The organism is Mycobacterium novum (genome assembly GCF_010726505.1).
Classification (GTDB): domain Bacteria; phylum Actinomycetota; class Actinomycetes; order Mycobacteriales; family Mycobacteriaceae; genus Mycobacterium; species Mycobacterium algericum.
On the sequence record NZ_AP022562.1, the window covers coordinates 805,392 to 1,266,764 of the forward strand.

The window sequence follows — 461,373 nt, forward strand, 5'->3', positions numbered from 1 at the left end:
CTGGTCGGCAGGGTCATGGACGTCGCGTGGAATTACGAAACGAGCCAGCTGCAGGCCAAAGCGGTCATCTCGTTGAACCCGACGCGGACCTATGTGCGATCGGACTGCCCGCGCTACGGCGACATGCTCGGGCCCAGCTGCTTCACCGCCCCCGAGGTCCCGACGGCACCGGCATTGACGCCGTCGCTGGAGTCCCGCGGTTTTCCACTGCCGCCGGGCATCACCGAGAACCGCCCCAACTACGCGCCGCCCCGATTCTCCGTACCGCCACCGGCGGCCGATCCCGAAGCCGAACCACCCCAGCCACCGCCACCTGATCCCGCACCGCCTGCCCAGCCCCCGGCCGCGGTCATCGGCGGCAATGTCGGCCCGGTCGGCAGCCGCAACGAGAAGCAACAGCTGGAGGTCATCCTGGGCGATCAGGCCAACAGTGCCAGCGAGATCCTGCTCGCGCCGGTGCTGCGCGGCACCACGGTGCGATTCACCGCCGGGCCGGGCGGTGGCAGGTGAGATACCGCAAGGCGTTGGTCGGGCTGAGCCTGTTCCTGGTGGTCGCCACCACCGCGACGTGGTTGGTCTTCGTCACCCTCCGGCGCGAAGTCAGCGGTCCGACAACCTCCTACACCGCCATGTTCACCGACGTGTCCGGCCTGCACAGCGGCGACGACGTACGCACCGCCGGTGTTCGGGTGGGACGCGTCGACGCCGTCGAACTGGACGGGACCCTGGCGCGCGTCACGTTCCGCGTGCCCAAGACCTACGCTCTCTACGACGACACCACCGCATCGGTCACCTACCAGAACATCATCGGCCAGCGCTACCTGGGGCTGTCCCCCGGAACCGCCCAATCTCACAACCGGTTACCGGACCACGGCAACATCCCGGTGGAGCGCACCACCCCATCGTTCGACATCTCTCAGCTACTCAATGGATTCGAGCCGCTGTTCACCCTGCTCAGCCCACGGCAGGTGGACAACCTCACCGCCGGAATCATCGCCGCATTGCAGGGCGACTCCGCGTCCGTGGTGACCCTGGTCAGCCAGACCTCGGCGCTCGCCGAATCCCTGGCGGGCCCCGATCAGGTCCTCGGTGACGTCATCGCCAACCTCGACGAGGTGACCGCCGTCTTGGCACGACAGGACCGCGACCTGCAATCGGTGATCGAGCACTCCCGCACCGCATTGTCGATCCTGGCCGGCCGGCGTGACGAGTTGGTGGCATCAGCTGGTTCGATCACCCAGGCGACAGATCGACTATCGGTCCTGCTGGATGCTGTCTATCCCCAGCTTGACGAATTCCTGCGGCGCGAACCAGGATTCGTCGGCCACCTCACCGGAGAGGGGCGGCAACGATTCGCCCACTACGGCGGGAACCTCGTGCTGGTGCTCAAAGGTCTCGCCCGAGCAACCCAGAGTGGCAGCTACATCGACGGCTACATCTGCGACATCAACGTCACGGTGTTCGCGTTCTTGGGTCGGGTGATCCCTGGCACCGTCAAACTCGCATCACCGGGCAATGTCGTCGAGCACTCACCGATCTGCAGGTAGGGACACGATGTCACACAGACCCAGGCGCGCGATCGAGGAATACAACACGATCTTGGTGGGGACCGTGACGGTAGCGGTGCTCGCGCTCGTCATCACCGCACTCGTGGGTGTCGGCAAGTTGTCGCTGGGGCATCGCGGCTACTCCGCCGAATTCGCCCAAGCCGCCCAGATCAGTCCCGGGGATCAGGTCACCGTGGCCGGAATCGAAGTCGGCACGGTAGCCGATGTCGCGCTCACCGGAGACCACGTGACAGTGAAGTTCACCGTCCGCAAGGGGGTGCGTGTAGGCGATGCGTCACGCGCGGCCATCAAGCTGACCACCCTGCTGGGCCGCCGCTACCTCGAGTTGACTCCCGCCGGCGAGGGTGAACTCCCCTCCCGCACCATCACATTGGCCAACACCGCGGTCCCCTACAATCTCCAGGCCACCCTGGCCGACGCGACCACCACCTTCGAACAGGTGGACGCCGACCGCATCGCCGCATCGATGGCCGAACTGGGCAACGGGCTCTCCGGTATGCCCGAGGCGCTGCCGGAGGCGTTGGCGAATGTCAAAACCCTGGCAGCCGTGGTTGCCTCGCGACGAGACCAGCTCGGGTCACTGCTGAAGAACGTCGACACCGTCACCGGGGTGATCCGCGACCAGCAGGCCGACCTCGGTGCGCTGGTCATACAGGGCCGCGATCTACTGCAGACGGTCAATGCCCGACAGGCCGCGGTACACCGGTTGCTCACCGGCACCGCGGCGCTGGTCGACACCTTGAAGATGCTGTTCAACGACGAGCCTGCGATCAACGAACTGCTGGCCAACATGCAGCAATTCGCGCAGATGGCCGCCACGCACGACGCACTGATCCGCAACACGCTACAGGTGATGCCGGTGGCCTTCCGTAATCTCGCCAATGCCAGCGGCAGCGGTACCGCCCTCGACATCAACCTGCCGGCCGGGGTACTGATCGATTCTTGGATGTGTGCGCTCAGTGAACGCGGGAAGCAATTCGGTCTGGCGCAATACTTCACCGACTGTCAACCGTCGGGGGATCCGTTCCCGGGTTGGCCACCGCCCGACCCGGCGAGGCAGCCCAGATGAGCCGTCAGATGATTCACAACAAGTCGATCGCGATCGGGATGGCCGTTGCCGCGTTCGCCGGAATCCTGTTCTGGTACGTCATATCCGGCGAGCGGCACCGCGCGCTGACCGTTACGGCCCAGTTCGAGGAAGCTGTCGGGCTCTACGAGGGCAATGCGGTGTCGGTACTGGGCATGCCGATCGGCAAGGTCACCGAGATCATTCCCCGGGACAGCCACGTCGAAGTGAAGCTTGTCATCGACAAGCCCGTCGACATCCCCGCCGACGTTCAGGCCGTCACCATCGCCACGTCCATCCTGACCGATCGGCACGTCGAACTGACTCCGCCGTACACCGGCGGCCCCAAGCTGCGCGACGGCGACATCGTGAGTCTGCCCCGCACCAGAACCCCGGTGGAGTTCGACCGCACACTGGCCATGGCCGACAAGCTGTCTCGCGCGCTGGAAGGCGACGGCCAGGGCCACGGTGCGCTCGCCAACCTGATCGGGATCGGAGCCAAGATCTCCGCCGGCAGCGGACCCGACATCAAGGCTGCTCTCGATCAACTCTCCCAGGCACTACGCCTGGGCGCCGACAACGGCGCCGCAACCGGAAGGACCGTTGCGTCGATCTCCACCAGCCTCGCCGACCTGACCCAAGCGGCCGCCGACAATGACACCGCGATCAGGGAATTCGGGTCCAACGTCCGTGCGCTCAGCGACCTTGTCGCCGCCGAGAACCTCGGCGCGGGCACCACCGGCGCGAAGGCCAACCAGATCCTCGACCAGGCGGCGGCGCTGCTGGAGCGCAACCGCGACACACTCAAAGGCACCGTCGGTGACTTCGGCAACCTCACCGGTGTCCTCGTCGACAACCGACGCCAGCTCGAGGAGATCCTCGACGTGTTACCACTGGTGGGCACCAACATCTACAACGCGGTTGATCCCAGCGGCCGTACGCTGCGGATCCACCCCACGCTCGACAAGCTCATGCTCAACGGCCAGATGGCCAAGGAGGTCTGCAATCTCGCGGGCATCAAGGATCTGGGCTGTGCCACCGGGACCGTCGCCGACAATGCGCCCGAGTTCGGCACCACCTTCTTCGTGGACGGAATGACAGGACTACTCGAACGCATGGCGGGAGCCGCGAAATGATGAGGACCCTGATCGCGGCCACAACGGCGGTGACGCTCTCCGGTTGTGCGGGTGGACTGGCGAGCATTCCACTGCCGGCACCGGGTCGCGTCGACGGGGACATCACCCTCACAGCGGTGTTCGCCAACGCGCTGAACCTGCCCCTGAAGGCGAAGGTCAAGCTCAACGGAGCCGATATCGGCGAAGTCGCAGCCATTCGTGCTGAGGAGTTCTCCGCCCACGTGACGATGAAGATCAGTGCCGGTGCACCGCTGTATGCCGACACCGTCGCCGAGCTGCGCTCGGCGACCCCACTCGGCGACATCTTCGTCGCGGTGCACCACGGGCCGGATGCGGCTGCCGACGCCACGCGGCTGCGTGACGGCGATACCATCGCCCTGGATCACACGACTTCGGCCGCGACCATCGAAGACGTACTGGGCTCGGCAGCACTTCTGGTCAACGGTGGCGCGATCCGCCGTCTGGTCTCGACGGTCAACGGAGCGGGCGACGCGGTCGGTGGGCGCGGGACGAAAGTCGCCGCGCTGCTGCACAACTCCAACACGCTGCTGTCGCGGCTGAACGACCGCTCCACGCAGCTCGACACCGCACTGCGTAACACCTCCGACCTGGCTGCCACGCTGTCAGCTCGCCGCAACACCCTCAATACGGTGCTGGCAGCCGCCACGCCGGCGACCGGGGCACTCGCCGACAGCGCCACGAATCTCGCCGACATGGCTGCTGCCGGCGGCCGGATCACTCGACAGCTCAACCGCTTTCCATCCATGCAGGGCACTGATACGCGCAGTACCATCAGCGATCTGAACCGGCTGTCGGACGTGTTCAATCAGATCTCAATGGACCCCGAGCTCAATCTGAACATCTGGAATCGAATGATCACCGGCATTACCCACATCACCAGCGGCCCCGACATTCACGCCGTCGGGACCGTCACGCAGCTGGCGATCGGCGCCCTCCCCGACAAGAACTATCCCGGCGATCCCGGAACACACGGTCCCGACGGCACCGACTGGCATGCCATGATCGGCAGCCTTCGCTACGAGTGGAACCTGTTGTTGGGCCGGATATACGGCCCCGAGCATCGGCCCCGATGATGAACAGCGCCCTGCAACTGCTGGAGACGGTGACCCGACTGCTGGTCGACGCGGTCAGAGCGCTCAATCGCCACCGTGTCGCGACGTCGGTGACGGGCATCGTCGTGACGCTGATCGCCGTACTGGTCTACATCGTCGGTGGGACGCTGGGCATCAGCCCGTTCCGGTCCACCATCTCCGTGCAGGTGCGCCTGCACGAATCCGGGGGCCTACTGCCCGGTCAGGACGTCACGCTGCGCGGCGTGCGGATCGGCAAAGTCAGCGCGGTGGAACTCGGCGACACCGGGGTGATCGCCACCGCCGAGATCGACAACCGCAACCGGGTGCCGCGAAGCAGTCTGGTGCGGGTTTCGGCGCTGTCGGCGGCCGGCGAACAGTACCTGGACTTCCGGCCGGAGCATCCCGGCGGACCAGGTCTGACTGACGGCGCCGTGATCGACGAGGACCGCACCGCCATTCCGGTATCGCTGGCGCAGCTGCTTGCCGATGCCAACGGGCTGCTGGCCCAAGTGGATCCTCAGAAGCTGGCCGCCATCACGACCGAACTTCGAGTATCCGACCAGGGGCCGGCCAAACTCGCGGCGCTGCTCGACGGTGGGGCCTTCCTCATCTCGACGCTGGACTCCGTACTGCCCCAAACGGTGAGCGTGCTGCGAACCAGTCGCACCGTCCTGACCACCCTGGCCGACAGCAGTTCGGGGCTGGCGCAATCCTCGCAGAACCTGAGCGGCATCATGGCCGGAGCCCGGTCCATGGACGGCGGATTCCGCACCCTGGTCGACAATGGCAGCCGGCCATTCACCATGCTGGACAAGATCATCGAAGACAACTCCGACACCATGGTCGGCCTGCTGGGCAACCTGGTCTCGACCGCACAGCTGTCGAACGCGCGGCTGCCCGCTCTCAACGAGATCGTCAACTCCTCTCGCGGCGGCTCGGCGGTCGAGGCGCTGAGCAGCGTGGTGCGCGACAACGCGGTCTGGGTGCTCGCAGATCTGTGGCCCCGCTACAGCTGCGACTACGGGCTGCCGGCACTGCCACCGGCCATCCCGAACTATCCCGAGCCCTACCTCTACACCTATTGCCACAACCCCGACCCTTCGGTGCTGGTCCGTGGCGCCCGTAACGCACCGCGCCCGCCCGGCGACGACACCGCGGGCCCGCCGCCGGGCTATGACCCGGTAGCTCAGACCGATCCGGTTCCGCCGGATCCACACACCCTGCTCATGCCATTCGGCGGGGTCCCGATGAATACCCCACTCCCGCCGGACCCACCGAGCTGACGAAAGAGGCCCATCATGGCGACCCGACTGCTGGACGACCCCGCCGAAGCCGACGTGGCCGGCACTGCCTGCGAAAAGGCCGCGCTGTCCTGCGAACCCGAGCGCCAGCCGCGCCGCGTCATGCTTGTCGCTGCCACCGGCATCTCCGTGACAGCATTGGCGGCATTGGCATTTCTGGGCTGGCAATACCAGCAACACCGGGTTGTCGCCGATGCGAGCAGGGCGGCACTGGCGTCAGCTCGCGACTATGCCACGACCCTGACGAGTATCGATGCCGGTCGTGTCGACGACAACTTCGCAAAAGTTGTCGACGGCGCCACCGGCGCCTTCAAGGACATGTACAGCCAGTCCGCGAGCCAGCTGCGCCAGCTGCTCATCGACAACAAGGCGATGAGCAAGGGTGTCGTGGTGGACGCGGCAGTCAAGTCGGCGGCGAAGAACACCGTCGAAGTCCTGCTGTTCGTCGACCAGTCGATCAGTAACGTCGCCAATCCGGCCGGCCGGCTCGATCGCAGCCGGGTCGCCATGACCATGGAACGGATCGACGGGCGATGGCTGGCCAGTCGTGTCGAGCTGAAATAGTGGCCGCCGCAGGCAGAAGTCTGGCGATTCTGGTGCTGCTCGCACTGAGCGGCACCGTGCTGGCCGGTGTCACGCGAGCGGAGCCCATCGGAGCAGTGATCTCGGGATCGAGTCCGGACGGACTGGGAACGTGGTCGGTACACTATCAGCGCCTCAGCACCGACGATGCGACGGCGGGGATCATCAACGATCACATCGATGCCGAAGCGAACCGCGAAGTCACCCAAGCGGTGTGGGACGGTTCGACGAGACGGCCCTGGACATTCGACGCGACCGGGACCATGACCATCCGCGCTACGACGGTGTCCGAGGTATTCGTCGGCTCGTACAACACCGCCGAACCGCACATGCCGATGCACACTGTGGGCAGTGTGGTCTGCGATGCCGGCAACGGCGATATCCTCACGTGGGACAACCTGTTTCGCGACAAGACCGCCGGGCTCATCCGCCTCGGCGAGCAGGTGGAAGCGCAGGTGTCCACGGTGGCTTCGCCGACACAACTTCGCGACTGGCGTCGCGCCGGCCAGTTCGCCCCCGTCGATGTCAACTTCAAGCACTGGACCCCTACCGATCAGGGCATCGAGTTTCACTTCCCGCCGCCCCAATTCGGCCCCGGCGTCAAGATCGTGACCGTCCCGTGGTCAGCGATCGACGATCAGATCGTGCCCCAGTATCTTTCGATCACCGGAGGTTGACCAAATATCTGTTCCGCCCGTACAGTCGGAGGCGCTACGCCGAATGCGCTCAAGCACAAGGAGCCTGCAATGAATATGGCCGACTTCGTGCTCGTCTCCGTCGACGATCACCTCGTCGAACCGCCCGACATGTTCGACAGCCACATCCCCGCCAAGTACAAAGACGATGTGCCCAAGTTGATCCAGCGATCCGACGGCACCGACGCCTGGGTCTTCGAGGGACAAGAAGCCACCAACGTCGGCCTCAATGCGGTCGCCGGCCGCCCACCGGATGAGTACGGAGCCGAACCCACCAAATTGAGCGAGATCCGCGAGGGCTGCTACAACATCCACGAGCGGATCCGGGATATGAACGCCAACGGTGTTGCCGCCGCGATGAACTTCCCGTCCTATCCGCAGTTCTGCGGCCAGTACTTCGCGCGTGCCACCGACAAGGACCTGGGTCTTGCGGTGCTGCGGGCCTACAACGACTGGCACATCGACGAGTGGTGCGGCGCCTATCCGGGCCGGATGATCCCGCTGGCGCTGCCGCCGATCTGGGATCCGGATCTGATGGCCGACGAGGTACGGCGGGTCGCGAAGAAGGGCTGCCACGCGGTCACCTTCTCCGAGAACCCCACCAAGCTCGACTACCCGTCACTGCACGACCCGCATTGGGATCCGTTCTGGCAGGCCTGCAGTGACGAGAACACCGTCGTCTGCCTGCATATCGGGTCATCGTCGTCGGTGGTGATCACGTCCATCGACGCACCCGTCGACACGATGATCACCCTGCAGCCGATGAGCATCGTCAACGCGGCGGCGGACCTGGTCTGGTCGCCGACACTGCGCAAGTTCCCGGATCTGAGGTTCGCGCTCTCCGAGGGCGGCATCGGCTGGATCCCCTACTTCCTCGAGCGGGTCGATCGCGTCTACAAGATGCACCGGGCCTGGACCCACCAGAACTTCGGCGACCGGTTACCCAGCGAGGTGTTCCTGGAGCGGGTCGTGACGTGCTTCATCGACGACGGCTTCGGCATCGAGAACCGGCACAAGCTCAACCTCGACATGATCACCTGGGAGTGCGACTACCCGCACTCGGACTCGACGTGGCCGCTGGCGCCCGAGTCGCTCGCCGGCTATCTGGACGGGGTACCCGACGACGAGGTCGACAAGATCACCCATGAGAACGCACTGCGGCTCTTCTCCTTTGACATGTTCGCCAAACTGCCCCGGGAGCAGCTGACGGTCGGTGCACTACGGGTGCAGTCCGCTGACGTGGACCTGGGCCACCGCTCCTCGGAGCGGTTGAAGAAGACCGGCACCGACACCGTGACCGTCCTCGACCTGGCCGCCAAACTGCCGACCGGAACCTGACCGGCGACCGGCCCTGACTGTCCGGGACGACAGCTACCGTCTGGTAGCGTTCAACCAAATGTTCGGTCTTTAGGTGCTCGGGTGAGGCCCGGCTGATCACGGGAGCAGTGGAGGTGCGGTGGGGCGCCAGAAGCCAGCCGGAACGGCAACTTCCGCCAACCTCACCGATTCCTACGAGGACGGGACACGGCGCACCGAGATCCTCCAGACCGCCGCCGACTTGATCGCCTCCTCGGGGTTGCGGACCTCGCTGCAGGAGATCGCCGACGCCGCCGGCATCCTGCCGGGCAGCCTCTACCACCACTTCGACTCCAAGGAAGCCATCCTGGTCGAGTTGGTGCGCCGCTACCATGCCGACCTGGAGCGCATCGGCCAGACCGCCAGCGAGAGGTTGGACGCGCCCGGGCACCAGCCGGCCGCGGAGGTGATCGTCGAGCTGGGTTCGGAGATTGCCCGGTGTGCGGTAGCGCACCGGGCCGCCCTGCAGATGTCGTTCTACGAGGCGCCGAGCGCGAATCCGGAGCTGGTTCAACTGCTTCGAGAACCGCCGACCAGCGTTCAGCGGGCCATGCTGCAAGCCTTGCGGGCCGGCCGGTGGAGCGGCTACATCCGGGGAGATCTCGACCTGGCGACGCTGGCCGACCGGATGTGCCAGTCGATGATGCACGTGGGGCTCGACGTCATCCGCAACAAGGCCGCCGCCGACCGAACGGCTTCAGTGCTCTGCCGAATCATGCTGCAGGGCCTGGCTAGTCGGCCGCCCTCCGAGAAGCAGTTGGACCGCTCCCCCGCATTCGCGGCGGCGCAAGCGGCGATCGGGACCTGGGCCGAGGAGGATGCCCACGACGACAAGGCTGCGCATATCCGCGCGGTGGCCCGAACCGAGTTCGGGCGTAAGGGCTATGAGGTCACCACCGTCCGGGATATCGCATCCGCGGCGGGGATGGGCACCGGAACCGTCTACCGGCTGATCGGCTCAAAGGACGAACTCCTGGCCTCGATCATGGCGTCATTCGGCGCCAAGGCCGGTGGCGGATTCGCCGCCGTGTTGCGGGCCGAGGCGACACCCACCGAGAAGCTCGATGCCCTGAGCTGGATCAACATCAACGCGCTGGAGCAGTTTCCGGACGAGTGGAAGATCCAGCTGGCCTGGATGCGGCACTCCCCGCCCGATACCCCCAATCCGGGTCTGGCATTCACCATGCGGATGCGTCAGCTCAAATCGCTGCTGTCCGAGGGGACTCGGTCCGGCGATGTGCACATCGAAGCCCCCTCCATGGAGATGCTGTCGCGATGTGTCATGGATCTGCTGTGGATGCCGGAGAACATCGTGCGATCCCAGGGCACGCGTGCCGCATTGACCCTGGCCCGCGACACCCTGATCCGCGGGGCGGCCGAACGCGGATCTGGCTGACGGCGACGACGCGTCGCTACCAAAATTTTGTTCCGAAACCTATTGATTAAGCCGGATCGGTCACATAGGTTCGGTCCATGTCCGGAAAGCTCAGCGGCAAGGTCGCATTCATCACCGGCGCGGCGCGCGGCCAGGGTCGAGCCCACGCGCTGGCGATGGCCAGGGAAGGCGCCGACATCGTCGCCATCGACATCTGTCGCCAGATCGAGTCGAACCCCTACCCGCTGGCGACCCCCGACGACCTCGCCGAGACCGAACGAGCGGTCAAGGAACTGGGCCGCCGCGTCGTCGCGCGGATCGCCGATGTTCGCGAGCGCCACGAGTTGCGTGACGCGCTCGATGCCGGCCTGGCGGATCTGGGCAGGATAGACATCGTCGTCGCCAACGCCGGCATCCTGCCGATGGCGATGGGCAAGCCGGACCCGATGCAGTTCGTCGACGCCTCCGATGTCGATCTGGTCGGTGTGATGAACACGGTCGCGGTCGCCATTCCGCACCTGCCCGACGGCGCATCGATCATCGTCACCGGCTCGACCGCCGGGATGATCCGGGGCACCACCGACAACCCGAACATGGGTCCCGGCGGCGCCGGATACGGGTGGAGCAAGCGCATCGTCATGGAGTACGTCGACGAGATGTCGTTGCACCTGGCGCCCAGGATGATCCGGGTCAACGCCATCCACCCGACCAACTGCAACACCCACCTGCTGCAGAACGACGGGATGTATTCGATGTTCCGCCCGGATCTGACCTCTCAGGGTAAGAAGGCCACCCGCGAGGACGCCGAACCACTGTTCACCCTCTTCCAGGCGATGCCGATCCCCTACGTGGAGCCCGAGGACATGGCCAACCTCGGGGTCTTCCTGGCCAGCGACGACGCCCGCTACATCACCGGCCAACACATCCGCGTCGACGCCGGCTCGCTGCTCAAGTGGCCCAACGGGCCGGGCGGCTGACCTCAGATCGCGTGGCGCGGCAACGTGATCGGTAGATCCAGCGAGCTCAGCAGTCCCGGCGCGGCGTCGACCACATAGGGTGCCGCGTTGACGACGCGCATCGCGGTCGCGGCCATCGCACCGCGACCTGCGCCGTGACCTTCCGCATCGCCCAGCGTCATCGCGCAGTGGATGTCGGGCTCGCCGGCGATGTCCACCCGGTAGGTCGCGTCGCAGTCCGACGTCGTCCAGTCCGGCGCCACGTCACGGGCCATCCGGATGACGTGCTCGACCACGATGGCTTCCCGGCCGTCGATGACCCCGGCGGCGCGGGTGCACACCGCACCGCACGTGCCGGCCGCGATGGTTCCGAACGCAACCTCGATGTCGCGGTGGGTGACTCGCCGATCCAGCGAGCCGCGAATCTCCTGCACACTGGCTCCCAGGCCCTGCGCCATCAGCTGAATCGGTGCGCCCCAGGCCATCTCGATGAAGCCCGGGGTGCTCAGCATCGGCTCGAAGTCCAGCGGCCGGCCGAACCCCATCCCGTCCATCATCACCTCGGCCACCGGGTAGTGGTCGTTGAGCGCGATCTCGGTCACCGTCACCGACCGGATCGTCTTGGACTGGGTGGCCAGCAGCAGCGCCAGCTGATCGGAGCCGAACCCGGGAAACACGCCGGAGACATAGAACGACGCGCCACCGGCCTCGGCTGCCGCCCGGAGCTGGTCGCGCCACTGCGGGTGGAAGTAGCTCGGCGGGTAGACCAGGCTCGTCGAGGACGTCGAGACGACGTTGATGCCTGCGGCCAGCAGCCGCAGATAGTCGGGGACCGCACCGGCGTCGCGTTCCGGCCCGCTCGCCGCGTACACGACGCAGTCCGGCCGCAGCCCGATCAGCGCGTCGGCGTCGTCGGTCGCGGTGATCCCGAGCGGGGTCCCGCCGGCGAGCTCACCGGCATCACGCCCCACCTTGTCCGGCGAATGCACCCAGACCCCCACCAGTTCCATGTCCGGCCGGGACCGGATCGCCTCGATCGCGATGGAGCCGACGCCACCGGTCGACCAGACCGCCATGCGGGTTGTGGGACTCATGGCTTCCTTAAGTTCGTAGTTGCAGTTACTTCGTGTTGTTACGTTGTGCTGTGACCCGGGTGGGTCGGGTGAGGCTGCATGGCGCTAGCCGGCCTTGGTGGTGCGGCTTGAAGGGACTGGCCGCCCGACCTGCTTGGACTTCTCTGGCCGCTGATTGAGATCTGCGATGTGATCGCTTGTTTAAGGAAATGCTGGCGGGGTTGTCCGTGGGGATCGTGTTGGCAGACAAGCGAAAAGAGGTGCGATGGCAGCGAGCCAGGTGTGGGCTGGAGTGGATGTCGGTAAGGAACATCACTGGGTGTGCGTGGTCGATGACAACGGCGCGGTGATGCTCTCGCGCCGACTGGTCAACGATGAGCAACCGATCCGTGAACTCGTAGCCGAGATTGAGCAACTGGCTGACGAGGTGTCGTGGACGGTCGACTTGACCACCGTGTATGCCGCTCTGTTGTTGACGGTGCTGGCCGACGCCGGTAAACCGGTCCGGTATCTGGCCGGCCGTGCGGTATGGCAGGCCTCGGCGGTGTACCGCGGTGGCGAGGGCAAAACCGACGCCAAAGATGCCCGGGTGATCGCCGACCAGTCGCGCATGCGGGGTACCGATCTGCCTGTGCTGCATCCCGATGATGTCTTGATCACCGAGCTGCAGATGCTGACCGCCCATCGCGCGGACCTGGTCGCTGACCGTACCCGCACGATCAACCGGCTGCGCCAACAACTCATCGCGGTCTGCCCAGCGTTGGAACGGGCCGCGCAGCTGACCCAGGACCGCGGCTGGGTGGTACTGCTGACGCGGTATCAGCGACCGAAAGCCATTCGCCAAAGTGGTGTTTCGCGTCTGACGAAGATGCTCGGCGATGCCGGTGTGCGCAACGCGGCCACGATCGCCGCCGCGGCGGTGGCGGCCGCCAAATCCCAGACGGTGCGCCTGCCCGGCGAAGATGTCGCTGCCGGACTCGTTGCCGAGTTGGCCGGGGAGGTGGTTGCCCTCGATGACCGCATCAAATCCACCGATGCCGACATCGAGGACCGATTTCGCCGCCATCCCGCCGCCGCAGTGATCACCAGCATGCCCGGCATGGGTTTCCGTCTCGGTGCGGAACTCCTCGCCGCCGTCGGCGATCCCGCCCTGATCGGCTCTGCCGACCAACTCGCCGCTTGGGCCGGGCTGGCGCCGGTATCCAAAGATTCCGGAAAGCGCACCGGACGACTGCACACCCCCAAGCGCTACAGCCGACGACTGCGCCGCGTCATGTACATGTCCGCACTCACCGCCATCCGCTGCGACCCCGGTTCCAAGGCCTACTACCAGCGCAAACGAGACGAAGGAAAACGGCCGATCCCCGCCACCATCTGCCTGGCGCGGCGCCGCACCAACGTCCTCTACGCACTCATCCGTGACAACCGCACCTGGCAACCCGATTCACCCCCGATCACCAAATCGGCGGCTTGACTTCTTCATTGAGAGTCCCTTCGTTTCCTCGCGCCACCGCCGCGGCGGCGTGTTCCAGATACGGCCAGGCGAGCGCGGGGGGCAGCCCGCCGCACAACGGCAACAGCGGCAGGCTGCGACCGGCCCGCAGCTGCGCGACTGCGTCATCCGCGGTGACGATGCGGTAGGGGCCCGATGTCTCCCGCAGTTCCGCCACGCTGGTGGCCCGCGAGATGCTGGCGATCGTCGCATCGCCGTGCCGGTAGGCGGCAGCGGTCATGGCATCGTGCAGCAGGTACGGACCCAGCTCATCCCAGGCCCGGTCCACGTCGTCGGTGACGAACACTGTCGTCGGCGCGTCCGCGTCGGGGAACTGGCACGCCCCGGGTTCGCGCCCGTGGGCGCGGCACTGTTCCTCGTAAAAATCTTTCAGGCCAGGAGGATTCGCCTGGGCGAGGAGTCCCAGCCCGTGACGGGCGGCTCGCCGCGCCGCTGCCCGGCTGGCGCCGGCGACCATGATGTGCGGTGCGCGGAGGCACGCCGGTGTCACGTGGATACGGCGGCCCTGGTGCTGCACCGGCTCGCCACGCAACAGCTGTAGCAGTAATGCCAGCTTCTCGTCGGCGACCCGGCCGCGCGCACGGCTGTCGATGCCGAAGTGCTGATATTCCTCGGCGCGGTGACCGATCCCGAACGCGTAGGCGACGCGGCCGTTGCTGATGATGTCGAGCACGCTGATGTCCTCGGCCAGCCGGACCGGATCCCAGAACGGGAGGATCACCGCCGCGAGCATGATCGTCAACGTCTCGGTCCGGGCGGCGATCGCCGCGGCCAGCAGCGGCGGCGACGGCAGGTGGCCATCCTCGGTGCCATGGTGCTCGGACAGCACCGCGGCGATCGCACCGCGGGTCTCGGCCCAGGCACACATCTCGACGGCCGCGGCGTAGAGCTCGTTGCGCGGCGCGCCGGATGCGGGTGCCCGCATGTCGAAGCGAAGGGTGAACATCTCGCAGCAGCACTCCTTCGGGATCCGCCCGACTATAACCTAATATTTGTTCCTCGGCGGTGTGGTGGTCGCATCCCACACACCCATGACGGCCAACAGGTACGGTCGGAGGCATGGCACGCGTCGTGATCTTCGGCGGCCACGGCAAGGTCGCCCTGCTGCTCAGCCCGATCCTGTCCGAACGCGGCGATCAGGTGACATCGGTGTTCCGCAACCCCGACCACAGCGAGGAAGTGGCAGTGACCGGCGCGGTTCCCGTGGTCGCAGACATCGAACAACTCGACACCGACGCCCTGGCGAAACTGGTGACGGGCCACGACGCGGTGGTGTTCTCCGCCGGCGCCGGCGGCGGCAACCCCGCCCGGACCTACGCGGTGGACCGCGACGGCGCGATCCGGGTGATCGACGCCGCCGGGCAGGCCGGGGTGCGCCGATTCGTGATGGTGTCCTATTTCGGCGCCGGCCCCGGGCACGGCGTGGCCGAGGACGATGGGTTCTTCCCGTACGCGCAAGCCAAGGCCGCCGCCGATGCTCACCTGCGAGCAAGCGACCTGGACTGGACGGTGCTCGGCCCGAGTCGGCTCACCCTCGAACCGGCCACCGGTCGCATCCAGACAGCCGCGGCAGCCGACAACGCAGCCAAGGGAACGGTGTCGCGAGCCAACGTCGCACAGGTGATCGCGGCCTGCCTGATCGAGCCGTCGACGAGACGCCGCACCATCGAGTTCAACGATGGCGAGACCCCCATCCTGGAGGCCCTGCAAGCCGGTTGACCAGGTAGTCTTGGCCACGCAACTGGTTTGCCGGTACCGCCGCAAGGTGGTGTCGACATCGAGCACAACGTGGGTTTTCCGCGGTGTGCGAGAGGGAACCCGGTGAGAATCCGGGACTGTCCCGCAGCGGTATGCAGGAACGACCGCCGTCAACAGCACTGGTCACAGCACGCGACTGGGAAGCGACGGCCACTAGGAGCACCGTCGGTGCGCGCCTGCGAGTCCGAAGACCTGCCTGTTGTGCCGGGTGCGCCGCGCCCGGCGGATCACCGCCTCGCGGAATGGGCGTCTGGTTTTTGAGGGTTATAGTGCATTAAATGTGCACGGGACCGGATTGGCTGGACGACCGCCGGCGGTGACCCACCCTCCGATTGAAGGATCAGATCGTGACCGCTCAACCTTTTACCTCCACCATTCTCGGCTCACCGCGGATCGGTCCGCGCCGCGAGCTCAAGCGCGCCACCGAGAGCTACTGGGCCGGCCGGATCGGACAGGATGAACTGCGGAACGTCGCAGCCGGCCTGCGCCGTGACGGCTGGGCGCAGCTGGCCGAAGCCGGCCTGGACTCGATACCGGTGAATACCTTCTCCTACTACGACCAGATGCTCGACACCGCGGTGCTGCTCGGCGCGCTGCCGGCTCGGGTCGCCGGGGTGGCCGACGAGCTGGACCGCTACTTCGCCGCGGCCCGGGGCAATGCCGAGATCGCCCCGCTGGAGATGACGAAGTGGTTCGACACCAACTATCACTACATCGTCCCGGAGATCGGCCCGGACACCACGTTCGCACTCAACCCGACCAAGGTGCTCGCCGAGCTGGCCGAGGCCAAGGAGCAGGGCTTCGGCGGCAACGTGGCCCGGCCGGTGATCATCGGACCCGTCACGTTCCTGCTGCTGAGCAAGGCCGTCGACGGAGCACCGGCGCCGATCTTCCGCCTCGACGAGCTGACCGACGTCTACGCCGAACTGTTGGGCAAGCTGGCCGACGCCGGGGCCGAGTGGGTGCAGATCGACGAACCGGTGCTGGTGACCGACGTCGCCGCCGACGCCCCCGCCCTGGCCGAGCAGGTCTACGCCCGGCTGGGTGGCCTGGGTAAGCGGCCGGCGATCTTCGTCGCGACCTACTTCGGTGACCCGGGCGCGGCCCTGTCGGCGCTCGCGCGCACCCCCGTCGAGGCGATCGGTGTCGATCTGGTCTACGGCCCGAACACCAAAATCGCGTCGGTGCCGGAGTTGGCCTCCAAGGCGCTGGTCGCCGGTGTGGTCGACGGCCGCAACATCTGGCGCACCGACCTGCAGGCCGCGCTGGCCAAGCTGGCGTCGCTGCTGGGTAGTGCCGGGGCGGTCGCTGTGTCAACATCCTGTTCGACGCTGCACGTGCCCTACACGCTCGACGGTGAGACCGGGCTCGACGATGCGCTGCGCAGCTGGCTGGCGTTCGGCGCGGAGAAGGTGGGCGAGGTGGCCACCCTGGCGCGCGCGCTGCGTGAGGGCCGCGACGCCATTGACGACGAGATCGCCGCGTCCAACGCCGCCGTCGCCTCCCGCAAGTCCGATCCGCGGCTGAACAACGCCGACGTCCGCGGCCGGATCGCGACGGTCGCCGGCGCGCACCGCGGCAGCGCCGAGGCGCGCCGCGCCGCGCAGGCCGAACGGCTGCACCTGCCGCCGCTGCCCACCACCACCATCGGGTCGTTCCCGCAGACCGTCGACATCCGCAAGGCCCGGGCCGCGCTGGCCGCCGGCGAGATCGACCAAGCGGAGTACACCCGCCGGATGAAGGCCGAGATCGCCGCCGTGATCAAGCTGCAGGAGGACCTCGGCTTGGACGTGCTGGTGCACGGTGAGCCGGAGCGCAATGACATGGTGCAGTACTTCGCCGAACAGTTGGAGGGGTTCTTCGCCACCGCCAACGGCTGGGTGCAGTCCTACGGCAGCCGGTGCGTGCGTCCGCCCGTGCTGTTCGGTGACGTCTCCCGGCCGCACCCGATGACCACTGAGTGGGCCACCTATGCCCAGTCGCTGACCGACAAGCCGGTCAAGGGCATGCTCACCGGTCCGGTGACCATCCTGGCGTGGTCGTTCGTCCGCGACGACCAGCCGCTGGCCGACACCGCCAACCAGGTGGCGCTGGCGATTCGCGACGAGACGGTGGACCTGGAGTCCGCCGGCATCGCGGTGATCCAGGTCGACGAGCCGGCGCTGCGGGAGCTGCTGCCGCTGCGCAAGGCCGACCAGGAGGCCTACCTGACGTGGGCGGTCGGCGCGTTCCGGCTGTCGACGTCGGGGGTGTCGGATGCGACCCAGATCCACACCCACCTGTGCTACTCGGAGTTCGGCGAGGTGATCGGGGCCATCGCCGACCTGGATGCCGACGTCACCTCGATCGAGGCGGCCCGCTCGCACATGGAGGTGCTCGACGACCTCAATGCGATCGGGTTCTCCAACGGGGTGGGGCCGGGCGTCTACGACATCCACTCCCCGCGGGTGCCGTCCAGCGATGAGATGGCCACCTCATTGCGGGAAGCGCTTGACGCCGTTCCGGCGCAGCGCCTGTGGGTGAACCCGGACTGCGGCCTCAAGACCCGCAAGACCGACGAGGTGACCGCCTCGCTGGCCAACATGGTCAAGGCGGCCGAGACGGCCCGAGCGGCCGGCGCCGGCGTCTAGCCGCGCGAGCAGTCGCGAACGCCCCCATTTTGGCGTCGAAATGGGGGCTTTCGCGTCTGCTGGGCGGGGGGAACTAGCCTCAGGGCATGGACTTCACCACGATCCGCCACGAGGTCACCGACGGCATCCTCACCGTCTACCTGGACCGCCCGGACCACCTCAACGCGTTCACCGTCGAGATGGCCGACGAGCTGGAGCGCACCTTCGTCGAAGTCAACGACGACGACGCGGTCCGCGCGGTGATCGTCACCGGGTCGGGACGCGCGTTCTGCGCGGGGATGGACCTGTCGGGTTCCGGCAACGTGTTCGGCCTCGACGAGACCAAGTCCCCGACGCTGGCCGACATGGCCGACCTCAACGACCCGGAGCTGGCCCGGGTACGCGACACCGGCGGGCAGGTCACGCTGGCGATCTATAACTGCCGCAAGCCGGTGATCGCCGCGGTCAACGGGCCCGCGGTCGGGATCGGCGCCACCATGATGCTGGCGATGGACGCGCGACTGTTCTCCACCAAAGCGCGGTTCGGTCTGGTGTTCGGCAAGCTGGGCATCACCCCGGAGGCATGTTCGACGTGGTTCCTGCCCCGGATCGTCGGGATGCCAACGGCATTGGATCTGCTGTATCGGGCCGACATCCTCGATGCCGACGCGGCACGGGCATGCGGGATCGCCCGCTCGCTGCACGAACCGGACGCATTGCTCAGCGACGCCCGCGCGTTGGCCGACTCGTGGACCAGGGGCCGCTCCCCGGTGTCGTTCGCGTTGATACGGCAGATGCTCTACCGCAACTCCGCGCAGCCGGACCCGTATGCGGCCCACCGGGTGGACTCGCTGGCGATGTTCTACACCAGCATCGGCGACGGCGCCGACGGAGTGCGCGCCTTCCTGGAGAAGCGCGACCCGCAGTTCACCTCTCGGGCCTCGGCGATGCCGCAGTTCTACGATGAGTGGGTGCGCGAGCGGTAACCGGTGCCGCCGGCCGGCTGAAATCGACTGAGTTCACCCATATTTCAAGTGGGGTCTCGACTGCGTTCAGCCGCAGGCCGCTAAGCGTGGCTAGCTTCGGTGGCGAAGGGGAGTAGTTCCTAACCGCCGCCAGGCGGATGTGAATGGTCGTCAGTACGGCGGGCCACCCCGCCCGGTCATTCAGCGGGCCTATCACTTTCCGTGAGCGAGACCTTCGGACGATGAACCGTGTCGACCGAGAGTTTCGCCGGGTTCCATGGGCACCTTCGGTCGCCGAACGAAGGAGACCGATGCCCCCCTCGATAGCCGCTCTCATCGATGACACCGAACCGGAACTGGATTCGTTGTACGACGCGCTTGCCGCGGTCGAGAGCCATCCGCCCGACGACGAGCACGACGCGGTAGCCGAGGGTGACCGACCTCGCTCCGCGCCCGCTCCCGGCGACGGCTTGTTGGCCGTCAGCACCGCCGCGATGGCCGGTGTCGCCGCCGTCGGCCTGGGCATCTCGCTGGCCGGCCGCGTGCTGCGGTTCCCCCGGCTGCCGGCCAGTGTCCAAGGCGCCGTGGTCGCCCTGGACCATCAGCCGCGGCTGCGCCGACTGCTCGAGGAACGAATCGGCAAGCGTGCGACCGACACTGCGTTGGGGTTGGCATCCACCACCGCCAATGCGCTCGCCCTGGCACCGTCGATGCTGGCAGTGGACCTGGCGATCAACACTCTCAAAGCCGCCGAAACCCGCGCCGTGGCACGGGCGTGGTCGCGACGCGAACCGGCGTTGGCCGACATGGCCGCGCAGCCGGCCGTCGCGCCGCAGGCGCGCACGGTACCGCCGCCGGCCGGGCCCGTCGAACGACACCTGGAGCGCGGCACCTGGATTCAGGCGTTCGGTGCCGCGGTGGTCGGCGCCGTCAGCCGCGATCCGAACCTGGCCGGCACCGCAGCGTTGGTGGCCGTGCCGAAGGCCGCCCGCGCCACCCTGGAATCGTTCGCGGCGACGTTGGGCCGGGGCCTGGCCGACAAGAACGAGGCGCTGCAGCTGCGCCCGGACGGCTTGCGCCGACTGGACCGGGTCGATGTGGTGATCCTCGACCCGCGGGTGCTGCGCAGCGACGAACTGCGCCTGGTACGGCTTCGCGGGGCCGGCGAGAAGGATCTGGCCGCCTGGGAGCGCGCCCAGGCGATGTTGACAAACGACGCCCTGCGGGCCGGATGGCACGCGGTGCCCGACGGGCGCCGCCGCAATGGGCGGCCCCGCACCGAAGCTTTTTTCGCGCTGGCGCATCATCCACTGGCAGCCGCGACGCTCGCGGAGACCCAGCGGGCCGAGGTGCAGGTCGTGTCCATCGATGACCCCGACGGTTTGGGCGAACTGCGGCCGGCGTTCGACGAAATCGCTCCGCTGACCGGAAGTTCGATCGACGACGCACTGCTCGACACACTGGTCCGCTACCAGGAGGACGGCCACACCGTCGCGGTGATCTCCTCGACTGCCACCCAGGCGCTTTCGTCCGCCGATCTCGGGGTGGCCATCGTGGCCGAGGGTGACGGCCGGCCGCAGCCACTGGTCGCGGACCTGATCGTCGACGATCTGGCCGGCGTGTGGCGGGTACTGCATGCGCTGCCCGCGGCCAAGGCGGCCAGCCGCCGGGGTGTCCAGCTGTCCATCGGCGCTTCGGCGATGGGCGCGCTGCTGCTGATACCGACTGTTCGGGGCCGAGGCCCCGGACCGGTCGTCTTGGGCGCGGCGTCGGGGGTGTTCTCCGGTTACCGGATGGCGCGCCAGGTGGTCAATACACCCGTGCCACGACCGGTCCCCGTCGATGACTTCCACGCCATGTCAGTCGAACAGGTTCGGGCCGTGTTGGCCTTATCGACGGAAACGTCGGCCGCACCGCACGCTGCGGACAGCACGCAGCGCCACATGGTTTGGCAGTTCATCGACGCGGTGCGTGACGAGTTGTCCGACCCGCTGACCCCGGTACTGGGGTTGGGCGCCACGGCCACCGCGATACTGGGCTCGCCGCTGGATGCCCTGCTGGTCGGCTCGGTGCTGGCCAGCAACGCCGTGCTGGCCGCCGGACAGCGGCTCAGTGCCGAACTGCGGCTGAATCGGCTGCTCGCCGACCAGATCCCGCCCGCGTGGAAGGTCACGATCCGGCCCGACGGCAGCCGCGAGCGGATTCAGGTGCTCCCCGATCAGTTGCAGCGTGGTGACCTGATCGAGGTGGGGGCCGACGACGTGGTGCCCGCCGATGCCCGCGTGGTCGAGCACGAGAAGCTGGAAGTCGACGAAGCGTCGCTGACCGGTGAGTCGCTGCCGGTGACCAAGCAGACCGACGCCACCCCCGGCGCGGAGTTGGCCGAACGGCGCTGCATGCTCTTCGCCGGCACCACCGTCGCGGCCGGGCGGGGCCTCGCGCTGGTGACCGCCGTGGGTCCTGACACCGAGGTGCGCCGGGCAGCCGACATGGTCGCCAGTCGCCATGGCGAGATCGGGCTGGGCCATCAGCTCGGCCAGATCACCGACCGGATATGGCCGCTGAGCTTGATGACCGGCGGCTTGGTCAGCCTGCTCGGGGTGCTGCGCGCCACCAGGCTGCAAGAGGCGGTGGCCCAGGGTGTCTCGGTCGCCGTCGCAGCCGTCCCCGAAGGCATGCCGGTGGTGGCGACGCTGGCCCAGCATGCCTCGGCGCAACGGCTGACCAAATCCGGTGTGCTGGTGCGCGTGCCGCGTTCCGTGGAGGCACTCGGCCGGGTCGACGTGATCTGTTTCGACAAGACCGGCACGCTCAGCGAGAACCGGTTGCAGGTCACCGAGGTGCGCGCCGCCGCCGGTCATGCCCCCGACGAGGTGCTGCGCTGCGCGATTCAAGCGACACCGGCGGCGCGGGAAGGCCATGTCGACGCCACCGACGCCGCGATCATTGCAGCGGCCGAGCCGGCAATCGCCGACTGCCCGCCGGCTGCCGCCGATGTGCACCTACCGTTCCGTTCCGGACGCCCCTTCGCGGCGTCGGTGACCGGGACCCAACTGAGCATCAAGGGTGCCCCCGAGGTGGTGCTCGCCGCCTGTGGCGACGTTGCGGCAGAGGTCTACGACCTGGTGGAGCAGCTCGCGCACGACGGCCTGCGGGTGCTCGCCGTGGCCCGGCGCGAGCTCAGCGCCGAGCAGGCGCAGTCACTTTCTGACTCCGCCGACCCCGAGGATCAACTGGCCGCCATGGCCCGGCAGTGCGCCCACGGGCTGAGGCTGGTCGGATTCGTCGGTATCGCCGATACCCCGCGCGCCGGGTCGGCCGGCCTGCTGGCCGAGCTGCACCGCCGGGAGGTGCCGGTTCGGATGATCACCGGCGATCACCCGACCACCGGCCGCGCGATCGCCCGCAAGATGGGTCTGCCGGTGACCGAGGAGCAGGTCATCACCGGCACCGAATGGGAGAGCCTGTCGGGCAAGGAGCAGGAGCGCGCCGTCGCCGAGCGGGTGGTGTTCGCCCGGATGTCACCGGCGAACAAGGTGCAGGTGGTGCAGGCACTGGAACGCAGCGGCAAGGTGTCGGCGATGGTCGGCGACGGCGCCAACGACGCCGCCGCCATCCGCGCGGCCACCGTCGGCATCGGGATCGTCGCCCAGGGCAGCGACGCCGCCCACACCGCCGCGGACGTGGTGCTGCTCGACGGGCGGATCGAGACCCTGTTGGACGCCCTCAACGAGGGCAGCCAGCTGTGGCAGCGGGTGCAGGCCGCGGTGGCGGTGCTGCTGGGCGGCAACGCCAGCGGAGCGGTGTTCGCCATCATCGGCAGCGCACTGACCGGTCAGGCGCCGCTGAACACCCGGCAGCTGCTGCTGGTGAACATCGTGACCGACGCGTTCCCCGCGACCGCGCTGGCGATGAGCCAACCCCGGCGGCCGATGCCCTTCAGCGGGCGCGGGCCCGACGAGAAGGCGCTGCTGCGCGCGGTGGCACTGCGGGGTACCACCACCGCCGGCGCCACACTCGCGGCGTGGTTCATGGCGCGATCCACCGGCTTTCCGCGGCGCGCCGCCACGGTGGCCCTGGTCGCGCTGGTGACCACCCAGTTGAGCCAGACCCTGCTGGAGTCACGCTCCCCGCTGGTGGCGGTCACCGCGGCCGGCTCGTTCGCGGCGATGGCGCTGCTGATCAGCACCCCGGGTGTCAGCCAGTTCATGGGTTGCACGCCGCTCGGCCCGATCGGCTGGGCGCAGGCACTGGGTTCGACTGCCGTCGCCACGACCGCGGCGGCCATCGCGCCACGCTTCCTGCCGCGTACCCCGGAGGCGGCCTGAGTCGGTCAGTGAGATCGGTTCTCGTCGACATATACCGGCAGATCGTCGTCCCAGGGCTGGCGAGCCACCATGTCGGCCACCTTGACATGGCCGCGCTCGAACACCCCGGTGGCGGCATCCACCAACCGATAGGCCTGGGTCTGCCGGTGGATCGGCTGGGCGTCGAGGATCACCACCCGCACCTCCCCCGGTTCGAAGCCGCAGCGCTGCTGCAGCGCCTCGATCAGCTGCTCGTTGGTCATGTGGCCGTCGCCGAAGTTCCAGCCGACCGCCGTCGAGCAGATCCGCTCCCCGTCGGTGAGGGTGTAGTCGCTCTCGTCCTGGCCGGCCATCGCCCGGTGCGCCAGGGTGAACAACGCCCGGCCGTGGGTGTTGAAGCCGCGGAACGCATATCCCATATAGATGGGGATCTGCGCGGCCTCGGCACTGCCGTAGAAGCGCTCCAGCTGGGCGGCGGGCATGCTGGCGATAGCCACGATCCCGCGGGCGATCTTCTCCTCGGCCGACGGCTTCAAACACCACAGCGTGGTGTCCCAGTTGCCGGCGTAGTACCGCATTCCGGGCAGGAATGACACCTTGCGCGGGAACAGGTTTCCCAGTACCACGGTGCCCGCGCTGATCGCGAACAGCAGCGCCACCGCCCAGGCGTTGTTGACATCGCGCAACCCGAGATCGGCGTGCGCGACGAACAGCGACAGCACGCCGAAGATCATGAACACGTTCCACTCCAGCGGCACGCCCATCGGGATCGCCGCCAGAATGCCCAGGTGAAAGCAGACCATGACGAAGGCCGCGACCGCGGTCGGCCAGCCGCCGTGGGAGAAGAACAGCACCAGCGGAACGAGCATCTCGATCGCCGTGCTCAGGTGCGCCAGCGCCTTCGACGGACCGCCGGGACGCAGGTCCTCGGGGAAGTCCTTGAAGAAGGCGCGCTTGAGCGCCTTCGGCCGGATCAGCGGGTTGTTGCTCATCATCGTGGAGATCACGAACGGGAAATGCCGGTTGAGTTTCGACGTCGCCGCGCCCAGCCAGATCACCATGAAGATCGCCTTGGCCGCGATGATCATGTCGACCCCGGTGAACAGGAACGCCGCCGCCAGCGGCGCATAGACCTCACCGCGGGCGGCCAAAAAAATCACCTTGTCCCGCAGGCCGGCCAGCGCCAGGATCCCCAGGACCGTCAGGATCTGCCAGTGCGGCAATACCCCGACTTCGGTGTGCAGCGCGGCGATGGGACCCGTCCCGTCGGACAGCAGCGCGACCAGCAGCATCACCAGCAATGCCGCGTACAAAGCGGCGTCCAGCGGGGTGCGGCCGGTTCCGGTGGTCAGCGGAATGCGCCGCGGCCAGGGCGGCAGCCGGATGGTGCCCGGCCGCAACCAATACAGGATCGATCCCATCGGCGGGAAGAAGCGGTTGTTGAGCGGGCCGAAGCCGCAGCCCAGGCCGATCACCTCGAACAACAACGTGTAGAGCACGACCTTCTCGAAGACGATCGGTTCGCTCCACCATTGCCGCACCTCGGTGAAGCCATCGATACCGGCGGTGCTCAACGCGAACAGCCAAGCACCCAGGATGTAGAGACCGATCTTGAGCACGTAGAACAGGTGCAGCACCACCGGCGTACCGAAACCCACCTCGGCCCAGTGCCGGGCCATCGGCCGGATCTTCTCGCTGCGCGTGCCCTTGCTCCATTCGGCGAAGTCGACAACGGGCAGTTCAGGTTTGAGAAATCCCATGACCGTCAGACTAGAACGTGTTCTACTCCTTGTGCGCCAGAAGACGCGAAGGCCCCCAAAAATCGCCGGGCGTAGACGAGTTCTTCCTGGACCACCGCGTGCATGGCGTAGTCACCGGCCTTGTTCCAGAAGTCGCGGTCCACACCGTGTTGGGCGACCCAGCGCTCCTGATGCGGGGTGGCCTCCTTGCGCAGGAACTCCGCGGCGTGCTTGCGCAGTTCGCGATGCTGGTCGGTCTCCCAGAGCGGGCGGTAATCGGGGAACAGTTGCGACATCCCCGGATGGTAGCGCCCGGGCGAACCTCAGACCGCGCCGACGACGCGCTGCGGACTTCCCGAGTAGGCGCTCAGCGGGCGGATCAGCGCGTTGGACGCGGTCTGCTCGATGATGTGCGCGGTCCACCCGGTGATGCGGCTCATCACGAACAGCGGGGTGAACATCGGGATGTCGAAGCCCATCAGGTAGTAGGCCGGCCCGGTCGGGAAGTCCAGGTTGGGCTTGAGCCCGGTGGCGGCGAACATCTCGGTCTCCAGCACCTGGTAGATATCCAACCAGCGCCGGCCGCCGCGGACCGCCGCGACACGTTCCAACGCGGCCTTCATGGTCGGCACCCGGGAGTCACCGTGCTTGTAGACGCGGTGACCGAAGCCCATCACCTTGTCCTTGCGGGACAGCTTGCCGTGCAGCCATTCTGCGGCCTTCGCAGGCTCGCCGATCTCGATCATGTCGTGCATGACCGCCTCGTTGGCGCCGCCGTGCAGCGAACCCTTGAGCGCGCCGATGGCCGCGGTCACGGCGCTGTAGATGTCGGACTGGGTGGAGGTGACCACCCGCGCGGCGAAGGTGGACGCGTTGAAGCTGTGCTCGGCGTACAAGGTCATGGACTGCTCGAATGCTGACACGATCACCGGCTCGGGCACCTCACCGAAGCACATCCGCAGGAAATTCTCGGCGTAGCCGAGGTGGCTGTGCGGCGCGATCGGCGCCAGACCGCGCCGGCGGCGCAGATCCGCGGCGACGATCGTCGGCAGCACCGCGAACATCCGCAGCGCCTTGGCGAAGTTCGCCGACTCGCTAGCGTCGTCCTCTTCGGCGTCCTCGGCACCCAGGTAGCTGATCGCGGTGCGCACCACATCCATCGGGTGGCAGTTATCGGGGAGCTTCTCCACCAGCGACAGCAGCGACCGGTCCGCCCGCCGGGCTGCCCGCTCCCGCTGGCAGAACAACGCCAGCTCGGCGTCGGTCGGCAGCTCACCGTGCCACAACAGATAGGCGACCTGCTCAAAGCTCACCCGCGCAGCCAGGTCCTGCACCGGGTAGCCCCGGTAGGTCAGCGAGTTGGTTTCCGGCACCACCTTGGAGATGGCGGTGGTGTCGACGACCACCCCGGCGAGTCCTTTGTGAATCTCGGCAGTGGTCACCGGGGGCCTCCCTCTAACGTGAAGTTGAAGATGTCGTCATCGAACCGGTTGTACTCGGCGTAGCGCAGCAGCTCATAGAGCCGACTGCGGTGCTGCATCGCCTCCAGTAGCCCGGATTGCGTACCGGCCGTGTCGATCTCCCGCAGGCCCACTTCGACGGCGAACATCGCCAGCCGCAGCGTGGTCACCGGGTAGATGACGGCGTTGTAGCCGAGGTCGGACAGTTGGGCAGCGGTCAGCAGCTCCGATTTGCCGAACTCGGTCATGTTGGCCAGCAGCGGGACATCGACTGCGGCGCGGAACCGTTCGAAATCGGCCTGCCCGCGTAGCGCTTCGGTGAAGATCAGATCCGCCCCGGCGTCGGCGTAGGCCTTCGCCCGATCGATCGCGGACGAAAGCCCTTCGATGCCGGCGGCATCGGTGCGGGCGCAGATGACGAAGTCCGGATCCCGGCGTGCGGCGACCGCGGCCCGCAGTCGCTTGACCATCTCGCTTGCCGGCACCACGGCTTTGCCATCGAGGTGCCCGCACCGCTTGGGGTTGACCTGGTCCTCGAGGTGACACCCGGCCAATCCGGAGTCTTCGAGCACCATGATGGTGCGCGCGGCGTTCATCGGCTCGCCGAACCCGGTGTCGGCATCGATCAGCGTGGGCAGGTCGGTGGCCGACGCGATCTGCGCGCCACGGCCGGCCACCTCGGTCAGCGTGGTCAGCCCGATGTCCGGCAGTCCCAGGTCGGCGGAGAGTGCCGCGCCCGAAACGTATACGCCCTCGAACCCGATCTCGGCGATCAGTTTGGCGACCAGCGGCGAAAACGCGCCTGGAAACCGCTGCAGCCGACCCGAAGTCAGACCGGCCCGAAACGCCGCCCGTTTGTCGGCGGGGGCGGTCGCGGAGCCCAGTAACCCACTCATCGGAAGATCCCGTCGGGGGTCGCCGGTGCCTGGTCTAACAGCGCCGGCTCGACCACGATGTTCAGCGCATGCAGCTCAGCACCGGACAGACCCGCAAGGCCTTCTGCGGCGGCGAGGAACCGCTCCTGTTCGCCGGCGGTCACCACGCCCTCGGCGAGCTCGGTGAACTTGCCGATGTACTGCTTACGCTCGAACGGCCGGGCACCTAGCGGGTGCGCGTCGGCGATCGCGAGCTCGTCGGCGATGACTTCGCCGCTGCGCAGCGTGACCTCGGCGCGCGCCCCGAAGGCCTTCTCACTCGGGTCGGTCGAGTGGTAGCGCCGGGTCCACTCCGGATCCTCGACGGTGGAGATCTTGCGCCACAACGCAACCGTGTCGGGCCGGTGGGCGCGTTCCGGTGCATAGGAACGTTCGTGGTGCCAGCTGCCATCCTCCAGCGCGACGGCGAAGATGTACATCACCGAGTGGTCCAGGGTCTCCCGCGAGGCGTCCGGGTCGAACTTCTGCGGGTCACCCGAGCCGGTGCCGATCACGTAGTGGGTGTGGTGGCTGGTGTGCAACTTGATGGTGGCTACCTGGCTCAGGTCGCCGATCCGCTCCCGCAGCCGCTTGGCCAGGTCGATCAGCGCCTGGCTCTGGTACTCGGCGGAGTACTCCTTGGTGTAGGTGTCCAGGATGGCGCGCTTGGCCTCGCCGGGGCCGGGCAGCGGAACCTGATAGGTGTGATCAGGTCCGGACAGCAGCCAGGCGATCACGCCGTCCTCGCCCTCCCAGATCGGGGCCGGTGCGCCTTCACCGCGCATCGCCCGGTCGACGGCCTCGATGCCGACCTTGCCGGCCCAGGCAGGCGCGTAGGCCTTCCAGCTGGAGATCAGCCCCTTGCGGGACTGGCGGGTGGCCGTGGTCAGGTGCAGCGCCTGACCGATCGCCTGGTAGATCACCTCGGGGTCCAGCTTCAGCATGGTGCCGATTCCGGCGGCCACCGAGGGGCCCAGGTGGGCGACGTGGTCGATTTTGTGCTCGTGCAGACAGATTCCCTTGACCAGATCGACCTGGATCTCATAGGCGGTGGCCAGGCCGCGGATCAGGTCGGCGCCACAGACCCCGAGTTGTTGGGCGACCGCCACCAGCGGCGGGATGTTGTCGCCGGGGTGCGAGTAGTCGGCCGCCAGGAACGTGTCGTGGAAGTCCAGTTCCCGCACGGCGGTGCCGTTGGCCCAGGCGGCCCATTCGGCCGAGTAGCTGCCTTCGACGCCAAACACTGCAGCGCCGGGCGCCGACGGGTGCGCCTGCGCTTGGCGGCGGGCGACGGTCACCGGCCGGCGCAGCACCGAGGCCGCACTGACGGCGGCGTTGTCGATGATCCGGTTGATGACCATCGCCGCGGTGTCGTCGGGGACGGCCACCGGGTCCGCGGCCACCTGCGCGATCTTGGCGGCGAGGTGCTCGGAGCGGGGAAAGTCTTCGGCACTGCGGCGGGATTTGACGTCGTGTAGCTGCATAATCCACACCCTACGCACGCTTTCTATCTGCCGAAACATACCGTGAATGTGTATTAATGCATCCTTGGCCCACCCTTTTTGCAAACCTTGCGAATACCCGACGGGCTAAGCTGCGGCACATGGCACCCTCGACCACCCGGACGTTCGCCGGGGCTCGGCTGCGACGCCTGCGCGAGGAACGCGGCCTGACCCAGGTTGCGCTGGCGCGTGCGCTGAACCTGTCGACCAGCTACGTCAACCAGCTGGAGAACGACCAGCGGCCGATCACCGTTCCGGTGCTGCTGGCGCTCACCGACCGGTTCAGCCTGCCCGCCCAGTATTTCTCCGGGGACTCCGATGCCCGGCTGGTCGCCGATCTGCGTGACATGTTCACCGCGGCCGCCGGCGAACACGCCGCCAGCGACAGCCAGATCGAGGAACTGGTCGCGCGCATGCCGGATATCGGCAACAGCCTGCTGACCATGCACCGCCAACTACGCGGCGCCACCGAGGAATTGGAATCTTACCGGTTACGAATGTCGGGCGACGCGGCCCAGCCCGTGGCCCACCCCATGCCGTTCGAGGAGGTTCGGGACTTCTTCTACGATCGCAGCAACTACATCGCCGAACTCGACAACACCGCCGAGAAGCTGTTCATCGATACCGGAATGCGCTTCGGCGGCTTGGATATTCAGCTGTCGGCGCTGCTGGCCGAACACTTCGGCATCACGGTCGCCATCGTCGACGACCTCCCCGCGGGGACCAAACGCCTCTTCGACCCGGCCACCCGGGTGCTGCGCATCGCGCACTGGCTGCTGGCGGGCCAGCGCGCTTTCCAGATCGCCACCCAACTGGCGTTGCTGACGCAGGCAGATCTGCTGTCCGACATCGTGGCGCAAGACGAGTCGTTGAGCCCGGAGTCTCGCGGGGTGGCCCGGATCGGGCTGGCCAACTACTTCGCCGGCGCTTTTCTACTGCCGTATCGGCAGTTTCACCGGTCGGCGACCGAGTTGCGCTATGACATCGACCTGCTGGGACGCCGCTTCGAGGTCGGCTTCGAGACGGTGTGTCACCGACTCTCGACGCTGCAGCGTCCCGGCCGACGCGGGGTGCCGTTCATCTTCGTCCGGACCGACAAAGCCGGCAACATCTCGAAACGACAGTCGGCCACCGCCTTTCACTTCAGCCGGGTAGGCGGCAGCTGTCCACTGTGGGTGGTGCACGACGCGTTCAGCCAGCCGGGCCGGATCATCACCCAGGTCGCGCAGATGCCCGATGGGCGCAAGTACTTCTGGATCGCGACCACTACGCCGCCCGAGGGACGCGGCTACCTGGGGCAGCACAAGACCTTCGCGGTCGGGTTGGGCTGCGATCTGGCGCACGCCGACAAACTGGTTTATTCCACCGGTGTCGCCCTGGATGATCAGGCCACGGTGGTGCCGATCGGCGCGGGATGCAAGATCTGCGACCGCGAGGCTTGCCCGCAGCGTGCGTTCCCGTTCCTCGGCCGGCGGGTGGTGGTCGATGAGAACGCCGGCAGCGGACTGCCTTACTCGCCGGTGACCGCCGGCGGCCGGTAGAAGAGCAGCAGCTGACCGATCGCGCCGGCCAGCCCCAGCCCGACCGAGATCAGCAGGCCCGTCCAGCCGTTGAGCCAACAGCGGCAGAAGATCTGGTGATCCAGGCTGAGCCGGCCGGGTCCGAGCATCGCCACCACGACGGCGCCGGTGGCCAGCACCAGGTTGTACTCCCAGCCCTCGTTGAGCACGAAGAACCCGTTGGCGCGGTGCACAGTCCATACCGCGACCGACATCAGCGCCACGAATCCGGCGGCGGCGATCGGGGTGAGCAGACCGGCGGCCAATCCCAGCCCGGCCGCGATCTCGGCGGTGGCGGCGGTCACCGCCTGGAACTTGCCGAACTTCATCCCGATGCTCTCGAACCATCCCGCGGTGCCCGGGATACGTCCGCCGCCGAAGAACTTGTTGAAACCGTGCGCCGCCAGCGTCACGCCCAGCACCAGGCGCAGGATCAGCAACGCGACATCAGCAGCAGTGACCATGTGGCCCAACCTACAACGATGCATCCAGTAATCGTAGGTATACGTCGATTTCACTGATTGCCGACTCGGCGGCGTGCACGCTGATCACCACGGTGTCGCCAATGCCGTGAACGCCGTGGGTGAGGCCCATCGCCGGCGACAGCGCCGGAAACCCCGCGGTCAGCAACACCGGCGCCTCGCCGAAGCGCAGGTCGGCCGCTCCCCGGTACACACTGGACACCACGGTGTTGCCGGCCACCCGCACCGGCCGGGTCTGCGGGTCGAACTTCTCGACGCCCCAGCGCAACAGCGCCGCCGGTGTCGCCGCGAACGCCCGGTCGGCGGCGACCGACGCGGGATGGCCGCTGCGAAGCCGTCCGTTGGCGACGTCGTTGGCGATGGCGGCCATGCGGGCGGCCCGGTCGTAGCCCGGATACAGCCCGACCCGAATGTTGCGGAAATGGTTGTTCGCCAAGCGAACACCGGACTTGGCCATCGGAACTTCGGCGCCCAGCGAGTCGCACGGCTCGTCGAGATACTGCGACAGCGCCGCCGACACCGCCGACAGCACGGCCACGGTGACCGTGTTCCCGTTCAGTTCGGTTCGCCGTCGCACCAGCGTGCGCACCGCGCGGCGGCCGGCCGGCGGGTTGTTGGTGGCCAGCGGCGGCCGGTCGCCGACCGGGGGCGGCAGCAGCCCGGCGCGGGTGTCGAGGACCAGGCGGCGGTGGGAGCGGGCCGCGACGGCAGCGCGCCAGGGCAGCAACGCCGGCTGCAGTCGGGAGCCCGGTGTGTCTATGGCCGCGACCGGCGCGGCACGGCCGAACAGCCACGCGGCCAGCGCTGAGGCCCGCGCGCCGTCGGCGAGCGCGTGCGCCACCTGCAGCACCGCGACCGTGCCAGCGCCGTGGTGGCCCGGGATACCGTGCACCGGCGCGAACACGTGCAGCCGCCAGGGCGCCGCCCGGGCGTCGAGCTGGTCGCCGGTGAGGCGCACCACCGCGTCCAGGCAGCCGGCCCAGCTGTCATCGGGGGCGCGGTGACGAAGCGCGCCGACGTGGTCGAACGTCGGCACCCACCGCGGGTAGCCCAGCGCACCGGCGTCCTCGACCCGCTGGGCCAGTTCCGGGCTCTCCCGGGCGCGGGCGGCCAGCTGCGCGACGGCTCCGTCGAGGTCGGCCGGTACTCCGGCGAAGGCGTACAGCAGAAACTGGTCACTGGGGATCGCCGCCGACATCCAGTAGAACTGGGCGTCGACCGCGGCCATCCGGTTCCCCCGCGGGCCCCCGCCCATCAGGTGAGGAAGTGCAGCACCCGGTCGGCGACCTCGTCGGGCTGCTCGAGTTGCAGGAAGTGCCCGGCGCGTTCGACCACGGCCACCGCGCTGCCGGCCGGCAGCGCCGGGTCCACCCACCGCGTGAAGGCCGGTGTCATGCAGCCGTCGGTGCGCCCGTGCAGATACAGGCTGGGCAGCCGCGGCAGCTCCAGCCAGTGCCGGTGCAGCTCGGCGTAGCGATCGGGCACCCGGACGCTGCGCAGCGCCCGGTACGGTCCCAGCGCCGCCCGCCAGCCTTCGGGTGTTCCGATGGCCGCATCGACGTGGCGCAGGTCCTCCTCGGCGGCATAGCCCGGCGACCATCGCCGCCACAGCCGCGGCAGTATCCAGGAGGAGGATCGCTCCGGCAGCCACGGCAGTTGGAAGTAGGCGATGTACCAGCTGCGCAACAGCTGCGCCGGCAGTTGACCGGCCATGACGATCCCGTCCGCCGCCCCGACCGAGCGAAGCGCGGCCGGCGGGGGCACCGACATGATCACCGCCTTGGCGAACGGGCTGTCCGGCAACGCCGCCAGTCCGGTGGCCGCCATCGCGCCCCAGTCGTGACCGATCACCACATCGCGACCCGTCGCGCCGATGGCGTCATACACCTGCAGCGCGTCGTGCATCAGCGCGCCGATGTGATAGCTGCCGTCGGTCGGAATAGACGTCGGGGCGTACCCCCGCATGAACGGTGCCACCACATGCCAACCGGCCGCGACCAGCCGTGGCGCCACCTTGCGCCAGCCGTAGGCGGTGTCGGGAAAACCATGCAGACACAACGCCACCGGGTTACCGGGCTCTCCCCAACTCAGTGCCCTGATCGCCACCTCGGGCGCCGTCACGTCCAACCACCGTGGTCCACTCATGCGCCTACCTCTTTAGACCGGCTCGAAATCTGCGACCAGCCAGCGGCCGCCGACCTTCTCCAATGCCACCCGGTAGCTCGACTCGACCTCGGCGGGCTCGTCCGAGCCGACGGTGATGGTGCGGTCGGCGAACACCAGCACCGCGGCGCGTCGCGGTGTGGCGAACACCGACGCCGCTGCGGGAACCTCGGCTACCGCGACGACCTTGCGCGCCTTGGCATCGGGGATGATCAGGTCGCGCGCCCGCGCCACAAAGCTCTCCCGAAAGCCGTCGGTCATCAACGGCTCGGCAGCGGACAGGTCCCGCTCCACGGTGTCCGGCTGAAACGACAGCACTGCGGCCGTGAATTCACTTGCTTCCCTGATGGTTTCGTCACGAATCAGCTCGTCGAGCCGGAGCGAGCCGTCGTACCACTTCACCCACCCGGCCGCGATCGCCGCGACCAGGATCAGCCCCGGCAGCACGCCATAGACCAGCCGCCTCATGTGACGTACTCGATGTCGGAAACCTTGGCCTGCTTGCCCACCCGTTGCACCGTCAGCCGCATCCGCAGCTCATGCGGCCGCTCGCGCAGCCCACCCAGGTGGGTGGACGCGACGCTGACGACCACCAGCACCTGCGCCTCGTCGTCCGACTGCCATTCCAGGCCGGCCTCACTCACCGCGCTGACGGCCAGTGATCGCTCCCGCGTGACGGTCTCGATCAACAACGGCGCCCGTCCGGCGAACCGTTCGTAGAACTCACCGGTCGCCGAATCGAGTACGCGTCGCACATCGCCTTCGGCGTCTTGGTAGTCGACCGAGGTCAGGTTGATCGCCGTCCGGCGGGCCGCCTGCATGAACATCTCCCGCTGCGCGACGGCGCTGTGGGCCGCGTCGGCGCGGAAACCGAGCCAGCCGAGCACGCCCGCCGTCATCAGCACCCCGATCAGCCCCGCGATCAGTGCGCGACGCTGACCGACGTCCGCGTTGTCATCACCCACCATTACCCAAACTGTCTACCATCTCCTGATGAGCACAGCCCAGACCGTCGAGTTCGACGGCGTCAACGGAGTCACGCTGGTCGCCGATGAGTGGAACCGGGATCCCGCCGCCGCGACCCCGACGATCGTGATGCTGCACGGGGGCGGCCAGAATCGGCACTCCTGGCACAAGACCGGCCAGATCCTGGCCGACCGCGGCTATCACGTCGTCGCACTCGACACCCGCGGCCACGGCGACAGCGACCGCGCACCCGATGCCGACTACGCCATCGAGACGCTGACCGCCGACGCGCTGGCGGTGATCGACGCGATCGGCCGGCCGGTGGTGCTGATCGGGGCGAGCATGGGCGGCCTGACCGGGATACTGGTCGCCGAGCAGGCCGGACCGCAGCGGGTGGTCAAGCTGGTGCTGGTCGATGTGGTGCCGCGCTACGAGAAGGACGGCAGCGCCCGGATCCGTGACTTCATGCTCAGCCACGTCGACGGCTTCGACTCGCTCGAGCAGGCCGCCGACGCGGTGGCCGAATACCTGCCGCACCGGACCAAGCCCCGCAGTCCCGAGGGCCTGAAGAAGAATCTGCGGTTCCGCGACGGGCGCTGGTACTGGCATTGGGATCCGGCGATGATGACCAAGCCCGGCGACGACCCGGCGCTGCGCACCGCGAAGATGGAGTCGGCCGCCATCGCGCTGCGGATCCCGATCCTGCTCATCCGCGGCAAGCTGTCCGACGTGGTCAGCGCCGAGGGCGTGGCGGACTTCCTGGCCAAGGTTCCCGGTGCGCGCTTCGTCGAATTGTCCGGGGCCGGGCACACCGCGGCCGGTGACGACAACGATGCGTTCAGCGCGGCCGTCGTCGAATTCGTGTCCGGCTGAATGTTCGGGATCGACTGGCTGACGCCGACGCTGCTGGCGGCCGGTGTGCTGGCCGCGGTGGCGGTCGCTGAAGCCTTCGCCTTGGTGGTGCTGACCGCACAGTTGCGGGCAACCCGGGCCGAGGCCGAGGCACTGCGCCAACGGGTCGACACCCGAAACCTGCTGTTGTCGGGCGGACGCGAGGCCGTCAAAACCGTGTGGCAGACCGCGAATCTGGTGCGTAAGCAGGGGTTCGGCGCCGCGGTCCGCAGTTCGATCGAAGAACTCGCCGATTGGGCGGAGGTGGAACGCCCCGATCTGGCCCGTCTCACGCCGGACGGGCATGTGGTGATCCTGTTCACCGACATCGAGGAGTCCACTGCCCTCAACGAGCGGATCGGTGACCGAGCGTGGGTGAAGCTGATCGCCCGGCACGACGAGATGGTGCAGCGCACGGTGCGTGAGCACCGCGGGCACGTCGTCAAAAGCCAGGGCGACGGGTACATGATCGCGTTCGCGCAACCCGAGCAGGCGGTGCGCTGCGCCATCGACATCCAGCGCGAGTTGCAACAGCGTCGCGGCCGCAAACCGCAGCACCCGATCCGGGTCCGGATCGGCGTCCACATGGGCCGTTCGGTGCGCCGCGGCGACGACCTGTTCGGGCGCAACGTCGCGATGGCCGCCCGGGTGGCCGCCGCCGCCGACGGTGCCCAGATCCTGATCAGCGGGCCGGTGCGCGAGGCCGTCAAGGACTGCGACGACATCACCGTCGGGGCCGGCCGCGACGCCGAGTTGAAGGGCTTCGCCGGCACCCACCGGCTCTACGCGGTCAACGTCGACTAATTCTCGCCGGCGGCTTCGGCAAGCCGCTCATGCAGCCGGGCGCGCACCTCGTCGGGCGTGTAGGCCCGTCGCCGTCGCTGGTCTCGCGCCACCAGCACTCCCCCGGCGGCGACGCCGACCACACCCGCCAGGCCGATCCATTTCCAGATGCTGCGCACCAACACACTTTATGGTGCTGAGCGTGGACGAACACGCCGTGACGTTGGAACGCGCGCTGACCGAGACCCGTACCGGCGACATCTGGCTGTTCCGCGGGCGCTCCGGCCCGGACCGCGCCATCCAGACGCTGTCCAACGCCCCGGTGAACCACGTCGGGATGACGGTGGCCCTCGAGGACCTGCCGCCGCTGATCTGGCACGCCGAACTGGGCGACAAGCTGCTGGACTACTGGACCGGCACCAACCATCGCGGTGTGCAACTCAACGACGCGCGTGCCTCCGTGGAACAGTGGACGGGCCGCTATCAGCAGCGCTGCTGGCTGCGTCAGCTCAACGGCACCATCACCCGCAAACAGGAGGACCGGCTGCTACAGGTGATCGCCCGGATGGACGGCACCGCGTTTCCGACCACGGCGCGGCTCACCGGCCGGTGGCTGCGCGGCCGGCTGCCGACCGCCGGCGACTGGACCCGCGGAATCCCGGTGCTGGACCGCAAGGTTCGCGAAGTCAGCCAGCGCCGCCGGGCCCGCAAGTCACGAGTCGCGCTGCAAACCGCCTACTGCGCCGAGACGGTGGCCATCACCTACGAGGAGATGGGCCTGCTCTCGACCGACAAGGACACCAACTGGTTCGACCCCGGCAAGTTCTGGAGCGGCGACATCCTGCCGCTGACACCCGGATACCAGCTGGGCCGGGAAATCGCCGTCATGCCCTAATCGACGGTCAGCTCCCCCATCAACGACCAATCCGTCGCATCGAGCTGCTGACTGATGATCTTCGGTGTCGACACCAGTGCCTGCGGCATCTCGGCCATGGCCTTCTTGAAGTGTTCGCTGTTGACGTGCGCGCTGCCGGCGTCGCCGTCGCGGAACGCCTCGACCAGCACGTATTCATTGGGGTTGTCCAGGCTGCGTGACCACTCGAACCACAGATTGCCTGCTTCGGCTCGCGTGGCTTCGGTGAACTGCGCGACCAATTGCGGCCAGCGCTGCGCCCACTCCGGTTTGGTCTGGAATTTGACCACGATGAAAATCACGACTGCTCCCTGCCGACCGGCGCCAATTCAACGGCGAGCGTAACAACGCTGCGTCCAGATCTCGCCGATCCAGACCAGTGTGCCGATGACCGGGAAGACGGCGCCGAGCACGCAGACCGCCCCCCAGCCCCACGCCCCGTAGACGACGGCCGACGCCACGCTGCCCAGCGATCCGGCGGCGAAGTAGCCGGTCATGTAGGCGGTGTTGAGCCGGCTGCGGGCCGTGGGCCGCAGCGGATAGAACACGCTCTGGTTGCTGATGTGCGTGCCCTGGATGCCCAGGTCCAAAAGCGCCACCCCGACGGCGAGCAGCGCGACGTGACTCTGGCCGAGCCACAGCAGCACGAAACTCAACGCGGTCACGGCGACGAAAACCCCGGTCTGTCGACGGGCATAGCCCCGGTCGGCCAACGTGCCGGCGAATTTCGCGGCCAGCGCCCCGGCCACGCCGAACAGGGTGAACAGCCCGATCTGCCCGTCGGACCAGTGGTAGATCCCGCCGGCGAGCATGAACCCGACGCTGGTCCAGAACACCCCGAAGGACGCGTAGGTTGCCATCCCGTAGACCATCCGCAGCCGCAGCACCGGCTCCTCGCGGATGAGCTCGACGACCGAACCGAGCAACCGGCCGTAGGCCATCTGCACGGCTGGCGGGTGCACCGGCAGCGTACGCACCAGCACGCAGGCGACCAGCATCAACACGGCCGCGACGACGAACACCGCCCGCCATCCGGCCACCGCGGCGATCAAACCCGCCGCCACCCGGGACAGCAGGATGCCCAGCAGCAGTCCGGTCATGACGCTGCCGATGACCTGGCCGCGTTCGTCGTCGCGGGCCAGCGTGGCGGCGAACGGCACCAGCACCTGGCCCACCACCGAGCCCAGACCGACCAGGACCGCGGCGACGGCCAGCACCGGCCAGCTGGGCGCAAACGCCATTCCGAGCAGACAGACGCAGGTGCCGACCAGCATCCAAGTGAGCAACCGGCGGCGCTCCAACAAGTCGCCGAGCGGCACCAGCAGCGCCAGGCCGATCGCATACCCGACCTGACTGGCGGTGACGATCAGCCCGACGCTGGTGGTCGAGGCGTGGAAGTGGCCGGCGATCGTGTCGACCAGCGGTTGCGCGTAATAGCTGTTGGCCACCACCAGCCCGGAGGTCAGCGCCATGACGAGCACCAGGCGGCGGTCCAGCCGCGGCGGCGCAGAATCGCTTGTCAGGGTCATCTGGGTCATCTGGTCATGGTGTCCCCGCACCACTCTGATGTAAAACAAGTCAATCGAATCGCATTCATGCCTAGTATCGATATATGGAGGTCAGGCAGCTGCAGCATTTCGTGGCGGTCGCCGAATCCGGCCACTTCACCCACGCCGCCGAGGCACTGAACATCTCCCAGTCGGGCCTGAGCGCATCCATCCAGGCTCTGGAAAAGAGCCTGTCCACGCCCGTGTTCGAGCGCACCACCCGGTCCGTGGTGCTCACCGCGGCCGGGCGCGCGTTGCTGGGACCCGCCAGGCGCATCCTGGCCGAGGTGACCGCCGCCGAGATCGCCCTCGCCGCGATCCGCGATGCCGAAACCGGCCGGCTGGCGCTGGGCGTGGTGCAGACGTTCACCGCCGTCGATCTGCCGGCCACCATCGCGCGGCTGCACGCCGGGCACCCGGGCATTCAGGTGCTGCTGCGGGAGGCGCCCACCTCGGATCTGCTTGGCGCGGTCGACAACGGCGATCTGGACCTGGCGTTCGTGGCGCTGGATGCCACGCCGCTGCCCACCGGGCTGGCCGGCCTGCGCGACTATCCGGAAACGCTGGTGCTGGTCGTCGGCGCCGGGCATGTGCTTTCCGGGCGCACCACGGTGCGGATCACAGACCTGGCCGAGGAGTCCTTCGTGGAGTTCGCGGCCGGGCTCGGTTTGCAGACGGTGGTCGCCGCGTTGTTCCGCGACGCCGGTGTGCGGCGGCGGATCGCGTTTCGCACCAGCCAGATGGACCAGGCGCTGAGCCTGGTCGAGCACGGACTCGGGGTAGCGGTGGTGCCCGCGCCGGTCGCCCGCCGCAGCGGGCTGCACAGCGTGGGGCTACGCCCGATCAGCGGCGCCGCCCCACCCACCCGCCGACTGGCGCTGGTCGGTCGCACCGCGGTGCCGACCAATCCAGCCGCTCGGGCGTTCCTGAACCTGCTGCCCGCTGCTTAACCGACCTCGAGGCTGCTGCGCACCGGAGTCGGATTGACAGTGAGATCCAGTACCGGGCAATGGGATTCGACGATCCGATGTAGTTCGGCGTAGCGCTCCTCGGTTTCCGGGCCGGTCACCGTGATGACCACCCGCACCTCGCTGAAGCCCGGCCGGACCGAATCGTTCAGGCCGAAGAACCCGCGCACATCCAGATCCCCTTCGGCGCGCCCGGTGATCTCCTCGACCGTGATGCCCAGCTTCTCGGCCCAGTACCGCCAGGTGACGATCTGGCAGGACAGCAGCGAGCCCAGGTAGTACTCGACCGGATTGGGGGCGGTGTCCTCACCGCCGAGCGTCGGCGGTTCGTCGACTTCAACGCTGTAACGGCCCATGGTGATCGTGCTGGCGACCGCGTCATGGGCGACCGCGGAAGCGCGGAACACCACCTGGGAGGCGGCCGGATCGGCGGCGGCCGGGTCGCTGGTAGCGGCAACGACGTCAGCGAGACGAGTGGTCGATGAGGTCATGCCGGTCAAGGGTAGCGGCGGGCGGGCACGGCCAGGCGCCCGGATCGAATACCTCTTGCGCACGCCACGGGGCTAACCTGAGCCGCGCGGATGTACTACGGCACGAAATAGTTCTGCTGCACATCATCGGGTTCGCGGTGATTTTCGGGGCCCTGGCCGCCCAGGCCGCCGAGCGGAGGCCCGCCGGCATCCGCACCGCGTTCCCGGCATCGCTTGGTCAGCCCTAGCCGTCGAGCTGACGCCGGGATTCGGCCATCGCCCGCCTGATCTCGGCGTTCTGCCGGTCGGCAGCGGCCTGCGAACGTTCGTCGCGTTCCTCGACCCGTTGCAGTCGCTCGCGTTCGCGCTGCGCAGTCGCGCCCTCGCGTTCGTCGGCACGCGCCTCGCGGTCGTCCGCGGCTTGTTCGCGGCTGTCGGCGATCTGCTCCCGCTCGTCGGCGATGCGGTCACGTTCGTCGGCGACTCGCTCACGTCTCGAGAGCTCGTCCTCGCGGCGCGCGACAGCCACCTCGCGGTTGTCCGACGCAGCCGGCCGACCGCCGTTGTCGCCGTCGGCGTCGGCATCTTGGTGACCGGCCATGACTCGACCTTAGTCCTGCGCGCGGGCCGGTAACCTGACGCGATGGGTGCGACGCTCGACGAAGGCCCGTTCTTTCACGGCACCAAGGCCGAACTGCGGGCCGGAGACCTGCTCACCGCGGGCCGCCGCTCCAACTACCGGCCGGAAATCATCATGAACCACATCTACTTCACCGCGGTGCGCGACGGTGCCGGACTGGCGGCCGAGCTCGCGGCCGGCGACGGCACGCCGCGGGTGTATCAGGTCGAACCGACCGGTGAGTTCGAGAACGACCCGAACGTCACCGACAAGAAATTCCCCGGCAATCCGACCCGCTCCTACCGCAGCAGCGAGCCGCTGCGGGTCATCGCAGAAGTCGACGACTGGACGCGGCTGTCTCCCAACGCACTGCAGGAATGGCACGACCGGCTGGCCGCACTGCGCGCGGACGGACTCGACGAGATCATCAATTAGTCCGGCCCCGCTCGTCGGCACCAAGTCCGCCGACCAGCTTCTGGAGAAGGGCTGCGCTCCCGGCGGCCAGCGCCAGGTACGGGCCGACGGCGCGCTCGACCGATAGCCACACACCGCCGATCAGCCCGGTCATGCGCCGCTGCCTGGCACGGAGCTTGAGCAGGTAGTGACCGCCGATGCACAGCGCTGCCACCACCACGAAAATCCACAGCAGCGCCGCCACCAGGTAGACCAACTCAACCACCGTCATGACGACGAGCCTCCCCTGCCCCCGTCGCGGTCAGGTCACCGGCAAGACACACGTCGGAGACTTCTGCTCCCGATAGCGCGGCCCGCCGGTATGTCAGACGTTGAACCGGAACTCGACCACGTCCCCGTCGGCCATCACGTAGTCCTTGCCCTCCATGCGCACCTTGCCGGCGGCCTTGGCCGCAGCCATCGACCCAGCCGCCACCAGGTCGCCGAACGACACCACCTCGGCCTTGATGAAGCCTTTCTCGAAGTCGGTGTGGATCACCCCGGCCGCCTTCGGCGCGGTGTCGCCCTGATGGATGGTCCAGGCCCGGGCCTCCTTCGGGCCGGCGGTCAGGTAAGTCTGCAACTTCAGGGTGTGAAAACCCGCCCGCGCCAGCGCATCCAGGCCGCGTTCGGTCTGCCCGATCGATTCCAGCAGCTCCATTGCCGACTCGTCGTCCAGCTCGGCCAGCTCGGCTTCGATCTTGGCGTCGAGGAACACCGCGTCGGCCGGCGCCACCAGCTCGCGCAACGCGGCCACCCGCGCGGAGTCGGTGAGCACCGACTCGTCGGCGTTGAACACATACAGGAACGGCTTGGTGGTCAGCAGGTTCAGCTCACGCAGCGGCGCAGGGTCCACTCCGGCCGAGAACAGCGTCTTGCCGCTGTCGAGGATCTGCTGCGCGGCCACCGCCGCCTCCAGCATCGGCTTGCGGTCCTTGTTGTTGCGTGCCTCCTTCTCCAGGCGCGGCACCGCCTTCTCCAGGGTCTGCATGTCGGCCAGCATCAGCTCGGTGGCGATCACCTCGATGTCGGCCTCCGGATCGACCTTGCCGTCGACGTGCACCACGTCGTCGTCGGAGAACACCCGCACCACCTGGCAGATCGCGTCACACTCGCGGATGTTGGCCAAAAACTTGTTGCCCAGTCCGGCCCCTTCCGAGGCGCCCTTGACGATGCCGGCGATGTCGACGAACGTCACCGGCGCCGGCAGGATCCGCTCGGAGCCGAAGATCTCCGCCAGCTTGGCCAGCCGCGGGTCCGGCAGCGGCACCACGCCCTCGTTCGGTTCGATCGTGGCGAACGGGTAGTTGGCGGCCAGCACGTCATTGCGGGTCAACGCATTGAACAGGGTCGACTTCCCGACGTTGGGCAACCCCACGATTCCCAGGCTCAAGCTCACAGGGAGCCAAGTGTAGAGCGTGCCACGATGCACGGCCGCTGACGCCAGCCGGTACCGTCAGTGTGTGGCAGCGCAGCGGCAGACGTCGGCAGTAGCGGCCGACCACCGTTCGATCCTGCCCAATGCCGCCGGTTTTCCGTGGTGGGGCGCGGTGGCGGTAGCGGTGGTCGCGACCGCGGTCGGGGTGGCGTTCGACGCCGGCTCCGGCGACAAGGAACTGAGCATCGTCTTCTCCGCACTGTATGCCATGGGCTGTATCGCCGCGGTGCTCACCGTGCGGCAATCGGCGGTGTTCACGGCCGTCGTCCAGCCTCCGTTGATCCTGTTCTGCACCGTGCCGGCCGCGTACTGGCTGTTCCGCGGCGGCGGATTCCCGGGCGTGAAGGCCATCCTCATCAACTGCGGATACCCGCTGATCGAGCGATTCCCGTTGATGCTGTTCACCGCCGCTGTCGTGCTGTTGCTCGGAATGGTCCGCTGGTATCTGGGCATGCTGAGCGGCGCGACGACACCCGCATCCGACGATGGCGCCCCACCCCGACGACCCCCGCTCGTCGAGAAGCTGAGCGCCTTGCTCAACGCGGCTCTCAGCCGCGATCCCGCCCACGCCATCGAGCCGTCGGCGGCCCGCAGCCCCCGCGAGCGGCGCCCGGGCGACCGTCCGCGGCGGGCCACCCCGGAAGCTCGGCGCGCCGCTCGAAAGACCGCAGCGGGCCGTCCGGCCGCCCGCTCCGGCGAGCGTCGTCGTGGGGCGAACGGTGCTGTCCCGTCGCGCTCCCGCCACGTGCGGCCACCGATGGACGACGTGCCCGCGACCGAACGCCCGCGCCGGCGGCGACCGGCACCTGATGAGTCGCTGCCGCGGCGGCGGCCGGCCCCTGACTGGCAGGACGCGCCGCTGCGGCGACGCCCTGAGCCGCGATCGAGGGCCGACCGGGATCCCCGGGCGCGCGGCTATCGACCCACCGAGGCACCCGAGTCGCTACCCCGTCGGCGCCAGCCACCGCCGACCGGTCGCGACAACGGCGCCGACAGCACCCACCACCCGGTCTCCCGCGTGCGCTACCGCACCGGCGGCGACGACGACAGTGGCAGGGAGCCCCGCACCCGATCCCGTCAGCCGCGCACCGGAGAATTCGACTCCTGGGAGTACGACATCTGAGCGGCTCCCGACTGACGGCGCGCTAGCGACGGTCGGGCCGGATCTCCCGGGGCAGCGCGAACACCAGTGTCTCGTTGGCGGTCGTCACCGGATACACGGTCTCGTAGCCGTACCCGGCCAACCGCTCCAGTACGCCGCGGACCAGAATCTCGGGCACCGAAGCCCCGGAGGTGACCCCGACGCTCTCCACCCCGTCCAGCCACGACGGGTCGATGTCGTCGGCGTAGTCGACCAGATGGGCGGCGTCGGCGCCGGCGCCCAACGCCACCTCGACCAGCCGGTTGGAGTTCGACGAGTTGCGCGATCCGACGACGATCACCAGCTCGCATTCCGGGGCCATCGCCTTGACCGCGGTCTGCCGGTTCTGGGTGGCATAACAGATGTCGTCGCTGGGCGGGTCCTGCAGCTTCGGGAACCGCTCGCGCAGCTTGACCACGGTCTGCATCGTCTCGTCGACGCTCAACGTGGTCTGTGACAGCCACACCACCTTGTTCTCGTCGCGCACCTGCACCGAGGCCACCGCGTCCTGACCGTCGACCAGCTGGACATCGTCGGGGGCCTCACCGATGATCCCGACGACCTCTTCATGGCCGGCGTGGCCGATCAGCAGGATGTCGTAGCCGTCCCGGGCGAACCGTTTGGCCTCGTTGTGCACCTTGTTCACCAGCGGGCAGGTCGCGTCGATGACGCGCAGGCCGCGGTCGGCCGCCAAGTCGTGCACGCTGGGCGCGACACCGTGCGCGGAGAAAACCACCATCGCGCCTTCGGGCACCTCGTCGGCCTCGTGGACGAAGACCACACCCTTGTTGGTCAGCGTGTCCACCACGTGCTTGTTGTGCACGATCTCGTGGCGGACATACACCGGTGCACCGTGCTTCTCCAGCGCCCGCTCCACCGTCTCGACGGCCCGGTCGACGCCCGCGCAGTAGCCGCGGGGCTCGGCCAGCAGCACCCGCTTACCGGCCGGGGCGGCGCCCAGCGACGCGGCGGAACTGCCTGGACTGTTAGCGGTCTCCAAATCGAGGGTGGGGGACATGGCACCCAGGGTACGGTCTGGCGTCGCACGACCGCCAGCTCACGCACGCCCCCTCGGTACTTGGCGATGAACGGCAGGTAAGGCAGGCTGGTGGCCATGGCTACTGCACCCTTTGGCGTCCGGCTTCTGGTCGGCGCGGCAACCGTCGCCGTCGAGGAGACGATGAAGCTGCCGCAAACCATCCTGACCTACCCGATGACACTGGCCAGCCAGGCCGCGCACGCCGTGATGCGCTGGCAGCAGAACATCGCTGAGCTGGTCAACAAGGGCGACTCCACCCTCGAGTCATTGTTCCCGCCCAAGGACGAGCAGCCGGAGTGGGCCACCTTCGACGAAGACACCGACGACGGCGTCAACGGCGCAGAATTCGGCGACACGGCGGTTTTCGATGGTTTCGATGACGCCGATTCCGGCCCGCGTACCGAGGGGCGGTTCGCGTTGTACTCGTTCAGCGAGGGCGGCGATGACCGGCCCGCATCTCGTGGCGAGACGGACGTCACACCGGCCGGGAGCAAGGCGGACGCGGCCGTGCCCACACCCGACCTGGTCGACGAGCTCGACTACGGCAACCTGACCCTGGCCCAGCTGCGGGCCCGGCTGGCCTCGCTCAGCGTCGACGAGCTGGAGACCCTGCTCGGCTACGAGGAGGCCACCAAGGCGCGTGCACCGTTCCAGACGCTGCTGGCCAACAGGATCACCCGCACCACCACGAAGTGAGTGCCCCCGCGCCGGGCAACTCCGCCGAGAACCCGTTTCCGGTCCGCGCGGTCGCGATCCGGGTCAAAGGCTGGATCGACCGGCTCGGCTCGGTGTGGGTGGAAGGCCAGCTGACCCAGATAAACCTGCGCCCCGGGGTCCGCACGGTCTTCATGGTGTTGCGCGATCCTGCCGCCGACATGTCACTGACGGTGACGTGCACCCCCGAGCTGGTGGCCGGCGCCCCGGTCAAACTCACCGAGGGCACCCAGGTGGTGGTCTGCGGGAAACCCAACTTCTACACCGCGCGGGGCACTTTCAGCTTGCGGCTCAGCGAGATTCGCGCTGTCGGGATCGGCGAGCTGCTGGCCCGCATCGAACGGCTGCGTCGACTGCTCGACGCCGAGGGGTTGTTCGACCCGCGGCTCAAGCGGCCCCTGCCGTTCCTGCCGGCCACGATCGGCCTGATCACCGGCCGGGCCAGTGCCGCCGAACGGGACGTGATGACGGTCGCCGGCACACGGTGGCCGGCGGTGCGTTTCGCGGTGCGCAACACCGCCGTGCAGGGGCCCAATGCGGTGACTCAGATCGTCGAAGCGCTGCGCGAATTGGACGCCGATCCGGAGGTGGACGTGATCGTGCTGGCCCGCGGCGGCGGCAGCGTGGAGGATCTGCTGCCGTTCTCCGACGAGACGCTGTGCCGGGCGATCTCGGCCTGTCGCACCCCGGTGGTGAGCGCGGTCGGCCACGAGCCCGACAACCCGCTGTGTGACCTGGTCGCCGACCTGCGAGCAGCCACCCCCACCGACGCGGCGAAGATGATCGTCCCGGACGCGTCCGCCGAGCAGGCACTCGTCGATGACCTGTGCCGGCGCAGCGCACAGGCCGTGCGCAACTGGGTGGTGCGCGAGGAGCGCGTGCTGGCCCAGTTGCGCAGTCGCCCGGTGCTGGCCGATCCGCTGCGGGCGCTGATCGAGCGCGCCGAGGAGGTGGGGCGCGCCCTGGCCGCGGTGCGCCGCGATATCACCCGATTGATCGCCGTACAGACCGAGCGGGTCGGGCACCTGTCGGCGCGGCTGGCTACCCTGGGCCCGGCCGCCACCCTGGCCCGCGGCTATGCGGTCGTCCAGACCGTCAGCGGCACCGACGGGCCGCCGCAGGTGTTGCGGTCGGTGCGAAGCGCTCCGGCCGGCACCCGGCTGCGGATCCGGGTCGCCGATGGAGCGATCGCCGCTACCAGTGAAGGGCACCACGATGACAACTGAGGAACCCGCCGCCACGAGGCCCGTTAGTGACCTCGGCTACGAGCATTGCCGCGACGAGCTGATCGAGGTGGTGCAACGGCTGGAGCAGGGCGGATTGGATCTCGATGCCTCCCTGAGCCTTTGGGAACGGGGCGAACAGCTGGCTAAGCGGTGTGAAGAGCACCTGGCCGGGGCCCGCCGCCGGGTGCAGGATGCCCTGGCCGCCGAGAACGGCGAGGACGAGGGGACATGACCTGCGCGCGGGAAGCCCACAAGAACTGAAACACGTTCAGTTATGCTCGCCCGATGGGTGATCCATCGCTGACGACCGAGCTCGGCCGGGTCCTGGTCACCGGGGGCTCCGGTTTCGTCGGGACCAATTTCGTCAAGACGCTGCTTGACCAGGGCTACCAGGTGCGGTCCTTCGACCGGGCGCCGTCGCCGCTGCCCGACCACCCCGGCCTGCAGAAGCTCGAAGGCGACATCTGCGACCCGCAGACCGTCGCCCAGGCGGTCACCGACATCGACACCGTCTTCCACACCGCCGCGATCATCGATCTGCAGGGCGGCGCCAAAGTCACCGACGAGATCCGGCGCCGCAGCTTCGCGGTCAACGTCGACGGCACCAGGAATCTGGTTCAGGCCGGACAACGGGCCGGGGTGAAGCGCTTCGTCTACACCGCGTCCAACAGTGTCGTGATGGGCGGTAAAGCCATCTCCGGTGGCGACGAGAACATGGCCTACACCACCAAGTTCAACGACCTCTACACCGAGACCAAGGTCGTCGCCGAGAAGTTCGTGCTGGGCGAGAACGGTGGCCCGGACGGCCAGGGCATGCTGACGTGTTCGATCCGCCCGTCGGGCATCTGGGGCAACGGCGATCAGACCATGTTCCGCAAGTTGTTCGAAAGCGTCGTGGCCGGTCACGTCAAAGTGCTCATCGGCAGCAAGAACGCCAAACTCGACAACTCCTACGTGCACAACCTGATTCACGGTTTCATTCTGGCCGCACAACATCTTGTTCCGGGTGGAACGGCGCCCGGCCAGGCTTACTTCGTCAACGACGGTGAACCGATCAACATGTTCGAGTTCGCCCGCCCGGTCATGGAGGCGTGCGGCGAGCGCTGGCCGCGGTTGCGGGTTTCCGGGCGGATGGTGCGCGATGTGATGGTGGCGTGGCAGTGGCTGCACTTCCGGTTCGGGTTTCCGCAACCGCTGCTGGAACCCGGTGCGGTGGAACGGCTTTACCTCAACAACTACTTCTCGATCGACAAGGCCCGCCGCGATCTGGGCTATCAGCCGCTGTTCACCACCGAGCAGGCGATGACCGACTGCCTACCCTACTACAAAGAACTCTTCGAGCGGGTCAAGGCCGAAGCGCATCCGCACCTGGCGACCGTGGTGGCCGAGCCGCATCCGGAGTAACCATCGGCTCACCGGCCAGTTTCTCCCAACAGGTACCGCCGACCGCACTTTCACGGAAAGATCGCGTGGGTTGAGGAGGTGCCCGTGAATACGGTGCTGGTGACCGGCGCATTCGGCCTGGTCGGTTCGGCGGTGGTACGACGGCTGGCTGCCGACGGCCGCGGCGTGGTGGCGACCGATCTCGATATCGCGGCCAACCGCGAAGCAGCGGCCAAGCTGCCGAAGTCGGTAGAAGTGCGCTACGCCGACCTCACCGACCCGGCAGCGGTCGACGACCTGGTCAGCGCCGTCCAGCCCGCCGCGATCATCCACTTGGCCGCGGTGATCCCGCCGCTGATCTATCTGCGCCGCGAGCTGGCCCGCAAAGTAAATGTCGAGGCCACCGGTCATCTGCTGGCCGCGGCAGCCGGTCAGCCGCAGCCGCCCCGCTTCGTGCAGGCCTCCAGCATCGCGGTGTACGGCTCGCGCAACCCGCACACGGTCTCCGGGGTGCTGACCGCCGACACCCCTACCAACCCCGCCGACAGCTACGGCGACCACAAGGTGCAGGCCGAGCGGCTGGTCCGCGACTCGCAGCTGGACTGGGTGATCCTGCGGCTCGGCGGAGTGCTCACCGCCGACCCCGGGCCCTACGCCAAGCTCGACAACCTCTACTTCGAGCAGTTGCTGCCGGCCGACGGCAGACTGCAAACCGTCGACGTCCGTGACGTCGCCGCGGCATTCGTGGCAGCCACCACCGCACCGGTCATCGGCGAGACCCTGCTGATCGGCGGTGACGACACCCACCGCCGGCTCCAGCGCGACGTGGCACCGGCGATGGCCGCCGCGATGGGCTTGGTCAACGGGCTGCCCGCGGGGCTGCCCGGCGACCCCGACAGCGACGACGACTGGTTCAGCACCGACTGGATGGATTCCAGTCGCGCCCAGGACGTTCTCGGCTTCCAACACCACTCGTGGCCACAGATGTTGGCGGAGACGGCGGCGCAGGCCGGCCCGGCGCGCTACCTGCTGCGGGTGGTCGCCCCACTGGCCCGGCTGGTACTGGGGTGGCGGGCCCCCTACTACCGCTCCGGCAAGAAGTTCGCCGACCCGTGGGGAGCCATCACCGCCAAGTGGGGTGACCCGCGCCCGTGAACTCCGACTTCAGCCCCACCCAGCGACGTGCGCTGGCGGTCTTCACCGTCATCGCGCTGGCGTTCGGCGCGTATTTCCTGCGCACGTTTTTCGTGCTGATCGTGGTGGCCGCGGTGGGCGCCTACCTGTTCACTCCGCTGTTCCGTGCGCTGTGCCGGCGACTGCCGGTCGGGCTGGCGGCCACCGGCACGCTGCTGGCGGCGTTGATCGCCGTGATCGTGCCGGTCGGACTGACGATTTTTTTGGCCGTCATCCAGATCACCCGCACGGCCAACGACGTCGCCGAATGGGTGCAGGCCACCGACCCCAACGCGCTCGGCGACAAGGTGCTGAAGTTCGTCAACGGCCTGCTGGAACGGATTCCGTTCGTGCACGTCCAGCTGACGATGGACACGTTGCGTGAGGCGATGGTGAACGTGGCGCAGCGCGGCGGGGAGCTGCTGCTGCAGGTTCTGCAGGGCGCCGTCGGGGGCGTCGTCGGGGCGATCACCGCGGCGATCATCTTCTTGTACGTCTTCCTGGCGTTGCTGACCCACCGGGAGGAACTGCAGACCCTGATCCGCCAACTCAACCCGCTCGGCGCCGAGGTCACCGATCTGTACCTGGCCAAGATGGGGTCGATGGTGCGGGGCACCGTCGGCGGGCAGTTCGTGATCGCGTTCTGCCAGGGGGTGGCCGGGGCGGCCTCGATCTATGTCGGCGGATTCCATCAGGCGTTCTTCATCTTCGCGATCCTGCTGACCGCGTTGTCGGTCATCCCGCTCGGCGGGGGCATCGTGACCATGCCCTTCGGTATCGGCATGGCGCTGTTCGGCAACGTCGTCGGCGGGGTGTTCGTGGTGGCGTTCCACCTGATCGTGGTGACCAACATCGACAATGTGTTGCGCCCGATCCTGGTGCCGCGCGATGCCCGACTCAATTCGGCGCTGATGCTGCTGGCCGTCTTCGCCGGGATCGGCATGTTCGGCTTCTGGGGCATCGTGATCGGTCCGGTGGTGATGATCATCATCGTCACCACCATCGACGTCTATCTGGCCGTGTATCACGGCGTGGAGTTACAGACCGGCGACGCGGAGCCGAAGGGCCGCCGACGCCGGCGGCTGCGACGCAAGGCGGTTACGGAGCCAGCCGCTCGGTGAGGAACTCCACGACCCGCTTGCGGGCCGCATAGGTCGGATGCCCCTCGACCTCACGGACCTGATCGGTGAGCACGGAGTGCGCCAACCGGGAGATACCGTGCGGGTTGCCGGGCGACGAATCGATCTCGATGACTTCGAATGCCTCCCCGAGGCGGGCCTTGAGCGTGCCGAAGCGTTCTCGCGGCGCCATCCAGTCCTCGCTGAACCGCAGTCCGATCGCACACAGCCCCTCATTGGCGGCGCGGTCGGCGACCACGCCGAGTTCGACCTCGGACAGTCCGGCGTCACGGCGCTGCTTGGGCGTCAGCGACAACGGCACCGATGGTTGGCTGAGCACCGGCGCCAACACGGCGTCGTCAACGGCGGCGGCCAACGCGAAGCCACCGGTGAAGCACTGCCCGATCACCCCGACACCCTTGCCGGGGGTCTGCTCGTTGAGGTCGCGGGCCAGCGCCCGCAGGAACGCGGTCACCGGGCGTTGCGCGTTGGTCGCAAACGCGGTGAACTCCCGGGTCACGCAGACCCGCGCCAGCGTGGACGCCGCATAGCCGGGGGTGATCGCTTTGCCCGGCGTGCCGAACAGCGAGGGAATCGCCACGGTGAACCCGTTGTCCACCAGGTGGTTGCCCAACCCGAGCACCGCCGGGTGGATGCCGGGGATCTCGGGAATCAGCACCACGCCCGGCCCCTGCCCCTTGCGGTACACGTCGTGGGTGAATCCGCCGCCGGTGAACGGGGTCGGGGTCCAGCCGGTCAGGTCGGCTTCGGGTGCGGTCACGGACGATCCTTTCGGCGGTCGGGCAGCGGCGGCTGCGACTGGGTGGCGGCCGCCAGGGCGCGGAACTGCTCGACGCCCCCCGCGCCGGTGATGGCGAGCTGGGCGGCACCGGTCTTCCCGGTCAGCCGGGTGGTCCACACCGGGTCGCTGTCGCCCTGATACACCACCCAGCGGGTGCCGTCGACGTCCTCGGTGCCGGTGGGGTGCAGGCCGGGATGGATCGATTCGACCAACGCGGCCTCGTCGGCGTTGCTCTGGGTCAGGCTGATGTACATCCCGGTCGGGCCGACGTAACCGACCCTGGAGGTGACCGCCCGCAGCCGCTGACCGGCAGGATCGGTGCGCCCGTCGGTGATGCTGCCGCGGCTGCCGGAGTTGGGTTGCCAGTCTTCCGGCAGCGCCGGCAGCCGGACCGGGAACCCGAGCGTCTGAGCGTCGGCGTTCAGCGCGGCTACGGCGTCGTAGGACGGCACCGGCCCGGCCGACATGCCACCGGGGCGAAACGAGCAGGTCCCGGCCAGACCGGCCAGCACTATGCAGGCCAGGACCAGCGGGGCGATCGACCAGAACATGTCGCGGCCGTCCTGCAGCAGACGGGGCTTGGCGGGCCTTGGGCCAAGGCGGGGTGCCGGAACGGTCGGCTGCGGGGGCTCAGAGGTCACGTTGCCAGTATCCCAGCTCAGTGGTGTTGATCCGGCTCTGGGAGAATCAACAGCCGTGACTGGCATGACGGGACCATCTCGACGAGAAGCTCCGGACCGCAACCTGGCCTTGGAGCTGGTGCGGGTGACCGAGGCCGGCGCCATGGCCGCCGGCCGGTGGGTGGGCCGCGGCGACAAGGAGGGCGGCGACGGCGCGGCCGTCGACGCGATGCGCGAACTGGTGAACTCGGTGTCGATGCGCGGAGTCGTGGTCATCGGTGAGGGCGAGAAGGACCACGCGCCGATGCTCTACAACGGCGAAGAGGTCGGCAACGGCGACGGACCCGACTGCGACTTCGCTGTCGACCCGATCGACGGCACGACCTTGATGAGCAAGGGCATGCCCAACGCCATCTCGGTGCTGGCGGTCGCCGAGCGCGGCGCGATGTTCGACCCGTCGGCGGTGTTCTACATGAACAAGATCGCTGTGGGCCCCGAAGCCGCCGACGTCTTGGACATCACCAAACCGATCGCCGACAACATCAAGGCCGTCGCCAAGGTCAAGGGCCTGTCCCCGCGCGATATGACGGTGTGCATCCTGGACCGGCCTCGACACGCGCAGCTCATCCACGATGTGCGGGCCGCCGGGGCGCGGATCCGGCTGATCACCGACGGCGACGTGGCCGGGGCGATCGCGGCGTGCCGGCCCGAGTCGGGCACCGACATGCTGGCCGGGATCGGCGGCACCCCGGAGGGCATCATCGCCGCAGCGGCGATCCGCTGCATGGGCGGGGAGATCCAGGCCCAGCTGGCGCCCACCGACGACGCCGAACGCCAGAAGGCCCTCGACGCGGGCTATGACCTCGACGAGGTGCTGACCACCGAACACCTGGTCTCCGGCGAGAACGTGTTCTTCTGCGCCACCGGCGTGACCGAAGGCGACCTGCTCAAGGGAGTGCGCTACTACCCCGGCGGCTGCACCACCCAGTCGATCGTGATGCGCTCGAAGTCCGGCACCGTCCGGATGATCGAGGCCTACCACCGGCTGTCGAAGCTCAATGAGTATTCGGCGGTCGACTTCACCGGCGACGCCCACGCCGCCTACCCCCTGCCCTGACCGCCGACCGAGGACTGAAGAACCTATGAGCAACACCGAGTACCGCATCGAACACGACACCATGGGCGAGGTCCGGGTGCCGGTGAACGCGTTGTGGCGCGCGCAGACCCAGCGCGCGGTGGAGAACTTCCCGATCTCCGGTCGCGGCCTGGAGCGCACCCAGATCCGGGCGCTTGGCCTGCTGAAGGGCGCGTGCGCGCAGGTGAATGCCGACCTGGGCCTGCTGGCCCGGGAGAAGGCCGACGCGATCAAGGCCGCCGCCGCCGAGATCGCCGACGGCAAACACGACGACCAGTTCCCCATCGACGTGTTCCAGACGGGTTCGGGCACCAGCTCCAACATGAACACCAACGAGGTGATCGCGTCGATCGCGGCCGCCAACGGGGTGACGGTGCACCCCAACGACGACGTGAACATGTCGCAGTCGTCCAATGACACCTTCCCGACCGCCACCCACATCGCGGCCACCGAGGCCGCGGTGCGTCACCTGATCCCGGCACTGCAGGAGCTGCACGACGCGCTGGCCACCAAGGCCACGCAGTGGCGCACCGTGGTCAAGTCGGGGCGCACCCACCTGATGGACGCCGTCCCGGTGACGCTGGGTCAGGAGTTCTCCGGCTACGCCCGGCAGATCGAGGCGGGCATGGAAAGAGTGCGCGGGTGCCTTCCGAGGCTGGGTGAGCTGGCGATCGGCGGCACCGCCGTGGGCACCGGCCTCAACGCCCCGGAGGGCTTCGGCGCCAAGGTCGTCGAGGTGCTGGTCGCCGAGACCGGGATTTCCGAGCTGCGCACCGCGGCGAACTCGTTCGAGGCCCAGGCGGCGCGCGATGGCCTGGTCGAGGCGTCCGGGGCGCTGCGCACCATCGCGGTGTCGCTGACCAAGATCGCCAACGACATCCGCTGGATGGGCTCGGGCCCGCTGACCGGCCTGGCCGAGATCCAGCTTCCCGACCTGCAGCCGGGTAGCTCGATCATGCCGGGCAAGGTGAATCCGGTGCTGCCCGAAGCGGTCACCCAGGTGGCGGCCCAGGTGATCGGCAACGACGCGGCGATCGCCTGGGGCGGCGGCAACGGCGCCTTCGAGCTCAACGTCTACATCCCGATGATGGCCCGCAACATGCTGGAGTCCTTCAAACTGCTGACCAATGTCTCGCGGTTGTTCGCCGAGCGCTGCATCGTCGGGCTAATCGCCAATGAGGAGCACCTGCGCGAGCTGGCCGAGTCGAGCCCGTCGATCGTGACGCCGCTGAACTCCGCGATCGGCTACGAGGAGGCCGCCGCGGTGGCCAAGCAGGCCCTCAAGGAGCGCAAGACGATTCGGCAGACCGTGATCGACCGCGGGCTGATCGGCGACAACCTCTCGGAGGCCGAGCTCGACAAGCGTCTCGATGTGCTGGCGATGGCCAAGGTGAAGGACACCTAAGCAACCCCATGGTCGTCGAACCCGCCGGGTCCGCTGGGCCCGTGGTGGGGCGAGCGGCGTTGGCGAAGGTGACTCGTCGCCTCATCCCTTTTTTGGCGCTGCTCTACTTCATCAATTACCTCGACCGCGTCAATATCGGCTTCGCCGGCCCCAACGGCATGAACGACGAGCTCGGCATGACCGCGACGATGTTCGGGTTCGCGTCGGGGATCTTCTTCCTCGGCTACCTACTGCTGGAGGTACCCAGCAACATCGCGCTGCACCGGTTCGGCGGCCGCCGCTGGCTGGCCCGCATCATGCTGACGTGGGGAATCGTGAGCACCGCAATCGCTTTCGTTCCCAACACGACAACGCTGGTGGTGCTGCGGTTCCTGCTGGGGGTGGCCGAGGCGGGGTTTTTCCCGGGCATCATCCTCTACCTCACGTTCTGGTTCCCGGCGAAGCAGCGGTCGCGGGCGATCTCGCTTTTCATGGTGGCGGTGCCGGTCTCGACGGCGATCGGATCGACGTTGTCCTCACTCGTCATCGACTGGGGACAAGGGGTTTTCGGTCTCACCGGGTGGCGCTTCATGTTCCTCGTCGAGGGGTTGCCCGCGATCGTGATCGCGTTCGCGTGCTGGTTCTATCTGACCGACCGCCCGGCGGACGCACACTGGCTCTCCAACGACGAGAAGCAATGGCTGGAAACGACATTGGCGAATGAGCGCGCGGCCGCCGAAGCCGGTGAGCACTGGGGGCTCAAGAAGGCACTCAGTCATCCCCGGATGCTGGCGCTGGCGTTCGTCTACTTCGGGATCGTCTACGGGTTGTACGCCGTCGGGTTCTTTCTGCCCAGCATTGTGGCGGGGTTCGAGCAGCAGTACGGCAGCCAACTGAGTCTGATCGGGCGCGGTATCGTGACCGCGATCCCCTGGACTGTGGCCGCCGTCGTGATGGTGCCGTGGGCACGCCATGCCGACCGGACCGGCGAACGCATCTGGCATGTGGCGATCCCGGCGATCGTCGGCGGCGTGAGCATCCCGGCGGCACTGTACCTGGCCAACCCGTATCTGGCGATGCTCACGATCACGGTGTCGACGTGCTCGATCATGTGCGCGATGCCGGCCTTCTGGGCGTTGCCGTCGACGTTTCTGACCGGGACCGCGGCGGCCGGGGGCATCGCCTTGATCAATTCGCTGGGCAATCTGAGCGGCTTCGGCGGCCCGTATGTCACCGGCTGGCTGACAGATCTGACCGGCGACCCCAAGGTGGCACTGTGGGTGATCGGCGCAATGTCCCTCGCGGCGGCCGCAATGGTGGTTGCTCTCGGCTGCGCCCCTACCAGACCAGCGGCGCCAGAAACTTCTTCGCGTAAGCGCTGACCGCCTTGCCGTCCCGCGGATCGAGCACCGATGTCGGCACCTGGGCGATCGAAGCAGCCAGCCGCACATGCAATTCGGCGGCAGCCACCAGATCGGCGTCGGGCATGGTGGCGCCGGCAGCGCGCAACGCCTTGGCCATCGCGTTCGACGCGCCCGACAGGAACGTCTCCGCCTCCCGGTACATCCCGGTGATCATCGGTACGCCGCCGTCGAGCCGGAGCAGCTTTCGCACCACCGGATCTGTGGTGAGCAGTCGCAACCCGGCGCAGAACGCCGCTACGGCGGCGTCGCGCGGCCCGGAATCCACCGCGACCGTGCGCAGCTGAGTCATCGCATTGTCGAAAGCCCGGCGGCCCAGCTCGGTGATCAGCGCGTCCCGGGTCGGGAAACGCCGGTACAAGGTGCTGCGGCTGACCCCGGCCTGACGGGCGATGACATCGAGGCTGGCCCGCCCCACCCCGACCAGGCCCACCTCCTCGGCGGCCGCCTTGAGAATGGCGGCCTCCTGCTCAGCCGGGCTCGCGGTACTTCGTCGCGATGACATCGCTACCAGTGTGTCATCCCATCGGGCAGCCGGAGGGCGCGAAAGAGTCCAGCGCGACCGACCGGTGCAGCTTCACCAGCTTCTCGTACTGCAAACGGTTGTAGGCCAGCGGTACCAGCACGAGTCGATCGGGCAGGACCCGCCAGGCCAGCTGCGCCAAGTGCGTGTAGAGGGCGAACTCCGCATCGTGGCGTGGCTGCCACCCGAAGCCGGTCAACTCGCGGACGCCGGGGTGCATGATGCCGAACGAACAGATCTTCACCACGCGGCCGGCTCCGGCGCTGAGTACCGACCACAGCGGACCGGCGGCGGCCCGAACCGGAGCCGGCAGCGCCGAGGGCAGCGGTAACCGGCCCAGACCGGCGGTGACCCGATCCAAAAACGGGTTGGCCTGCAGGTCGGTTCGCACCATCTCGTCGTAGTAGGCGGCGGCCTCGGCGTAGCTCGCCGGGAACTTGGCGGCCTTGCCGGGCAGCTCTATCGCCCGGAACGCCTCCAGCAGTTGCAGGTAGGCCGCCTCCCGCTCGGCGTCGTTCCACTCGATCCCGGTGACGGGGGTGAACGAATTGAGGGTCACGAACATGCCGCTGACGGCGATCCAGTTCCACAGCCGCGGGCTCAGCGCGCTGTAACGGACACCGGCGAAGTCCCCCTTGCCGTGGCCATGAACGTCGCGATGCATCCGCTTGAGGCGTTCGCCCTCGGCGGCGCGATCCTCGGCGTCGCCCCAGATGGCAAGCAGCGCAGAGAATCCGCTGCGGATGGCGCGATCGGTGAAGTTGCGCTCGAAGCGCCCCGTCTTGTCCACCGCGGCGGCCACCGGAACCAGCGCCACCTCGTCGAAAGCCGCGGCGCCGAACAGCCCGGTGAGCACGCTGCCGGAATGCCTGCGGAACTCGGCCATCACGTTGGGGCGAACGCGGGTGGCGCGGTCGATGCTGGCGACTTTGCCGGCCACTGCCGTCATCTGAGGCCTCCTCGACTCCGACTCCGACACCGATGACACAAAGACTATATTTTTGCGTCAAAGTGTCAATAGTCAGCGCCGCTAGAAGGGCGGTGGGTCGTCGGGGTCGATGGCGGGGGCTACTTGGGGGAACCAGTCGGCGTAGCGGTCGGCGCGGCGGGCTTGGCGGGCGTTGCGGTTCTGATTGCGTTCGGTGTTGATGCGTGCTGCCCGGTTCTGGGCGCGGGTGCGCCGGCGTCGGGGCATCATCACGCTGCGCTGCCCGCACCGGTCATCGGGCTGCCGTTGGGTTGGCTGGAGTTGCGCGGTCGGTGCGCACAGGCGGGGGAACAGCAGGGCACTGCCCGGGGTGGTGACGTAGGTCTGCCCTGAGGGTGCGGACAGGATCAGCGTTCCGTCCGGCAGCTGCCTATCTCGCCAGCCCCAAAAGGTTTTCACCAAATGATGTGTGCGGCAATAACATTTGAGGTTCGACGCGTGAGTCGGGCCGCCATCGGCGTAGGGAATCGTGTGGTCGATGTCGCAATCGAGTGCGTTGCGATCACACCCCGGCCAGCGACACGTCAGATCCCGACAGCGCACAAACGCCGCCAATGCCGCCGAGGGCACATAGCCCGCCTCCGGTGGGGCATCACCGGGATGGACCAGCGGTACCAATCGCGCCGATTTGGCGAGCTCTTCGACCATCTCCGGTGGCACCAGCCCATCGGCTTCGACCAGCCAGCCCGGCTCGACCCCGGTGCCGTCGATGGTGGCCTGCCCGGCGATGACATGAATGACCGCCGGCGAGGCGCCTGGGCGTCTGCCTGCGGCACAGTCAGGGCGCCCGCAACGACAGCTCAGCCGATCCGCCCGCGCCGCCAAGGCGCCCATCGCATCCGAGCGGCGCTCATCACGACTACGCGGATCGTGCTCGCACACCGTGGCCGCCAACCCATCCAAGGCCTTGCCCAGAGCACGGGCATCGGTGGTGAACAGGCTGCCGTAGATCTCCGAGATCCCGCCCTCCTGGTCGCTGAAGGCGATCTCGCGGTGGGCGGCCCGTTCTTTGCGCCGGCGCACCGCATCGGCGTCGGCTTTGGCCACGATCTTATCGATCTTGCCGGCCAGCCGGCCTGCGGTCAGCGAGGGCCAGCGCGTCACCTTGAGCGCCAACTCGGCATCGACGGCCGCCAGCACCTCACGATCGGTGATCAACTCGGTGCGGTAGACGATGGTCTGGAATAACCGAAGATCGATATCGCCGGCTTTGAACACCTCGGCGACTTTGGGCAGCTGCTCGCGCATGGCCCGGGCATACCGCAACCGGCTGCCGGCCAGCGCTTGGCTGATCCGCAGCGCCGCGGCGACCTCGGCGGTGACCGCTGCGGTGGTGTCGATCGCCCAGTCCTCGGTCTCGCTGCAGCTGCTCAACCGCAGCGCGAACAACTCCCCGATCGCCACCAGATGTGCCGCCGCCGCTCGATTCTCCGCCCGCGCGGAAGCGCAGATCTGATCCACCAATGCCGTCGACTCCGGCGTCGTACGCGGATAACGCTGCACAAACCACGCACTGAACTCCGCCACCGACCCCGGCGTAGGCGGTCGCGACCTCGACGGTTCGAACATACTTTCGATTGTACCTGAGCCCCACGACCGCTGCCGCGGGATCACGGCGTGACGATGTTGAACCAGAACGGGAACGTATCCAGCAGCCCCATGAACTCGTCGAAGGCGCCGCGGTTGCCGTCGATGGTGATCCGGTTCGTCGCGATGGCCTCGTCCAGGGTGAGGTTCTTGAGCTCGATGTCATCGAGCGTCGTTTTGGTCAGGGTCAAGTTGGCGTCGGCGCCGGGTACCGGCTCGGCCGCGTAGTTGAGCACCGCGTTCTCCACCGTGAGGCCGTACTCGGACTTCAGATCGGTGAACTTCATGTTGAGGATGATCTTCTTTCCGGCGGCCTTGGGCCCGTTGAGACGCACCGCCAGGTAGTCGAACAGTTTCTCCGGGGGCATCGCCCGGATGGTGTCCGGGCTGGCGGTGTCGGTGGCGGCGATGTCCGGTACACCGTTGCGCAGTTCGGCCGCCCCCTGCAGATACTCAGAACGCCACGGCCCGGACTCGGCCTGGTAACCGAGTTGCTCGTAGCAGTCCGCCAGCAGGTTCTTGCCATCGACGCTGTCGGGGTTGGCGAACACGACGTGCTTGAGCACCATTGCCGCCCAGCGGTAGTTCCCGGCGTCGAAGTCGCCCTTGGCCTTCCGGAGCACGGCGTCCTCGCCGCCCATGTACTCGAGATACTTGGCGGCGGCGTCGGCCGGCGGGAGGTCGTTCAGGTCGGACGGATTGCTGTCATACCAGCCCATGTAGCGCTGGTACACGGCCCGGGAATTGTGGCGCAGGGTGCCGTAATAGCCACGGTTCGGCCAGAACTCGTTCAGTTCGGGAGGCAGCGCGATCTCTTCGGCGATCTCCGAGCCGATGTATCCGTGGTTCATCAGCCTTACCGACTGGTCGTGGGTGTACTTGTAGAGGTCACGCTGGCGTTTGAAGTAGTCGATGATCTTGGCGTTGCCCCACATCGGCCAGTGGTGGCTCTGAAACTTGACCTCGGTCTGCGGCCCGTACAGCCGGATGGTCTCGTCGATGAACGCCGCCCAGATCAGCGGGTTGCGCACCTGCGCGCCCCTTAACGTGAGCAGGTTGTGCATGGTGTTGGTGGTGTTCTCCGCCATCCACATCGCCTTGAACTGTGGGAAGAAGGTGTTCATCTCGGTGGGCGCCTCGGTGCCGGGCGTCATCTGAAACACCATCTCGACGCCGTCGACGGTCAGCTTCGTCCCGGTCGTGCTGATGATGTCGGTCGGGATCACCAAGGTGGGTTTGCCGGTTGAAATGGTCTGCCCCAGGCCTGCATTGACCCCGCCCTGAGCGTCGCGCGGCAGCAACGCGCCATACATGTAGACCGCGCGGCGGGACATGGCGTTGCCGGCGATCACGTTCTCGTCGACGACGTCTTCGACGAAGTTCGCCGGCGCGATCACCTTGACCTTGCCGGCGTCGACGTCACCCTGGCTGATGATGCCGCGCACCCCTCCGTAGTGATCGGTGTGCGAGTGGCTGTGCACGACGGCGACGATCGGCCGCTCCCCCAGGTGCTGGTTCGCCAGATCCAGTGCGGCACGCGCGGTCTCCGGGGAGATCAACGTGTCGAACACGATCCAGCCGGTGTCGCCTTGGATGAAGGTGATGTTCGACAGGTCGTAGCCGCGCACCTGATAGACGCGGTCGACGACCTTGAACAGGCCGTAGTTCATGCACAGCTGCGCATTGCGCCACAAGCTGGGGTTGACGGTGTCCGGCGCCGGCTTGTCGTCACCGATGAATTTCTGGTAGCTCTCCAGCTCCCAGACGACCTTGCCGTCGGCATCTTTGATGGTCAGGGTTTCGGGGCGCGCGATGAGATTGCGCTGGGCGTCCTCGAAGTCGCCGCGGTCGTTGAACGGCAGCGCGTTGCTGACCCCGGCGTTGGCGGCCTTGGTCGCCGCCGTGGCCGGCTTGACCTTGTTGTCGGTCGTCACGGCCCCGCCGACAGATAATTTGTCCTGGCATGCAGCGGCTAGCGCGGACGCTGCCGCAGCGGTGGCGCCGACGGCAGCGAAACGACCGAGAATCGCACGTCTGGTGAAGTCAGTCATGCGTGCCGATTCTGTCACGCTCCGTTGTTCGGGCCCCCCGAATTCGCCCCGGCAATATCGGTGATCGGGAAGTTCGGCATCGGCGGCGGCGACGGCGTCGCCGGCAGTGACGGGATGTCGGCGGCCGGGATGTCGTGTAGGTCATTGACCGGCGGCCCGTTCTCCCGGCCGCCGTACACGCTGCCGGGTGCGCGCGGGCCGAGCAGCTCGCCGACGGTAACCATGTGGTAGCCATTGGCTTTGAGCACCGGCAGGAACTGATACACCAGATCGACCGTGGACGAATAGGTGTCGTGAAACAGCACCACCGCGCCGGGCTTGATCTGGGTCATGAGCATGTAGCGGGTGGCGGCGGTGTCGGCGTCGTTGATCCAGTCGAATGGGATGACGTCCCAGAGGATGCCGGCGAGCCCGAAGCTGGCGGCCTGCTGATTCACCGCATCGTCGGTCAGCCCGCCCGGTGGGCGCCACAGCGTCGGCGTGACCCCGGTGGCCGAGCGGATGGCGTCGTTGGCCTTCGCGAACTGCGCGGGCACGTCGGCGGCCGGGATCTCGGTCATGTTCGGGTGTTCCCAGGTGTGGCTGCCGATCTCCATCCCGGCCTCGGCGATCCGCTTGGCGCCCGCGGGGTCGGCCGCGACCTTGTTGCCGATCAAGAAGAAGGTAGCGTGCGCGTCGGCGTCGCCGAGGACCCGCAACAGCCGGTCGGTGTAAGGCGAGGGCCCGTCGTCGAAGGTCAGTGCCACACACTTGACGACGGCGCAGTCGACCGGGTTCGCCGCAGCCTGGTGCGCGTGACTGGTGCAGGCGCCGAGCAGCGCGACCACCATCGCAACGAGACCGGCACGCACACGTTTTGCCATTGGTAGTCAGGGGTGCGGCGTCTGCCGAGCAGACCCGGTTCCCCATCCCCTTTCAATCCATGCGTGCGGCTTTCCCGCACACGGTTCCCGATGATCTTCGTGCATGGTCACGCTGCCTTCGGGTAACGGATGGTGCCGCGAACCCGGTACAGGCCGCCCCGGTTGAACCCCTCTCCTCGGTCCGCGGGTCGGCTTGGTCAGCACGCAGATTACGGACCCGCTTCTCAACCATCAAGCGAAACAGCCCCTTGGTGTATCAGTCGACCTGGTGGAACTCATCGACCGCGGTCGCGGCGGTGAGGCGGTCAACGGGGAACGAGGCAACCGTGAGGCCGCCGCACTCACGGGAATTTCCGATAATTTCCTCAGCTTTCCCTTGCGCCGGGATCCCCAGTGTGGTTACAGTCACATGACGTTACAAGCTGTAATGACAATACGGTAGCTCTTTTGCACAGGAGGTCGCGACCATGGCAGTCCAACGAGCGACAGAGACGAGAACTCGCGGCGGCAGTCGCAGCCATGGCACCCTGATCGCCGTAGTGGTCGGTTCTCTCGCGCTCGTGAGCCCGTCACCGGCACTCGCCGGCCAGACCACCAGTCCGCCGGTCATGTTGACATCAGCGGGATCGACGTCCGCGATCGACGTGAGCAATGTGATCGCCGAGATTCAGAATCAACTCATCGGCGTTAATGGTGCGCTACCGTTCATGACGCCCGAACGCATCGCCGAACTCCCCAGTTACATCCGGGACATATCGTATTTTCAACTTCTGGGCACTCTCGCCCAAATGAATCCGACCGACCCCACGGTGCGGTTCCCCTACATCACCACCGAAGTCGGCGGAAACCCGATTCAGATTGAAGGCCAGGCCAACCCGGACAACATATTCAATTTCGTCTTCACCCAGCCTGACGGGACCTATGTCATTCACTTCGCCCCGGGGTCCGGTACCGTCGACTTCAATATCACTTCGCAGTACGATTTCTCGCCCAGCAATGTGAACTCACCGCCCGGCGATGGGCTTCAGCTTGCCGATCTGACGCCGAATGCTGACGGAAGTTATACGATAACCGTCAGCCCCACACCGCATGAGGGCAACTGGATCGACTCTGACGGCGCGACCGGGATCTGGATTCGCGATACCGTCCACGACTGGACTACCAGTCCTGGCGTTGTAACCATCGACCGCACTGACGTTGCCGCAACCGATCCCGTCTACACCCCGCTGTCTGACAGCGACGTCGCAGCCCTGCTCGGCCGGATCGCCGACGAACTGCCCGAACACAACCTCAATTCGCAGGTCTTCTACACCCCTCCTCCCAACCTGCCCACCCCCGACAACGGAGTTATTCCGTTTATACCGACGAACATCAATGGTGGTCTGCCGGGCCAATTCATGTCATTCGGAAATTTCAATCTGGAACCGGGGCAGGCTCTGATCCTCAGGGCCCCCGAGATTGATGCCACGTACTACAACATCCAGCTCTCTGACCCCGTGGGTCGTTTGTTGCCATTCCAATACGCGCAGACCAGTCTCAACGATATCCAATCGTTCCAAGCATCAGATGGAAACACGTACTACGTAATCAGCGCCACTAATCCGGGTGTCCCGAACTGGCTGGACACAGGAGGCCTCAGCAGTGGCGGGATATTCCTCCGCATACAAGGACCGGAAGGCCCGATACCGACCGGCCCACTGCAAGCCGAACTGGTACCGGTGGCCGACATCCGGGACTACTTGCCGGCCGACACTCCAGTCGTCACACCGGAACAGTTCGCTGCACAACTCGAGTTGCGCGCCTTCTCCCTGGAAAACCTGCTGTCCTTGAGCAAAGACTCCAGCTGGATCACCACCACTCTCCAGATCGACGACATCAAGGCTGCAATAGGGTCGGGAACCTTCGATCAGCTGTTCGGGACACAAGATTCCTACGTCTCGCTGGCCGATCGATTCACCGATGTCTTCGATCCCTCGACTGCCGTGCAGAACATCATCAACAACCCGCTGGGCAGTATGAGCGCGGTCGTGCAATCCCTACCGCAGGCTTTCAAGGAGCTGGAGTACCCGCTGATTTTGGCCATGGCGCGTGGCGCGAGAGCACTGGCCGACACCTTGCAGTCGATGGACGGCGGTATGTCTTCCGGCAACGGCTTCGATCTGTTCTCCGCGTTGACTCAATCCTTCACGGACCCGAACGGCTTGGCGTCGGTGTTTGCGCAGACCCTCTTCGATCCCGGCACCAGCATCACGGCGGGTCTTCTCAACGCGCGCGACGCCATTCAGTTCGCCTTGGTGACCGGCGTGCACGACACTCCCGGCCTTTGGCAGCTGGCGACGGAAGCGCAGGAGTCGCTGGCCCAGATCACCGCGATGTTCAGCCATGACTTTGCGATGGGGATGGACCTGGTGGATCAGTTACTCGGCTTCTAGCGCAGTCGGCGGCTCGGAGTTGATGTGCCGCATAAGCGAATCAGCGTTTCAGGATGCCGTACAAAAGAAGGTCGGTCAGCGAATCGATGTAGGCGTCCAGATCGGACACGTCTCGAATACACATCGCGTGGATCGCCGCACCCGAAACGACGTCGAGCAACGTGCCTGCGTCAACCTGGCGTAACGTTTCGGCGTTGCGCTCCACGAGCGATTTGAATGCCGCGCTGACGCCGACCGAATGTCGCTCACCGAGTTTGGACTTCAGCTCCGGGTCGGAGCGCATATCGGCCAAGAGGCCCGGAAACGCCTCCCTGGCCTCCGGTTGCGACATGAACGCGAGGATGCCGGCGATCGCGCCGGTGATCTCCGGGAACGGCTCCGCTGAGGGCTCTACGTGCGGAGCGCTGGCGGGGTACACAGCGTCATAGACAACGTGGGCCTTTGACGGCCACCGTCGGTAGATCGTCGGTCGGCTGACCCCGGCCGCATCGGCGATCGCATCGATTGAGGTTCCGCGGTAACCGCGTTCGATGAGCAGTCGACGCGTTGCCGCAAACACTGCCGGGTCGATCTCGGGGTCACGGTAAGGGCCCAGTCGATGCTTGATGTCAGACCGGGCCATGCAGCCTCCGTTAATCACTGGTCCGGCAGTGAGCGGTCGGTATCAGTTGCGCCCCTGCCCGGTACGGAAATGGATCTTCGCCCCTATGATCGCATTTCAACTGGGTGACCGCCCAACATGTGGATCTATACCCGGGCCCATTCAGCGGCTGCCGCTGCGCTTTCCTGCTGCGAGGACTGCGTAACAACTGTCCTGGCCCCGCCGAGACGCGAAGTCAACGCAGCTCGGGGCCGCTGATCTCCTCGAGCATCTCGGTGACCAGTGCGGCGATCGGCGAACGCTCACTGCGCAGCAACGTGATGTGCGCGAACAGTGGGTGACCCTTCAGCTTCTCGATCACCGCCGCGATGCCGTCGTGGCGCCCGACCCGAAGGTTGTCGCGCTGGGCGACGTCGTGGGTGAGCACCACCCGCGACCCGGTTCCCAGCCGCGACAACACCGTCAGCAGCACGTTGCGTTCCAGCGACTGTGCCTCGTCGACGATCACGAACGAGTCGTGCAGTGAGCGGCCCCGGATGTGGGTAAGCGGCAGCACCTCGAGCATGCCGCGCGACAGCACCTCCTCGAGCACCGCCGGGCTGGCCAGGCCCTCCAGGGTGTCGAACACCGCCTGGGCCCACGGCCCCATCTTCTCGTTCTCGCTGCCGGGCAGGTAGCCCAGCTCCTGGCCGCCGACGGCGTAGAGCGGACGGAACACCACGACCTTGCGCTGGGTCCGCCGCTCCAGGACGGCCTCCAGGCCGGCGCACAGCGCCAGCGCGGATTTGCCGGTGCCCGCCTTGCCGCCGAGCGAGACGATGCCGACCGATTCGTCGAGCAGCAGATCCAGCGCGACGCGCTGCTCGGCGGAGCGCCCGCGCAGGCCGAAGGCCTCCCGGTCGCCCCGGACCAACTGCACCCGCTTGGCGGCATTGACCCGGCCCAAGGCGTGCGAGCTGCCACCGAGCAGCCGTACCCCGGTATGGCACGGCAGGTCTCGCGCCGCGGCCAGGTCGATCTCGCCCTCGTCGAACAGCGCGTCGATGTCGTCGACGGATGCCTCGACCTCGTCCATCCCGGTCCAGCCGGAGACGATGACGTCCTGGGCGTGGTATTCGTCAGCGGCCAGACCCACCGCAGCGGCCTTGACCCGCAACGGAATGTCCTTGCTCACCAACGTAACTCGCCGTCCCTCGGCGGCGAGGTTGGCGGCGCAGGTCAGGATCCGCGAGTCGTTGTCCTCGGTGCGAAACCCTGAGGGCAACACCGCAGGATCGCTGTGGTTGAGTTCGACGTGCAACGTACCGCCCTGTGTCCCAACGGGGATGGGCTGATCAAGACGACCGTGCTCCAATCGCATGTCGTCGAACAGGCGCAGCGCCTGGCGAGCGAACCAGCCGAGCTCATGGTGGTGGCGTTTGGCCTCCAGCTCGCTGATCACCACCAGCGGGACGACGACTTCGTGTTCGGCGAACCGGGTGCAGGCCCACGGGTCCGACAGCAGCACAGAGGTGTCGAGCACGTACGTCCGGATATCAGGCACTGAGCGCTCCAGCGGTGAGGGCGCGCGCGACCCCGCGCGAGCAGATCGACGGGGAACGCAGCACCAGAACCGGGGCCGGTCCTGTCGCAGTCACGACCGGTGGTGCCGCCTAGACGGCAGAGCGTGTGGCTAGCCATCGCTTGCGACGGTACCCGCGTCGGGCCGTGCGCGCCGCGCAGGCGCGCCGGAGCCCGTCAGCTGATGGCGAACGCCTTCAAATCGGAGTGCGCGGCCAGGCCCCAGGCGCTGATCCGGTCCGAGATCACCCGGCGCAGTTGGTCGGGCCCGAAGATCCCGGCTTCGGCGATTCCGGCCTGCCGGTCGGCGTAGGCGTCGATATCGGCGCCGATGACCTTCAACTCGCCGGCCCGGGCGGCGATGGCGGCCACGGTCTCGTCGTGCACGTAGTCCAGGCAGTGCGCGACCAGGTTGGCGAAAAACTCCTCGTGGCGCTCCTCGTCACCGGCGATCCGGTTGATCAGGCCCTTGAGTACCGGTTCCTCGATCTGTTCGGCCAGGTTGCGGCAGAACTCGGCGCAGGAGCGCTCGTAGAAGGCCATGAACACCAGCGTCTCGACCTGGCTGTACCGGTCGGCGCGGTAGCCCTTCTGCACATGCTCCATGCGGACGCGCTCGTTGGCGTCCGGGTCGATCTCCCGGGTGACCATCAGGTATTCGCGAAGTGCGATGGCGTGCAGGTGCTCTTCGGCGGTCCACCGGCCGATCCAGCGCCCCCACTTGTCCTCGAGGATGAAGTGCTCGACGAATTCGCGGTGGTAGCCGGCCAGGCTGTCCTTCTCGATGAGCAGGATCTCGCAGGCGTCGGTGATCACCGTGGGCAGGCTCACCTGCGACGGGTCCCAGTCCTTGCCGCCGAGGAAGGCGAAGTTCTCGCCCTGCTCGAACGGCACGAAGTCGTGCGCGTACCAGGGGTCCACGGTGTCGATGTGGCGGACCATGTTCGCGGCGACAACCGGCTCCAGCTCGCGAATCAGCGCGTTAGCAACGGGACGTTCAGCCATAAAAGTAACTGTAACCCGAATTCACACTATCTTGTCAACTCGGGTGCGGCGTGTCCGGAACCGCGCGCACCCGCTCAGGCGAGCTTCCAGTCCTCCAGGCCGTCATAGAGCGGGAAGTCCTGCGCCAGCTTGGTGACCCGGGACCGCAGCGCCGAGATGTCGGCACCCGATCCAGCCGCCAGTGCGGTGGCGATGATATCGGCGACCTCGGTGAATTCGGTGTCGCCGAAACCGCGGGCCGCCAGCGCCGGGGTGCCGACCCGCAGCCCGGAGGTGACCATCGGCGGGCGCGGGTCGTTGGGGACGGCGTTGCGGTTGACGGTGATGCCGACCTCGTGCAGCAGATCCTCGGCCATCTGGCCGTCCAGCGGCGAGTCCCGCAGGTCGACGAGCACCAGGTGCACGTCGGTGCCGCCGCTGACCACCGACACCCCGGCCTTGGCCACGTCGGCGGCCAGCAGCCGCTCGGCGATGATCCTGGCGCCGGAGAGCACCCGCTGCTGGCGCTCGGCGAACTCGGGGGTGCCGGCGATCTTCAGCGCGACGGCCTTGGCGGCGATCACGTGCATCAGCGGACCGCCTTGCTGACCGGGGAAGACCGCCGAGTTGATCTGCTTGGCGAACTCCTTCTTGCCGACGATCAGCCCGGAGCGCGGCCCGCCGAGGGTCTTGTGCACGGTGGTCGAGACCACCTGGGCGTGCGGCACCGGCGATGGGTGCAGCCCGGCGGCGACCAACCCGGCGAAGTGCGCCATGTCCACCCACAGTGTGGCGTCCACCTCGGCCGCGATCGCAGCGAAGGCTTCGAAGTCGAGGATGCGCGGGTAGGCCGACCAGCCGGCGATGATCACCTTCGGTTTGAACTCCAGCGCCTGCGCGCGGACCACATCCATGTCGACGCGGTGGGTCACCGGGTCCACGCCGTAGAAGGCGTTCTCGTAGAGCTTGCCGGAGAAGTTCAGCCGCATCCCGTGGGTCAGGTGTCCGCCGTTGGCCAGGTCCAGGCCGAGCAGTCGCTCCCCCGGTTCCATCAGCGCCTGCAGCACCGCGGCGTTGGCCTGGGCGCCCGAGTGCGGCTGGACGTTGGCGAACTCCGCGTCGAACAGTTCCTTGGCGCGGTCGCGGGCGATGTTCTCCACCACGTCGACGTGCTCGCAGCCGCCGTAGTAACGCCGGCCCGGCAGACCCTCGGCGTATTTGTTGGTCAGCACGCTGCCGTGTGCCTGCAGTACCGCGCGCGGCACGAAGTTCTCCGACGCGATCATCTCCAGGGTGTCGCGCTGGCGCCCCAGTTCCTTGCCGAGCAGCTCGGCGATGTCCGGGTCGAGCTCGGCCAGCGGCGTAGACATCGTGGAGGCAGGGCGAGAATCCGGTGTGGCAGTCACGGGGGCAAGTCTATCGAGCGGGTCGCCCCCCGCCGGACGCGCTATCCGTTCAGTTCCGCACGCAGGCTCGACGGGATCAGCGGCTCGTCGAGCAGCCGCCCGAACCGCCCGGTGAGGCTCGCCGCGGCCGGCCGGCAGTCCAGCCAGGCGCGCAGTAGCCGATAGCCCTCCACGTAGGTCGAGGTGTAGGCCCGCCACAGCGGTGACGACAAGAATCGCATGCTCTGGCGGGCCCGATCGTCGGTGACCAGCAGCCAGCGACGCAGATAGTCGACCACCTCGTCGACGTCGCGACGCTCGTCGTGCAGCATCAGCGCCGCATCCTGGCGCACCTCGGCGAGCGCCGCGGCTGCCTCCGACACCGCCTCGGCCCGTTCGCCGTCGAACCGCAGCCCCAGGTCGGCGTAGATCTCTTCGGCCCAACCGCCCCAACCGGGCCCGACCGCGGCGTACAGCGCCAGGTCGGCCAGTCCCTCGGCCATCAGACACTGCGGGGTGTTGACCAGAAAAATCGTCTGCTCGGCCTGGCCCAGCTGCGAGACCAGCCCGGCCTCTTTGCGGCAATGCTCGGTGTGGTGGCCTGGGTAGGACTCATGGGCGACCAGTCGGGGCAGATTCGACATGAGCTGTTTGAGGTCGGCGTTGACGGCCACCGTGGAGCGGTAGTCGCCGCGGTAGTAGTTGAAACCCGACCACGGCTTGTCGGTGACGACCTCGTAGCTGATGACCTCGGTCTCCGGCAGCGGGAACTGTGTGCGTACCCGGTCACGCAGCGCCGACGAGAAGGCGTGGATAGCCGCTTCGAGCCGCTCGGGCGGAATCTCCTCGGCGCGGCGGTGTGCGGCCATTCGCTCGGCCAGCGGCCCGGTTCCGCCCAGCGCTTCGTCCAGCCGGGCGTGGGCTTGGCGGTAGCGGTCGGTGTCTCCCTTGCCGATGCCGGTGAGGTCGAAGTACTCGCGCACCTCGTCGATGAAACCGACCTGCGCCCCGGCGAACTTGCGGCCCGCACACGCCAGCGCCCGCAGATGCACCCGCAGGTAGTCCGCGCGCGCCGCCTCAAGACCACCCGGCAGTTCGGCGAGCAGCTTCTCGGCCTGCTGGGACAGCACCGCCGGGTCGGGCATCGGCTCGTTCGCGACAAGCCGCTGCAGCTCGGGATCGCCGGTGAAGGCGTCGACGTAACCCTGCTCGATGCGGTCAAAGCGCAGACCGAGCAACAGGTATTCACGGATCAATTCGGCGGGCTCCATACCCGATCAGGCTAACCGTCGCGGCTACTGCAAGACTGTATGGTCATGCGGCGGCTTAGCGAGCCGAGTCCCTACGTGGAGTTCGACCGACGTCAATGGCGGACGCTGCGTATGTCGACGCCGATGCCGCTCACCGAAGAAGAGGTCGTGGCGCTGCGCGGTCTCGGTGAGCAGGTCGACCTGCTCGAGGTCGAAGAGGTCTATCTGCCACTGGCCCGGCTGCTGCACCTGCAAGTCGCCGCCCGCCAGCAACTGTTCGCCGCCACCGCGGAGTTCCTCGGCGAGAACGACCAGAGCCCGGACCGCCCGGTGCCGTTCATCATCGGGGTGGCCGGCAGCGTGGCCGTCGGCAAGTCGACGACGGCCCGCGTGCTGCAGGCCTTGTTGGCCCGCTGGGACCGCCACCCGCGGGTGGACCTGGTCACCACCGACGGGTTCCTCTACCCCAACCAGGAGCTGGAACGCCGGAACCTGATGCACCGCAAAGGGTTTCCGGAAAGCTATAACCGGCGCGCGCTGATGCGCTTCGTCACCTCGGTGAAGTCCGGCGCCGACTACGCGTGCGCGCCGGTGTATTCACACCTGAGCTATGACATCGTCGCGGGCGCCAAACAAGTGGTCCGTCACCCCGACATCTTGATCCTCGAGGGTCTCAATGTGTTGCAGACCGGGCCCACGCTGATGGTCTCGGACCTGTTCGACTTCTCGTTGTACGTCGATGCCCGGGTCGAAGACATCGAGCACTGGTACGTCTCCCGGTTCCTGGCGATGCGTTCCACCTCCTTCGCAGATCCCGAATCGCATTTCCACCACTACGCGGGCCTCAACGACGCGCAGGCGGTGGCCGCCGCCCGCGACATCTGGCGCTCCATCAACCGTCCCAACCTGGTCGAGAACATCCTGCCGACCCGGCCCCGGGCGACCCTGGTGCTGCGCAAAGACGCCGATCACTCCATCAACCGGCTGCGGCTGCGCAAGCTTTAGCGGCGATCGCAAGCGCGGCGGAGCCAGGCGACGCGGGTCGCCGCCATTGGCTGGGTCGTTAGGGCGGCGTTGCGGTGCCCGGCTGCGGCTGCGGCGGAGGCGGCGGTTCCGGTGCCGGCGGGGGCGGCGGCAACTCCGCAGGCGGCGGGAAGCCAGGCGGGGGGAACTCCGGGGGCGGCGGCGGTGGCGGGAAGCCAGGCGGCGGCGGGAACTCCGGGGGCGGCGGCGGTGGCGGGAAGCCGGGCGGCGGCGGGAAGCCCGGGGGCGGCGGGGGCTCGGGGGCGCCCGGCGGCGGGGGCTCGGGGGCGCCCGGCGGCGGGGGTTCGGGAGCACCCGGCGGCGGCGCCGGCGTCGGCTTCGGGGTGGCGGTGGCCAACGTCTCGGGGCACATCTCGTTCTGTGCCGCGTCGATCACAACCTTGGGGATCCCGTCGGCGATCGACTTGCCGAACCGGTCCTTGGCGGGGCGGCCCCGTCGCAGGTTCTGGCAGATGATCTCACCGAATTTCACCGCGCCGGAGGAAGAGTTCAGCCCGGGGGTGTTCTGGTACTTGAAGCCATGCGACTCGAGGTAGGCGAGGTAGCTCTTCTCGTCGGCCTGGGCCGGCGCGGCGGCGAATATCAGGGTTACGGGGATCAGCGTCATCGCCGCCAGCCGCCACATCATGGGACAGAACTGTAGACGGTGGCGGCCGGGGCGACACGCGCAAGTGGCGACGAGTCAACGCAGCCGGCGCAGTCCACGGTACTGCGCGAGGGCGAACGATGCGGTGTAGACAGCACTGGCGAGCAGCGCCGCGACGCCGAACCCGGTCAACGGCAGCACACCGGTCTCGAGGACCGCGATGGCCGCGACGGTGCACACCACGTTGGCCGCCAGCACGCCGATTCCCGCCCGGCGCAGATCCGGCAGCGCAGACAGGAAGTACACGGCCACACCGTAGAGCAGGCAGAAGGCGGCAACCGCGTATTCCTGGACCGCGGTGAGGCCGGTCAGGGCCGCCATCGGGCGGGCGGTGAACACACCGGCCAGGCCGATGACCCCGGTGGTGACGGCGTCGGCACGCAGCGCGAAGCGCAGCAGTGAGTCGGTCGAGTCGGACAGGACCGGGGTGGTGACGGCGGTCATGGTGAACTCCTTAAGTTCGTAGTTGCAGTTACTTCGTGTTGTTACGTTGTGCTGTGACCCGGGTGGGTCGGGTGAGGCTGCATGGCGCTAGCCGGCCTTGGTGGTGCGGCTTGAAGGGACTGGCCGCCCGACCTGCTTGGACTTCTCTGGCCGCTGATTGAGATCTGCGATGTGATCGCTTGTTTAAGGAAATGCTGGCGGGGTTGTCCGTGGGGATCGTGTTGGCAGACAAGCGAAAAGAGGTGCGATGGCAGCGAGCCAGGTGTGGGCTGGAGTGGATGTCGGTAAGGAACATCACTGGGTGTGCGTGGTCGATGACAACGGCGCGGTGATGCTCTCGCCGACTGGTCAACGATGAGCAACCGATCCGTGAACTCGTAGCCGAGATTGAGCAACTGGCTGACGAGGTGTCGTGGACGGTCGACTTGACCACCGTGTATGCCGCTCTGTTGTTGACGGTGCTGGCCGACGCCGGTAAACCGGTCCGGTATCTGGCGGCCGTGCGGTATGGCAGGCCTCGGCGGTGTACCGCGGTGGCGAGGGCAAAACCGACGCCAAAGATGCCCGGGTGATCGCCGACCAGTCGCGCATGCGGGGTACCGATCTGCCTGTGCTGCATCCCGATGATGTCTTGATCACCGAGCTGCAGATGCTGACCGCCCATCGCGCGGACCTGGTCGCTGACCGTACCCGCACGATCAACCGGCTGCGCCAACAACTCATCGCGGTCTGCCCAGCGTTGGAACGGGCCGCGCAGCTGACCCAGGACCGCGGCTGGGTGGTACTGCTGACGCGGTATCAGCGACCGAAAGCCATTCGCCAAAGTGGTGTTTCGCGTCTGACGAAGATGCTCGGCGATGCCGGTGTGCGCAACGCGGCCACGATCGCCGCCGCGGCGGTGGCGGCCGCCAAATCCCAGACGGTGCGCCTGCCCGGCGAAGATGTCGCTGCCGGACTCGTTGCCGAGTTGGCCGGGGAGGTGGTTGCCCTCGATGACCGCATCAAATCCACCGATGCCGACATCGAGGACCGATTTCGCCGCCATCCCGCCGCCGCAGTGATCACCAGCATGCCCGGCATGGGTTTCCGTCTCGGTGCGGAACTCCTCGCCGCCGTCGGCGATCCCGCCCTGATCGGCTCTGCCGACCAACTCGCCGCTTGGGCCGGGCTGGCGCCGGTATCCAAAGATTCCGGAAAGCGCACCGGACGACTGCACACCCCCAAGCGCTACAGCCGACGACTGCGCCGCGTCATGTACATGTCCGCACTCACCGCCATCCGCTGCGACCCCGGTTCCAAGGCCTACTACCAGCGCAAACGAGACGAAGGAAAACGGCCGATCCCCGCCACCATCTGCCTGGCGCGGCGCCGCACCAACGTCCTCTACGCACTCATCCGTGACAACCGCACCTGGCAACCCGATTCACCCCCGATCACCAAATCGGCGGCTTGACTTCTTCATTGAGAGTCCCTTCGTGGGCAGGCCGGGACGTCCGGGAGACGTCTGAGAACACCCCCGACATTGCTCGCCGGCCACTGCCACTTCGACCCGGGAGACTGCCAAGCACTGCCACCCGCAGGTCAGCGCCCTGACGACACCGCCATGCGGCCGCGCAGGTCGGCGGCGATCACCCGGGCGCCGGCGTTCTGCCAGTTGTGCAGCGATCGCTGCGGCACTTCGGTGACCAACCACTGCCAGGCCTGCCGGGCGGTCGGATCCAGCCCGGCCGCGGTAGCGTTCTGCGCGTAGGCGCGCACGCCGACCACGTACGGGAAGTACAGGGCGTTGTAGTAGCGCCACTCCTCGGTGGTGCCGAACTCGCCGCCGTCGCGCGGCTTGAGCGCGGCGATACGGTCGGCCAGCAGTGCCTTGAGTTCATTGGCTCGTTCCAGCGGCGCGTCCGGCGCACCGCGGGCCGCCAATCGTTCGTCGATGGTCGGCAGCGCCGTCAGCGGGCTGGCGACGAGTTTCGACAGGTCGCCGTAGTGGGCCAACGCCCGTCGGGTCAGCCGGACGAACGTCTCCTCGTCGACGTCGTCGAGCGGGCCGGTGGAACGCAGCGCCAGCGCCGCCTCGGTGTCGCGTAGGGCCGCGCGGTCGGCGCGCAGGGTCGGAGACCGCCAGAACGCCAGCCGGTCCCAGAGCCGGGCGAGCCGGTCGACGAACACCTGAACTTCGATCGCGATCGCGATGGTGGTGAACAGCAGCACCGTCAGCGTGGTCTGGGCGGTGGGCTCGTCGCGCGTCAGCACCAGCCCGATCAGCAGCTGGCCGCCCAGCAACCCGGCCATCGCGGTGGCGGCCAGAAATGAGCGCAGCATATCCAGCCGCAGCGCCTGGCCCTCGTCGAAGGCGTCCCACAGCGCCACCGCCAGACCGAGCAGCAGGACGTCGATGCCGGTGCTGGCCAGCGCGATCCCGCTGGGGATCACCCCCAGCGGGATGATCAGAATCGCGTTGGCGAGCGCGAAGAACAGCGTCGCCACGATCACCACGCCGAGCACCGAGCCGGGTTGCGAGGGTCGGGTCACCGCCTTGATCATCGCCCCCAGCGTCGACAGCGAGATCACCGCGAACAGCAGCCAGTGCCCGGCGCGCAGCGGGCCGTCGACGCTGCCGGCCCACGCCGCCCCGACCAGTGCGGCGGCGGCGACCAGGCCGATGAGCGCCATGTCGCGGCCGCGGCCCGACCAGCGGTCGCAGGGGCGGGCCAGTTCCAGCAGCACCGCGAACCACGCCACCCCGGGCAGCACGGCCAGGTAGATCTCCAGCTTGCCCAGCAGCACCGGCTGCCACACCGCGCGCACGGCGTCAGCGGCGACCACGGCTGCGAAACCGCACAACCCGATGGCGGCATGCACCAGCACCGGCTTGCGCGGGTCGCGTGCCAGCAGGTACATCCCGAGCCACCAGCTCAAGGTGAACACCAACGCCGACAGCACAATCACCCCGATTACCGCCCGAACCGCCGGTGCCGCACGCTGTAGTCGCGCAATGCGCGCAGGAAATCGACCCGGCGGAACGCCGGCCAGTGCGCCTCGGTGAACCACATCTCCGAGTAGGCGCTCTGCCACAGCAGGAAGCCGGACAGCCGCTGCTCCCCGGAGGTGCGGATCACCAGATCCGGGTCCGGCTGACCGGAGGTGTACAGATTCTCCGAGATGCCCTCGACGGTCACGGCGTCGACGAGCTCCTCGGCGGTGGCTCCGTTGGCCAGTTCCTTGCCGAGCAGGCCCCGTACGGCGTCGACGATCTCCTGGCGGCCGCCGTAGCCGACGGCGACGTTGACGTGAAAACCACCGTTCTTCTCGCGGGTGGAGTCCACGGCCTCCCGCAATCGGCGGGCGGGCTCTTCGCCCAGCAGCTCCAGGTCGCCCACAGTTCGAACGCTCCAGCGGTTGGCGGGTGCGCAGATCTCCTCCACCACGTCGGTGATGATCTCGATGAGCGCGGCGAGCTCGGCGGGGTCGCGTTGCAGGTTCTCGGTGGACAGCAGGTAGACGGTGGCCATCTCGATGCCGGCGTCGGCGCACCAACGCAGCATCTCGGCGATCTTGGCCGCGCCCATCCGGTAGCCGTAGCTGACGTCCTCGTAGCCGGCATCGCGCGCCCACCGCCGGTTGCCGTCGCAGAGCACGGCGATGTGGCGCGGCAGCGCCGACCGGGAGGCCGCGAGCCCCTGCCGGAGGCGCAGCTCGTAGATCCGGTACAGCGGTTCTTTCAGGCGCGCGGGGATGATCGCCACAAAAACCCAGACTACTGTGATCGGCAGTACTTGCCGCGAATCGCATCCGGGAATCCGCTGGAGGAAAGGTTCATGAGCACACACACCGAGACCATCGCCGAGCCGAATCCCGGCGATCTCCCCGCGGAAGTCCTGGTGGCGCACACCAGGCCGCGGGCGCGCGGATGGATTCACCTGGTGTCGGCGATCGTGGCGGTCATCGCCGGGGCAGCGCTGATCGGGGTGACCTGGCCGCTGGCCGGCCTCGAAGCGGGGCTGGCGACGCTGGCCTACACCATCTCGGTGGTGGGCATGTTCGCCGTCAGCGCCACCTATCACCGGGTGACCTGGAAATCGGTGTCTGCCCGGATCAGGATGAAGCGGCTCGACCACGCGATGATCTTCATCTTCATCGCCGGCACCTACACCCCGTTCGCGCTGCTGGCGATGGACCACGGCGCCCAGGAACGGCTGGTGATGACCATCGTGTGGGGCGGCGCACTGGCCGGCGTGGTGCTCAAGCTGTGCTGGCCGACCGCCCCGAAGTGGGTGGGGGTACCGCTTTATCTGCTGTTGGGTTGGGTGTCAGCGTTTTTCATCGCGACGATCATGCACAACGCCGGGGTGGCCGCCATGGTGCTGTTGACGGTCGGCGGCATGCTCTACAGCATCGGCGCGATCATGTACGCCCTGAAGTGGCCGGACCCGTGGCCGCAGACGTTCGGCTACCACGAGTTCTTCCACGCCTGCACCGCGGTGGCCGCCGCGTGCCAGTACGTCGCGATCTGGTTCGCCGCACTGTCGTGAGCGCCGGTTCTACAGCTGGGTGATGTTCTCCGCCGACCAGTAGGCCTTCATCCCGGCGATCTTGCCGTCGCCGTCGAACACCATCACGTCGATCGGCTCGATGCGCATCCGGTGGTCACCGTTGGTGATGGTCAGCGCGAAGTGGAATGCCGCCTCGTTGCCGGCCACCCGCAGCGTCACCAGTTCGCTCTCGCGCTGCAGGCCGGTGATAGCCGAGTAGAAGTTGCGGATCGCCTGGTGCCCGATGTGCACCTCGCCGCCGACCGGGTCCTCGAGGGTGGCATCGGAGGCGTACAGCGCGACCAGATCATCCGCGGTTCCGCCGCCGACCAGCTCGATGTAGCGGTGGACGGTCTCGGTGATGGCCTGTGCCCGCTCGGGTGCGCTCGTCATGTGCCGCAGGTTACACCGGAAGCCGGAGCCGCGGGCACCTCGAGTGCGGCGGCCAGCTCCGCCGCGCCGGTCACCGGCCGGTCGCACACCGGCCCCCGGCAGACGTAGGCGGCGTCGGCGCCGTCGATACGGTCCCGCCCCTCCAACAGCTCCGACGAGCCGGGCGCACCGCCGACGACGATCGCCCCGCCGGGTGCCAGCCGGCGCGCGTCGGCCAGCAATGGCGAGTCCGCGGGATCGCAGGCCACCGCGACCTGCAACGGGCCCCGGATGAAAGCCTCGGCCACCGCCAGCCAGTGGCCCACCGAGCGCGGCGCGCGGGCCAGCAGCACGCTGTGCGCGGCCAAGGCGTCGGATGCGGCCCGCCGGTAGGTCTCGCTGCGGTCGGCGCCGGTGAGGTGCGCCGCGGTCAGTAGCGCCTCGGTGATCAGCGCCGCACCCGACGGCGTGGCCCCGTCCAGCGGATCGCCCGGACGCAGCACCAGTGCCTCGGCGTCGTCGGCGCTGTCGAACCAGCGTCCGGGCTGCGCCGGAGCGGCGAAGTGGGCCAGTGCGGTGTCCAGCAGGCCGGCGGCGGTGTGCAGCCACCGCTGGTCGCCGTCGAGTTGGTACACGCTGAGCAGCCCGGTGGCCAGCGCGCCGTAGTCCTCCAGTATCGCGGCGCTGTCGCCCGCCAGGCCGCCCAGGCTGGCCCGGCGCAGCCGCCCGTCCACCAGGTGCAGGCCGATCAGTGCTGCGGCGCAGTCCTGAGCCGCGCTGATCAGACTCGGGTCCCCCAGCGCTACACCGGCTTCGGCCAGGGCGGTGATCGCCAAGCCGTTCCAGGCGGTGACCACCTTGTCGTCACGGTCCGGCTGGGCGCGGGAGCGCCGAGCGGCCAACAGCGCGGTTCGCACCCGGTCGAGCCGCCCCGTGTCGTCGGGATCCACCGGTAGTTGCAGCACCGAACTCCCGGCTTCAAAGGTGCCACTCGACGTCACCCCGAAAACCTCTACCGCCCAACGCCCGTCGTCGTCGCCGAGCACGTCGGCCAGCTGCTCGGCGGTCCACACATACGTCGAGCCCTCCCGGCCGTCGGCGTCGGCGTCCAGCGATGACACGAACATGCCGCCGCACGCGAGCTCCTCGAGCAGGAACCGGGCGGTCTGTGACGTAACCCGGAGGGCCAGCGGGTCGCCGGTGCGCCGGGCCCAGTGCGCATAGGCCCGCAGCAGCAGCGCGTTGTCGTATAGCATCTTCTCGAAATGCGGTACCACCCAGGCATTGTCGACGCTGTAGCGGGCAAAGCCGCCAGCGAGCTGATCGTAGATTCCGCCGCGGGCCATCGCCGCACCGACGCGGGCAACCGCGTCCAGCGCCGGGCGGTCTGCGGTCCGTTCGTAGTGGCGCAGCAGGGTTTCCATCAACGCCGACGGCGGGAACTTGGGTGCGCCGCCGAATCCCCCGCGTTCGATGTCCTCATCACGCAGCACCGCCGCCACGGCACCGTCACAGAGCATCGCGTCGACGGGCGGGCCGTTGCCGGGCAGGCCGGCGGCCATTTCCCGCAGTTCGGCGGTGATGCGCCCCGAAGCGTCCTCGACCTCGCCGCGGCGCTCGCGCCAGGTGGTGCTGATTGCCGAAAGCAGGTTCAGGAACGTCTCTTTGGGGTAGTACGTGCCGCAGTAGAACGGCCGGCCGTCCGGAGTCAGAAAACACGTCATGGGCCAGCCTCCGCGGCCGGTGAGCGCCATGGTGGCGTTCATGTAGACGGCGTCGATGTCCGGGCGCTCCTCCCGGTCGACCTTGATGCAGACGAAGCCATCGTTCATAACCTCTGCGACGTGGGCGTCTTCAAACGAGCCGTGCGCCATCACGTGACACCAGTGACATGCCGCATAGCCGACCGACAGCAGGATCGGCACGTCACGCTCGACGGCCTCGGCCAGCGCCTCGGGTGTCCACTCCTGCCAGTGCACCGGATTGTCGGCGTGCTGGCGCAGATACGGGCTGGTGGATTCGCCGAGACGATTGACCATGGCTAACCTGCGGCCTAGCCCGCCGAGTCCGGTCCCGGGTCCAGCGTGCCCTCGTCGGCGGCCTGGTCGGCGGCCGGGTCCTCCCGGTCGAAGGATTCCGGCACCCTCTTGAGGTGCCGGTTCATCGACCACACCAGCCCGAAAGTGCCGAGCAGCAGTAGCACGACCACCAGCAGGCCGAATGGGCTGGCCTTGCCGAAGTCCGGCCCGGTTTCCCGGGGCACATCATCGGCCAAGAGCCAAAGTGTGGTCAGCAGAGCATGATTCATCAGTCGTCCTCGATCCCGGCGAACAGGTCGGTCTCCGGCAGGATGATAGGCACCCTGGACCGGGCCAGCTCGAACTCCTCGGTGGGCCACAGTCGTTGCTGCCACTCGATCGGAGCGGCGAAGAAATCACCGTTCGGGTCAATCTGGGTGGCGTGCGCGCGCAGCGCGTCGTCGCGTTGACTGAAATACTCCGCGCAGTGGATCCGGCTGGTCACCCGGGCGGCGAAGCTGTCGTGGTCGGGTTTCCAGTGCTCCAGCCACTTGGCGAACGGGCCGATCTGCCCGTTCCGGGCGAACTCGTCCTGCAGCAACTGCATCCGCTGCCGCAGGAACCCGTGGTTGTAGTACAGCTTCGAAACGTTCCAGACGTCGCCGGCCTGCGGGTAGCGGCGGTAGTCGCCGGCGGCCTCGAAGGCGGCCACCGAGACCTGGTGGCAGCGGATGTGGTCGGGGTGCGGATAGCCGCCGTTCTCGTCGTAGGTCGTCATCACGTGCGGCCGGAAATCGCGAACCACCCGCACCAGGGCTTCGACGGACACCTCCAGCGGCACCAGCGCGAAGCAGTCCTCCGGCAGCGGGGGCAGCGGGTCGCCCTTGGGCAGACCGGAGTCGACGAAACCCAGCCAGTGATGTTCGACGCCGAGGATCTCGGCGGCCTTGGCCATCTCGTCGCGGCGGATCTCGGCGATGTGACCGTGGACGTCGGGCAGGTCCATGGCCGGGTTGAGGATGTCGCCGCGCTCGCCGCCGGTCAGCGTCACCACCATCACCCGGTGACCGGCGGCGGCGTAACGGGCCAGCGTCGCCGCACCCTTGCTGGACTCGTCGTCGGGGTGCGCATGCACCGCCATCAACCGCAGTCCGCTCATGTGCACGTTCCCCTTTTAGCCCCTATAGTTCCCGTTGGTTTCGGCCTCCATCGTTCCACCATGGGCGGCGGGCGCGTTAACCGATCCCGATTCACGACCATGGGGCATACCGCACGATGACCGACTCGAAGCCGGCCCGCTACGGGGACACCCGCGGCCGCGCCCTGCCACGGCGCCTGCTGGCCATCATGCTGGGCGCGCTGGCCGTCGCGACCGCGGCCGCCGTCGCCGTGCTGGGCTTTCAACGGCTGACCACCGCCGACGTCAAAGGCGAGCTGTACGGCTACGAGGTGGTCGATGACCAGACGGTGACGGTGAAAATCAGCGTGACGCGATCCGATCCGTCCCGCCCGGCGGTCTGCATCGTGCGGGTCCGGGCCGGTGACGGCAGTGAGACCGGCCGGCGTGAAGTGCTGATTCCACCGTCGGAGTCGTCGACCGTCCAGGTGACGACGATCGTCAAATCCTCCCAGCCGCCGCTCATGGGCGATATCTACGGCTGCGGCCCCGACGTGCCCGATTACCTGCGGTCGCCCTGATTTTCCGGTGGTACCCTGTATTGATACACGGTTCCGGCTGGGACCGTGTATTGCTGCATTAGAACGACTGCATTACTAAAGACGTCGACCCCGCTGGCTGCTATCGCCGGGTCCGACGACATGAGGAGCACAGTGAGATGACGGACACCCAGGTGACCTGGTTGACGCAGGAGTCGCACGACCGGCTCAAGGCCGAGCTCGACCAGCTGATCGCGAACCGTCCGGTGATCGCCGCGGAGATCAATGACCGCCGCGAGGAGGGTGATCTGCGCGAGAACGGCGGTTACCACGCTGCCCGCGAGGAGCAGGGGCAGCAAGAAGCCCGCATCCGCCAGCTGCAGGAGTTGCTCAACAACGCCAAGGTCGGCGAGGCTCCCACCCAGTCCGGGGTGGCGCTGCCCGGTTCGGTGGTCAAGGTGTTCTACGACGGCGACAAGAGCGACACCGAAACCTTCCTGATCGCCACCCGCCAAGAGGGCATCAGCGAGGAGAACCTCGAGGTGTATTCGCCGAACTCACCGCTGGGTCACGCCCTGCTCGGCGCCAAGGAAGGCGAGGAGCGCAGCTACACGGTGCCCAGCGGCAACACCGTCAAGGTGACCCTGGTCAGTGCGGAGCCCTATCGCCCCTGAGGCCTACCGCGGCTCAGCGCAGCGCTTGCTTCAGGTCCTCAAGCAGGTCGTCGATGTCCTCGATGCCGACCGAGAGCCGCACCAGGTCGTCGGGAACCTCCAGTTGCGAACCGGCCGTCGACGCATGGGTCATCGCGCCCGGGTGTTCGATCAGCGACTCCACCCCGCCCAGTGACTCGGCCAGGATGAAGATCTCGGTTGCGGCGCACAGCTTCTCCGCAGCTCCCCGACCGCCGTGCAGCCGCACCGACACCATGCCACCGAACCCGCGCATCTGGCGCGCGGCAATGTCGTGCCCCGGGTGGCCGGGCAGGCCCGGATACAGCACGGTGTCGACGGCGGCGTGTCCGGCAAGGAACTCCGCCACCGCGGCCGCGTTCTCGCTGTGCCGCTGCATCCGCAGCACCAGCGTCTTGAGGCCCCGCAGCGTGAGGTAGGCGTCGAACGGACCGGGGACCGCCCCGGCGCCGTTCTGCAGGAACGCGAAGGCGGCGTCGAGCTCCTCGTCGTCGGTGACCAGCGCGCCACCGACCACATCGGAGTGGCCGCCGATGTACTTCGTGGTGGAGTGCAGCACCACGTCAGCGCCCAGCGTCAGCGGCTGCTGCAGCGCCGGCGAGGCGAACGTATTGTCCACCAACACCTTTGCGCCCGACTCCCGGCCGATTGCGGCAATGCTTTCGATGTCGCTGATCGACAGCAACGGGTTGGTGGGCGTCTCCACCAAGATCAGTCGGGTCTTGTCGGTGAGTGCGGCACGCACTGCATCCAGGTCGGACAGCGCGACCGGCGTGTAGGCCAAACCCCAACCGGTGAACACCTTGTCGATCAGCCGGAAGGTGCCGCCGTAGGCGTCGTCGGGGATGATCAGATGATCACCGGGACGCAGCATCGCCCGCAGCGCGCAGTCCGTGGCGGCCATCCCGGAGGAGAACGCCCGGCCGTATCGGCCCTGCTCGACGGCGGCCAGTGCGGTCTCCAGCGCGGTCCGGGTCGGGTTGCCGGTGCGGGCGTACTCGTAACCGCCCCGCAGCCCACCGACGCCGTCCTGGGCGAACGTACTGCTCGCGTAGATCGGCGGATTGACCGCCCCGGTGGCCGGATCGGGCCGGAAACCGGCATGGATCGCCGTCGTGGAGGGGCCGATCGGGCCGTGCAGGCGGCTCACCGGATCGGCAGGCAGACGGTGGTCATGATCTTGTCGGCCAGCGTCTGCCGTTTGGCGTCCCACAACGGGAACAGGTAGCCGATGAACAAGATGATGCCGTCGATGAGGTGGGCCAGTTGTCGCACGATCGACATCCCGAATCCGATCGGCTGACCGGTGGCTTCGGAAACCACTTTGAACTTCATCACCGATTTGCCGATGCTCGAACCGGTGGTGCCCTGCCGGTAGCCGTAGTTCCAGATTCCGAAGCCGAACGCGCCCAGCCAGCCGAGGAACATCAGCAGGGCACCGGCGGTCGACGGCGTGACGGTGCAGGCGAACCCGGCCGATGTGGTGACGCACTCCCGTTGCGCCGTGGACCCGGCGACCATCGCGGGGATGCCGTAGATCAGCAGGATCGGAATGGAGTCGATGAAGTAGGCGCCCACCCGGGTGAGCCACGGCGTGTAGGACTCCTGCGGAAGATCGCCGACCGGGCTTCCGGCCGAGGCGTACCCGGGCGCGGGCGGCGGATAGTTGCCCGGCGGCGGGGGTGGGTAGTTGCCCGGCGGGGGCGGCGGATAGTTCCCCGGCGGGGGGTAGCCGCCGGGCGGCGGGGGCGGGTAATTGCCGGGCGCCGGACGATCGCCCGGCCGCGGCGGCGGGTAATTGCCCGGGGGCGGGTAATCACCCGGCGGAGGAGGGTAGTTGCCCGGCGGCGGCGGGAAGTCGGTCATGAGCACCCTTCTCCGAGTAATTCGATGCGGATTTTCACGCTACCGCAATGCGCCCGCGGGATCGCTACCTGCGGCGCGGCCCGTCGGAGAGGAATCCCAACAGATCGTGGCGGGTAATGACGCCGACCGGCTTGCCGTCTTCGACCACCATCACCGCGTCGACGTCGGCCAGGGTGGTGGCGGCGACGCCGACCACCTCGCCGGAGCCGATCAGCGGCAACGGCGGCCCCATGTGCTGCGACACCGCGTCCGCGAGCTTGGCCCGGCCCTCGAACACCGCGGAGAGCAGGTCGCGTTCGGACACACTGCCGGCGACCTCACCGGCCATCACCGGTGGCTCGGCGCCGACGACGGGCATCTGGGATACGCCGTACTCCCGCAGGATCCCGATGGCGTCGCGCAGTGTCTCCGCCGGGTGGGTGTGCACCAGGTCGGGCAAAACCCCGGACTTGGCCCGCAGTACGTCGGCCACGGTCGGCTCCACCGTGGAGCCGTCGAGACGCGAACGCAGGAATCCGTAGGACGACATCCAGGCGTCGTTGAAGATCTTCGACATGTAGCCGCGGCCGCCGTCGGGCAGCAGGACGACGACGAGCGCGTCGGGTCCGGCTTTGACGGCCGCCTCCACCGCGGCCACCACGGCCATGCCGCAGGATCCACCGACCAGCAGCGCTTCCTCACGGGCCAGCCGGCGGGTCATGTCGAAGGAGTCCGCGTCGGAGACCGCGATGATCTCGTCGGGAACCTTCGGGTCGTAGGCGGCCGGCCAGAAGTCCTCCCCGACTCCTTCCACCAGGTACGGCCGGCCGGTGCCGCCGGAGTACACCGAGCCCTCGGGGTCGGCGCCGATGACCCGCACCCGGCCCCCCGACACCTCCTTGAGGTAGCGGCCGGTGCCGGTGATGGTGCCGCCGGTGCCGATCCCCGCGACGAAGTGGGTGACCTGACCGTCGGTGTCGTTCCAGATCTCCGGACCGGTGGTCTCGTAGTGGCTCTCCGGGCCGGCCTGGTTGGAGTACTGGTCGGGTTTCCAGGCGCCGTCGATCTCCTCGACCAGCCGGTTGGACACGCTGTAGTAGCTGGCCGGGTCGTCGGGCGGTACCGCCGTCGGGCAGACCACCACCTCGGCGCCGTAGGCGCGCATCACGTTCTGCTTGTCCTCGCTGACCTTGTCCGGGCAGACGAACACGCACTTGTAACCGCGGCGCTGGGCGACCAGCGCCAGCCCGACACCGGTATTGCCGGAGGTGGGCTCGACGATGGTGCCGCCGGGCCGCAGTGCGCCGCTGGCCTCGGCGGCGTCGATCATCTTCACCGCGATGCGATCCTTGGAGCTCGCACCCGGGTTGAGGTACTCGATCTTGGCCACCACCCGGCCCGCCCCGTCGGGAACGATCGAATTCAGCTCGACCAGTGGGGTGTTGCCGATGAGGTCACTGATGTGGCGCGCTATCCGCATACCTGCCATCGTCTCAGGCGGTGCCAACCACCGGGGCACGGCCTGGCTAACCGGTGGCCTCCCGGATGTATTCGCCGATCTGGCGCAGCGAGCGGGTGGCCTCCGGTACGAACGGCGCGGCGATCTGGAAGACGTGGATCTGGCCCGGCCACACCCGTAGCTCCACCGGGACGCCCGCCGCGGCCAGCACCTTGGCGCCCAGCCGTGCGTCGTGCAGCAGCACCTCGGAACCGGAGACGTGGATCAGGGTGCGCGGCAGGCCCGGTTTCACGTGGCGCAGCGGTTCGAGGACTTCGCCGCCGTGAACGCGGTCTTTGTGGGCGGCCGCTTCGACCAGTTCGACGAACGCATCGAACGCCTTGGGCGGGAACATCGCCCCGGTGTGGATGTTCGGGTGCGCCTTCTTGGCTTCCTTGGCGATCTCCAGCAGCGGCGACATCGCAACGATCGCCGCGGGGTCCTCGCCCTCCTCCAGCAGACGTTGGGCCAACGCCAGCGACAGGTAGCCGCCGGCGGAGTCGCCGGCGAGCACGATCTGCTCCGGTTGGTAGCCCTGGCGGCGCAGCCACCGGTAACCGTCGTAACAGTCGTCGATGGCGTCGCCGATGGAGTGCTTCGGGACCATCCGGTACTCCACCACCAGGATCGGACTGTCGGCGTACTTGGACAGCTTGGTGACGAGCCGGCCGTGGGTGTTGGCCCCGCACGTCACAAAGGCACCGCCGTGCATGTATAGCACCACCCGGCGGGTGCCGTCGGCGGGCAGGACACCGGCGGCCCGCACCAGTTGAGCTTTGCACCGCGGCAACCGGATGGTGGCGCGGATGGTGCCCGGCGGCGGCAGCATCGCCTTGGCGGCGAAGTCGACCAAGCCGAACGGCCACGGCATCCGCGGGAAGTAGCTGCCGACCGACAGGACCGGTCTGATGGTGGCCCTGGCGGCGAGCCACGCCAGCCTGCCTTCGACGCTGGGTGAGTCCTCGACGACCTCGACGGGCAGCCCGTCGTGGCGGCCGTGTCGGCGGGGCCGCGAAACGGGATATAGCCGGGCGGCAGCCTGCGACGAGCTGGGAATTCTGCTGGGTGCGGTCATGGCGGACACTCCCTCCAGCCGGCCCCGGCCGGCACAGCCAACGCGGTTCCACGTATCGTCACACGAAGAAGTATGTGAAGAAATCTTAGGGTTCGTTCCGATACGGCATCGGGTCCGCATCGTGATCTATTTTGTTTGCTGCGCGGGGGCGCCGCGCGGTTTCGCTCCTTAGACTTGCTCCCATGGGGATCCGGGTGGCACGGCGGTCGGCGGTCACGCTGGCCACCGCCGGCGCGCTCGCCTCCAGCGGCACCCTCTACCTGGGGCTGCGCAATCTGTTGGCCGGCCAGGCCGACGTCGCGCGCCAGACCATTCCGAGAGCCTGCGACGTTCCGCCGCGCGCCGACGGCATCTACGTTGCCGGCGAGCTTCCCGGCGACGTCGCCGTGCAGCGCTTTCAGCGCGGCATGAGCGTCGATCTGCACCTGATGATCTTCGGCGACTCGACCGGGACCGGCTACGGTTGCTGCTCACCCGAGGAGGTCCCCGGCGCGCTGATCGCCCGGGCACTGGCCGAGCAGACCGGCAAACGGGTTCGGTTGAGCACCAAGGCGCTTGTGGGCGCCACCTCCAAGGGGCTCGCCGGCCAGGTCGACGCGATGTTCGTCGCCGGGCCGCCGCCCGACGCGGCGGTGATCATGATCGGGGCGAACGACGTCACCGCGCTCAACGGCATCGCCGGCTCCGCGCAGCGACTGCACGCGGCGGTGAAGCGACTGCACCGCAGCGGCGCGGTGGTGGTCGTCGGTACCTGCCCGGATTTCGGGGCGGTCAGTGCGATCCCCCAGCCGCTGCGGTTGGTCGCACAGGTCCGCGCCCGGCAACTGGCGCGGGCCCAGACCCGGGCGGTCAAGGCCGCCGGTGGTATTCCCGTGCCGTTCGCCGACTTCAGCGCGCCGGCGTTCCGCGACACTCCGGGGCTGCTGTTCGCCCAGGACCAGTACCACCCCTCAGCCGCAGGTTATGCGCTGGCGGCGAGCCAGTTGATCCCGCCGCTGTGCGCCGCGATGGCCCAGGCCGATTTACGTGCGACGGTGCCGTCGGACTAGATTCGGCTGGAATACCCGATCGCAAGGAGTCATCGTGCCCGAAGCCGTCATCGTCTCAACTGCTCGCTCACCGATCGGCCGGGCCGGTAAGGGTTCGCTGGTCACCATGCGGCCCGACGACCTGGCCGCGCAGATGGTGCGCGCCGCCCTGGACAAGGTGCCCGAGCTCAACCCGCACCAGATCGACGACCTGATGATGGGCTGCGGCCAGCCCGGCGGCGCCGCCGGCTACAACATCGCCCGCGTGGTGTCGGTGCTGCTCGGCTACGACTTCCTGCCGGGCACCACGGTCAACCGCTACTGCTCGTCGTCACTGCAGACCACCCGGATGGCGTTCCACGCGATCAAGGCCGGCGAGGGCGACGCGTTCATCTCCGCCGGGGTGGAGACCGTCTCGCAGTTCGGCATCGGTGCCGCTGACGGCGCCCCGGACAGCAAGAACCCGCTGTTCAACGACGCCATGGCCCGAACCGAGGCGGCTGCTGCCGGTGCCGAGGAGTGGCATGACCCGCGCGCCGACGGCAACCTGCCCGACATCTACATCGCGATGGGCCAGACCGCCGAGAACGTGGTGCTGCACACCGGGATCAGCCGCGAGGACCAGGACCACTGGGGGGTGCGCAGCCAGAACCGCGCCGAGGAAGCCATCAAGAGCGGCTTCTTCGCCCGGGAGATCTCCCCGGTGACGCTGCCGGACGGAAGCACCGTCAGTGTCGATGATGGCCCGCGCGCCGGCACCACCTACGAGAAGATCAGCCAGCTCAAGCCGGTGTTCCGTCCCAACGGCACGGTGACCGCCGGTAACGCCTGCCCACTCAACGACGGCGCGGCCGCCGTGGTCATCACCAGCGACACCAAGGCCAAGCAGCTCGGCCTCAAGCCGTTGGCCCGGATCGTGGCCACCGGTGTGTCGGGCCTGTCGCCGGAGATCATGGGCCTGGGCCCGATCGAGGCGGTCAAGAAGGCGCTGACGAACGCGAAGATGTCGGTCTCGGACATCGACCTGTTCGAGATCAACGAGGCCTTCGCGGTGCAGGTGCTCGGCTCGGCGAGGGAGCTGGGTATCGACGAGGACAAGCTCAACGTGTCCGGTGGGGCGATCGCCCTGGGCCACCCGTTCGGCATGACCGGCGCCCGCATCACCGCCACCCTGCTGAACAACCTGGCCACCCACGACAAGACCTTCGGCGTGGAGACGATGTGTGTCGGCGGCGGCCAGGGTATGGCGATGGTCGTGGAGCGGCTGAGCTGAGCCCCGTTGACTCTGCGCTGAGGGCGGCAAAGTGCGGGTAGCGCCCGCCCTCAGCGCAGAATCAACGCGTCCCAGGCGCGCTGGACGCGGCGAATCACGTTGTGGTCCCGATGTTCGGCGAGCACCTTGACGTGCGTCCATCCGACCTGCTGGATGTACTCGATACGCTCGGCGTCCTTCACGAACTGGGGCCAGCTGGTGCGATGCTGGTCGCCGTCGTACTCGACCGTGAGCATGATGTCTTCCCAACTTGGGGTAGCCGTCCGGCCCGAGAACCGGCATCTGCCGCAGTAGACGTTCGGCATGATCGCGGTGTCATCCACAGCAGAAATGACTCTGCGCTGAGGGCGGGTGCTTCTCGCACTTTTGCGACCTCAGCGCAGAGTCAACGGGAAAAGCTGAAGGTTATTCGCTCTGGAAGTAGCTGAGCAGACGGAGGATCTCCAGGTACAGCCAGACCAGCGTCACCGTCAGACCGAGAGCGATACCCCAGGCGGCCTTCTCCGGCGCCCCGGCCCGGATCAGCTGGTCCGCCGCGTCGAAGTCGATCAGGAAGCTGAACGCGGCGATCCCGATGCAGACCAGCGAGAAGATGATCGACAGCGTTCCGCCGCTGCGCAGACCCAGTCCGTCACCGCCGCCGACACCGAACAGCGACAGCACCAGGTTGCCGATCATCAGAGCCAGCACACCGAACAGGGCGCCGACGATCATCCGGGTGAACTTCGGGGTGACGCGGATGGCGCCGGTCTTGTAGACCACGAGCATGCCGCCGAACACCCCGAAGGTGCCCATCACCGCCTGGCCGATCATCGAACCGGCGTTACTGGTTCCGACCGTGACCGCGGTCAGCACGAACGAGATGGCGCCGAGGAACAGCCCCTCCAGCACCGCGTAGCTGAGCACCAGCGCCTTGCTGTCCTGCCGGCGGGTGAACATGGCCACCATGACCAGCGCCAGGCCACCGAACGCGCCGATGAAGGTCAGCGGGGCCGCCAGCGCCTGATTGGCCGAGACCAGGAAGAACGACGCGATGGCGGCGATGCTGAGCACCCCCAGCGTCATGCCGGTCTTGGTGACGACGTCGTCGATGGTGAGCGGGCGGCTGACCTCCCGCTGGTAGTCGGTCTGTGGGCTCTGCAGACCGGGGTAACCCTGGCTCATCTGCTGGGTTGCGCCGGCGGTGGCTTGCCCTACACCGGTGCCGAACTGCGCGTAGCCGCCCTGTTTGGGCAACGAACGAAATACCGGGTTGCTGGTCTCCCGCACCTTCCCGATCCTCTCCTAATGCTGTCTTGTGCTCCGACACGAAATGTGTGAACAACTTGATCAACGATCCACGACCCGCCGGGGTTCCCAACAGACTGCGGGCCGTTCCTCCGCCAAACCTTACCCGCGGACCGCCGAGCGCGGGAAGGGATCTACATTGCGAAGGCGTGACGAGTGAATCTGACGAGGTACTGGCCCGCGTCGAGAACGGGATCGGTCTGCTGACGCTGAACCGCCCGCAGGCGATCAACTCCCTCAACCTGCCGATGGTGACCGCGATGACCGCGGCGCTTTCTACCTGGGCCGACGACCCGGCGGTGGCCGCGGTGGTGCTGTCCGGTGCCGGCGAGCGCGGACTGTGCGCCGGCGGCGACGTGGTCGCGATCTATCACAGCGCCAAAGCCGACGGCGCCGAGGCGCGGCGCTTCTGGCACGACGAATATCTCCTCAATGCTCAGATCGGCGGATACGGCAAGCCGTACGTGTCGCTGATGGACGGCATCGTGATGGGCGGTGGTGTGGGAGTCGGCGCGCACGCCAACACCCGCGTAGTCACCGACACGACGAAGATGGCGATGCCGGAGGTGGGTATCGGGTTCATTCCCGATGTCGGCGGCACCTACCTGCTCTCCCGCGCGCCGGGCCACCTCGGCCTGCACGCGGCACTGACCGGCGCGCCGTTCTCCGGCGCGGACGCCATCGCGCTGGGTTTCGCCGACCACTATGTGCCGCACGCCGCACTGGGCGACTTCACGGCGACCATCCTTGCCGAGGGTGTCACCGAGGCACTGCAACGCCATGCCGTCGAGCCACCCGCGAGTGCGCTTGCCGCACACCGTGACTGGATCGACGAGTGCTACGCCCACGACACCGTCGCGCAGATCGTGACCGCGCTGGCCGGTCATGTCAGCGCGGACGCCAATGCCGCCGCCGAACTCATCGGCACCCGCTCACCGATCGCCTGCTCGGTGACACTGGAATCGGTGCGCCGGGCGGGTGAGCTGGCCACGCTGGAAGACGTTCTGATCCAAGAGTTCCGGGTGTCGAGCGCATCGCTGCACTCCCATGACCTGGTGGAGGGGATTCGCGCCCAGTTGGTCGACAAAGACCGCAACCCGCAGTGGTCGCCTGCGACACTGGCCGAGGTGAGCTCCGCAGACGTCGAATCGTATTTCGCCCCCGCCGAACCCGATCTAGTGTTTTAAGGAGTCCTTCGAATGAGTTACGAAACGATCCTCGTCGACCGCGACGGACGCGTCGGCACCATCACCTTGAACCGGCCGCAGGCGCTCAACGCACTCAACAGCCAGGTGATGAACGAAGTCACCACCGCCGCGGCGGAATTCGACGCCGACCCGGGCATCGGCGCGATCATCATCACCGGAAGCGCCAAGGCATTCGCCGCCGGCGCCGACATCAAGGAGATGGCCGACCTGAGCTTCGCCGAGGTGTTCGCGGCGGACTTCTTCGCCGCCTGGTCCAAGCTGGCCGCGGTGCGCACCCCGACGATCGCGGCGGTCGCCGGCCACGCCCTCGGCGGCGGCTGCGAACTGGCGATGATGTGTGACCTGCTGATCGCCGCCGACACCGCGAAATTCGGCCAGCCGGAGATCAAACTCGGCGTGCTGCCGGGCATGGGCGGATCCCAACGACTGACCCGGGCCATCGGCAAGGCCAAGGCCATGGATCTGATCCTGACCGGCCGCACCATCGATGCCGCCGAAGCCGAACGCAGCGGCCTGGTCTCCCGCGTGGTGCCGGCCGACGACCTGTTGACCGAAGCCGCAAAGGTCGCGGCCACCATCGCCGGAATGAGCCTGTCGGCGGCCCGGATGGCCAAGGAAGCGGTCAACCGCGCGTTCGAATCCACCCTGGCCGAGGGGCTGCTCTACGAGCGCCGGCTGTTCCACTCCGCGTTCGCCACCGAGGACCAGACCGAGGGCATGGCGGCGTTCACCGAGAAGCGCCCGCCGAACTTCACCCACCGCTAGGGGACCCGCATGTCCGACACGGCCGTCACCGTCGCCGAGCCCGTGTCGCCGGAACGGCCTGCCAAGCCCTGGTGGCTCCGGCGCTACACCTTCACCGGCACGGCGTTCGGCGTGGTGTTCGTCTGGCTCTCGCTGACGCCGTCGCTGCTGCCCCGCGGCCCGCTGTTCCAGGGCCTGGTCAGCGGCGCCTCGGGCGCCGTCGGCTACGGCCTGGGTGTGTTCGCGGTGTGGCTGGTGCGCTTCATGCGCTCCAGGGACTCCAGCCCGTCGGCCCCGCGTTGGGCCTGGGCGGTGCTGGTGCCGGTGGCCTTCGCCGGCATCATCGGCATGAACTTCTGGTTCCACGTCTGGCAGGACCGGGTGCGGGATCTGATGGGTGTCCCGCATCTGGGCTGGCTGGCCTACCCGTGGGCCGCACTGCTGTCGGTGATGGTGTTGTTCGCACTGGTCGAGCTCGGCCAGCTGACCCGGCGGCTGATCCGGTTCCTGGTGCGGCAACTCAATCGAGTGGCACCGCCGCGGATTTCCGCGGTCACCGCGGTGACGATGCTGATGGTGCTGGTCATCGCGCTGCTCAATGGGGTGGTGGTGAAGGTTGCGATGCGCACGCTGAACCACACCTTCGCCGCGGTCAACGATGAGATGGGCCCGGACACCGCCGCACCGGAGAGCCCGTACCGCTCGGGCGGTCCGGGATCACTCGCCTCATGGGAGTCGTTGGGCCGGGAGGGCCGGGTTTTCGTCGACGACGGCCCCACCGTCGACGACCTCACCGCGTTCAACGGAAAACCGGCGAAAGAACCGATCCGCGTCTACGCGGGACTGAATTCCGCGGACGGGATCGCCGCGACCGCGGACCTCGCCGCGCGGGAACTGCAGCGGGCCGGCGGCCTGGACCGCGCAGTCGTCGCCGTGGGGACCAGCACCGGCACCGGCTGGGTCACCTCGCCGGATCCCACGTCGCTGGAGTACATGTACAACGGCAACACCGCGGTCGTGAGCATGCAGTACTCATTTCTGCCGAGCTGGCTGTCCTTCCTGGTGGACAAGGAGAACGCTCGCCAGGCCGGCACCATGCTCTTCGAAGCCGTCGACAGGCTGGTGCGGGAGTTGCCGGAGGCGCGGCGCCCCAAGCTGGTGGTATTCGGCGAAAGTCTGGGGTCATTCGGCGGCGAGGCGCCGTTCATGAATCTCAACAATGTGCTGGCCCGCACCGACGGAGCACTGTTCTCCGGGCCGACGTTCCAGAACACCATCTGGACCGATCTGACCGCCGGCCGCGATCCGGGTTCGCCGGAATGGCTGCCGATCTACCGGGACGGCCGCCACGTGCGGTTCGTGGCGCGTCCCGACGATCTGCAACGCCCGGACGCCCCCTGGGAGAAGCCGCGGGTGACCTATTTGCAGCACGCCTCCGATCCGATCGCGTGGTGGAATCCCCGCCTGCTGTTCAAGAAACCGGCCTGGCTCAGCGAACCTCGCGGCTACGACGTACTGCCGGAAGTGCGTTGGCTACCGGTGGTCACGTTCCTGCAGGTCTCCGCCGACTTGGCGGTTGCGATCAACGTGCCGTCCGGGCATGGACACCACTACACTCAGGATGTCGCCGACGGCTGGGCGGCCGTGCTGCAGCCACCGGGCTGGACACCGGAGAAGACCGACCGACTGCGGCAGCGTCTGCATTCCGACGAAAGTAGTTAGGGAGCACCGTGATCGCCGCAATAGCGCTCCGGCTGGCGCTGGCCGCACTGATCGTCATGCCCGCGGCCGCTGTGGTGGCCCCGGCGCCCCCTGCGGTCGCTTCCGCACCCGGCCCGGTCGACGACCCGGACAACTTGGATCCGCCGCTGGACCCCGGTGTCCCAGCCGACGTGGGTGGGGCGGCCGAACCCGCGGCACCGGCCGACTCGGAACCGCGAGCACCGCACCTTCCGTCGCTACCGGACGTCCCGTCGGCACCGCACGTGCCGACGGAGCCGCACGTTCCACACGTCCCGCACGCCCCGGGGCACCATCACTCACACCACCACTGAGGCGTTCCGACGCGGGCTAGTCGCTCGGCGAAACCAGCACCCCGGCGGTGGCCAGGGCGTGGTAGCCGCCGATGACATCGGTGGCGCGATGCAGGCCCAGATCCACCAGCGCGGCGGCGGCCAGGCTCGAGGTGTAACCCTCCGAGCACAGGATCACCCACTGCACGTCGTCGTCGACCGCCTGCGGCAGTCGGGCGTCGCTGGTGGGGTCGCAGCGCCACTCCAGCACATTGCGTTCGATGACCAGTGCGGCGGGCACCTGCCCTTCCCGCGCGCGCTGAGCTGCCGGCCGGATGTCGACCAGGATCGCGCCGTCGCGCAGCGCGGCGGGCACCTCCTCGGCGGTCATCCGGTGCAGTCGCGCCCGCGCTGCGGCGAGCATCCCGTCGATCCGACTGGTCAGCTGGGTCGCGGTCACGATGCCTCCGGATGTTCGGTGAGTTCGGTGCGCTGCCGGCGCAGCGTGTTGTCGGGCGCGACGTCGTAGTAGGACATCTCCACCAGCGGTGGTGAGTAGGCGTGCACGCTCAGCGTCGGCCCGGCAACTGACGGCGCCCAGACCACGTCGTGGACCCAGCCTCGCGAGAACGAGGCCTGATCGCCGGCGTCGAGCCGCCGCCGCGCCAACTGCGTGCCGTCCCAATGGAATTCGTCCAGTGAGCCGGACAGCACGGTCAACGCGCCCAGCGAATCGCCGTGGTCGTGTAACTCGGTGGCGTGCCCGGGCACCCAGCTGATCAGCCAGATGTCGAGTCGCTCGTCGCCGTGGATCCGGGTGAACCAGCGGCTGTCGGTCGGAAGGCCGGATGTGGGCAGCAGGTGCTCGTAGCGGCCGTCCAGCACCGCGTCGGCGGCCAGGTCGGTGGTCTGCAGCAGGTCGGGCAGCCGCAGCGAGCGGGGCCGGGGGGCCGAACGCCGCAACGCGACAGGGTCAGCGATAACCATGGTGAAAACTCCAGAACGGATGGGGTGGATTCAAGACAGGGGTCGGCGGCAGCACTCAGCTGCGGCAACAACAACCCTGGAATCCGACGTGCTCCATCACGGGACTGACACTACCTAACCAGGCAGCATCAACTCCGCGCCGCCGGCAGCTGCCCCGCTAACGGTCACGGCTCTGACCAGCGTTGATGCCCCTGATCAGCGGGTGGCACCGGTTTTAATCAGCCATGCGAGAAACCCCGCGGTGGCCCGTTCGTTCACAATGGAGACCGTGACATCTTCTGCTTCCAGGCGGGTGGCACTGACGCTCGGCAGCGGCGGCGCCCGCGGCTACGCCCACATCGGGGTCATCGACGAACTGACGGCACGCGGCTACGAGATCGTGGGCATATCCGGCTCGTCGATGGGCGCGCTGGTCGGCGGTCTGCAGGCGGCCGGGCGGCTACATGAGTTCGCCGACTGGGCCCAGTCGCTGACGCAGGGTGCGGTGCTGCGGTTGCTGGATCCGACCTTCACCGCGGCCGGGGTGCTGCGTGCCGGGAAGATCCTCGATGTGGTCCACGAAATCGTGGGCGACGTCAACATCGAGGAGCTGCCCATCCCCTATACCGCGGTGACGACGGATCTCATCTCGGGACGATCGGTGTGGCTGCAGCGGGGGCCGCTGCACGAGGCGATCCGGGCGTCCATCGCCATCCCCGGGGTGATCTCCCCGCACGTCGTCGAAGGGCGGCTGCTGGCCGACGGGGGGATCCTCGATCCGGTGCCGATGGGGCCGATCGCCGCCGTCAACGCCGATCTGACCGTCGCGGTCAACCTGAGCGGAGCCGACGCCGCCGACGTTCTCGCCCCCGAGGACTGCGAGGACACCGACGAGGAGGCGAGCCATGGTTCGACGCCGGCGTGGCTGACGCGCATGCTGCAGAGCACCTCTGCACTGATGGACCGCAGCGCGGCTCGGGCGTTGTTCGGCCGGTTCGGCAACGACGACACCGAACCCGACGGCGAAACCGAGCCCCAACCGGAGGTTCCCAAGCTCGGCAGCTTCGAGGTGATGAACCGCACCATCGACATCGCCCAGGCGGCGCTGACCCGACACCACCTGGCCACGCATCCACCGGATCTTTTGATCGAGGTGCCCCGCACGGCCTGTCGGAGCCTGGACTTCCATTGCGCCACAGAGATAATCGATATCGGACGCAAGCTGGCGGGTCAGGCCCTGGAGTCCGATCGACCGGTCTGAATTCGACCCCTTCAACTAAGGAACTCGGCGATGGCGGCGGCGTACCGACGGCCTTGCTCGCGTCCCGCCCGCGCCGACGGCACCCGGCACGCCGGGTCCAGCGGGTTGGAGCCGAAGGCCCGCAGCGCCGTACCGTCGGCGAACACCGCGTACGCCCGCCCGTCGAATGCCGCGACCTCGGCGGCCGCACCGGCACTGAACGGCGATGGCGCCGATTCCCCGGCAGGCACCAGCACGACGGCCACATCGCAGTCGTCGGCGACGTCGAGATTGACCGAGCTGCGCATCCCGCCGTCCATGTAGCGCCGTCCGCCGATCACCACCGGTGGCCAGACTCCCGGCACCGCGCAACTGGCCGCCACCGCGTCGACGAGGTCGACTCCCGAGTCGGAGTCGAACACCGTCAGCTCGCCGGTGTCGATGTCGATCGCGGTGATCCGCAGGCAGCGCTGCGGCCAGCGATGGGACGGCAGCCGGCGCTCGATGACCCGCCGGCGCACCGCGGCGGGGACCGTCTCGGTGGCCAGCGCTACCGCGCCGATGCGCTGCATCTTCTGGGCGGCCGTGGTGTTCGGCTCGGTCATGGCCGCCAGGAACAGCTCGGCGATCCCCTCGACCCCCACCCCGGGATCGAGTTCGGGCGAGGTCTCGGCCACCTGGCGGGCGAACAGCTCATCGAGACCGGCTCCGCTGCCGATCTGGCCGCTGACCGCCGAACCGGCCGAGGTTCCGACCAGCACATCGGATTTCAGCAGCGCTGCCGCGGTGGCCGGCGACTCGTCAGCGATGCCGCACAGCACGCCGGTCTCCCAGGCAATGCCCGCCACTCCCCCGCCGGCGAGCACTAGGGCCCGTTTACCTGTCATCACCGCGGTCAGCGCTCCAACAGGGTGGCCGGCTCGTTCAACGAGCCAGGCCGGGTGCGGCCCGGCCGGTGATGAGCGGCAGATCGAAGAACCCGACGACGCCGGCCGGGGCCGCGCAGGTCGCCGGGACGGCGTTGACGCAGTGCGCGGCGGTCGCCACGACGCCGGGGTTGCTCTTCAGCCCCTCCTCGACGGTCTCGGGCTGCCAGCCCTTGACGGTGACGAACGTGTTCGGGTTGCCCTGCACCTCCATCTCGTAGCGCTCCTTCGCCGGGCCGAAATTCCAGGGCGGATCGAGGTTCTCCTCGCCCATCAGCCAGTTGACCGTCACCCGTACCACCACCTCGTCACCGACGGTTGCCTCCCAGTGGAACCGGCGGGCGGCGACCTGACCGGGTTCGATGACACCGATCGGAGAGTCGATCGGCGCGGTGGCCACCGCCACCTCCTGCGTTGAGCGGATCCGGTCGTCGGCGGCGAATCCCAGCCGGTCCACGCACAGTCGCACCGACTGCACGAAGCCACTGTCGAGTATTTTCTGCATCGGACCCGTCAGCGCACTGTCGGGTGTGCCGCCGAATCCCATCACGTGGCGCAGCACGTCCGGGGCGCCGTAGGTCCGCAGATCGGAAAACTCTTCGCACCGAACAAAAGTCACCCCGGTGGACATCACCGACAGCAGCAGCGGGAACAGCTCGCTGGCAGCACCGGGAGCGATACCGACACCGTGCAGCGAAGCATTGCCGGCCTGCGCAGCCGCTTCCAACGGCGCAGCCGACCGCGCGCTGGGATAGACCCAACCCACCGGGGTGACGACGTTCTTGCCCGAACGCAGTAGTGCGGCGACCTCGTCGGTATTGGCCACCAGCGGCGCGTAGATGACGGCGTCGGCATCCAACGCCAGCACCTCGTCGATGTCGCTGGTCGTGGTCACGCCCAGCGGCGCGGTCCCGATGATCTCCCCGACGTCCTTGCCGCTCTTGGACTTCGAGTGCACCCAACAGCCGACCAGTTCGAGATCGGGGTGTTCGAGCACGCCTTTGATCGCGGCGACGCCGACCCCACCGGTTGCCCACTGGATCACGCGCAGAGTCATCAGTCACGCACCTCGCTTACCTGATATTCATTGTTGGAGTAGCGGGCCCGGATGGTCTTTTTGTCATACTTGCCGACACTGGTGCGCGGAATGGTGTCGGTGAATGTCCATCGCTCCGGCAGCCACCACCGGGCAACCTTGTCGGACAGGAATTTTCGCAGTTCGGCGGGGCTGACAGCGGCGCCCGCCCGGGCCACCACCACGGCCAGCGGCCGTTCCTGCCAGCGTTCGTCGGGGACCCCGACCACCGCGGCTTCGATCACGTCGGGGTGGGCGATCAGCTCGTTCTCCAGCTCGACCGAGGAGATCCACTCTCCGCCGGACTTGATCACGTCCTTGGCGCGGTCGGTCAAGGTGATGAAACCCTGCGCGTCGATGCGGCCCACGTCGCCGGTGCGCAGCCAGCCGGAGGCGAATTTCGACTCGTCCTGGCCGCGGTAGTAGGAGCCGGTGATCCACGGGCCGCGGACCTCCAGTTCGCCGACCGCAACGCCGTCGTTGGGCAGCGGTCGCCCGTCGTCGTCGACAGTCCGCGCCTCGACCCCGCATATCGGCCGGCCCTGGGTGCCGCGCAGTGCCCAGTGCCGGTCTTCGTCGGTGCCCGGCGGCGGCCACGCCAACGTGGCCAGCGGTGACGTTTCGGTCATCCCCCACAGCTGACGGACCTGCACCGCGTGCTGGTCCTCGAAGGCGCGCATCAGCGAGACCGGCACCGCGGAGCCACCGCAGACCACTTGGCGCAGCGACGAGATATCGTGGCCCGGTTCACGATCCAGGTAGTGCAGGACGTCGTTCCAGATCGTCGGCACCGCGCCGGCCACGGTGGGCCGCAGCTTCTCGATGAGGGCGACCAGCGACGGGGCGTCCAGATGCCGGTCGGGCAGCGCCAGATCCGCCCCGGCCATCAGCGCCGCATACGGCAGGCCCCAGGCGTTGGCGTGAAACATCGGCACGATCGGTAGTACCGAGTCATCCGTCCCGATCCCGACACCGTTGGCGGTGCAGGCCGCCATGGTATGCAGGTAGCTGGACCGGTGGCTGTACACCACGCCCTTGGGATTGCCGGTGGTGCCGCTGGTGTAGCACATGGCGGCCGCCGAGTTCTCGTCGATGACCGGCCAGTCGAACTCGTCGGATTCGGCCGCCAGCACGTCGGCGTAGCGCAGCACGGTCTTGCCGGCGGATCCCAGTGCCTTCAAAGCGCTCGTGTCGCCGTCGCCGACGACGATCACGGTGCGCACGGTGTCGAGCTGTGCCAGCACCGGCGCCAACTGCGGCACCAATGAGATGTCGACCAGGATCACCCGGTCCTCGGCCTCGTTGGCGACGAATACGATCTGCTCGGCGAACAACCGGATGTTGAGGGTGTGCAGCACCGCGCCCATGGCCGGCACCGCCAGGTAGGCGGCCAGGTGTTCGGTGTTGTTCCACATGAATGTGGCGACCCGCTCGTCACCGTTGATGCCGAGTCGCCGCAGGGCATTCGCCAGGCGGGCGACCTGGCCGCCCAACTCGCAGTAGGTGGTGGTGTGGAACCCGTCGCCGGTCATGGTGGTGACGGTGCGGTCGCCGTGGATGCCGGTGGCGTGCCGCAGGATGGCGCCGATGGTCAACGGCCAGTCCTGCATAGTGCTGCGCATCGACCTATTCGACCATGCGCGGCACCGGCCGTGGGGCTGGGGCTACAGCGCGGGTTCGAGTTGCAGCATCCGGCTGACGGCGTCGTCGAGCGCGAGCTGCTCGTGCAGCGACGCCGACGGCGCCGGCAGGTCGGCCAGCGAGGCGACGGCCACCGCACCGTCGAAGCCGGCGATGTACAGGCGGCTGCCGTCCGGGCTCTCCGCCACGCAGGACGGCGCCGTGGTCAGGGTCAGCGCGCCGAGGGCCTCGTCGGTGCGGGCGCACATCACCAGGATGCCGGCCGCGGTGACGAGGTAGACGCGGTCGCCGTCGCGGCTCACGATCAGCTGGATGAGCTGGGTGTCGACGACGAACCCGGCGCCGACGGCGTGGGTACGGGAGTCGACGACGTTCACGGCCCCGCGGCCGTCGGGACCGCTGGTTGCGACGAACAGCCGGGCGCCATCGGCGCTGACCGCGACATCGACGACGGTCGAGGCGACCTTGATGACGTCGACGACGTTGAGTTGCCGGTCCAGGACCGTGACGGTGTCTCCAGTAGGCTGCCGGACCGCCACGTAGAGCCGCCGGCCGTCGGGGCTGATCCGCAGGCAGGCGGCCGCGGCCGCCGCATCGCCGGCCACCCGGACGGCCCCGGCGGGACGCATGGTCGCATCGAGCGCCAGCACCTCGACTCCGGCGGACCCGGTGCGGGTGGCATAGACCCGGCTGCCCATCGGGTCGGCGACGAGGTCTCCGATGCCCATGGCGACCGGGTAGCACCCCGTGACCTCGGCGGTGTCGACATCGATCGCCAGGACGGCATCGAGCGCCATGGAGCCGGCGGTGACGTAGGCCCGCGCGGTGCCGGCGGGGCCGACAGCGATCGAGAACGGCTCGTCGGCCTGGAACACGGTCGCCACGACGGTGCAGCTGGCGGTGTCGATGATCGAGACGGTGTCGTCGCCGTAGTTGGTGGCCAACAGCCGGGTGCCGTCGGCGGTGACGGCGACGCCGCCGATCGGGCCGCGACCGACCCGCACGCGGTCGACGATGCGAGCTCCAGGGCCGGTCAATCCGTAAGCCACCACGTCGTCCACATCGCTCCCATCGATCACACTTCGTATCGTCATTGCACACTCCCCGCGTAGCTGCCGCAGTGGCGCGGTCAGTACGACCGGGGTGCCAGGACGGGGCGTTCGGTCCACCCTAGCGGTGAATTCCAGGTAAAAGGAAAATGTCGTAACTATTGTGATCGAGGTCGCAGGTTAATCCCACAGACCCCAGTTCCCGGCGGCCGCCACGGCGCGGTGCGGGCACCACCAGCAAGCTCGGTCACCCGCTTTGACCAGTGCCGTTGCCGACCGCGGCCAACTTGTGATCTGCATCCCAATTAGTTTTGATTAAGAAACTAAGAAATCTCGCCGAATGAATTCGGTCGTTTTGACCACTGGCCCTTGCAAAACCTCGGGCGGCGGGGTATGTGCGGCAGAACGGCGACGGGATGGCTAGGTGGACGCACCCGGGGCGAAAACGCCGGCCAACGCCGTCAGCGCGGCGGGCACGATCCGGTAGTAAGCCCACTTGCCCCGCTGCGATCGTTCCAGCAGTCCGGCATCCACCAGCGTCTTCAGGTGATGCGAGACCGTCGGCTGGGTCAGGCCCACCGGCGCGGTCAGGTCGCAGACGCACGCCTCGGCGCCGTCGTGGCCGGCGATCAACGACACCAGCCGCAACCGGGTGGGCTCCGCAAGCGCCTTGAGCACAGCGGCCAGTCGCTCCGCCGCAGCCACATCCAGCACGGTGCCGGTGATCGGCGCACAACACAGCGCGAGATCGTCGACCAGCGGCGGTGGGGCCGAGCCGGATTCGCCTGCCATGACGCCAGTATGCCATGAACGCATTGACAAACATCTATTCATTGTGGATGCTTTTCGCATAGACAACTGTCGATGAGAGGAGTGCGCTATGCCCGAGGATGACGGCCCGGAGTTGCGGGAGCAGGTCCGAGCCCGCTACGGCGAGGCTGCCACGGCGATCGGCGGCGGCGCCACCAACAGCGATGTGCTCACCGCCGCAAGTTGTTGCGGGTCCAGTGATTCCGTCGATGTCGGCACCATCTTCGGGGCCGGCCTCTACGACGCCGGTGCACATTCCCAACTGCCCATCGAAGCCGTCACCGCAAGCCTGGGTTGCGGCGACCCGACCGCGGTCGCCGATCTCCGTGCCGGCGAACGCGTGCTGGATCTGGGTTCGGGCGGCGGCATCGACGTCCTGCTCTCGGCGCGCCGGGTGGGGCCGGAGGGCTTCGCCTACGGCGTCGACATGACCGACGAGATGCTCGCTTTGGCCGAGGCGAACAAGGCCAAGTCCGGCCTGGCCAACGTCGAATTCCGCAAGGGCACCATCGAGGACATTCCACTGCCCGACGCCGCCGTCGACGTGGTGATCTCCAACTGCGTGATCAACCTGTCCGTCGACAAGCCCCGGGTGCTCGCCGAGATGTTCCGGGTGCTGGTGCCGGGCGGGCGCATCGGGATCTCCGACGTGGTGGCCGAGAATCACCTCAGCCCGACCGAACGGGCGGAACGGGGTTCGCATGTCGGCTGCATCGCCGGGGCGCTGTCGCAGCAGGAGTACCTCGATGGTCTGGCCGCCGCGGGATTCACCGGCGCCTCGGTGAGCTTCACTCACGAAGTGGCCGACGGGATGCACGCCGCGATCATCCGGGCGGACAAGCCGGCCTGATCGACGTGTGCCCCCACTGGGACTCGAACCCAGACTGGGCGGATTTTAAGTCCGCTGCCTCTGCCAATTGGGCTATGGGGGCGTCGCAGCTCAAAGCGTACTGGCGGCGCCGTCAACGGCATGGCAGGCGGCCCGACTCCCAGGTACGCGTCGGCGCGACGGCCGCTGACCTCACTCCGTGGCCTTCGGATGCCCGGTTCCGGCGTGCCGCGGTGTTGGCCGCGGCATGCCGGCTCAGCGCCTCCCAACCTATGGCCGCTTCGCTGGTGGCAAACCGTAGCTCCCACTCCGCAGCGCCGGCAGGCGGCGCGACCAGATCTCCGCGCTTTGGCGCCACCTAACGGTCGGTCCCGGGCAGCGGGACGGAGCCGAAGTCGCCGTCACTGGGCGCCGCCAGGACCGACACGAGCTCCGGGTCCGCCAACACCTCGGCGGTGTGCCGCCAGGCATCGATCAGCTGGGCCACCGGGGCCGGGTTGTCAATGGATTCAGCAGCCTTCATCGTCGACGTCAGCTCGATGACAAACTCACGGGCCTCGTCGCGCGACAGGAACGAAACCCACGGAAACACCTGGGGAATGACATCGTCCACAACATCCCGAACCGGATCCTGCTGCATCAACGCGACCAGCAACCGCGAGGTCACCGAGGACGTTTCGCGCGCCTGTGCCGCCCGCGAGGCGGTAGTCAGCACCAGATCTTCGGCGTCTCGACGGCGGACCACCAGATACCGGTTCGCCGACTCGTGCAGCCAGGCCTCAACGGTGGCCTTACCACGCAACTGCAGATCGGAGAACGACACGTCCATGACATCTAAAGTACTTTTAAAGTCGACGGACAATGCCGATGTCGCGCCGGCAGAACAGCCACGTACAACAGGACTTAAGCGGACGGGTCTCAGGCGTGCTCGGGGCAGTAGTTCACCGCGGCGATCCGGGCGAACTCGGCGGCGCGCTGCAAGGTGAAGCCCGGATTGGTGGTCTGCACCGCGACAACGGTGTCCATCGGGCTCAGGCCGGCGTCCATCAGCTGGCACACCGAGTGACCGGCGGAGATCGCCACCTGGTCGGAGCCCCGGTGGCTCAGGCCTGCTCCCGACAGCGCGGTCAGAAAGGCCGCGTCGCTGCCGACCGGGTCGGCGTGGCCGGGCGCGGCAAGGCCCATCATGGCGGTAACCCCTGCTAGCAGCAGAAACCGTTTCATGGCTCGTTAGTCTCCTGAGCGTTGGTTAAAAGCGTGTTACGGACCGTTTACTCCCCCGGATCGGGATGTTAAATCCGCGTTACCGGGGCCTCACGCCGACGGCGGGCCCACGGTGGGCGCTTCGTCAACATCAGCGGTGTCGGCGGTAACCCATTGCGCAGCAACCGATTTAATGATCCATGGCTGCCTCCAGAACGCCCGCCGCCGACACATTGCGGGCTCGTCGTGGCCGGGGTCATCTCACGATGGCGCCGAAACCCGGTGGAGGTCACCGAATGCCGTTCTTGCACTGCTTTTGGTTCGGTGCTGCCCGCCTGCGCCGGCGAGCGCCCGTCAGATGACCGCCGCCGTCCCGCCGCCGGCAGGCTGCGCACCCTCGTAAAAAGTTCGCGCAACGGGTTAAGAAGCGGTTAACCAGCTTTCACAATCGGCCGGTGATACGAGACCGTGGTCGCAAGAACCGACAAGCATCCGTTTCGTGAGGAGATGGCCAGATGTCTTTCGTGACTACGCAGCCGGAGGCCTTGGCGGCTGCCGCCGGCAACCTGCAGGCGATCGGTTCGGCGCTCAACGCCCAGAACGCCGCCGCGTCCGCACCGACCACCGGTGTCGTCCCCGCGGCCGCCGACGAGGTGTCGGCGCTGACAGCCGCGCAGTTCGCCACGCACGCCACCCTTTACCAGTCGGTCGCCGCGCAGGCCGCCGCCATCCACGAGATGTTCGTGGCGACGTTGAACGGCAGTGCCGAGTCGTACGCGGCCACCGAAGCCGCCAACGCGATCGCGGCGGGCTAGGCCGCGCCGATGCTCGATTACGGAGCGCTGCCCCCCGAGGTCAACTCCGGGCGCATGTACACCGGCCCGGGGTCAGCACCGATGATGTCGGCCGCCTCGGCCTGGCGCGCCCTGGCCGCCGAGCTGGCCGCCGCCGCCCACTCCTACGAGACGGTGATCACGCAACTGTCCAGCGAGGATTGGCTCGGTGCGGGTTCGGCCTCGATGTCCGCGGCGGCCACGCCCTACATCGCCTGGATGGACACCACCGCCGCGCTGGCCGAGCAGGCCGCCAGCCAGGCCACGGCAGCGGCGACGGCCTTCGAGACGGCCCGGGCGGCCACGGTGCCCCCGGCGGTGGTGACGACCAACCGGGTGCAGCAGTCCGCGCTGGTCGCGACCAACATCCTGGGCATCAACACGCCGGCGATCGCGGCCCTCGATGCGCTCTACGCCGAGATGTGGGCCCAGGACGCCGCTGCGATGTACGGCTACGCCGGCGGGTCGGCCGCCGCGTCGCAGGTCACGCCGTTCAGCGCGCCCGCCCAGGCCACCAACGCGGCCGGCCACGGCAGCCAGGCCGCCGCGGTCGCCCATGCCGCCGGAACCGCAGCGGGACACAATGCTCAAGTGTCACAGCTGATTTCATCGTTGCCGAACACACTGCAGAGCATGGCGTCGCCGCCCACCGGGGCCGCGGCGTCGACCGATTGGATCGAGTCCGCCATCGAGTTCCTGTACAACGATCCGTTGAACGGTGTCGGATACTTCCTGGGCACCCCGCTGTACAGCTTGTTCAACACCATGGGCACCGGTGCGGCCTTCATCCCGTCCAGCCTGCTGCCCAGCCTCATCGGTTACATGACCGGCGGCGGATTGAGCACCGCAGGCGGCAGTGCACTCGGAAGCGGCCTGGGCCTGGGAGCGGCGCTGAGTCCCGGCGGAGCACTCGGTGCCCTCGGGGCGCTCGGCGGAGGGGTCAGCAGCGCCTTCGGGGTGAGCTCGGTGCCCCCGAGCGTCGCCGCCAGCGTGGGGCAGGCGTCCCTGGTCGGGTCCTCGTTCTCGGCGCCGGCGAGCTGGGCGGCGGCCACTCCGGCCGGTGCCGCATCCCTTGCCTCGCAGCCCGCCGGCTGGGCGGTGCCCGCGGAGACCCACAACAACATGGCCTCCATGCCCCCGCCGGTTCCGACCGGGGCCGGGCGGCCCGGAATGAACTACGGCACTCCGCGTTACGGTTTCCGGCCCAAATTCATGCCGAAGCCGATGGTGGTCTGACCCATGATCGACTACGCAACGCTGCCACCGGAGGTCAACTCCGCGCGGCTCTACGCCGGCCCCGGCTCGACGCCGATGATGGCCGTCGCCTCCGCCTGGCGCGGGCTTGCCGCGGAGATCTCCTCGGCGTTGACCTCCTATGAGACCACGCTGACTCAGCTCGTCGATGAAGCGTGGATGGGACCGGCATCGGTGTCGATGACTGCCGCCACCAAGCCCTATCTGGCGTGGCTGACCGACACGTTGGCGAAGGCGGAGGACACCGCCTCTCGGGCCACAGCTGCAGCGGCCGCGTTCGAGGCGGCTCATGGGGCCACTCCTCCCCCAGCCGTGATCGCGGCCAATCGCGCCCAACAGAAGCAACTGGTGGCAACCAACGTCGTCGGCCAGAACTCGGCCGCGATCATGGCCAGCGACGCCCAGTATCTCGAGATGTGGGCACAGGCCGCCAACGTCATGTACAGCTACGCGGCGTCCTCGGCGACGGCGACTCAGGTGACACCGTTCAGCGAGCCCAACCAGACCACCAACCCCGACGGAACGGCTAACCAGGCCGCGGCGGTCGGCCAGGCCAACGCGACCGCCGCCGGCAACACCGCGCAGAACGCGCAGACGGCACAGCTGATCTCGTCGCTGCCCAATGCGCTACAGACGCTAACCTCGCCGGCGCCGACCGACCTGCCACCACCCACGCTTGCCGGGCTCGTCGAGGCCTTCTTCAGGAATGCGTCCATCAACGGTGTCGTCTCGCTGCTGACCTACCCCCTCAACGGCGGGATGAGCTTCGTGGGGACATCGGCGGCGTTCACACCGGCGAGTTTGATCCCGACCATGACCACCTTCTTCTCCGGCAGCGGTTTCAACGCCCTGGGTGGTGGTTCGGCCGGCGCCGGCATCGGTGCCCTGCTGGCACCCGGCGGGCCACTGAGCAGCCTGGGCGCACTGGGCGGTGGCACCGCGGGCGCGGCGTCGGCGGCAGCCGGTGCGTTCACCGCGAGTGCCACCACGCCGGCGATATCGGCGGGCGTGGGCCAGGCGACACTGGTCGGCGAGTTGTCCGCGCCGCCGGCGTGGGCCGCGGCCGCCCCGGCGGGCACCGCCGCCACCGGCGACGCGTTGCAGGCCAGCAGTTGGTCGGCCGCCCCGGAGGAGATCGAATCGATGGCGGCCATGCCCGGCGGGATGCCGCTGGGCGCCGACCGGGGCGGCTTCGGTCTCGGTACCCCCCGCTACGGTTTCAAGCCGACGGTGATGGCCCGGCCGGTCGTCGCCGGATGACGCAAATTCACGCTACGACAATCAAGTTCAGATAAGGAGAGACAAGTGGCAACACGTTTTATGACCGACCCGGATGCGATGCGGGCGATGGCGGGGCGTTTCGACGTTCACGCGCAGACGGTGGAGGATGAGGCCCGCCGGATGTGGGCGTCGTCGACCAACATCTCCGGTGCGGGGTGGGGTGGTCTAGCCGAGCGGACCTCGATGGACACCATGGGTCAGATGCAGACGGCGTTTCGCAACATCGTGAACATGCTGCACGGGGTGCGCGATGGGTTGATCCGTGACGCCAACCACTACGAGCAGCAGGAAGCTGCTTCCCAGCAGATCCTGTCGAGCTAGAAGGAGAACCACAGATGAGCATCAACTACCAGTTCGGTGATGTGAATGCCCACGGTGCGTTGATCCGTGCTCAGGCTGCCTCGTTGGAGGCCGAGCACCAGGCGATCGTGCATGACGTGTTGGCGGCCGGGGATTTCTGGGGTGGCGCCGGTTCGGTGGCCTGCCAGGAGTTCGTGGCGCAGTTGGGCCGCAATTTCGCGGTGATCTACGAGCAGGCCAACGCCCACGGTCAGAAGGTGCAGACCGCCGGCAACAACATGGCCAACACCGACGCCTCGGTGGGCTCCAGCTGGGCCTGACCGAAGCCGCAACAAAGCAAACCGGCGCAGCGGAGGGGGCTGCGCCGGTTGTTTTGTATTCGGAGGACATCAAGGACTCATCAAGGTTCGATCCGGCGCCGTTAAGAGCGCGTAAGGGTCACGGCTAACCGAGCACCGTTGCGGCACGGTGGATCTCGTGGCCGGCACCGTGTCGGCCGGTTCGGTTAGGAGACAGCGATGTCGTTCGTGAGCGCTCAGCCTGAAGAGCTGACGGCCGCGGCCGGCGAATTGACCGGTATCGGCGCAGCGATGGCCGCCCAGAATGCGGCTGCCGCCGCAGCGACCACCGGGGTGGTCCCCGCGGCGGCGGACCCGGTGTCGGCGCTGACCGCCGCCCAGTTCGTTGCGCACGCCGATCTGTACCAGTCGGTCAGTGCCCAGGCGAATGCCATCCACCAGATGTTCGTCACCACGCTGATGACCAGCGCCGGATCGTACGAGGCGACAGAGGCCGCCAACGCGATCGCGGCCCGGTAGCTCCAGCGACGTCAAACGGAACCAAGAAATGATCGAATTCGGTGCGTTGCCACCGGAAGTCAACTCCGGCTGGATGTACGCCGGACCGGGTGCGGCGCCGATGATGGCCGCCGCCGCGGCCTGGCATGGTCTGGCCGGCGAACTGGGCACCACCGCCACCGCCTACCAGGCCGTAGTCACCCGGATGGCGGGTGAACTCTGGCGGGGATCGGCGTCGGCATCGATGGCCGCCGCGGCCGCGCCGTACGTGGCGTGGCTCAACACCACCGCCGCACAGGCCGAGCAGGCCGCCACCCAAGCCACCGCGGCCGCAGCCGCTTACGAGACCGCCTTCGCCATGACGGTTCCGCCGCCGGTGATCGTGGCCAACCGCAGCCTGCTGATGGCCCTGGTGGCGACCAACTTCCTGGGACAGAACACCCCGGCGATCGCGGCCACCGAGGCGCATTACGCCGAGATGTGGGCCCAGGACGCCACCGCCATGTACGGCTACGCGGGGTCCTCGGCCGCCGCGGCGCAGGTGACCCCGTTCACCGACCCGAGTCCGACCACCAACCCGGCCGGCCAGGCCGCGCTCACCCAATTGATCTCCACACTGCCGTCGACGCTGCAGAACCTGGCGTCGCCACTGCAGCCGACATCGGTGACCGGGATTTCGGGCAACCTGCTGGACCCGGCCAACCTGGGATCGATGGCGAGCTCCGGGGGCTCGAACCTGGTCGGGGTGCTGTCGAACCTTCTTGGCATCGCGGGCAACGTCGGCGGCGGTCCCACACCGGCACTGGCCGGGTTCCCGGGCTTGCCGGGGCCGGTATTGGCCGGCGCCCCGGGCATAGGCGGCCCGGCCGGCTTGGGTGGGATCGGCGCCGGGGTGTCCGCGGGTGTGGGCCGGGCCGCTTCGGTCGGCATGCTGTCGGTGCCGCCGGCGTGGGCCGCAACCTCGCCCGCCGGCAACACCGCCCCGCCGCTATCGGGTGCACCCTTGACCACCGCTACCGAGCGCGGGCTGGGCGCCATGCCGGCCGGGATGCCGATCGGCTCGCTCGGTGCGCGCGCCACCTCGGCGACCGCAGCGCCGAACTACGGGTTTCGGCCCACCGTCACGATGCATCCGGTGGCGGCCGGCTGAGCAGGAGAGGAAATCCCTGACGGATTGACCGCCTGCAGGAACTCATCGCCCAAGTACCTGTGCGAATAAACCGTCAAGAATCCTGGCAAGGGCGTTAAGAACCCGTAAACGCCTTCGGTGATCGGGCGTCCGGCCGGAAACAGTGGACCCTGCACTCGGCCGAAGGCCGCCCGTTTTCGATCAGGAGAAGTCATGTCCTTCGTGACCACCCATCCCGAGGCGATGGCGGCGACCGCCAGCAACCTGCAAGCGATCGGCTCGGCGATGACGGCGCAGAACACCGCCGCGGCCGCACCCACCACCGGCATCGCCCCGGCCGGCGCCGACGAGGTCTCGGTCCTGCAGGCGACCCAGTTCGCCGCCTACGGGCAGCTGTACCAGCAGATCAGCGCACAGGCCGCGGCGATCCAGGAGATGTTCGTCAACACCTTGCGCACCAGCGCCGACTCCTACGGCAGCACCGAGACCGCCAATTCCGCAGCCGCCGACGCCTCGGCGGCTGGTGGCCTGCTGGGCGGGCTCACCGGCGGATCGGCCGCCGACCCGGCATACGGGCTGACCGCAGTGGCCAGCAACAGCGCCATCCTGGCCGCCATGCAGGCCGGCACCATCGGCTCGGCCGCCTCGGAGTTCACCGGGTTGGGCAAGGGTTACATCACCTCCCCGTCGGGGGTGGTCCACCACGTCGCGCCCTCGGATTCCGGGATGCCCTCGGCGGGTCTCACCGGCCAGCCGGCGCCGGCCACCGCGGCAACAGCGGCCTCGGCGGGCGCGGGCCAGCCTGCGGCGCGGACCACGGGCGCCCCGCTGCCGCCGGCCTGGGCCGGCGAACCGGCCCCGGCGAGCGCCACACCGGCGACGCTCTCGGGCACCAGCACCGCGGCCGCCGCGCCCCGCGCTTCGACAGCGGCTGTGCCCGCCGGGCTGCCGGCATCCTCGAGCGAGCAGGGCAGTCGCGGCCGGCTGCGCTACGGCATCAAGCCGAAGGTGATGCCCCGCCCGCCGGTGGGCTGACGGCAGACACGCGGTTACCAGCGAACGGAATTGACACGACATGGACTTTGGCGCTCTACCCCCGGAGATCAACTCCGGCCGGATGTACGCCGGCGCCGGAGCGGCGCCGATGATGGCCGCCGCTGCGGCATGGAACAGTCTCGGCGCGGAACTGTCGACGACCGCGGCGTCCTACCAGTCGGCGATCGCGGCGCTGACCGGCGAGGAGTGGCAGGGGCCGGCGTCGGCGTCGATGGCCGCGGCCATGACGCCATACATCAATTGGCTCAACACCACCGCGGCCGCTGCCGAGCACGCGGCAGCCCAGGCAATCGCTTCGGCCGCCGCATTCGAAGCGGCGTTCGCGATGATGGTGCCGCCACCGGTGATCGCCGCCAACCGGGCCCAGCTGGCCGCGTTGGTCGCCTCAAACTTCCTGGGCCTCAACACTGCGGCGATCGCCGCCACCGAGGCCCAGTACGCCGAGATGTGGGCACAGGATGCCATCGCCATGTACGGCTACGCGGCCAGCTCGGCGAGCGCCGGCACACTACAACCGCTGTCCTCACCTACTTCGGTCAGCAACCCGCTCGGCACGGCAGGCCAATCGGCGGCGGTCGCCCAGGCATCGGCCGGCAATACCCAGAGCGGGTTGTCCCAGCTGGTGTCCGGGCTACCCAACACGGTGCAGAACCTATCCTCGCCGCTGAGCGCAGCGGCCGCCCCGGCCCAGGCCGGGGATTTTCTGTCCGATTTCATCGGCTCGACGCAGAACATCGGGATTTGGAACGCGATCCAGACCTACAGCACCTACGGGGTGACCGCCGGGTCTTGGCACCTGTTCGCCGGCATCTCCAGCGCCATCGCCATCGCCTCACCCGGCGTCGGCGCGGCCGGCAGCACGATCCTGGCGGATTCGCTCGATAGCCCGGCCGGGGCGCCCGGCCCCGGCGCTGCGGCGGCCGGCTCGGCCCCGGTACTGGCCGGGGTGGCCCAGGCGGCCCCGGTCGGGGGACTGTCGGTGCCGTCGACCTGGCCGGGGGCACTACCGGGCGGGGCCGGCGCGGCGCCGTTGATCACCTCCGAGTGGATTCCCGGTGCAGTCGAGGAAGGACAGTCGATGACGGCGGTGCCGGCCGGGGTCGGTGCCGCCGGGGCGGCCGCAGCGCGCGGCGGTCGCAGTTTCAGCGATCCACGGTACGGATTCAAACCAACCGTGATGGTGCGGCCGGTCGCTGCTGGCTGATGACGGCGGTTGCCGGGATGATGGTCTGGTGAGCGTCGTGAGGCAGGCCGGGCGGCCGGCAGAACCGCGTGGCGAACTCCGCATCTACCTCGGTGCCTCCCCCGGGGTCGGCAAGACCTACGCCATGCTCGGGGAGGCCCACCGCCGCGCCGAGCGCGGCACCGACGTGGTCGCCGCTGCCATTGAGACCCACGGCCGCTCCAAGACCGCAGAACTGCTCCGGGGCATCGAGACGGTAGGCGACCCGAGCGCCGAACTCGATGTCGCCGCGGTGCTGGCACGGCGTCCCCGGGTGGTCCTGGTCGACGATCTCGCACATACCAACGCGGCAGGCAGCCGGAATCCGAAGCGCTGGCAAGACATCGAGGAATTGCTCGACGCCGGCATCACGGTGATCTCCACGGTCAACGTCCAGCAGCTGGAGAGCCTCAGCGATGTCGTCACCAAGATCACCGGGACCACCGAACACGACACCGTTCCCGATGCGATCGTGCGCCAGGCTGCTCAGATCGAGCTGATCGATGTGGCACCGGAAGCGTTGCGCCGCAGGCTCTCCCACGGCAATGTCTATCCGCCGGAGAAGGTCGACGCGGCGCTGGCCAACTACTTCCGCGGCGAAACCCTCACCGCATTGCGCGAATTGGCGCTGCTGTGGCTGGCCGGGCAGGTCGATGCGGCGCTGACGAAGTACCGCGCCGATAAGAAGATCACCCAGACCTGGGAGGCGCGGGAACGCATCGTCGCCGCGGTGACCGGTGGCCCGGAATCCGAGACGCTGGTGCGGCGGGCTTCCCGGATCGCGTCGAAGGCCGGCGGCGAGCTGCTGGTGCTGCATGTGCTCGGCGACGGCGACTCCGGTGCGCCGGCCCCGCGGGTGGGCAAGATCCGGCAACTGGCGATCAGCCTGGGCGCCTCACTGCACACCGTGATCGGTGACGACGTGCCTGCCGCACTGCTGGAGTTCGCCCGCGACGTCAACGCCACCCAGCTGGTGATCGGCAGTTCGCGGCGTTCCCGCTGGGCGCGCATCCTCGACGAGGGTGTGGGGGCGGCGGTGGTCCAGCAATCGGGCGACATCGACGTGCACATCGTCACCGACGAGGACACCAAACCGAATTTCCGGTCGGTGTCGATATCCCCGCGGGAGCGTCGTGCGGTGTCCTGGCTGGCTGCTGTCGCCGTCCCGTGCGTGATGTGCGCGATCGTGGTGGGCTGGCTCGACCGGTATCTCGACACCGGCCAAAGCGCACTGTTCGTGGTCGGGGTACTGGTGGTGGCCCTGCTCGGCGGCATCGCTCCAGCGGTGCTGTCGGCCCTGCTGTCCGGTGTCTTACTGAACTATTTCCTGCTCGCACCGCGCCGCGATTTCACCATCGCCGAACACGACGCCGCCGTGACCGAAGTGGTGTTGCTGCTGGTGGCGGTCGCGGTGGCAGTGCTGGTCGACAGCGCAGCCAAGCGTGCCCGGGAAGCCGGTCGCGCCTCGCGCGAAGCCGAACTGATGACGTTGTTCGCCGGGTCGGTGCTGCGCGGAGCGGACCTGGACACCCTGCTGGAACGGGTCCGGGAGACCTACGCGCAGCGAGCCGTGAGCCTGGTCCGCATTCCGGCCGGCACCGCCAGGCCCGAGGTGGTCGCCTCCGTCGGCGAGCAGCCCTGCACCTCGGTCGATCTCGCGGACACCACGATCGATGTCGGTGACGACGAGTTCTGGATGCTGATGGTCGGCCGACAGTTGGCCTCCCGCGACCGGCGGGTGCTGTCGGTGGTGGCCCGGCAGGCGGCCGGACTGGTCCGCCAGGAGGAATTGGCGGCCGAGGCCAGCCGGGCCGACGCGGTGATGCGCACCGACGAGCTGCGCCGTTCACTGCTGTCGGCGGTCAGCCACGACCTGCGCACCCCGTTGGCGGCGGCCAAGGCGGCGGTGTCGAGTCTGCGCGCCGACGACGTCGCCTTCTCCCCCGACGACACCGCCGAACTACTGGCCACCGTCGAGGAGTCGGTCGACCAGCTGACCGACCTGGTGGGCAACCTGCTCGATTCCTCGCGGCTGGCCGCCGGTGTGATCCGGCCCGCGCTGACCAAGGTCTATCTGGAAGAGGTGGTGCAGCGCGCCCTGATCGGAATCGGCAGGCGCAGCAACGTCTTCGGTCGCGGCCGGTTGGACCAGGTGAAGGTAGAGGTGGGTCCGACCGTGGCGATGGCCGATGCCGGTCTGCTGGAACGGGTGCTGGCCAACGTGATCGACAACGCGCTGCGCTACGCCTCCGACAGCGTGGTGCGGGTGACGGCCGGCCGGGTCGGCGACCGGGTATTGGTCAACATCGCCGATGAGGGCCGAGGTCTGCCGCCCGGCGGCGAACTGCACGCGTTCGATCCGTTCCAGCGACTCGGCGACCGTGACAACACCAGCGGGGTGGGCCTGGGGCTCTCGGTGGCGAGGGGTTTCGTGGAGGCCATGGGCGGCACCCTCTCGGCGACGGAGACACCGGGTGGCGGGCTGACCATGGTGGTGGACCTGGCCGCACCGGCGGGAGAGGGCGGATGAGCACACGTGTCCTGGTAGTCGATGACGAACCGCAGATCCTGCGCGCGCTGAAGATCAACCTGTCGGTGCGCGGTTACGAGGTGGTCACCGCGGCGACCGGCGCCGGCGCGCTGCGAGCCGCCGCCGAGCACCGCCCGGACGTGGTGATTCTCGACCTGGGGTTGCCCGATATCTCCGGCATCGAGGTGCTGGCCGGCCTGCGCGGCTGGCTGACGGTGCCGGTGATCGTGCTGTCGGCCCGTACCGACTCCGCCGACAAGGTCGAGGCCCTCGACGCCGGGGCCGACGACTACGTGACCAAACCGTTCGGGATGGACGAATTCCTGGCCCGGTTGCGGGCCGCGGCACGCCGCAATGCCACCGCCGCCGAGATAGACCAGCCGATAGTCGAAACGTCGTCGTTCACCGTTGATCTGGCCGCCAAGAAAGTCACCAAGAATGGTGGTGAGGTGCACCTGACCCCCACGGAGTGGGGCATGTTGGAGATGCTGGTGCGCAATCGCGGCAAGCTTGTCGGCCGTGACGAGCTACTCACCCAGGTGTGGGGCCCGGCTTACGCCAAAGAGACCCAGTACCTGCGCGTTTACCTGGCGCAATTGCGGCGGAAACTGGAAGACGACCCGTCGAATCCCAAGCATCTGCTGACCGAAGCCGGCATGGGTTACCGATTCGAGGTTTGAAATCCGCCCCGGCGGATATGTCTTTGGGAACCTAGCGGAAGGAGTTTTGCCGTGATGTTTTCCCAGATCGCCAAAAAGACGGCGGTGACAGCGACCGGCCTTGTGGCGGCAGGAATGCTGGCAGCAGCGCCGGCCATGGCCGACCCGACGGTCGTCGGATTCGGTGAGACCGAAGAGATCCAGAGTCCGGGCGGAGCCATCGACTACACCGTCAAAAACCTGCAACCCAGCGGACACAACGACGGAATCTGGTACTCCGATGTGACAGCCAAGGCGGTGAGCGGTACGCCGACCCCGAACATCGCCGACTTCAACGCCCGTGCCGTCAACAGTTCGACGTTCGCGGTGATGAAGGGCAACGAGGTCGACGGCCTGCCCAACGGGCCGATCGCACAAGGCAGCCAGAGCAGCGGGCGGCTCTACTTCGACGTCAAGAGCGGCACGGCGCCTGACAGCGTCGTCTACCGGGACGCCGGCGGGCACGACAAGGTCGTCTGGAAGCACTGAGCTCAGCGCGTGGCGAGAGCACTGCAAGGCAGGCGGCCCGTCCCTAGTCGGCGGTTCCCGGTGGCGCCACCCATTCCGTGGGCTGACCGGTGATCGTCGCTATCCGATCGAAGTCACGGTCGTAGTGCAGCACCACGAGTCCGGCACGTTCGGCGGCTGCAGCGATGAGCAGATCGCCGAGTTTGACCGTGCGGTGTAGTCCGTCCACGGCGAGCGCTCCTTGCACCTCGAACGCGCGGTCCATCACGTCCTGATCAATCGTCGCCTGAGGCCAGGGTGACCGGACGTGGCGGGTATGTTTCCAATCCCGCCCGTTGCGCGCGGAGATCCCGGCTTCCAGATCAGTGACGGTGCACCGCGCCACCAGCCCGGCCTCGATCAAGGGAATGAGCCGCTGCGCTACGGCCGGCTTGGTCACGCGGGCGACAGCGGAGGTGTCGCCTAGAAAATGGGCCGCTAAGCCCACGCGGACCTGCGCTGCTCATCGGTGGCCAGGTCCGCGCTGCCCGCTACCGACTCAGGGTGCAGCAACGCCTCACGGCGCTGGGCGAGCGCCAACAATTCCGCCAGGGCCTCGTTCACCGTCGCCTTGGCAGTTGACGTGCCGAGCAGCCGCCGCGCCTGCTCAAGCTTGTCGTCATCCACATCAATCAGCCGCTTCGTCATCCGGTGAGTATATCCGATGGGGCGAAAATAGATATCCTCCAGATGAGCTCTACGTTGGGTTGTGGCAAGGGCGACTGCGGACATCTGATGCGACAGTTGCTCACTCCCGTGTGTCAGTTTGCTCACTCGGCGATAGACAGCGCGATGCCGTCGAGGATGTCGTGCTCGCTGACCACCAGCTCGTCGATGCCGGCACGCTCGGACAGCGTGCGGGCCAGTTCCTGCACCACGATCGCCCCGCCGCCGATCACGTCGACGCGGCCCGGATGCATCGGGCCCAACGCGGCTCGCTGCTCGCGGGACATGCCGAGCAGCCGGTCGCAGACCGCGACCAGGTCGCCGAAGCCGACCCGGGACAGGTGAATCACCTCCGGGTCGTACTCGGTCAGACCGTGGGCCAGCGCCGACAGCGTCGTCATGGTGCCCGCCACCCCCACCCAGGTCCGGGCGTGCTGCACCGGAACCACCTGCAACGCCTCGCCCAGCAACTCGCGGGCGACGTCGCGGGCGGCGGCGACCTCCCCGGCGGTCGGCGGGTCGGAGTGCAGGCAGCGTTCGGTCAACCGGACGCAGCCGATGTCGGCCGAGTAGGCGGCCGACACCCCGCGCTCCGAATCGCCGAGGACCACTTCGGTCGACCCGCCACCAAGGTCGACCACCACGAAAGGTTCATCGGCACCGTCCAATTCGCCTACCGCGCCTCGGAAGGACAGCTCGGCTTCCTGCTGGCCGGTGATGACCTCGGCAACAGCGCCGGGAACCGCGACGCCGAGCACTTGAGCCGTCATGGTGAAGAATTCCTCACGGTTGGCCGCATCGCGGGTGGCCGAGGTCGCCACCATGCGCACCCGCGAAACACCGTGCGTCACCAATAGTTCAGCGTAATCGGCCAGCGCGGCGCGGGTGCGTTCCAGCGCCTCGGGCGCGAACCGGCCCGTCGCATCGACCCCCTGCCCCAGCCGGACGATCCGCATCTCGCGGTGGACATCACGCAGCCGGCCGTCGACCGGTTCGGCGATCACCAACCGAATCGAGTTGGTGCCGCAGTCGATTCCGGCGATCCGGCGCGTGTGCGTCACAACCACTCCTCCGGTACCAGGATTCCGGCCATCGCGGGTTCGGGGGCCAGGATCGCCAACGCCTCGTCGCCGAACGGGTTGACGCCGCGCCCCTTGGCCAGTGCGTGCGCGATCACCACGTGCAGGCATTTCACCCGATCGGGCATGCCGCCACCGGAGAACGTCGTACCCAGCGGTTCGATCGCGTCCCGCTCGGCCAGAAAAGATTCGTGGGCGGCTCGGTAAGCCTCGGCCAGTTCCGGGTCGCGCCGCAGCCGGTCGGTCATATCGGCCATCAGCCCCGAGGACTCCAGCCGGCTCGCTGCGGCGGTCAACACCGGATGGGTCAGGTAGTACAACGTCGGAAACGGTGTTCCGTCAGGCAGTTTCGGCGCCGTCTTGACCACGGCCGGTTCCCCGTTGGGGCACCGGTAGGAGATCTCCAGGACGCCGCGGGGCTCTCGGCCGAGTTGCCGACCCACCGCGTCCAGGTCAGCCGGGTCAACCACCGGGCACAACCGGAACGGGAGGCCCCGGGAGCCCGGGTGGTCCCGGGGGTGGCGCGGCCGGGGCGGGCGGGGGATGTGGAACGTCGGCGATGGTGTGCCACAGCGAGGTGTACCAGGGCTCGCCGCTGGGGCCGATCATGTCCGGTTCGGCGCCCGGCTCGCCCGGCACCTCCGCGGTGGCCGGCAGTTGCACCTGATAGGGAATCTCGCCGGGCATGACGAAGCCGAGCCGCTCCCTGGCCTGGGCGCGGATGTGCGCCGGATCATCCATGTTGGTCTTCTGTTGCTGCAGGTCGGCGATCTGGCCGTGCAGCATGGCTTCCAGCTGGGACTGCTGCTTCATCTCCGCGTGCTGGGCGAAGAAGGTGCGAACCGGCCCGGCCAGCGTCAAGGTCAGCACGCACATCACCGCGGCCAGGATGACCGCACGCCGCGCGGTGAAACCGACCCGCAGCTCCGAGCGCTGGTCCGCGGCCGCCGTAACGGCCCGCTTGACGGGCTGGGCCGGTGGCTCCGGCGCGCTGCGCGAGCCGGCCGGTCCGCGGCGAACCGCCGGTGGGCGGCTCGGGCGCGCCCGACCCGTCTCACCGGCCCGGCCCGGCCGCGACGTCGCGGCGCGCCGCTTCTCGGGCCGTTTCGGATCGGACATTCCCAGCGCCCCGACGGACTATCGGCTCTCCGGCGCGTAGCGGGGGAAGGCCAGCTCGCCGGCGTAGCGGGCGGCGTCGCCGAGTTCCTCCTCGATCCGCAGCAACTGGTTGTACTTGGCCACCCGCTCACTGCGGGCCGGCGCACCGGTCTTGATCTGGCCACTGCTGACGGCCACCGCGAGGTCGGCGATGGTGGTGTCCTCGGTCTCGCCGCTGCGGTGACTCATCATGGTGCGGTAGCCGCTGTGATGGGCCAGCGTCACCGCGTCAAGGGTTTCGGTCAGGGTGCCGATCTGGTTGACCTTGACCAGCAGCGCGTTCGCCGCGCCTCGCTCGATGCCCTCCTCGAGGCGTTCGGGGTTGGTGACGAACAGATCGTCGCCGACGAGCTGCACCCGGTCCCCGATCTCGTTGGTCAGCGCCACCCAGCCGTCCCAATCGTCCTCCGACAGCGGGTCCTCGATCGAGACCAGCGGGTAGTTGTCGAGCAGCTTGGCGTAGAACTCGGTCAGCTGCGCGGCGCTACGGTTCTGCTTCTCGAACGCGTAGCCGCTGCCCTCGGTGTAGAACTCGGTGGCCGCGACGTCGAGAGCCAACGCCACGTCGGTGCCCAGCGTGAATCCGGTGGACTCGATCGCGGTGCTGATGAGATCCAGCGCCGCAGTGGTGCCGGCGACGTCGGGGGCGAAGCCGCCCTCGTCACCCAGCCCGGTGGACAGCCCCTGCTTCTTGAGCACCGCCTTGAGCGCGTGGTAGACCTCCGCACCCCAGCGCAGCGACTCGGCGAAGCTGGGGGCGCCGATCGGGGCCACCATGAACTCCTGGACGTCGACGCCGGTGTCGGCGTGCGCGCCACCGTTGAGGATGTTCATCATCGGCACCGGCAGGATGTGGGCGTTGGGGCCGCCGAGGTAGCGGTAGAGCGGCAGGGCCGCGGAGTCAGCGCCGGCCTTGGCCACCGCCAGCGACACCCCGAGCATGGCGTTGGCGCCCAGCCGGGACTTGTCCGGGGTGCCGTCGAGATCCACCAGCGCCTGGTCCACCAACCGCTGGTCGTCGGCGCTGATCCCGATGACCGCGGGCGCGATCTGGTCCAGCACCGCGGTGACCGCCTTCTGCACGCCCTTGCCGCCGTACCGGGAGCCGCCGTCGCGGAGCTCGACGGCCTCGTGCTCGCCGGTGGAGGCGCCGGAGGGCACCGCTGCCCGGGCGAACGTGCCGTCCTCCAGCGCAACCTCGACCTCGACCGTGGGGTTGCCGCGGGAATCGAGGATCTCGCGGGCGCCGACCTGCTGGATGATGGGCACTGACTTCTCCTTGAGCTGGGTGGGGCTGGCCGTCTTAAAACTATGGGGGGAGCCTATTGGGGTCTATCGGGGAGCCTAAACGGTGTTGCCCGCCGCAGTCCTCACACACACCTCACAAGGGCCGTCCGGCCGCGTACGCGGCGGCCCAGTCCCGGACGGCGCGGGCGTAGATCTCCGAATCGTTGTAGGCCAGCAGGGCCGTCATCCAGCCCTTGGCGGTCGCCAGGTCCTTTCCGCGCCAGCACAGATAGCCGGCCGCCGAGAGCGCGGCGTCGTCGATGTTGTCCGGGCTGATGATGCCGTCGTTGTTGGCGTCGACGCCGTAGAGCCGCCAGGTCTCGGGAATGAACTGCATGGGGCCCATCGCGCGCACCACGCCGTCGTCGTCGGCCAGGTCGGGCTGCAGACTCTCGACGATGTGCAGCGTGCCGCCGGACCCGTCGAGCCGCACGCCCCGGATCTTGGGTCGCACGTCGCCGTTGCGCGCCACCGTGGCGTGGTTATAGCGGCCGTGGTGACTCTCGATCTGGCCGATCGCGGCCAGCGTGGTCCAGCTCAGGTGGCAGTTGGGGTTCTCCACCTCGGCGACCCGCGCGGCGTAGGCGTAGGCCTCCAGCGCGGTCACCGGGATATCGAGCACCGCCGCCCGCTCCGCGGCCCAGTGATACAGCTGGTCGGCCGGACGCCCGGCCACCAGCTGGGTGTTGACCGGCGGGACCGGGTCACCGGGCGGTGGTGGCACCCCCTGCGGGATGGGGTTACCGAGCTGCCAGCTGCAACTGGAGGCCAACAACACGGCCGTCGCACCCACGACCGCAGTGGTCCGCAGCCAACGTCGCGCTGACACCGCTCTCCCCAACCTCGAAACCCTGATCCGTGTCCATCGTTCCATGACCGCGGCGTCAGTGGCCGCCGTCACCGGCTCGCGTCATCGGCCCGGATCCGGAAAAAACCCTCCGGCCAGCCCGAATCCGAGCGGATTAACCGGTGAGCTCGTCGCGTTCCGGATCGGCGAGCAGCGCGTCACGGGCGCGGGCGACCCGGGAGCGGATGGTGCCCACCGGGCAACCGCACACTGCGGCCGCGTCCTGGTAGGACAGGCCGAACAGTTGAGTCAGCAACAGCGCCTCGCGTTGCTCGTCGGAGAGTCCTGCGATCAGGGTGTTCACTTCGACGACGTCCTCGAAGCCGCGGCTGGGCCGCTCGCGGTTGAGCAGCAGCTCGGGGTCGGCGCCGGGCGCGGTGCGCGGACGCGACCGCAGGTAACGGATGTGATCGGCGACCACCCGGCGCGCGATGGCCAGCAACCAGGTCCTGGCACTGGAGCGTCCGGAGAACCGCGGGATGGCGCCGATCGCCCGCAGGAAGGTCTCCTGCGTCAGGTCGTCGGCGTTGCCGCCGTCGAACAGGTAGGCCACGAACCGCCAAACATCGTGCTGGGTGGCCTTGATGAACGCCTCCAGCGCGCGGGAGTCCCCGGCTGCGGCGGCAAGTGCGAGTGCGGTGACAGCGTCGTCGTCGCCCCGGTTAACTCCCGCCATGAACAACCACCCTAGACCCGGCCGCTGCCCGCTCCTACGACGCATGGTCGTAGGGCCGTTCGGACCGTTGACCGACCGCAGATGGCGACGGCCGCGGCGCTGGCCGGCATGGCCGGTGTCGGCCGGCGGCAGCGCATCCGCCACGGCGTCGTCCCGCGTCCGCGGGCCGGCGCCACCGGCCCGGTGACGCGCCACCAGCAAAGCGAACAGCAGGCCGACCAGGACCGGTAGATGACTGGCGATCCGCGCCGCGGTCACTTGACCGTGGTAGGCGTCGATGGCCACATATCCGCTCAATGCCAGGGCGAATACCCCAGCGATCGCGGCGACGCCGGCCGCCACGCCGGGCCAGACGCCGGCCGCGATCATCGCCCCGCCCAGCGCCAACAACCACGCAGTCGACTCGTGCAGCAAATGCGCGCCGGTGGCGGCCCCGTGACCGTGCGCCGACACCATCCCGAAGTCCACCCCGGCGATCTGCGCCAGCGCCATGGCGACTTGGAGCACCCCGACGGCGATCAGCGCCAGCCGGCGGTAGCCCCAGCGCGTCCACCGACCGGACACGATCTGGTCGGTGACCGAAGTCACGCCGGCGGCCGCCAGGATCTGTGCGGCCAGGTCAGGGCCGGCCGCCGCATCGGCGCCGGTTTCGATCGTGGTCAACCGGCGGGCCTGTGCGGCCGCACCCACCAGCCAGCGCCGGCAGCCGCGGCACGACGCCAGATGCGAGTCGACCTGCTGCGCGTTCAACTCCTGCTGCTCACCGTCGAGCAGCGCCGACAGGGTTTCCCGCACCACCTCGCACCGCATGCCGCCATAGTCGCTCATTCGGCGCCGGGAAACAAAGGGGCCAAAAAATTCACCGGGCCGGGAACCAAACCGGTCGATGAGGCGACCACTGGTGGAGAAGAACAAGATCGGGATCGCCGGGGAATCGGAAAGGGAAGGTGTCTTCATGACCGCACCGGTCTGGCTGGCGTCGCCACCAGAGGTGCACTCGGCGCTGTTGAGCGCCGGACCCGGGCCCGGCCCGCTGCTGGAGGCGGCGTCGGCCTGGTCGCTGATGAGCGCCGAGTACACCGAGGTGGCCGCCGAACTCGACGCGGTGCTCGCCGGCGTGCAGTCCGGCGCCTGGCAGGGACCCAGCGCCCAGCAGTACGCGACCGCGCACCTGCCCTACCTGAGCTGGCTGACCGACAGCGCCGCCAAGAGCGCCGCGGCCGCCGCCTTGCACCAGACGGCGGCCACCGCCTACACCGCCGCGCTGGCGGGGATGCCGACGCTGGCCGAACTGGCCGCCAACCACGCCGTGCACGCGACGCTGGTCGCGACCAACTTCTTCGGGGTCAACACCATCCCGATCGCGCTGAACGAAGCCGACTACGTCCGGATGTGGATCCAGGCGGCGGAGATGATGACCGTCTACCAGGCTGTCGCCGGGTCGGCACTGGCGTCGGTCCCGGTGGCCACGCCCGCACCCGCGGTCGTGGATCCGGCAGGTCAAGCCGTCGCCGATGTGAGCTGGGAACAACAGATCGCCGACCTGCTCCGAGAGATCAACATGGGCTTCTCGGACCCGGTCGCGAAGTGGCTGTGGTCGCTGCTGGGTGTCGACGGATATCCGGTCGAGGCGTTTCCCTTCGCCAGCGCGATCGGCGAGATGTTGTTACAGATCCCGGGGATGTCCCCGATTCTGGCCAGCTCCCTGGGATGGACCGTCTTCCACACCCTGATGCTGTTGTGGCCGATGGGACAGATCGCGGTGCAGATGGCGATCCCGATCATGATGGCGGCGGCGCCGGGCCTCCTTGCCGCCGCCGCCGGACTCGGTGCACTCGGCGCGATCGGCGCGGCGGGCGGAGCCGACCAGATGGTCGAACCGGCGCCGCTGGCCCCGGTGGCAGGCGGCGCCGGCGCTGCTGTCGCAGTGGGCGCCACCGTACCGGCGGGCGCACAAGTGCCCGCCACCACCGGCACGATCTCCTCGGCCGGCCCTGCCGCTTCCGCCGCCGGTGGGATGCCGGCCGGCGGCGCGGCAGGCGGCGGCCCGGGCGTCGGTTTCGGGCCCACTTCGTCGATGTACCTGGTGAGCAGCGCCTCGGCCTCGGCACGACAGAGCACCGGCGCCCGCCGATCCCGCAGCGCCGAGGAAGATGCCTCGGAGCGCCAAGCCGCACCCGCGGCAGCCGCCGCGCTGCGCGAAGCCCAAAAACGCCGTCGCCGCCGCCGCGCCCAGCAGCACGGGTTCGGCGACGAGTACATGGACATGAACATCGGGGTGACCCCGGACTGGGATCAACCCGGCGCATCCGATTCCGGTGCCGGTGCGCTGGGCTTCACCGGTACGGCAACCGACGTGCAACGCCGAGCGGCCGGGATCACGGTTCTCGAGGGCGACACGTTCGACACCGAGCCGCGGATGCCGCTGCTGCCGGGCGGCTGGGCCGAAAACCGAAGCTGACCGCGGGGGCGTTAGGCCTAGGCGGGGGCTACGGCCAGTGCGCGCGCCACTGTTCCGCGGTGGGCTCGCCGATGATCGCCTTCTCGGCCACGCGGACGGTATCCATGAGTTCCAAAACCGCTGTGCGCAGGTCGTTTTCCGCATCGATATCGGCGGCGACGGAGATCGATGTCACCGCGGCGGGGATCAGGTCCGCGGGCACACCGGCACGGGTGAGCCGCTGCAATACTTTCTGGGCGAGCGCCAGGGCCGGTAGCGCGGTGGGTAGGTCGTCCATGAGGGAGTCCCGGCACCGCTTCTCCAGTGCCTTGCGTTCTTCCCACTGCGCCACCTGGTCGTCCAGCGAGATCTCCTCGCCGGCAAGCACCGCCGGCACCCGATTGCCCAGCTTGCGCAGCAACGCGGCGGCGACGTCGTCGATGCCGAACGGGTGCTCCGGTGCGTCCTCGGCGATGCGCGCGTGAAACAGCACCTGCAGCAACACATCACCGAGTTCAGCGCAGAGCTCGTCGGCGTCGCCGCTGCGAACCGCGTCGAACAACTCGTAGGTCTCCTCCAGCAGGAACCGTCGCAGCGAATCATGGGTCTGCTCGCTCTCCCACGGGCCGGCGGTGCGCAACCGGTCCATGATCGCCACCGCGTCGAGCAGCCGCTCCCCCGCCGGGGCGTCCGGGGCGGCGATCAGCGTCTCACCGGCCGCCAGACGGGCCACGACGGCGGGATGGTCGCGATCCGAGGACAGCAGCACCGCGGCCGTCGCGTCTCCGCCGGAGAGCACCGATCGGGCGGCCGGCAGCGACCACGGCACCACCACCGGCAGCTCCTCGGTGTAGACCACGTCAGCGCTCAGCAACGCCAGGGCTTCCACCGGCACCAGCGTGGGCCGGCGCGGATCGACCAGCACGACGGTCATCGTGAACCGGCCGCCGTGGCGTGGTCCCGAGTGCCCGGCGCCGCTCCCGCCATGTCGAGTCGGCCTGCGGGTTTTCCGTCCAACGCCGAGATCAGGTCGGCCACCATCTGCACCAGTTCGACGTCGCGGATGCGCGGCGCCCCGACCGAGCTCCCAGCGCGGGGGATCGGCACCTGCACGGTCGCGGTGGTGGCGCGGTAACTGGCCGACGGGTGTAGCCGCTTGAGGCGCAACTGGGCGGAGTCCGGCAACGTCATCGGGGCCAGCTTCAGGGTGGTCGCCGAGGCCACGCTGACCTCGGTGATACCGACACTGCGGCACAACAGCCGCAACCGGGCCACCGCGACCAGTCGGCCCGCCGGCTCCGGCAGCGGCCCGTAGCGGTCGGTCAGCTCCTCGACCACGGCGCTGATCGCGGCATCGTCGGGGGCGGCGGCCAGCCGGCGGTAGGCCTCCAACCGCAACCGGTCGGAGTTGATGTACTCCGGCGGCAGGTGGGCGTCGACCGGCAGATCGATCCGGACGTCCTTGGGCTCCTCGGTGGTGACGAGATCGCCCCGATAGGCCGCCCGATAGGCCTCGACGGCCTCACCGACCAACCGGACATACAGGTCGAACCCCACCCCGGCGACGTGCCCGGACTGCTCCACGCCCAACACGTTGCCGGCGCCGCGGATCTCCAGGTCCTTCATCGCCACCGCCATCCCGGCGCCGAGTTCGTTGTTCTGGGCGATGGTGGCCAGCCGGTCGTGGGCGGTCTCGGTCAGCGGCGTGTCCCGCGGGTAGAGGAAGTAGGCGTAGCCGCGTTCCCGGCTGCGGCCGACCCGACCCCGCAGCTGGTGCAGCTGGGAGAGCCCGAAGGTGTCGGCGCGTTCGACGATCAGGGTGTTGGCGTTGGAGATGTCCAGACCGGTCTCGATGATCGTGGTGCACACCAGGATGTCGTATTCGCGGTTCCAGAAACCCTGCACGGTGGTCTCCAGCAGCTCCTCGGGCATCTGGCCGTGCGCGACCACGACCCGGGCTTCGGGCACCAGCGCCCGCACCCGGGCGGCGGCCGCGTCGATGGAACTGACCCGGTTGTGCACGTAGAAGATCTGGCCGTCGCGCAGCAGTTCGCGGCGCAGCGCCGCCGCCACCTGCTTGTCGTCGTGCGGGCCGACATAGGTCAGCACCGGGTAGCGGTCTTCGGGCGGGGTGAGGATCGTCGACATCTCCCGGATGCCGGCCAGGCTCATCTCCAGGGTGCGCGGGATCGGGGTGGCGCTCATGGTGAGCACGTCGACGTGGGTCCGCAGCGCTTTGATGTGCTCCTTGTGTTCGACGCCGAACCGTTGCTCCTCGTCGACGATCACCAGGCCGAGGTTCTTCCATGCCACCCCGGTCTGCAGCAGCCGGTGGGTGCCGATCACCACGTCGACGGAGCCGTCGGCCAGCCCGTCGAGGACCGCCTTGGACTCGGCTGCGTCGGTGAAGCGCGACAGGCCCTTGACGGTGACCGGGAATCCGGCCATCCGGGTGCTGAACGTCTGCAGATGCTGATCGGCCAACAGCGTGGTGGGCACCAGCACCGCGACCTGCCTGCCGTCCTGGACGGCCTTGAACGCCGCCCGCACCGCGATCTCGGTCTTGCCGTAGCCGACGTCGCCGCAGATCACCCGGTCCATCGGGACCGGCTTTTCCATGTCGGCCTTGACCTCGCCGATCGCGGTGAGCTGGTCGACGGTCTCGGTGAACCCGAACGCGTCCTCCATCTCGGCCTGCCACGGGGTGTCCGGGGCGAACGCGTGGCCGGGCGCGGCCTGCCGTTTGGCGTAGAGCGCGACGAGTTCGTCGGCGATCTCCCGGACCGCCTTGCGCGCCTTGGTCTTGGTCTGGCTCCAGTCGCTGCCGCCGAGCTTGCTCAGCCCCGGGGCCTGGCCGCCGACGTAGCGCGACAGCTGATCCAGCGAGTCCATCGGCACGTAGAGCTTGTCGGTACCGTTGGCGCCGCGCTTGCCCGAGGCGTACTCCAGCACCAGGTATTCACGCCGCGCCCCGCCCACGGTGCGCTCGGTCATCTCCACGAACTTGCCGATGCCGTGCTGGTCGTGCACCACCAGGTCACCGGCGGTCAGTGCCAGCGGGTCGACGGCGTTGCGGCGCTTGGCCGCCAGCCGCTTGCCCTCCGGTCCGGCGACCCGGTTTCCGGTCAGGTCGGTCTCGGTGACGATCACCAGGTTGGCGCCGCCGATCACCACGCCGTCATGCAGCGGGCCCTGCAAGACCCCGACCACGCCGGGTTGCGGGGCCGCACCGGGCTCCAATAGCGTTGCCGCGGTCTCGGATTCGGCCAGCTGCTCGACCAGTCTGCGGGCGGTGCCCACGCCGGGGGTCACGATCGCCGCGGCTCCGCCGGTCGCGGTGTGCGCCCGCAGCATGGCGAAGATCGCTTCGATGTCGCGCTGCCGGCCCCGCGCCGAGGGTGACGGGCGCACCTCAAGTTCGATCGCCTCCGGGTCGGGCAGCTGGCTCAGTGTCCACCACGGATGCCCGGCGTCCAGCGCCGCCTTGCGCACCTCGGCGAGGTCGCGGAATCCCGAACCTCCCAGCTGCTCGACGTCGATCGGCGCATCACCACCGATCGCGGCGACCGACCAGGACGCCTCCAGGAACTCGCGGCCGGTCTTGATCAGGTCGCCGGCGCGGGCGCGGACCTTTTCCGGGTCGCAGATCAGCACCGGGGTGCCGGCCGCCAGCTGATCGGTCAGTAGTGCCTGCGGTCCGGGCCGCAGCACCGAGCCGAGGGCCTCCATGCCGTCGACCGGGATGCCCTCGGCGAGTTTGGCGAGCATGTCGCCGACACCGCCGGTGACGGTGTTGTCGGTGCGCGGGTGATCGCCGGCCAGTTGCGCCGCGCGGGCGCGGACGTCGTCGGTGAGCAGCAGCTCCCGGCAGGCCACCGCGACCACGGTGCCGGCGTCGATCTCGGGGATGGAGCGTTGATCCGCCACGGAGAACGGCCGCATCTCGGTGATCTCGTCGCCCCAGAACTCGATGCGCACCGGGTGCTCGGCGGTCGGCGGGAACACGTCGAGGATGCCGCCGCGCACCGCGAACTCACCGCGTCTGCCGACCAGGTCCACCCGGGTGTAGGCCAGCTCGACCAGCCGGGCGATCACCGCCTCGAAGGGGGTCTCCTCGCCGACGGTCAGGGTGACCGGCTCGATCGCATCCAGGTGCGGGGTCATCGGCTGCAGCAGCGACCGGGCCGTGGTGACCACCACGCGCAGCGGCGGTCCCAGGTGCGCGTCGTCGGGCCGTGCCAGCCGGCGCAGCAGCAGCATCCGGGCTCCGACGGTGTCCACCCCCGGGGAGAGCCGCTCGTGCGGCAGCGTCTCCCAGGACGGGAACAGCGCCACGGTGTCGCCGTAGACGCCGCGCAGCTCGGCAGCCAGGTCGTCGGCCTCGTGGCCGGTGGCGGTGACCACCAGCAGCGGGGTGTTGCGGGCCACTGCGGCGGCGACGAAAGGCCTGGTCGCGGCCGGGCCCACCAGGTTGAGTTCAGCGGGCCGGCTGTCGGCGCGCTCGATGAGATCGACGAAGGTCGGCGCGCTCAGTGCGGCTTCGACGAGCCCCGCGATCGGGGTGGCTGGGCTGGCGTGCCCCGGTGCGGTCATGATGCGAGTAATTCTAGGCGGTGGCTGCCCGGACGCCGATTTGCGTTGCGGTGCATGCCTTATTCGTCGTGCAGGGTCGGGTCAGCCTCGAGGTGCGTCAGGCCGTTCCAGCACAGGTTGACCAGGTGGGCGGCCACCACTTCCTTCTTGGGTTCGCGCACGTCCAGCCACCACTGGGCGGTCATCGACACCGAACCGACCAGCGCCTGGGCATACAGCGGCGCGGTCTCGGGGTCTAGTCCGCGCCGGGAGAAGTCGCCGGCCAGGATCGAGGACACCTGACCGATCGCGTCGTTGAGCAGGGTCGAATAGGTGCCGGAACTGATCGATGCCGGGGAATCGCGGATCAGGATCCGGAAACCGTCGGTGTGCTCGTCGACATAGGTCAACAGCGCCAGGGCGACCCGTTCGACCCGCAGCCGCGACTGGTTGTTGGTCGATTTGGTCAGCGAGGTGGTGATGCCGTCCAGCAACGCCGACATCTCCCGGTCGACCACCACGGCGTACAACCCCTCCTTGCCGCCGAAATGCTCGTAGACGACCGGTTTGGACACGTTGGCGCGCAGCGCGATCTCCTCGATGGAGGTGCCCTCGTAGCCGCGCTCGGCGAACAGCGAGCGCGCGACGTCGATGAGTTGGTGCCGACGCTCGCTGCCGGTCATCCGGGCCCGCGGGGGCCTGCCATCCCTGTCCAGAGCAGCCACAGTGCCCAGGATATCCAGTTCGGTAGAGTCTCCTTGCAATCCATCCGTCGTGGTGTAATCGGCAGCACCTCTGATTTTGGTTCAGATAGTTCAGGTTCGAGTCCTGGCGACGGAGCGTCTCCTGCATGGTTTTCGCCCACCCTTTGGCACGAGCGGGCGCAGAATGACAGGCTAGACGGCGTGTCGACGCACAAACACGCTCCCTCGCCCCAGGGTGCCGACCGCCAGGACGCCGTCATCGTGCTGGCGGCCGGGGCCGGGACCCGGATGGTCTCCGACACCCCCAAGGTGCTGCACACGCTGGGTGGGCGCAGCATGCTGTCGCACTGCCTGCGCGCGGCCGCCGGGGTCAGCCCCCGTCACCTGGTGGTGGTGCTGGGCCACGCCCACGAACGCATCGCCGGGCCGGTGGCCGAGCTGGCGCAGGCCCTGGACTGCCGCATCGACATCGCCCGGCAGGACCAGCAGCTGGGCACCGGGCACGCGGTGTTATGCGGCCTGTCGGCGCTGCCGGACGACTTCGCCGGCACCGTCGTGGTCACCTCCGGCGACATTCCGCTGCTGGACACCGCGACGCTGCGGGCGCTGGTCGACACCCATCGCGCCGCCTCGGCGGCGGTCACCGTGCTGACCACGACGATGGCCGACCCCACCGGTTATGGGCGCATCCTGCACACCCAGGACGGTGAGATCACCGCGATCGTCGAACAGGCCGACGCCACCGAATCGCAGCGCGAGATCCGCGAGGTCAACGCCGGGGTGTACGCCTTCGACATCACCGCGCTGCGCTCCGCATTGGGCCGGCTGGGCTCGGACAACGCCCAGCACGAGCTCTACCTGACCGACGTGATCGGCATCGTGCGCGGCGACGGCCAGGCGGTGCACGCGCGCCACGTCGACGACGCCGCCCTGGTGGCCGGCGTCAACGACCGGGTGCAGCTGGCCGAGTTGGCGGCCGAACTCAACCGCCGGCTGATCGCCGCCCATCAGCGGGCCGGTGTCACGGTCGTCGACCCCGCCACCACCTGGATCGACGTGGACGTGACGATCGGGCGCGACACCACCGTCGCACCCGGAACCCAGCTGCTCGGCACCACCGTGATCGGTGCGCACTGCGAGATCGGTCCGGACACCACGCTGGCCGATGTCACCGTGGGCGAGGGCGCCTCGGTGATCCGCAGCCACGCCGCGTCGTCGTGGATCGGAGCCGGGGCGACGGTCGGACCGTTCAGCTATCTGCGGCCCGGTACCGCACTGGGCGCCGACGCCAAGCTGGGGGCGTTCGTCGAGACGAAGAACTCCACCATCGGCACCGGGACCAAGGTCCCGCATCTGACCTACGTCGGCGACGCCGACATCGGCGAGCACTCCAACATCGGCGCGTCCAGCGTGTTCGTCAACTACGACGGCCAGAACAAGCGGCGCACCACCATCGGCTCGCATGTGCGCACCGGCTCGGACACCATGTTCGTCGCGCCGGTCAGTGTCGGCGACGGTGCCTACACCGGCGCAGGCACGGTGGTGCGCGACGACGTGCCACCGGGTGCGCTGGCCGTGTCGGCCGGCCCGCAGCGCAACATCGAGAACTGGGTGCAGCACAAGCGGCCCGGCAGCGCTGCCGCCGAGGCGGCCGAGAAGGCCCAGGCGTCCGGCGGTTCCCGATCGGATCCGTCATCGTGAGGTTGGTCGCGTTGAGGCAGCCCGGAGCGAAATCGCGCGACGGACTACGTACCATAAGGCCCGAATTAACTCGACCAATTTCCCAGATCTCCAACGGCGGGGGCAGCGCGTGAGCCACGAGTGGACAGACAACCGCAAGAACCTGATGCTCTTCGCTGGTCGGGCGCACCCGGAGCTGGCCGATCAGGTCGCCAAAGAACTGGACGTCCCGGTGACCGCGCAGACCGCCCGCGACTTTGCCAACGGCGAGATCTTCGTGCGTTTCGAGGAGTCGGTACGCGGCTGTGACGCCTTCGTTCTGCAGTCGCACCCGGCGCCGCTGAACAAGCACCTGATGGAACAGCTGATCATGATCGACGCGCTCAAGCGCGGCAGCGCCAAACGGATCACCGCGATCGTGCCGTTCTATCCCTACGCCCGCCAGGACAAGAAGCACCGCGGCCGTGAACCGATCTCGGCCCGCCTGGTGGCAGATCTGCTGAAGACGGCCGGCGCCGACCGGATCGTCACCGTGGACCTGCACACCGATCAGATCCAGGGCTTCTTCGACGGCCCGGTCGACCACATGCGCGCTCAGCCACTGCTGGTCGGTTACATCAAGGAGAATTACGCCGACTCCGACATGGTGGTGGTCTCCCCCGACTCCGGCCGGGTGCGCATCGCCGAGAAGTGGGCGGACTCCTTGGGCGGGGTTCCGCTGTCGTTCATTCACAAGACCCGCGATCCGCTGGTGCCCAACCAGGTCAAGTCCAACCGGGTGGTCGGTGAGGTGGCCGGCAAGACGTGCGTGTTGATCGACGACATGATCGACACCGGCGGCACCATCGCCGCCGCGGTGCACCTGTTGCGCGAGGACGGCGCCCGCGACGTGATCATCGCGGCCACCCACGGGGTGCTGTCCGAGCCGGCCGCCGAGCGCCTGGCGTCCTGCGGCGCCAGCGAGGTGATCGTCACCAACACCCTGCCGATCCCCGAGGACAAGCAGTTCGCCCAGCTGACCGTGCTGTCGATCGCCCCGCTGCTGGCCAGCACCATCCGGGCGGTATTCGAAAACGGCTCGGTCACCGGACTTTTCAACGGAGAAGCCTAAAATGGCCAGCGACGACACTGTGACCATCTACCACAACCCGCGCTGCTCCACCTCACGCAAGACGCTGGAACTGCTGCGCGACAACGGTATCGAGCCGACCATCGTAGAGTATCTGAAGACCCCGCCGTCACGCGCGGAGCTGGCGGACATGATCCGCGACGCCGGAATCGGGGTGCGCGACGCGGTGCGCACCGGCGAGTCGGTCTACGCCGAGCTCGGCCTGGCCGACGCCTCCGACGACGAACTGCTCGACGCGATGGCCGCGAACCCCATCCTGATCCAGCGACCGTTCGTCGTCACCGGCAACGGCACCCGGCTGGCCCGCCCGATTGACGCGGTCCGCGAGATACTGTGACCCCACTGCGCCGGGCGGCCCTGGCGTGCACCGCAGCGCTGGCGATCGCCGCGGCCGGATGCGGCGCCAAAACCCCTGATTACCAATCGATTTGGTCGAACGGTAGTACCACCAGCACCACGTCGGAGGCGCCGCAGCCGCCGGTGACGGTGGGACGCTTCCTGGAAGACAAGGGGGTGGCCGCCGAGGCGGTGGCCCCCAACGCGCTGACCGACCTGACCGTGTCGATCCCGACGCCGCCGGGGTGGACGAAAAAGGAGAACGCGATGTTGCCGGCGACCACCCTGGTCATCGGCAAGGGCGAGAAGCTTCCGCGGGCGATCCTGAGCGTGGTCAAACTCAACGGCAACTTCGATTCGCGCGAGGCCATCAAACACGGTGTGGTCGACGCGCAGCTGGCGAAGAACTTCCGACTGCTGGACGCCTCCAACGAGGACTACCAGGGCTTCCCGTCGTCGATGGTCCAGGGCACCCATGACATGGACGGCCAGCGCCTGCACAGCTGGTTCCGGATGGTGATCGCCACCGGGTCGGCACCGGACGACCAGCGCTACCTGGTGCAGTTGGCGATCACCAGCTTCAACGAACAGGCGCCCAAGGAGGCCGCCGACGTCGAGGCGATCATGAACGGATTCACCGTCGCCGCGAAGTGACCCCAATTCCCTTCCGCGGCTTGCTACAGTGCGACGCACCCCGCCTGCTGAAGGGAGTTCCACGATGCCCCTTGCCCGCCGGTCGCCCCGGCTTTTCGCCGGCCTCGCCGTAACCGCAGCCACCACGGTTCTGCTGACACCGGCTGCCGCAATGGCAGACCCGCCACCGGGTTGCACCGCCGCAGATCTGGCCAACGTGACCGCGGGCGTCGCCGCGTCGACCTCCGGTTACCTGTTCGCACATCCGGACGTCAACGCGTTCTACTCCGGCCTGCGCGACCGGCCCGACTCCGAGGTGCCTGAGGCCATCCGCGGCTACTTCGCGGACAATCCGCAGGCCCACGCCGACCTGTTGGGTATCCGCCGGCCGCTGGTTGACTTCCGTAGCCGCTGCGAACTTCCCGAAGCCGACCACGGCTTGTTAGGCCAGTGATGACACGCCGGATCCGCGCCGCGGCGGCACTGGCACTGATCGTGCTGCCGGGCACCGTCATCGTCACACCGGCCGGCACCGCGGTCGCCGACGTGTGTGTCGGCGTGGGCCGCCGATTCCACGTCAGCACGTGCACCGACCTCACGCCGCCGCCGGCTTATTACGCCCCGTTGCCCGAGGACGTGCCCCCGCCACCGCCTCCCCCGCCACCGGTGCAGACCTGCGTCGGCTACAACGGCCGCTGGATCGACACCAACAACTGCCACTGAGCACCCTTAAAGTGGGAGCCATGGCCTCTTGGACCGCTGCCGATCTGCCCTCGTTTTCCGGACGCACCGTGATCATCACCGGCGCCAACAGTGGGTTGGGAGCCGTGACCGCACGTGAGCTGGCCCGGGTGGGGGCCAGCGTCACACTGGCCGTGCGCGACACCGGCAAGGGCCAGGCCGCCGCGGCCAGCATGCCCGGCGATGTCAAGGTCCGCGCCCTGGATCTGGCCGACCTGTCCTCGGTGCGGCGCTTCGCCGAGGAGACCGCGGCCGTCGACGTGCTGATCAACAACGCCGGGATCATGGCGGTGCCGTACTCGACGACCGTCGACGATTTCGAGAGCCAGATCGGCACCAACCATCTGGGCCATTTCGCGCTGACCAATCTGCTGCTGCCCAAGCTCACCGACCGGGTGGTCACGGTGTCGTCGTTCATGCACCGGATGGGTTATGTGAGCCTGAAAGATCTGAACTGGGAGTCGCGGCGGTATCGCGCGTGGCTGGCTTACGGCCAGTCCAAGCTGGCCAACCTGCTGTTCACCAGCGAGTTGCAGCGCCGGCTGGTGGCGGCCGGCTCGCCGCTGCTCGCGTTGGCCGCCCACCCCGGCTACTCGAGCACCAACCTGCAGGGGCACACCGGTAATCGGGTCGGCGACGCGCTGATGCGCACGATCGGCAACGGCCTGTTGGCCACCAGCCCCGACTTCGGGGCGCGCCAGACGCTGTATGCAGCGTCGCAGGATCTGTCGGGCAACACCTTTGTCGGACCGCGGTTCGCCTTCATCGGCCGCACCGGGTCGGTGGGCCGCAGCCTGCTGGCCAAGCGCGGCTCCACCGCCGCCGGGCTGTGGGACCTGTCCGAGCAGCTCACCGGGGTGCAATTTCCGCTCTGAGCGTCCGGTCAGACCTGCCTGCGGCTGCTATGCCATTCGTGGTGGGCCGGAAGTCGGCGCAGCATCTTGTTGACCGCGGCGGCGATATTGCTCGCGGTCCCGGGAACAACCAACATCTGCTGCCGCCCAGCCGACACGCTGTGTTCGACGACGACCCGCCCGGCCGGGATATCGATGATGCTCACCGCGCCCGGGTGGATGTGTGTTCTGGTGGGCCGTCCGGTTTCGACGCCGGCCTGCAGCGCCGCGATTGACGTCTGGGTGGATCGGGTCGGGTCGGTCGCGGCCAGCAGGATCTGCAGTTGCTCGGCGGAGAACGGTTGGCTTGTCAGGTAATTCTGCACACTTTCCGGGCTGCCCGCTGCTGCCAGCAGCGCCGTGGTCTCCACATCGACCGGGCGAAACTGCACCGGTGGGACAACGCCACACAACCGCTCGATCTGAGCCTGCAATACTGCACCTGCCTCGCCCTCTGATACCGAAGTCCCGGCACCACCGATCCGCACCCCGTCACCGCAACGTTCGGCAACGACCCACCACTGGGCGAACCGCGCCAACACGGCTTGCGCCTCGACACGACGCGGATCCTGCACCCGCAACAGCAGCGCAATATCGCGGCGGGCCAACACCGTCAGCCACTCCACTACCGTTCGATCTACCGCTCCGGCCGCATCGATCACCCCGTGTTCGCGCAACTCGAGCGCAACCGGATGCGCCAAGGCCAATTGCGGCGTCTCCACCCTGGGCATCACAGGCCGCAGTCCCAATTCGGGAGCCACCACCTCGACGCCCGCCAACACCTGCAGCACCCACAGACCGTCGATCGTGGTCGTCAGCACGCCTCGACTTTATCGTCAGCATCACCGTCAGAGTCGCCATCCTTTTCGCCGCCCGACGTTGCGCAGGCCGAGTCAAGTCCGACGCGCCAGCTCCACCATGATTCGCTACCGCTTACGATCGACGATGTGACTGCTGCAGCAGGTGAAGGCGCGTCGTCCGCGCGTGAGGAGATCCTGCTTTCAGGTCTCATCGATTGGGTTGCGCTCGACCGAATACATGGATATGTCGCCCAGGAGAACCCTGGCGAAGTGCTGTCGGTCATCCAGGAAAAGACCTTGGGGCTGATCCGTTCACTGACCAGCGACGGACTATTCGTCATCGGGGACCTTCAAGGCAACGGAGGCAGCTTTGCCGGATGGGGTATCCCACTGAACGAAGCGATCCAGCGTATTCGCGACGTTTATGTCAACCAGTTCGACGACCGGCAGGCATGGGGCTGGTCCTGCTGGTTGTCACTCACCGAAGATGGAGAAAGAGTCGCCGAAGAGCTTTCGCGGACATCGGCATTCGCAACCCCACCACCCACCGCCGAGGAGATTCGGTCCGAACAGCAGCGGTTGATGACGGCGCCATCGTTGATCGGTGTCGTTAGCGGCTACGTCAGTGGCTTGACCGCGATCGATCCTGATTCAGCGCCAGCATGGCTGACACAACTGCACCTTCCGCCGGAATGGCAGCTTGCCCAACTAGGAAACGGCAGTGGCGCGCGGCCCACTCGGGTGGCCCTCCGCGGTCCGCACGCCGACGGCGGCTGGGACGGCTCGGAAACCCTGACTCTGTTCAGCTTCACCGGATGTCCACCCGCCGACGTCGTCTACGATAACTCCGACTGCACTCTGCGTGAACTTCGAATACCGCTGGGCGATGCGGCGAGTTCGCTCGATCCTCCCCTGACCCAGACACTGGGCACCGCGGCGGAACCAGAGGTGATCGCGGTGCGTAGCAGCGGATCTTTTGTGTACTGCCGCAGTTGGATGTGGGCCCAATACAACACCTACATCGCGTGCTCCGAGGGGACCGGCCAGAGCCGGATGCTTCAACAGTGCCTGTTTTCCCGTAATAAAGACGAACTCGCCGACGATCTCACTTACCTCGCAGAGACGGTACATGACGCATTCGTCGCCGCAGTAAGAACATGGAAGTGACCGACAGTACTTTCGACTCGTCTAAGCCAATAAGAGCGCTCCTCCCGCCAGGAGAATACCGCCAATAATCGCCCAGATACCAGGATTTTGCTCAGGTGGTGGAATTTGGTCTGGCGTTATGAGCGGCGGCACGCGAATGGATGGTACCGGCGGTTCAACAGGTGTTGGCTCCCGGGAAGGCGCTGGAGCTGGAGCGGGTTCGGGCGCCGGCACCGGAACCTTTCTGGGTTGAGGTTGCGGGGTTTTCGGCCGCTCTTCCAAATGAATGTCGACTTTCTCACCATCCGGATATTGAATCTCGATTGTGGGACCGCCGAATTTACTATTTTCACGGTAGGCGATCCTGGTTCCATCCTCGAGGACCTGCCACTCCCCGGGATAGCTTGGCGGCCCTGGGACGCGCGTCGCATTTTCCGTCAGATTCTCGTAGAATATCCGAATCTGTTCGGGCGTCATCAGCACTTTGACGTGTGGCTGCCTACCAGGCGGGAGAGGATCCACCCGCTGGTGAACGTCCTCCGAATTGTGAACCGATAATCCATGGACGTCACCCATCCCACCGTCGGCGTTGCTCGGCTCCACCGGATCGGGCGACGGTGACGATGCCGGCTCTGACACGGCAGGCTGCGATGTCACGGGCGGGTTCATCGGCTGTAGCTGCGCTGGCGCGGGTGGAACGACCGGCGGGGGTTGCACCGCGGCGGCCGACAGTATCCCCGGATACCCGCCAGGTGGGGTTGGCATGGCGAACGGTTCGGACGGGCGCACATAGCTGGTCACCGTTGCCGGCGCAGAACCGGTAGCCGGGCCCCCGGGCGGCCCGGGACGCATGCCCGCCGGCGCCCCCTGCGCCCCGGCCGAGACGGGCGGGCCGTAAACCGCCGCATTCGACGGCGGCTGCTGATACATACCCACCGGTGGAGATGATGGCGTCGGCGGTGGGCGCATCTCGGCAGATTTTGTCGGCGGCGCCGGGGCCGGTGGCGGCACCATCGCCCGGCCCACCCCCGCCCCACCTTGAGTCACCGCCGCAGCCGCCTGCACCGCCCCGTAGGCCCCCCGCATCGCCGCCCCGGCCGCGGTACGCCCGACAGCCTCGGACACCGCCGCAGCCGCTCGCACCGGCGCCTCCGGTGAAATCGCCGCATTTGCAGGGGGCGGCGGTGCCGCCAACGCCGCCGTCGCGGTATTCAACGCCGCCCCATATCCGGACCCGGCCGAAGCATTCGTAGGCCACATCTGCCCGAAATAATCCAGATTCAACTCGGTGATCCGCGGCGTCAACGCCCCCAACACCCGCGGATTGGCCTCCACATCAGCGGCCTCCTGAACCCGATTCGCCCGCGCCTGCTGCGTGGGCACCATCGCCGAGACCGCCCTGTGATACGCCTGCGCTGCGGAGGTCACCATCGGCGCACGCGCCTGCAGCCATTGCGCCAGCGCCAGCAACTCGGTGTTGATCCCCGCAAGAGAAGCCTGGCTACTGGTCGCACCCGCTCCCGACCACGCCGAACCGTATGTTCCCGCAGCATTAGCCTTCGACGACGACGCCAACACCTGCAACTGCGCAGCCTGCGCATTCAACGCCTGCGCATGAGCGATCGTCGACGCCGAACCCGGCCCCGACACCAACACCGTGTGATTGGCCTCCGGAGACTGCGCCGACCACGAATACACCACCCGGCCCAAGTTACTCGATCGATCCGCCCCAGTAGCCGGCGATTTCCGCTCTGAGGTGCTGATGCGCTAGCCTGACCGGGCGTCACGGCGAGGGCGGCCAGCTTCGGCCGCCGTTATCGACGAAGACCTGATGGTTGCCTCGATCTGGCCGTGCCCCATGCATTCCGCAGCAACCACAGGAGTACCGATGGCCAAGACCCCCACCCCGAACAAGCTCACCGCCACGGTGCGTTCCGAGACCGGCAAGGGCGCCTCACGCCGGGCCCGCCGCGACGGCAAGGTGCCCGCCGTGCTCTACGGCCACGGCAGCGAGCCGCAGCACCTCGAGTTGCACGCGCACGATTACGCGGCCGTGCTGCGGAACTCGGGTACCAACGCGGTGCTGACCCTCGACATCGAGGGCACCGAGCAGCTGGCGCTGACCAAGGCCCTGGACATCCACCCGATCCGTCGCACCATCCAGCACGCGGACCTGCTGGTGGTCAAGCGCGGCGAGAAGGTCATCGTCGAGGTGAACGTCGTCCTCGAGGGCGAGTCGTTCCCGGGCACGCTGGTCACCCAGGACGCCACCTGGGTGGAGATCGAGGCCGAGGCGCTGTCGATTCCCGAGCAGCTGACAATCTCCATTGAGGGTGCCGAAGCCGGCACCCAGGTCACCGCCGGCGAGCTGGAGCTGCCCGAGGGTGTGACGCTGGTGTCCGACCCGGAACTGCTGCTGGTCAACGTGGTCGAGCCGCGGGTCGAAGAGGAGCCCGAGGGCGAGGCGGCGGGCGAGGCAGCCGGCGAGGCCGCCGGCGAGGCCGAGGCCCCAGCGGCCGAGTAGACCGAGCACGGCGTGGCCGAGTCACCACCGGTGCTGGTGGTCGGCCTGGGCAACCCGGGGCCGACCTACGCCCGCACCCGGCACAACGTGGGCTTCATGGTCGTCGACCTGCTCGCCCAGCGCATCGGGTCGGCGTTCAAGCTGCACAAGAAGTCCGGCGCCGACGTGGTCACCGGGCGGCTCAGCGGGCGCTCGGTGGTGCTGGCCCGTCCGCGTTGTTTCATGAACGAGTCGGGCCGCCAGGTGGGGCCGCTGGCCAAGTTCTACTCGGTGCCGCCGGCTGATGTGGTGGTCATCCACGATGATCTCGACTTGGATTACGGCCGGATCCGGCTCAAGCAGGGCGGCGGCGAGGGTGGCCACAACGGGCTGCGATCCATCGCAAGCGTGTTGGGCAGCAAGGACTTTCAGCGGGTTCGCCTGGGGATCGGCCGGCCGCCAGGGCGGCAGGATCCGGCGGCGTTCGTGCTGCAGCCGTTTGGTGCGCGGGAACGCGACGAGTTGCCGACGATCTGCGAGCAGGCCGCCGACGCCGCCGAGTTGCTGATCGAACTGGGCTTGGAACCCGCGCAGAACATCGTGCACGCTCGGGGTTAGTGGCACGAGCAGTCGCGAAAGCCCCCAATCCGGGACGGATTTGGGGGCTTTCGGGTCTGCTCGCGGAAAAGAAAGTTAGGTGACCAGGGCGACGGAGTTGGCCCGGCGCAGCTTGCCCGACGGTGTCTTGGGGATACTGCCCGGCCCCAGCACCACCACGTTGCGGGGTCGCATGTCGACCTCGGTGACGACTTCATGGGCCACCTGGTGCTCGATCCGGCGCACCTCGGCGGGATCCTGCCAGGCGTTGGACTCCACCGCGACGGCGAAAGTCTCGCGAGAATGTCCGGCATCCAGGCGTACCGCCACCGCGCAGCCCGGCCGCACACCTTCGACGCGGCCCGCGGCCCGCTCGATGTCGGTCGGGTAGATATTGCGGCCGGCCATGATGATGACGTCCTTGACCCGGCCGCACACCACGACGTGGCCGTCCTCCATCTGGTAGCCCAGGTCGCCGGTGTCATACCAACCGTGCTCGTCCTGCGCCGGCAGGAAGCCCGCCATCGTCAGATATCCCGGCGTGACCGGCTCACCGCGCAGCTGGATCACCCCGACCCCGCGCGGCGGCAACGAATTGCCGTGCTCGTCGACGATCCGGATCTCGATCCCCTCCAGCAGCGGCCCCAGCGAGGCCAGCCGCCGGGTGTTGCCCCGGGTCGCCGGTACCGCGCGGCGCAGCGCGGCCAGCAGATCGGCGTCGATCTCATCGACCACCAGGCCCGCACCGCACTTGGAGAACGACACCGCCAGCACCGTCTCCGCCATGCCGTAGGCCGGCAGAATCGCCTCCGGCTTCAGGCCGAACGGCCTGCCGGCGTCGATCAGATCCTCGACGTCGGCCGGCTCGACCGGCTCGGCGCCCGACAGCGCGAACCGCAGCGTGGACAGATCAAACTGTCCCGGCGTGGCCTGCTTGCGCAGCCGCTTGGCGAACAGCGCGTAGGCGAAGTTCGGGGCCGCGGTCATGGTGCCCTTGTACTTGTCGATCAGCTTGGCCCACAGCAGCGTGTCCCGCAGGAAGTCCATCGGGGTGATCTTGACCAGCTCGGCGCCGAAGTACATCGGCACCGTCAGGAAGCCGATCATGCCCATGTCGTGGAAGCACGGCAGCCAGCTGACCATGACGTCCTTGTCGACGTCGTACTCGGCGCTGATGAACATCGCCTCGGCGTTGGAGTAGATGTTGCGGTGGGTGATCTGCACGGCCTTCGGAGACCCAGTCGATCCCGACGTCAGTTGCATCAGCGCCAGATCGTCCTCACCGGCTTCCACCGGGTCGATCGGGTCGGCGGCCAGCAGATCTTCGACGGTCAGGACCTTCAGGCCCTTCTCCTGCAGCACCGGCATCGCGGCCAGGAACGGGTCGGAGATGATGACGGCCTTGGCGTCGATCATGTCGACGACGGTCATGGTGTCTTCGGCCCACACCGCCAGGTCGGTGCGCGGCGTGGGCTGATGCAGCATGGTCAGGCTTGCGGCGCGTATCCAGACGCCCTGCGCGGTGGGGGCGATCTCGACCGGGGCGCCGGCCAGCACACCGACCGCGTCTCCGGGGCCGACACCGGCGGCGGCCAGCCCGCCGGCGATGCGGCGGGCGCGTTCGTGCACCTCACCCCAGGTGTGCCGGACCGGTTCGTGCGGCTCCCCGGTGACCATGCCCTTGGTGGACTCGCGTGCACTGCGGAACATGTTGTCGGTAAACCTGCTCACGACGGCCTCCTAGCCGGCACCGGTGCTTTCCCCACGGGCTGAGATTTCATGTTCCACCTGCTGGAGACCACTTCGTAAGAGGCGCGCGCGCACAAATAGGCGGCGTTTGCGTCTCGATACCGTAATGCGCGGCCCACCAGATCGACGTGCGTCTGGTCGACGGGGATGTCCTGGCCACAACTAGTCACCGCGCTGTATCTTAAACTCCTCTTAATCGAGGGGCAAATCTTGGCGCGGGATTGGGGCCGTCGTCACACCCCGGTGACCGATGACGGCACCACCCGGGCACCGTAGACCGGCCCACTGGCCACCCGCACCGCGCGGCCGGCGCCGACCGCCGCCAACTCGACGGCGACATCGGCCGCCGAAGGCGCCGAGGCGCACAGGAACGCACACGTCGGTCCGGACCCGGTCACGATGCCCGACAGCGCCCCCGCTTCCACGCCGGCCCGCAATGTTCTTCGCAACGCGGGATTGAGGTTGACCGCGGCCGTCTGCAGGTCATTGCCGAGCAGCCCCGCCAACCGCTGCGGATCACCGGCGGCCAGCGCGGCCAGCACCGGTTCGGACTCGCCCACCTCCGGAAGGGCGCGCCCACTGTCGCGCAGCCGGTCCAGTTCGGCGAAGACCGCCGGTGTCGACAACCCGCGGTCGGCGAAGACCAGCACCCAGTGGAACGTCTCACGGGTGAGCACCGTCGCCAGTTCTTCCCCGCGTCCGGTGCCCAACGCGGTACCGCCGTGCAGCGCGAACGGCACGTCACTGCCGAGTCGGGCGGCCATGGCGTGCAGGTCGCGGCGCGGCACGCCCAACTCCCAGAGCACATTCATCCCGACCAGCACCGCCGCCGCGTCGGCGCTGCCGCCCGCCATCCCGCCGGCCACCGGAATGGACTTGTCGATGGTGATCGCCACATCAGGGGCCCGGCCGACGTGCTCGGCCATCAGTTCAGCGGCTTGCCACGCGAGATTGCGTTCGTCGGTGGGCAACACGTCGGCGCCCTCGCCGGCGATCCGCAACGACAGCAGATCGGCGTCGCGCACGGTCACCTCGTCGACCAGCGAAACCGCGTGAAAAACCGTCGTGAGCTCGTGGTAGCCATCGTCGCGGCGGTCACCGACCGCCAGGTGGAGGTTGAGCTTGCCCGGCGCGCGCACAGTGACCGAACCGGTCGGGGACCACTCGGTGGCGGCACTACCGTCGGATGCGGTCACGCCGATGAGACTAGCGGGTCCATCCGGTGCGCGGTCTAGCTGAACAGGTCGGCGAAGTCGGCCTGAATGGAGCTGAAGGCCCCCAGCATGACCTCCAACTCGAACCCGGCCGCCATGGTGACCAGACCGGTGGTGGCCGCCAGCGGCAAGCCGATCGCGTTCAGCAGGTCACCGGATGCCAGTTCCTGGGCGAAGATCGTCGCGGTGTAGGCCGGCAAGGTGGTCACCAGGGCGTTGAGGATGTCCGCGGTGGGCAGCAACGTGGCGTACAGCGTTGCCGAAGCGCTGGTCAGCGTGTTGACGATGTCGGTCAGGCTCGGCATGACGAAGTCGGCGCTGCCGAGTACGTCGCCGCCGAACAGGTCCGCCGCGCTACTGGACGACATGTTCTGCAGGGCGTCGACAAAGTCGGTCCACCCCTGCTGAGCGCCGTTCACCAGGGCGGTGAACACGTCCTGCATGTTGACATCGGGGAACAGGCCGAACGGGGTGGACACGTCCGCCGGACCCTGCGACCAGCCGTGTTCGATGTCGCCGTAGCCGAGGTTGACCAGCACCCGCAGGCTCGGCTGCAGCAGGTCGGCGATCGCATTGCCGAATCCGCTCCCCCGCAACGGCTCCAGCAGCGGCAGGTTCTCGGTGGGAATCATGAAGTACTGGGTGTTGCCGGTGTAGCCGTCGCTGACCGGCAGCTCGATCGCCGACGCCAACTGCTCGTCGGTCAGCGTCGGGTAGGTGCCGTGCACGAACATGATGCCCATGAACGCATTGATGTCCGCCAACAGGTTCAAGGGGTACTTGGGGAAGTCGGCGAAGCCGTCGTACTCCTGGGTGTAGAACGCGGTTTCCCACGGCGTGTCGGCCGGGGTGCCGCCGCTGAACGTGACGCCCAGGCTGGGCAGCGACAGCTCGGGCAGATTCGGATTCAGGCTCGTCAGGTCGAAACGGGACAGCAGGCCGCCGTCGGGGGTGCTGGGACTGCCCAGCATCACGAAGGACAGCTGGTCGGCGTCGGGCCGCTCGTCCTCGGGCATGCTCAGCAGCTGCTTGATCTCCAGCGCGTTGATGACACCGCTCTGCGAATAGCCAAGTACGACAAGGTCATTGCCGTCAGCAGTCTCCTGCATGATCTTCTGGTGCAGGATTTCGACACCCTGGTCCAGCGAGGTGTCCAGCGGCAGCGACTTCACGCCGGTCAGCGGGTACAGGCCCTCCGGGGTGAACAGCGCGTTCGTGACGTCCACCGGGAACAGCGGCTGGCCGGCGAATTTGGGCGTCGCCGGGTCCAGGAACCGGTCGGTGAGCGCCGCCAGGTACTGCGGCGGCGGGACCGGCAGCCCGCTGCCGCCCATGATCCAGGACTGGGTGTCGAGCAAGGTCGCCTGGGCCACCACGGTTTTGGCCGTCGAGGCCAGGCCGGGCGCCACCGCAGGCGAGACACCCAATGCGGCGATGGTGGCGACAGCCAGCGGAACCGCACCCAACGAACGCAGATTGCGACTGTCCACAGTTGCCATGACGACCTCCCGGGCGAAGTTGGGATGATTATCACCCTCCGCCAGCAAAATGTCATTGATTTTTTGCTATGCGATCATGTTTTTCTTAGCTTTCTCGGCGGTGCCCGGCTTCAGCCGCCGGAGGGGGCGCCGGCCCCATAACCTGGGCCCATGGGCGAAGCCGGCATCGACTTCGGCGGCTACGTGATCGACCACGAAGTCGGGCGCGGGGGGCACGCCACCGTCTACCGAGCGCACGACTCTCGCCTCCGGGCCGGCCAGGCCCCGCCGGTGGCGCTGAAAGTTCTCGACGAAATGCATCGCACGCGCGACGAGCAGGCGCGGTTGAACCGCGAGTTCGAGTTCGCGCGCGTCCTCGACCATCCCAATATCGTCACCGTCTATCGGCACGGGCCGTACTGGCTGGCGATGCAGTTCGTCGACGGCGGCAATTCGACCGGGCTGCAGGCATTGCCGGATCAACTGAGCGCGCTGGCCCAGATCGCCGACGCGCTCGACCACGCCCATCACAGCGGCATCGTGCACTGCGACGTCAAACCGGCCAACATCCTGATCCCTGCCGACTTCCGCCACGCCGGGGCGGTGCTGACCGACTTCGGCTCGGCCCACGCCGTCGTCGAGGACGTGTGGAACCGGCCCCGGAAACCCGGCAACCCCGAGGTCTCGCTGCCGTACACCGCACCCGAGATCCTCTGTGGCAAAGCCCCGTCAGCCGCCACCGACGAATACGCGCTGGCGTGCACCGCGGTCGAGTTGCTCACCGGGGCACCGCCGTTCCCCGCGTCGAGCGCCGCAGAACTGGTGGACGCGCACCTGCGGCGACTGCCACCGCCCGTCTCGGCGGCGTTCGGACCGGCCGCCCGCGGCCTCGACATCGTGGTCGAACGCGCCATGGCGAAGTTGCCGGCGCGGCGCTACGACTCCTGCACCGAGTTCGTCGAACAGTTGTCCCGGGTATTGACGGGTTGATGCGGCGGTCCCAGCTTCGCCTCTCCTTCGTCGAGCCTCGCTGAACCGCTGTGTTCATGCGGCGGTCCCAGCTTCGCCTCTCCTTCGTCGAGCCTCGCTGAACCGCCGGAAACCTGGAGAAGGCGCACGAAATCGGCGACCGCCAAGGTCTCGCCGCGCCGCCCCGGGTCGATACCGGCCGCCTCCAGCAGCGCGGCCGACTGTGCACCTGATCCCGCCCATTCCGCGAAGGCGTTGCGGGACGTCTTGCGGCGCTGGGCGAATGCGATATCGATCAGCGTGAAGACCGCGCGGCGAAATGTGTCGTCGACCGGCCAGGGCGCGGTGTCATACCGATCGATGCGCACCAGTCCGGAGTTCACCCGCGGCACCGGCCAGAACACGCTCGGCGGCACCGTGCCGCAACGGCGCACCTCACCGAAGAACCGGGCCTTGGCGCTGGGCACCCCGTAGTCTTTGCCGCCCGGCTCGGCGGCCAGCCGCTCGGCCACCTCCAGCTGCACCATCACCATCACGGTGCGAATAGCGGCGAATTCGGCCAGCAGGTGCAGCAACGCCGGGACCGCGACGTTGTAGGGCAGGTTCGCCACCACCGCCGTCGGCGCGACGGCCACCTCCTCGCGGTGCAGCGTCAACACGTCCCGGCTCAGCACGGTCAAGCGGTCCGCGTCGGCGGGTGCGTACTCGGCGACGGTCGCAGGCAGCCGGTCAGCCAGTACCGGATCCTTCTCGACGGCGACGACAGTCGGCCCGTGCCCGAGTAGGGCCAAGGTCAGCGAGCCGAGTCCCGGCCCGACTTCCAGGACATGGTCGTCAGCGGTGATTCCGGCAGCGGCGACGATCCGGCGCACCGTGTTGGCGTCATGAACGAAGTTCTGCCCCAGTGATTTCCGGGGCCGCAGGTCGAGTTCGGCCGCCAGGGCTCTGATGTCGCCGGCCCCGAGTAGCCCGATGGTCAGCGTCTCCCGCTGCACACCGGCCAGGCGCCCCAGCCCTGCCGGGCCTGAGTGACCTCTGCGATCGCGATCTGCTCCTCGCGGGTGGCCAGGTCGGCGCGCGGGGCGTACTTCAACCCGCCGTTGGCGATCCAGGTGCCGTAGTCGAACTGCACACCGCCGTAGAAACCGTTACCGGTGTTGATCGCCCAGTTGTTGTGCGACTCGCAGGCCGCGATCCGGTCCCACGCCGCGCCGTACACCGACGGCGGCACCTCGGTGCCCGGCTTGGCGCCGACGCGCAGCACCGAGTCGCGGGCCGGGTCCACCACGGCGTTGGACACCGGCAGCCGACCGGTCTCGGCGCCGTTGACGGTGGCCACCGAGTAGGTCACATCCTGGGTGCCGGGGGTGCCGGGATCCTCGACGACCTGCCGGCTGATGTTCATCGCCGGGTCCTCGACGCGACGCGCGGTCGGGGGCAGCGGCACTCGCTCGGTGACGTGGGTGACCCGGATCCGGGTCACCTGGATCTCCATGCCCTCGGTGATCGGGGTCGAGGCCGGCGGGCTGACCTTGTCGGCCTGTTCCAGCGGGGTGCCGTCGGCGGCCAGCAGTTCGGCGACGTTCCGCGCGGCCAGTCGCACCGTGCGCACCACACCGCCATCGTCGATCCGGACGTTCTTGGCGCTCAGCACCGGCAGCGCCATGCCGGCCAGCGGCACCCGGCTGCCCCGAGACGCGGCGGCCGGAGCCGTGTCGGTCATCGACAGTTGCGCCAGCGCCTCGTCGACGGACAGGGCCGTCGTCCACACCTGCGTGGACTCGCGGCCGTCCAGCGATAGCTGCAACGGCCGGCTGCGCCGCACCACGATCGTGTCGGCGTCGTGCACCCGGGCGTCCCGGGCGGGAGTCACGTCGTCGCGTTCGCCGAGATCGAATCCGTTCTCGGCGACGACGTCGATCACCCGCGACCGCATGGTGGTCACGGTGACCGGAGTTCCATCGACATCCAGCGTCACGGTCTTGGCACTGGCGACCGCGAAACCACCAGCAAAGGTCAGCACCAGCAAGAGCGCGCCGACCAGCATCCGCAGCATCGGCGACGGCGCCTGATGCAGCCTGGTCAAAGTGTTCAAGCGAAAAACCTCACGACGGTGAAGACATGGCAAAGGGGCCCTTGCGGTGCCCCGTGTTTATAACGAGACGGTAACGAACTCCCCGGCGTTCGGGCAACCGAATGTGACCTGCTCGACGTTTCACCGCAGGCCGTACACCCGACGGGCGTTGTGGCTCGTGACCTGCGCCAGCTCGGCTGCCGACTCCCCCAGCAGCTCGGCCAGCGCCCTGACAGTGTAGGGCAGGCAGTAGGGCTCGTTGGGCGCGCCGCGGTAGGGGTGCGGAGTCAGAAACGGCGCATCGGTCTCCACCAGCAGCTGCTCGCGCGGGATCAATGGTACGGCTTCTCGCAGGTCACGGGCATTTTTGAAGCTGACCGTGCCGGACAGGCTGAGCGTCCAGCCGGCCTCGACGCAGGTGTGAGCCATCTCCGGACCGGACGAGAAGCAGTGGAAGATCACCGTCTCGGGGGCGCCCTCGGCGCGCAGCACGTCCAGCACGGCCGCATCGGCGTCGCGGTTGTGGATCATCAGTGGTTTGCCGGTGCGTTTGGCCAGGTCGATGTGCCAGGCGAAGGCTTCTTTTTGCGTCGCTGGTTCGGCGCAGCCCGCCAGCCGGCCCGGCCAGTACAGGTCCAAGCCGGTCTCGCCGATCGCCACCACCCGCGGGTGGGCGGCCAGCGCCTCGATCTCGGCGCGCGCGCCGTCGGTGAGGCTGTCGGTGCGGGAGGGGTGCAGGGCGACGGCGGCGTACACCCGGTCGTCGGCGTCGGCGGCCCGGGTCACCCAGCGCGCCGAGTCCAGGTCGTCGGCGACGGTCACCACCGCCTGCACGCCGACCGCGCTGGCCCGGTCCAGGATCGCAGGCACCTCGTCGACGCCGCACGCATCGAGATGGGTGTGCGCGTCGACCAGCGGAGTCAGCGGCTCCGGCGCAGGCGGCGCCGGGCGTTCGGCTGATCGTTTAGAGCTCACCCGCACACCTTAGGGTGAAGCTTGATGAGACAGATTGAGCCCTTCTACGTCACCACCGCGATCACCTATCCCAACGGTGACCCGCACATCGGTCACGCCTACGAGTACATCGCCACCGACGCGATCGCCCGGTTCCACCGGCTCGACGGGTTCGACGTACGGTACCTGACCGGCACCGACGAGCACGGGCTGAAGATGGCCGAGACCGCCGCCGCCGAAGGGATCCCGACCGCGGAGCTGGCGCGGCGCAACTCCGATGTGTTCGAGCGCCTGCAGGAACGGCTCAACATCTCCTTCGACCGGTTCATCCGGACCACCGACGCCGACCACCTGACGGCGTCCAAGGCGATCTGGCAGCGCATGGTCGACGCCGGTGATATCTACCTGGACACCTACTCCGGCTGGTACTCGGTACGCGACGAGCGGTTCTTCACCGAGGCCGAGACCCGGCTCACCGACGGCGGCTCGCGGGTGGCGGCCGAGACCGGTGCGCCGGTGACCTGGACCGAGGAGCAGACCTACTTCTTCCGGCTGTCGGCCTACACGGACAAGCTGCTGGCGCACTACGAGGCCAACCCCGGCTTCATCGCCCCGGAGGTGCGCCGCAACGAGGTGGTCAGCTTCGTCTCCGGCGGGCTGCGCGACCTGTCGATCTCGCGCACCTCGTTCGACTGGGGCGTGCCGGTGCCCGGCCACCCCGACCACGTGATGTACGTCTGGGTGGACGCCCTGACCAACTACCTGACCGGGGTCGGCTATCCCGACACCGACTCCGAGTCGTTCCGCCGGTACTGGCCGGCCGATCTGCACATGATCGGCAAGGACATCATCCGATTCCACACCGTGTACTGGCCCGCGTTTCTGATGTCGGCCGGAATCGAGCTGCCGCGCAAGGTTTTCGCACACGGCTTCCTGCTCAACAGCGGCGAGAAGATGAGCAAGTCGGTGGGCAACGTCATCGACCCGGTCGAGTTCGTCGAGAAGTTCGGGGTCGATCAGGTGCGGTATTTCCTGCTGCGGGAGATCCCCTTCGGTCAGGACGGCAGCATCTCCGAGGAGGCGTTGATCAGCCGCATCAACGCCGACCTGGCCAATGAGCTGGGCAACCTGGCGCAGCGGTCACTGTCGATGGTCGCCAAGAACCTGGCCGGGGTGGTCCCGGAACCGCTGGCGCCCACCGGCGACGACGAGGAGCTGCTGGCGCAGGCCGACGGATTATTGGAGAAGGTGCGGGTGGCGTTCGGCGCCCAGGCCATGCACCTGGGTCTGGAGGCGATCTGGCTGATGCTGGGTGCGGCCAACCGGTATTTCTCCGCCCACGAACCGTGGAAGCTCGCCAAGAGCGAGTCCGCCGCCGATCAGGCCCGGTTCGGCACCGTCCTGTACACCACGCTGGAGGTGGTGCGGATCGCGGCGCTGCTGGCGCAGCCGGTGATGCCCGAATCGGCGGGCAAGCTGCTCGACCTGCTGGGCCAGGAGGAAGGGCAGCGGATGTTCACCGCGGTGGGCGAGCGGCTGGCGCCGGGGCTGACGCTGCCCGCGCCATCCGGGGTGTTCCCGCGCTACCAATCCTGAGCTGACCAGACGCCTACCGCGGGTCCAGTCGGACGACCACTTTCACCCGGCCCTGCTCGTCCCGCTCCGCGACGGCGTGCCCGGCCCGGTCCGCGCCGTCGAGCCGGATCTTCAACGGCCCGCCGTCGCCGGAAAAGTTGCGCCACCATCCGCGCCGGCCCACCGAAACCCACATGGCCCCGCCCTACGCACGAGGTGAAACAGCTCACAGTGCGTCACATACCGGCGGGCCGGGGTGTCTTGAGGGCATCACCCACCTCCAGAGACAGGAGCAACTCATGACTCGCACCCGCGTTGTCGTCGTCGGCGGCGGTTATGCCGGCACCCTGGCCGCCAACCGGCTGCGTCAGCATCCCGGCGTCGACATCACCCTGGTCAACCCGCGTCCGGCGTTCGTCGAGCGAATCCGGTTGCACCAGTATGTTGCCGGTACCGGGACGGCCACCATCGACTACCCCGAGCTGCTCGGCGACGGCGTCCGGCTGGCGGTCGACGCCGTCACCCGGATCGACGCCGCTGATCGCCGGATCCGACTCGCCTCCGGCATCGCACTGCGCTACGACTACCTCATCTATGCGGTGGGCAGCACCGGTGCGATCACGCCCACCGTTCCGGGTGCCGCCGAATTCGCCTATTCCATCAGCGAATTGGAGCACGCGCAGCGGCTGCTGGCCCGGCTCGGCGAGGTGACGGCGGACGCCCCGGTGATCGTCGTCGGCGGCGGGCTGACCGGAATCGAGGCGGCTTCCGAGCTGGCCGGGCAAGGTCGCACGGTCACCCTGGTCTGCGGCGAGATGCTGGGACCGTCACTGCACGCCGCGGGGCGCCGTTCGGTGGCCAAGGCGCTGCGCAAACTCGGTGTCGAGGTCCGCGAAGCGGCCACGGTCGCCGAGGTGCGCCCCGATGCCGTGGTGCTGGCCGACGGCTCGACACTGCCCAGCCAGGTGACGGTCTGGACCGCGGGCTTCGGCGTCCCGGATCTGGCCAGGGCCAGTGGGCTGGCCACCGACGCGCTGGGCCGGCTGCTCACCGACGAGACCCTGACCAGCATCGACAACCCCTGGATCATGGCGGCCGGGGATGCGGCCGCGCCGTCGGGCCAGCCGCTGCGGATGAGCTGCCAGGCCGCCCTACCGCTGGGCGCGCAGGCCGCCAACACGGTGCTGGCCCGGATCGCCGGCGACTCACCGATGGCACTGGACCAATCGTTCGCCGCCCAGTGCATCAGCGTGGGCCGGAACGCGGGGACTGTTCAGTTGTCCCGCCGCGATGACACCCCGACCAAGGCGTTCATCGGGGGCCGGCTCGGCGCGGTGGTCAAGGAGTCGATCTGCAAGTACACCGTGAAGTGGATTCGCGGCGAGGCGGCCAAGCCCGGCTCGTACCGTTGGTTCAAGGGCGGCCGGGCAGCCGGAATCGCGCAGCGCCAAGCGGACCAGGAGGCGACGGTGTGACAAGTGCTCAGACCCAGCGGTTCAGCGAGCCTCGACGAAGGAGAGGCGAAGCTGGGACCGCTGCTCAGACCCAGCGGTTCACCGAGCTACGGCCGCTGCTGTTCACCATCGCCTACGAGATCCTGGGCTCGGCAACCGAATCCGACGATGTGCTGCAGGACAGCTACCTGCGCTGGGCCGAGGTCGACGTGGCCGAGGTACGCGACGTCAAGGCGTACCTGGCCAGCCTGGTCACCCGCCAGGCCCTCAACGCGCTGCGGACGAATGCCCGGCGCCGCGAGGACTATGTCGGACCGTGGCTGCCCGAGCCGCTGCTGCTCGACGAACACGACCCGGCTGCCGATGTCGTCCTGGCCGAATCGGTCTCGATGGCGATGCTGGTGGTGCTGGAGACGCTCAGCCCCGACGAGCGTGCGGTGTTCGTGCTGCGCGAGGTGTTCGGGTTCGACTACGACGAGATCGCAGCCGCGGTCGGCAAATCGGCGGCCGCGGCCCGTCAGGTCGCACATCGGGCCCGCGGCCACGTCCAGGCCCGCCGGCCGCGGTACTCCCCGGTGGACCCGGAGCAGAGTGCGCGAGTCACGGCGGAATTCATGACCGCGGCGGCGGGCGGGGACATCACGACCGTGCTGTCGATGCTGGCGCCCGATGTGGTGTGGACCGCCGACAGCGGCGGCAAGGCCAGTGCGGCGCGGCGGCCGATCGTCGGCGCCGACAAGGTGGCCCGGACCGTGATCGGCCTGCTGCGCCAGGGCGCGGAGCTACCCGACGCCCGGATGGAGATGGCGACCTGCAACTCCGCCCCGGCGGTGCTGCTCTACAGCGCGGGCCGGCTCGAAGGCGTGTTCACCGTCGAGATCATCGACGGCCTGATCACCAACTTCTACGCAATGCGCAATCCGGACAAACTGGCGGCGGTCGCGGCCGCCCGCGAGATCACCCGCGGCGCAGACGTCTGACAAGCTGGTGCGGTGCGAATCGAGCGGCTCGGCGACCTGGGCACGGCACCGCAGGTGCTGCGCGCGGTCGGTGACGCCACCGGTCGGTGCGGGCTGCCGCCGCCGGCCGCGTTGACCGGCGAGTGGTTCGGCGCCCGGGCCGTGATCGCTCCCAGTGTGGCCGTCACACCGGTGAGCCCGGGTGAGGTGTTCGACACCGGGGACGTGCCGGCGCCGGGCTCACGCAACGGCGCGGTGGGTGGCGGTTGGATCGGCTATCGGTCCTACCCCGACGCCGGCGCCGACGATCTGGGCCCCCGGATCCCCGAGGCCGCCGGCGGCTGGACCGACTGCGTGCTGCGCCAAGACGACGAGAGCCAGTGGTGGTTCGAGAGCCTGTCCGGCACCCCGATGCCGGGCTGGCTGTCCGAGGCGCTGACAACGCCCGCGCCGGAGCGCCGCTGCCGCATCTTCTGGGAGACACCCGACCGGCAGGCGCACCGCGCCGGGGTGCTGGCCTGCCTGGAGGCGATCCGGGCCGGCGAGGTGTATCAGGCATGCGTCTGCACCCGCTTCACCGGGACCGTCGCCGGCGCCCCGCTGGACTTCTTCGCCGACGCCGTGGCCCGAACCGGCCCCGCGCGGGCCGCCTACCTCGCCGGCGACTGGGGCGCCGTGGCCTCACTGTCGCCCGAGCTGTTTCTGCGCCGCCGCGGCCAGGGCGTGGCATCCAGCCCGATCAAGGGCACGCTGCCGCTCGACGCCCGCCCCTCGGCGTTGCGCGCCTCGGCCAAAGACGTCGCGGAGAACATCATGATCGTGGACCTGGTCCGCAACGACCTGGGGCGGGTGGCCATCACCGGCACCGTCACGGTGCCCGAACTCTTGGCGGTGCGGCCGGCGCCCGGGGTGTGGCACCTGGTGTCGACGGTGTCGGCCCGGGTGCCCCAAGAGCTGACCATGTCCGAATTGCTGGACGCGGCCTTCCCGCCGGCCTCGGTGACAGGAACCCCCAAACACCGTGCACGCCAGCTGCTTTCGGAGTGGGAACCGTCTCGCCGTGGCGCCTACTGCGGCACGGTGGGGTTGGCGTCACCGCTGGCAGGCTGTGAACTCAACGTGGCGATCCGCACCGTGGAGTTCGACGCCGCCGGTGGCGCGGTGCTCGGGGTGGGCGGTGGTATCACCGCCGATTCGGATCCCGACGCCGAATGGCAGGAGTGCCTGCACAAGGCCGCCCCTATCGTCGCCGCCGGTCAGTCCCGGGAGCGCAGCACCGCGTCGTAAAGCTCGCGCCGCGACACCGCGCCCGGCACATCGGCGATCGCCTGCGCGCAGGCGTCTTTGACCCGCATTCCATCAGCGGCCAGCCGGTTGACCTCCGCGACCAGCGCCGACAGGTCGGCACGCGGCGTCGCCCCGGCCAGCACGACGGTGATCTCCCCGAGCACCCCCTCGACCGCCCAGTCGGCCAGCTCTGCCAGTGTGCCGCGCCGCACCTCCTCGTGGGTCTTGGTCAATTCTCGGCACACCACCACCCGCCGCTCCCCGCCGAGCTCGTCGGCGGCGTCGCGCAAGCAGTCGGCCAGCCGCCGCGGCGACTCGAAGAACACGCAGGTGCGCCGTTCATCGGCCAGCGCGGCCAGCCACGCCCGGCGCGCCGCCGGCTTGCGCGGCGCGAAGCCCTCGAAACAGAACTTCTCGCCAGGCAGCCCCGATACCGCCAGCGCGGTCGTCACCGCCGACGGGCCAGGCAGGCAGCTCACCGGCAGCCCGGCCTCGGCGCACGCGACCACCAGGCGGTACCCCGGGTCGCTGATCAACGGCATCCCGGCGTCGCTGACCACCAGCACGGTGGCCCCGGCCTGCATCTCGGTCAGCAGCGCGGGCACCCGCGCCGCCTCGTTGGCGTCGAACAGGCTGACCACCTTGCCGGCGATGTGCACATCGAGCGCCTTGGCCAGTGTCCGCACCCGCCGGGTGTCCTCGGCAGCCACCACGTCGGCGGTGCGCAGTGCCGCGACCAGCCGCGGCGAGGCGTCACCGGGCTGACCCAGCGGAGTGGCACCCAGCAGCAATCGACCGTCCGCCATGGCGCACAGCCTACGATCGTGGGGATGAGCGCTCCGACCGCTACCAGCTCCGCGGCCGTGCCGGAGCGCACCGCTCCCATGATCAGCCCGGGTCTGCTGGTGCCGGTGGCCGAGTTCGGGCCGACCGACCGTGCCCGCGGCTGGGCGGTGACCGCCGCGGTCACCACGCTGGCCGCGGTGACCCGGTTCTCGAACCTGTACACCCCGACCGATGCCGGCACCCCGATCTTCGACGAGAAGCACTACGCGCCGCAGGCCTGGCAGATGCTGCACAACCACGGCGTCGAGGACAACCCCGGCTACGGCTTGGTGGTCCACCCGCCGGTCGGCAAGCAACTGATCGCGATCGGCGAGGCGGTGTTCGGCTACAACGGGTTGGGCTGGCGCTTCACCAGTGCGCTGCTCGGGGTGCTCGCGATAGCGCTGTTGGTGCGGATCGTGCGCCGGATGACCCGCTCGACGCTGGCCGGCGGCATCGCCGGGCTGCTGTTGGTCGGAGACGGCGTCAGCTTCGTGGCGGCGCGCACCGCGCTGCTGGACGGCTTCTTGACCTTCTTCGTGGTGGCGGCGTTCGGGGCGCTGATCGTCGACCGCGATCAGGTGCGCATGCGAATGCATACCGTGCTGACCGAAGGCCGTTGCGGCGCAACGCCGTGGGGCCCCCGCCTGGGGGTGCGCTGGTGGCGCTTCGGCGCAGGGGTGCTGCTGGGTCTGGCCTGCGCCACCAAGTGGTCCGGGCTGTATTTCGTGGTGTTCTTCGGGGCGATGTCGTGCGCGTTCGACGTGGCCGCCCGCCGGCAGTACCGGGTTCGCCGGCCGTGGCTGGGAACGCTGCGCCGCGATGTAGGCCCCACCGGCTACGCGATGGTGCTGATCCCGTTCGGGGTGTATCTGGCGTCGTATGCGGCGTGGTTCGCCTCGGAAACCGGCGTGGACCGCCACGAGGAGGGCCAGTCGATCGGGCTGGAGAGCCGGTTCCCGGTGCCCGACGCACTGCGCTCGCTGTGGCATTACACCTATCAGGCCTATCACTTCCACTCCGGCCTGACCAACGCCGCCGGCAACCACCATCCCTGGGAATCGAAGCCGTGGGCCTGGCCGATGTCGCTGCGCCCGGTGCTCTATGCGATCGACCAGCACGACGTTCCCGGCTGCGGCGCCCAGTCCTGCGTCAAAGCCGTGATGCTGGTGGGCACGCCGGCGATGTGGTGGCTCGCGGTGCCGGTGCTGGGCTATGCGTTGTGGCGAACCCTGGTGCGCCACGACTGGCGCTACGCCGCGGCACTGGTCGGCTACTGCGCCGGCTGGCTGCCGTGGTTCGCCGACATCGATCGGCAGATGTACTTCTTCTATGCGGTGCCGATGGCGCCGTTCCTGGCGGTGCTGCTCGCGTTGATCTGCAGCGATATCGTCACCGGCGGGCGTTTACGCGGCGAGGAGCGGCGCACGCTCGGGCTGATCGCGGTCTGCTGTTACGTCGCGCTGGTGCTGACGAATTTCGCCTGGTTGTACCCGATCCTGACGGGGGTGCCGATCTCGCCGGCCACGTGGAACATGCAGATCTGGCTGCCCAGCTGGTCCTAGGGCTCGCGTGCCCGCTCAGCCCTTCCATCTCGACGAATCGAACTGGTGTGCGATAAGCTGGCGGCCGTGGCGGTACCCGTACAGGAGTCGCTGTTCGACCTGAGCGAACGCCGGCAGCTGGGCGACGGCGCCTGGCTCGACGTCCGTCCCAACTGGGTGACGGAAGGCACCGACCTGGTCGCCGAACTGCGATCCGCAGTCCCCTGGCGAGCTGAGCGCCGCCGGATGTATGACCGGCTGCTCGACGTACCCAGGCTGGTCAGCTTCCACGACCTGGCCGCCGGCGATGCGCCGCACCCGGCGGTCAGCCGGCTGCGCCGGCGACTCAACGACATCTACGCCGGGGAACTCGGCGAACCGTTCGCCACGGTGGGATTGTGCCTGTACCGCGACGGCAACGACAGCGTGGCCTGGCACGGCGACACCCTCGGTCGCGGCGCCACCCAGGACACCATGGTCGCGATCGTCAGCGTCGGCGCCACCCGCACGTTCGCGCTGCGTCCCCGGGGCGGCGGCACGGCGCTGCGGCTGTCGCAACACCACGGCGACCTGCTGGTGATGGGCGGCTCCTGCCAGCGCACCTGGGAGCACTCGATACCGAAGACGGCGGCACCCGTCGGCCCGCGGATCAGCATCCAGTTCCGGCCGCGCGGCGTGCGGTAGCGCGAAAGCTCAGCCCCGGACCGCGGCGACCGCGGCCACCAGCAGCTCGCGGGCTCGGGCGGTGTCGACGGGGATCACCGGCTTGTCCGGCGCCACCAGCGGGTTGGCGGTGACGAGCACCTGATACGGCCCGAAATACGCCGAGTAGTTGTACAGCTCGCCGACGCGCGACTTGCCGCCGGCGACCGCCTCGACCACCCGGTGCACCCCGATGGTCTGCACGCCGTCGATGCGCGGCGCCTCGACCGTTTCGACCAGGCCGCGCATCCGTTCGCCGGCGAAGCCGATCCGGCGGCAGGACTTACCCGGTTCGTTGAACGGGACCGGCTCCGAGGTCTCCAGGGCGATGGTGATGAAGCGGTTGCCGTTGCCCTCGGCAGCCACAGCGGCCATGTTGCCCTGCACACCCTGCGGCAGTTGCTGGCTGACCGCGAACCTCGAGCAGTCGGCGGGCTCGAACTTCAAGCCCGGAGGCAAAGTGTTGGCCGCCAGTAACTTCGGGTCCAGACCGGTCGGCGCGATGGCCTTGACCTGGAACTCCGGACCGAAGGAGGACTCAAGGTCAACCACTTTGCCGATGTCGGCGGTCACCTCGCCGGGATCAGAGCTGCAGGCGGCGAGCAAGCCGACACAGCCCACTGCCAGCACCGCGCGAAGGTTCAACATCGCAGCCAATCTACCCAACGCCGACCGCCCCGGGAGGCGGCGGTCACCCTACGGCCTGGATGGCTTGGCGGCCAACCTCTTTGATCTTTTCGGCCACGTCTCGACCGAACGGCAGTTGGTCGTTGCCGGGCACGTCGATCACCGTGGTGACGATGCCCGGATCGTCGCGCTCCCAATAGGCGCCCAGGCGGTCCAGGATGGCGCGCATCGGCGCGTTCTCCGAAAGCACCCGCGCGGTGAACTTCTCGATGCCCTCCAGCCGGGCGACGACGGCCACCGCCCCCACCAGGTAGGTGCCGATCCCACGGCCCTGATAGCTGTCACCGACGATGAAGGCGATCTCGGCGACGGTCGGATTCGCGGTGTCCCGGACGAATCGGCCGTCGGCGACGAACGAGCCGTCCGGCTCGGTGACCACCCAGACGAAGTGGTCGACGTAGTCCACCTCGAACAGGTAGTGCATGAGTGCGGGGCTCGGGGTGCGCGTCGACATGAACCGCCGGTAGAGCGTCTCGCCGGAGAACTTGACGTGGTCCTGGACGGTTCGCGCGCTGTCGCCGGGCAGCACCGGCCGCAGTAACAGCTCGGTGCCGTCGCGGGCCCGGATGGGCACGGCCTCGATGTAGGCGGCGAGCCGCTGACGTGCGGTGCGCACCAGCCTGCCCATGACCTCCGGGATCTGCAGCATCTCGTCGAAGGCCTGCTCGTCGCCGGCCCAGCCGGTCAGCGGCGTCGAGGTGGTGACGGTCGCGGTCCGGCGGCCCTTGCGCAACAGTGCGATCTCCCCGACCACCATCCCGGCCGACACCTCGCTGACGACCACCGCGCCGTCGTCTCCGACATGCTTGACCTGGGCTGACCCCGACGAGATGAGCAGGAAGGACACCGCCGGCTCGCCTTGCCGCATGAGTTCGGTTCCGGTCGTGGCCTGCAACGGCTGCAAGCCCGTGGCCAGCGGCGACAGCTCGGCGTGGCTGCAACCGGCGAAGATTTCCATCGCCGCGAGCTCCGTGGTGGACAACGCTTCGGTCACCCGGTCTCGCCGCGACATCACCATGGATTGCTCCGCCTTTGTTCGCCAATCAAGGCTAACCGGTGCCCCCGGAGCGGTAATGATTTAACAGCGACGTAACCAACTCGATTCGGCGTTAGCGATTAAGGCGGCTAGCCTGTGCCCGCTGACAGCGACACGTTGAGGAAGAGATCACAAGGACATGAGCGAACTGAATCCGAGGCTGCACGAGATCTATGACGAGGTGCTGCGCCGTAACCCCGGCGAGGCCGAGTTCCACCAGGCCGTTTTCGAGGTGCTCAGCAGCCTCGGCCCGGTGGTGGCCAAGCACCCGGACTACGTCGACAGCGCGGTCATCCGGCGGATGTGCGAGCCCGAACGTCAGATCATCTTCCGGGTGCCGTGGCTCGACGACAACGGCAACGTGCAGATCAACCGCGGTTTCCGGGTGGAGTTCAACTCGGCTCTGGGCCCCTACAAGGGCGGGCTGCGGTTCCACCCGTCGGTCTACCTCGGGATCGTCAAGTTCCTCGGCTTCGAGCAGATCTTCAAGAACTCGCTGACCGGCCTGCCGATCGGTGGCGGCAAGGGCGGGTCAGACTTCGACCCCAAGGGCCGTTCGGACAACGAGATCATGCGGTTCTGTCAGTCGTTCATGACCGAGCTCTTCCGCCACCTGGGCGAGTACACCGACGTCCCCGCCGGTGACATCGGCGTCGGCGGCCGGGAGATCGGCTACCTGTTCGGTCAGTACAAGCGGATCACCAACCGCTACGAGTCGGGCGTGCTGACCGGCAAGGGCTTGACCTGGGGCGGGTCGCAGGTCCGCACCGAGGCGACCGGCTATGGCGCGGTGTTCTTCGCCGACGAGATCCTCAAGACCGCCAAGGACTCGTTCGAGGGCAAGCGGGCCGTGGTGTCGGGCTCGGGCAACGTGGCCATCTACGCGATCGAGAAGATCCACCAACTGGGCGGCGTCGTGGTGGCCTGCTCGGACTCCAGCGGCTACATCGTCGACGAGAAGGGCATCGACCTGGAGCTGCTCAAGGAGGTCAAGGAGGTCAAGCGCGATCGCATCGAGGCCTACGCCACCGCCCGCGGCGGGGCGACGCAGTTCGTCAACAGTGGCGGCTCCATCTGGGATGTGCCCTGCCAGATCGCGTTCCCGTCGGCCACCCAGAACGAACTGGACGGCAACCACGCCGCCACGCTGGCCAAGAACGGCTGCAAGATCATCGCCGAGGGCGCCAACATGCCCTGCACCCCGGATGCCGTCAAGCTGTTCACCGAAGCCGGTGTGACGCTGGCCCCGGGCAAGGCGGCCAACGCCGGCGGGGTGGCCACCAGCGCCCTGGAGATGCAGCAGAACGCCTCGCGTGATTCGTGGAGCTTCGAATACACCGAGCAGCGCCTGGCGGCCATCATGCAGAGCATCCACCACCGCTGTCTGGTCACCGCCGACGAGTACGGCGCCCCCGGAAACTATGTGGTTGGGGCCAACATCGCCGGCTTCATCCAGGTTGCCGACGCGATGACCGCGCTGGGCCTGATCTAACCCCGTTGGCGCTGCGTCCATGGCTTTCAGGGCGGAGTGCACTCGGACCTTTGCGCCGGGGACGCAGAAGTGGGCTCGTTTGCGGACTGTTTGGACGTAGCATCGCCGGTATGACTTGGATTCTGCGCACGGTCGCGCTCGTCGGTGTCGCGTCCATGGCGCTGCTCGGCAGCCCGCCGGCAGCCCACGCCGACGACGCCAGCTACATCGCCGCCCTGGACGCCAACGGCGTCTTCCGGTCCGGCCCTCCGAACGCCAGATTGTCGGCGGGGCACCGGTTCTGCAACCAGTTGCGCAGCGGCGCCACAGTCGACCAGGTCGTGGACGCTTACGTGCGCCGACCGTCGTTCGGCGGACCGTCGATGGTCGATGACCTGACGGTTAACCTGCGCCCGGTGATCAACATCGCCCAGCACGAACTGTGCCCTGAAACCCTGACCTAATCGGTGTCGCCCGCGGCGTCACCGGATCTGGACGCGAGTTCCGCGTCGAGCACCTCGTCGATCAGCGGGATGTCGATCGCGTCGTCCGACGCCACCGGTGCCCACCGGCCGGCGTCCAGGTGGTGCTTTTCGGTGAGAAACCGCAGCCGGTAGGCCTGCTGGGCCCGTTCGAAGGTCTGCTGCGCGATACGCGCGTTGAGTCCGCCGTTGACCACCGCGCCCAGCAGCGGAACCGCCTGCGCCAGTTTGCGTTTGGCCAGCCGGAACCCCAGCGCCATGGAAACCTGCCGGATCACGTTGTCGGCTTGCTGCGGCTGGAGTCGCTGCCGCGACGCCCCGCCCATCATCTGCTGTGTCAGCCGCGACAGCGCAGCCAACGCCGCGGCCTTCTCCGCGGAGTCGCCGGCGGCGGAATAGGCGATCACCCCGGAGGCGAACGCCTGCTCGTCGGGCACGCGGACGTCGTAACCGTAGTGCGCCGCAACCAACGCCACGATGCGCCCCATCCCGGCCATCACGGCGGTGACGTCCGCAATGACGGCCGACGCCGCGACGGTCAATGTGGTGCCGCCGGTGACAGGGCCCGACACGGCCGCCCCAGTCACCGCCAGCGATGACGCCGCACCGCCGGCCATCGCAAGAGCGATGTAGCGATCCTTGCGCCGCGGCACCGAGCGGTCGCAGTGTTTCAGGTCGAGTTCTCTGACCTCCTCGTAGGACGCCACCGCGACGCCCTCGTCGGCGAACATCGCAAAAACGTCGGCCGGCTTGACCGAATTGAGTCCCCGCTCGACCACGACGGCATGCAGGGTCTCCATGGCCTTGGTGGTCAGATCGTCGACCTTGCCGATGGCGAGGGTCGCGCCCGGGATCTGTTCGACCGTGGAGCGGGCTTCGGCGGCCAGCGCTTTGGCGCGCCCGGTGATGCCTCGGCTCAAGCTTTCCAGCGGGCCGGATCGCTCGGTGCCGGCGGCGGCCTCGAGCAGCGCTTCCCAGGCCCTGCGCTCGTAGTCGGACATGCCGGGCGGGGCGGTATCGGCCACGGAGCTCAGCTTACTCGCGGCAAATTTCGCTGACGACCGTCATTGACAGTCGTCAGCAACATTGCCTAGGGTGTGGATATGTCGTCGAGCGAACTGACCGCGCCGCCGTCGCGAGCCGTGGGCATCCGGGAGACTCGGCGGCTCGAGACCCGGGCGCGGCTGTTCGAGGCCGCGGTTGCCGAGATCGGCCGATACGGACTCGCCGGCGCCGACGTCAGCGCGATCGCCGGCGCGGCGGGGGTGGCGCGCGGCACGTTCTACTTCCACTTCCCCACCAAGGAACACGTCCTCGTCGAGCTGGAGCACAACGAGGAGACCCGAATCGTCGATGAGCTCGGGGCTGCCGACGGCGAGTTGACCGCCGTGCTCACCCAACTCGTGCAGCACGTGCTCAGCGCCAAACGCCGGTTGGGCGCCGTGGTCTTCCGGGACATGCTCGGGCTGCATTTCACCTCGACCCGTCCCGCCGTAGACGAGTTCGCGCAGCATCCCCTCCTGGAGTTCTTGCAGGACGTGATCAGCCGGGCGCAGCACCGGCGACAGGTTTCGTCGGAGCGCGACGCGGGCGAGCTTGGAACGTTCTTCCTGACCGGCCTGTTCGCCCTGTTGGCCACCGGAGCGCACGATGGCGAATTGCTCAAGCGTTATGTGACAACGATTGTCAAGGGAATGGAGAACCGATGAACAGCACCGGCATCGAGGGCTACCGGGAGTTCCTGGCCAGACGTGATGGCGAAGCAGACCTGCTCAACAGGCGACTGGCCAATCGAGAACGGTTCTTCCATGACCTGGAAGCAAACCCGATCCGCTCTGCGCAGCCCGCCGACCGCGCGACGTTCCTACGCAACCTGCGGCGCCGCCGGCCCGAGCCCGGCCTGGACCGCAAGATGCTGTTCCTGTTGGCGACCGCCAAGCTCAATCAGGCCGAACGGTTCGGCGTCGGACTGGGCGAGACCTACGGACGCAACAGCGACGAGAGCCTGCCGCCCGAGAACGTCTACCTCGAACTCGAGGAGCACTACCACACCCGGCTGCTGGCCTATGCCCTCGACGTATTCGACCTGACGTTCCAAGTCGTGCCGCCGCCGTTTGTGATGCGACAGTTCGTCAAGGCCGGGGTGTTCCTACCCGAGCGGCTCGGCTTCATGTTCGTCGGAGCCGCCGAGATGGCGGGCTGCGTCCTGTTCGACGAACTGCGCCGCGTCGGCATCGAGCTGTTCGCCGACGAGCCCGAAGTCGCGGCACGAATCACACTGCTCTACAGCGAGATTCTCACCGACGAGATCGGACACGTCGGCTACTGCGCATCGCGCTGCACCGCGGCTGAGCGGGCGATCATGCGCCGGCTCTACCCGGTGATCGCGCGACTGTTCGCACGGCAGACCGCCGAGATCAGCCTGCTGATCGACCCGCAGGCTTTTCGCGCACGCCTGGGCCGGCGGTTCGACATCGCCGAACTCACCGAAGGGCTGGACAACGAGACGTATCTCGTCACGCACCCCTGACTGCCCCGATGGGCCGCCGATATCAGCGGATGTCGAGCTGTAATCGCTCCAGGCGGCGGACCAGGATGCTGGGCAGCCATTGGCCGACGTCGGCCGCCTCGATCCAGCTGGTCTGCTCGAGCAGCATCCGAAACACGATCCGTGCTTCCAGTCGGGCCAGCGCCGCCCCGACGCAGAAGTGCGCGCCCTTGCCGAAGGCCAAGTGCCCTCTGCCGGCGCTGCGGTCGAGCCGAAAGTCGTTGGGGGCCTCGAAATGCCGGGGATCGCGGTTGGCTGCGCCCCACATCAGCAGCAGCCGCGAGTCGGCGGGCAACTCGACTCCGGCCAGCGTGGTATCTGCGACCACGTGCCGATAGTGACCGCGAAACGGCGACTCGCAGCGCAGGGTCTCCTCGAGGAACGCATCCAGCAACTCGGGGCGGGCGCGCAGTTGCTCTTGTACGTGCGGGCGGTCGGCCAGGATCCACGCGGCGCTGCCCAATAGCGAAGCGGTCGACTCGCCGGCGGCGCTGAACAAGGTGAGCATGATGGCCAGTGCTGGAAGCTGCTCCAGTTCACCGGTTTTGGTGCGGGTGGCAAGGTCACCGATCAGTCCCGGCTGAGGGTTTTCGGCCGCCTTCTCGAAGTGCTCGAGAACATAACCGGAAAGCTCCATGGCGGCCACGCCGGCCGCCTCGAGCTGGGATGCACTGACGATTCCGTCGAGCAGGGTGGTGGTGGCGTACCCCAGCCGGATCAACGTGTCGACATCGTCCTCCGGGAGACCGAGCAGGCGGGCGACCACCGTCATCGGCAGCCGGTTGGCCATGGTGCTCATCCATTCGACTTGGCCACCGTCGCCCGCCTCGGCCCACAGTCGCTTGGCGGTGGCTTCGGCGAACTCTTCGATGACGCGCACCCGCTTGGCCGAAAGGTGGGGCAGTAGCAACTTCCGGTGTGCCGCGTGCAGCGGATCGTCAGCGGTGGCCAGCGCATGCATCGGTCCACCGAGCGCTCCCATGTCGAACGGCGTCACCGTGCCGTCGTCGTGGTAGACCATCGTCGCCGTCAGGTTCGACGAGAAGTCCTCGACGCGGTCCACGGCCTCGGTGACGGCGTCCCAGCCGCACACCGCGTAGAAGGCAGAATCGCCGATCCGATTCACGCCGCCGCGGCGGCGCATCGTGTCGTACAACGGGTTGGGGTCTTGGATCGCGGCGTGGCCGAAGAAGTCCGTCGCGTCCACCACGGCACTCATGCCCACCAGGCTGTATCAGGCTGGTGACCTGCGTCAACGGTGTCTATCGAAGTTGCGAGGCGGGTCCGAAACGGAGGCGTGCGGGCGTTCTCAGCCGACCGTGCCGACCAGCGCCGGCGGTGAGAGAATCACTGAAATCCTTCTCACGGTGATAAAAATATGTCATGGATTCTCCCAGGCGAGATGATTGATCGGTGGCGGCCCACGACTGGCTGATCGGCCGGGATCGCCGCAGCGAGGGCGCCGAACGGATTTACGCCGCGGCCGCCGAGCTCATATCGCGTCAGGGCTACGACGCCTTCACCATCGACGCCCTGGCCGCCGTCGTGCACTGCTCGCCGGCGACCATCTACCGCCATGCCGGAGGCAAGGCGGCGATCCGCGACACGGTGCTGGCCAGACAAGCCGAACGTATTCTCGACTCGGTGCGCGACGCCATCACCGGGCTGACGGGGTCGGAGCGCATTGTCACCGCCACCCTCGTCGCCTTACAGCGTCTGCGCGCCGAACCGCTCTCGCAGATCATGCGCGCCATGACCGGCTCTCCCGGCACGGACTGGCTGACCGACTCCCCCGTCGTCGCCCGCTTCGCCGCCGAAATGGTCGGCGACGACAACCCGGATCCGCTGGCCGCGCAGTGGCTGATCCGGGTGTTCCTGGCGCTCTGGTATTGGCCCATCCAGGGTGCCGACGAGGAAGAAGCCGCGGTGCGCCGATTCCTCGGTCCGCCGTACGCAGTGGCCCCTGCCGCCCATCCGGAAACATGCTGACTGCAGCCGAACCTGAACTCGGTGAGTTTCTAATTTCTCAAGTGGGCGGCTGAAATTCTGTCCCGGATGTCCTAGACATTCCCGCCCATCGCTGCCGCGATGGCCTTGGTCGGCAAGAGCAAATGCAACGGGTCGATCGGTGAAGGCAGGAATTCGACATGGTGCAGGTAGAACGCCCGAGCAGCGTCGTCGCGAGCGTGAACGAGCAGCGCAGGAGCTGCCACAGACTCCGAGAGCTGCAGGACTCGGCGGAGCACATCGCGCAATAGACCCCACCCGAGACCGCAGCCCTGCCATTCGACATCTACCGCCAGTCTGGCCAGCAGGAAACAGGGCACCGTCGCGGGTGCGCGTTTGGCGATCGCTTCAGGGGCTTCGCTACGTGCGATACCAGCAACGGTGATGGCGTAGTAGCCGACCACCCGGCCCTCGACGGTGCTCACATAGGTGGTCGCGTTGTTGGCTCGCTGATTCTGCCAGCTGTACTTCGCTAACCATTCGTCCAGTTCGGCGGCGCCGGAGGAGAATCCGGTTCGGTCGTGCTCCCTGGTCAGTTTCTGTGGCGGCTTCGGCTTGCGCGCGCTGCTCTTAGCGCCGCTAGTCACCCGCTGTCACTCCTCTTCTGCGAATGGGCTTTCGCGTTGCAGTAGCTGACGCAGCTTCGGCATGGGCTGCAGCGGCGCATCCAGGAGTTCCTGGAACCGCTCCCATTGCTCATCGTTAGCCACAAACCACTTGCGGTCGGCGAGTATCCGCTCGGCACTTTCCAGAACGCTGCCCAGGATGAAGTCGGTGACAGTACGGTCGGCGGCTTCGGCAGCCTGCCGGATCAGCAGCTGCTGTTGAGCGCTGGCCCTGAAGTTCAGTCGCTGATCACGCGTGGCTTTGGTGGACGGAGCGTGGCCGTTGCTCATGATCTGCCTCATCTTGTTAGACGATGTACGTACAGCGTACATACGTGGTAGCAAAAGGCCAACTTTATTTGTATGTACTTCGTATGTACGCCGAAACCCCTGGTAATCGCTTGGGCTCCGCCTCGGCTTCCACGCAATCTGTCCATCGCACCGGCTGTGAGGGCGTGCGAATGAGCAGGGCGGACGCGGCGCCACCGAGCGCCCCAGCACGATCGGCCAGTGGCGATGTTACGTGCCCTGTTACGCCAAACCCGGCGCAACTTAAAAATACCTCTGACCTGCACAAACACTGTGGAGCTAAGGGGAATCGAACCCCTGACCTACTCGATGCGAACGAGTCGCGCTACCAACTGCGCCATAGCCCCTTGACCGCTAGCAGGCTACCAGCCCGCGGCCGGCGCCCTGAAACCGAGACGCTATTGGCCCGATGCCCGCGGTAGATCGCCACGCCAGTCATACTCGCGCGCCGTGGCCGCGTACTCGAGGTGCTCGAACACCGGGTCCTCGTCGTCGATCTCCAGCACCGCGACGCCGGGTCGGCGCAGCCGCGAGGGCACCACTTCGAACGCCTCGGCGCCGACGCTCTCGCGCCGGGCACGCGGCCGGTCCGCCCGCCGCGCGCGCCGCGCCCGCACCTGTTGCTCGATGCGGGTCTGCCGACGCAGGTAGGCCAGGTAGAGCACCGTCGCACCGGCTGCACCGCCACAGAGCCACCATGCGGTCGGCGCCACCGTGAAGGCCGTGAGCGCCGACAACACCAGGATCACCGCCAGCGACATCAGCACCCGCTTGCGGAACTCGTATTTGCGGGCGCTGACGGCCGCGGCCGTGTTGCTGTCGTAGCGGCGTGGCCGCGCCGCTGCCGGCGCCGACGAATCGGCTTCGGCTTCCAAACCCGAGCTGTCCTCGACGTATTCGTACTCATAGCCGTCGGCCTCGGCCTCGGCCTCATCTTCGGCAAAGGCTTCCGGTTCGGCCTCCGCCTCGGCTTGGGCCTGCGCCTCCGCCTCGGCTTGGGCTTCCGCCTCCACCTGCGCCTCGGCCTCCGCCTGAGCGCGAGCCGCTGCCTCCGCCGCTGCCTGAGCCCGCGCCTCGGCCTCGGCCTGGGCCCGCTCCTGCGCTTCGACTTCGGCGGCCAAGCCGGCTTCCGACAGCGGCAATTCAGCGGAATCGTCGGCGACGACCTCGACGTCCAACACGTCCAGGTCCAGTTCACCCTGCTCACCGGCCGCGGCGACGAATACCCGCGATCGCCGGCGGGGCGGCACGTCGTCGGCGACGTCATCGACGGCATCGACGTCGTCGAGTTCGGTGTCCGTGGCGCGTTGCTGCCAGTCTGGGTCGCTGCGGTGACCGGCGGCCGGGCCGCCGCGCTTGAGCAACCGTGCACTACTCCCGCTGGTCAGTACCCGGGTCGCCAACGCCACATCACTGGTGCGCCGCACGGCGTCTCGCTTGCTGACCAGCATCGGCACCAGCACGAACAGCCAGAGGACGACCAGTGAAAGCCAGAGCAATGATTGCGGGATGCTGGGCATGGTGGCCTGCTCCTTTCCCAGCCAAGGCTAGGTCTGTGACCCACACGACTCCGGACGGCGCGCCGAGCCAATTACACAGTTGTAATTTACTCGCTGACCTCGATAGTCACAACTATCACACGGGCAACACGGCGGACGAAATCACTCAGACCCACGACGCCCGGCCGGCCCGCACCAGTCCCGCGGTCACCGACCCGGCGACTTCCTCGACCGTTATCGCCACCAGTAGGTGGTCCCGCCACGCGCCGTCGACATCCAGATAACGCTGCAACAGGCCCTCTTCACGAAACCCGACCTTGGCCAATACCGCACGGCTGGCCGCATTCTCGGGCCGGACGGTCGCCTCCACCCGGTGCAGCCGGACCGGCCCGAAGCAGTGGTCGAGGCCGAGCGCCACCGCCCCGGTCGCCACTCCCCCGCAGGCCGCCGAACTGGACACCCAGTAGCCGATCCAGGCCGACCGCAACGCGCCGTGGGCGATGTTGCCGACCGTCAACTGGCCGCAGAACCGTCCGTCGAGTTCGATGACGAACGGCAGCATCCGCCCGTAGCGGGCTTCGGTGCGCAGGGTCGAACACACCGGCGGCCACGCGGCCGTACTGTGCCGGGTGCCCCAGTCCGCCTCGACACTGGGCTCCCACGGTTCCAGGTGGGATCGGTCGGCCAATCGGATCCGGCTCCAGGCCACTCCGTCGCGCATCCGCACCGGCCGCAGCCGGATCACCCCGGCCGGCACTCGCAGCGGTCCGAGCACCGTCGGCCAGCCGGGGTGCTGGACGGCCTTGAAAGGCCACAGGTTGACCAGCATGCGCCCTGACTCAACCCCGCTGAGCCAAGAAGGCGACGTCCACCATCTCCCCGCTGTCGATCTGCTCGACCTCCTCGGGAACCACCACCAGACAGTTCGCTTCGGCCAGGGTCGCCAGCAGATGCGACGAGGTGCCCCCGCTGCCCCCGAGCACCTGCACGAGGTACTCGTCGGTTTGCTCATCGCGCATCAGCTGACCCCGCAGATACCCCTTGCGGCCGGGCATCGAACTGATCGGGCCCAGTGTCCGCGCCCGCACCATCCGGCGCATCGGCTCGCGTTTGCCCAGCGACAGCCTGATGAGCGGACGGATCATCACCTCGAATACCACCAGCGCGCTGACCGGGTTGGTCGGCAACAGAAACGTCGGGACCCCTTCCGGTCCCAGCTGGCCGAAACCCTGCACCGAACCGGGATGCATCGCGATCCGGGAGACTTCGAGCTCGCCCAGGCCCGACAAGGCCGCGCGCACCGCGTCGGCCGCGGCACCGCCGACCCCGCCGGCGATCACCACCACCTCGGCCCGGTTGAGCTGGCCCTCGACCACCTCGCGAAGCTTGGTGGGTTCGCTGCTCACGATCCCGACGCGGTTGACCTCCGCCCCGGCATCCCGGCCGGCCGCCGCCAGCGCATAAGAGTCCACGTCGTAGACCTGCCCGTTGCCGGGGGTGCGGTTCACGTCGACCAGCTCGCCGCCCACCGCCAGCACCGACAGTCGCGGGCGCGGATGAACCAACACCCGGTCACGGCCGACGGCGGCCAGCAGACCCACCTGAGCTGCGCCGACGACCGTGCCGGCGCGGACGGCGACATCGCCGGGCTGCACGTCGTCGCCGACGCGGCGCACATAGTCGCCGGGACGCACGGCTCGCAGCACCCGCACCCGGGAGTTGCCACCGTCGGTCCACCGCAGCGGCAGCACCGCATCGGCGAGGGTGGGCATCGGCGCCCCGGTCTGAATCCGGGTCGCCAGCTTGGGCTGCAGCCGAGTCGGGGTGCGCGCCCCGGCCTCGATGGTGCCCAGCACCGGAAGCGTGATGGGAGCATCAGAAACATCGCCGCGCTCATCGGAGCTGTCGCCGATCGCGTCGGCGCCGAGTACGTCGACGCTGCGCACCGCGTAGCCGTCGATCGCGGCCTGGTCGAAGGCCGGCATGGGCCGCTCGGCGACCACCTCTTCAGCGCACATCAGGCCCTGCGCCTCGGCGATCGCCACCCGGACCGGGCGGGGCGCCACCGCGGCAGCCGACACCCGAGCCTGTTGCTCCTCAACCGAACGCACGGTGCGCCTTTCTCAAAACCTCGGTCCGATTCGGGCTGACGGTCCCCTCAGTTCTCCGCCAAGCCCAACCGCGCCACCAACCACCGGCGCAGGTCCGGACCGTAGTCATCACGATCCAGGGCAAAGTCAACCGCAGCTTTGAGGTAGCCGCCCGGATTTCCCAGGTCGTGTCGCGAGCCGCGGTGAACCACGACATGGACGGGGTGGCCCTCGGCGATCATCAGCGCGATGGCGTCGGTGAGTTGCACCTCCCCGCCGGCGCCGCGGTCGATGCGCCGCAACGCGTCGAACACCGCACGGTCCAGCACGTAGCGGCCCGCGGCGGCATACATCGATGGCGCGTCGGCTGCCTTGGGCTTCTCCACCATGCCCTTGACCCGCAACACGTCGGGATTGTCACCGTCGGGAACGGGCTCGACGTCAAAAACGCCGTAGGCGCTGACCTCGTCGGGGCTGACCTCGATCGCGCATAGCACGGTGCCGCCCCGGAGGCCCCGCACCTTCGACATCGTCTCCAACACCCCGGTGGGCAGTACCAGGTCGTCGGGGAGCAGGACGGCGACCGCATCCTCGTCGGCGGACAACGTGGGCTCGACACAGCTGATGGCGTGCCCCAGCCCCAGCGGCTCGGCCTGCACCACCGACTCCACCTTGATCAGTTGCGGGGCGCGGCGCACCTTGGCCAGCATCGCCTTCTTGCCGCGCGCCTCCAGCGTGCCTTCCAGCACCAGGTCTTCGACGAAGTGCGCGACCACCCCGTCCTTGCCCTCCGAGGTGATGATCACCAGTCGCTCGGCGCCTGCCTCGGCCGCCTCGGCGGCCACCAACTCGATCCCCGGGGTGTCGACGACGGGCAGCAACTCCTTGGGCACCGTCTTAGTGGCTGGCAGAAAACGGGTACCCAAACCGGCCGCCGGCACAATGGCGGTACGCGGAATGGAAGCGTTCGGCGTGGGCATTGTTCACACGATAACCGCAATCAACTCCAGTTCCGCCGCTGGCGGTGGGCGAGCCGGGACTGACAGGCTGAAGGCGTGACCGACAACGCGGCGGTGACCGCCAAGTCCGCCCTGCGCGCGCGCCTGCTCGCGGCACGACGCGCGGTACCTCCCGACGCACACGACGCCGAGGCCCGCGCGCTGGCCGGCCACCTGGAGCAGCTCGCCGGCGGCGCCCACACGGTCTGCGCCTACGTGCCGGTGGGCAGCGAACCCGGCTCCACCGCCATGCTCGACCGCTTGACGCGGCGCGGCATCCGGGTGCTGCTGCCGGTGGTGCGCACCGAAGACGACGGCACACCGCTGGCGCTGATGTGGGGCGAGTACCGGCCCGAAATCCTCGTCCCCGGGCCGTTCGGCCTGCTCGAACCGACGCCGCCCTGGCTACCGGCCGAAGTGCTGGCCGAGGCGGATCTGATCGTCGTCCCGGCGCTGGCCATCGACCGCCGGGGCGCGCGGTTGGGCCGCGGCGCCGGTTTCTACGATCGCTCCCTGCTACTGCGCCGGCCGCAGATACCGCTGGTAGCGGTGGTGCGCGACACCGAACTACTCGACGAATTGCCGGCCGAGCCGCACGACGTGTCGATGACCCACGCGCTGACCCCGGGGCTCGGTGTGGTGGCTCTGGCGTGATCCCGACGGCCCGTCGCAGCCCGGAATGCGCAAGGCCGAATAGCGGTTCTAGCACTTAGCACGGTAGAGTGCTAACCCGATTGTTCGATCCACGGAGGTTCGCGTGCCCACCTACAGCTACGCCTGCACCGAGTGCAGCAACCGCTTCGACGTGGTCCAGGCCTTTACCGACGACGCGCTGACCACCTGCGAGGAGTGCAGCGGTCGCCTCCGCAAGATCTTCGGCAAGGTCGGCGTGGTGTTCAAGGGCAGCGGCTTCTACCGCACCGACAGCCGCGATGCGGGCAAGTCGTCCAACGGCAGCAGCTCCGCCAAGGCTGGAGCCGCTGGCGCCTCGAGCGACTCCGGCAGCTCGGGCGAGGGGGCCACCAAGTCCGCCGACAAGTCCTCCGGCGACAGCGGTACCAAATCGGCCGACAAGCCGAAGGCAAGCACCGCTTCCACCGCTGCCGCCGCCTCCGCTTAACCAGTTATCCACAGGCCGGGCCCCGCGGCGAGCGTCCCGGGCGGTCCGGCCGTTTAGCGTGACCGTCATGGGCGAGTCGCTCAACCCGACCTTGGTCAGCCGGGTCTCTTCGCTGCTGCGCCCGGATTGGGCCCGCACCATGCTGGCGCGGCGGGTGGTTGCCGGCGCACTGGTGGTGTTGGCCGGTGTCGCAACGATCCGCTCCGACCCGCAGAGCGACCGGGTCGACGTCGTGGTGGCCAGTCGCGACATCGCTCCCGGCACGCCCTTGACCGCCGAGGACGTCTCGCTCGAATCCCGCTCGGCCCGAACGGTTCCCGACGGCGTCGCCACCGACGTGTCATCGGTGCTGCACACCACTCTGGCCGGGCCGGCGCGTCGCGGCGAACTACTCACCGACGTCCGTCTACTGGGCAGCCGCCTCACCGAAGCGGCCGCCGGGCGAGACGCCCGTATCGTCGGTGTACACCCGGCTGACGCCGCGTTGACCGATCTGGTGCGCACCGGCGATGTCGTCGACATCGTGACGGCCGATGACGCCTCAGATCCCCCTGGCGCTCCCAAGGTGCTCGCGACCGGCGGGATCGTAGTGCTGGTGTCGGACAAGCAGAATCATGACGATCGGGTGGTCCTCGTGGCGTTACCGGCCACCGCCGCGGTGGTGGTGGCCGGTGCCACGCTGGCTCAGGCCGTGACCCTCACCCTGCGCTGAACCGCCTCAGGCCGCGGCAGGCTGCGGGCTGGCGCAGAACTTGCACTTGGTCGCTTCGGGGTCGATCTCCGACTTGCACTCCGGGCAGGTCTTGGTGGGCGCCGGGTCACCGAACACCGTCTTACCGCGCCGCTTCTGAATGTGCTTGTAGGGCAACACGATGAAGAAGTAGATGGTGGCCATGAACACGATGAAGTAGATGATCGCCGAAATGAACGCGCCGAGGTCGATGAAGGTCGCGGCGCTGCCTTCCTCGCCGAGTTGATAGCCCAGGCCCAGGCCGGAGGCATCCGGTTGCATGGCCGAGACCAGCGGGTTGATCACGCTGTCGGTGAAGGCTTCGACTAGGTTGGAAAACGCCAGCGCCACCACCAGACCGATGGCCACGGTGATGACGTCGTCACGCATCAGGAAATTCTTGAATCCCTTGAGCACCGCAATCCCCTTCTGTACGAGTCCACTGTCAAGCGGCGCCACACCGCCTACGGCGAACCGTAATATCGGTCGCCGGGCCCGTAAGGGAAATTGGACGAAGTCGAATCTCAACCGTGATGCGGCGGCACGTTGTCACGCAGCCACCGCTCGCGCTCCTCGGCCTCCCGCGCGTCATCCGGATCGCGCTCGTCGGAGGACTCCTGGTGCTCGTCGGGGCCAGGCATGGCCGTTATATCTCCAGGCTGGACAGTTGGCCGATGATCACGGCTGCCAGCGGGTTCAGCGTCGCCATCCCGTCGCGAACGGCGGCCCGGGAACCTGCCAGGTTCACCACCAGGGTGCTTCCCGAGACTCCGGCCAGGCCACGTGACAACCCGGCGTCGGGTATGCCGGCAGCCAACGCGGACGCACGCAGCGCCTCGGCGATCCCGAGGATTTCGCGGTCCAGGATCTCGCGAGTGGCTTCGGGTGTGACGTCACGCGGGGTGACCCCGGTGCCACCGACCGATACGACCAGGTCGACCCCGCCGATCACCGCCGTGTTCAGCGCGTTGCGGATCTCCACCTCGTCGGCGGAGACGGCGACCACACCATCGACCATGAACCCGCCCTCGGCCAACAGCTCGGTGACCAACGGACCGCTGTGGTCCTCATCGCCGTGCGCGGTCCGGTCGTCGACCACGACAACGAGCGCACGCCCTGCCAGTTCTGGCGTCTGTTCCATGGGTGCAACCGTATATCGCCGAATCCCGGCGGTTCAGCGAGGCTCGACGAAGGAGAGCCGAAGCTGGGACCGCCGTATGGGCACCGCGGTTCAGCGAGGCTCGACGAAGGAGAGCCGAAGCTGGGACCGCCGGACTCTCCAGTCCGTCACTGCTGGGCTTTACCGAGGGTGACCTGCACGGTCTTGGACGCCCCGCCGGCATCCAGATAGGTCAGCGTCACCTGGTCACCGGGGGCCTTGGAACGCACGGCGGCGACCAGGGCGTCGGCGCTGCCGATCGGGCGCTTGTCGAACGCCGTCACCGTCACGCCTTCCGGCAGACCGGCTTTCGACGCCGGCTCACCGGGCACCACTTCGACCACCTTGGCGCCGTGCAGGCTGCGCTCGCTGGTGACCCGGACCCCCAGCGAGGCGTGCGACGCCGTGTGATCGGGCGAGTTGATGAGTTCGTCGGCGATCCGTTTGGCCTGGTCTACCGGGATCGCGAAGCCCAGGCCGATGGACCCGCTCTGGGCTTCGGCGGCGTCCCCACCCATCGTCGCGATCGCGGAGTTGATGCCGACCAGGTCGCCGTTCATGTTGACCAGCGCGCCGCCCGAGTTGCCCGGGTTGATGGCGGCATCGGTCTGGATCGCGTCGAGCACGGTGTTCTGGTTGCCCGCCTCACCGCTGGTGGACACGGGCCGGTTGAGGGCGCTGACGATCCCGGTCGTCACGGTGCCCTCCAGGCCGAGCGGCGACCCGACCGCCACCACGTGCTGACCCACCCGCAGGTCCGCCGAGGAACCGAGCGTGATCGGGGTCAGGTCGGAGACGCCCTGCACCCGCACCACCGCGATGTCGCTGGCCGGATCCGTCCCGACCACGCTGAACGGCGCGGTGCGGCCGTCGGCGAACGTCACGGTGGTCTTCGGCGGCGCCTTGGACATCGCGTCCGCCTTGGCCGCGGCGGCCACCACGTGGTTGTTCGTCAGGATCATCCCGTCTGCCGACAAGATGATGCCCGAGCCCTCCTCGGACTGACGTCCCAGATCGGTCTCCAGCATGACGACGCTGGGCACCACTTTGGCCGCGACCTTTTCCACTGAGCCGTCCGGCAGGGTCACCGCCGCGGGCAGGCCCGGCGACTGCAAGCTCGTCGTGTGGCCGCCGCCGGCCACCGGCTTGTGATCGGAGTGCAGCGCCGACCCCACCACGCCGCCCGTCACGCCCGACACCACAGCGATGGCCGCCGCGCCGAGCACCAGCGCATTGGCGCGGGGGCGCTTCGGGGGTACGCCCGGACCCGGGACCGGCGGCCGACCGTAGGAGTTGCCGTAGGCGGAGCGGTACTGCTGTTGAGCCTGCGGATGGGCATAGCGCCAGTCGTACGACTGGGAGTACGGGCCCTGCGCGCCCCCGGCGGGGTATCCGGCCCGACCATGTTGCTCCGCACCCGGCGCACCGGTCGGGTGGGACCGCTCCGGCTGCTGGTGCGACGGCGGGTACCCGGGGTAGTTCGTCATGTCTGTTGCCTACTCCTAAGGAAGCGAAGTTGCCTCACCACCATGCCTACGTGGACTGAGAAGCGCCTGTGACCGCCGGGGTCGGCCGCTCACCGGCGGAGGTGGCTCCGCCCGGCAGCACCATCCGGATCGATGTCCCGGGCGACTCAGCTCCGGGATGGGTGTCCTCGATGGTGATCGCCCCACCGTGCTTGAGCACCACCTGTTTGACGATCGCCAGCCCCAGTCCGGACCCCGGCATCGCACGCGCCTGGTCCGACCGGAAGAAGCGTTCGAACACCAATTCCCGCTCGCTCTCCGGGATTCCGGGCCCCTGGTCGGAGACCACCATCTCGACGTGCGTCGGGTCGAGCTGGCGCATCCGCAGACCGACGACGCCGCCGGACGGGCTCCACTTGGCGGCGTTGTCGAGCATGTTGAGCACCGCCCGCGACAGGCCCGCGGCGTCGCCGTACACGTGCCACGGAACCACCTGGATGTCGAACTCGATGTCGTTACGGCGCCGTCTCACCCGCTCCATGCTGCGGTCGACGACCTCGGTGATATCGACCTGTTCGAACGCCGCCTCGCGCCGGTCATCGCGGGTCAGATCCACCAAATCGCCTACCAGCGTGGACAATTCCTCGATCTGGCCGATCGCGTCGGCGCGCAGATCCGCCATCTCCTCCTCCGGCAGCTGGGGTGCGCCCGGCGCCGCAGAGGCCATCAGCAGTTCGACGTTGGTGCGCAACGACGTCAGCGGGGTCTTGAGTTCGTGACCGGCGTCGGCGACCAGCCGCGCCTGTCGTTCGCGCGATTCGGCCAGCGCGCGCAGCATCGCGTTGAAAGCCTCGGTGAGCCGGGCCAATTCGTCGCTGCCGTAGACCGGGATGGGCCGCAGATCATCGGTGCGCGCGACCCGTTCGGCCGCCTCGGTCAGCCGGCCGACCGGCCGCAGGCCGGTCCGGGTGACCATCCCGCCGGCGATGGCGGCCACCACCACGCCGACCCCGCCGACGACCAGCAACACCCAGCGCAGCTTCATGGTCACCGCCCGGGTGGGCGCCAGGCTCTTGGAGATCAACAGCGTGCTGCCGTTGGGCAGGTGCACCGCCAGCACCCGCTGGCCGGCCGCGGTGCGGCGCGATAGGAACAGTTCGCCACGGATGACGGCCTTCTCCTGCTGCCCGACCGGCAGCCGCTGGCCGGGCTGATTGGCGGTGTAGATCGACCGGCCGGGATTGACCAGCATGGCGTTGACGTCGGAGTAGGCGGTGCCCTCGATCGCCTTGCGCGGATCGGCGGCCAGCGAACCGCTGGCGATCAACATCTCGGTGCGACTCTGCAGTTGATTGTCGATGTCGTTGTAGAGCGCCGCCGAGATCACCGCGTAGACGGCGACCGCCATCAACACCACCACCAGCGCCACCATCGACATCGCCAGCAGCATCACCCGCCAGCGCAGCGACAGGGATGTGCTCTGCGCCGAAGCGCCATCCTGCCGCCGGTGGAAAAACTGCATCAGGGTGGTGTCTCGCGAAGCACGTAACCCACCCCGCGCACGGTGTAGATCAGCCGCGGCTCCCCTTCGGCTTCAGTCTTACGACGCAGGTACCCGATGTAGACCTCCAGCGCATTGCCCGAGGTGGGGAAGTCGAAGCCCCACACCTCCTCGAGAATGCGGCTGCGGGTGAGCACGCGGCGCGGATTGGCGATCAACATCTCCAACAACGCGAATTCGGTCCGGGTGAGGCTGATCTGCCGGTCACCGCGGGTGACCTCGCGGGTCACCGGGTCCAGCGTCAGGTCCTCGAACGACATCGCCACCGATTCGGACAGGTCCTCGGCGGTGGTGCGACGCAGCAACGCCCGCATCCGCGCCAGCAGTTCCTCCAGGGCAAACGGCTTCGGCAGGTAGTCGTCGGCGCCGGCGTCCAGCCCGGCCACCCGCTCGGAAACCGAGTCGCGGGCGGTCAACACCAGAATCGGCAGGTCGTCACCGGTGCTGCGCAGTTGACGGCAGACCTCCAGGCCGTCCAGCCGCGGCATCATGACGTCCAGGATCATCGCATCGGGCCGTTCGTTGCTGATCGCCTCAAGTGCCTCGACGCCGTCGGTGGCCAACGAGACGGAATAACCATTGAACGACAGGGACCTGCGCAGCGACTCACGCACCGCGCGGTCATCATCAACAACCAGTACCCGGGTAGCCATGTGTGCTATCCAATCATCGAAGGGCGAGCTGGAGCGTCAGGCGCCGGTCGTGTCGGAGCCCTATTAGCGGCGGTCGAGATCAATGAGGCCCAGTCGAGCGGCCTTGAGAAGTCGGCGCGGCACCTTGTGCGCGCGGCCGGCGACCGACACGTTGACCAGGCCGGTTGCCTCGGCCTTCCACTGCGCGCGGCGGGAACGGGTGTTCGCGCGCGACATCCTGCGCTTCGGCACGGCCATGGTCGAGCATCTCCTCAAAAATTGTGCGGGTTGCCGCCAGATACCAGGCAGATACCGATAGCGGGACTTCTGCAAAAGAATAGCGCCTAATCTGTGTCGGCTCCAAAATGGCACAGCCGGCGGTTCAGCGAGGCTCGACGGAGGAGAGGCGAAACTGGGACCGCCGCATCGGGCCGGCTACCACCACCGGGACGCCCGCCTTGACGCGACACCAGCGGTACCGGCTAACCTACCGGTTGGTTGAGTGATGGGATTGCGCATGACAGCAGCGGTTCGAATCGGTAACTGCTCAGGCTTCTACGGCGACCGGCACGCGGCGATGCACGAAATGCTCACCGGGGGCGACCTGGACTACCTCACCGGCGACTACCTGGCCGAGCTGACCATGCTGATCCTGGGGCGCGATCGGCTGAAGCATCCGGAACGCGGGTACGCCAAGACCTTCCTGACCCAACTCGAACAATGCCTCGGACTCGCCCGTGACCAGGGCGTTCGCATCGTGGCCAACGCCGGCGGGCTCAATCCGGCCGGCCTGGCCGACGCGGTGCGGGAACTGGCCGACCGGCTCGGCATCCCGGTGCGGGTGGCCCACGTCGAAGGCGACGACCTGCTCCCCCGCGCCACCGAGCTCGGGCTGGGCACTCCGCTGACCGCCAACGCCTACCTGGGCGGCTGGGGCATCGCCGAGTGCTTGGCCGGCGGAGCGGACGTGGTGATCACCGGGCGGGTCACCGACGCCTCGTTGACCGTCGGACCCGCCGCCGCGCACTTCGGCTGGGCCCGCACCGACTATGACCGGCTCGCCGGCGCGGTGGTGGCCGGTCACGTCACCGAATGCGGCATCCAGGCCAGCGGCGGCAACTACGCCTTCTTCACCGAGATTCCCACCGAGCAGCTGCTGCATCCCGGTTTCCCGCTCGCCGAGATCCACGCCGACGGATCATCGGTGATCACCAAGCATCCCGGCACCGGCGGGCTGGTCAGCGTCGACACCGTCACCGCGCAGCTGCTCTACGAGGTCACCGGGGCCCGCTACGCCAACCCCGACGTCACCGCCCGGATCGACAGCATCGAGCTGTCACCCGACGGCCCGGACCGGGTCCGCATCTCCGGCGTGACCGGCGAGCCGCCCCCACCCACCTGCAAGGTGTCGCTCAACAGCATCGGCGGGTTCCGCAACTCCACCACCTTCGTACTGACCGGCCTGGACATCGAGGCCAAGGCCGAACTGGTCCGCACCCAGCTGGAGGCGGCGCTGCGGGTGCGTCCGGCCGAGCTGCAATGGACATTGGCCCGCACCGACCATCCCGACGCCGACACCGAGGAGACCGCCAGCGCGCTGCTGCACTGCGTGGTGCGCGACCCCGACCCGGCCAACGTGGGCCGCAAGTTCTCCGCGGCCGGCGTCGAGCTCGCGCTGGCCAGCTACCCGGGGTTCTGCGTCACCGCCCCGCCCGGTGACGGCCAGGTCTACGGGGTGTTCACCCCCGGCTACGTCGACGCCACCGCGGTGCCCCATGTCGCGGTACACGCCGACGGCACCCGGGTCGACATCCCGGCCGCGTCGGAAACACTCGAGCTGGCGCCCGCCGCCGAGCCGGCGCTGCCCGAGCCGTTGCCGGCCGGGCCGACGCGGCGCGCGCCGCTGGGACTGATCGCCGGCGCCCGCAGCGGCGACAAGGGCGGCTCCGCCAATGTCGGGGTCTGGGTGCGCACCGACGAGCAGTGGCGCTGGCTGGCGCACACGCTGACCACCGAGATGTTGCAGAAGCTGCTGCCCGAGACCGGCCCCTTGCCGGTCACCCGGCATCTGCTGCCCAAGTTGCGCGCGGTGAACTTCGTCATCGAGGGCATCCTCGGCCAAGGCGTGGCCTACCAGGCCCGATTCGACCCGCAGGCCAAGGGGCTGGGCGAATGGCTGCGCAGCCGTCACCTCGAGATACCCGAACAGCTGCTGTCAGAAAGGGCACCGTGAGTATCTGGACCAGCACCGAGCGCCAAGCGCTGCGCAAGACCGTGCGCGGTTTCGTCGAACGCGAGATCTCCCCGCACATCGACGAGTGGGAACGCAGCGGCGAGCTACCGCGCGAACTGCACCGCAAGGCCGCCGAGGTCGGCTTGCTGGGCGCGGGCTTCCCCGAGGAGGTCGGCGGCAGCGGCGGGGACGGTGCCGACGCGGTAATCGTCTGCGAGGAGATGCACCAGGCGGGAGCACCCGGCGGCGTTTTCGCCTCCCTGTTCACCTGCGGTATCGCGGTGCCGCACATGATCGCCTCGGGCGACACGAGGCTGATCGAGGAGTTCGTGCGCCCCACCTTGGCCGGGGAGAAGATCGGGTCGCTGGCCATCACCGAGCCCGGGGGCGGCTCGGATGTCGGGCACCTGCGCACCACCGCGCGCCTGGACGGCGATCACTACGTGGTCAACGGCTCCAAGACCTTCATCACCTCCGCGGTCCGCGCCGACTACGTCGTCACCGCGGTGCGCACCGGCGGCCCCGGCGCGGCCGGGGTGTCGCTGCTGGTGGTCGAGAAGGGCACGCCGGGGTTTGAGGTGAGTCGCAAGCTGGAGAAGATGGGCTGGCGATCCTCGGACACCGCCGAGCTGTCCTACGTCGACGCCCGGGTGCCGGTGGCCAACCTGGTCGGCGTCGAGAACACCGGATTCGCCCAGATCGCCGCCGCGTTCGTCTCCGAACGGGTCGGGCTGGCCGCGCAGGCGTACGCCAGCGCACAGCGCTGCCTGGACCTGACCCTGGCGTGGTGCCGGGACCGGGAGACCTTCGGCCGGCCGCTGATCTCGCGGCAGGCGGTGCAGAACACGCTGGCCGAGATGGCGCGCCGGATCGACGTCGCCCGGGTCTACACCCGCCACGTCGTCGAGCGCCAACTGGCCGGGGAGTTCAACCTCATCGCCGAGGTGTGTTTCGCCAAGAACACCGCGGTGGAGGCCGGTGAGTGGGTGGCCCACCAGGCGGTGCAGTTGTTCGGGGGCATGGGTTATATGGCCGAGTCCGAGGTGGAGCGTCAGTATCGGGACATGCGCATCATCGGCATCGGCGGTGGAACCACCGAGATCCTGACCTCACTGGCCGCCAAAACGCTGGGATACCAATCGTGACCACCCTCAAGTCCACCCTTGACCCCTCCTCCCCCGCCTACACCGAAGCGGCGGCGGCGCTGACCGACAAGCTCGCCGAGATCGATGCCGAGCACGCCAAGGCACTCGCCGGCGGCGGACCGAAGTACGTCGAACGGCACCACGCCCGGGGCAAGCTGACCGCCCGGGAGCGCATCGAGCTGCTCATCGACGCCGACTCGCCCTTCCTTGAGCTGTGCCCGCTGGCCGCCTGGGGCAGCGACTTCCAGGTCGGTGCCAGCGTGGTCACCGGAATCGGTGCGGTCAGCGGCGTCGAGTGCATGATCATCGCCAACGACCCGACGGTCAAAGGCGGTACGTCGAATCCGTGGACGCTGCGAAAGATTCTGCGGGCCAACCAGATCGCCTTCGAGAACCGGCTTCCGCTGATCTCCCTGGTGGAATCCGGCGGGGCGGACCTGCCCACCCAGAAGGAAGTCTTCATCCCCGGCGGTCAGATGTTCCGCGACCTGACCCGGCTGTCGGCCGCCGGCATCCCGACCATCGCGCTGGTGTTCGGCAACTCCACCGCCGGCGGGGCCTATGTGCCGGGCATGTCCGACCACGTGGTGATGATCCGGGAACGCTCGAAAGTGTTCCTGGCCGGCCCGCCGCTGGTGAAGATGGCCACCGGCGAGGAGTCCGACGACGAATCACTCGGTGGCGCCGAGATGCACTCCCGCACGTCCGGCCTGGGCGACTACTTCGCCAACGACGAGCTCGACGCATTGCGCATCGGCCGCCGGATCGTGGCCCGGCTGAATTGGGTCAAGCAGGGCCCGAAGCCGGCTGCGGTCGTCGAGCCGAAGTACGACGCCGACGAGCTGATCGGCATCGTGCCGGCCGATCTGCGCATCCCGTTCGATCCGCGGGAGGTGATCGCCCGCATCGTCGACGGCTCGGACTTCGACGAGTTCAAGGCCATGTACGGCTCGTCGCTCATCACCGGCTGGGCCCGGCTGCACGGGTATCCGATCGGCATCCTGGCCAACGCGCGCGGGGTGCTGTTCAGCGAGGAATCCCAGAAGGCGACCCAGTTCATCCAGCTGGCCAACCGGTCTGACACCCCACTGTTGTTCCTGCACAACACCACCGGGTACATGGTCGGCAAGGCCTATGAAGAGGGCGGCATGATCAAGCACGGCTCGATGATGATCAACGCCGTGTCGAACTCGACGGTGCCGCACATCTCGCTGCTGATCGGGGCCTCCTACGGCGCCGGGCATTACGGCATGTGCGGGCGGGCCTACGATCCGCGGTTCCTGTTCGCCTGGCCGAGCTCCAAAGCCGCGGTGATGGGCGGCACACAGCTGGCCGGGGTCATCTCGATCGTGAGCCGCGCCGCTGCCGAGGCCCGCGGCCAGCAGGTGGACGAGGCGGCCGACGCCGCGCTGCGGGCCGCGATCGAAGCCCAGATCGAGGCGGAGTCGCTGCCGATGTTCCTGTCCGGCCGGCTCTACGACGACGGGGTGATCGACCCGCGCGACACCCGCACCGTGCTGGGAATGTGTTTGTCCGCCATTGCCAATGGCCCGGTCGAGGGGACGTCGAACTTCGGCGTCTTCCGGATGTGAGCGCGATGAGCGCTTGCGCGAAGAGCCGAAAGTGGAGTCAATGATCAGCAATGTCCTGGTGGCCAATCGCGGCGAGATCGCCCGTCGGGTCTTCGCCACCTGCCGCCGGCTGGGGCTGGGCACCGTCGCGGTCTACACCGACCCCGACGCCGCCATGCCGCACGTCGCCGAAGCCGACGCGAAAGTTCGGCTGCCGCAGACCACGTCCTACCTGTCGGCCGAGGCGATCATCGACGCGGCCCGTGCCGCCGGGGCCGACGCCATCCACCCCGGCTACGGATTCCTGTCCGAGAACGCCGATTTCGCCGCTGCAGTGCAGGACGCCGGGTTGACCTGGATCGGGCCGCCGGTGGCCGCGGTGACCTCGATGGGATCCAAGATCGAGTCGAAGAAGATGATGGCCGCCGCCGGCGTGCCGGTCCTGGAAGAACTGGACCCGGCATCGGTCACCGCCGAACAACTTCCGGTGCTGGTGAAGGCCTCCGCCGGCGGCGGCGGCCGCGGCATGCGGGTGGTCACCGAACTGTCGGCCCTGGCCGACGAGGTCGCGGCCGCCCAGCGCGAGGCCGCCTCGGCATTCGGTGACCCCACGGTGTTCTGCGAGCGCTACCTGCCGACCGGCCACCACATCGAGGTCCAGGTGATGGCCGATGCGCACGGCACGGTGTGGGCGGTCGGTGAGCGGGAATGCTCGATTCAGCGCCGTCACCAGAAGGTCCTCGAGGAGGCGCCCTCTCCCCTGGTGGCGCGCACCCCGGGCATGCGCGCCAAACTCTTCGAGGCGGCCCGGCTGGCGGCGAGCGCGATCGGCTACACCGGCGCCGGCACGGTGGAGTTCTTGGCCGACTCCCGCGGCGAGTTCTACTTCCTGGAGATGAACACCCGGCTGCAGGTCGAGCACCCGGTCACCGAGGAGACCACCGGCGTCGACCTGGTCGAACTGCAGATCGCGGTGGCCGACGGCGCCCGGCTCGACCCCGAACCCCCGCCGGCCCATGGGTATTCGATCGAGGTGCGGCTCTACGCCGAAGACCCGGGCAGCGGCTGGCAGCCGCAGGCCGGCACGGTGCACGCCGTCGACGTGCCCGGCGTCGCGGCGCAGTTCGGCTCGCTGTGCCGACACACCGGCATCCGGCTGGACTCCGGTGTCGTCGACGGATCGACCGTCTCGATCCACTACGACCCGATGCTGGCCAAGGTGATCAGCTACGCGCCGACCCGCCGGCAGGCGGCCACGGTGCTGGCGAGCGCGCTGGCCCGCACCCGACTGCACGGGTTGCGCACCAACCGCGATCTGCTGGTCAACGTGCTGCGCCACCCGGCGTTCCTGGACGGGGCAACCGACACGGCGTTCTTCGACACCCACGGCCTGGCCGAACTGTCCGCGCCGCTGGCCGACACGGCGACGGTGCGCACCGCGGCGGTCGCTGCCGCGCTGGCCGACGCCGCACACAACCGGGCCACCGCCCAGGCGTTCGGCTCCGTTCCCGGCGGCTGGCGCAACGTGCCGTCTGGATTTCAGACCAAGACCTACGCCGCCGACGACGGCACCGAGCATCGGATCGAATACCGTTTCACCCGAACCGGATTGATCGTCAAGGACTGCGATGTCAGGCTGGTCTCGGCCGGCCCCGACGAGGTGGTGCTGGCCGACCCGGCCGGTGTCGCCCGCACCTTCACCGTCGCGCGCTACGGCTCCGACATCTACGTCGACTCCCCAGCCGGCGGCGTGCACCTGGTGGCGTTGCCTCGCTTCCCGGACCCCGAATCGGCCGTCGAACAGGGATCACTGCTGGCACCGATGCCCGGCAACGTCATCCGACTGGGCGCCGGACTGGGTGATGCGGTGACCGCCGGCCAACCGCTGATCTGGCTGGAAGCCATGAAGATGGAGCACACCATCAGCGCGCCGTCGGACGGGGTGCTCACCCAACTCGACGTCAAGCCCGGCGACCAGGTAGAGGTCGGTGCCGTGCTGGCCCGTGTCGAACAGCAAGCAGAAGGAGACCCAGAATGAGCGACACCAGCTTCATCGAAAACGACGAACGCCGCGCCCTGCGCGATGCCGTCGCGGCGATGGCCTCGAACTACGGCCAGGACTACTACCTGGAGAAGGCCCGCGCCGGGCAGCACACCGACGAACTGTGGAACGAGGCCGGCAAACTCGGCTTCATCGGCGTCAACCTACCCGAGGAGTACGGCGGTGGCGGCGCCGGCATGTACGAACTGTCGCTGGTCATGGAAGAGATGTCGGCCAACGGGTGCGCGCTGCTGATGATGGTCGTCTCGCCTGCCATCAACGGCACCATCATCTCCAAGTTCGGCACCGACGAGCAGAAGAAGCGGTGGATCCCCGGCATCGCCGATGGATCGCTGACCATGGCGTTCGCCATCACCGAACCGGACGCCGGATCGAACTCGCACAAGATCACCACCACCGCGCGCCGCGACGGGTCCGACTGGATCCTCAAGGGCCAGAAGACCTTCATCTCCGGTATCGACCAGGCGCAGGCGGTACTGGTGGTCGGCCGCAGCGAAGACGCCAAGACCGGCAACCTGCGGCCCGCCCTGTTCGTGATCCCCACCGACACCCCCGGATTGACCTACACCCCGATCGAGATGGAGCTGGTCAGCCCGGAGCGCCAGTTTCAGGTGTTCCTCGACGACGTTCGGCTGCCGGCCGACGCGCTGGTGGGCTCCGAGGACGCCGCCATCGCGCAACTGTTCGCCGGGCTGAACCCCGAACGCATCATGGGCGCGGCCAGCGCGGTCGGCATGGGCCGCTTCGCGATCGGCAAGGCCGTCGACTACGTCAACACCCGTCAGGTCTGGAAGACCCCGATCGGGGCGCACCAGGGCCTGTCGCATCCGCTGGCTGCCAATCACATCGAGATCCAGTTGGCCAAGCTGATGATGCAGAAGGCGGCGACGTTGTACGACGCCGGCGACGACTTCGGGGCCGCGGAGGCGGCCAACATGGCCAAATACGCCGCCGGCGAGGCGTCGACACGGGCGGTCGACCAGGCGGTGCAGTCGCTCGGTGGTAACGGCCTGACCAAGGAATACGGCATCGCCGCGGCGATCACCTCGTCTCGGCTGGCCCGCATCGCGCCGGTGAGCCGGGAGATGATCCTGAACTTCGTCGCGCAGACGTCGCTGGGCCTGCCCCGGTCGTACTGATGGATACGCTGGTTTCCTACACCGGTCCCGAGGACACCGCAGACGGCTCGGCCCGGCTGACCCTGGACTCGCCGCACAACCGCAACGCGCTGTCGAGCAGGCTGGTCGCCCAGCTGCACGCGGGCCTGCGCGACGCCGCGGCCGACCCGAACGTGCGGGTGGTGGTGCTCGGACACACCGGCAAGACGTTCTGCGCCGGAGCCGACCTGTCCGAAGCGGCCGGTGGGGACCCCGGCGAGCTCGCCGCCGACCGGGCCCGTGAGATGGCGGCGCTGCTGCGGGCGATCGTCGAGTCGCCGCGACCGGTGATCGCCGCGGTCAACGGCCACGTACGCGCCGGCGGCATGGGGCTGGTCGGCGCGTGCGATATCGCGGTCGCCGGGCCGGCCAGCACCTTCGCGCTGACCGAGGCCCGGATCGGCGTGGCGCCGTCGATCATCTCCCTGACGCTGCTGCCGAAGCTGTCGGCCAGGGCAGCGGCGCGCTACTACCTGACCGGGGAGAAATTCGGCGCCGCCGAAGCCGCGAAGATCGGGCTGATCACGCTGGCCGCCGAGGATGTGGAGGCGACCGTCGCGGGCCTGGTCGCCGATCTGCGGCTCGGATCTCCGCAGGGGCTGGCGGCCTCCAAGGCGCTGACCACCGCGGCGGTACTGGCCGGGTTCGACCGGGATGCCGAACGGCTCAGCGTCGCCTCAGCGCGGATGTTCGTCTCCGCGGAGGCCCGCGAAGGCATGCTCGCCTTCCTGCAGAAGCGTCCCCCCAGCTGGGCCGGCTGACACCCTCACGCCGGCCCGTCGCGCTCCGGTTCGCCGGGCACTTTGGGGCAACCCTGCTCGTGGCAAATCAGTTCGTCGTAGGCTGTCTAGCCAATGAGAAACTCAGCCCGGCGAAGCGACGAGACCCACGGCACGCCCTCGCGTGCCGCGGACACCGACCGGATCCAGCTGGCGCAGCTGCTCGGCGACGCCGCTGCGCAGGGCCAACTGCCGATGAGCGAGTATGAGGACCGGCTGGCCAAGGCCTATGCGGCGCAGACCTACGACGAGCTCGACCGGCTGCGTGCCGACCTTCCGGGTTCTTCGGTATGCCCGCACCGCGGCGGCGACTGCAAACCCGCGCCCTCGACACTGCTGCTGGCGATCATGAGTTCGTTCGAGCGGCGCGGGCGGTGGAACGTACCCAAGCGGCTGACCACGTTCTCGCTGTGGGGCGGCGGCGTCATCGACCTGCGCTACGCCGACTTCACCGCACCCGACGTCGAGATCAACGCCTACTCGATCATGGGCGGGCAGACCATTCTGTTGCCGCCGGAAGTCAACGTCGACATCCAGGGGCATGGCGTCATGGGCGGCTTCGACCAGCGTGTCGAGGGCCGGGGCACGCCGGGCGCCCCGACGGTGCGAATCCGCGGCTTTGCACTGTGGGGCGGAGTGGGCATCAAGCGCAAACAGCGCAAGTCGCGCAGCTGAGGGTGCTAGGGCCTCCGTCGACTGATCACGACGGCGGATCGCGGTAGAGCGCCGGATCGTCGAGCTGGCCCAGTAGTGCGGTCAACTGGTCCACGAGCTGATCGGGCTGCAGGTGTATGTCACCGGCCAGCCAGGCACCGATCGTCTGTGCCACCCCGCCGACCACGAAATGGGCGGCCGCCTTGATCCGGTCGTTGCCCGGCACCCGGAGCACGTTTTCGACGTGGCGGCCGGACAGCATCGCGAACAGCGCACTCGACTGCGCCCGTTTGCGTACCAGCAACGCGTTGGTCAGCCGGGTGCTGAACAAGATCCTGCCGACACGGGCGTCTCCGGCGATGGCCGCCACCAGGTGGGCCATGCCGGCGCGCGTCTGTTCGGCGGGAGGCGCCGCGGCCACGGCCTCCTGGGTGCTGGCGGCCAGGTCATTGACCACCCACTCGAAGACAGCCGCGACGAACTCGTCCTTGTCGGTGAAACTCTCGTAGAAATAGCGGGACGCCACCCCGGCCCGGCGGCACAGCGCGCGAACGGTCAATGCGGGCATCTCGCGCCCGCCGAGCAGATCGAGGCCGGCGACTAGCAGCCGTTCTCGGCGTTCGGCCAGCCGATCTGCGGCCTGCACCCCCCGGTACGGGCGCTCCGGCGCAACGCTCCCCATACCCACCATGTTGACAGCGGGCCCCAGGCTCGGCAATATCAGGAAACCGATGTTCTCACAATTGCGAGGGGTGCAGCCATGACGATCAGCGAACCGATCCCGTTGGTGGAGCGTTCGGTGAGCGATTCGACGAGCACACAACCCGCACCTCATCGGCGGTCGTTGCTGCCGCAGGTCTCCTGCACCGACAACATGATGATGGGTGTGGCGCTGTTGGCCGGGCCCGCCAACGTGATCATGCAACTCGCCCGTCCCGGCGTGGGTTATGGCGTGCTGGAGAGCCGCGTCGAAAGCGGGCGCGTCGACCTGCATCCGATCAAGCGGGCTCGCACCACGTTCACCTATCTGGTCGTCGCCACCCAGGGCAGCGACGAGCAGAAGGCCGCGTTCCGCGAGGCGGTCAACAGTGCGCACCGCCAGGTTCGCTCGACGGCCGACAGCCCGGTGAAGTACAACGCCTTCGACCGCGATCTGCAGCTGTGGGTGGGCGCCTGCCTGTACAAGGGCAACGTCGACGTGCACCGTATCTTCCTCGGTGAGATGGACGACGAGCACGCCGACCGGCACTACCACAATGAGGGCAAGGCCATGGCCACCATGCTCCAGGTCCCCGAGGACATGTGGCCGGCGGATCGGGCCGCTTTCGACCGGTACTGGCAGGAGCAGCTGGACAAGGTGCACATCGACGACACCGTCCGCGACTACCTGCTTCCCATCGCCGCCAGCCGATTGCGCGGCATGACCCTGCCGGGACCGCTGCAGCGGGCGAACGAACGGCTCGCCCTGTTGATCACCACCGGATTCCTGCCGCAGCGCTTCCGCGACGAGATGCAGTTGCCGTGGGACGCGGACAAGCAACGCCAGTTCGACCGGTTGATGGGCGTGATTCGAGGGGTCAACAACCTGCTGCCGAAATTCCTGCGCGGCTTCCCGTTCAATGTGCTGCTGTGGGACGTCGACCGGCGTATCCGCACCGGCCGCCCGCTGGTGTAGCGACCGGGTGAATTGACGCCTGCCCACCGATCGCTACGCTCTTACAGAGCTGGTGCACCAGGAAGGCGGTAGGCGATGCACGTCGACCCTCAGGCATTGCGCACCGGGGCCAACGTGTCCGATGACGCCGGTGGCCACGCCCGCAACGGTGCGCAGCGGCTGGGATCCGCCGGTGTGGCCGCCGGGATTTTCGGCGACTTCGACGACGCACACAGCTTCCACGCCGCGTTGGGCAGCGCCAAGGACGGCCACCGCGACGCGCTGCAGGGCCACCATCAGAACCTGACCGGCATCGCCGAGAACGTGCGCACCGCCGCGACGGCCTTCACCCGCATGGACAACGACAACGCCGAACAACTGCGAGACGTAATCGGGCCCGGCCCCGGGCCGTGAGGCGTGCGCCTGCCCGCCCCGTGACCCTGCCCTGCCAGAATGGCCTCATGGTCGAGCAGAGCCTCTGGATGCAAAAGGTCGCCGCCGATCCCGGGCACTCACAGTGGTATATCGAGCGCTTCCGTCAAATGGCCCGCGCCGGTAACGATCTGGCCGGCGAAGCACGATTCATCGACGCGATGGCGTCGCGTGGCGCTCGCATCCTCGATGCCGGCTGCGGCCCGGGCCGGGTGGCCGGCCTGTTGTCCGCGGCCGGTCACGACGTGGTGGGTGTCGACGTCGATCCGGAGCTCATCGAGGCGGCCGAACACGATCATCCGGGCCCGCGCTACCTGGTCGGTGACCTGGCCGAACTCGACCTGCCCGCTCGCGGTATCCCCGAACCGTTCGAGGTGATCGTGTCAGCCGGCAATGTCATGACGTTCGTGGCACCGAGCACCCGCGTCGAGGTGCTGCGCCGGTTGCGCGCGCACTGCGCCGACGACGGACGAACCGTGATCGGTTTCGGCGCCGATCGGGACTATGAGTTCGACCAGTTCCTCGACGACGCGGCGACCACCGGATTCGCGGTCGACCTGCTGCTGGGCACCTGGGATCTGCGGCCCTTCACCGCCGATTCCGACTTTCTGGTCGCCGTGCTGCGCCCAGGTCAGCGCGAAGCCTGATCCTCCTCCTCGGTGAGCTCGACCAACTGGTCGACGGCCAGCACCTCGGTCATGTCCTGCTCCTGGTAGGCCAGTCGACCCACCCGGTGGGCGACAACCGGCGCCGTGATCAGGGTGAAGATGATGCTCACGGTCACCATCCCGGCATCGTGGCTGCCGCGTAGCCGGATCAACGCGGCGACCAGCACCAATATCAGTCCCAGCACCTGCGGTTTGGTGGCCGAATGCATCCGGGCCAACGTGTCCGGGAAGCGCACCACCCCGATCGCCGCGGTCAGCGCCAGCACCGCCCCGGCAAGACCCAACACACTGGCGAACAGGTCGAGCACGATCATGACTGCCCCCCCGAGTCCAGCGGCGTGTCCGGCACCCGGAAGCGGGCCACACTGACCGATCCGATGAAGCCGACCAGGGCCAGCGCCGCCAGGCTGTAGGTCACGGTGGTGTCCCGGCTGACCGCAGCCCAAATACCGATGCCGCACATGGTCATCGCGGCCAGCGTGTCCAAGGCCACCAGTCGGTCCAGCGTGCTGGGCCCGGCCAGCAGCCGATACATGGTGATGACCGCCGCGAAACCCAGCAGAACGCCCGCGGTGCCCCAGATCACGGTCATGCGCCTGCTCCCGCCGGCAGCCAGTCCTCGTCGCGCTCGAACGCGTCGATCAACAGCCGCTCCACCTGCGCGGCCTGGTGGTAGAACCGCTCGACGGAACGAGCATTTCCAACATCGATCACGTGGCAATACAGGATGCGCCGTACCTGGTCGATCTCCAGCACCATCGATCCGGGAATCAGCGTGGTGATGCCGGCCGCCAACACCAACACCAGATCCGATTTGATGGTCAGCGGCACCCGCAGCACCCCGGTCTGCGGCGGTGGGCCGGGTCTGATCGCCAACCACATCAACTGGCCACTGGACACCACCAGGTACCACGCGAACAGCCCCAGCAGCTTGAGTGCCGACCACGGATGCACCTTGCCCTGCACCGGTACCGGCGGCAGTGGCAGCAGCACCATGATGACCACGGCGACCGCGATCCCGACGACGAGGTTGGGGATCGTGAAGCGGCCCCACAGCAACGTCCAGATGATGGACAGGCCACACAACGCAGCGATCCGTAGCGCGATCGGCCTCACGGCGCACCTCCTGCCAACACGGCCGAGATGTATTCACCACGGTCGAGCACCTCGGCTGCGGCGCGTTCCGCATAACCGAAGATCGGGCCCGCCATGACGGTGAACGCCAGCCCCAGCACGATCAGCCCGACCGTCGGCACCACCATCCCGATGGGCATCCGGCCCACGTCAGCGCGGTCGTCGAAGGCGACCTCGCCGATGTCATCGAGCAGCACCGGCGGTGCGGCGCGCACCAGCTCTCCCTCGGGAGCATCGCTGCGCAACCGCCAGAACGCCCGGGTCCACACCCGCGCCAGCACGAACAGGGTCAGCAGGCTGGTCACCACCGCGCCGCCCACCAGACACCAGGCCAGCACCGACCCGTCACGAACCCCGGCCTGCAATACCGCCGTCTTGCCGATGAAGCCCGAGAACGGCGGAATACCACCGAGATTGAACGCCGGGGCCAGGAACATGAACGCCAGCAACGGATTGGCCACCAAACCGCCGAGCCGTTTCAGCGACGACGCGCCGCCCTGGCGTTCGATCAAGCCGGCCGCCAAGAACAATGTCGTCATCACGATGATGTGGTGCATCACATAGAAAATGGCGCCGGCCATACCCAACTCGCTCGACAACGCCACCCCGAACACCATGAAACCGATGTGGCTGACCAGCGTGAAGGACAGCACCCGTTTGATATCACTTTGCGCGATGGCGCCGAAAATACCGATCAGCATGGTCAGCAGCGCCCCGACCAGCAGCACCGAGTCCAGCCCAGCATCGGGAAACAGCAGCGAATGTGCCCGGATGATCGCGTAGACACCGACTTTGGTCAGGATGCCGGCGAACACGGCGGTGATCGGGGCGGGCGCGGTGGGATAGGAATCGGGCAACCAGGCCGACAGCGGGAAGACCGCGGCTTTGATGCCGAAGCCCACCAGGAACACCGCGAATACCGCACTGCGGGTGCCGTCGGGCATGCCGGTGGCGCGAACGGCCAGCTCAGCCAGGTTCAGCGTGCCGGTCGAGGCATAAACCAAGGCAATGCCGAGCAGGAAGATCAACGACGACGTCATCGACACCATCACGTAGCCGATACCGGCCCGGATCCGTTCGGCGCTGGCACCGATGGTCAGCAACACGAAGCTCGCGGCCAACAGCATCTCGAACCCGACGAAGAGGTTGAACAGGTCACCGGCCAGGAACGCCAGGGAGACGCCGGCCGACAGCGTCAGATACGTGGGCAGGAAGATCGACACCGGCTGACGGTCGTCACCGTCGCGGACACCCTGGCCGATGGCGTAGACGATCACCGCCAGCAGCACGACCGCCGACACGATCAACATCAGCGCCGATAACCGGTCGACCACCAGGGTGATGCCGAGCGGCCCGCGTCCACCCTCGGTCGGGCCCCAGCCGCCGACGTGCAACGCCAGGGTGCCCTCTCGGTCGGACAGGAACAGCAGTGCGGCGGTGACCGCGACATCCGCGGCCAACGTACCGATGGTGATCGGCTGCTGCAGCTTGGGACGCCGGCCGACGATGAGGGTCAGCGCAGCACCCAGTGTGGGCAGTAGCACCGGAAGCGGGATCAGGGCAGCAGCGATACTCACCGCGACACCCCGCTTTCGGCGACGGTGCTTTCCACGACGGCGTCCAATTCACCGGGTGCGACCGGCTCACTGTGGTCGGCCTCGGCGGCGATGATCTCCTCGTCGGAGAGCTGGGACAGCCGGATCGCCTCCTCGTCGTCACCGATGTCGTCGTCGGTGGTCAGGTGGTAGGAGCGGTAGGTCAGGGCCAGCACGAAGGCGGCGATGCCCATGGTGATGACGATGGCGGTCAACACCATCGCCTGGGCGAGCGGGTCGGCGTCGTTTTCCATGCCCTCGGTGCTGTTGTAGATCGGCGGGCTGCCGCCCGGCCCGGAAACATCGATGATCAGCAAATTGATGGCATTGCCGATCATCATCAGGCCCAGTAGCGCGCGGGTGAGGTTGCGCTCCAGCAGCATGTACACCCCGCAGGAGGTGAGCCCGGCGGCCATCAGCAGCGGAACCAGGTGTGCGGTCATGGTGTCCTCACCACCGAGCGCTGCGCAGGTCGCTGCTCGGCCACCTGGTCGAGACGGGCGCCGAGACTGCGCAGGACGTCGAGCACCATGCCGACCACGACCAGATACACCCCCACATCGAAGAACAACGAAGTCACCAGCTTGACCTGACCCACTATCGGCAGGCTGAACGACAGCGCCGCCGACGACAGCACCGGCGCACCGAGGAACAACGACGCCAGCGCCGTGGCCGCCACCAGGCTCAGGCCCACGCCCAGGATCTTGCCGGAGTCCAGCGGCAGCGTCTCACCGAGCTCGTATCGCCCGCCCGCCAGGTAGCGCAGCGCCAGCGCCAGTCCAGCGGCCAGCCCGCCGGCGAAACCGCCGCCCGGATTGTTGTGTCCGGCGAACAGGAAATAAACCGACACCACCATGATCAGCGGGAAGATCATCCGACTCGCGACCTCCAACACCAGCGACCGCTGATTGGGATCGTGGTAGGCGCTACCGCGCAGCCAGGTGGTGGACCCGATCGCCGGGCTGTACGGGGTGGCGATTCCGGGATCCATCCGATGTGCATCGGGATCGGCAGTCCGTGGCGCGCGGCCGAACCGCCGGGTTCGGAACACCATCGAGGCCACCCCGGTCGCGGCTACCAGCAACACCGATATCTCCCCGAGGGTGTCCCACGCGCGGATGTCGACCAGGATGACGTTGACCGTGTTGGCGCCGTAGCCGCGCAGATACGCCGCGGCGGGCAACAGACCGGCGACCCCATCGCTGGTGCGGGCCGCCATCGCGAACGCCCCCAGCACAGCGACGCTGGCGCCGACCATGATGGACAGCACCGCGCGCGACAGCCGGTTCGTCTCCATGGTGGGACGCGCGGTCTCTGCCGGCAGCGTCCGCAGCACCAGCACGAAAATCACCACGGTCACGGTCTCGACGAGCAACTGGGTCAATGCCAGGTCGGGCGCGCCGTGGAAGGCGAACGCCACGGCGCAGCCGTACCCGGTCACCCCGACCATCAGCACCGCAGACAGCCGGTTGCGAGCCAGGGTCGCACCGACCCCGCCCGCCACCACCAGCACGGCCACGGTGAGCTGCAACGGGGTATCCCACAGCTGCAGATCGATCCGGTCGCGCGCGCCCAGCATCAGCGCGGCCAGCGGCAGCACCACCAGCGTGACGAATATCACCGCTTGGTTGAACGGTAGCGAACCGCGCTGGGTGATCGCGGTCAGCCGGACCGCGACCACATCGAGCAGCCGGATGAAGTCGTCGTACATTTCGTCAGCCTTGCCCAGCGGAAGTCGGCGCAGCCGGGTGAGGCCCAGCGGGCCGCGCGCGGCGAATACACCGAAGCCCACCAGCAACACCGTCGCCGAGAGCAGTACCGGCAGTCCCGCGCCGTGCCACAACGCAAGGTGGTAGCCGGAGCCGTCGGGCATCGTGTCGGCGTAGCCGTGCAACACCGTGTCCAGCCCGATCGACCACAACCCGAGGCCTAGGCTGGTGGCGGCCAACACCGCGGGGGCTGCCAAGAACGCCGCAGTCGGTCGGTGCATTTCGGCGACGTGGGTACTGGGCTCGGGCAGGCCCTTGTCGGCGAAGCCGCCCCAGACGAACCGCGCGCTGTAGATCACGGTGAACACCGAGGCGAGCACCGCGGCACCCAATACGTATGGACTGGAAGAGCCCAACGACGGGGCTCCGGCCTCGGTCCCGAAAATCGTCTCCTTGGCGATGAAACCCACGAAGGGCGGTACCCCGGCCATGCTGGCGGCCGCAGCCGCGGCAACCACGAAGAGTCCGGGAGCGCGGCGACCCAAGCCGGCCAACTCCCGCAGGTCGCGGGTCCCGGTGGCATGGTCGATGATCCCCACCACCATGAACAGCGTCGCTTTGGCCGCTGCGTGCGCACACATGGCGGTCAGGCCGGCCAACATCAGGTCGCCGCCACCGGCGCCGACCAGCGTGATGATCAAACCCAACTGGCTGACGGTGCTGTAGGCCAGCAGCAGCTTCAAGTCGTATTCGCGGACGGCACGCCAGCCGGCGAGCAGGGCGGTGGCCAAGCCCAGCACCAGCACCGTCGGCCGCCATCCCGGTGAGTCGGCGAACGCCGGCGTCAGCCGCGCCACCAGATAGATCCCGGCCTTGACCATCGCCGCGGCGTGCAGGTAGGCGCTGACCGGCGTCGGCGCGGCCATCGCGCCCGGCAGCCAGAAATGCAACGGGATGATCGCCGACTTGCTGAGCGCCCCGACCAGGACCAACAGCACGCCGACGGTGACTACCGTGCCGGACGGCGGACTGGCCACCAGCTCCGAGAGCAGGTATGTACCCGCCGTCTCGCCCAGCATGATGACGCCGACGAGCATCGCCAGGCCACCGGCGGTGGTCACCACCAACGCCTGGATGGCAGCGCGGCGGTTGACGGCACGTTCGGCGTAGTGGCCGATCAGCAGGAACGACAACACCGTGGTCAGTTCCCAGAACACGTACAGCACCAGCATGTTGTCGGCGACCATCAGGCCGAACATGGATCCGGCGAATCCGACCATCTTCGCGGCGAAGCTGGGCAGCCTCGGATCGAGGTCACAGTGAGGGCTGGCGGGGCGGAAGTACTCGGCGCAGTAGAACAGCACCAGGGCGCCGATCCCCAATGCCAGCACGCTCATGATCGCGGCCAGCGAGTCGAAGCGCAGGTCGATATCCATCGACAGCCCGGGCACCCATGACACCGTCGTTCGGTGATCGTCGGCCGGGCCGGTGGGCCAGTTCACCACCACCCACAGCAGCGATACCAACGGGATCGCTCCCAGCGGATAGAACGCCGCTCGTCCCCATCTGCGCACCATCAGCGGCGCCAAAGCCGTGCCGACTGTATGGGCAAGCAGTATCGCTAGCATCACGCTCCACGGGACAAATTGATCCCGGTAACGGAATCAGTTCTGGTACGGCTCGTCGGACATATGAGCGGCGCCGGGCGGCACCGCAGGCGGCCGCGGCAACGACAGGCGCGTCGAGTCCAGCTCAAACGTACCCTGAATCGCCCGCCTCGGCTCAATCCAGTTTCTGCGGCAAAACCGTCGAGCGCCATGGAATACAACCCCCATTCGGTGCGGGTTCGGACCCCTACGGCGACGACCGGCGGCGTCTCGCTGCGCCCGCCGCTAGGCCTCGATCAGGCCGGCTCGGATCGCATAACGGGTGAGCGCCAAGCGGTCGCGCAAGCCGAGCTTCTGCAGCGTATTCGTCCGATGGCGGTCAACCGTCTTGGCACTGATACCAAGTGTTTTCGCAATCTCGCGCGCCGACAAACCCTCGGCGATCAGCTTCAGCACCTCCTCCTCGCGGGGCGTGAGGATGTTGTCCGGCAAGTCATCGCCGTGCCGTGACCGGTGCAGATAGTCCCGGATCAGCGCGGTCACCGCCCCGGCGTACAGAAACGGTTCGCCGCGCATCGTCGCCCGGCAGGCCTCGAGCAGGTCGCGGTCGGCGACGGATTTCAGCACGTAGCCCGATGCCCCCGCCTTGAGCGCTTCGAAGAAGTACTGCTCGTTGTCGTGCATCGACAGCATCAGCACCCGGACATGGGGATGGCTGCGGTTGATCTCGCGCGCGGCCTGCAGCCCGGTCATCCGGGGCATCGCGATATCAAGGATCGCCAGATCGACCGGCGTGTTCTGCAGCGCCGCCAGCGCCTCGGACCCGTCAGCCGCTTCGGCCACCACACACAGGTCGGGCTCGGCATCCAGGATCATCCGCAGCCCGCTACGCACCAGGGCGTGGTCATCGGCGAGCATGATGCGGGCCGGCGGCGCCATTACCGGCCTCCGTCGCTCAGTCGGGCCGGCACCGTCAGCCGGACTTCGGTTCCCTCGTTGCTCGGCGAGGTGATTGTCAGGGTGGCCTGCACCAGCAGGGCGCGTTCTCGCATTCCGGTGATCCCGGCGCCTTCTGCACTCACGCCGCCCTTGCCGTTGTCGGCGATCCGCAGCGTCAGCTTTGATGCGGCATCGATGTGCAGGTCCAGCCATGCCTTCTGCGCTCCGGAATGGCGGGCGATGTTGGTCAGGCTCTCCTGGGCGATGCGATAGCAGACCAGGCTGACGTCGGGACTCACCTGGTCGGCGTGCGAGCTGATCTGTTTGACGACGTCGATGCCGGTCGCCTGGGTGAATTGGTTACACAGGGCTTGCAGTGCACTGCGCAGCCCGAGGTCATCCAGCGCGTCCGGGCGTAGCCGGCGGGCGATGCTGCGCACTTCGTCGAGACTGGCCCGCACGATTTCCTGGGCGTCCCCGAGGTCCCCGCGAATCTCCGCGGGTGCGGCGTCGACCGCACGCTTGAGCGTGAGCAGCGCGACAGTGAGGGTTTGGCCGATCTGGTCGTGCAATTCCCGGGCGATCCGCTGCCGCTCGTTCTCCTGCACGGTCAGCACCGACGCGTTCGACGAGGCCCGCTCCGTTTCCAGCCGGTCCAGCATGGCGTTGAAGGATTTGATGAGGTGATGCAGGTCGCCGGCGCCCGGGTCGTGCACGCGGTCACTGGGATGGGGCGGATCGACTCGCCGCATTGACGCGGCGAGCCGATCCAGGGGGGCAAGACTCGATCGCAACAGCAGTGCGTTGGCGCCCACCACGATGGCCAGCCCGATGACAAGAACCGGGATCTCGGCCGGCTGGATGCGCGTCGACACCCTTGCCGGGGACATGGCAAGCACCAGCGTGCCCAGGGTGAAGACCAGACCATTGATCAGCACGACCCGGCGAAACAGCCCACGCGCAGGCGGGCGCGCCCGCCGCCGAAACCTGTCGACGACCGCTGTCCAACGGTGCATGCCACCACCATCGTCTCCGCAGCACCCCGTTGTCCATACGGGTTGCAGCGCTCCCCGAATGGGTGTCAAACACCATGGCGACCGAGCGGTTGCCGCTCGGAGAATGGAATTGCGCCCAGCGCTGCGCGACAATTGACGGCGCCCAGCGACCCGGGGTGTCGAGCGCATCGGTGAGTTCTGGGCGGGTTAGATCGAGGGATCAGACCGTAGAGTAACCCACATCACCCCAGATGACCCAGTAAACGGAGGGATGCAACCGCCATGAATCGCATTGCCCGGGCGCATCCACCGGCTACCGGTGACAGCGTGGTCCGGATGCCGCGCCCTGCCCGGGGCTGAGAAATGGATTTCGCGGCGTTACCACCGGAGGTCAACTCCGGTCTGATGTATGCGGGCGCGGGCCCGGCATCGATGTTGACTGCTGCCACGGCCTGGGACGGGCTGGCCACCGAGCTCCACCTGGCCGCCACGGCCTACGAGTCAGTGGTCACCGAACTGACGAGCGGGCCCTGGCTGGGACCCTCGGCCGCAGCCATGGCGGCTTCGATCACCCCGTTCGTGTCGTGGTTGAACATGACCTCGGTCCAGGCCGAGAAGACCGGCATGCAAGCCAAGGCCGCCGTGGCCGCCTACGAGGCCACCTTCGCCACGGTGGTGCCGCCACCGGCGATCGCGGCCAACCGCGCTGCGTTGATGACGCTGCTGGCCACCAACATATTGGGCCAGAACGCGGCGGCCATCGCGGCCAACGAAGCCGAATACGCCGCGATGTGGGCCCAGGACGCCAGCGCCATGTACAGCTATGCGTCGCTGTCGGCGACCGCCACCGAGATGGAGCCGTTCCAGCCGCCGCCGCACACCGCCAACCCGGCCGGGCCGCTCAACGGCTCGGAGGCCGCCGGACTCAACTCGGCCGCCAACACGGCCCAGACGCTGCCGTCAAAGCTGGCCTCGGCGCTGCCGGGCTCATCCGATGCCGGTTCGCAGTTTCCGGCCATGCTGGCACAGGCCGACGTGCCGACGGGGCCCTTCGACTGGCTGGGCATCATCGCCGACGAGACCGCTCTCGGCATCGCCCTGCCGCTGTCGATTCTCGGCGTTTGGCTGGCGGGCGCCGCGATGTACTTCGCGGAGCTGGACTCTCGCGAGATCTTCGATACCCAGGACATTCTCCGCGGCGGCCAACGGAGCATCCTGGAGGCGCTGGGCCAGATCGGCGGTTTCGCGGAGCTGCCCGGCACCGAGAACCTTCGGGTGCCCCACGCCTCGGTGGTGGCCGCCTTGGCCGAGGGGTTCCCCCTCGGAGCGCTCTCGGTGCCCCTCAGTTGGGCGGAGTTGGCCCCGGAGATCCGTCATGCCAGCTTCTCGACGCCGCTCAGCGCTGCCGGTTCACCGACGCCGGCCGGACTGGGGACGGCTTTCGGTCAGATGGCGCTGGCGGGCATGGGCGGCAGCGCGTTGGCCGGCGCCGTCAACCAGAACCGAGGCCAACAGACCAAGACGCCGGAAGCCGGCAAGGCGGCACCGGCGGCGTCGGTGGATCCGGCGGCAGCGGAGTCGGGCCCAGGCGCACCGGTGGCCGCAGCGCACTCACCGGCGAGCTCGGTCGTCGAACTGGCAGCCGGGATCCGCGAGCTCGGCGAACTGCACGACGCCGGCTATCTGACCGAGGCGGAGTTCGCCGAACAGAAGCGGCGACTGCTGGCGCGGGGATGATCAGCGGCGCCGTGACCGCAGGTAGTCGCCGACCACGGCCGCGCCCAGCCCGTCGAGTTCTGGCACCACGACCCGGCCCGCAACGCGTCGCGCCACCTGGTCGATGAACCGGGCCAGTCCGGGGTCGTCGCCGAGCCGGAAGATCGTCACCTGCGCACCGAGGCGGGCCACGTCGTCGAACCCCTTGACGGTGTGGGCGATGGTCCGCGGGTGGGGCGGGTAATCAAAAAACACCGCAGAACCCGTCCCTTCCCCGCGAAAATCCTCCAGGTGCGCGGTCGGTTCGCCGTCGGTGACCACCAGCACCACCGGCTGGGCGTTGGGGTGCCGGCGCAGGTGCCGGCCGGCCAGCGCCAGTGCGTGATGCAGGTTGGTGCCCTGCTCGTAGACGCCCTCCAGGCCGGTCAGCTCGGCGGCCGTCACGGTGCGCGCGTAGCGCCCGAAAGCGATGATCTGCAACGCATCCGAGCGGAACCGGGTGCTGATCAGGTGGTGCAACGCCAGCGCGGTGCGCTTCATCGGCAGCCAGCGGTTGTCCATCACCATCGAGAACGAGGTGTCCACCAGCAGCGCGACGGCCGACTGGGTGCGGGTCTCGGTCTCGGAGACCTCGACGTCCTCGACGCTGATCGAGAGGCGCGAACCGAGCCCGGCGCTGTCCCCATGCGGCGGTCCCAGCTTCGCCTCTCCTCCGTCGAGCCTCGCTGAACCGCCGGCGACCTGCCGCAGCACCGTATTGGTCAGGGTGCGGGTGACGTTCCAGGGCTCGGTGTCACCGAACTGCCAGGGCCGCGTGGCCCCGGTCAGTTCACCGGCCGCCCCGGCCCGACGATGGTCACGCTCGCCGCGGCGCCCCGAGAGTTGGCGCGCCACATCGCGCAGCGCCGTCTCGCCGAGCCGGCGCATCGCCTTGGGGGAAAGCCGCCACTGTCCATCGGAGCTGCGATCCAGGAAACCCTGATTGAGCAGTGCGCGTTCCAGCTCGGCCAGCGTCCGCGCATCGACCGCAGCCTGGTCGCCGAGCTGGCGGGCCAGCGCGTCCAGATCGACGTCGTCCATGCTCGCGCCCGGATAGGCCTGCGACAGTTGCTCGGCCAACTGCTCGAGTTCGGCGATGTCGCTCAACGCCTGGGCGCCCTCCCCCATGCCGAGCGGGTTGTTGCCGGAGAACTCCGATGAGCCGCTCCAGTCCTCGCCCGGTCGGGCGGCCTGCAGATGTGCATCCAGGCGCCCCAGCGCCTGCTGCAGCGATGGGGAGCCGAATGCCTGCTCCGCCAACGCATCCAGTTCGGCGCGCTGCTCGGCGCTCAAGCTGTTGCGGAAACGTTGCGCAGCGGCGGCCCGCTGGGCCAGCGAATCGAGCAACTCCTCGACGTTGCGCGGGTTCTCCGGGAAGAACTCGCCGTGCTTGGTCATGAAGTCTTGAAAGTCCTGCTGGGTGTCCTCGCCGCGAGAATGCTTGTCCAACAGGTCGTTGAGGTCATCCAGCATGTCGGTGACCCGTTGCCGGTCTTCGTCGGTGGCACCCTCCAGCGCCTGTTTCATTCCGGCGAAGCGCTGGTCGAGCATCTCACGGCCGAGCAGATCCTTGATCTTCTCATAGGACTCCCGGGCCTCGCTGCTGCGCCAGTTGTACTCCGACAGCTCCTGCACCGCCTTGGCCGGCGACGGTGACAGCGCCTCGATCTGCATCTCGGCGAACCGGGCGTCGTCATCGAGTGCGCGCGCCAGCTCCTTGCGTTCGGCCAGCACCGCCTCGTCGAGCAGCTTCTTGACCTCGGCCAGGGTTCCGTCGAGATTGTTGCGCCGCAACAGTTCCCGGCGGCGCCGCTGCGCCTCGGCGGCCAGCCGGTCGGCACCCGTCATGGTTTTGGTGCCGCGCCGCAGCAGCTCCTGCAGTGCTCGTCGTGGCGACGTCCCCTCCATGACGTCGCGACCGATTTCCTCCAGCGCCTCGGCCAGGTCGACCGGAGGCGCCAACGGGTCCGGCCCACCGGTGTAGGCCGAATACCGGGAGCCGTGACTTCTAGCCATAAACGGTTTCGCCCTCGTCCGAGGTCTTGTCGATGCGCTTGGCCAGATACAGGGCCTCCAAGGCCAATTCGAGCGCCGCGGCACGTTCGCCGTCGGATTCGGCACCTAACCGCTGCGCGATGGCGTCGATCACCGGCAGATCCGGCAGCGCCGCCAGCACCGCCTTCGCCGACACCCGCTCCCCGGTCGTCACCGCCGCGTTCTCGACCGCCGCCACCAGCGGCCCGACGTCGATCCCGCCCAGCGCCCGCGACGCGGTATCCGCGGTGGCCCGGCGCAGCAGATGCTCCAGTACCGCCTGCTCGCGACCCTCTTCGCCGGATTCGAACTCCAGCTTGCCGCGCAGCACGTCGACGATGGTGCCCAGATCGACCACCCGGGCCACCGAATCGGTCTCGCCCAGCACCGCACCGCGGTGCCGCGCCGAAGCGGCCACGGTCTCCGCCGCCGCGATCGCGAACCGCGCCGAGACCCCCGACCGCTGATCCACCGAGCGGGACTCGCGCAGGTAGCGGGCGAACCGTGCCAGCACCGCCAGCAGATAGTCGGGGACCTGCGCGCTCAGGTGGGCCTCCTGGGCGATCACGCCGACCTCCGCGTCGAGTTCCAGCGGGTAGTGGGTGCGGACCTCGGCGCCGAACCGGTCTTTGAGCGGGGTGATGATGCGGCCGCGGTTGGTGTAGTCCTCCGGGTTGGCGCTGGCCACCACCAGCACGTCCAGCGGCAACCGCAGCGTGTAGCCGCGCACCTGGATGTCGCGTTCCTCCATCACGTTGAGCATCGCCACCTGGATGCGCTCGGCGAGGTCGGGCAGTTCGTTGACGGCGACGATGCCGCGGTGCGCGCGCGGGATCAGCCCGTAGGCGATGGTCTCGGGATCACCCAGGCTGCGTCCCTCGGCGACCTTGATCGGGTCGATGTCGCCGACCAGGTCGGCCACGCTGGTGTCCGGGGTGGCCAGCTTCTCGGTGTAGCGCTCGCTGCGGTGCCGCCAGGCCACCGGGAGGTTGTCGCCGAGCTCGGCGGCCCGCCGGATCGACTCCGGGGTGATCGGCGAATACGGGTGCTCGCCGAGTTCGGCACCGGCGATCACCGGCGTCCACTCGTCGAGCAACCCGGTCAGTGCCCGCAGCAGCCGGGTCTTGCCTTGGCCGCGTTCCCCGAGCAGCACGATGTCGTGGCCGGCGATCAGCGCCCGCTCCAGTTGCGGCAGCACGGTGTCTTCGAATCCGAAGATGCCGGGCCAGACGGTCGCGGCGTCGTCGCCGTCGGCGAGGCGGGCCAGCAGGTTCTCGGCGATCTCCTGCTTGACCCCCCTTTCGCGGTGGCCGGCGGCATGTAGTTCGCCGAGAGTGGTGGGCAGATCGTGCGGGGTAGTCAGCGCGGTCACCACTCCACGCTACGACGGGCGCGGGGGTCCGTCACGGCGTCCCACGTCATCGTGCCTCCAAATACCCGATACCCTGGGTACCGTGAACTCAGCGGAATGGCGGGATCGACCGGCTCAGACATACTTCGGTCCGGCATCATGGCAGGCCCGCCTGCTGGCCCTGGGCGCCGGGATCTTCCTGCGGACCTCGATCGCCGTGCTGACGGTCATCGGCATGATCGTCAATCGGATCTGGCCCGCCGGACTGCAGCGGGCGCGCCTGGACCTCATCGACCAACCGATGCGTTACATCCGGGCGCTGCCGGGCACCGAGGTGACACCGGAGCGCCTGACCGACTGTCCGGCGGAGTGGGTGGTGGCACCGAACGCGCGCGACTCCGACCGGGTGATCGTCTACTTCCACGGTTCGGCGCTGGTGACGCTGGGCCTCAATTCGCACCGCCGCTTTGCCAGCAAGCTGTCGGAGGCCACCGGCGCGAAGGTTTTCAATGTCGGCTACCGCTTGGCACCGCTGGCCGGCGTGGACGAGGCCATCGCCGACGGCCTGTGCGCCTACCGGCATGTGCTCGACGCCGGATTCACCGCGGACCGCATCGTGGTGGCGGGGGATTCGGCCGGCGGGCTGATGGCGGTGAACACTGCGCTGACGGCGCGCGACGCGGGGCTGCCGGTACCCGCCGGTCAGGTGTTGATGTCGGCGCTGACGTCGTCGGACATGGAGATCAAACGACAGGCCGCGCGCTCCCACCGCGATCCGTTCTTCCCGTTCATGGCGTTCATGTTCATCTACCGGGTCTTCGCCACCGTGAACGGCACCCGCGAGCTGCCGGTGATGCCGCCGGAAGCGGAGCTGCACGGGCTGGGCCCATTCCTGCTGCAGGTCGCCAACAACGAGATGCTGCGCAACGACACCTTCGTGCTGGCCGACAAGCTCACCGCCGCCGGGGTGCCGAACTGGGTACAGGTCTGGGACCGCGCGCTGCACATGTTCCAGCTGACCTTCGACTTCAACCCGGACGCTCGCCGTGCGGTCGCCGAGATCGCGGACTTCGTCGATTACGTGACGCCTGCGGCATCCGCGCGCGCCGACTCGACGCGCTCAGATACGGCCCTCCAGTAGCGCCAACAGCAGCGGAATCCGATTCGCCTCGATCTCGGGCTGGGGCAGCACAGCGCGCACGATCGCCGCACCGTCGAAAGTGTTGGTCAACAGCGCCACCAGATTCGGAAAGAGTTCCGGCGGAAAGGTATCCGCGCCGGGCAGCACCCGGGCGGCTTCGCCGATCTTGGCGCCGTATTCGGCGAGCACATGCTGCAGGGTAGCTCGCAGCTTCTCGTCGGTGCGCGCAGCGATCAGCAGCTCGTAGAGCACCGCGTTGGTGGAATTGGCGGTCAGGTCGCGCAGCACGGTCAGCACCGCCTCCAGTGCCGGCACCTCGGCCGGGATCTCGGCGACTTGCTTGCCGAACCGCTCCAGCTGGCGGCGCAGGACTTCCTGCGCGGTGGCGGCCATGAAGTCGCCCATGGTGTCGAAGTGGCGGAACAAGGCCCCATCGGAGACCCCGGCGCGCGCCGCGATCACCTTGGCCGACGCCCGGGCGTAGCCGACCTCGGCGATGGTGGCGATGCTGGCGTCGAGCAATCCTGCGACGGTGGCCTCACGGCGCTCCCGTTGGGTTCGAGCCATGGTCAGATCGGTTGCAGTTCACGGGATCCGGCGCGCAGGAAGCGGCCGGATTTCACCGTCGTGCCGTAGCCGTCGCGGAACTGTCCGTTGCGGAACACCACCGTGCCGCCCACGCCGGTCGCCACCACGGCGTCGTCGTTGCGGTTAACCATCCGCGAAAGCCCCCCGTAGAACGGCACCTGCTCCTCGTGGTAGCCGTCCACGGCGTCGTCCAAGCCGGCCGGGTCGATCACCACGAAGTCCGCACGGTCACCGCGGCGCAGCGTGCCGGCGTCGAGGCCGAACCAGTCGGCGACCTCGGCGGTCAGCCGGTACACCGCCCGCTCGGTGCTCAGGAACGGCCGACCGGCCGCCTGCGCGTCGCGGACTCGCTTGAGCAGTCGCAGCGAGAAGTTGTAGAAGGCCATGTTGCGCAGGTGCGCACCGGCGTCGGAGAACCCCATGTGGATGGCCGGTTCTTTGGCCAGCATGTCGAGGTACTTCGGCCGGTGGTTGGCCACGATGGTGGTCCAGCGCACGTTGCGCTCACCGTTGTCCACCAGGACGTCGAGGAACGCATCGAGCGGATGCAGTTTTCGTTCGTCGGCGATCTGGCCGAAGCTCTTGCCGATCAGGCTCGCATCCGGGCATTCGACGATCACCGCGTCGTGGAAGTCGCGATGCCACAACGACGGGCCCAGCTTCTTGCGGTCGAAGGACTTGCGAAAGCGGCGACGGTACTCGGTGTCGGCCAGCAACGCGTTGCGCTCCAACTGGTCTCGCAGGTGCAGCGCGGCCGTGCCGGCGCCGAACTCCTCGAAGACCGGCAGATCGATTCCGTCGGAATACAATTCGAACGGCACCGGCAGATGCTGGAAGCGCACCGATGAGCCGAGCACGGCGTTGAGCAGCCGGGTGCCCGGACCCATGACCCGGACGGCGCCCGGCGACGACTTGGCGTCGGCGGAAACCAGCAGACTCATCCGCACGCCGCGCCGGCGGCCGAACATCCCGCTGCTGGTCAAGAAGAAGTTCAGCGCCGTCCACGGCTTCTTGACGTTGGGGGCGCTCTGCAGCATCCGGCCGCGGTTGCGCAGCACCTTGATCAGCCGCCGGCGCTCCCGCCAGGTGGCGAACGTCGACGGCAGCGCCCGCGACCGGAACCGGTCGCCGTCGAGTTTGTCGATTGGCGCGTCCATCCCGGACATGCCCAACAGTCCGGCTGCCAGTCCGTCGTCGAGCAGCGCGGCCATCTTCTCCAATTCGGCATCGGTCGGCACCACACCCTCGGTGGTGGCGCGATCCAAGCCGAGCACCGCGGTCCGCAGGTCCGAATGGCCGAGCATGGAGCCGATATTGGGTCCGAGCGGCAACTCGTCGAGGGCTTGCACGTACTCCGCCGGTGTCGACCAGGTCTTGCGGGCCTGCAGCGCATCCAACACGAATTTGCGCGGCACCGCCTCCACCCGGCTGAACAGGTCGGCGGCGTCCTCGGCGTCGGCGTAGACCGTTGACAGCGAGCAGTTGCCCAGCAGCACCGTGGTGACGCCGTGGCGCACGGATTCTCGCAGCCCCGGGTCCAGCAGGACCTCCGCGTCGTAGTGGGTGTGCACGTCGATGAACCCGGGGACCACCCACTTGCCGGCCGCGTCGATCACCTCCGGGCAGCCTGCTTCGTCCAGGTCGCCCGGCACGATGTCGGCGACGACACCGCCGCGAATACCCAGCGTGCGGACCTGCGGTGGGTTGCCCCGGCCGTCGAACCACAGGCCGTTGCGGATGATGAGGTCGTAGGCCACGACATCTCCTAACTCGGGATTGAGTTAGATAGTGAGCGCCTACAATCTTTTTGTCAAGGGGTTGTCGCGGGCCGGGCCCCGGCCATACCGGCTAGTGCGCGAAGTGCCGCGCCCCGGTCAGATACAGCGTGACCCCGGCCTCGGCGGCGGCCGCGGTCACCTCGTCGTCACGGACGGAGCCGCCCGGGTGCACGATCGCCGTCACGCCGGCCCCGGTCAGCGTCTGCAGCCCGTCGGGGAACGGGAAGAACGCATCGGAGGCGGCCACCGCCCCGGCCACCCGGTCACCGCCGCGCTCCACCGCCAGCCGGGCCGCATCGACACGGTTGACCTGGCCCATCCCGACGCCGACGGTGGCGCCGTTCGCGGCGACGACGATCGCGTTGGATTTGACCGCGCGACAGGAGCGCCAGGCGAAAACCAGATCGGCCATGGTGGCCGGATCGGCCGGCGACCCGGTGGCCAAGGTCCAGTTCACCGGATTGTCGCCGGCCGCGTCGAGGCCATCACGGCTCTGCATCAGCAGTCCGCCGCTGATCTGGCGCCACTCGACGCCACCGCGCAGCGGTTCGGAGGCCAGCAGTACCCGGATGTTCTTCTTGCGCGCCAGGATCTCGACGGCACCCGACTCATAGGCCGGCGCGACGATGACCTCGGTGAAGATGGTGCTGACGTACTCCGCCATCTCCGCACTGACCTCGGTGTTCGCCGCGATCACCCCGCCGAACGCGCTCAACGGATCGCACTCGTGCGCCTTGCGATGGGCGTCGGCCACCGAGATCGACGAGATCGCGATCCCGCACGGGTTGGCGTGCTTGATGATCGCCACGCAGGTCTCTTCGTGGTCGAATGCGGCGCGCCAGGCTGCGTCGGCATCGGTGAAGTTGTTGTAGGACATCTCTTTTCCGTGCAGCTGGTCAGCCTGGGCCAGACCTGGCCAGGCGCCGCCGTCACAGAAGAGGGCGGCCTGCTGGTGCGGGTTCTCGCCGTAGCGCAGCTGCGCCGCCCGGCGGTAGCTGCGGCCGAACCACTCGGGCATCGGCTGGCGCGGCTCCTCCGGCGCCAGCGTCGACGACATCCACCCGGCGACCGCCACGTCGTACTCGGCGGTGTGGCGAAATGCCAGTGACGCCAGGCGTTTCCGCTCGGCGAGGGTGAACCCGCCAGCATTGACCGCGGCCAGCACACCGTCGTACCCGAGCGGGTCGACCACCACGGCCACGCTGGGGTGATTCTTGGCGGCCGCCCGGATCATCGAGGGCCCACCGATGTCGATCTGCTCGACGCACTCATCCATCCCGGCACCGGAATCCACGGTTTCACTGAACGGGTAGAGGTTGACCACCACCAGCTCGAACGGCGCGATGTCGAGTTCGCCCAGCGCCGCGGCATGCTCGGGCTTGCGCAGGTCGGCCAGCAGCCCGGCGTGCACACGCGGGTGCAGCGTCTTGACCCGGCCGTCGAGCACCTCGGGAAAACCCGTCAGCTGTTCCACCGGCGTGACCGGAATACCCTTGGCCGCAATCGTCTTCGCGGTGGACCCGGTGGAGACGATATCCACGCCGGCGGCATGTAGTCCGGTGGCGAGGTCGACCAGGCCGGTCTTGTCGTAGACGCTGATCAGCGCCCGCCGAATCGGTCGCTTGCCGTCGGTCATCCTATGGTTGCCTTTCGTCCGGTCCAGGTCACGCCGCCGGTCGCCAGCGCGGCCAGCACGTCCACCAGAAGCTTGCGTTCCACTGTCTTGATGCGTTCATGCAGGGTTTCTTCGTCGTCGTCGTCGAGCACCGCGACCGGTTCCTGGGCCAGCACCGGGCCGGTATCGGTGCCGGCGTCCACCAGATGCACGGTGCAGCCGGTGACCTTCACCCCGTAGGCCAGCGCCTCGGGCACCGCGTGCGCGCCGGGGAAGGCGGGCAGCAGCGCCGGGTGCGTGTTGACGGTGCGCCCCAGGAACCGGGTGAGGAACTGTGACCCCAGGATTTTCATGAAGCCGGCCGAGACCACCAGATCGGGGGCGTGCGCCTCGGTGGCCTCCGCCAGCGCGAGATCCCATGCCGCCCGGTCGGGAAAGTCGGCCATGCGCACGGTGAACACCGGCAACCCGGCCGAGCGAGCGACCTTTAGGGCACGACAGTCCCGGTCGGTACCGACGGCCACCACCCGCGCAGGGTAGTCGCCGACCGCCGCGGCCAGCAGCGACTCCAGCAGCGATCCGGTCCCCGACGCCAGCACCACCAGCCGGGCCGGAACGCTCGGGGCCACGCGGATCGGTTGCACGTGAAGGAGCCTAGCGTGCAGGCCGGCCGGACAATCAGGCCTGTTGTCGGCCTTCGTCCCGGGTGATCCTGAGCGCGGCGGCCACCCCGTCGGTCCAGATCTCGACCTTGTCCCAGATCACGTCGGGGTGCCCGGCCGGGTGGATGCCGTGGCTGACCTTCTCGACCCGTCCGCACGCCAGGTCCTGGAAATCCGAGTCGTCCAGCTCCGGGAATTCCTCGTATTCGCTGCACAGCTCGGCGCCCGCCAGCCTTTCGTACAGCGCGTCGGCCAACGGGGTGGTCAGCCCGGCCGGCGCCGGGCGCTCGACCATCTGAAAGCCGGCCCCAGCGCCATCGAGCCAGATCGTCGCCATGACGTCGAGGATCGGGTCGTGCCCGGGCGGCAGCACCAGCCGCGTCAGCAGCTCGGCACGTGCGCGCGCCAGGCTGTGCAGATTCCGGACACCGACGTCGGCTGCGCTCGCGGCATGGGTCATGCCCCTATGCGACCAGGCTGCCGGTCCGGATATAAGGGACCGAAGTCCTCAATTTATGGTGTCGGATCCGTCGTCATCGGTGAACATCAGGTCCTCGGGATCTTCCAGCGGCCCGGGCGGCTCGGTCGGCGGCTGCGCTTCGAACTGCCGCGGCGCCTCGGGCTCGGGCGTCCAACTCAGCTCAGCGCCGCCGGCCACCTCGTCGGGCTCGAACAGCTCGTCGGGCTCGAACAGCCGGTCGGGTTCTTCGGGAGCGACGACCTCGACCTGGTCCGGAGCCGGCTCCGGCGCCGATTCGGGCTCCGAGTCGGGCTGCGGGACGCTGTCGGGCTCCGCGGCGCGGCGCGGAGCCGCCGGCGACATCGGCGGCGTCCCGGTCGCGCCTCGGGCCACCCCGCCGATCATCACGACTGTCAGCGCACCGATCGCGGCGAACCAGCAGAACACCGCCGGACCGAAGGTGGCCTGATCCACCCCGACGTCGCCGAAGTTGCCAAGCCGGCCCCCGCCGGCGAACCCGAGCAGCGCCATCGCCACCGCGGCGATGAACGCGGCGGTCAGCACCTTGGCCAAGGCGGGAAGCAACGGCAGCGCCCGGCGCGCACACTGCTGGCCGACTGCGACGCCCGAGGCGGCGCCGATGATCAGCAGCGCCACCCAGACCGGACCCAGCGGCGGGGTGGGCGCCGCCGCCAGGATCGGCACCGCCGGGATGTCGCCGCCGAGCACAGTGAACGCGCTGAACAACGCCGGCCCGATGTGCGCGCTCGATCCGACCGCCATCGCTGCGGCGCCGACCACGACATTGGGCACGTACAGCAACGCCAGCAGGGTGAGGCTGAGCTGTCCGAACAACGAATCGGTGATCGCGTAGAGCTCGTGCATGGTTCCCCAGTGCACGACCAGCGAGATGACCGTCACGGCGCCGGCCAGCCCGAACAACGCCAGCATGCCCGCGGCCGCGGCCCGCAGTGAATCGGCCAGCCAGTTCGGCAGCGGCGTCTCGGCCAGCACCCGCCGGCCCAGCTGCGATCCCACCCCGATCGCGGCGCCGATCGCATGGACCACCAACACATGCGTGAAGGCGTTCAGCGCCTGCGGAGTCTGCAGCTCGGTGATGACCGACGCGGCATCGTGGATGACCGCCAACGAGATCGCCGCGATCAACAGCGGGCCGCCCAATGCCGATGCCACGATCCAGCGAACAACGAACCAGGAGGCGCCCTCGGAGGTGGCCTGCGCGGTGGTCCGCGCGGTTCCGGCCACCATCAGCAGCACCGGCAGCAGCGGCAACACGCCCAGTTCCCGACCGTCGATCGAGATCGGCACCTGATGCACCCCCAGCCACATGCTGGCTATGGCGCCCGATGCCCCGGTCATGTCGCTGTTGGCGATCAGCAACTGCAGCAGCGTCACCGCTGCGATGACCGTCAACGCCACCACGGAGGGACCGAACGCAACCCGCACCAGGTCGCGGGTCGGGTTCGAGGCTGGTTTACCGCCTGCCACCGGTGTCACGCTGCGAGCACGATCGACTCGGCGCGCCGGGGCGCGTTAGGGCTGCGCCGGCCCCGACGGGGCGGAACCGCCCTGCGACTGCTGGCCACCGGTCGAGCTCTGACCCTGACCGGATCCGCTCTGGCCACCCGTCGAGGAGCCCTGGCCGCCCGTCGAGGAACTGCCCGAACCACCGCTCGGCGGCGGGCCGAAGCTGGGGAATCCGGTCGGCGGCGTGGGCGGGCCCTGCTGAGCCGACTGCGCCTGCTGGGCGCCGGAATTGAATCCGCCGGTCGACGGTGCCGACTGGGCGCCGAAGCCTCCGCTGGACGGCGCGGACGGGTAGCTGCCGTACGACGGGTAGCCGGACTGCTGCGGACCCTGGTGTCCGTAACCCTGCTGACCCGGCTGGCCGTAGTAGTTGCCGCCCGGCGGCAGCCCGTACTGCGCGTAGGGGTCGTATTTGGGGCGCGGAGCCGGAGCGGTGACGACGCCGGCCTCGAGCAACAGCGATCCGACGGCGGCGACGGCCTGCAGGACGCTGAAGGTCAACACCAGCCATAGTCCCCAGCCGATCTCGTAGTTCTCGCCCGCCTCGGCGATGGTCGCAATCGCCAGCAACGCTGCCAGCGTGGCGATCGCGGCGACCACAGCGGTGTAGAGCTTCGCCTTGGGCAGCAGGCCCGCCCCGGCCAACAGCGCCGCCAGCAGCGCCAGCGGAACCGTATGACCGGCGTCGCCGAGGATCAGCGGGAATTCACCATCGGTGACGGTCACGATCGGACCGAAATTCCCCAGGTACACACCGAAACCCAACACCACCACGGCGATCTGCAGGTACAGCGGCAACTTGCTCTCGTTATCGCCGCCGGACTTGGCGAACGACGGCGGCGACTGTCCGTAGGAACCTGGCGGCTGGGCAGGCTGGAAACCGGGATTCCCGGGCGAGTAGGTCATGACCTCTCCTGTGCTTGTGGGCCGGTGCGGCGGGGCGGCACGGTTCGATCATCCACGCTAGCGCACTTGCGGCTGTGCCCGGTGGGTCAGCACCGCGCTGTAACCGCGCGGTAAGGGGACCCGCGGTTGCCCCCAGAACAAGAACACGTTCTAATCACGGACATGGATTACGGGCTTGTGCTGTTCACCAGTGACCGCGGAATCACCCCGGCGGCGGCTGCCAAACTCGCCGATGATCATGGCTTCACCACGTTTTATGTGCCCGAACACACCCATATTCCGGTCAAGCGCCAGGCCGCCCATCCGACCACCGGCGACGAGTCGCTGCCCGATGACCGCTATATGCGCACCCTGGATCCGTGGGTGAGCCTGGGAACCGCGTGTGCGGTGACGTCACGGGTGCGGTTGTCCACCGCGGTGGCGCTGCCGGTCGAGCATGATCCGATCACCCTGGCGAAATCGATCGCCACGCTCGATCACCTCTCCGGTGGACGGGTCAGCCTGGGAGTCGGGTTCGGCTGGAACACCGACGAACTGGCTGATCACGGGGTGCCGCCGGGGCGCCGACGCACCATGCTGCGCGAGTATCTGGAGGCGATGCGCGCGCTGTGGACCGAAGAGGAAGCCTCCTTCGAGGGGGAGTTCGTCAACTTCGGTCCCAGCTGGGCGTGGCCCAAGCCGGTGCAGGCGCACATTCCGGTGCTGGTGGGTGCGGCCGGCACCGAGAAGAACTTCAAGTGGATCGCCCGCAGTGCCGACGGCTGGATCACCACGCCGCGCGACTTCGACATCGACGAACCGGTGAAGCTGCTGCAGGACATCTGGGCGGCTGCCGGCCGCGAGGGCGCGCCGCAGATCGTCGCGCTGGACTTCAAGCCGGTGCCCGAGAAGATCGCGCGCTGGGCCGAAATCGGGGTCACCGAGGTGCTGTTCGGGCTCCCGGACAAGTCCGAAGCAGAGGTGGCTGCTTACGTCGAGCGGCTGGCCGGCAAGCTGGGCCTCAGCGCCTAGGCGCGGTTTCAGCGCAGACTGCAGCGGTTGCCGTAGTCCAAAGCGCGCACCGTGATGGGCGTTCCCAGCGGCTCGCCATCGGAGAGCAGCGCCACCAGATCGTCGTCTTCGGTGGTCGCCAGGAACCGGCTGCCGTCGGCGTCGAGTCGGCCGATGATGATGCCGGTCCGGGTCTCCCAGTCGTAGCGGACGCTGTAGGTCTCGATCGTCGCCGGACCTTCGGCCCGCTCGGTGACTGCCACCTTGGGCGCAGCGTCGAGCTCGGCCTGCGGTTCGGCGCTGCGATCTGGTGTCCATGGCGCCGGGGCAGCCGAGTACACCCCCACCGAATACTTGCTCATCATGCCGCCGTTGGCGCCGACGAACGCGAATTGCCCTGCGGCGCTTCGGGCTACCGCGACCGCCTCGGCGATGGCGTGCATCGAGTAGTTGTTGCCCGCGCCGCCGAAGAACGGCAGCCCGCCGGTCAGGGTCAACCCGCGGGGGTCGTCACCGGCAAGACCGAAGGCGTCGCAGATGTTGAACACCGGAACCGGAAAGCAGCTGTAGAGATCCATCGCCGTGATGTCGCCGAAGCCGATCCCGGCCATCGCGAGCGCCGCGGTGGTGGCCGCCACGGCGGCCGGGTATGCGCCCAGGTCGGCGCGTTCCAGCAGGCGCTGAGAACGCATGTCGGCGTGGCCGTGCAGATACACCCAGCGGTCTTCGGACACACCCAGGCGCCGAGCGGCTTCCACCGACATCAGCAGCGCCGCGGCACCCTGGTTGACCTGGTCGCGCGCCACCAGCAGCCGCGGGTAGGGGTCGCAGATCATCCGGTTGGTGGTGCTGATGGTGGTCAGCTCATCGACCGAGCGTTCCACCGGCGAGGCCGAGAACGGGTTCTTCGCGGCGATCTTGGACATCGGGGCGAACAGCTCCCCCATGGCCTGTAGATAGTCAGCCGTACCCATGCCCAGCCGGGCACGCCGGGCGTTCTCCAGCAGCCCGTACTGCACCGGCGCACCGGTGAGCCCGTGGATGACGGTGTAGTGCTCGACGAACTCCTCGAGGCCGTAACCCCGGTCTTCGAGCTGACCGTCGATGGTCTCGCTGAAATCCGGTTTGTCTTCGCCCTCCGAGGATTTGGCGAAGTGCCGCAGCGTCGAGGTCGCATCCGATCCGCACAGCAGCACCGCGTCGGCGGTGCCCGCGGCGATCTCGGCGGCGAACTCGCTGAGCAGCTTCTGCGGCCCCTGACCGCCCACCTTGTCCAGCACCGCCCGGGCCGGGTCCGCCCCGATCAGCCGGGCCACCGAGCGCGGGAAATTATTCGACTTGCCCAGTGGCGCAGGCGCGTTCGGGATCGAATTCTCGAACTGCCGGGTGGCCACCACCGTGTCGATGGCTTGTGCGACACGCTCGGCGCCGCAGTCGGCCACTGCCGCCTGCGCGGCGACAGCGGCCAGCTCCACCGGCGACATGGCGCGGTAGTCGGTGTCATCGATGCGTTCGGCGGACTGCCCCACGCCGACGACGACGGGAGTACGCGGATCGATGCTCATGTGCTCACCTCGTCTATGGCGAGCAGACGCGAAAGCCCCCAAAAACGCTTCCGATAGGGAGCTTTCACGTCTGCTCGCGCCAAAGAAACCGCTACAGGCTTTGCAGGATCTCCCGAGCCAGCGCCGCGGTTGCCGACGGGGTCTTGCCGACCTTCACCCCGGCGGCCTCCAGCGCCTCCTGCTTGGCGGCCGCGGTGCCCGACGAGCCGGACACGATCGCGCCGGCGTGGCCCATCGTCTTACCTTCCGGCGCGGTGAATCCGGCGACATAGCCGACGACCGGCTTGGTGACGTTGGCCTTGATGTAGTCGGCGGCCCGCTCCTCGGCGTCGCCGCCGATCTCACCGATCATCACGATGACCTTGGTGGCCGGGTCCTTCTCGAACGCCTCGATGGCGTCGATGTGGGTGGTGCCGATGACCGGGTCGCCGCCGATGCCGATCGCGGTCGAGAAGCCGAAGTCCCGCAGCTCGTACATCATCTGGTAGGTCAGCGTGCCGGACTTGGACACCAGGCCGATCGGGCCGGAGCCGCTGATGGTGGCCGGGGTGATGCCGACCAGGCACTCGCCGGGGGTGATGATGCCCGGACAGTTCGGCCCGATGATGCGGGTCTTCTGACCGTGATCCAGGTTGTAGGCCCACGCGTAAGCGCTGTCCTGCACCGGGATGCCCTCGGTGATGACCACCAGCAGTGGGATCTCGGCGTCGATGGCCTCGATCATGGCGTCCTTGGCGAACTTCGGCGGTACGAACGCGATGGACACGTCGGCGCCGGTGGCCTCCATGGCCTCGGCCACGCCGCCGAACACCGGCAGCTTGATCATCCGGCCGCCCTTGTCCTCATGCGTGACGGTGGTGCCGGCCTTGCGGGCGTTGACCCCGCCGACGATCTGGGTGCCGGCCCGCAGCATCCGGGCGGTGTGGATGGTGGCCTCGCTGCCGGTGATGCCCTGGACGATGACCTTGCTGTCCTTGTTGACGAAGATCGACATGCTTATGCGTCCTTTCCGGCGTACGCGAGCTCAGCGGCCTTGTCGGCGGCCTCGTCCATGGTGTCGACGAGCGTCACCAGCGGGTGGTTGGCGTCGGCCAGGATCTGCCGGCCCTCCTCGACGTTGTTGCCATCGAGCCGGACCACCAGCGGCTTGGTGGCCGCGTCGCCGAGGATCTTCAGCGCCGACACGATGCCGTTGGCCACCGCGTCGCAGGCGGTGATGCCACCGAACACGTTGACGAACACGCTCTTGACCTGCTTGTCGCCCAGGATCACATCCAGGCCGGCGGCCATCACCTCCGCGGAGGCGCCGCCGCCGATGTCGAGGAAGTTGGCCGGCTTGACGCCGCCGTGCTTCTCACCGGCGTAGGCGGTGACGTCCAGCGTGGACATGACCAGGCCGGCGCCGTTGCCGATGATGCCGACCTGGCCGTCGAGCTTGACGTAGTTGAGGTCGTTCTCCTTGGCCTTGAGCTCCAGCGGGTCGGTCGCCTCGATGTCGGCGAACTCGGCGTGGCCGGGCTGGCGGAACTCGGCGTTGCCGTCGAGGGTGACCTTGCCGTCGAGCGCCAGGATCTGGTCGTCGGGGGTGCGCACCAGCGGATTGACCTCGACCAGGGTGGCGTCTTCAGCGACGAAGACCTCCCACAGCTTCTGGATCGTCACCGCGGCGGCGTCGAGCACCTCGGCGGGCAGGTGGCCCTGCTCGGCAATCGAGCGGGCGAACGCCAGGTCGACGCCCTTGACCGCGTCGACGGGGACCTTGGCCAGCCGCTCGGGCTTGGTCGCGGCGACCTCTTCGATCTCCATGCCGCCCTCGACCGAGCACATGGCCAGGTAGGTGCGGTTGGAGCGGTCGAGCAGGAACGAGATGTAGTACTCCTCGGCGATGTCGCTGGCCTCGGCCACCAGCAGCTTCTTGACGACGTGGCCCTTGATGTCCAGACCGAGGATGTTCTGCGCGTGGGTGAATGCGTCTTCCGGGGTGGCGGCGTACTTGACACCACCGGCCTTGCCGCGGCCGCCGACCTTGACCTGGGCCTTCACCATGACGGGCCGACCGATCTCGGTGGCGATGGCCTTGGCGTCCTCGGCCGAGGTGGTTACCCGGCCCGGGGTGGTCGGTACGTTGTGCTTAGCGAACAGTTCCTTCGCCTGATACTCGAATAGATCCATGGGCTCACTGTCTTATATGGGTGCCGGCGCGCCGGCGGTGTCGGATTGAGGAGGATTTCGCCCCGGAGGCACTGTATCGACACGATGGCGACGTTCCGAACTCCCCTACCACCGCTGTGGTAGATCTCACCGCCCGAAATAACGTGATTCGTTTCACATTCCAGGCCGTATTTGACCGATAGCTTGCCTAGGCGGCGCGGAACTGGTTACCGTCTCCAAGTCCAGGTCTTTATAACGTTCTGATCACGACCAGAGGATCTTCCAGGCTGATGCAGCACGGATCACCCTTGCGCCCGATTCCCGGTGGAGCCCCCCGCCGCCATAGGAACGGCACTGCGGCCCGGTCTTCGGTTCCCGGCCCCACCGAGGTCACCGACATCATCCCGTTCAACGAGTTCGGACGGCTCGACGACGCCACTTTCAGCGGCAACGCCTTCGACGACGCATCCGAGGTGCTGCTGGCCCCGGAGCTGGATGATCTGACCGACACCGACAACATGCCGGTCCTGCAGCTGGCCTTCCCTCGCGGCGGCTACCCGGACGAGTACCTCTACGGTCCGCGCGGCGCAGCCGACCTGCCGGTCCGGCCCGCTCGTGGCGGGCGACACCGCAGCCAGCCCACCAGTGCGGTCAAGAGCCGCGTGATGATCGCCGCCATGGCCGCCGGAGCGGCAGCCGCCGCCGCGCACGCCGCCACCCACTCCTCGGACGAGACGGTCTCGCGGCCCGCCGTGCTGGCGGCCAGCAAGACGACGCTGAACGACGGCACCACCACCACCTCCAGCCACGGCATGCAGATGATCACGGTCAAGGCCGCGGCCAATGTCGTCGTGCACAACGAGGAACTGGCCAAGGGGGTGGCCTACGCGCAGGAGCGCGCCGAGCGTGAGGCCCGGCTGCAGCGGCCGCTGTTCGTCGCGCCAACCCAGGGCGCGTTCACCTCGAACTTCGGCTACCGCTGGGGTGTGCTGCACGCCGGCATCGACATCGCCAATGCCATCGGCACCCCGATCCTGGCGGCCTCCGACGGCGTCGTGATCGAGTCCGGTGCCAGCGCCGGCTACGGCATGTTGGTCAAGCTGCGTCATTCCGACGGCACCGTGACGCTCTACGGTCACATCAACCGGTCGCTGGTCAGCGTCGGCGAGCGCGTGATGGCCGGCGATCAGATCGCCGAGATGGGCAACCGCGGCTACTCCACCGGCCCGCACCTGCACTTCGAGGTGCTGCAGAACGGCACCAGCCGGATCGATCCGACCACCTGGCTCGCCAAGCGCGGGATCAATTTCGCTTAACCTGGTTGGGTGACCGACCGCCACCCTCCGCCTACCGGCGCGGCTCGTTCCGGCGATAACCCGGCCAGCACTCCCAGTCGCATCATTCGCCGGGCCCCGACCGGTGCCATCCCGATCGCCACCGGGGCGGGGCGGATACCTCCGGCGATGCGGCCGTCCGAAGCGCTGCAGCCGGTCGGAAACCGACTGCCGTCGGCGGCGGTGGCGATCAGCGCCTGCGTGTTCGCCATCATCGGGTGCTGGGCCACCTCGGTGGTGACCACCGATCTGATCGCCAGCTGGTGGCACACCGACCGGCTATTCTGCGTCGCCGTCGGATTCTTGAGCCTGGTGTTCGCGGTGACGTCGATTTCCGGCGTGATCATGCTGCTGCTGCGACGCCCGCTCGGCCGCTACCTGATCGCGATCGGGGCCGTGATTGCGCTGCTGACTTTCGGCAGCCTGTTCCTCGCGGGCGCCCGGGTGCCGTGGATCGTGCACGCCATACCGATCATCCAGGCCGTCACCGTCCTGCTCGCCTTGCACCCGGCCACCCGGCGCTGGCTCGGCGTCTGACCCGTGGCGGCGACCCGGCGCTAAAGCTTGGTGATCGGCGCGTGGTTGTGCATCAGCTTGACCCGCCCGGAACTGCCGAAGTCGATCAGCGACATCGCCGACTCCCCGACACCGGACACTTCTTCCACCCTGCCCAGCCCGTACTTGTCGTGCGAAACCCGGTCTCCGGGCGCCAGCACCACCAGCGGCCGGTTGCCCGAGCGCGCCGGCGCCGGTCGAGGCGTCCCGAACCGGCCGGCGCCGCTGACCGGAGCACTCGGCGACGCAGCGGCATCGGTACGCCGCCAGTCGATCAGCTGCTGCGGGATCTCCCGCAAGAAACGCGATTCCGGGTTCAGCATGGGCTGGCCCCACGACGAGCGCACCTTCGCGCGGGTCAGGTAGAGCCGTTGCCGCGCCCGGGTGAGGCCGACGTATGCCAGCCGGCGCTCCTCGGACAGCTCGCGGGCATCGCCCAGCGACCGCATGTGCGGGAACATGCCGTCCTCCCAGCCGGTGACGAACACCACCGGGAACTCCAGGCCTTTGGCGGTGTGCAGCGTCATCAGCGTGACCATGCCGGCGCCGTGTTCGGGGATCTCGTCGGTGTCGGCGATCAGCGAGACCCGCTCCAAAAACGCTGCCAGCACCCCGACGTCAGGGATGTCCTCCTCCTCAGGCAGGTTCTCCTGTTCGGCAAGCGCGTTGGCTCGGTCGATGCTGAATTCGTGTGCGACGCTGACCAGTTCGTTGATGTTGTCCAGCCGGGCGAGATCCTGCGGGTCGGTGGAGGCTTCCAGCTCGGCCCGATAGCCGGTACGGTCCAGCACCAGCTCGACCAAGCCGCCGAGGTCGTCGTCACCGGAGTGCAGCTTCGCCCGAAGCTCATCGATCATCGCGACGAAGCCGGCGATCGCATTCTGCGACCGGGAGTTGAGCATCGGAACCTGTCCCTCGGCGGCTGCACGTAGTGCGGCGCCGAAGCCGGTGCCGGTGTTCTCGGCGTGCACCGACACGCACGCCTCGGCGCGATCCCCGATCCCGCGGCGCGGCGTGTTGAGGATGCGCCGCAGGCTGACCGCGTCACCCGGGTTGTCCAGCACCCGCAGGTAGGCGATGATGTCGCGGATCTCCTTGCGCTCGTAAAAACGCACGCCGCCAACGACTTTGTACGGGATACCGGTCCGGATGAACACTTCTTCCAGCGACCGTGACGAGTTGTTGGTGCGGTAGAACACCGCGATGTCGCCGTAGTTGAGCTCCCCCGCGTCCGACAGCACCTCGATCTCCTGCGCGACGAACCGCGCCTCGTCGTGTTCGTTGTCGGCGACGTAGCCGACGATCAGCTCGCCGTCGCCGGCGTCGGTCCACAGCCGTTTCTCCCGGCGGCCGGAGTTACAGGCGATCACCGCATTGGCCGCCGACAGGATGTTCTGCGTGGAGCGGTAGTTCTGCTCCAGCAGCATCGTCGTGGCGTCGGGGTAGTCGCGTTCGAAGTCCTCGATGTTGCGGATGGTGGCCCCGCGGAAGGCGTAGATCGACTGATCGGCGTCCCCGACCACGCACAGCTCCGCTGGCGGCACGTCCCCTGAACCGCCGTGCCCCGCCAGCTCGCGCACCAGCACGTATTGCGCATGGTTGGTGTCCTGATACTCGTCGACCAGGATGTGCCGGAACCGGCGCCGGTAATGCTGGGCGATCTCCGGGAACGCCTGCAGGATCGCGACCGTCTCGCCGATCAGGTCGTCGAAGTCCAGCGCGTTGGCCGAGCGCAGCCGACGCTGGTATTCGACGTAGACCGCGGCCACCACCCGGCTCAGGTCGTCGGAGTCCTCGGTGAGGTCGGCCAGCGCCCGGTCGGGGTCGATCAGCTCGTTCTTCAGGTTCGAGATGGCGTTGGCAAGCAGCCGCGGCGTGTGCCGCTTGACGTCCAGGCCCATGTCGCGGCCGATCATCAACAGCAGTCGGCGCGAGTCGTCGGCGTCGTAGATGGAGAAGTTGGAGTTCAGCCCGGGGACCACCGACGCCTGGTTGCGCAGGATCCGCACGCAGGTGGAGTGAAACGTCGACACCCACATCACCCGGGCGCGGGGGCCGACAAGGTCTACGACCCGCTCCCGCATCTCGGCGGCGGCCTTGTTGGTGAAGGTGATCGCCAGCACCTGCCCGACGCCGACGTCACGGGCGGCCAGCAGGTAGGCGATGCGCCGGGTGAGCACCGCGGTCTTGCCCGAGCCGGCCCCGGCGACGATCAGCAGCGGGGAGCCCTCGTGCAGCACGGCACGGCGTTGCTGGGGGTTGAGCCCGTCGAGGAGGTGATCGATTTCTGGCGTCGCATGCACGGTCATAACGCAACCCAACGTACCGCCGCACGCCGACACTCTTTGCGCTGGCACGGCCCTTAGTGGCAGACTCGGTTCGTGCTCGACATGCAGCAACGATTTTTCTACGGGTACCGGTCAGCGGTGCCCGTGGTTTAGCTGCAACGTCAAGCCCCGGGGTCCGCTTCGCCGACCCGGGGCTCGTCTGTTGTGTGAGGCCGGATCGCCGATGGGACCAGAACACACCAACAGCGAGAATCTGGAGTCCGAACCCATGACCAACCAAACTCAGCAGCTACCCGACATCGACGAACTGCGCCAGGAGATCGACCGGCTCGACGCCGAGATCCTGGCGGCGGTGAAGCGCCGTACCGAGGTGTCCCAGGAGATCGGTAAAGCCCGGATGGCGTCCGGGGGCACCCGCTTGGTGCACAGTCGCGAGATGCAGGTGATCGAGCGTTACAGCGAGCTCGGCCAGGACGGCAAGGATCTGGCGATGCTGCTGCTGCGACTGGGCCGCGGCCGGCTCGGTCACTGAGGGCCGCGCCCAGACGCGGTGTCGCCGCTACTGTCGGTGTGATGAGCTCCGTTCCACAGATCCCCGACATCTCCGCCACCCCGGCCTGGGACGCGTTGCGCACGCATCACCAGCGGATCGGCAACACCCACCTGCGGCAGTTGTTCGCCGACGATCCCGAACGGGGCGAGAAGTTCACCGTCGCCGTCGGCGATCTCTACATCGACTACAGCAAGCACCGCATCACCGGCGAGACGGTGAGCCTACTGGTCGACCTGGCCCGGGCGGCCGGCCTGGAGGAGCACCGCGACGCGATGTTCGCTGGGGTGCACATCAATACGTCGGAGGACCGGGCGGTGCTGCACACCGCGTTGCGGTTGCCGCGCAACGCCGATCTGCATGTCGACGGCCAAGACGTGGTCGCCGACGTGCATGCGGTGCTCGACGCGATGGGCGAGTTCACCGACCGGCTGCGCGGCGGGGACTGGACCGGCGCCACCGGAAAGCGCATCGAGACCGTGGTCAACATCGGTATCGGCGGCTCGGATCTGGGCCCGGCGATGGTCGACCGGGCGTTGCGCCATTACGCCGATGCCGGCATCTCGGCGCGGTTCGTGTCCAATGTCGACCCCGCTGACCTGGGCGCGAAGCTGACCGGCTTAGACCCCGCCACAACGCTTTTCATCGTGGCCTCGAAGACGTTCTCGACGCTGGAAACCCTGACCAACGCCACCGCGGCCCGCCGCTGGCTGGCCGACGCGCTGGGCGACGACGCGGTGTCGAAGCATTTCGTGGCGGTCTCCACCAACGCAGCGTTGGTCGAGGAGTTCGGCATCGACACCGCGAACATGTTCGGCTTCTGGGACTGGGTAGGTGGACGGTACTCGGTGGATTCGGCGATCGGGCTGTCGGTGATGGCCGTGATCGGCCGCGAGCGCTTCGCCGAATTCCTATCCGGCTTCCACATCGTCGACGAGCATTTCCGTACCGCGCCATTGGAATCCAACGCGCCGGCGCTGCTCGGACTGATCGGGCTGTGGTACTCCAACTTCTTCGGCGCCCAGTCTCGGGCGGTGCTGCCCTACTCGAACGACCTGGACCGCTTCGCCGCCTACCTGCAGCAGCTCACCATGGAATCCAACGGAAAGTCGACTCGTGCCGACGGCACTCCGGTCGTCACCGACACCGGTGAAATCTTCTGGGGCGAACCGGGAACCAACGGCCAGCACGCCTTCTATCAACTGCTGCACCAGGGCACCAGGCTGGTGCCGGCCGATTTCATCGGCTTCTCCCAACCCCTCGACGACCTGTCCACCGCCGACGGCACCGGCAGCATGCACGACCTGTTGATGAGCAACTTCTTCGCCCAGACCCAGGTGTTGGCATTCGGCAAGACCGCTGACGAGATCGCCGCCGAAGGAACCCCGCCAGATGTCGTGCCGCACAAGGTGATGCCCGGCAACCGTCCGACCACCTCGATTCTGGCCACCCGGCTCACTCCTTCGGCACTCGGCCAGTTGATCGCACTCTATGAGCATCAGGTGTTCACCGAGGGCGTGGTGTGGGGAATCGACTCCTTCGATCAGTGGGGCGTGGAACTGGGCAAGACGCAGGCCAAGGCGCTGCTGCCGGTGCTCACCGACGATGCCTCCCCGGAGCCGCAGACCGACAGCTCCACCGATGCACTGGTGCGTCGCTATCGGGCCGAACGCGGCCGGGCCGGCTGAGTGATCGGCCTTAGGCGAAGCGTTTGGTGAAGCGGGGCGGCATTCGGCGCATCGCCCATACCAACGCCGTCCACGGCCATGGCGGCACCACCGCCCGGCCGGTCTCGCGCTCGATCGCATGCACCATGGCCTTGACCCCGGATGCGTTGTCCACCATCAACATCGTCGAGCCCGATTTGGCCGTCATCTCCGATTCGATGTAGCCCGGTTCGAGCACCGTGACCTTGATCGGGCCGCTCGAGTACTCGGCACGCAGCGACTCGCCCAGTGACGACACCCCGGCCTTGCTGGCGGCGTAGGCCGCCTTGACGCCGGGAACGCCCTTGTTGGCCAACACCGAGGAGATCAACACCAGATGCCCACTGCCGGCGGATGTGAACATCTCCAGCGCTGTCTCGATCTGCACCAGCGCGGCGACCAGGTTGGTCTCGATGGTGGCCTTGTTGGCCCACAGCTTGCCCGATCCCAGCGGGGCGCCCTTGCCGATCCCGGCGTTGACGATCACCCGGTCGATTCCGCCCAGTTCATCCACGAACCGGGCGAACACCTTGGGCACCTCATCGTGGTCGTTGACGTCGAGGGCAGCCACCGAGACCTTGACACCGGGATACTGCTGGCCCAGTTCATCTCTCAGTTCCTCAAGCCGATCGATCCGGCGGGCGCACAGGGCCAGGTCGCGGCCACGTGCGGCGAATGCGCGGGCCATACCTGCACCCAGTCCTGAACTGGCACCGGTGATGAGGATTCTGCGGCGGGTCACCCCGGCAGCGTATCCCGGATCCGCGGCTGTCAAACAACCGCGGGGGCCGGACTACTTGAGCAGCCGCGACATCCGTCGGTCGGCCAGCACTTTGCCACCCGTCTGACAGGTCGGGCAGTACTGAAAAGACTTATCGGCGAACGATATTTCTCGAACGGTGTCGCCGCAGACCGGACAGGGCAACCCGGTCCGGGCGTGCACCCGCATCCCGGAGCGCTTTTCGCCCTTGAGCGTGGCGGCCTGCTGGCCGACGGAACGGGCAACCGCGTCGGCAAGAACGGCTTGCATCGCCTGGTGCAGGGCGGCGACCTGTTCATCGGACAACTTGGCGGCGGTGGCGAACGGCGAAAGACGCGCGGTGTGCAGTATTTCATCGCTGTAGGCGTTGCCGATACCGGCGAGCACCTTCTGGTCGGTGATGACCGTCTTGATGCGGCCGGTGTTGCCGGTCAGCAGCGCGACCAACTCGTCGGCCGTCACCTCCAACGCGTCGGGTCCGAGACCGGCGATGCCCGGAACCTTGTCCGGATCGTCGACCAGCCAGACCGCGAGGCGTTTCTGGGTGCCTGCCTCGGTGAGGTCGAACCCCGGCGCCTGCCCCGGGGCGCCCAGGTGCACCCGCAGCGCGATCGGCCCTTTCCCGGGGCGCAGCGGCGCCGGCGCCAGCTTGTCCGACCAGCGCAGCCAGCCCGCCCGGGACAGGTGCGCGATCAGGAACAGGTCGCCGACTTCTAGGCCGAGGTACTTACCCCAGCGGCGCGCCCCGGTGACGGTCTGGCCGTGCAACGCCGTGGGCGACGGGTCGAAGGTCTTGAGCACCGAGAACGCCGCCACGTCGATGCGGCCGATGCTGCACCCCACCGCATGCCTGCGCAGGTGGTCGGCGAGGGCCTCGACTTCGGGCAGTTCCGGCATGCACTCGAGTCTGCCCGGTCAGCGCGTGATCCGACGGGCGTCGCGCAGCACCAGCGACAGCACCCAGCTCACCAGCGATAGCACGATCGCGGCCCAGATGGCGTCCCACCAGAAGTCGGCGATGTACAGCCCCCAGTGTTTGGCGGTCTTGTCGGTGATCCAGGCGGTGATCCACAGCATCAGCGCATTGACCACGATGTGGAACAACCCCAGCGTCAGGATGTACAGCGGGATCGACAGCAGCTGCACCACCGGTTTGATGAAGGCGTTGACCAGCCCGAAGATCAACGCGATGACAAAGATGATGCCTACCCGCTCCACGGTGGTGTCACCGCCGACGATCTCGATCCCCGGAACGATCTGGGTGACCACCCACAACGCGAGTCCGGTCAGTGCGGCGCGGATCAGGAACGATGCCATGGGCAGATCTTGCCACCCGGCCGGCCGCCGATCCCCGGTTTCGCGGTCGACGCGGTCACCGCGTCGGCGAACTCCACCCCTACCCGAACCGGAAGTATCCGGTACCGTCGGTATTGACATAGTTCGCGCGGGCTTCTAAGTTCCTTGGAAATCCGACGTCGGAAGGGGTTTCCCGATGACCACTGTCACGCGGCCGAGCGGCCCGTCCCGGGAGGAATTCGCCGAACGCCTACTGAAGGGCTCGGTGAAGAAGTCCTACGCTCCCGTCGTCGACATCGACTGGGACGCCGAGATCGACCCGGACAAGTTCTTCCTGCCACCGCGGATGTGCACCCTCTACGGCACCGAGCCGTGGGAGGCGATGACCCGCGAGCAGCAGATCGAGATGTCGCGCCAGGAGCTGGTCAACGTGCTGTCGGCCGGCGTGTGGTTCGAGAACATCCTCAACCAGGCGTTGCTGCGCGACATGATGCACAAGAACCCCACCGCACGCACCACGCACTACTCGCTGACCGAACTGGGCGACGAGACCCGCCACATGCTGATGTTCGGCAAGACCATCGACCGGATCGGCGGCGTGCCGGTACGCCCCAAGCGCTACCAGCGCATCGCCATCAACGCGCTGCCCTTCGTGTTCCGCGGCAGCATCCTGTGGGGAGCCGCGCTGGTGGGCGAGGAGATCTTCGACGCGCTACAGCGCCAGATCCTCGACGACCCGGACTTGCAGCCGATCGTGCGGCGGGTGATGCGCATCCACGTCACCGAGGAAGCTCGCCACATCCAGTACGCCCGCGACGGCCTTCGGCGCAGCGTCCCGGCCATGCCGCGCTACCGGCGCGCCCTGCTGGCGAACCTGCAGGGGGTCGGCGGTCCGTTCTACCGCCACCTGTTCACCCTGCCGATCGTCTACAACCGCGTCGGCCTCGACGGCCGCGAGGCGCGCCGGGTGGCACGGGCCAATCCGCACTTCCACGCCGCCGCCCGCTCGTCGTTCGCCCCATTGGCTGCCTTCTTCGAAGAGGTCGGGCTGATGGGCCGACTGGCGCGGCGGATGTGGCGGCGAGCCGGATTCCTGTGAGTCACAACGGCAGCTGCGAGGTGGTCGTGCTGGGCGACCCGGCCCGCCTGCACGGACTGCTCGACGCCGCCCGGGTCGTCGGCCCGGATGCGGCGACCCGGTTCGACAGCGGCAGCGACACCTGGACGGTGATCACCGCCGACGGTGAGCAGCTTGCCGCCCGGGTGATCGTCCACGCCTCCGCTTCGCCGGACGACGTCGTCGCCGCCCACGGCATGCCCAACCGGTTCCGGATCCCGGGCCCGCACACCCGCCGGCAAGCCCGGTACGTCGCCCGGCTCGTCGACGGCCTGCGCCGCAGTGGGGCCAGCCGCATCGAGGCCCGCCCGGCCCGGGTGCGGGTGCGCCGGTATTTGCCGACCCGAGGGCTCTCCCGGTTCTATCTGACCGGATCGGAGAGCACCGACACCGAGGTCTATGACGGGCCTGCGATATTGACCCACAACGGCCAGGACTACCCGACCCGGGTGCGACTGGCGGGCCATTTCGATCCCATTGACGGTCAATACCATTGGCAAGGCATGTTTTTCATCGACCTACCGGGAAGCAATGCGACCGGCTCCAAGGTCAGCATCCGGGTCGGTGAGCACACCGCGGACGGGCGGGTCGCCGAGCGGACGCCGTGGGGAACGTTGACGGTTTCCGGCGCCGGCGGATATCCCCCGTATCCCCTGCAGGACTCCGAAGAGGTGCGGATCGCGATGCCGCCGCGGGTCTAAGCTGCTCGGAGTACGCCCAGCGACCACCGAGGAGACTTGAGGAGTTTCAAGTGCGGTTCACCTATGCCGAGGCGATGACCGACCCGAGCTATTACATTCCGCTCGCCAAAGCCGCCGAGGCGGCCGGCTACCACAGCATGTCGATCCCGGACAGCATCGCCTACCCGTTCGAGTCGGACTCGAAGTATCCCTATACCCCCGACGGCAACCGGGAGTTTTTGGACGGCAAGGCATTCATCGAGACGTTCGTGCTGATCGCGGCGCTGGGCGCGGTCACCAGCACACTGCGGTTCACACCGTTCGTGGTCAAGCTGCCGATCCGCCCGCCGGCGTTGGTGGCCAAGCAGGCCGGTTCGCTGGCCGCGATGATCGGCGACCGGCTGAGCCTGGGCGTCGGCACCAGTCCGTGGCCGGAGGACTACGAGCTGATGGGGGTGCCGTTCGCCCGGCGCGGCAAGCGGATGGATGAATGCATCGACGTCATCCGCGGGCTCACCACCGGCGACTACTTCGAGTTCCACGGCGAGTTCTACGACATACCCAAGACCAAGATGACCCCGACGCCGGCGAAGCCCATCCCGATCCTGATCGGTGGCCACGCCGACGCCGCCCTGCGTCGCGCCGCGCGCAACGACGGCTGGATGCACGGCGGCGGCGACCCGGGCGAACTCGACGACCTGATCGTCCGGCTCAAGCAGCTGCGCGAGGAGGAAGGGCGGTCCGGCCCGTTTGAGATCCATGTGATCTCGGTCGACGGATTCACCCTCGACGGCATCAAACGCCTGGAAGACAAAGGGGTCACCGACGTCATCGTCGGATTCCGGGTGCCCTACATCGTCGGTCCCGACACCGAGCCCCTCGACGACAAGATCCGCAATCTGGAGCGCTTCGCCGAACACGTGATCGCCAAGGCCGGGTGACGCCGGTCACATTCTGACCGCCGGCGTGTGCAGCCTCACCGTGTCGGTGGGATAGGTTCCGGCCGCTGCGGCGTTACATGGACGTATGCACTGACCGCGGACGGCGGTCAGACACTGCAGCCGTCGTTGCGTGACCTGCAGGAGGTATCGATGAAGACGCAGACTTGCCTGCCGGCCCAGTCGAGAGGCGACCACGGCGACTATATGCGCGCCGTTCACCTGCTGCGCGCCGCCGCATCCTCGGATGTCGGCCAAAGCGATGCGCGTCGGCAGTGGATTCGCGCCGCCACCCGGTGCTGACCGCCGCTGCTGGCGAAAACGCGGCACGTTTTACGGGGGACCCTTCCGCGCCATAAGTAACTCGTCTACCCTTCTCAGACGCGCCTCAGAAACAGAGCGCGTCCTGGGAAGGGTCTGCCGAGATGGCTCGTCGTCGCAGCAAGGTTGTGGGTAGCAAGGTTGTCGGGGTCGCCGCGTTCCTGGCCTTGACCGTCCCGGCCGCGCCGGCGCAGGCCGACCTCGACGACATGATGGATGTGCTGTTCGACCCGTTTGTGACCACTGCGGGCGCCTTTGACGGTGAGGCCGTGTTCGACGCGACGGCGTGGGAGTCGTTCCTGTCCACCGAGCACTGGGACGCTGCGCTGGCCGCGCTGGCCGAGCCGGGTCCGGCGGTGGGCTTCGACTTCTACGCCCTGCTGCATGACGCCACCCAGAAGTGGATCGACAGCGACCTGGGCAGCCAGGTCAACGGCGTCATCAACACGCTGTTCGGCTCGACGGTCATCGGCAACGGCATCGACGGCACCCAGGACAACCCCGACGGTGGCGACGGCGGCTGGCTGTTCGGCGACGGCGGCGCCGGCTGGGCCAGCACCACCGACGGGGTCGCAGGCGGCAGCGGCGGCGCCGCTGGGATCTTCGGCGACGGCGGCGATGGCGGGGCCGGGGGTGCCGGGGCCGCCGGCGGTGACGGCGGGGCCGGCGGCTGGCTGTGGGGCAACGGCGGTCACGGCGGCGATGCCGGCGACGGCCCCACCGCGGCCGGGCTACCGGCCCTCGGCGGGGTCGGCGGCACCGCCGGACTGTGGGCCGGCGAGCACGGCTCGGTCGGCCAGTTCGGCGCTTTGCCGGGCGGCATCACCGGAACGGTCGCCCCGCCGGTGGAGGTGTCCAACGGCTGGTTCACCAATGGCGATGGCCAGGTCGTCATGCTGCGCGGACTCAACCAGGTCTACAAGATTCCGCCGTATGAGCCGTCCGCGGGCGGGTTCGACGACGAGGACGCCGCCTTCCTGGCCGCCAACGGCTTCAACGTGGTGCGCCTCGGCGTGATCTGGGCCGGTGTGCAACCCGAGCCCGGTGTCATCGACTACGAATACCTGGCCTCGATCGAGAACACCGTGCAGATCCTGGCCGACCACAACATCGTGGCGATCCTCGACATGCACCAAGACCTTTACGGTGGCGCCTTCGGCGGCGACGGCGCCCCGGAGTGGGCCACCTTCACCGGCGGCCTGCCCAACTTCGATGTGGGCTTCCCGTTCAGTTACTTCGTCAGCCCGGCGCAGAACCACGCCTGGGATGCGTTCTGGGCCAACACCCCTGCCGACGGGATCGGTCTGCAGAACCACTACGCGCTGATGTGGCAGGCGGTCGCCGACTACTTCAAGGGCAATGAGAACGTGGCCGGCTACGAGATCATCAACGAGCCGTGGGCCGGCTCGCACTGGCTCGGAAGCCTGTTGGGCAACCCGTATTTCGATACCCAGCAGCTGACCCCGTTCTACAACCAGTTGACCGAGGCCATTCGATCCGTCGACCCGAACAAGACGGTGTTCTTCGGACCGACGACCCTCGAGGCCAGCCTGCCGGTGCCGACGCATCTGGGTACGGTGGACGACCCGAACACCGCCTTCTCGTTCCACCACTACTGCATGGTCAATGCGCTGTTCGCCGATCTCAGCTTCGGCTGCGACTGGAATGCCGACGTGGTGTTCGCCAACGCGATGGACTACGCGCAGGAGCACAACATCCCGGCGTTCCTCAGCGAGTTCGGTGCCACCGACAACCTGCCGACCATCGGCGCGAGCCTGCAGGCGGCCAACCGGTACCTGTTCGGGTGGACCGAGTGGGCCTACACCGGCAACGACATCACCAGTACGTCCCCGATCGATCAGGCGCTGGTCTACGACCCGAGCCAGCCCCCGATCGGCGACAACGTCAACTGGGACAAACTCGACCTGCTGGCCCAGCCCTACCCGCAAGAGATCTCCGGCACCCCGACCTCGCTGTCGTTCAACAACGGCGTGCTGTCGTTCGCGTACTCCACCGACCGCGCCGACGGCACCGGCAGCTTCGACGCGGGCTCGCAGACCACCATCTCCGTGCCACCCAGCCAGTACCCCAACGGCTACACCGTTAACGTGACCGGCGGAACGGTCACCTCCGCCGCGAACGCCTCGGTGCTGACCATCAGCTCAGCTTCCGGCGCGACCAGCGTGACGGTGACGGTGACGGCGAAGCCCTGACGGGCCACCGCGGGTCGCCGCCGATCACACGGAAACACCTGCAAAACAAGTGAATGCCGCGCTGCGCCGAGGCGAGCTTGCGCGGCGTAAGTAACTCGTTTACCTTCTCAGTCACAACTCAGCATCCGTGCACGTCCACGAGAAGGGTCCGTCGAGATGACTCGTCGTCGCAGCAAATCTGTGGGCAGCAAGGTTGTCGGGGTCGCCGCGTTCCTGGCCTTGACCGTCCCGGCCGTGCCGGCGCAGGCCGACCTCGACGACATGATGGATGTGCTGTTCGACCCGTTTGTGACCACTGCGGGCGCCTTTGACGGTGAGGCCGTGTTCGACGCGACGGCGTGGGAGTCGTTCCTGTCCACCGAGCACTGGGACGCTGCGCTGGCCGCGCTGGCCGAGCCGGGTCCGGCGGTGGGCTTCGACTTCTACGCCCTGCTGCATGACGCCACCCAGAAGTGGATCGACAGCGACCTGGGCAGCCAGGTCAACGGCGTCATCAACACGCTGTTCGGCTCGACGGTCATCGGCAACGGCATCGACGGCACCCAGGACAACCCCGACGGCGGCGACGGCGGCTGGCTGTTCGGCGACGGCGGCGCCGGCTGGAACAGCACCACCGACGGCGTCGCAGGCGGCAGCGGCGGCGCCGCCGGGATCTTCGGCGACGGCGGTGACGGCGGGACCGGCGGGGCCGGGGCCGCCGGCGGTGACGGCGGGGCCGGCGGCTGGCTGTGGGGCAACGGCGGTCACGGCGGTGATGCCGGCGACGGCCCCACCGCGGCCGGGCTACCGGCCCTCGGCGGGGTCGGCGGCACCGCCGGACTGTGGGCCGGCGAGCACGGCTCGGTCGGCCAGTTCGGCGCTTTGCCGGGCGGCATCACCGGAACGGTCGCCCCGCCGGTCGAGGTGTCCAACGGCTGGTTCACCAATGGCGATGGCCAGGTCGTCATCTGGCACGGTCTCAACCAGGTCTACAAGGTCTCGCCGTATACGCCGTCCGGCGACGGCTTCAGCGACGACGACGCCGCGTTCCTGGCCGCCAACGGCTTCAATTCGGTGCGCCTGGGCCTCATCTGGGCCGGGGTGGAACCGGAGCCGGGCGTCATCGACTACGACTACCTGGCGTCGATCGAGGAGACCGTCGAGATTCTGGCGCGGCACAACATCGTCGCCATCCTCGACATGCACCAGGACCTGTACAACGAGGAGTTCGGCGGCGAGGGCGCTCCGGACTGGGCGACCTTCAACGGCGGGCTACCCCACTTCGGTCTGGGTTTCCCGGCCACCTATCCCCTGAGCCCGGCTCAGAATTACGCCTGGGATGCGTTCTGGGCCAACACCAAGGCCTCCGATGGGATCGGTCTGCAGAACCACTACGCGCTGATGTGGCAGGCCGTCGCGGACTACTTCAAGGGCAATTCCAACGTCGCCGGCTACGACATCATGAACGAGCCCTGGGCGGGCACGCACTGGCTGGGGAGCATCTTGGGCAACCAGTACTTCGACGCCCAGCAGCTGACCCCGTTCTACAACCAGATCGACGCGGCCATCCGATCGGTCGACCCGAACAAGACGGTGTTCTTCGAGCCGAACACCCTCTTCGGCAGCACGCCGATTCCGACGCACCTGGGCACGGTGGACGACCCCAACTCGGCCTTCTCATTCCACCACTACTGCCTCACGACCGCATTATTCCCGGGCACCAGCTTCGGCTGCGACTGGAACGCCGACATCGTGTTCGGCTACGCGCAGGACTACATGCAGGAGCACAACATCCCGGGGTGGCTCAGCGAGTTCGGCGCCACCAACAACCTCGGCGCCATCGAGGCGAGCCTGCAGGGGTCCAACAAGTATCTGTTCGGCTGGTCCGAATGGGCCTACAGTGGCCGGGACATCACCAGTATCTCGCCGGAGGATCAGGCGCTGGTCTACGACCCGAGCAAGCCCCCGGTCGGCGACAACGTCAACTGGGACAAACTCGACCTGCTGGCCCAGCCCTACCCGCAGGTGATCTCGGGCATCCCCATCTCCTGGTCGTTCGACAACGGCGTCTTCACGTTCAGCTACTCCACCGACCAGGCCGACGGCACCGGCAGCTTCGACGCCGGCTCACAGACCACCATCTCGGTGCCACCCAGCCAGTACCCGAGCGGCTACACCGTTGACGTGACCGGCGGACACTTCACCTCCGGCCCGAACGCCCCGGTGCTGACCATCAACTCGGACGCCGGCGCGTCGACGGTGACCGTGACCGTGAGGCCCGCAGGAGGTTAGGGCCGGCGACGCTCCGGCAGCGGCAGCGGCGGAGCGCTGGCGCGCACGGTCTGGCGTACTTCGCCGAGACCCTGTACCTGTAGGGTCACCACGTCACCGTCGCGCAGCCATCCCGGGAACGGTTGCGGCAGAGTGGGATCCAGGTGTTCGAGCAGCGTACAGGTGGGGACGGTACCGGACCCGAAGACGTCGCCGGGCGTCAGCGGCACCCCGCGCGAGGCGTAGCTGATGATCTCGCCGAAGCTCCAGTCCATGGCCTCGGTGGACCCGATGCCGATGATCACGTCGTTGACGATCGCGGTGGCATGCAGGCTGAGTTTGCCGTTGCGGCGGTAGGGTTCGAGCTCGTCGGGGGTGACCAGATACGGCCCCAGCGTGACGCCGCTGTCCTTGCCCTTACCCTGCCCGATCGCCAGCACGCCCTCGGCGGCCTGCAGATCGCGGGCCGACCAGTCGTTGAAGATGGTGTAGCCGATGATGGCCTGCTCGGCTTCGACCACCGACAGGTCGGCCCCGGGTGTTCCGATGACCGCCGCGACCTCCAGTTCGAAATCCTGGCAGACACTGCCGGGTGCCGTCGGCGCGTCGTCATAGGGCCCCAGAACCGTTGACGGGCACGCGAAGTAGAACGCGGGTATCCGATACCAGGCGTCCTCGAGTTCGCGGCTGCGGCCGGTCGCGGCCCGGCAGTTGCGCATGTGGTCCAAAAAGCACAGGCTGTCGCGGATCGACGGCGGCCGCGGGATCGGCGCCATCAGCGTCACCTGGTCGAGTCGCGGCGTCGCCAAGGGCGCTTCCAGCGCGCGCTCGCCGGCCTCACGCAGGCCGTCCGGTCCCAGCCGGATCAACTCCAGCAGCGTCGTGCCGGGCGCCGCGGCGTGGATCACCTCGCCGTGCAGCACCCCGCTACGTTCGCCGTCGTCGCTTCGATAGGTCACCCACCGCACCGGTCAATCCTCGCTCACCACGTCGTCGGGCGTCTTGTCGGGCCGCAGACCACGCCAGCTCGGTTGCCGCAGCCGACCGTCGCCGGTCCGCTCGCTGTAGCGCACCTCCCCCACCAGGGTCGGTCGAACGAAGGTAACGCCCTTGGCATCAGCGCGAGGCAGCGGCGCATCGAAGGGCGATTTATCGGTGGGCGTCAGCTTTTTCTTCAGCGCTGCCAGTGCGCGCTCGGTGAAGCCGGTGCCCACCCGGCCCACGAACCGCAGACCGTCGCCCTCGGGAATCCCCATCAACAGCGACCCGATCCCCCCGCCCCGAGCACCCTCGCCGGCGCGCCAGCCGCCGATCACCACCTCCTGGGTCCGCCAATGCTTGTCCTTGACCCACGCCGGTGAGCGGCGCCCCGGCTGGTAGGGCGAGTCCCACTTCTTGGCGATCACCCCTTCCCAGCCAAGCCGGCGAGACTGCTCGAGTGCCTCGGCGCCGCCGGCGGCCAGCAGGTCTTTGACCACCAAGCCGGTTCCCTGGGCAAGCGTTGCCAGCAGCCGGCGGCGGTCCCGGTAGGCCGCGCGCAGCAAAGGACGCCCGTCGAGGTAGAGCAGGTCGAAGGCCCAGAACTCCACGCGGGTGGAGCGGGCGCTGTTCTGCATCGCCGCAAAACTGGGCACGCCGGCGGCATCGAGTGCGACGACTTCGCCGTCCAACACGACGTGGTGCTCGGTGAGCTCTGCGGCCAGTGTCTGCAGCTGCGGGTATTCGCCGGTCACGTCGCGCCCGCTGCGTGCCCGCAACCGGACCCGGCCGCGGTCGGCCTCGACCAGCAGTCGGTAGCCGTCCCACTTGCCTTCGAAGGCCCAGACTTTCGGGTCCAGCCCACTCACCGAACCGTGGGTGGCCAGCATGGGGGCCAGGTCGGTGAACGCGAACGTCTGCTGATCCTTCATCCGGTGCGCCAGCCACTGATCTCCGCCGGTCCGGATCAGCGCGTAGCGGCCCGAGATCCGATCGCCGCGCAACACGACGATCACCTCCCCCTTTTCGGACGTGTCCTGCCACTTCTCGGTCACGTAGCTGCCCGAATCCCAGATACGAACCGTGCCGGCGCCGTACTCACCCTTGGGGATGGTGCCCTCGAAGCCGCCGTACTCCAGCGGATGGTCCTCGGTGCGCACCGCCAGATGGTTGACCGACGTCGTCGTCGGCAGGTTCTTGGGCACTGCCCAACTCACCAACACCCCGTCGCGCTCCAGCCGGAAGTCGTAGTGCAGCCGGCGGGCATGATGCTCCTGGATAACGAAACTGTTGCCCTCATCTGCCGCCGGCGCCGCGGCCGGCACCGGTTCGGGCGTGCGGCCCGCGTCACGCTTGGCCCGGTACACCGCAAGTCGATCTTGACCTTCCAGGGGTCCATCCAGGCCGGCCAACAGATCGCCGTCGTGCTCAACGCGCTCCAGCACCTCGTCAAAGCGCAGCTGCCGCAGGTCTGGGTCATCCAGCTCCGCCCAGGTGCGCGGGGCGGCCACCGTCGGGTGGGCCCGGCCCCGCAGCGAATACGGCGCGATGGTGGTCTTCGAGGCGTTGTTCTGGCTCCAGTCCACGAAAACCTTCCCTGCCCGCAGCTTTTTGGCCATGGTCGCGGTCACCAGCTTCGGCATGGCGCTCTCGAGTTGCTGCGCAACGCGTTTGGCCACCGTGACCGCGCCGGCACTGGTGACCGGGCGCTCCAGTGCGGCGTAGACGTGCACCCCCTTGCTACCGCTGGTTACGGGGAATGTGTCCAGGTCCAGCTCGGACATCAGGTCGCGGATCGCGCGCGCCACCTGGGCCAGCTGGCTCATCGACACCCCCTCCCCGGGGTCCAGGTCGAACACCAGACGACTTGCCTGGCCCGGCTTGAGCACCCGGCCGCCGCCCGTCCATTCAGCCTCGAAACGCCACTGCGGCACGTGGACTTCCAGTGCGGCCTGCTGGGCGATCCAGGCCAGGCCGTCGAGGTCCTCGATGATCGGATAGGCGGTGATACCGGAGCGGTGCTGCACCTCGGCGCGGGGCAGCCAGGCCGGCGCCGAGGAGGCGAGCTGCTTTTCGAAGAAGGAGTCCTGTGCCACGCCGTTGGGCCAACGTTTGCGGGTCACCGGCCGTCCCGCGATGTGCGGCAGCATCACCTCCGCGATACGCGTGTAGTAGTCGTAGACCTGCGCCTTGGTGGTGCCCGTGGCCGGGTAGAGCACCTTGTCGGCGTTGGTCAACTTCACCCGGGTCTGGAACGGCTGTGCAGCCATGCTGCCAACCTACGTCGCGATAAAGCCGGTTTCGGGCACGTTCGGGTGGGCATACTTGCCTCATGCGTTCCATCTGGAAGGGTTCGATCGCATTCGGTCTAGTCAACGTCCCGGTGAAGGTGTACAGCGCCACCGAGGACCACGACATCAAGTTCCGTCAGGTACACGCCAAGGACAACGGCCGGATCCGCTACCGGAGGGTGTGCGAGGAATGCGGTGAAGTCGTCGACTACGCCGACATCGCGCGGGCATACGAGTCCGACGACGGCCGGATGGTGGTGATCACCGACGACGACCTCGCGAATCTTCCCGAGGAGCGCGATCACGAGATCGCGGTGCTCGAGTTCGTCCCGGCCGGTGACCTGGACCCGATGCTGTTCGACCGCTCCTACTTTCTGGAGCCGGCGACAAAATCGATCAAATCGTATGTGCTGTTGGCCAAGACACTGGCCGATACCGACCGGGTGGCGATTGTACATTTCACGCTGCGCAACAAGACCCGACTGGCGGCGCTGCGGGTCAAAGACTTCTCCAAGCGTGACGTGATGATGGTGCACACGCTGTTGTGGCCGGATGAGATTCGCGACCCCGACTTCCCCGCCCTGGACACCAAGGTTGAGATCAAGCCCGCCGAGCTGAAGATGGCCGGGCAAGTGGTCGAGTCGATGGCCGACGACTTCGATCCCGACCGCTACCACGACACGTATCAGGAGCAGTTGCACGAGTTGATCGCTGCCAAACTTGAAGGCGACGAGGCGTTCACTCCCGAGGAGCGGCCCGCCGAACTCGACGCCACCGAAGACGTCTCCGATCTGCTGGCCAAGCTCGAGGCCAGCGTGAAGAAGCGCTCGGCGGCCAACAAGGAGCCCGCCAAAAAAGCGCCGGCCAAGAAGGCGGCCGCTAAGAAGACTCCGGCGAAGAAGGCGCCGACCAAGAAGGCCGCGGCAAAGTAGCCGCGTCGGCCGACGCCGCGGGCCGCGCGCGCACCCGTTGCGGCCACCAGAACCAGCGCCCGAGCAGCGCGGCGATGCTCGGCGTCATGAATGACCGCACGATCAAGGTGTCGAACAGCAGGCCCAGCGCGATGGTGGTGCCGATCTGGCCGAGAATCCGCAGGTCACTGAAGATGAACGACGCCATGGTGGCGGCGAACACCAGTCCGGCGGCGGTCACCACCGACCCGGTTCCGCCCATCGCGCGGATGATGCCGGTGTTCAAGCCGGCGTCGATCTCCTCTTTGAATCGTGAGATCAGCAGCAGGTTGTAGTCCGAGCCGACCGCCAGCAGCAGGATGACGGCCAGCGCCAGCACGATCCAGTACAGGTGGATGCCGAACAGGTACTGCCACACCAGCACCGACAGCCCGAAAGAGGCGCCCAGCGACAGGGCGACCGTGCCGACGATGACGATTGCGGCGACCAGACTGCGGGTGATGATCATCATGATCAGCAGGATCAGGCTCAGCGCGGCGATTCCGGCGATCAGCAGGTCGTACTTCGCGGCGTCGGCGATGTCCTTGTAGGTCGAGGCCGTGCCCGCCAGATAGATGTGCGAGCCCTGCAGCGGAGTGCCCTTGACGGCCTCCTTCGCGGCGTCGCGGATCTTGTCGATGTGCGAGATGCCTTCCGGGGTGGCCGGGTCGCCCTCGTGGGTGATGATCAGCTGCGCCGCTTTGCCATCCGGAGACAAGAACAGCTTCATCCCGCGCTTGAACTCAGGGTTGGTGAATGCCTCGGGCGGCAGATAGAAGGAGTCGTCGTTCTTGGCGTCGTCGAAGGCCCGGCCCATGGCGGCCGGGTCGTCGTTCGCGGCCGCGGACTGGTCGCTGATCCCGGAGTTGGTGGCATAGTTGTTCAATGCCAGATCTCGGTTGACCTGCTGGCTTTCGATCTGAGACGGGATCAACTCCACCAACTGCGGTTGCAGCGCGTCCAGCTGGTCCAAGGCTGACGTGAGCTGTTGGAGCTTCTCGGCAAGCTTGTCGATGCCGTCCTGCAGGTCGAAGACGGAGCGCAGCGCCGCGCACGCCGGGATGTCGAAGCAGTGCGGTTCCCAGTAGAAGTAGCTGCGGATCGGCCGGAAGAAGTCGTCGAAGTTCGCGATCTGGTCGCGCAGGTCGTTGGTGAGGGCGACGGTGTCGTGAAAGCCCTGGGTTTGGGCGTGGGTGGCGTCGGCGGCCTGCTGCTGCAGCGCGTACTGCTGCTGCAAGGTCTGAATCGACTTCTCCGCTTCGGCCGCCTGCTTGAGCAGATCAGCCGCCCGGTCCATCTGATACTTGAGGTTCTGGGTCTGGGCGACGTTGCCCTGGCCGACCGCAAACGGTATCGACGTGTGCTTGAGCGGAGTGCCCAACGGCCGCGTTATCGATTGCACCTTGGCGATGCCCGGGGTGTGGAACACAGCCTTGGCGACCCGCTCCAACACCAGGAACGATGCCGGGTTGCGCAGGTCGTGGTCCGATTCGATCATCAGTAGTTCCGGGTTGAGCCTGGCCTGGGAGAAGTGGCGTTCCGCGGCCGCATAGCCGATGTTGGCCGGGGCGCGGTCCGGCATGTATTCCCGGGCGTCGTAGCTGGTCTTGTAGCCCGGCAGGGCGAGCAGACCGATCAGGGCGACGGCGCAGGCGACCACCAGGATGGGCCCGGGCCACCGGACGATGGCGGCGCCGATCCGCCGCCAGCCGCGGGTCCGCATCGCCCGGGTGGGTTCGAACCGGCCGAACCGACTGCCCACGGTGAGCACGGCCGAGGTCAGGGTCAGCGCGGCGATCAGCGCCACGAAGATGCCGATGGCGGCGGGCAGCCCCAGGGTGTGAAAGTACGGCAGCCGGGTGAAGCTCAGGCAGTACACGGCACCGGAGATGGTCAGGCCCGAGCCGATCACGACGTGCGCGGTACCGCGGTACATGGTGTAGAACGCGGTTTCGGGATCTTCGCCGGCCGCGCGCGCCTCCTGGTAGCGGCTGATGATGAAGATCGCGTAGTCGGTTCCCGCGGCAATCGCCAGCAGGGTCAGCAGATTTGTTGAGTACGTTGATAATCCGATGACTTCGTGATACCCGAGGAACGCGACGAATCCGCGTGCCGCTGCCATTTCGATGGCCACGGTGAGCAGCGCCAGCACGGTGGTGGCGACCGAGCGGTAGACGGCGAACAGCATGATCGCGATCACCAGAAAGGTGATCGCCGTGACCTTGTTGGTGCCCTCGCTGCCGACCGAGAACTGGTCGGCGACCAGTGGCGCGGCACCGGTCACGTAGGCGCGGACCCCGGGCGGCGCTGGGACGCCCTCGACGATGTCGCGGACGGCGGCGACGGACTCGTTGGCCAGCGTCTCGCCCTGGCTGCCGGCCAGAAACACTTGGGTCAGTGCTGCTTTGCCGTCGTTGCTCTGGGAGCCGGCGGCCGTCAGCGGATCGCCCCAGAAGCTTTGGACGTGCTGAACGTGTTCGGTGTCGCGCTCCAGTTCGGCGACCAGGGTGTCGTAGAACCGGTGCGCCTCGTCGCCGAGTGGCTGGTCGCCTTCGATGACGATCATCGCCGCGCTGTCGGTGTCGTACTGCTGGAACACTTTTCCGATGCGCTTCGCCGCTTGATACGACGGCGCGTCCGGGGAGCTCATCCCCACGTTGTGGGCTTCGGCCACCACCTCCAACTGCGGAACGAGGCTGTTGGTCACGGCGGCCAGCGCCACCCAGAACAGGATGATCGGCACCGCGAAGCGGCGGATGTTGCGCGGCCAGAAAGGTCGCTGCTCGTGCTGCTCGCTCATCCGGACTTGTCCAGGCAGAAGGTGTAGGCGCTCACGGCGTTGACGATCCTTTCGTCTTTGAGCTCGCCGTCGACGACGATTCGGCAGCCCAGCAAGTCGCCGTTCCCCTGCGCCCGCAGGTCTCCGATGATCGCCGGCTCAGTCGTCGTCGCCTGGTAACGCCAGGGCAGCGGAGCGTCGATGACTTGCTGCGGTGCGGCGTCGACGTCGAGGTAGTTGATGGTGGCGGTGGCACCCGGGGCGCCGAAGACCTCGTAGACGACGTTCTTGGGGTTGAACGGGACGATCTCGTCGGCGGAATCCCTGCTGGTCGAGGTGGTGTCCTCCGAACCGAAGATGCCGTGCAGCCGCGAGATTCCGAACGCGGCGGCGGCAACCACCACCACGGCGACGATAACCATCCACCCACGCCGGACCAGCGAAAATAACGACGGTCTGCGCACCGACCAAACGTACGGTACGGAACCGTACAGCTCAATAGTGCGACACCGGTGATTTTGCGATGGCAGGCGTCAGCGGGTGCCGCGAGTGAGGCCCGGAAGGACCACCTGGTCAACAAGATTCGCCACGGTGCGCGCCGTGGCCGCCCGCCCCGAGACCAGGGACCGGAAGATGAGGTATCCGGGCAGCACATCCCACAGGTCGTCATTTATGGCGGCGGCATCGATCTCACCGCGGTCGACGGCCTGCCCCAGGATGTGGAGCATCAGCGCTTTGCGCTGATCGATGAACTGGCGCTGCATCGCGTCGTTGAGCGCGGGGTTGCGCGACACCTCGACCAGGACCGCGCGGATGGTGCCCGCGTGCTGCGTGGTCTGCTCACAGACCAGCTCACCGAGCCGCAACAGATCGCCACGCAGGCTGCCGGTGTCGGGCGGTACGGCGACCTGGCGGACGCCCTCGGTGAAGGCGGCCAAAACCAACTCGGCCTTCGATGGCCAACGCCGGTACACCGTGGCCTTACTCGCCCGCGCGGTGGCCGCGACCGCGTCAACCGTCAACCGGTCGTAGCCGTTCTCCTGCAATAGCTGCAGCGTGACTTCCAGCAGTTCGACTTCACGCGGCGACCAGGTTGAGGTGCCGGCAACGTCGAGGTTCTGGCTCACGGCATCAACCATAGAGCGCCGCCGATTCCAACGAGGGTTTCAGCTCGCCGTCGATATCGCCGGATAGGCGGCGGGAGTGTGGCACCGCCAGCGTGAGTTCACCTGTTCATCGATGTCAGGGCGGCGCTTTGTTGAGAGCGCGTTCGGCATTGATGCGGTGGACGCGGCCTTGGATTCGGGTGCGCTTGCGGGTGGGCATCATCAGGCCGCGGACCGCGGTTGGTAATGCCGGTGACGTTGTTGCCGGTGGCGCGCCGCTGGGCATGCACAGCATCGGGAAGAGCAATCTGCTGCCCGGTCGGGTGGTGTAGGTGTGGCCGGTGGGGCTGGTCCACTCCACGGTGCCATCGGGGTGCTGGATATCGTGCCAACCACCAGGGCCGGTCCAGAAAGTCTTGAGCAGGTGATGTTTTCGGCATAGACAACGCAGATTGGCTGGATGGGTCGGGCCGAACGGATACGCGATGGCATGGTCGACGTCGCAGTAGCTGGCGGGCCGGTCACAGCCGGGGAACCGGCAGGTGAGGTCGCGGGCCCGGACGAAAGCGGCCAGGGCCACAGACGGCCGATAGTGCGGCTCGGCAGGCAGACCCTCCGGGTGCCGGAGTGGTTTGACGGTGGCGCCGCCGTTGATCAGCTGGGCCAGCAGCGGCGCGGGTACCGTGCCGCCGCCGATGATGGCCCCCGCGCGTGCCGGACGGGCTTGGGTTTTGGGAGCCGGGGCGGGTGGCGGTTGGTCGCCGTTGCCGAATCCCGGATCGGTCGCGGTGTCCAGGGCGGCCTGTTCGGCAAGGACATAGACCGTGACGTTGGCTGCCCGGGCATCGGTGCCACCGCTGGTCGGGCAATCGGTGTTGCCACAGGCGCAGGCGAGGCTGTCAGCTCCGGCGGCCAAGGCGCCGAGGGCATCGGCGCGGCGCTGAGCCAGGGTGCGGGGGTCGTCGTCGCAGACGGTGTGGGCCAACTGGGTCAGGCGCCGGTCGAGTGCGGCGGCGTCGGTGCTGAACAGCCGGCCCCACAGGGCGGTGGTGCCGTTTTCGCCGTTGCGGGTGTCGACAACGATTTCGCGGCCCCGGGCGTCTCGCTCCTGGCGCCGGATGGCCTCGGGGTCATACCGGTCGATCAGGGCGTCGATGGCGGCAGCGGTTTTGGCCGCGGACAGCGGCCCCAGGCCGGTGGCGATCGCGGCCAGCTCGGTGTCGACGGCGTCCAGTAGGTAGGGGTCGGTGATCAAGGCAGTGCGCCAGACGATCGTGGCCACCACTCGGGAGTTGATCGCCCCGTCAAGAAACAGCGCGGCCACCCTCGGCAGCCGCTCCCGCAAGGCGGAGGCCAAATACATCTGCGAGGACGCCATACCGTGGCTGATCTGCTCGGCAGCAGCAACCTCGGAGGCTGCAGCATCCCAGTAATCACAAGACCAGCGCGACCGGTTCACCGCGTCCGTCCCCCGGGTACGCCGCGCCACCAACTCACCGACCGCGGCCAGCCGACGCGCCGCCGCAGCCGACTCGGCCCGGGCCCACCCCGAGATGGCAGCCACCAACGCGGCGTCGTCAGCCTCGGCTAACGACGCCGGCTCCGGCAAAATGTCCTCGAACATGTGTTCGATTGTACCCGAATCGGCCGACATGTGCATGCAGCGCCCGGGCAGCCCGGGCCTAAATTAGAACGTGTTTCAGAAAAGGGGTTCAGCTCCCGGCCGATCCTTGTTAGCGTGCCTACGTGATCCTCGATAGATTCCGACTCGATAACTCGGTCGCCGTCGTCACCGGCGCCGGCCGTGGCCTAGGCGCGGCGATCGCCGTAGCGTTCGCCGAAGCCGGCGCTGACGTCGTCATCGCCGCGCGTACCCGATCCCAACTAGAGGCCGTCGCCGAACAGGTCGAAAGCACCGGGCGTCGCGCCCACATCGTCGCCGCCGACCTGGCCCACCCCGAAGAGACCGCCAAGCTGGCAGCTGAGGCCGTCGACGCCTTCGGCAGGCTCGACATCGTCGTCAATAATGTCGGCGGCACCATGCCCAACATGTTGCTGACCACCTCGGCCAAAGACCTCAAGGACGCGCTGACCTTCAACGTCGTCACCGCGCACGCGCTGACCACCGCCGCCGCGCCGCTGATGCTGGAACACGCCGGCGGCGGCTCGGTCATCAATATCACCTCGACGATGGGGCGGCTGGCCGGGCGTGGATTCGCCGCCTACGGAACCGCCAAGGCCGCGCTGGCCCACTACACCCGGCTGGCCGCCATGGACCTGTGCCCGAAGATCCGCGTCAACGGCATCGCACCGGGATCGATCTTGACTTCCGCGCTGGATGTGGTGGCGTCCAACGACGAACTCCGCGAACCGATGGAGAAGGTGACCCCGATGCGCCGACTCGGGGATCCGACCGATATCGCCGCTGCCGCAGTCTATTTGGCCTCGCCGGCGGGAAGTTATCTCACCGGCAAGATCCTCGAGGTCGATGGGGGCATCACGTTCCCGAACCTCGATCTGCCCATCCCCGACCTGTAGAGGACACCGCTATGCCCATTCGCGTCGCCCAGATCGGCACCGGCAATGTCGGTGTCCACGCCCTGAAAGCACTGATCACCAACCCGGAATTCGAGCTGACCGGGGTGTGGGTGTCCTCGGACGCCAAGGCCGGCAAAGACGCCGCCGAGCTGGCCGGCCTGGACACTCCGACCGGGGTGTCCGCGACCACCGACCTGCAGCAGATACTCGACGCCAAACCCGACTGCGTGGTCTACACCGCGCTGGCCGACAACCGGCTCGTCGAGGCGCTGGACGACTTCCGGCGCATCCTGGCGGCCGGGATCAACGTGGCCGGCAGCAGCGCGGTGTTCCTGCAGTACCCGTGGCAGGTGCTGCCCGCCGAGATGCTCTCCCCGCTCGAAGACGCCGCCAAGGCCGGCAACGCGAGCCTGTTCGTCAACGGCATCGACCCGGGCTTCGCCAACGACCTGCTGCCGCTGGCGCTGGCGGGCACATGTCAGAGCATCCAGCAGATCCGCTGCATGGAGATCGTCGACTACGCCACCTATGACAGCCCCGCCGTCATGTTCGACGTCATGGGGTTCGGCCAGCCGATCGACGAGGTGCCGATGCTGCTGCAGCCGGGCGTGCTCAGTCTGGCGTGGGGTTCGGTGGTGCGCCAGCTGGCAGCCGGTCTGGGCCTCGAACTCGACTCCGTCGAGCAGTCCCACGTGCGGGTGCCCGCACCGGAGGACTTCACCATCTCCGCCGGCGATATCACAAAAGGCACTGCGGCTGCGCTGCGATTCGAGGTGCGCGGCATGGTCGACGGTCATCCGGCGGTCGTCCTCGAGCACGTCACCCGGCTGCGCGACGACCTGTGCCCGGAGTGGCCGCAACCGGCCCAGCCCGGCGGGTCCTACCGCGTCGAGGTGACCGGGGAGCCGTCCTATGCGCTGGACCTGTGCCTGTCCAGCCCCAACGGCGACCACAACCACGCCGGGCTGGTGGCCACCGCCATGCGCGTCGTCAACGCCGTTCCGGCGGTGGTGGCCGCTGAGCCGGGTATCCGGACCACCCTGGATCTGCCACTGGTCACCGGACGGGGGCTTTACGCTCGTCCTTGATGACGCGCGTGGGCAAGCCGGTACGGCGACAGCCGGGCTGGTATCTGCTCGGGCCGGCGTTCGTCGCCGCCATCGCCTATGTCGACCCGGGCAATGTCGCAGCCAACGTCAGCGCCGGTGCGACCTTCGGGTACCTGCTGGTCTGGGTGATCGTCACGGCGAACGTGATGGCCGGTCTGGTGCAGTACCTCTCGGCCAAGCTGGGATTGGTGACCGGGCTCTCGCTGCCTGAGGCGGTCGGAAGTGTTGCCCGTCGCCCGACGCGGATCGCGTATTGGCTGCAGGCCGAGTTGGTCGCCATGGCAACCGATCTCGCCGAGGTGGTGGGCGGCGCCATCGCCCTGCACCTCATCTTCGGCCTGCCGTTGATGTTGGGCGGGATCATCACCGGCGCGGTGTCGATGGCCTTGCTGGTCGTCGGCGACCGGCGTGGGCCGCGGGCCTTCGAGCAGGTCTTCAGCGGGCTGTTGGCCGTCATCGCGATCGGGTTCCTGGCCAGCCTGGTGGTCGGTCCGCCGCCGGTGACCGACGTCGCCGGCGGCCTGGTGCCCCGCTTCGACGGAACCGAGAGCGTGCTGTTGGCGACCGCGATCCTGGGGGCCACGGTCATGCCGCATGCGGTGTATCTGCACTCCGGCCTGGCCCGCGACCGGCACGGGCGCCCGGAAGCCGGGCGAGCGCGGCAGCGCATGCTCCGGGTGACCCGCTGGGATGTCGGCCTGGCAATGCTGCTTGCCGGCGCGGTGAACCTGGCCATGCTGTTGGTGGCCGCCGCGAACCTGGCCGGGCGCGAGGGTACCGACTCGATCGAGGGTGCGCACGCCGCGGTACGCGATGCGCTCGGCCCGACAGTCGCGCTGTTCTTCGCGGTCGGGCTGTTGGCCTCCGGCCTGGCCTCGACGTCGGTGGGCGCCTACGCCGGCGCGATGATCATGCAGGGCCTGTTGCGGGTGTCGGTGCCGCTGCTGCTGCGCCGCCTGGTCACGTTGATCCCGGCGCTGGTGATCCTGGCGGCGGGCATCGATCCCACTCGGGCACTGGTGATCTCCCAGGTGGTGCTCTCGTTCGGCATCCCGTTCGCCCTGGTCCCGCTGATCCGGCTCACCAGCGACCGCGCACTGATGGGCGCGGACGCGAACCGGCGGCTGACGTCGGCGCTCGGGTGGGCCGTCACGGTCGTGATCGGCGTGCTCAACATGGCGCTGATCTACTTGACCGTCACCGGGACGGGCTGAGCGTCAGGCGGAGACGCTCTCGCGTGCCTTGGCCTTCTCCTCGTAGTGCGTGGCCCGCTCGTCGACCATCTTGAGGAACCCGTCGATCTGTTCGCGGGCCTGCTCACCGTCGGGGCCGAAGCCGTCGCGCTCGAAGACCTTCCAGAACCGCAGCACCGGCTGCACCACGTCGTCGTGGTGGATGCGCAGGTCGTAGATGCCGGCCTTGGCGATAAGCAGGGCGTTCTCCTGGAAGCCGGGCATGTTCATGCCGGGCATCGAGAAGCCGAGCACCTCGTCGCGGATGGCGCACATGGCCTCATCCGGCGCGATGTCCAGGGCCGCGTCCATCAGGTTGCGATAGAACACCATGTGCAGGTTCTCGTCCAGAGCGACGCGGGCCAGCAACTGGTCGGCGATCGGGCAGCCCGAGGCCTTGCCGGTGTTGCGGTGCGACACCCGGGTGGCGAGTTCCTGGAACGACACGTACGCCAACGCCTGCAGCGGGGTCTTGTCGCCGGAGTCGTACCCGGCGATGGTGTGCTGCATCCGCATGTTCTCGAGATTCACCGGGTCGATGCCCCGGGTGACGACGAGGTAGTCGCGCAGCGCGATGCTGTGGCGGCCCTCCTCGGCGGTCCACTGCCCGACCCAGGAACCCCAGGCGCCGTCCCGGCCGAAGCGGGTGGCGATCTCCCGGTGATAGGACGGCAGGTTGTCCTCGGTCAGCAGGTTGACCAGCAGCGCGGCCTTGGCGACCGGGTCCAGCGGCGAGTCTTCGGGAACCCAGTCCTCGCCCCCGAGGAAGGCGAAGTCGCGCCCCTTGCTCCACGGCACGTAGTCGTGGGGCAGCCACGGCTTGGCGGCCTTGAGGTGGCGGTTGAGATTCTGCTCGACAATCGGCTCCAGCTCGTGCAGTAGCGCCGTCTGGACGTTCGTCATGTTTGCTCCATCCCGGATCGACATGCGGGCAGTCGATTGGCCCCCCGGCCGAACCTACGGTTCCGTAGGTTCGGCATTCACGGTAAACATGGAGCTTGGCACATGTCAACCTCCGAATTTCGCGCTTTCGGCGCATTCGGCGTACCGCGGACGGCCTTCCGACCGGTCGCCGCTAGCTGTTGGCGCGATTCTCCGATTCCCGCTTGAGCCCGTCGGCCTCCATATCGACGTATCGCCTGATGCGTCCGGCCGCGGCCAACTTGCCCAGCCAGGCCATCGGACCGGTCAGCGCGAAGGTCAGGACCGCCCGAACACCGGAACCGGCCGGTGTCAGCTCGTGGTAGCCGGTGGACCGCATTCCCGCCGCCGATGCCGTCCAGGTGAAGGACCGCTCGTCTATCAGTTCGGTAATGGTGAAGACCAACGGCCGGCCGGCGGGCTGCTGGACGCGCGCTGTGCTGCCCACTCGCAGTGGACCGGAGTCGAGTCGGGTGATCTCGCGCATCGACGCCGTCCAGTCCGGCCAGCGTTCGATATCGGCCAGGACGGCCCACACGTCGGCGGGCCGGGCGGCGATATCGACGGTGCGGGCGTAGCGCAAGCCGCTGCCTCCTTCCCGAATGTTGTGGACGTTATACGGTTGCGCCGGATATCGACAGGCTGAGGCGAGGATTCTGGATGACCGATCTGTCAGGCAAAGTCGCACTGGTGACCGGCGCCTCATCGGGGCTCGGTGCGGCCGCGGCGCAGCTGTTCGCGCGGCGCGGCGCATCGGTGTTCGGGCTCGCCCGCGATGCCGAACGGCTGGCCGCGGTGTTCGCCGATGTGCCCGGTGGACGCTTCGCCAGCACCGACATCAGCACCGCGCCTGCCTGCACGGCGGCGGTAGGCCAGTGCGTCGAGCAGTTCGGCCGGCTCGACGTCTTGGTCAACGTCGCCGGAGCCCACCAGATGCGCCACACCCTCGAGGTCACCGACGGTGACTGGGCCCACGACCTGGCGGTCAACCTCAATGGGCCGTTCTTTCTGTGTCGCGCAGCGCTGCCGCACCTGCTGGAGACGGCCGGCAATATCGTCAACGTCGCCTCGATCGCCGGGGTGGAGGGGCAGGCCTACTCGGCGGGCTACTGCGCGGCCAAGCACGGCCTCGTGGGGCTCACCCGGGCGTTGGCCGTGGAGTTCACCGCGGAGAAGCTGCGGGTCAACGCCGTGTGCCCGGGCGGCATGCTGACCCCGCAGGTGACGAACTTCCAGCTTCCCGAGGGCGCCGACGTCAACCTGGTGATGCGGGTGGCCTCGCCACGCGGGATGAGCACCCCGAGTGACGTCGCCGAGGTGATCGCCTTTTTGGCCAGCGACGCCGCGGCCGCGGTACACGGCGCGGTCTACATGACCGACAACGGGAAAACGGCCGGGTAGCGACGTCGCGTATGCCAGCTACCTCGCCGAGTGTGCGGTTTGGTGCGCCGATCGGCAGTTACGCCGAACAAAACGCACACTCGGCGAAATAATGTCAGCGCAGCGGCAAGCCGGTCAGCGCCCGGGCGATGACCAGCCGCTGGATCTCACTGGTGCCTTCGAAGATGGTGAAGATCTTCGCGTCGCGGTGCATCCGCTCGACCGGGTAGTCACGGGTGTAACCGTTGCCGCCGAGGATCTGAATCGCTTCGTCGGTGACATAGACCGCGGTCTCGCTGGCGACCAGTTTGGCCATCGAGCCCTCCGCGTTGTCGAAAGATTTGTTGTTACGTGCCATCCAGCCGGCTCGCCAGACCAGCAGCCGGGCAGCATCGATACGGCTCTTCATATCGGCCAGCTTGAAGGCGACAGCCTGGAACTCGCCGATCTTGCGGCCGAACTGCTCACGCTGGCAGGCATAGTCCAGCGCGTATTCGTAGGCGGCGCGCGCCACTCCGACCGCCATCGCCCCGACCGACGGGCGGGTGCGCTCGAAGGTCTTCATCGCGGCCTGTCCCCCGGCCGATGCACCGGATTTGACGCGGGCGACCCGTTCCTCGAACTTCTCCCGGCCGCCCAGGATCATGTCCTCGGGTAGCCGGACGTTATCCAGGACGATCTCGGCGGTGTGCGACGCCCGGATGCCGTGCTTCTTGAACTTCTGTCCCTGGGCCAGTCCCGCGGTGTCGGGACCGATGACGAACGTGGCCTGTCCGCGTGAGCCGAGTTCGGGATAGACCGAGGCGACGACGATGTGCACGTTGGCGATGCCGCCGTTGGTGGCCCAGGTCTTGGTGCCGTTGAGCACCCATTCGCGGGTGGCTTGGTCGAAACGGGCACGGGTGCGAATCGCGCCCACGTCCGAACCGGCATCGGGTTCGGAAGAGCAGAAGGCCCCGAGTTTGGGCTCGTCAGCCGTCCCGAACATCTCGGGCAGCCAGCGGCCCAGCTGCTCGGGAGTTCCGTTGCCCGCCAAGGCGGCGGCCGCCAGGCCGGTCCCCAGAATCGACAGCGCGATCCCGGCGTCACCCCAGAACAGTTCCTCGAACACCGTCAGCATTCCGATCCCGCTCGGTTCGGCGGCTTGCGTGGCGAACAGCTCGGGTGAGTACAGGCCGATCTTGGCCGCCTCCTGAATGACGGGCCACGGCGTCTCCTCACGCTCGTCCCATTCGGCGGCGGCCGGACGGACGACATCGGCGGCGAATTGATGCACCCAGTCCCGGACCTCGATCACGTCGTCACTGAGCTCTACCGAGAACGACATTGTTTCTCCTGGGAATCCGTGGGCGGCCCTTGCACGCGGCCGACTTGATTGTGGCACCCGGTCCTGTTGTCCACCACGGCCGGCATCGATGACGACCCAGAAGCGACGCCGGCCTGGCCGGAATGCTGTCGGTGCCGCAGCGCTGAGCGGCCGTCGAAGCCCTCGTGACTGCCCCGCGTGACACCCCGATCACCGGCTGCCCGCCGCGACGTATCACAACCAGAGAGCTTGCGCTGCAACGTTTCCGGTGTAGTAGGCACCGAGTCCGCAGGTCAGCGTGAGCACCAGGTTGGCCACCGCATAGAGCCGTGCGCCGGCACCGGCCAGCTGGAGGGTCTCGTAGGAGAAGGTCGAGTAGGTGGTCAGTGCCCCGCACAACCCGGTGCCGATCAATAGCTGCCATCGCTGGTCACCACCGCTCACCGCGCCGGTGAGCACACCCAGGATCAGGCTGCCGAGCACGTTGGCGGTGAACGTGCCCCACGGGAAGGTGGTGTCGTGCCGGGCTTGTACGAATCGATCGGTCAGGTATCGCAGCGGCGCCCCGACCGCCGCGCCGGCGATGACCAGCAGCCAGTTCACTGAACGTCAGCGGGCCGGCCGACGTGCCGGACGACCTCGACTTCGTCGAGCAGGATCAGGCCCTCGGTGACCAATTCGTCGAGCTGCGGCAGGAAGTCGCGGATCCGCTCGGCGGTGTCGACGATGATGACCGAGACCGGCAGATCCTCCGACAGCGACAGCAACCGGGTGGTGTGAATGGCCGAGGACGCACCGTAGCCCTCCACGCCGCGGAACACCGTCGCACCGGCAAGCCCGGCCCGGCGGGCCCGATGCACGATCTCACTGAACAGCGGCTTGCGGTGCCAGGTGTCGCTCTCCCCGACGAACACCGTCATGCGCAGGGCGGATCCGGTGAGCTGGGTCATGCTGTCCTCCTGATGATCAGACGTCGGGTGAGGGCCGCGGTGGTCCAGGTGGCGACCAGCACCAGCACCGGAGTGATGAGTAGATAGATCACCGCCCGGGCCAGCTGTCCAGCGGCCGCCAGGGTGTCGACATCGCTGGCGAACGTGGAGAACATCGTATAACCGCCCAGCACACCGGTGCCCAACAGCGGGCGTAGCAGCCGGTGGCCCACCCACAGTTCGGTGATCGCCACCATCAACGCCCCCATCAACGCGCACCCGCTGACGTTGATAAGCAATGTGGCCCAGGGAAAGCCGCCCGAAGGGGCGGGCCACGCCAGCTCGATGCCGTAGCGGGCGCATGCCCCGACCGCGCCACCGAGAGCAACAGCCGCGACCACCGGCGCCTGCTCACGCACCGCAGAGGACCGCCGGCGCCGAACAAACAGGTCAGGGCCGACGGTCACATCGGGCTCCGGTATCGCCATCGCTCAGATGGGCATTCGGTAGCCGTAATATTCGTGGTCCTCGTTGTAACCGCCCATCCCGAGGCCGCGATGGCGGAAGTCGTCGATGAACTCGATGGCCTCGATCCATTTCACCATCTTGAAGCCGAGCTCGTGCTCATTGCGCAGCCGCAGCGGGGCGCCGTGGACCTCGGTGAGCGGCGCGTCGTTCATCTCGTAGGCCAGCAGTGTCGTCGGTTCCCGCATGTGGGCGATCTTGTGGCAGTCGTAGTAGCGGCCCTCCTCCGACGGACCGGATCCCTCGGCGAAGGAGTAGAACGCCACCCAGCGCGCCGACGGCAACGGGCGCACCAGATCGAGGATGTCGGACATCCGCACGCCGGCCCACTTGGCGATCCCGGTCCAGCCCTGAATGCAGTGGTGACCGGTGATCTGCTCGTGTTTGGGCAGCGCCAGCAGCTGCGCATAGGTCAGGGTGACCGGGTTCTCCACCAGCCCCTCGATCCGCAACCGGTAGTCTGCCCACCCGCCCTTCTGCAGGGCGCGATAGTGCTCGGAGGTGGGTAGCGTGCCATTCGGCCACAGATACGGTGAGATGTCCTTCTCGGCGTAAATGGCGTCCGGATGCGGGCGTTCCAGCAGATCGTTGAACCAGCCGAGTGCCGCGATGCCGACCTTGCGGACCACCGCGGGATAGCGCAGCGTCAGCGGCGAGGCCGCCAGCCACAGCATCGCGATGACAACCATGGCGACCAGATAAACGACGAGGGGCCAATATGATTGGGTGTCGGCGCCCAGCACGATGTGATTGAGATTGTCCACCAGGCCGGTGGTGAACACCATCAGGGTGTGCATGGCGATGAAGGCCACCATCCACACCAGTACCGCGAAGTGAACGGTACGGGCCAGCTGTTGGTTGAGCAGCCCCCGGTCCAGGCCGAAGCGCGCGGCGATGGTAGGCGACTGCAACAGCCCGGTGACGAAAGCCAGTGGGGCGGCGATGAATACGGTGGAGAAGTAGGCGATCACCTGCAGGGAGTTGTAGTTGGTGAAGCCTTCGTTGGCGGGGAAATCCAGGGACGCGTATTGAATCAGCGTCGAAGCCGCATTGGGCAGCGCCTCCCACGACCGCGGAACGATGCGGCGCCACTCGCCGCTGACCAACAGCAGCACGTAGAACACCGCGCCGTTGAGCAGCCACAGCAGGTCGAACGAGAAGTGCCACCAGCGCGCCAGGCCCACCGTGTGCCGGACGCCGGGGATGCCCAGCCACTTCGGCAGGGCCACCGAGTCATCCTTGGCGGTCCACATGTGCGAGGCATCGGCTTCGTTCATCCGGTCCTCGGGGACCGGACCCCGCATCCGCAACCATGCCGTCCCCGGCCGGCAGCCCTGGTTGAGGTAGAGCCGCGGGTGGTCGGCCAGGATCTGCAGACCCGCCCGGATCAGAAACATCATGAAGACGATGTTGAACAGGTGCTGCCAGCGCAGCCAGGCCGGAAAGCCGGTGTCGATCACCGGCGTGACGCGCGAGGATGTGCCCGGGTAGGCGGCGATGAAGTCCTGCATCCAGCCGTATCGGCGCAGCTGCTGTGCCAGGGCGATCCCGACGACCAGCCCGGCCGCGGCGAGCGGGATCAGCCACAGCGATGACACCCAGCGCTTGCCGAACCGCACGGACGGAACCTGGGCCATCTCCTGGGGAATGGCCCCGGCCCAGTGTTCGATGTCGACCCGGCGCTCTACCGCTCGACGGCGGGGGCCCTGATCGAGCAGCGCTGCCAAATTGTTTGCCTCTGGAGCCATTTCGGCACCTCCCACCCGTGCGTCATTCACGTGGTAGAAGCCATCAGCCGGGGCGGCGGTTCATGGCGAGCTTCATCGCCGCCATCAACAATAGCCGCTGGTCGAGCGATGCGCAGCTGTGTTTCCGGCTACGCCGGACCACCCTGCCCTGCGGCCTCGCGGGTGATCTGGTCGAACTGCGCCGCCATGGCCTCGGCCAGCGCCGTGGCCGCCGACAGCGGCCGCACCATCACCATGAAGTCGTCGATCTTGCCGTCGTCGTCGACATGCAGGAAGTCGCATCCGGTGAGCCGCTTGCCCGCCACGGTGGCCTCGAACATCAGGGCATGATCACGCCCTGAGGGGTCGCCGATCTCTCGGATGTACCGGAAGTCGGAGAAGACGCGCATCACGGCGCGCAGGATCGCCGCGGTGATCGGCTTGCCCGGATAGGGCTTGAACGCCACCGGGCTGGTGAACACGACCTCGTCGGACAGCAGCGCCTCCATAGCCGCTGCGTCGCGGGCCTCGACGGCTTGCCGGAAAGGGTGCACAAGACACCTCCACTGCTCGATACGATTCGACGCCCTACGGTAGACGCATCCGCCGCCCCGTTGCCGCAGCCGGTCCCACCGAGGCGTGTCACCGTAGTCGTCGGTCGATGACCTCACGTGGAAGCTGGCGAGGAGTCGGGTAGGTGATCAGTACGCGAATGCCGTCCGGGTCGGCGCCGTCGACGTAACTGATCTCGCCCAGGGTGTTCGAGTAGGTGTCGGGATCGTGGACGCGCATGCGCTGCTCGATCCGGCGCAACTCTTCCTCGCTGCCGGCAGACCAGATCATCTGCTCGACGCCGATGTCGGTGATGCCACCCGTTCTGGATGCCTCGTGGGTGCGCAGGTAGATCTCGAAGCCGTCCGGCGCCAACAGAAGTGCCGCATCCGTGTCGTAAATGGCCACATCGCACTGAAAGACATCGCTGTAGAACTTCACGGAGTGGTCCAGATTGGATACCCGCATCAAGCATGAGGTGATCCTGGCCGTACTCATCCGTCTGCCGTTCCCCCTTCCGACTCCCAGCGGTCCAGAGCGGTAGCCGCCAACATGCGTCGTTCCCGGGCACGCGGACTGATGGTCAGCAGATCGCCCACCGTCACGGCGTTTTGCGGCTGCGCGGCGGTCATCATGGTGGTGTGCGCATCGCTCGGGTCGGCGCGCGCGGGAACCACCACCAATGTGAGACGGTCACCATTGAGCCCGAGAACCTCAACTGTGTCGCTCGGTTGTAACCGGTACCCATCGAGCCGCACGGGCAGCCCGGCGCTGACGAGTTTCCGCGGCGCGCGCACCCATTCGTTCAGGTTGTACAAGACCCGGCTTATCCGGCCCAATCGAACCGAGAGCACCGCCAGCAGGTCGGGCAGCTCTCCGGTGAGGTCATCGGTGCGGGGCCACCACGCCCCATCGACGTACCCGCTCTGCGATGCTTTGCGCTTCAACCGCAACCGCGGCGTCCGCAGCGGGGAAGTGGAGTTGTCGGGGTCTTTGCGTGTTGTCTGCTGTCGCGTCATGACGACGCTCCCATCTCAGCCCCAGCGGCCAGAATTTCCGGCGATGACAGGACTTTCAAACACCACATGTACCCAGACGTACGAAGTACCGCCGCTGGCCACGACCTTACGCCGATTCGGTCCGAGCGCGTCCGGGCGCCGGAATGCGCGGAGCTCGCCGCTGTTCGGCCCGGGCCGCCCGACGGCGCCCCGGCGAACGACTACGCGACCGCATTCCCTCCGCTCGATCCGTCGGCCGGCCACGCCGAAACGAGGGTAGTGTTATTGGTGCTGAGTCCTTCAGCCGGTGCGGAAGCGAGTTGGGCTGTACGCCGCCGAGTTCGATGAATTTTGTTCGAGCCGCACACTCCGATACCTCCGACGATGCCGTCGAGACAACGTAGACGCCTCTCTCATGGCCTCACTTGCCTGCTGTGGCACCACCGCCAAATCAGCCGGGACCGGGTGCCAATGACGCCATCAAAACTTCAACCGGACGTCCTCTGAAACACCTACCCAGAAATCAGGTAAACGCCATGATCGCTCTCGGAATCATCCTCATCGTCCTCGGACTCCTCCTGCCCGCCCTGGTCCCCACCTTCGCCTATGCCCATCTCTGCTTGGTCATCGGCGTCATCCTTCTTGTCGTCGGACTGCTGTTGATGCTGATGGGACGGATGGGACACGCCGTCGGCGGGCGCCGCCACTATTACTGACCCGCCAGAAGGTATCCAGTGATCGCCCGATCGCCCGACCGAAGCCGACGAAAGGGGGAGACCATTGGCGATTACTGACATTTCGGTCTTCGCTCACCTGACCGACGCCGACATCGACGCCTTGGCCGTTGATCTCGACACGATCCGACTGGACATCGAGGATTCCCTCGGCGCGCGCGACGCGCGCTACATCCGCCGTACCATCGCCGCACAACGGGTCCTGGAAGTAGCCGGCCGGCTCATGCTCACCGTGGGCTCGAAACGCCACGCCTGGTGGGCGGGAACGCTCAGCGTCGCTCTGGCCAAGATCATCGAGAATATGGAGATCGGCCACAACGTCATGCATGGCCAGTGGAACTGGATGAACGATCCCGAGATCCACTCCTCGACGTGGGAGTGGGACATGGCCGGGGTGTCGAAGCACTGGCAGTTCACCCATAACCTTCGTCACCACAAATACACGAACATCCTGGGCATGGACGACGACGTCGGCTACAACACCCTGCGGGTCACTCGCGACCAGCCCTGGACACCGAGCAACATCGGCAACGTGCTGTTCCACATCATCCTCGCTCTCGGATTCGAGTGGGGAATCGGATTGCAGCCCATGGAATTCGGCAACATTCGCAAGGGCGGACCGGAACGCGAAACCGCCCTCGGAAAGGCCCGCCAGTTCGCACTCAAGGCCGGCAGGCAGTTGGTCAAGGACTACGTGGCGTTCCCCGCACTCACCTCGCTGTCGCCGGCGGCGAGCTACGCAACAACGTTGAAGGCCAACCTGCTGGCCAACGTGATTCGCAACATCTGGGCAGACGCGGTGATCTTCTGCGGGCATTTCCCCGACGGCGCCGAGAAGTTCAGCAAGACCGACATGATCGGCGAAACCCGGGGGCAGTGGTATCTGCGCCAGATGCTGGGCAGTGCCAACTTCGACGCCGGGCCGGCGTTGCGGTTCATGAGCGGCAACTTGTGCTACCAGATCGAACATCACCTCTTCCCCGACCTGCCGAGCAATCGGTTGCACGAGATCTCGGTGCGGGTGCGCCAGATCTGCGACAAGTACGACCTGCCCTACACCACGGGCTCCTTTCTGATGCAGTACGGCAAGACGTGGCGCACCATCGCCAAACTGTCGTTGCCGGATCGCTACTTGCGCGCGACCGCCGACGACGCTCCGGAGACCCGCAGCGAGCGCATGTTCTCCGTACTGGCGCCTGACTTCGTCGGCACCGACGCGGCGACCGGACACCGTCGCGGGCTCCGGTCGGCGATCGCGGCGGTCCGCGGCTGGCGTCGCGGCCACGGGAGCAGCGCCGGCACACGTGGATTACGCCAACCCGCCGCCCTAGAATGTCAACGTGAGCTCGCCGCGAATCGGCAGATGACGGAGCCGTCGTGACCGACGTATCCGAGCCCAGCAGCCGGCCGGTGCCACCTTCAGAACGCGCCGGCGCCGACGATCTGCGGTCCGGTCTGGCCGATCTCGCCGGTCTGGTGGCGGACTCGCTCGGTCTCGAGGAACTTCTGGCCCGGGTGGCCAGCTATGCGGTGCAGGCCATCCCCGCCGCGGATGGTGCCGGATTGACGTTGCTGCGTACCGACCGCCCGGACAACCGGGTCGAGGTCCTGGCCGCCAGCGCCCCCTTCGTACAGCAGATCGACGAGATCCAATACGTCGAGGTCAACGAGGGCCCCTGCATCACCGCGGCGCTGGAGCAGCGCACCGTGCGGTCCGGGTCGTTGGGCGGCGAGAAGCTCTGGCCTCGCTTCGGCCCGCGGGTGGGACGTCTCGGCGTCCACAGCGTGTTGTCGCTACCGCTGCTGCTGCCCGGCCGGGTGGTCGGCGCCATCAACGTCTACGCGCACAGCAAGGACGCCTTCACCGACCGCGCCGCCGAACTCGGGGAACTGTTCGCCGTACCCGCCGCCGTCGCGGTACACAACGCGCACGTGCTCACTCAGGCCCGGACCTTGACCGCGCAGTTGCAGACAGCACTGTCCACGCGACCGGTCATCGACCAGGCCATCGGTATCCTGCGCGCCCGCTCCGGCGGAACCGCCGAGGAGGCGTTCGATCGGCTGCGCCGGATCAGCCAGACAGAAAACATCAAACTGGCGGCGGTTGCCCAAAGCATCGTCAAGGAAGCCGTGCGCCGCGCGCAGGCTCGCCACACCGGGCGATGACATGCGAGTAGCGTTGGGTATTAGGCACTGTGAGACCCGGATCCCTGATCCGCGGTCGGATGTTGCACCCGGGGAACCGCGACCTGCGGCACTCGGCTTGGACCGAATGATCGGCGTTCGGGGCGTCAATGGGGAGCACCACCCCTTGTGGACATCACCGCCGCCCTGGCCGCCGATCTCGCGGCCCTGACCGAAATCCTCGACGACCCTGGCCTCGACCTCACCGGCACACTTCGCCAGTTGGTGGACAACAGCAAGCTGGCGGTGGGGTCCTATCTGGGCCTGACGGTGATGACCACCGTATTGGGCCGTCAATCCAGTTTCACCGTGCTCGAATCGGGCACCGAGATCGGCGACATCGTCACCTCGCTGTGGCTGCCGATACCTCCGGCGATGTCCGACGACGGTGCGGCGCCGTTCGCGTCCTTGATTCTCTACGCCGGCAACCCCGGCGCCTTCGTCGACCTGGCCGCCGACCTGTCCTGGCTGACCGGCCGCACCCTGACCGAGTTCGTCCTGGATCAGCACCGCACCCCGCCCCGGGCCGGGGGAGCGCCCGGCGGGATCGCGGCGGCCTCGCTGATCGATCAGGCGATTGGAGTGTTGATCGCCGGCGGCTACACCGTCGAACGTGCCCACCGCGAGATCGATGCCCGGGCCGAGCGTCTCAGCGTGAGCCGCGGCGACATCGCGAACGACATCCTCAGCGAGCTCAACGGGCCGGTCTCCGAAGACAATTGACCGCTGACAGCCCTCAGCCCGCCGAAGAATTCTCCAGCTCGCCAGACTGATAGCCGAGTCCCGCGCGGGCAACGGTTCGGCGCTGCCGGCCGTCCGGCGTCCGGCTCAGCGTCTGCACCGCGGCCATCGAATCCGGCGTCGTCGCGTGCGGCGGCTGTGCGGTCGAGTCTTCCCGACCGGCCGGCAGCAGGCGCGGCGCCGCTGCGATCGCCAGCACCGCCGCGCCGGTCGACCCCAACGCCTGCGACCAGCCCAGCGGGCCCACCGGGGTGCAACCCAGCAGTTGGCTGATGCCCGGGAGGCTGATCATCGCCGCGAACGTCGCGAACGAGCCGGCGGCGGTGAGCAACACCAACGGTGCGTGGGAATCGACCAGTGTCTGAGCCAGCTCGGTGGTGACCAGTGTGATCAATGCGACGGTGGCGGCGCGCTGCGGACGTCCGGTCACCGAGGCCATCGCCCAGGCCGCGCTGGCCGCCGCTCCGGTGATCGCGCCGCGGACTGCGACGGCACGCATCAGCTTGCGTTCGTCGATGCCGTGCACGACGCGGCCGGCCGGCCCGGCGGGCGTGCTCACCGCCACGGAGGTGGCCGGCAGCGCGTCGGTGAGCATGTTCATCAGCAGCAGCTGGCGGTTGTTCAGCGGCGAGCTCCCGGTCAGTGCGCTGCCGACGACACCGAAGATCACCTCGCCGACGTTGCCGCCGAGCAGCCCGGTCACCGCCAGCTGCACCCCGCGCCACAGTCGCCGGCCCTCGTCGACGGCGTCGGCCAACGCTCCGATGCGGCCGTCGGTCAGCACGATGTCGGCGGTGGTGTGCGCCGAGTCGCTGCCGCGGGCCACCACGCCGAGACCGACGCTGGCGGCCCGGATCGCCGCCGCGTCGTTGGCCCCGTCACCGACCATGGCGCAGACCCGACCGCTGCGTTCGAGGGTCTGCACGACCTGCACTTTGTTCTCCGGCGACATCCGGGCGAAGATCACCCGCTGCGCCACCGCGCGTTCCTGATCCTTGCGCGACAGCGCATTCCATTCCGAGCCGGTGATCACCTGTGCAGCGGTGACCGGCATTCCGAGTTCGGCGGCGATCGCGGTTGCGGTGACGGGGTGATCACCGGTGATCAGCCGGACCCCTACGCCCCGCTCGGCGAGGTCGGCGAGCAATTGTGGCGCCTCGGCGCGCGGTGTGTCGGAGATACCGAGGAACCCGGTCAGGCTCAACCTGCTGCGGCACAGTCCGGTGATCGCGTCGGGATCGTTACGCAGCGACTGCACCTGCGCGGCGGTCAGCCGGCGCTGCGCCACCGCGATCACCCGCAGTCCGCCGGCGGCCAACTGCGCCACCGGGTCGCCGACATCCGACCCGAGACCGCGGCAGGCGGCCAGCACCACTTCCGGGGCGCCCTTGACCACCAGCTCCCGGCCCGACACCGACGCCGAGAACGCCCGGCCGGAACGGAACGGCAGATGTGCGTCCGGAGCCGACCATCGTTGGCCGGCAATGTCGGCGGCCGCTTCGATGACGGCCTGGTCAGTGGCATGGGCATGCGGGGCGCCCTCGGCGGCCGGCGCGGCGTTGGCCGCGCACCGCAGCACGTCGTCGTCGGTGTTCCCGGCCACCGGATGCACCCGGGTCACGCGCAGCCGGTTTTCACTCAAGGTTCCGGTCTTGTCGAAACACACCACCTCGACGCGGCCGAGCGCCTCCACCGTCCGGGGTATGCGGACCAGCGCACCGGATCCGCTGAGGCGCTGGGACGAGGCGTGCTGGGCCAGGGTCGCCATCAACGGCATCCCCTCGGGCACCGCCGCAACCGCCACCGCGATCGCATTGCCCAGCGCCTGGCGAAGGCCCCCACCGCGCAGCAGGCCGAGCACGCCCACCAGCAGCCCGCCGGCGGCGCTGGCGGGGAAGGCGCGGCTCATGAGCTGACTGAGCTGGTGTTGCAGGCCGACGACGGGCAGCTGTCCGGCGGCCAGTTCCGCGGCGCGGCGCGCCTGGGTGTCGGCGCCGACCGCGGTGACCAGGGCGACCGCGGTGCCCGCGACGACCGTCGTGCCGGCGTAGAGCATGCAGCGCCGATCCGCGAGTTCGGCGCCCGGTGTCGCCGCGGTCTGCTTGTCCACCGTCAACGACTCACCGGTCAGACTGGATTCGTCGACTTCGAGGTCGGTGGTCTCGATCAGGCGGGCGTCGGCGGGCACGACCTCATTGCTGCGGACCTCGATCAGGGCGCCGGGCAGCAGCCGAGCCGCATCGATCTCGCCGTAGCCGCCGTCCTCGAGGATCCGGGCGGGCGGGGCTTGTTGCGCCAGCAGGCGATTCAGCCGGTTCTCGGCCTGCAGCTGCTGCGCGGCCGCCAGCATGCAATTGCCGATCAACACCGTGCTGACCAGCATCGCGTCTACCGGTGAGCCGAGCATCGCGGTGGCCGCCGACGACAGCGCCAGCACCGGCATCAACGGATCGGACAGCTCGGCGCGCACCGCCTTGACGAACTGCCACGCCATGGCGGGCGGCTGCTCGGCGAGTTCGGTTGCGACCCGGGCCAGGTCGGGCGGCGGCAGGATGGCGCGAACCTCGTCGATGGACATCGCGTGCCATTCATAGGCCGGTGCGGGTCGCGGCGCTGCTGTCCGGGCCACCCCGCGGGCCAGCAGGTATCCCGAAACCAGCCCGGCCGCCGCCCCGGCGGTGACCGGCCCGGGACCCCTGCCCCGGCCGGCTCGCACACCCGGAACCATGAGCACCGCACCGAGTGCGGTCGCGCCAGTGGACAACGAAATGCCCCGTTCGGTGGCCGCCCGCGCCGCGGGTAGCGCATGCAGCACCCGCCAGGCGCCGGTCAGATCCGCCAGCAGCAGGTCGGCGGCGAACGGCGGTGCGGTGGAGGCGGAATCAGGCATGACTCCGAGGCCGACATCGGCGCTGGCCAATGCCTGCGCGGCGGTCGACGATAACACCGCGACGGTGCGCCCGTCCTGCTGCAGACGGGCCAACGCGGCCGCGAGAGCCTCGTCGAAGGCCCCGCCGCGGTCCGGTGCCAGATCGTCGAACACCGGTCGCAGCTCGCCCAGCTCGGCCACGTCGAGGGTGATCAACTGTGCTCCGGACGCCCGCGCCTCGGCCAGCAGCGCCGTCGTCAGCGGGTGACGTGTGCCGCCGGCGAAGAGCACCCGGGGATCGATGAGCACCGCGTCGACCCGGTCGAGTCGGCGCAGCCCCTCCGGGCGCAACGGCAGTGCCGCATGCTGCTCGACCAACGCTCGGCTCAGGGTCGCCGCGAACGCCTCGGTGGTGGTGCGCAGCGCTTTCGGCCCCGTCACCACCGCTGCGGTCGCGGCCACCGTGAGGCTGCGACTGAAGACACCCGCCACACCGGCGCCGATCAACTGTACGAACGCCATCCGGTTGCCGTAGCGATCGGCGGCACCCTCCGGCAGGGGCACCGGGCGGGCGGGCAGCTGGACCTCCGCCTGCTCGGCGTGCCGGGCCAGGTGCGGCTCGTGGCGGCCCCAGGCCTGCGCTCCGGCCTGGTTCTCGGCGGCTTTGATGCCCTGCAACGCCAGATCCACCGCCAGCGCGGCCGGCGACAGCGTGGCGATGCGCGAACCAGTCGAGATCAGCGACAGCACGGTGTGGGCCGGGCCGGTACCGATCCGGTCGACCAGTTGGCGGCGCAGCCACGGCTGGTAGTTCACCAGGGCCGCTGCGGCGTCGACGGCGACGGGAGCCTGCGGTAACCGCAGCGCCCATCCGGCGAGCGCGATGGCCAGCCCGGCGGCGTTGACCCCGACCATCACTCCCCGGGCGGCCAGCAGCAAACCGTCGCCGGGTAGGACGGCAGGCGGCGGGGCGACCGGGGTGTCGGCGGCCGCAGAACCGTCGTCCCGGCGGCAACGCCGTTCGGTGTCTGCGACCACGCGGCACAGGTCATTCAGCGAGGCCCGGTCGCCGTCGGCCGAAAGCTCCACCACGACCCGCGACAGCGGGAGGTTCAGCCTTGCCGACAGCACACCCGGCTGGGCGCCCAGCGCGTCGAGAACGTGGCGCCCGAGTTCCCCGGTACCGGACAGTCCGCGCACCTCGATCCAGGCGCGGTCCTCGCCGCTCCAGCAGCGTCGGGTCAGCGATGCCGTCTCACCGGACCGCAACCGGCCGGCTTCGCGAACCGGCACGGTGGCGACCTGCAGGCCGGCCGACGCGATGACCCCGACCGCCTCGGTGGCGGCCGAGGCGCCGCGGACCGTCGCGTCGACGAGTGTGGTGGTCGCCTGGATCCCCAAGGCGACCGGGCGTAGCAGCAAGGATGTCCGGATCAAGTCGACAACAACCAATCGTGTGATCTGACGGTGGGCTCCCAGCGGCCCGGGCACAGCCCGCGGCAGCAACCGCCCAATTCTGTCGACACTTTGATGGTTACGCAACTATGCGAATGTGTCGTTTACCGAAGCCTGCCATGGGTGTTGGGCCAAAATGAATGCCGCCATGGCAAAACATGAAGAACGGCGACCCGAAGACATGACTTCCCCCAGCCGATCCGAAGAGCCGACCCGGCCGCAGCTCGCCTCGGCGGCCAGCACGTTCGCGCTGCTCAGCAGCCCGGCGCGGCTACACGTGCTCTGGCTGGCAGCGCAGGGCGCCTATGACGTCACAACCTTGGCGGGACGGGCCGGCATCAACGTCGCCACCATGAGCCAGCATCTGACCAAGCTGCGGCTGGCCGGATTGATTCGCGCCCGCCGCGAAGGACGCCACCACATCTACACCGTCGACGACCCGCACATCCTGACGCTGCTCCAGCAGATCTTCGCCCACATCGCACCGGACGGCACCCTCGCGCCGGACCCGCCGCTGGGACCACGCGACGATCGGTGATCCAGGCCATATGCGAGGCACAACGTGTTACCGGCCACAGACAAAAGTCCCTAATTGTGGTGACCGGCAACACTTTTCAATTATTTACATATGGCCGCTGTATAACGTCTGGGTCCATGAGAGACCCTGTGCTGCTACTGCCCGTCGTCGCCGGAATCCTCGGAACGCTCGTCTTCGCCTTCCTGGTCTTGGAGGTCGTGTTCCACATCGGCTGAGCCCCGCGGCCACCGGTCGCGCCCAGACCGGCACCACTAACCGGCGCGCCACACCCGCAACGCGGCGGCGATCATCGGGATCTGCAGCGGCAGCCGCGCGATCATCGCAGCCTTCAGCCAGGGCTTGTCCCCGAACAGCCGCACACAGTTGACGTTCGCCGGGAAAACCGCGACGAACAGGGCGGCCGCGGCAAGTCCGGCCCCGCGGCGGGTACGCGGCGACAACAGCAGCGCCCCGATCACCGCCTCACCCAGCCCAGAGGCATGGGTGTAGACACGCGGGTTGCCCGGCAGTTCAGCGGGAATGATCGCATCGAACGGCTTCGGCCAGACGAAATGAGCCATACCCATGCCGAGCAGCATCCCGGCGAGTCCGCGGGCAACAGTCCCGACACCCGGTCCTGATGATTCCCGACACCCGGTCCTGATGATGAGGCGGTCACGGTGCGATCGTAGCGAGTCAGCTCGGCTCAGCGCCGAAAAGCACGGCCTCCATCAGGGTATGGACCCGGGCCCGTTGCTCATCGGTGTCGTCGAAGTTGACCAGGCGGCCGATATCGACGACGAGGGCGAGCGCCGCATGGACCCGAAACACCGCTTCGGTCTCTGCTGACCCGACCTGCCCGAGCAGGTGGGCCCACTCGTTGACGTTCTGCCGTTGCAGCGCCCGAAGATGGGTCTGGTCGCGCTCGGGCAGGTTGGCGAACTCGGCGAAGTAGATGTTGATCAGGTCGGGTGCGGCGAACGACAGCGCGGTGTAACGCTCGGCGATGCGGGTGGCCGCCTCGCGCGGATCGCTCGACTCGGCCAGCGCATCGGTGATGGCCAGCAGCACCCGGTCACTGGCACGCTGTAACGCGGCGACCAGCAGTGCGGCCTTGCTCGGGTAGTAGCGGTAGGCGCTGGAACCCTGCAAGCCGGCCGCGGTGCCGATCTCCTCGATGCTGGCCTCGTAGAAGCCGCGCTGCCCGAACACCCGAATAGCTTCGGTGAGCAGTCGTTCGCGTTTGGACATGCTCGGCAGTCCCCGCTCGGATCGCCGCGGCACGGGACCGGCCGGCGCAGCGGGCAAGTCTGTGCTGGTCAGCACCGACCAGCACAGCTCAGCCAGCAAAGACTGCAGCGGCGCGGCGGCCAGGCGGGTCCGGTGCGCCGAGATGCTGCCGATGACGCTCAACGCCGCGGCGGCCAGCGTCACGGTGTCGACGGCGGTGAGCCCCGGACGCAGCGCGGCCAACGGTTCGGCCAGCGCGGCGTTCAGCGCGTCGTAGCTGACCCGGATGCGCCCGCGATCCGCCGCTTGCAGGTAGCGCCGTTCCCACCGGTAGAACGCGCCCTCGCGCCGCATCCCGATAGTGGCCTCGATCAGCGCGTCGATGATCGCGCGCAACCGGTCCTGCGGCGGCTTGTCCGGCTCGTCGGCTCGCTGCGCCGCGGTCACCAGCGCCTGCGCGGTGTACTCGGCGGTCGCGACGAGCAGCGCGTACTTGTTGGTGAAATGCCGGTACAGCGCCGGTCCGGAGATGCCGACCTCGGCGGCGATCTCGTCGACGCCGACCGCGTGATAGCCGCGGTCACTGAAGGCGCGCGCCGCGGCCCGAACGATCTGCACCTTGCGGTCCTTGGGGCGGCGCCGCACCGCGGTGGTGGCCGCGGATCCCCCGCCGGTGGTCACTGATCGCCCCCTCGTGTTGACAGTCCCGTACGATCCCCATAAGTTAACCCCAATTTACATTTTCGTCCACAGAGGAAGTGACGTGTTGCAGGCCCCGAAACTCACCGCCACCCGCGACGGCCGGATACTGCGCGTGACGCTCACCAACCCCGAGCGGCTCAACGCGATCGACTACGCGACGATGGCCGCCCTCGGCGACGTGTTCGCCGGAGCGGCCGCGGACCCCGAGGTGCGGGTCATCGTCATCACCGGTGAAGGCAAGGCGTTCTGCACCGGCGCCGACCTGTCGGCCACGGCCGGTGGAGTCACGCCCGACGAGGTGATGGATTGCGCCGGCCGCCTGGTCACCTCGATCGCCGAAACCCCGGTGCCGGTGATCGCGCGGATCAACGGACCTACCGCCGGCGTCGGAGTGGGTATCGCCCTGGCCGCCGACCTGATCTACGCCACCGAGCGCGCCTATTTCCTGCTGTCGTTCACCAACATCGGTCTGATGCCCGACGGCGGCACCACCGCCCTGGTCGCCGCCGCCGCCGGACGGGCGCTGGCCAACGAGATGGCCCTGCTCGGCGGGCGACTGCCCGCGACCGCTGCCAGGGATGCCGGGCTGATCAACGCGGTGCTGCCCGACGCGGAACTGGACGCGCGGGTCCAGGAGGCCGCCGAGAAGCTGGCCCACGGACCGCGTCGCGCGCTGGAATTGACCAAGCAAGCACTCAACGCCACCAACCTCGCATCCCTCGAGGCCGCGCTGGCCCGCGAGAAGGCCGGTCAGGTGGAGCTGCTGGGCTCACCGGACTTCCTCGAAGGCGCCACCGCGATGCTGCAGAAAAGAAAGGCGGTGTTCGCCGAATGACCGCACAACCGTTGCGTTCCCGCCGCAACCACTGGGTGAACCAGGTCGCGATCCACGCCGAGATGCGCCCCGACGCCGTCGCCTTTCGCTGCCGCGGCACCGACACCAGCTGGCGCCAACTGCACGATAGGTCGGAACGTCTCGCGGCGGCACTGTTCCGCCGTGGGATCTCCTTCGGTGACCGCGTCCTGATCGTGATGCTCAACCACACCGAGTACGTCGAGGCGGTGTTGGCGATCAACGCTCTGGGCGCCATCGCCGTTCCGGTCAATTTCCGTCTCACCGATCCCGAGATCAGCTACATCGTCTCCGACAGCGGCGCCAAGGGCGTCATCACCGACCAGCTGCTCGCGCCGCTGATCGACGCGGTCCGCAAGAACACCACCGGACTTGAAGTGGCCGTCGTGCTGGGCGATGAATACGAAGCGCTGATCACCGAAGCCGGAGAACCACATCCGGGCCTCGATATCCCCGAGGACACCCCGGCGTTGATCATGTACACCTCGGGCACCACGGGAAGCCCCAAGGGCGCCATCCTGTCCCATTCGAATCTGCAGGCTCAATCGCTGACCTGCATCCAGGCGCTGCAGACCAGCCAGGACAGCGTCTATTTCTGCGCCGCACCGATGTTCCACATCGCCGGCCTGGGCAGCATCGCTCCCAACCTGGTGATGGGCACCAAGACGGTGATTCACCCGCTGGGTGCGTTCAACGCCGCCGAGACCCTCGACGCCTGGGAGAGCGAGCGCGCCACGTCGGTGTTCCTGGTACCGGCACAGTGGCAGCTGATCTGCGCGGACCCGACAGTGCGGCAACGGGATCTGGCCCTGGAGGTGATCAGCTGGGGCGCCGCACCCGCATCGGACACCGTGCTGCGGGCGATGGCGGAGACGTTCCCCGATGCGCTCAACGTCGCGGTGTTCGGCCAGACCGAGATGTCGCCGATCACCTGTGTCCTCGACGGGAAGGACGCCATCCGCAAGCTCGGCTCGGTCGGCAAGGTGATCCCGACCATCGCTGCCCGGGTCGTCGACGAGAACATGAATGATGTGGCCCCCGGCGAGATCGGCGAGATCGTCTACCGCGGACCGACATTGATGCAGGGCTACTGGAACAAGCCGGAGGCGACCGCCGAGGCGTTCGCCGGCGGCTGGTTCCACTCCGGTGACCTGGTGCGCGTCGACGAGGAGGGCTTCGTCTACGTCGTCGACCGCAAGAAGGACATGATCATCTCCGGCGGCGAGAACATCTACTGCGCCGAGGTGGAGAACGCGCTGTTCGAGCACCCGCAGATCCGGGAGGCGGCCGTGATCGGGCGAGCCGACGACAAATGGGGCGAGGTCCCGGTGGCCGTTGTGGCAGTGGCGGCTGAGTCGCAGTCACTGACACTGGGCGACCTGGTGCCCTTCCTCAACGAGCGGCTCGCCCGCTACAAGCACCCCAAGGAACTCGTGCTGGTCGACGAGTTGCCCCGCAATGCCAGCGGCAAGGTGGTCAAACCGCAGCTGCGCAAGACGTACGGCTAGGAGTGACAGTGGATCTCAATTGGTCGGCCGAGGAAGCGGCATTCCGCGACGAGGTTCGCGCGTTTCTCTCCGAACACCTGACCCCGGAACTGCGTCGCGCCGGAACCCTGATGACAAGTGTGTACGCCGACCACGAGGCGAGCATGGCCTGGCAGGCGATCCTGCACGAACGCGGTTGGGCCGCACCGGCGTGGCCGGTCGAATACGGCGGCTGCGACTGGACGCCGTTGCAGCACTACATCTTCAGCCGCGAATGCGCGCTGGCGGGTGCACCGGCGCTTTCCCCGATGGGCATCAGGATGGTGGCGCACGCGATCATCGGCTTCGGCACCGCCGAGCAGAAGGACTGGTTCCTGCCGCGGATTCTCACCGGCGAGGTGTTCTTCTGCCAGGGCTACTCCGAGCCGGAGTCCGGCTCGGACCTGGCCTCGCTGTCCATGGCCGCAGTCGACGACGGTGATGATCTCGTCTGTACCGGCAGCAAGATCTGGACCACCCACGCCACCGAGGCCAACTGGATCTTCTGCCTGGTCCGCACGTCGCGCACCGGCAAGAAGCAGGAAGGCATCACCTTCCTGCTCATCGACATGACGACACCGGGTATCGAGATCCGCCCGCTGGTGATGACCTCCGGCGAGGAGGTGCAGAACCAGGTGTTCTTCGACGAAGTGCGGGTGCCGAAGGCCAACGTGCTGGGGCGGATCGACGACGGCTGGACCGTCGCGAAGTACCTGCTCAACTTCGAGCGGGGCGGGGCGATGGCCCCGATGCTGCAGGTGTGGGCCGACGCGGTGGCCGACCAGGCCGCCGGGCAGCCGGGTCCGGACGGCACCCCGCTTACCGACGATCCGGCGTTTCGGCTGCGACTGGCCGATGTCCGGGTCCGCACCGACATCCTGGAGATCCTGGAGTTCCGCACCATCGCCGCGCTGGCCAAGGGCCACGACCCGGGACCCGCGGCCTCGATGCTGAAGATCCTGGGCACCGAACTGAGCCAGACGATCACCGAACTGGCGCTGGAGGCCGCCGGTCCGCGTGGCCGCATCTATCAGCCGCACGCCACCATGCCCGGCGGGCCGGTCCCCGACTTCGTCCCGCCGGAGAACGGCTACGTCGGTGGCCAGCCGTGGCAGGCGGTGGCTCCGCTGCGCTACTTCAACGACCGCGCCGGCTCGATCTACGCGGGCAGCAACGAGATTCAACGCAACATTCTGGCCAAGGCAGCATTGGGGTTATAGATGGACTTCTCGTTCACCGACGAACAGGAACTGCTGCGCACCACGGTCGGCAAGTTCCTCGCTGACCGCTACGATTTGGAGCGCAGCCGCGCTGCGGCCAAGACGGGCGCCGGCTGGCAGCCGAACATCTGGCGCGCCTTCGCCGACGATCTGGGCATCCTCGGCGCGACCCTGCCCGAGAGCACCGGCGGGCTGGGCGGCGGGCCCATCGAGCTGATGATCATCACCGAGGCGCTCGGGCATGCGCTGGTCATCGAGCCGTTCGTCGAGACCGTCGTGCTCGCCGGTGGCTTGTTGCAGCGCGCGGGCGGCCCGCAGGCCGAAGCATTGCTGACGCGGATCGCGGCCGGAGACGCGGTCGTCGCGGTGGCCGTAGAGGAACCCGCCTCGGCCGGGACCTGGCATGACGTGACCACCACGGCGCGCCGCGACGGTGATCACTGGGTGCTCGACGGCACCAAGATCGCGGTGTCGTCGGGACCGCTGGCCAGCCATCTGCTGGTGACCGCCCGGACGTCGGGTGCACAGCGGGACACCACCGGTATCTCGCTGTTCCTGCTCGACCTGGACCAGACGAGTGTGGCCATGGAGCCGTTGCGCACCATCGACGACCGCCGAGCCGCCGACCTGACATTCGACGGTCTGCGGCTGTCCGCCGACGCGCTGCTGGGCGCCGAGGGCCGAGCATGGCCGGCGCTGGAGCAGACCGCCGACGAGGCCACCGCGGCGATCGTGTCCGAGGCGGTGGGCTGCCTGCGACGGGTGCTGGCCGACACCGTCGACTACACCAAGCAGCGTCAGCAGTTCGGCCAGCCCATCTCCTCGTTCCAGGTGTTGCAGCACCGCATGGTGGACATGTACTTAGAGGTCGAACAGGCCGTCGCCGCGCAGTACCTGGCGATCATGAAGCTCGGCGCGGAACCGGCGGAGCGGGCCCGGGCGGTGTCGGCGGCGAAGGCCACCGTGGCGCGCGCCGCCCGGTTCGTCGGGCAGAGCGCGGTGCAGACCCACGGTGCGATGGGCATGACCGAGGAGTTGGCGCTCGGCCACTACTTCAAGCGGCTGACCGCGATCGAATACCAATTCGGTTCCCGCGACCGGCACCTGGCCCGGTATGCGGGCCTGACCGCGGTCGGCTGACCGCGTCGTCGCTGCCGGTAGCGTCGAGACATGGGTCTGGTTTTCTCCAGCACGGTGGCGGCGCCGCAAGCGGAAGTGTTCGCCTGGCATGAGCGGCCGGGGGCGTTCACCCGGTTGAACGCGCCGTGGCAGCGGATGCGGCTGATCGCCGAGGCCGGCTCGGTGCGCGACGGCACGGCCGTACTGGCCCTTCCGGGCGGGCTTCGCTGGATCGCCGAACACCAGGCGGCCGGCTATGACCCGCCTCGACGGTTCGTCGATGAGCTCGGTGGTCATGGCTTGGCGTCGCTGCCGACCCGGTTGGCGATGCGGTGGCGGCACACCCATGAGTTCGACGATCTCGGCGAGGGTGTAACGCGGATGACCGACGTAATCGACACCCCGATACCCGGGTCGATGCTCCGACCGATGTTCGTCTATCGGCATCGGCAACTGGCCGACGACATCGCCGCCCATCGCCGCGCCGGACAACACGGCCTGGGGCCGATCACGGTGGCCGTCACCGGGTCATCCGGTCTCGTCGGCTCGGCCCTGACCGCGTTCTTGAGCACCGGGGGCCATCGGGTGATCCGGTTGGTGCGACGTCCCGCGGGCAGTTCCGATGAGCGGCAATGGGATCCCGAGAACCCAGATCCCGAGCTGTTGGCCGGCGTCGATGCGGTGATTCATCTGGCCGGGGCTTCGATCGCGGGCCGCTTCACCGCCGGGCACCGGCGGGCGATCCGTGACAGCCGGATCGGACCGACCCGACGGCTCGCCGAGTTGGTCGCCGGGGGCACCGACGGACCGACCACACTGGTCTGCGCCTCTGCGGTCGGCTACTACGGTTACGACCGTGGCGACGAGGTGCTGACCGAGGACAGTCAACGCGGGGACGGGTTTCTCGCCGATGTCGTCGCCGACTGGGAGGACGCGCTCGCCCCGGCAGCGCAGTCCGGCAGGCGCGTGGTCCGGGTCCGCACCGGCATTGTGCAATCACCGCGCGGCGGGACGCTGCGACTGCTGCGGCCGCTGTTCTCCGCCGGGCTGGGCGGGCGGCTCGGCGACGGCCGGCAGTGGCTGTCGTGGATCGGGATCGACGACTTGATCGACATCTATCACCGCGCGCTGTGGGACACCGGCCTGTCCGGGGCCGTCAATGCCGTCGCCCCGAACCCGGTGCGCAACAGCGAGTACACCAAGACGCTCGGCCGAGTACTACACCGGCCCACGATGCTGCCGGTCCCGCGGCTGGGGCCACGCGTGTTGCTCGGCGACCAGGGCGCACGTGAGCTGGCGTTGGCGAGCCAGCGTGTGCTGCCCGAGCGGCTACGCAATGCCGATCACCGGTTCCGCATGCCCGAACACGAACCGGCGCTCCGGCATCTGCTTGGCCGGGCGGGCTAGGAAACCGCCCCGGTAGGCGCGATCTCCAAGCCGACGTGAACCTTGTCGATCCCACCGCGCACGACCGAGTGCGGAACGAACCACCACGCGTGCCACCAGTAGCGTTTGACGACCGCACCGTAGACGCGCCTGGTCTCACTCTTGGGCAGCACCCGGGCCACCGCCTCGACCGGCTCGCCCTTCGGCGCACCGAGCACGCCGCACTTCTGGATGGTCACGCGTGGCGTGTTGCGGATGCGCTTGGTCTTCCATGAGCCGTCATCGGTGATCACCAACAGTTTGCCCCCGTCCGGAGCGCCCCACACCGCCGTCGGCTTGGCCCTGCCGTCCTTGGTGAAGGTGGTCAACAGCAGGTACTTCTCGCGGTACACGTCAGCGAACGTCGGCATCGCGCCAGGATAGCGCCGCGCGTCCTACCCCGATGGCGTCAGCGGCAACCGCAGTGCGCCGGGGGCAGTGTCGGGCACCGTCGGGTGTTGGGGAAACACCGGTGAGATGCGGCGGTAGGGCTCGCCCAACGGCGGGCGGGGGTCCGGCTCACCGTTGTTGGGCCACAACGCCATGGCCCGTTCGGCTTGCGCGGTGATGGTGAACGACGGGTTGACGCCCAAGTTGGCGGTGATGGCCGAACCGTCGACGACATGCAGACCGGGGTGGCCGAAGACCCGCTGATAGGGGTCGATGACACCGGTTTGCGCGGAGTCGCCGATCGGGCAGCCTCCGATGAAGTGCGCGGTCAGCGGGATGTTGAGGGCGTCGAGGTAGGTGCCGCCGGCGAACCCGCCGACGTGGGCGGCCATGCGTCGCGCCACGTCGTGCGCGACCGGAATCCAGTCCGGATTGGGTTCGCCCACACCTTGTTTCGCGGTCATCCGGGTGCCGAACAGGCCACGTTTGCGGTAGGTGGTCAGCGAGTTATCCAGTGACTGCATCACCAGGATGATGATCGAATGCGACGAGGCATTGCGTGGGAACATGCTGTGCAACATCATTGCCGGGTGGCGTGCGATGGTCAGCATCAGCCGCGCGAAACGCCACGGGCCGCCGTCGACCAGGTGGGTGCCCATCATCGACAGCAGGTTGGACCCCTTGCCGTAGCGGCACACCTCGACATGGGTGTTGGCCTCGGGGTGGATCGACGAGGTGATCGCCACGCCCTGGGCGAAGTCGTCACGGTCGGGTGCGAACACCACCGGCACCTCTTCGGAATTGGTGCGCGTCAGCTCCCCCAGCCGCGGGGACAGCTGCGGCAGTGATCCGGTGTCGCGCAGCTGGTGCAGCAGCCGCTGGGTGCCCAGTGACGCGGCGGCGAACACCACTTGGCGCGCGGTGAAGTCCCGCTTGTGCTTGCGCAGCCACCGGCCGGTGCGAACCGTGCTGACGCGGTAACCGCCGTCGCCGTCCGGGCGCACATCGGTGACCATGGTCAGCGGATGGATCTGCGCGCCGGCGTGTTCGGCCAGATACAGGTAGTTGGTCTCGGTGGTGTTCTTGGCGTTGTGCGGGCAGCCGGTGAAGCATTGTGCGCAGCCGATGCAGCCGGCGCGCTCCGGTCCGGCGCCGCCGAAGTACGGGTCCGCGACGGTCTTTCCGGGTTCGTCACCGAAGAACACCCCGACGTTGGTCGGGTGGTAGGTGTCGTCGACCCCGAGCTCACGGGCCACCGCCAGCAACACCTCATCTGCGGGGGTGGTGTGCGGGGTGGGCGTTACCCCGAGCATGCGCCGGGCCTGCTCGTAGTACGGCGCGAGTTCGGATTTCCAGTCGGTGATGTGCGCCCACTGCGGATCGGTGTAGAACCGCTCCAACGGCTCGTAGAGGGTGTTGCCGTAGATCAACGATCCCCCGCCGACCCCGACCGCGCTGGCGATGAACGTCTTGCCCAACACGGTCAGCCGCTGCGGGCCGTAGCAGCCCAGTTTCGGTGCCCACATGGCCTTGCGGACGTGCCAGTTGTTGGGCGGGAAGTCGGCTGGGGCCCAGCGGCGGCCCATGTCCAACACCCCGACGCGGTAGCCCTTCTCGGTAAGGCGCAGTGCCGCCACACTGCCGCCGAAACCCGAGCCGATCACCACCACGTCGTAGTCGGGTGTCATGCGTGGTCCTCGGTGGCGTGACCGCGTGCGGGGATGAGCAGAAGCACCGACAGCACCAGCAGCAGGCCCAGGCTGACGACGTTCAGTACCGCGTCGCGCGGGCCGTACATGTGCAGCATGCCGAGGTGGTAGATCAGGTGCAGCACATTGAAGACCGACCAGCTGACCGCCGTGATCACGACGACGGGGCGGTTGCGCAGGTAGTACAGCGCCAGGGCGCTGAGCACCGCGAGCCCGAAGAACAAGGAGCTGACGTCCTTCACGAAATGCTCGTTGTACGGGCCGAGCACCGGCAACCAGTGCATGCCCATGCCGGGAAACGTGTTGTACCAGTTCAGCGGCGCAAAGTATGCCCACCCGCCGAGGCTGATGCCGACGATTGTCAACAGGATGAGGCAAACGCGATGCACGATGAGGTTCATGTGCTCTCCGGGGTGAGGGCGGCCAGCCAGTCAGCATACGTTTGACGGCCCCTGGGGCCGGGTTGTGTCGGCAGCAGTGCGCCGCCGGCCATGGCCTTGCCGGCCGCGCCGGGCACCCGAAGCGGAAGGACGAGCCGGTGCTCACCGCGTCGCCGGATCAACTGCCGGGCCATGTCGACCACCGATTCCACGCGCGGGCCGGCCAGCTCCGGCGCCATCTGCTGGGGTTCCCCGGTGGCGAGGTCCACCAGGTGGGCGGCGACTTCGCTGACGGCGATGGGTTGCGAGCGCATTTTCGGAACCAGCGCGATCGGGCCGGGCAGCTGTGCGAGGACTTGAGCCGCGAATTCGTGGAATTGGGCGGCCCGCAGGATCGTCCACGGAACGGGTCCGGCCTGCACCACTTCTTCCTGGCGCAGCTTGCCCTGGTAGTAGCCGGTGGGCGCCCGGTCGATGCCGATGATCGACAACGCGACGTGGTGGCGAACTCCGTTGCGCTGGGCACCGGCAAGCAGATTCGCCGTGGCGCCGCCGAAGGAGGCCCGCGCCTTTTTTGCGTTCATGGTCGCGAAATCGGTGACGTCGATGACGGCGTCGACGCCGTCGAGCGCGGTATCGATGCCGGTGTTCTGGATCAGGTCGACCCCGTGGGCGCGGGCGAGAATCACCGGTTGGTGCCCCTGGTCGCGGAGTTGGTCGACAACGGGGCGTCCGGTCTTGCCGGTTCCGCCGGCAACCGCGATCTTCATGAATGTTCTCCTTCCCGGTCGGGCTACGAACACTGACGAGGTAGCCCGGCCGAATGTGACGCGGTGAGCCTGCCGGCGCGGCGATCAGCCCATTCTGGCCGACAATGGCGGCGCGCACGGGCAGGATCGTGTGCACACCAGGATGAATCTGTCTGGAGGCTTCATGGCCGATCGCTTCACCATCCCGTCCGCCGAGGTGTTGCGGGCACGGGAGAAACTCGTCCTCGACCACTTCCACGACGAGGTGCGCCAGGACTGGGACGACGTGCTGGCCACGTTTCCCCACCCGCACTACGAGATCATTCCCACGCTGACCGTGCACGACGGCGACACCGAGGTCCGCGCCTACTACCGCGACACCCGCATCGCCTTCCCCGACCAGGACCACGAGATCATCGCACTGCGGCACAGCGCCGACGCGGTGATCGTCGAATTCTGGCTGCTCGGAACACACCTGGGTCCCCTGGGAGCGATACCGGCCACCGGGTCGCGGCACCGCACCCGGATGACGGCCTACTTCGTCTTCGACGAGAGGGAGACGCTGATCGCCGAACGGATCTACTTCGACACGCTGTCGATGCTCAAGCAACTCATCGGCGGGCTCAACCTGCGCGACCCGCGCAACTGGCCGTTGGTGATACGCGGGGTGCGCGGGCTGTTGGCGATGGCGGCCGAACCCGATCCGCTGCTGGTCAACACCCCGGCGGCGGATCTGGCCGGCTCCGAGTAGCCACAGCCTCAGTCGTCGACCACGACGACCATCTTGCCGGTGGCCTCTCCGGCCTCCATGACCCGATGCGCGTCGCGGATCTGGTCGAAGGAGAAGACGCGGGCGGGCTTGGCATCCAGGTGACCGTCGCGGACCTTGTCGGCGATGTCCTGCAGCGGAACATCCGACAGCGCAAACCCGGGGGACCCCTTCACCCCAGAACGCGGTATGGCCAATTCCGGAACGCGCCCATCCACCGCTTGGCGATGGCTATCTGCCGATGCGACGCGCGATGTCCTGAGTATGGCGCTCCAGGCGCGGAAGCAGCCGATCGACCACCTCGCGAGCTGCGGGGCTGTCGATGCTCGCGAGGACAGAACGGAACACATCCGGCGTGGCGGCCGCCATGTCTGCGACACGGGCCAGTCGCTCGGTGCGGTCGAGCTTCATCTCATCGGCGTGACGTTCGAAGTTCTTCTTGAGGACCTGACCGAACTTGCGTCGCCCGCCGATCGACATGGCCACCGAGGAAAGGTCGTAGCCGCCCGCGCGGGGTTCGTAGGCGAGCGCCGAAGACAGGTCGTAAAGCGGCGCCATGCGGGGTCCACCGCGGGGAGGATAGAGCAGCGCGAAGTTTTTCGCGTGCGCGTCGGGTGCGCCTACGACGTAGTTGAACAGTACGGCGTCAGAGAAGCGGTGAACGTCTTGTTCGGCGCGTGCTGATTCGCGCCGCAACATCGTTGCCAGCTCGGCGGTGCGTGGCCCGTTACGTTCTTCGTACTTATTTACCGGCATGCGCCCCATCGCCTGGCAGAAATCGACCTGGTGCAGACGGTGCACCGCGGAAGTCGGGTCGTGATAGCGGTCGAAGCGGCTGATGACGATCGCGGTTTCGCCGGCGAAGTCAGCCAGCTCGGTCGCCGCGACCAGCAGCCCAAGTCGCGCGGCGACCTGCATCGTCGCGTATTCCACCACGGCCTGATGCATGAGCCGGGCGACGCCGGGTTTAACGATGTGGGTCGACGTGGCGGCCCCGCGTGCCTCATGCCACCGGTCGCCCAAGCGGGCCAGGGTGAACTTCTCCTGCGCACCCGGCAGGCTCCAGTGCTCGTCGGGCAGTGTCCAGGACACCCCGGTGACGCGCAGCGCGGCGAGTCGTTCGCCGATCTCGGTGTCGCTGACGGGCCGATAGTCGACCGCTCGCTGGGCGAGTTCGTCGAGAGCGTCTTCGCGAGCGAATTGGACGGCGCCGACGCAGTCCCTGCCCATCGCGGCGAGCAGATCGAATGCGTTATCGCTGGCCCTCAGTTCGGATGCCCAGGCAGCACGTACCCCAGGGTTTTCGGGAAGAAGCCCTTCGACATACGCCGCGACTGCCTGGTGCCCGAACCGGATATCGCCGATTGGCAACGCCGGACTCAACGGGACCCGGCCGGTTCTGCGGTAGCTTTCTCGGTAGGCAAAAGTGTACTGGCCCAGACGATTTCGAGACCAGTCACCGACGACCTGGCCCCGCAGCAGCACGGCTAACCGGTCAGTCATCGAAGATCGATTCGAACGCCGACTGGGCCGCGCGATCCTCGGGCGTGTCCTGCTGGAGGGCGAGCATCACCGTCAGACCCAGCGCCGCGATGACACGGAATACGGTGTCCATCTCCGCGGTGCCGTGCCCGGCTTCCAGTCTGATCAACCAGCCGCGCGACACCTGCGCGCGACGGGCGAGGTCAGCCTGGGTGAGTCCCTGGCGGCGGCGTTCCTCCCGCAGCGCACGGCCCAGCCTGCGGGGTTCGCTGATCTCATACACAAATGTCACCGTACGCGTACCTTCAGTAAATGTCATTGACCCATGACATTTACTGAACGTCTTCGCTCGATTACCTGCGCCTCCGCGCCGCTGCCACCGCGCGGGCCCCGCACCAGGGGACCTGCAGCAACTCGATGCCCAGGGTCAGGCAGCGCCCCTGCGCGGCGGCGACGATCAGATCTTCTCCAATCTTGCCGGGACGGACTTATGCCATGGGGTGCCGACGAATTCGTCGCAGTCAGCCGACGAAGTCAGATTGTTGAGGCGCACGCCGACCTGTTCGCCGTCTTGCGAGACCAGACCGAGCCCGTTCGGCAGGGAGATGTGCCCCTGCCGCATGGTGTCGACCACCGTGACCACAGCTTCGGCCGAGCCGCGGCGGGTGCTCACCCGCACCCGGTCACCGTTCGCCAGCGACCACGCGGCGGCGTCTGCCTGCGAAACCCGCAGCGCGCCTTCGGGATCGCGTTTACGCCAGGCCGGGTCACGCAGGATCGTGTTGGCGGTGAAGTCGCGGCGCTCCCCGGCGGAGAGCACCAGCGGATAGTCGGCGTCGGTGATGACGGCTTCGTCGTCGCCGAGTTTGCGCACCACATCGAGCAGTTCGGGAACGTCGAGTTGGATGCGCCGGCCGCCGAGTCGTTGCCAGGACGCGTCGTCTTCGTCGTCGGTGATGACCACCCCGTGCGGGCTGGCGAGGATCGCCTCGAAGAGCCGGTCGCCGGCCATCAGCCCCGCGCCGTAACCGGCGCGGGCAACACCGGCCGGGTTCTCCATCGCGCACATCAGCGACGCCCCCCACAGCACGGCCGCGCCGGCTGCGCCGTCCGGGAGCGTCGGGCCCAGCGTCCGGTAGAGCAGGACCGGGGCCAGTTTGGCCAGCCGGCGGTCAGCGAGCACGCCGAGCATCGCCTGGGCGAAGGCCTCCCGCCCCTGAGCCAACGCCGCCCGCAACGGCGCGTAGTCGGCCTCACCGACGGCCCCGGCCAACTCACACAACCGGGCGTGGATCTCGGGCTCGGCCAGCTGACCGGCCGGTGCCTCCAGCAGCGGATGGCGCAGATGGAACAGGTTGCGCGGGAACTCGAAGTCGAAGAACGTCGCCTCGTACTTCTCGTACTGGGTCGGCGGCGGCAGGACGTAGTCCGCCTCGCGCGCGGTCTCGGTCATGGCGATGTCGATGACGACCACCAACTCCAGGGCGCGGAACGCCTCCGTCATCCGCACACTGTCCGCGAGCGAGTGCAGCGGGTTGCTGCTCTCGACGATCACCGCACGGAACCGGTCGGGGTGCTCGGTGAGGATCTCGTCGGGGATCGCATTGCACGGAATCAGCCCGCTGACGATGGCCGCCCCGCTGACCGGGGTGCGGGGGATGTCGTCGAACGCCAGCCCGCGGTCGCGGGCGATCGGCGCGAGCCCGGAGAATACGTACTGGGTGCCGCGCTTGGCGAAATTACCGGTGAGCAGCCACACCAGCTTCTCCACATAGGAGACCACGGTGGAGTTGCGGTTCATCTGGATTCCGAGGTCCTCCAGCATTGCGACCGACCCGGCCTCAGCGATGCGTCGCGCGGCGGCGCGCACCAGGTCTTCGGGTACGTCGGCGACAGCGCAGTGGTCCGTGACCGACACCTCGCGCATCACCGCTGCGACCTCGGCCAACCCGTCGGTGTGCTCGGCCAGCCAGGCGTGGTCGATCAGATCCTCCTGCACCAGCACCGCCACCATCGCGGTCAGCAGGTGCAAATCGGTGCCCGGGCGCAGCTGCAGGTGGAAGTCGGCCAGCTCGGCGGTCTGGGTGCGCACCGGGTCGATCACGATCATCGATCGGGACGGGTCCTTGCCGATCTCCTTGAGCACCGAGCGGGCTCGGGGGAAACCGTGGGACTGATAGGGGTTCTTGCCGACGAAGACCGCGACCTCGCAGTGCTCGAAATCGGATCGGTGCGGACGGCCGAGCATCCTGGCAGCAACCCAGAACTCGCCCGTTTTCTCCTGCGCCAGCGCGCTGGAGCGATAACGCGCGCCATAGGCGGCCATCGTCGCCGGCGCGTAGGCCCCGCCGAGATGGTTCCCCTGGCCGCCTCCGCCGTAGTAGAAGATCGACTCGCCGCCGTGCTCGTCGCGCAGTTGCATGAGCCGCTCGGCAATCTCGGTGAGCGCGGCGTCCCACTCGACCTCCTCGAAGGTGCCGTCTTCTCGGCGCCGAAGCGGCTTGGTGAGCCGATCGTTGCGGCCGTTCTGGTAGGCGTCCAGGCGCAGCGCCTTGTTGCAGGTGTAGCCCGCCGAGGCCGGGTGCGCCTTGTCGCCGCGGATCTTCAGGAACCGTCCGGTATCGGGCTCGACGAGCACCTCGATGCCGCAGTTGCACTCGCACAGGATGCAGGCGCTCGGCTTCAACGTGGGCTCGCGCCCGGTGGTGAGGGTGACTTCGGACATGCATCGCTCCTCGGCAGTTGCATATTGAAACTGACCCGACAGTAACCCGTCGACGCAGTCGCCACAAGTTAGTCTCAAGACGCAACTGATATGCTCAGCGACGTGAAGACGACTTCGTTCGCCAGATGGCCCTGTACCATCGCGCGCACCGCCGACCTGCTCGGCGACGGCTGGACGCTGCTCGTGCTACGCGAGGCCTTCTACGGCGAAACCAGGTTCGACGCGTTCATCGCCTCCCTGGGTATCGCCCGCAACACCCTGACCGACCGGCTTCGGGTACTCGTCGACGCCGGCCTGCTCGAGCGCCGGGAATACCAGACCGAGCCGGTCAGGCATGAATACCTGCTCACCGAATCCGGTCGTGACTTCTTCCCCGTCATGGCCGCGATGAAGACGTGGGGCGACCGGTGGATGAATCACGGCAAAGAACTGCCGGTGATCCTGAGCCATGAGCCGTGCGGCCATGATCTGGAGGCCATCGTGGTGTGCGCGCACTGCGGTGCCGCCGTGGCGTCCGAGCAAACCCACGCCCACGCAGGTCCCGGGTTCCCGGAGCACCTGCTCGACAATCCGCGGATCGCTGCCCGTTTCAACCAGACCAGGCCGTCTCAGGGCTGACCGACCATCCACCCAAGGGGGTATTGAACTGTCAGCCGGTGCCGCGAAAATAGATCAAGACCACCCCATCCGGGGGTTCCGGCCAGTCAATAAGCACCACACACGGCAGCATCACCACGCCGTCGTCATGAGATCCCGACGGGCTCACCGAGCCGAACGCCGCCCACCACCGGCGATCCACTAGAGTTTTCAACACCTATTCACACAGGTCCCCCGCCCCCGTAGCTCAGGGGATAGAGCACGGCTCTCCTAAAGCCGGTGTCGGCGGTTCGAATCCGCCCGGGGGCACCAAGTTCCGGGTATGACGTCGGATGATGCTTGACGTTTCGGCTTCGGCTGGTTCTTCACGGTGTTTTTCGATCGCACCGGCCGCCTCATGCCCGGAGTTGACGGATCAGCATCGCATATCCCCACGCCAGGACTAACCACGGGGCGATCAGCCACGGGCCGTTGAGAAGAACGAACTTGACGCCGAGGTCCATGAAGCTGGAGGTGTTCACCGAGGGAAACCCGCCGATGATCTCGGTGCCGTAGTAGTACCACGTCAGCACGGTGTGGGTGACCGCCGTCGACATGATCAGCAGCGTGCCTCGATGGTCGAGGAATTTCGACCGGAACAGCAAGATCAAGCCGGTCATGCCGATGCAACCGTTGATCACCGACAGCACCTCGATCATCAGGAAGCCCGGAGCGGCGTCCAGGTAGCGCATGTCACCGCCGTCGATGTAGTTCCACCACGGGTACGCCCAGGCGGCGTCGCGGGCGGCGGGAATGGCCTTGTGCAGGATGAGCCAGCCCAACTCCCAGGTCAGATGCGTGGTGTAGGAAACAAACGCGAACGCCAACACGACGCCCTGCAGGCGCTGGAACCGCGTCCACTGCCGCAGCGACGGGATCGGCAGGAACGCCGCGAAGATTCCCAGGAAGTACGCGACCGTTACCTGCACGACCATCGCGTTGGCGATGCCGCCACGGTCAAACCCGCTGTGGAACGCCAAGTAGCTGTAGAGCGGAAAGCTCACGGCGAGAGAACCGAAGGCCGCGATCCACACGATCCGCAGCGCACGCGACGGCGGAAGCTTCGCGGTGAGGGTCGGGGGTGTCTCGGGTTCGGCCGCTGATGTCGCTGATGTCGCCGTCATCCACGTCCTCTTTCGCCGCGTCGGACACGTACCGAGTAATGATAATTACTCTTATCAGAACAGTGATTACTGGGCGACGGTATCATCGTGAGGGCACGGGCGGACAAGAACTCAAAGGTGAGTGAGTGATCTCGGATGAACGCCGCGGAACGGAAGCGTTCGGCAACCAGCCTCGATGACGCACGACGCGCGATGTATCGTCGCCAGATCCTGGCGGCCGCCGAGTACGAATTCGGCCAGACCGGCTTTACCGGCGCGCGGGTAGGTGCGATCGCAAAGCGCGCCGGGGTGTCGCTGACAACCGTCTACCGCCACTTCTCCGGCAAGGACGAGCTGTGGGATGCGCTCAACGCCGAGCGGATGACGGAATTTGTTGCGGCCGTCCAAGGGCGCACCGACAAGAACGCCACTGCCCTCGACAACATCCTCAGCGCGGCGCGTGTCGAGGTCGAGTTCTTCGCCGGCCATCCGAACTTCCTGCACCTGCATCTTCGCGATGGCCTCAGCTGGGGCACCGCCACCACCCTGATCGATGCCGGCCGCGGCGAACAGCGTGAGGTCTGGCGTACCGGCATGGACATGATCACCCGCGCCGCCGAGGCCGCAATCGAAGCCGGCGAGATCACCCGACTACGACCAGCAGTCGTGGCCTCCCTGGTGATCTCGGCCCTGCAGATCTGGTTGACCGACTGGGTCGCCGGCGACTGCCGCCAGCCGGTCGAGGAATTGGCCGAAGAAGTCGTCGCGCACCTGCGTCGCTGCCTGGCGGCTTGAGATCAGCCCCCGAACAGGTCCGACAGGTCGAAGCTGGGGGTGCTTGCGATCAGGTCCGCCATGTTCGCCCACTGCTGAGTCGCCTGCTCACCCAGTTCGGTCGGCCAGGCGTCGGTGGCGGTCAGGATCGCCGTCGCGAAGTCGTCCCGGGCGTTGAGCAGCCCGGCCAGGATGCTGGTGTTGGGATCGAACAGCGCGTCGTTGATGGCCGGGATCAGCAGCTGCGGCATCACCACCGACAGCGCGGTCTGGGCCAGCGCCAGCGTGATCGGCAGGTTGATGTCGCTGGCCAGCAGCGGCAGGTTGTTCCACACCGCCGTCAGGCTTTCCATCGGGTGGTCCATGATGCTGTTCCACACCGCATCCCAGTTCGGGCTGAGCGCGTCGGTGAACCGCAGCGCGATCGGGGTGAAGGGCTCATGGCCGAACACGGCCTCGTAGTTCTCGTCGCCCATCAGGCCCTGCAGGCCGTTCATCAGCAGGTTCTGCAGCACCCAGTCCGGTTGGGCGTGCATCCGGGACACGTCCAAGCCGTAGCCGTAGGACAGCACCCGCTGCGCCATGTCGGCGGCGAACTCCTCCGGGCTGACGGTGGGGGTGTCGTCCGGCAGCATGCTGGCGCCGAGGTCGGCGAGCTTCACCACCTCCGTCGTCACGCCCAGCCCGAGTGCATTGTCGGGGTCGGTGACGTTCTCGAAGCGGGCGAAGATCTCACCGGTGTTGATGCCGCCGGTGTCCAGCCAGTTCGCCACACCCGGGTTGGTGCCGCTGATGACGTAATAGGTGTAGCCGTCCTCGGCGTGGTAGGTGGTGGTGTGGTTGAGCGTGGTCTGCGCCATCACGTAGGGCAGCGCGCCGCCGTAGACGTTCATCAACTCGATGCCGCTGTAGGCCGCGTCCACGGTGGGCACCTTCAGGATCAGCGCCTCGTCAGGTTCCAGCTCGAAATTGCCGCCGGTGACCACCGCGCTCTCCAGCCCGGCGCCGTAACTGGTCTGCGGACTCAAGTCGAACATGGTGTTGGCCGGAACGTTCATACCCACCGACGCCCCGCCCTCGATGGCGCGTGTGTTGAACGGGCCGATGACCTGAGCGAAGGCACTGAACAGCGTGGTGAGCATCGAGTCGACGGAGGTGATGCCGCCCGGTTGCTCCAGCGTGGCCCCGACCGGGTCGTCGCTGGGGAAGAACCCGCCCTCGGGGATGGCGAAGAACGGCGGGCAATCGGCCACACATTGCAGGGTGACGTGGCCGGGGCCCTTCGCCCAGTCGCCGAGCATGTCCCGGATCAGCAGCGAAGCGGCGCCGCCGACGGTGGCGTCGGTGGAATCCATGAAGTTGACGGCGCCCTCCGGCGCCTCCGGACCGATGTACACCGTGAAGGTGCCGTCGGGGTTGACCACCAGCCCGTGACCCATTTCAAGATTCTCGATGGCCTGCGCCGATCCGCCGGTGATGGCCTGGGTGCTGATCACGAAATGCTCGGTCCCCCCGCCCAGGGTCCCGTTCAGCACATACGTCGCACCGGGCGCCAAACCGGCGGTCACCCGGTAGTAGATATCGGGCGTGAAGAAGTCGAAGTACTGGCGGGGGTCGGCGGCGTTGCCCGCGATCACCTCGGGTGATTGGAAAAAGACCCCGTTGAACAGTTGGGTGACACGTGACAGCCCGGCGCTGAGCAACTGGTAGTTGGTGTTCTGCAGCATCGTCATCAGTTCGTCTTCACTGCCGGGCGCCGCGTAGTCCAATGCCATGTTGACGCCGACGAGCCGCTGCATCTCCGCGATCAGCGCATCGATCGCCGGCTGAAACCCGGCCGTCGACGTCAATGCCACCGCCGGGGCGGTCCGGGCGGTGACCGCGGGGGTTCCCACCACCATCGACAGCGCGGTGGCCAGTGCTGCTGTGGCGAACCCGTACCGCCGGATTCGGCCGGAACGGTCGCCTTCGGCGCTCCCGGTCATCTGCACGGCCACTCCTTCGGATTGGGCTCTCATCATTTGCACATCGAATTAATGGTGAACTCTCATTCGGGACCCTACGTCGGTATCCGAGGCCGTGCAACAGCTCACACGCGAATTCCGCTACTCGTGTTGCGAAACCCTTTGACGACATCGGCCGATGGCGCCAGGTAGGTTGCGCTGCATGTCCAAGCGATGGGTTTCTGCGTTCGGCGCGGTGACGACCGCCCTGGCACTGACGGGATGCGGGCTGACCGTGACCAAGTCAGGCCCGGACCCGCTGGCACACCTGGCGCCGCGCAGCACTCCCAACGGCATGGTGTTGGTGTCGCCGGACAACTTCGTGCGGGCCGTCACCGACCAGGAGTTCACCAACGTCGTCAATGAGAACGGATTCGGTCGGTTCTTCCACATGCGTGAGCTCACCCCGATCGACCGGCAGCTGGTGGTGCGATCCAACCGGGACACCCTGTATTCGGCGGCGGTGTTCGACCTGCAGGCGGCCCCGGTGACGATCACCCTGCCCGACCCCGGTGAGCGGTACATGTCGGCGCAGGTGATCAACCAGGACGAATACGTCACCGACATGTTCTACGGCAGCGGCGAGCACACGCTCGACCAAGACCACGTCGGCACCCGCTACGTGATGATCGCCGTCCGCGTCCTGGCCAACCCCAAGGACCCCGATGACCTGCGGGCAGCACACCGATTGCAGGACCAGATCACCGTGACGCAGCAGGAGTCCGGAACTTTCGACGTCCCCCGGTGGGATCCGGTCAGCCAGAAGAAGGTCAGCGACGCGCTGCTGGTACTGGCCGAGACCATCCCCGACACCCGCGGCATGTTCGGCAGCTTGGCCGACACCGACCCGGTGCGGCACCTGATCGGCGCCGCAGCGGCCTGGGGCGGCAACCCGGAGACCGAGGCGTTGTATCTGAACGTCACCCCGGCCCGCAACGACGGCAACACCGTGTATCGGCTGACCGTCAATGACGTCCCGGTGAAAGCCTTCTGGTCGGTCAGTGTCTACAACAAGAACGGCTATTTCACCGAGAATCCGCTGCAGGCCTACTCGGTCAACGACGTCACCGCGACGAAGGCCGACGACGGATCGGTGACCATCCAGTTCGGCGGCTGCTCGGCTGAGGTCGTCAACTGCCTGCCGGTCACGCCGGGATGGAACTATCTGGTCCGGCTCTATCAGCCCGAACAGGAGATCCTCTCCGGGAAGTGGGTGTTCCCCGAGGCGCAGCCGGCGGAGACGGCCGGCACCGGCACCCGGCCCACCCCGACGCCCACGGCATCCACTCCCGCACCCCCGGCGCGTCCGCCACGCTGACGACATGGCGCCGGCCCGGCCCGGCCACCGTTAGTCTGCAGATTGTGGTGATCATCAGGCAGTCGCCGGGCTAGGTGACGGCGACACAGCACGCCTACTTCGCGTACGGGTCCAACCTGTGCGCACAGCAGATGGCGCGCCGCTGCCCCGAAGCGTCGGACCCCCGGCCGGCGACGCTGGCCGACCATGACTGGCTGATCAATCAGCGCGGTGTCGCCACCGTCGAGCCGTTCCCCGGATCGCGGGTCCACGGGGTGTTGTGGCGGGTGTCCGATCGCGACTTGGCCGCGCTGGACAGCGCCGAAGGTGTCCCGGTGCGCTACCGCCGGGACCGGCTGACCATCCACACCACGGACGGCTCCTCGCCGGCGTGGGTCTATATCGACCATCGGGTGCAGACCGGTGCGCCGCGCGACGGTTATCTGGAGCGCATCATCGGCGCAGCCGTTCAACACAGGCTTCCGCCGGCATGGATCGAGTTTCTGCGCCGCTGGGATCCGATCCGATGGCCGCCGCGCACTCCCCCCGCCGACCATGCTGGGCCGCAATCGCTTGCGGCGTTGCTGGCCGAACCCGACGTCATCGAGGACAGTCGGCTGCGGTCGCGGTTCGGCTTCCTGGCCATTCACGGCGGGGGCTTGGAGCAGATGACCGACGTGATCGCCGAACGCGCCGCCGACGCGGCCGGGGCATCGGTGTATCTGGTGCGGCATCCCGACGGATACCGGCGGCACCTGCCGTCGACGCGTTATCTCGCCGCGGAGTCGCCGCGGCTCGCCGAATTTCTCGACCATGTCGACGTCGTGGTGTCGCTGCACGGCTACGGCCGGATCGGACGCAGCACCCAACTGCTGGCCGGTGGCCGTAACCGCCGCCTGGCCGAGCACCTCGCCCGCTGCCTGATTCTGCCCGGCTATCAGGTGATCACCGACCTCGAGGCGATCCCGGCGGGGCTGCGCGGCCTGCATCCGGCGAACCCGGTCAATCAGACCCGCGGCGGCGGGGCCCAACTGGAACTGTCGCCGCGGGTCCGGGGCATCAGTCCTCGCAGCCAACCGCCCGGCCTGGACGGCCTGTCGCCGGTCACGTCGGCGCTGGTGCGAGGCTTGGTGCTGGCGGCCCAGTCCTGGGATTAGGAGGTAGGTGGTGGTGGACAGGCGGTTTCGCTTCGGTGTCGGCGTGCACGCGATCAGGTCCGCGACCGCGCTGGCCGAGACCGCGCGGCGGCTGGAGGGGTTCGGGTTCGATGTTCTCCACGTGCCCGATCACCTCGGCGCCCCGGCCCCCTTCCCCGCGTTGGTGGCGGCCGCCGCGGCCACCACCAGCATCCGGCTGGGCACGTATGTGCTCAACGCCTGTTTTTACAAGCCGGCCCTGTTGACCCGCGACATCGCCGACACCGACCTGCTGTCCGGCGGTCGGCTGGAGGTCGGCCTGGGCGCCGGGTATGTCCGGGCGGAGTTCGAAGCCGCCGAACTACCGTTCCCGTCCGCCGCACGCCGCATCGCCTACCTGGAACACCTCACGACGTATGTGGCGACTCACCAGCCGGACGTGCCCATCCTCATCGCCGGCAGCGGCGACCGACTGCTCACCGTGGCGGCACGGCACGCCGGCATCATCGGACTGACCGGGGCACGGGTGGCCGGCGCGGATGACGCACTGGCGGAGCGCGTCGCCTTCGTCCGCGCCGCCGCCGGCGATCGGTTCGACACGCTGGAACTGAATCTCGCCATCACGGCTGTGCCCACCGATGCCTCCGGGATGCCCGACCTGTCGCTGACTCGCCGATTCGCCCCGACCCTGTCGGATCAGGAACTGCTGGCCATGCCCGCCGTGCTGTCGGGGTCACCGCACGAGATGGCCGACACGCTACGGGAATACCGCCGGCGCTACGGGGTGAGCTACTTCACCGTGCAGCAGCACCACGCCGAAGCCTTCGCGAAGGTCATCGCCGCGCTGCGGTGACCCGGAGTCGCCGCCGAGCGATCCCGCGGCGTCAGCAGGAGCCCGGCCAGCCCGCCAACGCCACGTCGGCCAGCGCGTGCAGATCGGCACGACTGACTCCGCCTCGTGCCTGGATTGCGATGCCCTGACACACCGTGGCGATCCAGCGGGCAAGCAGCAGGGTGTCGACGCCGGACAGCTCGCCGTCGGCCACCGCCGCGTCGAATCGCTGCGCGAGCCGGCGCACCGACGCCTCCCGCATTTCGGCCACTCCCGGGCCGTCGTCGACGGTGAAACAGCCGCGCGGGTTGCCGCTGACGGCGTCGGCCGCCCCGTGGACCACCGCTGCGGCGACGCTGCGGGCGGTCGGCAGCGCGAGCGCCTCGACCAGGTAGCCGCCCGGCCCCGCGACGTACCGCTGCATCGCTCGCTCGTACAGCTGCTCCTTGCAGCCGAACTCCGCGTAGATGCTGCGGCGGTTGACCCCGGTCGCGGCGCTGATGTCGGAGATCGAGACGCCGTCGAAGCCGTGGGCCCAGAACAGCTTCATCGCCTCGTGCTCGACTTGATCGGGGTCGAACTCGCGTGGCCGGCCCACCGCCATCGCGCCCCGCCTCTCTGTGACTCCGACCACACCGGGAATGCATTCGCTTCGGAACGGCCTTGAGCTCATAGTACTAAGTAACACGTCGGTTCGTAATTAGCTGAAAGGCCACGACATGAGCACAGCACCCCTGACGGGACGGCGGGCACTGGTCACCGGAGGTTCCCGCGGCATCGGTGCGGAGACCGTACGGCGATTGACCGCCGACGGCGCCGCGGTGGCGTTCACGTATTCGGCATCGGCGGCCGAGGCCGACAAGGTCGTCGCCGAGGTCACCGCCAACGGCGGAAAGACGGTCGCCATCCAGGCCGACTCCGGCGATCCCGCCCAGGTGGTGGCCGCGGTCGAGCAGGCCGCCACCGAACTCGGCGGGCTGGACGTGCTGGTGAACAACGCCGCCGTCGCGCACGGGGCGCTGGTCGATGACTTTCCGGCCGAGCAGTTCGACCGCCTCGTGGCGGTCAACATCGGCGGAATGTTCTGGGCGACACGCACCGCGGTGAAGCACCTGGGTGAGGGCTCGCGGATCATCAACATCGGCAGCATCAACGCCGATCGGATTCCGACCGCCGGGTTCTCGGTATACGGCATGACCAAGGGCGCGGTGGCGTCGTTCACCAGGGGCCTGGCACGCGAACTCGGACCACGCGGCATCACCGTCAACAACGTGCAACCGGGCCCGATCGACACCGACGCCAACCCCGACAACGGCGGTGACTTCCCCGAGGGCTTGAAGAAGCTCATGCCGCTCGGCCGCTACGGGCACGTCAACGATGTCGCCGCCATCGTGAGCTTTCTCGCCGGCCCCGAGTCCGGATTCGTCACCGGCGCGAACTGGAACGTCGACGGCGGTTTCACCGTGTAGCCGCCGGGGCCGGAGCTCAGCCTCGACGCCCCGCCGACACCAGCGCCCACACCGAGCAGCCCAGTGCGCCGACCACGCTGACCGCGCCGATGTACAGCCCGTAGCCCGCGGTGATCGGCGCGACGACGTTGAGCCGGTAGAACGCCACGCCCAACGCGACGATGGCCAGTGAGACCACCAGTGCGGCAACCGATGCCAGTCTGCTGAACAGCCCACGGCCGATCATCGCACCGGCCACCAGCAGCACGGCGGCCAGCAGCACGATCAACTGGCCGACGCCGAAGCGGGGCGGCAAGGCGATACTGCCGGCGGTGCCGCCGATCGCGCTGGCACGCCCTCCCCCGTGGGCCGAGGTGGTCAGCCAGGGCAGCCACGCACTGACCGACAGGATCGCAGCAAACAGTGCGACGAGCCAGCCCGGGTGTACGCGAGTCATGTTGTGACACTAGCCCGCATCGACGCGCTCGCCGTGGCCGCGACTGCCCCGGTAACGGGATGGCATGGCGCCCAACCGCTCAAGCCGGCGCGAACACCGTGACGAACTTCTGCAGCGACTCGTTGATGTCGCTCTTCAGCGCGGCGGCCACCAGCATGCCGATCGGCCCGAACAGCGCCGGCCCGCCCAGATGAACATCGAAGCTGACCTTGGACCCGTCGCCGGCTGGGGCGACCTTGGCGAGCAGCTTGATCTTGACCCCGCCCTTGCCGTCGCCGTTGAGGGTCATCCCCGTCGGCGGTTTGTAGTTCACGATCGTCCACTTGATCCGGTTGGGCATGCCTTTGACCTCGACGATCGACTCGAGCGTCGTGCCCTTCTCCAGGGTGTCGGGCAGCACGCTGCGCCACACCCGGTGGATGGTCAGCCACTCCTTGTAACGCGACAAATCCGAGGCGTGACCCCAGGCCTCCTCGGGAGGAAGTGGGACGTCGATGGAGCCGGAGAGCTTGGCCATGTGATTCTGTTTCCCTTCTTGTCCCCGGTTATCCCGTGTTCATCGCTGCGTCATTGTGGTCGTTGCCGACTCTCGCCACAACTTGGGTCGCTCGCCGAGCATGGCGCCGCGCGCCCACCACACCGCCTCGATGGCGACCGCACCGACTGCCCCGACACCGAGTGCCAGCGAGGTCAGTGCCACATTGGAGGGATCCAGCAGGAACTTCTCCCGGGCCAGCGGGATCGCGAAGATGCCCACGTAGGCCAGACCGCAGCAGATCACCAGCGTCAGCCGCCACCACTGATACGGCCTCGCCACGACGGCCAACACCCACCCGGCGGTGGTCAGCAAGGTGATCAGGGCCGTGGTGGAGGCCTGGATCTGCTGTACCGCCGTGGCCTCGCTGCCGCGGTAGGCTAGTAGGTATGAGGTGAACGTGGCGATGCCCACCACCAGGCCGGCCGGCAGCGCCCCGCTCATCACTCGCTGGACGAATCCGGGGTGTGCCCGTTCGTTGTTGGGCGCCAGCGACAGGATGAAAGCCGGGATTCCGATGGTGAACCAGGCGGCGACGGTGACGTGGATCGGCTGGAACGGATACAGCAGCGGCTCGGTGCCGAACAGCGCCGACGCCAGCCCGACCAGGCCGACCAGCAGGGCGAGCAGAACCGAATACACCGTCTTGGTCAAGAACAGGTTCGCTACCCGTTCGATGTTGCCGATCACCCGGCGGCCCTCGCCCACCACGTAGGGCAAGGTGGCGAACTTGTTGTCCAGCAATACGATCTGCGCCACCGAGCGCGCCGCCGAGCTGCCCGCTCCCATCGCGACACCGATATCGGCGTCCTTGAGCGCGAGCACGTCGTTGACGCCATCACCGGTCATGGCCACGGTGTGGTCACGTGCCTGCAGGGCGCGCACCATGGCGCGCTTCTGATCCGGTCGCACCCTGCCGAACACGGTGTGCTCCTCCAGCGCGTCGGCCAACCGGTCCGGCTCGGCCGGCAGCTTGCGCGCGTCCACCGCGTCCCCGTTCAATCCCAGCTCGCCGGCCACCGCAGCTACCGAGACGGCGTTGTCACCGGAGATCACCTTCACCGAGACATCCTGCTCGGCAAAATATTCCAACGTGGGCCGGGCGTCCGGCCGGATCTTCTGCTCCAGCACCACCAGCGCAGCAGGAGTGACCTGCCCCGGCGCGTCCGGGTGATCGACGGGCAGGTCGCCGACCCCCAGCAGCAGCACCCGCAAACCCCGCGCCCCGATCCGCTCAGCCTGCTCGGCGGGCGCCGACGACGGCTCGAGCAGCACATCCGGCGCCCCGATGACCCAGTTACCGTGTTCGCGGTACGAGACACCGCTCCACTTGGCGGACGACTTGAACGGTTCGCAGGCGTTGGCCACCCAACCCGGCGACGTCGGGAACGCCTCGGCGATGGCCTGGATGCTCGCGTTCGGCCTGGCGTCGTCGGCGGCCAGCGCCGCCAGCGCCTGATGCACCGGAAGACCTGCGGCGCCGTCGAATTCGATGATCTCCGAGACTTGCATGCCGTTCTCGGTCAGTGTGCCGGTCTTGTCGGCGCAGACGACGTCGACGCGGGCCAGCCCCTCGATCGCCGGCAGTTCCTGCACCAGGCACTGCCGTCGTCCCAGCCGAATCACCCCGACGGCGAACGCCAGCGACGTCATCAGCACCAAGCCCTCGGGAACCATCGGCACCAGCGCCCCGACCATCGCCAGCACCGAGGCCCGCCAGCCCACGTCGGTGGTGAACAACTGCGTGTAGATGATCAGCAGCCCGGCCGGGATGAGCAGGTAGGTGATGAACTTCAGGATCTGGTCGATGCCGTTGCGCAGTTCGGATTTCACCAGAGTGAATTTGGTGGCCTCCTCGGCCAGCTTGGCGGCGTAAGCCTCGCCGCCGACCCGGGTAGCCCGGTAGGCGCCGCTGCCGGAGATCACGAAACTGCCCGACATCACGTGGTCCCCGATGTTCTTGGCGATCGGCTCGGCTTCACCGGTCAGCAGCGATTCGTCGACCTCCAGATCGGACACCTCGACGACGTCGCCGTCGACCACGATCTGGTCGCCGGGACCGAGTTCGATGACGTCGTCGAGCACCACCTCCCGGGGAGGCAGCGCTACCGTCCCGGATTGCCTGCGCACCAACGGTTTCGCCTGCCCGACAATGGCCAGTTTGTCCAGCGTCTGCTTGGCGCGGATCTCCTGGACCATGCCGATGACACTGTTGAAGACGATCAGCAGTCCGAACAGCCCGTTGATCAGCGAACCGGTGGTGAGCACGATGGCGAACAGCACGCCCAGGATCGCGTTGATCCGGGTGAAGACGTTGGCCCGGACGATCTCGTGCACACTGCGCGCGGCACGCACCGGAATGTCGTTGGTCTGGCCGTCAGCGACCCGCTGGGCGACTTCGTCGTCGCTGAGCCCCGCGGCGGCCCGCGCGACGGTCAAGACCGCCACCACGGCTCAATGTCGCCGGCCGCCGGCCGGATCCGCTCGCGGGGTTTATGCGGCGGTCCCAGCTTCGCCTCTCCTCCGTCGAGCCTCACTGAACCGCCGGGACGCGGGACGACCACCGACACCCCGGCCGGCTCGGCGGCGGCCAGCAACCGTTCCACCGGCTCCTCCCAGCGATGCGGCGCCAACCGGAACGTGCACCAGTGGATCGGCACCAGCGTCGCACCGTCGACGTCCAGGTGCGCCCGAACGGCCTCCTCGGGATTCATGTGCACGTCCGGCCAGGCGGTGTTGTAGGCGCCGATCGGCAACAGGGTCACGTCGAACGGGCCGTGATCGGCGCCGATCTGCCCGAAGCTCCCGGTGTAGCCGGAGTCGCCGCCGAAGTAGACCCGATGATCGGGCCCGGCGATCACCCAGGACGCCCACAGCGTCATGTTGCGGGTCAAGAACCGGCCGGAGAAGTGCCGCGCCGGCGTGCAGACCAACGTGAGTTCGCCGAACGAAGTCTGCTCATCCCAATCGAGTTCGACGACCCGGTCAGCGGGAATGCCCCACGCCCGCAGGTGCGCACCGACGCCCAGTGGAACCACGAACGGCGCCCGCTGGCTGCGGGCCAGCGCGGTGACGGTGTCGATGTCGAGATGGTCATAGTGGTCATGGCTGATGACGATCGCATCGACCGCGGGCAGCGCCGACAACTCCACCGGCGGCGGATGCAACCGCCTGGGGCCGACGGCATCCGAGGGCGAGCAGCGCTCACTCCACACCGGATCGGTCAGCACCCGGTAGCCGTCGACCTCGATCAGCGCGGTGGCGTGGCCCAGCCAGGTGACCGTCAGCGGTTCGGCGGCGTCGGCGAAGTCGGGGACCCCCAGCGGGACCGGCGCCACCGGCCGGCTCGCGCCGCGATCGGCGAACAGCTCCCGCAGCATCAGCCGCTGTTGTTCACGATCCATGTTGACCATCGAGGCACGCTCGACGTTGTGGAAAATCCCGTCGCGGTAATGCCTGGAGCGGGCGGCCACCGCGTCGATGGCGTGCGGTGCGGCACCAAGGGCACCGGGTGTGCCGCGCAGCGCACGAAGGGTCCATCCGCCGGCGGCCAAGGACGCGGTGGCGGCGGCCAGCCGAAGTGCACCGCGCAACATGTTGCCGAGTCTAGGGCGGTGACCGGCGGCATCCGGATCCGTGGCGTTTGCGCTCACCGCGGGCTCCGGTCAGGCGCCCTGGAACTTCGGCGGCCGCTTCTCGATGCGGGCCATCTGCGCCTCGACCACGTCCTGGCTGGCCCAGGCCCGGTCGAACAGTTCCTTGTGCTCCGGCGTCTGTTCCTGGTAGGCGCCGTCATCGTTGAGCACCCGCTTGGCGTGCTGCAGGGCAAGCGGCGCCAGCCCGGCGATCTCCTGCGCCCAGGCCTGCGCGTCGGCAACGGTGCCCAGCCGGTTGGCCATGCCGGTCAGCAGCGCCACATCGGCGGGCAGCTTCTCCGCGGTGAGCATCATCGCCCGGGCCCGGCCGTAGCCGACCAATGAGGTCAGCCGGCGGATGCTCCAGTTGTCCAACGCCAGACCGTACTTGGCGACCGGGAACTGGAAGAACGCCTCGGGGGCCACCACCCGCAGATCGCAGACCATCGCCAATTGCAGACCGGCGCCGATCGCGGCGCCGTTGATCGCGCCGATCACCGGCAGCGGGACGTCGGCGATGCTCTGGTGCAGGGCGAGCAGCTTGTCGGGGTAGTCGGCGGCGAACGCATCGCCGGACAGATCCGCGCCGGCACAGAACACGCTGCCCTGCCCGGTCAGCACGATGGCCCGGACGTCGTGGGTGGCGGCGTCCAAGACCGCCTCCCGCAGTTCGGTGACAAGCTGGGAGTTCAGCGCGTTGCGCCGCTCGGGACGCTGCAACTCGATGGTGGTGACGGCTTCGTCGCGGGTAACACCGATCATGAGGTAGCAGCGTAATTAGGCTCGTGGTGTGAGCAGGATCGGGGCCGACGAACTGCGGGACGCAATATTGGACCACGGCTCGTTCATCAGCTGGGATGACGAGCCGCTGGCATTGCCGGTCAGCGACGATTACGCCGCCGAGCTGGCCGCCGCCCGGGCCGCCACCGGCCGCGACGAGGCGGTCATCACCGGCGAGGGCCGGGTGGGCGGGCGCCGGGTCGCGGTGATCGCCAGCGACTTCGACTTCCTGGCCGGCTCGATCGGGGTGGCGGCCGCCGAGCGGATCACCACCGCGATCCAGCGGGCCACCACCCAGCGGCTGCCGCTGCTGGCCTCTCCGAGCTCGGGCGGCACCCGGATGCAGGAGGGCACCGTCGCCTTCCTGCAGATGGTCAAGATCGCCGCCGCCATCGAGCTGCACAAACGCGCCCACCTGCCCTACCTGGTCTACCTGCGCCACCCCACCACCGGTGGGGTGTTCGCCTCCTGGGGGTCACTCGGGCACATCACGCTGGCCGAGCCGGGGGCGCTGGTGGGTTTCCTGGGTCCGCGGGTCTACGAACAGCTCTACGGCGCACCGTTCCCGCCCGGCATCCAGACCGCCGAGAACCTTCAGGCCCACGGCGTGATCGACGGCGTGATCCCGGTGAAGTGGCTGCGGCGCACCTGCTCCCGGGCGTTGAAGGTGATGCTCGACGATCCCGCGCCGCCACCCGCGAGCCCGGCCTGCGAGCCGATACCCGATCTGCCGGCCTGGGACTCGGTGTGCGCGTCGCGCCGCCCGGATCGGCCCGGCGTGGGTTTTCTGCTGCGACACGGCGCCACCGAACGGGTGTTCCTGTCGGGCACCGGAAGCGCCGAGCGGGGCGCCACCATGCTGCTGGCGCTGGCCCGTTTCGGCGGTCAGCCCGCCGTGGTGCTGGGGCAGTTGCGGGGCCCGGACCGGCTCACCGACCCCATCGCGCTGCGCGACGCCCGGCGCGGCATGGCGTTGGCCGAGGACTTGCGACTGCCGCTGGTGCTGGCCATCGACACCCCGGGGCCCGCGTTGTCGGTGGAGGCCGAGCAGGGCGGGCTGGCGGGCCAGATCGCGGCGTGCCTGGCAGAGCTGGTCACGTTGGAGGTGCCGACGGTGTCGGTGCTGCTCGGTCAGGGCAGCGGCGGGCCCGCGTTGGCGATGGTGCCGGCGGATCGGGTGCTGGCGGCGACGCACGGCTGGCTGGCACCGCTGCCCCCGGAGGGCGCCAGCGCCATCGTCTTCCGCGATACCGGACACGCCCCGGAGCTCTCGGCCGCACAGGGCATCCGCTCGGCGGATCTGAAGGCACACGGGATCGTCGACGTGATCGTGGCCGAGCGCCCGGATGCCGCCGACGAGCCGATCGACTTCGCCAAACGCATGTCGCGGGCCATCGCCGTGGAGCTCGACGCGTTGCGGCGAGTGCCGGCCGAGCAGCGGATGGCAGCGCGCTTGCAGCGCTACCGCCGCATCGGGCTGGCGGGTTAGCCGGTGATCATCCCCACCGCCACCGCGGCCAGCACCATTCCGGCGACCTGACGGGGACGCACCCGCTCCCGCAGGACGGCCACCGCCAGCACCACGGTGGCGGCGGGATACAGCGAGATCAGCACGCTGGCCAGCGACAGCAACGACAGCTGCAACGCGAACAGCATCGTGACGTTGGCGGCGGTGTCCAGCAATGCGATCACCAGCGCCAGCCGTAGCGGCGTCCCCGTCGGCAGCCGCAGCTGGCGGCTGGCCGCCGCGACCACGATCACCAGCACCGTGGCGGCCCCGCGCGCGAACAGCAGGGGCCACAATCCGGCTTCCGGCGGGGTGCGATCCAAGAACACGAAGTTCAACCCCAGGGCCACCCCCGAGGCGATCGTCAACCAGATCGCTCCGCGGGTCAGCCGCTGCCGGCTGCCGCCGTCTCCGGTGTGCCAGCTGATCAACACCACGGCGGCCAATGCCACCGCGATGCCCGCACTGGCGAGCATGCCGGGCCGCTCCCCCAGCACCCGCCCGATGCACACCGGCACACTGGCATCCACCACCGCCGCCAGCGGCGAGACCACCGAGATCGGGCCGGCCGCCATCGCCGCGTAGAACCACCAGATACCCAGGGCCTGGCTGAGCCCGCCGAGCACGCCGAGCATGACGGCGCCCGGCGTGATGTGGCCACCGCCGATCATCGCGAGTGCTCCCAGCATCACCATCGAGACCGGGGTGGACACCAGCACCACCCGCAGCGCGGCAACCCGCCGCGACGCGACGCCGCCGACGAAGTCGCTGATCCCGAAACTGGTGGCTGACGCCAACGCCAGCCCCTGGGCGGCCGGCGAGCCGATCACCCCGCAACCTTGGCGTCAGACGTGTCCATCACGGCGAGAAGTGTAAGCGCGCAGCGGTGTCGGTCCCGCGGCCCTGGCCGCCGCCAACAGGGCGTTTGCGCGCCGTTTCATTAGAATTCGGCTGCGTTTAAGCCAACGACCGCCGCCAGGCGTCATGCAAGGCGGCGTAGTGCCCCTCGGCGCGGATCAAGTCGGCCGGTGGCCCGTCTTCGACCACGGTCCCGTCTTCGATCACCAGCACCCGGTCGGCGATCTCGACGGTGGAGAGCCGGTGGGCGATCACCAGCGCGGTCCGCCGGGCCAACACCGTGCGCAGCGCCTGTTGCACCATCCGCTCGCCGGGAATGTCCAGCGCTGAGGTCGCCTCGTCCAGGATCAGCACCGCTGGGTCGGCGAGGAACGCCCGCGCGAATGCGACCAGCTGACGCTGGCCCGCCGACAGCCGGCCGCCGCGCTTGGCCACGTCGGTGTCATAGCCGTCCGGCAAGGCGGCGACGAACGCCTCGGCGCCCACGCCGGCCGCGGCGGCGACCACCTCGGCGTCGGTCGCCTCGGGACGGCCGAACCGGATGTTGTCGGCGAGCGTCCCGGAGAACAGGAAGTTCTCCTGGGTCACCATCACCACGTGCCGGCGCAGCTCCGCCTGCGTGAGATCACGCAGGTCAACACCGTCGAGCGTCACCGAGCCCGATGCCGGGTCGTGGAACCGGGCGATCAGCTTGGCGATGGTCGTCTTGCCCGCACCGGTGCTGCCGACCAGCGCCACCGTCTGGCCGGCCGGGATGCTCAACGACAGTCCGGCCAGCACCGGCGCATCGGCCCGGTAGCCGAAACACACGTCGCGCAAGGCGATCTCGCCGCGCACCTCTGCAAGGGTGACCGGAGCGTCGGGGTCGGCTACTCCGGGTTTCTCGGCGAGCACCGCGGCCAGCTTCTCCAGTGCCGAGGTCGCCGACTGGAAGGTGTTGAGGAATTGGGTGATCTCCTGCATCGGGTCGAAGAACATCCGCAGGTAGAGCAGGAACGCGGTGAACGTCCCGATCGTCATGTGTCCGTGTAGGACTCGCCAACCGCCGTAGAGCACCACCATCCCGGTGGTGAGGTTGCCGACCAGTTTGACACCGGGTGAGAAGACGGCGACCAGTTTGAACGCCTTCTCGTTGACGGCACGGTAGCGGTCGGCGACTCCCGTGAAGAGTTCGGCATTGCGTGCTTCACGCCGGTAGGCCTGCACCGCCTTGATACCGGTCATGGTCTCGACGAACTGCACGATCACCCGCGCGGCGCGTTCCCGCACCGCGGTGTAGGTCTTCGACGACTCGGCCCTGAACCAGCGCAGCAACGCCACCAGCACGGGGAAGGCGCCCAGGCACATCAGGCCCAGCCGCCAGTCCAGCACGACCAGTAGCACCGCGGTGCCGGCCAGCGTCAGCACGGCACTGACCAGGCTGTCGAACCCGCCCAGCAGCATCTCCTGGATCGCGTCGACGTCGTTGGTCAGCCTGCTGACCACCCGCCCCGAGGTGTAGCGGTCGTGAAAGCCGACGTCGAGGCGCTGGAAGTGCCGGAACACCCGTCGCCGCAGCTCCAGCAGCACCCGCTGGCCGATCCTGCCCGACCACTGCAGGAACAGGATGCGGCTGCCGGCCTGCACGAGCACCACCGCACCCAGCGCGACGATGATCGCCGTCAGCACCCGCGTCGAGCCGTCGGCGGCGATGGGCGGGATTCCCCGGTCGATACCGCGCTGCGCCAGAATCGGAACCGCAAGGCGGGCAGCGTTTTCCACCACAACGATCAACGCCAGCAACACGACCGCGACGCGGTAGGGGCGCAGCAGCGACCACAGCAGGCCGCGCGCGGCGGCCCGGCCCGCGACGGCCGTCACCGCCGTGCCCACTCGACGAGGTGTTCGGCGCCGTCATCGAGCTCGTCGTCGGCGGCCAACAGGTAGCGGTACCGCGGCACCGCCGCCAGCAGTTCCGCATGGGTACCGACCGCTGTGATGGTCCCGTGCTCCAGCAACGCCACCCGGTCGGCAAGCGCCACGGTCGAGGCCCGGTTGGCCACCACGATCGCGGTGATCGGCGGCCGACCGTCGGCGCCGCGCAGCACCCGGCGCAATGCCGCCGTCACGGCGGCCTCGGTGTGCACATCCAGTGCCGACAGGGTGTCGTCGAGCACCAAGACCGCCGGCGCGGCCACCAGGGCCCGAGCCAGCGACAGCCGTTGACGCTGCCCACCCGACAGGCTCATCCCCTGCTCACCGATGCGGGTGTCGAGGCCGCGCGGCAGGTCGTAAACGAATCCGGCCGACGCCACCTCCAGGGCGCGGGCCAGCTCCGCGTCGCTCGCGTCGGGCCGACCCAGCCGCAGATTCTCGGCCACCGACATGGAGAACAGCGTGGGGTCGTCGAACGCGGTGATCACCGCCGAACGCAACGCGGCCAGCGTCAGCGAACGGATATCCCGCCCGCCGATCAGGATCTGCCCCTCATCGGCGTCGTAGAGCCGCGACAGCAGCATCGCCAGCACCGACTTGCCGGATCCGGTGGCACCCACCAGCGCGACGGTCTCGCCGGCTTCGACGGTGAGATCGACCCCGCGCAGCACCCAGGAGCCCTCGGGACCCGAATCGCCGAAGCGGAACCCGACGTCGCGCAGCTCCAGTCGCCCGGACGGCGGCACCGGATCGTCACCGTCGGTGATCTCGGTGGGTGCGTCGAAGATCTCGGTGACCCGGTCGGCGGCGGTCATCGCCTCCTGGGTGGCCGACAGCAGAAAGCCCAACGACGACACCGGCCAGACCAGCGACAGCATCAAGGTGATGAAGGCGACCAGCGTGCCCATCGTGACCAGGTGGTGTCCGGCCGCGTACGCACCGACCGCCAGCACCACGATCAGCGTGAGGTTGGGGATCACCTCCAGCAGCGTCCAGAACTTCGACGTCACCACCACCTTGTCGACGCCCAGGTCGCGCAGCCTCGTGGCCTGCGCGTCGAACCGGGCGAACACGTGGTCCTCGCGGCCGAACGCCTTGATCGTGCGCAGCCCCACCGCCGATTCCTCGACATCGGTGGCCACCTGGCCCGCCTGGTCCTGCGCCCGCCGCGACAGCCGGGTGTATTGGCGCCGGAAGTGCTGCACCGTCAGCGTCACCGGCACCATCGACACGCAGGCGACCACGCCCAGCGGCCAGTACAGCAGCAGCAGGATGGTCGTCACCGCGACGATCTGCAACGTGTTGAGCGCCAGGAACACCAGGACGAATGCCAGAAATCGGCGGATGGTGGCCAGGTCGTTCATGATCCGCGACAGCAGCTGCCCGGACTGCCAGCGCCCGTGGAAGGTCATCGGCAGCACCTGCAGCCGGGCGTAGAGGTCCTTGCGGAGGTCGGCTTCGACGCCCATCGTGGCGTGCGCGACCAGCCAGCGCCGCACGAACCACAGCACCGCCTCGCCGACCCCGAGCGCGGTGGCAGCCGTCCCGAGCACCCACAGTCCCGGCTGGTCACGGTGGGCCACCGGCCCGTCGATGACGGCCTTGGTGACCAGCGGGATCGTCACGGTGGCACCCAGGCTCACGACGGCCACCGTGATCATGGCGATCCACCTCGCCCGGTAGGGCCGCAGGTACGGCGCCAAGCTGCGCAACGCGGACGCCGGCTTCACCCAATCGACCTTAGATCGAAGGCGGATCGAAGGCGGCGACCCGCGGCGCATCCCTCGCTTGATGGCAATGTTCAGGCAAAATGGCGGCCATGAACAATCCCGCCAACGCTGCCGCCTCCCCCCGGGTACTGGTGGTCGACGACGACTCCGATGTGCTCGCCTCGCTGGAACGCGGACTGCGACTGTCCGGATTCGAAGTGGCGACGGCGGCCGACGGCGCCGAAGCGTTGCGCAGCGCCAAGGAGACCCGCCCGGACGCCATCGTGCTCGACATCAACATGCCGGTGCTCGACGGCGTCAGCGTGGTGACGGCACTGCGGGCGATGGGCGATGACGTGCCCGTCTGCGTGCTGTCCGCGCGCAGTTCGGTCGACGACCGGGTCGCCGGCCTGGAGGCAGGCGCCGACGACTACCTGGTCAAGCCATTCGTGCTCGCCGAGTTGGTGGCCCGGGTACGGGCGATGCTGCGGCGGCGCGGGTCGGCGGCCAGCTCGTCGTCGGAGACCATCACGGTGGGCCCCCTGGAGGTCGACATCCCGGGCCGGCGCGCCAGGGTCAAGGGTGTCGATGTGGACCTGACCAAACGCGAGTTCGACCTGTTGGCCGTGCTCGCCGAGCACAAGACCGCGGTGCTCTCCCGGGCGCAGCTCCTCGAGCTGGTGTGGGGTTACGACTTCGCCGCCGACACCAACGTCGTCGACGTGTTCATCGGCTATCTGCGGCGCAAGCTGGAAGCCGGCGGAGCGCCACGGCTGCTGCACACCGTCCGCGGGGTCGGATTCGTCCTGCGAACGCAGTGAGGACCACGATGAACGTCATGAACATGCTGCGGCGCGTCTTCGCTCGAACCCCGTCGCTGCGGACCCGGGTGGTGCTGGCGACCGCCATCGGCACCGCGATCGTGACGGTCATCATCGGCGCCATCGTGTGGGTCGGGATCACCAACGACCGCAAGTACTGGCTGGACCGTCGGCTCGACGAGGCGGCCGGGCTGACCGTTCCGCTCATCGGCCTGGGCGAGCTGCCCCGCGCGGCAGGTGGGACCGACGCCGTGATCACACTGCGCCGGGCAGGTGAGGTGACGTCGAACTCCGCGGTGGTGCTGCCGGAGCTGGAGGCGGGATACGCCGACACCGAGATCGACGGCGTGCGCTACCGGGTGCGCACCGTCGACATTCCCGGGCCGGGTCCGCGGTCACTGGCGGTCGGCGCCACCTACGAGGCCACCATCGCCGACACCAACAACCTGCACCGCCGGGTGCTGCTGCTGTGCACGTTCGCGATCGGCGCTGCCGCGGTGCTGGGCTGGCTGCTGGCGGCGTTCGCGGTACGGCCACTGCGCCGGCTGGCCCAGCAGGCCCGGTCGATCGACGCCGGCGACGAACGACCGGAGATCGAGGTGCGTGGGGCCAGCGAGGCCGTGGAGATCGCCGAGGCGATGCGCGGCATGCTGCAGCGGATCTGGACCGAACAGGACCGCACCAAAGAGGCCCTGGCGTCCGCGCGCGACTTCGCCGCGGTGTCCTCGCATGAGCTGCGCACGCCGCTGACCGCCATGCGCACCAACCTCGAGGTGCTGACGACGCTCGACCTGCCCGAGGACCAGCGCAAAGAAGTCCTCAGCGACGTGGTCCGCACCCAGTCGCGGATCGAAGCGACCCTGTCGGCCCTGGAGCGGCTGGCCCAGGGGGAACTGTCCACGGCCGACGATCAGGTTCCGGTCGACATCACCGAACTGCTCGACCGGGCGGCGCACGACGCGATGCGGGTCTTCCCGGACCTGAACGTCTCGCTGGTGCCGTCACCCACCTGCATCATCGTCGGGCTGCCGGCCGGGTTGCGGCTGGCGGTGGACAACGCGATCGCCAACGCGGTCAAGCACGGCGGCGCCACCCAGGTACAGCTGTCGGCGGTCACCTCCCGGGCGGGCGTCGAGATCGCCATCGACGACAACGGCAGCGGGGTTCCCGAGGATGAGCGGCAGGTGGTGTTCGAGCGGTTCTCCCGCGGTTCGACGGCATCGCATTCCGGGTCCGGTCTCGGGCTGGCGCTGGTGGCTCAGCAGGCTGGGCTGCACGGCGGCACAGCGACCCTGGAGGACAGCCCGATGGGCGGGGTGCGACTGATGCTGCGACTGCCGCCGCCACGCTGAGCGCACCCGCCGGGGCGTCAGGTCTGCTCGCGCCGACTGTCCCAGCGCTGGAAGCCCGCCGCCGCGGCCGTCTGCTCGTCCTTGAACCACACCTCGGCGATCGTCGCCTCATAGGACGGGCTGTCCGGGCCGTGGTAGAGCATCGAGTCTTCGTTGCCTTTGATGGTCCAACCGGCCGGCCCGCTGCCACCGCCGCCCGCCCGCGCCGATCCGTCGCCGTAGGGCGCAGCCGCGACGGCCGCACCACCGGATGGTGTCGACGTCGGCACCTCGCGTTTGACCCGCCAGATGGCGAAGGCGAATGTCAGCGTCAACCCCAGCAGAAATGACAAGCCCATCAGCCAGCAATTGACGCCATGCATCAGTCGGCTCCCATCTCACGCGAGCCGGGCAGGGCCGCAATGGCGTCCTCCCGGCTGGTGCGGCGGATCGAAACAATCGTCAGTAACCAGGCGATCGCCGAACCCACCACGAATGCCAGCAGATACCACAGCCACTGCATGACGAAATCCATCGGAGATCCTCCTTAGCTAACCGTGATCGCGACACGACGGTTCTGTGCGCGGCCGTCCGGTGTCGCGTTGCTGGCGACCGGGTCGGCCGACCCGAACCCCTTGGCGGTGACGCTGCTCGCCGGGACACCCTGGGCGACAAGGAAATCGGCGACCGCTTTGGCCCGGTCGGTACTCAACGGCACGTTGATGCCGTCGTTGCCGGTGTTGTCGGTGTAGCCGCTTACCGTCACCTGGGCGCTGCGGCAACCCTTGAGCGTCTCCGCGACCCGACTCAGTTGTCGGCGGGTGCCCGGTGACAGGGTGTGACCGTTGGTCACGAAGGTGACGGGCGTGGCCATCAACGCGGTGACGTCGGCTTGCAGCTTGCCGCAGTCACCGGCTGGGTCAGGAGCCGGTGAAGCGCTGGGCGGCACCGGTTTCGGAGCCGGTGAGCCGGGCGCCGCGGGCGTGTTCGGGGCCTCGGGGCGCGGGACCTCTGGGCCGGGGGCCTCCGGCACATCAGGCAGGACCAGAATGTTGTTGGAGATCACCAGATTTGGCCAAGCCGCCTTCGCGGCCGCCTCGACGGCCGACTTGACCGCACCGGAAGCCGCGGTACCGATCAGCGTGACGGTGCCACCGCTGATCTTGAACTTGAAGTCCGGCATGGACACCGCGGCCTTGAACACCGATCCCAGGGCAGCGGCGTCGGGCACCTTGACACCCGGTTTGATGTTGATGTTGTCCACCAATTGCACACCGCTGCCGAACAACCCCTTGAGCATCTCGATCAATCCAGTGCGCGTGGCGACGTCGGGAAGGTCGCCGTTGAGGGTGATGACGTTGCCGTTACGCAGAATCGACAACGGAGCAAACGATATTCCCGGCGTATTGGCCTCCGGCGCCGCCGGCATCGAAAGCGACGGCACGGGGACCTCGGGCCAGGTGGCGTCGCCCGCGGTGATGTCGATTCTTTCTCGATCCGCCACTCCCAGTCCGATCAATGCCAGTAGCAACGGAATTGCCGCCAAGGCCACCAGCCATCCGGGGCCGGGAGGTCGACGGTAAAAGCGCGATTCCGTTCGCCAGCCGGTCGCGGTCCGGTTTTCGGAGCCCGGCATGGATCCTCCTCGAAGGTCGAAAAAGCACCTCGTACCCTGGACACCGCGAGTGTAGGAGCTCTGAAGGACCCTCGGAGGTCTTCAGTCGATTTTTGCGGACTTACCGCGTCCCGGGAGCGCTGATCCCGAGCTCATTGACGATGTCGATGTGCGGCCAGGCGTCGCGGGCCGCGGCCTCGACGGCGACCGCCTCGCCCGGCTTCGCCGCGGTGCCGGCCAGCGTCACGCGGTCGGCGGCGGCGTGCAACGCGAAATCCCCGATCACCGCCGCCGCTTCGAATACCGGGGCCGACGCGGCGAAATCCGGTGTCGCGGCGCCCGGCGTCACGCCGAGCCGATCGACGACGGTGACATCGTCGGCCGAGGTGATCACGGCGTCCAACAACGCCCGTTTGGCCGCCGGATCCGGCACGTCACCGCTCAGGGTGATCTCGTTGCCCTGGCGGATCACCGACAGCGGCGCCGGCATTGCGGCGCCGGGATCAGTGCCGTCCGGCGAAGCGTCCCGCAGCCCGCAGCCGGTCGCGCCGAGCAGCATCGCGACGAGCGCCGCCGCCACCAGCCGGGCGCGCACTCAGCGGGTGCCGAGCAGATCGATCATGAACACCAGCGTCTTGCCGGCGAGTTGATGACCGGTGCCGGCCGGGCCGTAGGCCAGCTCGGGCGGGATGACCAATTGGCGCCGACCGCCCACCTTCATGCCGGGGATGCCGTCCTGCCAGCCCGCGATGAGCCCGTCGAGCGGAAACTCCAGCGGTTCTCCCCGGTTCCACGAGCTGTCGAACTCCGCGCCGGAGTCGTAATCGACACCCAGGTAGTGCACGTTGACGAGTGCGCCGGGGGCGGCCTCGGCCCCGTCCCCGACAACGATGTCCTCGATGACCAACTCGGTCGGCGGCGGGCCGGCCGGAACGGTGATCTGCGGCTTGCCCGGCTTCGTCACGGCGGTTACCGCCCGCCGATGGTGATGTAGTCGCGCTCGGTGGCACCGGTGTAGAGCTGACGCGGCCGGCCGATCTTGGAGTCGCCCTCGTCGTGCATCTCGCGCCAGTGCGCGATCCAGCCGGGCAGCCGGCCCAGCGCGAACAGCACGGTGAACATCCGGGCCGGGAAGCCGATCGCCCGGTAGATCAGGCCGGTGTAGAAGTCGACGTTCGGGTAGAGCTTGCGCTCGATGAAGTAGTCGTCGGTCAGCGCGGCCTCTTCGAGATCCTTGGCGATGTTGAGCAGTTCGTCGTCGCCGCCGAGCTTGCCGAGGATCTTGTCGGCCTGCTCCTTGACGATGCGCGCCCGGGGGTCGTAGTTCTTGTAGACCCGGTGGCCGAAGCCCATCAGCTTGACGCCGTCCTCGCGGTTCTTGACCTTCTTGACGAAGTCGCCGACGTTGCCGTGCTGGTCACGGATCTGCTCCAGCATCTCCAGCACCGCCTGGTTCGCGCCGCCGTGCAGCGGGCCCCACAGCGCGTTGATGCCGCCGGAGATCGAGGTGAACAGGTTGGCCCGCGACGAGCCGACCAGCCGCACCGTCGACGTCGAGCAGTTCTGCTCGTGGTCGGCGTGCAGGATGAACAGCATGTCGAGTGCCCGCACCACCTCGGGGTCGACCTCGTAGGGCTCGGCCGGCAGGCCGAAGGTCATCCGCAGGAAGTTCTCCACCAGGGAAAGCGAGTTGTCCGGGTACAGGAACGGCTGCCCCTCGGACTTCTTGAACGCGTAGGCGGCGATGGTGGGCAGTTTGCCCAGCAGCCGGATGGTCGATACCTCGACCTGCTCGTTGTCGGAGGGGTCCAGCGAGTCCTGGTAGTAGGCGGAGAGCGCGTTGACCACGCTGGACAGCACCGGCATCGGGTGGGCATTGCGCGGGAAGCCGTCGAAGAACCGCTTCAGGTCCTCGTGCAGCATGGTGTGCCGCTGGATCTTGCCGGTGAAGGTCGCCAACTGTTCGGCAGTGGGCAGTTCCCCGTAGATCAGCAGGTAGCTGACCTCGATGAAGGTGGACTTCTCGGCGAGCTGCTCGATCGGGTAGCCGCGGTAGCGCAGGATGCCGGCATCGCCGTCGATGTAGGTGATGGCGCTCTTGACCGGCGCGGTGTTGGCGTAGCCGTTGTCGAATGTGGTGTAGCCGGTCTTGGCGAGCAGCGAACCGATGGCCAGCGCATCGGACCCGTCGGTGGCGTGGACGATCGGCAGCTCTAGCTCGCCTCCCGGGTACTTCAGGGTGGCGGTGTCGTCGGTAGCGGCCACAAGGAACCCCTTTGCACTATTCGGCTGACCAGTCGTTCGGAGCGTGTATAGGAAAAGGTAGTCGGTTCCGGGGCGGAGCGCCCGCCCGGGGCCGAGTATCACGGGCCGGTCATCGCGCCGCTGCCGGTCCCGGCCGGTGATAGCGGATGAAAGCCGGTGCCGCGAGTGCGGCGAGCAGCACTCCGACGACCACCAGCACTCCGCCGCCGGCGGCGGCCGCGGCCGTTCCCACCACCGCGCCGGCCGCCCCGTGCACGGTATCGGCAAGGCGGGGCCCGCCGGCCACGATCACGGTGAACACGCCCTGCAACCGCCCCCGGATCTCGTCGGAGGCGACCTGCTGCAGCATCGTCGAACGGAATGCCGCCGACACCATGTCCGCGGCGCCGCCGACCGCCAGAAAGCCCAGCGCGACCCACAACACCGGGCCGGGATGCCCGTCGGCGCGCGCGACCGCCAGCCCGAAGCCGGCCATCGCCGCGCCCCACACCACGATCGAGATGACGATCGCCAGGCCCTGGCGGCTGATCCGCGGCAGCCATCCGGAGAACACCCCGCCGGCCACCGCGCCGACCGCCATCGCGGCGGCCAGCAGCGCCATCGTGGTGCCGCCCTCGACCGGTCCGCCGAAGTCCACGGCGGCGATCTGCGGGAACAGCGCCCGAGGCAGTCCCAGCACCATCGCGATCAGGTCCACCACGAACGACATCAACACCACGGTGTTGCCGGCCAGGTAACGAAACCCGTCCAGCACCGCCGCCACCCCGAAACGCGAGCCGTCGGTTGATCCGGCGGGCGGCATCGGTGCCAGCCGAAAGGTCGCCCAGATCGGGAAGACGCAGGTGACAGCATCGACCAGGTAGAGCGTGGGCAGGTCTACCCAGCCGAGCAGCAGCCCAGCCAGCAACGGCCCCACGATGGCCCCGAACTGCATCACGGTCATGTTCAGCGAGTTGGCGGCCGGTAGGTCGCCGCCGGCCACCAACCGCGGAATGGCGGCGGCGCGGGTGGGCGAATTGACCGCGTAGAACCCCTGCTGCACGGCGAGCAGCGAAAGCACCACCCAGACGTCGCCACCCAGCACCGCCTGCACCCAGAGCAGCAGCGAGGCGGCCGCCAGCCCGCAGGAGGCGATGATCAGCAGCTTGCGGCGGTCCATGGCGTCGGCCCAGGCGCCGCCCAGCAGCCCGAAGACCACCAGCGGCACCAGCGCGAACAGGCCCGACAAGCCGACATAGGCCGAACTGCCGGTCAGCGCGTAGATCTGCACCGGGACCGCGAAGATGGTCAGGTTCGCCCCGATGACGGTCGGAATCCCGGCCAGCCACAGCCGCCGGAAGTCCGGGTTGCGCAGCGGAGTGGTGTCGGCGAACAGCCTCACTTAGCGGACCCGAGATCAGGGCTGCAGGCGCTCGATGCGCCCGCCGCTCACCCGAATCCGATTGTGCAGCCGACCTTCTCGGCCCTGCCAGAACTCCACCACCTCTGGCGCGATGACATAACCGGCCCAGCTGGGCGCGACCGGAACGTCGTCGCTGTCGGCGAACCGGGCGGTCACCTCGACAAGCTGATCGAGCAGGGCCGCGCGCGAGGTGATCGGCTGCGACTGGTGCGACGCCCAGAAACCCAGCTGCGAAGCCCGCGGTCGGTTCACCCAGTATTCGGCCGGGATCGCGGCGTCGGTCTTGGTGACCCGGCCGCGGATATGGACCTGGCGGCCCAGTTGATACCAGGGGAACGTCGCCGACGCGTACGGTGTCGCCGCCAGCTGGACCGCCTTGTCCGAGCCGTCGTCGGTGAAGAAGGTGACGCCGTGCTCGTCGAGGTTCTTACACAGCACCGAGCGGCTGACCGGCCGGCCGTCTTCGACCGTGGCCAGCACCATGGCGTTGGGTTCGGCGATCCCGGCGCGTTCGGCGTCGCCGATCCAGTTGCGCAGCAAAACCTGCCAGCCGTCCTCGAGCCAGTCCACGTCGAGGTCGCCGCAGTTGTCCTTCTCCCGGTATTCCACTCGCATCGCCGCCAGGTGCTCGTTGTCGGGGCCTGTCCTGTGCACCGCCCAACGCTACGCCGCGGTCCGGTCCAGCCGGCGTTACCAGCCGGTAGGAACTGCCGGGTGCCGGGGTGGGACAATCCAACACATGATTGCTGCAGTCCCGGAGAATTTCGTTGCCGGCCTGGAGGGCACGGTGGCGTTCACCACCGAGATCGCCGAACCCGACAAGGATGGTGGCGCGCTGCGCTACCGCGGTGTCGACATCGAGGACCTGGCCGGAAAAGTCAGCTTCGGCGACGTGTGGGCCCTGCTGGTCGACGGCGACTTCACTCGCCCCCTGGCACCCGCCGAGCCGCTGGAACTGTCGGTGCGCACCGGCGACGTCCGCGTCGACGCCCAGGCCGGGGTGGCCATGCTGGCCCCGCAATGGGGATTCCAGCCGCTGCTGGACACCGATGACGCCACCGCACGCGATCAGTTGGCGCGCGCGGCGGTGATGGTGCTTTCCTATGTCGCTCAATCGGCGCGTGGCTCACAGCCACCGGTCTCCCAGCAGACCATCGACGGCTGCGCCACCATCACCGAGCGGTTCATGACCCGCTGGCGCGGCGAGCCCGACCCGGCCCACATCGAGGCGATCGACGCCTACTGGGTCTCGGCGGCCGAGCACGGCATGAACGCCTCGACGTTCACGGCCCGGGTGATCGCCTCCACCGGCGCCGACGTCGGCGCGGCGCTGTCCGGCGCGATCGGTGCGATGAGCGGCCCGCTGCACGGGGGCGCTCCGGCCCGGGTGATCCCGATGATCGAAGAGGTGGAGCGCTCCGGGGACGCCCGCGCGGTGGTCAAGGGCATCCTGGACCGCAAAGAGAAGCTGATGGGCTTCGGCCACCGGGTGTACCGCGCCGAGGACCCGCGCGCCCGGGTGCTGCGCGCCACCGCCAAACGGCTGGCCGCGCCCCGCTACGAGGTGGCCGCAGCCCTGGAGCAGGCGGCACTGGACGAGCTGCGGGAGCGCCGGCCGGACCGGGCCATCGAGACCAACGTGGAGTTCTGGGCGGCAGTGATCCTGGACTTCGCCGAAGTGCCCCCGGCGATGATGCCGGCGATGTTCACCTGTGGGCGTACCGCGGGCTGGTGCGCCCACATCATGGAGCAGAAGCGCCTGGGCAAGCTGGTGCGCCCGTCGGCCATCTACGTCGGCCCGGGGCCGCGCGGCGCGGAGTCGGTGGCCGGCTGGGATCGGCTCCCTAAGGGCTGACCCGAACGGGATGTCAGCGCCGAACGTGTAACCACTGCGAACTGCTGCGCGATTTTTCGCAGTGACTACACGTTCGGCGGGCCCAGGCGCGCGCCCGAGCAGGCGGGGTTCAGCGCCGCCGCAAGGCGCTGAGCAGGTTCTGCAGCAATGGCACGTCGGAGTGGTCCGCCACCTCGTCGAGCATGTCGGGCACCCGGGTGAACTTGACCCGCGGCCGGTTCTGCGCCTGACCGCGGGCGATCTCCGCCCTGTCGATGGCCTTCCAGCCGGCGGCGTCGATCACCTCGGGCCGGCGGGCGTGCACCATCCGGGCGACCGCGCGCGGCCCGCCGATCGGCTCGCTGAGCTGACCGGCGTTGTAATCGGCGACCAGGCTCTGGATCGTCTTGAGCGAATCGGACTTGTTGGTGCCGATGAAACCATTGGTGCCACGCTTGATCCACCCGGATACATACGCCCCCGGAACCGGCTGTCCGGTGACCGGGTCGACCACCCGGCCGCCCTCGTTGGGAACCACCCCGGCGGCGTCGTCAAACGGCAGGTCGGCGATCGGGGTGCCGTGGTAGCCGATCGAGGTCAGCACCAGGCCGGCCTCGAGCCTACGCAGCTCGTCAGTGCCGGTCACGGTGAATTCGACTGCGGTGGCCCGTTCTTCGCCGAGCACCCGGGCCGGGGTCAGCTCGTAAGCGAACCGGATGCGCGGCTTGGTAGATCGCGCGGAGGCGCTGTCAACACTGCCGAGTTTGGCCAGGATCTCCAGCTTCTGCCGGGTGAAGGTGTCGCGCACGGTCGCCAGGTCGTTACGTACCCGGGCGTGGTCTTCGGCGTCGAGCACCACCTCGGCGGCCTGGGTCAGCCCGACCAGTTCGGGCAGGGTGAACGCAGAGGCGATCGGGCCGCGGCGGGCGACGATCACCACTTCGGCCACCCGGGAGTCGCGCAGCACCGCCAGTGCGTTGTCGGCGATGTCGGTGCCGGCCAGCTTGTCGGGGTCGGCGGTGAGGATTCGGGCCACGTCGAGGGCCACGTTGCCGTTGCCGACGATCACCACCCGCTCGTGGCCGAGGTCGACCGGCAGGTCGGTGAACTCCGGATGCCCGTTGTACCAGCCGACGACCTCGGTGGCGGTGCCGGTGCCGGGCAGTCCCATGCCGTCGATCTCCAACCGTCGGTCGTGCAGCGCACCGGAGGCGTAGAGCACAGCGTGGTGATACTCCAGCAGGTCGGCGTGGCGCAGGTGATTGCCCACCTCGACGTTGAGGAAGAAGTTGAAGCCGCGCCGCCAGGAGATCTCGTCGAACAGCTTGGTGGCCAGCTTGGTGTGCTGGTGATCGGGGGCGACCCCGGCGCGCACCAAGCCGTAGGGGGTGGGCAGCTTCTCGAACACGTTGACCAGCACACCGGGCTGGGTCAGCAGTTCATCGGCGGCGTACATCGCGGCCGGCCCGGAGCCGACGATGGCCACCGTCAGCGGATACTTGCCGCGCCGGTGCACCTCGGCGGCCGGCAGGATCGGCGCCAGCTTGGACGTCGGCGGCAGCTTCACGCCCTCGGGGCGCTTGGGGTAGTACGACTTGTTGATCTCGATGAACGGCAGCTGCTGCGCCGGTAGCTGCGTATCGGGGTAGATCGCGTCGACCGGGCAGGCCCGGACGCAGGCGCCGCAGTCCACGCAGGCGTCCGGGTCGATGTAGAGCATCTCGGTGGTGGCGAAGTCCGGCTCGTCCGGGCTGGGGTGAATGCAGTAGACCGGACAGGCGAACACGCAGGACGCGTCGTTACAGCATGCCTGGCTGATGACGTGCGGCATGAGGCGGCGGGTTCGCTGACTTATGCGACGCGCGACAGGTGCGCGCGCTGCGGCTGGGCCCGGAAGCGCGACGGCGCCCCGTTGATCCGGCACATCCGCCAGATCAGCTTGGCGACCGGGTTCATCAGCCCGGTGTCGTGGCAGAGCATCCGCACGTCGGCGAACATGTCCGACAGCATCCGCCGGGCGTCGGCCGACCCGAAGAATACGTCCTTGCGCACCGAACGCGGAATGTCGAACTCCTGCCAGAACGCCTTCGGCGGAACGACGATCGCCGAACACAGGATCCGCATGGTGACCGGCACGAACAGCGACAGCCAGAACCGCTTGCGGCGCGGCAGGTTCGGAACACGCTTGTTGAGGTATTCGTGCGCGAACGAGATGTGCCGCGCCTCTTCGGCGACGTGGATCGCCATCACCTTCTCCATGACCGGGTGCAGCGTCTTGCCCTCGCGCAAGATGTCCTTCTGAATGTGGTCGATGGGCTCCTCGCCGGCGAGGATGCCGAACCAGAACGGGATCGGCAGCGGGCCGGCGACCAGCGGAATGAATGCCGCCAGCCACTTGAGGAACCGCGGCATGCCGGGCACGTCGGCGCCGATGTGGTTCACCATCTCCTGGAACATCAGGGTGTGGTTGCACTCCTCGACCGACTCGTGCAGGCAGTACCGGTACTCCGGTGAGCCGTTGGGGACCCAGAACGCGTAGTTGAGCAGGCCGCGGATCAGGATGGACTCGAAGTGCAGGCCGACCTTGGCCACGTTGGCCTGACGCCACATGCCGATCTTGATCTGGCGTTCCTCGGGCTGCGCCTGGTACCAGGCGTGCTTGCCCAGCGGGTCGGTGGCCGGCAGGATCCACCGCGGGTCATTCTCGAACACCTTGAATTCCGGGCTGTCCCAGTCGATGTCGAGGTACGGGTTGAAGTGGCGCCGCACCGAGCCTTCCGACAGGGTGTTGAGCATGTCGACGTAGGCGGTGTCGTCGGACACGTCCATGTTGGCCCGCCACCGCCGCACGATGCCGGTTCGGGCCGGTTTCTGGTTCAGTTTCTGAGCCGTTTTCTGAGCCATCGGAGACACCCCCACTGACGTTTACATTTGGCCTTGTTATGTATAACGGTACCGCAGGTATCGGCTACCCGTCCAGAGCCTCAGACGGCTTGTGGGCCTGACACGTGTCGAGTGTTCCATGTGATCCGCATCACGTTAAACCTGCCGTGCGAGGCGTAGCGGTCCGCTGTCTACGCTAGGGGCCATGGCTGAGCAGCTCACGATCCCGGACAACATCAAGCCCGCCGACGGACGGTTCGGCTGCGGGCCGTCCAAGGTCCGGCCGGAGCAGCTGAACGCGCTGGTCACCACCGCGGCGCCGCTGTTCGGGACCTCGCACCGGCAGGCGCCGGTCAAGAACCTGGTCGGCCGGGTCCGCAGCGGTCTGCGCGAGCTGTTCTCGGTGCCCGACGGCTACGAGGTGGTGCTGGGCAACGGCGGCTCCACCGCGTTCTGGGACGCGGCCGCATTCGGGCTGATCGACCAGCGCTCCTTGCACCTGACCTACGGCGAGTTCAGCGCGAAGTTCGCCTCGGCGGTGGCCAAGAACCCGTTCGTGGGCGATCCGATCATCATCAAGGCCGAGCCCGGCAGCGCCCCAGAGCCGACATCCGACCCGTCTGTCGATGTGATCGCCTGGGCGCACAACGAGACGTCGACCGGCGTGGCGGTACCGGTGCGCCGGCCCGAGGACGCCGGCGAGGCACTGATCGTGATCGACGCGACCTCCGGCGCCGGCGGTCTGCCCGTCGACATCACCGAGACCGACGCCTACTACTTCGCGCCGCAGAAGAATTTCGCCTCCGACGGCGGGCTGTGGCTGGCGATCATGAGCCCGGCCGCGCTGGCGCGCATCGAGGCGATCGCCGCCTCGGGCCGCTGGGTGCCCGAATTCCTGTCCTTGCCGATCGCGGTGGACAACAGCTCGAAGAACCAGACCTACAACACCCCTGCGATCGCCACGCTGGCGCTGCTGGCCGAGCAGCTGGACTGGCTGCTGGGCAACGGCGGGTTGGACTGGGCGGTCAAGCGCACCGCGGATTCGTCGCAGCGGCTGTACTCCTGGGCCGAGTCCCGGCCGTTCACCACCCCGTTCGTCGCCGACCCGGCGTTGCGGTCGCAGGTGGTGGGCACCATCGACTTCACCGACTCCGTGGATGCAGGTGCCGTGGCCGCGATTTTGCGGGCCAACGGCATCGTCGACACCGAGCCCTACCGCAAACTGGGCCGCAACCAGTTGCGGGTGGCGATGTTCCCGGCGGTGGAGCCCGACGACGTCAGTGCGCTGACCCAGTGCGTGGACTTCGTGGTGGAGAGGCTCTGAGCGCGGCTCCGGCCTCTCGTGACCAAGTCGTTATAACCCCAGCGTGTCACCGCCGTCCGGGCCGCTCACTGCACTAAAGTCCGCAGCTAACCGGGCCTGCGCAAGGAGAAGTCATGCGGGAACTAAGGGCGATCGGCCTCGACGCCGACGGCAAGCACATCATCTGCGAGAGCGTCGGCGACGACGATGACAGCACCGAGATGTTCCGGGTGCGGATCGACGACCGGCTGCGCGGCGCGGTGCGCGGCGAGGCCAGCCGCGTCGGGCAGACCCAGATCGACCTGGGCATCAGCATGCTGCGCCCGAAGGACATTCAGGCCCGCATCCGCGCCGGTGCGTCGGTCGAGCAGGTGGCCGCAGCGGCCGGTGTCGACGTCTCCCGGGTGGAGCGGTTCGCCCACCCGGTGTTGCTGGAGCGCTCCCGAGCCGCGGAACTGGCCGCCGCCGCTCACCCGGTACTGGCCGACGGGCCGGCCGTGCCCACCCTGCTCGAGGTCGTCACCAGCGCGCTGATGAGCCGCGGCCTCAACCCCGATCAGAGCAGCTGGGACGCCTGGCGCAACGACGACGGACGCTGGACGGTTCAGCTGGCCTGGAAGGCCGGCCGTTCCGACAACGTCGCCCACTTCTGGTTCGCCCCCGGCGCGCACGGTGGAACGGTGACCGCCCTCGATGATCCGGCGATGGAGCTCATCGACCCCGACTTCGACCGGCAGCTGCGACCGGTCGCCGCGGTCGCCCAGCTGGACTTCGAGGAGCCGGCCGCCGCGCCCGCGACCGAAGAAGCGCCTGCCCCGCCGCGCCCGACGGCCCGCGCCCGCCGCAGCAAGCCCGCGGTGCCGGGCTGGGAGGATGTGCTGCTCGGGGTGCGCTCCAGCGGTCAGCGCTGAGCAACCAGCGCCAGCAGCACCAGCCACGCCCCCGCCACGCCGACTCCGGCGCCCAGCGCGAACCAGCGCAGCACCGGGGTGCGTCGCCAGCCCCACACCGTGGGTGCCAGTCCGCCCACCGCGATCAGGTTGAGGACGACGGCCACCGCCAGGTGCACCCGGATCAACCCCAGGCTCAGCACCGCGATCGCGGTCCCCGACACCGCCGCGACGAACGCCGCCACGGTCAACCCGGTCGCCCAGGGCGTGGTCTGGCTGGGCGTCATGCCGGCAGCCTAGTGCGCTCGTAGAAGGCCAGCGCCGCGGCGGTCGCCACGTTGAGGGAGTCGGTGCCCCGCGACATCGGGATGCGCACTCGCAGGTCACTGGCCCGCATGGCCTGCTCCGACAGTCCCGGCCCCTCCGCGCCGACCAGCACCGCCACCGGGTCGTCGTGCACCTTCGCCATGGCCGTCGACAGCGCGTCGGCGCGCGGGTCCGGTGTCATGGCCAGCAGCCGGAACCCGCGGTCGCGCAGCATGGCCAGATCGGCCGGCCAGTCCGTCGAACGGGCGAACGGGACCAGCAGGGCATGCCCCATCGACACCCGCACCGCGCGCCGGTACAGCGGATCGGCGCAGCCGCTGCCGAAGACCACCGCATCCACTCCGAGGCCGGCGCCGTTGCGGAATATCGAGCCCAGGTTCTCGTGGTCGTTGACACCTTCGAGCACCGCGATGGTGCGAGCATCGGCAACCACATCGGTCACCGTCGGCTCGGGCACCCGCGACGCAGCGGCCAGCACACCACGGTTGAGGTGAAATCCGACGACCTCGGCCATCACCTCCGCGCTCACCCGGTAGTAGGGCACGTCGGGCACAACGGCCAGATCGTCCGCCAACTCCACCAGCCGGCGGTCGGTGCCCAGCAGCGCCCGCGGCGAGTACCGCGAGACGAGCATCCGCTGCACCACCAGCACGCCTTCGGCGATCACCAGCCCTTTACCGGTGGGCAGGTCCGGGCGGCGGTCGACACTGTTCAGGTCGCGGAAATCGTCCAACCGGGAATCGCGCGGATCGTCGATATCGACGACGTCGAGGACCCTGGCCACTGGCCGAACATTACCGGCGAGGCGCTAACGTCAACGGCGATGACCCCCCAACCGATCCCTGAGCCTCCGACTGAGCCCTCCCCCGAGCCGCCGCCGTTGCCGACCGCCCTGCTGCGGGCCTGGCCGGTGATCGGCGCCGGGGCGGCCGGCTTCGGTTGCGCGACCATCGCGGCGTTCGCGATTCCGGCACTGGAGTCGTGGCGGCCGGTGAGTGTGGCCGGGCTGGGGGTCGGTGCACTGGGCACCACGATCTTTCTGTTGCAGCGCACCGCGGCGCGGCGCGGCGCGCGCGGCGCCCAGACCGGACTGGAACACGAATAGAAGGTTGCGGCCGATTCAAGGAGGAACGAGATGGCAGCTCCGCTGCTGAAGGCAGAGATCGACATCAAGGCGCCGGTCACCGAGGTCTGGAACTTGATCTCCGACTTCCGGCGAATGCCGGAGTGGAGCCCGCAGTGCCGGTGGATGAAACCGCTGGGCGCGGTACGGCCGGGCACCCGCACCATCAACGTCAATCGGCGGGGCCGAATGTTCTGGCCCACCACCTCCGTCATCACCGAGTACGTCCCGGACCGCAAACTGGCCTTCCGGGTCAGCGAGAACCACAGTGTGTGGAGCTACGAACTCGAGCCAACCGCCGAGGGCACCCGGGTCACCGAGAGCCGGCACGTCGAAAACGGCAACACCACCGCGGTCTCGGCGTTCTTGGTGGACAAGTTCATGGGTGGGACGCCCACCTTCGAACGCGAGCTGATCGAGGGCATGAACGCCTCCTTGCAGCGGATCAAGGCGGCCGCCGAAAACCGCTGAAGCGCCCCGCAAGTGGGGTAACGTCCATCGTCACCGGCGAAACTGGAAGGAGCCCCGGACATGGTGGAGACCGCGATATCCAGCCTTGGGATGCTGAGCGGCGTCGCAGCCACCGCGGTGCTGCTGGCCGCCGGCCTCGCCCCGGTGGCGGCGACACCGGAGATCAGCGCTCACGCGCTCGCCCGGGTCTCCACCGAGGTGGCCCTGACGGCCGACACGATCTTCGACGCCCTGGCCGACACGGCGGCCTTCGATGCTCCAGCGGCGGCCGAGGCCGTGGCCTTCGACACCCCCGGGGTGGCCGAGGCATTCGACATCAGCGGGCTGATCAACGCTGAATTCGCTGCGGCCCAAGGGTTTTTCAACAGCTTGTTCAGCCTGCCGGTCACGCTGTTCAATGACGTCGAAGGTTTGATCACCAGTCTGGTCAACCTCGACTTCGGGATGGCCTTCAGCGAGTTGTTCTCCATCCCGCAGGACATCGTCAACTACGTCCTCGGTCTGCCGGGTTTGGTGGTCAACACCGTTTACGAGATGGCCGTGGTGATCCCAGGCGAGTACCTGTTCAACTTCGGCTAGCCGGTGCCCGGCTCCCCCGGTTCGGCGGCGGATTCGGTGGCGGGGGCTTCGGCCTCAACCGGTGCCTCGTCGGCCGGATCGACCGGTTCGGCCGGGGCGTCGGCCGGTTCGGCCGGTGCCTCGGCCGCTTCGGCCGGTGCCTCGGCGGGCGGGGCCGTGGTGGCCTCAGCACCGTCAGCACTCTCAGCGTCGTCGACGATCTCGAGCACCCCGTCGTCGTAGGGGTCGTGGACCGGGGAGCCGGTGCCCGCCGGTACCGGGGTGTCACTGTGGGCGCCGCAGCCGTACCCGCTGTCGACCACCCGGCCGTCCGCGGACATCTCATTGCAGCAGACCCCGAACCCGGTGCCGAGAACACCGGCCAGCGGCAGATAGAAGCCGCAGTCTCGGCAGACCCGCTTGGTGGACCGCGCCATCGCCGAATCCGGCCCGTAGTCGCCGTCGTGCCAGCGTTGCGCCGCCTCGGCGCGACCCAGCGGGCTCAACAGCCAACGCCGGCCCAGGCCGAGCTCGCCGGCCACCTCGTCGAGGTCCGGATCGCCACTGGAGGTGTAGCCCGGCACCAGTCGCGGATCGTCGGCTGGCGGCGCCAACAGATCTCCGGGACCCAGGTCGCCGGGCCGCACCCGCTGATCCCACGGCACCCATTCCGGCGACAACAGCGCGCCGGGACCCGGAACCAGCACCACCTCGCTGACCGTGGAGTGCGCTGCCCCAGGGAAGGCGGCCACCACGACGGCCCACTGCCAGCCCTGATAACCGGGCAGCACGGCGCCGAACCGGTGGGTGGCGGCGGTCGCGTCCTCGTAGTCGACGCCCAAGTGCTCACCGACGGTGTCCGCGCCGCTGAACTCGACGACGGCCGCGCGGGCCTCGTCGACGGCCGCGGCCAGCACCGCGGGCACCGCGATGGCCGCGCTGGCTGATTCTGTGCCGGGAGACGTCACAAGGGTCCTTCCGTTCAATTACGCCCCTCATACTGCCGCAGCGCGGCCTGCTCAGCCACATGCAGGCACGATCGCGGCCTGCGCGGCCGGGCGCCGATGATAGGGAAGAATCGACGTGTGTCTGCACGGCGGCGTGATCTCCCCGACCCGGGCCGGCGTCGCCGTCCGATTTCGGCCGCCGGCCGGGGGCACCGCGGCGGCTCGGCCGGCGAGCACCCCGGCATGGCCAATTACCCCAGCGACAGCGCCGGTGGCCAGCGGCAGCGCAACCCGATGCCCAGCGCCAACCGCTACCTGCCGCCGCTGCATGACACCACCGAGGCCCCGCGCCGGCAGCGCCCATCCGACGATCCCGGTACCGCCGACCGCGTCACGGTGACCCGGGCCGCCGCGGCCCGTAGCCGCGAAATGGGATCTCGGATGTACGGGCTGGTGCAGCGCGCCGCCACCGCCGACGGCGCCGACAAATCCGGGCTGACCGCGCTGACGTGGCCGGTGGTGGCCAACTTCGCGGTGGACGCGGCGATGGCGGTCGCGCTGGCCAACACCTTGTTCTTCGCCGCCGCCGCCGGGGAGAGCAAGGGCAGGGTGGCGCTCTACCTCCTGGTGACGATCGCGCCGTTCGCCGTGGTCGCGCCGCTGATCGGTCCCGCGCTGGACCGCCTGCAGCACGGCAGGCGCGCGGCGCTCGCGATGTCCTTCGCGCTGCGCACCGCGCTGGCCCTGGTGCTGATCGGTAATTACGACGGCGTCGCGGGCACCTTCGGATCCTGGGTGCTCTACCCGTGTGCGCTGGCCATGATGGTGCTGTCGAAATCGTTCACGGTGCTGCGCAGTGCGGTGACACCCCGAGTGATGCCGCCATCGATCGATCTGGTGCGAGTCAATTCCCGGCTGACGATGTTCGGGCTGCTCGGTGGAACGATCGTCGGCGGCGGCGTCGCCGCGGGTGCCGAATACGTCCTCACCCGGCTACTGCAGCTACCGGGGGCACTGTTGGTGCTCGTCGCGGTGTCGGTGGCCGGGGCGGCGCTGTCCATGCGGATCCCGCGGTGGGTCGAGGTGACCACCGGCGAGATTCCGACCACCTTGAGCTACCGCCTCGACGAACGGCCCCGCAGCTGGCCCGAGCAGGTGCGGCGGGCCGGTGGGGCGCTGAGCCAGCCGCTGCGCCAACCGCTGGGGCGCAACATCATCGCCGCCCTGTGGGGCAACTGCACCATCAAGGCCATGGTCGGTTTCCTGTTCCTGTACCCGGCGTTCGTGGCCAAACAGCACGACGCCGACGGTTGGGTGCAACTGGGCATTCTGGGGCTGATCGGCGCGGCCGCCGGGGTGGGTAACTTCGCCGGCAACTTCGCCAGCGCCCGGCTGCAATTGGGTCGCCCCGCGGTACTGGTGGTGCGCTGCACCATGGCGGTGACCGCTGTCGCGCTGGCGGCCGCGGTGGCCGGGACGCTGGTGATGGCGGCCGTCGCCGCCCTGGTCACCTCCGGCGCCAGCGCGGTGGCCAAGGCATCGCTGGACGCCGCGCTGCAGGACGACCTGCCCGAGGAGTCGCGGGCCTCGGCGTTCGGCCGCACCGAGTCCACCCTGCAGCTGTGCTGGGTGCTCGGCGGTGCGCTGGGGGTGCTGGTATACACCGACCTGTGGGTGGGCTTCACCGCGATCACCGCACTGCTGATCCCGGGTCTGGCCCAGACCATCCTTTCCTTCCACGGCGATTCGTTGATCCCCGGCCTGGGGGGCAACCGTCCGGTGCTGATCGAACAGGACGGCGCCCGCCGCGATTCCGTGAGACAGGGGTGATGAGCAGGTGAAACGTGTGACGACCGTGTTGGTGACGGTGCTGGTGGCGGCGACGGCGGCGCTGGCCGGGTTCGCCACCTGGTGGTTCAGCCGCGGCGGCGAGCCGACGCCGCCGCAGATCAGCGCCTACTCCAACGGGCGCCTCACCCACGCCGGGCCCTACATGTTCTGCGATGTGCTCGACCTCAACGAGTGCGTGCTGACCGAAGCGCAGGGCACGCTCGCGGTCGACGAACGGAATCCGGTGCAACTGTCGGTCGACACGGTCATCGGGCGGGCGCCGTGGCGGCTGCTGCGGCTCTACGACGATCCGGCCGACGCCACCGGCAAGATGTATCAGCCGGGCAGCACCCTGGCGGTCACCATCCCCACCGTCGACCCGCACCGCGGACCGCTACGCGGTCTGGTGGTGCAGCTGCTCACGCTGGTCGTCGATCGTGACACCGACGAGAAGTTCGCGGTGCCGCACGCCGAATGGGCGGTCGGGCTGCAGTGGCGGGATCAAAGGCAGGATTGACGGCGGCGGCCCGCTGCGCCCGGCTAAACCCCGTGCCCGGCGGCCACCCGCTCGGGCTCCGCTACCGGACCGGGCGCGGTGCCGTCCCCGAACGGCCTGCCGCCCAGGGCTTCTCGACCATGGGGTGAGAGCCAATTCGCCAAGTCCGGGCCGTCGGGGACGATCCGGGACGGATTGATGTCGGCGTGCACGATGTAGTAGTGCCGCTTGATCTGGACGAAGTCGACCGTGTCGCCGAACCCGGGCGTCTGGAACAGGTCCCGCGCGTAGGCCCACAGCACCGGCATCTCGGACAGCTTCTGCCGGTTGCATTTGAAGTGCCCGTGATAGACCGGATCGAACCGCGCCAGGGTGGTGAACAGCCGCACGTCGGCCTCGGTGATGGTGTCGCCCACCAGATACCGCTGATCCGCCAGTCGTTCGCTGACCCAGTCCAGCGCGGTGAACAACCGGTGGTAGGCGGCGCTGTAGGCGTCCTGGCTGCCAGCGAAGCCGCACCGGTAGACGCCGTTGTTGATCTCGGTGTAGATCCGTTTGGACACCTCGTCGATCTCGGCGCGTAGCGGTTCGGGATACAGCTGCGGGGCGCCGTCGCGATGATAGGCCGACCACTCGGTGGAGAAATCCAGCGTGATCCGGGCGAAGTCGTTGGTGACTACCGCTCCGGTGGGCACGTCGACGATCGCGGGCACCGTGATGCCCTTCGGGTAGTCCGGAAACCGCTTGAAGTACGCATCGGCCAGCCGCGGGATCTGCAAGACCGGGTCGACGCCGCCGGGGTCAAGATCGAACGTCCAGCTGCGCTGATCGTGAGTGGGCCCGCAGAATCCGATGGAGATGACGTCTTCCAGCCCGAGCAGTCGCCGCACGATGATGGTGCGATTGGCCCACGGGCAGGCCCGCGCCACGATCAGCCGGTAGCGGCCCGGCTCGACGGGATACCCGTCTCGGCCATCGGCGGTGATCCGGGTGGTGATGTAGTCGGTGTCGCGATTGAATTCGCCCTCGGCGACGTAGTCGGCCATGCCGTTCATGGTGGCACTTATCGGCGGTGGGCACAGCGGAGTTCAGGTCCGGGGCGCAGCGGAGCCGACCGCGAAGCGCCGGGCCAGATCGGGCTCGTCCGAGGCGCCCGGCTCCCAGTGGGCGATCCACGGCCCGGTGCCCTCCGAGGGGTCGAGGATGCCGTCTTCCAGCCAGGTACAGCGGTCCTCGAGCACCGCGTGCGCCAGCGCCACGTCGGTGTCGTCGGTGTTGGTCCACAGCGCGGCGAACAGCGCCTCGACCCGCAGCCGTGACTGCTGACAGAACGCGTCGGCCAGCTGGTAGGCCTGCTGCCCTTCGGCGGAATCAGCCGCCCGTTGCGCTTCTGCGTGCACGCATACCGCTGCCATCGCGAACAGCTCCGCGCCGATGTCGACGACGCGGCCCAAAAAGCCCTGTTTTTTCTCCAAGCCGGCCTGCCAGCGCGCCATGCCGTAGAACGTATTGCGCGCCAGCTTCCGCGAATGCCGTTCGACAAAGCGCAGATGCGCCGCCAACCGGCCGAACTCGCGGTAGCCGGTGGGACGCTGACCTTCGCCGAAAACCAACTGCGGCAACCACTTCGAATAGAAACCGCTGGCTCCGGCGGCTGATTGGGCCTTTTGCCGCAGACCGGCTTTGGGGTTCGCGAGCGCCCCGGCGGCGCTCAGGTGCGGGTCGACGGCCTCGCGCGCGATCAGCAGCCGCATGATTTCGCTGGAGCCTTCGAAGATGCGGTTGATCCGCAGGTCGCGCACCAGTTGTTCCACCGGTACCGCACGCTCCCCGCGGGCGGCCAGTGACTCCGCGGTCTCATACCCGCGGCCGCCGCGGATCTGCAGCAACTCGTCGGCGATGACACAGGCCATCTCGCTGGACCACAGCTTGGCCAGCGCCGCCTCGATCCGGATGTCATTGCGGCCTTCGTCGGCCATCTGACCCGACAGCTCCAACACCGCCTCCAGCGCGTAACCGGTGGCGGCGATGAACGCGATCTTCTTGGCCACGGCCTCGTGCTCGCCGACCGGCTTGCCCCACTGCACCCGCTCCCGGGACCACTCCCGGGCGATCTTCAGCGACCACTTCGCCGATCCGGTCGCCATCGCGGGGATGGCCAGCCGCCCGGCGTTGAGGGTGGTCAAGGCGATCTTCAGACCGTCGCCCTCGCGCCCGATCAGGTTCTCGGCGGGTACCCGCACCGCATGGAGCCGGGTCAGTCCGTTCTCGATCCCGCGCAGCCCCATGAACGCGTTGCGGCGTTCGACGGTGATCCCGGGTGAGTCGGCTTCCACCACGAAGGCGCTGACCCCGCCGCGGTGCCCGTCGGCCTTGGGCACGCGGGCCATCACCACCAACAGGTCGGCGACGACGCCGTTGGTGGTCCAGAGCTTCACGCCCTCCAGTTCGTAGGCGGCGCCGTCCTCGATCGGTGTCGCCGTCGAGGCCAGCCGCGCCGGATCCGAACCCACATCCGGTTCGGTGAGCAGAAACGCCGAGATCGCCCCCGCCGCGCACCGCGCCAGGAACTTCTGCTGCTGTTCCTCGGTGCCGGCCAGCTTGAGCGGTTCAGGCACCCCGATCGACTGATGCGCGCTCAGCAGCGCCCCCAGGCTGGGATGCACACTGGACACCATCACCAGCGCCCGGTTGTAGGCGACCTGCGACATACCCAGCCCGCCGTACTCGCCCGGGATCTTCAGCCCGAAACAGCCGAGGTCGGCCAGACCTTTGACGTATTCGTCCGGGATCCGGGCGTCACGTTCGATGACGGCGCCGTCGACGGTTTCAAGGAACTCCCGCAGCCTGCCCAGGAATTCCTCGGTGCGCGCGGCATCGTCATCCGACGGCCGGGGAAACGGGTGAATCAGCTCAAGCGGGAAACGACCCAAGAACAATCCCTTGGCGAAGGACGGTTTATCCCAACCGCTTTCGCGGGACTCCTCCGCGACGGCCCTGGCTTGCTCCTCGGTGACCTGCTGTGACATCACCGCACCTCCCGGTTTGAGGACGCTCATCGTCGAGCGACTATCAACCGGTGTTCCCCGATCAGGGCGGCCGTTACACCTCGGTGCCGGCCTTGGCTAGGCGTCGAGCTCGCGGGCCACGGCCTTGACCACCTCGGAGATCTGCCGGGCCGTCTTGCGATCGGGGTATTTGCCCTTGCGCAGTTCGGGCTGCACCGTGCCTTCGAGCAGGGTGATCATGTCTTCGACCATGCCGTGCAGCTCGTCGGGGCTGTGCTTGTGCTCGGCCGGCGCCGCCTCCCGGCGGTTGCGGGTCAGGCTCGGCGGCGGATCGATCAGCGTGACGGTCAGCGCCTGCGGTCCGCGACGGCCGGCGGCGACGCCGAACTCGACCCGTTGGCCCGCCTTGAGACCCTCCACGCCGTCCGGAAGAGCCGAGGCGCGGACATAGACGTCCTCGCCTTCCTCCTGGGACAAGAAGCCGAAGCCCTTCGCGGCGTCGTACCACTTCACCTTGCCGGTAGGCACTGGTCTCACCTGCTGTCTTACTGATCACGTACTGGGAGGACACAAATGAAGCGTCCCGCCTTCGCAGGACGCGTCACCTGGTGATCCTACTCGGATGGCGGCCCGCGGAGCACCCCGGTTTCCTCGGTAAGCTGGGGGAGCCGCTGGAGCAGACGTGCGTGGAACGTTGACCGCGATTGGGACGCTCTCCGGCCGGCCGACCGAATCGGATACGCATATGACGTTGAGGCAACGGGGTCCCCAGACCCCACCACCGCAGGTGGACGCTATCGGTGCGGAGGACAAGACGGCCGCACGGCAGGCCTTCCACGAAGCCGTGGAGCGGGCCATCGCCGAGCAGATGCCGACCTCCGGGCCGTTGGTCGACACGTTCGGCCGGGTGCACACCGACCTGCGGATATCCCTGACCGACCGGTGCAACCTGCGCTGCACCTACTGCATGCCGGCCGAAGGCCTGGACTGGATTCCCAGCCAACACCTGCTGCAGGACGATGAGCTGATCCGGCTGATGCGCATCGGTGTCACCCGGCTGGGCATCACCGATATCCGATTCACCGGCGGCGAGCCGCTGCTGGCCCGCCACCTCGAAGGGGTGATCGCCGCCGCCGCCGGCCTGCAGCCGCGTCCCGAGATCGCACTGACCACCAACGGTCTGGGATTGGCACGACGGGCCGGCGCCCTGGTGGCCGCCGGGCTGGACCGGATCAACGTGTCACTGGACACCGTCGACCGCGCCCACTTCGCCGAGATCACCCGGCGGGATCGCCTGCCCGACGTACTCGACGGCCTGGCGGCCGCCGCGCAGGCCGGCATGGCGCCGATCAAGGTCAACGCCGTGCTCGACCCCAAGATCACCGGCGAGGACATCGTCAACCTGCTGCGCTTCTGCCTGCAGCACGGCTACCAACTGCGGGTCATCGAGATGATGCCGCTGGACGCCGACCACAACTGGAGCCGCGACGCCGGCCTCGGTGTCGAGCAGCTGCTGGAGCTGGTGCAGGCACAGTTCGCGTTGCGCCCGGATCCGAAACCCCGCGGTTCGGCGCCGGCCGAGGTGTGGCTGGTCGATGAGGGTCCGGACAATCCGGCCGGCACCTTCGGCATCATCGCCTCGGTGTCGCGGCCGTTCTGCGGCGACTGCGACCGGACCCGGCTCACCGCCGACGGCCAGATCCGCAATTGCCTGTTCGCCGCCGAGGAGTCCGATCTGCGGGCGCTGCTGCGGGACGGCTCCGACGACGACGCCATCGAGCAGGCGTGGCGTGCCGCGATGTGGTCCAAGAAGGCCGGCCACGGCATCAACGATCCGGACTTCATCCAGCCGGACCGGCCGATGAGTGCAATAGGAGGCTGAACTCATGACCCAACAGCTGAGCGACACCACCGCAGTCGCCGTAACGGTCCGCTACTTCGCCGCGGCGCGAGCGGCCGCGGGAACCGACTCCGAAACCGTCAGCGTGCCCGCCGGTGCCGGCGTGGCCGAACTCACCGAGACCCTCGCCGGCCGCAACGAGCGGCTGGCCACGGTGCTGGACCGGTGCTCCTACCTACGCGACGGGATCGCGGTGCGCGACCACACCGCAGCGCTGCAGCCAGGCGAGACGATCGACGTCCTGCCCCCGTTCGCGGGCGGATGACGGCTGCGGGTTCGCCCGAACCGAAACATGATCTACGTCACATAACGAATTGATAACAGAGCGGCAACGGCTTGATAGAGGGCGCTCTGACCTGCGTAAACGCTGCGGCTTCCTGGTGTTTTGAGAAGAACCAGCAGTGAAAACACCCCGGAGCCCTAAACGTGACGATGCCGGTAAGACCCGTTACGGTACATCTCCGGGTGTATCGAAAATCTTCCGGTCGATCCGCCTTTCCCCGCTCGTAGCGCCGAGCTCCATCCAGCGGGCGGGGAAGACCACGAATACCTGATGGATGGAGGCGGGGGACCCACAGGGTCCGCCGCGAGCGGACCGGGGCCATGACCGGCCCTTGGGGTGAAGCCACACGACGTGCCGCGGTACGTCACGGCCGGGCGGTCTCGATAGCCCGAACCCGACGCTGACCTCGCAGGCGTAGACAGAGAGGAATTCACCACCGTATGAGTGGACGGCATCGCAAGCCCACCCAGTCGAACGTCAACATCGCCAAGATCGCCTTCACCGGCGCCGTGATCGGTGGCGGCAGCCTGGCCCTCGCCGGGCACGCGGCCGCAGCCACCGATGACGAATGGGACCGCGTCGCCCGATGCGAGTCCGGCAACAATTGGGGCATCAACACCGGCAACGGTTACCACGGCGGCCTGCAGTTCTCGCCGAGCACCTGGAGCAGCAACGGCGGCGGCAAGTACGCCCCGGTAGCACACCAGGCCAGCCGCGAGCAGCAGATCGCCATCGCCGAGAACGTGCTGGCGACCCAGGGACGCGGCGCCTGGCCGGTCTGCGGTCGCGGCCTGTCCGGCCCGTCTCCACGCGACGTTCCGACGGCGCCTGCTGATGCCCCCGTCGACCACCCGGACGCCAACGGCGAGACCGTGGCCATGGACAACCCGATGGCTCCGCCGCCCGCCCCCGAGCCGGCACCGTGGTGGGCTCCGCCGGCCCCCGAGCCGGCTCCCCCCGCCGAGGACGCCCCTGCGGTGGCTCCCGCGGGTTGGCTGCCACCCGCACCGGAGGCCCCCGCTCCCGAGGCCCCGGCCCCGGAGGCTCCCGCACCCGAGGCTCCGGCACCCGAGGCTCCGGCCCCGATCGCCGAGGACGCCCCGCCGGCTCCTGAGGCCCCCTGGTGGATGCCGCCGGCTCCCGAGGCTCCCGCGCCCGAGGCCCCGGCTCCCGAAGCCCCCGCGCCGGGCGATGAGGCCGTCCCGGCCCCCGAGGGCGACAAGCAGCAGGCGGTCTCCGTGGGCTTCCACCAGCAGTTGTGGCAGGCCATCCGGGCGGAGAACGTGAGCGGCAACGACGCGTTGGCCGCGTTCGCGCAGCAGCCCAGCCGGGTCGTGGTCTAAGCAGTAACGACAAAGCGGGGCCGGTGTGACACCGGCCCCGCTTTTTCGTCTCGGCTGCGGTCAGGCCGAACCGACCCATTCCTCAGTGCCATCGGCGAAGAACTGATGCTTCCAGACCGGCAGCCGCTCCTTGACCGTGTCGACCAGTCGCGCGCAGGCTTCGAACGCCTCCCGGCGATGATCAGCGGCCACCGCGGCGACCAACGCGGCGTCACCGATGTGCAGCACGCCGATCCGGTGGCTGGCCGCCACCGCGCGGATCCCGCGGGCCTGTTCGGCGACCTCGGCCAGCACCTCGGCCATCACCTGTTGCGCCGTAGGGTGCGCGGAATACTCCAGCCTCCTCACCTGCCGGCCGTGGTCGTGGTCGCGGATCATGCCGACGAAGCCGACGATCGCGCCGGCGGCGCGGTGGCCCACCAGGTCCTCGTGTTCGCTCAGCACGATGGGCGCTTCGGTGACCGCCGCCCGCAGCACCAGCACGCCGGTGGATGTCATCGGTCGTGGTCCCCGCCGGCGAGTTGATCCAGCGCGTGGTCGAGCACGTCGGCGAGCACACCGAGCCCGTCGCGCACCCCACCGGAAGAGCCGGGCAGATTGACGATCAGCGTCCGCCCGGCCACCCCGCACACGCCGCGGGACAATACCGCGGTCGGCACCTTCGGCAGCCCCGACCGGCGGATCGCATCGGCCAGGCCGGGAATCTCGTAGTCGAGCAGCGCCGCCGTCTGCGCCGGGGTGTCGTCGGTCGGCGAGATGCCGGTCCCCCCGGAGGTGATGACCAGGTCGACCGGGGCTGCCACCGCGGCCCGCAGTGCGGTGCCCACGGCATCCCCGTCGGGCACCACCTCCGGTTGCGCCGGCGCGAAGCCGCGCTGCGTCAGCCACTCGGCGATGATCGGCCCGGTGCGGTCGGTGTACACGCCGGCCGAGGCGCGGGTGGAGGCGATGATGACGTGGGCGGTCCGGGCGCTCATCCGCGTTCCCAGGAGCCGGTGCGGCCGCCGGCTTTGCTCAGCACCCGGATGTCGTCGATCACGGCGGCGCGATCGACGGCCTTGATCATGTCGTAGAGGGTCAGGGCGGCCACGCTCACCGCGGTCAGCGCCTCCATCTCGACCCCGGTGCGGTCGGTGGTGCGGACCGCGGCGGTGATGTCGATCCGGGATTCGCCGATGGTGAAGTCGACGTCGACCCCGGTGAGGGCCAGTTGGTGGCAGAGCGGGATGAGGTCGCTGGTGCGTTTGGCCGCCATGATTCCCGCCACCCGGGCGGTGGCCAGCGCGTCACCCTTGGGCAGCCCGCCGGCCGAGATCAGCTGCACCACTTCGGCGGTGGTGCGCAATACGCCGCCGGCGACCGCAACACGCTTGGTGGTCGCCTTGGCGCTGACGTCGACCATGTGGGCCGCGCCCCGTTCGTCGAGGTGTGAGAGCGGCCCGGCCATGGCGTCCTCGCCTACCGGTTGACGACGGTGACCGGATGTAGGTAGGGCAGCTCCTCGGACGGGAGCGGAAAGACCAAGCTCCCGAACGGCGACAGGGCACCGGCCCGGTCGGTGCGCAGCTCGCTCACTGCGGGTTCCCCGTCGGTCTCGGGCCACCCGTTGTCGACGTACCGATTCTTCTTGTCCTGGTTTGCAGCCACGGCGTCCATTCTGACAGGTCGCGATCGGCGACGCTCACCGGTTGGGCCTTACGCTGGTCGTCGATGACCGAACACGCCCGGGGTGTGCCGCTGGGATCGTGGCTAGCCGAGCTGCCCGACGAGGGCCTGATCCGGCTGCTGGAGCTGCGGCCCGACCTCGCCCAACCGCCGCCGGGCAGTATCGCCGCCCTGGCGGCGCGGGCGCAGGCCCGCCAGTCGATGCGGGCGGCCACCGACGAGCTGGATTTCCTGCGGCTCGCACTCATCGACGCGCTGCTGGTGCTGGAGGCCGACACGGCCGCGGTGCCGGTGGCCGACCTGCTGGCGCTGATCGGCGACCGGGCATCCGCCGACGCGGTGCACGAGGCGTTGACCGACCTGGTCGAACGGGCGCTGTGCTGGGGCGCGCTGCCCACCGGTTCGCTGCGGGTGGCCGCCGAGGCCGGTGCGGGCCTGCCGTGGCATCCGGGCCAGGTCACCCAGGAGGATCCCACCCAACGCGGCGAGGCGATCGTCGAGGCCGTCGCCGCCCTCGACGCACCGCAACGCGACCTGCTGGACAAGCTACTGGCGGGCTCCCCGATCGGCCGCACCCGCGACGCCGCCCCCGGAGCACCGCCTGAGCATCCGGTGCCGCGGCTGCTGGCGGCGGGCCTGCTGCGCCGTGTCGACGACGAAACGGTGATACTGCCGCGGTTGGTCGGGCAGGTGCTGCGCGGCGAGCAACCCGGCCCGGCGGCCCTGCGAGCACCCGACCCGGTGGTGTCGCAGACCACCGCGGCCGACGTCGACGCGACCGCTGCCGGCGCGGTGATCGACCTATTGCGCGAGCTCGACGTCATCCTGGCCAGCCTGGGTGAGATGCCGGTGCCGGAGTTGCGCAGCGGCGGGCTGGGCGTCCGCGAGGTCAAGCGACTGGCCAAGACGACCGGCGTCGACGAGGCCCGGCTGGGTCTGCTGCTCGAACTGGCGGCCACCGCCCGGCTGATCGCCTCCGACTACCCCGACCCGGCGACGGTCGACCAGCGGGAGTGGCCCGACGCCGACGGCCCGTACTGGGCGCCGACGGTGCTCGCCGACCGGTTCGCCGAGCAACCGACCGCCGAGCGCTGGCAGCTGCTGGCCGCCACCTGGCTGGAGCTGCCGGCCCGGCCGGGCCTGATCGGCAGCCGCGGCGCAGACGGTAAGCCGCGGGCGGCACTGTCGACGCCGCTGTTCTCCACCGCCGCCCCGCTGGATCGCCGGCTGCTGCTGGGCATGCTCGCCGAGCTGCCCGACGGTGCCGGGATCGACGCCGTTTCGGCGTCGCAGGCATTGATCTGGCGCCGGCCGCGCTGGGCCAACCGGCTGCAGCCCGGCCCGCTGGGGGAACTGCTCGATGAGGCCCACGCGCTGGGGGTGCTGGGCCGCGGCGCGATCAGCACTCCGGGACGGGTGCTGGTCGCCGGGTCGGCCGACGACCCAACGCCCGCCGTCACCGCGATGACGCGAGCCTTACCCGAGCCGATCGACCACTTCCTGGTGCAGGCCGATCTGACCGTGGTGGTGCCCGGGCCGCTGAAACGGGAACTCGCCGAGGAACTGGCCGTCGTCGCCACCGTCGAATCGGCCGGCGCCGCGATGGTGTACCGGGTCTCCGAACAGACCATCCGGGCCGCCCTGGACGTGGGCCGGACCGGAACGGGGCTACAGGCGTTCTTCGAGAAACACTCCAAGACGCCGGTGCCGCAAGGGCTCACCTACCTGATCGACGACGTTGCGCGCCGGCACGGCCAGCTGCGGATCGGGATGGCGGCGTCCTTCGTGCGCTGCGAGGATCCGGCCCTGCTGGCCCAGGCGGCCGCGGTTCCGGCCGCCGAGGCGCTCGGTCTGCGGGTGTTGGCCCCGACGGTGGCGGTGGCGCAGGCCCCGATCTCCGATGTGCTGGCCGCATTGCGCGACGCCGGTTTCGCACCGGCCGCCGAAGACGCCACCGGAACGATCGTCGACATCCGGCCGCGCGGCGTGCGGGTGCCGACGCCGGCCGAGCGGCGCGGCCACCGGCCGGTCGCCGGACCCAGCAGCGAAAGCCTCACCTCGCTGGTCCGGGTGCTGCGCACGGTGACGTCGGCGCCGTTCGACAACATCCGGCTGGAGCCGGTCACCGCGATGATCATGTTGAAACGGGCCGCGTCGGAGGGCTCCACGGTGCTGATCGGCTACGTCGACGCCGCCGGGGTGGCCACCCAGCGGGAGGTCTCCCCCGTGCTGGTCCGCGGCGGCCAACTGGTGGCGTTCGATTCCACCTCCGGCCAGATGCGTGACTTCACCATCCACCGCATCACCTCGATCTCCTCGACCGAGCAGTGAGATTGTCGGGCCCTTCCGGATAATGGGCCCCATGAGCACCGACGGGCCGTTGATCGTGCAATCCGACAAGACCGTGCTGCTCGAGGTCGATCATGAGCAGGCCGGCGCGGCCCGCGCCGCGATCGCGCCGTTCGCCGAGTTGGAGCGAGCCCCCGAGCACGTGCACACCTACCGGATCACCCCGCTGGCGTTGTGGAACGCCCGCGCCGCCGGGCACGACGCCGAGCAGGTGGTCGACGCGCTGGTCTCCCACTCCCGCTACGCGGTGCCGCAGCCGCTGCTGGTCGACATCGTCGACACCATGGCCCGCTACGGGCGGCTGCAGCTGGTGAAGAGTCCGGTGCACGGCCTGACCCTGGTGAGCCTGGACCGCGCGGTGCTCGAGGAGGTGCTGCGCAACAAGAAGATCGCCCCGATGCTCGGCGCCCGCATCGATGACGACACCGTGGTGGTGCATCCCAGCGAACGCGGCCGGGTCAAGCAGATGCTGCTCAAAATCGGCTGGCCCGCAGAGGATCTGGCCGGCTATGTCGACGGCGAGGCGCATCCGATCGCGCTGTGTCAGGACGGCTGGCAGCTGCGCGACTATCAGGAGATGGCGGCCGACTCGTTCTGGTCGGGTGGTTCGGGGGTGGTGGTGCTGCCGTGCGGCGCCGGCAAGACGCTGGTCGGCGCCGCCGCCATGGCCAAAGCGGGTGCGACCACCCTGATCCTGGTCACCAACACCGTCGCCGGCCGGCAGTGGAAGCGCGAGCTGATCGCGCGGACCTCGCTGACCGAAGAGGAGATCGGCGAGTACTCCGGAGAGCGCAAGGAGATCCGGCCGGTCACCATCGCCACCTACCAGGTGATCACCCGGCGCACCAAGGGTGAATACCGGCATCTGGAGCTGTTCGACAGCCGCGACTGGGGACTGATCATCTACGACGAGGTGCATCTGCTGCCGGCGCCGGTGTTCCGGATGACCGCCGACCTGCAGTCGCGGCGGCGGCTGGGGCTGACCGCCACACTGATCCGCGAGGACGGCCGCGAAGGTGACGTGTTCAGCCTGATCGGGCCCAAGCGCTACGACGCACCCTGGAAGGACATCGAGGCCCAGGGCTGGATCGCGCCGGCCGAATGCATCGAGGTGCGGGTCACCATGACCGAGAGCGAGCGGATGACCTACGCGATCGCCGAGCCGGAGGAACGCTACAAGCTGTGCTCGACGGTGCACTCCAAGATCGCGGTGGTGCGCTCGATCCTCAAACAGCATCCCGGCGAGCAGACCCTGGTGATCGGCGCCTACCTCGATCAGCTCGAAGAACTGGGCGAGCAGCTCGACGCCCCGGTGATCCAGGGCTCGACGCGCACCGCCGAGCGCGAGAAGCTGTTCGACGCGTTCCGCAAGGGCGAGGTCTCCACCCTGGTGGTGTCCAAAGTCGCCAATTTCTCCATCGACCTGCCCGAGGCCTCGGTGGCCGTCCAGGTCTCGGGTACCTTCGGGTCCCGCCAGGAGGAGGCCCAGCGGCTGGGCCGGCTGTTGCGCCCCAAGGCCGACGGCGGTGGCGCGGTGTTCTACTCGGTGGTCGCCCGCGACAGCCTGGACGCCGAGTACGCCGCGCACCGGCAGCGGTTCCTGGCCGAGCAGGGCTACGGCTACATCATCCGCGACGCCGACGACCTGCTGGGACCGGCAATCTAGGCGACCCGCCCGCCCGGCGAGCGCCCTGAGGGCGGCACTGCGGTTAGCCTCGGAACATGGCTCTTTCCAAGGAGGAACGCGAGCGGTTCCTGGCCGAGCCGCATATCGCGGCGTTGTCGGTGACCGCGGGTACCGACCGTGGCCCGTTGACGGTGCCGATCTGGTACCAGTACGAACCCGGCGGCGAGCCGTGGGTGCTGACCGGGGCCGACTCGCGCAAGACGCAGCTCATCGAGGCGGCCGGGTGCTTCTCGCTGATGGTGGAGCGCACCGAGCCGACGCTGCGCTACGTCGCCGTGGACGGTCCCGTCAGCCGCATCGAAGCGGCCACCGACGAACAGCACGTCGAGCTGGCCCACCGCTACCTGCCGGCCGAGCGCGCCGAGCGGTTCCTCGAGTTCGCACGGGCTCAACTGGGCGAGCAGGTCGTCATCTATCTGCGCCCGCAGCACTGGGTGTCGGCGGATCTGGGGGCGATCTAGCCGCCATGTCGGCCAGACGACTGCTGTTTCGGGGGATGTACCGGCTGGGCTTCACCCCGTGGGACGGCCACGCGCTGGCCCGCGGGCTGCGCAATCTGGTCGAGCTCGACGCGGGCGTGGGGTTGGCGCCGGGCACCGCGCTGGACTTGGGCTGCGGCACCGGGGACAACTCCATCTACCTGGCGCAGAACGGCTGGCGGGTCACCGGTGTCGACTTCGCCCAGCGGGCGCTGCGCGCCGCCCACGCCAAGGCCCAGGCCGGGAAGGTGTCGGTGCGGTTCGTCTGCGCCGACATCGCGCAACTGGCCTCAGCCGGTCTCGGTGACGACTTCGCCCTGGTGACCGACAGCGGTTGCCTGCACGGCATGAGCGATCACGACCGGTCGATCTATGCCCGGCAGGTCAATGCCGTGACCGGACCCGACTCGCGGCTGCTGATCGTCGCGTTCACCCCCGGCGCGCTGTTCGGGGTCCGCGGTATCGACGAAGCCGAGATCACCCGGCTCTTCGCTCCGCAGTGGGAGCTGATCAGCTCCGGTGATGAGCCGCACTACGTGCCCGCCAACGGCGGACAGCCGGTGCGGCACTATCTGCTGGCTCGCCGGGCCTGACCGTCAGCCGCCACAAGGGTTGGCGGGCAACAACATCATCAGTGGCCACAGCAACACTCCGGCCACCGTCGCGAGCTCGTAGACGCTGTTGGGCGGTATCCCGAGCTGTTCCTCGGCCCGAGTCTGCAGGATCTCCACACCGTCGGGCCGCAGGAACAGGCACACCACCCCGATGATCACGTAGACCAGGCCCAGCCACAACGCCGTCTCCAGCAGCTTCCCGACGGTGATGCTCAGCCGGTAGTCCAGCAGACGCGAAATCCCCCGGAGCCACGAGGGTTCGGGGGAGGTCACGTCTGCAGCCTAACGGGGACCGCATGGCGAGCAGACGCGAAAGCCCCCCAAAACCGCTGTTTTGGGGGGCTTTCGCGTCTGCTCGTGCCGGTATTACAGCAGCGACTGTGGTGGGTTGAACCGGTCGCCGTACTTGCCGGCCAGCTCCTTGGCCCGCGCCACGAAGCCGGCCTGTCCGCCGGGGTAGCCGACGATGAACTGGTGCGTGCCGCCGGTCCACGGCGGGAACCCGATGCCCATGATCGCGCCGATGTTGGCGTCCGCGGTCGAGGTCAGCACGCCTTCGTCGAGGCACTTCTGGGTCTCCAGCGCCTCAGCGAACAGCATCCGGTCGATCATGTCCTGCAGCGGCGGGGTGGCGCTGCCCGAGTTGAAGGTCTCCCGCAGCCCCGGCCACAGCCCGGTGCGTTTGCCGTCGACGTACTCGTAGAAGCCGGCACCCGACAAGCGCGACGGGCGACCGATCTCGATCATCTTGTCGACGACCTCTTCGTTGCGCTGCCTCTCGAGCGTGCCGCCGGCCGCCTCGATGCCCTCACGGGTGGCGTTGGCGATCTTCTGCATCAGCTCCAGGTTGAGCTCATCGCAGAGCTGCAGCGGAGCTGCCGGGTAGCCGGCCTGCAGACCGGCCTGCTCGATGCTGGCCGGCTCCACACCCTCGCCGAGCATCATCAGCGCCTCGTTGACGAAGGTGCCGATGACACGGCTGGTGTAGAAACCGCGGCTGTCGTTGACCACGATCGGGGTCTTCTTGATGGCCAGCACGTAGTCGAACACCCGGGCCAGTGCCTCGTCAGAGGTCTTCTCGCCCTTGATGATCTCCACCAGCGGCATCTTGTCGACCGGCGAGAAGAAGTGGATGCCGATGAAGTCCTCCTGGCGCTTCACGCCGGTCGCCAGACCGGTGATCGGCAGGGTGGAGGTGTTGGATCCCAGCAGCGCGTTGGGCTCGACGATGTCCTCGATCTCGGCGAACACCTTGTGCTTGAGCTCCTGGCTCTCGAACACCGCCTCGATCACGAAGTCCACGCCCTTGAGGTCGGCGGCATCGCCGGTCGGGGTGATCTTGTCCAGCAGCGCCTTTGAGCGTTCCTCGGTGGTCCGGCCGCGCGACAGCGCCTTGGCCTCCAGCTTCTCCGAGTAGCCCTTGCCCTTCTGCGCTGCCTCCAGGGAGACGTCCTTGAGCACCACGTCATAGCCGGCCTTGGCCGACACGTAGGCGATGCCCGCGCCCATCATGCCCGCGCCCAGGACGCCGATCTTCTTGATCGGCGTCTGCGCGATGCCGTCGGGCCGGCTGCCGCCGCCGTTGATGTGCTGCAGGTCGAAGAAGAACGCCTGGATCATGTTCTTGGCGACATTGCCGGTGACCAGCGAGACGAAGTAGCGGGTCTCGATGCGGCTGGCGGTGTCGAAGTCGACGGCCGCGCCCTCGACCGCGGCGGACAGGATGGCCCGCGGTGCCGGCATCGGAGCACCCTTGAGCTGCTTGCGCAGCAGCGCCGGGAACGACGGCAGGATCGCCGCCAGCGACGGGGTCGACGGGGTGCCGCCGGGCATCTTGTAGCCCTTGACATCCCACGGCTGGGCGAAGACACGGTCCGGGTCGGCCTTGAGCTCCTCCTTGATCCAAGCCTTGGCGCGCGGAACCAGCTCCTCGACCGTCGGAAGCACCTCATCGACCAAGCCGATCTCCTTGGCCTTGGCGGGCTTGAAGCGGGTGCCCTGCGCCAGCACGTTCATGAACGCGTTCTGGATGCCCAGCATGCGCACCGTGCGGGCGACACCGCCACCACCGGGCAGCAGGCCCAGGGTGACCTCGGGCAGGCCGAGCTGGCTGCCCTTGGCGTCGGCGGCGATGCGCCGGTGACAGGCCAGCGCGATCTCCAGGCCGCCACCGAGAGCGGCGCCGTTGATGGCGGCGACAACCGGCTTGCCCAGGGTCTCCAGGGCCCGCAGATCAGCCTTGATGCCCTCGCACTGCTCGAAGACCGCCTGGGCGTCGTCCGGGCCGACGTGGATCATCGCCTTGAGGTCGCCACCGGCGAAGAAGGTCTTCTTCGCGCTGGTGATGACCACACCGGTGACCGAGTCCTTCTCCGCGACAAGACGTTCCACGGCGTTGTGCATGGACTCGCGGTAGTGCTCGTTCATCACGTTGGCCGACCCGGTCGGGTCGTCCAGGGTCAGCGTGACGATGCCGTCAGCGTCCTTGTCCCACTGAATGGTGTTCTCTGCCATTTTCCAAAACCCTCTCAGACGCGCTCGATGATGGTGGCGACGCCCATGCCACCGCCGATGCAGAGTGTGATCAGAGCGCGGCGGGCACCCCGGCGCTCCAGTTCGTCGACCATGGTGCCGGTGATCATCGCGCCGGTGGCGCCCAGCGGGTGGCCCATCGCGATGGCACCGCCGTTGACGTTGAGCTTCTCATCCGGGATGTTCAGGTCCTTCTGGAACTTCAGCACCACGGAGGCGAACGCCTCGTTGAGCTCGAACAGGTCGATGTCATCGACGGTCAGCCCGGCGCGGTCGAGCACCCGCTGGGTGGCCGGGGTGGGGCCGGTGAGCATGATGACCGGGTCGGCACCGCTGGTGGCGGCCGCCACGATGCGCGCCCGCGGGGTCAGCCCCTGCTCCTTGCCGGCCTTCTCGGAACCGACGAGCACCAGGGCGGCGCCGTCGACGATTCCGGAGCTGTTGCCGCCGGTGTGCACGTGGTTGATCTTCTCGACGAAGTGGTACTTCTGCAGCGCCACGTCGTCGAAGCCACCCATGGCGCCGACCCCGTCGAACGCGGTCTTCAGCTGACTCAGGCTCTCCACCGTGGTGCCGGGCCGCATGTGCTCGTCATGGTCGAGGACGACCAGGCCGTTCTGGTCGCGCACCGGGACCACGGACTTGGCGAAGTAGCCGCCCGACCAGGCCGCGGCCGCCAGCTCCTGGGAGCGCGCCGCGTAGCGGTCGACGTCCTCGCGGGAGAAGCCCTCGATGGTCGCGATCAGGTCGGCGCCGATGCCCTGCGGCACGAATCCGATCTGGTAGTTGGTGTCAGGGTCAGACGCCCAGGCGCCGCCGTCAGAACCCATCGGCACCCGGCTCATCGACTCCACACCGCCGGCCAGTACCAGGTCATCGAACCCGGCCTTGACCTTGGCGGCGGCGGTGTTGATCGCCTCCAGACCCGACGCGCAGAACCGGTTGAGCTGTACGCCACCGGTGGTCTCGGGCATCCCGGCGGCCAGCATCGCGGTGCGGGCGATGCAACCACCCTGGTCGCCAACCGGCGACACCACGCCGAACACGGAGTCGCTGATCTGGTTGACGTCCAGGTCGGGGTAGCGGCTACGCAGTTCGTTCACCAGGCCGACAGCCAGGCTGACCGGCTTGATCTCGTTCAGCGACCCGTTGCGCTGCTTGCCGCGCGGAGTGCGAATGGCCTCATAGATGAAGGCTTCTTCGGACATGGCTGGAATTCCTCTTCGGTTGGGATTCGACACGGATTTTCGATTACGTCTGCTCGGAGCGTAGACCTCTGATCGCTACCCTAACAGGGCGCCTATCAACCGGATGGTTGGGCCGTGCGCGACGGCGGCGCACCGCGGCGGCGACGTGCGGATACCGCGGGTGAACACACCGCGGCTCCTAAGCTGGCTGGTTATGACGGTGTCGCGGTTACGGCCCTATGCCACCACGATCTTCGCCGAGATGTCGGCGCTGGCCACCCGGATCGGCGCGGTCAACCTCGGCCAGGGTTTCCCCGACGAGGACGGGCCACCGGTCATGCTCGAGGCCGCGCGGGCGGCGATCGCCGACGGTGCCAACCAGTACCCGCCCGGCCCCGGCATCGCCGCCCTGCGGGAAGCCGTCGCCGGCCAGCGCAAGCGGCACTTCGGCATCGACTACGACCCGGACACCGAAGTCCTGGTGACGGTCGGGGCCACCGAGGCGATCGCGGCGGCGGTGTTCGGTCTGGTCGAGCCGGGCTCGGAGGTGCTGTTGGTCGAGCCCTTCTACGACTCCTACTCGCCGGTGGTCGCGATGGCCGGGGCGCGGCGGGTCAGTGTGCCGCTGGTTCCCGACGGCCGCGGATTCGCCTTGGACGTCGACCGGTTGCGCCGGGCCGTCACCCCGGCGACCCGGGCGCTGATCGTCAACTCACCGCACAACCCGACCGGCACGGTGTTCACCGAGTCCGAGCTGGCCGCGATCGCACGCATCGCGGTGGAGGCCGATCTGCTGGTCATCGCCGACGAGGTCTACGAGCACCTGGTCTTCGCCGGGCGGGCGCATCTGCCGCTGGCCGGCTTCGAGGGGATGGCCCAGCGCACCGTCACCATCTCCAGCGCCGCGAAGATGTTCAACTGCACCGGCTGGAAGATCGGCTGGGCCTGCGGGCCCGCGGAACTGCTGGCCGGGGTGCGCGCCGCCAAGCAGTATCTGAGCTATGTCGGCGGAGCACCGTTTCAGCCGGCGGTGGCGCTGGCGCTGAACACCGAGGACGCTTGGGTGGCGGGCCTGCGCGCAACGATGCAGGCCCGCCGGGACCGGCTCGCCGCCGGGTTGGCAGGGGTCGGCTTCGAGGTGCACGACAGTTTCGGCACCTATTTCCTGTGTGCTGATCCGCGTCCGCTGGGTTATGACGACAGCACGGCGTTCTGCGCCGAACTGCCGCACCGGGCCGGGGTTGCGGCCATCCCGCTGTCGGCGTTCTGCCTGCCTCCGGGCGAGGCGACCGCGCCTGACGTTTGGAATCACCTGGTGCGGTTCACCTTTGTCAAGCGTGAGGACACCCTCGACGAGGCGCTGCGGCGTTTGGAGGTGCTGCGCGAGGGGCGGGTCACGGCTCGGTAGGCGCCCGGGTGCCCATCACCTGCTGCCGCAACCCCTCGGTGGCGGTGTCCAATACCAGCTTGCTGGCGCGCCGGACCAGGAACGCCGGGATCGGCCCGGACGGCTCGACGGTGATGTCGAAGCGCACCCGGGTGGTGTCCGGGCCCTCCTTGGTGAGGGTGTACTCGACGTGCTGGGCGCGCTGCTGGGTCGTCGCCTTGGCGTCCCAGACCACCCAGTCCGGGCCCCAGTGGTATTCCAGGATCTCCTTGTCCACCAATCCCAGAACCTTGACGGTGGCACGCACGTGGTGGGGGCGGCCGTCCTCGTAGGTGTCGAGGATCTCGACCCGCTTGTGCACCGGTGACCAGGACACCAGGTCGGCAACATTGGCGAGCGCGTCGAGAATCTTCTCGGGCGGCGCGTCAATCACAATTTCCCGCGATGCTCGAACAGCCACTACGTCGAGCCTAGCCCGGTAGCCGGCGCCGAGCGGGGTTTGGGGTGAAACCGAAGTCAGCGACCCTTTTTGACCTTGAGCACCTGCGTTCGCAGGCCGTCGGTGGCGGTCTTCATGCCGCCCTTGAGGGTGTTCTTGAGCAGGAAGCCCGGGATCGGGATCGACGGGTCGACCGCCATGTCGAAGCGGACCTTGGTCGCCTCACCCTGCGGGGTCAGGGTGTACTTGGCGTCCTGCGCCTTGAGCTGGCCGGCCGACACCAGCGTCCAGCCGACGCTGTCGGCGGTCCAGCTGTATTCGACCACCTGCTCGTCGGTCAGACCGGCCGCCTTGATCCGCATCCGCACCCGGCGGGGCCGGCCGTCGTCATGGGTGTCGAGCACCTCGGCGCTCTGGTACTGCGGCGACCAGGACGGCACGGATTCGACGTCGGCGAGGACGTCGAAGATCTCCTCCGGGCTGGCTTCGATGACCACTTCGCGGGAATCCTTGACTGCCATGGCTGGCACGATAGCCAGCCCCGCGGCGGTGCGCGGGGATTTGCGCCGTACCCGGATGTGTCTCGTCCGCCGAGCTGCGGTGGCACGATGGAAGTCATGCATGTGACCGCACGCGTCGCCGCGCCCCTGCTCGCCGCCACGGCGTTGGTCGCCGCGCCCGCCGCCCACGCCGACGACGCCAGTTATCTGGCGAAGGTCAACGCCTCGCCGGTGGCGATTCCGATCGCCGATGACGTCAAGGTGACATCGGGTCACTACGTCTGCGCCCTGTTGCGGATGTACGGGCACACCGGCACCTACCGGTCCGGGCTCTCGCCGGGCGACGTGGTGCGCCAGCTGACCAACACCTTCTATTACAGTCCCGAGGCCGCCGACGTCCAGATCGCCGCGGCGCAGTCCGAGCTCTGCCCGGAGACGTTGCGGCCCTGAGGCTTAGCCGAGGCCGAACCCGGCACCCGGGCCGCCCTTGGCGTTGACGTCGTCGAGGATCTCCCTGAACGTCACGATCCCCGGGCCGGACTGGTCCAGCGGTGCGACCGGGACGGATCCGTCGCGGACCATGCCGACGAGCAGGTTGTCGATGGTGATCGGTGAGCCGTCGTCACCGGGTTGCCACCACTTTTCGCCGACGGAATCCAGGCCGGCGGGAACGACGTCGAAGCAATTGAGCCCGGACCCCCGGCCGAGTTTGCAGGCCTGTTTGGCCGGGACGGGTTCGGGCGCGGCAGGTTCCGGGCCCGCGGGTGCTGGCTCGGCGGGTTCCGGGCTCGCGGGTGCGGGGTCAGCAGCGGGTTGCGAACCCGCGGGTTCCGGCTCGGCAGGTTCCGGGCCGGCGGGTTCCGGCTCTGGCGGCCAGAGGCCGAAGATCCCGAAGCCTTCGTAGTCGGCGATCGGCTTGACCTTGGCCGGCTCGAAGTCGATCACCGCATAGACGAGCGTGTCGTCGGCGGCCACGACCGTGCCGACGACCCCGCGCTCCTCGGCGCCTTCCGCGACCACCGGCGATCCGGGCCCGCCGCAGTGGGCCGAGGTGAAGCCGATCAGCCGGCCGGCGCTGTCGTGGCCGATGGCGGTCAGCGTGCACAGCGTGTCGTCGTTGAGCACGATCGCCGCGCCGCCGCCGAGCAGAATCTGGTCACCGGCCGCGGCTGGGACCGGACCTCCCATCGACGCGATCAAGGCGGCGACGGCCGCAACGATCGCTGCCGTCAGTGGGGAGGCACGGTGCACGGTGGCCCAGTCTAGGAGCCTGATCTGGCGGACCGCCCGCGACAGGCCGAGCACCCGGCTGGGGCGCCGACCGACGCCCCGGCCCCCGGGTTCGGCCCCCGCGTCGGCCCGATCGCCCCCGCCGGGTTCCCGAGGTGGTTCCGTCAGGGAGCCGGAGGCGGTGTGGTGGTAGTCGTCGGCGGCGGCGACGCCGGCGCGTAGTCCTGCGGCAGCGGCGCATAGTCGCTCGGTGGAGGCATGTGATTGTGCATGGCGTAGCCACCGACGAAGCAATCACTGATCCCGATCACGCGCCCGATACCCACGCAGATGACCGCTTGTGCCTCCGGCGACTGGATGATCGAAACGGTTCCGAACGCGCCGAGCGCCGCCAGCACCGACAGCACGGCCACGCTCCGAGACCGCCATTTTCGGGACCGCTGTTCCTTCGGCGGACGCGACGCGCCGAGATTCTCGGTGTTTGCAGTCATGGCCACGCAGCATAGCCGTGTCACGCCGGATTGTCGGTGGCTTTTCCGTTTATGCAACCCGAAGTCCGTTGTTACGGATATGATCCGGTGTCGTTGATCCCGGGACAGGAAACCAGACAGAGTCGGACGCCGGCAGCGTAGAGCAAAGGAGCTCCATCTTGCGCTTCAACCGAATTGGAACTCACCGAATCATGGGAAGCGCCTTCGCCGGCGCTTTGGCCGCAGCGATGCTGTGCGGCTCGGCCGGCACGGCGGCGGCGGCGCCCGCAGGCTGCACGGCCGCCGATCTGGCCAGGGTCTCGGCCAGCGTCGCGACGGAGACCGAGACCTATCTGACCGCCCACTCGGATGTCAACGAGTTCTTCACCAGCCTGAAAACCATGCCGGCCGAACAGGTTCAGTCGTCGGTGGAGTCGTACATGGACAGCCACCCGCAGGTGCACGATGACCTCAAGAAGATCCGGCAGCCGCGGAATGATCTGCAAAAGCGCTGCAACTGGTCCTCCGACGAACTACCGGACTAAGCGGGACACCGGCGTCGCAGTACGTCTCGGCGGGGAACCGGCCGAGATCGCTCTTTTTCTTGTCACACAGCGGTTTTGGCGGCTACCCCTGGCTTGTTCGACTCCGATGCCCTCGAAGCCATCTCGGCCTGCGACGGGCTGGAGTCGGCATTTCACGGAATCGGCATCCCAAAGCACAAGGCTCGGTACGGGTCGGCAGTGTGGCCTCCACACCGAGTGACACTCGACTTACTGTGCCAGTCGCTGACCGGCATGGCGTTGCGGATTGAGCACCGATTTCCTGGCCATCGCTGACGAAGTCGACCGGGACGCACAGCCTGTACACCTCCAAAATCGACAGCGGCGTCGATCGCTCCACTTCGCGCCGTCCGGGCGGCAACCACCCGTCGAATACGAGGCCCACCACCATGCACGCCACCGCGGCCAGCTGACCGGAGCCAAACCCGATGTCTGCCGGTCATGTCGAGCCTGATCGGGTCGTGTTGGCGGTGGCCGACGGTGCCGGCACCTCGGGTGCGGCGCGGCAGGTGGATGTTTCGCGACCGACGGTGATCAAGTGGCGGGATCGGTTCGCCGGGTTGGGGCTGCCCGGGCTTGCCGATGAGCCGCGAAGTGGCCGGCCCAAGACTGTCGATGATGCCGCGATCGCGTCAAGTGATCTTGAACGCCGAGGCAAAAACAGCCTCTGAAGTGGCCAGGGCCGGGATCGAACCGGCGACCTTCCGCTTTTCAGGCGGACGCTCGTACCAACTGAGCTACCTGGCCGGAAGGCACGTATGCCTCGCCGTATAAAGCGACCCTGACGGGACTTGAACCCGCGACCTCCGCCGTGACAGGGCGGCGCGCTAACCAACTGCGCCACAGGGCCTTGCTCTTCGCTCCGCGTCTCCGCGATACGAGTACCCCCTACGGGATTCGAACCCGCGCTACCGCCTTGAAAGGGCGGCGTCCTAGGCCGCTAGACGAAGGGGGCCAGAACCGAATCTCTCCGGGGACTCGCAACGTGGTCACGTTGGGAGCTTCGCTAGCTTAGGGCACGGTGGGTCCTTTCCTCAAACGCGGCCCCCATCGGCAACGGTCGGCAAGGCAGTATTCTGTTCCGGCACGGCCCCTATAGCTCAGTTGGTAGAGCTACGGACTTTTAATCCGCAGGTCGTAGGTTCGAGTCCTACTGGGGGCACCCATCAACGTCCGGTGGCGGGCAGTACTGCTGTCTCGCCACCCCGACTGGCTGTGACGCTTTTCATACCTCCGCGCCGGGCAACACGGCGCTCAGGTAGGTCAGATCGCCGAACGCCACCGCCAGGGCGTCATCGCCGTACTCCAGGCCGGCCTCGGTGTAGAGGTCGCGGACTTCGCGGCCCGACACCGTCCAGCCGGCTTGGGTCAGGTAGTCGACGACGTGGTTGCGTTCGCCGTGGTAGATCAGCTCGCCGATCTCCACCTCGCACCCGACGGACTGCAGCTTCTCGCGGTGCTCGCGCCATTCCGGGCCGGCGAACACCGTGGTGTCCTGGATGAACTCACAAGCCAGCCGGCTGCCCGGCGCGCTCAGCGCGGTGATGGTGTCGAACAGGGCGTCCTGGGCCTCTGGCTGCAGGTAGACCAGCAGCCCTTCGGCGCTCCACACCGTCGGCGCCTGCGGGTCGAACCCGGCGGCCTTGAGCGCGGCCGGCCAGTCGTCGCGCAGGTCGACGGCGACGGTGCGGCGCTGCGCGGTCGGCTCGGCGCCCAGCTCAGCCAGGGTATTGCTCTTGAAGTCGATCACCGCGGGCAGGTCGACCTCGTAGACCACGGTGCCGGCCGGCCAATCCAGCCGGTAGGCACGCGAGTCCAGGCCGGCGGCGAGGATGACCGCCTGGCGGATTCCACTCTGCGTCCCTGCCAGGAAATGCTGGTCGAAGAACCGGGTCCGGATCCCCATGCCGTGCCCCATCCGGACCGGGTCGAAGTCGTCGTCTTCGGGCAGCGCGACGTCCCCGTCGATCAGCCGGGTGAAGAAGTCGATGCCGACGGCGCGCACCAGCGGCGCCGCGAACGGGTCGTTGATCAGCTTGTCGGGCCCGGCGGTGGCCAGCGCGCGCTGCGCCGCCACCATGGTCGCGGTCGCCCCCACACTGCTGGCCAGGTCCCAGCTGTCACTGTCCGTACGCGTCATCGCCGTGCCTTCCGAATTCTCAACCGACAAACTATCTAGATAGGCTACCGAATGTTGTCGTGCTGGTGCACCACGGCGCCGGCGACGATGGTCGCCGTGACCAGACCGGCGGCCAGCGCGGCCGGATCACCGTCGAGCACGCACAGGTCACCGGGCTCGCCGGGGCTGACGGTGCGCGGTGTCGCGGGCCGGTCGGGCCGGCCGGTGAACATGGCCAGCGCGGCGCGAGCCGTGACCCGCTCGGCCGGACCCAGCACGGTGCCGCCGGGGGTGGTCCGGTGCACCGCGGCCCGCATGGCCGCCCAGGGGTCGCCGGCGCCGAAGGGGGTGTCGGTGGAGAGCGCCACCGCAATACCGTTGTCCCGCAACGACGCCAGCCGCCACAGCTCGTGGTGCCGACCGGGTTCGATCTCGGCCAGGTAGTCGTCGCCGCGTTCGGCGATGAAGTTGGGCTGGGTGACCACGGTGATGCCGAGCGCAGCGAGGTCGGCCAGTCGGTCGTCGGGCACCACCGCGGCGTGCTCGATCCGATCGTCGCGGTGGACTCCGGCGGACTGCCATGCCGCGATCGCCACGGTGAGCTGGACATCGGTGACGCAGTGCAGCGCCACACCGTGATCGCGTCCGTGGTTGTCGCACAACGCTTCAGCTAAGGAATCGAGGTCCAGCCGGGCGTCGTCGAGGATGATCTTGGCCGGCCCGAGGGTGATGCCGGGCGCCGGGGCCGTTGCGGCCGGCGCCATGCAGTGCAGCCGCTGCAACAGCTCCCCGCTGCGGCGCGCGGCGGCGAACGCGGCGATGTCGGCGTCGGTGTGGCCCGGGGTGGCGTCGGTGATCCCGGTGACGCCGCGTGCGGCCAGCTGCCGGCTCAGTCGCCGCAGCGACGGCTCCCGGCGCGGAAGCTCCGGCGCCGGGTCGCCGTGGGCCCGCAGCAACCTGCCGTCGGGATGATCGGCCCGCCCGATGCGGGCCAGGCCGGCCGAGTTGAGTACCCACAGCGCGCCGCTGCGATGCGCCACCCGCACCGGCACCTCGGGCGAGAGCCGGTCTAGCAGTGCGGCGTTGAGTTCTCCGGCCACCGATTCGTGGTAGCCGTAGCCGCGCACCCAGCCGTCGCGATCTGCCGTCGCGACCCGCAGCGCAGCGGCCAGCTCGTCGAGCGTGTTCACCTGCGGTGGGCCCAGGTACACCGAGTCCAGCGCGGCGGCCGCCGACCGCAGGTGCAGGTGGTGATCGTGCAGCCCGGGAATCACGGTGGCGCGACGCGCGTCCAGCACGTCCTCGCCGCGGCGGGCCGTCAGCTCCGGCGCGACCTGTTCGATGGTGTCGCCGAGCCGGATGTCGACCATCGAGCCGTCGAGCAGCACCGCCCGCTGGATCAGCACCGCGATGCCGCATTCACGAGTTCGCCGACCCGGGCGTTGTCGGCCCCCAGCCGCGGGCCGGTGCCCGCGATATGCGGGCGGGCCGGCGGCGACACCGGGTAGTCGCCGACGGGATGCAGCGGCAGTGCGGCGTAGCGTGCGGCGACGGCGGCCAGCGACAGCGTGATCACCTCACCGCCGCCGCCGGCCAGCGAGTCGAGCACCGCGACGGCGGCTTCGATACCGGTCAGCGGGTCGGCGATGGCGTCGCCGCAGAACACCGGATCCGCCGCCCCGTCACGGCCCACCAACCCGCCCGCCACCGCCGTGTCGTCGCCGAACCCCGGCGGTTCGGCGAGGCTCGGCGGAGTCGGCCCCCGGGCCGGCGGAGGCGAGGCGAAGCCGGGACCGCCGCATAAACCCGGCGGTTCAGCGAGGCTCGACGAAGGAGAGGCGAAGCTGGGACCGCCGTATGAACCGGGGGCCTCGCCGCCGTGCGCGGTGATCTGCAGCCACACCCGCCCCGGCCGGCCCGCCACGTCGAACGGGCCGAGACCGCGGCGCGCCAGCGCCGCCGGACGGGAGCCCTCCAGCACGACGTCGGCGGCATCCAGCAACCGGGCGAGGAAGTCGGTGTCACGATCGAAATCTGCTGTGCAGGACAGTTTTCCGCTATTCATCCAGTCGAAGAAGGCCTTCGGGCCCCGCCGCGTGCCGTCCGGGCGGGACGGGTTTTCCACCTTGATGACGGTGGCCCCGGCCTGCGTCAACAGCTGCCCGCACAGCGGGCCGGCCCACAGTGAGGTCAGGTCGACGACCAGGGCGCCGTGCGCGTCACGGGCCGGACCGCGAGGCCCGGCCCGGCGGATCGACGGTGTCGCGGCGGCGCTCTCCCCCAGTGCGGCGGCGGGCAGATCGAGCAACCGCGCCCGCTCGACGACCTCGGCCACCGGTCGCTGCGACGCCCACCCGGCAACAGCTGTCCACGGCTCCGGGCAGTCGGCTTCGATGAGGGCGGGTACGGCGTCGACGTCGTCGGCGCGCGACAACGTGATCGCCCACCAGCCGTCGGCGGCGGCCAACAGCCGCGTGGCGCCCCCGGCCGAGACGCGCCCGGCGCGGCTGAAGCCCAGCAGGCCGGCACGGCCGGCCAGCAGCGTCGCGGCGTCGGCGTCGACACCGGTGGCGGTGGTGAAGCGGCCCAGCACCTGGGTGGCGTGCTGCAGCACCGCGGCGCGGGAGAAATCCGGCGGGCCGTCGGGCTGCCCGGTCAGCCAGGCCAGTCCCGACGCACCCCAGGCCGCCCCGCCCATCAGGGGCTCCCGACCTCGTCGACGAGCCCCCACCGCAGCGCGGTCGACGCGTCGATGGTGCGCCCCGACAGGATCAGATAGCCGGTGCGCCACCGTCCGATGCGGCGGGTGATGCTGACGGTGCCTCCGGCACCCGGAATCAGCCCGAGGTTGAGCTCGGGCAGGCCCAGCACCGCCTCGGGGTGTGCGCGCACCCGGCCGCAGAAGGCCGCCATCTCCAGTCCGCTGCCCAGCACCTGGCCGTGCACGTCGGCGCGGCAGCGCGCACCGAGCCGAGCGGTCAGCGCGTCCAGCGCCAGCGCCGGGCTGTGGCGGGTGCGGGCCAGGTGGGCACTGGCCACATCGGTGAAGCCGCCGAACTCGGCCAGATCGCCGCCGCTGCAGAAGGAGCGGCCGGCCCCCGACAGCACCACCTCGTCGATCGCGGTGTCGGCTGCGGCCACGGCCAGGCCGTCGAGCAGCGCGGCCCGCATCGCATTGCTGAAGGCGTTGTGGCGCTGCGGCCGGTTGAACCGCAGCAGCAGCGTGTCGCCGTCCCGGTCGATCAGCACCGGCTCGCTGGTGTCGGGCACGGTGGCCGGGCCGCGCTCGGCCAGCCAGCCGGCGAACTCCGGGCCGGCCTGCAGCACCGAGTAGGCCAGTGATTCGGTGATCACTCCGGCTCGTGCCGGCGCGTTCGGGTCCACCGCGCGCAGCACGTCGTCGCAGATCGCGGCCGCATGCGGCCGGCGCCGGCACTGATCGGCGATGTCGGCGAGTGCGTCGGTCACCGATCCGACGGTGATGATCCGGCGATCCGTGGCCTCGGCCTCCGAGAGGGTGAAGGTGGCGCGCTGCAACCAGTGTTCGGCGTGCGCGGTGTCGAAGCGGCTGCCCGTCGCGATGATGATCCCGGCGCCGGGCTCGGCGTCGGGGTTGCCATCGAGGTCGACCACGCTGATCATGACGCACGTCAGCGTACCGATCGCGGTCCCCGGACCGACTCCTGCCGGTAGCGCGACTACCACAAAATGATAATGTCGTTCTCATCCACGACGGATTACGGGGAGCCGAGCGGTGAGCATTTCGTTGTTGCTGGAAATGGCGGTGTCGGCCGACCCAGACCGGGTCGCGGTCGTCTCGGAGACCACCCGCTACACCACCGCCGAACTCAATGCCCTCGCCGACGCCGGCGCCGGGGTGATCAACGAGACCGGCGCGAGCAGCGTGGCCTACATCGGGATGGGCGGCGACATGCTGCCGCTGCTGTTGTTCTCCGCGGCGCGGGCCGGGCGGCCCTTCGCCCCGCTCAACTACCGGCTCAGCGGCCCGGCGCTGCGCGAGCTGATCGGCCGGCTGCCGCAACCGCTGGTCATCGTCGACAAGGAATACCTCGACCTGATCGGCGACCTCGGTGTCGCCCAAATCGATTCGGCCACCTTCTGCGCCCGGGCGCGCACCACCACCCCGGAGGTGCAGTGGCCGGATCCCGACGACGTGGCAGTTGTGCTGTTCACCTCGGGTACCACCTCGGCGCCCAAAGCCGTTGAGCTGACCCACAACAACCTGACCAGTTACATCACTCAGACCGTCGAGTTCGGTTCGGCGGGCCCCGAGGACGCGGCGCTGATCTGCGTGCCGCCCTACCACATCGCCGGTGTCGGAGCGGCGCTGAGCAACCTCTACGCCGGACGCAAGTCGGTCTATCTGCGTCGCTTCAGCCCCGCCGAGTGGATCCGGCTGGTCAAAGATGAGGCGGTGACCACCGCCACCGTCGTCCCGACGATGCTGGAGCGCATCGTGTCGGAACTGGAAGCCCACCCGGCTCCACTGCCGACGCTGCGCAACCTGGCCTACGGTGGCTCCAAGGTTGCGCTGCCGTTGGTGCGCCGGGCGCTGGACCTGCTGCCCGACGTCGGCTTCGTCAACGCCTACGGCCTGACCGAGACCAGTTCGACGGTCGCGGTGCTCACCCCCGACGACCACCGCACGGCGTACGCGGCCACCGACGAAGCCGTCCGCAAGCGGCTGGGGTCGGTCGGCCGCCCGGTCCCGGGCATCGAGGTGGTCATCCGCGACGACGAGGGCCGGCCGGTTGCGGCCGGAGAGCCCGGCGAGTTGTTCCTCCGGGGCGAACAGGTCTCGGGCACCTACACCGGCATGGGGTCGGTGCTCGACGCCGACGGCTGGTTCCCGACCCGTGATCTCGCCGTGCTGGACGACGAGGGATACCTGTACATCGTCGGCCGCTCCGACGACACCATCATCCGCGGCGGCGAGAACATCGCGCCCGCCGAGATCGAGGACGTGCTGGTCGAGCACCCGCAGGTCCGTGAGGTCGCCGTGGTCGGCGCCCCGGATCCTGAGTGGGGCCAGATCATCGTCGCGTGCGTGGTTGCGGCGCCCGGTGCGTCACCGGAGCCGGAGGCGCTGCGCGAGTATGTTCGAGAGCAGCTGCGAGGATCGCGCACCCCGGATCGGATCGTCTTCCGCTCGGAGCTGCCGACCACCCCGACCGGCAAGGTGCTGCGCCGGGAACTCCTCGACGACCTGTAAGCCGCGAAGTAGTCCACCTCGTTTTCCAAGCCGAAGGAACGCAATGATCAAGTCCGGTACCCGTCTGAAGAGCCAGGTGTGCGACACCCAGGTCATCGTGGTGAAGACCGCCGACAGCCTCGATGACCTGCGCGCCGGTGGGGCCCCGATGGTGCCCCTGGAGGACAGCGCCTCGCCGGAGGCGACCCTGGATCCCGACTTCGCCGGCGGCGCGGTGATGGGCAAGCGCTACGTCGACGACGCCGGCGCCGAGGTCTTGGTGACCAAGGCCGGCGCCGGTACCTTGAGCGTCGGCACCGTGCCGTTGGCCCTCAAGGAAGCCAAGCCGCTGCCGGCCAGCGACTGACCGCGGGCGGTCAGGCCCGCTCGCGCACCGGCCGGTAGAACACCAGCAGTTGGCCGATGCCACCGGCGAGCCCGAGCCCGGCCGCGATCAGCAGCCCGGTCCACCCGTCGCACCAGTTCTGCCCGAACAGCAGGTGGTCCAGGCTGAGCGGCCCGGCGCCGAGCATGGCGATGCCGACTGCGACGGCGGCCAGTACCAGGTTGTACTCCCAGCCGCTCTTGACGATGAAGAAGCCGTTGTCGCGGTGTACTGTCCAGGCCGCCACCAGCATCAGGGCGACGAAGCCCGCCGCAGGAATCGGCGTGAGCAGGCCGGCGGCCAGGCCCAGCCCGGCGGCGATCTCGGTTCCGGCGGCCACCCGGGCGTGGAAGAGGCCGGGCCGCATACCGATGCTGTCGAACCACCGTGCGGTGCCGGGGATCCGGCCCCCAGAGAAGATCTTGTTGTAGCCGTGCGCGGCCATGGTCAGGCCCAGGCAGAGCCGCACGATCAACAGTCCCACGCCGTAAGCGGTCATCGAATGGGTTCTCCTTCTGCTCGATCTTGTTGGTCCTCTTGCTGATCCGCCACGCGCATCAGGTGCGCCAGCCGGCCGACGAATACCGGCGGGTAGACGCCGACCCCGGCCCGGGTGACCCACTCGGCGGCGAACTCGGGTTGGCTGATCCACTGCCCGGCGCCGGCCTCGCCCACTTCCTCAGCGGCCTCCTGCAGCATGAACACCTCGCGAGGATTGTCAAAGGCCTGGAATATCAAGACCTTCCGGATGCCGGCCGCAGCGAAGGCGTCCGCGGTGTCGTGGACATGGTCGATGAGCGCCTCGGCGTCGACGACTTCGGCCACCGCCGCGACGACCACGCCCGGCGGTTCGGCCGGCGGTTCAGTCAGGCTCGAACTGTCGGCCAGCTCGATGCGCTCCGCCAGCGAACCGGCGAAGACGGCGGGGATGTCGTCGACGCCGACCGCGTCGAACCAGGCCATGAACGCCTCGTCGCGGAGCAGATCGGTGACCGGCTGCGCGGCGCGGATCGACATCAGTGCCAGCACCCGGCCGGGATCGACCGACGAGGTGTAGACCAGCACGTGGCTGGCGCCCAGGTGAGCCAGGCTGTCGCGGTGGCGCTGCAACAGCGGCCAGACCCTGGCCGGATCCGGAACCCGATAATCGGTCACCAGCACCAGGGAACGCGACAGCGGCACGTTCTCGGTCAATGTGCGATCGCGCCGCTCAACTCGCCGGGCTCAAGTCTGCCGCGACCGACGCACACGCCGGCCCGCAGCGGAACATCTCGACGTGACCGGATCCGGCAACGCCTTTCGGGTCGATGCCCGCCGCTCGCAGCGCCTGGGCCTTGAACGCACGGGCTGCCGCGCTGAGCCGGTGCTGGCGGGTGTCGACGTCGCGATCCAACTCGGCCGGCACGTCGCCCCACAGCGTCACCTCGGTGCTGCTGTGTTCCAGCGCGTCGAGCACGCCCTGGCGCACGCGTGCGTGGCCGTCGAACATCTCGGCGCAGACGGCGATGGTCTGCGGGTGCGGCCACTGCTCCCAGTGGGTGAGCACCGACGCCAGGTCCAGCACCCGGGCGCCGAGGATCTGCAGCGGGCGGGTGTCGGTGCCCTCGAAGGCATCGAGCATCATCACGCTGACGTCCCAGCCCGCCGTCGCGCGGTCGTAGAGCCAGCCGCCCGCCGCCGTGACGATGTCGACGACACTGTGGCCGACGATGTCGAACCGGTACCGCATGTCGGGGTCGGGGGTCATTGCAGGACGTCCTTTTCCAGTGGAGCGAAGTCGCGGGCCAGTGTTTCCGTGTAGGCCGTGAACACCTCGGCCAGCGGTATCGAGGGATCCAGTAGCCATGACATCTCCATTCCGTTGATAAAGGCGAGAATCTCTGCGGCCTTGATGGCCGGGTCGAAATCCGTGCGGTAGCGGCCGGAGTCCTGGCCGCAGCGGATCAGGTCGGCGACGATGTCGACCGCGGCGTGGTAGCGCTTGAGCATCCGATCGTGCAGCGGCGCCTCGGGCAGCACGTTCTCGGCGAGCAGCACGGTGAAGGTTCCGACCAACTCGGGTGCCCGGGTGAATCGGTCGGCCACCCGTTGGATCTCCTCGATGAGGTCGCCGCTGCGGTCGGCGTGCGTGTCGTCGTCGGCGTCGCGGGCGTCGAGCACCGCGTGCAGCAGCTGTTCCTTGGACGCGAAGTGGTGCAGCAGGCCCGCCGCGCTGACCCCGGCGTTGCGGGCGATCTGCGCCAGCGAGGTGTTGCGCCAGCCGTTGCGGGCCAGCAGGTGCTCGGCTGCCAACAGAATCCGCTGCCTGCGGTCCTCGCCTTTGGCGAGCAGTGTGGCGTACGGCCGGGGTGAGGTCACCGGTCTCCTTCGATCAACCAACCAAGTGAACACACAGTAGGTTGGTTTGCGCGCTGTGACAAGGGTCTCATCGAAGAATCTTTGGTTACGGACTCACAACCGCGGCCCGAGACCGTCTCAGAGCCCCAGCGACTTGGCGATGATCATCTTCATCACCTCGCTGGTCCCGGCATAGATCCGGGCCACCCGCGCGTCGGTGTAGAGCCGCGCGATCGGGTATTCCATCATGTAGCCGTAGCCGCCGAACAACTGCAGGCAGCGATCGATGACCCGGGCCTGCATCTCGGTGCAGAACAGTTTCACCCGAGCGGCGTCGGCGCCCGAAAGCTTGCCATCGACGTGCTCGATGACCGCCCTATCGAGCATGCATTGGGCGGCCTCGATCTCGGTGGAGACCGCGGCCAGTTCGAACTTGGTGTTCTGGAACGACGCGACCGGTGAGCCGAACACGTTCCGGTTCTTCACGTAGTCGATGGTGGCGGCCAGCGCCGAACGGGACTGCGCCACCGAGCCGACCGCCACGGTGAGTCGTTCCTGGGCCAGGTTGTGGCCCAGGTAGCTGAAGGCCTCGCCGTCGGCCCCCAGCCGGTTGGCCATCGGAACCCGCACATCGGTGAAGGACAATTCGGCGGTGTCCTGGACCTTGCAGCCCATCTTGTCCAGTTCGCGGCCTCGGGCGAAGCCGGGCATGCCGTCCTCGACCACCAGCAGCGTCAGCCCGGCGCGGCGGTTGTCGGGGTCGGTGGCGGTGCGGGCCACCACGATCACCAGATCCGCCTGAATGCCGCCGGTGATGAACGTCTTCGCCCCGTTGAGGATGTAGTCGTCGCCGTCGCGCACCGCGGTGGTGCGCATCCCGGCCAGATCCGATCCGGTGCCCGGCTCGGTCATCGCGATCGCCGTCAGCAGCGTGCCGGCGGCCAGCCCGGGAAACCAGCGCGCCCGCTGCTCGTCGTTGGCGTAGTGCAGGAAGTACGGCAGGATCACCTCGAGTTGGGTGCGCACCGTGGACAGTGTGACCAGCGCGCGGGCCGCCTCCTCCTGCAGCACCACGTTGTAGCGGTAGTCGTCGATGCCCGCGCCGCCGTACTCCTCGGGGATCGCCATGCCGAGCATCCCCAGCGAGCCCAGCTGCTCGAAGACCGCGCGCGGCATCCGGCCGGCCTTCTCCCAGTTGGGGTATTCGGGCACCACGTGCTTCTCGACGAAGTCACGGGCCAGCGCCCGGAACGCCTCGTGGTCTTCGGTGAACAGCACGCGCTGCATGACGGTGTCTCCTTAGCCGATCCGGCCGGCCTAGCCGACGAGTTCGACGATCGTGGCGTTGGCGGTCCCGCCGCCCTCGCACATGGTCTGCAATCCGTACCGAATTCCGTTGTCGCGCATGTGGTTGATCATCCGGATCATCAGCACCGCGCCGGAAGCGCCGAGCGGATGGCCCAGTGCGATCGCCCCGCCCACCGGGTTGAGCAGCTCCTCGTCGGCGCCGGTCTCGGCCAGCCACGCCAGCGGCACCGGGGCGAACGCCTCGTTGACCTCGAACACACCGATGTCGGCTATGCCCAGCCCCGCGCGTTTGAGCACCTTCTCGGTGGCCGGAATGGGCCCGGTGAGCATCAGCACCGGGTCGGCGCCGGTGACCGCGCCGGCGGTGTAGCGCACCAGCGGGGTCAGCCCGCGCCGGGCGGCCTCGTCCTCGCTCATCACCAACAGTGCTGCGGCGCCGTCGGATATCTGCGAGGAGTTGCCGGCGTGGATCATTCCGTCGTCCCGAAAGGCCGGCTTGAGTCCGGCCAGCTTCTCGGCGGTGGTGCCGCGGCGGATGCCCTCGTCGGCGTCCACCACCCCACCTTCGGTGACGACCGGGACGATCTGGTCGCGAAACGCCCCGGCATCCTGCGCGGCGGCGGCCCGCTCATGCGAGCGCGCCGAGTACTCGTCGACCCTGGTGCGGTCGAAACCCCATTTCTCACAAATCATCTCGGCGCCGATGCCCTGGTTGAACTGGAAGCCGTCATAGCGCGCCAGAGCCTTGGGGCCGTAGGGCTCCCCGGTGGCCCGGGCCGCACCGAGCGGGACCCGGCTCATGACCTCGACACCGCCGGCAACGACGACGTCCTGCTGCCCCGACATCACCGCCTGTACCGCGAAGTCCAGCGCCTGCTGACTGGAGCCGCACGCCCGGTTGACCGTGGTGCCCGGGATTGCCTCGGGCCAGCCCGCGGCCAGCACCGCGTACCGGCCGATGTTGGAGGACTGGTCGCCGACCTGCGACACACAACCCCACACCACGTCGTCGACGACGCCCGGGTCGACCCCGGTTCGCTGCATCAGCTCGTTGAGCACGATCGCGGACAGGTCCGCGGCATGCGTGCCGGCCAGGCCGCCGTTGCGTTTGCCGACCGGGGTGCGCACCGCCCCCACGATCACCGTTGGTCGCATCTCTACTCCGATCTCACTTGGCAGGCCATCCGCCGGTGAAGCGTGGTGTCCGCTTCTCGGCGAAGGCCGCATAGGCTTCCGCGGCGTCGGTTCCCGCGAAATTGACTAACTGGGCTCGGGATTCGTTGGCCAGTGCCTCGGGCAGGGTAGCGTCGGCGCCCTGATTGAGCAGCGCCTTGGTCTGCGCCAGCGCCCGCGGCGGGCCGGCGGCCAGCCGGTCGGCGAGATCGTCGACGAACCCGTCGATCTCACCGGCGCCGATCACCCACGTCACCAGGTTCAGCGCCTGGGCTTCGGTGGCGTCGATGGTCTCGGCCAGCAGCGCCAACCGCTTGGCCTGCTGCAGGCCGACGATCTTGGGCAATAGCCACGAACCGGCCAGGTCGATCGACAGACCCCGCTTCGAGAAGATCTGGCAGAACGTCGATTCCGGTGTGGCGACCACCAGATCGCAGCCCAGCGCCAGGTTCCAGCCCGCCCCGACCGCCACCCCGGTCACCTTGGCGATGGTCGGGATCGCCAGCTCGTGCAGCGCCAGCGCGACGTCGGTGAGCCGCTGCAGCTTGTACACCGGGTGGGTGTCGTCACCGGTGCCGATGTCCGCGCCCGAACAGAACGCGCCGCCCGCGCCGGTGATGACCAGGGCGCGCAAGTCGCGGTCGTCGGCGGCATCGCGCAGCGCATCGCGCAGCGCCCGCCACAGCTGCGGGTTGATCGCGTTCTTGCGGGCGGGCCGGTTCAGGATGAGGGTCCGCACCCCGTCGCGATCGGTGCGCAGCAGCACGTCGGTGTCGGGCGTCATCAGCTGCCAGCCTGCCCGATCGCCCGCTGGCCGCGCAGCTCGGCGATCTCGGTGTCGGTGAAACCCAGTTCGCCCAGCACCGCCTCGGTGTGCTCGCCGAGGGCCGGCACCGGCCCCATCGGCGGCTCGAAGCCGGCGATCACCGGCGGCGGCAGCAACGACGGGATCGGCCCGGCCGGGGTGTCGATCGAGCGCCACCGGTCGCGCTCGGACAGCTGCGGGTGTGCCAGCACGTCGCCGGCGGTGTTGTAGCGGGCGTTGCCGATTCCGGCGGCATCGGCTGCGTGCTGGATCTTGGCCAGGTCGTGGCGGGCGCACCACTGGCCGATCGCCTCGTCCAGGATCGCCCGGTTCGCCACCCGGTCGGCGTTGCCGGCGAAGCGCGGGTCGTCGGCCAGGTCGTCGCGGCCCAGCAGCTCGCGGGCCAGCCGCTGCCACTCCCGGTCGTTGGTGGTGCCCAGCACCACGGTGTGCCCGTCGGCGGTCGCATACGCGCCGTAGGGCGCCACGGCCGGTGAGCTCATGCCCAGCGGCTGCTGCTCGACGCCGGAGTGCCGCGCATAGGTCAGGTGATAGCCCATCATCTCGGCCATGGTGTCGAACAGGCTGACGGTCACCGACGGCGCCGGCTCATCGCTGCCCGCACCCTTGCGACCGATCAGCAGCGCCATGATCGACAGCGCCGAGTACAGGCCGCTGGTCACGTCCGCCACCGGCGGGCCGGGCTTGGCCGGCTCCCCCGGCCGGCCGGTCACCGAACACACCCCGGACTCGGCCTGCACCAGCAGGTCGTAGGCCCGCTTGTGCGACAGCGGTCCGCCGCTGCCGTAGCCGTCGATCTCCACGGCGATCACGTTCGGGTGCCGGGTTGCCATGTCCGTTGCCGACAGCCCCAGCCGCGCGGTGGCGCCCGGTGCGAGATTGGAGACCAGCACGTCGGCGGTGTCCAGTAGCCGGTGCAGAACCTCGCGTCCCGCCTCGCTTTTGAGATCCAGGGTGACCGACTGTTTGCCGCGGTTGACCCAGACGAAGTGTGCCGCCTGGCCTCCGGGACCACCGACCACGTCGTCGTAGTAGCGGGCGAAGTCGCCGCCGTCGGGGTTCTCCACCTTGATCACCCGCGCACCGAAGTCGGCCAGCGCGCGGGTGCACATCGGGGCGGACACCGCCTGCTCCAGGGCCACCACCGTGACACCGGCCAGCGGTGCGGTCATCAGTAGCTCCTCGGCATCCCGAGCACGTGCGAGCCGAGGAAGTTCAGGATCATCTCCTGGCTGACCGGGGCGATCTTCATCAACCGGGACTCCCGGAAGAACCGGGAGATGTTGTACTCCTCCGAGTAGCCCATCCCGCCGTGGGTCTGCAAAGCGCGGTCGGCCGCCGCGAAACCGGCGTCGGCACACAGATATTTGGCCATGTTGGCTTCACGACCGCAGGACTTGCCGTTGTCGTAGAGCCAGGTGGCCTTGCGCAGGATCAACTCGGCGGCGTCCAGGCGGGCCAACGAGTCGGCGAGCGGGAACTGGATGCCCTGGTTCATGCCGATCGGCCGGTCGAACACCACGCGCTCGTTGGCGTACTTGACCGCGCGGTCCAGCGCGACCCGGCCGATGCCGAGCGCCTCGGCGGCGATCAGCATGCGCTCCGGGTTGAGCCCGTGCAGGATGTAGGAGAAGCCCTTGCCCTCTTCGCCGATCCGGTGTTCGGCCGGTACTCGCAGGTCGTCGATGAAGACCTCGTTGGAGGACACCGCATTTCGGCCCATCTTGGGGATCGGCCGGATGTCGATGTGGTCGCGGTCGATATCGGTGAGGAACAGCGTGAGGCCCTCGGTGGGTTTGCCCCCTCGCTTTTCCACGTCGTCGCGGGACTCGGTGCGGGTCAGCAGCAGGATCTTCTCGGACTCGATGGCCTTGGAGATCCACACCTTGCGGCCGTTGACCACATAATCGCTGCCGTCCCGCTTGGCGAACGTGGTGATACGTGACGTATCGAGTCCCGCGGTCGGTTCGGTGACGCCGAAGCACACGTGCAGATCACCGCTGACGATGCGCGGCAGGGTTTCGGCCTTCATCTCATCGGAGCCGAACACCACCACCGGCTGCATCCCGAAGATCGACATGTGGATGGCGCTGGCGGCGTTCATGCCACCGCCGGAACGCGCCACTTCCTCGGCCAGGATGGTGGCCTCGGTGATACCCAGTCCGTGGCCGCCGTACGCCTCGGGGATGGTCATGCCCAGCCAGCCGCCGCCGGCGATGGCGTCGTAGAACTCCTGCGGGAATTCGTGCGCCTGGTCCTTGCTCATCCAGTAGTGGTCGTCGAACTTGGACGCCAGCTCGGCGACCGACTGCCGGATCAGCTGCTGGTCCTCGGTCAGCTCGAAGCTCATTCCTTCGGGCATGGTCTCCTCCAGCTCGTCGCTGCACTCAGGGATATGCGTTAGCCGGAAATGAGAATAGCATTCTCACTCATTGGGTTCCTTCGGCGTACCAGGTGCGGAACTCGGCGTAATTGGGCATCTCCTCCGAGTTGGCCTTGGGGTCGATGCACACGTGGATGACCGCGGTCCCGCCCGCCGCGTAGGCCCGCTTGATCGCCGGCCCGATCTCCGTCTCGTCTTGCACGTACTCGCCGTGGCAGCCCATGCCCTCGGCGATCTTGTCGAACCGGACGTCCTTGCTCCAGTGCACCCCCGGCTGCGGCGAGGGCTGGTCGAACGTGCGCTTGTACACCCCGACTTCCAGGCCCCACTGGTGGTCCACCCCGACCACGCAGACCAGCGGCAGCTTCAGCCGGGCGGCGGTCTCCAGCTCGGCGATGTGGAACAGGAACGCCGAGTCGCTAGTCAGCAGCATCACCGGCCGCTTGCCGCCCTCGGCGACCGAGGCGCCCACCGCGTACGGCAGGCCGGTGCCCAGGTGGCCGAAGTTCTGGTTCCACATCACGTCGTGCGGCTTGGCCTGTGAATAGGTCCACTGGAAGATGACGGTGGCGCCGCCGTCGCGCACCATGATGCCGTCGGCGGGGAACGCTTTGGTGGCCTCGACCACGTAGCGTGCCGGGTGCACCGGGCTGCGCCCGGTCGGTGCGGTCTCGGCCAGCTCGGCGAGCTGCTCGGCGTCCTGTTTGATCCAGCGGTCCAGCTCGGCCGGCGCGGTGCGCGGGGTCTGCTTGAGTGCCGCCACGAGTTGGGGTACCACGCCACGCAGATCGCCCACCAGCGGCACGTCGATGGGCCGGTTCACCCCGATCGCCATCGGGTCCTGCTCGACGTAGATCCATTTGCGCTCGGCGTTCTTGGCCGCCCAGTGCCGGGTGGTGCCGTAGTGCACCGGCTCGCCCAGTTCGGTGCCCAGCGCCACACAGACGTCGGAGGCCACCACCGCCTCGACCGCCGATTGGGAGAACCCGTAGGGGAAGGTGCGGTCTTCCAGACCGGGGATGAACGCGGTGCCGCCGGAGGTCTGGATCACCGGGCACGCCATCAGTTCGGCGAGCTCGCGCACCGCCGCCGCGCTGCGCGAGGTGTGTACCCCGTGCCCCACCAGCAGCACCGGATTCGCCGCGTTGCGGATGATCTCGGCGGCTTCGGCGACCTCGGCCGCCCCGGCCCGCTGGTTGACCAGCCGGTAGCGGTGCGGCTCCGGCGGACCGGCGACATCGAGCTCTTCGAGGATCACGTGTGACGGGTATTCGATGTAGGCTGGGCCCGGCGTGCCCGACAGGGCCCGCCGGATCGCCTCGTGCACGATCTCATCGGTCTGGTCGGCGTACTCGATCGACGCGCTGTACTTCACCGACGGCGCGAAAAGCTCTTCCTGGCGGACGAATTGGATACGCCCGCGCCGCACTCGCCGCTCGGTGATGCGGGCCCGCTGCCCGCCCAGGAACACCACCGGGGAGTTCTCCACCTTGGCGCACATCATCGCCCCGGCGATGTTGGCCACGCCGGGCCCCAGGGTGCCGATGCACAGTCCGGGCGCCCCGGTCATCCGCGACGCCGCCTCGGCCATGAACCCGGCGCTCTCCTCGTGGTGCGGCGCCACCACCGACCAACCGCGCTGTTCGGCCTCGACGAACATGTGCACGAAGTTGGGGTCGGGGATACCGAACAGCGTGTTGACGCCCTCGGCCTCGAACAACTCCAGGATCCGGCGATATACGGGCACACCCACAGTCGAAACTCCTTGCTTGACTTGTTAATACCGTTGAGCGAGATGTCGGCGGTGCGCTGCCGGTGACCCGAACAGCGACCGGTTGAACACGGCGCGTTTCAGATAGACGTGGATGCCGCTCTCCCACGTGTAGCCGATCCCGCCGTGCAGCTGCAGCGCCTTGCCGACGACCTCGACCGCGCCGCCGCAGGCATACGATTTCGCCATGGCCACCGCGACATCGGCCTCGGAGCCACCGAAGCCGGTGGTGGCCACCGCGTCGACAGCCTCGCGCACCAGGGCGCGGGCCACCGAGACCGTCACCAGCATGTCCGCGCATGCGTGCTTGACGGCCTGGAAGGAGCCGATGGGACGGCCGAACTGGTGGCGGGTCTGCGCATACGACACGGTGGCGGCCAGCATGGCCTCGGCCAAACCGAGGCTGTCGCAGGCCACCGCGACGGCCGCCCGGTTCTGCACCGACCGGGGGTTTCCGGTGAACGACAACGGCTCGGCCACCTGCACGCCCTCGGCGGTCACGGTGGCGACCCGGCGAGTCTGGTCGAGCACCGGCTGCGCAGTGACGGCGAGCAGGTCGGTGGCCACGGCGACCTCGGCGCCGGTGTGGTCGGTGGCCAGCACCAGCAGCAAATCGGCGCCGTCGGCGTCGGGAACGAAGTCGGCACGTCCGGACAGTCGCCCGTCGGCGGCCAGGGTGAAGTCACCCATCACGGTGGCGGCCCGTGTCGTGCCGGCGGTGACATCGGTCAGCAATCGGTCACGAACCGCACTGTGCTGCAGCGTGTTCAGCACACCCACCGTGAGCACCGCGCTGCCGAGGTAGTCGGCGGCGACGGCGGCCCTTCCCAGTTCTTCGCAGACCACGGCGACCTCGGCGAACGTCGCACCGGCCCCGCCGAAGGCCTCGGGAACCTCCAGTCCGACCCAGCCGGCGTCGGCAATGGTGGGCCAGTCGACGGCGCGGCCGCGGCCCAGCACGTCGGCGGCGACGGCCCGAAGGTCGTCGTGCAGTTCGGCGAAATCGGTTGTGGTCACGGCAGGCTCGGTTCTCGCGGCAAACCCAGGCCGCGTTCGCCGATGATGGTGCGCTGGATCTCGCTGGAGCCGCCGGGGATGGTCCACTCCCAGGAGCCGATGAAATCGAGCACCCAGGAACCCGACTCCCAGCCGCTGGACAGGGGTTTGGTCAGTGCGGTGTGCGCGGCCAAACCGCCGATCTCGGCGCCGAAGTCGGTCAGCCGCTGTAATAGCTCGCTGTAGTAGAGCTTCACGATCGAGGCGTCGGCGGGTCCGGCCGTGCCGGCCTCGACGTCGGCCACCAGCTGTCGGCACATCGCCCGCAGGCCGGTGATCTCGGTTTCCAACTGCGCCAACTTGTCGGCCACCACCGGGTCGTCGCTCGGCGCGGCCTGCACCAGCCAGCGAAAGCCCGCGCAGCCCAGCCGCTCGGCCAATTCGAGCATGGTCATGCCGCGTTCGGCGCCCAGCGTCGCCTGCGCCACCTGCCAGCCGGTGTTCTCGGCCCCGATCAGGTTCGCCGCCGGGATCACCACGTCGTCGAGGAAGATCTCGCAGAAGTGCTGATCGCCGACGGCGTTGCGGATCGGCCGCACCTGCACTCCGGGGGTGGCCATGTCGAGCAGGAAGTAGGAGATCCCTTTACGTTTGGGGGCCTCCGGGTCGGTGCGGGCCAGCAGCAGGCACCACTGGGCGTGACTGGCGCCGCTGGCCCACAGCTTCTGGCCATTGACCAGGTAGCCGTCCCCCACCCGGCGCGCAGTGGTGCGCAGCGACGCCAAATCGGAGCCGGCCTCGGGCTCGGAGAACCCCTGCACCCAGATCTCGCCGTCGAGGATGCCCGGCAGGTGCCGGCGGCGCTGCTCCTCGGTGCCCGCTGCCAGCAGGGTGGCCGCCGCGTGGTGGATGCCGACGAATGCCAGCACCAGCCGCGGCGCGTCGTGGGCGGCCAGCTCCTGGTACAGCACGGCCTGGTCGGCCACCGACATGCCGCCGCCCCATTCGCGCGGCCAGTGCGGCACGGCGAACCCGGCAGAGTGCAGCGTGGCGAACCAGCGGCGCTGGAAGTCGACGAACTCGGCCTCGCTGACCCCGGTCTGGGTGCGGCGCCAGTCCGCCGGGATGTTGTCGGCGCACCACTGGCGTACCCGGGCGCGGAAGTCGGCAGGTTGATACGGCGGCTCCAGCTTCGCCTCTCCTGCGTCGAACCTCGCTGAACCGCCGGAGCCCGTCGTCATGCGTAGAGTCCCGTCAGCCCGGTGCGGCCGGCGCGCTCGACCAGCAGCTGGCGGGTGGCCGAGAGCCCCCACGGCAGCCGGCGCAGCGGCTGGCTGTAACGCGACAGCCAGGACAGGGCCGTCTCGTCGCAGAACCCGACGGCGCCGTGCAGTTGGTGGCAGACCCGGAAGACCACGTCGGCGGCTTCCAGGGCCGCCGCGCGCAGCGCCAGCGCGTCGTCGACCGCTTCGGGGCGTGCGGTCGCGATGCTCCACAGCGCGTACTTGGCCAGCATGTCCAGCCCGGCGCGTTCCACTTCGGCGTCGGTCAGCTGGAACTGCACGCCCTGGAACTTCGCCAGCGGCTGGCCGAACTGTTCACGCAGCCGCACATGGTCTTTCGTGAGGTCCAGCGCCCGGTCCAGCATCCCCAGCAATGTCCAGCATCCCAGCGCCAGCGCCAGTGCCACGTCATCGGCGCCATCGGTGTCGATCTCGGTCAGCGCCAGCTCGGCGACCAACCCCGGTCCGGCCGCCGGTTGCGCCACGGCCGTGCTGCGCACCCCGGCCAGCGTGACCGCGGCCCACCGTTTCGACAACCCGGCCACCGCCCCGGCGGGCGTGTGCTCGGCGACCACGATGAGGCCGTCGACATCGAGACCGGCGGGCGCCGAAAGACATTCGGCCACCGGATAGGGCAGTGCCCAGTAGCCGGCGCTGCGGCACAGCGCCGCGGCGGCTTCGAGTTCGTCGGCGTCGGCACGGGGCTTGAGGTCGAATGCGCCGAGTCCACGCAGCACCGGGGCGACCAGCTCGTCGCGCACGGCCGGGTCGGTGTCGGCGCGCACCACCAGCTCGTCGCCGCCGGCCGTGTCGAACGCCCGCAGTGCTGCCCGCCCGTATTCTTCGGCGTCCGCGCCGAGTTCGAGGATCATCGCGACCCCGCCAACAGCGCGCGGGAGAGCAGAATGCGCTGCATCTCAATGCTGCCCGACGAGACGGTGGCGGCCTGCGAATAGCGCCAGTGGTCGTCGACCTCGGCACGGAACCACTGCCCCCGCGGTCCGCCCGGGGCTTCGGCGGCGATCTCCATCAGGACCTCGGCGCTCTCCTGGTCCAGCCGGGTGACCGCGATCCGGTAGGCGGCCGCGTCCCCCGGCGCAATCCGCCCGCTGGCCTGCAGCGAGACCACCCGGTAGGCCATCAGCCGGGCGCGCCGGCAGTGCGTGAGCATCCGCACCCACCGCGCCGTCAATTCGGCGGGCAACGTCTCCCAGCGATCGCCGAGCGCGTCCGGCGCGGCGGCAAGCAGGCGTTCGCAGCGCGCGTAGCGGGCGATGCCCACCCGTTCGTAGGACATCACGTCGGCCACGATCGACCAGCCGGCGTCGACCTCGCCCAGCACGTCGGCGTCGGTCACCCGCAGGTCGTCGAAGAACACCTCGTTGAGATGGTGCGGGCCCATCATGGTGCGGATCGGCCGGACCTGGATCGCCGGGTTGTCCATCGGCACCAGGAACACCGTCAGGCCCTGCTGCTTCTTGGTCGCCACCCCTTCTTTGAGGTCTTCACCGAGGCGGGTGGTGCGGGCCAGCAGGAAACACCACTGCGCCATGGTCGCGTAGGAGGTCCAGATCTTCTGGCCGTTGATCAGCCAGCCGTCGCCATCGCGGCGGGCGTGGGTGCGCAGCGACGCCAGGTCGGAACCGGCCTCGGGCTCGGAGAAGCCCTGGCACCAGATCACCTCGCCGGCGGCGATCGGCGGCAGGTGCCGGCGCTGCTGTTCGGGGGTGCCGTGCCGCATGATGATCGGCCCGACCCAGTTGACCCCCATGTACTGCGCCCCGCGCGGTTCGTGGTGGGCCCACATCTCCTCGCGGACCACGGTCTGCTCCCACACCGAGGCGTCCGCTCCGCCGAACTGCTGCGGCCAGGACAGGCACAGCAAGTCGCGCTCGGCGAGCACCCGGCAGAACCGTTGTGCGGCAGCCAGATCGGCCGGATCGTCGGTGAACGCGCCCGGGAAGTGCTCCGGCAGCTCGTGTTCGATCAGCTCGCGCAGCTGGCCTCGCAGCGCGCCGGCGCGTGGCCCCATGTCGAAGTCGAGGCTCATGCGCCACTCCTCAGCATCGCTCCGCAAGCTCCGTCCCCCTCGGCGCTGCGCGCCTGGGGGCACCCCCACTGCATCGTCGCCGGCGGGCTCATGCCGGCGCTCCGTCGAGCCCGAGTTCGGCGAGCACCACCGCGGTGTGGGCTCCCAGCTCCGGCGCGGGGCCGGCAACCCGGCCGGGGGTGCGCGACAGCCAGGTGGGCACGCCGGGAAAGCGCACCGGTCCGGCCGGGGTGTCGACGGTCTCGAACAGGCCGACCGCGTTGAGGTGCGGATCGTCGAAGAGGTCACCCGGGGCGTTCAGCGGGGCGGCTGGAATCTCCAACTCGTGCAACAGCTTCAGCCATTGCGCGGTGGTGCGTTCTGTCATGGTCTCGGCCAGCAGTCCATACACGGTGTCGATCTGCTGGGCGCGCTGCGCCAGGGTGGCGTACTGCTCGGAGGCCCAGGGCGGCTGCACGGCATCGATGAAGGCGTTCCAGTGCTTGTCGTTGTAGATCAGCGCGGCGATATGTCCGTCGCTGGTCTGATACGGGCGCCGGTTGGGCGCCACCGTGCGCGGGTAGACCGCCGGCCCCAGCGGCGGGTCGAACATCGCGCCGTTGGCGTGTTCGACGAGCATGAACGAGGCCATGGTCTCGAACATCGCGACCTCGACCTCCTGGCCCTGCCCGGTGCGCTCCCGGTGGAACAGCGCCATCATCGTGGCGTACAGCGCGGTCAGCCCGGCGATCTTGTCGGCCATGATGGTGCCCACGTAATCGGCCCGGCCGGTGAGTTGCTGTTGCACCGCGGGCAGTCCGCATTCGGCCTGGATGGTGTCGTCGTAGGCCGGGCGGTCGCCGTCGGGGCCGCGCCGGGAATAGCCGTAGCAGTTGGTGTAGACGATCGCGGGGTTGATCGCGGCCACCGCGCCGTAGTCCAGGCCCAGCTTGGTGATCGCTTTGGCGCGCATCGAATGGATGAACACGTCGGCGCCGGCGATCAGCGCGGTCATCGCCGCCTTGCCGTCGTCGGTGCGCAGGTCCAGCACGATGCCGCGTTTGCCGCGGTTGACGTTGACGAACACCCCGCTCATGTCCGGCGCCGGGCCCGCCGAGATGTAGCGGGTGGCATCGCCTTCGGGCGGCTCGACCTTGATGACGTCGGCGCCCATGTCGGCCATGATCTGCGTGCAGTAGGGGCCCATCACCATGGTCGTCAGGTCGACCACGCGGACACCGTGCAGCGGTCCGCGCGCCGGAGCGCCCCCAGCAACGTCCACCCTGATTTGTTCGGACAAAATACTCCGTTCTGCGTATTGCAGAACACTATTCCGCAGCGCTTATTCGCGCGTCAAGGCCCAGACGCGCATCACCGACGGCTATTGTCTGGACTAACTGCGCTTGGTAGCGTCCGAAGGTATGACGGCACCCTCCCCGCTTCTTCCGCGCGATGGGCGGACCGACCCGACGGTCGCACCCGGCTGGCGGTTGGAGCGGGTCACCGCCCCGAGCCGGCTGTTCGGCGCCAACGGCCTGCGGACCGGCCCCGACGGCCGGGTCTACGTCGCCCAGGTCACCGGAAGCCAGATCAGCGCGCTGGACGTGTCCACCGGCGAGCTGGCCGTCATCAGCGCACGCGGCGGGGACGTCGTGGCCCCCGACGACGTCGCCTTCGACTCCGCCGGCACGCTGTATGCCACCGAGGTGATGGACGCCCGGGTCAGTGCGCTCGACAACGGACGCGCCCGGGTACTGCGCGACGATCTACCGTGCGCCAACGGGATCACGGTGCATCAAGACCGGCTGTTCGTCGGGGAGTGCCGCGACGGTGGCCGGCTGATGGAGCTGGACCGTGCCACCGGGGCGCAGCGCATCCTGGCCGAGAACCTGCCGTCGCCCAACGCCATGGCGGTGGGGCCCGACGGGCTGCTGTACTTCCCGGTGATGACCGCCAACGAGATCTGGCGCATCGACCCGTTGGCGACCGAAGCCCTGCCGCAGCGGGTTGCAGGCGATCTCGGTGTTCCCGACTCGGTGAAGTTCGACGCGGACGGATTCATCGTCTCGACCCAGGCGGCCAGCGGCCAGGTGTTGCGCATCGACCCGCGCACCGGGGATCAGACCGTGCTGGCACAGCTGAGTCCTGGCCTGGACAACTGCACATTCGTCGGCGAGCGGCTGTTCGTCTCCAACTTCAGCGGCGAGATCGCCGAGATCACCGGCGGTGCGGTGACCACGGTGCTGCCTGGCGGACTGAACTGGCCGCTGGACCTCACCGTCGACGCCACCGGCACGCTCTACGTCGCCGACGGCACCTACTTCTATGCGGTCGGCGACGACAACCGACTGCAGACGCTGGGCATGCTGTTCAGTCCCGGCTATCCCGGCTTCATCCGCGGGGTGACCGCGGTCGGCGCCGGCGAGTTCGTCGTCACCACCTCCGGTGGACAGGTCAGCCGCTACCTGCCGGCGCAATCAGCCGGCGAGGTGCTCGCCGACGGCTTCGACCAGCTCTACGGGGTCACCGCCGGACCCGCCGGGGTGGTGGTCACCGAGTTCGGCACCGGCCGGGTGCTGCGCGTGGACGCCGGAACCGTCGAGGTACTCGCCGCCGGGCTGGCGGGCCCGGTCGGGATCGTCCGTGCCGATGACGGGACCTACCTGGTCGCCGAATCCGGCGCCGGGCGGGTGGTGCGGGTCGGCGCGTCCGGCACCGAGACGGTCGTCGACGGCCTGGCCCGGCCGCAGGGCATTCTGCCGGCCGACGGCCGGCTCTACATCGTGGACGCGGGCAACCGCGAGGTGCTCGCCGTCGACCTGGCCACCGGATCGCGGCACACCATCGCCGCCGGACTGCCGATCGGACCGCCGCCGGGCGTGGTGCCCAAACCGCTGCGGGGCATGCCGCCGTTCTCCGGCCCGCAGGGCCCGTTCGCCGGCATCGCACGCGGCCCGGACGGCACGCTGTTCGTCGCGGCCGACGGGGAGGGCAGCGTGCTGGCACTACACCCGGTCGGCCCGTGACCGACCACCGCTACCTCAAGGTTGCGCGGGCACTGCGCAAGGAGATCGCCGACGGGGTCTACCCGGTGGGTTCGCAGCTGCCCACCGAACACGAACTGTGCGAACGGTTCTCGGTCAGCCGTTACACCGTCCGCGAAGCGCTGCGGCGGCTGCGGGAGGACAACCTGGTGGTGTCCCGGCCACGCGCGGGCACCGTGGTGATTCCCCGCGCGGCGACGAACTGCTACGCCCAGGACGTGGTGTCGATCGACGATCTGGTCGCCTTCGCGGCCGGCGCCTCCTTCGAGATCGACTCCAATGCCATGGTCACCGTCGACGGCGAAATCGCCGCGCGCACCGGGCTGCCGGCCGGCACCGACTGGCTGGCGGTGCGCGGCTACCGGCGAGCCGACGGCCGGCGCGCGCCGATCTGCCGGACCGAGTACTACATCAACCGCGCATTCGCGCGTGTCGGCCGATTGCTGCAGCGGCACACCGGTCCCATCTTCCCGCTGATCGAAGACGTGTTCGGCGTCAGCGTCGTCGAGGTGCGCCAGCACATCCGCGCGGTGATCATCACCGCCGAACTCGCCGGCGAACTGGCCGTCGAACCCGGAACCGCCGCACTGCAGATGCAGCGCAGCTACACCACCTCCGAGGGCGAGATCGCCCAGGTGACGGTGAACACCCACGCCGGCGACGACTACCGGTACTCGATGACGCTGCACCGGGTGATGGGACAACCCGGCCCATGAGGCTGCACACGCTGGCCGACGCCTTGGCACAGGAAACCGATCGGGCTCCCGACCGAGTTCTGCTCATCGACGGCGACACCCGACTGACCTGCCGGGAGTTGCATTCGGCGGCCCACGCGCTGGCCGGCGCGATGTCGGAGAAGATGCCGGCGGGCAGCGTGGTGTCGTTCATGTTGCCGAACTGGCACGAGGCCGCCGTGGTCTACCTGGCGGCGGCCCTGGCTCAGATGGTGGTCAACCCCATCCTGCCGTCGCTGCGGGATGCCGAGCTGACGTTCATCCTGTCGGATTCGGGCAGCCGAATGTTGTTCGCCCCGCAGCGCTTCCGCGGTCACGACTACGCCGCCATGCTGGCCCGGGTGACCGCTGCACTCGCCGAGCCGCCGGAGGTGGTGTTGGTGCGTGCATCCGGCCCGTCCGCCGGCACCGACTACCGCGCGCTGACCGACCACCCGCGCGCGGTGTCGCCGACGCCGGTGGACCCGGACGCGGTGCTGTTGCTGCTGTACACCTCCGGAACCACCGGCCGAGCGAAAGGCGTGCTGCACAGCCATAACTCGATCAACGCGCTGATCGCTCAGCTCGGCCGGCACTGGCTGATTCAGACCGGTACCACGTTCCTGGTGCCGTCGCCGATCGCCCATATCGGCGGGTCGATCTATGCGTTCGAGGCCCCGCTGCTGCTGGGCACGACCGCCGTGCTGATGGACACCTGGGATGCCGACGCGGCCGTGGCGCTGATGCTGGCCGAACACTGCACCCACGTGGCCGGGGCCACGCCGTTTCTGGCCCAATTGCTGGCCGCCGCCCGCCGCGCCGGCACCCGGCTGCCCGACCTGAAGCTCTTCGTCTGCGGCGGGGCAGCCGTGCCGGCGTCGTTGATCCGCGAGGCGGCCGACTACTTCGGCACCGCCGCCGTCACCCGGGTGTACGGGTCCAGCGAGGTTCCGGTGACCACGGTCGGCGCGGTCGGCGCCCACGAGCGCGCCTACGCCGCGGACACCGACGGCCGGGCCGGGATCGCCGACATCAAGTTGGTCGCCCACCGCGGCGCCCCGGACGGCGAGGGCGAGATCTACGTCCGGGGGCCGCAGATGCTGGTGGGTTACCGGCGCAGCGAGGACGCGCAGGGCTGCTTCGACGCCGAAGGCTACTTCGCGACCGGCGACCTGGGCCGCTGGGTCGACGACGAGTACCTGCTGGTCACCGGCCGACTCAAGGACGTCATCATCCGCAACGGGGAGAACATCTCCGCGCGAGAGGTGGAGGACATCCTGATCAGCCATCCCGGTATCGCCGAGATCGCCGTCGTGGGTGTACCCGACGAGCGCACCGGGGAACGCGCCTGCGCCGTGATCGTCCCGGCCGGCGGCACCGGCCCCGACGTGGCCGAGTTGCGCGAGCTGCTGACCGCGCAGGGTGTGGCGGTGTTCAAGGCGCCCGAACAGGTGGAGATCTGGGACGAACTGCCGAAGAACGATGCCGGCAAGGTGGTCAAACAGCGCATCCGGGCGGTGCTGGCCCGGCCTGAGGTAGGTGACTGAGCATGCAGGTGGCGATCGTGACGGGCGCCAGCAGCGGAATCGGATTCGGCTGCGCCACAAAGCTTGCCGCGGACGGGCTGGCCGTGCTGGGGACCGGCCGCGACACCGATCGGCTGGCCGGGCTCACCGCCGAGATCGACGATCCGGACCGGGTCGCCACGCTGGCCGTCGACCTCACCGCGGCCGACGCGCCGCAGCAGATCGTCGATGCCGCGCTGGCCCGGTGGGGCCGGGTGGACTATCTGATCAACAATGCCGGCGTCGGCAGCCCGAAGCCGCTGCACGACACCGACGACGACACCCTCGACCACTTCCTGAACCTGATGCTGCGGGCGCCGTTCCGGCTGACGCGTGAGGTGCTGGGCCACCTGCGGCCCGGGTCGGCGATCATCAACGTCACCTCGACCTTCGCCGTGGTCGGCGGGTTGCGCGGCGGGGCGTACTCAGCAGCCAAGGGCGGGCTAACCGCGCTGACCACCCACATCGCCTGCCAGTACGGGGCACAGGGCATCCGGTGCAACGCGGTGGCCCCCGGCGTCACCGTGACGCCGATGGTCGAACAACGCCTCGACGACCCGCGCTTCCGCAAGATCAACACCGAGATGACGCCGTATCCGCGGCTGGGCCGGGTGGACGACATCGCCAACACCGTCGCCTTCCTGTGTTCGGAGGCGGGCGCGTTCATCAACGGCCAGACCATCGTGGTGGACGGCGGTTGGAGTTCGACCAAGTACCTCTCGGACTTCGGGCTCGACTCGCACTGGGTACAGCCGTGAACCTCTTCACGCTGCTGGATCAGGCCGCGGCCCGATTCGGCGAGCGGGGGGCGGTGTATCACGGTGAGCGCCTGCTGCACACCTGGCGTGAATTGGCCGACCGCGCGCTGCGCTTGGCGGCATCGTTGCGCCGGGTGGGCGGACCCGGGGCACGGATCGTGATCGCCAGCGAGAACCGGCCCGAGATCATCGAGCTGATGTTCGCCACCTGGGCGGCCGACTGCGTCGTCGTCCCGCTCAACTACAAACTGCACCCGCGCGAGATGGCCCAGATCATCTCCGACGCGGGCGCCGACCTGGCCTTCGCGTCCCCGACGCTCGCCGCCGGACTGACCGGCGCGGTACCCATTCGGATCGAGATCATCGGCAGCGCAGCATATCTGGAGCGGTTCCAGACCGAACCGGCCGCGCCGCCGGATCCGGATCCGAGCCGGCTGGCGTGGCTGTTCTACACCAGCGGCACCACCGGGCGCTCGAAGGGGGCGATGCTCACCCACCGCAACCTGGTGGCGATGACCGTGGCGCACCTGGCCGATCTCGACGACCCCGACGCCGACTGCAGCCTGATCCACGGCGCCCCGATGTCGCACGGCTCCGGGCTGTACATCGCGCCCTACCTGCTGCGCGGCGCCCGCCAGGTGGTACCGGCATCGGGGTCGTTCGACGCGGACGAATTCCTCGACCTGTGCGGGCATCATCCCGGCGCCACCGCGTTTCTGGCGCCCACCATGGTGGCGCGGCTGCTGGCCACCGGCCGCGACCGGCCGCCCAACCTGCGCACCATCATCTACGGTGGCGGCCCGATGTACCTCGGGGACCTCAAGCGCGCACTGGCCGCGTTCGGGCCGGTATTCGCCCAGCTCTACGGCCAGGGCGAGGCCCCGATGACGATCACCGGCCTGAGCCGTGCCGACCACGACAGCGGCGACGACGCGATGCTGGCCTCGGTGGGCTATCCGCGCTCCGGAGTGGAAGTCTCGGTGCTGCGCGACGACGGCACCTCCGCGCCGGTCGGCGAGGTCGGTGAGATCGTCTGCCGCGGCGACGTGGTGATGGGCGGCTACTGGAACGACCCGGAAGCCACCGCCGCGACCATCAGGGACGGCTGGTTGTTCACCGGCGACAAGGGCTGCTTCGACGAACGCGGGTTTCTCACGTTGCGGGACCGTTCCAAGGACGTGGTGATCAGCGGCGGCAGCAACATCTATCCGCGCGAAGTCGAAGAGGCGCTGCTGGACCACCCGGGTGTCGTCGAGGCCGGCGTGGTGGGCGCACCGGATGCCGAATGGGGCGAGATCGTGGTCGCCTTCATCGTCGGCGAGGCCTCGGCGGCCGAACTGGACGCCCATCTGCTGGAACGCATCGCCCGGTTCAAGCGCCCCAAGCGCTACGAGTTCGTCGCCGCGTTGCCCAAGAACAGCTACGGCAAGGTGCTCAAACGCGAGCTGCGGTCGCTGGCCGGCGACATGGCAACCCTGCCGGGAAATTAGCGGCGGCGGCTTCGAGGATTCAGCATCGCCGCCGCGGCCGCGACATCGCCCTCGACTCGGGTGGTCAGCGCGTACCGGGCATAACCGATCGAAGCGGCGTGCCACAGCCGGCGGGTCTGGGCCGTCAGACCCGGGCGCACCTGGCCGCCAGCCTGCGCGTAGGCCGCCAGTGTCGCCTGCAGCATCTCTTCGCCGGCGGCACCGTACTGGGCGGCCAGGTCGCGGGCGGGGTCGTCGACGCGCGCGGTGGTCCAGTCCAGCAGCCCGACCAGGGTGCCGTCCTCGGCGAGGAGGACGTGTGCGGGGTAGATCTCGCCGTGGGTCATCACGGTCTGGTCGGGCCAACAGGTGTCATCGGCCAGCCAGCTCTGCCAGGCCTCGGCGAGCTCGGGCGCGACGGTGAACTCCGAGCGCACCTCCGCGATGTCGTCGCGCCACGACTGCCGGACCTGCTCGGGCGTGCGCACCTCGACCCCGGCGGCCGCGGCCTGCTCGCCGGTGATGGAGTGCAGCCGGGCCAGCAGTCGGCCGAGGCGGACCGCGTAGTCGGGACTGGCGGGATCCATATGCCAGTCCGGGCCGCCGTCGTCGTTCAGGGTCAGGCCCGGCGCACCGGTCAGGGCCGGGTAGGCGACCAGCTCCGGAGAACGAATCCGCCAGTCCGGGACGGCGATCCCGTCGGCGGCGAGTACCGGGCCCACCAGGCCGAGGACGCGGGCCTCGGCGGCCATCCCGGCCACGACGTCCGCACGCCGCGGCAGCCGCAGCACCCAGCGGCGCCCGCCCTCGTCGGAAGCCATCACGACCCGATAATCCAGGCCGGCGTCGTTCACCCGGGCGCCCCGGGAGACGAGGTTCAACCCGTGGGAGGCCGCCAGGGCAATGGCATCGTCGATCGTGCTCATGGCCCCAGGTTTTCACCGGAAGTCGCACAGATCCAGCTGGGTTACCGTCTGCCGGCTGCTCGTCCCGACTACTTGACCTGCGACTTCATCTCGTCGAGGTTGACCAGCACCGGCCAGCCGCATACCGACAGCGCATTGCCGTGGCCGGTCTCGTGGATGTCGAAGGCGGACTGGACCGCCGAGTAGAAGCCCTGCACATCCAGGGTCTGGTTCACCGCCCGCTTGGCCTGCCGCAGGGCGAAGGACGGCATGGTGGCGATGTGCTCGGCGAGCCGGCGGGTCTCGGCGTCGAGCTCGTCGCGCGGCACCACCTTGTTGACCATCCCGGTCTGCTCGACTTCCTGTGCGGTCATCGCGCGACCGGTGAACAGGATCTCCTTGGCTTTGCGCGGGCCCAGTTCCCAGGTGTGCCCGTGGTACTCGACGCCGCCGATGCCCATCAGCACCACCGGGTCGGAGAACTGGGCGTCATCGGCGGCGATGATCAGGTCGCACGGCCAGCACAACATCAGCCCACCGGAGATGCACCGGCCCTGCACCGCGGCGATCGACGGCTTGGGCACGTTGCGCCACCGCAGCGTGTACTCCAGGTAGCGCTTGCACTCGTGTTTGTAGATGAACTCCAGGGTGATCTTGTCCGGCACCGGGCCGCCGCCTTTGAGGTCGTGGCCGGCCGAGAAGTGTTTGCCGTTGGCCCGCAGCACGATGACGGCGACATCGTCGTCGTCGGCGGCGCGCGTCCAGGCCGCGTCGAGCTCGTCGAGCAGCTCGGGGTTCTGGGCGTTGGCGGCCTCGGGCCGGTTCAGCGTGATCGTCGCGATCCGGTCGGCGACCTCGTAATCGATGTACATAAGTGTCCTTGGGGTTGCGGGATCGGCAATCGACGAGAAGCCGCTTCTCATTCTCGGAAAGTTACCATCTTCGCCGCCGGGACGGCACCGCCGCGATCGGCGCCCACGATATGGCGGCATTCTCCGGTAAGGTGCATTCGTGTTCTCCCAAAAAGGCAACGGTCGGAGCCGCTGGTGAGCAACCCCGAAGAGGAGCCCGTCTGGAAGCAGCGGGCGGTCGAGCGATCGATCAAGACCGCACGGCTGCGCGCCGCCCAGCGCGTCCAGCGATTTCTGGACGCCGCCCAGGCCATTATCATCGAGAAGGGCAGCACGGACTTCACCGTCCAGGAGGTCGTGGAGCGCTCACGGCAGTCGCTGCGCAGCTTCTACCTGCAATTCAACGGCAAGCATGAGTTGCTGCTGGCGCTGTTCGAGGACGCCCTGAGCCGGACCGCCGACCAGATCCGCGCCGCCACCGAGGACCAGACCAAGCCACTGCAGCGGTTGAAGGTCGCCGTCGAGTTGCTCTTCGAGCTGTCCCGGCCGGACCCGTCGGCCAAGCGCCCGCTGTTCACCGATTTCGCACCGCGGCTGCTGGTTTCGCATCCCACCGAGGTCCGGGTCGCCTTCAACCCGCTGCTGAGTCTGCTCACCGAGTTGATGGAGGCCGCCGAGCAGGCCGGCGAGTTGCGGAAGGGCGTCAACGCGCGACGCATGGCGGCGATGACCATGCAGACCGTGATGTTCGTGGCGCAGTCCAGCGGCGAATCCGACGACCCGGCCGTCCATCCCATCACCGCCGACGAGGTGTGGGACTTCTGCGCCCACGGCCTCGCCAACTGACTCGCCCCTATCGCCGCGGCCGTGCACGTCCGCTATCGCCGCGGCCGTGCGCGTCCGCTATCGCAGCGACAGTGCGCGTCCCCGGTCGACACGCCGCCGAAATTCCCGGGTTTGCGCACGCTCGCACCCGGCACGACCGCCAGCGCGACGCCCGAAGCCGGCATCGGCTTCCCTCCCAGATGGTCATATGCTCTAATTGAGAATGTGATTTCCACATTGTGTCGTCACCGGGCGGGTGCCGCCCATGCGTAAAGTCCTGGCTCCCGAGGTCACCAACTGGCCCGACGAGAACCTCGCCCTGGTCGGCAGCCAATGCGACGACTGCGAGGCGACGGTGTGGCCGCGGCAGGATCACTGCCCGCGCTGCAGCGGCCCGCGCATGCAGGATCTGCTGCTGCCCCGGCAGGGCACGCTGGAAGCCTGGACCACCCAGGGCTTCGTGCCGAAGCTGCCCTACGCCGGCGGCGAGACCGCCGAGAGCTTCACGCCCTTCGGCGTCGGATTGATCCGGCTCGGCGACGTGATCCAGGTCGAGGCCCGCCTGACCGAATCCGATCCCGCCAAGCTGAAATTCGGGATGGACGTCGAACTGACCATGGTGCCGTTCTACGTCGACGACGACGGAACCGAGATTCTCACCTGGGCCTTCCAGCCCGTCTAAGGAGACCTGCGACATGACGGTAACCAACAACGATGTGGCGATCATCGGCGTCGGCCTGCACCCGTTCGGCCGGTTCGACAAATCGGCGATGCAGATGGGCGCCGAGGCGATCCACACCGCGCTGGCCGACGCCGGTGTCGAGTGGCGCGACATCCAGTTCGGGGTCGGCGGCAGCTACGAGATCTCCAACCCCGACGCGGTGACCCGACTGGTCGGGCTCACCGGCATCCCGTTCACCAACGTGTTCAACGCCTGCGCGACGGCGGCCACCGCCACCCAGGTCTGCGCCGACAACATCCGATCCGGCAAGTACGACATCGGCATCGCGATCGGCATGGACAAGCACCCCCGCGGGGCGTTCACCGATGACCCGGCCAAGCTGGCGCTGCCCGCCTGGTACGCCGAGAACGGTCAGTTCGTCACCACCAAGTTCTTCGGCATGAAGGCCAACCGCTACCTGCACAAGCACAACATCTCGCAGCAGACGCTGGCCAAGGTCGCCGCCAAGAACTTCCGCAACGGCGCGCTGAACCCGAATGCCTTCCGGCGCAAACCGATACCTGAGGACACCATCCTCAACTCGACGGTACTGAACTACCCGCTGACGCAGTACATGTTCTGTGCGCCGGACGAGGGCGCAGCCGCCATCGTGATGTGCCGTGCCGACATCGCCCACCGCTACACCGACAAGCCGGTGTATCTGAAGGCCACCGAGATCCGCACCCGCACCTTCGGCGCCTACGAGGTACACGGGACGTCGGCTCCGATCGAAGAAGACGTCGCACCGACGGTGTATGCGGCCCGCGCCGCGTTCGAAAAGGCCGGTGTGGCACCCGAAGACGTCGACGTGATCCAGCTGCAGGACACCGACGCCGGCGCCGAGGTCATCCACATGGCCGAGTGCGGTTTCTGCGCCGACGGCGACCAGGAGAAGCTGCTCGCCGACGGCGCCACCGAGATCTCCGGATCGCTTCCGGTCAACACCGACGGCGGCCTGATCGCCAACGGCGAGCCGATCGGCGCGTCCGGACTTCGCCAGCTGCACGAGCTGGTGGTGCAGCTGCGCGGCCGGGCCGGTGACCGCCAAGTGCCCGGCGAACCGAAGGTCGGGTTCGCGCAGGTCTACGGGGCGCCGGGCACCGCGTCGGCGACGATCGTCTCGGTCTGAGCACCCACAGCTGGACCTCCCGGGCGGCATGCGCATGCCATGCGCATGTGATAGGTTGGGCTATGGCCGTGGCAATACAGATCAAAGACGTCCCTGAAGAAGTCCGCGACGCACTAGCGGCCCGCGCCGAAGCGCGCGGCCAGTCCACCCAGGCTTATCTGCGATCGTTGTTGGAGCGGGAATACCAGGCGCAACGCAACCGCCAGCTCTTGGAGGCGTTGGCTCGCCATCGCAGCCTCACCATGACGGCCGAGGAAGTGGCAACGGTCATCCACGCCGATCGCGACGGATGAGGTCCCGCCAGTGATCGTGGTGGACGCAGGCGTGCTGGTGTTGGCACTCACAAGCGCCACTCCCCAAGGCGACGCGGCACGCACAGCTCTGAGCGGCGACGACGGGTTGCTCGCACCGGCTCATATGCCCGGCGAGGTACTGCGAACCCTGCACAAAGCCGTACTGCGCAACCAATTGGAGCTTGCGGACGCCGAAGCCGCTGCCGAGGCCGCAACCGCACTCGCCGTCGAATACGTACCTCCCGACGCGCTGCTGCTGCGCACCGCCTGGGCGTGGCGGCACAACATCTCGATTTACGACGGCCTGTATGTCGCTGTCGCGGTGGAACGTTCCGCGGCCGTGATCACCATCGACAGCCGCTTGGTCGATGCTGCCGACCAGCTCGGCATCCCGGTGGAGATCGATCTGCTCCGATAGCGCAGCAGTGCCCCCGTCGAGCTTCGTCCCGGGGTCTGACCACCATCCGGCTAATCCAGCGCCGGCGGCGGCCGGTATGCCGGTTCGTAGCCGGCGACGCGAATCGGGCTGCCCACCAACCGGAAGTCCCCAGCCGTGACGATCGCGTGGTGGTATTCCTTGAGCGCTTCGGGCATCGTGCGAACGGCGGCCGCCGGGATCCCCAGCGGTCGCAGTCGCCGCTCCCAGCCCGCCGCGGTGTCGCCGGCCAGCGCGGCGGTGACCACGGCCAGCACTTCGGAGCGGCGGGACGCCCGCTCCTCCATGGTCGCGAAGCCGTCGATACCCGCTTCGGTGGCAAAGCTCTTCCAGAATCCGTCATGGGTGACGAACAGCGCCAGATAGCCCGCTGCCGTCGGAAATAGCTGGGCTGGAACGTAATAGGAGTGTGCGCCGTGCGGATGCCGCTGCGGCTCGACGCCGTCGTTGAGGTAGGCCGACGCCCGGTAGTTCAGCTGGGACAACATCACGTCCAGCAGCGACACTTCGACCTGGCCGCCGCGGCCACTGACGATCTGGGCCAGCAGACCCAGGGCGGCCGCCAGGCCGGTGGAGTTGTCCGCCGATGAATAGCCCGGCAGCGTCGGCGGGCCGTTCGGGTCGCCGGTCATCGCGGCGATCCCGGTGGCCGCCTGGATCACGTAGTCGAACGCCGGCTCGTCGCCGCCGTCCAGCCCGAATCCGGTCAGCGCCACGCAGACGATCTTCGGATTGAAGCGCGACAGTGCCGAATAAGTGAGCCCCAACCGCTTGATCACCGACGGTTTCATATTCACCAGCAGCGCATGGGATTCCGCGGCCAGCTCACCCAGCCGCGCCTGCCCGGCGTCGGTGGTCAGGTCCAGCCGGACGCTGCGCTTGTTGCGGTTGAGGCTGGCGAAGTAGCTCGGGCCGACCTGGCGGGAGATCTCCCCGCTCGGCGGTTCGATCTTGATGACCTCGGCCCCGAGATCGGCCAGCAGCATCGTCGCGTACGGACCGGCCAGCATCACTCCCACTTCGAGGATGCGGATCCCCGACAGCGGTCCGCTCACGAAAGCTCCTTGGCCAGCTCGGCGATCACCTCGCGGGTGCGGTACTTCGAGGCGATCAGCTCGTCGCGGTTGTCGCCGATCGGCAGCAGCCGCACCGACAGGTCGGTCACCCCGGCGTCGGCGAACTGCTTGAACCGCTTCAGGATCGACTCCTCGTCGCCGGCCGCGCACAGGTCGCCGACATCGCGGGCCGAGCCGCGGTCGAGCAGTCGCTGGTAGTTCGGCGACGTCTCGGCCTCGGCCAGGATCCGGTTGGCGCGCTCTTTGGCGGTCTCGATCTCGGAATTGGCGCACAGCGTGACCGGGATACCGGCGACGATGCGCGGTGCGGGCTTGCCCGCATCGGCCGCGGCCTTGTTGATCTTCGGCGCGATGTGCTCGGCGATCGCCTTCTCATCGGCCATCCACAGCGACGTGCCGTCGGCGTGCTCGCCGGCGATCTGCAACATCACCGGACCGAGCGCGGCCACCAGCACCGGCATCTTGGTCTCGGCACCCAGTGCGGTCGGGTTGTGCACGGTGAAGTGGTCGTTCTCGACGTCCACCGGTCCCGGGCCGGCGAGGGCGGCGTTGAGCACCTGCAGGTAGTCGCGGGTGTAGGCGGCCGGCTTGTCATACGGTAGGCCGAGCATGTCCCGGATGATCCAGTGGTGCGACGGCCCGACGCCCAGGGCCAGCCGGCCGCCTGAGACGGCGTGCACCGAAAGCGCTTGGCGCGCCAACGCAATCGGGTGCTGAGCCTGCAACGGCACCACGGCGGTGCCGAGTTCGATCCGAGTGCTGTGGCAGGCCATCAGCGTCACCATGGTCAGCAGATCGAAATCGTCGGGCACCTGCGGCATCCACGCGGTGGACAGCCCCGCCTCATCGGCCCACTCGATATCGGAGATCAGTTTTTTGACCTTGCGCGCCATGTCGCCGCGCTCGGCGCCGATCATCACCCCAAGTCGCATGTCAGGAGGCCTCCATATGGCCGATGACCCGGCGAACACCGGTCACCAGGTCGTCCAATGATGTTCCGGTGGGAAAGACCGCCGCCGCCCCCAGCGACAACAGCTTGTCCACGTCGGACTGCGGGATGGTGCCGCCGACCACCACCGCGATGTCACCGCCGTCGGCGGCCCGCAGCGCCTCGACGATGCGGGCGGTCAGCGCAACGTGCGCGCCGGACAGAATGCTCAAGCCCACCACCGCGACGTCCTCCTGCAGCGCGGTCGCGACGATGTCCTCGACACGCTGCCGGATGCCGGTGTAGATGACCTCGAAGCCGGCGTCGCGCAGCGTCCGCGCGACGATCTTGGCACCGCGGTCGTGGCCGTCGAGGCCGGGCTTGGCGACCAGAACCCGCTGGGGCACAGCCGAAGGGAGCGGAGCAGTCATCAGTACACCACCGGTTGCTGGAACTCGCCCCAGACCGCCTTGAGCGCCGAGACCATCTCACCCACCGTGCAGTAGGCGTTGGCGCAATCGATCAGGGAATGCATCAGGTTGTCGTCGCCTTCCGCGGCGCGCGACAGCGCTGCCAGCTTGGCGGCGACGTCGCCGGCGTCCCGCTCGGCTTTGATCCGGGCCAGTCGCTTGAGTTGGACGTCGCGGCCCTCGGCGTCGAGCTCGTAGGTGGCGATCTCCGGTGGCGGCTCGTCGGAGGTGAACTTGTTGACGCCGACGACCGGCCGCTCCCCCGACTCGATCTCGTGATGGATCTTGAACGCCTCGTCGGCGATCAGGCCCTGCAGATAGCCGTCCTCGATGGCGCGCACCATGCCGCCGTGGCGCTCCAGGTCGTCCATGATCTCGATGATGCGCTCCTCGGTGGCGTCGGTGAGCGCTTCGACGAAGTAGGAGCCGCCGAGCGGGTCGGCCACCCGGGTCACGCCCGTCTCGTAGGCCAGGATCTGCTGGGTGCGCAGGGCCAGGGTGGCGGACTCCTCGCTGGGCAGCGCGAACGGCTCGTCCCAGGCCGCGGTGAACATCGACTGCACCCCGCCCAGTACCGCGGCCATCGATTCGTAGGCCACCCGCACCAGGTTGTTCTGGGCCTGCGGGGCGAACAGCGAGGCACCGCCGGCGACACAGCCGAACCGGAACATCGACGCCTTGTCGGTGCTCGCGCCGTAGCGCTCGCGGACGATGGTGGCCCAGCGGCGCCGTCCCGCCCGGTATTTGGCGACCTCCTCGAAGAAGTCGCCGTGGGTGTAGAAGAAGAACGACACCTGCGGGGCGAACTGGTCGATGGTCATCCGACCGCGCTCCACCACGGTGTCGCAGTAGGTGACGCCGTCGGCCAGTGTGAACGCCATCTCCTGGACGGCGTTGGCGCCGGCGTCGCGGAAGTGCGCACCGGCCACCGAGATCGCGTTGAAGCGGGGCACCTCGGCGGCGCAGAACTCGATGGTGTCGGCGATCAGCCGCAGCGACGGCTCCGGTGGCCAGATCCAGGTGCCGCGGGAGGCGTACTCCTTGAGGATGTCGTTCTGGATGGTGCCGGTGAGCTTGGCCCGCGGGACGCCCTTGCGCTCGGCGGCGGCCACGTAGAACGCGAGCAGGATGGCGGCGGTCCCGTTGATGGTGAAGCTGGTGCTGATCTTGTCCAACGGGATCGAGTCGAACAGGATCTCGGCGTCGGCGAGGGTGTCGACGGCCACGCCGACGCGGCCGACCTCCTCGCCGACCTCCGGGTCATCGGAGTCATACCCGCACTGGGTGGGCAGGTCCAACGCGACGGACAGGCCGGTGCCGCCCTGGTCGAGCAGGTAGCGGTAGCGACGGTTGGACTCCTCGGCGGTGCCGAAACCCGAGTATTGCCGGAAAGTCCACAGCCGGCCGCGGTAGCCGGACTCGAAGTTGCCCCGGGTGAACGGGTAGGTCCCCGGTGCGGCCGGTTCGACGCGACGGTCGTCCGGCCCGTACACCGGTTTCAGCGGGATTCCCGAGGAGGTCTGCACTGGGTCGTTCATCGATGGATACGGTACTTGCAAAAAATGAGAATGCCAATACCATCACCGCCGCGTGACCGGCTGACGGCCGCCGCCACGGCTATCCGGCCAGGTTGAAGTTGCCGCTGGCGCCGTAGACCGACAGCGACACCAGCAGCGTCACCGACACGACGACGACCAGTGACGTCCGCACCGCGTTGCCCACCGCGACACCGACGCCGGCCGGGCCGCCCGCGGCGAAGTAGCCGAAATAGGTGTGGATCAACAAGATGGTGACCGCCATCAGGAAGGCCTGCAGGAACGACCACAGCAGGTCGATGGGGTTCAGGAAGGTCCGGAAGTAGTGGTCGTAGAGGCCGGCCGACTGCCCGAACAGAAAGACCGTGGTGAAGCGGCTGGCAATGAACGACAGGATCACCGCGATGGAGTACAGCGGTGTGATGGCGACCAGTCCGGCGACGATGCGGGTGCTGACCAGGTAGGCGATCGGGCGGATCGCCATCGCCTCCAGCGCGTCGATCTCCTCGTTGATGCGCATCGCGCCCAACTGCGCCGTCACCCCGGCGCCGAAGGTGGCCGCCAGCCCGATGCCGGCGATCACCGGTGCCGAGATGCGGACGTTGATGAACGCCGCCAGGAACCCGGTCAGCGCCTCGATGCCGATGTTGCCCAGCGAGCTGTAACCCTGCACCGCCAGGGTGCCGCCGGCCGCCAGGGTCAGGAAGCCGACGATCACCACGGTGCCGCCGATCATCGCCAGCGTCCCGGTGCCCATGCTGATCTCGGCGATCAGCCGGACGACCTCCCGGCGGTAATGGGTGAACGCGAACGGCGCCGTGGCGATCGCCCTGCCGTAGAACAGCGTGTGGTCACCGAGCCGGCCCAGCGCTGCGATGGGTCGCCGAACCTGCCGGGTTACCCCCGGATAGACCGCCTGCAGAGCCCGAAGCGCCACGGCTCAGCGCGCCGTCATCTTGATGCCGATCGCGGTGACCACCACGTTGACGACGAACAACGACATGAACGCGTACACCACCGTCTCGTTGACGGCGTTGCCGACGGCCTTGGCGCCGCCGCCGGAGATCGTCAGGCCGCGGTAGCAGGCGACCATGCCGGCGATCAGGCCGAACAGCGCCGCCTTGATGCAGGAGATGATCAACTCGGGCACCCCCGTCAGCAAGGTGATGCCGGCCGCGAACGCGCCCGGGTTGACGTCTTGGACGAAGACCGAGAACACGTAGCCGCCGAGGATGCCGATGATGACCACCAGGCTGTTGAGCAACAGCGCCACCAGCCCGGCGGCCAGCATGCGCGGCGTCACCAGCCGCTGCACCGGGTTGATGCCCAGCACCTCCATGGCGTCGATCTCTTCGCGGATGGTGCGCGAGCCCAGGTCGGCGCACATGGCGGTGGCGCCGGCCCCGGCCACGATCAACACCGTCACCATCGGCCCGACCTGGGTGACCGCCCCGAACGCAGCGCCGGCACCGGAGAGGTCCGCCGCGCCGAGCTCACGCAGCAGGATGTTCAGGATGAAGCTGACCAGCACCGTGAAGGGAATCGCCACCAGCAAGGTGGGCGCCAGGGACACCCGGGCGACGAACCAGGACTGCTCGAGGAACTCCCGCCCCTGAAACGGGCGCTTGAACAAGAAGCGCACCGCATCCACGGTCATGGCGAAAAGCCCCCCGACCGCCTGCATCGGCTCCGACAGCCGCCCGATCGCCAGCTGCGGGGACCACGAGGTCAGGTCCTTGATCCCCATAACGGCAGGCTCCTTTAAGAACACTCGTGGCACGGCGCGAGTGGATACTATCCGATTCAAGGTTTGTGCGATAGCTGCTTCTAGTTTTTTTGCACACTCATTCTCATTTAGAGCAAACGCCTCATCTATAGTCGTCCGTCGATCCGCAAGTCGGGATGCACCCAGTCCGGAGACCGGCGCTCTTTGAACGACCGGAAGCCCTCGACCGCCTCCGGTGCACGCAGGCTGGTGCTCATCCCGATCCGGTCGAACAACCCGATGTAGGAGTCCAGGCTGGCCTTGACCACCGCGCGCGCGGCCGGCGCCGTCCGGCAGCACTGCGCCAGCACGTCACGCGCCGTGGCGAGCAGGTCGTCATGCGGGACCACCCGGGCCACCATGCCCCAGTCCAGTGCCTCCTGGGCGCCGAACGTGCGACCGGTGAACATCAGGTCGCGGGTCCGGACCGGCCCGATGACCCGCGCCAGCATCTGGCTGTAATAGGTGTCGGCGATACCGCGGAACAGCTCGGGCACCCGGAACGTCGCCCGGTCGCTGACCACCGCGACGTCGCTGCACAACGCGATCTGCAGCCCGCCGCCCTGACACAGGCCGTTGACCGCGGCGACGACCGGTTTGACCGAGGTGCGGACGGCATCGAACGGGGTGACGTCCATGCCGAGCGCGGCGCCGAAGGTGATCCAGTCATCCGCCCCGCCGCCGCCCATGTCACCACCCGGCGCGAACACGTCGCCGGTGCCGGTGATCAGCAACCCGGCCAGCTCGGGGTCCTCGTTGACCCGGCCGACCGCGTAACGAATCCCGAAGTACATCGCGGGCGTCATGGCGTTGCGGGCCTCGGGGCGGTCCAGCGTGCACACCGCGATCGGCCCCTCGCGCCGAAACGACAGGAACGGCGTTCCCAGCCAGTCACCCTCGGGTGGCCTTAACGGGGCCTGCCCCTGCGGATCAGCATCCATACCTGCCGACCTCTCCTTCTCTGCCGTGCACCGGGATGATCACCCGGTCAGTTCTCGCACCAACTCCAGCGAGCCCAGCTCGCGGATCGCCTGACAGGCCCGTCGCAACATGGTGACGAACATGTCGTCGCCGCGGTCGGTGCCGGTCGCGAAGACCAGCCCGAACGCGCAGATCAGCGGGGCCTGCAACATCCCGAACCGGTAGTCCTGCCAACAGGTTTCCCGGTCATAATCGGTCACCCCGTGGCCCAGCAGCGCGTCGTGGTAGGCCGCGACCAGATCAGCCTCGATCGCCGATCGCAGCTCGGGCCGCAGGCTCGTCGCGGTGAAGTACGCCAGATCCCGGGCCGGCAGCCCGACACCCAGCGTCTGCCAATCGACCACCCAGATCTGCTTTTCGTCCGGGCTGAACAGCATGTTGTCCAGCCGGTAATCCCCGTGGATCAGCGAGAACCGGCCGAGCGGCGCCGACACCCACGGCGTGATCAGACCCAGTGCGGCCGTCAACGTCTCACAGTCGGCGTCGCCGAGTTGGCCGCCGAGCCGCTCGACGGTGGTGTCGGCGCACATCCGGGCGATGTCGCCCATGCCCTTGGCGCCGGCCTCGTCCAACTGGGTCATCGCCAGGCCGGGGAACGTCAGCCACTTTTCGCCGCACCAGGTGGGCGCGTGCAGTCCGGCCAGCGCGGTCACCGCCAGTCGCGCCTGTTGCTCATCGCATCCCGCGATCTGATCGCCCTGTGCCGCGGGCGCGCGATCGGCGAGCAGCAACGCGTACTCGGTTGCATCGGCATTGATTTCGCAGTGGAAGCACTCCGGGATCGGTATCCGGACGCGGTCGGCGACATCTTGGTAGAAGGCGCACTCACTGCGGTAGCCCAGCACGACACGATCGCGGACGGCATCGTCACCGGCCGGCAGTTTGATCACGAAGGTGCCGGGCAGCTCGCCGGGGTTGGCGGTGTAGCGGGCCGTCACCCGGTAGGTGGCCCCGGTCTGGCCGGTGCCGACCGGGACGACGTCGACCGAAGCCACCTCGACCGGCTCGCCCCGGGCACTCAACACCTCCGAAAGCCACTCGCTGGTCACGTCGTGCGGGTACCGCGGAACCGAAGTACCCGAAGTCACCGGCCGCACTCCGGCGCAACAGAACTCATACCCGAAGTCCGTCCCGGCAACCACTTCCAGCCATGCCGGGAGACGTTACAGTAAGAATTTCAGTATGGTCAACGAATGGAGACTTCGCAGATGACGAACGCCCAGGGCTGGCAGGAGACGCTGGAGGATCTGGACCGTCGACGTCAGCACACGCACGCCATGGGCGGCTCCGAACGGGTGGCCAAGCACCGCGGCAAGGGCAAGCTCGACGCGCGCGCCCGGATCGGGCGCCTGCTCGATCCGGGAACGTTCCGCGAACTGGGCACGATGGTGGGCGGCGAGATCGCCGCCGACGGCATCGTGGTCGGGTCCGGGGAGATCAACGGCTCCCCGGTGATGGTGGGCGCGGAGGATTTCACCACGCTGGCGGGCAGCATCGGACCCGGTGGCAACGCCAAGCGCTACCGCATCGCCGAGTTGGCGCTGCGAGACAAGATCCCGTTGGTGATGCTGCTGGAGGGCGCCGGATTCCGCCCCACCGGCGAGCATTACGGGCGTACCCCGACCGACCTGCTGGCCCAGGCGCAGTGCTCGGGCAAGGTGCCGACCGTCGCCGCGGTGCTGGGCCCGTCGGCCGGCCACGGCGCCCTGGTCGGCCCGGTCTGTGACTTCCGGATCATGAGCCCACACGGCGCGATCTTCACCGCCGGCCCCCCGGTGGTCAAAGAGTCGACGGGCGAAGAAATCTCGAAGGAGGAACTGGGTGGCCCCGACGTCGCCCTGACCAGTGGTGTCATCCACAATTTCGCCGACGACGACGCGGCGGTGCTCGACGACATCCGCCGATATCTGTCCTACTTCCCGTCGAGCGCCTGGTCATACCCGGCACCGCTGCCCGACGAGGCGGCCGGGCATGCCCGGCCCACCCCGGAGCTGCTCGACATCGTCTCGCGCGACAACCGCCGCGTCTACGACATGCGCGCGGTGCTTGACGTCATCTTCGACACACCCGACTGGTTCGAGGTACAGCCGCGGTTCGGGCAGGCGATCATCTGCGCACTGGCCCACCTGGGTGGCCATCCGGTTGCGGTGGTCGCCAACCAGCCGAAGGTGCTGGCGGGGTCGATCGACGCCGACGCCGCGGACAAGGCCGCGCACTTCATCACCGTGGCCGATTCGTTCCACCTGCCGATCGTGTTCCTGGCGGACAACCCCGGCATGTTGCCCGGCAGCCGTTCAGAACGCAGCGGTGTGCTGCGCGCCGGCGCGCGGATGTTCGCCGCCCAGACCGCGGCCACCACGCTGAAGCTGCATCTGACGCTGCGCAAGGCCTACGGCTTCGGTTCCATGGTGATGTCGCTGCTCGGATTCGACTCGCAGGTCGCGACATTCGCCTATCCCGGGGCGACCATGGGGGCGATGAGTGCGGCCGCACTCAGCTCGGCCACGCACGCCGGCGAGGATCTGGCAGCCAAGCTACGCGACACCGAGCTGCAGGCGTCCTATCACTCCGCCAAACAACTCGGCTTCGACGAGCTCATCGATCCGCGGGAAACCCGCGATGCGCTGTTGAGTGCGCTGCGGCGCGGTCTTTGCAGCCGGCAGGCCGCCGCCGAGCCGGTGACCCGAACCGTCATCATGCCGTGATGGGCACCTTGCGCGATGCGATCCTGGGCGGCTGGGAGTTGTCGTCGATGGAATCCCGCGATGTGGATACCGGTGCGGTGTCGCACCCGATGGGCTCGGCGCCGCGTGGCCTGATCCTCTACACCGGCGACGGTTATATGTCCGCGCAGCTCGCTTCGGGCGCCGATGCGGCGCTGCACCAGTACATCGCCTACGGCGGCCGGTTCCGGGTCGACGAGGACACCGCGACCGTGCACCATCTGGTGAGCATGTCGACGCTGCCGGAGTTGCTCGCACAGCCGCAGTTGCGTCAGGCCGGCGTGGACGGCGACCGGCTGACCCTGTCGGCGACCACCACCAACGACGGTGTGGCCAGCCACAACACGCTGGTGTGGGTCAGACGTCGATGATGACCTTGCCGATCGCCTTGCGGTCGGCCACGTAGCGCAGCGCCGCCGCGGTCTCGGCCAACGGAAAACGGGCCCCGATGTAGGGGCTCACCCGGCCGCCGGCGAACAGCTCGGCGAGCTCGGCCAGGTCGCGCTCGTTGTCGTCCGGGTGGTCGTCGGCGAATGTCCGGATCTCCATGCCCTGCACGGTGATGCCCTTGAGCATCACCAGGTTCAGCGGAATCGCCGGGATGGACCCGGCGGCGTAACCGAGCGTGACGAAGCGGCCGCCGCGGGCCAGGCTGCGCAACGCCGGTTCGGCATAGCGCCCGCCGACCGGGTCGAGCACCGCCTGCGCGCCGTCGCCGGTGATCTCACGGATCCGGGCCTTGAGGTCCTCCCGGTCGTAGTCGATCACGGCTTCGGCACCGCGTTCGGTGCACACCGCGAGCTTCTCCGGGCTGGACGCGGCGGCCAGCACCCGCGCGCCCAGCGCCACTCCCAGCTCGACCGCGGCCAGCCCGACACCGCCGGCCGCGCCGAGCACCACCACCCAATCCCCTTGCGACACTTGGGCGATTGAACGCAGCGCGTGATACGCGGTGCGGTACGTGACGCCGAATCCGGCCGCGGCGGCGTAGTCGATGCCGTCGGGGATCGCGGTCACCGACGCCGCCGGAAGCAACGCCTGCTCGGCGAAAGCACCCACGAACGAGGTGCCGACCACCCGGTCGCCGGGACCGAACGGCACGCCGTCGCCGGCCGCGATCACGTCGCCGGCCAGTTCGCTGCCGGGTGTGAACGGCGTCGGGATCTTCAGCTGGTACTTGCCGTCGATCAGCAGCACGTCGGGGAAGTTGACCGCCGCGGCCCGCACCCGCACCACCATCGTGCCGGGTCCGGGTGAGGGGTCCGGAAGCTCTTGGAGCACCAGGTCTTCCGGCGGGCCGTACTGTTGGCAAACGATCGCGCGCATCAAACTCCCAGTCCACGTAGACAGAACGCCACCAGATGGTCGATATCGGCCCGCTTGGGCTGGGCGGCGCCGCCCAGGTAGCGGCGCATGGCGGCCAGTGTGCAGGTGAAAACGATATCCGCGTCCCGGCTCGGGTCGGACACGCCCAGTGCCGCCACCGGTTCGGTGAGCAGGTCGCGCAGCGGCGCCAGGATCTCGTCATCGGAGACCCCGGTGGCCGACAATTGGGTGCTGGCGGCACGGCTCAGGCTCAGCAGATGCGGGTCGGACACCTGCGCCACCGTACCGCGGATCCAGGCGGCCACCTTGCCGGCCGGCGTGGCCTCCTTGGCCAATTGGTGCTCCAGATAGGAGACGACGATCGCGACGCCGCGCTCCATCACCGCCTGAAAGAGTTCGTCCTTGCCGGTGAAGTAGCGGTAGAACGCCTTGTTCGACGATCCGGCCTCGGCGACGATGTCGCACACCCGCGGCTCGTCGGGCGCGACCCGCGCCAGCACCGTCACCGCGGCCGCCAGGATGCGTTCCACCTCGGCGGTCGCCTGCTGCTGACGGTCGTCGAGCGCCCGGTGGACAGCCGCATCGACCCGGGTGCTCACGGCACCGCGGGGATCCGGTCGACCAGGTCGCCGTACTTGGCGCGGGCGGCCTCGATGCGGTTGTCCAGGAATTCGCTGGGCCACTCCGGGTCCTCGGCCTCGTAGCCTTTGAGCAGCAGCCGGGCCAGGTTCACCTTGTGCGCCTCGGTGGGCCCGTCGGCCAGCCCGAGCGCGACCCCGCCCAGCAGCACGTTCACCAGCGGCAGCTGTTCGGTCAGCCCCATCGCGCCATGAACCTGGATGGCGCGCAACCCGATCGACTTGAGGACCTGCGACGCCAGGATCTTGCACACCCCGATCTCGGCGCGGGCGGCGTGCTCGCCGGCGGTGTCGATCAGCCACGCGGCGTGCAGCACCGTCAACCGGAAGGGCACCAGCTCGGCGTAGGAGTCGGCGATGAATTCCTGCACCAGCTGCTTGTCGGCCAGTGAACTGCCCTGGGTGAAGCGGCTCTTGGCGCGGCGGGCCATCATGTCGATGGCGCGTTGCGCCACCCCGATCGAGCGCATGGCGTGATGCAGCCGCCCGCCGGCCAGCCGGTTCTGCAGGATCAGGAACCCTTGGCCCGGTTCGCCGAGGATCGCCTCGGCCGGCACCCGCACGTCGTCGTAACGCACCAGCGAATGCCCGGCCTCGTGCGGATAGGAGCCCACCAGGTGGTGGGTGGCCTCGACGACCAGTCCGGGCGTGCCGGCCGGGATCAGGAACGTCGACGCGCCGCGGTGCACCGGCACATCGGGGTCGGTGATGGCCACCACGATGAAGAACGATGCCACCGAGGCGTTGGAGGAGAAGTACTTCCGGCCGGTGATCACCCACTCGTCACCGTCGCGCACTGCCTTGGTGGTGAACACCCGCGGGTCGGCGCCGCCCTGCGGTTCGGTCATCGAGAAGCAGGAGAAGATCTCGCCGGACAGCAGCCCGGCCAGATACTCGTCCTTCTGCTCGGCGGTGCCGAAGCGGGCCAGGATCTCGGCGTTGCCGGTGTCGGGGGCCTGGGTGCCGAACACGATCGGCGCCCAGCTCGACCGGCCCAGTATCTCGTTGATCAGGGTCAGCTTGACCGCGCCGAAGCCTTGCCCGCCGAGTTCGGGACCCAGGTGCGGGGCCCACAGTCCCTGCGCGCGCACCCGGTCTTTGAGTGGGTCGACGATGAGGCGCCGCTCGTCGTTCAGCGGCAGATATTCGCAGCCGGGGAACAACACCTCAAGTGGTTCGACCTCGTCGCGCACGAACTCCCGGATCCAGTCGAGTTTCGCCTCGAATTCCGGTTCGGTGGAGAAATCCCACGCCATGTCCGCTCCTTTCGTCGCTCGATCAGGGCGGGCCGCCGTCGGCCCGCAGTATCGAGGCAGTGGTGTAGCTGGACGCATCCGACATCAAAAACAGTGCTGCGCCGACGATCTCGTTCGGCTGACCGGCACGTTGCAGGGCGAAGCGACCGAACGGGTTGGCGTCACCGAAATTCCAGGCCTTGGAGATGTCGGTCAAAAACGGCCCGGGCATCAGCGTGTTGACCCGCACGGCCGGCCCGTACGCCTGGGCCAGCGCTTCGGTCATGACGTTGAGCCCGGCTTTGGACGCGGCGTAGGGGATGAACGACGGGTGCGGGCGCAGCGAGCCGTGGGTGCTGACGTTGATGATCGAGCCCCGGCCGGCGGCCACCATGCGTTCACCGACCAGGGCCGAGAGCCGGAACGGTCCCTTGAGGTTGAGGTTGACCACCGCGTCGAACATCTTCTCGGTGACGTCGGTCTGCTTGTCGTACACCGGCGACATGCCGGCATTGTTGACCAGCACGTCGACCCGGCCGAACCGCTCATAGGCCGCGTCGACCAAGCCGTCGAGCTGATCCCAGCGCCCGACGTGCACCGCGTACGGCATGGCGGCGCGCCCCGTCGCAGCCTCGATCTCGGCGGCGGTGGCCTGGCACGCGTCGAGTTTGCGGCTGGCGATCACCACGTCCGCGCCGCAGTGGGCGGCGGCCAGCGCCATCTCGCGGCCCAGACCACGGCTGCCACCGGTGACCAGCACCACCCGGTCGGTCAGGTCGAGCACTCCGTCGGCATATCCCATGTCAGGCTCCCGTGGACGAGCGGGCCAGTTCGGCCGCGGTGGCGATCAACTGCGGGATCATCGGGCCCATCGCGGCGGCGACCTGCGGGTCGACCCGGTCGCCGGTGACCGAGGCGGCGTAGGTCTTCTCCAGCACGATCCCGAGTTTCCAGTTGGCCAGCACCAGGTAGTAGTCGATGTGCTCCGTGGACAGTCCGCTGATCTTCTCGTAATGCTCGAGCAGTTCACTGCGGGTCGGCATGCCGGCCAGGTCGGCGTAATAGCCTTGGGTGCGCGGATTCTCGCCGTCATAGCCGAGCAGCGCCCAGGCCAGGTCCAGCAGCGGGTCGCCGATGGTGGTCATCTCCCAGTCGATGATCGCGACCAGTTTCGCCGGGGCGCCGTGCGCGTACATCACGTTGGCGAACTGGTAGTCGCCGTGCATGATGCCCGGGGTGTAGTGGTCGGGGCGGTTGCGCCGCAACCAGTCCGAGGCGTCGTCCAAGCCCGGCAGCTCGCGCACCCGGTAGCTGTCCAGGAACGCCAGCCAGCGGTCGACCTGGCGTTCGTGGAATCCGTCGGGGCGTCCGAAGCCTTCCAGGCCGCGGGCCCGCCAGTCGACCCGGCCGAGCTTGGCGGCGCCCTCGACCAACTCGAAGGCCAGGCCGCGGCGGGCGCTCAGGTCCTCATCGAACGGTGCCGGCCAGGCGTTGCCGGTCGAGTTCCAGCCGTCGACCTCTGCCATCACGTAGAACGGCAGGCCGAGCAACTCACCGACCTCGTCGGCGGCGATCAGCTGCGCGTGCGGCACATCGGTGCCCGCCAGCGCGCGCACCAGCCGGATCTCGCGCCGCAGACCGTCGATGCGGGCGGTGTCGGCCCGCGCCCCCGGCATCCGCAGCACCATCGTGGCATCGGCCCGTCGCAGCCGGTAGAGGGTGTTCTGCGAGCCGCCGGTCAGCGGTTCGAGCCTCGGGGTCTCGCCATCTCCGGGGGCACCGTTGGCGTCGAGCCAGCGGCCCAGCGCCACCGCGTCGAGCCGGGTTCCTTGTCCAGCATCCATCGGCCGCACCTTTCAATCTCCAAATGGAGAATACCGTTCTCCGCGGAAAACGGAAGGGCTGCCCGCGATTGCGCGGGGACTGCTGCTGCGGTCAGGAGTTGAGCAGCTCGGCGATCGGGGCACCGGCGGCGATCTTGGCCCGCGCTCCCATCACCTTGCCCGGTCGGCCGGCCCCGACGACACCCGAGACCGCGCCGTCGCGCTCGTAGTAGGCCAGGAACTTGTGGCCGTCGTCCTCGACCAGGTGCACGGTGTCGGTGGCCGCCGGTTCGCCCAGACACTGGATCTTGACGTCGTACTGGTCGCTCCAGAAGTACGGCGGCACCGTCACGTCGTGCAGCGACTCGCGGCCCAGCATCGTCGGCACCATCACCCGCACCTGGGTGACGACGTTGCTCCAGTGCTCGACCCGCACCTCGTGTCCCGGATGGCTATCGCGGCCCCGCCAGAACGCGACGTCGCCCACGGCCCACACGTTGGGCGCGCTGGTGCGCCCGGTCAGGTCGCACAGCACCCCGTTTTCGACGTCGACCCCACAGCCGTCCAGCCACCCGGTCGCCGGAAGCGAGCCGACACCGAGCACCACCAGGTCGGCCGGCAGTTCGGTGCCGTCGGCGAGCACGACGGTCTCGACCCGCCCGTCGCCGCGAACCTCGGCAACGCCGATACCGCTGCGGACGTCGACGCCGTTGGCCCGGTGCAGCCGCGCCACCAGTTCGCCGATCTGCTCACCGAGCACCGTGGCCAGCGGGGAGGGTTGCGGCTCGACGAGCACCACGTCGACTCCCAGCTTGCGCAGGCTCGCCGCCGCCTCGCAGCCGATGAATCCCGCGCCGATCACCACCGCGCGCCGGGCAGCGGCCGCGTCGCCGCGCAGCGCCAGGCTGTCTTCGAAGGAGCGGACCACCCGGATGCCGTCCAGGTCGCCGAAGCTCGCGATGCGGCGCGGCACCAGTCCGGTGGCGATGACGAGCTGGTCGTAGCTCAGCACGGTGCCATCGGCCAGCGTCACCGTCTGGTTCGCGGTGTCGACGCTGCGTGCGCCGCAGCCCAGCCGCAGGTCGATGTCGTGGCCGGCGTAGAACTCCGCCGGCTCCAAGGTGGTGTCCTCGCGTTCGCCGCGCAGCACCTCCTTGGTCAGCGGCGGCCGGTCATACGGCAGCCGGGCCTCATCGGAGAGGATCGTGATCGGGCCGGTGTACTCCTCGCGTCGGAGCTCCTCGGCGGTACGCACAGCCGCCAGTCCGCCGCCCACGATGACGATGCCAGAGCCAGAAGCGCTAGTGACCATCAGGATTTTCTACACGACCGCAGCGCGCGGCGGGGCACCCACCTTCGGCTCCCGGCGACGCGTTGAGGTCGATCGCCCAGGTGGAAGCGGGTTTCGTGCGCCGGAGAACGCAGCGCGGACCGGGTCGCGCTCAGTACTTCAGCGCGCCCTTGTCGACCGGGATCTGCAGGCCCGTCAGGACCCCCGAGCCGTCGCCGGCGAGCCACGCGACCACCTCGGCAACCTCTTCGGAGGTGATGAAACCGTTCGGCCGCAGCGGCATCGGAGGAAACGCGTGTAGGTAGTCGGGGCGTTCGCCGAAGATCTTGGCCATCACCTGCGGCTCGATCATCGGGGTGTCGACCGAATAGGGATGAATGGAGTTGACCCGAATCCCGTGTTCGCCGACCTCCAGCGCCAGGGTGTTGGTCAGGGCCACCAGCCCGTACTTGGACGCCGAGTAGTGACCGTTGCCGGGGGTGGCCTTCAACCCGGCCGAAGAACTGACGATCACGATCGAGCCGCCGTTGCCGGCCTCGATCATCGCAGGCACCGACGCCCGGATGGTGCGCCAGGTGCCGGTCAGGTTGACGTCGATGACGGTGTTCCACTGCTCGTCGGTGAGCTCCCAGAGCCGCCCCCAGCTCAGCACGCCGGCGTTGGCGACCACCACGTCGAGCCGGCCGAACTGTTCCACCCCGTCGGCGACCAAGCCCCGCAGCGCGGCGTCGTCGCGCACGTCGACCGAGCGGGCCAGGATCTTGCCGCCGTGCGCCTCGACACCACGCACCGTCTCGGCGAGGTCGTCGGGCGTGGCGGCCGGATAGGTGATGCAATCCGCCGCCGGCGCGCAGATGTCGGCGGCGATGATGTCGGCGCCCTCGGCCGCCAGCCGGATCGCGTGCGCCCGGCCCTGCCCGCGGGCCGCGCCGGTGACGAACGCGACCCGACCTTCCAGAGTTCCAGCAGTTGCCATTGAGAATCCTTCCGCCGCGCGAGCAGGCCCAACTCTAACAGCAGAACTAGAACGTGTTCTAGGAAATGTTTCGGCGGGTCAGGGACCCGCCAGGTCGCCCAGCAACTCGCGCACCGACGCTCGCGTCCCGTACGGCTCGAGCAGGAAGCTGGCCGGGCGGGGGCGGACGCGTTGCGGCCACCAGAACCACCGCCCGAATATCCGCGCGATCGAGGGCGTCATCAACGCACGCACGATGAAGGTGTCGAACAGCAACCCGAGACCGATCGTGGTGCCGACCTGGCCGATGATCCGCAGGTCGCTGACCACCATCGACATCATCGTGAATGCGAACACCAGGCCCGCGGAGGTGACCACCCTGCCGGTGCCGGCCATCGCCCGGATGGTGCCGGTGTTGATGCCGGCGTGCAGTTCCTCTTTCATCCGGGAGACCAGCAGCAGGTTGTAGTCGGACCCGACCGCCAGCAGGATGATCACCGACATCGCCAGCACCATCCAGTGCAGCCGGATACCGAGAATGTGCTGCCAGACAAGGACTGACACACCGAACGATGCGCCCAGCGACAGCAGGACGGTGCCCACGATCGCCAGCGCGGCGACCAGCGCCCGGGTGATGATCAACATCACGATGAAGATCAGCGACAAGGCGGCCAGCCCCGCGATGAGCAAGTCGTTTCGGGAACCGTCCTGCCAATCCTTGGCGGTCGGCGAGGCGCCCGCCAGGAACACCCCGGCGTTCGCCAGCGGTGTGCCCTTGAGTGCCTCCGTGGCGGCATTGGTGATCTGATTGACCCTCGCAATGCCTTCGGGAGTCGCCGGGTCGCCGCTGTGCGAGATGATGAACCGGGCCGCCTTGCCGTCCGGAGACAAGAACAGCGCCATCGCCTTCTGGAAGTCCGGGCTGTCCAAGACTTCCGGGGGGAGATAGAACGAGTCGTCGTTCTTGGCGGCGTCGAACGCCATCCCCATCGCCGAGGCGTCCTGCATCATGTCATCAATGCCGGCGAACATCCCGGACATGGTGCTGTAGGTGGTCATCGTGGCTTTCCACATCGACTCCATGAGTTCGATCAGCTGCGGGAATTGCGCGACGACCTTGGGCATGACCACATCGAATGGACTCATTTCGGCCAGCATCAGGTCCATCTGCTCGCTGGCTTCGTCGACACCGTCGAGCAACTCGAATGCGCTGCGAATCGAGAAGCAGATCGGGATGTCGAAACAATGTGGCTCCCACTGGAAGTAGGCACGGATGGGCCGGATGAAATCTTCGAAGTCGGCAAAGGAGTCCCGCAGGTGGTCGGTGACGTCGCGCAACTCAGTCGAGTCGAGGATCATATGGTGCGTCGTGTCCGACAGTTTCCTGGTCACGTCGTACTGATTCCGCATTGCCGCAATGATCTTCGCCAGATTATCGGCCTGCTGTCGCATATCGCCGATGCGCTCTTTCTGGAACTGCATCGCCTGCGCCTGATCGGCTTGCTGAATGCTGAGCAAGAACGGGATGGACGTCTTGCCAAGCGGTGCGCCATCGGGTCGGGTGACCCCTTGGACACGGGAGATGCCCCGAATTCTGAAGACCGCCTTGGCCACCTTGTTCAGGACCAGGAAGTCGGTCTGGTTACGCATATCGTGGTCGGACTCGAGGAGCAGGATGTCCGGCATGAGCCGAGCCTGGGAGAAATGTTCCTCCGCAGCGGCGAACCCGATATTGGCCGGGATGTTCGCGGGCATGTACCGACGGTCGTCGTAGCTGGTCTGGTAGCCGGCGAGGGCCAGCAGACCGACCAGTGCCAGCGCCGAAGCGACGGTCAGCATCGGTACCGGCCATCGCACGATTGCGGTGCCGACGCCACGCCAGCGCCCGGTCCGCGCTCGGCGCTTCGGGTCCAACAGCCCGAACCGGGCTGCCACGGCGATACCGGCAGGAACCAGTGTGACCGCGACCAGGACCGCGATCAACATGCCGACCGAGCAGGGGATGCCCAGGCTGACGAAGTACGGCAGCCGAGTGAAGCGCAGGCAGAACAGCGCACCGGCGATCGTCACTCCGGACGCCAGCACCACCGGGGCGACGCTGCGATACATCGTGTAATAGGCGGTCTCCGGGTCCTCGCCGGCCCGACGAGCTTCTTGATACCGGCCGAGGAAGAAGATCCCGTAGTCGGTGCCCGTCGCGATCGCGAGTGACGTCAGCAGATTCACCGCAAACGTGGACAGCTGCAACATGCCGTTGTGCCCGAGCAACGCAATGCCGCCGCGGGCCGCAGCCAGTTCGAGACCGACCATGATCAGCAGCACGATCACCGTGACGACCGACCGGTAGACGAACAACAGCATGACGAAGATGACGCCGACGGTCACGATGGTGATCGTCACGACCGAAGCGTTGCCGCTGTGTTGCATGTCCGACATCAGCGGCGCTTGACCGGTGACGTAGACGTGCAGCCCGGGCGGTGGCGGCATCCGGCGCACGATGTCGCGGACCGCGGCCACCGACTCGTCACCGAGTGTGGTGCCCTGGTCACCCGCCAGGTTCAGCTGGACGTACGTAGCTTTCCGATCAGCACTCTGCACACTTGCCGACGTCAGCCGATCCCCCCACAGATCCTGCACATGCTGCACGTGCTCGGGTTCGTCTCGCAGCGCCCGGATCAGCCCGGCGTAGTACCGATGGGCCGCAGTACCGAGAGGTTGCTCCCCTTCGATCACGATCATCGCGAGGCTGTTGGAGTCGGATTCGCCGAAGTCCCTGCCCATCCGTGCCATCGCCTGGGCAGACGATGCATCCGCCGGGATCAACGACATGCCGTGCTCCCGGCCGACCTGTTCCAGGGAAGGGAGACCGAAACTCAATGCCAGCGACATCGCGATCCACGCCAGGATGATCAACACCGCGGATCGGCGGATGGTTCGGGCCATCAGTGACGGACGAGGGTGCTCGGTGTTCATCGGCACGCGCTAATCCCTGAGGAATATCGCGCGCACCAGCGGCCGTGGCCCGACCGACCGGAGCATCGTGCTGGCCGGGCGCGGGCGCACCTTCTGCGGCCACCAGAACCAGCGCCCCAGCAACGCCGCCACCGTCGGCGTCATGAAGGTGCGCACGATCAACGTGTCGAACAGCAGCCCCATACCGATGGTGGTGCCCACCTGGCTGATGCTCAGCAGGTCGCTGACCACCATGGAGGCCATGGTGAACGCGAACACCAGGCCGGCGGTCGTCACCACTTTGCCGGTACCGGCCATGGCGCGGATGATCCCTGTGTTGATGCCGGCGCCGATCTCCTCCTTCATCCGAGCGACCAGCATCAGGTTGTAGTCGGACCCGACCGCCAACATCACGATCACCGACATCGCCAGCACCACCCAGTTCATCTGCACACCGACCAGGTGCTGCCAGACCAACACCGACAGCCCGAACGCAGCGCCCATCGAGATCACCACGGTCCCAACGATTACCAGCGCGGCGACCAGGCTGCGGGTGAAGATCATCATGACGACGAAGATCAGGCACAGCGCCGAAAGGCCTGCGATCAACAGGTCGTAGTTGGACCCGATCACCAGGTCACGCGCGGTCGCCGCCGCGCCCGCGAGGTAGACCTGGGCGCTTTCCAACGGGGTTCCCTTGAGTGCTTCCTCCGCAGCGGCCTTGATCGGTTCGACCAGCGCCATGCCCTCCGGCGTCAACGGGTCGCCGCGCTGGGAGATCATCATCCGGGCCGCTTTGCCGTCCGGGGACATGAAGATGTCCATGACGCGTTGAAAGTCCTTGTTCTTCAATACCTCTGGGGGAAGATAGAAGGAGTCGTCACTGTTGGCCGCGTCGAACGCCTTGCCCATGGCCGTCGCATTGTCGGTGGAATCCTCCATCTGACCCAAGACGCCGGACATGGTGCTGTACATCGACAGGATCATGGTTCGAGAGCTGCGCATGGTCTCGATCATGAGCGGGAACTGGGCGAGCATCTGCGGCATGAGCAGATCCAGTTGGTCCATGTCGGTGATGAGATCCGTTAATTTCTCACTGATCTGGTCGACACCGTCCATCACGTCGAACATCGACCGAATCGCGAAGCAGACGGGGATGTCATAGCAGTGCGGTTCCCAGTAGAAGTACGTGCGAATCGGCCGCCAGAAGTCTTCGACGTCGGCGACGTTGTCCCGCAGTCTGTCCGTGACTTCCTTCATCTCGTGCGCGGTTCCCACGGTGCTGTGGGTGGCGTCGGCCATCTGCTTCATGAGCCCATACATCCGCTGCATGGTGTTGATCGCTTCGCCCATGTCGTCGGCCTGCTTGAGCATGTCCTGCATGTTGGCTTGCTGGAATGGCAGGCCCAACCGCTGACTGGCGCTCGAAACACTGAGCATCGACGGGATCGACGTGTGGTTGAGCGGTGTGCCCTCGGGCCGCGTCACCGACTGCACGCTGGCGACGCCGGGAATCGCGAAAACCCCCTTGGCAACCTTGTTCAGCACCAGGAAATCAGTCGAGTTGCGCATGTCGTGGTCGGATTCGATCAGCAGGATGTTCGGTGTGGACATCCGCGACGTCGGGAAATGTCGCTCCAAGGCCGTCAGACCTTCGATTGACGGGATGCTCTTCGGGATGAACTTCTGGTCGCTGTAACTGGGGTTGTATCCGGCCAGCGTCAGCAGCCCGACCAGAGCCGCTGCTATCGCTGCCGCCAAGATCGGGGCGGGCCATCGGACGACCGCGGTACCGACCCTTCGCCACGTCTTGGTGATGATCTTGCGCTTGGGTTCGAACAAACCGAACCTTCCACCCACCACCATCACCGCGGGAATCAGCGTCAGCGCCACGGCCACCGCCACCAGGATGCCGATCGCCCCGGGTACGCCCAGCGGCTGGAAATACGGTAGCCGGGTGAAGTGCAGGCAGAAGATGGCGCCGGCGATCGTCAGACCGGAGGCCAACACCACCTTGGCGACCCCCCGATAGGCTGTGTAGTAAGCACTTTCGCGATCCTCACCGGCCAGGCGCGCCTCCTGATATCGCCCGGTGAAGAAGATCCCGTAGTCGGTTGACGCGGCGATCCCGACCGAGACCAACAGGTTGACTACGTAGGTGGTGAGGCCGACGATCCCCTGTTCGCCGAGGAAGGCGACGATCCCCTTGGCGACTTGCAACTGGATGCCGACCAGCAACAGCAAGACGATCACGCTGACCACCGAGCGGTAGACGATCAGCAGCATGATGAAGATCACCGCGAACGTTACCGTCGTGACCAGCAGGACGGTCTTGTTGCCGCTCTTGGACATGTCCGCCACGATCGGTGCCGGTCCGGTCACGTAGGCCGTGACCCCGGGCGGCGGCGGGGTGCCCGACACCACGTCCTGCACCATCTGAACCGCGTCGTTGGCTTGCGCCGTACCGATATTGCCGCGAAGGTTCAGCATCACGTACGCGGCTTTGCCGTCACCGCTTTGGGCACCGCCGGCCGTCAGCGGATCGCCCCAGAAGTCCTGTATGTGCTCGACACGGTCGGGGTCTGCCTTGAGCCGGCTGATGATCGAGTCGTAGAACCGGTGTGCGTCGACGCCCAGGGGTTCCTCGCCCTCGAGCAGTATCACCGCGACGCTCTCGGAATTCGCCTCCTGGAACAGCTCGCCCATCAGCTTCATCGCTTTGAACGACGGCGCGTCGACCGGACTCAGCGACAGCGAGTGCTCCGATTCGACCTGCTCCAACGGTGGGACGCTCCCGGACAGCACGACGGTGACCGCCAGCCAGATCAAGACGATCACCAGCGCGAACCGTCGGATCATTCTCGCCGCCAGCGGTTGGCTGCCTCCCGGCTGGTCCGTCGACGCCACGGTCATGCCGCTTTCAGCACGCAGAAGGTCAGCGCGTTCACCAGGTTGACCGTCTTCTCGGATTTGATCTCGTCATCGACTCGGATGCGGCAGCCGATTCTGCTGCTGTCGCCCTGGGCCATGAGGCTGCCTGCCGCGGTGGCCTGGGTGATCTCAAAGGTCAGCGACCACGGCAGGTGCACGTTGCGGATCGTCCGGGGCTCGCTGTCGGCGTCGAAGTAGCTGATCATCGCCACTGTTCCCGGTGCGCCGAAGACCTCGTAGGTCAGGTGCTTGGGATTGAAAGACTCGGTGTCAGCTGTCGCGGTGTCGGCGTAGGAGGTGTGGTGCTCAGTGCCGAAAACCTCACGCAGATTCGACACCGCGAACACGGTGGACGCAACAACCACCGCTGCCACCAGCGGTATCCATAAATGTTTGAGTAGTGGGAAAATCGCGACTCCCCGGGTTAGATCCATGCCCCCCATGGCACGACGGTCATCGGCTCACGTCAGGTCAACGTTCCCGAGTGCGCGAACGCACGGCCGTAGCCACCGTATTTACCCTCCCGATGCACCCAAGATCTCGTCGGTTGAGTAAATCATGCGAGTGGGGTCCGGGGCGTTGCTTCAGTGGACAAGTTTTGGACAAGATCAGAGCACGCAAAAGGGGGGTTGACCAGCGGTGAGCGCCGGGTCCCGGGTGTGGCCGGACGCCCCGGCGGGCCGACGCGGACGGGCCGGCGCCCACGATGCCGCCGCGGCGGCACAGGGCCGCGGTACGGCAGTCGGCGCAACACCTGCCCGGCCGCCTCGGGACAGTTCGGACCACGGAGTTCGGGGACACCTGCTACGCCGTATAGCGGTCCGCCCAAATCCATTGCCGGATCCAATGGCCCGGCATCCACGAAACCTTGTGCAATTCACATTTCACCCGATATTGCAGCAAACTCATCGACGTCGCCGGTAGAGTTCTCCCATGAGTCTCCCGAAACACCCGGCGCCGCTGACCGGAGTGTCCGAGACCGCGTTGATGACATTGAACTCGCGGGCAGCCGAAGCCCGCCGCCCGGACCGGATCCTCGATGATCCGATGGCGATCCGATTGGTCGACAGCATCGATTTCGACTTCACAAAATTCGGGCGCACCGGTCAAGCTACGGCGTTACGTGGGCTGGCGTTTGACACCCATACTCGTGACTACCTTCAGCAGCATCCATCCGCCACCGTGGTGGCGCTGGCAGAGGGACTGGAGACCAGCTTCTGGCGACTCAATGCCACCGTCGTCGATGCTGAATTCCGTTGGCTGACCATCGACTTGCCGCCCGTTATCCACCTGCGTTCCCAACTGCTGCCTTCATCGCCGCGAATCGCCATGCGTGCTCAGTCGGTACTCGACTACAGTTGGATGGATCAGATCGATCCCGATGCGGGAGTGTTCATTACTGCGGAGGGTCTGCTTATGCATCTGGAGCCCGAAAGGGCATTGAATTTGATCGCCGAATCCGCGCGACGGTTCCCCGGCGGGCAACTATTGTTCGATCTCCCCCCTGCTCGGGCCGCTAAATCATCGCGCCGTCGGGGTCTGCGAATCTCTCGACGCTACCGGGCCCCTGCGCTGCCATTCGGCGCCTCACCCTCGCAACTGGCCACCTGGCTCACCTCGATGACCGGGGTCAGCTCCATTCACAACCTGCGATTCCCGCGGGGCCGATCACGGACGCTCAACGCCGTCCTGGCTCTCAACCACAGACTCGGCGGCCGACTGGGCACTTCACTGACGCTGGTCGAGTTCGGGCGGGCGAGTTCGACCTCGGACGGGTAGCGCACCGGATTTTCTGCCGACCGTATCTTTGAAAACTGCGCCGCCCGGCCGGCTGATCAGCTAACCGGTGATTGACCGGCTATCGAACGATGACCTGAGCTGTTCTCCGTAATTGCGCAATACAGCCGCGGTGAGCATCTCGAAATGTGAACAATCGACCGCGTATTCTACGACATCACCGGATGCATAGGGGCTCCATGACTGCGGACCCCGATGGTTGTCGACTCGTCGCCGCACCCCCCGTCGCCAGAATCTTTGGCACTGCAATTCTGTTTCCGGCACCGCGCTACCGTTGCCCCTCCGCCGCATGGCGTTGAATGCAATGATCTGTCCCTGGTAAACGTCGGGAACGTGGCCGGAAAGTAATGCTCGGTTCGCGGCGATGTTACGGATCATGGAAGCCACTACCTCGTACGGTGGCAGGTCTATCCCAACTCCTCGCCGCCGCATCAGTCGCTCAACCCGCCGGTACGTGAGAAGTCCCCGATACCGTGGCGTACTGATGCCATTGTTGCGCAATAGATTCTTCAAGACCAATGATTCCGTTAGCACGTGATCCCCCAGGGCGAGGCCAGGAGTTATTTCGGTGAATTTCCCCATCCGCCCCGCGGCCAGCATGGAGTCCAGCAGAATCAGACGTTCGACTTCGTATCCGCGCCGCTGGAGTTCGACAGCGATTTGGTGGGCGACGACCCCCCCGAAAGACCAACCGAGGAGTCGGTACGGTCCGCTTGGAGAAATGGCTTGGATGCGATCTATATAATTTTCCGCCATCTCCCTGATCGATCCGGGTTCAGCTTCGCCCTCGTGAGAGATCTGGTTTATGCCGATAATCGGGCAATCCAAATGATCTGCGAGGTTGCGGTACGCCCAGCTGAGCCCGAACCCGTCATGGACGCAGAACAGCGGGGTGCCCGCTCCCCTGTTGAGAACCTGGGCAGGGGCGACGGCTCGTTGTTCACCACCCTGCCCGCCGATCCAATCGGCCAGTTGTGCCACTGTCGGCGCCTCGAACAGCACCCGCACCGCCAACTGGGTGCCGAAAGCCACCCCGACTGCTGCGGCCACCCGCATCGCCGACAACGAATCCCCACCCAAATCGAAGAAGGAGTCATCGACCCCGACCCGCTCGACCCCCAACACCTGGGCATAAATCCCGGCCAAGATCTCCTCGACCGCCGTGACCGGCGCCCGATACCGCCCACCGTGATACTGCGGCACCGGCAACGCATCCCGATCCAACTTGCCGTTGACCGTCAACGGCAGATGCTGCACGACCACGATCGCCGCCGGCACCATATAGCCCGGCAACCGCTGCCCCAACAACGCCCGCACCCCAGCCGAATCCACCACCCCGCCACCCGATTCGGTCACATACCCCACCAAGCGACGATCCCCAGGACGATCCTCACGCACCACCACCGCCACCTGACCAACACCGTCCACGGCAGCCAACGCAGCCTCGACCTCCCCCAACTCGATGCGATACCCCCGCACCTTCACCTGCTCATCAGCACGACCCACATACTCCAACTGGCCCTGCTGATTCCACCGCACCAAATCCCCGGTCCGATACATCCGCTGCCCCACACCACCAAACGGACACGCCACAAACCGCGACGCCGTCAACGACGAACGCCCCACATACCCCACCGCCACACCCGAACCCGCCACATACAACTCACCCACCACACCAACAGGCACCGGCCGCAACCACGCATCCACCACAAACAACGCCGCCCCCGGCACCGGAGCACCAATCGGCACCACACCGCCACACCCCGGCGTCAACGGCGCACTCAACGCGCTGTAGATAGTGGCCTCCGTCGGCCCATACACATTGCGCATCACCCGACCCGGCGCCCACCGATCCACCAACTCAGCCGGACACGCCTCAGCACCAACCACCAACGCCACCGACTCCAACCCCACCGGCGACAACGCCCCCACCGCCGACGGCGACTGGTTAAAACCACTGACCTGCTCGGCCACCAACAACGCATGCAACTCCGACGGAGAGGCCGCCACCTGCTCAGGCACCACCACCAACCGGCCCCCATGCAGCAACGCACCCCAGATCTCAGCCACCGACCAGTCAAACGCCAACGAATGACACAACGCCCACACCCCCGGACGCGCCAACCCCGCATCCAGCGCATCCAGCAACCGGGTCACATTGCGATGAGTAACCGCCACCCCCTTGGGAACACCCGTGGTGCCCGAGGTGTAAATGACATACGCAATGTCATCAGCCACCGGCCCGACACCCACCGCCGACACCGGCTGATCAGCCACCACCGGATCATCAACATCGACCACCACCGCACAACCGGCCACCCGATCCGCCAACCCCCCACACGTCACCACCACCGACACCGCCGCATCAGCCAACACAAACTCCAACCGCGCATCAGGCACCACCGGATCCACCGGCACATACCCCGCCCCGGTCTTGAGCACCGCCAAAATCGCCACCACCGCCTGCGCACAACGCGGCAACAACAACCCCACCCGATCACCAGGCCCCACCCCATAACCCACCAACACATGCGCCAACCGATTCGAGGCCTCATCAACCTCCCGGTACGACCACGACCGCCCCCCACACCGCAACGCCACCACACCCGGCGACACCGACACCCACCGCGCAAACAACCCGGAATCGACACCCCCAACCACCGACGACCCCAACACCGACCGATGACCCCACATCCAACTGCGCACACTCACCAACAACCAACGCATCAATCGACGACAACAACCGCCCCGGATCAGCCGTCATCGCCACCAACACCCGCTCCAAACGATCAACGAGCATCTCAATGCTGGCCGTATCGAACACATCAGTACGAAACTCCACCAACCCAGCAATCCCCGCCGGCTCACCAGCGCCATCCCAGCGCTCCTGCAAAGAAAACGACAGATCCATCCGCGCCGACTGGGTATCAGCACTCAACGGCGAAACCTCAACATCACCCAACACCACCGAGGAAGCCACCGAATCCTGCCCAAAGTTCTGCCACCCCAACATCACCTGCACCAACGGATGATGCGTCAACGACCGCGGCGGATTGAGATGATCCACCACCACCTCAAACGGCACATCCTGATGCTCAAACGCCGCCAGACTGCGCTGACGAACCCGCCCCAACAACCCCGACACACTCGGATCACCCGACAGATCAACCCGCAACACCAACGTATTGACGAAAAACCCGATCAACTCCTCCAACACCGGATCCGGACGCCCCGCCACCGCCACACCCACCGCAACATCACTGCCCCCACCAAGCTTGGACAACAACACCGCCAACCCGGCCTGCACCACCATGAAACTGGTCGCATCATGGGCACGAGCCACCCGCGCAATCTGGCGCTGCAACCCCGCCGGCCACGCCACCGCCACACTGGCACCCCGATAATCAGCCACCGCCGGATACGGCCGATCCGTGGGCAACGCCAACCGCTCCGGCAACCCCGCCAACGCCTCACGCCAATACCGCAACTGCGCAGCGATCACACTGTCAGGATCAGACTCCTCCCCCAACCACTCCCGCTGCCACAACGCATAATCGGCGTACTGCACCCCCAATGCCGGCAACCCCGCATCCGCTCCAGCGCACCGCGCCGTATACGCCGCCCCCAAATCCCGCAACAACGGCGCAATCGACGACCCGTCCCCAGCGATGTGATGCAACACCGCCGCCAACACAAACTCACCACCACCGACATCAAACAACTGCACCCGCAACGGCAGCTGCGTCGCCAAATCAAACCGATACCCCACCACCGCAGCCACCGCCTGCCCCAACCGCTGCTGCGACCACCCCACCGCATCAACCACCCCCCACCCGAAATCAACCTCACCGGCCGCCACCACCTGCTGCCGCGGCACCCCATCGACCACCGGGAACACCGTCCGCAAACTCTCATGACGGCCCACCACATCACCCAACGCCAACCCCAACGCCACCACATCCAACCCACCCGACAGCCCCAACACCACCGGCATGTTGTAGGTAGCAACCTCCCCCTCAAGCTGACTCAAAAACCACAACCGCTGCTGGGCATACGACAACGGCACCACCTGCGGGCGCACCCCCGCCACCAACACCGGCCGACCCCCCGACCCCACCCCAATACGCGGCGCAAGTTGTGCCACGGTGGGCGCCTCAAAGAGCACCCGCACCGCCAACTGGGTATCGAAAGCCACCCCGACTGCTGCGGCCACCCGCATCGCCGACAACGAATCCCCACCCAAATCGAAGAAGGAGTCATCGACCCCGACCCGCTCGACTCCCAACACCTGGGCATAAATCCCGGCCAAGATCTCCTCGACCGCCGTGACCGGCGCCCGATACCGCCCACCGTGATACTGCGGCACCGGCAACGCATCCCGATCCAACTTGCCGTTGACCGTCAACGGCAGATGCTGCACGACCACGATCGCCGCCGGCACCATATAGCCCGGCAACCGCTGCCCCAACAACGCCCGCACCCCAGCCGAATCCACCACCCGCCACCCGATTCGGTCACATACCCCACCAAGCGACGATCCCCAGGACGATCCTCACGCACCACCACCGCCACCTGACCAACACCGTCCACGGCAGCCAACGCAGCCTCGACCTCCCCCAACTCGATGCGATACCCCCGCACCTTCACCTGCTCATCAGCACGACCCACATACTCCAACTGCCCCTGCTGATTCCACCGCACCAAATCCCCGGTCCGATACATCCGCTGCCCCACACCACCAAACGGACACGCCACAAACCGCGACGCCGTCAACGACGAACGCCCCACATACCCCACCGCCACACCCGAACCCGCCACATACAACTCACCCACCACACCAACAGGCACCGGCCGCAACCACGCATCCACCACAAACAACGCCGCCCCGGCACCGGGCACCAATCGGCACCACCCGCCACACCCCGGCGTCAACGGCGCACTGATCGCCCCCAAAATCGTGGTCTCCGTCGGCCCATACGCATTGAGCATCACCCGACCCGGCGCCCACCGATCCACCAACTCAGCCGGACACGCCTCAGCACCAACCAACAACGCCATCGACTCCAACCCCACCGGCGACAACGCCCCACCGCCGACGGAGTCTGAAACAACACATCCACACCTCAGCCACCAACAACGCATGCAACTCCGACGGAGAGGCCGCCACCTGCTCAGGCACCACCACCAACCGGCCCCCACACAACAACGCACCCCACATCTGCCACACCGAGGCATCAAAGGCCAACGAATACCCCAACGCCCACACCCCCGGACACGGCAACCCCACATCCAACGACGCAATCAACTGCGTCAAACTCCGGTGAGTGACCGCCACCCCCTTGGGAACACCCGTGGTGCCCGAGGTGTAAATGACATACGCAATGTCATCAGCCACCGGCCCGACACCCACCGCCGACACCGGCTGATCAGCCACCACCGGATCATCAACATCGACCACCACCGCACAACCGGCCACCCGATCCGCCAACCCCCCACACGTCACCACCACCGACACCGCCGCATCAGCCAACACAAACTCCAACCGCGCATCAGGCACCACCGGATCCACCGGCACATACCCCGCCCCGGTCTTGAGCACCGCCAAAATCGCCACCACCGCCTGCGCACAACGCGGCAACAACAACCCACCCGATCACCAGGCCCCACCCCATAACCCACCAACACATGCGCCAACCGATTCGAGGCCTCATCAACCTCCCGGTACGACCACGACCGCCCCCCACACCGCAACGCCACCACACCCGGCGACACCGACACCCACCGCGCAAACAACCCCGGAATCGACACCCCCCCAACCACCGACGACCCCAACACCGACCGATGACCCCACACATCCAACTGCGCACACTCACCAACAACCAACGCATCAATCGACGACAACAACCGCCCCGGATCAGCCGTCATCGCCACCAACACCCGCTCCAAACGATCAACGAGCATCTCAATGCTGGCCGTATCGAACACATCAGTACGAAACTCCACCAACCCAGCAATCCCCGCCGGCTCACCAGCGCCATCCCAGCGCTCCTGCAAAGAAAACGACAGATCCATCCGCGCCGACTGGGTATCAGCACTCAACGGCGAAACCTCAACATCACCCAACACCACCGAGGAAGCCACCGAATCCTGCCCAAAGTTCTGCCACCCCAACATCACCTGCACCAACGGATGATGCGTCAACGACCGCGGCGGATTGAGATGATCCACCACCACCTCAAACGGCACATCCTGATGCTCAAACGCCGCCAGACTGCGCTGACGAACCCGCCCCAACAACCCCGACACACTCGGATCACCCGACAGATCAACCCGCAACACCAACGTATTGACGAAAAACCCGATCAACTCCTCCAACACCGGATCCGGACGCCCCGCCACCGCCACACCCACCGCAACATCACTGCCCCCACCAAGCTTGGACAACAACACCGCCAACCCGGCCTGCACCACCATGAAACTGGTCGCATCATGGGCACGAGCCACCCGCGCAATCTGGCGCTGCAACCCCGCCGCCACGCCACCGCCACACTGGCACCCCGATAATCAGCCACCGCCGGATACGGCCGATCCGTGGGCAACGCCAACCGCTCCGGCAACCCCGCCAACGCCTCACGCCAATACCGCAACTGCGCAGCGATCACACTGTCAGGATCAGACTCCTCCCCCAACCACTCCCGCTGCCACAACGCATAATCGGCGTACTGCACCCCCAATGCCGGCAACCCCGCATCCGCTCCAGCGCACCGCGCCGTATACGCCGCCCCCAAATCCCGCAACAACGGCGCAATCGACGACCCGTCCCCAGCGATGTGATGCAACACCGCCGCCAACACAAACTCACCACCACCGACATCAAACAACTGCACCCGCAACGGCAGCTGCGTCGCCAAATCAAACCGATACCCCACCACCGCAGCCACCGCCTGCCCCAACCGCTGCTGCGACCACCCCACCGCATCAACCACCCCCCACCCGAAATCAACCTCACCGGCCGCCACCACCTGCTGCCGCGGCACCCCATCGACCACCGGGAACACCGTCCGCAAACTCTCATGACGGCCCACCACATCACCCAACGCCAACCCCAACGCCACCACATCCAACCCACCCGACAGCCCCAACACCACCGGCATGTTGTAGGTAGCAACCTCCCCCTCAAGCTGACTCAAAAACCACAACCGCTGCTGGGCATACGACAACGGCACCACCTGCGGGCGCACCCCCGCCACCAACACCGGCCGACCCCCCGACCCCACCCCAATACGCGGCGCAAGTTGTGCCACGGTGGGCGCCTCAAAGAGCACGCTTACCGGGATCTCGGTGTCGAGTTCGGTCCGGATCCGCGCCAGGAGGCGCATCGCCGACAGGGAGTGGCCCCCCAGGTCGAAGAACGAATCATCGATGCCGACTCGGCTTACCTCGAGAATCTCGCTGAACAGCGCAGCGAGGACGCGTTCGCGGTGATCTCGGGGTGCCCGATACGCCGCTGTGCTGATGAACTCCGGGTCCGGCAGCGCCCGCCGGTCGAGCTTGCCATTGGCGGTCAGCGGCAGCGTCTCCACCGCCATGATCGTTGCCGGCACCATGTACTCCGGCAGCCTGGTGGCCACGAAGTGGCGTAGTTCTGCCACCCGTTCCAGCCCCGCCGGGTCGTTGACCTGTCCGGCCAACGAATCCACCGGTGTGGCGGGCAGATACAGATCCGACATCACCGGTGCCCCGTGGTCCCCGGATGGGTCGGTCACGCGGGTGTAGACCAGATCGACGTGGCCGGCAGTCGTCGACCAGGTCACTGCTGTGGCATAGCCGAGCTCTTCCCCGAGCCGGTGGCACTCATCGGACAAGATCGCATTCGATGTCGTGATGCCGGTGCACAGTTCAGCGACGTTGACGCGATCCCCGGCGGCCACCAAGGCCTTCACCAGCGCCACGTCCGGCCAGATGCCGGCATGCGGCACACCGGTGACCCGCAGCATCGGTGGCCGCTGCGATCGCAGGTACTCACCCAGCCCGGCCAGGTCGGTGAACCGCTGCCATGGCTCAGCCGGTGTCTGGGCGGCAGAGCGCACCGGTACCGGTGCCTTACGCAGTACCACCTCGTAGCGGTAACTGCTCAGCTCGTTGACCACACCCATGCGCTTCAGTTGGATATCGACCGCGGCGATCTCAGGCAGGTGTTGTGGCAATCCTGCGAAGAACTCGGGCGCCAACAACAGTTCCTGCTCGGCCAGCATCTCTCTGCGTACCCGCTCCCGCACCACTGCGGCGGTGTCGAGTCCGACGACCGGATCTGCACACACCACTTTGGTGGTAAACGCTTGCAGCAGCGAAAGGTTACGGATGTCGCCGAGGAATAATGCCCCGCCGGGTGCCAGCAACCGCATCGCCGCCGCCAGCACGTCCAGCAGATAGCCGGCGCTAGGGAAATACTGGATGACGGAGTTGAGTATCACCACATCGAAGTGCCCTTGCGGCAGTCCGTCGGTCACGTCGGCCGGCTGGGTGAGCAACCGGACCCGCTCACTCCACGGCTGGCCCGCTACCCCGGCCTGCAGGTTCTGAATCGTCACCGAGGAGAAATCCGTACCCCAGTACTCGACACAGTCGGCGGCCAGATGGGCCAGCAGCAGGCCCGTACCGACCCCGATCTCCAAGACCCGCCGGGGCCCCAAGCCCCGAATCCGGTCCAGGGCGGCGGAACGCCACTCCCGCATCTGCGCCAATGGGATCGGCTCGCCGGTATAGCTGCTGTTCCAGCCTTCGAAGTCCTCCCCCAACACCGTCGCGGCACCCGTGGAGAACGTTTCCCCCGAGTACAGGCCTTCGTAGACCTCCCGCCACTGATCGACCAGTTGGGCTTCCCGCTGCCGATCCCGCGCCAGCATCATCTGTGGGTCCAGCACCACATAGCCCACCAACTGGTCGCTGAACCCGCCGCCGTCGGCGGTTGACGACGAAGCGTGGGTCACCACCGCGGCCTGCCCCACCCGTGGATGTGCTGCCAGCGCGGCTTCGATCTCCCCCAACTCGATGCGATACCCCCGCACCTTCACCTGCTCATCAGCACGACCCACATACTCCAACTGCCCCTGCTGATTCCACCGCACCAAATCCCCGGTCCGATACATCCGCTGCCCCACACCACCAAACGGACACGCCACAAACCGCGACGCCGTCAACGACGAACGCCCCACATACCCCACCGCCACACCCGAACCCGCCACATACAACTCACCCACCACACCAACAGGCACCGGCCGCAACCACGCATCCACCACAAACAACGCCGCCCCCGGCACCGGACCACCAATCGGCACCACACCCGAACCCGCCACCAACACACCGGTCGTGGCGAACACCGTGGTCTCAGTCGGCCCGTAGCCGTTGAGCATCACCGACCCGGCGCCCACCGATCCACCACATCGACCGGGCACACCTCGCCGCCACCATCAACGTCGCCGACTCCAACCCTGCGGTGCCAACGCCCCCACCGCCGAAGGGGTCTGACTCAACATGCTCACGCGTTCAGCGACCAGCAACTCCCGCAGATCTGGCGCAGAACGCCGCACCTGCTCGGGCACCACCACCAACCGGCCCCCGTGCAACAACGCACCCCAGATCTCCCAGACCGAATAGTCGAACGCCAGCGATGAACACTGAGCCCACACCTGCTGCGGCCCGATCTGCACCCCGACGTCGAACCCATCGAACAACCGGGTCACATTGCGGTGAGTGACCGCCACCCCCTTGGGAACACCCGTGGTGCCCGAGGTGTAAATGACATACGCAATGTCATCAGCCACCGGCCCGACACCCACCGCCGACACCGGCTGATCAGCCACCACCGGATCATCAACATCGACCACCACCGCACAACCGGCCACCCGATCCGCCAACCCCCCACACGTCACCACCACCGACACCGCCGCATCAGCCAACACAAACTCCAACCGCGCATCAGGCACCACCGGATCCACCGGCACATACCCCGCCCCGGTCTTGAGCACCGCCAAAATCGCCACCACCGCCTGCGCACAACGCGGCAACAACAACCCCACCCGATCACCAGGCCCCACCCCATAACCCACCAACACATGCGCCAACCGATTCGAAGCCTCATCAACCTCCCGGTACGACCACGACCGCCCCCCACACCGCAACGCCACCACACCCGGCGACACCGACACCCACCGCGCAAACAACCCCGGAATCGACACCCCCCCAACCACCGACGACCCCAACACCGACCGATGACCCCACACATCCAACTGCGCACACTCACCAACAACCAACGCATCAATCGACGACAACAACCGCCCCGGATCAGCCGTCATCGCCACCAACACCCGCTCCAAACGATCAACGAGCATCTCAATGCTGGCCGTATCGAACACATCAGTACGAAACTCCACCAACCCAGCAATCCCCGCCGGCTCACCAGCGCCATCCCAGCGCTCCTGAAGGGAGAAGAACAAGTCCATCCGTGCCGAGTGGGTGTCGGCACTCAGCGGCGAAACCTCAACATCACCCAGCACCGACGCCGCAGCAGCGGAGTCCTGTGCGAAGTTCTGCCACCCCAACATCACCTGCACCAACGGATGATGCGTCAACGACCGCGGCGGATTGAGATGATCCACCACCACCTCAAACGGCACATCCTGATGCTCAAACGCCGCCAGACTGCGCTGACGAACCCGCCCCAACAACCCCGACACACTCGGATCACCCGACAGATCAACCCGCAACACCAACGTATTGACGAAAAACCCGATCAACTCCTCCAACACCGGATCCGGACGCCCCGCCACCGCCACACCCACCGCAACATCACTGCCCCCACCAAGCTTGGACAACAACACCGCCAACCCGGCCTGCACCACCATGAAACTGGTCGCATCATGGGCACGAGCCACCCGCGCAATCTGGCGCTGCAACCCCGCCGCCACGCCACCGCCACACTGGCACCCCGATAATCAGCCACCGCCGGATACGGCCGATCCGTGGGCAACGCCAACCGCTCCGGCAACCCCGCCAACGCCTCACGCCAATACCGCAACTGCGCAGCGATCACACTGTCAGGATCAGACTCCTCCCCCAACCACTCCCGCTGCCACAACGCATAATCGGCGTACTGCACCCCCAATGCCGGCAACCCCGCATCCGCTCCAGCGCACCGCGCCGTATACGCCGCCCCCAAATCCCGCAACAACGGCGCAATCGACGACCCGTCCCCAGCGATGTGATGCAACACCGCCGCCAACACAAACTCACCACCACCGACATCAAACAACTGCACCCGCAACGGCAGCTGCGTCGCCAAATCAAACCGATACCCCACCACCGCAGCCACCGCCTGCCCCAACCGCTGCTGCGACCACCCCACCGCATCAACCACCCCCCACCCGAAATCAACCTCACCGGCCGCCACCACCTGCTGCCGCGGCACCCCATCGACCACCGGGAACACCGTCCGCAAACTCTCATGACGGCCCACCACATCACCCAACGCCAACCCCAACGCCACCACATCCAACCCACCCGACAGCCGCAACGCGATCGGAATGTTGTAGGTGGCGATGTCGCTTTCGGCCTGGTTCAGAAACCACAACCGCTGCTGGGCATACGACAACGGCACCACCTGCGGGCGCACCCCCGCCACCAACACCGGCCGACCCCCCGACCCCACCCCAATACGCGGCGCCAACAACGCCACTGTCGGCGCCTCGAAGAGCACCCGCACCGCCAACTGGGTATCGAAAGCCACCCCGACTGCTGCGGCCACCCGCATCGCCGACAACGAATCCCCACCCAGGTCGAAGAAGGAGTCATCGACCCCGACCCGCTCGACCCCCAACACCTGGGCATAAATCCCGGCCAAGATCTCCTCGGTCGGTGTGCCCGGCGCCCGGTACTGCCCACCGTGATACTGCGGCACCGGCAACGCATCCCGATCCAACTTGCCATTGACCGTCAACGGCAGATGCTGCACGACCACGATCGCCGCCGGCACCATATAGCCCGGCAACCGCTGCCCCAACAACGCCCGCACCCCAGCCGAATCCACCACCCCGCCACCCGATTCGGTCACATACCCCACCAAGCGACGATCCCCAGGACGATCCTCACGCACCACCACCGCAACCTGACCAACACCGTCCACGGCGGCCAACGCAGCCTCGACCTCCCCCAACTCGATGCGATACCCCCGCACCTTCACCTGCTCATCAGCACGACCCACATACTCCAACTGCCCCTGCTGATTCCACCGCACCAAATCCCCGGTCCGATACATCCGCTGCCCCACACCACCAAACGGACACGCCACAAACCGCGACGCCGTCAACGACGAACGCCCCACATACCCCACCGCCACACCCGAACCCGCCACATACAACTCACCCACCACACCAACAGGCACCGGCCGCAACCACGCATCCACCACAAACAACGCCGCCCCCGGCACCGGACCACCAATCGGCACCACACCCGAACCCGCCACCAACACACCGGTCGTGGCGAACACCGTGGTCTCAGTCGGCCCGTAGCCGTTGAGCATCACCCGACCCGGCGCCCACCGATCCACCACATCGACCGGGCACACCTCGCCGGCCACCATCAACGTCGCCGACTCCAACCCCTGCGGTGCCAACGCCCCCACCGCCGACGGGGTCTGACTCAACATGCTCACGCGTTCAGCGACCAGCAACTCCCGCAGATCTGGCGCAGAACGCCGCACCTGCTCGGGCACCACCACCAACCGGCCCCCGTGCAACAACGCACCCCAGATCTCCCAGACCGAATAGTCGAACGCCAGCGATGAACACTGAGCCCACACCTGCTGCGGCCCGATCTGCACCCCGACGTCGAACCCATCGAACAACCGGGTCACATTGCGGTGGGTGACCGCCACCCCCTTGGGAACACCCGTGGTGCCCGAGGTGTAAATGACATACGCAATGTCATCAGCCACCGGCCCGACACCCACCGCCGACACCGGCTGATCAGCCACCACCGGATCATCAACATCGACCACCACCGCACAACCGGCCACCCGATCCGCCAACCCCCCACACGTCACCACCACCGACACCGCCGCATCAGCCAACACAAACTCCAACCGCGCATCAGGCACCACCGGATCCACCGGCACATACCCCGCCCCGGTCTTCAACACCGCCAAAATCGCCACCACCGCCTGCGCACAACGCGGCAACAACAACCCCACCCGGTCACCAGGCCCCACCCCATAACCCACCAACACATGCGCCAACCGATTCGAGGCCTCATCAACCTCCCGGTACGACCACGACCGCCCCCCACACCGCAACGCCACCACACCCGGCGACACCGACACCCACCGCGCAAACAACCCCGGAATCGACACCCCCCCAACCACCGACGACCCCAACACCGACCGATGACCCCACACATCCAACTGGGCGTACTCGTCCTCATCCAGCAGATCCATTGCCGCCAAGCGCTGTCCCGCAATAATGCTCATGACTACTCCCCAAGATCAGCGCTCATGGACGCCAACAGTCGCTGGTATCTCCGAGCGAGCCTTTCAATGCGTGTGGTGTCGAATTGTGTTGTGTCGTATTCGATGCGTATATCGAGTTGTGGCCCGGGTGCGACGGCGATGGTCAGTGGGTAGTGGTTGTATTCGCGGCCGCTGAATCCGGTGACCCGCAGTTCACCGGCGGCAGCGGTGAGGGCGTCGGGGTCCAGGGGGTAGTTCTCGTAGACGAACAGGGTGTCGAATAGTTGGTCGTGGCCGGCGGCCCGGTGGATGTCGGCCAGGGCCAGGTGCTGATGATCAAGGGTGTCGTTGTGTGTGGATTGCAGTTGGTCGAGGAGGTCGGCGACGGTGGTGTCGGCATCGACGGTGGCTCGCACCGGCACGGTGTTGATCATCAAACCGACGATTTGCTCGGCGCCGGGTAGATCGGTCGGCCGCCCGGAGACGACGGTGCCGAAGGCGACGTCACGTTGGCCGGTGAGCCCCATGAGGATCTGCGCCCACGCGGCCTGCAACACGGTGCTGACCGTGGTGTGACGGCAGCGCGCCAGGGTGGTGATGGCCTGCGTGGTCTCGGCTGAGACCTGCATGGTCTCGACTGCCCGGGGCCCCAGCGCTGTCCTGCCCGCGGAACCGACCAGAGTGGGGGCCTCAAACCCGTTGAGCACTTTGCGCCATACCGCTTGTGCTGCATCGTGATCCTGTTCGGCCAGCCAGGCCACGAACCGCCGGTAGGAAACCGGCGGCGGCAACGACTGCCCGAAATAGACGGCGAAGATCTCCTGCAACACAATCGGCATCGACCAGCCATCCATCAGAATGTGGTGGCCGGTGATGATGAACCGGTACCGGTCATCGCACGCCTGCGCCAGCACAGCCCGAAACACCGGAGGACCACTGAGATCACAGACCGCGGCACGCTCAGCGACACAAAGCCGCTCAACCTGCTTGTCCACCCCGGCATCAGTATCGGCATCGAGACTGACGTGCTGCCACATGATTTCAGGGTCAGCAGCAATGACCTGGACAGGATGATCGAACTGGTCGCAGAACCGGGCAGCAAGATTGGGATGGCGGGCTATCACCGTGTGCACGGCATCGCTCAACCGCCGGGAATCGACATCACCAGCCAACGCGATATCCAACTGCACCGAATACAGGTCTTCAAGATGCCCATCGGATCCCTCGGCGACGGTGGTGTGAAACAGCAACCCCTGCTGCAGCGGCGTCAGCGGCAAGATATCGGCGACCCGGTAACGCCGGTCGAGATCGTCGATCTGAGACTGACTCAACCGGGCCGGGGCGACATCAGACGGGTCAGCCCGCCACCACCGGCACGAACGTGGTCACACATACCGGCCAGCGCCTCAAACCACAGCTGCGCCAACCGGCCGACCGCAACCCCATCGAGCACCGAGGGCGCCCAAGCCCAGTTCGCCTGCAACTGTTGACCCGAACCGGTATCGACGGTGCCGGCATTGAGCTCCAACGTATGCGCCAATCGCATCGGGATCAGCCCGGCCGCAACAGCCACCGCAGCACTATCGGGACTGACACCCCACAACTGGTCAAACGACCCGCCACCGCCAAGACGCCCCAGATAGTTGAACCCGATCACCGGATCACAACCGGCCAGATCGACATCCGGGTTCACATAGCGGGCCAGACCATAGGTCAACCCGTCAGGCAGCGCACGCAACTGCTCCTTGAGATCCTTGACCGCCGACCCCAACACCGAATCGCCGGCGATCACCCGCGCCCACGGCACCGCACCCACCGACAACGCCACCGGAAACTTGGTGGTGAACCAGCCCACCGTGCGAGACAGATCCACATCCGAGAAGATCTCCTCATGGCGGCCATGGCCCTCGACATCAATACCGACCGGGCCACTGTGATCAGCCAGAAACTCATTGCACGCCAACCCAAAAGCGATCAACAAAATGTCCTGCACCCCGGCATGGAAAGCCGCCGGCACCACAGAAAGCACCTGCCGAGTCGTCTCGACGTCCAACGACACCGACAGCCGCCCAGCAGTCTTATACGTATCGCACTGCGGATCGGCCGCCGCCAACGCCGGCGGCACCGCAACGACCCCCCGCCACGCCTCGACCTGCCCAACCACCGCAGCAGTACGCGCGTAATCAGCCAACAACCCCGACCACCGGGCAAACGATGTCCCCGACGCCGGCAACGCCACCGGCTGCCCCCCATGATGCTGCGCCCACGCAATATTGAGATCCTCGAGCAGAATCCGCCAGGACACCCCATCAACAACCAGGTGATGAACAACCACCACCAACTGCCGCTTAGCAGTCACCCACAGCGCCGAGATCATCATCCCGGCCGCCGGATCCAACCGGGACCGCGCCGCGGCCACCACCTCATCAGAGCATTCAGTGACCGAACTCAAGCAGTCCCGGGCATCGACAACACCAGCAGCCGGCACCCACAACGACCAACCACCCGCACCATCGGCGGCGGCCTCCTCAACGACCCGCGCCCGCAACATCGCGTGATGATCCAGCAGGGCCTGCAACACCACCACCGCATCGGCCTCACCCACCCCGGGCGGGGCCGTCATCACCAGAGTCTGGTTGAACCACTGCACCGGACCGCCGACACCACGCAACCACTCCATGATCGGAGTCGGCGCCACCGACCCCAACCCTCATCGGCCACCCCACCCACACCACCACCGACGGTGGCCACCCGAGCCAACCGCGCCACACTCTGCTCCACGAACACATCACGCGGCCGACACAGCACCCCAGCAGCCCGAGCCCGAGCCACCACCTGCATCGACAAAATGCTGTCCCCACCCAAATCGAAGAAGGAGTCATCGACCCCGACCCGCTCGACCCCCAACACCTGGGCATAAATCCCGGCCAAGATCTCCACCGCCGTGACCGGCGCCCGATACCGCCCACCGTGATACTGCGGCACCGGCAACGCATCACGATCCAACTTGCCGTTGACCGTCAACGGCAGATGCTGCACGACCACGATCGCCGCCGGCACCATATAGCCCGGCAACCGCTGCCCCAACAACGCCCGCACCCCAGCCGAATCCACCACCCGCCACCCGATTCGGTCACATACCCCACCAAGCGACGATCCCCAGGACGATCCTCACGCACCACCACCGCAACCTGACCAACACCGTCCACGGCGGCCAACGCAGCCTCGACCTCCCCCCAACTCGATGCGATACCCCCGCACCTTCACCTGCTCATCAGCACGACCCACATACTCCAACTGCCCCTGCTGATTCCACCGCACCAAATCCCCGGTCCGATACATCCGCTGCCCCACACCACCAAACGGACACGCCACAAACCGCGACGCCGTCAACGACGAACGCCCCACATACCCCACCGCCACACCCGAACCCGCCACATACAACTCACCCACCACACCAACAGGCACCGGCCGCAACCACGCATCCACCACAAACAACGCCGCCCCCGGCACCGGAGCACCAATCGGCACCACACCGCCACACCCCGGCGTCAACGGCGCACTGATCGCCCCCAAAATCGTGGTCTCCGTCGGCCCATACGCATTGAGCATCACCCGACCCGGCGCCCACCGATCCACCAACTCAGCCGGACACGCCTCAGCACCAACCAACAACGCCATCGACTCCAACCCCACCGGCGACAACGCCCCCACCGCCGACGGAGTCTGAAACAACACATCCACACCCTCAGCCACCAACAACGCATGCAACTCCGAAGGAGAGGCCGCCACCTGCTCAGGCACCACCACCAACCGGCCCCCACACAACAACGCACCCCACATCTGCCACACCGAGGCATCAAAGGCCAACGAATACCCCAACGCCCACACCCCCGGACACGGCAACCCCACATCCAACGACGCAATCAACTGCGTCAAACTCCGATGAGTGACCGCCACCCCCTTGGGAACACCCGTGGTGCCCGAGGTGTAAATGACATACGCAATGTCATCAGCCACCGGCCCGACACCCACCGCCGACACCGGCTGATCAGCCACCACCGGATCATCAACATCGACCACCACCGCACAACCGGCCACCCGATCCGCCAACCCCCCACACGTCACCACCACCGACACCGCCGCATCAGCCAACACAAACTCCAACCGCGCATCAGGCACCACCGGATCCACCGGCACATACCCCGCCCCGGTCTTCAACACCGCCAAAATCGCCACCACCGCCTGCGCACAACGCGGCAACAACAACCCCACCCGATCACCAGGCCCCACCCCATAACCCACCAACACATGCGCCAACCGATTCGAGGCCTCATCAACCTCCCGGTACGACCACGACCGCCCCCCACACCGCAACGCCACCACACCCGGCGACACCGACACCCACCGCGCAAACAACCCCGGAATCGACACCCCCCCAACCACCGACGACCCCAACACCGACCGATGACCCCACACATCCAACTGGGCGTACTCGTCCTCATCCAGCAGATCCATTGCCGCCAAGCGCTGTCCCGGATCAGCCGTGATGGCGTCGAGTTGTTTCCGGAATCGCCCGGTGAGGGCGATGATGCGTGTGGTGTCGAATTGTGTTGTGTCGTATTCGATGCGTATATCGAGTTGTGGCCCGGGTGCGACGGCGATGGTCAGTGGGTAGTGGTTGTATTCGCGGCCGCTGAATCCGGTGACCCGCAGTTCACCGGCGGCAGCGGTGAGGGCGTCGGGGTCCAGGGGGTAGTTCTCGTAGACGAACAGGGTGTCGAATAGTTGGTCGTGGCCGGCGGCCCGGTGGATGTCGGCCAGGGCCAGGTGCTGATGATCAAGGGTGTCGTTGTGTGTGGATTGCAGTTGGTCGAGGAGGTCGGCGACGGTGGTGTCGGCATCGACGGTGGCTCGCACCGGCACGGTGTTGATCATCAAACCGACGATTTGCTCGGCGCCGGGTAGATCGGTCGGCCGCCCGGAGACGACGGTGCCGAAGGCGACGTCACGTTGGCCGGTGAGCCCCATGAGGATCTGCGCCCACGCGGCCTGCAACACGGTGCTGACCGTGGTGTGACGGCAGCGCGCCAGGGTGGTGATGGCCTGCGTGGTCTCGGCTGAGACCTGCATGGTCTCGACTGCCCGGGGCCCCAGCGCTGTCCTGCCCGCGGAACCGACCAGAGTGGGGGCCTCAAACCCGTTGAGCACTTTGCGCCATACCGCTTGTGCTGCATCGTGATCCTGTTCGGCCAGCCAGGCCACGAACCGCCGGTAGGAAACCGGCGGCGGCAACGACTGCCCGAAATAGACGGCGAAGATCTCCTGCAACACAATCGGCATCGACCAGCCATCCATCAGAATGTGGTGGCCGGTGATGATGAACCGGTACCGGTCATCGCACGCCTGCGCCAGCACAGCCCGAAACACCGGAGGACCACTGAGATCACAGACCGCGGCACGCTCAGCGACACAAAGCCGCTCAACCTGCTTGTCCACCCCGGCATCAGTATCGGCATCGAGACTGACGTGCTGCCACATGATTTCAGGGTCAGCAGCAATGACCTGGACAGGATGATCGAACTGGTCGCAGAACCGGGCAGCAAGATTGGGATGGCGGGCTATCACCGTGTGCACGGCATCGCTCAACCGCCGGGAATCGACATCACCAGCCAACGCGATATCCAACTGCACCGAATACAGGTCTTCAAGATGCCCATCGGATCCCTCGGCGACGGTGGTGTGAAACAGCAACCCCTGCTGCAGCGGCGTCAGCGGCAAGATATCGGCGACCCGGTAACGCCGGTCGAGATCGTCGATCTGAGACTGACTCAACCGGGCCGGGGCGACATCAGACGGGGTCAGCCCGCCACCACCGGCACGAACGTGGTCACACATACCGGCCAGCGCCTCAAACCACAGCTGCGCCAACCGGCCGACCGCAACCCCATCGAGCACCGAGGGCGCCCAAGCCCAGTTCGCCTGCAACTGTTGACCCGAACCGGTATCGACGGTGCCGGCATTGAGCTCCAACGTATGCGCCAATCGCATCGGGATCAGCCCGGCCGCAACAGCCACCGCAGCACTATCGGGACTGACACCCCACAACTGGTCAAACGACCCGCCACCGCCAAGACGCCCCAGATAGTTGAACCCGATCACCGGATCACAACCGGCCAGATCGACATCCGGGTTCACATAGCGGGCCAGACCATAGGTCAACCCGTCAGGCAGCGCACGCAACTGCTCCTTGAGATCCTTGACCGCCGACCCCAACACCGAATCGCCGGCGATCACCCGCGCCCACGGCACCGCACCCACCGACAACGCCACCGGAAACTTGGTGGTGAACCAGCCCACCGTGCGAGACAGATCCACATCCGAGAAGATCTCCTCATGGCGGCCATGGCCCTCGACATCAATACCGACCGGGCCACTGTGATCAGCCAGAAACTCATTGCACGCCAACCCAAAAGCGATCAACAAAATGTCCTGCACCCCGGCATGGAAAGCCGCCGGCACCACAGAAAGCACCTGCCGAGTCGTCTCGACGTCCAACGACACCGACAGCCGCCCAGCAGTCTTATACGTATCGCACTGCGGATCGGCCGCCGCCAACGCCGGCGGCACCGCAACGACCCCCCGCCACGCCTCGACCTGCCCAACCACCGCAGCAGTACGCGCGTAATCAGCCAACAACCCCGACCACCGGGCAAACGATGTCCCCGACGCCGGCAACGCCACCGGCTGCCCCCCATGATGCTGCGCCCACGCAATATTGAGATCCTCGAGCAGAATCCGCCAGGACACCCCATCAACAACCAGGTGATGAACAACCACCACCAACTGCCGCTTAGCAGTCACCCACAGCGCCGAGATCATCATCCCGGCCGCCGGATCAACCGGGACCGCGCCGCGGCCACCACCTCATCAGAGCATTCAGTGACCGAACTCAAGCAGTCCCGGGCATCGACAACACCAGCAGCCGGCACCCACAACGACCAACCACCCGCACCATCGGCGGCGGCCTCCTCAACGACCCGCGCCCGCAACATCGCGTGATGATCCAGCAGGGCCTGCAACACCACCACCGCATCGGCCTCACCCACCCCGGGCGGGGCCGTCATCACCAGAGTCTGGTTGAACCACTGCACCGGACCGCCGACACCACGCAACCACTCCATGATCGGAGTCGGCGCCACCGACCCCAACCCCTCATCGGCCACCCCACCCACACCACCACCGACGGTGGCCACCCGAGCCAACCGCGCCACACTCTGCTCCACGAACACATCACGCGGCCGACACAGCACCCCAGCAGCCCGAGCCCGAGCCACCACCTGCATCGACAAAATGCTGTCCCCACCCAAATCGAAGAAGGAGTCATCGACCCCGACCCGCTCGACCCCCAACACCTGGGCATAAATCCCGGCCAAGATCTCCTCGACCGCCGTGACCGGCGCCCGATACCGCCCACCGTGATACTGCGGCACCGGCAACGCATCACGATCCAACTTGCCGTTGACCGTCAACGGCAGATGCTGCACGACCACGATCGCCGCCGGCACCATATAGCCCGGCAACCGCTGCCCCAACAACGCCCGCACCCCAGCCGAATCCACCACCCCGCCACCCGATTCGGTCACATACCCCACCAAGCGACGATCCCCAGGACGATCCTCACGCACCACCACCGCAACCTGACCAACACCGTCCACGGCGGCCAACGCAGCCTCGACCTCCCCCAACTCGATGCGATACCCCCGCACCTTCACCTGCTCATCAGCACGACCCACATACTCCAACTGCCCCTGCTGATTCCACCGCACCAAATCCCCGGTCCGATACATCCGCTGCCCCACACCACCAAACGGACACGCCACAAACCGCGACGCCGTCAACGACGAACGCCCCACATACCCCACCGCCACACCCGAACCCGCCACATACAACTCACCCACCACACCAACAGGCACCGGCCGCAACCACGCATCCACCACAAACAACGCCGCCCCGGCACCGGGCACCAATCGGCACCACACCGCCACACCCCGGCGTCAACGGCGCACTGATCGCCCCCAAAATCGTGGTCTCCGTCGGCCCATACGCATTGAGCATCACCCGACCCGGCGCCCACCGATCCACCAACTCAGCCGGACACGCCTCAGCACCAACCAACAACGCCATCGACTCCAACCCCACCGGCGACAACGCCCCCACCGCCGACGGAGTCTGAAACAACACATCCACACCCTCAGCCACCAACAACGCATGCAACTCCGAAGGAGAGGCCGCCACCTGCTCAGGCACCACCACCAACCGGCCCCCGTGCAGCAACGCACCCCAGATCTCAGCCACCGACCAGTCAAATGCCAACGAATGACACAACGCCCACACCCCCGGACGCGCCAACCCCGCATCCAGCGCATCCAGCAACCGGGTCACATTGCGGTGGGTGACCGCCACCCCCTTGGGAACACCCGTGGTGCCCGAGGTGTAAATGACATACGCAATGTCATCAGCCACCGGCCCGACACCCACCGCCGACACCGGCTGATCAGCCACCACCGGATCATCAACATCGACCACCACCGCACAACCGGCCACCCGATCCGCCAACCCCCCACACGTCACCACCACCGACACCGCCGCATCAGCCAACACAAACTCCAACCGCGCATCAGGCACCACCGGATCCACCGGCACATACCCCGCCCCGGTCTTCAACACCGCCAAAATCGCCACCACCGCCTGCGCACAACGCGGCAACAACAACCCCACCCGATCACCAGGCCCCACCCCATAACCCACCAACACATGCGCCAACCGATTCGAGGCCTCATCAACCTCCCGGTACGACCACGACCGCCCCCCCACACCGCAACGCCACCACACCCGGCGACACCGACACCCACCGCGCAAACAACCCCGGAATCGACACCCCCCCAACCACCGACGACCCCAACACCGACCGATGACCCCACACATCCAACTGCGCACACTCACCAACAACCAACGCATCAATCGACGACAACGACCGCCCCGGATCAGCCGTCATCGCCACCAACACCCGCTCCAACCGATCAACCAACAACTCGATGCTGGCCGTATCGAACACATCAGTACGAAACTCCACCAACCCAGCAATCCCCGCCGGCTCACCAGCGCCATCCCAGCGCTCCTGCAAAGAAAACGACAGATCCATCCGCGCCGACTGGGTATCGGCACTCAACGGCGAAACCTCAACATCACCCAACACCACCGAGGAAGCCACCGAATCCTGCCCAAAGTTCTGCCACCCCAACATCACCTGCACCAACGGATGATGCGTCAACGACCGCGGCGGATTGAGATGATCCACCACCGCCTCAAACGGCACATCCTGATGCTCAAACGCCGCCAGACTGCGCGCACGAACCCGCCCCAACAACCCCGACACACTCGGATCACCCGACAGATCAACCCGCAACACCAACGTATTGACGAAAAACCCGATCAACTCCTCCAACACCGGATCCGGACGCCCCGCCACCGCCACACCCACCGCAACATCACTGCCCCACCAAGCGGACAACAACACCGCCAACCCGGCCTGCACCACCATGAAACTGGTCGCATCATGGGCACGAGCCACCCGCGCAATCTGGCGCTGCAACCCCGCCGGCCACGCCACCGCCACACTGGCACCCCGATAATCAGCCACCGCCGGATACGGCCGATCCGTGGGCAACGCCAACCGCTCCGGCAGTCCTGCCAACGCCTCACGCCAATACCGCAACTGCGCAGCGATCACACTGTCGGGATCAGACTCCTCCCCCAACCACTCCCGCTGCCACAACGCATAATCGGCGTACTGCACCCCCAACCCCGGCAATCCCGCATCAGATCCGGCGCACCGCGCCGTATACGCCGCCCCCAAATCCCGCAACAACGGCGCAATCGACGACCCGTCCCCGGCGATGTGATGCAACACCGCCGCCAACACAAACTCACCACCACCGACATCAAACAACTGCACCCGCAACGGCAGCTGCGTCGCCAAATCAAACCGATACCCCACCACCGCAGCCACCGCCTGCCCCAACCGCTGCTGCGACCACCCCACCGCATCAACCACCCCCCACCCGAAATCAACATCGGCTGCTGCCACCACCTGCTGCCGCGGCACCCCATCGACCACCGGGAACACCGTCCGCAAACTCTCATGACGGCCCACCACATCACCCAACGCCAACCCCAACGCCACCACATCCAACCCACCCGACAGCCCCAACACCACCGGCATGTTGTAAGTAGCAACCTCCCCCTCAAGCTGACTCAAAAACCACAACCGCTGCTGGGCATACGACAACGGCACCACCTGCGGGCGCACCCCCGCCACCAACACCGGCCGACCCCCCGACCCCACCCCAATACGCGGCGCAAGTTGTGCCACGGTGGGCGCCTCAAAGAGCACCCGCACCGCCAACTGGGTATCGAAAGCCACCCCGACTGCCGCGGCCACCCGCATCGCCGACAACGAATCCCCACCCAGGTCGAAGAAGGAGTCATCGACCCCGACCCGCTCGACCCCCAACACCTGGGCATAAATCCCGGCCAAGATCTCCTCGACCGCCGTGACCGGCGCCCGATACCGCCCACCGTGATACTGCGGCACCGGCAACGCATCACGATCCAACTTGCCGTTGACCGTCAACGGCAGATGCTGCACGACCACGATCGCCGCCGGCACCATATAGCCCGGCAACCGCTGCCCCAACAACGCCCGCACCCCAGCCGAATCCACCACCCCGCCACCCGATTCGGTCACATACCCCACCAAGCGACGATCCCCAGGACGATCCTCACGCACCACCACCGCAACCTGACCAACACCGTCCACGGCGGCCAACGCAGCCTCGACCTCCCCCAACTCGATGCGATACCCCCGCACCTTCACCTGCTCATCAGCACGACCCACATACTCCAACTGCCCCTGCTGATTCCACCGCACCAAATCCCCGGTCCGATACATCCGCTGCCCCACACCACCAAACGGACACGCCACAAACCGCGACGCCGTCAACGACGAACGCCCCACATACCACCGCCACACCCGACCCGCCACATACAACTCACCCACCACACCAACAGGCACCGGCCGCAACCACGCATCCACCACAAACAACGCCGCCCCCGGCACCGGAGCACCAATCGGCACCACCCCGCCACACCCCGGCGTCAACGGCGCACTCAACGCGCTGTAGATAGTGGCCTCCGTCGGCCCATACACATTGCGCATCACCCGACCCGGCGCCCACCGATCCACCAACTCAGCCGGACACGCCTCAGCACCCACCACCAACGCCACCGACTCCAACCCCACCGGCGACAACGCCCCCACCGCCGACGGCGACTGGTTAAAACCGCTGACCTGCTCGGCCACCAACAACGCATGCAACTCCGAAGGAGAGGCCGCCACCTGCTCAGGCACCACCACCAACCGGCCCCCGTGCAGCAACGCACCCCAGATCTCAGCCACCGACCAGTCAAATGCCAACGAATGACACAACGCCCACACCCCCGGACGCGCCAACCCCGCATCCAGCGCATCCAGCAACCGGGTCACATTGCGGTGGGTGACCGCCACCCCCTTGGGAACACCCGTGGTGCCCGAGGTGTAAATGACATACGCAATGTCATCAGCCACCGGCCCGACACCCACCGCCGACACCGGCTGATCAGCCACCACCGGATCATCAACATCGACCACCACCGCACAACCGGCCACCCGATCCGCCAACCCCCCACACGTCACCACCACCGACACCGCCGCATCAGCCAACACAAACTCCAACCGCGCATCAGGCACCACCGGATCCACCGGCACATACCCCGCCCCGGTCTTCAACACCGCCAAAATCGCCACCACCGCCTGCGCACAACGCGGCAACAACAACCCCACCCGATCACCAGGCCCCACCCCATAACCCACCAACACATGCGCCAACCGATTCGAGGCCTCATCAACCTCCCGGTACGACCACGACCGCCCCCCACACCGCAACGCCACCACACCCGGCGACACCGACACCCACCGCGCAAACAACCCCGGAATCGACACCCCCCCAACCACCGACGACCCCAACACCGACCGATGACCCCACACATCCAACTGCGCACACTCACCAACAACCAACGCATCAATCGACGACAACAACCGCCCCGGATCAGCCGTCATCGCCACCAACACCCGCTCCAAACGCCCCACCAGGTCCGCTGCCTCAAAGTCCGCGAAGGGTCGTCCGGTTCCTGCTGTGCTGATGGACAATTCGTCGCCGGCACCGAGGAAGAAGAAGCCGAAGTGCCCCACGGGGCCGAAGTTGGTGGAGTTCGTCGTGTAGGGAGTTCCGGCCAAATCCACCTCGGTCGTAGCTGGAATGAAGTTGATGACCACCCGACTACTGGCCTGCCCGAGTCCGGGGAGACCTCCGGCACCGGCTTCGAGCGCATGCGCGGGGAACCGCTGATGGTGCAGTAGTTCACGTATCCGGGTGCTCACGTGTTGGCAGAAGTCTGCGACAGTGCTCGTCGGCGAGGTCTTGAGGACCAGCGGAAGGATCCCGGCGAACATTCCCGGAACCGTCTTGGCTACCTGGCTCACCCGCCTGCTGACCGGAAAGTCCAGCGTGACCTCAGAATTGTTGCCTGACAATCCTCGAACGAGCAGGGCGCACGCTGCGGTAGTGATCGCATAACGGCGGATCTGCAGCTTCTCGCTCAATTCGTCGATCTTTTTGACAACAGCAGGGTCGAGGCGGACCAGATCGGGCGGACGGTGCGGGTCGCGATTCGTCAAAGGTGCGACACCCGAGTCGAATCCGCTCTCGGCAGGAAGGTTCGCCTCCCAGTAGGCACGGTCTTCTCGGTAGTCGGCGGACGCCTGATACTCGGCTTCGCAGTCGACCAGATCCTGCAAAGTGCCGAAGGACACCGCCGGGATGGGCTCGCCTGATGCGAGTGCCGAATAGATCGCCGCGATCCGATAGCTCACCACCGCCAGGCTCAACCCGTCAACGACGATGTGGTGGCAGACTTCAAGGAAATAGGATTGATCGGGCCCTGTTTGGAACAACACGAAGCGCCACAGCGGGCCGGCAAGCGACATGGGCGTGCGCTGTATCGAAGACGCTAATTCGCGTACCTCTCGCGCAGGGTCGTCGGAGCCGGTCAAATCATAGGAAGCGATTTCGATATCCGAATAGTCGGACGCCTTTTGATAAACCTTGCCCCCGGCCTCGACGAAGACCGCCCTGGCCGGTTCCGCTTCGCTGAGCGCCTGACGGACCGCATCCTGAAGCAGGTCGCGCTTGACCGGACCGTCAAACCTGCCCAGCAGACCGAGCTGCCACTCCGCGCCGACGATGCCGGTCGCCTGCGATAGCCAGATGTCCAACTGCCCGCGCGTCAATGCGAAAAGCCGGCCGTCGGGTTGCATCAGCTGACCCGATCACTAAGACTCCGAGAGTCCTTACCCGCTCGTTAAGCGCTCGCGCAGCGATCGGGGCCGAATGTCAGGCCAGTTGTGTTCGATGTAGTCCAGGCACTCGGCGCGATCCGCCTCGCCGTGTGCCACCGTCCAGCCGGCCGGTACATTGGCGAACGACGGCCACAAGCTGTGCTGCTCCTCATCGTTGACCAAGACGACGAACCTGCCATTATCGTCATCGAACGGGTTCAGACTCACGATCCAATCCTCCTCAATCTTGGACCACCTGAGCCCCCCGTTAGCCCTTGGATCTCCGAAGCTACTCAGGGCCGAAACCGGTGTCCACAAAGATTGGAACGATGGAGTAATGGCGGCAAAAGAATAGAGTAGTGATCCCCGGAAAATAGGGTAACGACGAAACTCTGGGGACGAGCCGCAGCCCCCGGTGCCGTAGTGAAACGCGCACCTTCCCGAGGAAGTGGTCCTGATCGAGAACCTTACCGCGCCGCGCGCAGGGCGCGGCCTTGCTCGACCGGTTCTCGTCGAAGCGCCCGCGACGCCGCCCGGAAGGGTTGGTGTCCGAAGCGATTTCCGCTCTCGAAGGCGCGAGGTCTGGCGTCAGCCGGTCCCGGCGCCGGCGGTCGGGACGACGGTGCCGGCCGGCCAGACAGAAAAGGTCCCCCACCTCCGCGGTGGGGGACCTTTTCGTTCAGTGCGTCAGATCACTTGATGATCTTGGTGACCCGGCCGGCGCCGACGGTGCGGCCACCCTCACGGATGGCGAACCGCAGACCCTCGTCCATCGCGACGGGCTGGATCAGCTTCACGCTCATCTCGGTGTTGTCACCGGGCATCACCATCTCGGTGCCCTCCGGCAGGCTCACCACACCGGTCACGTCGGTGGTGCGGAAGTAGAACTGCGGACGGTAGTTGGTGAAGAACGGCGTGTGCCGACCGCCCTCGTCCTTGGACAGGATGTAGGCCTGGCCCTCGAACTCGGTGTGCGGGGTGGTGGTGCCGGGCTTGACCACAACCTGGCCACGCTCGACGTCCTCACGCTTGATACCCCGGATCAGCAGACCGACGTTGTCGCCGGCCTGACCCTGGTCCAGCAGCTTGCGGAACATCTCCACACCGGTGACGGTGGTCTTGGTGGTGTCCGGACGGATACCGACGATCTCGACTTCCTCGTTGACGTTGATCACGCCGCGCTCGACACGACCGGTGACCACCGTGCCACGACCGGTGATGGTGAAGACGTCCTCAACGGGCATCAGGAACGGCTTGTCGGTGTCGCGGACCGGGTCCGGGATGGACTCGTCGACGGCCTCCATCAGGTCCTGGACGGACTTGACCCACTTCTCGTCGCCCTCGAGCGCCTTGAGCGCCGAGACGCGGACCACCGGGGCCTCCTCGTCGAACTCCTGGGCGGCCAGCAGTTCGCGGACCTCCATCTCGACGAGCTCGAGCAGCTCCTCGTCGTCGACCATGTCGGACTTGTTCAGCGCCACCAGGATGTAGGGCACACCGACCTGACGGGCCAGCAGCACGTGCTCGCGGGTCTGCGGCATCGGGCCGTCGGTGGCCGCGACCACCAGGATCGCGCCGTCCATCTGGGCGGCACCGGTGATCATGTTCTTGATGTAGTCGGCGTGGCCCGGGGCGTCGACGTGGGCGTAGTGCCGCTTCTCGGTCTGGTACTCCACGTGGGAGATGTTGATCGTGATGCCGCGCTGCCGCTCCTCGGGAGCGTTGTCGATCTGGTCGAACGCACGCGACTCGTTCAGTTCCGGGTACTTGTCGTGCAGAACCTTGGTGATAGCCGCGGTCAGCGTGGTCTTGCCGTGGTCAACGTGACCGATGGTCCCGATGTTGACGTGCGGCTTCGTCCGCTCGAACTTCGCCTTCGCCACTTCATGTCCTCCTGGACTTGTTGGTGCTGGGTTACAGCAGGTTTGATCTTTTCTAGTTTGTGCCACCGTAGCGGCACGGGCGGATGGTGTTTATTCGCCCGTCGCCTTGGCGATAATCTCCTTCGCCACCTGCGCCGGCACTTCGGCGTAGGAGTCGAACACCATGGAGTAGTTCGCCCGGCCCTGGGTCTTCGACCGGAGGTCTCCGACGTAGCCGAACATCTCCGACAACGGCACCTGCGCCTTGACGACACGCGCACCGCTGCGCTCCTCCATGGCCTGGATCTGACCACGGCGGGAGTTCAGGTCGCCGATCACATCGCCCATGTAGTCCTCGGGCGTGGTGACCTCGACGGCCATGATCGGTTCCAGGATCACCGGCTGCGCCGCTGCGGCAGCCTTTTTCAGCGCCTGCGAGCCGGCCACCTTGAAGGCCATCTCGGATGAGTCGACGTCGTGGTACTGACCGTCGAGCAGCGTGACCTTCAGGTTGACCAGCGGGTAGCCGGCCAGCACGCCGTACTGCATGGCGTCCTGGGCGCCGGCGTCGACCGCGGGGATGTACTCGCGCGGGACGCGGCCACCGGTGACCTTGTTCTCGAACTCGTAGGTCGCACCGTCTTCGCCGGTGAACGGCTCGAGGTCGATGATGACCTTCGCGAACTGGCCCGACCCACCCGTCTGCTTCTTGTGGGTGTACTCGACCTTCTCCACCTTGCGGCGGATGGTCTCCTTGTAGGCCACCTGCGGCTTGCCGACGTTGGCCTCGACCTTGAACTCGCGGCGCATCCGGTCCACCAGGATGTCCAGGTGCAGCTCGCCCATGCCGCCGATCACGGTCTGACCGGTCTCCTGGTCGAGGTGCACCTTGAAGGTCGGGTCCTCTTCGGCCAGCTTCTGGATCGCCAGGCCCAACTTCTCCTGGTCGCTCTTGGTCTTGGGCTCGATGGCGACCTCGATGACCGGGGCCGGGAACGTCATCGACTCCAGCACGATCTGGTTGTTCGAGTCGCACAGCGTGTCGCCGGTGGTGGTGTCCTTCAGCCCGATCACCGCGTAGATGTGGCCGGCCGAAACCGAGTCGACCGGGTTCTCCTTGTTGGAGTGCATCTGGAACAGCTTGCCCAGCCGCTCCTTCTTGCCCTTGGTCGAGTTGATCACCTGGGCGCCGGACTCCACCTTGCCGGAGTACACCCGCACGTAGGTCAGCTTGCCGAAGAACGGGTGCACCGCGATCTTGAACGCCAGCGCCGAGAACGGCTCGTCGATGCTGGGCTTGCGGCTGATGACCTCGTCTTCCTTGCCGGGCACGTGACCCTGCACCGACTCGACGTCCAGCGGCGACGGCAGGTAGTCGATCACCGCGTCCAGCATCGGCTGGACGCCCTTGTTCTTGAACGCGCTGCCGCACAGCACCGGGTAGAGCTCCGAGGAAACCGTCAGCTTGCGGATGCCGCCCTTGATCTCCTCGACCGAGAGCTCCTCACCGCCGAGGTACTTCTCCAGCAGCGCCTCGTCGGTCTCGGCGACGGCCTCCAGCAGCGCGGTCCGGTACTCGTCGGCCTTGTCGGCCAGGTCGGCCGGGATCTCGACGGTCTCGTAAGTCTCGCCGAGCTTCGTCTCACCGCGCCACACCTTGGCGTTCATCTCGACCAGGTCGACGATGCCCTCGAAGTCGTTCTCCGCGCCGATCGGCAGCTGGATCACCAAGGGCGTCGCGCCGAGGCGCTCCTTGATGGTGCGCACGGTGAAGTAGAAGTCCGCGCCCAGCTTGTCCATCTTGTTGACGAAGCAGATCCGCGGCACGTCGTACTTGTCGGCCTGCCGCCACACCTGCTCGGACTGCGGCTCCACACCTTCCTTGCCGTCGAAGACGGCAACGGCGCCGTCAAGGACGCGCAGCGACCGCTCCACCTCGACGGTGAAGTCGACGTGGCCCGGGGTGTCGATGATGTTGATCTGGTTCTGGTTCCAGAAGCAGGTCACCGCGGCCGAGGTGATGGTGATGCCGCGCTCCTGCTCCTGCTCCATCCAGTCGGTGGTGGAGGCGCCGTCGTGCGTCTCACCGATCTTGTAGTTGACACCGGTGTAGTACAGGATCCGCTCGGTCGTCGTCGTCTTGCCGGCATCGATGTGCGCCATGATGCCGATGTTGCGGACCTTGTTCAGGTCGGTGAGCACGTCCTGTGCCACAGCAGTCTTCCCACTCTTTCGATAACTTCTATTGCTTGTTGTCGCCGGGCCTGCCCCGTCAATCGGGGTGCCGGCCGCCGTCTACCAGCGGTAGTGCGCGAAGGCCCGGTTTGCCTCGGCCATCTTGTGGGTGTCCTCCCGGCGCTTGACCGAAGCGCCGAGCCCGTTGCTGGCGTCGAGGATCTCGTTGGCCAGCCGCTCGACCATCGTCTTCTCCCGGCGCTGCCGCGAGAAACTCACCAGCCAGCGCAGCGCCAGCGTGGTGGAGCGCTCGGCCCGGACCTCGACCGGCACCTGGTAGGTGGCGCCACCGACGCGGCGGCTGCGCACCTCGAGGGCCGGCTTGACGTTGTCCAGTGCGCGCTTGAGCGTGACCACCGGGTCGGTGCCGGTCTTGTCACGCGCCTGCTCCAGCGCGCCGTAGACGATGCGCTCGGCCAGTGACTTCTTGCCGGCCATCAGCACCTTGTTGACCAACTGGGTGACCAGCTGGGACCCGTAGACCGGGTCGGAAACCAGCGGACGCTTGGGAGCGGGACCCTTGCGCGGCATCAGCTCTTCTCCTTCTTGGCGCCGTAGCGGCTGCGGGCCTGCTTGCGGTTCTTGACCCCCTGGGTGTCCAACGAGCCGCGGATGATCTTGTAACGCACACCCGGCAGGTCCTTCACCCGGCCACCACGCACCAGCACCATCGAGTGCTCTTGCAGGTTGTGACCCTCGCCCGGGATGTAGGCGGTCACCTCGACCTGGCTGGTCAGCCTGACGCGGGCCACCTTGCGAAGCGCCGAGTTCGGCTTCTTCGGGGTGGTGGTGTACACGCGAGTGCACACGCCACGCCGCTGCGGGCTGCCCTTGAGGGCCGCGGTCTTGACCTTGCCGATCTTGTCACGGCGGCCTTTGCGGACCAGCTGCTGAATGGTTGGCATCTACCGGCTTCCTGTATCGCTGTTCAAAACTCTGTAAATCCTGCTGTCCTGCGCCCCACCGCTACCCCGCGGTCGGGCGTGTCGCATGGGCCGGCCTCGGATTTCTCCGATGCATAATGGACATGCGAATTGGGCCAGGCGCGCGCGTTATGTCACCAAACGCGCCTCGGTGGCCAGGCACGAGCTACCACAATACCCGCCAGCACTCCGGCAGGTCAAAGCGCGTCCCCAGCATTCCCTGCAGCCCCCCAGCCCCCGCCGCGGCTACCCGGTGCGGCTGTCCATCCCCGCGGCCAACCGGCGCACCATGTCGGCGAAGACCGCGTCGGTGTCGACATTGTCCATCACCCCGGTCATCTCCAGCAGCACGAAACCGTGCATGGCCGCCCAGAACTCCAGGGCGGCGTGAAACGCCCGGTCGCCGTCGAGCCCGTAGGACGCCAACACCTCGATCACCGGGGCCGCGGCGCGGGTGGCCGCCGCGGTGTACTCCGGGTCATCACCGCCCAGCGGCATCCGGGTGAAAGCCGAGTAGCGGCCCGGGTGGTGGTGGGCGTAGCTGCGGTAGGCGCCGGCCATCACCAGCACCGCGTCGTCACGGGCGCGGCCCTGACCGACCTGGGTCAGCATCTCGAGGATGTCGTCGATGACACGCATCCGCATCGCGCGGCGCAGGTCACCCAGGCTGTGTACGTGGTTGTACAGCGACGGGCCCTTGGTGCCCAGCTGGGTGGCCAGCGCGTTGATGGTCAGGGCGTCCCAGCCCTCGCGGTCCAGGAAGTTCAATGCGGCGTTGACGATCACATCCCGGCTCAGCTTGACCGGGCGCGCCCCCGATCTGCCGTTGCCGCGCGAGCGACCACCCGCCGACGGCGGGTCTGGCCGAGCTGACATGGTGTTCGCCCTTCGTAGCGCGGGTGCCGGACGGGAGACGGCCGCGAGAACAGCACAAAACTCTAATCGACGGCTAGTTGGGGGAACTCGCCTACGGCCGAGCCGGCGCGACGTAAGCTTTGCCGGGATCGCGTCCGTCGAGAGGGGCACGCAGATGAAATGGACCACGCTGGGTGCTGCGCTGCTGTGCGTCGCGGGCGGCTTGGCGGGCGGCTTGGCGGGCGGCACCCCTAGCGCGCACGCCGTGCCCGGCGACATCCACGTCTACGGGGTGCACGAGACGCGCACGCTGGACTGCAACGGCGGCACGCTGTTCATCAACGGGGTCAACAACACCGTCCACGCGATGGGCAACTGCTGGGCGGTGACCTTGCAGGGCTCGCAGAACACCGTCATCGCAGAGACCATCATCAACGACGTCACCGTTTACGGCTACGACCAGACCGTGTACTACCACAACGGCGACCCGCTGCTGTTCGACCGCGGACGTGAGCTGGGAATGACCAACCGGCTCCAACGCGTAGCGGCGTGACCCGCGGGTCGCCGCCGCTTCGCTGCGCCGCGATCACCACATTGATGCTCGGTCTGGTTCTCGGTCTGGCCGGCTGCGACGATGCCACCGATGCGGCCCCGGCCAAGCGGCTGTCGATGAGCTCGAGTATCGACACCATCGATTACGGCTCGTTCGGGACCACCTCGGCGGTGGACTGTGCCGACGGCAAGTCGCTCAATGTGGCCGGGTCCAACAACCGGTTGACGGTCCGGGGCCGCTGCGAGGCGGTGAACGTCGCAGGGGCGGACAACCGGATCACCGTCGAGCGGGTCGACAAGTCACTGACGATCACCGGGCTCAACAACTCGGTCACCTACCGCGCCGGCGAGCCGAGCGTGGACGACCGCGGATCGGGCAACACCATCGCCGGCAGCCGCTGACCGCACCCGGTCCGGGGTTGCGGCGCTCAGGCCTTGGCGCCGTGCCGGCCGGCGCCACCGGCGAACCGGCCCGCCCCCCGCCGCGCCTCGTCGGCCACCCGCGCAAGGCTGCCGAACTCCACATCCATCGCATGCGGTTCGGTCATGCCCCACTGGTGCAGGACCGACAGCCGATCCGAGCGCAGGCAGCGCTGCGGCAACTCGGCCAGTTCGCCGGCCAATTGCTCGGCGGCGGCGCGGGCCTGCCCGGTGGGCACCACCCGGTTGGCCAGCCCGATCGCGTGCGCCTCGGCGGCGTCCACGGCCCGCCCGGTGAGGATCATGTCCATGGCCCGGCTGTGGCCGATCAGCCGGGGCAACCGAACGGTGCCACCGTCGATGAGCGGTACCCCCCAACGCCGGCAGAACACTCCGAACACCGCGTCGGCCTCGGCGACCCGCAGGTCGCACCAGAGTGCCAGTTCCAGGCCACCGGCCACGGCGTAGCCGCTCACCGCGGCGATCACCGGCTTGGTCAGCGTCATCCGGGTCGGCCCCATCGGCCCCGGCCCGCTGCGGTGGGTCTGATTGGTCTTCTCGGTGCCGAACGCCTTGAGATCGGCTCCGGCGCAGAAGGTTCCGTGGTCGCCCCACAGCACCGCCACGGCTGCCGAGTCGTCGCGGTCGAATTCGGCGAAGGCCTGATACAACGCGGCGGCGGTCGGTCCGTCGACGGCGTTGCGCGCCTCCGGCCGGTCCAGGATCACTGTGGTCACCGCGCCGCTGCGCTCCACTCGCACGTTCATGGCACCTCCACTGTTCGGCCGGCGTCGCGCTGCGCGGCCACCTCGTCGACGAACTCCGCGTAACGGCTGCGGATCCGGTCCCCCGGCCAGTCCGGCGGGAGCAGTTCGGTGGGCAGTACCGGATCGCGGCGCAGATGGCGGACCATGGCAGCGGCGACGATGAAGCGGCCGGGCACGTCGGGGGCAGCCGCAATCCCGGCGAGCAGTTCGTTGCCGGTTGCCGCCCAGCCGGTCAGATCCCACAGCCTGCCGGCGAGTTCGGCCGGTTGATCATCACGCGCGATGAGCAGTCGGGTGTGCGGGGTCAGCTCAGCGCCCAGGTCGACGGCGATATTGTCGGGGCGCATCCAAATCCCTTCGCGCAGTTCGGCGAATCGCCGCTCGGTCAGACGGGACCGCAAGGCGGCCCGGGTTCGGGCGTCGCAGCCGATGCTGGTGATCACCACGGCGAGCCAGTCGCCGCCCCAGCGCCGGGTCTGCGGATTCAGCGCCTCGTCCTGCCGGCGCTGGCGCTCGAGCAGGCGTTCGGAAAGCCCATAGCCCCCGGCGGAGCGGACCAGGTCCCCGGCGGCGACCAACCGGGTGAGCGCCACCCGCATGGCGGTCTCTTTGATGCCGAAACCCGCTGTGAGATTGAGCAGTTCGGCAGATGTGGCCGAGGCGGGGTGCGCCCCCAGCAGCACCGACAGCACCACCGAGCGGGCCGTCATGCGGACGGGTGCGTCAGCCATGGCCGCTACACACCCGAGGCTCGCCGGCCGTGATCGCCGAACGGCTCGTCGCGGTGACGCACCGCCTCGCGAAACCCGTGTGCCACCGCGTCGGCGACAAACGCGTGCCCCTCGGGAGTGTGCCGCGCCACCCCGTCGAAGACGGTGCTGACCATCCGGCTGGTCGCCACGCCTTGTTGCTGCAGCGCGGTGTTGAGCGCGAGCTTGGCCATGATCAGCTGATTGACCGGCATCGCGGCGATACGCGCGACCAGGCGTTCGGTGCGCTCGTCGAGATCCGCCGGATCCGGGGCCTCGATGGCCAGGCCCCATTCGGCGGCTTGGGCGCCGGTGATGCAATCCCCGGTCAGCAGTAGGCGTTTGGCACGCTGGTCGCCGAGCCGGTGTGCCCACAGCCCGGCCGCCGGCACCCCCCACACCCGGGTCGGCGGGTAGCCGATCTTGGCGTCGGACGCCGCGATCACCTGGTCGGCGTGCAGGGCGATATCGGTGCCGCCGGCCACGCAGTAGCCGTGGATCTTGACCACGGTCGGTTTGTCGGCGTACATCAGCGAGGCGAAGCCGCGAACGAACCGGCTCATCATCTGGTAGTCGACCATCGGATCCCACGGCTGATCGGCACGGTGGTTGGTCGCCTGCACCTTGCCGTCGAGCACGCTGCCCCGGTAGCCCTCGCCGCCCGCCGACGACGACCCTTCGGCGTAGGCACTCAGGTCGAAACCGGCGCAGAAGCCCTCGCCGCGACCGGACACCAGGATCACGTGCACGTTCGGATCCAGGTCGGCCCGCTCCACCAGGGCCGACAGTTCCAGCGGGGTGTCGGCGGTGATCGCGTTGCCCTTCTCCGGGCGGTCGAAGGTGATCCGGGCGACGCGGTCGGTGACCTCGTAGGTCATCGTCCGCAGGTTGTCGTACTCCACTGGGGCGATGTGATGCCGCATGAATTCGCCTGACCCTCAGTCTTTCACCAAGGACCGCTCGAGGATCGGCCCCAGCTCCAGGCCGGCCGGCAGAGTGCCGAACGCCCCGCCCCACTGCCCGTCGAGACGGGTCGTCAGGAACGCCTCGGCGACGGCCGGGTGACCGTGACGCACCAGCAGCGCACCCTGCAACGCCAGGCAGATGTCCTCGGCGATCTTGCGGGCCCGATACTGGGCGGCCTGAAGATCACCGCCCAGGTCGCCCAGTTGAGTCTTGAGGGCATCGATGTGCGCATCGACCCGGCGGTCCTGACCGGCCGAGGCGGCCAACTCGTCGAAGAGCACGGCCACCGAGTCGGGCTGAGTGGCCAACGCGCGCAGCGTGTCCAGCGCGCTGACGTTGCCCGACCCCTCCCAGATGCCCATCAGCGGCGCCTCCCGGTACAGCCGCGGCATCAGCGAGTCCTCGATGTAGCCGTTGCCACCCAGGCACTCCATCGCCTCGGCGGCGTGGCCGGTGGCGCGCTTGCACACCCAGTACTTGGTGGCCGCCAGGCCGATCCTGCGGAGCAGCGCCTCACGGTCGTCGCCCTGGATCGCCTTGTCGGTGGCGCCGGCCATCCGCATGGTTACCATGGTGGCCGCCTCGGCCTCCACCGCCAGGTCGGCCAGCACGTTGCGCATCAGCGGCTGGTCGATCAGGTAGTCGCCGAACGCCTTTCGGTGCTGCGCGTGATAGATGGCGCGAGCCAGCCCCATCCGCATGCTGGTGGCGCTGCCCAGCGCGCAGTCCAGCCGGGTCAGGTTGACCATCTCGATGATGACCGAGACGCCGCGCCCCTCCTCACCGACCAGCCACGCGGTCGCGCCGTCGTACTCGATCTCGCTGGAGGCGTTGGCGTGATTTCCGAGCTTGTCCTTGAGCCGTTGCAGCCGCATCCGGTTGCGCGTTGCGTCGGGCAGTACCCGCGGCAGGAAAAAGCAACTCAGGCCGCCGGGCGCCTGGGCGAGCACCAGGAACACATCGCACATCGGCGCGGAGGTGAACCACTTGTGGCCGGTCAGGGTGTAGCTGCCATCCGCGTTCGGCGCCGCCTGGGTGGTGCCGGCGCGCACATCGGAGCCGCCCTGTTTCTCGGTCATCGACATTCCCGCGGTGATGCCGGCCTTGGTCGCGGGCACCTCGAGCACCGGGTCATAGACCCGACTGGTCAACAGCGGCTCGTAGGTCTTCGACAGTTCCTGGTTGTAGCGCAGCGCCGGGATGATCGCGTAGGTCATCGAGATGGGACAGAGGTGGCCGGGCTCGGCGGTCCATACCCCGGTCTGGGCCGCGCGCACCACGTGGGCGCCCGGCCGCGGGTCGGCCCACGGGGCGGCGTGCAGGCCGTGGGCGATCGCGGTGCGCATCAACTCGTGGTAGGCGGGGTCGTATTCGACTTCGTCGATGCGGTTGCCGACCACGTCGTGGGTATGCAGAACCGGGCGGTTGCGATCGGCGAGCTCACCCCAGCGCTGCACTTGCCGGGAGCCGGAGAGGGCACCGAGGTCGGTGACTTCGTCGACGCCCCACTGGCCGCCCTCACGGATCAGCGCCTCGATGAGGACCGGTGAGGAGGCCGGATTGTAGCCCTGTAAGGGTGGAACCTGGTTGGTTACTATGTGCGTATCGGCCATGACCGAGTATTACAGTTTTTCGACGTTTGCACAACGGATGTAATCCGACTTATGGCCCGCAAACAAACGGCGATCACGGCCCGAGGTCGGGAGGTTCCGGGCCGTGATCGCCGCGTCTATGGGGCGCCGCGCTAAGTGCTGCTCATCCCTGCCGCACCGCAGCCGCGCCGCCCAGCCATGGGGATCCTTCCAGCGAGAGAGACCGTGTAGGCCACCCTTACTGACGGGGCCTAGCAAATTAATAGCACATTGCCAACCGCTTGTCATAGTCCTTTAGGGAAATCAGTCAATACGGATGTATTTTCGCCTGGGATAGGGCGTGAGGTATTCCCGCCGCCGCGGTCAGCCGAGGCGTTCCCGCAGGAAGGCGATGTCGGCCTTGCGGCCCTCTTCGGCGGTCTCGCAGATGACCGGGGCGCCGGCGGCCTGGACGACGGCGACCAACAGGTCCGGATCGATCTGTCCGGTGCCGAAGTTGGCATGGCGGTCCCGGCCGGAGCCGGCGGCATCCTTGGAGTCGTTGCAATGCACCAGGTCGATGCGCCCGGTGATGGCCTTGATCCGCTCCACCGCGTCGGGCAGGGACTCCCCGGCCGCCCAGGTGTGGCAGGTGTCCAGGCAGAACCCGACCCCGGTGTCGCCGATGTGATCCCACAGCGTGGCGATGGTGTCGAAGCGGCGGGCCATCGCGTGGTCCCCGCCGGCGGTGTTCTCCAGGTAGACCGGGACGGTCGTCTCGAGCTGGTCGAGCGCCTTGCGCCAGCGGACGAACCCGGCCAGTGGATCCTCGTCGTCGGCGGTGACGTGCCCGCCGTGGACGATCACCGCGACCGCGCCGATGTCGGCGGCGGCGTCGCAGGTCTGCTGCAAGACCTTGCGCGAGGGCATGCGCACCCGGTTGTTCGGGGAGGCGACGTTGATCAGATACGGCGCGTGCACGTAGATCGGCAACGCGGCCTCCCGCAGCTGTGCTGCGTCCTCGCGCGGTTTGGGGGGCTTCCAGCTCTGCGGGTTGCCGAGGAAGATCTGCACCGCATCTGCGCCCTCGGCTTCGGCAGCCGCCAACGGATTCTGCGGGCGCACATGGGATCCGATCAACACGGTGGTCAGCTTAGTTCGGTGACGATGCGGGCGAGGGACGAGCCGGCTGAGAAGCCGGACAGTCGGGTCAGTTCGGCGACGATGCGGGCGAGGGACGAGCCGGACACCTAGTGCCAGGTGTGCACCGGCTGGTTGGTGTGCATCTGCGCGCAGTAACGCCGCAGCATCTCGGTGAGCGCGTCGGGCCGGCTCATCCCCTGTGCCTGCAGCGCCCGGACCGTCGATACCTGCCAGGTGGCGCCGTTGCGCCCGGCGGCGACCCGGCCCTCGATGATGCCGAGGAAGCGGTCGGACACTTCGGCGGCCACCCCCCATTCGTCGAGGCCCCGACGGGCCATCGGCAGCAGTTCGCGCCGGGTCAGCTCCGCCACGCTCACCTCCCCCAGCTCGGGCCAGTACAGCCGGGCGTCGATGCCGTGGCGGGCGGCCGCCCGGAAGTTGGCGTGGGCGGCGGCGAAGCTCATCTGGGACCACAGCGGTCGCCGCTGGTGCGCCAGGCTGCGCAGCAGACCGTAGTAGAAGACCGCGTTGGCCAGCATGTCGGCGACCGTCGGACCGGACGGCAACACCCGGTTCTCCACGCGCAGGTGTGGCCGTCCGTCGACGACGTCGTAGACCGGCCGATTCCACCGGTAGACCGTCCCGTTGTGCAGGCGCAGCTCGGCGAGCTGTGGGGTGCGGCCCTGCGCCAGCTCGGCGGCCGGATCCTCGTCGGACACCTCCGGCAGCAGCGATGGGAAGTAGCGCACGTTCTCCTCGAACAGGTCGAAGATCGAGGTGATCCACCGCTCGCCGAACCATACTCGCGGCCGTACGCCCTGGTTCTTCAGTTCGTCGGGGCGGGTGTCGGTGGATTGGGCGAACAACTCGACCCGGGTCTCCGACCACAGCCGGTGGCCGAAGACGTACGGGGAGTTGGCGCCCAACGCCAATTGCGGACCGGCCAGCACCTGCGCGGCGTTCCAGTGGTCGGCGAACTGCGCCGGCGACACCTGCAGGTGCAACTGCATGCTGGTGCACGCCGACTCCGGCGCGATCGTCGCCGCGTAGAGGCTCAGCGGTTCCGGCCCGTCGATCTCGATCGCGAGCTCCTCACCGCGTGCGGCGAAGATCGAGTCGTTGAGCGCCGCATACCTGGCCGAGTCGCTCATCCAGTCCTTGGCCAGGTGCTCGGGCATCAGCGTGGGCAAGATGCCGATCATCACGATGCGTGCACCGTCGGCGCGGGCCTTGGCCTCGGCGGCGTTGAGGCTCGAGCGCACCTCGGCTTCCCACTCCAGCCCCGACCGTCCGCAGAGCGGCCGCGGCGGGACGTTGAATTCGATGTTGTAGGCGCCCAGTTCGCGTTGATATGCCGGATCGTCGATGGTGGCGAGCACATCGGAGTTCGACATCGCCGGCCGGTAGTCACCGTCGATCAGGTTCCCCTCGATCTCCATGCCGGTCAGCGGCTGCGCGCAGTCGAAGTCGGACTGCGCCAGCATCGCCTCGAAGACGTCGAGGCACTGCTGGATCTTGCGCCGGTAGAGCTGACGTTGGGTGCGACCGTAGGGGATGTGGTTCACCTGCTCACCCATACCCACCATGGCGGCTGCGCACGCTTGTGCACGCTGCCGAGTGGGAATCTGGCGACGCGACGCGCCACGAAGCTGTCGCTAGATTCCCACTCGGCAGCAGGAACGAGAAAAGCCCCGGGCGCACCCGGGGCTCTCCTCGTCGTAGACCTACCGGTAGTCGCTGTACCCGTAGTCGTCCAGCGGAACCGCGGCACCGGTGGCGGCGCCGAAGTCCGGGCTGTAGTACTGATCCTCGTAGGACGGGATCGTGTACGCGGCGGCCCGGGCCTCCTCGGTCGGCTGCACCGCGATGTTGCGGTAGCGGTTGATCCCGGTGCCGGCCGGGATCAGCTTGCCGATGATCACGTTCTCCTTCAGACCCTGCAGCTTGTCGCTGCGGCAGTTGATCGCCGCATCGGTCAGCACGCGGGTGGTCTCCTGGAACGACGCCGCCGAGAGCCACGAATCGGTGGCCAGCGACGCCTTGGTGATCCCCATCAGCACCGGACGCCCGGCCGCGGGCTCGCCGCCCTCGGCCACCACCCGGCGGTTCTCGGTCTCGAACTCGGCGCGCTCGGTCAGCGAACCGGGCAGGAACTCCGTGGCGCCCGAGTCGATGATGGTCACCCGGCGCAGCATCTGCCGGACGATCACCTCGATGTGCTTGTCGTGGATCGACACGCCCTGGGCCCGGTAGACCTGCTGGACCTCCTTGACGAGGTGGATCTGCACCTCGCGCGGGCCCTGCACGCGCAGCACCTCGTGCGGGTCGGCCGAGCCCTCCATGAGCTGCTGTCCGACCTCGACGTGGTCACCGTCGGCCAGCAACCGCTCGGAACCGTCTTCGTGCTTGAACACCCGCAGCCGCTGGCGCTTGGGCAACTTGTCGTAGACCACTTCCTCGCCACCGTCGTCCGGCACGATCGTGATCTTGTAGAACTTGTCGCCCTCCTCGAGTTGCACCCGTCCGGCGACGTCGGCGATCGGCGCCTTGCCGCGCGGGATCCGCGCCTCGAACAGCTCCTGCACCCGGGGCAGACCACCGGTGATGTCCTCACCGACGCCACCCTGGTGGAAGGTGCGCATGGTCAGCTGGGTACCGGGCTCACCGATGGACTGGGCGGCGACGATGCCGACGGCCTCGCCGATGTCGACCAGCTTGCCGGTCGCCATCGACCGGCCGTAGCAGGTCGCGCAGACACCGGTTCCGGTGGCACAGGTCAGCACCGAACGCACCTTCACCTGCGAGATACCCGCACCCAGCAGTGCCTCGATCGACGGGTCGCCGAGGTCGTGGCCGCGCTCGATGACAACGTTGCCCTTCTCGTCGACGGCGTCGACCGCCAACGTGCGGGCGTACGCCGAGGTCTCGATGAACGGGTCGCGGATCAGTGAACCGTCGGCAGCCACCTCGGCCAGTTCCACCAGGATGCCGCGCTCGGTGCCGCAGTCGTGCTCGCGCACGATCACGTCCTGCGAGACGTCCACCAGACGACGCGTCAGGTAGCCCGAGTCGGCGGTACGCAACGCGGTGTCCGCCAAACCCTTTCGGGCGCCGTGGGTGTTGATGAAGTACTCCAGCACCGTCAGGCCCTCGCGGAAGCTGGACTTGATCGGCCGCGGGATGAACTCACCCTTGGGGTTGGTCACCAGACCCTTCATGCCGGCCAGCGTCCGGGTCTGGGTGAAGTTACCCGTCGCACCGGAGTCGACGATGGTGATGATCGGGTTGTCGGCCGGGTAGTGGTCACGCAGCGCCTGACCCACCTCCTCGGTGGCTTCCTTCCAGATCTCCACCAGCGCCTCGTTGCGCTCGTCGTGGTTGAGAGCGCCACGCTGGAACTGCTTTTCGACCTTGTCGGCGCGCTCCTCGTAGGAGTCCAGGATCTCCTTCTTGCGCGGCGGCACCAGCACGTCGGCCATGGAGACCGTGACCCCCGAACGGGTGGCCCAGTAGAAGCCGGCGTCCTTGAGCTTGTCCACAGTCTGGGCGACCACGATCATCGGGTAGCGCTCGGCCAGGTCGTTGATGATGACGGCCTGAACCTTCTTGTGCATCTGCTTGTTCACGAACGGGTAGCCCACGGGCAGCAGCTCGTTGAACATCACCCGGCCCAGCGTGGTCTCGGTCATCCAGGCGTCACCGGGACGCCAGCCGTTCTCGCCGAACAGCTCGGTCTCCACCTCGGCCGGCGGCCGCAGCTGGTCCAGGCGCACCTTGATCTTGGCGCGCACCGAGAGTGCACCGCGGTCGACGGCCATGATCGCCTCGGCGGGCGAGGAGTAGACGCCGCTCTCCGGACGGTCCTTGGCTGCCGGGGTGTATTCGCCTGTGTCACCTTCGATCTCGGTGGTCAGGAAGTACAGTCCGGTCACCATGTCCAGTCGCGGCATGGCCAGCGGACGACCCGAAGCCGGCGACAGGATGTTGTTGGACGACAGCATCAGGATGCGGGCTTCGGCCTGCGCCTCGGCGCTCAACGGCAGGTGCACCGCCATCTGGTCACCGTCGAAGTCGGCGTTGAAGGCCTCACACACCAGCGGGTGCAGCTGAATGGCCTTGCCCTCCACCAGCTGCGGCTCGAAGGCCTGGATACCCAGGCGGTGCAGCGTGGGGGCACGGTTGAGCAGCACCGGGTGCTCGGCGATGACCTCTTCGAGGACGTCCCACACCTGGGGGCGCTGCCGCTCCACCATCCGCTTGGCGCTCTTGATGTTCTGCGCGTGGTTGAGGTCGACCAGCCGCTTCATCACGAACGGCTTGAACAGCTCGAGGGCCATAAGCTTGGGCAGACCGCACTGGTGCAGCTTGAGCTGCGGGCCGACCACGATGACCGAACGGCCCGAGTAGTCGACACGCTTGCCGAGCAGGTTCTGCCGGAACCGGCCCTGCTTGCCCTTGAGCAGATCCGACAGCGACTTCAGCGGTCGGTTGCCCGGCCCGGTGACGGGCCGGCCACGACGGCCGTTGTCGAACAGCGCGTCGACGGACTCCTGCAGCATCCGCTTCTCGTTGTTGACGATGATCTCGGGAGCGCCGAGGTCGATCAGCCGCTTCAACCGGTTGTTGCGGTTGATGACCCGGCGGTACAGGTCGTTGAGGTCGGACGTGGCGAACCGGCCACCGTCGAGCTGCACCATCGGGCGCAGCTCCGGCGGGATCACCGGCACCGCGTCGAGCACCATGCCCATCGGGGAGTTGCCCGACTGCTGGAACGCCGCGACCACCTTGAGCCGCTTGAGGGCGCGAAGCTTCTTCTGCCCCTTGCCGTTCTTGATGGTGTCGCGCAGCGACTCGGCCTCGGCGTCGATGTCGAAGGTCTCGATCAGCTTCTGGATCGACTCGGCACCCATCGCACCGGTGAAGTACTCGCCGTAGCGGTCGACCAGCTCACGGTAGACGGTCTCATCGACGATCAGCTGCTTGGGGGCCAGCTTGACGAAGGTGTCCCAGATGTTGTCGAGCCGGTCCAGCTCACGCTGGGCGCGGTCGCGCAGCTGACGCATCTCGCGCTCGCCGCCGTCGCGAACCTTGCGCCGCACATCGGCTTTCGCACCCTCGGCCTCCAGCTCGGCCAGGTCGGCCTCCAGCTTCTGGGCACGGGCCTCCAGGTCCGCGTCGCGCTGATCCTCGACGGCCTTCTTCTCGACGACCATCTCGGCTTCCAGCGTGGACAGCTCGTTGTGACGCATCTCGGTGTCGACGCTGGTGATGACGTAGGCGGCGAAGTAGATGATCTTCTCGAGGTCCTTGGGCGCCAGGTCGAGCAGGTAGCCCAACCGGGATGGCACGCCCTTGAAGTACCAGATGTGGGTGACCGGCGCGGCCAGTTCGATGTGGCCCATCCGCTCACGGCGCACCTTGGCACGGGTCACCTCGACGCCACAGCGCTCACAGATGATGCCCTTGAAGCGCACGCGCTTGTATTTGCCGCAGTAGCACTCCCAGTCGCGAGTCGGTCCGAAGATCTTCTCGCAGAACAGGCCGTCCTTCTCGGGCTTGAGCGTGCGGTAGTTGATGGTTTCCGGCTTCTTGACCTCGCCGTAGGACCATTGCCGGATGTCCTCCGCGGTCGCCAAGCCGATGCGGAGCTCATCGAAGAAGTTGACGTCGAGCACGTAACTCCCTTTCCCCTTGCGGGTTTAGTAGAAATCGAAAGATCACGCCAAGTCTTCAACGGAGGCGGATTCGTTGCGGGACAGGTTGATTCCCAGGTTGGCGGCTGCCCGCTCCAGGTCCTCGTCCTCGCCTTCGCGCAGCTCGATCGCCGCGCCGTCCTTCGCCAGCACCTCGACGTTGAGGCACAGTGACTGCAGCTCTTTGAGCAGCACCTTGAAGGACTCCGGAATACCGGGTTCGGGGATGTTCTCGCCCTTGACGATCGCCTCGTAGACCTTGACGCGACCGACGGTGTCGTCGGACTTGATCGTCAACAGTTCCTGCAGCGTGTACGCCGCGCCGTAGGCCTGCATGGCCCAGCACTCCATCTCACCGAAGCGCTGACCACCGAACTGCGCCTTACCTCCCAGCGGCTGCTGGGTGATCATCGAGTACGGACCGGTGGAGCGGGCGTGGATCTTGTCATCCACCAGGTGGTGCAGCTTCATGATGTACATGTAGCCGACGGTCACCGGGTACGGGAACGGCTCACCGGAGCGGCCGTCGAACAGCTTCGCCTTGCCGTCGCCGTTGACCATGATCTCGCCGTCGCGGTTGGCCAGCGTCGAGGAGAGCAGGCCCTGCAGCTCGTTCTCCTGGGCGCCGTCGAACACCGGGGTCGCGGTGCGGGTGTCCGGGTCGGCGGAGTACAGCTCCTCGGGGAGCTTCTCCGCCCAGTCGGGCACGCCGGCAGCAACATCGATGTTCCAGCCGGTCTTGGCGATCCAGCCCAGGTGGGTTTCCAGGATCTGACCGATGTTCATACGACGGGGCACACCGTGGGTGTTCAAGATGATGTCGACCGGGGTGCCGTCCGGCAGGAACGGCATGTCCTCAGCCGGCAGGATCTTGCCGATGACGCCCTTGTTGCCGTGGCGTCCGGCCAGCTTGTCACCGTCGGAGATCTTGCGCTTCTGCGCGACGTAGACGCGCACCAGCTCGTTGACCCCGGCGGGCAGCTCGTCGTCGTCCTCGCGGGAGAACACCCGGATGCCGATGACCTTGCCGGACTCGCCGTGCGGCACCTTCAGCGAGGTGTCGCGGACTTCGCGGGCCTTCTCACCGAAGATGGCACGCAGCAGCCGCTCCTCGGGGGTCAGCTCGGTCTCGCCCTTGGGAGTGACCTTGCCGACCAGGATGTCGCCGTCGCGGACCTCGGCGCCGATGCGGACGATGCCGCGCTCGTCGAGGTCTGCCAGCACCTCATCGGAGACGTTCGGGATGTCCCGGGTGATCTCCTCGGCGCCCAGCTTGGTGTCGCGGGCGTCGATCTCGTGCTCCTCGATGTGGATCGAGGTCAGCGTGTCCTCCTCGACCAGCCTGTTGGACAGGATGATCGCGTCCTCGTAGTTGTGGCCCTCCCACGGCATGATCGCCACGAGCAGGTTCTTGCCCAGGGCCATCTCGCCGTTGTCGGTGCAGGGGCCGTCCGCGACCACCTGGCCGGCCTCGACACGCTGACCGGCGTCGACGATCGGCCGCTGGTTGGCGCAGGTGCCGTGGTTGGACCGGTTGAACTTGCGCATCCGGTAGGTCGCCCGGGTGCCGTCGTCGGCCATCACCGTGATGTAGTCGGCGGAGACCTCCTCGATGACACCGGCCTTGTCGGCGACGATCACGTCACCGGCGTCGATCGCGGCCCGCAACTCCATGCCGGTGCCCACCAGCGGCGCCTCGCTGCGCACCAACGGCACCGCCTGGCGCTGCATGTTGGCACCCATCAGGGCACGGTTGGCGTCGTCGTGCTCGAGGAACGGGATCATGGCGGTGGCCACCGACACCATCTGGCGCGGCGAGACGTCCATGTAGTCGACCTCGGCCGACGACACGTACTCGACCTCGCCGCCCTTACGGCGGACCAGCACGCGCTCCTCGGTGAAGCGACCGTCGTCCTCCAGCGGCGAGTTGGCCTGCGCCACGACGTGGCGGTCCTCCTCGTCGGCGGTCAGGTATTCGATGTCGTCGCTGACCACACCGTCGTTGACCTTGCGGTACGGCGTCTCGATGAAGCCGAACGGGTTGACCCGCGCGTACACCGACAGCGAACCGATCAGACCGATGTTGGGACCTTCCGGGGTCTCGATCGGACACATCCGGCCGTAGTGGGACGGGTGCACGTCACGAACTTCCAGACCGGCCCGCTCACGCGACAGACCGCCCGGCCCCAGCGCCGACAGCCGGCGCTTGTGGGTCAGCCCCGACAGCGGGTTGTTCTGGTCCATGAACTGCGAGAGCTGGCTGGTGCCGAAGAACTCCTTGATCGCGGCGACCACCGGGCGGATGTTGATCAGCGTCTGCGGCGTGATGGCCTCGACGTCCTGGGTGGTCATCCGCTCGCGGACCACGCGCTCCATGCGCGAGAGCCCGACCCGGATCTGGTTCTGGATCAGCTCGCCGACGGTGCGCAGCCGCCGGTTGCCGAAGTGGTCGATGTCGTCGACCTCGACGGGCACCTCGACGCCGCCGGGCACCGTCATGGTGCCGGACACCCCGTCCTGAGCGGCCTGGTGCAGCCGCACCAGGTACTCGATGGTGGCCACGATGTCCTCTTCGGTCAGCGTGGTCGGCGCCGCTCCGACGGCCGCCGGCGCGGCCGGCAGGCCCAGCTTCTTGTTGATCTTGTAGCGGCCCACCCGGGCCAGGTCGTAGCGCTTCTCCTTGAAGAACAGGTTCTCCAGCAGGGTCTGCGCGGACTCCTTGGTGGGGGGTTCGCCCGGACGCAGCTTGCGGTAGATGTCCAGCAGCGCCTCGTCGGTGTTGGCGGCGTTGTCCTTCTCCAGCGTCGACATCATGATCTCGGAGAAGCCGAACCGCTCCCGGATCGCCTCGCTGGTCCAGCCCAGCGCCTTGAGCAGCACGGTGACCGGCTGGCGGCGCTTGCGGTCGATCCGGACGCCGACCAGATCGCGCTTGTCGACGTCGAACTCCAGCCAGGCGCCGCGGCCCGGGATCACCTTGACCGAGTGCAGCGTCTTCTCGGTGGACTTGTCGATGTTGGCGTCGAAGTACACGCCCGGGGAGCGCACCAGCTGGGAGACGACGACACGCTCGGTGCCGTTGATGATGAACGTGCCCTTCTCGGTCATCATCGGGAAGTCGCCCATGAACACCGTCTGGCTCTTGATCTCACCGGTGTTGTTGTTGATGAACTCCGCGGTGACGAACAGCGGCGCCGCGTACGTCATGTCCTTGTCGCGGCACTCCTCGACCGGGGCCTTGACGTCGTCGAACCGCGGGTCGGAGAACGACAGCGACATCGAGCCCGAAAAGTCCTCGATCGGGGAGAGCTCCTCGAGCACTTCCTCGAGGCCGCCCCTGGGCGCGGTGCCGGTCAGGTTCTCCATCTTCTCGCGCCACTCCGGCGCCCCGATCAGCCACTGGAACGAGTCGGTCTGCACGTCGAGCAGACCCGGAACCTCGAGCGGTTCGCGCAGCTTGGCGAAGGAGATCCGGTTGGGAGCTCCGGGCACGGAACTATTCGGAGAATTTTGGGTGGTAGTACCTGAGGCGTTCTTCTTGCTCTGGCGGGAGACTGCCAAGATGCATCCTTCCAGCACCTAATGCGGCCAGCGGGTCCCGGCTCTCACCAGACCCCGTTCGCTGCGAATATCAACCGTTGGTTCGGCTGGCGGACGCTCTGTCCGGTCTCACGCACAGCCAAACCATGAGGTCACAAGCCTTAAACGAGCCGACCGACGCGACTCAAGGCTGGTACTGCGGGTTCGGGTGCGGGTAAGGGTGGGCAGGAGGAAGCCAGCGCAACGTCCAACAATAGCGCAGGCTCACGCAATCCTCAACTGCCGCGTCCCGGGGCCCTATCGGTGCTGGCTGGCCTCCGGCGGATCGCCGCACGGACGTTGCTGACAAGATTGGACCGTTTAGGTCCGTCCGTCAAGAGCTGACACGGCCTGAAACTTTCATCGCCCCAGCACCGGCCTCAGCTCTGCGAGGCCGGGATCGTTGCGGTGGGCGCGTCGTCGTCGGCCGGGAACTCGTGCACCGCGTACTTGTGGGTGCCTTCGAGGTCGTCGCGGATGGCCGCCTGGGCGCCTGCCGGCAGGGTGTGCAGAATCTCGCGCACCCGGGCCTGACGGCGGGCCACCGCCTTGCGTTCGGGCATCCCGGGGCTGGCAACGATCTGCGGCGGCACCCCCTCGACGTCGTCGACGCCGCCGTCGGCGTGGCCGGCGTCGATGGCGGCCTGCTCGGCGGCCGCGGTCGCCTGGTCCTTCTCCTCGGACATGCCGATCGGGCCGATTCGGCGGCCGTTGAGGAACTGCTTGACCGCCGGCTCATCACTGGTCAGCAGCACCTCACGCGGACCGAACATGACCAGCTTCTTGCGGTAGAGCATGCCGATGTTGTCTGGCACGGTACGCACCACGTTGATGTTGTGCGTCACGATCAAGATGGTGGCGTCGATCTGGGCGTTGATGTCGATCAGCAACTGGCTCAGATATGCGGTGCGGACCGGGTCCAGGCCGGAGTCCGGCTCGTCGACCAGGATGATCTTCGGGTCCAGCACCAGGGCGCGAGCCAGGCCGGCACGCTTGCGCATACCACCGGAGATCTCACCGGGGAATTTGTAGCCGTCATTGGGCATACCGACCAGGTCCAGCTTCTCCATGACGATGTCACGGATCTCGCTCTCGGACTTCTTGGTGTGCTCACGCAGCGGGAAGGCGGTGTTGTCGTAGATGTTCATCGAACCGAACAGCGCGCCGTCCTGGAACAGCACCCCGAACAGCGTGCGGATCTCGTAGAGCTCCTTGGCCGAGCACTGCAAGATGTCGGTGCCGTCGATGACGATCGAACCGCGCTCGGGGCGGAGCAGCCCGATCAGCGACTTGAGGAAAACCGACTTGCCGGTACCCGACGGACCCAGCATCACGCTGACCTCGCCCTCCGGGATCGTCAACGTGACGTCTTCCCAGATTCGGGCCGATCCGAAGGACTTCGTCAGATCCTGCACCTCGATGGCGACACCCATTGGTGGTCCTTCCGCAACGTCTGGTCATAGCCACGTCTCCCCTGTGGCTTGGGCCACTGTAGCGCACCGGTGCGGCCCGCAACGCCGGTCCGCCTCACTCCGAGGGTGTCCAATTACCGTGGAAACCCATCGGCACCCGCTGCGGCAAGTGCACGGTGGCCACCTGCTCACAGGTTGCAGCGTCCAGGATCAGGAGTTGGCCCTCGTCAGCGCCGCGATGGTGGCCCATTCCGATCAGGATGCCGTCGTCCTCGTCGCGACCGCCGGGGCGCGGCACGAACGACATCTCGCCGAGCACCAGCTGCGGGTCGAGCGGCGCGGTGATGCTCGAGCCGGTGGCGTAGTCCTGTTTGTACAGCGTGGTCGACATCTCCGACTGGCCGCCGCCGACGAACCCGCCCTCGATCCCGACGGTGTAGCCGAAGCGGTGTTTGGCGCCCAGCAGCGCCTCGTTGATCCGGGGGAATTCCTGCGGGCGGTCGTCGCGGGCCTCGGTGCTCACCGCGCCGGTGTCCAGGTTGATCGTCCACCGGTGCAGGACGGGCGGAGCGTCACCGGGCCCATGCCGGTCGGCGTCGAAGACCTTCGCGTAGCGCACCACGTCGAGCACCAGCAGTTCCTGGCCGGTCGGCGAGATCTCGGTGTAGGCGTTCAGCGGGTGGAAGACGTAGCAGGGCTCGACGTCGAACCACCGCACACTCGGCTCACCCTCCCGCCGCATCACCCCGATGCGCGCCGGGTAACCGGGGTTCCAGGCGTAGGGCAGCCCGGCCGGGGGCCGGCTGTCGCGGTTGACCATCGCGGTGAGGGGACTCGGCATCCGGACCTTGCCCACCAGGCTGTTCAGCACCAAGCGGGCCGGCGCGCTGAGCCAGCGGGGCAGGTTCATCGGCAGCACCTGGGCCGAGTCGAAGGTGACCGGCAGGTCATAGACGACGACATATTTGTCGGTCAGCGAGAAGTCGTGCATCATCGGCGACCCGGTCACCGCGATGTCGACGGTGCGTCGGGCCCGACCGCCGGTGTCGATCACCGAGTACTGCACGGTGTTGCCGCGGGCGAACGAGTACGACACGGCGTGCAGTTCGCCGGTGGCCGGGTCGCGGTGCGGGTGGGCGGTGTAGCCGCCGGCCAGCGTGCCGTCGAAGTCGCAGGTGCCCACCGTGTCGAGGTCGTCGGTGAGTTCGTAGTTGGCGACGCCGCCTTCCACCAGCGCCAGGGTCTTGCCGGCGTGGCCGAGCACGTTGGTGTTGGGCCCGACGGACTGCATCCCGGCGCGTGGGTCGATCCGCGCCGGCAACGGTTCGCCCAGCGCTGCGCAGACCGCCGGGGTGCGCACCCAGCGGTTGCGGTACCAGTGCGCCCGGCCGCCGCCCAACGCCACGCCGTGCACCATCGGGTCGCCGGTGAACCAGTGGTAGGTGGCCGGATCGACCTCGGCGACGGGATTGGGGCCGTTGCGCAGATAACGGCCGTCGAGGTAGTCCGGGATCTGGCCGCTGACCCGCAGGTCGGTGGCGGTCGTCTCGGTGTGCACCGGCGCCAGAAAGCCTTCCAGGTACGGGTTCGTCGACGGCACCGCCTCGCCGGTGGATTTGATGACCATGAAGACTCCTATAACATTGTTATTTCAGCGTTATGGATACCGTACGCCAGCTGTGCGACGATGACAACCGTGACTTCGCAGCCCGATCACACCGTGCGCGACGACCTGCTGAACGCCGCGCTGAGACTGCTCGACGAGCATGGGCCCGACGCGCTGCAGACCCGCAAGATCGCGGCCGCGGCGGGCACGTCGACGATGGCGGTCTACACCCACTTCGGCGGTATGGCCCAACTGATCGCGGCGATCGCCGAGGAGGGGCTGCGCCGGTTCGACGCGGCGCTGAGCATCCCGGAGACCGACGATCCGGTGGCGGACCTGCTGGCCACCGGCGTCGCTTACCGGGACTTCGCGATCGGCCGGCCGCACCTGTACCGACTGATGTTCGGCAGCACCAGCGCACACGGCATCAACGCGCCGACGCAGAACATGCTCACGCTGGGACTGGCCGAGATCGACGTGCGCTTCCCCAGCTTCGCCCACCTGGTGCGCGGCGTACACCGGTCGATGCAGGCCGGCCGGATCGCGGCGGGCTCAAACGACACGGACTCCGACGGCTCGGATGCCCAGGTGGTGGCGACCGCGGCGCAGTTCTGGACGGTGATGCACGGCTTCGTGATGTTGGAGCTGGCCGGGTTCTTCGGCGGGACGGGCGAGTCGGTTGCCGCGGCGGGACCGGTACTCAAACCCATGGCCACCGGCCTGCTGATCGCCCTCGGCGACACCCCCGAGCGGGTGGCGCAGTCACTGGCTGCGGTGACCGACCGGCCCTGAACAGCCGAAACCCCCGGACCTCGCGGGTTCCGGGGGTTTGGGCTGTAGTGCGAACTACTTGACGGTGACGGTGGCGCCGGCAGCCTCGAGCTTGGCCTTGGCCTCCTCGGCAGCCTCCTTGGCGACCTTCTCCAGCAGCGGCTTGGGAGCGCCGTCGACCAGGTCCTTGGCCTCCTTGAGGCCCAGGCCGGAGACGACCTCGCGGACCACCTTGATGACGCCGATCTTCTTGTCGCCGGCCGCCTCCAGGATGACGTCGAACTCCGACTGCTCCTCGGCGGCCTCGGCGGCAGCCGGGGCAGCGCCACCGGCAGCGGCGACGGCGACCGGAGCGGCAGCGGTGACCTCGAAGGTCTCCTCGAACTGCTTCACGAACTCCGACAGCTCCAGCAGGGTCATCTCTTTGAAGACGTCGAGCAGCTCTTCGGTGGACATTTTGGCCATGATTTCGGTCCTTTCTGATTCCGGTTAAGGAAGTCGGGGTTGGGGTTATGCCTGGTTATTCGGCAGCCTCGGCCGGAGCCTCGGCGGTGTCGGCGGGAGCCTCGGCGGCAGCGGGAGCCTCGGCGGCAGCGGGAGCCTCGGCGGGTTTCTTCTCCTGCAGCGCAGCGGCCAGGCGGGCCAGCTGCGAGGCCGGAGCGGCGAACAGGCCGGCCGCCTTGGACAGGTTGCCCTTCATGGCACCCGCCAGCTTGGCCAGCAGCACCTCGCGCGACTCCAGATCGGCGATGCGCTCCACCTCGGCCACGGTCAGCGCGTGACCGTCCATGTAGCCGCCCTTGATGACCAGCGCCTTGTGGTCCTTGGCGAACTTCTTGATGGCCTTGGCGGCGTCGACCGGCTCGCCCCGGACGAACGCGATCGCCGTGGGCCCGGCGAACAGCTCGTCGAGACCCTCGATCCCGGCCTCGGACGCGGCCCGCTTGACCAGCGTGTTCTTCGCCACCGTGTAGGTGGCCGAGCCGCCGAGTGAACGCCGCAGGTCCGCCAGGTTCGCAACGGTCAGACCGCGGTACTCGGTGATCACGGTGGCGGTCGAGTCGTTGAACTGCTCGACGATGTCCGCGACGGCGGCGGTCTTGTCAGCCCGCGCCATGCCTACCTCCTCGGGGTCGCTGTGGGTGTCCGTGCGATCCGCCTCGGAGACAACGAACGCCCCGACGCAGGAAGCGGTCGGGGCGTCACAAGTACGTGCCGGCGGGGCCGGTGCCTCGTCCTCCTGCGTGGGCCGCCGGGATGTTCCCGGACCTTCAACCGATTGCTCGGTGACCGACGGTCTTCGGTGGATCGGCACACACCATAGCGCGACCGGTGCCGATCAGCCAAAACGGCCAAACGCCCGCTACGCGCTCGCGACGACCAACAGCACGAGCACTGCCCCCAGCAGCGCCACCCGCACCCAATGCAGCCGATCCCAACGCGTCACGAGCGGGGGCGACACCTCGCCCGCGGCGATCCGATTGTTGACCGGCACCATCATCGTCACCGTCAGCAGCACCACCACCGCCATCAGGCCCACGCCGGCACCGATGAACCAGCGCTGCGGGCCGGGGTCGATCACGACAGCCACCAACATCAGGGCCAGCGTGGTCAGGTACCAGAACGGCATCACCCGGCCCAGTAGGCGGGCGCTGTCACTTCGGGCGGCCTGAAAACCCTCGGCGGGCAGCCGCCCGACGATCGGGTGCAGGAACGCCGCCACCGCGAACTCCGAACCCACCAGGGTTCCGGCCAGCAGTACCGCGAGAATCTCGATCGTCGCTGTCATGACATCCACCATGCTTGCTAAGCTGACAAAAAACAAGGTACTGACAAATTAGTCAGCATAGGAGGCGCTGGTGGCGGTATCGAAGAAAGAAGTCGGCGAGTGCCCGATCGACGCCGCGCTGTCGGTCGTCGACGGTCGCTGGAAGGGCACCATCCTGTGGCGGCTGGCCGACGGGCCGATGCGCACCGCCGAGTTGCGGCGCAGCATTCCGGGCATCACCGAGCGGATGCTCATCCGCCACCTGCACGAGCTGGTGGACGACGGCATCATTGACCGTCACGACGCCGGCACGGTGCCGCCGTGCGTGCACTATTCGATCTCCGACTACGGCGCGACGCTGGCACCGGTGCTGCAGGCGCTCTGCGACTGGGGGCGTACACATATAACCCGCGGATCTACCAGCTGATACTGCGATTCGTCGTACAATCCGTCGTATGGCAACGCTGACGATCCGCATCGATTCCGACGTGGAACGCGCACTGGCTGCGCTGACCAGCGGGGGGCGGTCCCGCTCGGAGGTCGCCCGGTCGGCGATCCTGGACGCTGAACGGGCATTGCGCCGGGCCCGGCTGCGGGCCGAGGCCGAGCAGCTGCGCGACGACCCCGCCGACGTCGCCGCCTCGCGCGAACTGGCCGCGGAGATGGACGCGGTCCGTGCGTGGTGACCTGTATCGGCTCAAGGCGCCGAAGGACGCTCGCGGTCACGAACAAGCGGGCGGGCGCTACGCCGTCGTGGTGCAATCTGATGACCTACCGCTCTCCACCTGGATCATCGCGCCCACCTCGACCGGTCGTCGTGCCGCGTCATTCCGACCGGAGATCGACATCGCCGGCACCAAGACGCGGGTAATGGTGGAGCAGCTCACGGTCATCGATCCGCAGCGCCGGCTCGGCGAGTTCGTCGGCCGACTGACCGGATCCGAGCTGGCCGCGATCGACACCGCGCTAGTGGCGGTGCTGGGACTCGACTAGCGCCGCGGCGCCCACCAGCCCGGCGTCGCCACCCAGTTCGGCGGGCACCACTCGCAGCCCGCTGAGAAACTCCAGCCCGGCGTGCTCGGCCAGCGCGGCCCGCAGCGGATCGAACAGCAGCGCACCGGATTTCGCGACGCCGCCGCCGATCACCACCAGATCCAGATCGCAGACCGCGGCCACCGAGGCGATCATCGCCGCCAGCGCATCGGTGCCGCGCCGGAATGCGCGCAGCGCCACCGGGTCACCGGCCTCGGCGGCCGCACCGAGCGCCTTGGCGTCCGCGGCTGACCCGTCCACACCACCCGGGTCCCACCCGTTGGCCAGCGCCCAGCGCACCATCGACGGCCCGGAGGAGACGGTCTCCACGCAGCCGCGCCCGCCGCACCGGCACGGCTGGCCGCCGGGGTCGACGACGACGTGGCCGACGTGCCCGGCGTTGCCGGTGCGGCCGTGAAACGGCGCGCCGTCGAGCACCAGACCGCCGCCCACCCCGGTGGAGACCACCATGCCGAGCATCGACCGCGTGCCGCGCCCGGCGCCGTGCCGGTGTTCGCCCAGCGCCATGCAGACGCCGTCACCGCCCAAGGTGACCGGCACCCCGGGCACCGCGGCGGCCACCCGGTCACGCAACCCGAACCCATGCCAGCCGGGAATGTTGATAGGGCTGACCGTGCCGGCGTTCACGTCGACGGGTCCGGCCGAGCCGATCCCGACCGCGCGGACCCGCCCGCCGGCTCTCGCCAGGACGTCGTCGAGCAACTCGGCCACCACCGCCCACACCACCTCGGCGCCCTGATCGCCGCGGGTGGGCCGAACCGCCGTGTAGGTCAGGGCTCCGTCGGTCTCGACCAGGCCGGCGGCGATCTTGGTGCCGCCGACGTCGAGCGCGAGCACGGGCATCAGTCGAGCCCGCTCGTGCCGGGCGCCAGCACCGCCAGCCGCACCGCGGGTGAGTACACCAGCGCGCCCGCCCCGCCGACCCGCACCAGCGCCCACCAGCTACCGGGCGAGGCCCATACCGGCGGGCGCAGCGTGAACTCGACCTCGACGCTGCTCCGCGCCGGGACCACCGCACCCAGCGCGGCCGGCCCCGACCATTCCCAGGTGCCCCAGGGGCTGATCAGATGCGCCTCGACTGCCAGGTCGGCGTGCGCGTCGGTGCCGACGGTGACACGCAGTCGCGCGGATTGCCCGGCGGTGACCTCGACCGCACCGGGGCCGTCGACGTAGAGCAGCCGGTCGGCGCCCGGATCGCCGACCCGCACCACCGCGATGTCTTCGACCGGCTGTCGCCAGGACGGCGGGACGTCACCGGTGACGTCGAGGCGGGCTCGGATCGGGTAGAGCCCCGGCGCGGCGTCGACCGGCACCGTCACCGCCACCGGCGTACGGACGTGCTCGCCGGCGGCCAACCGCACCGGATGCTCGGCCGGCGCTGCGTTCCAGCCGGCCGGACACGCCAGCGTCACCGCGCCGGCCAGGTCCGCGTCGATGCTGTCGCTGGCCACGGTGAGATCCAGGCTCAACAGCGCACCCGGGTCGGCGTCGAGCCGGTGTGGATGCAGGGCCGGGGTCACCGGCATGCCGCCCAGCGGCGCCGGCCCGCGGTTGTGCAGCCAGTAGCGGGCATACAGCGGCTGGGCGGTCTCGGCCTCGGGCGCCAACGGACCGGCGGCACCCAGGCGTTCGACGTCGAGTCGGGCGGTGACGGTGGCGATCTCGTAGCCGTGCAGCCGCCGCGGGTCCGGGTGCTCGCGGGCCTGCTCCAGCAGGTCGGCGCGGCCCAGCACGCTCACCGTCCCGACGTCGCTGCGCAGCGTCACGGCGGCATCGGCGCCGCGCGTCTCCACCAGCCGCAGCGTGACGGTCCTGGCATCGACGGGTTGTGCGCTGGCCCGCGCGGTCGGGTTGCCGGCGGCCTTGAGCGCGCCCAGGCCGACCGCGCCGGCGGCGTCGATGCGCAACAGCGAGCCGGTCACCGGTAGCGCCCCGGAGCCCTCGGTCACCGGGACCGCCAGTAGCGGGTCGGCGAACTCCGCGCTGCGCGCCGGGATACCCGCTTGGCGCCAGTCACCGTCACCGGCCACCAGGGCGTAATCGAAGGTGTGCGTCCAGTGCATCAGCTGGAAGGCGCTGCCGTCGGGTGCGGTACGGCGCGGCTCGTCTTCCCAGGCCGCCGACGGCCAGCTGGTGCAGGATCGCAGCAGCGCAGTGTGCAGCGTGCCGGCGGTGTCGACGGCGAAGCTGGGCACGCCGCGGTTGATCAGCGCGACGGTGCGCGCCTCGAACGGCTCCAGGTCAGCGCGGGCGGTCTGTTCGACGCTGATCTCGTTGCCGGCCAGCTCCTCGGTGACCCGGGCGATCTCCGCGGCCAGCGCGGCATCGTCATCGGCGGCGATCACCAGTACCGGCAGGGCACGCGGACCGCTCAGGTCGGCTCCGGGCACCCAAACCTCCGCGAGCGGTTTCGCCGCGGGCACCCAGACCCGGGCCCGGCCGTGCTGCTCGAGCTGGCGGTCCAGTTCGGCGGTGTAGGCGGGATCGGCGGCATCCAGCACCGTGCGGGTGAAGGCGTTGCGGTCCGGCCCCCCGAGGGTGATCCGGACGTCGGGCAGGTTGGAGTCGACGTCGAGGTTGCCGTAGCGGGGCCCGTCGGCGTCCGAACAGCTGGCGGTGACCCCGGCACGCACCAGCGCGACCATCAACTCCCGTGCGGACGGGGCAATCGCTGTGACTATCTCGGCCACCGAGACCGGCCGGCTGCCGTCGCCCACGTTGATCCGCGCGGTTGCCGACAGCCCGAACCAGCGGTGGGCGGGGGTGTCGAGGGTCCACGGGAACTGCGCGGTGTCCACCGAGCGTCCGGTGGGCTCGTGCAACAGCGCGAAGCCGCGGCCGATCACCGCGTCGGCCACCTCGGCGACCGGCAGCGCACCCGGAACCGGGCACGGCCAGCGCAACCGCAGCAGGTGATCGGCGCCGGTGAACTCGTCGACGGTGGTGGAGCAGTCCACCCGGTCGATGCCGTGCCACAGCGTCAGGGTCTGGGTGTAGGCCAGCACGCCCCGGATCCGCCCCGAGACCACCAGCCGCTCCCCCAGCGGGCCGCGGTAGGCCTGCACGGTGACGGCGGTGGCCACCGCCGAGGTGAACAGGTTGCCGCTGGGCACCAGATGCCACGGCCCCTCCCCGGACTGGGGGTGTTTCGGGTATTCGTCGTAGACCGCCAGCTGGTTGCCCAGCCCGCCTTCGCTGATCATTTCGCGCCCGTCGCAGCGCCACGAGGTGATGCCGCCGCCGCGGTCGGGGTCGGCGGTCAGCCGGTGGTGCCCGTTGGAGATCCGGCTGCCGGGTATCGGGGCCCAGCCCTGGGGATCCGCGTCTGGGGTCAGCCGATAGGCCCGCCAGCCCAGCGACGGCACGTCGCGGGCCAGCCAGCTCACGGATCGGCCGCCGTGCTCGACGTGGGCGGGCAGCTCGGTGCCGTCGGAATCGAACACCCGCACCCCGGCCGCGGCCGGCGGGTCCAGCCGCACGGTGACCACATCGGTGCGGTCGGCGGCCACCGGATTCCACACCACCGTGGTCTGGCCGGGCCCGGAACCGGCCTCGACCAGACCCGACAGCACCGCCAGCGCGGCGTCGCGGGCATCGGCGCCCAACTGCCAGGCGTCGCGCCAGCCGGTCAGCAGATCCAGGTACACCTGGTCGGCCTCCGACCCGGTGATCGCGTCGTGGTGGGCGCCGTAGCACAGCTGCGCCCACGCCTTGGCCAGCGCCGCCTCCGGGTAGCCGGTCCCGGTCAGCGCCGAGGCGAACACGCCGAAGCCCTCCGCGGCCAGCAGCGCCCGCTCGGCCGCCCGGTTGGCCTGCTTGGTGTCGATGTAGGAGACGTGGCAGCCGGTGTAGATCGGGTTCATGTCGCGGGTCTGCGGGGATGGGCTCTCGCCGCGCTCGGCCAGTTCGGCGCGTACCGCGGCGAAGAACTCGCGCGGCAGCCCGCAGACGAACTTCGGCCAGGTGTAGCGGGCGTTCCAGTCCCGGTGGATCTGCACCACCCAGCGGTTGGGCGGGGTGAAGTCGGTCCCCACCGGCAGCAGCACGTTGCGGGTGGCGGCGACCTTCTTCATCTCGACGAACAGCTGGTACACCTCGTCCTCGGCGTCGGCCAGCGTCTCCCGAGCGTCCATCCACCAGCCGGCGGCGTAGTGGGCGGGCATGTAGTGGGTCAGCAGGCCGCGTCCCGACGGTGAGATCCATTCGAACTCGGAGGCGAACTGCATCCGGTGCGGATCACCGGCCACCCCGTTTTGGGGGGCCATCGGCCCCCACTGGTGAAACGGCCCGCGCGCCCACGCACTGGAGGTCAGTCCGGCGTCGGCGGCCATCCCGGGGAATTGCGGGTCGTGGCCGAACACGTCGAGCTGCCAGACCGTAGCGGGGGCGGCGCCCATGATGTCGCGCTGAAAACCCATGCCCGCCACCAGGTTCCGGATGGTCGTCTCGGCGTCGGTCAGGTTGGTCGACGGCTCGTTGTAGGTGCCGCCCATCACCTCGACACGGCCCTGGGCCAGCAGCCGGCGCAGTTCGGCGCGGTCCTGCGGATGGGTGTCCCAGTACGGCTTGAGGTAGTCGACCTCGGCCATGACGAACTTGTACTCGGGGTGCTCGCTCGCCCAGTCCAGGTGGCCGCGCACCAGGTTGATGCCGTTGGTCTGCCGGCACGCGCCGAGCGGGTACTCGCTCCACGCACTGGTGTAGTTGGCCTGGGTGTTCCACCACACCGGGTCGTAGTGGAAGTGCCCGACCATGAACATCGTCCAGCCCGGCTCGGCCACGGTGAAGCTGAAACCCGTGCCGTTGGCCCGCGCGGCGCGCTGCCGGCCCGGAACCGGGTCTGCGACGGTCACCGGCACCTCGACGACGCCGCTGCCCGGCTCGGCCACGGCTTCCCCGGCCAGGCCGTCACCGTCCACCCGCACCGGTGTCGGCGCGGTGGCGCCGGCGTACTCGACCCGGACCAGCTGCAGCGGCGCGTCGGCCGGCCCGACGAACTTCTCGGTCGATTCGGCGGAGATCACCTGCATGGCACAAACCTACGGATGTGCGCCGGCCGCATGGCTTCTTTCGGCGACCGGGCACGCGTGGCAGGCTCGGGGCATGCCCGTCTCCAGCGAGGTACTGGCCGACCAACTCGACTGGCACTGGCAGCACCTGCTGCGCCCGCGGTTGGACGGTCTCACCGACGCCGAGTACCTGTGGGAGCCGGCGCCGGGCTGCCGGACGGTGCGCCGCGACAGCATCGACTTCGAGCTCCCGCCACCGGTGCCCGCGCCGTTCACCACCATCGCCTGGCGGATGGCGCACGTCACCGTCGGAGTCTTCGCGATGCGTAACCATCACCATTTCGGTGGGCCACCGGCCGACTACCAGAGCTGGCCGTATGCGCTGCACGCCGCCACCGCGCTGGAGCAGCTCGACGACGCCTACGCCCGGTGGATCGGCGGGGTGCGCGGTCTGGACGAGGCCGCGTTGAACCGGCCGGTCGGCCCCGCGGAGGGCCCGTGGGCCGACCGCACCATGGCGGAACTGGTCTTGCACATCAACCGCGAGACCATCCACCACGGGGCCGAGATCGCTTGCCTGCGCGATCTGTACGCCCACCGAGACGCCCACCGAGCCGATGGAACGGCCTAGTGGGCCGATGCATGGCCGTGCGGTGGCCGCCGCCATCCTGGTTCGTGCTGGTCAAGGGCATGGGGCATGATGTGCCGCCACGCCTGTGGGGACCGGTCAGCCAGGCATTGACAGAGCACTTCCGGCGTTGATTTGGCAGACTGCAGCAATGAGTTCGACCCCACCACGCCAGGTGGCCCGGCTGGACCGGGTGCCGCTGCCGGTCGAGGCCGCTCGCATCGGCGCCACGGGCTGGCAGCTCACCCGCGCCGCCAGCCGCGTCTTCACGCGGCTGCTCGGGCCGGGCCCGGTCCAGCAGAAGGTGATCCGGGAGCTGCCGCAGACATTCGCCGACCTGGGCCCCACCTACGTCAAGTTCGGCCAGATCATCGCCTCGAGCCCCGGCGCGTTCGGCGAGCCGCTGTCGCGGGAGTTCCGCGGCCTGCTGGACTCGGTTCCGCCGGCCGACCCGGAAGCGGTGCACAAACTGTTCGTCGAGGAGCTGGGCGCCGAACCGCAGCAGCTGTTCGCGAAGTTCGACGAGACCCCGATCGCGTCGGCGTCCATCGCCCAGGTCCACTTCGCCACGCTGCACAGCGGCGAAGACGTCGTCGTCAAGATCCAGCGCCCGGGCATCCGCCGCCGGGTGGCCGCCGACCTGCAGATCCTCAAACGGTTCGCGCAACTGGTCGAGGTGGCCAAGCTGGGCCGCCGACTGTCGGCGCAGGACGTCGTCGCCGACTTCTCCGACAACCTCGCCGAGGAGCTGGACTTCCGCATCGAGGCGCAGTCGATGCAGACCTGGGTGTCGCACCTGCACGCCTCACCGCTGGGCCGCAACATCAAGGTGCCCGACGTGCACTGGGACTTCACCAGCGAGCGGGTGCTCACCATGGAGCGGGTCGCGGGGCTGCGCATCGACGACGCCCCGGCCATCCGCAAGGCCGGCTTCGACGGCGTGGAGTTGGTCAAGGCGCTGCTGTTCTCCACCTTCGAGGGCGGGCTGCGGCACGGCCTGTTCCACGGCGACCTGCATGCTGGCAACCTGCTGGTCGACGACCAGGGGCGGGTGGTGTTCCTGGACTTCGGGATCATGGGCCGCATCGACCCGCGCACCCGGTGGCTGCTGCGGGAGCTGGTGTATGCGCTGCTGGTCAAGAAGGACCACGCCGCCGCCGGCAAGATCGTGGTGCTGATGGGCGCGGTCGGCACGATGAAACCCGAGGCGCAGGCCGCCAAGGATCTGGAGGCGTTCTCCACCCCGTTGACGATGAAGACCCTCGGCGATCTGTCTTACGCCGAGATCGGCCGGCAGCTCGGCGCGCTGGCCGACGCCTACGACGTCAAGCTGCCCCGCGAGCTGGTGCTGATCGGCAAACAGTTCCTCTATGTGGAGCGCTACATGAAGCTGCTGGCGCCGCGCTGGCAGATGATGTCCGACCCGCAACTGACCGGCTACTTCGCCAACTTCATGGTCGACGTCAGCCGTGAACACAACCAAGCACCGGAGGTGTAGCCGTGGAGGTGCGCAGCGGTACCGCTCGCTCCGGCGAGCTGGAGATCTTCTACGAGGACCTGGGCAGCCCGGACGACCCGCCGGTCCTGCTGGTGATGGGGCTGGGGGCCCAGCTGCTGCTGTGGCGCACCGGCTTCTGCGAGAAGCTGGTCGCCCAGGGGCTGCGGGTGATCCGCTACGACAACCGGGATGTGGGTTTGTCCACCAAGTTGGGCCGCAAACATGCCCGCGGCGCATTGGTACCCCGGATGGCGCGGTTCTGGCTGGGCAAGCCCAGCTCAGCGGTCTACACCCTGGAGGACATGGCCGACGACGCCGCCGCGCTGCTGGATCACCTGGACATCGACAGGGCCCACGTGGTCGGCGCCTCGATGGGCGGCATGATCGCGCAGGTGTTCGCGGCCCGGTTCGCCGAGCGGACCCGGTCGCTGGGGGTGATCTTCTCCAGCAACAACCGCCGGTTCCTGCCCCCGCCGGCGCCGCGCGCGCTGCTGGCGCTGCTGTCCGGGCCGCCGCCGGACTCGCCGCGTGAGGTGATCATCAACAACGCGGTGCGGGCCAGCCGGATCATCGGCAGCCCCGGCTACCCGACACCGGAGGAGCAGCTGCGGGCCAACGTCATCGAAGCCTACGAACGCAGCTACTACCCGTGGGGCATCGCCCGCCAGTTCGGCGCCATCCTGGCCAGCGGGAGCCTGGCCGCCTACGACCAACTGATCACGGCACCGACGGTGGTCATCCACGGCCTGGCCGACAAGTTGATGCGGCCGTCGGGCGGGCGGGCGATCGCCGATGCCATCGACCGGGCCCGGCTGGTGCTGTTCGAGGGCATGGGCCATGACCTTCCCGAGGAGCTGTGGGATCCGGTGATCACCGAGTTGACCACGACGTTTGCTGCCGGCCACTAGCTAATTGTTATCCGGCTAACAGCAGACGGTACGATGTCGGGGCCTCTTCCTGTCCCCCCGAAGATCGTGAGTAAACCGAGCCATGCCGAAATTGGAACCCAAGTACGAAGAACTGCAGTCGATCTACGACATCTCCAATGAGTTCTACGAGCTGTTCCTCGGCCCCACGATGGGCTACACCTGCGGGTTCTACCCCGACAAGGACACCACCTGCGATGAGGCCCAGATCGCCAAGTTCGACCTGGCGCTGGGCAAGCTGGGCCTGCAGCCCGGGATGACACTGCTCGACATCGGCTGCGGCTGGGGGGCCTGCATGCAACGAGCGATCGAGACCTACGACGTCAACGTCATCGGTCTCACCCTGAGCGGCGAGCAGCGCGAGTACGCGATCGAGAAACTGTCCAAGGTCAAGACCAACCGTCAGGTCGAGGTGCGACTGCAGGGCTGGGAGGAGTTCACCGACAAGGTGGACCGGATCGTCTCGATCGGCGCGTTCGAGCACTTCGGCCGGGATCGCTGGGAGGACTTCTTCCGGATCACCTACCAGGCGTTGCCCGACGACGGGCGGATGCTGCTGCACACCATCACCGCGATCGCGGGGTCGGAGGACGCGCAGGCCAGGGGCCTGCCGCTCACGATGGACCTGGCGAAGTTCACCTTGTTCATCATGAAGGAGATCTTCCCCGGCGGTCAGCTGCCCTCAGCCTGGTTGCCC

General features: G+C 68.0%; 416 protein-coding genes, 8 tRNA genes, 12 pseudogenes and 3 riboswitches (2 of these 439 running past the window's edge). Of the genes and pseudogenes, 179 read left to right on the forward strand and 257 right to left on the reverse strand.

Annotation, left to right across the window (positions count from 1 at the left end):
• The 11 genes from G6N19_RS03650 to G6N19_RS03700 all read left to right on the forward strand — a co-directional run.
• Nucleotides 1–510 carry the 3' end of an MlaD family protein gene (locus tag G6N19_RS03650; RefSeq protein ID WP_193465781.1) on the forward strand. It extends 933 nt beyond the left edge of the window, so the window shows 510 of its 1,443 coding nt (coding positions 934–1,443); the start codon falls outside the window, past its left edge; its stop codon occupies nt 508–510.
• On the forward strand, nt 507–1,547 hold the full coding sequence (locus tag G6N19_RS03655) for an MCE family protein (protein WP_013828042.1): 1,041 nt from the start codon (nt 507–509) through the stop codon (nt 1,545–1,547). Before G6N19_RS03650 ends, G6N19_RS03655 begins: the two co-directional genes overlap by 4 nt.
• A gap of 64 nt (nt 1,548–1,611) precedes the next feature.
• Nucleotides 1,612–2,637 (forward strand): MCE family protein, encoded by a 1,026-nt coding sequence (locus G6N19_RS03660; RefSeq protein ID WP_013828041.1) that lies wholly within the window; start codon nt 1,612–1,614, stop codon nt 2,635–2,637.
• The gene (locus G6N19_RS03665; protein WP_041319621.1) at nt 2,634–3,770 is read left to right on the forward strand and encodes an MCE family protein; all 1,137 of its coding nucleotides are present in this window, start codon (nt 2,634–2,636) and stop codon (nt 3,768–3,770) included. Before G6N19_RS03660 ends, G6N19_RS03665 begins: the two co-directional genes overlap by 4 nt.
• Entirely contained in the window at nt 3,767–4,864 is a 1,098-nt protein-coding gene (locus G6N19_RS03670) for an MCE family protein (RefSeq protein WP_013828039.1), read from the forward strand. Before G6N19_RS03665 ends, G6N19_RS03670 begins: the two co-directional genes overlap by 4 nt.
• Nucleotides 4,861–6,147 carry an MlaD family protein gene (locus G6N19_RS03675; protein WP_193465782.1) on the forward strand — a complete coding sequence of 429 codons (1,287 nt, stop codon included), beginning with the start codon at nt 4,861–4,863 and terminating at the stop codon, nt 6,145–6,147. Before G6N19_RS03670 ends, G6N19_RS03675 begins: the two co-directional genes overlap by 4 nt.
• Before the next feature lie 15 nt (nt 6,148–6,162).
• Complete coding sequence (locus G6N19_RS03680; RefSeq protein ID WP_013828037.1) at nt 6,163–6,729, forward strand: hypothetical protein; 567 nt, start codon at nt 6,163–6,165, stop codon at nt 6,727–6,729.
• Nucleotides 6,729–7,424 carry a DUF3298 domain-containing protein gene (locus tag G6N19_RS03685; protein ID WP_013828036.1) on the forward strand — a complete coding sequence of 232 codons (696 nt, stop codon included), beginning with the start codon at nt 6,729–6,731 and terminating at the stop codon, nt 7,422–7,424. Before G6N19_RS03680 ends, G6N19_RS03685 begins: the two co-directional genes overlap by 1 nt.
• Before the next feature lie 69 nt (nt 7,425–7,493).
• Nucleotides 7,494–8,780 carry an amidohydrolase family protein gene (locus G6N19_RS03690; protein WP_193465783.1) on the forward strand — a complete coding sequence of 429 codons (1,287 nt, stop codon included), beginning with the start codon at nt 7,494–7,496 and terminating at the stop codon, nt 8,778–8,780.
• Between the two features lie 118 nt (nt 8,781–8,898).
• On the forward strand, nt 8,899–10,194 hold the full coding sequence (locus tag G6N19_RS03695; protein WP_193465784.1) for a TetR/AcrR family transcriptional regulator: 1,296 nt from the start codon (nt 8,899–8,901) through the stop codon (nt 10,192–10,194).
• Between the two features lie 77 nt (nt 10,195–10,271).
• On the forward strand, nt 10,272–11,150 hold the full coding sequence (locus G6N19_RS03700; RefSeq protein WP_013828033.1) for a mycofactocin-coupled SDR family oxidoreductase: 879 nt from the start codon (nt 10,272–10,274) through the stop codon (nt 11,148–11,150).
• A 2-nt stretch (nt 11,151–11,152) separates the two neighbouring features.
• On the opposite strand, the gene G6N19_RS03705 is transcribed toward G6N19_RS03700, so the two are convergent.
• A complete protein-coding gene (locus G6N19_RS03705; protein ID WP_193465785.1) occupies nt 11,153–12,223 on the reverse strand; it encodes an NAD(P)H-dependent amine dehydrogenase family protein in 1,071 nt (356 codons plus the stop codon).
• A 244-nt stretch (nt 12,224–12,467) separates the two neighbouring features.
• Between G6N19_RS03705 and G6N19_RS03710 the strand changes: the two genes are divergently transcribed.
• Nucleotides 12,468–13,676 (forward strand): IS110 family RNA-guided transposase, encoded by a 1,209-nt coding sequence (locus tag G6N19_RS03710; protein ID WP_232062402.1) that lies wholly within the window; start codon nt 12,468–12,470, stop codon nt 13,674–13,676.
• On the opposite strand, the gene G6N19_RS03715 is transcribed toward G6N19_RS03710, so the two are convergent.
• On the reverse strand, nt 13,657–14,661 hold the full coding sequence (locus tag G6N19_RS03715) for an LLM class flavin-dependent oxidoreductase (RefSeq protein ID WP_193465786.1): 1,005 nt from the start codon (nt 14,659–14,661) through the stop codon (nt 13,657–13,659). The two genes, G6N19_RS03710 and G6N19_RS03715, sit on opposite strands and share 20 nt — an antisense overlap.
• A 113-nt stretch (nt 14,662–14,774) precedes the next feature.
• Here G6N19_RS03715 and G6N19_RS03720 point away from each other — a divergent pair, with 113 nt between their 5' ends.
• The 4 genes from G6N19_RS03720 (at nt 14,775) to G6N19_RS03735 (ending at nt 23,375) form a co-directional block, all read left to right on the forward strand.
• A complete protein-coding gene (locus G6N19_RS03720; RefSeq protein ID WP_193465787.1) occupies nt 14,775–15,434 on the forward strand; it encodes an SDR family oxidoreductase in 660 nt (219 codons plus the stop codon).
• Between the two features lie 54 nt (nt 15,435–15,488).
• Nucleotides 15,489–15,685, forward strand: a riboswitch (cobalamin riboswitch).
• Nucleotides 15,686–15,820: 135 nt separating this feature from the next.
• Entirely contained in the window at nt 15,821–18,103 is a 2,283-nt protein-coding gene (metE, locus tag G6N19_RS03725) for a 5-methyltetrahydropteroyltriglutamate--homocysteine S-methyltransferase (RefSeq protein WP_193465788.1), read from the forward strand.
• Nucleotides 18,104–18,189: 86 nt separating this feature from the next.
• A complete protein-coding gene (locus tag G6N19_RS03730) occupies nt 18,190–19,068 on the forward strand; it encodes a crotonase/enoyl-CoA hydratase family protein (RefSeq protein WP_193465789.1) in 879 nt (292 codons plus the stop codon).
• 290 nt (nt 19,069–19,358) lie between these two features.
• Nucleotides 19,359–23,375: a cation-translocating P-type ATPase gene (locus G6N19_RS03735; RefSeq protein ID WP_193465790.1), complete on the forward strand. Its 4,017-nt coding sequence runs from the start codon at nt 19,359–19,361 to the stop codon at nt 23,373–23,375.
• Nucleotides 23,376–23,380: 5 nt separating this feature from the next.
• Here G6N19_RS03735 and G6N19_RS03740 read toward each other — a convergent pair whose 3' ends face one another.
• From G6N19_RS03740 to prpD, 5 genes and pseudogenes are all read right to left on the reverse strand, one after another.
• Nucleotides 23,381–25,114: a DUF3556 domain-containing protein gene (locus G6N19_RS03740; protein WP_193465791.1), complete on the reverse strand. Its 1,734-nt coding sequence runs from the start codon at nt 25,112–25,114 to the stop codon at nt 23,381–23,383.
• A gap of 68 nt (nt 25,115–25,182) precedes the next feature.
• Nucleotides 25,183–25,389: pseudogene (locus G6N19_RS03745) on the reverse strand (acyl-CoA dehydrogenase family protein); the annotation flags it as partial.
• A gap of 27 nt (nt 25,390–25,416) precedes the next feature.
• Nucleotides 25,417–26,535 (reverse strand): bifunctional 2-methylcitrate synthase/citrate synthase, encoded by a 1,119-nt coding sequence (locus tag G6N19_RS03750; RefSeq protein WP_193465792.1) that lies wholly within the window; start codon nt 26,533–26,535, stop codon nt 25,417–25,419.
• The gene (prpB, locus tag G6N19_RS03755) at nt 26,532–27,449 is read right to left on the reverse strand and encodes a methylisocitrate lyase (protein WP_019737622.1); all 918 of its coding nucleotides are present in this window, start codon (nt 27,447–27,449) and stop codon (nt 26,532–26,534) included. Before prpB ends, G6N19_RS03750 begins: the two co-directional genes overlap by 4 nt.
• The gene (prpD, locus tag G6N19_RS03760; protein ID WP_019737621.1) at nt 27,446–28,951 is read right to left on the reverse strand and encodes a 2-methylcitrate dehydratase PrpD; all 1,506 of its coding nucleotides are present in this window, start codon (nt 28,949–28,951) and stop codon (nt 27,446–27,448) included. Before prpD ends, prpB begins: the two co-directional genes overlap by 4 nt.
• Before the next feature lie 119 nt (nt 28,952–29,070).
• Between prpD and G6N19_RS03765 the strand changes: the two genes are divergently transcribed.
• The gene (locus tag G6N19_RS03765; protein ID WP_193465793.1) at nt 29,071–30,510 is read left to right on the forward strand and encodes a short-chain fatty acyl-CoA regulator family protein; all 1,440 of its coding nucleotides are present in this window, start codon (nt 29,071–29,073) and stop codon (nt 30,508–30,510) included.
• Here G6N19_RS03765 and G6N19_RS03770 read toward each other — a convergent pair.
• From G6N19_RS03770 to G6N19_RS03790, 5 genes are read right to left on the reverse strand one after another with little or no spacing between them, the layout of a single operon-like run.
• Nucleotides 30,480–30,992 carry a DoxX family protein gene (locus tag G6N19_RS03770; protein WP_013828020.1) on the reverse strand — a complete coding sequence of 171 codons (513 nt, stop codon included), beginning with the start codon at nt 30,990–30,992 and terminating at the stop codon, nt 30,480–30,482. The two genes, G6N19_RS03765 and G6N19_RS03770, sit on opposite strands and share 31 nt — an antisense overlap.
• A 10-nt stretch (nt 30,993–31,002) precedes the next feature.
• A complete protein-coding gene (locus G6N19_RS03775; protein WP_193465794.1) occupies nt 31,003–32,238 on the reverse strand; it encodes a WS/DGAT/MGAT family O-acyltransferase in 1,236 nt (411 codons plus the stop codon).
• 26 nt (nt 32,239–32,264) lie between these two features.
• Nucleotides 32,265–33,155: an alpha/beta fold hydrolase gene (locus G6N19_RS03780; protein WP_193465795.1), complete on the reverse strand. Its 891-nt coding sequence runs from the start codon at nt 33,153–33,155 to the stop codon at nt 32,265–32,267.
• Between the two features lie 12 nt (nt 33,156–33,167).
• Entirely contained in the window at nt 33,168–33,641 is a 474-nt protein-coding gene (locus G6N19_RS03785) for a hypothetical protein (protein ID WP_013828017.1), read from the reverse strand.
• On the reverse strand, nt 33,638–34,141 hold the full coding sequence (locus tag G6N19_RS03790) for a hypothetical protein (protein ID WP_013828016.1): 504 nt from the start codon (nt 34,139–34,141) through the stop codon (nt 33,638–33,640). Before G6N19_RS03790 ends, G6N19_RS03785 begins: the two co-directional genes overlap by 4 nt.
• A gap of 25 nt (nt 34,142–34,166) precedes the next feature.
• On the opposite strand from G6N19_RS03790, the gene G6N19_RS03795 reads away from it, so the two are divergent.
• Nucleotides 34,167–35,012: an alpha/beta fold hydrolase gene (locus G6N19_RS03795; protein ID WP_013828015.1), complete on the forward strand. Its 846-nt coding sequence runs from the start codon at nt 34,167–34,169 to the stop codon at nt 35,010–35,012.
• On the forward strand, nt 35,013–35,834 hold the full coding sequence (locus G6N19_RS03800) for an adenylate/guanylate cyclase domain-containing protein (protein ID WP_193465796.1): 822 nt from the start codon (nt 35,013–35,015) through the stop codon (nt 35,832–35,834).
• Here G6N19_RS03800 and G6N19_RS03805 read toward each other — a convergent pair.
• Complete coding sequence (locus G6N19_RS03805) at nt 35,831–35,992, reverse strand: hypothetical protein (protein WP_013828013.1); 162 nt, start codon at nt 35,990–35,992, stop codon at nt 35,831–35,833. The genes G6N19_RS03800 and G6N19_RS03805 overlap by 4 nt on opposite strands.
• A gap of 11 nt (nt 35,993–36,003) precedes the next feature.
• On the opposite strand from G6N19_RS03805, the gene G6N19_RS03810 reads away from it, so the two are divergent.
• Complete coding sequence (locus G6N19_RS03810; RefSeq protein WP_013828012.1) at nt 36,004–36,708, forward strand: hypothetical protein; 705 nt, start codon at nt 36,004–36,006, stop codon at nt 36,706–36,708.
• On the opposite strand, the gene G6N19_RS03815 is transcribed toward G6N19_RS03810, so the two are convergent.
• Together G6N19_RS03815 and G6N19_RS03820 are read right to left on the reverse strand one after the other, a co-directional pair.
• Complete coding sequence (locus tag G6N19_RS03815) at nt 36,705–37,028, reverse strand: putative quinol monooxygenase (RefSeq protein WP_013828011.1); 324 nt, start codon at nt 37,026–37,028, stop codon at nt 36,705–36,707. The two genes, G6N19_RS03810 and G6N19_RS03815, sit on opposite strands and share 4 nt — an antisense overlap.
• Before the next feature lie 27 nt (nt 37,029–37,055).
• Complete coding sequence (locus G6N19_RS03820; RefSeq protein ID WP_232062515.1) at nt 37,056–38,264, reverse strand: MFS transporter; 1,209 nt, start codon at nt 38,262–38,264, stop codon at nt 37,056–37,058.
• 74 nt (nt 38,265–38,338) lie between these two features.
• Between G6N19_RS03820 and G6N19_RS03825 the strand changes: the two genes are divergently transcribed.
• Entirely contained in the window at nt 38,339–39,223 is an 885-nt protein-coding gene (locus G6N19_RS03825) for a LysR family transcriptional regulator (protein ID WP_013828009.1), read from the forward strand.
• Here the strand turns inward: G6N19_RS03825 and G6N19_RS03830 are convergent.
• Nucleotides 39,220–39,732 (reverse strand): OsmC family protein, encoded by a 513-nt coding sequence (locus G6N19_RS03830; protein WP_013828008.1) that lies wholly within the window; start codon nt 39,730–39,732, stop codon nt 39,220–39,222. The genes G6N19_RS03825 and G6N19_RS03830 overlap by 4 nt on opposite strands.
• A 223-nt stretch (nt 39,733–39,955) precedes the next feature.
• The gene (locus G6N19_RS03835) at nt 39,956–40,312 is read right to left on the reverse strand and encodes a hypothetical protein (protein ID WP_013828007.1); all 357 of its coding nucleotides are present in this window, start codon (nt 40,310–40,312) and stop codon (nt 39,956–39,958) included.
• A gap of 42 nt (nt 40,313–40,354) precedes the next feature.
• On the opposite strand from G6N19_RS03835, the gene arr reads away from it, so the two are divergent.
• Nucleotides 40,355–40,765, forward strand: coding sequence for an NAD(+)--rifampin ADP-ribosyltransferase (gene arr / locus G6N19_RS03840; protein WP_013828006.1), 411 nt, complete (start codon nt 40,355–40,357; stop codon nt 40,763–40,765).
• Here the strand turns inward: arr and G6N19_RS03845 are convergent.
• On the reverse strand, nt 40,758–41,015 hold the full coding sequence (locus G6N19_RS03845; protein WP_013828005.1) for a hypothetical protein: 258 nt from the start codon (nt 41,013–41,015) through the stop codon (nt 40,758–40,760). The genes arr and G6N19_RS03845 overlap by 8 nt on opposite strands.
• Before the next feature lie 93 nt (nt 41,016–41,108).
• Nucleotides 41,109–42,182, reverse strand: coding sequence for a redox-regulated ATPase YchF (gene ychF / locus G6N19_RS03850; protein WP_193465797.1), 1,074 nt, complete (start codon nt 42,180–42,182; stop codon nt 41,109–41,111).
• 64 nt (nt 42,183–42,246) lie between these two features.
• Here ychF and G6N19_RS03855 point away from each other — a divergent pair, with 64 nt between their 5' ends.
• On the forward strand, nt 42,247–43,344 hold the full coding sequence (locus G6N19_RS03855) for a DUF6542 domain-containing protein (protein WP_193465798.1): 1,098 nt from the start codon (nt 42,247–42,249) through the stop codon (nt 43,342–43,344).
• 22 nt (nt 43,345–43,366) lie between these two features.
• Here G6N19_RS03855 and G6N19_RS03860 read toward each other — a convergent pair whose 3' ends face one another.
• On the reverse strand, nt 43,367–44,380 hold the full coding sequence (locus tag G6N19_RS03860) for a 4-hydroxy-3-methylbut-2-enyl diphosphate reductase (RefSeq protein WP_193465799.1): 1,014 nt from the start codon (nt 44,378–44,380) through the stop codon (nt 43,367–43,369).
• Between the two features lie 96 nt (nt 44,381–44,476).
• Here G6N19_RS03860 and G6N19_RS03865 point away from each other — a divergent pair, with 96 nt between their 5' ends.
• The 6 genes from G6N19_RS03865 to G6N19_RS03890 all read left to right on the forward strand — a co-directional run bounded on the left by G6N19_RS03865 (nt 44,477) and on the right by G6N19_RS03890 (nt 50,018).
• Entirely contained in the window at nt 44,477–45,097 is a 621-nt protein-coding gene (locus G6N19_RS03865; protein ID WP_041317335.1) for a lipid droplet-associated protein, read from the forward strand.
• Nucleotides 45,094–46,341 carry an exodeoxyribonuclease VII large subunit gene (xseA, locus tag G6N19_RS03870; protein ID WP_193465800.1) on the forward strand — a complete coding sequence of 416 codons (1,248 nt, stop codon included), beginning with the start codon at nt 45,094–45,096 and terminating at the stop codon, nt 46,339–46,341. The genes G6N19_RS03865 and xseA overlap by 4 nt, the downstream gene beginning before the upstream one ends.
• Entirely contained in the window at nt 46,331–46,573 is a 243-nt protein-coding gene (locus G6N19_RS03875; RefSeq protein WP_041317332.1) for an exodeoxyribonuclease VII small subunit, read from the forward strand. Before xseA ends, G6N19_RS03875 begins: the two co-directional genes overlap by 11 nt.
• A gap of 53 nt (nt 46,574–46,626) precedes the next feature.
• On the forward strand, nt 46,627–47,745 hold the full coding sequence (locus G6N19_RS03880) for a 3-beta-hydroxysteroid dehydrogenase (protein WP_193465801.1): 1,119 nt from the start codon (nt 46,627–46,629) through the stop codon (nt 47,743–47,745).
• 84 nt (nt 47,746–47,829) lie between these two features.
• Nucleotides 47,830–48,879, forward strand: coding sequence for an NAD-dependent epimerase/dehydratase family protein (locus tag G6N19_RS03885; protein WP_193465802.1), 1,050 nt, complete (start codon nt 47,830–47,832; stop codon nt 48,877–48,879).
• Nucleotides 48,876–50,018, forward strand: coding sequence for an AI-2E family transporter (locus G6N19_RS03890; RefSeq protein ID WP_193465803.1), 1,143 nt, complete (start codon nt 48,876–48,878; stop codon nt 50,016–50,018). Before G6N19_RS03885 ends, G6N19_RS03890 begins: the two co-directional genes overlap by 4 nt.
• On the opposite strand, the gene G6N19_RS03895 is transcribed toward G6N19_RS03890, so the two are convergent.
• Both G6N19_RS03895 and G6N19_RS03900 read right to left on the reverse strand, forming a co-directional pair.
• The gene (locus G6N19_RS03895; protein ID WP_013827995.1) at nt 49,996–50,796 is read right to left on the reverse strand and encodes a dienelactone hydrolase family protein; all 801 of its coding nucleotides are present in this window, start codon (nt 50,794–50,796) and stop codon (nt 49,996–49,998) included. The two genes, G6N19_RS03890 and G6N19_RS03895, sit on opposite strands and share 23 nt — an antisense overlap.
• Nucleotides 50,793–51,458, reverse strand: a complete 666-nt coding sequence (locus tag G6N19_RS03900) for a DUF4245 domain-containing protein (protein ID WP_049792850.1) — start codon at nt 51,456–51,458, stop codon at nt 50,793–50,795. The genes G6N19_RS03895 and G6N19_RS03900 overlap by 4 nt, the downstream gene beginning before the upstream one ends.
• A 64-nt stretch (nt 51,459–51,522) precedes the next feature.
• Here G6N19_RS03900 and glpX point away from each other — a divergent pair, with 64 nt between their 5' ends.
• The 3 genes from glpX to G6N19_RS03915 are packed head-to-tail and all read left to right on the forward strand — an operon-like array spanning nt 51,523 to nt 55,338.
• Nucleotides 51,523–52,554 (forward strand): class II fructose-bisphosphatase, encoded by a 1,032-nt coding sequence (gene glpX / locus G6N19_RS03905; RefSeq protein WP_085975697.1) that lies wholly within the window; start codon nt 51,523–51,525, stop codon nt 52,552–52,554.
• Between the two features lie 25 nt (nt 52,555–52,579).
• Nucleotides 52,580–53,977 (forward strand): class II fumarate hydratase, encoded by a 1,398-nt coding sequence (locus G6N19_RS03910; RefSeq protein ID WP_193465804.1) that lies wholly within the window; start codon nt 52,580–52,582, stop codon nt 53,975–53,977.
• Between the two features lie 8 nt (nt 53,978–53,985).
• Nucleotides 53,986–55,338: an MFS transporter gene (locus G6N19_RS03915; protein WP_197912080.1), complete on the forward strand. Its 1,353-nt coding sequence runs from the start codon at nt 53,986–53,988 to the stop codon at nt 55,336–55,338.
• Here the strand turns inward: G6N19_RS03915 and G6N19_RS03920 are convergent.
• From G6N19_RS03920 to G6N19_RS03940, 5 genes are all read right to left on the reverse strand, one after another.
• Entirely contained in the window at nt 55,295–55,882 is a 588-nt protein-coding gene (locus G6N19_RS03920) for a TetR/AcrR family transcriptional regulator (protein WP_013827990.1), read from the reverse strand. The genes G6N19_RS03915 and G6N19_RS03920 overlap by 44 nt on opposite strands.
• Nucleotides 55,883–55,895: 13 nt before the next feature.
• Entirely contained in the window at nt 55,896–56,849 is a 954-nt protein-coding gene (locus G6N19_RS03925) for an oxygenase MpaB family protein (RefSeq protein WP_193465806.1), read from the reverse strand.
• A gap of 81 nt (nt 56,850–56,930) precedes the next feature.
• Nucleotides 56,931–58,457, reverse strand: coding sequence for an HNH endonuclease signature motif containing protein (locus G6N19_RS03930; RefSeq protein WP_193465807.1), 1,527 nt, complete (start codon nt 58,455–58,457; stop codon nt 56,931–56,933).
• A 41-nt stretch (nt 58,458–58,498) separates the two neighbouring features.
• Complete coding sequence (locus G6N19_RS03935; protein ID WP_193465808.1) at nt 58,499–60,409, reverse strand: alkyl/aryl-sulfatase; 1,911 nt, start codon at nt 60,407–60,409, stop codon at nt 58,499–58,501.
• Nucleotides 60,410–60,540: 131 nt separating this feature from the next.
• Nucleotides 60,541–61,389 carry a polysaccharide deacetylase family protein gene (locus G6N19_RS03940; protein WP_041317321.1) on the reverse strand — a complete coding sequence of 283 codons (849 nt, stop codon included), beginning with the start codon at nt 61,387–61,389 and terminating at the stop codon, nt 60,541–60,543.
• A gap of 467 nt (nt 61,390–61,856) precedes the next feature.
• Between G6N19_RS03940 and G6N19_RS03945 the strand changes: the two genes are divergently transcribed.
• Nucleotides 61,857–63,821: a DUF1214 domain-containing protein gene (locus tag G6N19_RS03945; RefSeq protein WP_013827985.1), complete on the forward strand. Its 1,965-nt coding sequence runs from the start codon at nt 61,857–61,859 to the stop codon at nt 63,819–63,821.
• Nucleotides 63,822–63,861: 40 nt separating this feature from the next.
• Here G6N19_RS03945 and G6N19_RS03950 read toward each other — a convergent pair whose 3' ends face one another.
• From G6N19_RS03950 to G6N19_RS03970, 5 genes are all read right to left on the reverse strand, one after another.
• Nucleotides 63,862–64,443, reverse strand: coding sequence for a TetR/AcrR family transcriptional regulator (locus tag G6N19_RS03950; protein WP_013827984.1), 582 nt, complete (start codon nt 64,441–64,443; stop codon nt 63,862–63,864).
• Nucleotides 64,444–64,657: 214 nt separating this feature from the next.
• Nucleotides 64,658–65,965 carry a PhoH family protein gene (locus G6N19_RS03955; protein ID WP_041317316.1) on the reverse strand — a complete coding sequence of 436 codons (1,308 nt, stop codon included), beginning with the start codon at nt 65,963–65,965 and terminating at the stop codon, nt 64,658–64,660.
• A gap of 194 nt (nt 65,966–66,159) precedes the next feature.
• Nucleotides 66,160–66,987, reverse strand: a complete 828-nt coding sequence (locus G6N19_RS03960; protein WP_193465809.1) for an acyl-ACP desaturase — start codon at nt 66,985–66,987, stop codon at nt 66,160–66,162.
• Nucleotides 66,988–67,061: 74 nt separating this feature from the next.
• Entirely contained in the window at nt 67,062–68,336 is a 1,275-nt protein-coding gene (gene glyA / locus G6N19_RS03965) for a serine hydroxymethyltransferase (RefSeq protein ID WP_013827981.1), read from the reverse strand.
• 77 nt (nt 68,337–68,413) lie between these two features.
• Nucleotides 68,414–69,622 (reverse strand): DUF885 domain-containing protein, encoded by a 1,209-nt coding sequence (locus tag G6N19_RS03970; protein ID WP_193465810.1) that lies wholly within the window; start codon nt 69,620–69,622, stop codon nt 68,414–68,416.
• A gap of 45 nt (nt 69,623–69,667) precedes the next feature.
• Here G6N19_RS03970 and coaA point away from each other — a divergent pair, with 45 nt between their 5' ends.
• Nucleotides 69,668–70,606: a type I pantothenate kinase gene (coaA, locus tag G6N19_RS03975; RefSeq protein WP_041319604.1), complete on the forward strand. Its 939-nt coding sequence runs from the start codon at nt 69,668–69,670 to the stop codon at nt 70,604–70,606.
• Between the two features lie 58 nt (nt 70,607–70,664).
• Here the strand turns inward: coaA and G6N19_RS03980 are convergent, their stop codons facing one another.
• Nucleotides 70,665–71,273, reverse strand: a complete 609-nt coding sequence (locus G6N19_RS03980) for a DUF732 domain-containing protein (protein WP_193465811.1) — start codon at nt 71,271–71,273, stop codon at nt 70,665–70,667.
• A gap of 54 nt (nt 71,274–71,327) precedes the next feature.
• Nucleotides 71,328–71,735, reverse strand: a complete 408-nt coding sequence (locus tag G6N19_RS03985) for a hypothetical protein (protein WP_013827977.1) — start codon at nt 71,733–71,735, stop codon at nt 71,328–71,330.
• Between the two features lie 247 nt (nt 71,736–71,982).
• Here G6N19_RS03985 and G6N19_RS03990 point away from each other — a divergent pair.
• A pseudogene (locus G6N19_RS03990) lies at nt 71,983–73,188 on the forward strand (IS110 family RNA-guided transposase).
• Nucleotides 73,189–73,316: 128 nt separating this feature from the next.
• Here the strand turns inward: G6N19_RS03990 and G6N19_RS03995 are convergent.
• Nucleotides 73,317–74,684 carry a hypothetical protein gene (locus G6N19_RS03995; protein WP_041317310.1) on the reverse strand — a complete coding sequence of 456 codons (1,368 nt, stop codon included), beginning with the start codon at nt 74,682–74,684 and terminating at the stop codon, nt 73,317–73,319.
• Between the two features lie 5 nt (nt 74,685–74,689).
• Complete coding sequence (locus G6N19_RS04000; RefSeq protein WP_013827975.1) at nt 74,690–75,481, reverse strand: (2Z,6E)-farnesyl diphosphate synthase; 792 nt, start codon at nt 75,479–75,481, stop codon at nt 74,690–74,692.
• Nucleotides 75,482–75,553: 72 nt separating this feature from the next.
• On the opposite strand from G6N19_RS04000, the gene trhA reads away from it, so the two are divergent.
• Nucleotides 75,554–76,267, forward strand: coding sequence for a PAQR family membrane homeostasis protein TrhA (gene trhA, locus G6N19_RS04005; protein ID WP_013827974.1), 714 nt, complete (start codon nt 75,554–75,556; stop codon nt 76,265–76,267).
• 9 nt (nt 76,268–76,276) lie between these two features.
• On the opposite strand, the gene G6N19_RS04010 is transcribed toward trhA, so the two are convergent.
• Genes G6N19_RS04010 through mca form a run of 4 tightly spaced genes read right to left on the reverse strand, consistent with a single transcriptional unit; the run spans nt 76,277 to nt 79,816 of the window.
• Nucleotides 76,277–76,660 (reverse strand): nuclear transport factor 2 family protein, encoded by a 384-nt coding sequence (locus G6N19_RS04010; protein ID WP_013827973.1) that lies wholly within the window; start codon nt 76,658–76,660, stop codon nt 76,277–76,279.
• Nucleotides 76,657–78,678: a thioredoxin domain-containing protein gene (locus G6N19_RS04015; protein WP_013827972.1), complete on the reverse strand. Its 2,022-nt coding sequence runs from the start codon at nt 78,676–78,678 to the stop codon at nt 76,657–76,659. Before G6N19_RS04015 ends, G6N19_RS04010 begins: the two co-directional genes overlap by 4 nt.
• Nucleotides 78,679–78,692: 14 nt before the next feature.
• Nucleotides 78,693–78,947, reverse strand: coding sequence for a hypothetical protein (locus G6N19_RS04020; RefSeq protein WP_013827971.1), 255 nt, complete (start codon nt 78,945–78,947; stop codon nt 78,693–78,695).
• Nucleotides 78,947–79,816 carry a mycothiol conjugate amidase Mca gene (mca, locus tag G6N19_RS04025; RefSeq protein ID WP_013827970.1) on the reverse strand — a complete coding sequence of 290 codons (870 nt, stop codon included), beginning with the start codon at nt 79,814–79,816 and terminating at the stop codon, nt 78,947–78,949. Before mca ends, G6N19_RS04020 begins: the two co-directional genes overlap by 1 nt.
• A gap of 116 nt (nt 79,817–79,932) precedes the next feature.
• Between mca and G6N19_RS04030 the strand changes: the two genes are divergently transcribed.
• Nucleotides 79,933–80,355: a DUF4307 domain-containing protein gene (locus tag G6N19_RS04030; protein WP_013827969.1), complete on the forward strand. Its 423-nt coding sequence runs from the start codon at nt 79,933–79,935 to the stop codon at nt 80,353–80,355.
• A 137-nt stretch (nt 80,356–80,492) separates the two neighbouring features.
• Nucleotides 80,493–80,987, forward strand: a complete 495-nt coding sequence (gene greA, locus G6N19_RS04035) for a transcription elongation factor GreA (RefSeq protein ID WP_013827968.1) — start codon at nt 80,493–80,495, stop codon at nt 80,985–80,987.
• Nucleotides 80,988–81,000: 13 nt separating this feature from the next.
• Here the strand turns inward: greA and G6N19_RS04040 are convergent, their stop codons facing one another.
• From G6N19_RS04040 to G6N19_RS04055, 4 genes are all read right to left on the reverse strand, one after another.
• The gene (locus tag G6N19_RS04040) at nt 81,001–82,155 is read right to left on the reverse strand and encodes a cystathionine gamma-synthase (protein WP_083040666.1); all 1,155 of its coding nucleotides are present in this window, start codon (nt 82,153–82,155) and stop codon (nt 81,001–81,003) included.
• A complete protein-coding gene (locus G6N19_RS04045; RefSeq protein WP_193465812.1) occupies nt 82,152–82,871 on the reverse strand; it encodes an RDD family protein in 720 nt (239 codons plus the stop codon). The genes G6N19_RS04040 and G6N19_RS04045 overlap by 4 nt, the downstream gene beginning before the upstream one ends.
• A gap of 64 nt (nt 82,872–82,935) precedes the next feature.
• Nucleotides 82,936–84,330: a cystathionine beta-synthase gene (locus G6N19_RS04050; protein ID WP_083040349.1), complete on the reverse strand. Its 1,395-nt coding sequence runs from the start codon at nt 84,328–84,330 to the stop codon at nt 82,936–82,938.
• Nucleotides 84,331–84,376: 46 nt separating this feature from the next.
• Nucleotides 84,377–85,423 (reverse strand): alpha/beta hydrolase, encoded by a 1,047-nt coding sequence (locus tag G6N19_RS04055; protein WP_197912081.1) that lies wholly within the window; start codon nt 85,421–85,423, stop codon nt 84,377–84,379.
• 182 nt (nt 85,424–85,605) lie between these two features.
• Here G6N19_RS04055 and G6N19_RS04060 point away from each other — a divergent pair, with 182 nt between their 5' ends.
• Nucleotides 85,606–86,472, forward strand: a complete 867-nt coding sequence (locus G6N19_RS04060; protein WP_013827963.1) for an SGNH/GDSL hydrolase family protein — start codon at nt 85,606–85,608, stop codon at nt 86,470–86,472.
• Between the two features lie 34 nt (nt 86,473–86,506).
• Nucleotides 86,507–87,724 carry an acetyl-CoA C-acetyltransferase gene (locus G6N19_RS04065; RefSeq protein WP_193465813.1) on the forward strand — a complete coding sequence of 406 codons (1,218 nt, stop codon included), beginning with the start codon at nt 86,507–86,509 and terminating at the stop codon, nt 87,722–87,724.
• Nucleotides 87,725–87,774: 50 nt separating this feature from the next.
• Here G6N19_RS04065 and G6N19_RS04070 read toward each other — a convergent pair whose 3' ends face one another.
• Both G6N19_RS04070 and G6N19_RS04075 read right to left on the reverse strand, forming a co-directional pair.
• Nucleotides 87,775–88,047 carry a hypothetical protein gene (locus G6N19_RS04070; protein ID WP_193465814.1) on the reverse strand — a complete coding sequence of 91 codons (273 nt, stop codon included), beginning with the start codon at nt 88,045–88,047 and terminating at the stop codon, nt 87,775–87,777.
• 82 nt (nt 88,048–88,129) lie between these two features.
• The gene (locus tag G6N19_RS04075; RefSeq protein ID WP_193465815.1) at nt 88,130–88,993 is read right to left on the reverse strand and encodes a Bax inhibitor-1/YccA family protein; all 864 of its coding nucleotides are present in this window, start codon (nt 88,991–88,993) and stop codon (nt 88,130–88,132) included.
• A gap of 167 nt (nt 88,994–89,160) precedes the next feature.
• Here G6N19_RS04075 and G6N19_RS04080 point away from each other — a divergent pair, with 167 nt between their 5' ends.
• Genes G6N19_RS04080 through G6N19_RS04095 form a run of 4 tightly spaced genes read left to right on the forward strand, consistent with a single transcriptional unit; the run spans nt 89,161 to nt 93,017 of the window.
• Nucleotides 89,161–90,198 carry an enoyl-CoA hydratase/isomerase family protein gene (locus G6N19_RS04080; protein ID WP_013827959.1) on the forward strand — a complete coding sequence of 346 codons (1,038 nt, stop codon included), beginning with the start codon at nt 89,161–89,163 and terminating at the stop codon, nt 90,196–90,198.
• A 12-nt stretch (nt 90,199–90,210) separates the two neighbouring features.
• Nucleotides 90,211–90,984, forward strand: a complete 774-nt coding sequence (locus G6N19_RS04085; protein ID WP_013827958.1) for an enoyl-CoA hydratase — start codon at nt 90,211–90,213, stop codon at nt 90,982–90,984.
• Between the two features lie 9 nt (nt 90,985–90,993).
• Nucleotides 90,994–92,685 carry an alpha/beta hydrolase gene (locus tag G6N19_RS04090; protein WP_193465816.1) on the forward strand — a complete coding sequence of 564 codons (1,692 nt, stop codon included), beginning with the start codon at nt 90,994–90,996 and terminating at the stop codon, nt 92,683–92,685.
• Between the two features lie 8 nt (nt 92,686–92,693).
• Complete coding sequence (locus G6N19_RS04095) at nt 92,694–93,017, forward strand: hypothetical protein (RefSeq protein WP_041317299.1); 324 nt, start codon at nt 92,694–92,696, stop codon at nt 93,015–93,017.
• A gap of 16 nt (nt 93,018–93,033) precedes the next feature.
• On the opposite strand, the gene G6N19_RS04100 is transcribed toward G6N19_RS04095, so the two are convergent.
• Both G6N19_RS04100 and G6N19_RS04105 read right to left on the reverse strand, forming a co-directional pair.
• Nucleotides 93,034–93,399 (reverse strand): rhodanese-like domain-containing protein, encoded by a 366-nt coding sequence (locus G6N19_RS04100; protein WP_193466293.1) that lies wholly within the window; start codon nt 93,397–93,399, stop codon nt 93,034–93,036.
• Nucleotides 93,400–93,431: 32 nt separating this feature from the next.
• Entirely contained in the window at nt 93,432–93,962 is a 531-nt protein-coding gene (locus G6N19_RS04105) for a cysteine dioxygenase (protein WP_193465817.1), read from the reverse strand.
• Between the two features lie 292 nt (nt 93,963–94,254).
• Here G6N19_RS04105 and G6N19_RS04110 point away from each other — a divergent pair, with 292 nt between their 5' ends.
• Nucleotides 94,255–95,202 carry a patatin-like phospholipase family protein gene (locus G6N19_RS04110; RefSeq protein ID WP_013827954.1) on the forward strand — a complete coding sequence of 316 codons (948 nt, stop codon included), beginning with the start codon at nt 94,255–94,257 and terminating at the stop codon, nt 95,200–95,202.
• An 11-nt stretch (nt 95,203–95,213) separates the two neighbouring features.
• Here the strand turns inward: G6N19_RS04110 and G6N19_RS04115 are convergent, their stop codons facing one another.
• The 5 genes from G6N19_RS04115 to G6N19_RS04135 all read right to left on the reverse strand — a co-directional run bounded on the left by G6N19_RS04115 (nt 95,214) and on the right by G6N19_RS04135 (nt 100,664).
• Nucleotides 95,214–96,068, reverse strand: coding sequence for a patatin-like phospholipase family protein (locus tag G6N19_RS04115; protein WP_193466294.1), 855 nt, complete (start codon nt 96,066–96,068; stop codon nt 95,214–95,216).
• Between the two features lie 37 nt (nt 96,069–96,105).
• The gene (locus tag G6N19_RS04120) at nt 96,106–97,164 is read right to left on the reverse strand and encodes an NAD(P)H-dependent amine dehydrogenase family protein (protein ID WP_041317295.1); all 1,059 of its coding nucleotides are present in this window, start codon (nt 97,162–97,164) and stop codon (nt 96,106–96,108) included.
• A complete protein-coding gene (locus G6N19_RS04125; protein WP_193465818.1) occupies nt 97,164–98,804 on the reverse strand; it encodes a long-chain fatty acid--CoA ligase in 1,641 nt (546 codons plus the stop codon). The genes G6N19_RS04120 and G6N19_RS04125 overlap by 1 nt, the downstream gene beginning before the upstream one ends.
• Nucleotides 98,805–98,846: 42 nt before the next feature.
• The gene (locus tag G6N19_RS04130) at nt 98,847–99,917 is read right to left on the reverse strand and encodes a YncE family protein (RefSeq protein ID WP_232062518.1); all 1,071 of its coding nucleotides are present in this window, start codon (nt 99,915–99,917) and stop codon (nt 98,847–98,849) included.
• 375 nt (nt 99,918–100,292) lie between these two features.
• The gene (locus tag G6N19_RS04135; RefSeq protein ID WP_193465819.1) at nt 100,293–100,664 is read right to left on the reverse strand and encodes an ArsR/SmtB family transcription factor; all 372 of its coding nucleotides are present in this window, start codon (nt 100,662–100,664) and stop codon (nt 100,293–100,295) included.
• A gap of 88 nt (nt 100,665–100,752) precedes the next feature.
• On the opposite strand from G6N19_RS04135, the gene arsM reads away from it, so the two are divergent.
• Nucleotides 100,753–101,532, forward strand: coding sequence for an arsenite methyltransferase (arsM, locus tag G6N19_RS04140; RefSeq protein WP_083040376.1), 780 nt, complete (start codon nt 100,753–100,755; stop codon nt 101,530–101,532).
• Between the two features lie 8 nt (nt 101,533–101,540).
• On the opposite strand, the gene G6N19_RS04145 is transcribed toward arsM, so the two are convergent.
• The 3 genes from G6N19_RS04145 to G6N19_RS04155 form a co-directional block, all read right to left on the reverse strand.
• Nucleotides 101,541–101,614 (reverse strand) — tRNA-Leu (locus G6N19_RS04145).
• A 255-nt stretch (nt 101,615–101,869) separates the two neighbouring features.
• Complete coding sequence (locus G6N19_RS04150; RefSeq protein WP_193465820.1) at nt 101,870–102,340, reverse strand: hypothetical protein; 471 nt, start codon at nt 102,338–102,340, stop codon at nt 101,870–101,872.
• 89 nt (nt 102,341–102,429) lie between these two features.
• Entirely contained in the window at nt 102,430–102,735 is a 306-nt protein-coding gene (locus G6N19_RS04155) for a DUF732 domain-containing protein (RefSeq protein WP_013827946.1), read from the reverse strand.
• Between the two features lie 494 nt (nt 102,736–103,229).
• On the opposite strand from G6N19_RS04155, the gene G6N19_RS04160 reads away from it, so the two are divergent.
• From G6N19_RS04160 to G6N19_RS04215, 12 genes are all read left to right on the forward strand, one after another.
• Complete coding sequence (locus G6N19_RS04160; RefSeq protein ID WP_013827945.1) at nt 103,230–103,529, forward strand: PE family protein; 300 nt, start codon at nt 103,230–103,232, stop codon at nt 103,527–103,529.
• Between the two features lie 9 nt (nt 103,530–103,538).
• On the forward strand, nt 103,539–104,783 hold the full coding sequence (locus G6N19_RS04165) for a PPE family protein (RefSeq protein WP_193465821.1): 1,245 nt from the start codon (nt 103,539–103,541) through the stop codon (nt 104,781–104,783).
• Between the two features lie 6 nt (nt 104,784–104,789).
• A complete protein-coding gene (locus G6N19_RS04170; RefSeq protein ID WP_193466295.1) occupies nt 104,790–106,061 on the forward strand; it encodes a PPE family protein in 1,272 nt (423 codons plus the stop codon).
• 45 nt (nt 106,062–106,106) lie between these two features.
• The gene (locus G6N19_RS04175) at nt 106,107–106,403 is read left to right on the forward strand and encodes a WXG100 family type VII secretion target (protein WP_013827942.1); all 297 of its coding nucleotides are present in this window, start codon (nt 106,107–106,109) and stop codon (nt 106,401–106,403) included.
• Nucleotides 106,404–106,417: 14 nt separating this feature from the next.
• On the forward strand, nt 106,418–106,702 hold the full coding sequence (locus G6N19_RS04180; protein WP_013827941.1) for a WXG100 family type VII secretion target: 285 nt from the start codon (nt 106,418–106,420) through the stop codon (nt 106,700–106,702).
• 198 nt (nt 106,703–106,900) lie between these two features.
• Nucleotides 106,901–107,200 carry a PE family protein gene (locus tag G6N19_RS04185; protein WP_193465822.1) on the forward strand — a complete coding sequence of 100 codons (300 nt, stop codon included), beginning with the start codon at nt 106,901–106,903 and terminating at the stop codon, nt 107,198–107,200.
• A gap of 28 nt (nt 107,201–107,228) precedes the next feature.
• Nucleotides 107,229–108,329 carry a PPE family protein gene (locus tag G6N19_RS04190; RefSeq protein WP_013827939.1) on the forward strand — a complete coding sequence of 367 codons (1,101 nt, stop codon included), beginning with the start codon at nt 107,229–107,231 and terminating at the stop codon, nt 108,327–108,329.
• Nucleotides 108,330–108,521: 192 nt separating this feature from the next.
• Nucleotides 108,522–109,343, forward strand: a complete 822-nt coding sequence (locus G6N19_RS21520; protein ID WP_013827938.1) for a PE family protein — start codon at nt 108,522–108,524, stop codon at nt 109,341–109,343.
• A gap of 40 nt (nt 109,344–109,383) precedes the next feature.
• Nucleotides 109,384–110,568: a PPE family protein gene (locus G6N19_RS04200; protein WP_193465823.1), complete on the forward strand. Its 1,185-nt coding sequence runs from the start codon at nt 109,384–109,386 to the stop codon at nt 110,566–110,568.
• 28 nt (nt 110,569–110,596) lie between these two features.
• Nucleotides 110,597–113,116 carry a sensor histidine kinase gene (locus G6N19_RS04205; RefSeq protein ID WP_408632460.1) on the forward strand — a complete coding sequence of 840 codons (2,520 nt, stop codon included), beginning with the start codon at nt 110,597–110,599 and terminating at the stop codon, nt 113,114–113,116.
• The gene (locus tag G6N19_RS04210) at nt 113,113–113,796 is read left to right on the forward strand and encodes a response regulator (RefSeq protein ID WP_013827935.1); all 684 of its coding nucleotides are present in this window, start codon (nt 113,113–113,115) and stop codon (nt 113,794–113,796) included. The genes G6N19_RS04205 and G6N19_RS04210 overlap by 4 nt, the downstream gene beginning before the upstream one ends.
• A gap of 51 nt (nt 113,797–113,847) precedes the next feature.
• Nucleotides 113,848–114,303 carry an MPT63 family protein gene (locus tag G6N19_RS04215; protein ID WP_193465824.1) on the forward strand — a complete coding sequence of 152 codons (456 nt, stop codon included), beginning with the start codon at nt 113,848–113,850 and terminating at the stop codon, nt 114,301–114,303.
• A gap of 43 nt (nt 114,304–114,346) precedes the next feature.
• Here the strand turns inward: G6N19_RS04215 and G6N19_RS04220 are convergent, their stop codons facing one another.
• The 9 genes and pseudogenes from G6N19_RS04220 to G6N19_RS21100 all read right to left on the reverse strand — a co-directional run.
• Nucleotides 114,347–114,721, reverse strand: a complete 375-nt coding sequence (locus tag G6N19_RS04220) for a PIN domain nuclease (RefSeq protein ID WP_232062520.1) — start codon at nt 114,719–114,721, stop codon at nt 114,347–114,349.
• Between the two features lie 38 nt (nt 114,722–114,759).
• Nucleotides 114,760–114,969: a type II toxin-antitoxin system VapB family antitoxin gene (locus tag G6N19_RS04225; protein WP_193465826.1), complete on the reverse strand. Its 210-nt coding sequence runs from the start codon at nt 114,967–114,969 to the stop codon at nt 114,760–114,762.
• Between the two features lie 122 nt (nt 114,970–115,091).
• Nucleotides 115,092–116,048, reverse strand: coding sequence for a Ppx/GppA phosphatase family protein (locus G6N19_RS04230; protein WP_193465827.1), 957 nt, complete (start codon nt 116,046–116,048; stop codon nt 115,092–115,094).
• The gene (locus tag G6N19_RS04235; protein WP_013827932.1) at nt 116,045–116,536 is read right to left on the reverse strand and encodes a DUF501 domain-containing protein; all 492 of its coding nucleotides are present in this window, start codon (nt 116,534–116,536) and stop codon (nt 116,045–116,047) included. The genes G6N19_RS04230 and G6N19_RS04235 overlap by 4 nt, the downstream gene beginning before the upstream one ends.
• The gene (locus G6N19_RS04240) at nt 116,529–117,185 is read right to left on the reverse strand and encodes an FtsB family cell division protein (protein ID WP_163762288.1); all 657 of its coding nucleotides are present in this window, start codon (nt 117,183–117,185) and stop codon (nt 116,529–116,531) included. The genes G6N19_RS04235 and G6N19_RS04240 overlap by 8 nt, the downstream gene beginning before the upstream one ends.
• A gap of 18 nt (nt 117,186–117,203) precedes the next feature.
• Nucleotides 117,204–118,493 (reverse strand): phosphopyruvate hydratase, encoded by a 1,290-nt coding sequence (eno, locus tag G6N19_RS04245; protein WP_013827930.1) that lies wholly within the window; start codon nt 118,491–118,493, stop codon nt 117,204–117,206.
• A 112-nt stretch (nt 118,494–118,605) separates the two neighbouring features.
• A complete protein-coding gene (locus tag G6N19_RS04250) occupies nt 118,606–119,340 on the reverse strand; it encodes a lytic transglycosylase domain-containing protein (protein ID WP_013827929.1) in 735 nt (244 codons plus the stop codon).
• 133 nt (nt 119,341–119,473) lie between these two features.
• Complete coding sequence (gene sigC, locus G6N19_RS21095; protein WP_232062651.1) at nt 119,474–120,034, reverse strand: RNA polymerase sigma factor SigC; 561 nt, start codon at nt 120,032–120,034, stop codon at nt 119,474–119,476.
• 231 nt (nt 120,035–120,265) lie between these two features.
• Nucleotides 120,266–120,991 (reverse strand): annotated as a pseudogene (locus G6N19_RS21100) (DUF2275 domain-containing protein); the annotation flags it as partial.
• Here G6N19_RS21100 and G6N19_RS04260 point away from each other — a divergent pair.
• Complete coding sequence (locus G6N19_RS04260; protein ID WP_193465828.1) at nt 120,990–122,495, forward strand: PPE family protein; 1,506 nt, start codon at nt 120,990–120,992, stop codon at nt 122,493–122,495. The pseudogene G6N19_RS21100 and the gene G6N19_RS04260 sit on opposite strands and share 2 nt — an antisense overlap.
• A gap of 28 nt (nt 122,496–122,523) precedes the next feature.
• Here G6N19_RS04260 and G6N19_RS04265 read toward each other — a convergent pair whose 3' ends face one another.
• The 3 genes from G6N19_RS04265 to G6N19_RS04275 are packed head-to-tail and all read right to left on the reverse strand — an operon-like array spanning nt 122,524 to nt 127,729.
• Entirely contained in the window at nt 122,524–123,408 is an 885-nt protein-coding gene (locus tag G6N19_RS04265) for a nucleoside triphosphate pyrophosphohydrolase (RefSeq protein WP_193465829.1), read from the reverse strand.
• Nucleotides 123,405–127,067: a transcription-repair coupling factor gene (gene mfd, locus G6N19_RS04270; protein ID WP_193465830.1), complete on the reverse strand. Its 3,663-nt coding sequence runs from the start codon at nt 127,065–127,067 to the stop codon at nt 123,405–123,407. The genes G6N19_RS04265 and mfd overlap by 4 nt, the downstream gene beginning before the upstream one ends.
• A 59-nt stretch (nt 127,068–127,126) precedes the next feature.
• A complete protein-coding gene (locus G6N19_RS04275; RefSeq protein ID WP_013827924.1) occupies nt 127,127–127,729 on the reverse strand; it encodes a TetR/AcrR family transcriptional regulator in 603 nt (200 codons plus the stop codon).
• Nucleotides 127,730–127,814: 85 nt separating this feature from the next.
• On the opposite strand from G6N19_RS04275, the gene G6N19_RS04280 reads away from it, so the two are divergent.
• The 8 genes from G6N19_RS04280 to G6N19_RS04315 all read left to right on the forward strand — a co-directional run bounded on the left by G6N19_RS04280 (nt 127,815) and on the right by G6N19_RS04315 (nt 133,144).
• Nucleotides 127,815–127,886, forward strand: a tRNA-Gln gene (locus G6N19_RS04280).
• Between the two features lie 152 nt (nt 127,887–128,038).
• Nucleotides 128,039–129,451, forward strand: a complete 1,413-nt coding sequence (glmU, locus tag G6N19_RS04285; RefSeq protein ID WP_232062652.1) for a bifunctional UDP-N-acetylglucosamine diphosphorylase/glucosamine-1-phosphate N-acetyltransferase GlmU — start codon at nt 128,039–128,041, stop codon at nt 129,449–129,451.
• A 109-nt stretch (nt 129,452–129,560) separates the two neighbouring features.
• Nucleotides 129,561–130,541: a ribose-phosphate diphosphokinase gene (locus G6N19_RS04290; protein WP_013827922.1), complete on the forward strand. Its 981-nt coding sequence runs from the start codon at nt 129,561–129,563 to the stop codon at nt 130,539–130,541.
• Nucleotide 130,542: 1 nt separating this feature from the next.
• On the forward strand, nt 130,543–130,896 hold the full coding sequence (gene arsC / locus G6N19_RS04295) for an arsenate reductase (glutaredoxin) (protein WP_193465832.1): 354 nt from the start codon (nt 130,543–130,545) through the stop codon (nt 130,894–130,896).
• 5 nt (nt 130,897–130,901) lie between these two features.
• Nucleotides 130,902–131,549 (forward strand): LpqN/LpqT family lipoprotein, encoded by a 648-nt coding sequence (locus tag G6N19_RS04300; RefSeq protein WP_408632481.1) that lies wholly within the window; start codon nt 130,902–130,904, stop codon nt 131,547–131,549.
• A gap of 64 nt (nt 131,550–131,613) precedes the next feature.
• The gene (locus tag G6N19_RS04305; RefSeq protein WP_193465834.1) at nt 131,614–131,982 is read left to right on the forward strand and encodes a heme-binding protein; all 369 of its coding nucleotides are present in this window, start codon (nt 131,614–131,616) and stop codon (nt 131,980–131,982) included.
• Nucleotides 131,982–132,251, forward strand: coding sequence for a hypothetical protein (locus tag G6N19_RS04310; RefSeq protein WP_193465835.1), 270 nt, complete (start codon nt 131,982–131,984; stop codon nt 132,249–132,251). Before G6N19_RS04305 ends, G6N19_RS04310 begins: the two co-directional genes overlap by 1 nt.
• A gap of 20 nt (nt 132,252–132,271) precedes the next feature.
• Complete coding sequence (locus tag G6N19_RS04315) at nt 132,272–133,144, forward strand: oxidoreductase (RefSeq protein ID WP_193465836.1); 873 nt, start codon at nt 132,272–132,274, stop codon at nt 133,142–133,144.
• Between the two features lie 8 nt (nt 133,145–133,152).
• On the opposite strand, the gene G6N19_RS04320 is transcribed toward G6N19_RS04315, so the two are convergent.
• Complete coding sequence (locus tag G6N19_RS04320; RefSeq protein WP_013827916.1) at nt 133,153–133,983, reverse strand: ESX secretion-associated protein EspG; 831 nt, start codon at nt 133,981–133,983, stop codon at nt 133,153–133,155.
• A gap of 126 nt (nt 133,984–134,109) precedes the next feature.
• Between G6N19_RS04320 and G6N19_RS04325 the strand changes: the two genes are divergently transcribed.
• Nucleotides 134,110–135,129, forward strand: coding sequence for a hypothetical protein (locus G6N19_RS04325; protein WP_158019443.1), 1,020 nt, complete (start codon nt 134,110–134,112; stop codon nt 135,127–135,129).
• 21 nt (nt 135,130–135,150) lie between these two features.
• On the opposite strand, the gene G6N19_RS21525 is transcribed toward G6N19_RS04325, so the two are convergent.
• Nucleotides 135,151–136,809, reverse strand: a complete 1,659-nt coding sequence (locus G6N19_RS21525; protein ID WP_193465837.1) for a PPE domain-containing protein — start codon at nt 136,807–136,809, stop codon at nt 135,151–135,153.
• Between the two features lie 187 nt (nt 136,810–136,996).
• Between G6N19_RS21525 and G6N19_RS04335 the strand changes: the two genes are divergently transcribed.
• Together G6N19_RS04335 and pth are read left to right on the forward strand one after the other, a co-directional pair.
• Nucleotides 136,997–137,632 carry a 50S ribosomal protein L25/general stress protein Ctc gene (locus tag G6N19_RS04335; protein WP_193465838.1) on the forward strand — a complete coding sequence of 212 codons (636 nt, stop codon included), beginning with the start codon at nt 136,997–136,999 and terminating at the stop codon, nt 137,630–137,632.
• Between the two features lie 12 nt (nt 137,633–137,644).
• The gene (pth, locus tag G6N19_RS04340) at nt 137,645–138,229 is read left to right on the forward strand and encodes an aminoacyl-tRNA hydrolase (protein ID WP_193465839.1); all 585 of its coding nucleotides are present in this window, start codon (nt 137,645–137,647) and stop codon (nt 138,227–138,229) included.
• A 75-nt stretch (nt 138,230–138,304) separates the two neighbouring features.
• On the opposite strand, the gene G6N19_RS04345 is transcribed toward pth, so the two are convergent.
• The 3 genes from G6N19_RS04345 to G6N19_RS04355 form a co-directional block, all read right to left on the reverse strand.
• On the reverse strand, nt 138,305–139,939 hold the full coding sequence (locus G6N19_RS04345; protein ID WP_013827912.1) for a fatty acyl-AMP ligase: 1,635 nt from the start codon (nt 139,937–139,939) through the stop codon (nt 138,305–138,307).
• 251 nt (nt 139,940–140,190) lie between these two features.
• Entirely contained in the window at nt 140,191–141,159 is a 969-nt protein-coding gene (locus G6N19_RS04350; protein WP_109559535.1) for a 4-(cytidine 5'-diphospho)-2-C-methyl-D-erythritol kinase, read from the reverse strand.
• A 29-nt stretch (nt 141,160–141,188) separates the two neighbouring features.
• The gene (locus G6N19_RS04355) at nt 141,189–142,670 is read right to left on the reverse strand and encodes a PE-PPE domain-containing protein (protein WP_049792997.1); all 1,482 of its coding nucleotides are present in this window, start codon (nt 142,668–142,670) and stop codon (nt 141,189–141,191) included.
• A gap of 150 nt (nt 142,671–142,820) precedes the next feature.
• On the opposite strand from G6N19_RS04355, the gene G6N19_RS04360 reads away from it, so the two are divergent.
• On the forward strand, nt 142,821–143,639 hold the full coding sequence (locus G6N19_RS04360; RefSeq protein WP_041317274.1) for a serine/threonine-protein kinase: 819 nt from the start codon (nt 142,821–142,823) through the stop codon (nt 143,637–143,639).
• On the opposite strand, the gene rsmA is transcribed toward G6N19_RS04360, so the two are convergent.
• The 3 genes from rsmA to G6N19_RS04375 form a co-directional block, all read right to left on the reverse strand.
• Complete coding sequence (gene rsmA, locus G6N19_RS04365) at nt 143,585–144,622, reverse strand: 16S rRNA (adenine(1518)-N(6)/adenine(1519)-N(6))-dimethyltransferase RsmA (protein WP_232062653.1); 1,038 nt, start codon at nt 144,620–144,622, stop codon at nt 143,585–143,587. The two genes, G6N19_RS04360 and rsmA, sit on opposite strands and share 55 nt — an antisense overlap.
• Nucleotides 144,595–145,713, reverse strand: coding sequence for a resuscitation-promoting factor (locus G6N19_RS04370; protein ID WP_193465841.1), 1,119 nt, complete (start codon nt 145,711–145,713; stop codon nt 144,595–144,597). Before G6N19_RS04370 ends, rsmA begins: the two co-directional genes overlap by 28 nt.
• A 120-nt stretch (nt 145,714–145,833) precedes the next feature.
• Nucleotides 145,834–146,673: a TatD family hydrolase gene (locus G6N19_RS04375; protein ID WP_193465842.1), complete on the reverse strand. Its 840-nt coding sequence runs from the start codon at nt 146,671–146,673 to the stop codon at nt 145,834–145,836.
• Nucleotides 146,674–146,700: 27 nt separating this feature from the next.
• On the opposite strand from G6N19_RS04375, the gene metG reads away from it, so the two are divergent.
• Nucleotides 146,701–148,242, forward strand: coding sequence for a methionine--tRNA ligase (gene metG / locus G6N19_RS04380; protein WP_041319583.1), 1,542 nt, complete (start codon nt 146,701–146,703; stop codon nt 148,240–148,242).
• A 13-nt stretch (nt 148,243–148,255) separates the two neighbouring features.
• Here the strand turns inward: metG and G6N19_RS04385 are convergent, their stop codons facing one another.
• The gene (locus tag G6N19_RS04385; protein ID WP_158019441.1) at nt 148,256–148,417 is read right to left on the reverse strand and encodes a hypothetical protein; all 162 of its coding nucleotides are present in this window, start codon (nt 148,415–148,417) and stop codon (nt 148,256–148,258) included.
• A 103-nt stretch (nt 148,418–148,520) separates the two neighbouring features.
• Between G6N19_RS04385 and G6N19_RS04390 the strand changes: the two genes are divergently transcribed.
• From G6N19_RS04390 to G6N19_RS04400, 3 genes are all read left to right on the forward strand, one after another.
• The gene (locus tag G6N19_RS04390; protein WP_193465843.1) at nt 148,521–149,696 is read left to right on the forward strand and encodes an NAD(P)/FAD-dependent oxidoreductase; all 1,176 of its coding nucleotides are present in this window, start codon (nt 148,521–148,523) and stop codon (nt 149,694–149,696) included.
• A gap of 95 nt (nt 149,697–149,791) precedes the next feature.
• On the forward strand, nt 149,792–150,655 hold the full coding sequence (locus tag G6N19_RS04395; protein ID WP_049792996.1) for an RNA polymerase sigma-70 factor: 864 nt from the start codon (nt 149,792–149,794) through the stop codon (nt 150,653–150,655).
• A 12-nt stretch (nt 150,656–150,667) separates the two neighbouring features.
• On the forward strand, nt 150,668–151,921 hold the full coding sequence (locus tag G6N19_RS04400; RefSeq protein ID WP_013827901.1) for an aminodeoxychorismate synthase component I: 1,254 nt from the start codon (nt 150,668–150,670) through the stop codon (nt 151,919–151,921).
• On the opposite strand, the gene rsmI is transcribed toward G6N19_RS04400, so the two are convergent.
• Nucleotides 151,891–152,727 carry a 16S rRNA (cytidine(1402)-2'-O)-methyltransferase gene (gene rsmI / locus G6N19_RS04405; protein WP_193465844.1) on the reverse strand — a complete coding sequence of 279 codons (837 nt, stop codon included), beginning with the start codon at nt 152,725–152,727 and terminating at the stop codon, nt 151,891–151,893. The two genes, G6N19_RS04400 and rsmI, sit on opposite strands and share 31 nt — an antisense overlap.
• A gap of 24 nt (nt 152,728–152,751) precedes the next feature.
• Between rsmI and G6N19_RS04410 the strand changes: the two genes are divergently transcribed.
• Together G6N19_RS04410 and G6N19_RS04415 are read left to right on the forward strand one after the other, a co-directional pair.
• On the forward strand, nt 152,752–154,311 hold the full coding sequence (locus tag G6N19_RS04410; RefSeq protein WP_041317268.1) for a dolichyl-phosphate-mannose--protein mannosyltransferase: 1,560 nt from the start codon (nt 152,752–152,754) through the stop codon (nt 154,309–154,311).
• 66 nt (nt 154,312–154,377) lie between these two features.
• A complete protein-coding gene (locus G6N19_RS04415; RefSeq protein ID WP_193374415.1) occupies nt 154,378–154,974 on the forward strand; it encodes an alpha-ketoglutarate-dependent dioxygenase AlkB in 597 nt (198 codons plus the stop codon).
• 9 nt (nt 154,975–154,983) lie between these two features.
• On the opposite strand, the gene G6N19_RS04420 is transcribed toward G6N19_RS04415, so the two are convergent.
• Both G6N19_RS04420 and G6N19_RS04425 read right to left on the reverse strand, forming a co-directional pair.
• Nucleotides 154,984–155,640, reverse strand: coding sequence for a DUF5642 family protein (locus tag G6N19_RS04420; RefSeq protein ID WP_013827897.1), 657 nt, complete (start codon nt 155,638–155,640; stop codon nt 154,984–154,986).
• 43 nt (nt 155,641–155,683) lie between these two features.
• On the reverse strand, nt 155,684–156,697 hold the full coding sequence (locus G6N19_RS04425; RefSeq protein WP_013827896.1) for a GNAT family N-acetyltransferase: 1,014 nt from the start codon (nt 156,695–156,697) through the stop codon (nt 155,684–155,686).
• 157 nt (nt 156,698–156,854) lie between these two features.
• Between G6N19_RS04425 and gdhA the strand changes: the two genes are divergently transcribed.
• Entirely contained in the window at nt 156,855–158,207 is a 1,353-nt protein-coding gene (gdhA, locus tag G6N19_RS04430) for an NADP-specific glutamate dehydrogenase (protein WP_013827895.1), read from the forward strand.
• 110 nt (nt 158,208–158,317) lie between these two features.
• Nucleotides 158,318–158,650 carry a DUF732 domain-containing protein gene (locus tag G6N19_RS04435; RefSeq protein ID WP_193465845.1) on the forward strand — a complete coding sequence of 111 codons (333 nt, stop codon included), beginning with the start codon at nt 158,318–158,320 and terminating at the stop codon, nt 158,648–158,650.
• Here G6N19_RS04435 and G6N19_RS04440 read toward each other — a convergent pair.
• Complete coding sequence (locus tag G6N19_RS04440) at nt 158,647–159,693, reverse strand: EcsC family protein (RefSeq protein ID WP_013827893.1); 1,047 nt, start codon at nt 159,691–159,693, stop codon at nt 158,647–158,649. The two genes, G6N19_RS04435 and G6N19_RS04440, sit on opposite strands and share 4 nt — an antisense overlap.
• 78 nt (nt 159,694–159,771) lie before the next feature.
• Between G6N19_RS04440 and G6N19_RS04445 the strand changes: the two genes are divergently transcribed.
• Nucleotides 159,772–160,377 (forward strand): TetR/AcrR family transcriptional regulator, encoded by a 606-nt coding sequence (locus tag G6N19_RS04445; protein ID WP_013827892.1) that lies wholly within the window; start codon nt 159,772–159,774, stop codon nt 160,375–160,377.
• Nucleotides 160,374–161,198, forward strand: a complete 825-nt coding sequence (locus G6N19_RS04450) for a ferritin family protein (RefSeq protein ID WP_013827891.1) — start codon at nt 160,374–160,376, stop codon at nt 161,196–161,198. Before G6N19_RS04445 ends, G6N19_RS04450 begins: the two co-directional genes overlap by 4 nt.
• Nucleotides 161,199–161,220: 22 nt before the next feature.
• Here G6N19_RS04450 and G6N19_RS04455 read toward each other — a convergent pair whose 3' ends face one another.
• Entirely contained in the window at nt 161,221–162,435 is a 1,215-nt protein-coding gene (locus G6N19_RS04455; protein ID WP_041317259.1) for a cytochrome P450, read from the reverse strand.
• 194 nt (nt 162,436–162,629) lie between these two features.
• Between G6N19_RS04455 and G6N19_RS04460 the strand changes: the two genes are divergently transcribed.
• Nucleotides 162,630–163,205 carry a TetR/AcrR family transcriptional regulator gene (locus G6N19_RS04460; protein ID WP_193465846.1) on the forward strand — a complete coding sequence of 192 codons (576 nt, stop codon included), beginning with the start codon at nt 162,630–162,632 and terminating at the stop codon, nt 163,203–163,205.
• A 71-nt stretch (nt 163,206–163,276) separates the two neighbouring features.
• Here G6N19_RS04460 and G6N19_RS04465 read toward each other — a convergent pair whose 3' ends face one another.
• From G6N19_RS04465 to G6N19_RS04495, 7 genes are all read right to left on the reverse strand, one after another.
• Nucleotides 163,277–163,810: a GNAT family N-acetyltransferase gene (locus G6N19_RS04465; RefSeq protein ID WP_193465847.1), complete on the reverse strand. Its 534-nt coding sequence runs from the start codon at nt 163,808–163,810 to the stop codon at nt 163,277–163,279.
• Nucleotides 163,811–163,816: 6 nt separating this feature from the next.
• Complete coding sequence (locus tag G6N19_RS04470) at nt 163,817–164,131, reverse strand: type II toxin-antitoxin system TacA family antitoxin (RefSeq protein WP_232062521.1); 315 nt, start codon at nt 164,129–164,131, stop codon at nt 163,817–163,819.
• Between the two features lie 280 nt (nt 164,132–164,411).
• A tRNA-Ala gene (locus G6N19_RS04475) sits at nt 164,412–164,484 on the reverse strand.
• Nucleotides 164,485–164,535: 51 nt separating this feature from the next.
• Nucleotides 164,536–165,657 carry a divisome protein SepX/GlpR gene (gene sepX / locus G6N19_RS04480; protein ID WP_193465848.1) on the reverse strand — a complete coding sequence of 374 codons (1,122 nt, stop codon included), beginning with the start codon at nt 165,655–165,657 and terminating at the stop codon, nt 164,536–164,538.
• Between the two features lie 145 nt (nt 165,658–165,802).
• The gene (locus G6N19_RS04485) at nt 165,803–166,465 is read right to left on the reverse strand and encodes a GNAT family N-acetyltransferase (RefSeq protein WP_193465849.1); all 663 of its coding nucleotides are present in this window, start codon (nt 166,463–166,465) and stop codon (nt 165,803–165,805) included.
• A gap of 10 nt (nt 166,466–166,475) precedes the next feature.
• Nucleotides 166,476–167,747: a molybdotransferase-like divisome protein Glp gene (gene glp, locus G6N19_RS04490; RefSeq protein ID WP_193465850.1), complete on the reverse strand. Its 1,272-nt coding sequence runs from the start codon at nt 167,745–167,747 to the stop codon at nt 166,476–166,478.
• Nucleotides 167,748–167,794: 47 nt separating this feature from the next.
• Nucleotides 167,795–168,706 carry a UTP--glucose-1-phosphate uridylyltransferase gene (locus G6N19_RS04495; RefSeq protein ID WP_041317256.1) on the reverse strand — a complete coding sequence of 304 codons (912 nt, stop codon included), beginning with the start codon at nt 168,704–168,706 and terminating at the stop codon, nt 167,795–167,797.
• Nucleotides 168,707–168,781: 75 nt separating this feature from the next.
• Here G6N19_RS04495 and G6N19_RS04500 point away from each other — a divergent pair, with 75 nt between their 5' ends.
• The 3 genes from G6N19_RS04500 (at nt 168,782) to G6N19_RS04510 (ending at nt 170,556) form a co-directional block, all read left to right on the forward strand.
• Nucleotides 168,782–169,378 carry a 5-formyltetrahydrofolate cyclo-ligase gene (locus G6N19_RS04500; RefSeq protein WP_193465851.1) on the forward strand — a complete coding sequence of 199 codons (597 nt, stop codon included), beginning with the start codon at nt 168,782–168,784 and terminating at the stop codon, nt 169,376–169,378.
• 103 nt (nt 169,379–169,481) lie between these two features.
• Nucleotides 169,482–169,844, forward strand: coding sequence for an FmdB family zinc ribbon protein (locus G6N19_RS04505; protein ID WP_013827881.1), 363 nt, complete (start codon nt 169,482–169,484; stop codon nt 169,842–169,844).
• A gap of 67 nt (nt 169,845–169,911) precedes the next feature.
• Entirely contained in the window at nt 169,912–170,556 is a 645-nt protein-coding gene (locus G6N19_RS04510; protein ID WP_041317253.1) for an SAF domain-containing protein, read from the forward strand.
• A gap of 6 nt (nt 170,557–170,562) precedes the next feature.
• Here the strand turns inward: G6N19_RS04510 and G6N19_RS04515 are convergent, their stop codons facing one another.
• The 6 genes from G6N19_RS04515 to rpmF form a co-directional block, all read right to left on the reverse strand.
• Nucleotides 170,563–170,991, reverse strand: coding sequence for a large conductance mechanosensitive channel protein MscL (locus tag G6N19_RS04515; RefSeq protein ID WP_013827879.1), 429 nt, complete (start codon nt 170,989–170,991; stop codon nt 170,563–170,565).
• Nucleotides 170,992–171,220: 229 nt separating this feature from the next.
• Nucleotides 171,221–171,715 (reverse strand): MogA/MoaB family molybdenum cofactor biosynthesis protein, encoded by a 495-nt coding sequence (locus tag G6N19_RS04520; protein ID WP_041317250.1) that lies wholly within the window; start codon nt 171,713–171,715, stop codon nt 171,221–171,223.
• Between the two features lie 146 nt (nt 171,716–171,861).
• The gene (locus G6N19_RS04525; RefSeq protein WP_041317246.1) at nt 171,862–173,220 is read right to left on the reverse strand and encodes a S1C family serine protease; all 1,359 of its coding nucleotides are present in this window, start codon (nt 173,218–173,220) and stop codon (nt 171,862–171,864) included.
• A 46-nt stretch (nt 173,221–173,266) separates the two neighbouring features.
• Complete coding sequence (locus G6N19_RS04530; protein WP_083038728.1) at nt 173,267–174,721, reverse strand: HAMP domain-containing sensor histidine kinase; 1,455 nt, start codon at nt 174,719–174,721, stop codon at nt 173,267–173,269.
• A complete protein-coding gene (locus G6N19_RS04535; RefSeq protein WP_013827874.1) occupies nt 174,721–175,413 on the reverse strand; it encodes a response regulator transcription factor in 693 nt (230 codons plus the stop codon). Before G6N19_RS04535 ends, G6N19_RS04530 begins: the two co-directional genes overlap by 1 nt.
• 63 nt (nt 175,414–175,476) lie before the next feature.
• Nucleotides 175,477–175,650 carry a 50S ribosomal protein L32 gene (rpmF, locus tag G6N19_RS04540; RefSeq protein WP_013827873.1) on the reverse strand — a complete coding sequence of 58 codons (174 nt, stop codon included), beginning with the start codon at nt 175,648–175,650 and terminating at the stop codon, nt 175,477–175,479.
• 259 nt (nt 175,651–175,909) lie between these two features.
• Between rpmF and G6N19_RS04545 the strand changes: the two genes are divergently transcribed.
• From G6N19_RS04545 to G6N19_RS04575, 7 genes are all read left to right on the forward strand, one after another.
• Nucleotides 175,910–177,625 (forward strand): acyclic terpene utilization AtuA family protein, encoded by a 1,716-nt coding sequence (locus tag G6N19_RS04545; RefSeq protein WP_193465852.1) that lies wholly within the window; start codon nt 175,910–175,912, stop codon nt 177,623–177,625.
• A complete protein-coding gene (locus G6N19_RS04550; protein WP_013827871.1) occupies nt 177,622–178,770 on the forward strand; it encodes an acyl-CoA dehydrogenase family protein in 1,149 nt (382 codons plus the stop codon). The genes G6N19_RS04545 and G6N19_RS04550 overlap by 4 nt, the downstream gene beginning before the upstream one ends.
• Nucleotides 178,767–180,362: an acyl-CoA carboxylase subunit beta gene (locus G6N19_RS04555; protein WP_013827870.1), complete on the forward strand. Its 1,596-nt coding sequence runs from the start codon at nt 178,767–178,769 to the stop codon at nt 180,360–180,362. Before G6N19_RS04550 ends, G6N19_RS04555 begins: the two co-directional genes overlap by 4 nt.
• Nucleotides 180,363–180,402: 40 nt before the next feature.
• Nucleotides 180,403–182,379, forward strand: a complete 1,977-nt coding sequence (locus G6N19_RS04560; RefSeq protein ID WP_013827869.1) for an acetyl/propionyl/methylcrotonyl-CoA carboxylase subunit alpha — start codon at nt 180,403–180,405, stop codon at nt 182,377–182,379.
• Nucleotides 182,376–183,542 carry an acyl-CoA dehydrogenase family protein gene (locus G6N19_RS04565; RefSeq protein ID WP_013827868.1) on the forward strand — a complete coding sequence of 389 codons (1,167 nt, stop codon included), beginning with the start codon at nt 182,376–182,378 and terminating at the stop codon, nt 183,540–183,542. Before G6N19_RS04560 ends, G6N19_RS04565 begins: the two co-directional genes overlap by 4 nt.
• Nucleotides 183,542–184,321: an enoyl-CoA hydratase family protein gene (locus G6N19_RS04570; RefSeq protein WP_193465853.1), complete on the forward strand. Its 780-nt coding sequence runs from the start codon at nt 183,542–183,544 to the stop codon at nt 184,319–184,321. The genes G6N19_RS04565 and G6N19_RS04570 overlap by 1 nt, the downstream gene beginning before the upstream one ends.
• A gap of 93 nt (nt 184,322–184,414) precedes the next feature.
• Entirely contained in the window at nt 184,415–185,014 is a 600-nt protein-coding gene (locus tag G6N19_RS04575; RefSeq protein WP_013827866.1) for a DUF1707 SHOCT-like domain-containing protein, read from the forward strand.
• 25 nt (nt 185,015–185,039) lie between these two features.
• Here the strand turns inward: G6N19_RS04575 and G6N19_RS04580 are convergent, their stop codons facing one another.
• A complete protein-coding gene (locus tag G6N19_RS04580) occupies nt 185,040–185,684 on the reverse strand; it encodes a TetR/AcrR family transcriptional regulator (RefSeq protein ID WP_041317239.1) in 645 nt (214 codons plus the stop codon).
• A gap of 69 nt (nt 185,685–185,753) precedes the next feature.
• On the opposite strand from G6N19_RS04580, the gene G6N19_RS04585 reads away from it, so the two are divergent.
• The 3 genes from G6N19_RS04585 (at nt 185,754) to G6N19_RS04595 (ending at nt 187,726) form a co-directional block, all read left to right on the forward strand.
• Nucleotides 185,754–186,668 carry an oxygenase MpaB family protein gene (locus tag G6N19_RS04585; RefSeq protein ID WP_013827864.1) on the forward strand — a complete coding sequence of 305 codons (915 nt, stop codon included), beginning with the start codon at nt 185,754–185,756 and terminating at the stop codon, nt 186,666–186,668.
• A 75-nt stretch (nt 186,669–186,743) separates the two neighbouring features.
• On the forward strand, nt 186,744–187,061 hold the full coding sequence (locus tag G6N19_RS04590; protein ID WP_013827863.1) for a DUF2563 family protein: 318 nt from the start codon (nt 186,744–186,746) through the stop codon (nt 187,059–187,061).
• 47 nt (nt 187,062–187,108) lie between these two features.
• Nucleotides 187,109–187,726 (forward strand): class I SAM-dependent methyltransferase, encoded by a 618-nt coding sequence (locus G6N19_RS04595; protein WP_013827862.1) that lies wholly within the window; start codon nt 187,109–187,111, stop codon nt 187,724–187,726.
• Here the strand turns inward: G6N19_RS04595 and mnhG are convergent.
• The 8 genes from mnhG to G6N19_RS04635 all read right to left on the reverse strand — a co-directional run bounded on the left by mnhG (nt 187,711) and on the right by G6N19_RS04635 (nt 195,747).
• Nucleotides 187,711–188,061: a monovalent cation/H(+) antiporter subunit G gene (gene mnhG / locus G6N19_RS04600; RefSeq protein WP_013827861.1), complete on the reverse strand. Its 351-nt coding sequence runs from the start codon at nt 188,059–188,061 to the stop codon at nt 187,711–187,713. The genes G6N19_RS04595 and mnhG overlap by 16 nt on opposite strands.
• Entirely contained in the window at nt 188,058–188,339 is a 282-nt protein-coding gene (locus G6N19_RS04605; RefSeq protein WP_013827860.1) for a monovalent cation/H+ antiporter complex subunit F, read from the reverse strand. Before G6N19_RS04605 ends, mnhG begins: the two co-directional genes overlap by 4 nt.
• Nucleotides 188,336–188,863, reverse strand: coding sequence for a Na+/H+ antiporter subunit E (locus tag G6N19_RS04610; protein ID WP_193465854.1), 528 nt, complete (start codon nt 188,861–188,863; stop codon nt 188,336–188,338). Before G6N19_RS04610 ends, G6N19_RS04605 begins: the two co-directional genes overlap by 4 nt.
• Entirely contained in the window at nt 188,860–190,458 is a 1,599-nt protein-coding gene (locus G6N19_RS04615; RefSeq protein ID WP_013827858.1) for a Na+/H+ antiporter subunit D, read from the reverse strand. The genes G6N19_RS04610 and G6N19_RS04615 overlap by 4 nt, the downstream gene beginning before the upstream one ends.
• Nucleotides 190,455–190,919, reverse strand: a complete 465-nt coding sequence (locus G6N19_RS04620) for a Na(+)/H(+) antiporter subunit C (protein WP_013827857.1) — start codon at nt 190,917–190,919, stop codon at nt 190,455–190,457. Before G6N19_RS04620 ends, G6N19_RS04615 begins: the two co-directional genes overlap by 4 nt.
• Entirely contained in the window at nt 190,916–193,813 is a 2,898-nt protein-coding gene (locus G6N19_RS04625) for a Na+/H+ antiporter subunit A (RefSeq protein WP_041317232.1), read from the reverse strand. The genes G6N19_RS04620 and G6N19_RS04625 overlap by 4 nt, the downstream gene beginning before the upstream one ends.
• A gap of 264 nt (nt 193,814–194,077) precedes the next feature.
• The gene (locus tag G6N19_RS04630; RefSeq protein ID WP_013827855.1) at nt 194,078–194,731 is read right to left on the reverse strand and encodes a response regulator transcription factor; all 654 of its coding nucleotides are present in this window, start codon (nt 194,729–194,731) and stop codon (nt 194,078–194,080) included.
• On the reverse strand, nt 194,731–195,747 hold the full coding sequence (locus tag G6N19_RS04635; protein WP_193465855.1) for a HAMP domain-containing sensor histidine kinase: 1,017 nt from the start codon (nt 195,745–195,747) through the stop codon (nt 194,731–194,733). Before G6N19_RS04635 ends, G6N19_RS04630 begins: the two co-directional genes overlap by 1 nt.
• Before the next feature lie 342 nt (nt 195,748–196,089).
• On the opposite strand from G6N19_RS04635, the gene G6N19_RS21530 reads away from it, so the two are divergent.
• Nucleotides 196,090–197,463: a PPE family protein, SVP subgroup gene (locus G6N19_RS21530; protein ID WP_193465856.1), complete on the forward strand. Its 1,374-nt coding sequence runs from the start codon at nt 196,090–196,092 to the stop codon at nt 197,461–197,463.
• On the opposite strand, the gene G6N19_RS04645 is transcribed toward G6N19_RS21530, so the two are convergent.
• Nucleotides 197,464–199,497, reverse strand: coding sequence for a vWA domain-containing protein (locus G6N19_RS04645; protein WP_193465857.1), 2,034 nt, complete (start codon nt 199,495–199,497; stop codon nt 197,464–197,466).
• The gene (locus G6N19_RS04650; protein ID WP_193466299.1) at nt 199,490–200,878 is read right to left on the reverse strand and encodes a sigma 54-interacting transcriptional regulator; all 1,389 of its coding nucleotides are present in this window, start codon (nt 200,876–200,878) and stop codon (nt 199,490–199,492) included. The genes G6N19_RS04645 and G6N19_RS04650 overlap by 8 nt, the downstream gene beginning before the upstream one ends.
• 91 nt (nt 200,879–200,969) lie before the next feature.
• Here G6N19_RS04650 and G6N19_RS04655 point away from each other — a divergent pair, with 91 nt between their 5' ends.
• The gene (locus tag G6N19_RS04655; RefSeq protein ID WP_193465858.1) at nt 200,970–202,007 is read left to right on the forward strand and encodes an alpha/beta hydrolase; all 1,038 of its coding nucleotides are present in this window, start codon (nt 200,970–200,972) and stop codon (nt 202,005–202,007) included.
• On the opposite strand, the gene G6N19_RS04660 is transcribed toward G6N19_RS04655, so the two are convergent.
• The 7 genes from G6N19_RS04660 to G6N19_RS04690 form a co-directional block, all read right to left on the reverse strand.
• Nucleotides 201,987–202,574 (reverse strand): TetR/AcrR family transcriptional regulator, encoded by a 588-nt coding sequence (locus G6N19_RS04660; RefSeq protein WP_013827849.1) that lies wholly within the window; start codon nt 202,572–202,574, stop codon nt 201,987–201,989. The genes G6N19_RS04655 and G6N19_RS04660 overlap by 21 nt on opposite strands.
• Nucleotides 202,575–202,576: 2 nt before the next feature.
• On the reverse strand, nt 202,577–204,352 hold the full coding sequence (locus G6N19_RS04665; RefSeq protein ID WP_193465859.1) for an N-acyl-D-amino-acid deacylase family protein: 1,776 nt from the start codon (nt 204,350–204,352) through the stop codon (nt 202,577–202,579).
• Nucleotides 204,353–204,443: 91 nt separating this feature from the next.
• The gene (gene purH / locus G6N19_RS04670; RefSeq protein WP_013827847.1) at nt 204,444–206,009 is read right to left on the reverse strand and encodes a bifunctional phosphoribosylaminoimidazolecarboxamide formyltransferase/IMP cyclohydrolase; all 1,566 of its coding nucleotides are present in this window, start codon (nt 206,007–206,009) and stop codon (nt 204,444–204,446) included.
• Complete coding sequence (gene purN / locus G6N19_RS04675; protein ID WP_041317226.1) at nt 206,006–206,632, reverse strand: phosphoribosylglycinamide formyltransferase; 627 nt, start codon at nt 206,630–206,632, stop codon at nt 206,006–206,008. The genes purH and purN overlap by 4 nt, the downstream gene beginning before the upstream one ends.
• Nucleotides 206,633–206,666: 34 nt before the next feature.
• Nucleotides 206,667–207,110 (reverse strand): hypothetical protein, encoded by a 444-nt coding sequence (locus G6N19_RS04680; protein WP_013827845.1) that lies wholly within the window; start codon nt 207,108–207,110, stop codon nt 206,667–206,669.
• Nucleotides 207,111–207,158: 48 nt separating this feature from the next.
• Nucleotides 207,159–208,619, reverse strand: a complete 1,461-nt coding sequence (locus G6N19_RS04685) for a cell division protein PerM (protein ID WP_041317223.1) — start codon at nt 208,617–208,619, stop codon at nt 207,159–207,161.
• A gap of 45 nt (nt 208,620–208,664) precedes the next feature.
• Entirely contained in the window at nt 208,665–209,564 is a 900-nt protein-coding gene (locus G6N19_RS04690) for a DUF5336 domain-containing protein (RefSeq protein ID WP_193465860.1), read from the reverse strand.
• Nucleotides 209,565–209,726: 162 nt separating this feature from the next.
• Between G6N19_RS04690 and G6N19_RS04695 the strand changes: the two genes are divergently transcribed.
• The gene (locus G6N19_RS04695) at nt 209,727–210,575 is read left to right on the forward strand and encodes an LLM class F420-dependent oxidoreductase (RefSeq protein WP_041317220.1); all 849 of its coding nucleotides are present in this window, start codon (nt 209,727–209,729) and stop codon (nt 210,573–210,575) included.
• Nucleotides 210,576–210,583: 8 nt separating this feature from the next.
• Here the strand turns inward: G6N19_RS04695 and G6N19_RS04700 are convergent, their stop codons facing one another.
• The 3 genes from G6N19_RS04700 to sucC form a co-directional block, all read right to left on the reverse strand.
• Nucleotides 210,584–212,119: an acetyl-CoA acetyltransferase gene (locus G6N19_RS04700; protein ID WP_013827841.1), complete on the reverse strand. Its 1,536-nt coding sequence runs from the start codon at nt 212,117–212,119 to the stop codon at nt 210,584–210,586.
• 91 nt (nt 212,120–212,210) lie between these two features.
• Complete coding sequence (gene sucD / locus G6N19_RS04705; RefSeq protein WP_013827840.1) at nt 212,211–213,113, reverse strand: succinate--CoA ligase subunit alpha; 903 nt, start codon at nt 213,111–213,113, stop codon at nt 212,211–212,213.
• A gap of 2 nt (nt 213,114–213,115) precedes the next feature.
• Nucleotides 213,116–214,291 (reverse strand): ADP-forming succinate--CoA ligase subunit beta, encoded by a 1,176-nt coding sequence (gene sucC / locus G6N19_RS04710; RefSeq protein WP_013827839.1) that lies wholly within the window; start codon nt 214,289–214,291, stop codon nt 213,116–213,118.
• 269 nt (nt 214,292–214,560) lie between these two features.
• Between sucC and G6N19_RS04715 the strand changes: the two genes are divergently transcribed.
• A complete protein-coding gene (locus G6N19_RS04715; RefSeq protein ID WP_013827838.1) occupies nt 214,561–215,586 on the forward strand; it encodes a M23 family metallopeptidase in 1,026 nt (341 codons plus the stop codon).
• A gap of 9 nt (nt 215,587–215,595) precedes the next feature.
• Nucleotides 215,596–216,141 carry a hypothetical protein gene (locus G6N19_RS04720; protein ID WP_232062524.1) on the forward strand — a complete coding sequence of 182 codons (546 nt, stop codon included), beginning with the start codon at nt 215,596–215,598 and terminating at the stop codon, nt 216,139–216,141.
• A gap of 20 nt (nt 216,142–216,161) precedes the next feature.
• On the opposite strand, the gene pcrA is transcribed toward G6N19_RS04720, so the two are convergent.
• A complete protein-coding gene (gene pcrA, locus G6N19_RS04725; protein WP_193465861.1) occupies nt 216,162–218,468 on the reverse strand; it encodes a DNA helicase PcrA in 2,307 nt (768 codons plus the stop codon).
• A gap of 247 nt (nt 218,469–218,715) precedes the next feature.
• On the opposite strand from pcrA, the gene G6N19_RS04730 reads away from it, so the two are divergent.
• Nucleotides 218,716–218,979 (forward strand): chorismate mutase, encoded by a 264-nt coding sequence (locus G6N19_RS04730; protein ID WP_408632461.1) that lies wholly within the window; start codon nt 218,716–218,718, stop codon nt 218,977–218,979.
• A 41-nt stretch (nt 218,980–219,020) separates the two neighbouring features.
• Nucleotides 219,021–220,685 carry a glucose-6-phosphate isomerase gene (pgi, locus tag G6N19_RS04735; protein WP_193465862.1) on the forward strand — a complete coding sequence of 555 codons (1,665 nt, stop codon included), beginning with the start codon at nt 219,021–219,023 and terminating at the stop codon, nt 220,683–220,685.
• A gap of 10 nt (nt 220,686–220,695) precedes the next feature.
• On the opposite strand, the gene G6N19_RS04740 is transcribed toward pgi, so the two are convergent.
• The 4 genes and pseudogenes from G6N19_RS04740 to G6N19_RS04750 form a co-directional block, all read right to left on the reverse strand.
• Entirely contained in the window at nt 220,696–221,445 is a 750-nt protein-coding gene (locus G6N19_RS04740) for an SDR family oxidoreductase (RefSeq protein ID WP_041317209.1), read from the reverse strand.
• Nucleotides 221,446–221,496: 51 nt separating this feature from the next.
• Nucleotides 221,497–221,985 carry a zinc finger domain-containing protein gene (locus G6N19_RS21120; protein ID WP_408632482.1) on the reverse strand — a complete coding sequence of 163 codons (489 nt, stop codon included), beginning with the start codon at nt 221,983–221,985 and terminating at the stop codon, nt 221,497–221,499.
• Between the two features lie 177 nt (nt 221,986–222,162).
• A pseudogene (locus G6N19_RS21125) lies at nt 222,163–222,360 on the reverse strand (DNA-formamidopyrimidine glycosylase family protein); the annotation flags it as partial.
• Nucleotides 222,361–222,378: 18 nt separating this feature from the next.
• Complete coding sequence (locus G6N19_RS04750) at nt 222,379–222,780, reverse strand: phage holin family protein (RefSeq protein ID WP_013827831.1); 402 nt, start codon at nt 222,778–222,780, stop codon at nt 222,379–222,381.
• Between the two features lie 175 nt (nt 222,781–222,955).
• Between G6N19_RS04750 and G6N19_RS04755 the strand changes: the two genes are divergently transcribed.
• The 6 genes from G6N19_RS04755 (at nt 222,956) to G6N19_RS04780 (ending at nt 230,299) form a co-directional block, all read left to right on the forward strand.
• Entirely contained in the window at nt 222,956–223,858 is a 903-nt protein-coding gene (locus G6N19_RS04755; RefSeq protein WP_193465863.1) for an AurF N-oxygenase family protein, read from the forward strand.
• On the forward strand, nt 223,855–224,577 hold the full coding sequence (locus tag G6N19_RS04760; protein ID WP_193465864.1) for a DUF4873 domain-containing protein: 723 nt from the start codon (nt 223,855–223,857) through the stop codon (nt 224,575–224,577). The genes G6N19_RS04755 and G6N19_RS04760 overlap by 4 nt, the downstream gene beginning before the upstream one ends.
• Before the next feature lie 50 nt (nt 224,578–224,627).
• Nucleotides 224,628–225,497 carry a TIGR03619 family F420-dependent LLM class oxidoreductase gene (locus G6N19_RS04765; RefSeq protein ID WP_013827828.1) on the forward strand — a complete coding sequence of 290 codons (870 nt, stop codon included), beginning with the start codon at nt 224,628–224,630 and terminating at the stop codon, nt 225,495–225,497.
• Between the two features lie 150 nt (nt 225,498–225,647).
• Nucleotides 225,648–225,797: a hypothetical protein gene (locus G6N19_RS04770; RefSeq protein WP_013827827.1), complete on the forward strand. Its 150-nt coding sequence runs from the start codon at nt 225,648–225,650 to the stop codon at nt 225,795–225,797.
• A gap of 146 nt (nt 225,798–225,943) precedes the next feature.
• Entirely contained in the window at nt 225,944–228,028 is a 2,085-nt protein-coding gene (locus G6N19_RS04775; protein WP_193465865.1) for a cellulase family glycosylhydrolase, read from the forward strand.
• 180 nt (nt 228,029–228,208) lie between these two features.
• Nucleotides 228,209–230,299, forward strand: a complete 2,091-nt coding sequence (locus G6N19_RS04780) for a cellulase family glycosylhydrolase (protein ID WP_193465866.1) — start codon at nt 228,209–228,211, stop codon at nt 230,297–230,299.
• Here the strand turns inward: G6N19_RS04780 and G6N19_RS04785 are convergent.
• Together G6N19_RS04785 and G6N19_RS04790 are read right to left on the reverse strand one after the other, a co-directional pair.
• Nucleotides 230,299–231,246: pseudogene (locus G6N19_RS04785) on the reverse strand (fumarylacetoacetate hydrolase family protein); the annotation flags it as partial. The gene G6N19_RS04780 and the pseudogene G6N19_RS04785 overlap by 1 nt on opposite strands.
• A 3-nt stretch (nt 231,247–231,249) precedes the next feature.
• Nucleotides 231,250–233,526: an ATP-dependent DNA ligase gene (locus G6N19_RS04790; RefSeq protein WP_193465868.1), complete on the reverse strand. Its 2,277-nt coding sequence runs from the start codon at nt 233,524–233,526 to the stop codon at nt 231,250–231,252.
• Nucleotides 233,527–233,588: 62 nt separating this feature from the next.
• Between G6N19_RS04790 and ku the strand changes: the two genes are divergently transcribed.
• The gene (gene ku, locus G6N19_RS04795; RefSeq protein WP_193465869.1) at nt 233,589–234,479 is read left to right on the forward strand and encodes a non-homologous end joining protein Ku; all 891 of its coding nucleotides are present in this window, start codon (nt 233,589–233,591) and stop codon (nt 234,477–234,479) included.
• On the opposite strand, the gene G6N19_RS04800 is transcribed toward ku, so the two are convergent.
• The 4 genes from G6N19_RS04800 to G6N19_RS04815 all read right to left on the reverse strand — a co-directional run bounded on the left by G6N19_RS04800 (nt 234,427) and on the right by G6N19_RS04815 (nt 240,006).
• Complete coding sequence (locus G6N19_RS04800; protein WP_193465870.1) at nt 234,427–237,297, reverse strand: MMPL/RND family transporter; 2,871 nt, start codon at nt 237,295–237,297, stop codon at nt 234,427–234,429. The genes ku and G6N19_RS04800 overlap by 53 nt on opposite strands.
• Nucleotides 237,294–237,698, reverse strand: coding sequence for an MmpS family transport accessory protein (locus tag G6N19_RS04805; RefSeq protein WP_408632462.1), 405 nt, complete (start codon nt 237,696–237,698; stop codon nt 237,294–237,296). The genes G6N19_RS04800 and G6N19_RS04805 overlap by 4 nt, the downstream gene beginning before the upstream one ends.
• Before the next feature lie 111 nt (nt 237,699–237,809).
• A complete protein-coding gene (locus G6N19_RS04810) occupies nt 237,810–238,415 on the reverse strand; it encodes a TetR/AcrR family transcriptional regulator (RefSeq protein ID WP_193465872.1) in 606 nt (201 codons plus the stop codon).
• A 103-nt stretch (nt 238,416–238,518) separates the two neighbouring features.
• Complete coding sequence (locus G6N19_RS04815; RefSeq protein ID WP_193465873.1) at nt 238,519–240,006, reverse strand: HNH endonuclease signature motif containing protein; 1,488 nt, start codon at nt 240,004–240,006, stop codon at nt 238,519–238,521.
• A 122-nt stretch (nt 240,007–240,128) separates the two neighbouring features.
• Here G6N19_RS04815 and G6N19_RS04820 point away from each other — a divergent pair, with 122 nt between their 5' ends.
• Genes G6N19_RS04820 through G6N19_RS04830 form a run of 3 tightly spaced genes read left to right on the forward strand, consistent with a single transcriptional unit; the run spans nt 240,129 to nt 243,243 of the window.
• Nucleotides 240,129–240,920, forward strand: coding sequence for an SDR family oxidoreductase (locus G6N19_RS04820; protein WP_193465874.1), 792 nt, complete (start codon nt 240,129–240,131; stop codon nt 240,918–240,920).
• Between the two features lie 11 nt (nt 240,921–240,931).
• On the forward strand, nt 240,932–242,008 hold the full coding sequence (locus tag G6N19_RS04825; RefSeq protein WP_083037299.1) for an NAD(P)H-dependent amine dehydrogenase family protein: 1,077 nt from the start codon (nt 240,932–240,934) through the stop codon (nt 242,006–242,008).
• Complete coding sequence (locus G6N19_RS04830) at nt 242,008–243,243, forward strand: Nramp family divalent metal transporter (RefSeq protein ID WP_041317201.1); 1,236 nt, start codon at nt 242,008–242,010, stop codon at nt 243,241–243,243. The genes G6N19_RS04825 and G6N19_RS04830 overlap by 1 nt, the downstream gene beginning before the upstream one ends.
• A 3-nt stretch (nt 243,244–243,246) precedes the next feature.
• Here the strand turns inward: G6N19_RS04830 and G6N19_RS04835 are convergent, their stop codons facing one another.
• Together G6N19_RS04835 and G6N19_RS04840 are read right to left on the reverse strand one after the other, a co-directional pair.
• Entirely contained in the window at nt 243,247–244,164 is a 918-nt protein-coding gene (locus G6N19_RS04835; RefSeq protein WP_013827815.1) for an acyl-ACP desaturase, read from the reverse strand.
• A gap of 172 nt (nt 244,165–244,336) precedes the next feature.
• Entirely contained in the window at nt 244,337–244,765 is a 429-nt protein-coding gene (locus G6N19_RS04840) for an SRPBCC family protein (protein WP_013827814.1), read from the reverse strand.
• 77 nt (nt 244,766–244,842) lie between these two features.
• On the opposite strand from G6N19_RS04840, the gene G6N19_RS04845 reads away from it, so the two are divergent.
• On the forward strand, nt 244,843–245,583 hold the full coding sequence (locus G6N19_RS04845; RefSeq protein WP_013827813.1) for an SDR family NAD(P)-dependent oxidoreductase: 741 nt from the start codon (nt 244,843–244,845) through the stop codon (nt 245,581–245,583).
• Nucleotides 245,584–245,677: 94 nt separating this feature from the next.
• On the opposite strand, the gene G6N19_RS04850 is transcribed toward G6N19_RS04845, so the two are convergent.
• From G6N19_RS04850 to G6N19_RS04885, 8 genes are all read right to left on the reverse strand, one after another.
• Complete coding sequence (locus G6N19_RS04850) at nt 245,678–246,889, reverse strand: acyl-CoA dehydrogenase family protein (RefSeq protein WP_013827812.1); 1,212 nt, start codon at nt 246,887–246,889, stop codon at nt 245,678–245,680.
• 213 nt (nt 246,890–247,102) lie between these two features.
• Nucleotides 247,103–247,471, reverse strand: a complete 369-nt coding sequence (crcB, locus tag G6N19_RS04855) for a fluoride efflux transporter CrcB (RefSeq protein WP_013827811.1) — start codon at nt 247,469–247,471, stop codon at nt 247,103–247,105.
• Entirely contained in the window at nt 247,468–247,818 is a 351-nt protein-coding gene (locus G6N19_RS04860) for a DUF190 domain-containing protein (protein ID WP_013827810.1), read from the reverse strand. The genes crcB and G6N19_RS04860 overlap by 4 nt, the downstream gene beginning before the upstream one ends.
• Nucleotides 247,815–248,285 carry a fluoride efflux transporter FluC gene (locus G6N19_RS04865; protein WP_193465875.1) on the reverse strand — a complete coding sequence of 157 codons (471 nt, stop codon included), beginning with the start codon at nt 248,283–248,285 and terminating at the stop codon, nt 247,815–247,817. The genes G6N19_RS04860 and G6N19_RS04865 overlap by 4 nt, the downstream gene beginning before the upstream one ends.
• Before the next feature lie 3 nt (nt 248,286–248,288).
• Complete coding sequence (locus tag G6N19_RS04870; protein WP_165757735.1) at nt 248,289–250,070, reverse strand: molybdopterin-dependent oxidoreductase; 1,782 nt, start codon at nt 250,068–250,070, stop codon at nt 248,289–248,291.
• Nucleotides 250,071–250,097: 27 nt separating this feature from the next.
• Nucleotides 250,098–250,159, reverse strand: a riboswitch (Fluoride riboswitch).
• 39 nt (nt 250,160–250,198) lie between these two features.
• Nucleotides 250,199–250,603, reverse strand: a complete 405-nt coding sequence (locus tag G6N19_RS04875) for a nuclear transport factor 2 family protein (RefSeq protein ID WP_041317193.1) — start codon at nt 250,601–250,603, stop codon at nt 250,199–250,201.
• Nucleotides 250,604–250,691: 88 nt separating this feature from the next.
• Nucleotides 250,692–251,069, reverse strand: coding sequence for a VOC family protein (locus G6N19_RS04880; protein WP_013827806.1), 378 nt, complete (start codon nt 251,067–251,069; stop codon nt 250,692–250,694).
• A 26-nt stretch (nt 251,070–251,095) separates the two neighbouring features.
• A complete protein-coding gene (locus G6N19_RS04885; RefSeq protein WP_041317188.1) occupies nt 251,096–251,620 on the reverse strand; it encodes a DUF5994 family protein in 525 nt (174 codons plus the stop codon).
• 515 nt (nt 251,621–252,135) lie between these two features.
• Here G6N19_RS04885 and G6N19_RS04890 point away from each other — a divergent pair.
• From G6N19_RS04890 to G6N19_RS04905, 4 genes are all read left to right on the forward strand, one after another.
• Nucleotides 252,136–252,315 carry a DUF6131 family protein gene (locus tag G6N19_RS04890; protein ID WP_013827804.1) on the forward strand — a complete coding sequence of 60 codons (180 nt, stop codon included), beginning with the start codon at nt 252,136–252,138 and terminating at the stop codon, nt 252,313–252,315.
• Between the two features lie 64 nt (nt 252,316–252,379).
• Nucleotides 252,380–253,714 carry a fatty acid desaturase family protein gene (locus tag G6N19_RS04895; RefSeq protein ID WP_013827803.1) on the forward strand — a complete coding sequence of 445 codons (1,335 nt, stop codon included), beginning with the start codon at nt 252,380–252,382 and terminating at the stop codon, nt 253,712–253,714.
• Nucleotides 253,711–254,499, forward strand: coding sequence for a GAF and ANTAR domain-containing protein (locus G6N19_RS04900; protein ID WP_013827802.1), 789 nt, complete (start codon nt 253,711–253,713; stop codon nt 254,497–254,499). Before G6N19_RS04895 ends, G6N19_RS04900 begins: the two co-directional genes overlap by 4 nt.
• Nucleotides 254,500–254,646: 147 nt before the next feature.
• Entirely contained in the window at nt 254,647–255,240 is a 594-nt protein-coding gene (locus tag G6N19_RS04905) for an ANTAR domain-containing protein (RefSeq protein WP_013827801.1), read from the forward strand.
• Nucleotides 255,241–255,253: 13 nt separating this feature from the next.
• Here the strand turns inward: G6N19_RS04905 and G6N19_RS04910 are convergent, their stop codons facing one another.
• The gene (locus G6N19_RS04910; protein ID WP_456320073.1) at nt 255,254–259,579 is read right to left on the reverse strand and encodes an HAD-IC family P-type ATPase; all 4,326 of its coding nucleotides are present in this window, start codon (nt 259,577–259,579) and stop codon (nt 255,254–255,256) included.
• 184 nt (nt 259,580–259,763) lie between these two features.
• Here G6N19_RS04910 and G6N19_RS04915 point away from each other — a divergent pair, with 184 nt between their 5' ends.
• Complete coding sequence (locus tag G6N19_RS04915) at nt 259,764–260,120, forward strand: ArsR/SmtB family transcription factor (RefSeq protein ID WP_232062525.1); 357 nt, start codon at nt 259,764–259,766, stop codon at nt 260,118–260,120.
• 251 nt (nt 260,121–260,371) lie between these two features.
• Here G6N19_RS04915 and G6N19_RS04920 read toward each other — a convergent pair whose 3' ends face one another.
• Nucleotides 260,372–260,698 (reverse strand): DoxX family protein, encoded by a 327-nt coding sequence (locus G6N19_RS04920; RefSeq protein ID WP_109560430.1) that lies wholly within the window; start codon nt 260,696–260,698, stop codon nt 260,372–260,374.
• A 97-nt stretch (nt 260,699–260,795) separates the two neighbouring features.
• Nucleotides 260,796–262,010 (reverse strand): TetR/AcrR family transcriptional regulator, encoded by a 1,215-nt coding sequence (locus G6N19_RS04925; RefSeq protein WP_085085196.1) that lies wholly within the window; start codon nt 262,008–262,010, stop codon nt 260,796–260,798.
• A gap of 82 nt (nt 262,011–262,092) precedes the next feature.
• On the opposite strand from G6N19_RS04925, the gene G6N19_RS04930 reads away from it, so the two are divergent.
• Genes G6N19_RS04930 through G6N19_RS04950 form a run of 5 tightly spaced genes read left to right on the forward strand, consistent with a single transcriptional unit; the run spans nt 262,093 to nt 268,156 of the window.
• Nucleotides 262,093–262,866: an enoyl-CoA hydratase gene (locus G6N19_RS04930; protein WP_085085198.1), complete on the forward strand. Its 774-nt coding sequence runs from the start codon at nt 262,093–262,095 to the stop codon at nt 262,864–262,866.
• Nucleotides 262,863–264,392, forward strand: coding sequence for a fatty-acid--CoA ligase FadD5 (fadD5, locus tag G6N19_RS04935; protein WP_193465877.1), 1,530 nt, complete (start codon nt 262,863–262,865; stop codon nt 264,390–264,392). The genes G6N19_RS04930 and fadD5 overlap by 4 nt, the downstream gene beginning before the upstream one ends.
• A gap of 8 nt (nt 264,393–264,400) precedes the next feature.
• A complete protein-coding gene (locus G6N19_RS04940) occupies nt 264,401–265,630 on the forward strand; it encodes an acyl-CoA dehydrogenase family protein (RefSeq protein WP_193465878.1) in 1,230 nt (409 codons plus the stop codon).
• Nucleotides 265,631–266,770, forward strand: coding sequence for an acyl-CoA dehydrogenase family protein (locus G6N19_RS04945; protein ID WP_193465879.1), 1,140 nt, complete (start codon nt 265,631–265,633; stop codon nt 266,768–266,770).
• Nucleotides 266,771–266,800: 30 nt separating this feature from the next.
• Entirely contained in the window at nt 266,801–268,156 is a 1,356-nt protein-coding gene (locus G6N19_RS04950) for a TIGR01777 family oxidoreductase (protein ID WP_193465880.1), read from the forward strand.
• On the opposite strand, the gene G6N19_RS04955 is transcribed toward G6N19_RS04950, so the two are convergent.
• Genes G6N19_RS04955 through G6N19_RS04970 form a run of 4 tightly spaced genes read right to left on the reverse strand, consistent with a single transcriptional unit; the run spans nt 268,153 to nt 271,423 of the window.
• The gene (locus tag G6N19_RS04955) at nt 268,153–268,545 is read right to left on the reverse strand and encodes a PPOX class F420-dependent oxidoreductase (RefSeq protein WP_013827791.1); all 393 of its coding nucleotides are present in this window, start codon (nt 268,543–268,545) and stop codon (nt 268,153–268,155) included. The two genes, G6N19_RS04950 and G6N19_RS04955, sit on opposite strands and share 4 nt — an antisense overlap.
• A 24-nt stretch (nt 268,546–268,569) precedes the next feature.
• Entirely contained in the window at nt 268,570–270,252 is a 1,683-nt protein-coding gene (locus G6N19_RS04960; RefSeq protein WP_193465881.1) for a GMC oxidoreductase, read from the reverse strand.
• On the reverse strand, nt 270,249–270,674 hold the full coding sequence (locus G6N19_RS04965) for a hypothetical protein (protein WP_193465882.1): 426 nt from the start codon (nt 270,672–270,674) through the stop codon (nt 270,249–270,251). Before G6N19_RS04965 ends, G6N19_RS04960 begins: the two co-directional genes overlap by 4 nt.
• Nucleotides 270,671–271,423 carry an SDR family oxidoreductase gene (locus tag G6N19_RS04970; protein ID WP_013827788.1) on the reverse strand — a complete coding sequence of 251 codons (753 nt, stop codon included), beginning with the start codon at nt 271,421–271,423 and terminating at the stop codon, nt 270,671–270,673. Before G6N19_RS04970 ends, G6N19_RS04965 begins: the two co-directional genes overlap by 4 nt.
• A gap of 163 nt (nt 271,424–271,586) precedes the next feature.
• Between G6N19_RS04970 and G6N19_RS04975 the strand changes: the two genes are divergently transcribed.
• Nucleotides 271,587–272,153 (forward strand): ester cyclase, encoded by a 567-nt coding sequence (locus tag G6N19_RS04975; protein WP_013827787.1) that lies wholly within the window; start codon nt 271,587–271,589, stop codon nt 272,151–272,153.
• 8 nt (nt 272,154–272,161) lie between these two features.
• On the opposite strand, the gene G6N19_RS04980 is transcribed toward G6N19_RS04975, so the two are convergent.
• The 4 genes from G6N19_RS04980 to G6N19_RS04995 form a co-directional block, all read right to left on the reverse strand.
• Entirely contained in the window at nt 272,162–272,347 is a 186-nt protein-coding gene (locus G6N19_RS04980; protein WP_013827786.1) for a zinc-binding dehydrogenase, read from the reverse strand.
• Between the two features lie 55 nt (nt 272,348–272,402).
• A complete protein-coding gene (locus G6N19_RS04985) occupies nt 272,403–273,674 on the reverse strand; it encodes a type II toxin-antitoxin system HipA family toxin (RefSeq protein ID WP_041317180.1) in 1,272 nt (423 codons plus the stop codon).
• A complete protein-coding gene (locus tag G6N19_RS04990) occupies nt 273,667–273,945 on the reverse strand; it encodes a helix-turn-helix domain-containing protein (protein WP_193465883.1) in 279 nt (92 codons plus the stop codon). The genes G6N19_RS04985 and G6N19_RS04990 overlap by 8 nt, the downstream gene beginning before the upstream one ends.
• A 165-nt stretch (nt 273,946–274,110) precedes the next feature.
• The gene (locus G6N19_RS04995; protein WP_193465884.1) at nt 274,111–276,378 is read right to left on the reverse strand and encodes a molybdopterin-dependent oxidoreductase; all 2,268 of its coding nucleotides are present in this window, start codon (nt 276,376–276,378) and stop codon (nt 274,111–274,113) included.
• 102 nt (nt 276,379–276,480) lie between these two features.
• On the opposite strand from G6N19_RS04995, the gene G6N19_RS05000 reads away from it, so the two are divergent.
• Together G6N19_RS05000 and G6N19_RS05005 are read left to right on the forward strand one after the other, a co-directional pair.
• Nucleotides 276,481–276,996: a winged helix-turn-helix transcriptional regulator gene (locus G6N19_RS05000; protein WP_193465885.1), complete on the forward strand. Its 516-nt coding sequence runs from the start codon at nt 276,481–276,483 to the stop codon at nt 276,994–276,996.
• Between the two features lie 215 nt (nt 276,997–277,211).
• Nucleotides 277,212–277,287, forward strand: a tRNA-Arg gene (locus G6N19_RS05005).
• An 83-nt stretch (nt 277,288–277,370) separates the two neighbouring features.
• On the opposite strand, the gene G6N19_RS05010 is transcribed toward G6N19_RS05005, so the two are convergent.
• The gene (locus G6N19_RS05010) at nt 277,371–278,138 is read right to left on the reverse strand and encodes a hypothetical protein (RefSeq protein WP_193465886.1); all 768 of its coding nucleotides are present in this window, start codon (nt 278,136–278,138) and stop codon (nt 277,371–277,373) included.
• A 135-nt stretch (nt 278,139–278,273) separates the two neighbouring features.
• Between G6N19_RS05010 and G6N19_RS05015 the strand changes: the two genes are divergently transcribed.
• Nucleotides 278,274–278,912 (forward strand): TetR/AcrR family transcriptional regulator, encoded by a 639-nt coding sequence (locus G6N19_RS05015; RefSeq protein ID WP_232062526.1) that lies wholly within the window; start codon nt 278,274–278,276, stop codon nt 278,910–278,912.
• Nucleotides 278,913–278,914: 2 nt separating this feature from the next.
• Here the strand turns inward: G6N19_RS05015 and G6N19_RS05020 are convergent, their stop codons facing one another.
• Nucleotides 278,915–280,876: a hypothetical protein gene (locus G6N19_RS05020; protein WP_232062657.1), complete on the reverse strand. Its 1,962-nt coding sequence runs from the start codon at nt 280,874–280,876 to the stop codon at nt 278,915–278,917.
• A gap of 322 nt (nt 280,877–281,198) precedes the next feature.
• Between G6N19_RS05020 and G6N19_RS05025 the strand changes: the two genes are divergently transcribed.
• The 3 genes from G6N19_RS05025 to G6N19_RS05035 all read left to right on the forward strand — a co-directional run bounded on the left by G6N19_RS05025 (nt 281,199) and on the right by G6N19_RS05035 (nt 284,180).
• Complete coding sequence (locus G6N19_RS05025; RefSeq protein WP_232062658.1) at nt 281,199–282,212, forward strand: DUF1254 domain-containing protein; 1,014 nt, start codon at nt 281,199–281,201, stop codon at nt 282,210–282,212.
• A 131-nt stretch (nt 282,213–282,343) separates the two neighbouring features.
• On the forward strand, nt 282,344–283,348 hold the full coding sequence (locus G6N19_RS05030) for a poly-gamma-glutamate hydrolase family protein (RefSeq protein WP_232062659.1): 1,005 nt from the start codon (nt 282,344–282,346) through the stop codon (nt 283,346–283,348).
• A gap of 7 nt (nt 283,349–283,355) precedes the next feature.
• Entirely contained in the window at nt 283,356–284,180 is an 825-nt protein-coding gene (locus tag G6N19_RS05035) for a TIGR03621 family F420-dependent LLM class oxidoreductase (protein WP_193465890.1), read from the forward strand.
• Nucleotides 284,181–284,211: 31 nt separating this feature from the next.
• On the opposite strand, the gene G6N19_RS05040 is transcribed toward G6N19_RS05035, so the two are convergent.
• Entirely contained in the window at nt 284,212–284,763 is a 552-nt protein-coding gene (locus G6N19_RS05040; protein WP_112683427.1) for a TetR/AcrR family transcriptional regulator, read from the reverse strand.
• A gap of 115 nt (nt 284,764–284,878) precedes the next feature.
• Here G6N19_RS05040 and G6N19_RS05045 point away from each other — a divergent pair, with 115 nt between their 5' ends.
• On the forward strand, nt 284,879–285,628 hold the full coding sequence (locus G6N19_RS05045) for a 3-oxoacyl-ACP reductase family protein (protein ID WP_193465891.1): 750 nt from the start codon (nt 284,879–284,881) through the stop codon (nt 285,626–285,628).
• A 16-nt stretch (nt 285,629–285,644) separates the two neighbouring features.
• On the opposite strand, the gene G6N19_RS05050 is transcribed toward G6N19_RS05045, so the two are convergent.
• The 5 genes from G6N19_RS05050 to G6N19_RS05070 form a co-directional block, all read right to left on the reverse strand.
• Entirely contained in the window at nt 285,645–286,064 is a 420-nt protein-coding gene (locus G6N19_RS05050; RefSeq protein ID WP_112683429.1) for a hypothetical protein, read from the reverse strand.
• A 79-nt stretch (nt 286,065–286,143) separates the two neighbouring features.
• The gene (locus G6N19_RS05055; protein WP_013827773.1) at nt 286,144–286,581 is read right to left on the reverse strand and encodes a type II toxin-antitoxin system Rv0910 family toxin; all 438 of its coding nucleotides are present in this window, start codon (nt 286,579–286,581) and stop codon (nt 286,144–286,146) included.
• 39 nt (nt 286,582–286,620) lie between these two features.
• A complete protein-coding gene (locus G6N19_RS05060) occupies nt 286,621–289,038 on the reverse strand; it encodes an HAD-IC family P-type ATPase (RefSeq protein ID WP_408632484.1) in 2,418 nt (805 codons plus the stop codon).
• Nucleotides 289,035–290,195: an MBL fold metallo-hydrolase gene (locus tag G6N19_RS05065; RefSeq protein WP_193465893.1), complete on the reverse strand. Its 1,161-nt coding sequence runs from the start codon at nt 290,193–290,195 to the stop codon at nt 289,035–289,037. Before G6N19_RS05065 ends, G6N19_RS05060 begins: the two co-directional genes overlap by 4 nt.
• 69 nt (nt 290,196–290,264) lie before the next feature.
• Nucleotides 290,265–290,996 carry an enoyl-CoA hydratase gene (locus G6N19_RS05070; RefSeq protein WP_013827770.1) on the reverse strand — a complete coding sequence of 244 codons (732 nt, stop codon included), beginning with the start codon at nt 290,994–290,996 and terminating at the stop codon, nt 290,265–290,267.
• Between the two features lie 28 nt (nt 290,997–291,024).
• Between G6N19_RS05070 and G6N19_RS05075 the strand changes: the two genes are divergently transcribed.
• Nucleotides 291,025–292,503, forward strand: coding sequence for an acetyl-coenzyme A carboxylase carboxyl transferase subunits beta/alpha (locus tag G6N19_RS05075; RefSeq protein ID WP_083037270.1), 1,479 nt, complete (start codon nt 291,025–291,027; stop codon nt 292,501–292,503).
• Here G6N19_RS05075 and G6N19_RS05080 read toward each other — a convergent pair.
• The 3 genes from G6N19_RS05080 to G6N19_RS05090 all read right to left on the reverse strand — a co-directional run bounded on the left by G6N19_RS05080 (nt 292,500) and on the right by G6N19_RS05090 (nt 297,074).
• The gene (locus tag G6N19_RS05080; protein WP_109559436.1) at nt 292,500–293,351 is read right to left on the reverse strand and encodes an EamA family transporter; all 852 of its coding nucleotides are present in this window, start codon (nt 293,349–293,351) and stop codon (nt 292,500–292,502) included. The two genes, G6N19_RS05075 and G6N19_RS05080, sit on opposite strands and share 4 nt — an antisense overlap.
• Before the next feature lie 127 nt (nt 293,352–293,478).
• Complete coding sequence (locus G6N19_RS05085; RefSeq protein ID WP_232062527.1) at nt 293,479–295,239, reverse strand: ABC transporter ATP-binding protein; 1,761 nt, start codon at nt 295,237–295,239, stop codon at nt 293,479–293,481.
• Nucleotides 295,236–297,074: an ABC transporter ATP-binding protein gene (locus G6N19_RS05090; RefSeq protein ID WP_049792844.1), complete on the reverse strand. Its 1,839-nt coding sequence runs from the start codon at nt 297,072–297,074 to the stop codon at nt 295,236–295,238. The genes G6N19_RS05085 and G6N19_RS05090 overlap by 4 nt, the downstream gene beginning before the upstream one ends.
• 38 nt (nt 297,075–297,112) lie before the next feature.
• Here G6N19_RS05090 and prrA point away from each other — a divergent pair, with 38 nt between their 5' ends.
• Nucleotides 297,113–297,823: a two-component system response regulator PrrA gene (prrA, locus tag G6N19_RS05095; protein ID WP_013827765.1), complete on the forward strand. Its 711-nt coding sequence runs from the start codon at nt 297,113–297,115 to the stop codon at nt 297,821–297,823.
• Nucleotides 297,824–297,840: 17 nt separating this feature from the next.
• On the forward strand, nt 297,841–299,175 hold the full coding sequence (locus tag G6N19_RS05100) for a HAMP domain-containing sensor histidine kinase (RefSeq protein WP_013827764.1): 1,335 nt from the start codon (nt 297,841–297,843) through the stop codon (nt 299,173–299,175).
• 17 nt (nt 299,176–299,192) lie between these two features.
• Here G6N19_RS05100 and arfC read toward each other — a convergent pair whose 3' ends face one another.
• The 8 genes from arfC to pdxH form a co-directional block, all read right to left on the reverse strand.
• Nucleotides 299,193–299,537, reverse strand: a complete 345-nt coding sequence (gene arfC, locus G6N19_RS05105) for a channel accessory protein ArfC, sunset domain variant (protein ID WP_083037268.1) — start codon at nt 299,535–299,537, stop codon at nt 299,193–299,195.
• A complete protein-coding gene (gene arfB / locus G6N19_RS05110) occupies nt 299,537–299,689 on the reverse strand; it encodes a channel accessory protein ArfB (protein ID WP_013827762.1) in 153 nt (50 codons plus the stop codon). Before arfB ends, arfC begins: the two co-directional genes overlap by 1 nt.
• Before the next feature lie 12 nt (nt 299,690–299,701).
• The gene (gene arfA, locus G6N19_RS05115) at nt 299,702–300,790 is read right to left on the reverse strand and encodes a channel-forming protein ArfA/OmpATb (RefSeq protein ID WP_448424585.1); all 1,089 of its coding nucleotides are present in this window, start codon (nt 300,788–300,790) and stop codon (nt 299,702–299,704) included.
• Between the two features lie 100 nt (nt 300,791–300,890).
• Nucleotides 300,891–301,364: a channel-forming protein ArfA/OmpATb gene (gene arfA / locus G6N19_RS05120; RefSeq protein ID WP_193465895.1), complete on the reverse strand. Its 474-nt coding sequence runs from the start codon at nt 301,362–301,364 to the stop codon at nt 300,891–300,893.
• Nucleotides 301,365–301,733, reverse strand: coding sequence for an FKBP-type peptidyl-prolyl cis-trans isomerase (locus G6N19_RS05125; RefSeq protein ID WP_013827759.1), 369 nt, complete (start codon nt 301,731–301,733; stop codon nt 301,365–301,367).
• Between the two features lie 5 nt (nt 301,734–301,738).
• Nucleotides 301,739–303,034, reverse strand: coding sequence for a citrate synthase (locus G6N19_RS05130; protein WP_013827758.1), 1,296 nt, complete (start codon nt 303,032–303,034; stop codon nt 301,739–301,741).
• Nucleotides 303,035–303,143: 109 nt separating this feature from the next.
• On the reverse strand, nt 303,144–304,415 hold the full coding sequence (locus G6N19_RS05135; protein ID WP_013827757.1) for an MFS transporter: 1,272 nt from the start codon (nt 304,413–304,415) through the stop codon (nt 303,144–303,146).
• A 15-nt stretch (nt 304,416–304,430) separates the two neighbouring features.
• Nucleotides 304,431–305,051 carry a pyridoxamine 5'-phosphate oxidase gene (gene pdxH / locus G6N19_RS05140; protein WP_041319556.1) on the reverse strand — a complete coding sequence of 207 codons (621 nt, stop codon included), beginning with the start codon at nt 305,049–305,051 and terminating at the stop codon, nt 304,431–304,433.
• A 127-nt stretch (nt 305,052–305,178) separates the two neighbouring features.
• Here pdxH and G6N19_RS05145 point away from each other — a divergent pair, with 127 nt between their 5' ends.
• On the forward strand, nt 305,179–306,291 hold the full coding sequence (locus G6N19_RS05145) for a citrate synthase 2 (RefSeq protein WP_193466304.1): 1,113 nt from the start codon (nt 305,179–305,181) through the stop codon (nt 306,289–306,291).
• A 109-nt stretch (nt 306,292–306,400) separates the two neighbouring features.
• Here G6N19_RS05145 and G6N19_RS05150 read toward each other — a convergent pair whose 3' ends face one another.
• Both G6N19_RS05150 and G6N19_RS05155 read right to left on the reverse strand, forming a co-directional pair.
• The gene (locus G6N19_RS05150) at nt 306,401–308,101 is read right to left on the reverse strand and encodes an FAD-dependent oxidoreductase (RefSeq protein ID WP_193465896.1); all 1,701 of its coding nucleotides are present in this window, start codon (nt 308,099–308,101) and stop codon (nt 306,401–306,403) included.
• A gap of 20 nt (nt 308,102–308,121) precedes the next feature.
• Nucleotides 308,122–309,174, reverse strand: coding sequence for an AurF N-oxygenase family protein (locus tag G6N19_RS05155; RefSeq protein WP_193465897.1), 1,053 nt, complete (start codon nt 309,172–309,174; stop codon nt 308,122–308,124).
• Between the two features lie 184 nt (nt 309,175–309,358).
• Between G6N19_RS05155 and serC the strand changes: the two genes are divergently transcribed.
• Nucleotides 309,359–310,477 (forward strand): phosphoserine transaminase, encoded by a 1,119-nt coding sequence (gene serC, locus G6N19_RS05160; RefSeq protein WP_083037263.1) that lies wholly within the window; start codon nt 309,359–309,361, stop codon nt 310,475–310,477.
• Between the two features lie 113 nt (nt 310,478–310,590).
• Entirely contained in the window at nt 310,591–311,367 is a 777-nt protein-coding gene (gene sepH / locus G6N19_RS05165) for a septation protein SepH (protein WP_013827751.1), read from the forward strand.
• Here sepH and G6N19_RS05170 read toward each other — a convergent pair.
• Both G6N19_RS05170 and G6N19_RS05175 read right to left on the reverse strand, forming a co-directional pair.
• The gene (locus tag G6N19_RS05170; RefSeq protein WP_013827750.1) at nt 311,358–311,633 is read right to left on the reverse strand and encodes a DUF2537 domain-containing protein; all 276 of its coding nucleotides are present in this window, start codon (nt 311,631–311,633) and stop codon (nt 311,358–311,360) included. The genes sepH and G6N19_RS05170 overlap by 10 nt on opposite strands.
• Nucleotides 311,630–312,457 carry a TrmH family RNA methyltransferase gene (locus G6N19_RS05175; RefSeq protein ID WP_013827749.1) on the reverse strand — a complete coding sequence of 276 codons (828 nt, stop codon included), beginning with the start codon at nt 312,455–312,457 and terminating at the stop codon, nt 311,630–311,632. The genes G6N19_RS05170 and G6N19_RS05175 overlap by 4 nt, the downstream gene beginning before the upstream one ends.
• A gap of 39 nt (nt 312,458–312,496) precedes the next feature.
• Here G6N19_RS05175 and G6N19_RS05180 point away from each other — a divergent pair, with 39 nt between their 5' ends.
• Genes G6N19_RS05180 through G6N19_RS05190 form a run of 3 tightly spaced genes read left to right on the forward strand, consistent with a single transcriptional unit; the run spans nt 312,497 to nt 313,846 of the window.
• Entirely contained in the window at nt 312,497–312,778 is a 282-nt protein-coding gene (locus G6N19_RS05180; RefSeq protein WP_049792843.1) for a DUF2530 domain-containing protein, read from the forward strand.
• A 30-nt stretch (nt 312,779–312,808) separates the two neighbouring features.
• Complete coding sequence (locus tag G6N19_RS05185; protein WP_013827747.1) at nt 312,809–313,267, forward strand: SRPBCC family protein; 459 nt, start codon at nt 312,809–312,811, stop codon at nt 313,265–313,267.
• Nucleotides 313,268–313,327: 60 nt separating this feature from the next.
• Nucleotides 313,328–313,846 carry a hypothetical protein gene (locus tag G6N19_RS05190; protein ID WP_041317168.1) on the forward strand — a complete coding sequence of 173 codons (519 nt, stop codon included), beginning with the start codon at nt 313,328–313,330 and terminating at the stop codon, nt 313,844–313,846.
• Here the strand turns inward: G6N19_RS05190 and G6N19_RS05195 are convergent.
• Nucleotides 313,843–314,793: a DUF3027 domain-containing protein gene (locus tag G6N19_RS05195; RefSeq protein WP_232062528.1), complete on the reverse strand. Its 951-nt coding sequence runs from the start codon at nt 314,791–314,793 to the stop codon at nt 313,843–313,845. The two genes, G6N19_RS05190 and G6N19_RS05195, sit on opposite strands and share 4 nt — an antisense overlap.
• A 222-nt stretch (nt 314,794–315,015) precedes the next feature.
• Here G6N19_RS05195 and G6N19_RS05200 point away from each other — a divergent pair, with 222 nt between their 5' ends.
• On the forward strand, nt 315,016–316,602 hold the full coding sequence (locus G6N19_RS05200) for an MFS transporter (RefSeq protein ID WP_193466306.1): 1,587 nt from the start codon (nt 315,016–315,018) through the stop codon (nt 316,600–316,602).
• Nucleotides 316,603–316,609: 7 nt separating this feature from the next.
• A complete protein-coding gene (locus G6N19_RS05205) occupies nt 316,610–317,119 on the forward strand; it encodes a DUF2771 domain-containing protein (protein WP_041317164.1) in 510 nt (169 codons plus the stop codon).
• Nucleotides 317,120–317,142: 23 nt separating this feature from the next.
• Here G6N19_RS05205 and G6N19_RS05210 read toward each other — a convergent pair whose 3' ends face one another.
• From G6N19_RS05210 to G6N19_RS05220, 3 genes are all read right to left on the reverse strand, one after another.
• The gene (locus G6N19_RS05210; protein ID WP_083037340.1) at nt 317,143–318,144 is read right to left on the reverse strand and encodes a glutathione S-transferase family protein; all 1,002 of its coding nucleotides are present in this window, start codon (nt 318,142–318,144) and stop codon (nt 317,143–317,145) included.
• A gap of 42 nt (nt 318,145–318,186) precedes the next feature.
• Nucleotides 318,187–320,127: an acyl-CoA dehydrogenase family protein gene (locus tag G6N19_RS05215; protein WP_193465898.1), complete on the reverse strand. Its 1,941-nt coding sequence runs from the start codon at nt 320,125–320,127 to the stop codon at nt 318,187–318,189.
• Nucleotides 320,128–320,223: 96 nt separating this feature from the next.
• Nucleotides 320,224–320,634 carry a cold-shock protein gene (locus G6N19_RS05220; RefSeq protein WP_013827740.1) on the reverse strand — a complete coding sequence of 137 codons (411 nt, stop codon included), beginning with the start codon at nt 320,632–320,634 and terminating at the stop codon, nt 320,224–320,226.
• Between the two features lie 217 nt (nt 320,635–320,851).
• On the opposite strand from G6N19_RS05220, the gene moaA reads away from it, so the two are divergent.
• From moaA to G6N19_RS05235, 3 genes are all read left to right on the forward strand, one after another.
• Complete coding sequence (gene moaA / locus G6N19_RS05225) at nt 320,852–321,988, forward strand: GTP 3',8-cyclase MoaA (RefSeq protein ID WP_109559434.1); 1,137 nt, start codon at nt 320,852–320,854, stop codon at nt 321,986–321,988.
• Between the two features lie 4 nt (nt 321,989–321,992).
• Nucleotides 321,993–322,271, forward strand: coding sequence for a MoaD/ThiS family protein (locus G6N19_RS05230; protein WP_013827738.1), 279 nt, complete (start codon nt 321,993–321,995; stop codon nt 322,269–322,271).
• A 272-nt stretch (nt 322,272–322,543) separates the two neighbouring features.
• Nucleotides 322,544–322,720, forward strand: a riboswitch (cyclic di-AMP (ydaO/yuaA leader).
• A 9-nt stretch (nt 322,721–322,729) separates the two neighbouring features.
• Nucleotides 322,730–323,632 carry a transglycosylase family protein gene (locus tag G6N19_RS05235; RefSeq protein WP_193465899.1) on the forward strand — a complete coding sequence of 301 codons (903 nt, stop codon included), beginning with the start codon at nt 322,730–322,732 and terminating at the stop codon, nt 323,630–323,632.
• A 60-nt stretch (nt 323,633–323,692) separates the two neighbouring features.
• Here the strand turns inward: G6N19_RS05235 and G6N19_RS05240 are convergent, their stop codons facing one another.
• From G6N19_RS05240 to G6N19_RS05255, 4 genes are read right to left on the reverse strand one after another with little or no spacing between them, the layout of a single operon-like run.
• Nucleotides 323,693–324,130 (reverse strand): molybdenum cofactor biosynthesis protein MoaE, encoded by a 438-nt coding sequence (locus G6N19_RS05240; RefSeq protein WP_013827736.1) that lies wholly within the window; start codon nt 324,128–324,130, stop codon nt 323,693–323,695.
• Entirely contained in the window at nt 324,127–324,609 is a 483-nt protein-coding gene (locus G6N19_RS05245) for a MogA/MoaB family molybdenum cofactor biosynthesis protein (RefSeq protein WP_013827735.1), read from the reverse strand. The genes G6N19_RS05240 and G6N19_RS05245 overlap by 4 nt, the downstream gene beginning before the upstream one ends.
• Nucleotides 324,606–325,079 carry a cyclic pyranopterin monophosphate synthase MoaC gene (gene moaC / locus G6N19_RS05250; protein WP_193465900.1) on the reverse strand — a complete coding sequence of 158 codons (474 nt, stop codon included), beginning with the start codon at nt 325,077–325,079 and terminating at the stop codon, nt 324,606–324,608. Before moaC ends, G6N19_RS05245 begins: the two co-directional genes overlap by 4 nt.
• An 11-nt stretch (nt 325,080–325,090) precedes the next feature.
• Nucleotides 325,091–325,288 carry a hypothetical protein gene (locus G6N19_RS05255; protein WP_041317158.1) on the reverse strand — a complete coding sequence of 66 codons (198 nt, stop codon included), beginning with the start codon at nt 325,286–325,288 and terminating at the stop codon, nt 325,091–325,093.
• A 54-nt stretch (nt 325,289–325,342) separates the two neighbouring features.
• Between G6N19_RS05255 and G6N19_RS05260 the strand changes: the two genes are divergently transcribed.
• Genes G6N19_RS05260 through G6N19_RS05275 form a run of 4 tightly spaced genes read left to right on the forward strand, consistent with a single transcriptional unit; the run spans nt 325,343 to nt 330,405 of the window.
• Nucleotides 325,343–327,628, forward strand: coding sequence for a helicase-associated domain-containing protein (locus G6N19_RS05260; RefSeq protein WP_193465901.1), 2,286 nt, complete (start codon nt 325,343–325,345; stop codon nt 327,626–327,628).
• Nucleotides 327,629–327,659: 31 nt separating this feature from the next.
• Nucleotides 327,660–329,312 (forward strand): DNA repair helicase XPB, encoded by a 1,653-nt coding sequence (locus G6N19_RS05265; protein ID WP_013827731.1) that lies wholly within the window; start codon nt 327,660–327,662, stop codon nt 329,310–329,312.
• A 56-nt stretch (nt 329,313–329,368) separates the two neighbouring features.
• Complete coding sequence (locus G6N19_RS05270; protein ID WP_013827730.1) at nt 329,369–329,794, forward strand: pyridoxamine 5'-phosphate oxidase family protein; 426 nt, start codon at nt 329,369–329,371, stop codon at nt 329,792–329,794.
• A gap of 5 nt (nt 329,795–329,799) precedes the next feature.
• On the forward strand, nt 329,800–330,405 hold the full coding sequence (locus tag G6N19_RS05275; protein WP_193465902.1) for a class I SAM-dependent methyltransferase: 606 nt from the start codon (nt 329,800–329,802) through the stop codon (nt 330,403–330,405).
• 3 nt (nt 330,406–330,408) lie between these two features.
• On the opposite strand, the gene G6N19_RS05280 is transcribed toward G6N19_RS05275, so the two are convergent.
• From G6N19_RS05280 to G6N19_RS05290, 3 genes are all read right to left on the reverse strand, one after another.
• Nucleotides 330,409–330,699, reverse strand: a complete 291-nt coding sequence (locus G6N19_RS05280; RefSeq protein WP_193465903.1) for a hypothetical protein — start codon at nt 330,697–330,699, stop codon at nt 330,409–330,411.
• A 93-nt stretch (nt 330,700–330,792) separates the two neighbouring features.
• Nucleotides 330,793–332,940: a 3-hydroxyacyl-CoA dehydrogenase NAD-binding domain-containing protein gene (locus G6N19_RS05285; RefSeq protein ID WP_193465904.1), complete on the reverse strand. Its 2,148-nt coding sequence runs from the start codon at nt 332,938–332,940 to the stop codon at nt 330,793–330,795.
• Nucleotides 332,941–332,954: 14 nt separating this feature from the next.
• Complete coding sequence (locus G6N19_RS05290; protein ID WP_013827726.1) at nt 332,955–334,166, reverse strand: acetyl-CoA C-acetyltransferase; 1,212 nt, start codon at nt 334,164–334,166, stop codon at nt 332,955–332,957.
• A 193-nt stretch (nt 334,167–334,359) separates the two neighbouring features.
• On the opposite strand from G6N19_RS05290, the gene G6N19_RS05295 reads away from it, so the two are divergent.
• Nucleotides 334,360–335,553 (forward strand): pyridoxal phosphate-dependent aminotransferase, encoded by a 1,194-nt coding sequence (locus G6N19_RS05295; RefSeq protein ID WP_193465905.1) that lies wholly within the window; start codon nt 334,360–334,362, stop codon nt 335,551–335,553.
• Here the strand turns inward: G6N19_RS05295 and G6N19_RS05300 are convergent.
• Complete coding sequence (locus G6N19_RS05300; protein ID WP_041317152.1) at nt 335,540–335,992, reverse strand: SRPBCC family protein; 453 nt, start codon at nt 335,990–335,992, stop codon at nt 335,540–335,542. The two genes, G6N19_RS05295 and G6N19_RS05300, sit on opposite strands and share 14 nt — an antisense overlap.
• A gap of 56 nt (nt 335,993–336,048) precedes the next feature.
• On the reverse strand, nt 336,049–336,492 hold the full coding sequence (locus G6N19_RS05305; RefSeq protein ID WP_041317149.1) for an SRPBCC family protein: 444 nt from the start codon (nt 336,490–336,492) through the stop codon (nt 336,049–336,051).
• 87 nt (nt 336,493–336,579) lie between these two features.
• Between G6N19_RS05305 and G6N19_RS05310 the strand changes: the two genes are divergently transcribed.
• Nucleotides 336,580–336,921, forward strand: a complete 342-nt coding sequence (locus G6N19_RS05310; RefSeq protein ID WP_085088395.1) for a DUF732 domain-containing protein — start codon at nt 336,580–336,582, stop codon at nt 336,919–336,921.
• 420 nt (nt 336,922–337,341) lie between these two features.
• Here G6N19_RS05310 and G6N19_RS21845 read toward each other — a convergent pair.
• Nucleotides 337,342–337,659 (reverse strand): annotated as a pseudogene (locus tag G6N19_RS21845) (serine protease); the annotation flags it as partial.
• Between the two features lie 206 nt (nt 337,660–337,865).
• On the reverse strand, nt 337,866–338,192 hold the full coding sequence (locus G6N19_RS05320) for a hypothetical protein (RefSeq protein ID WP_193465907.1): 327 nt from the start codon (nt 338,190–338,192) through the stop codon (nt 337,866–337,868).
• Between the two features lie 191 nt (nt 338,193–338,383).
• On the opposite strand from G6N19_RS05320, the gene G6N19_RS05325 reads away from it, so the two are divergent.
• Both G6N19_RS05325 and G6N19_RS05330 read left to right on the forward strand, forming a co-directional pair.
• Nucleotides 338,384–338,716 (forward strand): heme-binding protein, encoded by a 333-nt coding sequence (locus G6N19_RS05325; protein ID WP_083037243.1) that lies wholly within the window; start codon nt 338,384–338,386, stop codon nt 338,714–338,716.
• Between the two features lie 452 nt (nt 338,717–339,168).
• Nucleotides 339,169–339,381, forward strand: a pseudogene (locus G6N19_RS05330) (helix-turn-helix domain-containing protein); the annotation flags it as partial.
• A gap of 26 nt (nt 339,382–339,407) precedes the next feature.
• On the opposite strand, the gene G6N19_RS05335 reads toward G6N19_RS05330, so the two are convergent.
• The 3 genes from G6N19_RS05335 to G6N19_RS05345 all read right to left on the reverse strand — a co-directional run bounded on the left by G6N19_RS05335 (nt 339,408) and on the right by G6N19_RS05345 (nt 339,689).
• A tRNA-Phe gene (locus G6N19_RS05335) sits at nt 339,408–339,481 on the reverse strand.
• 29 nt (nt 339,482–339,510) lie between these two features.
• A tRNA-Asp gene (locus tag G6N19_RS05340) sits at nt 339,511–339,584 on the reverse strand.
• Between the two features lie 32 nt (nt 339,585–339,616).
• Nucleotides 339,617–339,689 (reverse strand) — tRNA-Glu (locus G6N19_RS05345).
• A 134-nt stretch (nt 339,690–339,823) separates the two neighbouring features.
• On the opposite strand from G6N19_RS05345, the gene G6N19_RS05350 reads away from it, so the two are divergent.
• Nucleotides 339,824–339,896: transfer RNA gene (locus G6N19_RS05350), tRNA-Lys, on the forward strand.
• Between the two features lie 63 nt (nt 339,897–339,959).
• Here G6N19_RS05350 and G6N19_RS05355 read toward each other — a convergent pair.
• From G6N19_RS05355 to G6N19_RS05370, 4 genes are read right to left on the reverse strand one after another with little or no spacing between them, the layout of a single operon-like run.
• The gene (locus G6N19_RS05355) at nt 339,960–340,874 is read right to left on the reverse strand and encodes a class I SAM-dependent methyltransferase (RefSeq protein WP_193465908.1); all 915 of its coding nucleotides are present in this window, start codon (nt 340,872–340,874) and stop codon (nt 339,960–339,962) included.
• Nucleotides 340,875–340,918: 44 nt separating this feature from the next.
• Complete coding sequence (locus G6N19_RS05360) at nt 340,919–342,259, reverse strand: amidohydrolase family protein (RefSeq protein ID WP_193465909.1); 1,341 nt, start codon at nt 342,257–342,259, stop codon at nt 340,919–340,921.
• Complete coding sequence (locus tag G6N19_RS05365; RefSeq protein ID WP_193465910.1) at nt 342,253–343,551, reverse strand: CoA transferase; 1,299 nt, start codon at nt 343,549–343,551, stop codon at nt 342,253–342,255. The genes G6N19_RS05360 and G6N19_RS05365 overlap by 7 nt, the downstream gene beginning before the upstream one ends.
• The gene (locus G6N19_RS05370) at nt 343,551–344,495 is read right to left on the reverse strand and encodes an enoyl-CoA hydratase/isomerase family protein (RefSeq protein ID WP_193465911.1); all 945 of its coding nucleotides are present in this window, start codon (nt 344,493–344,495) and stop codon (nt 343,551–343,553) included. Before G6N19_RS05370 ends, G6N19_RS05365 begins: the two co-directional genes overlap by 1 nt.
• A gap of 112 nt (nt 344,496–344,607) precedes the next feature.
• Here G6N19_RS05370 and G6N19_RS05375 point away from each other — a divergent pair, with 112 nt between their 5' ends.
• Both G6N19_RS05375 and G6N19_RS05380 read left to right on the forward strand, forming a co-directional pair.
• On the forward strand, nt 344,608–346,086 hold the full coding sequence (locus tag G6N19_RS05375; RefSeq protein ID WP_193465912.1) for a class I adenylate-forming enzyme family protein: 1,479 nt from the start codon (nt 344,608–344,610) through the stop codon (nt 346,084–346,086).
• 43 nt (nt 346,087–346,129) lie between these two features.
• Complete coding sequence (locus tag G6N19_RS05380) at nt 346,130–346,432, forward strand: hypothetical protein (protein ID WP_013827686.1); 303 nt, start codon at nt 346,130–346,132, stop codon at nt 346,430–346,432.
• A gap of 10 nt (nt 346,433–346,442) precedes the next feature.
• On the opposite strand, the gene G6N19_RS05385 is transcribed toward G6N19_RS05380, so the two are convergent.
• From G6N19_RS05385 to G6N19_RS05455, 15 genes are all read right to left on the reverse strand, one after another.
• The gene (locus G6N19_RS05385) at nt 346,443–346,949 is read right to left on the reverse strand and encodes a DoxX family protein (protein ID WP_013827685.1); all 507 of its coding nucleotides are present in this window, start codon (nt 346,947–346,949) and stop codon (nt 346,443–346,445) included.
• Entirely contained in the window at nt 346,946–347,644 is a 699-nt protein-coding gene (locus G6N19_RS05390; protein WP_193465913.1) for a fatty-acid--CoA ligase, read from the reverse strand. The genes G6N19_RS05385 and G6N19_RS05390 overlap by 4 nt, the downstream gene beginning before the upstream one ends.
• Before the next feature lie 16 nt (nt 347,645–347,660).
• Entirely contained in the window at nt 347,661–348,197 is a 537-nt protein-coding gene (locus G6N19_RS05395) for a hypothetical protein (protein WP_013827683.1), read from the reverse strand.
• The gene (locus G6N19_RS05400; RefSeq protein WP_013827682.1) at nt 348,194–348,808 is read right to left on the reverse strand and encodes a TetR/AcrR family transcriptional regulator; all 615 of its coding nucleotides are present in this window, start codon (nt 348,806–348,808) and stop codon (nt 348,194–348,196) included. The genes G6N19_RS05395 and G6N19_RS05400 overlap by 4 nt, the downstream gene beginning before the upstream one ends.
• Before the next feature lie 117 nt (nt 348,809–348,925).
• Nucleotides 348,926–350,074, reverse strand: coding sequence for an acyl-CoA dehydrogenase family protein (locus tag G6N19_RS05405; protein ID WP_083037235.1), 1,149 nt, complete (start codon nt 350,072–350,074; stop codon nt 348,926–348,928).
• 30 nt (nt 350,075–350,104) lie between these two features.
• Nucleotides 350,105–351,250 (reverse strand): thiolase family protein, encoded by a 1,146-nt coding sequence (locus tag G6N19_RS05410; RefSeq protein WP_193465914.1) that lies wholly within the window; start codon nt 351,248–351,250, stop codon nt 350,105–350,107.
• 13 nt (nt 351,251–351,263) lie between these two features.
• Complete coding sequence (locus G6N19_RS05415) at nt 351,264–352,052, reverse strand: enoyl-CoA hydratase/isomerase family protein (RefSeq protein WP_193465915.1); 789 nt, start codon at nt 352,050–352,052, stop codon at nt 351,264–351,266.
• Entirely contained in the window at nt 352,052–353,266 is a 1,215-nt protein-coding gene (locus G6N19_RS05420; RefSeq protein ID WP_193465916.1) for a CaiB/BaiF CoA transferase family protein, read from the reverse strand. Before G6N19_RS05420 ends, G6N19_RS05415 begins: the two co-directional genes overlap by 1 nt.
• Nucleotides 353,266–354,444, reverse strand: a complete 1,179-nt coding sequence (locus G6N19_RS05425) for an acyl-CoA dehydrogenase family protein (RefSeq protein ID WP_193374439.1) — start codon at nt 354,442–354,444, stop codon at nt 353,266–353,268. The genes G6N19_RS05420 and G6N19_RS05425 overlap by 1 nt, the downstream gene beginning before the upstream one ends.
• 79 nt (nt 354,445–354,523) lie before the next feature.
• The gene (locus G6N19_RS05430) at nt 354,524–356,230 is read right to left on the reverse strand and encodes a thiamine pyrophosphate-binding protein (protein ID WP_013827676.1); all 1,707 of its coding nucleotides are present in this window, start codon (nt 356,228–356,230) and stop codon (nt 354,524–354,526) included.
• Nucleotides 356,231–356,254: 24 nt separating this feature from the next.
• Entirely contained in the window at nt 356,255–357,265 is a 1,011-nt protein-coding gene (locus G6N19_RS05435) for an acyl-CoA dehydrogenase family protein (RefSeq protein ID WP_013827675.1), read from the reverse strand.
• Nucleotides 357,262–358,485 (reverse strand): acyl-CoA dehydrogenase family protein, encoded by a 1,224-nt coding sequence (locus G6N19_RS05440; protein WP_232062529.1) that lies wholly within the window; start codon nt 358,483–358,485, stop codon nt 357,262–357,264. The genes G6N19_RS05435 and G6N19_RS05440 overlap by 4 nt, the downstream gene beginning before the upstream one ends.
• Nucleotides 358,482–359,399, reverse strand: coding sequence for an acyl-CoA dehydrogenase family protein (locus G6N19_RS05445; protein ID WP_193465917.1), 918 nt, complete (start codon nt 359,397–359,399; stop codon nt 358,482–358,484). Before G6N19_RS05445 ends, G6N19_RS05440 begins: the two co-directional genes overlap by 4 nt.
• Complete coding sequence (locus G6N19_RS05450) at nt 359,396–360,577, reverse strand: acyl-CoA dehydrogenase family protein (RefSeq protein WP_112684332.1); 1,182 nt, start codon at nt 360,575–360,577, stop codon at nt 359,396–359,398. The genes G6N19_RS05445 and G6N19_RS05450 overlap by 4 nt, the downstream gene beginning before the upstream one ends.
• A gap of 88 nt (nt 360,578–360,665) precedes the next feature.
• The gene (locus G6N19_RS05455) at nt 360,666–361,802 is read right to left on the reverse strand and encodes a CaiB/BaiF CoA transferase family protein (protein WP_193466307.1); all 1,137 of its coding nucleotides are present in this window, start codon (nt 361,800–361,802) and stop codon (nt 360,666–360,668) included.
• A 175-nt stretch (nt 361,803–361,977) separates the two neighbouring features.
• Between G6N19_RS05455 and G6N19_RS05460 the strand changes: the two genes are divergently transcribed.
• The 5 genes from G6N19_RS05460 to G6N19_RS05480 are packed head-to-tail and all read left to right on the forward strand — an operon-like array spanning nt 361,978 to nt 368,126.
• Entirely contained in the window at nt 361,978–363,582 is a 1,605-nt protein-coding gene (locus G6N19_RS05460; protein ID WP_193465918.1) for an SMP-30/gluconolactonase/LRE family protein, read from the forward strand.
• Nucleotides 363,579–364,316, forward strand: coding sequence for a GntR family transcriptional regulator (locus G6N19_RS05465; RefSeq protein ID WP_013827668.1), 738 nt, complete (start codon nt 363,579–363,581; stop codon nt 364,314–364,316). Before G6N19_RS05460 ends, G6N19_RS05465 begins: the two co-directional genes overlap by 4 nt.
• Nucleotides 364,313–365,860, forward strand: a complete 1,548-nt coding sequence (locus G6N19_RS05470; protein WP_193465919.1) for an AMP-binding protein — start codon at nt 364,313–364,315, stop codon at nt 365,858–365,860. The genes G6N19_RS05465 and G6N19_RS05470 overlap by 4 nt, the downstream gene beginning before the upstream one ends.
• A gap of 2 nt (nt 365,861–365,862) precedes the next feature.
• A complete protein-coding gene (locus G6N19_RS05475) occupies nt 365,863–366,636 on the forward strand; it encodes an SDR family NAD(P)-dependent oxidoreductase (RefSeq protein ID WP_083037226.1) in 774 nt (257 codons plus the stop codon).
• A complete protein-coding gene (locus G6N19_RS05480; RefSeq protein ID WP_193465920.1) occupies nt 366,633–368,126 on the forward strand; it encodes an AMP-binding protein in 1,494 nt (497 codons plus the stop codon). The genes G6N19_RS05475 and G6N19_RS05480 overlap by 4 nt, the downstream gene beginning before the upstream one ends.
• On the opposite strand, the gene G6N19_RS05485 is transcribed toward G6N19_RS05480, so the two are convergent.
• Together G6N19_RS05485 and G6N19_RS05490 are read right to left on the reverse strand one after the other, a co-directional pair.
• Entirely contained in the window at nt 368,123–369,031 is a 909-nt protein-coding gene (locus G6N19_RS05485; RefSeq protein ID WP_193465921.1) for a macrolide 2'-phosphotransferase, read from the reverse strand. The two genes, G6N19_RS05480 and G6N19_RS05485, sit on opposite strands and share 4 nt — an antisense overlap.
• 68 nt (nt 369,032–369,099) lie before the next feature.
• Nucleotides 369,100–369,882: an enoyl-CoA hydratase gene (locus tag G6N19_RS05490; protein WP_013827663.1), complete on the reverse strand. Its 783-nt coding sequence runs from the start codon at nt 369,880–369,882 to the stop codon at nt 369,100–369,102.
• A gap of 174 nt (nt 369,883–370,056) precedes the next feature.
• On the opposite strand from G6N19_RS05490, the gene G6N19_RS05495 reads away from it, so the two are divergent.
• The 5 genes from G6N19_RS05495 (at nt 370,057) to G6N19_RS05515 (ending at nt 373,247) form a co-directional block, all read left to right on the forward strand.
• On the forward strand, nt 370,057–370,707 hold the full coding sequence (locus tag G6N19_RS05495; protein ID WP_013827662.1) for a TetR/AcrR family transcriptional regulator: 651 nt from the start codon (nt 370,057–370,059) through the stop codon (nt 370,705–370,707).
• A gap of 244 nt (nt 370,708–370,951) precedes the next feature.
• A complete protein-coding gene (locus G6N19_RS05500) occupies nt 370,952–371,368 on the forward strand; it encodes a Zn-ribbon domain-containing OB-fold protein (RefSeq protein WP_013827661.1) in 417 nt (138 codons plus the stop codon).
• A gap of 13 nt (nt 371,369–371,381) precedes the next feature.
• Entirely contained in the window at nt 371,382–372,536 is a 1,155-nt protein-coding gene (locus G6N19_RS05505; RefSeq protein ID WP_013827660.1) for a thiolase family protein, read from the forward strand.
• Nucleotides 372,537–372,598: 62 nt separating this feature from the next.
• Nucleotides 372,599–372,829: a FitA-like ribbon-helix-helix domain-containing protein gene (locus G6N19_RS05510; RefSeq protein WP_013827659.1), complete on the forward strand. Its 231-nt coding sequence runs from the start codon at nt 372,599–372,601 to the stop codon at nt 372,827–372,829.
• Nucleotides 372,830–372,839: 10 nt separating this feature from the next.
• Nucleotides 372,840–373,247 (forward strand): type II toxin-antitoxin system VapC family toxin, encoded by a 408-nt coding sequence (locus G6N19_RS05515; RefSeq protein WP_041317083.1) that lies wholly within the window; start codon nt 372,840–372,842, stop codon nt 373,245–373,247.
• A 50-nt stretch (nt 373,248–373,297) separates the two neighbouring features.
• On the opposite strand, the gene G6N19_RS05520 is transcribed toward G6N19_RS05515, so the two are convergent.
• The 8 genes from G6N19_RS05520 to G6N19_RS05555 form a co-directional block, all read right to left on the reverse strand.
• Nucleotides 373,298–374,275: a CaiB/BaiF CoA transferase family protein gene (locus G6N19_RS05520; RefSeq protein WP_049792991.1), complete on the reverse strand. Its 978-nt coding sequence runs from the start codon at nt 374,273–374,275 to the stop codon at nt 373,298–373,300.
• 41 nt (nt 374,276–374,316) lie between these two features.
• Entirely contained in the window at nt 374,317–375,273 is a 957-nt protein-coding gene (locus G6N19_RS05525; RefSeq protein WP_193465922.1) for an LLM class F420-dependent oxidoreductase, read from the reverse strand.
• Between the two features lies 1 nt (nt 375,274).
• Complete coding sequence (locus tag G6N19_RS05530; RefSeq protein WP_193466308.1) at nt 375,275–375,676, reverse strand: cobalamin B12-binding domain-containing protein; 402 nt, start codon at nt 375,674–375,676, stop codon at nt 375,275–375,277.
• A 23-nt stretch (nt 375,677–375,699) separates the two neighbouring features.
• Nucleotides 375,700–377,277 (reverse strand): methylmalonyl-CoA mutase family protein, encoded by a 1,578-nt coding sequence (locus G6N19_RS05535; RefSeq protein WP_193465923.1) that lies wholly within the window; start codon nt 377,275–377,277, stop codon nt 375,700–375,702.
• A 79-nt stretch (nt 377,278–377,356) separates the two neighbouring features.
• Entirely contained in the window at nt 377,357–378,211 is an 855-nt protein-coding gene (locus G6N19_RS05540; RefSeq protein ID WP_193465924.1) for an MlaE family ABC transporter permease, read from the reverse strand.
• Nucleotides 378,212–378,214: 3 nt separating this feature from the next.
• Nucleotides 378,215–379,021, reverse strand: a complete 807-nt coding sequence (locus G6N19_RS05545) for an MlaE family ABC transporter permease (RefSeq protein ID WP_013827652.1) — start codon at nt 379,019–379,021, stop codon at nt 378,215–378,217.
• A 125-nt stretch (nt 379,022–379,146) separates the two neighbouring features.
• Nucleotides 379,147–379,980, reverse strand: coding sequence for an enoyl-CoA hydratase/isomerase family protein (locus G6N19_RS05550; protein ID WP_193465925.1), 834 nt, complete (start codon nt 379,978–379,980; stop codon nt 379,147–379,149).
• A gap of 39 nt (nt 379,981–380,019) precedes the next feature.
• The gene (locus tag G6N19_RS05555) at nt 380,020–381,108 is read right to left on the reverse strand and encodes a phosphotransferase family protein (RefSeq protein WP_193465926.1); all 1,089 of its coding nucleotides are present in this window, start codon (nt 381,106–381,108) and stop codon (nt 380,020–380,022) included.
• A 120-nt stretch (nt 381,109–381,228) separates the two neighbouring features.
• Between G6N19_RS05555 and G6N19_RS05560 the strand changes: the two genes are divergently transcribed.
• Together G6N19_RS05560 and G6N19_RS05565 are read left to right on the forward strand one after the other, a co-directional pair.
• Nucleotides 381,229–382,725: an acyl-CoA carboxylase subunit beta gene (locus tag G6N19_RS05560; protein WP_083037333.1), complete on the forward strand. Its 1,497-nt coding sequence runs from the start codon at nt 381,229–381,231 to the stop codon at nt 382,723–382,725.
• Nucleotides 382,725–383,114 (forward strand): lipocalin-like domain-containing protein, encoded by a 390-nt coding sequence (locus tag G6N19_RS05565; RefSeq protein ID WP_041317072.1) that lies wholly within the window; start codon nt 382,725–382,727, stop codon nt 383,112–383,114. The genes G6N19_RS05560 and G6N19_RS05565 overlap by 1 nt, the downstream gene beginning before the upstream one ends.
• Here G6N19_RS05565 and G6N19_RS05570 read toward each other — a convergent pair.
• From G6N19_RS05570 to G6N19_RS05615, 10 genes are all read right to left on the reverse strand, one after another.
• On the reverse strand, nt 383,101–384,069 hold the full coding sequence (locus G6N19_RS05570) for an NADPH:quinone oxidoreductase family protein (protein ID WP_193465927.1): 969 nt from the start codon (nt 384,067–384,069) through the stop codon (nt 383,101–383,103). The genes G6N19_RS05565 and G6N19_RS05570 overlap by 14 nt on opposite strands.
• Nucleotides 384,069–384,668, reverse strand: coding sequence for a TetR/AcrR family transcriptional regulator (locus G6N19_RS05575; RefSeq protein WP_013827646.1), 600 nt, complete (start codon nt 384,666–384,668; stop codon nt 384,069–384,071). Before G6N19_RS05575 ends, G6N19_RS05570 begins: the two co-directional genes overlap by 1 nt.
• Nucleotides 384,665–385,963: an acyl-CoA dehydrogenase family protein gene (locus tag G6N19_RS05580; RefSeq protein WP_013827645.1), complete on the reverse strand. Its 1,299-nt coding sequence runs from the start codon at nt 385,961–385,963 to the stop codon at nt 384,665–384,667. The genes G6N19_RS05575 and G6N19_RS05580 overlap by 4 nt, the downstream gene beginning before the upstream one ends.
• 22 nt (nt 385,964–385,985) lie before the next feature.
• Complete coding sequence (locus tag G6N19_RS05585; protein ID WP_013827644.1) at nt 385,986–386,744, reverse strand: SDR family NAD(P)-dependent oxidoreductase; 759 nt, start codon at nt 386,742–386,744, stop codon at nt 385,986–385,988.
• 1 nt (nt 386,745) lies between these two features.
• Entirely contained in the window at nt 386,746–387,786 is a 1,041-nt protein-coding gene (locus G6N19_RS05590; protein ID WP_193465928.1) for a phosphotransferase family protein, read from the reverse strand.
• A 91-nt stretch (nt 387,787–387,877) separates the two neighbouring features.
• Entirely contained in the window at nt 387,878–389,077 is a 1,200-nt protein-coding gene (locus tag G6N19_RS05595; RefSeq protein WP_193465929.1) for an NAD(P)/FAD-dependent oxidoreductase, read from the reverse strand.
• A 130-nt stretch (nt 389,078–389,207) separates the two neighbouring features.
• Nucleotides 389,208–390,032 carry a mycofactocin-coupled SDR family oxidoreductase gene (locus tag G6N19_RS05600; RefSeq protein ID WP_193465930.1) on the reverse strand — a complete coding sequence of 275 codons (825 nt, stop codon included), beginning with the start codon at nt 390,030–390,032 and terminating at the stop codon, nt 389,208–389,210.
• Between the two features lie 78 nt (nt 390,033–390,110).
• Nucleotides 390,111–392,984, reverse strand: a complete 2,874-nt coding sequence (locus G6N19_RS05605) for an MMPL/RND family transporter (RefSeq protein ID WP_193465931.1) — start codon at nt 392,982–392,984, stop codon at nt 390,111–390,113.
• Nucleotides 392,985–392,993: 9 nt separating this feature from the next.
• A complete protein-coding gene (locus tag G6N19_RS05610) occupies nt 392,994–395,876 on the reverse strand; it encodes an MMPL/RND family transporter (RefSeq protein WP_193465932.1) in 2,883 nt (960 codons plus the stop codon).
• Nucleotides 395,873–396,328, reverse strand: a complete 456-nt coding sequence (locus G6N19_RS05615; protein WP_193465933.1) for an MmpS family transport accessory protein — start codon at nt 396,326–396,328, stop codon at nt 395,873–395,875. The genes G6N19_RS05610 and G6N19_RS05615 overlap by 4 nt, the downstream gene beginning before the upstream one ends.
• A gap of 499 nt (nt 396,329–396,827) precedes the next feature.
• Here G6N19_RS05615 and G6N19_RS05620 point away from each other — a divergent pair, with 499 nt between their 5' ends.
• Complete coding sequence (locus G6N19_RS05620; RefSeq protein ID WP_193465934.1) at nt 396,828–397,673, forward strand: class I SAM-dependent methyltransferase; 846 nt, start codon at nt 396,828–396,830, stop codon at nt 397,671–397,673.
• Nucleotides 397,674–398,291: 618 nt separating this feature from the next.
• On the opposite strand, the pseudogene G6N19_RS05625 reads toward G6N19_RS05620, so the two are convergent.
• The 14 genes and pseudogenes from G6N19_RS05625 to G6N19_RS05680 all read right to left on the reverse strand — a co-directional run.
• A pseudogene (locus tag G6N19_RS05625) lies at nt 398,292–403,616 on the reverse strand (amino acid adenylation domain-containing protein); the annotation flags it as partial.
• A 6-nt stretch (nt 403,617–403,622) separates the two neighbouring features.
• A pseudogene (locus G6N19_RS21850) lies at nt 403,623–406,840 on the reverse strand (condensation domain-containing protein); the annotation flags it as partial.
• 126 nt (nt 406,841–406,966) lie between these two features.
• Nucleotides 406,967–409,425 (reverse strand): annotated as a pseudogene (locus G6N19_RS21130) (non-ribosomal peptide synthetase); the annotation flags it as partial.
• Nucleotides 409,411–417,504, reverse strand: a pseudogene (locus G6N19_RS21745) (amino acid adenylation domain-containing protein); the annotation flags it as partial. The pseudogenes G6N19_RS21745 and G6N19_RS21130, both read right to left, overlap by 15 nt.
• A pseudogene (locus tag G6N19_RS21750) lies at nt 417,484–418,077 on the reverse strand (condensation domain-containing protein); the annotation flags it as partial. The pseudogenes G6N19_RS21750 and G6N19_RS21745, both read right to left, overlap by 21 nt.
• Nucleotides 418,074–419,219: an AMP-binding enzyme gene (locus tag G6N19_RS21755; RefSeq protein ID WP_408632463.1), complete on the reverse strand. Its 1,146-nt coding sequence runs from the start codon at nt 419,217–419,219 to the stop codon at nt 418,074–418,076. The pseudogene G6N19_RS21750 and the gene G6N19_RS21755, both read right to left, overlap by 4 nt.
• Nucleotides 419,146–420,087 (reverse strand): AMP-binding protein, encoded by a 942-nt coding sequence (locus G6N19_RS21760; RefSeq protein ID WP_408632464.1) that lies wholly within the window; start codon nt 420,085–420,087, stop codon nt 419,146–419,148. The genes G6N19_RS21755 and G6N19_RS21760 overlap by 74 nt, the downstream gene beginning before the upstream one ends.
• Nucleotides 420,035–424,669 carry a non-ribosomal peptide synthetase gene (locus G6N19_RS21765; protein WP_193465937.1) on the reverse strand — a complete coding sequence of 1,545 codons (4,635 nt, stop codon included), beginning with the start codon at nt 424,667–424,669 and terminating at the stop codon, nt 420,035–420,037. The genes G6N19_RS21760 and G6N19_RS21765 overlap by 53 nt, the downstream gene beginning before the upstream one ends.
• Before the next feature lie 33 nt (nt 424,670–424,702).
• Nucleotides 424,703–424,918, reverse strand: coding sequence for an MbtH family protein (locus G6N19_RS05655; protein ID WP_193465938.1), 216 nt, complete (start codon nt 424,916–424,918; stop codon nt 424,703–424,705).
• A gap of 464 nt (nt 424,919–425,382) precedes the next feature.
• Nucleotides 425,383–426,573 (reverse strand): elongation factor Tu, encoded by a 1,191-nt coding sequence (tuf, locus tag G6N19_RS05660; RefSeq protein WP_013827639.1) that lies wholly within the window; start codon nt 426,571–426,573, stop codon nt 425,383–425,385.
• Between the two features lie 90 nt (nt 426,574–426,663).
• Nucleotides 426,664–428,715 carry an elongation factor G gene (gene fusA, locus G6N19_RS05665; protein WP_232062662.1) on the reverse strand — a complete coding sequence of 684 codons (2,052 nt, stop codon included), beginning with the start codon at nt 428,713–428,715 and terminating at the stop codon, nt 426,664–426,666.
• Nucleotides 428,716–428,847: 132 nt separating this feature from the next.
• On the reverse strand, nt 428,848–429,318 hold the full coding sequence (gene rpsG, locus G6N19_RS05670; protein WP_013827637.1) for a 30S ribosomal protein S7: 471 nt from the start codon (nt 429,316–429,318) through the stop codon (nt 428,848–428,850).
• A complete protein-coding gene (gene rpsL / locus G6N19_RS05675) occupies nt 429,318–429,692 on the reverse strand; it encodes a 30S ribosomal protein S12 (RefSeq protein WP_013827636.1) in 375 nt (124 codons plus the stop codon). Before rpsL ends, rpsG begins: the two co-directional genes overlap by 1 nt.
• A gap of 264 nt (nt 429,693–429,956) precedes the next feature.
• On the reverse strand, nt 429,957–430,586 hold the full coding sequence (locus G6N19_RS05680) for a TetR/AcrR family transcriptional regulator (protein ID WP_041317059.1): 630 nt from the start codon (nt 430,584–430,586) through the stop codon (nt 429,957–429,959).
• A gap of 154 nt (nt 430,587–430,740) precedes the next feature.
• Between G6N19_RS05680 and G6N19_RS05685 the strand changes: the two genes are divergently transcribed.
• Entirely contained in the window at nt 430,741–431,118 is a 378-nt protein-coding gene (locus tag G6N19_RS05685; RefSeq protein WP_083037210.1) for a DUF3060 domain-containing protein, read from the forward strand.
• The gene (locus G6N19_RS05690) at nt 431,115–431,519 is read left to right on the forward strand and encodes a DUF3060 domain-containing protein (protein ID WP_083037209.1); all 405 of its coding nucleotides are present in this window, start codon (nt 431,115–431,117) and stop codon (nt 431,517–431,519) included. Before G6N19_RS05685 ends, G6N19_RS05690 begins: the two co-directional genes overlap by 4 nt.
• Nucleotides 431,520–431,545: 26 nt before the next feature.
• Here G6N19_RS05690 and G6N19_RS05695 read toward each other — a convergent pair whose 3' ends face one another.
• From G6N19_RS05695 to G6N19_RS05740, 10 genes are all read right to left on the reverse strand, one after another.
• Nucleotides 431,546–432,304, reverse strand: coding sequence for a crotonase/enoyl-CoA hydratase family protein (locus tag G6N19_RS05695; protein ID WP_083037208.1), 759 nt, complete (start codon nt 432,302–432,304; stop codon nt 431,546–431,548).
• Nucleotides 432,301–433,035 carry a PaaX family transcriptional regulator C-terminal domain-containing protein gene (locus G6N19_RS05700; RefSeq protein WP_083037207.1) on the reverse strand — a complete coding sequence of 245 codons (735 nt, stop codon included), beginning with the start codon at nt 433,033–433,035 and terminating at the stop codon, nt 432,301–432,303. Before G6N19_RS05700 ends, G6N19_RS05695 begins: the two co-directional genes overlap by 4 nt.
• A gap of 5 nt (nt 433,036–433,040) precedes the next feature.
• Nucleotides 433,041–433,976, reverse strand: a complete 936-nt coding sequence (locus G6N19_RS05705; RefSeq protein ID WP_013827630.1) for a crotonase/enoyl-CoA hydratase family protein — start codon at nt 433,974–433,976, stop codon at nt 433,041–433,043.
• A gap of 15 nt (nt 433,977–433,991) precedes the next feature.
• On the reverse strand, nt 433,992–435,632 hold the full coding sequence (locus G6N19_RS05710; protein ID WP_193465939.1) for an acyl-CoA dehydrogenase family protein: 1,641 nt from the start codon (nt 435,630–435,632) through the stop codon (nt 433,992–433,994).
• Between the two features lie 342 nt (nt 435,633–435,974).
• Entirely contained in the window at nt 435,975–436,733 is a 759-nt protein-coding gene (locus tag G6N19_RS05715; RefSeq protein ID WP_193465940.1) for a deoxyribonuclease IV, read from the reverse strand.
• A gap of 107 nt (nt 436,734–436,840) precedes the next feature.
• The gene (locus G6N19_RS05720) at nt 436,841–438,310 is read right to left on the reverse strand and encodes a glutamate--cysteine ligase (protein ID WP_193465941.1); all 1,470 of its coding nucleotides are present in this window, start codon (nt 438,308–438,310) and stop codon (nt 436,841–436,843) included.
• A gap of 147 nt (nt 438,311–438,457) precedes the next feature.
• Nucleotides 438,458–442,408 carry a DNA-directed RNA polymerase subunit beta' gene (locus G6N19_RS05725; RefSeq protein ID WP_013827625.1) on the reverse strand — a complete coding sequence of 1,317 codons (3,951 nt, stop codon included), beginning with the start codon at nt 442,406–442,408 and terminating at the stop codon, nt 438,458–438,460.
• A gap of 42 nt (nt 442,409–442,450) precedes the next feature.
• Nucleotides 442,451–445,987 carry a DNA-directed RNA polymerase subunit beta gene (rpoB, locus tag G6N19_RS05730; RefSeq protein WP_193465942.1) on the reverse strand — a complete coding sequence of 1,179 codons (3,537 nt, stop codon included), beginning with the start codon at nt 445,985–445,987 and terminating at the stop codon, nt 442,451–442,453.
• A gap of 398 nt (nt 445,988–446,385) precedes the next feature.
• Entirely contained in the window at nt 446,386–447,438 is a 1,053-nt protein-coding gene (locus G6N19_RS05735) for an ABC transporter ATP-binding protein (RefSeq protein ID WP_193465943.1), read from the reverse strand.
• 94 nt (nt 447,439–447,532) lie between these two features.
• Nucleotides 447,533–449,044: a carotenoid oxygenase family protein gene (locus G6N19_RS05740; protein ID WP_193465944.1), complete on the reverse strand. Its 1,512-nt coding sequence runs from the start codon at nt 449,042–449,044 to the stop codon at nt 447,533–447,535.
• A gap of 60 nt (nt 449,045–449,104) precedes the next feature.
• Between G6N19_RS05740 and G6N19_RS05745 the strand changes: the two genes are divergently transcribed.
• Nucleotides 449,105–449,815 (forward strand): TetR/AcrR family transcriptional regulator, encoded by a 711-nt coding sequence (locus tag G6N19_RS05745; protein WP_193465945.1) that lies wholly within the window; start codon nt 449,105–449,107, stop codon nt 449,813–449,815.
• A 54-nt stretch (nt 449,816–449,869) separates the two neighbouring features.
• On the opposite strand, the gene rplL is transcribed toward G6N19_RS05745, so the two are convergent.
• The 3 genes from rplL to G6N19_RS05760 all read right to left on the reverse strand — a co-directional run bounded on the left by rplL (nt 449,870) and on the right by G6N19_RS05760 (nt 451,583).
• Nucleotides 449,870–450,259, reverse strand: a complete 390-nt coding sequence (rplL, locus tag G6N19_RS05750) for a 50S ribosomal protein L7/L12 (protein ID WP_013827620.1) — start codon at nt 450,257–450,259, stop codon at nt 449,870–449,872.
• A 55-nt stretch (nt 450,260–450,314) separates the two neighbouring features.
• Nucleotides 450,315–450,911: a 50S ribosomal protein L10 gene (gene rplJ / locus G6N19_RS05755; protein ID WP_193465946.1), complete on the reverse strand. Its 597-nt coding sequence runs from the start codon at nt 450,909–450,911 to the stop codon at nt 450,315–450,317.
• A gap of 246 nt (nt 450,912–451,157) precedes the next feature.
• Nucleotides 451,158–451,583: a DUF1772 domain-containing protein gene (locus tag G6N19_RS05760; RefSeq protein WP_193465947.1), complete on the reverse strand. Its 426-nt coding sequence runs from the start codon at nt 451,581–451,583 to the stop codon at nt 451,158–451,160.
• A 70-nt stretch (nt 451,584–451,653) separates the two neighbouring features.
• On the opposite strand from G6N19_RS05760, the gene G6N19_RS05765 reads away from it, so the two are divergent.
• The 3 genes from G6N19_RS05765 to G6N19_RS05775 are packed head-to-tail and all read left to right on the forward strand — an operon-like array spanning nt 451,654 to nt 452,555.
• Nucleotides 451,654–451,989: a winged helix-turn-helix transcriptional regulator gene (locus tag G6N19_RS05765; RefSeq protein WP_013827617.1), complete on the forward strand. Its 336-nt coding sequence runs from the start codon at nt 451,654–451,656 to the stop codon at nt 451,987–451,989.
• A 28-nt stretch (nt 451,990–452,017) separates the two neighbouring features.
• Complete coding sequence (locus G6N19_RS05770; RefSeq protein WP_013827616.1) at nt 452,018–452,248, forward strand: hypothetical protein; 231 nt, start codon at nt 452,018–452,020, stop codon at nt 452,246–452,248.
• Nucleotides 452,238–452,555 (forward strand): type II toxin-antitoxin system PemK/MazF family toxin, encoded by a 318-nt coding sequence (locus G6N19_RS05775; protein ID WP_013827615.1) that lies wholly within the window; start codon nt 452,238–452,240, stop codon nt 452,553–452,555. The genes G6N19_RS05770 and G6N19_RS05775 overlap by 11 nt, the downstream gene beginning before the upstream one ends.
• Here the strand turns inward: G6N19_RS05775 and G6N19_RS05780 are convergent.
• Together G6N19_RS05780 and G6N19_RS05785 are read right to left on the reverse strand one after the other, a co-directional pair.
• Nucleotides 452,529–453,458, reverse strand: coding sequence for an ROK family protein (locus G6N19_RS05780; RefSeq protein ID WP_193465948.1), 930 nt, complete (start codon nt 453,456–453,458; stop codon nt 452,529–452,531). The two genes, G6N19_RS05775 and G6N19_RS05780, sit on opposite strands and share 27 nt — an antisense overlap.
• The gene (locus G6N19_RS05785) at nt 453,458–457,645 is read right to left on the reverse strand and encodes a glycoside hydrolase family 38 N-terminal domain-containing protein (RefSeq protein ID WP_193465949.1); all 4,188 of its coding nucleotides are present in this window, start codon (nt 457,643–457,645) and stop codon (nt 453,458–453,460) included. Before G6N19_RS05785 ends, G6N19_RS05780 begins: the two co-directional genes overlap by 1 nt.
• A gap of 73 nt (nt 457,646–457,718) precedes the next feature.
• On the opposite strand from G6N19_RS05785, the gene G6N19_RS05790 reads away from it, so the two are divergent.
• From G6N19_RS05790 to G6N19_RS05805, 4 genes are all read left to right on the forward strand, one after another.
• The gene (locus G6N19_RS05790) at nt 457,719–458,255 is read left to right on the forward strand and encodes a DinB family protein (RefSeq protein WP_193465950.1); all 537 of its coding nucleotides are present in this window, start codon (nt 457,719–457,721) and stop codon (nt 458,253–458,255) included.
• 148 nt (nt 458,256–458,403) lie between these two features.
• Nucleotides 458,404–459,750, forward strand: coding sequence for an ABC1 kinase family protein (locus G6N19_RS05795; RefSeq protein WP_013827610.1), 1,347 nt, complete (start codon nt 458,404–458,406; stop codon nt 459,748–459,750).
• Between the two features lie 2 nt (nt 459,751–459,752).
• Nucleotides 459,753–460,658, forward strand: a complete 906-nt coding sequence (locus G6N19_RS05800; protein WP_013827609.1) for an alpha/beta fold hydrolase — start codon at nt 459,753–459,755, stop codon at nt 460,656–460,658.
• A gap of 82 nt (nt 460,659–460,740) precedes the next feature.
• A protein-coding gene (locus G6N19_RS05805; protein WP_083037196.1) for a cyclopropane mycolic acid synthase family methyltransferase crosses the window boundary here: on the forward strand, nt 460,741–461,373 show its 5' portion. Its footprint extends 231 nt past the window's final position; 633 of the gene's 864 nt are visible here — the first part of the coding sequence; the start codon lies at nt 460,741–460,743; the stop codon falls past the right edge of the window.

Excerpts from the sequence above, each read along its gene's own strand:
- G6N19_RS04435 (WP_193465845.1), top strand. The coding sequence starts at position 158,318 with ATGACTTGGATTCTGCGCACGGTCGCGCTCGTCGGTGTCGCGTCCATG.
- G6N19_RS05450 (WP_112684332.1), bottom strand. The coding sequence starts at position 360,577 with ATGAGCCTCGACTTCGACATGGGGCCACGCGCCGGCGCGCTGCGAGGC.
- G6N19_RS04130 (WP_232062518.1), bottom strand. The coding sequence starts at position 99,917 with ATGACGATACGAAGTGTGATCGATGGGAGCGATGTGGACGACGTGGTG.
- gdhA (WP_013827895.1), top strand. The coding sequence starts at position 156,855 with ATGAGCGAACTGAATCCGAGGCTGCACGAGATCTATGACGAGGTGCTG.
- G6N19_RS04090 (WP_193465816.1), top strand. The coding sequence starts at position 90,994 with ATGTCCGACACGGCCGTCACCGTCGCCGAGCCCGTGTCGCCGGAACGG.
- G6N19_RS05425 (WP_193374439.1), bottom strand. The coding sequence starts at position 354,444 with ATGAGCTTCGAGCTGACCGAGGACCAGCAGCTGATCCGGCAGTCGGTC.
- G6N19_RS04680 (WP_013827845.1), bottom strand. The coding sequence starts at position 207,110 with ATGACCCATGCCGCGAGCGCAGCCGACGTCGGTGTCCGGAATCTGCAC.
- G6N19_RS05550 (WP_193465925.1), bottom strand. The coding sequence starts at position 379,980 with ATGGATGCTGATCCGCAGGGGCAGGCCCCGTTAAGGCCACCCGAGGGT.
- rpmF (WP_013827873.1), bottom strand. The coding sequence starts at position 175,650 with ATGGCCGTGCCGAAGCGCAGGATGTCGCGCGCGAACACCCGTTCCCGC.
- serC (WP_083037263.1), top strand. The coding sequence starts at position 309,359 with ATGGCTGAGCAGCTCACGATCCCGGACAACATCAAGCCCGCCGACGGA.
- G6N19_RS03740 (WP_193465791.1), bottom strand. The coding sequence starts at position 25,114 with ATGGGATTTCTCAAACCTGAACTGCCCGTTGTCGACTTCGCCGAATGG.
- G6N19_RS05685 (WP_083037210.1), top strand. The coding sequence starts at position 430,741 with ATGAAATGGACCACGCTGGGTGCTGCGCTGCTGTGCGTCGCGGGCGGC.
- sepX (WP_193465848.1), bottom strand. The coding sequence starts at position 165,657 with ATGCCCAGCATCCCGCAATCATTGCTCTGGCTTTCACTGGTCGTCCTC.
- fadD5 (WP_193465877.1), top strand. The coding sequence starts at position 262,863 with ATGACCGCACAACCGTTGCGTTCCCGCCGCAACCACTGGGTGAACCAG.
- glyA (WP_013827981.1), bottom strand. The coding sequence starts at position 68,336 with ATGTCTACGCCGCTGGCCGAGCTCGACCCGGACATCGCCGAGCTGCTC.
- arfA (WP_448424585.1), bottom strand. The coding sequence starts at position 300,790 with ATGCCGGGCTCCGAAAACCGGACCGCGACCGGCTGGCGAACGGAATCG.
- G6N19_RS03795 (WP_013828015.1), top strand. The coding sequence starts at position 34,167 with ATGAGCACAGCCCAGACCGTCGAGTTCGACGGCGTCAACGGAGTCACG.
- G6N19_RS05710 (WP_193465939.1), bottom strand. The coding sequence starts at position 435,632 with ATGGCCGATACGCACATAGTAACCAACCAGGTTCCACCCTTACAGGGC.
- G6N19_RS03950 (WP_013827984.1), bottom strand. The coding sequence starts at position 64,443 with ATGGCCCGGTCTGACATCAAGCATCGACTGGGCCCTTACCGTGACCCC.
- G6N19_RS05040 (WP_112683427.1), bottom strand. The coding sequence starts at position 284,763 with ATGGCGGTGGGCCGGCCACGCGAGTTCGACCCCGATCAAGTCGAGCAC.
- G6N19_RS05365 (WP_193465910.1), bottom strand. The coding sequence starts at position 343,551 with ATGGGCGGGGCGGCCTGGGGTGCGTCGGGACTGGCCTGGCTGACCGGG.
- purH (WP_013827847.1), bottom strand. The coding sequence starts at position 206,009 with ATGACCGACGGCAAGCGACCGATTCGGCGGGCGCTGATCAGCGTCTAC.
- G6N19_RS05410 (WP_193465914.1), bottom strand. The coding sequence starts at position 351,250 with ATGCGACCAACGGTGATCGTGGGGGCGGTGCGCACCCCGGTCGGCAAA.
- G6N19_RS03680 (WP_013828037.1), top strand. The coding sequence starts at position 6,163 with ATGGCGACCCGACTGCTGGACGACCCCGCCGAAGCCGACGTGGCCGGC.
- ku (WP_193465869.1), top strand. The coding sequence starts at position 233,589 with ATGCGTTCCATCTGGAAGGGTTCGATCGCATTCGGTCTAGTCAACGTC.
- G6N19_RS05155 (WP_193465897.1), bottom strand. The coding sequence starts at position 309,174 with ATGGCTCAGAAAACGGCTCAGAAACTGAACCAGAAACCGGCCCGAACC.
- G6N19_RS03715 (WP_193465786.1), bottom strand. The coding sequence starts at position 14,661 with ATGTTCACCCTTCGCTTCGACATGCGGGCACCCGCATCCGGCGCGCCG.
- G6N19_RS04165 (WP_193465821.1), top strand. The coding sequence starts at position 103,539 with ATGCTCGATTACGGAGCGCTGCCCCCCGAGGTCAACTCCGGGCGCATG.
- G6N19_RS03810 (WP_013828012.1), top strand. The coding sequence starts at position 36,004 with ATGGTGCTGAGCGTGGACGAACACGCCGTGACGTTGGAACGCGCGCTG.
- G6N19_RS04755 (WP_193465863.1), top strand. The coding sequence starts at position 222,956 with ATGACCACTGTCACGCGGCCGAGCGGCCCGTCCCGGGAGGAATTCGCC.
- G6N19_RS04690 (WP_193465860.1), bottom strand. The coding sequence starts at position 209,564 with ATGACCTACTCGCCCGGGAATCCCGGTTTCCAGCCTGCCCAGCCGCCA.
- G6N19_RS05010 (WP_193465886.1), bottom strand. The coding sequence starts at position 278,138 with ATGACGGCGACATCAGCGACATCAGCGGCCGAACCCGAGACACCCCCG.
- G6N19_RS04865 (WP_193465875.1), bottom strand. The coding sequence starts at position 248,285 with ATGGCGATACCGGAGCCCGATGTGACCGTCGGCCCTGACCTGTTTGTT.
- G6N19_RS04190 (WP_013827939.1), top strand. The coding sequence starts at position 107,229 with ATGATCGAATTCGGTGCGTTGCCACCGGAAGTCAACTCCGGCTGGATG.
- G6N19_RS05240 (WP_013827736.1), bottom strand. The coding sequence starts at position 324,130 with ATGACATCCACCGGCGTGCTGGTGCTGCGGGCGGCGGTCACCGAAGCG.
- sepH (WP_013827751.1), top strand. The coding sequence starts at position 310,591 with ATGCGGGAACTAAGGGCGATCGGCCTCGACGCCGACGGCAAGCACATC.
- G6N19_RS05270 (WP_013827730.1), top strand. The coding sequence starts at position 329,369 with ATGGCTCTTTCCAAGGAGGAACGCGAGCGGTTCCTGGCCGAGCCGCAT.
- G6N19_RS04260 (WP_193465828.1), top strand. The coding sequence starts at position 120,990 with ATGACCGCACCGGTCTGGCTGGCGTCGCCACCAGAGGTGCACTCGGCG.
- G6N19_RS05795 (WP_013827610.1), top strand. The coding sequence starts at position 458,404 with ATGAGTTCGACCCCACCACGCCAGGTGGCCCGGCTGGACCGGGTGCCG.
- G6N19_RS04010 (WP_013827973.1), bottom strand. The coding sequence starts at position 76,660 with ATGACGAGCGCACCCGAGCGGGCACAGGCCATCACCGAGACCGTCCAC.
- G6N19_RS03780 (WP_193465795.1), bottom strand. The coding sequence starts at position 33,155 with ATGAGTGGACCACGGTGGTTGGACGTGACGGCGCCCGAGGTGGCGATC.
- G6N19_RS03830 (WP_013828008.1), bottom strand. The coding sequence starts at position 39,732 with ATGACCTCATCGACCACTCGTCTCGCTGACGTCGTTGCCGCTACCAGC.
- G6N19_RS04125 (WP_193465818.1), bottom strand. The coding sequence starts at position 98,804 with ATGCGCAGCACTATGCAGGACTGGCCGTTGACCATCGGCGCCATCCTG.
- G6N19_RS04700 (WP_013827841.1), bottom strand. The coding sequence starts at position 212,119 with ATGAGCATCGATCCGCGTACTCCCGTCGTCGTCGGCGTGGGGCAGTCC.
- G6N19_RS04420 (WP_013827897.1), bottom strand. The coding sequence starts at position 155,640 with ATGTTGAACCTTCGCGCGGTGCTGGCAGTGGGCTGTGTCGGCTTGCTC.
- G6N19_RS04915 (WP_232062525.1), top strand. The coding sequence starts at position 259,764 with ATGACTTCCCCCAGCCGATCCGAAGAGCCGACCCGGCCGCAGCTCGCC.
- G6N19_RS04470 (WP_232062521.1), bottom strand. The coding sequence starts at position 164,131 with ATGAGGCAGATCATGAGCAACGGCCACGCTCCGTCCACCAAAGCCACG.
- G6N19_RS04660 (WP_013827849.1), bottom strand. The coding sequence starts at position 202,574 with ATGGCTCGAACCCAACGGGAGCGCCGTGAGGCCACCGTCGCAGGATTG.
- G6N19_RS04695 (WP_041317220.1), top strand. The coding sequence starts at position 209,727 with ATGGATTACGGGCTTGTGCTGTTCACCAGTGACCGCGGAATCACCCCG.
- coaA (WP_041319604.1), top strand. The coding sequence starts at position 69,668 with ATGCGGCGGCTTAGCGAGCCGAGTCCCTACGTGGAGTTCGACCGACGT.
- G6N19_RS04150 (WP_193465820.1), bottom strand. The coding sequence starts at position 102,340 with ATGGACGTGTCGTTCTCCGATCTGCAGTTGCGTGGTAAGGCCACCGTT.
- G6N19_RS21520 (WP_013827938.1), top strand. The coding sequence starts at position 108,522 with ATGTCCTTCGTGACCACCCATCCCGAGGCGATGGCGGCGACCGCCAGC.
- G6N19_RS05255 (WP_041317158.1), bottom strand. The coding sequence starts at position 325,288 with ATGGACGCCGTGGCTGCAAACCAGGACAAGAAGAATCGGTACGTCGAC.
- G6N19_RS03970 (WP_193465810.1), bottom strand. The coding sequence starts at position 69,622 with ATGGAGCCCGCCGAATTGATCCGTGAATACCTGTTGCTCGGTCTGCGC.
- G6N19_RS03665 (WP_041319621.1), top strand. The coding sequence starts at position 2,634 with ATGAGCCGTCAGATGATTCACAACAAGTCGATCGCGATCGGGATGGCC.
- G6N19_RS05170 (WP_013827750.1), bottom strand. The coding sequence starts at position 311,633 with ATGACGCCCAGCCAGACCACGCCCTGGGCGACCGGGTTGACCGTGGCG.
- G6N19_RS05500 (WP_013827661.1), top strand. The coding sequence starts at position 370,952 with ATGCGTAAAGTCCTGGCTCCCGAGGTCACCAACTGGCCCGACGAGAAC.
- G6N19_RS05570 (WP_193465927.1), bottom strand. The coding sequence starts at position 384,069 with ATGCGCGCGATCGTTTGCCAACAGTACGGCCCGCCGGAAGACCTGGTG.
- G6N19_RS04810 (WP_193465872.1), bottom strand. The coding sequence starts at position 238,415 with ATGGTTGATGCCGTGAGCCAGAACCTCGACGTTGCCGGCACCTCAACC.
- G6N19_RS03775 (WP_193465794.1), bottom strand. The coding sequence starts at position 32,238 with ATGGCCGCGGTCGACGCCCAGTTCTACTGGATGTCGGCGGCGATCCCC.
- G6N19_RS05705 (WP_013827630.1), bottom strand. The coding sequence starts at position 433,976 with ATGCGGCATCACATCGCCCCAGTGGAGTACGACAACCTGCGGACGATG.
- G6N19_RS04455 (WP_041317259.1), bottom strand. The coding sequence starts at position 162,435 with ATGAGTGCCGTGGTGGACGCGACGGACTTCTTCGGCCACGCCGCGATC.
- G6N19_RS04360 (WP_041317274.1), top strand. The coding sequence starts at position 142,821 with ATGGGCGAAGCCGGCATCGACTTCGGCGGCTACGTGATCGACCACGAA.
- G6N19_RS05785 (WP_193465949.1), bottom strand. The coding sequence starts at position 457,645 with ATGCAGGTGATCTCCGCCGAATCGACCGAGAAGTTCGTCGGGCCGGCC.
- G6N19_RS04200 (WP_193465823.1), top strand. The coding sequence starts at position 109,384 with ATGGACTTTGGCGCTCTACCCCCGGAGATCAACTCCGGCCGGATGTAC.
- G6N19_RS04450 (WP_013827891.1), top strand. The coding sequence starts at position 160,374 with ATGAACAGCACCGGCATCGAGGGCTACCGGGAGTTCCTGGCCAGACGT.
- G6N19_RS05615 (WP_193465933.1), bottom strand. The coding sequence starts at position 396,328 with ATGGATCTAACCCGGGGAGTCGCGATTTTCCCACTACTCAAACATTTA.
- G6N19_RS05285 (WP_193465904.1), bottom strand. The coding sequence starts at position 332,940 with ATGGCAGAGAACACCATTCAGTGGGACAAGGACGCTGACGGCATCGTC.
- G6N19_RS04860 (WP_013827810.1), bottom strand. The coding sequence starts at position 247,818 with ATGACCCAGCTCACCGGATCCGCCCTGCGCATGACGGTGTTCGTCGGG.
- G6N19_RS05150 (WP_193465896.1), bottom strand. The coding sequence starts at position 308,101 with ATGCCGCACGTCATCAGCCAGGCATGCTGTAACGACGCGTCCTGCGTG.
- G6N19_RS05545 (WP_013827652.1), bottom strand. The coding sequence starts at position 379,021 with ATGGGGATCAAGGACCTGACCTCGTGGTCCCCGCAGCTGGCGATCGGG.
- G6N19_RS05590 (WP_193465928.1), bottom strand. The coding sequence starts at position 387,786 with ATGGATGCTGGACAAGGAACCCGGCTCGACGCGGTGGCGCTGGGCCGC.
- G6N19_RS04135 (WP_193465819.1), bottom strand. The coding sequence starts at position 100,664 with ATGGCAGGCGAATCCGGCTCGGCCCCACCGCCGCTGGTCGACGATCTC.
- G6N19_RS03705 (WP_193465785.1), bottom strand. The coding sequence starts at position 12,223 with ATGAGTCCCACAACCCGCATGGCGGTCTGGTCGACCGGTGGCGTCGGC.
- G6N19_RS03720 (WP_193465787.1), top strand. The coding sequence starts at position 14,775 with ATGGCACGCGTCGTGATCTTCGGCGGCCACGGCAAGGTCGCCCTGCTG.
- G6N19_RS04155 (WP_013827946.1), bottom strand. The coding sequence starts at position 102,735 with ATGAAACGGTTTCTGCTGCTAGCAGGGGTTACCGCCATGATGGGCCTT.
- G6N19_RS03730 (WP_193465789.1), top strand. The coding sequence starts at position 18,190 with ATGGACTTCACCACGATCCGCCACGAGGTCACCGACGGCATCCTCACC.
- G6N19_RS04115 (WP_193466294.1), bottom strand. The coding sequence starts at position 96,068 with ATGACAGGTAAACGGGCCCTAGTGCTCGCCGGCGGGGGAGTGGCGGGC.
- G6N19_RS04305 (WP_193465834.1), top strand. The coding sequence starts at position 131,614 with ATGCCCCTTGCCCGCCGGTCGCCCCGGCTTTTCGCCGGCCTCGCCGTA.
- G6N19_RS03860 (WP_193465799.1), bottom strand. The coding sequence starts at position 44,380 with ATGTCCCCCACCCTCGATTTGGAGACCGCTAACAGTCCAGGCAGTTCC.
- G6N19_RS03945 (WP_013827985.1), top strand. The coding sequence starts at position 61,857 with ATGGCAGTCCAACGAGCGACAGAGACGAGAACTCGCGGCGGCAGTCGC.
- G6N19_RS05235 (WP_193465899.1), top strand. The coding sequence starts at position 322,730 with ATGAGTGGACGGCATCGCAAGCCCACCCAGTCGAACGTCAACATCGCC.
- G6N19_RS21530 (WP_193465856.1), top strand. The coding sequence starts at position 196,090 with ATGGATTTCGCGGCGTTACCACCGGAGGTCAACTCCGGTCTGATGTAT.
- G6N19_RS05230 (WP_013827738.1), top strand. The coding sequence starts at position 321,993 with ATGACCCAACAGCTGAGCGACACCACCGCAGTCGCCGTAACGGTCCGC.
- G6N19_RS04105 (WP_193465817.1), bottom strand. The coding sequence starts at position 93,962 with ATGGTTATCGCTGACCCTGTCGCGTTGCGGCGTTCGGCCCCCCGGCCC.
- prpD (WP_019737621.1), bottom strand. The coding sequence starts at position 28,951 with ATGCAGCTACACGACGTCAAATCCCGCCGCAGTGCCGAAGACTTTCCC.
- G6N19_RS05055 (WP_013827773.1), bottom strand. The coding sequence starts at position 286,581 with ATGGCCAAGCTCTCCGGCTCCATCGACGTCCCACTTCCTCCCGAGGAG.
- G6N19_RS05475 (WP_083037226.1), top strand. The coding sequence starts at position 365,863 with ATGCAGGTGGCGATCGTGACGGGCGCCAGCAGCGGAATCGGATTCGGC.
- mnhG (WP_013827861.1), bottom strand. The coding sequence starts at position 188,061 with ATGATCGTGCTCGACCTGTTCGCCAGTGTGTTGGGTCTTGCCGGGGCG.
- G6N19_RS03790 (WP_013828016.1), bottom strand. The coding sequence starts at position 34,141 with ATGGTGGGTGATGACAACGCGGACGTCGGTCAGCGTCGCGCACTGATC.
- G6N19_RS04870 (WP_165757735.1), bottom strand. The coding sequence starts at position 250,070 with ATGGCTCCAGAGGCAAACAATTTGGCAGCGCTGCTCGATCAGGGCCCC.
- rplJ (WP_193465946.1), bottom strand. The coding sequence starts at position 450,911 with ATGGCGCGGGCTGACAAGACCGCCGCCGTCGCGGACATCGTCGAGCAG.
- G6N19_RS04920 (WP_109560430.1), bottom strand. The coding sequence starts at position 260,698 with ATGCTGCTCGGCATGGGTATGGCTCATTTCGTCTGGCCGAAGCCGTTC.
- rpsL (WP_013827636.1), bottom strand. The coding sequence starts at position 429,692 with ATGCCAACCATTCAGCAGCTGGTCCGCAAAGGCCGCCGTGACAAGATC.
- G6N19_RS04800 (WP_193465870.1), bottom strand. The coding sequence starts at position 237,297 with ATGAGCGAGCAGCACGAGCAGCGACCTTTCTGGCCGCGCAACATCCGC.
- G6N19_RS05620 (WP_193465934.1), top strand. The coding sequence starts at position 396,828 with ATGAGTCTCCCGAAACACCCGGCGCCGCTGACCGGAGTGTCCGAGACC.
- G6N19_RS04565 (WP_013827868.1), top strand. The coding sequence starts at position 182,376 with ATGAGCGACACCAGCTTCATCGAAAACGACGAACGCCGCGCCCTGCGC.
- pgi (WP_193465862.1), top strand. The coding sequence starts at position 219,021 with ATGAGCTCCGTTCCACAGATCCCCGACATCTCCGCCACCCCGGCCTGG.
- G6N19_RS05595 (WP_193465929.1), bottom strand. The coding sequence starts at position 389,077 with ATGGTCACTAGCGCTTCTGGCTCTGGCATCGTCATCGTGGGCGGCGGA.
- G6N19_RS04885 (WP_041317188.1), bottom strand. The coding sequence starts at position 251,620 with ATGACGCGACAGCAGACAACACGCAAAGACCCCGACAACTCCACTTCC.
- G6N19_RS04850 (WP_013827812.1), bottom strand. The coding sequence starts at position 246,889 with ATGTCGTTCTCGGTAGAGCTCAGTGACGACGTGATCGAGGTCCGGGAC.
- G6N19_RS05265 (WP_013827731.1), top strand. The coding sequence starts at position 327,660 with ATGAGCACCGACGGGCCGTTGATCGTGCAATCCGACAAGACCGTGCTG.
- G6N19_RS04750 (WP_013827831.1), bottom strand. The coding sequence starts at position 222,780 with ATGGCATCGTTCCTGATCCGCGCCGCACTGACCGGACTCGCGTTGTGG.
- G6N19_RS04210 (WP_013827935.1), top strand. The coding sequence starts at position 113,113 with ATGAGCACACGTGTCCTGGTAGTCGATGACGAACCGCAGATCCTGCGC.
- G6N19_RS05485 (WP_193465921.1), bottom strand. The coding sequence starts at position 369,031 with ATGAGCACGATCGACGATGCCATTGCCCTGGCGGCCTCCCACGGGTTG.
- G6N19_RS04030 (WP_013827969.1), top strand. The coding sequence starts at position 79,933 with ATGACCGACTCGAAGCCGGCCCGCTACGGGGACACCCGCGGCCGCGCC.
- G6N19_RS03765 (WP_193465793.1), top strand. The coding sequence starts at position 29,071 with ATGGCACCCTCGACCACCCGGACGTTCGCCGGGGCTCGGCTGCGACGC.
- G6N19_RS05355 (WP_193465908.1), bottom strand. The coding sequence starts at position 340,874 with ATGACGCGTACGGACAGTGACAGCTGGGACCTGGCCAGCAGTGTGGGG.
- arsM (WP_083040376.1), top strand. The coding sequence starts at position 100,753 with ATGCCCGAGGATGACGGCCCGGAGTTGCGGGAGCAGGTCCGAGCCCGC.
- G6N19_RS03670 (WP_013828039.1), top strand. The coding sequence starts at position 3,767 with ATGATGAGGACCCTGATCGCGGCCACAACGGCGGTGACGCTCTCCGGT.
- G6N19_RS05695 (WP_083037208.1), bottom strand. The coding sequence starts at position 432,304 with ATGAACGTGCGAGTGGAGCGCAGCGGCGCGGTGACCACAGTGATCCTG.
- G6N19_RS03875 (WP_041317332.1), top strand. The coding sequence starts at position 46,331 with ATGACAACTGAGGAACCCGCCGCCACGAGGCCCGTTAGTGACCTCGGC.
- G6N19_RS03690 (WP_193465783.1), top strand. The coding sequence starts at position 7,494 with ATGAATATGGCCGACTTCGTGCTCGTCTCCGTCGACGATCACCTCGTC.
- G6N19_RS04955 (WP_013827791.1), bottom strand. The coding sequence starts at position 268,545 with ATGCCGACGTTCGCTGACGTGTACCGCGAGAAGTACCTGCTGTTGACC.
- G6N19_RS03960 (WP_193465809.1), bottom strand. The coding sequence starts at position 66,987 with ATGGCTGAACGTCCCGTTGCTAACGCGCTGATTCGCGAGCTGGAGCCG.
- arr (WP_013828006.1), top strand. The coding sequence starts at position 40,355 with ATGGGTGCGACGCTCGACGAAGGCCCGTTCTTTCACGGCACCAAGGCC.
- fusA (WP_232062662.1), bottom strand. The coding sequence starts at position 428,715 with ATGGCGCACATCGATGCCGGCAAGACGACGACGACCGAGCGGATCCTG.
- G6N19_RS04045 (WP_193465812.1), bottom strand. The coding sequence starts at position 82,871 with ATGACCGACTTCCCGCCGCCGCCGGGCAACTACCCTCCTCCGCCGGGT.
- G6N19_RS05525 (WP_193465922.1), bottom strand. The coding sequence starts at position 375,273 with ATGCGACTTGGGGTGATGATCGGCGCCGAGCGCGGCGACATGGCGCGC.
- G6N19_RS04385 (WP_158019441.1), bottom strand. The coding sequence starts at position 148,417 with ATGTGGGTTTCGGTGGGCCGGCGCGGATGGTGGCGCAACTTTTCCGGC.
- G6N19_RS03710 (WP_232062402.1), top strand. The coding sequence starts at position 12,468 with ATGGCAGCGAGCCAGGTGTGGGCTGGAGTGGATGTCGGTAAGGAACAT.
- G6N19_RS04995 (WP_193465884.1), bottom strand. The coding sequence starts at position 276,378 with ATGTCCGAAGTCACCCTCACCACCGGGCGCGAGCCCACGTTGAAGCCG.
- G6N19_RS05440 (WP_232062529.1), bottom strand. The coding sequence starts at position 358,485 with ATGACGACGGGCTCCGGCGGTTCAGCGAGGTTCGACGCAGGAGAGGCG.
- G6N19_RS04960 (WP_193465881.1), bottom strand. The coding sequence starts at position 270,252 with ATGACACCCGACTACGACGTGGTGGTGATCGGCTCGGGTTTCGGCGGC.
- G6N19_RS04620 (WP_013827857.1), bottom strand. The coding sequence starts at position 190,919 with ATGACCGCACACCTGGTTCCGCTGCTGATGGCCGCCGGGCTCACCTCC.
- G6N19_RS03770 (WP_013828020.1), bottom strand. The coding sequence starts at position 30,992 with ATGGTCACTGCTGCTGATGTCGCGTTGCTGATCCTGCGCCTGGTGCTG.
- G6N19_RS03845 (WP_013828005.1), bottom strand. The coding sequence starts at position 41,015 with ATGACGGTGGTTGAGTTGGTCTACCTGGTGGCGGCGCTGCTGTGGATT.
- sucC (WP_013827839.1), bottom strand. The coding sequence starts at position 214,291 with ATGGATCTATTCGAGTATCAGGCGAAGGAACTGTTCGCTAAGCACAAC.
- G6N19_RS04815 (WP_193465873.1), bottom strand. The coding sequence starts at position 240,006 with ATGTTCGAGGACATTTTGCCGGAGCCGGCGTCGTTAGCCGAGGCTGAC.
- prpB (WP_019737622.1), bottom strand. The coding sequence starts at position 27,449 with ATGAGTGGGTTACTGGGCTCCGCGACCGCCCCCGCCGACAAACGGGCG.
- G6N19_RS05600 (WP_193465930.1), bottom strand. The coding sequence starts at position 390,032 with ATGGCAACTGCTGGAACTCTGGAAGGTCGGGTCGCGTTCGTCACCGGC.
- G6N19_RS04605 (WP_013827860.1), bottom strand. The coding sequence starts at position 188,339 with ATGACCGTGATCTGGGGCACCGCGGGCGTTCTGCTGGGTTTCGCGGCG.
- G6N19_RS05100 (WP_013827764.1), top strand. The coding sequence starts at position 297,841 with ATGAACATGCTGCGGCGCGTCTTCGCTCGAACCCCGTCGCTGCGGACC.
- arfB (WP_013827762.1), bottom strand. The coding sequence starts at position 299,689 with ATGGATTTCGTCATGCAGTGGCTGTGGTATCTGCTGGCATTCGTGGTG.
- G6N19_RS03735 (WP_193465790.1), top strand. The coding sequence starts at position 19,359 with ATGCCCCCCTCGATAGCCGCTCTCATCGATGACACCGAACCGGAACTG.
- G6N19_RS05565 (WP_041317072.1), top strand. The coding sequence starts at position 382,725 with ATGGGCACCTTGCGCGATGCGATCCTGGGCGGCTGGGAGTTGTCGTCG.
- G6N19_RS04445 (WP_013827892.1), top strand. The coding sequence starts at position 159,772 with ATGTCGTCGAGCGAACTGACCGCGCCGCCGTCGCGAGCCGTGGGCATC.
- G6N19_RS03985 (WP_013827977.1), bottom strand. The coding sequence starts at position 71,735 with ATGACCGCCGTCACCACCCCGGTCCTGTCCGACTCGACCGACTCACTG.
- G6N19_RS04570 (WP_193465853.1), top strand. The coding sequence starts at position 183,542 with ATGGATACGCTGGTTTCCTACACCGGTCCCGAGGACACCGCAGACGGC.
- G6N19_RS04845 (WP_013827813.1), top strand. The coding sequence starts at position 244,843 with ATGACCGATCTGTCAGGCAAAGTCGCACTGGTGACCGGCGCCTCATCG.
- G6N19_RS05310 (WP_085088395.1), top strand. The coding sequence starts at position 336,580 with ATGGAAGTCATGCATGTGACCGCACGCGTCGCCGCGCCCCTGCTCGCC.
- G6N19_RS05295 (WP_193465905.1), top strand. The coding sequence starts at position 334,360 with ATGACGGTGTCGCGGTTACGGCCCTATGCCACCACGATCTTCGCCGAG.
- G6N19_RS05190 (WP_041317168.1), top strand. The coding sequence starts at position 313,328 with ATGGTGGAGACCGCGATATCCAGCCTTGGGATGCTGAGCGGCGTCGCA.
- G6N19_RS04830 (WP_041317201.1), top strand. The coding sequence starts at position 242,008 with ATGACGCGCGTGGGCAAGCCGGTACGGCGACAGCCGGGCTGGTATCTG.
- G6N19_RS05580 (WP_013827645.1), bottom strand. The coding sequence starts at position 385,963 with ATGGCGTGGGATTTCTCCACCGAACCGGAATTCGAGGCGAAACTCGAC.
- G6N19_RS04575 (WP_013827866.1), top strand. The coding sequence starts at position 184,415 with ATGAGAAACTCAGCCCGGCGAAGCGACGAGACCCACGGCACGCCCTCG.
- G6N19_RS04805 (WP_408632462.1), bottom strand. The coding sequence starts at position 237,698 with ATGGTTATCGTCGCCGTGGTGGTGGTTGCCGCCGCCGCGTTCGGAATC.
- G6N19_RS05735 (WP_193465943.1), bottom strand. The coding sequence starts at position 447,438 with ATGGGTGTCGCCATCGAGGTGCAGGATCTGACGAAGTCCTTCGGATCG.
- G6N19_RS04160 (WP_013827945.1), top strand. The coding sequence starts at position 103,230 with ATGTCTTTCGTGACTACGCAGCCGGAGGCCTTGGCGGCTGCCGCCGGC.
- G6N19_RS04275 (WP_013827924.1), bottom strand. The coding sequence starts at position 127,729 with ATGACCGGCAGCGAGCGTCGGCACCAACTCATCGACGTCGCGCGCTCG.
- G6N19_RS04645 (WP_193465857.1), bottom strand. The coding sequence starts at position 199,497 with ATGGCTAGAAGTCACGGCTCCCGGTATTCGGCCTACACCGGTGGGCCG.
- G6N19_RS05275 (WP_193465902.1), top strand. The coding sequence starts at position 329,800 with ATGTCGGCCAGACGACTGCTGTTTCGGGGGATGTACCGGCTGGGCTTC.
- G6N19_RS05505 (WP_013827660.1), top strand. The coding sequence starts at position 371,382 with ATGACGGTAACCAACAACGATGTGGCGATCATCGGCGTCGGCCTGCAC.
- G6N19_RS04120 (WP_041317295.1), bottom strand. The coding sequence starts at position 97,164 with ATGACTCTGCGCGTGATCCAGTGGGCAACCGGTGGGGTCGGCGTCGCC.
- G6N19_RS05700 (WP_083037207.1), bottom strand. The coding sequence starts at position 433,035 with ATGGCTGACGCACCCGTCCGCATGACGGCCCGCTCGGTGGTGCTGTCG.
- moaC (WP_193465900.1), bottom strand. The coding sequence starts at position 325,079 with ATGGCCGGGCCGCTCTCACACCTCGACGAACGGGGCGCGGCCCACATG.
- G6N19_RS05305 (WP_041317149.1), bottom strand. The coding sequence starts at position 336,492 with ATGGCAGTCAAGGATTCCCGCGAAGTGGTCATCGAAGCCAGCCCGGAG.
- G6N19_RS04715 (WP_013827838.1), top strand. The coding sequence starts at position 214,561 with ATGCAGCACGGATCACCCTTGCGCCCGATTCCCGGTGGAGCCCCCCGC.
- G6N19_RS05720 (WP_193465941.1), bottom strand. The coding sequence starts at position 438,310 with ATGGGTGAGCAGGTGAACCACATCCCCTACGGTCGCACCCAACGTCAG.
- trhA (WP_013827974.1), top strand. The coding sequence starts at position 75,554 with ATGAGCACACACACCGAGACCATCGCCGAGCCGAATCCCGGCGATCTC.
- sigC (WP_232062651.1), bottom strand. The coding sequence starts at position 120,034 with ATGGCGGGAGTTAACCGGGGCGACGACGACGCTGTCACCGCACTCGCA.
- G6N19_RS04625 (WP_041317232.1), bottom strand. The coding sequence starts at position 193,813 with ATGCTAGCGATACTGCTTGCCCATACAGTCGGCACGGCTTTGGCGCCG.
- G6N19_RS04630 (WP_013827855.1), bottom strand. The coding sequence starts at position 194,731 with ATGGCGCCGCCGGCCCGCATCATGCTCGCCGATGACCACGCCCTGGTG.
- G6N19_RS05290 (WP_013827726.1), bottom strand. The coding sequence starts at position 334,166 with ATGTCCGAAGAAGCCTTCATCTATGAGGCCATTCGCACTCCGCGCGGC.
- G6N19_RS04545 (WP_193465852.1), top strand. The coding sequence starts at position 175,910 with ATGACAGCAGCGGTTCGAATCGGTAACTGCTCAGGCTTCTACGGCGAC.
- G6N19_RS04590 (WP_013827863.1), top strand. The coding sequence starts at position 186,744 with ATGCACGTCGACCCTCAGGCATTGCGCACCGGGGCCAACGTGTCCGAT.
- G6N19_RS04950 (WP_193465880.1), top strand. The coding sequence starts at position 266,801 with ATGGGTCTGGTTTTCTCCAGCACGGTGGCGGCGCCGCAAGCGGAAGTG.
- G6N19_RS03910 (WP_193465804.1), top strand. The coding sequence starts at position 52,580 with ATGAGCAACACCGAGTACCGCATCGAACACGACACCATGGGCGAGGTC.
- mfd (WP_193465830.1), bottom strand. The coding sequence starts at position 127,067 with ATGACCGCACCGGGGCACGCCAGCCCAGCCACCCCGATCGCGGGGCTC.
- G6N19_RS21765 (WP_193465937.1), bottom strand. The coding sequence starts at position 424,669 with ATGCAACCCGACGGCCGGCTTTTCGCATTGACGCGCGGGCAGTTGGAC.
- G6N19_RS03675 (WP_193465782.1), top strand. The coding sequence starts at position 4,861 with ATGATGAACAGCGCCCTGCAACTGCTGGAGACGGTGACCCGACTGCTG.
- G6N19_RS05760 (WP_193465947.1), bottom strand. The coding sequence starts at position 451,583 with ATGACAGCGACGATCGAGATTCTCGCGGTACTGCTGGCCGGAACCCTG.
- G6N19_RS04390 (WP_193465843.1), top strand. The coding sequence starts at position 148,521 with ATGACTCGCACCCGCGTTGTCGTCGTCGGCGGCGGTTATGCCGGCACC.
- G6N19_RS04890 (WP_013827804.1), top strand. The coding sequence starts at position 252,136 with ATGATCGCTCTCGGAATCATCCTCATCGTCCTCGGACTCCTCCTGCCC.
- G6N19_RS04975 (WP_013827787.1), top strand. The coding sequence starts at position 271,587 with ATGGCCGATCGCTTCACCATCCCGTCCGCCGAGGTGTTGCGGGCACGG.
- G6N19_RS04595 (WP_013827862.1), top strand. The coding sequence starts at position 187,109 with ATGGTCGAGCAGAGCCTCTGGATGCAAAAGGTCGCCGCCGATCCCGGG.
- G6N19_RS05030 (WP_232062659.1), top strand. The coding sequence starts at position 282,344 with ATGGCGCGCCGCTGCCCCGAAGCGTCGGACCCCCGGCCGGCGACGCTG.
- G6N19_RS04015 (WP_013827972.1), bottom strand. The coding sequence starts at position 78,678 with ATGGTCAATCGTCTCGGCGAATCCACCAGCCCGTATCTGCGCCAGCAC.
- G6N19_RS04535 (WP_013827874.1), bottom strand. The coding sequence starts at position 175,413 with ATGGCTACCCGGGTACTGGTTGTTGATGATGACCGCGCGGTGCGTGAG.
- G6N19_RS04335 (WP_193465838.1), top strand. The coding sequence starts at position 136,997 with ATGGCCAAGACCCCCACCCCGAACAAGCTCACCGCCACGGTGCGTTCC.
- arsC (WP_193465832.1), top strand. The coding sequence starts at position 130,543 with ATGGCCAGCGACGACACTGTGACCATCTACCACAACCCGCGCTGCTCC.
- mca (WP_013827970.1), bottom strand. The coding sequence starts at position 79,816 with ATGAGCGGACTGCGGTTGATGGCGGTGCATGCGCACCCCGACGACGAG.
- G6N19_RS05380 (WP_013827686.1), top strand. The coding sequence starts at position 346,130 with ATGATCAAGTCCGGTACCCGTCTGAAGAGCCAGGTGTGCGACACCCAG.
- G6N19_RS03920 (WP_013827990.1), bottom strand. The coding sequence starts at position 55,882 with ATGTCATCGCGACGAAGTACCGCGAGCCCGGCTGAGCAGGAGGCCGCC.
- G6N19_RS04525 (WP_041317246.1), bottom strand. The coding sequence starts at position 173,220 with ATGACGAACTACCCCGGGTACCCGCCGTCGCACCAGCAGCCGGAGCGG.
- G6N19_RS04585 (WP_013827864.1), top strand. The coding sequence starts at position 185,754 with ATGACGATCAGCGAACCGATCCCGTTGGTGGAGCGTTCGGTGAGCGAT.
- G6N19_RS05585 (WP_013827644.1), bottom strand. The coding sequence starts at position 386,744 with ATGGGATATGCCGACGGAGTGCTCGACCTGACCGACCGGGTGGTGCTG.
- G6N19_RS03930 (WP_193465807.1), bottom strand. The coding sequence starts at position 58,457 with ATGTTCGAACCGTCGAGGTCGCGACCGCCTACGCCGGGGTCGGTGGCG.
- G6N19_RS05015 (WP_232062526.1), top strand. The coding sequence starts at position 278,274 with ATGAACGCCGCGGAACGGAAGCGTTCGGCAACCAGCCTCGATGACGCA.
- G6N19_RS05325 (WP_083037243.1), top strand. The coding sequence starts at position 338,384 with ATGGGAAGCGCCTTCGCCGGCGCTTTGGCCGCAGCGATGCTGTGCGGC.
- G6N19_RS04790 (WP_193465868.1), bottom strand. The coding sequence starts at position 233,526 with ATGGCTGCACAGCCGTTCCAGACCCGGGTGAAGTTGACCAACGCCGAC.
- G6N19_RS05560 (WP_083037333.1), top strand. The coding sequence starts at position 381,229 with ATGACGAACGCCCAGGGCTGGCAGGAGACGCTGGAGGATCTGGACCGT.
- G6N19_RS05245 (WP_013827735.1), bottom strand. The coding sequence starts at position 324,609 with ATGAGCGCCCGGACCGCCCACGTCATCATCGCCTCCACCCGCGCCTCG.
- G6N19_RS05185 (WP_013827747.1), top strand. The coding sequence starts at position 312,809 with ATGGCAGCTCCGCTGCTGAAGGCAGAGATCGACATCAAGGCGCCGGTC.
- arfC (WP_083037268.1), bottom strand. The coding sequence starts at position 299,537 with ATGCATGGCGTCAATTGCTGGCTGATGGGCTTGTCATTTCTGCTGGGG.
- G6N19_RS04265 (WP_193465829.1), bottom strand. The coding sequence starts at position 123,408 with ATGACCGTCGTGCTGGTCGATCCGCGCCGGCCCACGCTGGTGCCGGTG.
- G6N19_RS03700 (WP_013828033.1), top strand. The coding sequence starts at position 10,272 with ATGTCCGGAAAGCTCAGCGGCAAGGTCGCATTCATCACCGGCGCGGCG.
- G6N19_RS05260 (WP_193465901.1), top strand. The coding sequence starts at position 325,343 with ATGACCGAACACGCCCGGGGTGTGCCGCTGGGATCGTGGCTAGCCGAG.
- G6N19_RS04050 (WP_083040349.1), bottom strand. The coding sequence starts at position 84,330 with ATGCGGATAGCGCGCCACATCAGTGACCTCATCGGCAACACCCCACTG.
- G6N19_RS04635 (WP_193465855.1), bottom strand. The coding sequence starts at position 195,747 with ATGCACCGTTGGACAGCGGTCGTCGACAGGTTTCGGCGGCGGGCGCGC.
- G6N19_RS04495 (WP_041317256.1), bottom strand. The coding sequence starts at position 168,706 with ATGCCCACGCCGAACGCTTCCATTCCGCGTACCGCCATTGTGCCGGCG.
- G6N19_RS03835 (WP_013828007.1), bottom strand. The coding sequence starts at position 40,312 with ATGGCCGGTCACCAAGATGCCGACGCCGACGGCGACAACGGCGGTCGG.
- G6N19_RS04085 (WP_013827958.1), top strand. The coding sequence starts at position 90,211 with ATGAGTTACGAAACGATCCTCGTCGACCGCGACGGACGCGTCGGCACC.
- G6N19_RS05385 (WP_013827685.1), bottom strand. The coding sequence starts at position 346,949 with ATGACCGCTTACGGCGTGGGACTGTTGATCGTGCGGCTCTGCCTGGGC.
- G6N19_RS03820 (WP_232062515.1), bottom strand. The coding sequence starts at position 38,264 with ATGACCCAGATGACCCTGACAAGCGATTCTGCGCCGCCGCGGCTGGAC.
- G6N19_RS04945 (WP_193465879.1), top strand. The coding sequence starts at position 265,631 with ATGGACTTCTCGTTCACCGACGAACAGGAACTGCTGCGCACCACGGTC.
- G6N19_RS04965 (WP_193465882.1), bottom strand. The coding sequence starts at position 270,674 with ATGAACCTCATCGTGCATCGCGTTTGCCTCATCCTGTTGACAATCGTC.
- G6N19_RS05050 (WP_112683429.1), bottom strand. The coding sequence starts at position 286,064 with ATGACTCGCGTACACCCGGGCTGGCTCGTCGCACTGTTTGCTGCGATC.
- G6N19_RS05215 (WP_193465898.1), bottom strand. The coding sequence starts at position 320,127 with ATGTCACAGCAGGTCACCGAGGAGCAAGCCAGGGCCGTCGCGGAGGAG.
- G6N19_RS04060 (WP_013827963.1), top strand. The coding sequence starts at position 85,606 with ATGGGGATCCGGGTGGCACGGCGGTCGGCGGTCACGCTGGCCACCGCC.
- G6N19_RS04580 (WP_041317239.1), bottom strand. The coding sequence starts at position 185,684 with ATGGTGGGTATGGGGAGCGTTGCGCCGGAGCGCCCGTACCGGGGGGTG.
- G6N19_RS05740 (WP_193465944.1), bottom strand. The coding sequence starts at position 449,044 with ATGGTCATCAAATCCACCGGCGAGGCGGTGCCGTCGACGAACCCGTAC.
- G6N19_RS03800 (WP_193465796.1), top strand. The coding sequence starts at position 35,013 with ATGTTCGGGATCGACTGGCTGACGCCGACGCTGCTGGCGGCCGGTGTG.
- G6N19_RS04970 (WP_013827788.1), bottom strand. The coding sequence starts at position 271,423 with ATGAAGATCGCGGTTGCCGGCGGAACCGGCAAGACCGGACGCCCCGTT.
- G6N19_RS05535 (WP_193465923.1), bottom strand. The coding sequence starts at position 377,277 with ATGAACGACCCAGTGCAGACCTCCTCGGGAATCCCGCTGAAACCGGTG.
- G6N19_RS05210 (WP_083037340.1), bottom strand. The coding sequence starts at position 318,144 with ATGGCCGACTACGTCGCCGAGGGCGAATTCAATCGCGACACCGACTAC.
- G6N19_RS05200 (WP_193466306.1), top strand. The coding sequence starts at position 315,016 with ATGGCCAATTACCCCAGCGACAGCGCCGGTGGCCAGCGGCAGCGCAAC.
- G6N19_RS05065 (WP_193465893.1), bottom strand. The coding sequence starts at position 290,195 with ATGTTGCGCGGTGCACTTCGGCTGGCCGCCGCCACCGCGTCCTTGGCC.
- G6N19_RS05020 (WP_232062657.1), bottom strand. The coding sequence starts at position 280,876 with ATGACCGGGAGCGCCGAAGGCGACCGTTCCGGCCGAATCCGGCGGTAC.
- G6N19_RS05780 (WP_193465948.1), bottom strand. The coding sequence starts at position 453,458 with ATGCCCGTGCTCGCGCTCGACGTCGGCGGCACCAAGATCGCCGCCGGC.
- rplL (WP_013827620.1), bottom strand. The coding sequence starts at position 450,259 with ATGGCCAAAATGTCCACCGAAGAGCTGCTCGACGTCTTCAAAGAGATG.
- G6N19_RS05090 (WP_049792844.1), bottom strand. The coding sequence starts at position 297,074 with ATGCGCCGCGGGTCGCCGCCTTCGATCCGCCTTCGATCTAAGGTCGAT.
- prrA (WP_013827765.1), top strand. The coding sequence starts at position 297,113 with ATGAACAATCCCGCCAACGCTGCCGCCTCCCCCCGGGTACTGGTGGTC.
- G6N19_RS05370 (WP_193465911.1), bottom strand. The coding sequence starts at position 344,495 with ATGATCAGCGTGGTCGACCTCGATGGCAACCCCGACGCCGAGCCCGGC.
- G6N19_RS03940 (WP_041317321.1), bottom strand. The coding sequence starts at position 61,389 with ATGGCAAAACGTGTGCGTGCCGGTCTCGTTGCGATGGTGGTCGCGCTG.
- G6N19_RS04240 (WP_163762288.1), bottom strand. The coding sequence starts at position 117,185 with ATGTCCGATCCGAAACGGCCCGAGAAGCGGCGCGCCGCGACGTCGCGG.
- G6N19_RS03785 (WP_013828017.1), bottom strand. The coding sequence starts at position 33,641 with ATGAGGCGGCTGGTCTATGGCGTGCTGCCGGGGCTGATCCTGGTCGCG.
- glmU (WP_232062652.1), top strand. The coding sequence starts at position 128,039 with ATGGTCTCCGACACCCCCAAGGTGCTGCACACGCTGGGTGGGCGCAGC.
- G6N19_RS04560 (WP_013827869.1), top strand. The coding sequence starts at position 180,403 with ATGATCAGCAATGTCCTGGTGGCCAATCGCGGCGAGATCGCCCGTCGG.
- G6N19_RS04410 (WP_041317268.1), top strand. The coding sequence starts at position 152,752 with ATGAGCGCTCCGACCGCTACCAGCTCCGCGGCCGTGCCGGAGCGCACC.
- G6N19_RS04425 (WP_013827896.1), bottom strand. The coding sequence starts at position 156,697 with ATGGTGATGTCGCGGCGAGACCGGGTGACCGAAGCGTTGTCCACCACG.
- greA (WP_013827968.1), top strand. The coding sequence starts at position 80,493 with ATGACGGACACCCAGGTGACCTGGTTGACGCAGGAGTCGCACGACCGG.
- G6N19_RS04100 (WP_193466293.1), bottom strand. The coding sequence starts at position 93,399 with ATGCTCGCCGCAGCGCGGGCGCGACTGCACCGGATGACCGCCGAGGAG.
- G6N19_RS04520 (WP_041317250.1), bottom strand. The coding sequence starts at position 171,715 with ATGGAACAGACGCCAGAACTGGCAGGGCGTGCGCTCGTTGTCGTGGTC.
- G6N19_RS05490 (WP_013827663.1), bottom strand. The coding sequence starts at position 369,882 with ATGTACATCGATTACGAGGTCGCCGACCGGATCGCGACGATCACGCTG.
- G6N19_RS04310 (WP_193465835.1), top strand. The coding sequence starts at position 131,982 with ATGACACGCCGGATCCGCGCCGCGGCGGCACTGGCACTGATCGTGCTG.
- G6N19_RS04355 (WP_049792997.1), bottom strand. The coding sequence starts at position 142,670 with ATGGCAACTGTGGACAGTCGCAATCTGCGTTCGTTGGGTGCGGTTCCG.
- G6N19_RS04835 (WP_013827815.1), bottom strand. The coding sequence starts at position 244,164 with ATGACGAACGTCCAGACGGCGCTACTGCACGAGCTGGAGCCGATTGTC.
- G6N19_RS05745 (WP_193465945.1), top strand. The coding sequence starts at position 449,105 with ATGACAACCGTGACTTCGCAGCCCGATCACACCGTGCGCGACGACCTG.
- G6N19_RS05610 (WP_193465932.1), bottom strand. The coding sequence starts at position 395,876 with ATGACCGTGGCGTCGACGGACCAGCCGGGAGGCAGCCAACCGCTGGCG.
- G6N19_RS05415 (WP_193465915.1), bottom strand. The coding sequence starts at position 352,052 with ATGACGCCCGACACCGACGTGCTGCTGCGCACCGATCGCGACGGGGTG.
- G6N19_RS05790 (WP_193465950.1), top strand. The coding sequence starts at position 457,719 with ATGCCCGTCTCCAGCGAGGTACTGGCCGACCAACTCGACTGGCACTGG.
- G6N19_RS05045 (WP_193465891.1), top strand. The coding sequence starts at position 284,879 with ATGAGCACAGCACCCCTGACGGGACGGCGGGCACTGGTCACCGGAGGT.
- G6N19_RS04825 (WP_083037299.1), top strand. The coding sequence starts at position 240,932 with ATGCCCATTCGCGTCGCCCAGATCGGCACCGGCAATGTCGGTGTCCAC.
- G6N19_RS05510 (WP_013827659.1), top strand. The coding sequence starts at position 372,599 with ATGGCCGTGGCAATACAGATCAAAGACGTCCCTGAAGAAGTCCGCGAC.
- glpX (WP_085975697.1), top strand. The coding sequence starts at position 51,523 with ATGACGGGACCATCTCGACGAGAAGCTCCGGACCGCAACCTGGCCTTG.
- G6N19_RS05320 (WP_193465907.1), bottom strand. The coding sequence starts at position 338,192 with ATGACTGCAAACACCGAGAATCTCGGCGCGTCGCGTCCGCCGAAGGAA.
- G6N19_RS04020 (WP_013827971.1), bottom strand. The coding sequence starts at position 78,947 with ATGAATCATGCTCTGCTGACCACACTTTGGCTCTTGGCCGATGATGTG.
- G6N19_RS05405 (WP_083037235.1), bottom strand. The coding sequence starts at position 350,074 with ATGCAGCGCGTGCTGTTCACCGAAGACCACGAGGCGTTCCGGGCGCTG.
- pcrA (WP_193465861.1), bottom strand. The coding sequence starts at position 218,468 with ATGACCGTGCATGCGACGCCAGAAATCGATCACCTCCTCGACGGGCTC.
- G6N19_RS04485 (WP_193465849.1), bottom strand. The coding sequence starts at position 166,465 with ATGCTGGTCAACCTGTGGCCTTTCAAGGCCGTCCAGCACCCCGGCTGG.
- G6N19_RS05680 (WP_041317059.1), bottom strand. The coding sequence starts at position 430,586 with ATGTCAGCTCGGCCAGACCCGCCGTCGGCGGGTGGTCGCTCGCGCGGC.
- G6N19_RS03980 (WP_193465811.1), bottom strand. The coding sequence starts at position 71,273 with ATGATGTGGCGGCTGGCGGCGATGACGCTGATCCCCGTAACCCTGATA.
- G6N19_RS04770 (WP_013827827.1), top strand. The coding sequence starts at position 225,648 with ATGAAGACGCAGACTTGCCTGCCGGCCCAGTCGAGAGGCGACCACGGC.
- G6N19_RS04510 (WP_041317253.1), top strand. The coding sequence starts at position 169,912 with ATGGGCGAGTCGCTCAACCCGACCTTGGTCAGCCGGGTCTCTTCGCTG.
- G6N19_RS05520 (WP_049792991.1), bottom strand. The coding sequence starts at position 374,275 with ATGCTGGCCGGTCCGTACGCGACGATGCTGCTGGCCGATCTCGGGGCC.
- G6N19_RS04315 (WP_193465836.1), top strand. The coding sequence starts at position 132,272 with ATGGCCTCTTGGACCGCTGCCGATCTGCCCTCGTTTTCCGGACGCACC.
- G6N19_RS03825 (WP_013828009.1), top strand. The coding sequence starts at position 38,339 with ATGGAGGTCAGGCAGCTGCAGCATTTCGTGGCGGTCGCCGAATCCGGC.
- G6N19_RS03880 (WP_193465801.1), top strand. The coding sequence starts at position 46,627 with ATGGGTGATCCATCGCTGACGACCGAGCTCGGCCGGGTCCTGGTCACC.
- rpsG (WP_013827637.1), bottom strand. The coding sequence starts at position 429,318 with ATGCCGCGCAAGGGTCCCGCTCCCAAGCGTCCGCTGGTTTCCGACCCG.
- G6N19_RS04055 (WP_197912081.1), bottom strand. The coding sequence starts at position 85,423 with ATGACCGCACCCAGCAGAATTCCCAGCTCGTCGCAGGCTGCCGCCCGG.
- G6N19_RS04985 (WP_041317180.1), bottom strand. The coding sequence starts at position 273,674 with ATGACTGACCGGTTAGCCGTGCTGCTGCGGGGCCAGGTCGTCGGTGAC.
- G6N19_RS05180 (WP_049792843.1), top strand. The coding sequence starts at position 312,497 with ATGACCCCCCAACCGATCCCTGAGCCTCCGACTGAGCCCTCCCCCGAG.
- G6N19_RS05420 (WP_193465916.1), bottom strand. The coding sequence starts at position 353,266 with ATGACCGCACCGCTGGCCGGTGTCACGGTGGTGGCCCTGGAGCAGGCG.
- G6N19_RS05460 (WP_193465918.1), top strand. The coding sequence starts at position 361,978 with ATGACGGCACCCTCCCCGCTTCTTCCGCGCGATGGGCGGACCGACCCG.
- G6N19_RS05070 (WP_013827770.1), bottom strand. The coding sequence starts at position 290,996 with ATGATCGGTGTTACCCGCGACGAAGCCGTCACCACCATCGAGTTGCAG.
- G6N19_RS05445 (WP_193465917.1), bottom strand. The coding sequence starts at position 359,399 with ATGATCCTCGAACTCGGCGCGGACGCCGAAGAATACGGGCGGGCAGCA.
- G6N19_RS04180 (WP_013827941.1), top strand. The coding sequence starts at position 106,418 with ATGAGCATCAACTACCAGTTCGGTGATGTGAATGCCCACGGTGCGTTG.
- G6N19_RS05605 (WP_193465931.1), bottom strand. The coding sequence starts at position 392,984 with ATGAACACCGAGCACCCTCGTCCGTCACTGATGGCCCGAACCATCCGC.
- G6N19_RS04530 (WP_083038728.1), bottom strand. The coding sequence starts at position 174,721 with ATGCAGTTTTTCCACCGGCGGCAGGATGGCGCTTCGGCGCAGAGCACA.
- G6N19_RS05395 (WP_013827683.1), bottom strand. The coding sequence starts at position 348,197 with ATGACCCCCGACCCCGACATGCGGTACCGGTTCGACATCGTCGGCCAC.
- G6N19_RS05470 (WP_193465919.1), top strand. The coding sequence starts at position 364,313 with ATGAGGCTGCACACGCTGGCCGACGCCTTGGCACAGGAAACCGATCGG.
- G6N19_RS04880 (WP_013827806.1), bottom strand. The coding sequence starts at position 251,069 with ATGCGGGTATCCAATCTGGACCACTCCGTGAAGTTCTACAGCGATGTC.
- moaA (WP_109559434.1), top strand. The coding sequence starts at position 320,852 with ATGACGTTGAGGCAACGGGGTCCCCAGACCCCACCACCGCAGGTGGAC.
- G6N19_RS04225 (WP_193465826.1), bottom strand. The coding sequence starts at position 114,969 with ATGACGAAGCGGCTGATTGATGTGGATGACGACAAGCTTGAGCAGGCG.
- G6N19_RS04730 (WP_408632461.1), top strand. The coding sequence starts at position 218,716 with ATGACCAACCAAACTCAGCAGCTACCCGACATCGACGAACTGCGCCAG.
- G6N19_RS05770 (WP_013827616.1), top strand. The coding sequence starts at position 452,018 with ATGGCAACGCTGACGATCCGCATCGATTCCGACGTGGAACGCGCACTG.
- rsmI (WP_193465844.1), bottom strand. The coding sequence starts at position 152,727 with ATGGCGGACGGTCGATTGCTGCTGGGTGCCACTCCGCTGGGTCAGCCC.
- G6N19_RS03865 (WP_041317335.1), top strand. The coding sequence starts at position 44,477 with ATGGCTACTGCACCCTTTGGCGTCCGGCTTCTGGTCGGCGCGGCAACC.
- G6N19_RS03925 (WP_193465806.1), bottom strand. The coding sequence starts at position 56,849 with ATGACGGCAGTGGCCGGCAAAGTCGCCAGCATCGACCGCGCCACCCGC.
- pdxH (WP_041319556.1), bottom strand. The coding sequence starts at position 305,051 with ATGCGAGTGGAATACCGGGAGAAGGACAACTGCGGCGACCTCGACGTG.
- G6N19_RS04185 (WP_193465822.1), top strand. The coding sequence starts at position 106,901 with ATGTCGTTCGTGAGCGCTCAGCCTGAAGAGCTGACGGCCGCGGCCGGC.
- G6N19_RS03915 (WP_197912080.1), top strand. The coding sequence starts at position 53,986 with ATGGTCGTCGAACCCGCCGGGTCCGCTGGGCCCGTGGTGGGGCGAGCG.
- sucD (WP_013827840.1), bottom strand. The coding sequence starts at position 213,113 with ATGTCGATCTTCGTCAACAAGGACAGCAAGGTCATCGTCCAGGGCATC.